Origin of the sequence: Polaribacter sp. L3A8 (assembly GCF_009796785.1) — a bacterium.
Taxonomy (GTDB): Bacteria; Bacteroidota; Bacteroidia; order Flavobacteriales; family Flavobacteriaceae; genus Polaribacter.
Window position 1 is genome coordinate 692057 of the sequence record NZ_CP047026.1, and the last position, 461373, is coordinate 1153429.

The following is a 461373-nucleotide window of genomic DNA, read 5'->3' on the forward strand; positions in this document are numbered from 1 at the left end:
ACTTCTTTAAAGCTATTGGAAATGTGTTAATTAAGCAAGGCGATACCATTACACAAACTAGTAATTACACCGATTACGATGCCAATTCTAAGCAAGCACTTTCTTGGGGAAATGTGGTTTTAAAAGACCCAACAATGACCTTAACAACAGATACATTACATTTTGATCGATTAAATCAAAAATTATATTACAGAAGTTACGCAACTATAAAAGACGAAACAAATACCTTAAAAAGTAAAAATGGAAACTTTTATTTAGAAGATAAAAAGTTTACAGCAACCACAAGAGTTACCGTGGTAAACCCAGAACACCACTTAGAATCTGATCATTTAGATTATTATACAAACTCTGGACTTACCTATTTATACGGGCCAACAACCATTACAAATACACAAAACGACAATAGAATTTATTGTGAAAAAGGATTTTACAATACCAAAACAGATATCTCTCACTTTGTAAAAAATGCAAAACTCTTTTTAAAAGAAAGAACTGTAGAAGGCGATAGTTTGTATTATGATAAAAATAAAGGTTTTGCTTCTGCAACCAATAATATTCAGGTAATTGATACGGTTCAGAATTTTATCACTAAAGGAAACTATGCAGAAATTTTTGAGTTAAAAGACTCACTTTATATTATAAAACGAGCAGTTGCCATTTCAATTATAGACAAAGACTCTATGTTTATTCATGGTGATACTATTTTAGTTACAGGTAAACCAGAAAAAAGAATTGTAAGAACGTATCATAATGTTAAAATCTTTAAATCAGATTTACAAGGAAAGTGCGATTCTATTCATACAAACCAATCTACAGGTTTAACCAAAATGTTTAAAAAACCTGTAATTTGGTCAGATAAAAATCAAATTACCGGAGATACCATACATTTATTATCTAATGTAGAAACAGAAAAATTAGACTCATTAAAGGTTTTAAATAATTCTTTTATTGTTTCTAAAGACTCTCTTTCTGATAAAAATTACGACCAGATTAAAGGTAGAAATATGTTTGGTAAATTTAAAGAAAACAAGCTACACTTACTGCTCGTTAAAGGAAATGCCGAATCTGTTTATTATAATAGAAATGCCGAAACCCAAGTTTTAGAAACCATTACTAAAGAAATATCTAGTAATATAGAATTCACTTTAGATAAAGGACAAATTGAAACGATAAAATATTTAAAAAAATCTGATGGTAATACCTATCCTCCATCAAAATTACCAGACGATGTTAGAGAGCTACAAGGCTTTATTTGGCGAGAAGATGAACAACCTAAAAAGATGGAAGATATTTTTATCCATGACGATACAAGTAAAATCCCTCTAAAAGAGGATGAAAAAGAGAAAAAAGCACCTGTAATTCTTAAGAATAAAAAGAAGCTTACTACAGAGCTAAAGCCCAAAGCTCTAAAACCTAATAGTTTTCCTAAAAAACAATAATCTTGAAAACAGATTTTTTTAAATACCAAGCACAAACAACTCCTCACCCACTTGCTATTGAAATCTCTAAGGCAAAAGGAAGTTATATTTACGATACTTCTGGTAAAGAATATTTAGACTTTGTTGCCGGAGTATCTGCAAATAGTTTAGGTCATAACCATCCAAAAGTTACAGAAGCTATAAAAAATCAATTAGATTCTTATGCACATGTAATGGTTTATGGCGAGTTTATTCAGCAACCACAAGTAACACTTTGTAAATTATTAGCACAAAATTCTCCAGAGAATTTAAATGCTGTTTATATTACAAATTCAGGAACAGAAGCTACAGAAGGTGCTTTAAAATTAGCAAAAAGAGTTACCAATAGAGCAGAAATAATTGCTGCAAAGAACTCTTATCATGGTAACACCATGGGATCTATGAGTGTTTCTGGAGTAGAACAACAGAACCAAGCTTTTAGACCTTTAATTCCGGGTACAAAATTTATTGGTTTCAATAATGAAAATGATATTGCCAAAATTACCACTAAAACTGCTGCTGTAATATTAGAAACCATACAAGGTGGTGCTGGTTTTATTGAACCTCAAAATGGTTTTTTATCCAAAGTAAAACAACGTTGTATTGAAGTTGGAGCTCTATTAATTTTAGACGAAATACAAACAGGAATAGGTAGAACAGGTACTTTTTGGGGATTTGAAAACTATAATGTAGTTCCAGATATTGTTATTACTGGTAAAGGTTTGGGAGGTGGAATGCCAATTGGAGCTTTTATTTCTTCGTTCGAAATGATGAGCTTATTAAAAGACAATCCTAAATTGGGGCATATTTCTACATTTGCTGGTCATCCTGTAATTTCTGCCGCTGCAGTAGCAACCGTAAAAGAAATTACTGAAAATAACTTTACTAAAGAAGCTTTACGAAAAGAATCACTTATTAGAAAACATTTAATTCATCCTTCAATTAAAGAAATTAGAGGAAAAGGTTTAATGTTAGCTGCTATTTTAGAAACTCCAGAACTAAACGCTAAAGTAGTTTTGAAATGTTTAGAAAACGGATTAATTCTATTCTTTCTACTCTTTGAAACGAGCGCAATGAGAATTACGCCTCCACTTACTGTTACTGATGAAGAGATTTTAAAAGGTTGTGCTATTATTATTGATACTATTAATGAAGTAAACCAATAATTACTTCCTTTTATTAATCTTTAATTAATCAACAACCTCGCCCCAAAGATACAAAGTATGCTTACGAAACATGTTTTTTCATTTCGAAGCAAGCCTATGTGAATTAAACCCTTGGCTATCGCCCTGCGATTAAAAACAGAAAAGAGCAATTATATACATATAATTGCCCTTCAAATAAATCAACCATTAACATAATAGTAGATTATTCTTTTCTGTTATCTAATTACACTTCCTGTTAAAACTGCTAATGGTCCTGCTCCCATAGAAATTACTGTATGGTTTTCTGCATCTGCTGGTACAACATGCGCTAAAGGTTTTAATGCAAATGGTGCAGCACTATTATCTGGACTTGGCTCTACAGAAATTACTACTGTTTTACCTTTTAAATCTGTTGGAAAATCTACACCTGCTGCAGATCCTATAACATAATCTTCTCCTGGATAACCTGGTCCGTTATTTACAGCCCCTTTAAAAGGTGAACTTGCTGCGTTATCATCTGCTGCGTCAACTGCAGTAAATGTACCTGTACTTACTGGTGTTCCATTTAAAACAACCCATCCTTCATATTTCCATCCTTCAGGTAAAGTTGGTAAACTTAAACCTGCAACTGCTGGCTCAATCGTATTATCTAAAAACCAAACTCCGCTTGCTTCATTCGTAGTATCTGCATCGGTTGGCGTTGCTAAAATATATTTACCCCAAGAATTACTAAAATCACCTACAATTCCTGTAGAAGTAACATTTGCAGAATTTCCAGAAAAATCTCCTGCTAAAACTTTAGTTGCTGCTGGCGCTAAAGCTGCTGCTCCGGTTTCTCCTGCTGGCTCAATAGATAAAACAAATGTTGTTGCTGCTTCTAAGTCATCAATTCCTACAATATATGTTTGCGGAAAAGACACACTTGTAAAAGTACCTGTACTTACTGGGCTACCATTTACAATTAACCATCCTTCGTAAACGAAATCAGCTCCTAATTCTTCTAAACCTGTAAAGTCTACTGTTAAACTTCCTGTTGTTGGTAAATTGTTGTTGTTGTTGTCATCATCACTACAAGCTACAAAAGTTGTTGCGATTGCAAATGCGATTGCTAAATTTAAAATTTTTTTCATCTTATTAATATTTATGTTAATGTTGATGACAAAGTTATGCGCTTATTACGTAGTGAAATGTTAGCTAGCTAACACTTATGCAATTTTTTGAAGTAATCTTATTTCTTTTCTATTAAATGTAATAATATTTGCATCTTTTAACTCATTCATTAACACATTTAAATTAGACCTAGAGGTACCAATTAAGGATGCAATATCTTTTTGGGTATAAGGGTGTTCTATTATTTTATCTCCTGTTTTTTCACAATCATGCCCATACTCCTCGCACAATTCTTTCATAAATTCTAAAAACCTAGTTTTAGAATCTTTAAATAAAATTAATTGTAATCTTCTTTCTAATTTTTTAAAACGAAAACCTAAAAATTTATATATTTTTAAACTAAAGGTTTTGTTATCACGCATTAAATCGTGCATAGTGTCTACTCCTATTGGACAAATTGACGTAGATGCATCTACAGATTGGGCAAATTCATTTCTTGTTTCTTCTCCTAAAATGGCTTTTTCTCCAAACAATTCTCCTTTTGTTAAAATTGCTTTTACCACTTCGGTACCATCTTCATTATAGTACCCAATTTTAACTTTTCCTTTTTCTATTAAATAAACCTTACTTGCTGCGTCTTCTTCAAAGTAGATGTAATCACTTTTTTTATAAGCATCAAAATTATGACACTTTTTATATTCTTTAAATTTGTGTGGACAAAGTAGATTAAATAAGTTTACATTATCAAAAAACCATAAGTTATTCATAAAAAATTAATTTAGTTTTGGTTCTTTAATAAGTCTAAAAATGTAGTAATAGCTTACAAAAACACAGAACTTAAATAACTAATTTTAGTAATAAATTGGGGTTAGGACAATTTTTTTGATAAAATGCTATATTTTCTTCGGATGAAACTCCTGGATAATCTCCAAAATTATCTTCTAAATCTCTAATAATTTGAAAATGTAAATGTGGTGCATAATCGCCATTTACAGAAGAACCACCTAAATATCCAATGGTATTTCCCTGTAAAACAGTATCTCCTATTTTTAAGTTTTCTATGGATGCTAACGATAAATGTCCATATAAAGTATAAAACACCTCTTTTTCTATTTGATGTTTTAAAATAATCGTTGGGCCATAGTCTCCATAATTCTCATTATTTTTAAAACTATGTAATTCTCCATCTAAAGCTGCTAATACTTTTGTTTTTTCAGCACACCATAAATCAATACCTAAATGAATGTTTCTCTGTTTTTCTTTAGATTGATTCTTAAAATAAGTACTTCTGTCGTAGATATTTCTTTTTTCTAAATAACCACCAAATGCAACTTCAGCGTTAATTTTTTTGAGAAAAGATTTCAAATATGTTTCCCATTCTGTGGATGAAGAAATATCAAAACTTAATAACTCTTTATTTTTTGATGAAATAGCTATCGGGTAATAATTGTCTAAAGAAATACTTGCATCAATTACAGATATTGGATCTTTTGATATTTGGCTTAAAAAATGATTAAATTTTTCGGTATTCATAAGTAAAAGGAACAAAAAAAACTATGAAGAGTTTTTTATTTATATAATTTTATAGAGGTCAGTAGTTAGTTACATATAATTTTGTGATGTTCTACTTTCTCCTTTTCAACCATTTTAGTTATTAAGTTATTGAATATTGTTGCTTTACTTTGTGATCGATTAATTCTAAAACAAAATTCATTAAAATATCTATTTAGATTAAAGTCACTAACCCAAGAATACGTTGTTCTTATCCAAGATTTCACTTGATGAATCATTGTATGAAGTGCTTTAAAATTCATACCACCATTACTTTCTATTTGAGTAATATTATAAACTTTAGCAATAGGCCTGTAACCTCTCCATTTGTCGGTTATCACTTTAGCTTCTCGACTGATATGATTCACAAAAATATATTGCAAATAACTAGCTGAAAAATCTTCGATTCTCATGGCATACATTCTTTTAACTTTTCCATCTTGAGTTAGTTCAACAGCAGTTATAGCTTTCTTTTTCTTAGCATTATAACTTCTTCCTACTTTGTCTTTTTCTCGTCCACCCAAAACAAATTCATCTACATGAACAATACCAGTCATAGGACTATTTCCACTACTTTCCATTGCTTCTATAATTTTGAGCATAAATAAACGGGCTGTATTTTCTGTTACGCTAAAACGAACTGCAACATAACTAGCAGAAAGGCTTTTAGTACTTGTACTCATTTCAAAAACAATAAAAAAAGCTTTTCTAACACCAAACTTTACCTTGTGAAAAAGTGTGTTTGAGGTAGATGATTCTTGATGAGAACAAATATTACATGTACGTGAAAAATCTTTTCTTATTTGAGCCTTTTTATGACCACATTTAACACATTGAAATCCATCTTTCCATTTAATATCTGCCAAGTATTTCTTGCAATCTTCATCCGTTTTAAACCGATCAGCAAACTCTAGAAGATTTTGTCCTTTAAATATATTCATAATAATACTCTATTTATTGACTTTAAAGATATGAATTTAAATACTGACCTCTATAATTTTAATTAGGACTTTTATTTAAGGTTATAATATCATTATAAAAACATTTGACGAAGTTTTTAAATAACTTTAAGAATTACTGCTTACTAGTTTGGTTTAAACAAAAAGTTAATCCATGTTATTCTAGCAATTTATCTATAGTTTCTCTAACCTTTATACTATTCCAATTTGCAGCACCAGTTTCATCTATAATAATTTGACCTTCTTTATCTAATAAAAAAGTTCTTGGAATACTTTTTACTTTAAAAGTTGTTGGTGGCACTGTTAAGGGGCTATAAGCTTTAAAATTATAATTTTTCTTTTTTAAAAAAGAAGCAATCACATCTTGTGATTCATTTGATACTAAAATAAATTCAATTTTATCTCCATAATCATTATACAATGCTTGAAGTGACGGCATTTCTGCAATACAAGGCGGACACCAAGTAGCCCACATATTTACCAATATAACTTTTCCTTTTGCTTCATTTAAATTATAGCTATTACCTTCTAAATCTTTTAAATTCCAATGATAACCACTTACTAACTTTGCATCCTCTACTTTTTTAATACTTGGGCTTAATTTTGCAATAACTGTTTGTAAACCTATTTGAATTTGTTGTCTTGTTTTCGGAATAATTAACAAGCCAATTATTATAACAAAAACTATATTCTTAACTACGCCTTTTTTTTTATTCATGACTCTAATAATAAAAGTAAAAAGCGCTAATTGAAAAATTAACGCTTTTTAAAATTATAGTTTGTACGCTTTATTTTGCGTTCTCTTTTTTAATTAAGTTTAATGCAGAACCTTCATTATACCATGCTATCTGGCCTTGGTTATAGGTATGATTTACAATGATTGTATCTTTAGAACCGTCTGCATGCACCACTTCAATAGTTAAAGGTTTGTCTGCTGCAAATTCATTTAAATCTAAAAAGTTGAATGTATCATCTTCTTGAATTAAATCGTAATCTGCTTCATTATTAAATGTTAACCCTAACATTCCTTGTTTCTTTAAGTTTGTTTCATGAATACGCGCAAAAGATTTTACTAAAACAGCGGCAACACCTAAATGTCTAGGCTCCATTGCAGCATGTTCTCTAGAAGAACCTTCACCATAATTATGATCTCCAACAACAATAGATTTTATACCTGCAGCCTTATAAGCTCGTGCCGTATCTGGTACACCTCCAAAATCTCCTGTTAATTGATTTTTAACAAAATTTGTTTTCTTACCAAAAGCATTTACTGCTCCAATTAAACAGTTGTTAGAAATATTATCTAAATGACCTCTGTAACGTAACCATGGTCCTGCCATAGAAATATGATCTGTTGTACATTTACCAAAAGCTTTTATTAATAATTTTACGCCTGTTAAGTTATTACCTAAAGGAGTAAAAGGTTCTAATAATTGTAATCTTTCAGAATCGTCTTTTACAGCGATTTTTACATGACTTCCATCTTTTTCTGGTGCTAAATAACCATCATCTTTTACTTCAAAACCTTTTGGAGGTAATTCCCATCCTGTTGGTTCGTCTAACATTACTTCTTCTCCGTTTTCGTTGATTAACTTATCTGTAATCGGATTAAAATCTAAACGACCAGCAATTGCAATAGCAGCTGTTAATTCTGGTGAAGCAACAAAAGCATGTGTATTTGGGTTACCATCTGCACGCTTGGCAAAGTTTCTGTTAAAGGAGTGAACAATACTGTTTTTAGGCGCATTTTTTGGATCCTCATAACGAGCCCATTGCCCAATACATGGTCCACAAGCATTTGTAAAGATCTTTGCATCTAACTTTTCGAAGATGCTAATAATACCATCTCTATCTGCTGTATATCTTACTTTTTCAGATCCAGGATTAATCCCTAATTCCGATTTCATTTTTAAACCTTTATCCAGCGCTTGTTGTGCTATTGAAGAAGCTCTCGATAAATCTTCGTAAGAAGAGTTTGTACAAGAACCAATTAAGCCCCATTCTACTTTTAAAGGCCAATCATTAGTATTAGCAGCTTTGGTCATATCTGCACCTACTGCGGTAGATAAATCTGGTGTAAAAGGTCCGTTTAATAAAGGGCCTAATTTAGATAAATCAATTTCTATAACTTGATCAAAATATTCTTCTGGGTTTGCGTAAACTTCTGCATCACCTGTTAAATATTCTTTTACTTCATTTGCAGCGTCTGCAACATCACTTCTATCTGTAGCACGTAAATAACGCTCCATAGATTTATCATACCCAAAAGTAGAAGTTGTAGCTCCTATTTCTGCTCCCATGTTACAAATTGTACCTTTACCTGTACAAGACATAGAAGTTGCTCCTTCTCCAAAATACTCTACAATAGCTCCTGTACCTCCTTTTGCAGAAACAATACCAGCTACTTTTAAAATAACATCTTTTGGTGCTGTCCAACCAGATAATTTACCTGTTAACTTAACACCTATTAATTTAGGAAACTTTAACTCCCAAGCCATACCCGCCATAACGTCTACAGCATCTGCACCACCAACACCAATTGCAACCATACCTAACCCACCAGCATTTACTGTGTGAGAATCTGTACCAATCATCATTCCTCCTGGAAATGCATAATTTTCTAAAACTACTTGGTGAATAATTCCTGCTCCGGGTTTCCAAAAACCTAATCCGTATTTATTAGATACCGATTCTAAAAAGTTAAAAACCTCATTACTAGTATTAAGTGCAGACTGTAAATCCATACTTGCACCGTTTTTAGCTTGAATTAAATGATCGCAGTGCGTTGTTGTAGGAACTGCTACTTTGTTTTTACCAGCTTGCATAAATTGCAGTAATGCCATTTGCGCAGTTGCATCTTGTAATGCAATTCTATCTGGTGCAAAATCTACATAGTCTTTACCTCTAACAAAAGCTTTATCAGCTGTTTTATCCCATAAATGCGAATACAGAATTTTTTCTGATAAAGTTAAAGGTTTTCCTGTAAGTTTACGAGCTGCATCAACACGTTCTACTACGTTTGAATACACTTTTTTAATCATATTAATATCAAATGCCATAAGATTCTATATAATTTAATTGTTAATAATTTAAGTATCACAAGATACAAAATATTTTATTGCTTTACGAGTGATTTTCTACTTAGATAAGTTTTAATACTGATAGTGAAATAGAAAATTTTGATTATAAATAGTTGTTTGTAAATAGTGATTGTTAAATTAAGGAAAGTAGTTTGGGTTAGGGATTGAAGTGGAAATCCTTTTTGTGAAGTATGAACAAAAAGATTGTAATAAAAAGCCCGACCACGTCTTTTTTTGACGTGGTAACCTCCTAAAAAAGGAATACATATAAATAGTTATCAAATTAAAATATAAAGCACAAAAAAAGCCTGAATCATTGATTCAGGCTTTTAAATTATAATGTACTAATTATTTATGCTCTCACTAATAATTTATGAGGAGGCGTAAACTGAGTAAGGTTAATTCCTTTTACTGCAGCTTTGTATTCTGCTAAATTAGGTGTTCTACCTAAAATTGTAGATAATACAACTACTGGTGTTGATGAAAGTAAAGATTCTCCTTTTTTCTCACCAGAATCTTTTACAACTCTTCCTTGAAATAAACGTGTTGAAGTAGCCATAACGGTATCTCCTGGCGCTGCTTTTTCTTGGTTACCCATACAAAGGTTACAACCTGGACGCTCTAAATATAACATGTTTTCGTATCCTGTACGCGCAACTGCTTTAGGTGCGTTGTCATCGAATTCGAAACCTGAATATTTTACTAAAACATCCCAATCTCCTTCTGCTTTTAATTCATCTACAATATTGTAAGTAGGTGGCGCAACTACTAAAGGTGCTTTAAATTCTACTTTACCATATTGAGCTTCTACATTTTTAAGCATTTGAGCTAATATTTTCATATCACCTTTGTGCACCATACATGATCCTACAAAACCTAAATCTACTTGTTTTGTTCCTCCATAATAAGACAATTGTCTAATAATATCATGTGTATATCTTTTAGAAACATCTGCATTGTTTACATCTGGATCTGCAATCATTGGCTCTTCGATTAAATCTAAATCGATTTCTACTTCTGCAAAGTATTTTGCATTTGCATCTGGCGTTAAAGCTGGTTTAACACCTGTTTTAATTTCATTGATTCTATTGTTAGCGATATCGATTAATCCTTGAAGAACGTTTAAGTGATTGTCCATTCCTTTATCAATCATAATCTGAATTCTACCTTTTGCAATCTCTAAAGATTCTATTAAAGTATCATCTTCAGAAATACAGATAGAAGCTTTTGCTTTCATCTCTGCAGTCCAATCTGTAAAAGTAAATGCTTGATCGGCAGTTAAAGTTCCAATATGAACCTCAATGATTCTTCCTTGAAAAACATTGTCTCCACCAAACTGCGTAAGCATTTGAGATTGTGTAGCATGTACAACATCACGGAAATCCATATATTCTGCCATGTTACCCTTAAAAGTAACTTTTACAGACTCTGGAATTGGCATTGAAGCTTCACCTGTTGCAAGTGCTAATGCTACAGTACCAGAATCGGCACCAAAAGCAACACCTTTAGACATTCTTGTATGAGAATCTCCTCCGATAATAATTGCCCAATCATCAATTGTAATATCATTTAAAACTTTATGAATTACATCTGTCATTGGTTTGTACTTGTTCTCTGGATCTCTTGCTGTAATTAATCCGAAGTCATTCATAAATTTCATCAATCTAGGAATGTTTGCTTTCGATTTATTATCCCAAACAGAAGCTGTATGACAACCAGATTGGTAAGCACCGTCTACAATTGGAGAAATTATTGTTGCCGCCATCATTTCTAATTCTTGCGAAGTCATTAAACCTGTAGTATCTTGAGAACCTACAATGTTAACTTCTACACGAACGTCTGAACCTGCGTGTAACGTTTTACCAGGAGTGGTACCAACAGCATTTTTATTAAATATTTTTTCTACAGCAGTTAACCCTTGCCCTTCAATAGAAATTTCTTTAGATGGTGCATAAACTGGCACTACATTAATACCTAAAACTTTTGAAGCAAATGTTTGTAATTTTTTACCAAATACAACAGCGTAAGATCCTCTAGCTTTAATAAACTCAGCTTTTTGAGGTGTTAATGAAGCAGAAATGTCCATTAATTCCACATCACCATTGTATAATTTTTTCTCTTTTGTATTTACGGTAAGAACTGTACCTGTTGCGACAGAATATGCTTCTTCTAAAACAGGATCTCCTGCTTCATCTCTAACTGTATTTCCGTCTGCATCTTTAACCTTTACCCAGTTTTTAAGATCGATACCAATACCACCTGTTACACCAACTGTTGTTAAGAAAATTGGTGAAATACCGTTTGTACCTGCAATAATTGGCGCAATATTAATAAATGGAACATATGGGCTAGATTTAATACCTGTCCATAATGCAACGTTGTTTACACCAGACATTCTAGAAGAACCAACTCCCATTGTGCCTTTATCTGCAATTAACATCACTCTTTTATCTGGATGCTTTGCTTGCAATGCTTTTAATTCGTTTTGTTGTTCTTTGTTATGCTCAAATAAACATTGACCATGTAATTCTCTATCAGAACGTGAATGTGCATCACCTCCTGGAGATAATAAATCTGTAGAAATATCTCCGATACCTGCTACAAAAGTTACAATCTTAATTTCTTCATCAATCTCAGGTAATTTTGTAAAAAATTCTGCCTTCGCATAACTTTCTAACAATTCTTTAGCGATATCACTACCTGCTTTATATGCTTTTTCTAAACGAGCCATATCTGCCTCGTAAAGGAAAACTTGAGTTTTTAGTACTTCTGTTGCTTCTTTAGCGATAGAAACATCATTACCTAATGCTAAATCTAATAACACATCTACAGAAGGTCCGCCCTTCATGTGTGATAATTGCTCAAAAGCAAAAGAAGTAGAAATTTCTTTTACTAATGATTCTCCTAAAATAATCTCCTTTAAAAATTGAGCTTTCACACCAGCAGCACCGGTTGTTCCAGGTAAAACATTATAGATAAAAAAGTTAAGAGAATCTTCTCTATATTCATTATCTAAATCTTTAATTTGCTCAATAACTTTACTTGTTAATTCTGCACCATCAATTGGCTGCGGATGAAGTCCTTGTTCTTTTCGTTCTTCTATCTGCTTAAGGTAATCTTTATAAATACTCATGAAAGAAATCTTTAGTTACGATACCTTTTTTGATCATATTAATATCAATAGAGATACTGTAAAAGTTGTTTGTAAATTTTAGTGTGACAAACTTACATTTTTTATCTTTAAATTAAAAGATAAATAATAGATTGCAGTAATTAATGAATAAAAAAAAGTTATTTGGTAAAACACTGATTTTTAATCAACAAAATGAAGTTTTTATTGATTAATTATAAAGATTATATAAATATATAGAAAATGCAGACTAATAAGCCGAATCCTGTACCTTAAAAAGGCTCTTATCATTTATCTAGTTCTAAAATTACTCTTAGAATCAATCTGCCTACCCTTTAGAATCGAGCGAGTAGCTCTCAAGCTCTAATTTACATGGCATTGCACCTCATAGAGTTTACCTGGTTTCACTACAGCCTAACTGTACATTCTTTCTGTTGCACTGGTCCTCAGCTCTCGCTGGACGGATGTTATCCGCTATGATACTCTTTGGTGTCCGGACTTTCCTACTTGCATACACAAGTCGATAAGATAAGTCTGCAATTTCTATATTATTTTATAAATCACTCTCTAATCATAAAAAAACCCACTCATAAATGAGTGGGAAAAATTGCTATGAAAAAGAAAAAGTGTTGCTGATTTCTCAACAACACTACAAATATATATTAAATATTAATACAAAAAACTATTTTATAAAAAAATGATTTCTTTTTTTATAAAATTAACATTATTTTATGAAAACATGTCTTTTACTTTTTCGAAAAACGATTTATCTGATTTATTAGGACTCGGTCTAAAGTTCTCACTGTCAGACATTTTATCAAAGAATTGTTTTTGTTCTTTGTTTAACTCTTGCGGTGTCCAAACATTAATATGAATTAAGAAATCTCCTGTACCATAACGTTCTATACTTGGTAAACCTTTTCCTTTTAATCTTAAAATTTTACCAGATTGCGTACCTGCGTCAATTTTAATTTTTACCTTACCTGTAACCGTATCAACTTCTTTGCTAGTTCCTAAAACTGCTTCAGAAAAGTTAACATATAAATCATAATGAATATTAGTTCCTTCTCTCTTTAAAGTTTCGTGTGGTATTTCTTCTATTAAAACCAATAAGTCTCCTGGAATAGAGTTCTTACCAGGTGCTTCATTACCTTTACCACCTACTTTTAATTGAACTCCTTCTGTAACTCCTTCTGGAATATTGATAGAAACGGTTTCTTCTTTAACAATTAAACCTTGTGCATCTGCACCTGCGGGTTTACTATTTATAATTTCTCCTGCACCAGAACAAGTACTACAAGTAGTTGCTGTTTGCATTCTACCTAAAATAGTATTGGTAACACGCATTTGCTGACCAGAACCATTACATGTAGTACATGTTTTATAGGTAACTCCGTCTGCCTGAACTTTACGTCTAACTTTTACTTTCTTTTCTACTCCTTTGGCTATTTCTTCTAAAGTAAGTTTTACACGAATTCGCATATTACTTCCCTTAACTCTAGCTTGTCGTTGGCCTCCACCACCGTTAAAACCACCAAAGCCTCCACCGAAACCGCCGCCTCCGCCGCCAAAGATATCTCCAAACTGACTGAATATGTCATCCATATTCATGCCGCCGCCGCCGAAACCACCGCCTCCACCTTGAGGACCTTCAAAACCAGCATGACCATATTGATCATAGCGTGCTCTTTTGTTTTCGTCACTTAAAACTTCGTAAGCTTCTGCAGCCTTTTTAAAATTTTCTTCAGCAGCTGTATCATCAGGGTTTTTATCTGGATGATATTTAATTGCCATTTTTCTATACCCTTTCTTAATTTCTGCTTGCGTTGCAGATTTTGAAAGACCTAATATTTCGTAAAAATCTTGTTTTGCCATTTTGTTTCAATTATCAATTAACAGTAATCAATGATCAGTGGTAATTGTACATTGTTAATTGTAATTACCTACTGTCCGATTACCACTTTTGGATAACGAATAATTTTATCTCCTAATTTGTATCCTTTTTCTACACAATCAATTACTTTACCTTTTAAATCTTCTGATGGAGCAGGAATTTGTGTAATTGCTTCATGAATTTCGGCATCGAAAGTATCACCAGCATTTGTTTCTACTTTAGAAAGTCCTTTTAACTCTAATGTATTGTAGAATTTCTGATAAATTAATAAAACGCCTTTTCTTAATTCTTCTGCTTCTTTATCTTCTTCAATATGTGTCAGCGCGCGCTCAAAATCATCAATAATTGGCAGTAAAGATGTCATTAATTCTTGTCCAGCAGTTTTAAATAATTCTATTCTTTCTCTAGATGTTCTTTTTTTATAGTTTTCGAACTCAGCAAACAAACGTAAAAACTTATCTTTTTCAGCCTGAAGTAATTCTTCTGTTGTAGGCTCTTCCTTTACAACTTCTGCTTCAACTTCTTGATTTTCTTCTACTTGAACAGTTTCTTGTTCGTTTATTACTTCCTCTTCTTTGATATTATCTTTCTTACCCATTATCTTTGTAGTCGTTAAAATGTCTACTACTAAAAAGCAAAAACGTTGCCAACAAAAAAAAAGTGTCAAACTGACACTTTTTTTTATTTCTTTAAATTTCAACATGCCCCCAATTTTCACCTGTTTTAATTCTATGAATTTGCATGTCTGACACTCCAAACCGTTTGGCAATCATGGTAATTCTGGTTCTTTTATTTTTTAATTGCTTTTTAATTATTTTCACTTTTCCTTCTGTAAGCTTATAATTGGTTTTTTTGTTTTTTTTAGACTCAATAAATACTGGGTTTTTAAATTGATGTAATTCTTTTTCCCTTTTTGTTGCCCATTTTAAGTTTCCTAGCGTATTGTCTGTTTTATCATAATTGATATGTAAGACAAAAACTTGCTCCTCATTTTCTTTTTCTAAAAAATGTTGAGCAACCAATTTATGTACATACCTACTTGTATGCTTATTATTTACTAGTTGTTTTACAGAAATGGTTTCGTAACCATTAATAAAACTCTTTTTTCTTAAAAATTCTTTATCGTCTTTCATATAAAGAACTCTTCCGTGGTTGGAAATCTTAAATTTTTTTACATCAGAAATTTTCTCGTCAAACTTAACATCCTTCCATTCTTCTTTCCACAAACTTCTTATCATAATATAAAAGTATTTTTAAATTAATAAAAAACTTTTTCTTATTCAGCAATTCTTTCAATTTTTGCGCCAATAGATTTTAAACGAGCTTCTATGTTTTCGTAACCTCTATCTATTTGCTCTATGTTATTTATAATACTTGTTCCTTTAGCAGACAATGCAGCTATTAATAAAGAGATGCCTGCTCTAATATCTGGCGATGTCATTTTGGTTGCTTTTAACGAGCTTTCAAAATTCATACCAATTACTGTTGCTCTATGAGGATCACACAAAATTACTTTTGCGCCCATATCAATCAATTTATCAACAAAAAACAAACGGCTTTCAAACATCTTTTGATGAATTAAAACGGTTCCTTTTGCTTGTGTTGCTATTACTAAAACAATACTTAGCAAATCTGGAGTAAAACCAGGCCAAGGTGCATCTGCAACGGTTAAAACAGAACCATCTATAAAATTCTGAATTTCATAAGATTCTTGTGCAGGAATATAAATATCGTCTCCTTTTCTTTCTAATTGTATTCCTAATTTTCTAAATACGTTAGGTATTTGTCCTAAGTTTTCCCAACTAACATCTTTTATGGTTAATTCAGACCTTGTCATTACTGCAACACCAATCCAAGAACCAATTTCAATCATATCTGGTAAAACTCTGTGCTCGCAACCACCAAGTGCATCAACTCCTTCTATAATTAATAAGTTAGAGCCTACTCCAGATATTTTTGCGCCCATAGAGTTCAACATTTTACATAATTGTTGAATATAAGGTTCGCAAGCAGCATTGTAAATTTTTGTAGTTCCTGTTGCTAAAACAGCTGCCATTAAAATATTAGCGGTTCCGGTTACAGAAGCTTCATCTAATAACATTTCTACACCATGTAATTCTTCTGCTTCTACTCCGTAAAAATGTTCTTCTTTATTATAACGGAATTTTGCGCCTAATCTTATAAATCCTTCAAAATGCGTATCTAAACGTCTACGTCCTATTTTGTCTCCTCCTGGTCTTGGAATATATCCTTTACCAAAACGAGCTAAAAGCGGACCTACAATCATAATTGAACCACGTAAAGAACTTCCGTCTCTTTTAAAATCTGCAGATTCTAAGTATTTTAAATTCACTTCATCCGCTTGAAAAGCGTAAGAATTGCTACCTAGTTTTTCTACTTTTACACCTAATTCTCCAAGAATAAAAATTAATTTGTTTACATCAATAATATCCGGAACATTGTTTATTACAACTCTTTCTGGCGTTAATAAAACGGCACAAAGTATTTGTAAAACTTCATTTTTTGCGCCTTGTGGAGTAATGGTTCCGTTTAATTTATGACCGCCTTCAATTTTAAATGATGCCATATACTAGTATCTTTTTCTATTTTTATTCTGATTATTATGCTGTGGTTTCTTGTATGTTGTTTTAGAGGTACTTGTACCTTGCCCTTGTGTACGTGGTTTTCTTAAAAGGTTTTTACTTTCAGAAAGTTCTTCTTCACTATTTCTTAAATCTAACTTACCATCAGATAAGTCGTATAAATGCTTAAAAATTACAGCATCATCAACAGTATCTTTGTTCCAATTTAAGTAACACTTTTTCATGTGGTTTGCAATGGTAAAAACCAAAGCTTCTTTTTTATCACCATCTTCCCAACTTAAAGCAATATCTATCATGGTTTGAATATTGTTACCGTAGTAACGATATCTAGATGCCGATTTTGGATAAGGCAACCCTTCTGGTTTTTCTTGTAATTCTTCTTTTGATGGTTGTGGGTATGGAGATTCTACATCTAATTTAAAATCTGCCATAATATATAACTGATCCCAAAGTTTGTGTTTAAAATCTGGAACATCACGTAAATGTGGTTGCAAATTACCCATAACATCTACAATAGCTCTCGCCATTTTATCGCGTTCATCTTTAGTTTCTAAAGCAAGGCAATGGTCTACTAATTTTTGTATATGTCTGCCGTATTCTGGTATTATCATTAACGGTCTTTCTGAATTATATTCTAAATCGAATGTCATTTGTTTATTTTTGAGAAGTGTTCTCCATAAATTACGCATAAAAACGTAACTCTAGAACTGACAAATTATAGTTTGTAGTTATTTAACGTTGCAAAATAACAATTTATTTTTAGTTTTAGGAATGTTTTTAACCAATCACTTTTAATTTAGCAAATTGTAGCAACAATTTCTTCTTACCAACAGTACCAAATTTAATTTCTGCTTTCTTATTTGGACCATTTCCTTCTAGCGCAATTACTTCTCCTCTACCAAATCTATTGTGTTCTACAAAGTTACCAACAACAATATTTCTATCAAATAAATTAGCTTGAGAGGTTGCTTGAGATACTTTTTTTAAGTTTTTAGGAATTATAATTTCTTTCTTTTTTACCAAATCACGTTCCATTTTTTTACGCTGAATTGGTTTTTGAAAACGAATTCCTTTTGGTGCGTCATCAAAAATACTTTTATCAACAAAATTATTTATTGCTGGATTGGTACTTTTTGGTGTAATATAGTTTAGATATTGATCATCTATTTCTTCTAAAAACCTACTTGGTTCTGCATCTACCAATTTACCCCATCTATAACGAGTTTGCGCATAACTTAAATACGCTACTTTTTCTGCTCTTGTTATTGCCACATAAAACAACCTACGCTCCTCTTCTAACTCACTTCGTGTATTCATACTCATTGCAGAAGGAAATAAATTTTCTTCTAAACCAACAATGTACACATACATATACTCTAATCCTTTAGATTGGTGAATGGTCATTAAAGAAACAGAGGGTTTGTCATCGTCTTTTTTAGCATCAAAATCTGTAGCCAACGCCACATCTTCTAAAAAAGTAGTTAAAGAAGTGTCTCCACCTTCTTCTATTTTATCAGTAATAAAATCTTTAATTCCGTTTAAAAGTTCTTGAACATTTTCTACTTTACTAACAGCTTCTGGCGTTCCGTCTTTTTCTAAATTTTTTATTAATTGTGCCTTTTTTACAACCGTTTCTGCAATTTCGAATGCATTTTTTGTTTGCGATTCTATTTGCAAACTTTGCATCATATCCATAAAATTACGAAGCTTATTTTTAGTTCCGGCATTTATTTTTAAATCGATTTTATCAATGTATTTTATAACATCAAAAATTGATTTTTTATAATGATTTGCAGCTATTGTTAACCTATCTATAGTTGTTGCGCCAATTCCACGGGCAGGATAATTGATAATTCTCTTTAACGCTTCTTCATCATTTGGGTTGATTAAAATACGTAAATAAGATAAAATATCTTTAATTTCTTTTCTTTGATAAAAGGAAATTCCACCATAAATTTTATAGTCAATTCCTTTTTTACGTAACGCATCTTCAATGGCTCTAGATTGCGAGTTTGTTCTATATAAAACACAAAAATCATCTGGTGTTAATTGATGATTCATTTGGTTTTCCCAAATAGATTGTGCTACAAAACGCCCTTCTTCTCCATCAGAAATTGTGCGCATTACATTTATGGCATCTCCAGGATCATTAGACGTCCAAACTTCTTTGTCTAATTTTGTTTTATTTTTTTCGATTACAGAGTTTGCTGCGTTTACAATATTACTTGTAGAACGATAATTTTGCTCTAGTTTAAAGGTTTTAACATCCGGATAATCTTTCTGGAAATTTAATATATTCTGAATATTTGCCCCCCTAAAACTATAAATACTTTGAGAATCGTCTCCAACAACACAAATGTTTCCAAATTTATCTGCCAAGGCTCTAACAATGATATATTGAGAGTGATTTGTATCTTGATACTCATCTACCATAATATATCTAAAACGATCTTGGTATTTTGCCAACGTTTCTGGAAAACGTGCTAATAACTCGTTGGTTCTTAATAATAAATCATCAAAATCCATTGCACCTGCCTTAAAACATCTATCTACATACGCTCTATAAATATGGCCAACTTCTGGCCTACTTGCATGTAAATCTGCTTCTTGCAAATCTGCATTATTAAAATACGCCTTAACCGTAATTAAACTGTTTTTAAAAGAAGAAATTCTCCCTAAAATCTGTTTTGGCTTGTATTGTTCTCTATTTAAATTCTTCTCTTTAATAATTGCAGATATTAAACGAACAGAATCTTGCGAATCGTAAATTGTAAAATTGGTTGGAAAACCTAATTTATCTGCTTCGGTACGTAAAATTCTTGCAAAAACAGAGTGAAAAGTCCCCATCCACAAGTTTCTTGATTCACTATTACCAACAACTCCAGCAATTCTCGCCTTCATTTCTTTGGCTGCTTTGTTGGTAAATGTTAGCGATAATATGTTAAATGAATCTACACCTTGCTGCATTAAATGCGCTATTCTGTAGGTTAATACACGTGTTTTACCAGAACCTGCACCCGCAATAATAATCATAGGACCATCTTTTTGTAAGACAGCTTGTTTTTGTGCTTCGTTTAAAGAATCTAAATATGTGCTCAATAGTTTATTTTGAAAGAATTTAAAACCGTGAAATTAACCAAACTATTCGTTTCTAAAAAAGAAGAAGCTTCATTTTTATCAACAAATTATAAATGAAAAACCTTATTTTATCTGCCTATAAGCAGATAAATACAATTATCTGCCCTAAGACAGATAATTAAAAATATCTGCTCTAAGGCAGATAATATTGCAATTTAGCATAATAAATGATATCTTAGCTAAAATTTATAGTAATAATGACAAGTATTTTAACAGGTGATATTATCGATTCTAGAAAACAAGACGATCATTTTTGGTTAAAAACCTTAAAAGAAACGTTAGCTACTTTTGGCGAATCGCCTAAATATTGGCAGGTTTACAGAGGAGATAGCTTTCAATTGGAAATAGAAAATTGCGAAAATGCATTTTATGCGGCTTTAAAATTAAAATCTCACCTAAAATCTACAGAAGATATTGATGTAAGAATCGGTATTGGTATTGGGGAAAAAGAATTTAATATGGCAGAAATTACAGCTTCTAATGGTGAAGCTTTTATAAATTCTGGCTATGCTTTTGATACGTATTTAAAAAAGCAAACAATTGCCATAAAAACCCCTTGGCACGAAATTGATGAAGAATTAAATATTGCTTTTGATTTGGCTTTATTAACGATGGATTCTTGGACAAAAAATTCTGCAGAAGTTTTTAAACTGTCTTTAGAGTCAGAAAATATTACTCAAAAAGAAATTGCTTCTATTTTAGGGATCACCCAAGGGCGAGTAAGCGAAAGACAGAAGCGTTCTGGTTTTGAATCTGTGATGAAACTAGAAAAACGTTTTAGAAAATTAATCCATCAGAAAACACAATTATAAAATGTTCTTATTTTTAAAATTTTTGTTAGCACATATTTTAGGTGATTTTGTTTTTCAACCAGAAAAATGGGTTAAAAACAAGGAGGAAAAGAAAGTAAAATCGGTAAAACTATATTATCATATTGGTATTCATGCCCTTTTGTTATTACTTGTTTTATTATTCAATTTACAAGAATATTGGTTGGGATTTCTACTAATTGTTGTTTCTCATTATTTAATTGATGTTCTAAAATTATATCTTCAGAAAAAGAAAACAAAACGAATTTGGTTTTTTATTGATCAAGTTTTGCACCTTATTGTATTGGTAATGGCAACTTCATTATATATTGATTTTCAATTGCCATCAGAAAACATCATAACAGAAAAAGGTTTGTTATTATTGACTTTTTTATTGCTTGTTATTTTTGTTTCTGCTATTATCATCAAAATAATTATTACACAATGGAATCCTGAAAGTAAAAAAGAAAATGATGATTCTCTTGCCAAAGCCGGACGCTATATTGGTATTTTAGAACGTTTATTTGTTTTTACGTTTGTAATTACCAACCACTGGGAAGCTATTGGCTTTTTATTGGCTGCTAAATCGGTTTTTAGATTTGGAGATTTAACTTCATCTAAAGACAGAAAACTAACAGAATATATTTTAATTGGTACTTTATTAAGTTTTGGCTTTGCTATCTTTTTAGGAGTTCTATATTTGTACGTATTAAATTTACTTTAGTTTATGGAAGACAAATTAATAGAAAGTATTGTATATATTTTACCTGCCGCAGTTACAGGTTTGGTTAGCTATTATATGTTTAACAGGCTTATAGCACAACAAAAGCCTAAAAGTAAAATGGAGATTCTAGCTCAAAAAAACAAAGATACTTTGCCTATAAAATTACAGGCTTATGAGCGTATGTTGTTGTTTTGTGAACGTATTAACCCTGTTAAGATGTTAGTTAGAATTAAACCTATTTCTGATGATACACACGATTATTTACAGTTATTAATTGCCAATGTAGAACAAGAGTTTGAACACAACTTAGTGCAACAAATTTATATTTCTAATGATACTTGGACTGCTATTCTAGCAACCAAAAGTAGTGTAATTAACAAATTAAGACAAGTTGCAGAAACCTCTAAATCTGCAAACGAATTACGAGAAAATGTTATAATACATTACTCTAAAACATTACCACCTACAGACACGCCTATTTCGTTTATTAAAAACGAAGTGAAAAAACTCTTATAAATAAAAAAGCTCCTCTTATAAAATTCTAAGAGGAGCTTTTAATTCAATTTCCTTTTTCAAAAGATCTTTATTAATTAAAATATATTTTAGAAGCACCTAATGCAACACTCTTAGTTTGTGTTCTTGTTTTAGTTGCAATATCAAATACATTAAGCGTACTTAAATCTTTAAAATTTGCATTTAAAGTAAATAATGAATTACCTTCTACCTCAATACCGTATAAGAAACCTTCTACAGTAACTATTTCTGCTGTAGATAAACTAGTAGCATCTGTATCTATAGAATAAATATTATTCCCTACAGCATAATAAATTGTATTATTTTCTAATACCATTAAACTTGGGTGTTCAGTAGCAGGAAAAATAATTTCAGATTGAACAGTATTATTACTAGTGTTTATTTTTGTAATTGAAGCTATAGTCTCATCACCTGTCCAAGCTGCTTTTCCTTCACATAAAACCACTAAAAAATTATTATTATCAATAAACATTTCGTCTGGTCTTTCGTTCACCGAAATTTCTTCTACATTATCTGTAGCAATATCAATTACAGAGATTATATTATTTGAACCCCAAGCACCTTGATGAGAAACATATAATTTTCCGTTACTTTCTATAATTCTCTCCGGACCAACACCAATATTTATTTTCTTGATAAAATCATAACTAGTAAGGTCGTAAACAGCTACAAAAGCTCCAGTAAGTCCCCAGTTTGTAACATATGCTTTGTCATCTGCAACTGTCATAAACCTAGGAGTTGCTAGTTCTTCAGTAATTGTAGCTTCTTTTACAAATGAATATCTATCTACAACTGTCACTGTATTCTGGTTATCTACAACAATAAAAGCTCTTTCGTTATCAAAAGCCATCGATTGTAAATTAGTTGATAGTTCACTTGAATTTACCTTTTTGTAAATTAAGTTTTCTACTGTTTCAAAATCATCAGATATAAAAGAAACAGAACCTGTACTTGCAGTACCACTACCTTCACCACTAATTAACACTCCATTTTCATAATCACCTCTTGGTGTACTTGATGAATCGCTTGTACATGAAGCAAATGCCATTGCTCCGAATACTAATATTGCTAGTAATTTATTAATTCTCATTGTTTAAAATTTATAGTTTATATTTAAATTAAAGTTTCTATTAGGCATTGGTCTTCTTGGTTGTGTTAGATAATTTTTATTGAACACATTATTAATTTTAAAACCAACGCTAATTTCTTTTTTTATACTTTTTATTATTTTATAATCTCCTCCAAAGTTCGCTACATAAAAACTAGGAAGTATAAAATCTTTAGAATTACTTTCTGTAGTAAAAATTTCTCCTGTAAATAATTGTTGATAGAAAAAACTAATTTTTTTATGAGAATACCCAAAACTTCCATTAAATAAATGTTTTGGTTTAAAAATCAATAATTTGTTAGTGTCTTTATCTCTAGCCTCTGTATAACTATAGTTCGCTGTAAAATCAAAAAAATGATTGTTATAGTCTTTAGCATAAGAAAGACTCAATTCTACTCCTTTGTTTACGGCACTAGAAATATTTATTGGCGTCCATACACCTGGTCTAGTAGCATCTCCACTTGGTGTCCAAACAATTTTATCTTTAGCTGAGATGTAGAACACGCCTAAATCTGCAGAAAATTTATTTTTCTTATAATTTACAGCAAACTCACCTTGAACTGCTGTTTCTGGAATTAACTTGGTGTTTCCTTGACCAGGCCAATACAAATCTTCATAACTTGGTACTCTATAATTTTTAGAAGCATTCGCTCTAAGTGACAAATTTTCATGCGTTTTAACTTTCATTCCTAAAGAATAACTGTTAGGAACATCATAATCAGAGTTAAAGTCTTTTCTCACTTTTAAATCAAAGAAAACTATATTTAAAATATTTTGATTATAAATTAATGATTGTGAAAATTGTCTCCTATTTTTCTCTATAATTTGATCCGTTTTACCAAAAACAGATTCATACTCAGAATAGGATGTAATTTTCGCATTTATTGATGAAAATTTATAAGCTACATCATAATTAATCAAATAACGTTTCGATTTTCCAAAATTAAATTCATCGACTAATTTATTATCAAAATACTGATATTCTTGCGTTAAAAAAGCCAGTTTTAGTTCGTGATTAAACTTATCTTGATTATAATTATATACAAGAAGATTTCTGTTATTAAAATTCTTGTATTTATCATTTGCTCCTGTTGGGTTTGGTAACTCACCAGAAAACAAACGACTACTAACATAACTTGTACTATAAAATTTAAGTTGCGCTTTTGAATTAAACTTATACGCCAAACCAACACTTACATTAAAGTTATTATATGCGCCATTAAAATTTTTAAAATCTGTACCTAATAATTTATAATCATTTTCAGATTCATTATAAGACATTCCTAATTTTAGTGCTAATTTTTCTGTAGAGATTTTAAACTTATACAAACTATTATAAGAACTAAAACTACCTATTGAACCTACAAATTGATTCTCAATTACTTTCTTAGAATTAAATAATAATTGATCATTTAAATGAATTGTACCTCCAACTGCACCAGAACCGTACTCAATACTTCCTCCTCCACTTCTAACATCGATAGCATCGAATAAACTAACAGTCATGGAGTTAAAGCCAGTCTGACCATTATTAACAGAATTAATATTTATTCCGTTCCAAACAACCGCTGTATTAGAAGAACTTGTACCTCTAAAACTTGCTGTACTCGTACCTCCTGCTCCATATTCTTTTAAATAAATTAAAGAGTTAAAACGTAAAAGCGAAGTAAATGATTCTGTATTTTTTGTAATTATAGAATCATTTAATACTTGAACTTTATATCCTTTAGAGTTTTCTATTTTTTTATCAGCAACAATAACAATTTCTTTCAAAACGTTCCTTATAGAATCATTTTGAGCCAAAATAGCATGTGTAATAAAAAAAGTTATAAAAAGTAAGAGTTTCTTCATAATCCATTTAACCTTTATCCCGAAAGTTTTAATTGTTTAAAAAATAGGCAGGTCTCCTGGCTTGCGTCTTGTAATTGGTCTTCCCATTTTAATCTGAAATTATTTCAGATTTTAAACAGTGACATAAAGATTAATTACAAGCTTAATAGCTTACAGTTGCGGGAACAGCTTTGGTTTTTAACCAAATTCCCTTTTAATTTGTTCTCAAAAAGAACAAAACCTTAATTTTGGCAAATGTATATTATTTTTGAGTATTGTAATACTTATAGTTTATAAACTTTTGACTTAAGCCTTTAGATATTTCAAAATGCGCTGAATGTATCATTTTAGCTAAACACTCTATTCCGTTTACCAAAGTAGCAGCAGAGGATTGTGTAAACATATCAAAATCGGCAATAAATACTTGTCCATTTTTTACAGCCTTAAGACTACTCCATTCGGGTTTTTCTTCTAAAAACTTCATATCTTCTAAAGTTCTAGAAACTTCATAACCACAAGGCGCAATAATTAATACTTCTGGATTGTACTTTACAATTTTATCCCATGGGATAACAATACTGTCTCCAGACGGATGCGATAAAAGATCTATACCACCTGCATAACCTATTTGATGAGGAATCCAGTGACCACAATTAAATAAAGGATTTATCCATTCTAATAACAGCACACTTTTAGGGTGAATTCTTTTTGCTCGTTGGGTGTCTACAATAGTATAAACACGTTCTTTCAACATTTTTACATACGCAATTCCTACTTCCTTTTTCCCTATAGCCTCTGCAATAGTTATTGCATTCTCAAAAACATCTTCTAAAGAATTTGGAGTTATAGAAATTAATTTAGGAACCTTAGGTAACTTATAAGCCGAAGTTGCAACGCAAGCAGTATCAATCTGGCAAACATCACAAACATCTTGTGTAAAAATAACATCTGGCGCAATACTTTCTAAAACTGGTTCGTCTACATAATATAAAGTACCGCCTTCTGCTTTTGTTTTAGAAAAAATAGTATTTATTTCTTCACTTGTTAAAACTTGCCCTTCTAATTTATAACGAACAGCAACTTGTTTTTCTGCCAAAGCAATTTTTGGGCATTCAAAAGTGATTCCGTTTAAATATTCTTGTAAACCCATATCATAAATCATTTGGGTTACTGCAGGCATAAAAGAAGATACAATCATGTTTATTTATTTTAAGAAAAACAAACTTACATACTATTTAAGATATTCTTTCCTTTTTCAAAAAATGTTTCTAACCTTTGTGTTTATATTTTAAAAATTATGATTCATTATATTTCTGGAGGAGAAAGATCTGGTAAAAGTAGTTATGCTCAAAAATTAGCAGAAGGTATTTCTAAAAACCCTTTTTATTTGGCAACTTCTAGAATTTGCGATAAAGATTTTAAAGCAAGGGTAGACAGGCATATTTCTGATAGAGATGAACGTTGGACAACCATTGAAGAAGAAAAAAATATTAGTGCTGTTATCCCTGATAAATCTACAGTTGTTATTGACTGTGTTACTTTATGGTTGACAAATTTTTATGTTGACACAAAATACGACGTAAAAGAATCTTTAAAATTAGCCAAACAAGAAATAGAAAAACTGGTAGAAATTGATGCTCACATCATCATTATTTCTAACGAGATTGGTATGGGATTACATGCTACCACAGAATCTGGAAGAAAATTTACAGAACTACAAGGATGGGTAAATCAATTTATTGCAAAAAAAGCTGACAAGGCTACTTTTATGGTTTCTGGATTGCCTTTAAAACTAAAATAAAAATGATATCAAAAATTACTGCACTTTCTAAAGAAATTGAAACAGCACTTCAAAAAAAAATAGACTTTAAAACAAAACCTATTGGGTCTTTAGGTATGTTAGAAGATATTGCTATTAAAATAGGAAGTATTCAAAATACGTTAACTCCAAAAATTACTACGCCAACTATTGTTGTTTTTGCGGGAGATCATGGCATTACAAAATCCAAAAAAGTAAGTCCATATCCACAAGAAGTAACACAACAAATGGTGTTGAATTTCTTAAACGGAGGCGCTGCAATTAATGTTTTTTGTAAGCAAAATAAAATTGACCTAAAAATTGTTGACGCTGGTGTAAATGCAGATTTGGATAAAAACAAAGCATTAATTTCTGCTAAAATAGCAAAGGGAACAAAAGATTTTTCTATAGAAAAAGCGATGACAATTACACAATGTAATGCAGCTATAAAAAAAGGACAAGAAATTGTAAATACCTCGTATCAAAACAAATGTAATACCATTGGTTTTGGAGAAATGGGCATTGGCAACACATCTTCTGCAGCACTTTTAATGAGTTATTTTACAAAAATTAATATAGAAAGCTGTGTTGGTAAAGGAACCGGTTTAGATAGTGAAGGATTGCAACAAAAAAAGACGGTTTTAAAAGAAGTGTATCAAAAACACATCAATAATATAGAATCACCAACAGATGCACTTGCTACTTTTGGTGGTTTCGAAATTGTAATGATGGCAGGTGCTATTTTAGAAGCTGCTGCTTTAAAAATGACAATTTTAATAGATGGTTTTATTGTAACAGCAGCATTACTTGCCGCAATTACTATTGATAAAAATGTAATAGACTATTGTATTTTTACACATTCGTCTGGAGAACAAGGGCATCAAAAAATATTAGATTTCTTAAATGTAAAACCAATTTTAAATTTAGGTTTGCGTTTAGGAGAAGGTACTGGAGCTGCGGTAGCATTGCCAATTATACAATCTGCAACACTATTTTTAAACGAAATGGCAACCTTTGAAAGTGCCAACATCAGCGAAGCTTAAGTATTTAACACATGAAAAAAGAAGTCCATTATTTTTTAACTGCCATATTATTCTTCACCAGAATACCATGCCCAAAATGGGTGGGTCATTCGTCTGAAATGCTGAATAAAAGTAACCGATACTTTTCTTTAGTAGGTATTTTAGTAGGATCTATTGCTGCACTTATTTACTACTTAGCTACTTTTATTTTCACCTCAGAAATTGCCATTATTTTAAGTATGATTGCTTCTATTTGGACAACAGGCGCTTTTCATGAAGATGGTTTTGCAGATACCTGCGATGGTTTTGGTGGCGGTTGGACCAAAGAAAAAATTCTAATAATCATGAAAGATTCTCGGTTAGGAACCTTTGGTGTAGTTGGTTTATTTTCTGTGTTAATTTTAAAGTTTTCGGCAATACAAACACTCAGTTTATCTAATGTAAATATTCCGTTACTTATTATTTCGGGGCATGCTATCAGTCGTTTTATAGCTACTATCCTACTCTACACACATCCGTATGTAAGAGATATTGATAGTTCTAAAATAAAACCTACAACGACACAAATGAGTACTAAATCTTTAGTAATTTCTTTCATTTTTGGAGTTTTACCACTTTTCTTTTTTAAAAATCATTGGGTATTTCTAAGCCTTATTCCGCTATTAATAGCGTATTGGTATTTAGCACGCTTTTTCAAAAAATGGATTGGCGGACAAACAGGTGATTGCGCCGGAGCTTTACAGCAAGTTGCTGAAGTTGTTTTTTATCTATTTATACTTACTTTATGGAAATTATATTAATTAGACATACCACGCCAAAAATAGCTAAAGGAATTTGCTACGGACAATCGGACATAGATGTTACCGATACTTTTTTAGAAGAAATAACCCCTATTTTACAAGAAGTTTCTCTTGATGATAGTGAAACTGTTGTGTATAGTAGTCCATTAAAAAGGTGTAAAAAGTTAGCCGAAAAGTTATCAAATATTGTTCTTTTTGATGATCGCCTAAAAGAGTTAGATTTTGGAGATTGGGAATTACAAAACTGGAACGACATTAACAAAGAAGCCTTAGATATTTGGATGAATGACTTTGTAAAGGTTGCCACTACAAATGGCGAATCTTATTTAGATTTGCACGCTAGAACTACCAGTTTTTTATTAGAAATAGCAAAAAAAGAATACAAAAAAGTTGTTATTGTAACGCATGCCGGTGTAATTAGAAGCTTGTTTTCTTTTATCAATAAAACTCCGTTAGAAAAATCTTTTGATTTAAAATTGCAATACGCACAAGTATTAAAAATAAAATATTAAAATGAAACATCTTTTATCTCTCTTACTTATTACTACCTTTTTTATTTCTTGTCAGAAAAAGGAAGCTCCTAAAACAATAGAAACTTCTGTAAAAAGCACCATAAAATATGCCAAAGGATTTGATATCATTACAATTGGCAATCAGAAGAAATTAATTATAAAAAAACCGTATCAAAACGCAAAAAATGGGTTTACTTATTTACTTGGTGATAAAACGGATATTAGCAAAAATGAGTTAAAAATTCCGGTTAACAACATTGTAGTTACAAGTACTACACATATATCTATGTTAGAACAAATTGGCGCAGAAAATTATTTAGTAGGCTTTCCTCAAACAAACTTTATTTCATCAGAAAAAACAAGAAAACGCATTGCAGATGGTCATGTAATAGAATTAGGGAGTGAGCAAACTATGAATACAGAAAGACTCTTAGAACTTGCTCCAGAACTTGTAATTGGTTTTGGTTTAAATGGTAATAATAAAACATATAAAACGATTGCAAGAAACGGAATTCCTGTTGTTTATAATGGAGATTGGTTAGAAGAAACTCCTTTAGGACGCGCAGAATGGGTTAAATTTTTTGGTATTTTATTTAATAAAGAAAAAGAAGCCGATAGTGTTTTTAAAGCTATTGAAACAGATTATTTGGCCGTTAAAAAAATAGCTTTAAAAGCAAAGAAAATTCCTACTATTATTTCTGGTAGTTTATTTAAAGATATATGGTATATGCCTGCAGGAAAAAGCTTTATAGCCACTTATTTTAGAGATGCTAACACCAATTATTTATGGAAAGATAGCGAAGGAAACGGTAGTTTGCCTTTAAGTGTAGAAAGTGTTTTAGATAAAGCACAAGATGCTAATTTTTGGGTGGGTTGTGGCTTGTACGAGAACAAGGAAGACATGTTAAAATCGAATCAATATTACAACTCTTTTACTGCTTTTAAAGAAAGTAATATTTATACCTACGCAACTAAAAAAGGCGCAACTGGCGGACTTATATATTTTGAAACATCGCCTACAAGACCCGATTTACTTTTAAAGGATATTATAAAAATTACACATCCAGATTTGTTACCAAAATATAATTTAACATTTTTTGAAAAAATGCAATAATTAACCAACTACAACTTTAATTACTCATTTAGGTTAAGAAGTTCATCTAAAGTTGTAGAAATTCTGTTTTTATTAAATTGATAAACTACGATTACTACATTAAAATCATTGTATTTTTAGATGTATTCTTACAAGGAATCTGATAAAATCGTTTTCAAATTTAATACCTTTATCATCTAATAATTTTGATAGAGATGAGAATAGAAAATGAATTAAAATTAGGTTTTAAAGATGTAATGATTCGTCCAAAACGATCTACATTAAAATCACGTTCGCAAGTAAGTTTAGAAAGAGAATTTACTTTTTTACATAGCGATATTTCTTGGAAAGGAATACCAATAATGGCTGCTAACATGGATACCGTTGGCACGTTCGAAATGGCAAAAGCACTTGCAAAACATGGTCTATTTACTGCAATTCATAAACACTATTCTTTAGAAGAATGGAGCAATTTTGCAGCAAATGCTGATGAAAAAACATTACAAAATATTGCCGTTAGTACAGGAACCGGAAAAGGAGATTCTGAAAAAGTAAAACAAATTTTAGCTAAATTTCCTCAAATAAATTTTATTTGTGTTGATGTTGCCAACGGATATTCTGAACATTTTGTAAACTTTGTACAGAAAATGCGTAAAAACCATCCTAATAAAGTAATTATTGCAGGTAATGTAGTTACAGGAGAAATGGTAGAAGAATTACTTTTAGCTGGCGCAGATATTATTAAAGTAGGTATTGGTCCAGGTTCTGTTTGTACAACACGTGTAAAAACAGGTGTTGGTTATCCTCAATTATCTGCAATTATAGAATGTGCAGATGCTGCTCACGGAATGGGGGGACATATTATTTCTGATGGTGGTTGTAAAATTCCTGGAGATCTATCTAAAGCATTTGGTGGAAGCGCAGATTTTGTAATGTTAGGTGGTATGCTTGCTGGTCATACAGAAAGTGGTGGTGAATTGATTGAAGATAATGGCGAGAAATTTAAGGCTTTTTACGGAATGAGTTCTACAACAGCAATGAACATACATGCAGGAGGTGTTGCCAATTACAGAGCTTCTGAAGGGAAAACAGTTAAAGTTCCTTTTAAAGGAAATGTAGACGATACAATTATTGATATTTTAGGAGGTATTAGATCTACTTGTACTTATGTTGGAGCAAGTAGATTAAAAGAATTGACAAAAAGAACAACTTTTATTAGAGTGCAAGAACAAGAAAACCAAGTGTATTCTTAATTGCAAAATAAGTTTAACTCTTATTTATTTTTGTTTCTTAAAAAAATGAAAAAAAAAAAGACCTTTAGTAAAACTACTAAAGGTCATATATATTTTAAAAAAAATTGGGGGGAATAATAATAATAATAATACAAAAGTAGTACAAATATCAAATATATAACAAAAAATAGTGGGTAGTTTATGGGTAGTATTACCTATAAAACCTAGTGTTTAGTCTGGTTTTCGATGATTAATGCTTCTTTTCTACTTTTAATTTTTAGTTTTCCGTAAATATTTTTCACATGAAATTTAACCGTGTTTACAGAGATATGTATTTCACCAGCTATTTCTTTATTCGACTTACCAGATACAATTAAATCAAAAATTTCTTTTTCTCGAATACTTAAGTTTTCTAAATTTTCCTTTTGAGGTTCCTCTTGTTCTTGTGTAGTAAGTTGTTTTATTTTTTTAGAATATTTAATAATCTCATTTTTCATGAAAAAATTATATTTTCTTAAGTCTTTTTCTCTATACAATACAGCATATGATAATACAATAATTTGCAGAAAGCCACCTACTTTTAAATTGGTTTGGTTACTTTCAAATAATGAAATTCCAAAGTTTTTTAACACAAAAAAGTCTAAACCACTAAACAATATAAAGACATATGAGAATACAAAGAGTTTAGTATGCTTATTTCTTTTAAAAAGTAAAACACCTAAACACCAATAAACAAATAAGAATACTAATGTTAAAGTACTTAATATTATATAAAATGCATTTATTTTAAAAATATAAAACAAGATTACAAATAATACAATATTTAAAAATAAAATAAAATTATACTTTTTTACAGCAGGGAAGTATTTCTCTAACATCAGAAAACTATTTCCAAATTTTAACGAACTAAAACTCAGTAAAATGTAATCTAATAGAATTAACAGTTCTATATTTTCATTATCAACATGAAGTAAATTTAATGACCCATCAAAAATTATAAAACTAAAAGAAATACAGGTCAGTAAAAACGCATGGTATATAAAGGCATTGTCTTTAAAAAAATAAAAATAACTAAGGCTAAAAAGAATCACTAAAAACGCGGCCCCATAATAAAACCCATTAAGTAACAGTACTAATTTTTCTTGAAATAAGGAAGCTTCCTCGTTTTTAAGGTCCACAGGATAATAGGAACTAAAGTTAGAGTTTGTTTTTATGTATACTGGATCTTTTCTTGAAAATTTAAAGGAGACATATCTTTGATTTTTTAATTTTTGAATTTCTTTTAAATTTTGATATGCATGAACGTTTTTTGCTCTTATACTATTAATTCGAAAAACATAACTTAAATCAGAATCATTTGCTGGTATCTTAAACCAAAAAGTAGTATTCGATTTTTTTTCTAAAATACTGTTTTTTAAAGGTTTAAATTCTTCTTTACTTATATTAGTATAAGTTAAAGTACTATTTGAATCTTTAAAATAGTAAATATCAGATTGTGAATAAGTGTACCCTATAAAAAAGAAAAAAATAAGAGTAATTTAAACCTCATTTAAAAATTTTTATTTAAAATATTCCTTTATAAAAATAAAGTTCAGAAATATAAAGCTAATAGATTTACATAACAAATTATAGTCTGTTAACAATCATTATAAAAGTAATATTAATCAAATTAGATAAAACCGTTAAAAATTAAAATAATTAAATTTTTAAAGCTTCTTTTCTACTTTTAATTTTTAATTTTCCGTAAATATTTTTCACATGAAATTTAACAGTGTTTACTGAGATATTTACTTCGTTTGCTATTTCTTTATTCGACTTACCAGATACAATTAAATCAAAAATTTCTCTTTCTCTAAGACTTAAATTTTCTAAATTTTCTTTAACAGGTTCTTTTTGCTCTTGTGTAATTATTTTTTTTATTTCTTTAGAGTATTTTATAATTTCATTTTTCATATAACGATTATACCTTCTTAAATCTTTCTCTCTAAACAATACTGCAAATGATAATGTTATCACTTGTATAAACCCGCCAATTTTTATATTAATGGCATTGGTTTCAAATAATGAAATTCCGAATTTTTTTAAAACAAAAAAATCTATTCCGCTAAATAATAAAATTACGTATGAGAGTGCAAATAATTTAGTATGTGTGTTTTTCTTGAAAAGCAAAACACTTATAAACCAATGAATAAATAAAAGAACTCCAGTTAATACAGTTAAAATGGTATATACTATATTCTTCTTAAAAATTAAAAATAAAACAGCAAGTAAAATTACACCTATTACCATGCTATATATATACCTTTTCACTTTAGGAAAATAAGTGTCCAATAAAAGAAAATTAATTGTAAACTTAGATGAAGAATAAGCTAGAAGGATATAATTAAATAAAATTAAAATTTCAATTTTTTTATCATTAACATTAAAAAATTGAAACATACCATCTGATAAAACAAAGCTAAGAGTTAAACTGAACAACAAAAAAGCATGGTATAAAAAAGAGTTATCTCTAAAAAAGTAAAAGTAATTAATACTAAAAAGTATCACCAAAAAAGTAATTCCATAATAAATACCATTAACAAGTAATTGTTTTTTTTCTATAAATTCTGCTTTTGCTACTGTGTTTAATTCTACAGGAAAATTGAAACTAAAATTAGATTTTACTTTTATATATGTTGAATATTTTCTTGAAAATTGAAAAGAAGGATATCTTTGATATTCTAATCTTTGAATTTCTTTTAAATTTTGATATGCTTTTACTGTATCAACTCTTATACTAACAATTCTTAGAATATAACTTAAATATGTTTCTTTTGCTGGTATTTTAAACCAAAAAGTAGCATCGGAATGTTTTTCTAAAACTTCCGTATTTATAGGTGTAAATTTTACTTTATCAATATTCTTATACGTTAAACTACTACTTGAATCTTTATAAAAATAAATATCAGATTGAGAATAAGTATGTCCTATAATAAATAAAAAAAATAAAAGTCCTTTCAATTTCATTAATAGATTGCAATTTATTTTTTTATAAATATATGAAGATTAAAAAATATTTTAAAATCTAAAATCATTAAATATAAAAAAAGATTGATTTTAGGATAATATCACAATAAGATAATTGATTTATATACTTTTCAATATTGTTGAATATGTTTTCAAACTCGGAAACTATAAAAATTTTGCTCCTTTAAAAAAATGAGATTATTGTTGTTGCTGTTGCTGTTGTTGCTCATTTTTAGTAGAAAGCTTAAAAGCAGCAGTTGCATGAATTCTAGTTGTATCAAAAACAGGTACAGAAACATCATCTTGATCAATTAATAACGGAATCTCTGTACATCCTAAAATAACACCTTCTGCCCCACTTTTAATTAACCTATTTATAATCTTTAAATATTTTTCTTTTGAAACCGGATTCATGTTACCTACAGAAAGTTCATCATAGATTATAGTATGAATTATTTCTCTTTCATCACTTGTAGGAATCATCGCTTCAATACCAAACGATTTTAAAACATCCGTAAAAAAATCTTTTTCCATGGTATATTTTGTACCTAATAAAGCAACTTTTTTCACTTTTTTTTCTATAATACTTTTAGAGGTTGCTTCTGCAATATGAATAACAGGGATGGTAACTACTTTCTTAACTGCGTCTATACACAAATGCATGGTATTTGCACAAATTAAAATACAAGTTACACCTGCTTTTTCTAAACTTTCACCAGCTTCTGCCATTAATTGATCTAACAAATCCCATCTTCCTTCTTTTTGAAGTTGAGATATTTGTCCAAAATCAAAAGAACTCATAATTACTTTTGCAGAATGAGGTTTCCCTAAACTATTTGCATTTAATTCGTTTAAGATTCGGTAATATAAAATGGTAGACTCCGGTGTAATACCTCCAATTAAACCTATTTTTTTCATAATTTAGTTTTAAAACAGTTTCGTTTGGTTTTCATCATCTATTTTCTTCTGTTCTGCTTTCTTTCTTGCGATTGATTTTTGCAAAGCTATTTTAGCTTTTTCTTCTGCAGAAAGTTCTTCTAATATAGGTTTTTTAGTTTCTGTTTCTGGAACCTCAATTGGTAATTTATCCTCTACAACTTCTTCATCTACCACCTCTATTTCTTCAGATGTTTCTTCTTCTCGCTCTTCAAAAGGTAAAGGTTCTAATAAATTAACTTGTTTTATTTTTTCTGTTGTTAATTGATTTCCTTGTGCTTTTATCCCTTTAACCGCTATAAATTCTTCAAAATTAACTTCTTCATTCAATAAACTTCGTTTAGAATAAATTACTTCTGCTATAGGTCTGTAATCTGTGGCAACAATTTCTAACTGACTTTTAGCATGATCAGAAATAAATTCTTCTTCTTTTTCTGGTGTTTCTATTAAAAAGCGTTTTACATAATAACGTTCTTTTTCTCCATCAAAATATATAGCAGAAATTGGTTTGTTAGGTTTCCATTTTTCTAACACAATCATATCATCTTCAAAATGCATCGCTAAATTTGGTTTTACCGCTTTTGCTTTTCCACTTTGCACAATAATTAGCAATTTATCTTCGGCTCTAAATTCTCCTAACAACTCACCTCTTTCATCAACATTTAAACGTTGTACAGTATCATCAAACCAAATTTTACGAGGTTTTAAAGTAGATACTCCTTCAGATTTAAAATCGACACTTTTAATTGAATATTTTGTAATTGTATTTCCTCTAACGGCTCTTCCTTTTACACCTAAATCTGCAAAATCAATATCCCATTTCAATTTTTTAACACTACCAACAGAGCGTAAATTTATGGTTACAACTTCTGCCTCTCCATTTAGATTTGCACTAAAATAATGTACAATAGAACCTTTATTTCCGTTGGTTAAATCGTATTCTTTATCTCTTGTAACAGAGGTAACATTAAAACGTTTCATATAAGATGGTCCTCTAGCGCCATCTCTGTACATAAAGTTGTACACCGTTCTTCTATCTTTCTTTTTAAAGATAGCAACATGTATAATGTCTTTACCCACAAAGGTTTTAGTGTCTACTTTAGATACCATCATTCCTCCATCTTTTCTAAAAACAATAACATCATCAATGTCAGAACAATCGGTTACAAACTCATCTCTTTTTAAAGAAGTTCCAATAAAACCTTCTTCTCTATTTACATAAAGTTTAGCATTATTCATGGCTACTTTAGAGGCAACAATATCATCAAAAATTCTAATTTCGGTTTTACGTTCTTTTCCTTTTCCGTAGGTATCTTTTAAACGTTTAAAGTAATTGATAGCAAATTCTATTAAATTTGCTAAATGGTCTTTAACAACAGCAATTTTATCTTCTAAACCTTCTATAAATTGTCTTGCCTTGTCAATATCAAACTTAGATATTTTCTTAATTCTTATTTCTGTTAAACGTGTAATATCTTCTACAGTTATGGCACGTTTTAAGTGTTTAATATGTGGTTTTAAACCTTTGTCAATTGCTTCAATTACACCATCCCAAGTTTCTTCTTCTTCAATATCTCGGTAGATTCTATTTTCTATAAAAATTCGCTCTAAAGAAGAAAAATGCCATTGTTCCTCTAATTCGTTTAACTGAATTTCTAACTCTTTTTTTAACAAAGCTACCGTTAAATCTGTAGAGTGTTTTAGCATTTCTGATACGCCAACAAAAACAGGTGTATTGTTTTCTATAGTACAAGATAATGGCGATATAGAAGTTTCACAGTTTGTAAAAGCATACAACGCATCTATAGATTTATCCGGAGAAACATTTGGCGGTAAATGCACCAAAATTTCTACTTCTGCAGCAGTATTATCTTCAATCTTTTTTATCTTAATCTTCCCTTTATCATTGGCTTTTAAAATACTATCTATTAAAGAAGTTGTTGTGGTAGAAAACGGAATTTCATTAATTACCAACGTCTTTTTATCTAATTGGTGAATTTTAGCACGAACACGTACTTTTCCTCCTCTTTTTCCATCATTATAATGGGTGAAATCTGCAATTCCGCCTGTTATAAAATCTGGTAAAATTCTAAAGCTTCTTCCTTTTAAATATTTAATAGAAGCGTCAATAAGTTCTATAAAATTATGCGGTAATATTTTTGTTGATAAACCAACCGCAATTCCCTCTGCTCCTTGTGCTAACAATAACGGAAACTTTACTGGCAAATCTATCGGCTCTCTTCTTCTACCATCATAAGACATTTTCCATTCTGTTGTTTTTGGATTAAAAACAACATCCAAGGCAAATTTAGATAAACGAGCCTCGATATATCGAGAAGCTGCAGCTCTATCTCCTGTTAAGATATTACCCCAGTTTCCCTGCATGTCAATCAGTAATTCTTTCTGACCAATTTGCACCATTGCATCTGCAATAGAAGCATCACCATGTGGGTGATATTGCATGGTATGACCAACAATATTTGCTACCTTATTGTAACGTCCATCATCTAAATCTTTCATAGAATGCATAATTCTACGTTGCACAGGTTTTAATCCGTCTTCTAACGACGGAACCGCTCTTTCTAAAATCACATAAGAAGCATAGTCTAAAAACCACTCCTTGTACATTCCTGTAACTTTGGTAATGGTTTCTACGGCATCTACCGGTTTATCTAGAGCATCAGATTGATTTTCTAAATTAGACAATTCCTCTTCGTGTTCGTTCTCGTTTATCTCTTCACTCATTCTTTTTAAACGTTTAATTGTTTAATCGTTTAACTCTGTATTTCTTTATTTGGGCGTTCCCTAAAAAGGTCGGGCTTTACGCTGCAATCTTTTTTTTGTATCTGTCATTGCTAAGATTTTTTTTTATTATCTGTGGCAATCTCATTTTAATAAAGAGATTGCTTCGTTCCTCGCAATGACGCTTTAAACAAAAAAAAGGATTTTCACTTCAATCCCTAACGCAGGCATACTTGCAAACTATTTGCTTTTACCTTTATCTATTTGATACCCAATTTTGTTCTTTCTTTTTTGTCAATGCTAGGAAAGTTTTTCTCTTTCTGAGGCAATCTCAATTTAAAGAAAGAGATTGCTTCGTTCCTCGCAATTACATTTAATAAGAAAATACCAATTCTATATTTTTAATGTTTACCGCAATTGCGCTATCGCTATTTAAAACACTCCATAACATGGCAACTCCTTTTTCTGTAAAGACTAAAGGTAAATATCTATTTCCTACCCAACTTGAGGTACCAAATTAAGACTTTAAGTTGCTTTTCATTTAATTCTCCCAATCAATATCTAAATTTTGTATTTCAATATTACCTTTATTGTTTTTATATGTCCCATCAAAATCTCTATATTCTACTTTTATGGTTACGAAACTTAATTTTTCTACAGTTGGTAGTATTTTAATAAAATTTACAGAAGCTTTTAAAGGAACATTAGTTGGTATTTTATTACAAGTTACATAAGAAGATTTTTTAGAACCAACAATAGATTCATTAGCTTTATATTCATTCCCATTAAAGTCAAAAGCACTAGTTTCATCAGACGTTATGTATTTTTTACCTTCAAAACACACTTTTTGATGCACCTTTTTATGTTTAATTAAAAATTCAATTCTTACTTGTTGAGTATTTTTATCTCCTTTACAACTTAGTAACTTTAAATCATAATCATTAGAAAATGATTTAATATCAATTTTATCTAAAATTTCATTTTCTTCAATTTCTTTTGCAATAAAATTCTTATCTTTTGAAATCATTTCTCCAGTTAAAATTGCGCTTTGTAGTGGTACAGCTAATCTAATTTGAGAGTTTGGAATTTTTAAAATAGCAAATGTGTAATAATTATTTTCAGATTTAACACGTTTAAAGTATTTTATCTTTCCTTTAAAACCATTATATTCTTTTGATACAGGTATTATATATTGTCCTTTTATCATCATATTATTATCCTTATCTTCAAATACTTCGTATGAAGGCACTACATCTAAGGCAAGAGCGTCATCTATATTATCAAATACACTTTTATGTTTATATGCAAATACATTTCTAAATGTTTCTCCACTTAAAGCATTACCTAATTGAATAACATCCTTAATTTTATAAATATTTTTATCTGGTCCTGTTTGAGGTTCTTTTGTTCTTTCTCCTGGAAATTGAGAAAAAGTTATTGATGAAATTAATAAGCAAAATAAGGTAATTTTAATCTTCATAATTGTTTCTTTTTTAAATTTTCTTTAACACGTTAACTTTAATGCCCAAAAACAGTATTATTTTAATTGAAGGTCATTAAATTGCATCTACTATATTTTTTAGCTTAACAAACCTAACAAGTTTAAAAAACACTACTGCTTGGATAACTTTTTTGATGTCAATTATTTTTTAACTTCTAAAGTTTGGCTAAAACCATTATTCCTTTTATTTATTTAACACAGGCTAAAGCCTGTGACAATTGAAAATCATAATTAACTATTTTTCAACATTTTAATTGCCTATGGATTTATCCATAGGTAATTAATAACATCAACACAAAGGCTTTAGCCAAATTTATTTACTATTCTTTTTAGATTTTACCAAAACAAAAGCTATTAAACCAATAATTCCTATGTAAGAACTAAAATTACTTCTACTACCTAAATTGCTAAAATTGATTGAAAAAAATAATAGAACCAAAATAAATAAGGCTATTAGAGAAATGTTTTTATTTAGTTTTCCCATTTATATTTCATCCTCTTCAATAGTATCTAGCTCAACCTTTAGGTTCTCAATAATAAATTTCTGTCTATCTGGTGTGTTTTTTCCCATATAGAACTCTAACATTTGTTCTATAGACATTTCTTTGTCTAACATAATAGGGTCTAAACGAATATCATCACCAATAAAATGAACAAACTCATTTGGCGAAATCTCACCCAAACCTTTAAATCGAGTTATTTCTGGTTTTCCTCTTAACTTTTCTATGGCTTCTCTTTTTTCTTCATCAGAATAACAATAAAACGTTTCTTTTTTATTTCGAACTCTAAACAAAGGCGTTTCTAAAATATACAAATGCCCTTCTTTTATCAACTCTGGAAAAAATTGCAAGAAAAATGTAATTAACAATAAGCGAATATGCATACCATCTACATCGGCATCGGTTGCAATTACAATATTGTTATAACGTAAATCTTCTAAACCATCTTCTATATTTAAAGCGGCTTGTAATAAATTAAATTCCTCATTCTCGTACACAATTTTTTTACTTAATCCGTAAGAATTTAAAGGCTTTCCTTTTAAACTAAAAACGGCTTGCGTGTTTACATTTCTAGATTTTGTAATAGAACCAGAAGCAGAATCTCCCTCGGTAATAAATAATGTAGATTCTAAATACGCTTCTTTTTTGGTATCGCCTAAATGAATTCTACAATCACGTAATTTTTTATTATGTAAACTAGATTTTTTAGCTCTGTCTTTCGCTAATTTTCTAATTCCAGAAAGTTCTTTTCGTTCTTTCTCTGCCTGAATTATTTTTCGATGTAACTTATCTGCCACATCTGTATTTCTATGTAAAAAATTATCTAACTTGGTTTTTAAGAAATCATTAATGTAAGTTCTTACAGTTGGTAGTTCTCCGCCCATATCTGTAGAACCTAATTTTGTTTTTGTCTGACTCTCAAAAACAGGTTCCATTACTTTAATAGCAACCGCAGAAATAATAGATTTACGAATGTCTGAAGCTTCAAAAGCTTTACCGTAAAATTCTCTAATTGTTTTTACAATTGCCTCTCTAAACGCAGATTGATGCGTACCACCTTGTGTGGTATGTTGCCCATTTACAAAAGAATGGTATTCTTCTGAATATTGTGTTTTACTATGTGTAATAGCAACTTCTATATCATCCCCTTTTAAGTGAATTATTGGATACAACATATCATCTACATTGTTATTATCTTCCAATAAATCTTTCAGTCCGTTTTCTGAAAAGAATTTTTCTCCGTTAAAAATTATGGTTAAACCTGGGTTTAAATACACATAATATTTCAGCATTTTTGCTACATATTCATTTCTAAATTTGTATTTCTTAAAGATTTCTTCATCCGGAATAAAAGAAACTTTTGTTCCTTTTCTACGAGAAGATTCTTCTAAAAACTCTTGATTTTCTAGGTTTCCTTGACTAAATTCTGCCGAAGCAGACTTACCATCACGAGAAGATTCTACTCTAAAAAACGAAGAAAGTGCATTTACTGCCTTTGTACCAACTCCATTTAAACCTACAGATTTTTTAAACGCTTTAGAGTCGTATTTACCACCTGTATTCATTTTAGAAACCACGTCAACTACTTTCCCTAAAGGGATTCCACGTCCGTAATCTCTAACAATAACTTTACTACCGTGTATAGAAATTTCAATGGTTTTACCCGCTCCCATTACGTATTCGTCAATAGAATTGTCTAAAACTTCTTTTACAAGAATGTAGATTCCATCGTCTGCAGAAGAACCATCTCCCAATTTACCAATGTACATTCCCGGACGCATTCTTATATGCTCTTTCCAATCTAAAGACCTGATATTATCTTCTGTATATTTTGTTTCTTGACTCATGAAATGTCTTACTGTTGTTAGGTTTGAAGCCTTGCTAAAATAGCATTAAACGAGCAAAAATAAAATAGCTCTGTAAATTAGTTATCAACATGATTTCAACTGTTTTTAAAGCTCATTTAGTTGTAAATTAACACCTAAAATTTAGTAATAAAACAGCTTTAATAAAAAGCTTTAATCTTAAGTTTTAGAATTTATTTCTGTGTAAAAATCACAAAAAAAAACAATATGTTATATTTTTAAACATGTGATTGTTTACACAACAATTTTATTACTTTTGACACCAGATATAAAATGAAATAAAGTGGAAAACACACAACTTACAGCGTTAGCAAATAAATACGGAAGTCCTTTATATGTTTACGATACAGATAAAATTGAATCGCAGTACAACAGATTAACAAACGCTTTTAGCAGCGTTAAAAGTTTAAAGTTAAACTATGCTGTAAAGGCACTTTCTAATATTAACATATTAAAGTTCTTTAAAGATTTAGGTTCTGGTTTAGACACCGTTTCTTATCAAGAAGTTCAATTATGTTTAACAACTGGTATTGCACCTCACGATATTATTTATACACCAAATGGTGTTTCTTTATCTGAGATTGAAGAAGTTGCTAAATTAGGAGTTCAAATTAATATTGATAACCTTTCTATATTAGAGCAATTCGGACAAAAACATCCAGATATTCCTGTTTGTGTACGTATCAACCCACATATTATGGCGGGTGGAAATTCTAAAATTTCTGTTGGGCATATAGATTCTAAATTCGGAATTTCGATTCACCAAGTACCCCACATTAAACGTGTGGTAGAAAATACAGGGATGAATATCAATGGTATTCACATGCATACGGGTTCTGATATTTTAGATATCGATACTTTTTTACGTGCATCAGATATTTTGTTTGATGTTGCTAAACAATTTGAAAACATCGATTTTATCGATTTTGGAAGTGGATTTAAAGTACCTTATAAAGAAGGAGATATTTCTACAGATATAGAGCAGTTAGGTTTACAATTATCAGAAAGATTCAACGAATTTTGTGTTGAATACGGAAAAGAAATTACCTTAATGTTTGAACCTGGTAAATTTTTGGTTTCTGAAGCAGGTTCTTTTCTTGCAAAAGTAAACGTCGTAAAACAAACAACTTCTACTGTTTTTGCACATGTAGATTCTGGTTTTAACCATTTGGTAAGACCAATGATGTATGATTCTTATCACCATATAACAAACATTTCTAACCCAACAGGTAGAGATCGTTATTACTCTGTGGTAGGTTATATTTGCGAAACAGACACCTTTGCATCTAACAGAAGAATTGCAGAAATTTCTGAAGAAGATGTTTTATGTTTCCACAATGCTGGTGCATATTGTTTCTCTATGGCTTCTAACTACAACTCTCGTTATATACCTGCAGAAGTTATGGTACATAAAGGAACCGATTACTTAATTAGAAAAAGACAAACTATACAAGATATTTTACACAACCAAGTTGTAGTAGATTTATCTAGTGATAAAAGCACTAAAAAAGCTTCTAAAAAACAAGAAATAGAAGCTTAAAAAAAGCTTTTTATAAATAATAAATCCATCAGAAAATATATTTTTTGGTGGATTTTTTTATTAAATTTACCTAACAAAATTAAAACAACTTAAAAATGAAAATTCTAGGAATAGGAAGTAATTACGTTACTGATCTAAAAGATATTGAAGAGAAAAAAAATGCTAAGAAATTTATTTTTTCAAAGCCAGAATCTAGTTTAGCTATTAATTGTGATGTGGAATATCCTAGCAGTATAACAAACGAATTAATTTACGAAGTTGAGCTAGTTGTAAAAATAGGAAAAGAAGGAAAAAACATTGCTAAAGAAGACGCTAATTCTTATATTTCTGAAATTGCTGTTGGTATCGATTATACAGCAACAGATATTTTAAAAGATGCTAGAGAAACAAAACATCCTTGGGATTTTGCAAAAGGTTTTGATGGTGCTGCACCTATTTCTAGTTTTAAACCCGTTGCTGATTATAATTTAGCGGATATTGATTTTGATTTAAAAATTAACGGAGAAGAAAAACAAAAAAGTAATACGGCATATATGATTAACGATTTTGCGGATATTATTGTTTTTATATCAAAATATATGACGTTACAACCTGGAGATTTAATTTTTACAGGAACACCTGCACTTGGCAAAGGAGAAATTTTTAAAGGAGATCAATTACAATGTTCTGTGAATGGTGAAATCTTATTAGATTTTAAAATGATATAATTTTATAGAGGTCAGTATTTAAATTCATATCTTTAAAAACAACAAATACAGTAATATTATGAATATATTTAAAGGACAAAACCTTCTAGAGTTTGCTGATCGGTTTAAAACGGATGAAGATTGCAAGAAATACTTGGCAGATATTAAGTGGAAAGATGGATTTCAATGTGTTAAATGTGGTCATAACAAGGCTCAAATAAGAAAAGATTTTTCACGGACATGTAATATTTGCTCTCATCAAGAATCATCTACATCAAACACACTTTTTCATAAAGTAAAGTTTGGTGTTAGAAAAGCTTTCTTTATTGTTTTTGAAATGAGTACGAGTACTAAAAGCCTTTCTGCTAGTTATGTTGCAGTTCGTTTTAGTGTAACAGAAAAGACTGCACGTTTATTTATGCTCAAAATTAGAGAAGCTATGGAAAGTAGTGGAAATAGTCCTATGACCGGTATTGTTCATGTGGATGAATTTGTTTTGGGTGGACGAGAAAAAGATAAAGTAGGAAGAAGTTATAATGCTAAGAAAAAGAAAGCTATAACTGCTGTTGAACTAACTGAAGATGGAAAAGTTAAAAGAATGTATGCCATGAGAATCGAAGATTTTTCAGCTAGTTCTTTGCAATATATTTTTGTGAATCATATCAGTCGAGAAGCTAAAGTGATAACCGACAAATGGAGAGGTTACAGACCTATTGCGAAAGCTTATAATATTACTCAAATAGAAAGTAATGGAGGTATGAATTTTAAAGCACTTCATACAATGATTCATCAGGTGAAATCTTGGATAAGAACAACGTATTCTTGGGTAAGTGACTTTAATCTAAATAGATATTTTAATGAATTTTGTTTTAGAATTAATCGATCACAAAGTAAAGCAACAATATTCAATAACTTAATAACTAAAATGGTTGAAAAGGAGAAAGTAGAACATCACAAAATTATATGTAACTAACTACTGACCTCTATAAGTTTATATTGATGAAAATTAGACTTTCTAAAATTGAAGATGTTTCAGAAATCATGACTATTATTAATGATGCCAAAGAACTTTTAGCATCCTTACATATTGATCAATGGCAAAACGGATATCCAAATATAGCACAAATAGAAAATGATATTCTAAAAGGCGAAAGTTACGTTGTTATTAATGACGAAAATCAAGTAATGGCAACTTCTATGTTTACTGTAAATCCAGAACCAACCTACAAGGTTATTGATGGAAATTGGAGTATTGATGAAACGGAAGTTTACGGAGTTATTCATAGAATGGCGATTAAAAAGGAATTTAGAAAATTAGGTTTAGCTACTTTTCTATTTGATGAATTTCATCAACAATTAAAAGATAAAAAAGTAAAAAGTTTAAAGATTGATACACATGAAGATAACATTGGAATGCAATCTTTAATCAAAAAATTAGGTTACACTTATTGTGGAATAATTTACACCAATTACAATGCAAAAAGACTGGCTTTTGAGAAAGTAATTTCATAATATCTGTTCGATCATTGCTGAAATCAAAATATTTTTTGATTGAAAGTAGCAAACGAAGTTTCGAGAACTTTTTAACCTTTTTACTCCGCACAAGGAGACAAAAATCTATTATATTAGCAGCCTCATAAATTCATTTTTATGAGGTTTCTTTTTTCTGATAAAATTCAAATAAAAAATGCAATTACTTCAATATATAATTCAGCAAACACAACTTTCTTCTAAATCTGTAGAAAACACTATTTCACTGTTAAATGAAGATGCTACAATTCCTTTTATATCTAGATATAGAAAGGAAATGACTGGTAATTTAGACGAAGTAGAAATAGGAGAAATTGTTAAGTTTAAAGAAGTTTTTGAGGTTTTAGAAAAGCGAAAAAAAGCCATTCTAAAAGCATTACAAGAACAAAATGTTTTAACATCAGAATTAGAACAAAAAGTAACTACTTCTAGAGACTTAATTGCTTTAGAAGATTTGTATTTACCTTTTAAGAAAAAGCGAAAAACCAAAGCAGAAACAGCTCGTTTACAAGGCTTAGAACCACTGGCGAAAATGATGATGAGTCAGCGTGTTAATGATTTAGAACATACCGCTTCTAAACACACATCCAACGAAGTTGATACTATTGATAATGCTTTAGAAGGCGCTCGTTTTATCATTGCAGAATGGATTAATGAACGTACAGATATAAGAAATAATATTAGACGAGAATTAGAACGCCATTCTACCATTTCATCTAAAATTATTAAAGCTAAAGCGGATGATGAAAAAGCGCAAAAATTTAAAGATTATTTTGATTGGAGCGAATCTTTAATGCGAATTCCATCACACAGATTATTAGCTATTTTAAGAGCCGAAAACGAAGGTTTTATTCGTGTTAAAATAGAAATTGACAAGGAAAGAATGCTTCAAAAAATGGAAGAGAAAATTATTCGTTCACAAAACGAATGTTCAGAACAAATTGAATTGGCAATTGCAGATGCTTATAAACGTTTGTTATTTCCATCTTTATCTAACGAAGCAATGTCTATTGCAAAAGAAAAAGCAGATGAAGCTGCAATTACCGTTTTTGCAAACAACTTAAAACAGTTATTATTAGGCGCTCCTTTGGGCGAAAAACGAATTTTAGCAATAGATCCAGGTTTTAGATCGGGTTGTAAAGTAGTTTGTTTAAACGAGCAAGGAGATTTGTTGCATAATGAAAATATTTATCCGCATGCGCCACAAAATAAATCTATAGAAGCTATTCATAAAATTAGCTCTTTGGCGGATACTTATAAAATTGAAGCCATTGCTATTGGAAACGGAACAGCATCAAGAGAAACGGAACAATTGGTTAAGAACATTCAGTTTAAAAACGATATTGAAATTTTTGTAGTGAGTGAAGCTGGCGCCTCTATTTATTCGGCTTCTAAAATTGCAAGAGATGAATTTCCTAATTACGATGTTACTGTGCGTGGTGCTGTTTCTATCGGAAGAAGATTGGCAGATCCTTTGGCAGAATTGGTAAAGATTGATGCAAAATCGATTGGAGTTGGCCAATATCAGCATGATGTAGATCAAACTAAATTGAAAAAATCTTTAGATACTGTTGTAGAAAGTTGCGTAAATACGGTTGGTGTAAACATTAATACGGCAAGCGAATCTTTATTGAGTTACGTATCTGGAATTGGACCAAAAATTGCAGAAAACATCGTGAATTATAGAAACGAAAACGGTTCTTTTACGTCTAGAACTGCCATTAAAAAAGTGCCTCGTTTAGGCGGAAAAGCATTTGAGCAAGCAGCTGGTTTTTTACGAATTAAGAATGCAAAAAATCCGTTAGATGATTCTGGCGTGCATCCAGAAAGTTATGCTTTGGTTGATAAAATGGCGAAAGACCACAAAAAGAAAGTAAGTGATTTTATTGGCAATAAAGAAATTCTTAAACAAATTTCTTTAAAAAATTATATTTCTGAAACCATTGGTTTACCTACGTTAGAAGATATTATTAAGGAAATAGAAAAACCCGGAGTTGATCCACGAGAAAAAGCAAAAATGTTTTCTTTTGACCAAAATATTAAAATAATTACAGATTTAATAAACGGACAAACTTTACCCGGAATTGTAAATAACATCACCAATTTTGGTTGTTTTGTAGATATCGGAATTAAAGAAAGTGGTTTAATTCACGTTTCTAATCTATCAGATACTTTTGTAAAAGACGTCAATGCCATTGTTTCTTTAAATCAGCAAATACTTGTAAAAGTTTTAGAGGTTGATGTGGTTAGAAAAAGAATTCAATTGGCTTTGGTGAAGTAAAATAATAATTCTTATATTTATAAAATGAGCAATAAAACAGAAAAAAATGATCTTTGGAATGACTTAACGGATTCTCAAAAGAATGAGATACAACAAGAGGTTAATGAATCTAACAAAAAGAAAAAAACAACTTGGGACGATGTTAAAAAAGAACTCTCAAAATTGAAGTGATAAATTTCCTTCGAATTTTAAAAAAAAGCTTTTTTGTTTCCTAATTTTAAGGTAAAAATCATTTTTCTTTTTCCTCCGAAATTATTGTGAATTTTCAGAAATTGATATAGCGAAAAAACGAATTCAATTAGCTTTGGTGAAGTAAAATCGTCCTTAAAAAATAAAATAATAGAGAATATAGAATTAAAAAAAAACTATATTCTCTATTAAAGTACTTACCTAAGTTCTATTCTATTAGAAGGTTTAGTTTCTATAAATAGTTTATCCTCCATTTCAACAAAGCAACTGTTTATTACTTTATGGTTCTCGTGAAATAGATAAATAACACCTTTTTCAATTCTTAAGACTTTTGTGAAGTCATTTAACTCAAAAACTTCATGCAATTTTAAATTTAACATAATAAATATATAAAGGCTTATAATATATCTAGATCTTCTAGAATACTCTTCCTTATTATTACATACACATAATATTATGAATAATTTATTTTAAGGTGATGTTGTTAAAAATACTAATTCAATTAATCGTTATTCAATAATATCATCATATATCGAAAAATCAACATTTAAAAATTTTCTAATAAAAACCTCAGGGAAAGTTAGAAACATATCGATAAATGTTCTCGATTTTGATAGACTCAATTGAGCTTCACTTTGAATTTTTTGACACTTGTTTTTAGAAATAAAATCAGAAGGTTGTTTAAACTTTTTATTAATCAAATGTGTATAAAAACCATATTGCTTAAAAAGATCAATTTGTTTAGGGTTTAAAATCTCATTTGAAATTTGTTCTTTTGTTTTGACTTGCTTTAAATTATACTTTTCAAAAAAGTCAAAAAAAGTATAATTTTCTATTGCTGAAGCCCTAATTTTCATTAAATGATCTGTAAAAAATTTATTATACTCCGTCTTTTCTTCTTTACTAAAGTCTTTATTAAGTGATTTTTCTATAATTAAGTTAATCAACTTATGTGATTTTTGGTTTTCTTCTATTGATAATCTATAAATTGAATAAGCTCTTGCAAATCGATTACCTTCAAATAGATAATCAGCATCACTTAATAATGATTTAGAATTATTAAAACATTTTAAAATTCCGTTTTTCAACTCTTCACTTTCTAAATTTACCATAATTTACTTTAAAAGTTGCTTTTAATACTTCTAGTTCGTCTAGAAAAACTTATACCTATATTATTATATACACATAATATTATAAATGATTGATTTTAAGGAGATGTTGTTAAAAGTAATAATTCAATTAATCTTCATTCAATAATAACATCATATATCAAAAAATATACATTTGTAATTTTTTAAATAAAAACATCTTGAAAAGTTAGAATCATTTCGATAAATGTTCTCGATTTTGAAAGACTCAATTGGTTAAACCATATCACATCAATATATTAGTTTTAAACACATTACACTTCTTTTTATTTTACAAACTATAAAAAAAGGGTGCTTTTCCCCTCTATTAATCAGGATATTTATGGTGCATTAAAACTTTATTTTAATTAACCTTTGCTACACATCCCCTAAAACACTAAATAACAACATCTTAACAACTAAAAAAAATTAACCAATTATGAAAAAAACAATAACATTTTTAACAATTATGATGATGTGCTTTACTGGGTATGCTAACAATATCCGTATTTCAAACATTTCTTTAGAAAATTTAAATGAAGCTGGTGGTTGGGTCCATGTAGAATTTGATTTAGCCTGGGACAATTCTTGGCGCTTAAGTGCAGGCCCCTCCAATTGGGATGCTGCATGGGTTTTTGTAAAATATCGTACTAACAATGGTAACTGGACACATGCAACAGTGTATCAAGCAAACTCGGTTGCTGCAACCGGAAGTACTCTTGAAGTGTCTAATGATAACAAAGGTGCTTTTATATACAGAGATGCAGATGGAGATGGAAATGTAAACTTTACCAACATACAGTTACAATGGGATTATGGTTCTACAAACACCAGTGATATTTTAGACGTACAAGTATACGCCATTGAAATGGTGCATGTACCCGAAGGCCCTTTTGCTTTAGGGGGTACTGTTGGTACTGAAAAAAACAAATTTCATAGAGGAGGTGTTTCCACAACTTTATCTTATAATGTTACCAGCGAAAACGCTATAACTATTGCTAATACTGCAGGTAATTTATATTACACTTCAGAGGCTGGAACTGCCGGAGACCAGACTGGAATTTTACCTCTTGATTACCCTAAAGGGTTTGGCGCTTTTTATTGCATGAAATATGAAACATCAGAAGCACAATGGGTGGCTTTTTTCAATACGTTAACAGAGCAACAAAAAGGGTATCATGATCTTACAGATGCAGATCACAAAAATAGCGATGCAACTGTAATAAGAAATACCATATCTTGGACAGGTGGTACTGCTGATGCTACTACTACTTCACCAGATAGAGCTCTTGCTTATTTACACGCAAATGATGTAAATGCCTATATGGATTGGGCTGCCATGCGTCCGATGACAGAACTAGAGTATGAAAAAGCTGCTAGAGGCCCAATAGCACCTAACGCAGGAGAATTTGCTTGGGGTAATGCTAATATCAACAATATCGATTATACCCTTTCAAACTCTGGCTTTTCTACTGAAATAGTTAACAACCCAGCAATAAGTAGCGGAAATGCTCTGTATCTAGATACCAGAGGCAGTATTATTGGACCAGTAAGATGTGGCATATTTGCATCTAGTGCCGTAAATAAAACTAGAGAAGAAACTGGTGGTAGTTATTATGGAATTATGGAACTATCTGGTAATGTATATGAATCGGTTGTTACTGTGGGTACTGCTCAAGGTAGGTCATTTATAGGGACTCATGGTAATGGCATTGTCAATTCAACTACTGGAAATGGAACTGTTTCTGATTGGCCAAATAGTACTACTGGTGATGGATACGGTTACCGTGGGGGTTCTTATGTAAACGGAGCTGATTTTTTAAGAATATCTGATAGGTTTGATGGTGCTACTTTATTAAATCGAGGAAGTTCTCGTATAGGCTTTAGAGCAGTAAGAACAGCACCTTAAAATGATGAGGATGAAAAAAATATTCATAGGACTGTTTTTGTTGTTTCTCATCCAAATAACACATGCCCAACAATTTGATGGCGGCAATGGAGATGGGCATGATGTAGAAAACGTCAACAATACTACTTTAGTGAACACTAATTTAATGGTGCTATTTAAAGGCGGTAATGGCGATGGACAAGATGTTTACAACTACTTTAACACAACACTTTCAAGTTTAAATCTAACCTTATTGTATAAAGGTGGCAATGGAGATGGACATGATATGGAAAACATTTTAAATACCACCCTCTTAAATACTAATTTAATGGTATTATATAATGGTGGTAATGGAGACGGACATGATACAGAAAACATCTTAAATACAACGCTTTTAAATACTAATATACTAGTATTGTTTAAAGGTGGTAATGGAGATGGACATGATATTGCAGGTCTTACGAACACAAACTTGGGGAATTTCGATTTCTCTGTGCTATTTAAAGGTAGCAATGGAGATGGTCATGACATAGAAAGTATTTTAAATACAACTCTTTTAAATACGAATATACTAGTATTGTTTAAAGGTGGTAACGGAGACGGACATGATATTGCAAGTCTTACGAACACAAACTTAGGGAATTTCGATTTCTCTATGCTATTTAAAGGTAGCAATGGAGATGGGCATGACATAGAAAGTATTTTAAATACAAGATTACAGGATATTATTGTGGTTTTTAATTGGACTGGAAAAACAAGCAAAAATTGGGCTACGTCCACTAATTGGAGTACTTCTGCAGTGCCAATTGCTACAAATAATGTTATTATTCCTAATGTTACTAATCAACCAACTATAGAATCAGGAACTACTGCTATTGTTAATAATTTAACGGTAGATGCAGCTTCTTCCCTTCAAATAGAAGGTGGCGGTGATTTAACAGTAAGAGGAGATTTAACACAAAATGGAGTATTTACTATAAATTCTGATGCAACCTCTAATGGATCTTTTATTTTAGAAGGTCATCATTTAGGAACCGAAAAAGTCCTTTATAATAGATATGTTTCTTCCTCACCAACTATTTCTGAAGGGTGGTATTTAATTTCTGCTCCTGTAAGTGGTAAAAACATAGATGATTTTTATAGTGATGTAGCTACAAATGGTATTAAAAGAGGTATTGGTAGCTATATAAATACAAATCCTATAAATACAAAATGGACCTATTATACAACTGCAAATTTAAACCCGGGTTCTTTTGAACCAGGTAAGGGGTATACTATTAAAAAAGCATCTGCTGGTGCTTTAAGTTTTGATGGTTTTGTAATTACAGATTCAGTACTATATCCTGTTTATGATACCGGAGACCAATATAATGCTATTGGTAATCCATTTACTTCCTATATTAATAGTAGTACTTTTTTAGACAATGTTAGTGAAGGTATTTTAACAGAGAACACAGTTTTCTTATGGGACTCATCAGGAAACGGAGGTACAGGAGAATATATTTCAAAAAACCAAATAACAAATTATTTAGTAGCGCCAGGACAAGGTTTTTTTGTAAAAGTTTCCGCAAGCGGAACTGTTAAGTTGGCAGAAAGTTTTCAAACTCATGGTGGGGGTAACACCTTTTTAAAAAATGAAAACAAACCTAAAATCACCTTATTCTTAAAAGATGGAACTAACCAAAAATATACAGAAATCTATTATATAGATGGTAAAACAACTGGTTTTGATAATGGTTTTGATAGTTCTATGTTTGATGGGGTTCAAACAGATTTTGCTATATTTACTCAATTAGTTACTAATAATCAAGGGAAAAACTTAGCCATACAATCGTTACCAAAAGACAATTATAATACAATGGTAATTCCGATTGGGGTTAAAGCTATTTCGGGTAAAGAATTAAACTTTTCTGCAAACCTAACAAGTTTACCATCCAACCTAAAAGTATTTTTGGAAGATAGAAAAACAAATACGTTTACGAGAATTGATGAAGAAAATAGTTTTTACAAAACTACCTTATCAAAAACCTTAAACGGAATAGGAAGGTTTTATCTTCATGTAACCGAAACTGCATTAAACACAGAAACCAATGAAGACAATCTAAATATAAGCGTCTATACTCCAGATAATGCTACGCTAAAAATAACGGGCTTGCCTCAGGGAGATACAGGTTTAAAACTATACAATCTTCTTGGTAAACAATTAATGAATATCTCTTTTGAAACTACAGGCGTAGAAACCATTACTCTACCCTATTTAGCCAAAGGAGTTTACCTTGTAATACTTAAAACGGATAAAGAAAAAATCACCAAAAAAATCTTTTTAGATTAAATAAAGCAGTACATTAAGTATTTTATAAACCACTATAGAACAAAATACTATAGTGGTTTATTTGATTCTAGACTGAATAGAACCATGAATTATATCTTAATATTTTCATCAATAAAAAAATGTTTAATTTGATTACCAAATTATAATCTACGTAAATAAATTAATTAGAAGGTTACAAAAACATAAACGTTTGGAGGAAATTTATCATTAAGAAAAGGATAGAAAATTTAGACAGAATTAAATTATGAATTAAATAAATAACGAAAGTAAAATAGCGTGTACAATTAATAACTGACTATAAGTTACTTACAAAATACTTATGGATTTCTATTCGGTTTTTATTTACTAAATTAGGTCTTTAAAAATGTTATTTACAATAAAAGTAAAAATGGAAGAAAAAATAATTACTGGTATTATAGCTCTTACAACATCCATTACTGTAAGTATTATAGCTTATTTATATGCATTAAAAAAAATTAAACACGAGAAGAGAGAAGCTTTCAAATTAAATCATTATGAAAGACAAGTTGAAGCTTATCTACAATTTTGGTGTTTGCTTCGTCCTTTTACTAATTTTGATTATTTTAATGATACAATTATAAAAGAAATAGAAAAAAAATCGTTTTTAAATGTAAAAAATTCCATGACTTTTTACAAAGATATTCGTGATTTTTTCTATTCAAAATATGGAATTTTTCTAAGCAGAAAATTGAAAAACCCTCTTTTTCAACTTAGAACCTTTATACTCCATAAGTCAAAGTTTACAGAAGAAAATTTAATAGAACTCTCTAATGAAGATTTAAAAACTATCAAGAACTATATGAGAGAAATTAGGATTATTGCTAGAAATGATATTGGTGTTAGAGATATATCGTTACCAATTGATGAATTAGATTTAATAAATGAATAGCGTAGCACAAAACAGAGTGACATCCAGTTGAAAAAATAAACTGAAAATTATAATGTATTCTCTTTTAATTAAAAAAAAGCCTATTCAAGTTACTTTTTAAAAACTTCTGACTTTATAAAAAGCATTGCGAAAAACAAACAATAATTATGTTGATAGAAAATTTATTTAAACTTAATTATTACTGAACAAATAATAATTATTTTCTTAATTTCGAACTCACAAAAAACATAAATGAAAGTCTGTATTGCCGAGAAACCAAGTGTAGCAAGAGAAATTGCTAATATTCTAGGAGCCAACACAAAACGTGATGGCTACTACGAAGGAAACGGCTATGCGGTAACTTATACTTTCGGACATTTATGCACACTTTTAGAACCTAAAGATTACAAACCGCATTGGAAAAGTTGGGATTTAAACAATTTACCAATGTTGCCAGATCGTTTTGACACCAAAGTTACAGGCGATGCAGGAATTAGAAAACAATTTAATATTGTAAAATCCTTATTTGATAAAGCAGATATTGTTATCAATTGTGGGGATGCTGGTACAGAAGGAGAACTCATACAGCGTTGGGTAATTAACCAATGTGGCTATAAAGGAAAAGTACAACGTTTATGGATTTCATCTTTAACTGAAGAAGCTATTAAAGAAGGTTTTAACAACTTAAAACCTGCAGAAAAATATGATAATTTATATTATGCAGGATATTCTAGAGCTATTGGTGATTGGTTGTTAGGTTTAAATGCCACACGTTTATATACCGTAAAATTTGGCGGATTTAAACAAGTTTTATCTGTTGGTAGAGTGCAAACCCCTACTCTTGCCATGTTAGTCAATCGTTTTTTTGAAATTAGAGATTTTAAACCACAACCTTATTGGGAATTACAAACGAAATACAGAAATACACTTTTTAATTATGAAGATGGTCGTTTTCTAAAACAAGAAGACGGAGAACTTTTAGCCAATAAGGTAAAAGAATCTGACTTTGAAATTGTTTCTGTTACCAAAAAGAAAGGAAAAGAATACGCGCCTAAATTATTCGATTTAACGGGTTTACAAGTATATTGCAATAATAAATTTGGATTTTCTGCGGATGAAACACTAAAAATGGTTCAGAAGTTATATGAGATGAAAGTAGTTACTTACCCAAGGGTTGATACTACTTTTTTACCCAATGATGTGTACCCAAAAATTGCCGGAATTTTATCGAAATTAACAAATTATAGTGCATTAACGCAACCGCTTTTAGGAAAGAAAATTAAGAAATCGAAACGTGTTTTTGATGATAAAAAGGTAACCGATCACCACGCTATTATACCTACCGGAATTCAAGGAAATTTACAATACAACCAACAACAAGTCTATGATATTATTACCCGTAGATTTATTGGTGTGTTTTATCCAGATTCTGATGTTTCTAATACTTCAGTAATTGGTAAAGCGGCAGATGTTCCTTTTAAAACAACCGGAAAAGAAATTTTAACCAAAGGTTGGCGCGTTGCTTTTGAAACGGAAGAAAGCAAAATTAAGAAAGAATTAAACGAGCAAATGACCTTGCCTTCTTTTGTAAAAGGAGAAAAAGGTACACACGAACCTTCATTCTTAGAAAAAGAAACAAAACCACCAAGAAATTTTACAGAGGCTAGTTTATTACGTGCCATGGAAACCGCAGGTAAGCAAGTAGATGATGAAAATTTACGTGAATTGATGAAAGAAAACGGAATTGGACGACCATCTACAAGGGCAAGTATTATTGAAACTTTGTTTCGAAGAAAATATATTGAGCGTAAAAAGAAATTAGTCTTACCAACCCAAACCGGAATCGATTTAATTAATATTATTGACAACGAATTATTAAAATCTGCCGAATTAACAGGACGTTGGGAAAAACGTTTAAAAGAAATTGAAAGAGGAGAATTTAATGCAGGAACCTTCATTAACAACATGAAGAAAATGGTAGATGAATTGGTGTATGAAGTACGTTCTAACACTTCTAAAAAAAGAATTTCTTCTAACTCAACTGTCGCTGCTAATGGAACCAAGCAATCTGCTACTCCTAAACCTAAAAAAGCAGCAACAAAAAAACAAGTTGCCGGAAAAACATGTCCTAAATGTAAAAAAGGAACTATTTTAAAAGGTTCTTCTGCTTTTGGGTGTTCTGAATATAAAAATAATTGCGATTTAAAAATTCCGTTTGAAATTTACGGAAAGAAAATTTCTGAAAATCAATTGATACGATTGATTGATAAAGGCTGTACTACCAACTTAAAAGGTTTTACAACAGATGCAGGTACAGTTGAAGGTTTGATACGTTTTGATGATAATTTTACTTTAAAATTAGAGCCAAAACAAACTGTTATTCCGAGTGAAACGAAGCAATCTGTTAATAATGAGATTACTTCGTCGAAAACTCCTCGTAATGACAGTGATAAAATAACCTGTCCTAAATGTAAACAAGGAACTGTTTTAAAAGGAAAAACCGCTTATGGTTGTTCTGCATATAAAACAGGTTGCGATTTTGTTTTTACGTTTGATAACATCAAAAAAATAGCCAATGGAAAACCATTGACTAAAGAGTTGGTTATAAAAATTATCAGTAGTTAGAGTTTTCTAACGACTGTCAGACACTATCCTAAAAACTGTGTAAGTTCAAAAAATCAGGGTTAACTTATTTATAGTTTAATCCTGTTTTCAAATATAGCTAAAAATTGGTTTAGAATAATTCCCCAATTTCTAATTGGCATTTTCCATTTTTTAGTGCTTTCTCTTACTGCTAAATATACAGATTTCATCACTGCATCATCAGTTGGAAAAGAGAGTTTATTTTTGGTGTATTTTCTAATTTTTCCGTTTAGATTTTCTATTAAATTTGTGGTATAAATAATAGTTCTAATTTCCACTGGAAAATCAAAGAATACGGTAAGTTCATCCCAGTTATTCTCCCAACTTCTAATGGCGTAAGAATATTTAGATTCCCATTTGGTTTTAAAGTCTTTTAAGGCAGCTCTTGCAGCTTCTTTTGTTGGAGCTGTATAGATTTGTTTCATATCTTTTGTAAAGGCTTTTTTATCTTTCCAAACAACATAGCGACAAGAGTTTCTAATTTGATGAACTACACAAATTTGAGTAGTTGAATTCGGGAAAATGGTTTTTATAGTGTCTGTAAAACCGTTTAAATTATCGGTTGCAGTAATCAGTATATCTTGAGTTCCTCTGGCTTTTATATCAGTTAAAACACTCATCCAGAAAGCAGAAGATTCATTTTTACCCAACCACAAACCTAAAACTTCTTTTTTGCCATCTGTTCTAAGCCCAACAGCAATGTAAATGGTTTTGTTAATTACTTTAGAGTTTTCTCGTACTTTAAAAACAATTCCATCCATCCAAACAATTAAATAAGTAGTCTCTAATGGTCTATTTTTCCAAGCGATAACATCAGTGGTGATAGCGTCAGTTATTCTTGAAATTGTGGAAGTAGATACATTAAAATTATAGAGTTCTCGGATTTGTTCTTCGATATCAATATTGCTCATCCCTTTGGCATACAATGAGATAATAACATTTTCGACACCATCCGCAGTACTTTGTCTTTTCTTTATAATCATTGGATTAAAAGAACTATTACGATCTCTTGGCACTTGTATTTCTGTCCCCTAAAGTAGTTTTTAGCTTCTTTTTAGTGTAGCCATTTCGTAAGTTATTTGCTTTACTTTTTTGATGTTTATCATAATCTAAATGAGCATCGAGTTCGCCTTCTAAAATCTTTTCAACTCCTCGTTTGTGAAGTTGTTCGATGAAGCTAGTTAGCTCTGATCCGTTGTTAAATTGTTTTAAAAAATCATCGTTTAATAAATCTTCTGGTCTCATAAGTATATAAAATTTAAAGTTAATAAAAATAAAAAACTCAGGATTTGAACAATCCTGAGTTTTTAAAACTTACACACTTTATGAGACAGTGCCTACTGTCATTTCGAAATGAGCTTTTTTGCGATTGAGAAATCTCACTACGGTTTTACACAATAAACTTCTTCAATTCTTCCGAATGACATGCTGAATACTTATTCAGCATACATTTTATCAATAAGTGCTTTGTATTTTTTCTGAATTACTTTACGTTTTAGTTTTAAAGTAGCCGTTATTTCTCCAGCTTCTATGCTAAACTCTTTTGGTAACAAGGTAAATTTCTTTATTTTCTCAAACTTAGAAAACTCCTTTTGTAACTCTTCAAAACGTTTTTCAAACATGGTTTTAATTTGATTATTATTAATCAAATCTTCTATATTTTTAAAACTAATTTTATGCTCATCAGCATATTTTTTAATATTATCGAAACTAGGTACTGCTAAAGCCGTTACATATTTTTGTTGATCACCAATAACCGCAATTTGCTCTATAAAAGAATCACTAATTAAAGCTGTTTCTAACTTTTGAGGAGCAATATATTTTCCTCCAGAAGTTTTCATTAAATCTTTAATTCTATCGGTTATCACTAAATTACCATATGAATCAATTTTACCAGCATCACCCGTTTTAAACCAACCATCTTCATCAAATACTTCTGCAGTAGCTTCAGGCTTTTTATAATACCTTTTCATAACACCTGGTCCTTTTACTAAAATTTCGTCATTAGCTCCTATTTTAATCTCAGACCCATTAATTGGTTTTCCTGCAGAGTTAAATTCAAAATAATGATCACCAAATAACGTAACCGTCGCCGTTGTTTCTGTTAAACCATAACCACATTTTATGTTTAATGCAAACGAATGAAAAAACGAAACCAAATCTGGGCCTAAAGGAGCTCCCCCACAAGGCATAAACTTTATATTTCCGCCAAATACTTCGCGTAACTTACTTAGCACTAATTTATCTGCAATTTTATATTTTAACTTTAATATAGCTGGTACTTTTTTATTAAGACGTTGGTACTTGTTGTGATATTTATTTCCAACTCCCAGCGCCCAACTTGCTAATTTCATTTTAATAGGAGAAGCTTCTTTTCTTTTTCTTGAATAGCTGTAAAAATTTTCTCGAAAATTCTTGGAACCGTACACATTAAAGTTGGTTTTACTTCTTTTAAAGTATCGGCTATTTTTTTAGGATCTTGGTTAAAATAAACTTGAATTCCTTGTTGCAAGCAAAAGAATACCCAACTACGTTCGTAAATATGACTTAAGGGTAAAAAACTTAAAGAAACATCATTTTCATTAACATCTAATTCAGCTTCGTGTACCTTTAAAGATGCTGCAAAGTTGGTATGATCTAACATAACACCTTTAGGTTCTCCTGTGGTACCTGAAGTATAAATGATACTTGCTAAATCATTTAAATCAGATTCTGAATGACGCTTTTCTAATGTAGTTTCAATACTTTTTGGATAATCAGCATTTATAAAATCATTAAAATAAACGGCATTTTTATGATTTTTTATATCAACCGTTTCGGTTAAAACAACAATTAATTTTAAGAATTTATTTTCTTCAGAAATCTGTTCTACTTTATCAAACTCTTCTTGATCTCCAACAAATAAAACACTAATTTCTGCGTCATTTACAACATATTCTACTTCTTTTTGAGAATTGGTAGCATAAATCGGAATCGTTACGGCTCTAACTCCCATAATTCCAAGATCGGCAATAATCCACTCCGTCATATTCTGAGCAAAAACACCAATGTTATCTTGTTCTTTTATTCCGAAATTAATTAAGCCTTTAGAAACTTGTTGAATTTGATGATAAAAAGAATTCCAAGAAACTCCTTTCCAACTTTTTAAAACTTCGTCTTTGTAAAAAATAGCTTCTTTACTGGTAAATTTCTTGGTGTTATCTTTTAATACTTCTAATAAATGTTTATAATTCATAAATGATGTATCGATTATTTTTAAAACTTTTATATAGCATTCAAATTTACGAATATTTAGGTGGCTTAAACATAAATACCTCTTTAGATTACTACTTGTAACTCGTATTAAAAAAGAAAACTGATAATGATTTGTAGATTCTAGTTATAAAAATTGATTCATTTTTGCTTATCACAATAAAAGCATAAAAAAAATATCAACAGAAAACACTTCGTTAATAATTAGTTTTTTAAATTATTATCTATAAATTGCATTTTTTTAAACTTTTTTATAATTTTTTAAAGAAAACAACGTTACAGACACTAAGGGATTTTCCTTATTTTCACTTAATTTTTTCGAAATATAAAATAGTAAATGGATTTTACAAACCCACTAGTATATGGTGTTCCTTGTTTTTTAGGACTAATTTTAGTAGAATTAGCTTATAGCAAACATCATAAAAAAGAAGAAAACAAAAAACTTTATAAATGGAAAGATTTAGCTGCAAGTCTTACAATGGGAATTGGTTCGGCTATTTTGGCTCCTTTAACAAAAACCATTGCTGCAATTGTATTGTTTAATTTTGTGTACGATGTTTTTAACCCACTTGTAGATGGAGTTCGTATAAATATAATGGGTTATGAGTCTTTTGGTTATGCTTGGTATATTTGGATAATTTGTCAGCTTTTAGACGATTTTAGTTATTATTGGTTTCACAGACAAAACCATAATGTTCGTTTTCTTTGGGCAGCACATATTGTACATCATTCTTCCGACAATTTTAATTTAGGTACTGCTGTAAGAAATGGTTGGTTTACAATTCTTTACAAACCTTTTTTTTATATGTGGATTACTGCTATTGGTTTTCCGCCAGAAATGTTGGTTGTATGCTTAGGTATTGAGGCTTTATGGCAATTTCAATTACATACTGTTTATGTACCTAAATTAGGTTTCTTAGAAAAAATATTTAATACACATACAATGCACCAAGTACATCATGCCCAGAATATGGAATATATGGATAAAAATCATGGTGGGTTTTTAAATGTATTTGATAGAATTTTTGGAACTTGGAAAGAGCTTGATGAAAGTATTGAAATAAAATATGGTGTAACTACTCCGCCAGATTCTTATAATCCTTTAGTGATTTTAACACATGAATATAAGGATATTTGGAATGATATGAAAAAATCTAAGAATCTGTATCATAAATTTATGTATGCTTTTGCTGCTCCTGGATGGAGCCACGACGGAAGTACACTGACCATTAAACAGACTCGTAAAGCTTTAGAGGAAGCGTAATATTAAAAAAATCTGTCAGTTTTTTAAAACTGACAGATTTTTTATTTGATATTATATATACTATTTACTTTTACTAAAACAGAAAGCTAACAAGGTTGTTTAGCCCTGATTGAACGGTTTGTTTGAGCTCTTTATTGCCATTTTTTTGGCAATAAAAGCGAGTAGTGAAAGCAGGAAATAGCTTCTAAAAAAATTAAGAAACCAACTGACTAAAGTACTCAAAGATTTCTCCTTTAGAAATAGAACTTCCTTTTTCTATTAAATCGAAAATTTCAGTATTTCTTTCGTCATTATTATACGGTTTTGTGCCTTTAAAAATTTCTACAGAATTATCCATTGGGTTTTGCATTAACCACTCAAAGCCTTTTTGCTCTAGTAAATTAATATCCCAAGTAATCTTAATGGCAATTCTATGTATTTCTTCTGCATCACACTTAAAAAGGTTTACAGATGTTTTAGAAAAATGCTCTACATAGTTTGTTTTTGTTAAAACATCGTCCCAAACAACATCAGAAAAAACATTCATTTCATCTTCTGCAATTTGTGGTGTTTCTTTTTTAATTTGATTCCATTCTTTAGCATCGATACTTTGTGTTGCTAAAAAACGTGCAAAATCTTCGTGTAAGCTTTCAAATTGCTCTTTGGTAAGTTGTCTGTATTTCATAATTTATGGTAAAAAAAACCGCCCAATTATGGGCGGTTCAAATATCTGAATTCTTTATTGATTTAGAAAGAATATCTTAAACCAACTTGCGCTTGCCATCTAGATAATAATGTAGAATTATACACAAATGTTTCTTTTAAATCTGAATTAAAACTATAAGTTGGTAAACCTGCATTGTCTACAGTAACACCTAACAATTGCACTGCATCTGGTTGTTGCACTAAGCCCCAATTAGAGTTTAATAAGTTACCAAAGTTTAAAATATCTATGGTAAATTCTAATGAATTATTGTTTGCTAATTTTAAATTCTGAATAAATTTTACATCCATTTTTCCTCTCCAAGGAGATAATGCTCCGTAACGCTCTGCGTACTGACCTTTTCTACCGTTTAAATAATCGTCTTGATTTATATAATTTTTTAATCCTGATTTTTGATCTGCAATAGATAAATCTCCAGAATTAACAGGTGCTTTAAATGTCATTGCATCAATTTGGCTATCTGTAGGAATATAAATTAAATCATTTAAATTAGAACCATCATTATTAATGTCTCCTGCATAGGTATAGTTAAAACGACCTCCTTTTGCTAATTCGTAAAAAGAAGAAATGGTGGTTGTCCATTTATCATTGGTACCATAGTTCCAAGATTTAGAAGCAACACCAATAAAACGTTGTGTATCTCCGTATTTAGAGTGCGCTAAAGTAGCGTCATTTGAGTTAGATAAAACCGGATTAAAATTGAAAGCATCTCCTGTTATTTCTGCTTCAATAGAATTTACATCTTTAGAGTTTAAGAAATTATAAGCAGCCATTAAATACAAGCCGTTATCAAAATTTTTCTGTGCTTTTAAAGAAGCATTTAAAGTTCGTCCTTTGTTAGAATTTGTAAATACATAGGCATTTGATTTATCATTTGGTCCGCCCCAATTAGGACTTCTGTCTGTATCTGTGTACACCAATCTATTATCTATACCACCTGCTAAAGTTCCGGTTGGTGTTTTTAATCCCCAGTTTTGTACATGGGCACCATTAATGTCTTTTGTATAAGAAAGATCTGTAGTTAAAATAGTACCATCTTTTAATTTTACATCTGCACCCAAACTTGTTCTCCAAACTTGTGGAAATTTAAAATCTGGATCTACCACTTGGTAGAAAAACACATTAGGATTTGCTATTTGGTTACCTAACCAAACAAAAGGAAAACGTCCTGTAAATAACCCAGAACCACCACGTAATTGTAAAGAACTATCTCCATTAACATCCCAATTAAAACCAATTCTTGGTGAAATTAAGAAGTTGTTGTTTGGCATTTTTGTAGAATCAAAAAATACTGTTTCTCCGGTAGAAGGGTCTGTATATGGATTGTTAGGTAAGTAAAAACTTTTGTCGATAACATCTTGTGCTTTATCTGCAGAATCGAAAAATAAAGGTTTATCAAAACGAACACCATAAGACAATTTAAAATTATCGTTGATATTCCAATCATCTTGTACATAAAAAGCAAACTGACCTACATTTGTTTCTGCCAATGCCCAAGAATCATTGTCGTTATTATTTTTAAAAGTGTTTTGAGCTGCAGTCATTGCGTCTGCTAAAAGACCATTGGTTACTCCTGTTCTAAAAGCATCCATACTTGCAAAATCTCCTCCAAATGCACCAACATAACCTCTAGCATCTCCAAAACCATACGCTCCTAAATTAAATGAGTTGTCAAATTCAAATTTTTCAAAAGAAAAACCAACAGTATAATTATGGTCTCCCTTACTTATATTTAAATTATTGGTTATTTGAAATACTTTTTGATCTAAGGTATTGTTAATTGAAAAAGGTTCGTGACCTGCAATTATATAGTTACCACCATTACCATCTTGAATTCTAAATGCTGGCATAGGTGCCGATTTAGCTTTTCTAAAATCATCAAAATGTGTGTATCCTGCTTGAAATTTGTTTGTAATGTTATCTGTTATCGTAGAATTTAATTCCAATAAAAAAGAATTCAAATTATTATTAATTTGATACCCTGTATTTTCAAACTGTAACATTTGAGAACTTGGACCTCTAAAACCTAATGCTGTTGGGTGCGCTGGTAAATCTCTAGAAGCATTTAAAAAATTGTACACAAATGAAATACGATTATCCTTATTCACATTCCAATCTAATTTAAACAACCCTTTTGTACTATTAGAATTATGTGTAAAACCTTCATAAGCACCTGTATTGTAACCAATACCTGCTAAGGCACTTTGTACTTCATCTAAATCTGCTTTTAAAACTCTAGACTCATTAATAGCTCCAGAACCTGTGTTTGGCAACCAAGACTGACCTAAATCTGATCTATTGTCTTTTTCGAAATTTACAAAAACAAACAATTTGTCTTTTATGATAGGAGCTCCAATACTTGCCCCTATTTGAGATTGAGATAATTTAGGAACAAAAATACTTTCTCCTTTAATTTTTCCTCCCGTAAAATCTTGATTTCTGTAATATCCGTAAGCGGTTCCGGTTACTGTATTTGTTCCACTTTTTGTTACTGCGTTTACAGAAGCACCTGTAAAGCCAGATAAAGTAACATCATAAGGAGCTGTAGAAACAGAAATTTGTTCTATAGCATCTAAAGACACAGGTTGAGAAGCTGTTTGACCTCCAGGAGTTGCTGCGTCTAAACCAAATGGATTGTTAAAAATAGAACCATCTAAGGTGAAATTATTAAACTGGTCATTTCTACCACCAAAAGAACCACCCGATGCAGAAGGATCTAAACGTGTAAAATCTGACGCTGACCTAGATATTGTTGGTAATGTTTTTAAATCTTTAGTTCTAATACTTGTCTGTGCTCCTGTTCTATCATTATTAAAAACACTGTTTTTACCAGAACTGATTACAATTTCTTCTAAAGTATTGCTATCTTCAGATAAAACAGCATTAATATTGGTTGTTTTACCCAATGTTAAAAATACATTTGTTACTTTTTTAGATTTAAAACCTAAATAGCTAATCGTAATCGTATATGGACCTCCAATTCTTAAATTAGATAAAGTATATCTACCGTTATCTTGAGCTGTTGTACCAGAGACTGTACCTGTAGGTGTATGGGTAGCAACAATGGTTGCACCATACAAAGGCTCTCCGCTAATTTCCGTAATTGTTCCTTTTATTTTTGATGTAGTTGTTTGTGCATGAGCACTTAAACTAAACATTAAAATGAACGAACATAAAAAAAGTAATTTTTGCTTCATATTATTTTTGAATTTGATTTAAACAAAAATAAAGCAAAAAAAAAGTCTACTCGTTAAAGTAGACTTTTATTTCTTAACAATTATTTAATAATTATTACTTATTCAGCAACAACTTCAAAAATAATATCAGCAACTACTGCTCTGTGTAATCTTACAGATGCTTCGTATTTACCTAATCTTTTTACAGAACCACCAACAACTTTAATAAATTTCTTATCTAAGTCTGTTCCTGCTTTTGCAAGAGCTGCGGCTAAATCTATGTTGTTTACAGAACCAAATAATTTGTCTCCAGAACCAACTTTAGATGTAATTTTAATTTCATATCCTTTAACTGTTTCAGCTATTACATTAGCGTCTTCAATTAATTTAGCTTCTTTGTAAGCACGTTGTTTTAAATTCTCTGCTAAAACTTTCTTTGCAGATGAAGTAGCTAAAACTGCTTGTCTTGTAGGGATTAAAAAGTTTCTACCATAACCGTTTTTAACCTCTACGATATCGTCTTTAAATCCTAAATTTTCTACGTCTTGTCTTAATATCAATTCCATGTTCTACCTCTTTATTATTTTAACATATCTCCAACGTAAGGCATTAACGCTAAATGACGCGCTCTTTTAATTGCTTGCGCAACTTTACGTTGATATTTTAATGATGTTCCTGTTAAACGTCTTGGTAAAATTTTACCTTGTTCATTTACTAAATACATTAAGAAGTCTGCATCTTTAAAGTCGATATACTTGATATCTTTCTTCTTGAATCTACAGTATTTTGCTTCTTTTTTAGTGTCTATATCTAATGGCGTTAAATATCTAACGTCAGCAGATTTACCGCCTTTTGCTTGTTGTTCTATTGATGCCATTTCTTATTTTTTAGTAGATTTAACACGTTCAGTTCTAATTTTTGCCCAAGCAGCAGCATGTTTGTCTAATCTAACAGAAAGGTAACGCATAATGCTATCATCTCTTCTAAATTCTAACTCATATGCAGAGATTTCTTCTCCAGCAATTTTAAACTCAAATAAGTGATAAAAACCACTTTTTTTCTTTTGGATTGGGTAGGCTAATTTCTTTAAGCCCCAATTCTCTTTTGAGATCATTTCAGCTCCTTTGGAAACTAAATAATCCTCGAATTTTTGTACTGTCTCCTTTATCTGAGTATCAGATAAAACGGGATTCAAAATGAAAACAGTTTCGTAATGATTCATAAATTAAATATTTATTGTTTATTTTTAAGGCTGCAAATATAATAACTTTTTTATAATTAACATTATATATAGCAGTTATTCTTCTTTTATAAAAGAAATTGTATTCAGTTTTTAATTAGTAAGATGCAGGTACTTCTGTATTTATCTTTAACTAAGAATCTTTATATACTACATCAACAAGAATAATTAAGTTTAATAACAGTGGTTGTAATTTTAGAATATATTATAAAATCTCCAGGTTGCAACACAAAAACAACACTGGAGACTTTTCAAAAAATATTCTAGTAAAAATTCAATTAAACCTCAAAAGCTTCTAATTGAAACGCTTCACTAATTTCTTTATAAACAATTTTTCCTTTTATAATATTTAATCCTTTATCTAAACATGCATCTGTAGCACAAGCTTCTTCCCAACCTTTGTTGGCTAAATTTATAATATAAGGTAATGTTACATTTGTTAAAGCAATAGTAGATGTATAAGGTACAGCTCCTGGCATATTTGCAACACAATAATGTACTACATCATCTATAATAAATGTTGGATCTTCATGTGTGGTTGCTTTTGTTGTTTCAAAACAACCTCCTTGGTCTACTGCAACATCAACAATAACAGTTCCTGGACGCATGTCTTTAAGCATGTCTTTTGTAATTAATTTTGGAGCCTTCCCTCCTTTTACCAAAACGCCACCAATAATTAAATCGTGTGTTTTAATTAACTGTCTAATACTATATTCGCTAGAAAAAGCAGTGGTAACATGGTTTGGTAATACATCATTTACATAACGTAAACGTTTCATATTAATATCCATAATTGTTACATGAGCACCTAAACCTGCTGCCATTTTAGCTGCTTGTACTCCAACAACTCCTGCTCCTAAAATTAATACTTTTCCTGGGGCAACACCTGGTACACCACCTAATAAAATACCACGTCCTTTAATTGGCTTTTCTAAATATTTAGCTCCTTGCTGAATTGCCATTCTTCCTGCAACTTCAGACATAGGTGTTAATAAAGGTAAAGTTCCGTCGCTATCTTCTACCGTTTCGTAAGCAATACAAATAGATTTACTTTCTATCATTGCCTTTGTTAAAGGCTCGCAAGATGCAAAATGAAAATACGTAAAAACAATTTGATCTTCCTTTATTAAAGGATACTCTAAAGCAATAGGTTCTTTTACTTTTACAATCATTTCACTCAGACTGTAAACCTCTTCTATGGTAGGTAAAATAGTTGCACCTACTTTAATATAATCTGCATCAAAAAAACCACTTCCTTCACCTGCTGTCGATTGTACAAAAACAGTATGATTTTTTTTAGTCAACTCAAAAACACCTGCAGGTGTCATACCAACTCTACTCTCGTTATTCTTAATTTCTTTAGGGATTCCAACTTTCATTATGGCTTAATTTAGATATTTTAAGCAAGTAAATTTAAAGCCTTTTTGTTTATAATTTAACAAAATATTTGATATTTGTTATTTTTACTAATGCCCTATTTTTTTTTGAATTAAAATGATTTTATACAAATTTCCTTTTACTTTAATTATCATATATTCAATAAACATAAGAAAACATTAATACAAATAATATAATCTTTAACGTTTTAGTTTAAATCTAAGCGAATTCCCATAGAAATGTTTCTTGTTTCTGTATTTTTAAACAATGGATTCAAATCATATATTAGATAAAAGCTGGTAGATTTATACCCTACATAAGCACTTAAACCATAATTAACGGTATTCATATTAAAATTATCTTTTTGAACCACTTTTTGATCAACACCATTAGTATCTTTATATTCTAAATACTGTCTTGTCCCTAATTTAAACCCTACAAAACCTCCAACACCTAATCGAACAGAATTATGGGTTCTATCTCTTTTAACTCCGTCTTTATTTATTTTGTTTTTAGAAAGGTCCCACTCTACATGCATGGGAAAATTCATTTGTACATGGCGCAATCTGCTTTCTGATAACTTGTCATCAAAAAGTGCTACTTCGGTTAAATCTTCATTTTTTACATGTACATTATTATCATCTAAACGTAAGTTATTCCAAAGAAAAGAAACACCATATTTAAAGTACAATTGAGACGGTTTTTTAGAAAAACGTGTTTTCCATGTCCAACCTAATTCATAAAAATGAGATTGCCAAAACTTGTATTCAGAATCCTTTAAAGAAGAAAATTCATGATCATTCAATACATTATTTACCCCCATTGCAAATACAAACTGAGAAGTTGTTCTACGTGGTAATCTTTTAGCTTTCTTTTCCTTGCTCACATCATTATTCCCTTTATTAATATTTAAGCGAAAAGTGCTATTGCCCACAGTAAACGTATTTTCATCCTCTTCATTGTCATCAAGCTCCTTAGAACTCGCTATTTTTCCATTCGTTTTATCTTGCACTAACAATTGCAACAAACGTTCCTGCTCTCCTACTAACTTCTCAATTTTTCTGGCGTGATACGTAGCAACTTCACTTTTTAAAGTAGTTGCAACTGTTTTTGTTATTTCTCCGCTTTCTAATCTTTTATCAATAGCAACCACTTTTACTTTTAAAGAATCTTTTTGATTTTCTGTAATTCGTTCTATTCTTTTAGAAATTTTATTCACTTCCTTTTCAAATGTTTTTACTTGAGATAAGGCAATAGTTGTGCTAAACAACACTAATATTAGTAGTATTCTTTTCATCTTATATGTTTTTAAAATTTATTATTTTTTTTGATAAAACCTTATCGTTAACTAGTTTCAATTAAAACGTCTTCTAATTTCACTATTCCTTAAGGTGTTTCTTTTTAATCATTTCTACTTGCAATAGCAGTTGCAATACCTGTTACTCTTTTCTTTAAAGATTTTAAGAAGTTATTCTGAAAATCTTCTTCTCTAATTGAGCGTTCTACTTCGGCCAAAATAGCATTCGGACTCACTTTAAAATTCCCTTTTTTAAGTTCTCCTTTAATGGTTCTTAAAACATCTTCCCTTGTAATATCATACTTTGCGTAATATTCTTTTACCTCTGCAGACGAATGTGTTACCGCGAATAACAAATCATCACTATTTATTTTTATGCTACTATTTTGGTTCTGTTTTAAAAATTCTTTTTTAATCGTTTTCTCCTTCGTCGGATGCTCTTCGGATACTTCTACAATTGTTTTGATAGATTCCTCCGTTGTCGGAATAGCCTTGTTGTTATTGTCTGCTACTACAACAGTATTGATTATTTTTTTATATTCTTTCTTTGTCGTAATGACCTTCTTATTTGCAATACCGTTTTTATTAGACTTTACTACTTGTTGCTCTTCTATTTCATCAACTTTAACAAGCGCTCTCTCTTCTTGAATTTCATTGATAAATTGGTCAATTTTTGCATCAATAGTAACCGTATCAATCGGGTTTTCAACAATAATAATTTCTGATGGTTTTAATTTTTCATTTTTATTCAGAAAAATAAAACCGACACTAATTAATAATAAAATACTAGCTGCTGCGCCTACATAAAAAAACCAGCCTTTTTTCTTTTGCTTTGGTTGCTCGTCTAATTGTGTAGACAAACGTTCCCAAGCAGAAGCCGATGGATTGATCGTTCTATGCTGTAACTTATCTTTTATACTATTATCTAACCTATTTGTTTTCATGAACTCTTTTATTCATTTTGTAATAATTTTCTTGCAATAATTTACGTGCTTTAAATAATTGCGATTTTGATGTACTTTCAGAAACACCTAATTTCACGGCAATTTCTGAATGTTTATAACCTTCTATGGCGAATAAATTAAACACCATTTTGTAACCTTCTGGTAATTGATCTATCAATTTCTGAATCTCTTCTACCGATGTGTTTTCTAAACTTTCTGTAGCTGCATCGTTAAAAACATACTCTTCGTCAGACAAATCGATTAAATTCTTTTTACGGAGATAAGAGATACAAGTGTTCACCATAATTCTGCGAACCCAACCTTCAAAACTACCTTCGTGCTTAAATTTATCTAAGTTGGTAAAAACTTTTAGAAACCCTTGTAACATTAAATCTTCTGCGTGATGCACATCTTTTACATATTGCCTACAAACCCCCAACATTTTAGGAGAAAATTGCTCGAACAATTGTTGTTGCGCTTCTCTATTGTTGTCAATCGCTTTTTTTATTAACGATTTTTCTTTGTTATGTAACGATATAATTTTCAAGCCTCTCTTTTCTGTTTTTACTGCCTTACAAATATATAGACTACAGATGTTTTAAAAAGGTTGCCTTAGATAAAAAAGTTTTTTTGTTTTTTTTCTGAATGCTTATAAGTGATTGGTTTTTAGTTTTATCTTTATTGAAAAAAAGCATGATAGTTAGTCTTTCTAAAGTAATTGAATCTATTGATATAACTAAAATTGAAAATGGTATTTCTCCTAACTTATATAAAGTTGATGAAGAAATAATAAGTGATTTTAGAAAATTGTTCCGTCAACAAGGTTGGATGATTGGGTTTGATTGGAGTTCTTGGGATGAAGGAAGAAGCATCCTAAGAAATAAAGAATTTGATTATTCTACAATAGATCTTGAAACGAAACGCAAGCTTTTAACAGCTATTTTTAGAAATGATAGATTTTCTACAGGTGCTATAGAAAGCTCTTTAAATTCCGGAGTAATTCTCAATATATTAAAAAGCATTTAATGTTGTTTAGAGCGTTATAAGTTCAAAGCAACCTTACTCTTTTCAAACAATGCTTTGGTAACTTCTGTTTTATAAAATGGAAAACCTAAATAATAAAAATTTAAAATTTCCTTTTTGATAGATCTCTTGCAGAGTGATGAATGGTTATAATATCAATTTGATGATTAGAAACGACTTTATAGATAATCCTATAATTACCTTCTATAAGTTCTCTAAAATTCTCATTTTGAAGTTCTTCAATAATTTTACCTGAAAATATTTGATTTTTTAAAATATGTGTTCTTTTCCTAATTCTAGTAACTTGAAGTTTTGCATATACTTTAGAATCTTTAGAGATATATTCAGCGATGTCACGTAAATCATTTAAAGCGAGATAAGTCCAACTTATTTGAACCATGTATCAATTTCTTTCTCTAGTTCTTGTTCAGAAATCACTTCTCCTTTTAAAGACTGCTCATTTCCTTTTCCTAATTTTTCTATTAAGATTAGTTTTGCTACCAAATCATCAATCGAAAATTCTTCTGGAAACTGCTCTATATGTTCTATTAATTTTGCTTTTGTAATCATAACAAAAAATTTATATTTTAAAGATACTCATTTTTAGATTAAACTACAAACCCAAAGCAACCTTACTCTTTTCCAATTCCTTTTCAAACAATTCTTTTGTAACCTCCGTTTTATAAAGAGGAACAATTTCTTTTAAAAGTTGTTTTCCTTTTTTAGAATGCATCAATTCTGGAAATGCTTTTTCTACCACTTCTAACATTATTGATGTTGCTGTAGAAGCTCCTGGAGACGCACCTAATAAACAGGTAATACTTCCGTCTTTACTTGATATTACTTCTGTACCAAACTGTAATTTCCCGCCTTCAAATTCGTCTTTTTTTATAATTTGTACACGCTGACCTGCTTTTAAAACTTCCCAATCATTAGAATTTGCATTCTTAACAAACTTGCGTAAAGAATCCATTCGGTCTTCTTTACTCATCATTACTTGCTCTATTAAATATTGCGTTAATGGTAAATTGTGCCAAAAAGCACCCAGCATAGACGGAATATTATCAAACTGAATCGACTTAAACAAATCTAAACTAGAACCTTCTTTTAAAAACTTAGGGCTAAAACCTGCAAAAGGACCAAATATTAATTGACGTTTTCCATCTATATAACGTGTATCTAAATGTGGTGTAGACATTGGTGGATCTCCTAAACCTGCTTTAGAATATACTTTTGCATTGTGCTGATTTATAACATCGTCATTAGTACAAACCAACCATTCTCCACTTACAGGAAAACCTCCGTACCCTTCTTTTTCGTCAATTTCTACTTTCTGCAACAACAATAAACTTCCGCCTCCTGCACCAATAAAAACATGTGCTGCTTCTAATTGATATTCCTTATCCGTCTTTAAATTCTTAATTTCTACAGTCCAATCTAAATCTGTATCAGGATCTATATCTAATACTTCCATATTACAATGAACCGGTGTATCAAATTCATTTTCTAAAATAGAAAACAACTTCTCTGTTAACGAACCATAATTCATTTCTGTACCTCTATTCATTTTAGAAGCCGCCATTATTTCATCTTCAGTTCTATCATTTGCAATTAAAGGAAACCATTCTTTCATGGTGTCTATTTCTTTAGTAAACTCAATAGCATCGAACATAAAATGTTCTTTTAACGTTCTAAAACGTTCTTCTAAATAAGCTGCATTTTCTGCACCCAAAACCCAACTATGATGCTTGACGGTTGTAATAAAGTCTTCAGGGTTATCTAGCAATCCTTCTTTGGTTAAATAAGACCAAAATTGTTTTGATGTTTCATATTGTGTACAAATATCGATGGCTTTTTTTATAGACACTTTTCCGTCTTCTTCCGGACAATAGTTCAGCTCACACAACGCAGAATGACCTGTACCCGCATTGTTCCAAGCAGCAGAACTTTCTTGCGCTACTTTGTCTAATCTTTCTAAAATTAAAATATTCATTTCTGGTTTTAGTAATTTTGTTATCAACGCTAAAGTTGCGCTCATAATTCCACCACCAACACATATTAAATCGTACTCTTTTTTTAGTTTCATACATCTATATTTTAGTTCTCGACTGCGCTCGAACTGACAATTCAATTCAGATACATTATCTGAATGCTTAAAAATAAAAAAAGGAACTCAAATTGAGTTCCTTTTTAAAATATACTATTAACAATTTTTAATTATTGTCTTTTTCTTCATCCTCTTTAGAGGTTTTATTCCAAATTTTAATTTCATCATCTTTGGTAACTCCTTCTAAAATCTCCACATTTACACCGTCTGAAGTACCTAATTTAACATCTTTCTTGTCAAATTTTCCTTCGGCATTTTTAATTTCTACATAAGGTAATTCCGTTTTTCTATCAAATTGTAATAAAGATTCTTTAATAGACAAAACACTGTCTTTTCTCTCTAAAACAATTTCTGCATTTGCACTATAACCCGCTCTAATAAAATGCTCATCATCTAAAGAAACATCTGCTTTTATTTTAAACTGAACTGCACCTGCTTCTTCTGTTCCTTTAGGTGCAATAAAGTTTAAAACTGCCGGAAATTTCTTGTTTTCAATAGCACCTAAAGAGATTTCAATTTCTGTACCTTTTACCAATTTACCAACTTCTGACTCATCAACTTTACCTTCAAAAATCATTTTAGTCATATCTGCAATGGTAGCAATTGTTGTACCTGCACTAAAACCATTTGTTTCTACAACTTGATATCCTTTTTTAACAGGAATCTCTACCACCATACCAGAAGTTGTTGCTCTAATATTTGTATTTGCTCCAGAAGAACCTGCAGATCCTTTTTTAATTATTTGATAATCATTTTGAGCATTACGTAAGTCGTTTTTAGCTTGATTATATGAAAGCTCTAATGATTCAAATTCCTGACGAGAAATAACTCCTTTATCAAATAATTTTCTATTTCTGTCATATTGAATTTTTGTATTATTCAATTGAATTTGAACCGAATTAATACGTCCTTTTGCACTTGTTAAAGATTGCTCGTTTGGCACAACTCTTACTGTTGCTAGTAAATCTCCTGCCTTAACAATAGCACCTTCTTCAACAACAATTCTATCTATAATACCTGCTATTTGTGGTTTTATTTCTACTTCTTCTAACGGAGTAACTTTACCGGTAGCAATACTCTTTTTAATGATAGTTGCTTTAAAAGCTTTTTCTGTTTTGTATTCTATTGGCGATGCACTGTTCTTTTTACCAAACCAAATTAATACTGCTATTAATGCAACAGCTATTCCTCCAAAAATGATTACTTTTTTCATTTATATTCTATTTATTCTTGTTAGTTGATTTTTTATTCTTCTCTTAATGCGTCTATTGGTTTCACTATTGTTGCCATATATGCAGGTATAAAACCTATTAATGTTCCTAAAGTTACTAAAACTGCATACGCAATTAAAACAATAGGTATGTTTACTGTTGGGTTTACTAATAACTCAAAATAATCGATGACCATTAAAATAACTCCCCCAGCAATGATTCCTAAAGAACCTGCTAATAATGTTAAGAATAATGATTCTAATATAATTTGTTGTCTCACTTTATTAGGTGTTGCTCCTAACGCTCTTCTTATTCCTATTTCTTTTGTACGCTCTTTTACAGTAATCAATAAAATATTACCAATTGCAAAAACACCTGCAATTAAGGTTGCAATCCCCACAAACCAAGTTAAAAACTGCATTCCGGTTAAAAACCCAGTTACCTTAGAAATTTCTTTTCCTAAATTAAACCCTCTAAAAGCCCTGTTATCATCTGGATGAATTTTATGTAAATTTTTTAGTAATAGTTTTACATCTGCTTCTACCTGAACAATGTCGAATTCTTTTTTACCAGTTACAACCATCCATTCAAACTTGTCTCCTTTGTTATAGACTACTTTAAAAGTACTAAAAGGAATATGAACGTTATTTTTTCCTTCAAACCTACCAGCAGTATACACACCAACTACTTTATAATTGATACCACTAACTTTTATATAAGTACCTATGGCTTCTTCATTTTTATCAAACAATTCTTTATAAACACCTTCACTTATTACGCAGATTTTTTTGTTCTCATCTATGTCACTTTGGTTGATAAACCTCCCTTCGATTAAGTTCTTTTTTTGAACCCTATCTATTAAAGGAAAATCGCCAAAAATGGTAAAATTACCCGTTTTTAATCCATGTATTACTTGTCCGCCTGTTGCGTTTCTTGGTACAACAAACTGAACTCCTTCAATTTCTGTCCTAATTTTATCGACATCGCTTAATGTTAAATTAATTTGCCTACCTTCTTGAAATCCTTTAAAAGGCATCGAGGTTTTACTACCAGACATAAAAACACTATTAGTAGCAAAATCACCAAACATGCTATTAAAACTATTTTCAATTCCTTTGGCTGCACCCAATAAACCTACCAATAAAAGGATTCCCCAAAATGCACCAAAAATAGTAATTGCAGTTCTGGTTTTATTCTTTCGAATACTACCATAAATTTCTTGCCAAGTATCTTTTTCGAATAAAAATATCATAGTTAATCTGCGTTTAATGCTTCTACGGGTTTAATTCTTGCTGCTTTTTTGGCAGGTAAATATCCTGCAATTAAACCGGCACAAACAAGTGTTAAGGTTGCTCCTATAACTACGGGCTGAGAAACACTAGGGTTTAAAATAAAATACTTTTCTAAACTAGGACCTGCAAGTTTTAAAATTCCAACTCCTATTAACAAGCCTACATAACCAGAAATTGCAGTTATAAATACAGCTTCTTGCATAATCATACCAACAATCATTTTTGGTGTAGCACCAACTGCTTTTCTTATTCCTAATTCTTTTGTTCTTTCTTTAACGATGTACACCATAATATTGCTAATCCCTACAACACCAGCAATCAAGGTTCCAAAACCAATTACAAGAATTAAAATACTTAAGCCGAACATCATGCCTGACACTTCTTTGTTATCGGTTGCGTAATTATCTAACCCAATTCCCCTTTGATCATTAGGAGAAACATTATGTCTTTTCTTTAATTCTCTATGCATTTCACTACTAAAAGCAATCGCTTCATCAATACTTAAATCTGGATTATAAGTAATACCAAAATCATCTACATAATCATTATTACCATATAATTTTTGCATAGTAGTAAAGGGAGTATAAATATATCTTTCATCACTATCTCCTCCTGGATCAGCAAAAACACCAATTACTTGATAAATAATTCCACCAATATTCAATTGTTTCCCAAAAGCGCTTATTTGCCCGAATAAATCTTTTTCAACCATTCTACCAATTACAACAACTTTTGCTTTTTCATGAATATCTCTATAATTTAAAAACCGTCCTTCTGTAACCTCGGCAGATTCTAGCACATAATATTCTGGATATACACCTCTTACTGTGTAAGTATCTTTTTCATCCTTATAAACCACATTTTCAGATCGCTGAATTCGAGGACTTATTGTCTGAATTTTATCTCCAAAGGTTTCTTTGATATAGGTAAAATCGTCATTTTTAAATTGAATTTTTCTTCCTATTTGATTTCCTTTATATGCTTTTGTAGTATTGTTTGTCCAGATATAAATTGAGTTCATGGCGTCTTTAGCAAACTCATTTTTAAAAGTGTTTTGCAGTCCATTACCAATACCAAAAAGTAGTGTAAAAAGCAAAATAGCAAACGCCACCGTAAAACCAGATAACGCAGAACGCAACTTGTTTTTACTAATGCTCTGAAAAATTTCTCTCCAACGGTCTAAATCAAACATAATTAAACTGCTTTTGCATTATTAGTGTATTCATCACTAATAATTAGACCATCTTTTAAACGCACAATTCTTTTTGTTTGTTCTGCAACTTCCTCTTCATGGGTAATTACAAAAACCGTCATTCCTTCATTATTAATATCTTTTAATAAATCCATTACAGAATCTGTAGTTGTAGAATCTAATGCTCCAGTAGGTTCATCTGCTAAAACAACTTTTGGTTTTGTAACCAAAGCTCTCGCAATAGCCACACGTTGTTTCTGTCCACCAGAAAGTTCATTTGGTAAATGGTTTGCCCAATCTTTTAAACCAACTTTATCTAGATAGTCTAATGCTATTTTTAAACGATCTTTTCTATTGATTCCTTTATAATACAAAGGAAGTGCAACATTTTCTAAAGCTGTTTTATAAGAAATTAGATTAAATGATTGAAAAACAAACCCTAAAAATTTATTTCTTAGAATGGCTGCTTTTTTTTCATTTAAGTTCTTTATTAATTGACCATTTAAATAATAATCACCCTCGTCATGTTCATCTAATAAACCAACAATATTTAATAATGTAGATTTTCCGGAACCAGAAGACCCCATAATAGAAACAAATTCGCCTTCTTTAATATGTAAATCTATACCTTTTAAAACGTGTAGAGAATCTTTACCAATTGGGTAAGATTTGTGTAGTTTTTCTATTCTAATCATTTGGTTGGTTAATTTTAAACTAAGTATTAAAAGCAATTGTTTTATGTATCTTACCTAAAGATAAAGCCCATATTTATTCGATTACAAACATAAGACGAGGAATTAAAAAAAATGTTACAAGAAAATAGCTGTTTTTTTTAAATTTATATCTAACTTAAATTAGGTTATTCAAATTTAAAATTAAATTAGAGTTTGTAGCTTCTAATTATCATTTAATTTTAATCTAATTGCTATAAAAACCCATCGTAAATATTTTCTATTAGAGAAAAAGATAAAGTATCTTTGTCTACTTAAATTTGGATGTACCAAAATGATTGATTTACCAAAAAACAAAAAGATTATTTTATTTGATGGCGTTTGTAATTTATGCAATGATGCTGTTTTAAAAGTGATTAAATACGATACAAAAAACGTCTTTTTATTTACAGCTCTACAGTCTAAAAGTGGGAAAGAAATTATTAAAAAATTAGGCATCGATATTTCTAAAATTGATTCGATTATTTTATACGAACCAGGTGTTTCTTATGATGTAAAATCTACAGCAGCCTTAAATATTATGAATACTTTTGGCGGAATTTGGCCACTTAGTCAAATCTTTTTATTCTTACCAGAGGGTTTTAGAAACTACGTGTATGATTATATTGCAAAAAACAGATACAAATGGTTTGGTAAAAAAGAAAGCTGCATGATACCAACCCCTGAATTAGAAGAGAAATTTTTAGATTAAAATAAACATAATTTACAAATTATATTAAAAACAAATAATGATAAAAAGAGACTTACCAAAAGAAATAAAATGTGTTATTTTTGACATGGATGGCGTAATTATAGATTCTGAAGAAATCCATAAAAAAGCCTATTACGAAACCTTTACTTCTATTGGCGTTTCTGTTTCTGATGATTTATACAAAACCTTAACAGGTTCTTCTACTATTAATGCTTTTCAGAAATTGGTGGCACATTTTAACTTAGACTTAGATCCAGAAGAATTGGTTTTAGATAAAAGAAAACGATATGTAAATTTCTTTGAAAACGATCCTACTTTACATTTGGTTAAAGGTGTAGAAGAATTGATAAAACATTGCTACAACAAAGGTTTAACTTTAATTTTAGCTTCTTCATCTGCAATGGTTAATATCGACAGAGTTTTTAATCGATTTAATTTAAATCAATACTTTACAGCTAAAATTAGTGGTGCAGATTTAACAGAATCTAAACCTCATCCAGAAATTTTTGAAAAAGCAGCTGTTTTAGGTGCTACCCCAAAAGAAAACTGTGTGGTAATTGAAGATTCTGATAACGGTGTAAAAGCTGCCAATGATGCTGGTATTTTTGTTTTTGGTTTTAAAAACCCAATGGCAGAAGATCAGACTTTAAAAAACGCCAATTTTATTGTCAATAATTTTAAACGACTGCATAAAATTATTTAATGTACATTTATTTTACTTTAAATTTTTAATTCAAAAAAAAAGTTCAGTTAAACTGAACTTTTTTTGGTTAAACAACAATACATTAAAATTTTACTACTCTAGTTTTTGGTAAAGCAATTATTTCATCGTTTTTTCCACCAAGGCTTTTTAACCTCAACTTCTCCGTAACCATAACCATAGCCATAGCCCCTTTCTACATCAACATCATTTAATAAAACAGCAAGATTAGGAAATCGTTTTTCCTTGTATAATTTTGCCGGAATTTCTAACAATCTTTTATCGGAATAATTTGCTCTAATGGTATAAATAAATAAATCTGCATTTTTACCCAATAACATGGTATCAGTTACTAATTTTACAGGAGCAGTATCTACAATTACAAAATCGTAATGTTCTTTTCCGTATGCTAAAACATCTTCAAAACGTCCGTTACTTAATAATTCTGATGGATTTGGAGGTATAACTCCAGAATGTAAAACATCAATATTAAGAGCTTCTACATGCTCAATAACATCAGAAACCTTTAAAGAGCTGTCTGTTAAATAATGCGTAAGACCTTTACCTAATTTTATATTTAAATATTCTTCAAAACGAGGTTTTCTAATATCTGCACCTATTAATAATACTTTTTTATTTGAAAGTACTAATACAGATGCTAAATTTAAAGCAATAAACGTTTTCCCTTCGTTAGTTACTGTAGAAGATACAAAAATGGTTTTTCCGCGTCCTCTTACGCCTGCTAACATAAAATCTAAATTTGTACGAATCATTCTAAAAGATTCGGCAATACCACTTCTGTCATCTTTATGTACAACAACTTTTTCTGTATCTTTAGTATTAGGTATTTCACCTAAAAGAGGAGCTTTAACAATAGCTTCTACCTCTTTACTATTATGTACTTTATTATCAAATAAAAACATCAAATAAATTACTGCAATTGGTATAGCTAGTCCTAATGCTAGTGCCATCATATAAATAACTTTACGTTTAGGACTTATAGGAACATCACTACCTCTTGCAGTATCAATTACCTTAGCATTAGGAACTGTAACAGCTAATGAAATGGCATTTTCTTCTCTTTTTTGTAATAAATACAAATACAAACTTTCTATAATTTGTTGTTGTCTCTGAATATCTCTAAACTCTCTTTCTTGTTTTGGCACAGACACCATTCTAGAGTTTACCTTACTTTCTGCCTCTTTAGCATCATTTAACGAAATTGTTAAAGATGATTTTAAATTTACAAGTCCTTGTGAAATACTTGCTCTTAATTGTGCTATTTGAGAATTTAAGTTTACAATTATTGGGTTAATATCACTAGAACCTTTTAATATTCTATTTCGCTCTAAAATTAACGCATTATATTGTACCGTATTAGCATCTACACTACCATCATTTAAACCTAAATTAGGAGGAATTAAATTGTCTTTATTTTCGGTTATATATGCCATTACATAGTCCGTTAATCTTATTTGTGTATTTAGCCCTATAATTTTTTTTCTTAACTCTTCATTGCTTTTTAAAACCAACATAGACTCTGTAGGAATACCTGTTAATCTATTGTTAGATTTAAAATCTTCTACCCCTTTATCTACGGCAGATAAATCTTTTTCAATAACTGCCAAACGTTCATTAATAAAAGTACTTGTATTATTACCAATTAAGTTTTTATCGGCAACAGCGTCTCTATTATATTGCTGTACTAATTCATTTAAAATAGCTGTTGCTTTTTCTTTATTTTGAGTAATTAAACTAAGTTCTAATAAACTAGATTTTTCAAATATTAAACCTACTTGAAGAGCACCTCTTAAACCATCTACAACATTTTTTAGTGGTGAAATTACAACCCTTACTACTTCATTTATATGAATATTTTTGGTGTTAGTAGGCGTTACTGTTATGTCTCCAAATTTTGTACTTACATTTTCTCCAAACACATGTTTTTGTGCACTTCCATCATCTAAAACAATTTCAAACTGTGAAGCAGAAAGTGAACGAATGGTAAAGGAAGTATTTAAAGAATACATTTTTTCTTTAGAAAAAAAAGCTATTTTAAAAGGTACTTCGGTATTGTAAATTTCTGTATTACGAACTCTATCTTCTTTATAAAAACTAATATGTACTCCTAGTTCTTTTACAACACGCTCCATTAGCGTATACGATTTTAAAATACCTATTTCATTTTCTATTGATTTTTTACCTCCACCTATTAAACCTAAATCTTTAAAAGCAGAAAGCTCACTAGATAAACCGCCAATACTTTCATCACCAATTAAAATAGAAGTAGCTACCCTATATTTATTAGGTATGTAATAAGAATATGCATACGCCATTGCGAGTGCAAGTACTATAGTTACTACAAACCATTTCCAATGAAATAAATATTTTTCTAATTGTTCTCGTATATTTATAGGCTCTTCTTCCTGAAATATATAATTTAAAGATGTCTCTTTTTGCATAATTTAAAACCTATTTATCTTGTTAAAATGGCAATAATGGATACTAATGTTGTAATTGAAGCAAAAATAATACTGGTATTTGCACCAATAACGGAGGAGTTTATTTTAGTTTTATTAGGCTCTACATAAATAAGATCATTTTGAGATAAGTAATAATAAGGTGAATTAAATAATTCTTTATTAGTAATATCTATGGGGATAAAAAAACGTTGTCCATTTTTCTCTCTTATCAATGTTATATTTAATCTATTTCCATTAATTGTTAAATCTCCCGCTAACCCTAAAGCTTCTACAATGGTAATTCGCTGATTTGATACATTGTATGTACCTGGCTTATTTACCTCTCCTAATACTGTTACTTTAAAATTAGTGGTACTAATATTTACAATAGGATTGGTTATGTATTGTGATAATTTATTAGACAACAAAGTGCTTAGAGCATCGGTAGTTATCCCTGTAACTTTTAAAAGACCCAAAACAGGAAACTTAATTTCTCCGTTAGAATTTACCAAATAAGCCAAAGGTTTGGAACCTACTGCTGAATTTCCTGAAACAGGAGTTTCGTACAAATTAAATGGTAAAACGGCTTCTGCATTTGTAGCAGATACAGTTATACTTAACAAATCGTCTTTTTGAATAGTAGGTTCATACTGTTGCAGTATATTATTTATTTCAATTCCATTAGTATTTCCAAAATACACTACCTTATTTTTAGAAACACAAGAGGTTGCAAGTATTAAAAGCAAGGTAAACGTTAAATATATGTACTTCATTTTTTATTGTTTTTATTTAATTGTTGATAAAAGTTATTTATTTTTTTCTTGTAAACACAGTTTTATTGTGTTTCCTTTTTTATTTTTTATTGATATATATACTTCTGCTTTATTAATCTACTTTACTACTTTTAAACGTGCTGCATTAATGCTTCTTTTTAATTTATAGAAAAGCAGTAAAAACAACCCGAAAGCAATAAAAAACACTGCTAACATTTTAAAACTATTTAAGAAGGTTCCTAATATTATAATTAAGATTACAAACATGTAGTTTATAAAACCTAACAACATAGTTGCTTTAAAGTGAGACATGCCAAAATCTATTAAAACATGATGTGAATGATTTCTGTCTGGGTAAAAAGGGCTTTTATTATGTAATAATCGTACTCCTATAACTCTTAACATATCAAACAAAGGAATGCATAGAATAGCCATTAAAATAAAGAATCCGTTTTCTGGCTTAAAAGTAAAATGGCTATATAAATTAACGTCTATTGCCATAAACCTTAAAGACAAAAAAGCAATACAAAAACCAATTAATAGAGAGCCTGTATCTCCCATAAAAATTTTATTCTTTGTTGAAAAATTAAAAAACAAGTATGCGAATAGCATGCCTATAAAACTTAAACAAACTAAATAATAGAAGAATAAGTTAATGCTATAAAAAATTAAGGCAAATACACTAAAAATTATAATAGCAATAATAGAAGCCAAACCATCTATACCATCAATTAAATTATAAGCATTTATAATAGTTAATACCAATATTGTGCTAGCTATGTACACAAACCATAATGGTATTTCAAAAATGCCTAAGAAACCATTTAAATTACTACTTTCTAAAGCATTATGAAAAAACAGAAACAATACTGCTAATGCCTCCATAAAAAGCTTTGCTTTTGGAGAAGATACCACCAAATCATCTTTAACTCCTACCATAAAAATCAGTGTAGCACTAGCTATTAAATTTAATCCAATATGTTCTGTGTCGTAATATTGAATAAAAAACAATGTCATGATTAAAGTAATAAAAAAGGCTACACCTGCCATAGTAGGTGTTGCTCCTTTATGAGAACTCCGTTCATTTGGTTTTTCATTTAAATTACGGGTTATAATTACCCAACTTATTTTAGGTATTACGTAGTACACTAATAAAAGCGAATTAATAACAGCTAGTATGCTTACTACCGTTAAATTAGACAAGACTTGTTGTAGCATTTTTAGTTGTTTTAGTTGATTTTCTTTTGGTTACTTTCTAATTTAAAAAATTTTGGCTTTTACCAAATCCAATAAAAAAAGTGGTGTAGATACAAAATTACGTCTCCACAAACGTTTGGGTTCTTTTAATAGTCTGGGCAACCATTCTAACCCTAATTTTATCCAAAATGGACTAGATCGTTTTACAGTGCCTGCATAAAAATCGAATACTGCACCAATACAAGTAATAACCTTTACATTAAGAAATGCTTTATTGGTATCTACCCATTTTTCTTGTTTTGGAGCCGTCATACCTACAAATAATATATCCGGATTAAATTTATTTACAGCTGCTATCATGTTCTCATTATCCTCTAGAGAAAAAGCAGGCTTATAAGGAGGAGAATAAGTATTTACAGTAATGGCAGGAAATTCTTTACGCACTCTCTCTCTAATTAAACCTAATGTATTTTCTGATGCTCCTAAATAAAAAACATTTAACTTTTTTGCCTGTGCCTTTTCTAATAAAAACTGATGTAAATCTGCACCTGCAATCTTTTTTATAGTTTTACCCTGAATTACTTTAGCCGCCAATACAATTCCAGTTCCGTCTGGTAAAATCACATCACTTTCATTAAGAGCTTTACTAAAAAGGTTATCCTTTTTTGCTTCACAATAAGAATGAGGGTTTATAGTATTGATTATTTTTTTTGTATTAAAAAGTGACAGCTCTTCTAAGTCTTTAGAATAGACCTTTACAATTACGTCTTTTAATTTTATCATATCTTCTTTTTCTTATCAATGGAATTTAAAATATTTAGCAAATTATTTTCAAATTGTTTTAAGGTATAAGACTGTTCATATTTTTGTTTAGCAGCCATCCCCATACTATTTCTAAGAGCAGAATTACTTATTAACACTTCTAACTTTTCTGCCAAATCCTCTACATTTTTTTGTGTTACCAAAAAGCCATTTATGCCATTTTCTATAATCTCTGGTATTGCTCCTTCTAAAGTAGCAACCATTGGCAAACCAAACTGAGAAGCCTCTAACAAGACTAAAGGGAAACAATCATTATATGAAGGCAAAACAAAAATATCCGAATTATTAAAAATTATTGTTTTATCACTATTGTACTTTTTACCTAGATAAAACACCTGTTTTTCTAGTTGAAGTTCTTTTACTCTTTCTGTAAATACATCTTTTGATATATCTCCTTCTCCTCCAACAAAATTGCATGTAAAATCTACACCTTTAGTAGCTAATATTTTTAGAGCCTTTAGCAACACAATTACTCCTTTAGACTCAATAAGGTTAGATAAAAACAAAAGTTTTGGTATTTCGTTTTTTATTGATTTACTAACAATATCTTTATCTATTCCAGGTATACCATTAGCACAATAATATACATCACTTTCATTAACATACTTTTTAATATCATAATACAAATACTTAGATAATAGAATTACTTTTGTGTTTTTAAATACCTTTCGATACAAAAAATCATCAAACTTTTTATCTTGTTTAGTATGTACACCTTTGTTATGAAAATGAAGTACTAATGGAATTCTGAAACATTTTACTAAAAAAACAATAACAACATCTTTATAAAAACCAAAACCTTTTGCAGTAATTGCTAAATATATTAAGTCTGGTTTATAAACTAAAAAATGTTTAAAAGACTGAAAAACAATAGACAAATACCTTAAAATTTTTCCGAATGGATTTTTACCTATTTCATCAATAGTTTTTGATGTACCTAAGTCTATATATTTGGTTTCAAAACGTGTATTAATTAAATTGCTTTCTTTTATAAACTGACCTACCATAGACGAACCATGCACAGGCGGTGGAAGATGTAAAAGGAATACTATTTTTTTAATCATTATTTATTTTCTTTTAAAAGACTTGTTGTTTTGGCATCATTTTATAACACAACAATAAAAGAAAGCATACCTTTAACCTCTGTAAATCTTAAAATTAAGTCTTAGCATGTTGTACAATATGCCAAAACTTTGCTTTTAAAGTTAGCGTTCTGTTTTGTAACTTTAATTGCCTAAATAATGTATATAAAGGTTAAATTATAGCTTTAAAATAAAATTGTGTACTTCTTAAAACGTGGTTTTAAGAAACCTTAACTCTTATTAATTTGTAGTAAAATGTGTTTGTAAATATTCTATAAAACTATTGGTAACTAATTTTTGTCCTTTTGGGTTTAAGTGTATTCTATCGTAAAACAAACTAGTAGTAGAACTATATAAAACGCTATAATCCAAAAACTTAACATTTTTAAACTTAGATTCAATACTTTTAAAATACGCAATCTCTAAGTTAAATTTTTCCATTTCGGCATTATTGTATCTAGATGTTGTAGGAACATATAACAATATTGTTTTAATGTTTTTTTCTGATATTTTTTTTATGGTGTTCTCAAATATTCTTCTGTTTTTAGAGGAAGAAACAATCCTTCTAAAATTACCTTTTTTAATATCAGAGTCTAAAGTAATTGTATCTACAACACCAACTTTTAAATTATCCCAACTTTTTAAATACCCTCTAAAGCTACCGCTAACTAACCCTTCATTATATCTTGATAATTTTATTAAACGATGTTGCCAATAATCTTCTAACGAGGCATTTTTATACACATAATTGTTAATGGTATTTTCTCCCATAAAAGGATAAAACTGTTTGTACGAGTTCTGGCTTAAACCTTCTCCGGTAAACATCCAAGCATCAACAGCATACACTATTAGTTTTAATTGTTGATTACTTTTTAATAATTGATTAATCATTAAATCTCTTTCAACAATATTTACACCTTCTCTAGTGTATTTAGAAATATTTACATGAAGTTCTTTTTCCATTTTTACCTTATCAATACCCAACATTAAATGAGAGTGACCAACAAGCGCAATTTTATTTTTATTATACAAACCATAATATTGATGCAGTCCGTTTAATAAAAAATAGTTAATTCCATTATCTAAAATTATAAGTAGTAATAGAAATAATAATCCTTTTTTTAAATACTCTTTTAGAGATTTATTACTACTATGCTTTTTAATCATAAATTTAAAATTGAAAATAAATAAAAGCATTTGATGACATGCCAAACAACGCAATTGTAATTAACAAGAAAGCATAAGACAGCCATTGAACAAACCATGGCAATTTTGTTTTAGAAAAATAAATTGGTACTATATTGTAAAATTGTAAAATTTGTACACTAACTAAAAGTAATATTAATAGTACAGAAAGAACTGTTGTTACAGATGATACACCCGTCCATAAATGTCCAGAAAAACTACCAATTTTTGTAATAATTAAAAAAGCGTCTGAAACAGAATTTGCTCTAAAAAAAATCCAAGCAAAACAAACTAGTGTAAAAACAATAACAATTTTAAAAAACTTATAGTACCCTTTTTCCATTAAATGCTTACCCCCAGCAATCGTTAACATTTTTTTACCTATAAATTCTATTAGATAATAAAATGCATGTAACGCTCCCCATATAACAAATGTAAAATTGGCTCCATGCCAAAGACCACTTAATAAAAAAACCACCAAAATATTAAATACCCAACGCTTTATTGAAACACGGTTTCCTCCTAAAGGGATATAAACATAATCACTAAACCAAGTTGATAAGGAAATGTGCCAGCGTTTCCAAAACTCACCTATTGAATTAGATAAATAGGGTAAATTAAAATTCTGCATTAAACGAAACCCCAACATACGTGCACTTCCAATTGCCATATCAGAATAACCACTAAAGTCACAATAAATTTGAAAAGTAAAAAATACAGTTGCTACTATTAATGTTGTGCCAGAATGTGCTTCAGGGTTATTAAAAACCGAGTCTGAATAAAGCGCTAATCTATCTGCAATTACTATTTTTTTAAATAATCCCCAAATAAATAATTTACCACCTTCTACAAATATTTTAACATCAAACTCGTGTTTTTCATAAAATTGTTGCAACAAGTTTGTAGAACGTTCTATAGGTCCTGCAACCAATTGCGGAAAAAAAGCAACATAGGTTGTAAACCTAATTAAACTCGTTTCTAATCCCACTCTTTTTCTATAAATGTCTATAGAATAACTTAATGCCTGAAAAGTAAAAAAAGAAATACCCACAGGTAGAATTACATTTAAAACATATTTATTACTATTTACCCCAAAATAATTAGCCAAATTAGAAAACGAATCGATAAAAAAATTGGCATATTTAAAATAAAACAATGGCAATAATGAAAATACCAATGCTATTGTAAACCATTTCTTTTTTGCTTTTTTAGTAGAAGCGTAAAATATTTTCTTGCCACAAAAAAAATTTAAAATACTTACCCCAAACATTAACAACGCAAATTTCCAACTCCAAACTGAATAAAAAAGATAAGAAGCAATAAACAGAAAATGTATTCGCCATTTATGTTTTATTGAAAAGTAAATAACTAATACCCCTAAAAAAAAGAAGATATACTGCCAGGAATTAAAGAGCATAATTTATTTATAATTTTATTTTCTTAGTATACTAAAAGAGAATATTAAATATTTTGTAACAATTCTTGCATTTTTTGATTAAAAGTAAATGGCATTTTACTTTCTCTTAATGCAGTAATATTGCTGTTTATAGGCTCTGTGTTTTCAAAAGCTTTGTTTAATTTGGTTGATAAATCATTTTCTTTTTTAGGATTAAACAACAATCCGTTTTTATCATTTATTAATGAAGATGCACCTGCTAAATTAGAACACAAAACGTTACAACCACCAACTAAGGCCTCATTAACAACTGCCCCAAAAGGTTCGTAAGTACTGGGTAAAACAAATAATTGAGAAAAAATATACCAGTTATATAACTCTACACCTTCTTTTCTACCAATAAATAATACTTTGTCTAAAATGTTTAATTCTTCTGCAAGTTGTTCTAATTTTTCTTGCAACGGTCCATCACCAACAATTACCAGTTTTTTATCTTTTCCTTTTATATTAGAAAAGCATTTTATTAAAAAAAACAAATTTTTAACCTCAACTAACCTCCCTACATAAAGCAATATTTTTTTCTCTTTTAATTGATATGTATCTATATTAAGATTTGCTTGATTTATGGCTTTTAAATATTTTACTCTTAATGATTTTTCTGAATGAATAACCGGAAAATTAAGTGTTGTAGTTTTACTACTAATATTATTTTTATACCATGTAGAAACTTCTTTACTTGTAAATACAACTCCATTAATGTTTTTAGAAATAAAATTTCTAAAAAACAATCTCAACCCTTTTCTGTCTTTAGAGTTACTTATACTGTCATCACTTAAAGTATAAATTTTAATTTTTGGATTATATATTTTACAATATAGAAATGCTAATAATGTAATTTGACTATATTCAGAACAAAAAATAATATCTGGACTTTCTTTTTTTATGATTGAAAAAATACCTGTTCTTATTGATCTTCCTAAAATTTCAAAACCATTAGAAACATAATTACATTTAAAATTACAAAGCGATTTTAAATTTTCTTGATCAAATTTTTGATCACTAACATTTTTTAAACTAAAATAAAATGATGTAGCATAAAAATCGTTTAAAGAGTTAAAAAAATCTACTCTATAAGGCGCTAAAGCAGGATGAAAAATTAATACTTTCATTAAATTATTTGTTAATCTTTAAAACTCTATGTAAAATTTTATTAGGAACCACTGTTAGGCATAAATAAACATATACCATTTTATTAAATGGATTATAATATATAGCCTCTAAAGCAGCTTTTACCGATTTAGATCTTAAACCTAATCTTAAGTAAATAGAAGCTCTCATTTTTTTCCAAGAAGAAATATAATTTTTCAAACAAATTATATTCTTGTTTTTTTTATACAAACTACTTAACTCCCTACCTACAACATCTATATTTTCTGGAATTCTATTAGGTTTATCATCATATGTATGGGCACTATCTTGTACAAAAACAGCTAATGGATTTAAATTATAAGCAATCTTATTTTTAACTGCCAATTTTGCCCATGTTAATAAATCTTCACCAGATTTTATACCTAAAGGAAAACCTTCAATATCTTGTAAAGCCCTTTTTTTAATCACAATTGCAGAAGACCAAAGTGGTGGATGTGAACAGCAGGCAACTTCAAAATAATTTATTAAAATTCCGGCATCTTCCTTAAACGGAATTTTATTTAATTTTAGAGACGTTTTATTCCCTTTATAATCTTGCATTTCATAAGCTGTTGCTAAAACATTGCAATAAGGAAATTGTGCTGCCAAAGCTTTAATTTCTTTTAAATAATTTATATTCCATATATCATCTGCATCTAAGAATGCAATCCATTCATGTTTAGCTTTTTCAATTCCTTTATTACGAGCAGCAGCAACACCTGCATTTTTTTGATCTATTAACCTCACCAAAGAATGGTTAAATTGAGTTACAATAGCATCAGAACCATCTGTAGAACCATCATTAACAACCACTATTTCTTCAGGAAGAATCGTTTGGCTTAAAACCGTTTGAATAGTAGCAATAATGCTATCTTTTTTATTATATAGAGGAATAACTACACTTATTTTCATATTAGAATTACTTTCTTTTAGATTTCATTACCAATGCAAAACCAAAAAAGGCATAAGGATAACTTAAGGTAATTAATGAATAATTGATAACATTATCTGTAAACGCAGTTGCCATAATACCACACAAAGAAGTACCTGCAATAAAAGCAGCTTGTCTTGCTAATACATTATTTTTTTTATCATTATAAATTATAAAAGCATGCCAAACAAAACTTATAATTATAAGCATATATAAAAACAATCCTATTTGGCCTGTATCACAAATAATTTGTAGATAATCGTTATGAGCTATTTTTATAATTCCGAAAGGATGGTTGCCAGAATAAAAACGAGCCTGCATTTGTCCTATACCAGCTCCCATAAACTTATTTCCTTCATAAAAAGTATTTAAACTCCATTCCCACATAGCAAAACGTCCATTACTATCAATACTATCTGGCGATAAATTACTACTCATATTAATAACCTCTTCTGCACTATTAAAAGTGTGCCTAAACATTTTATTTCTTACCGTAGGCACAAATAAAATAGATGCTATAAAACTGGCTACTATTAATACAAACACAGGTAAAGCCTTTAATTTATACTTAAAAAAAGATACTGCTAAAAAAAAGACACCTATACCTATTAACCCTGTTCTTACACTCTCTACTATTGGAATACTGATAAAAAGTAGTATTGCAAATAGGATCTGTTTTTTTTTTGAAAACTTATACAACAATAAACCAGAAGCTATAAAAAAAGGATTTACATCTATCACCGCAGGTTGCCACCACAAAATAGGATTGTATATAGCATAGATTGGTAAAATTTTCATTGATACTATGCAGCTATTTATTATAACACCAGCTATAAAACTAACTTTTAGCGCTTTTATAAAAAATATGTCTGTAATTTTTACCGAAGAAACCACTAATACTACTAAAAAAGGAAATAAATATTTTGCTAATACACGAAAACCATATCCTTTTTCTGAGGTTAAAACCAATGAAAACAATAGCCAACACAAATACAATGCATAAATTTTTAGCATTGGCGATGAAAACATTTGAATACCATACCTAAATAATATTCCTATCAACAACCCCATCCAAACTAATAACAGTAACGCAGAAAAAGCACCTGCCTGTACAATAGCTGTTGCCAGTAATAATAAAACAAAACGTTGTTGAGCGTTTACCTTAAATTTTATTCTTTTATTCCAAGTAGTACTTACAGCATACGTTTTACCCATAAAGGCATATTCAAAACCATAAATAATTATAAGCAAAAATGCCAATAAACTTAATCCTATAGCCATTTAAATTTGTAGGTATAAAAACTGTTTTAAAGAAAGCAATACCATCATATAATAAATTATAGAAATATTGTTAAGTAATAAAATATTCATATAATATCTTTAAATAATTCTGTCCATTTTATCATGATTTTATCAATATGGAATTGTTTTACATTTTTGGATGCATTTTGCCCCATCAACAATCTTTCTTTATTATTAACCATTAAATATTCTAAGTTTTTAGCAAAAAAATCTATGTTAAAATCGCTTACTAAATAACCATCTTTTTTATGAGAAATAATTTCTGAAGGACCACATTCGCAATCAAAAGCAACACATGGTAAACCACATTCCATTGCCTCTGTTAATACCAACCCAAAACCTTCGTATCTTGATGAAAAAGCCAGTATAGAACTATTTAATAATGCTTCTTTTATTTTTTTTGATGGTGATTTTAATAAAATTACTTTTTGTAAATGATAACGATTTATTAGGTCTAATAAATAGTCTTTATCTTGTCCTTCTCCATAAATTGTTAATTTCCAATCTGGATTGTTTTTTGTAATTAAACGAAATGCATTAATCAATAAATCAAAACCTTTTTGAGCTATAAATCTACCAATGGCTATAATTTCTTTTTGCTGCCCATCAGACTTTTTATCAGAAGAAAAAGACAAAGGATTAGAAATTACCAAACTATTGGATGGTTTTTGCCAAAGTGACTGATCTTTTTCTGTTAACAAAACAAACTTATCATATTTTAAAACGACTCTTTGTTGTTTGTACTGAAGATAACGAGCATATAATTTTCTAAATTTTCTAAAGGATAAATTTGGAATATTATCCATTAAATGGGTTAAATAATTTTTAGAAAAATGAAATTCGAGTATCTTCTTACTTCCATCCTTAATGGTATGTAAAAACTCATACTCATCACCAAACAGGCTTATGGTAATGTCTGGTTTTAATTGTAATAACTTTTTTGTCAATTCTTTTTTAAACCTATTCTTATCTGTTTTAAATAATAGATTTAAAATTTTATTGTTAGTTGGGGTTAAGTTTAAACTATCAACAATTACATTTTTATTTAACTCAAAAAAACACCCATCTTTATTAGCTCTTCTAGATATAATAGTTACATCAAACTCTTTTTTAGATGCAAGCCAATTTGCTTTAGAAGTAAGAACACGCTCCATACCTCCAGAATTTTCTAATGAATCAATTACATATACAATTTTCATCACACTAATTAATATCAAGGTGTTTATTGTAAATAGAAATATATTTTAAAGCAGTATCTGTCCAATTAAATTTTGATGCTTGTAAAAAACCCTGTTCTTTAATTTTATCTAAATCAAAATTCTTATTTTCAAATTGTTCTAGTTTTTCAAAAATATCCTCTGTTTCTGAATACTTTAAATACAAAGCGGCATTACCTCCTACTTCTTTTAAAGAGCTATTATTGCAAGTAACTACAGCACAACCACATGCCATAGCTTCTAAAACAGGTAAACCAAACCCTTCATAAGAAGAAGGAAACACCAAAGCTGTTGCACCGTTATAAACTAAACACAACTCGGTATCTGTAATATTAGAAATAAAATGAATTCTTTCTTTACATTTAGATTTATCTATCATTTCTAAGACAAAATCAGGTGGATTACCCCAAAGTAATACTAAATCATTTATAGGTAATTGCTTAGACAATTGTATATATGCTTCTACTAATTTATGAGTATTTTTACGTTCTGCATTACAAGAAACACTTAAAAAGTAAGGCGATTCTGTTTTAACTACAGCCTTAATTCTTCTTTTTAATAATTCATTATTTGGTAATTTGTAAAATACATTGTGCTTTACTCCCCAATAAACAACATCAATTTTAGATGGTTCTATCTGCATTGTTTCAATAATATCTTTTTTAGAAGCTTTAGAACAGGTTATAATACCTTTGCATTGCTGCATTAATGGAGGCACGTCTTGAACCATTTGGTTATGATTATATGCTTTTTCTTGTATTCTCATAAATAAGGCATCATGTAAAGTAATAATAGCCTTTTCTGGTTTATAAATATGAGCAAAATTATGCGGTATATGCATTAAATCATATTTAGAAAAACTTTCTTTTATAGGTAATTTTGCCATTATTTTATTTATAGATTCTCTATGTGGTAAGTACAAATGCTTCGTTTTATAGAAATCTACAAAATGTTTAGCTCCTACCCCCTTCATGTTTTGAGAATATAAAATAATTTGAAAAGGCAACTGTTCTATCATTTTAGAAAACGAATCTATTAACTCTAAGGTAGTTCTACCAACTCCTGTTGTTTTACCTGTTAATAAATAAGGTACTACAGAATTAATATCTATTAAAATCTTTTTCATAATCGTTTATAAGCCATAAACAAATGGTACAACTTTTTTTAAAATTGTGTTTAAAATAATTGCTAAGGTTAACGTAATAAAAGCGCCCATTAAATTGTTTAAAAAGATCTCTTTTGATATTATTAAATTTACTAATGGACGAGAAAACTCAAATAACGCTAAATGAATAGCAAAAATACCTAGAGAATTTTTTCCTATATAAGCCCAAAATTTAGATAAAAAGACTGTTTTATTTATTAAGTTAGATAAAATCCATAATGCGTAAATACCCATAATAGCAGAAGTTATATAAATAAAAAAGGGCGTCTTAAATGTATTAGAATTGATATCTATTCCTTTAAAAAAACTATTAATAAAATATAATAGACTACTAATTAAAAAAAATGAACAAACTTTTAAATAATTATTTTTTGGCAACCATTTCGTTTTTAAAACATTAAAAAAATCATGTCCGATTGCATAAAATATTAACATAGAAAATGATGAAAAAATATGAAAATAATTATAATAAAACGGCAAATTCATTTGACTAATAAAATAACTAAGCCAACTAAGTATAAATACAACAAACATTCTTAACCAAATTGTATTTATTTTTTTTAGTACCAAAAAGTAAATAATTAAAATCTCAAAGAGCGATATAAAAAACCATAACGGAATAGAAATAGCGTCTTTATACGGTATTATTTTATAAATTATATTAAACTCAAAATTATCTACTCCCGTAAAACAAAAAGCCCAAGCCAAATAAAAAAAGTAATGAAATAAAGAGAAAAATACAAATGGTAATAACAACCTTTTACCTTTTGATTTAAGTAAAGTTACAATTCCATTATCTTGTTTATGAAATATGCCTGCTAACATAAAAAACAAAGGCATGTGAAAACTATAAATTAATTTACCGACACCTAACTTTTCATTCGCTAAATTATGACCTAAAATAACTAAAAAAACACCTAATCCTTTAGCTATATCAATATTAATATCTCTCTTAGCCAATGCTTTACCTCTTTACTAAAGGTTTATAAATTTTAACCAAATCTTTTACGTGATTGTTTATTGAATTTACATTTACACCTGTATTTTTTTTTAATTTTATTAATAAATCCGGACATTCTAATATTTCTTTCATTTTCTCCTTTAGAGCATTAACATCATTTGGGGGTATTAATAAACCATTTTCTTTATGTTTAATTTGCATTTCTGCCCCTCCACATTTTGTTGCTATAACAGGTTTTCCCATTGATAAAGATTCTGCTATAGTAAGACCAAATACCTCTAAAAAAAATGCAGGATGAATCATAATATCAAACATTTTAATTTTTTCATTAACCTTTTCTGGTGGCACTTTACCGTACCAAAAAATATTATCGTGATTTTTATATTTTTTTTTCAAAAATCTATAATACTTTTCTTCTTTACTATTTCCTGTTCCTCCAATAATATGAATCTCTGCTGGTACTTTTAAATCACTAAAAGCCTCTAACATAATATGCACTCCCTTTTCTTTACAAATCCTCCCTACATAAAAGAATTTTACACGTTTATTTTTTTTAGAAGCTTCTATATTCTCTTCTAAAATAGCGCTGTTGTCTTTTATATTAATTGGTATTCCATGTGGAATAACTTTTATTTTATTTTTAGAAGCTCCATTGCGTAACATAGCATCTTTAATTGCAATTGATGGAGCTATTAATAAACTTGCATTGGTATATATTTTTTTCCATTCCCTTTTTTTATTCTCAATAGAAAGCGTAGTTGTACCAATAGGCGTAATAAAATAAATAAAAGGTATTTTTTTTAACCACTTACCAATAGATAACCTTAGTTTAAAAGGAATTATTTTTTGTATAGAAAAAGTAAAGGTTCCTCCTTTTACATTTCTTAAAACACAAGGTAAACAGTTGCTATCTGATGCCTTAACATTACATATTTTATCTTTAGAATTTAATAATGCTCCTGCAGGACAAATTAAACCACCATGATGTGCTGTAACAATACAAGGAATTTTTAATGATTTACATGCCAAAGAAAAAGGTTCTTTAAAACCATGGACATGTACAATAGATGGATTAATTTTTGTTATAAGTTTTTTTACCCCCATTAAACCATCTTCCAACATTTTGTCTGTAAAAGTATATACTGGTTTCTCTTGATAGTAACTTACTACTTTTGCATCAGTACCAGGTGTTGCAATAGATACATCTAAATTTTGTGCAATCATTTCATTAACAATATTCTTTACGTAGACTTGACCACCACCATAATTAGAGTGAAAATAGGATGCCGTAACTATTAATATTTTTAAGGATGCTTTATCTTTCATCTGCCTTTTGATTCTTTATTATTTTAGCAGGAACACCAACAATAGTTATATTCGATTGCGAAAAAGATTTTGTTACAACTGTATTTGCACCAATTGCAACATCATTACCTATTATTATATTACCAAATAATTTTGCCCCCGGACCAATATATACATTATCTCCAAGAGTAGGAACGCCTCCATTATTAACACCAATATTAACCCCAGTTTGTATTACACAATTAGCTCCTATTTTTACAAAAGGATGAATTACTATTGTTCCGTAATGTGGTATTCTTACACCTGGTCCAAAAACATTTGGTGGTATAGAAAAGCCTAATTTATAGCTAAGTTTTTTGTATTTAACTAAATAATACTTTCTTTTTATTCTAGATAATATATCCTTTTTATTTGCATTTAAATAATACTCATAATGTCTTAAATACTTAATAAATAACCATAATAAATTAGGAGTAAATATTGTTAAAAACCTTTCGTAACCATTTAAAATAACAATATCATTAGCTTTAGCATCTTGGTTAAGAAAGTATTTAAGATTAGCCTTATTTTTAAGCATTCTTCTTTTTAATATTTAATAATTCTTTTATTTCATTAATTATTAGAATAAAATCATTCTTCATAAATAAAAAATAAAAAGCTAAAAACACACCTAAAAAAGTAGTTGTAAATATTATAAGATCTAACAGCAAAATTTGCAAGTAAAAATAACTCTTTAGCGTAAGAACAATTGCTAACGAAATTAAATAAATGGCTATGTTTTTAATAGAAATAAAATAGAGTTGGTTTTTAAAATTTATTTTTTTTGAAATTATAATTAAACCTGTAATAAAAACAAGAATTTGAGCACAAACAAAACCTATTAAATAACTATTTAAGTTTGCATAAAATAAGAAACCAAAATTTGCAAAAAACAACACTTTATTAAATATGTTAATCTTTAGATACAAACCAGATAATCCTTTGCTTAATAAAATATTATAAAACAAATTAAAAATCTGTGGAGCAAAAGCTCCAAATATAATTATTTGAAATAGTATAACAGAAGGTTCCCATTTTTCTGAAAATAACAGTACAATAATTTCATGTGCTCCCACCAATAGTAAACCACAGGCTAAAAAAGATATAAATGATATAAGTTTAAAAAGTTTTAAAACAGTAGTTTTATAAAAAATTGGTTCATTTTTAATTGAACTTAAACTAGGTAATAATATATTAGACAAAGTAGTTGCTGTATATCTAAATGAAAAATTTTCTAAAGACTTTGACCTATAATAATAACCTAAAGTTACAGGATTTAAAATTTTTCCTATTATCAAAGAATCTAAATTGATAAAAATTGTATCTAGAATTCCTGTTAAAAAAATTTTGGAACTAAAACCCCATAATTCTTTTACTGCTGTAATACTAAAAACTAATTTAAATCTAAATTTACTTAAAAAATAAATTAAAGTATTATTAAGTATTTCAGAAATTAATATTTGTGTAACTAAACTCCATATACCAAAACCATTATAAGCCATAAATACCGCAATAAAACCACTAATAAAAGCAGATATAAGACTTGTAATAGACATTAATTTAAAATTCATTGCTCTTCTTAAATAAGCTCTTGTTACATTACCAAAAGAATTTATTACAAAACTTAAAGACATAACTTTAATTAAGTCTGTTAACACCTCTTTTTCATAAAAGTTTGCAACAAAAGGAGCTGCTAAAAAAACGAGTCCTGCTAAAAAAAAACCCATAATTACATTCATAAAAAAAACTGAAGCATAATGTTCTTCAGTTACTTTACTTCGTTGTACCAACGCTGTGCTAAATCCAAAATCTAAAAACACATTTGCTAGATTTATAAAAACTGTAATTATAGCTAACAATCCAAAATCTTCTGGCAATAAAATTCTTGCCAAAATAATTGAAACAAAAAAGCCAACACCTTGCAATCCTAACTTACCAACAAAATCCCAAATAAGACCTGTTAAACTTTTTTTCTTTAAACTTGTCATTCTTTTTTTTTAGTACTTTTTACTATAAAGTTTAAATACATTTATGTAGAAGTACTTTTATCTTTTCTTTTAAAAAGACTTAATAATATCAATTAAACCACTAAAAAAATCAACTTATTTTTATCTTTAATTTAAGAAAAAAATAGATAAATTCTGTCCTCTTTACTAATTTCTGCAATTAGTAAATTCAGTAAAAATCTAGACATAACTTTTTTTTACTTAAAAAAATTCTCTTTAAGTAAACATTACAAATTGTACTACAGCAATTAGAGTAACCCCAATAGTAAAAACTAATACAACTCTTAACGTTTTTTTAAATAAACTCATAACAATATGTTTTATTAAATAAAAACTATTTTATTTATCACCAACATAATAAACTTAAACTAAACTGTTTGCAAGCATTTTAAAGGCAACGTTACTTCTACACAACTACCTAAAGTTTCCATAACAATAATTACCTTATTTTTACCTGCTTTATCTTGGTAAACCCCATATAAACCTTTAAAAGGGCCTTCTGCAACCGTAACTTTTGCCCCTTTAACAACATGAACGGGTATAGAACGGATAGTTGTTTTAAAATGACTGTTTGTAGACAATATTCTTAAATTTTCAATTTCAGAATCTTTAACAACCGCATAATTTCCTAAATATTTTAAAATATTAATAACCCCAGGTATTGAATAGATCTGTCCCAAATTTTTACAGGTTGATTTTACAAATACATAAGAATTTATTAATGGTACTTTCATTCTTTTTTTCCGGTCACTCCATTTTTTTTCTACCGTTTGTAATGGTAAAAAAGTATCAAATCCAGCAGCAGAAAGTCTTTCCTCTACTTTTTTTTCAGTTTTAGGTCTTGTATAAACAGCAAACCACTTTACTTCTTCTTTTCTTTTTTTTAATGTATTCACGCTATTTTATTCTTATTATCTCCATTTATATAATTCTATTAAATACTATTGATACAAGTACTTAGAAATCTTTAGGGGAAAATTTGCATATACGAATACATCCTTCAATTAGGAGTATATACAATAGTATAAAATTGGGGTATTTATCTGGGGGTATTTTATGGCTTCGCCATCGAAAATCACACTTAAAGTAGTAAATTTTAAAATTTAACACTTAAAATACGATAACGTAATTGATACTTAAAAAAATCTTCTAAACGTATAAAAAATAATTACGGGAGGAATATCTTCTTTTACCAAGGTAAATTGAAGTTGAAATTATTTTTATTTTATACTCGGCTAATTTATAATTTTTTGATTGTCCTACAAGTTTAATTACAAAAAAAATTAGTATTTTTATTAATACAACAATAGGCTCATAAAATTTCATTTTTATGACAATTTTGACACTTTTACAAACTTGCTTTTTACGAGTTTTATATAAAATACTACTTCTGTTCTCTAAAATAAGCCATTATATCATATAATGGTCTACGTGGTATTAAGTGAGTATTATTTTAATACCCATTAAGATAAAAACAATTCCGCTTATCTTATTTAAGTATCTATTAAAATTAGGGTTGTTTTTAATTTTATCTGTAAAAGTAGTTGCAAAAAAGGTTAAACCTAAATACCAAACGGTACCAATAAGCGCAAAAGTGATACCTAATAATATAAAAGGAACTGGATTTTCTATTTGATCTGGTGCAATAAACTGGGGAAAGAACGCTAAAAAGAATAATGCAACTTTAGGGTTTAACGTGTTAGTTAAAAATCCTGACCAAAAATCGCTTTTTACTTTTTTATTTTTTGATGTATTATTCGTAATATTTAAAACTTCTTTATTGTTCTTAAGCTTTAAAAATCCTAAATAAATTAAGTAAACAAACCCAATATATTTAATTGCTGTAAAAGCAACATCAGATTTAGACAATAATACAGACAAACCTAAAGCAGCAAATACAGTATGCGCTAAAACACCTGTATTTATTCCGAATGCAGCTTGTACGCCAGATTTTCTTCCTTGTACAATCGATTTATTTAACACAAATACGGTATCAATTCCGGGTGTCATTACAAAAACCAATGCAGTCAACATAAAAGTTATAAAATTCTCAATTCCCATCTTTATCGTCTTTTAAATAATTGAAATAAAACTGACTACAAAGAAACTATTATGTTAGCATCTTAAAAATACTTATTTTTGATTGATTAATGCAAAAAACGCATTAAACTATGACGATTCAACAAATAAAATATTTTTTAACCTTATCTAATGAACTTCATTTTTGGAAAACTTCCGAGAAGATGTTTATTTCTCAATCATCATTAAGCAGACAAATTCAGGCTTTAGAAAACGAACTAGGAATTCAGCTTTTTGAAAGAGATAAAAGAAATGTAAAGCTAACAGATGCAGGTAAATTTCTACAAAAAAAATGGACTACAACCATAAAAGAACTTGACCAAGTTCATAGACAAGCAAAAAAAATTGATGAAGGAGTAGCTGGTTTTGTTTCTATCAGTTATCCTGGTTCTATTGCTTTTAAATTTCTACCAAATTTCCTTGAAATTATCAATTCTAATTTACCCGATTTAAAATTAGAATTGATAGAGCCCACAGACAAAACACACGAAAAACTATTATTAAATTACGATACGGATATTGCTTTTAGTAGAGATTCCATCAAAAACATAAACATTAGTACACATAAATTATCATCAGAACCCATCTGTTTGGTGGTTCCTAAAAACCATTGGCTAACTAAAGAATCTTTAGATAATTTAAAGGAATTAAAAGACGAGAAATTTATTATTGCTGGCTTGCATCAAACAACGTTTTTTGCGTCACTTTTAAGAAATTTTTTCGACACCTACGGTTTTGAACCTAAAACGATTATTGAGTCTGATTTTGGAGGAATGATTTTAAACCTAGTTTCTCGTGGATTGGGAATTTCTATTTTACCACTATCTTACAAACATGGCGAGTTTCAAAATGTTCGGTTTATTGAGCTACATGAAAAAATAGACTTATTTGTCAATTGGAGAAAAAATGATCCTAATAAAACAATAAATACAATTATTGATCTTACAAAATCAATAGAAGAATAAAACCTAAAATGTCCGTTCGAGTGATTTTGAGGCACGAAAAATTGTATCGAGAACAATTTAATAACTTAAAGTTCGTATTCTCTTTACAAATTTTACTCTAATTGACAGAATTCCATCAAAATACACTATAGGTAAGCTAAAACCTATTTTAAACAAACCAAATCATTATAAATGAAAATTTTAAACATTATTTTAATACTGACATTAATCTTTTCTTGTGATAAAAAAACGGCAAAGGAGCAAAAAAATAAAACAACTACAAATGAAATAGTAAATGCTAAATTTCAAAAAATCATAGACTCAAATAATATTAGTGGCGCTATTCTTATTTACGACTTAAACAAAGATCTTTTTTACGCTAATGATTTTAAATGGGCAAAAACGGGTCGCTTACCTGCTTCTACTTTTAAAATTCCGAATTCTATGATTGCCTTAGAAACAAAAGTAGTAGACAACGATAGTACTTTGTTTAAATGGAATGGTGAAAAAAGAGCTTATAAAGTATGGGAACAAGATTTAATCTTAAAAGATGCTTTTAAATATTCTTGTGTACCGTGTTATCAGGAAATAGCTAGAAAAATAAGACAAAAAAGAATGAATGCCTATTTAGAAAAACTGAACTATCTAAATATGGATGTAAATTCTGAAAACTTAGATGTATTTTGGTTAGAAGGTGCTTCTAAAATTAATCAATTTGAACAAATAGATTTCTTAAAACGCTTTTACAAATCGGAACTTAAAATATCAAAGAGAACTGAAGATATTATGAGAAAAATACTTTTCATCGAAAAAAACGAAAAGTACACTTTATATGGTAAAACAGGGTTATCTGTTAGAAATAAGCAACAAAATGGTTGGTTTGTTGGTTATGCACAATCAAAAGAAAATACACTCTTTTTTGCAACCAATATATCTCCAAAAGAAACTACAGATATTAAGGGCTTCCCTAAATTAAGAAAAGAAATTACGTTGAAAGCTTTAGAACTAATAGAATAAAAACGCAGTAGTCTAAAATAAAAATAGCTTGAAAAATTTTCAAGCTATTTTATTCCATTATTTATATTTCGTCTTCTAAATCATCAACATCTAAATCTTCATCCTCGTCAAAAGAATCTTCATCTTCTGCATAATCTTCCATCGTTTGCTCTAGTTTAGAACTGATTTTAACAAGATACACAGTGTCTTCTGTCTTCACTTCTACCGCTTTTACAGTTTCTCCTTTTGCATTTTTAAAGGAAATAATGTCTTCATAGTCATATCCGTCAGGATACTTTTCTACCAACATATCTAATATGTCTGTAGTTAATTTTGCGTATTCTACGATTACTCTTTTCATTTTTATATTTTTTAATTATAAGTTAAAAATTAGCAATTCAGCTTTTATAATAAAAGCATCTGCAATGCTACATTTCTAATAAATAAGCAAAAATTAATGGAGCTACAATAGTAGCATCACTTTCTATGATAAACTTTGGCGTATCAATATCTAACTTACCCCAAGTAATTTTCTCATTGGGTACTGCTCCAGAATACGAACCATAACTTGTTGTAGAATCTGAAATCTGACAGAAATAACTCCAAAATGGTGTTTCTGGTTTTTCCATATCTTGATACAACATTGGCACCACACAGATAGGGAAATCTCCTGCAATTCCTCCTCCTATTTGAAAGAATCCAATTCCGTTTTCAGAATTATTTGTATACCAATCTGCAAGGAACGTCATGTACTCAATTCCAGATTTTACCGTACTTGCTTTTAACTCTCCTTTTAAAACGTAAGAAGCAAAAATATTACCCATAGTAGAATCCTCCCAACCTGGACAAATAATTGGCAAGTTTTTTTCTGCCGCTGCGTACATCCAAGAATCTTTAATATCTATCTCATAATATTGTTCTAATACACCAGATAACAATAATTTGTACATGTATTCATGTGGTAAGTAACGCTCTCCTTTTGCTTCTGCATCTTTCCATATTTTTACAATATGTTCTTGAATTCTTCTAAAAGCTTCTTCTTCTGGTATGCAAGTATCTGTAACTCTGTTTAATCCTTTTTCTAGTAAATCCCACTCGTCCTGTGGGGTTAAATCTCTATAATTAGGTACACGCTTGTAATGAGAATGTGCTACAAGATTCATAACATCTTCCTCTAAGTTTGCACCTGTACAAGAAACAATTTGTACTTTATCTTTACGAATCATTTCCGCAAAAATTTTCCCTAATTCGGCAGTACTCATTGCTCCCGCTAAAGAAACTAACATTTTAGATCCTTTGTTTAATTGTGCTTCGTACCCTTTTGCAGCATCTACTAAAGCTGCAGCGTTAAAGTGTAAAAAGTATTTTTCTATAAAATTTGTAATAGGTTTGCTCATTTTGTTTTTTTATTTTTTTGGAAGTTTTCTTACTTCAAATATATCTGTTCTTCTATCTTTTAAATTTCGTACGCTACCAAACTGGTTTAAATCCTTTAGTAAATCTAAATCTACATCCGCAATTAAAATCATTTCGGTATTTGTGGTTGCCTCTGCTTTAATTCCGTTTGCAGGAAAAGAAAAATCGCAAGGCGTAAACACCATAGATTGTGCGTACTGAATATCCATATTATTTACTTTTGGTAAATTACCAACACTACCAGCAATAGCTACGTAACACTCGTTTTCTATAGCTCTAGCTTGTGCACAATGACGTACTCTAGAATATCCATTTTGCGTATCCGTTAAAAACGGAACAAACAAAATATCCATTCCCTCTTCGGCTAAAAGTCTACTTAATTCTGGAAACTCAGAATCATAACAAATTAATACGCCAATTTTACCACAATCCGTATCAAACGTCTTTAACTCATTTCCACCTTGCATTCCCCAAACTTTTGCTTCATCTGGGGTAACATGCAATTTCTCATAACGCTCTGTAGATCCATCTCTTTTACAGATATAACCTGCATTGTACAACAATTCATCTTTAATTTCTGGCATACTACCAGTAATAATATTAATGTTATACGTAATTGCCAACTCAGAAAATTTCTGAACAATCTCTGGGGTATATTTTGCCAATTCTCTAATTGCTTCCGACTCTGGTAAATGATTATTATCTGCCATTAACGGAGCGTTAAAAAACTCTGGAAACAACGCAAAATCAGACCTGTAAGCAGAAACTGCGTCTACAAAATACTCTGCTTGTTGCATTAATTCTTCCAAATCTTTATACAAACGCATTTGCCACTGAATCAATCCTAAACGAACTACCTTTTTCTTTGTAGCTGCTTTTTTAGATTTTTTCTCATAGTAAATATTATCCCATTCTAACAAAACCGCAAACTCACCAGAATTTTCATCACCTTCTAAATATCCTTTTAAAATTTTTGAAGGATGAAAATCATTCGAAATTTGAAAATTTAAAACTGGATCATGAATTTCTTTACGCTTAACACTTTCTATATATTCTTTTGGTGATAAAGTTGCTGCATATTTATGATAATTCGGAATTCTACCTCCAAATGCAATTCCTCTTAAATTTTGTTTTTCGGCAAGTTCTTTTCTATAGTCATACAGCCTTCTACCTAAACGTAAACCTCTGTATTCTTTTTTAATAAAAACATCAATTCCGTATAAAACATCTCCATTTTCATCATGCGTATCAAAGGTATAATTCCCTGTAATATCTTCATACGTATGCTGATCGTCGAAACTATCATAATCTAATTTAATAGACAATGCACAACCTGCTAACTCACCATTTACTTTAATAATAACTTGTCCTTCTGGAAATTTATCAATCAAAGATTTAATTTGATTTTCTCTCCAATAAGAACCTGGCATACTTGAATATGCCTGAATCATTGCTTCTTTTAACTGTTTGTAATCTGTTAACGTTAAATAATGAAGCTCAATGTTCTCGATGTTTTTGATCATTTTACAGGACTAAAAATCGTCGTTATCATCATCTTTAAACTTAGACAATTTACTAAATGGATTTGCATCTTTTGCATCATCACCATTATCATAACTATCATCATTAGAAGCAAATTTATAGCTTAACATTTTGTAAAACAATTTTGCTGCTAAAAAGTCTGATGATTTTTCGCTTTCATTAGGGCATAATTCTACCATATCAAAACCAACCACATTCTTTTGTTTAAAAACTAATTTTAAAAATTCTAAAGTTTCGTAATAAAACAATCCACCTGGTTCTGGAGTTCCTGTAGATGGCATAATTGAAGGGTCTAACGCATCTAAATCAAACGTAATAAAAACATTTTCAGTTAATTGATCTACAACATCATCCATCCAGTCTTCATTTACAGCCATATCATGTGCAAAGAAAACTTTATCTAAATTCATTTCTCTTTTTTCAGAAATATCCATGCTTCTAATACCAACTTGCACCAAATTTGTATTTTGGTTAGCTTCATAAACAGCACAAGCGTGGTTGCATTTAGAACCATCATATTCTTTTCTTAAATCTGCATGTGCATCAATATGTAAAACCGTTAAACTACTAAAACACTCGTTAAAAGCTCTTATAGTTCCTATTGATACAGAATGCTCACCACCAAAAACAGTTACAAATTTATTTCTGTTGATGTACTTTTTTGTGATTTGATGTACTTCTTCTACCATTGCCTCTGGAGAAGAATTTTCTGTAATTGCATCTGCTAAATAAACGCCTTCTTTATATACTTCAGAATCCGTTTCAATATCATACAACTCCATGTTTTCTGATGCATCTAAAAAAGCTTGAGGTCCTTTATCTGCTCCTTTTTGCCAAGTGCTTGTTCCATCATAAGGAACAGGAATAATTACTACTTTAGATGTTGACAGGTTTCCAAACTCTTGTGGAATTCCTGCATATGTTTTATTTGTGTTCATTTTATATTTCATTTGTCAATAGGTTTAAACCCATTGTATTTCTTTGTTAGTACCCTAAAATAGATAGCATTTCGCTACTTTTTTGCTGCTCTTTAAATATTTTTGTGGTGATGTTTCCGGCTTCATCTCTATCTATAATGAGATGTTTTGGATGCGGAATTAAGCAGTGCTGTAACCCACCAAAACCACCAACAGATTCTTGATACGCTCCTGTATTAAAAAAACCGATATACAACGGATTTTCTTTTTCGAACACAGGTAAATATATTCCGTTTATGTGTTGTTCAGAATTGTAATAATCATCACTATCACAAGTTAAACCACCTAATAAAACACGTTCATATTGTTTATTCCATTTATTAATTGGCAACATAATAAAACGTTTATTAATTGCCCAAGCATCTGGTAAAGTAGTTATAAATGAAGAGTTTATCATGTTCCAACGTTCTCTATCATTTTGTTTCTTTTGATATAAAATCTCGTAAATTGCTGCACCAGATTCTCCTACTGTAAAGCTCCCGAATTCTGTAAAAATATGAGGAACATCTACTTCTGCTTCATCACAGGCTTGTTTTATTTGGTTGATAATTTCATCAATCATATATTGATAATCATAATCGAAAGCCAATGAGTTTTTTATAGGAAAACCACCACCTATATTTAAGCTATCTAAAGTTGGGCATACTTTTTTAAGGTTGATGTAAACTCTTAAACACTTCATCAATTCATTCCAATAATATGCGTTGTCTTTGATACCTGTATTGATAAAAAAATGTAGCATTTTTAAATCAACTTGTTTGTTACCAGCTATTTCACGCTCATAAAAAGCAACAATATTTTTATACCCAATACCTAATCTAGAGGTATAAAACTCAAATTTAGGCTCTTCTTCGGATGCGATTCTAATACCTACATTTATTTTTTTATCTGTTTCATCTAATAAAAGATTAATTTCTTCGAAATTATCTATAATCGGAATTACGTTTTTATGTCCAGAATTAATTAAGCCTCCAATATTTTTAATGTATTGATCGCGTTTAAATCCATTACAAATAACATATGTATTATCTTTTATTTTGCCTTCTTTTTTAAGCTTATTTACAATATCAATATCAAAAGCAGAAGACGTTTCTATATGAATATCATTTTTTAGAGCCTCATATAAAATATGTTTAAAATGAGAGCTTTTTGTACAATAGCTATAAAAGTACTTTCCTTTATAGTTATGTTTATCGATACTTTCTTGAAACCAACCTTTTGCTTTGTTGATGTTTTCTGAAATTTTTGGTAAGTATGTAAATTTTAATGGAGAACCATATTGCTCTATTAATTCCATTAAATTAATTCCGTGCCAAAACAATTTGTTATTTTCTGTTTTGAATTCTTCCTGTGGAAAATCGAACGTTTGCTCGACTAAATCTATATATTTTGTATTCACTTTTGCTTTTAAATTAACTGTATGATAAATATGTCTAAGCTAAAACAAAAAAACTGTTTTAGAATAGAAATTATAACCTTAAAAAAAAAAAGATGTTATCACTGTAATATTTGCAAGTAAACAACATGCAACTTTGAGAAAAGCTGCAATTCTGGAAGAATTGAAAATGGAGATACCTTAATTTTTTCGTTGCATTTCCAAAATGCGATATAACTTTCATTCTCCGATAGAAAGATATTTCCGAAATAAGAAAAACTATACATTTTACTTAAATAAGTTAAGCAAATGTATATTATTTTTGAATATAAAAAACAAAAGTCAAAAAAAAATGAAATTATTTTTTTTCCTTATAAACAGTGATTTTATAGAGGTTTATATCTAAAAAATAAAGATAAATTTTAAAATAAACGTTGAAACACAAAATTTTTATTACCAAAAAACACTTTTTCACCCATAAAAAAAGTGCTGATTATTCAGCACTTTTTATTTTTATATTTTATTCTTCAATTGGTGGATGACCATGAATTTCTTCGTAATCTTCATCAAAATTAGATCTTAAATAAGCATTTAATTTCTTTCTATAATCGTCTTTTAACCAGGTTACAAAATTGTGTGTACTTTTAGAAATACATTTGGCGTATCTATTAATTCTATCATCAATTTCTTCTCCTAGTAATTTAGCTAAAATTAGTGCATCAAAAACGTCTTCACTATTTTCTATACACATTTTTGCATGATGTACAATCGATTTTTCTAGTACCCTTTTAGAAGATTCTCCTTGCCTAATGGTATCTATATATACTTTTTTCATATCGAAATAAGTATCGGTAGATTTTTCGAACTCTTTTTTAACATCCGCAGTTAACTCATATCTAAAGGTGCTTTCTATATCTTCATCAGAAAGAATTGCATTTAAATAATAGTCTGGTGCTCTAAACATTTTTTCCCAGTCTAAATCTGCTCCCCAAGGGCCAAATCTATGAAAATTGTTTCCTAAGTCAATTACATCAAAAGTGCTTTTATCGCTTAAAACCCTAGAACCACGACCAATCATTTGGTAGTATAAGGTTAACGATTTTGTTGCTCTATTTAAAATAATTGCTTCAATAGTTGGCTCATCAAAACCTGTTGTTAAAATACTAACTGAGGTAATAATTGCACCTGGTGTTTTATGAAACCATTTTAAAATAAGCTCACGCTCACTTCTTGTATTTGTATTGTCTAAATGCGCAATAGGATATCCTGCTTTTTTAAAGGCATGAAACACTTGTATAGAGGTGTTAATACCATTATTAAAAATTAAGGTTTTCTTTCCTTTTGCAGTTTCTTCATATGCCGAAACCAATTTAGAAAGCATGTCTGAATTGGTATATAAATCTTCTGAAGATTTTACCGTATAATCTCCATTTGCTCCTACTTCTAAAGATGTTAAACCAACGTTATAAGAATATAAGTTTGCGCTTGCTAAATACTCATTATCAATTAAATGCTGAATTGTTTCTCCAACAAATAATTCTTGATAATTCTCATACATTGGTAATTTAATGTTAGAACTTAAAGGAGTTGCAGTAACACCAAGTATAAAAGATTCATCAAAAAATTTAAAGATTTTTGTAAATGAATTATAATGCGCCTCATCCACAATTACCAAACCAATATCAGAAATATCTAGTTTATCATCATTCAACCTATTTTTTAAGGTTTCAACCATTGCCACAAAACAATTAAAATCATCTTGATCGTCTAATACTGCTGTAGAATTGATGATCTTATTAGAAACACCAAACTCTTTTAACATTCTAGAGGTTTGCTTACTCAACTCAATTCTATGCGTTAAAACTAAAACTTTCTTTTTAAAAGTTTCTAAGTAACGTCTTACAATTTCAGAAAAAATTACTGTTTTCCCACCCCCTGTTGGTAATTGATACAATAGATGATAATCTTTGGGCGCATCCTCAAACCTTCTAAAAATCTCTTGAAGAGCATCTTTTTGATATCCGTATAATTCCTTACCTACTTTTTTTACTGAAGTGTTTATTTCTGCCAAACGATTAAAAATTTTAAAAGACAAAAATAAGACTTAAATAAGGTTTAATGCAAGTTTAAACTATATAAATCTTGATAAATTTGTATTTGCGATATCATAATGTGACGTATTCTCTACAGAAACCCCATTTTTTACGATAATTAATTGAGGAGATTGATGCATCACCTGAAACGCATATCCTACTTCATCAGAAATATCTCTATAATTTAATAAATCTAAATAATAAACTTTTAAATCTTGATGGTCTTCTGTAAAAAGAGCCTCAAAACGCTTAATTACCATACTACTTATTCCACAACGTGTAGAATGTTTAAAAATTAATACGGCTTCGGTTTTAGAAATTTCTTTTATTTCTTCTAACTGCTCCATAGAAGTTAAAGGAATCCACTTTAAGTATGACACTTTTGCTTCTTTTTCCTTACCTTCATCATTACCTCCAAAAATCTTATTAAATATACCCATTTATTGTTTTTTGTTATTTGTCGGTGTAAATATAGTAAACTTTCAACAGACAAAAAGTCAGTATAAACAACACTTTACAGACATTTTGACTTACTTTAAACTTAAAAAATAGATGGTATTAAAATTGCTTTATAGTTATCAAAAAAAAACAAAAACTTAGAAAATGAATTTTAACAATTATACAACAAAATCGCAAGAGACCATACAAATGGCGCAACAGATTGCGCAAGGTTTTGGTCATAATCAAATAGAAAACGAGCACATTTTTAAAGCTTTAACACAAGTAGATGAAAATGTTTTGCCTTTTCTTTTGAAAAAATTGAACATCAATATTACTATTGTAGAACAAATTTTAGACAAACAATTAGAGAGTTTACCTAAAGTTTCTGGTGCAGAATTAATGCTATCTAGAGAAGCAAGTAAAACATTAACAGAAGCAGCTGTAATTGCTAAAAAAATGAAGGATGATTATGTTTCTATAGAACATTTAATTCTAGCTATTTTTAAATCTAAAAGCAATATTGCACAAGTTTTAAAAGACCAAGGAGTTACAGAAAAACACTTACAAGCTGCTATAGACGAATTAAGAAAAGGAGAAAGAGTAACTTCTCAAAGTCAAGAAGAAACCTATAATTCTTTAAATAAATATGCTAAAAACTTAAACAAATTAGCCGAAGATGGTAAGTTAGACCCTGTAATTGGTAGAGATGAAGAAATTAGAAGATTATTACAGATTTTATCTCGTAGAACAAAAAACAATCCAATTTTAGTTGGAGAACCAGGAACCGGAAAAACTGCTATTGCAGAAGGTTTAGCACACAGAATTGTAGATGGAGATGTACCAGAAAATCTAAAAGGAAAACTTATTTTTTCTTTAGATATGGGTGCTTTAATTGCAGGTGCAAAATATAAAGGAGAATTTGAAGAGCGTTTAAAAGCGGTTATTAAAGAGGTAACAAATTCCGATGGTGATATTGTACTTTTTATTGATGAAATTCACACGTTAGTTGGTGCTGGTGGCGGACAAGGAGCCATGGATGCCGCAAATATTTTAAAACCAGCTTTAGCGCGTGGAGAGTTGCGTGCAATTGGTGCAACTACGTTGGATGAATATCAAAAATACTTTGAAAAGGACAAAGCTTTAGAAAGACGTTTTCAGAAAGTAATTGTTAATGAACCTGATACAGAAAGTGCTATTTCTATTTTAAGAGGAATTAAAGAAAAGTATGAAACACATCACAAGGTTCGTATTAAAGATGAGGCTATTATTGGTGCTGTAGAATTATCTCAGCGTTATATTACCAACCGTTTTTTACCAGATAAAGCCATTGATTTAATGGATGAAGCGATGGCAAAACTGCGTATGGAAATAAATTCTAAACCAGAAGAGCTTGATGTTTTAGACAGAAAAGTGATGCAGTTAGAAATTGAAATTGAAGCCATTAAACGTGAAAAAGACGAAACTAAGTTAAAATCTTTACGCTCTGATTTAGCAAATCTAAAAGAAGAACGCAATGAAATGAATGCGAAGTGGAAATCTGAAAAAGAGGTGGTAGATAATATTCAGAATGCAAAAGCTGCTATAGAAGATTTAAAAGTTGAAGCAGAAAAAGCAGAACGTGATGGAGATTATGGTAAAGTAGCCGAAATTAGATATGGGAAAATGAAAAAAGCCCAAGAAGATTTAGAAGGTTTTCAAAAAGTATTGGCAGATAATCAATCTGAAAAATCTTTAATAAAGGAAGAAGTAACTTATGATGATATTGCGGAAGTAGTTGCAAAATGGACTGGAGTTCCGGTTACAAAAATGATTCAGTCTGAGCGTGAAAAACTGTTAAGATTAGAAGCACAATTACACAAAAGAGTAGTTGGACAAGAAGAAGCTATTGTTGCTGTTTCTGATGCCGTAAGACGCTCTAGAGCTGGTTTGCAAAACCCTAATAAACCTATTGGTAGTTTCTTGTTTTTAGGAACCACTGGTGTTGGTAAAACAGAGTTGGCTAAAGCCTTGGCAGAATACCTGTTTGATGATGAAAACGCTATGACTCGTATAGATATGAGTGAATATCAAGAAAGTCATTCTGTAAGTAGATTGGTTGGTGCGCCTCCGGGATACGTTGGTTATGATGAAGGTGGTCAATTAACAGAAGCTGTTAGAAGAAGACCTTATTCTGTGGTACTTTTAGATGAAATAGAAAAAGCGCATCCAGATACTTTTAACGTGTTATTGCAAGTGTTAGATGAAGGAAGGTTAACTGATAATAAAGGACGTGTTGCCGATTTTAAAAATGCCATCATTATTATGACTTCTAATATTGGTAGTCATATAATTCAGGATAAATTTAGCGATCCAAAAGCAGATTTAGATGCTGTAACCGAATTGGCTAAAATAGAAGTTTTAGCCTTATTAAAACAATCTGTAAGACCAGAGTTTTTAAACAGAATTGATGATGTAATTATGTTTACGCCATTAACCAAGGGTAATATATTTGAAATTGTAAAATTACAAATAGAACACTTAAAGAAAATGATTGGTAAGCAAGAAATTACTTTAGATGCAACGGACGAAGCTATTAAATATTTAGCTGAAAAAGGGTATCAGCCAGAATTTGGAGCAAGACCTGTAAAAAGAGTTATTCAGAAAGAAGTTTTAAACCAGCTTTCTAAAGAAATATTGTCTGGTAAAATTACCACAGATAGTATTATTTTAATTGATGCTTTTGATGATCAGTTGGTGTTTAGAAATCAGTCTGATTTAATTGAGAGTACTTAAAATTAATGTCATTTCGAGAAACAAAGCAATCTTTTATTTGTTACTAAAGCCTCTAACACAGACATTATTAATAGTGAAGTTCGCAAGGAAAAAGTGATGTTTTTAAACATCACTTTTTCTTTTTTAAGTATATTCGTTCTTTAAATTAACTTTTATGAAGAATTTTTTACTCCTTTTTATTTTTGCTTTTACTGTTCTAACTTCTTGTACTTCTAATGAAACTACAACGTATTATTTAATTCGCCATGCAGAAAAAGACAGAACAGACAAAACAAATAGAAATCCTGATTTAAATAAAAACGGGCAAGAAAGAGCTAAAAAATGGGCAAATCATTTTAAAAATGTACAATTTGATGCTATTTATTCTACAAATTACAACAGAACCCTACAAACTGCAACTCCAACTGCAGAAAGTAAAAATTTAGAAATCATAAAGTACAACCCTAGTAAAATGTACGATTCTATTTTTCAGCAAGAAACAAAAGGAAAAACAGTTTTAGTGGTTGGGCATAGCAACACGACTCCTGCTTTTGTCAATAAAATTTTGGGAGAAAAAAAGTACAAAGACATGGACGATGACAACAATGCTAGTTTATACATTGTAACAATTACTGGTGATAAAAAAACGAGTAAAATTATAAAAGTAGATTAGTTGTTTTATTTCTTAAATTAATTAGCATCATTGCTAGCAACAAAGAAATCTGTTGATTATATAGAGGTTGCCACAGTTTACAAAAAAGTAAACTTCGCAATGACAAAATAAAAAATGAGTGTTATAGAGAACGTTGAGTAATATTTATGTTTAAATGCTTTCTAAAAAAATAGATTACTTAAGGTTTAGGTTGATAAAAAATTAAATTATTTTCTAGTTCTAAAACAAATTAGCAAATTTCTAGCCCTGATTGCAGCAATTGTTTGAGCTCTTTTTTATGCTTTTTCAGAATAAAAAAAGCGAGTGTCTTTCGACTTCGCTCAAGATAAACTCCAAGCAGAAAATAGCTTCAAAAAAATAACTTTTAATTTTACTCTAAAACTTTTACCTCAATATCTTTTAAAACAATTTCAGAAACTTTTTTAAGGGTATTATTTTCATAAGCTTTGTCAATATCAACTAGAGAAACTTCTTTATTTAAAGGCTTGTAATTATGAAAATCTACAAAACGAATTCCGTTTTTTACACATTGTTCCTTTAGAACTCTAAACCTTTTTCCGCCTTCGTTTGTATGGTAGGAATACCCTAAATAATCAACTAAAAAATCTTCTTTACCAATCCAATAAATAAAAACATCTTCAAAATCTTCTCCTCCTCCATTTTCAGAAAATGTAACTTCTATTTTGTAATATTCTTTTCCTTTTATAGTGACTGATGGCAATAATTTTTTATTTACAGCTTTGTCATTTAACCCAAAAGGCAACACAGAAAAATAATGTACAGAATTTACGGCATTAGCATATTTAGAAGAATCTACTTTAGACAGTTTTTGCTCTTCTAGATTGATAAACCTTTTAAAACCGTCATTTGTTAGACCATCTATAACAGAATCGAACTCTCTAATTAATTTATAATTACCGTTTTCTCGATAAGCAACATACTCTTTGTCTCTAAATTTGAATTTAATTTCTGAATTAGCCACTTTATCAGCACCAGCATACAAAATAGTTTTATCTATGATTTGCTGTGCAGTTAACTTGTTTTCAGACGGTTTACAAGAAATTAAAAAAGCTAAAAAAAGAATTGGTAAATACTTCATTGGTTTTGTTTTATTGAGTGGGTAATAGATTTCAAAATTACATTTCTTTGACCAAAGTAAAAATGTATCTTTGTTAAAATTATTTAAATAAAAATCAGTCAATGGCTGTTCAGAAAAATATAAACATAAAGAACAAAAAAGCACGTTTCGAATTTGAAATTCTAGACAAATACGTGGCTGGAATTCAGTTAACAGGAACGGAAATTAAATCGATTCGTTTAAGTCAGGCTAGAATTACAGAGAGTTTTTGTGAATTTAATGAAGGCGGAGAATTGTTTATTGTTAATATGTACATTCAAGAATACATGTTTGGGCATCACTTTAACCACAAACCTAAAAGTGAGCGTAGATTGTTAATGAATAAACGCGAATTACGTTCTTTAAGAAAAGATGTTGAAGCAAAAGGAAATACCATTGTTCCTTTACGCTTGTTTATTAATGATAGAGGTTTTGCCAAGTTAGAAATTGCCTTAGCAAAAGGTAAACAAACACATGACAAACGTGAAGTATTAAAAGACAGAGACAACAAACGAGATTTAGCACGAATTAAAAAGAGCTTTAACGGATAATGGATTTTTTAAGACTTATTCGTTATAAAAACCTCTTTATGGTTTTATTAACAATGGTTTTAACCAAGTACGCTTTAATAGATTCTATTTTTTTTAGTAATATTAGTTTTAAAAACTACACGTTAATTCACACTACATATACAGGTATTACTTTAACCCATTATCAGTTTACACTACTTACTTTTAGCGTTCTATTAATTACGGCTGGTGGTTATATTATTAATGATATTTTTGATATTGATACCGATAAAATAAACAAACCAGCAAAACTTATTATAGGAAATTCTATTACTATAAAAAAGGCATGGTTTCTGTATTCTTTTACGAGTCTTTTAGGATTATTTATAGGAAGTTATGTATCTATAACGACAGAAAACACAGAATACATTTTTATCTTTTTAGGAACCATTTTAGCATTGTTTTTATACTCTAAATACCTAAAAAAAACATTTTTAATTGGTAATTTAGTAGTTTCTATTCTTTTAGGTTTGGTTATTTTTATCACTGTATTATTTAATGAGCCCAAACCTCATAGTAGTAATCTATTAGAAGTAATGAGTAATATTGGCACCGGAATCCGTTTGTTACTAATTACAGTTACCTACATTGTTTTTTCTGTTCTAACCAATTTTATTAGAGAAATTATAAAGGATATAGAAGACATAAATGGCGATTTAAAAATAAAAGCAAAAACTTTACCCATTATTTTCGGTAGAAAAAGAGCTTCTAAAGTCGCTTTTTTCTTTAGTGCCATATTATTGGTATTTCTATTGATAGTGCTACAATCCTTAAAAGAAGACATACTCCTTTTAGGTTATGGAATTGTCTTTATTCTATTTCCATTCCTTTATTTTATGTATCAATTATGGATTTCAGAAACGAAGAAAGACTTTTCTAAACTAAGCAGTTTGATGAAAATAGTGATGCTTTTTGGTATATTATCGATGGTATTGTTTAAAATAAAATAATAAAAACAGATTCCTGCCTTTGCAGAAATTACAAAAGAAACAAATGTTAAGAGAAAAATTAAAACAATACAACGTAATACTAGCCTCAAAATCTCCAAGAAGACAACAATTCTTTAAAGATTTAGACATCGATTTTAAGATTCAGCTTAAAGAGGTAGAAGAAATTTATCCTCCTGAATTAAAAGGAACAGAAATTACCGATTTTTTAGCGGATTTAAAAGCGCAAGCATTTAGTAATTTAACCGAAAAGGATTTATTAATTACATCCGATACCATTGTTTGGTTAGATGAAAAAGCATTAGGTAAACCAAAAGACGAAGCTGATGCTTTTAATATGTTAAGATCTTTATCTGGCAAAAAACATGAAGTAATTACATCGATAAGTATAAAAAGCAAATTTTTTAAGAAGATTATAAGTGATGTAACTACCGTTTCTTTTAAAGAGCTTTCTGATGATGAAATAAATTATTACATCAAGAATTATAAACCTTTTGATAAAGCTGGTGCATACGGAATTCAAGAATGGATTGGTTTTATAGCTATTGATAATTTAGAAGGCAGTTATTTTAATGTAGTAGGCTTGCCGGTTCATAAACTTTATAAAGAATTGATGATTTTATAAAACAAAATGACTACTTATACTCTATTAATGAGATAATTATATATTTACCTGGATAAAAGGTAATATACTATACAAACTCATTAAAACTATTGTTTTCTAAGGCTTGGATACCAACTAATTTTGCACCCGCAAAATAAAAATAATGATGAGAACAAGTAATCAAAAAGCAAACACAGAAAACAAAGTAGGAACACAAGCAAAGAATTTTAGTCAAACAAGTTCTATCGTTTGGAACTTAAAAAGACGTTACAGATAAATAAATAAAATCTTTTAGTTAAGTATTCGTAAGCTCTTTTTTATAAAAAAGAGCTTATTTTTTTATCGCTATTTTAGACGGTAGGCCTTTTTATTCATGGAATTTTTAAGGGTAATTTTTAAGCTGATTTAGCTTTCTTTTACAAGACTTAATTGTACTATTTTAAACAGTCTTACTTCTTAATAAACTTTTCTCTTCTCTAAAGCAAAATAAAAGTTTATTTTTACGCAAATTTTACAACACAATACAACACAATTATATAATGAAGAAATACACGTACACAGAAAAGAAAGACACGCGTTCAGGTTTTGGAGATGGTTTAACAGAATTAGGAAGAACAAACCCAAACGTAGTTGCCTTATGTGCAGATTTAATTGGTTCTTTAAAAATGGATCAATTTATTGAAGAAAACCCTGAGAGATTTTTCCAAATTGGTATTGCAGAAGCAAACATGATTGGTATTGCTGCTGGTTTAACAATTGGAGGTAAAATTCCTTTTACAGGAACATTTGCTAACTTTTCTACAGGTAGAGTGTACGACCAAATTCGTCAATCTGTAGCATATTCTGGTAAAAACGTAAAAATTTGTGCATCTCATGCAGGAGTTACTTTAGGAGAAGATGGCGCAACACACCAAATATTAGAAGATATTGGTTTAATGAAAATGTTACCAGGAATGACCGTTATTAATACGTGTGATTACAACCAAACAAAAGCAGCAACGATTGCAATTGCAGATTTTGATGGACCTGTTTACTTACGTTTTGGTCGCCCAAAAGTGCCTGTATTTATGCCAACTGATGAAAAATTTGAAATTGGTAAAGGAATACAATTAACAGAAGGAACTGATGTAACAATTGTTGCTACAGGTCATTTAGTTTGGGAATCTTTACAAGCAGCAGAACAATTAGAAGCAGAAGGAATTTCTGTAGAAGTAATTAACATACACACAATTAAACCTTTAGATGAAGAAATAATTTTAAAGTCTGTTGCTAAAACAGGTTGTATTGTAACTGCTGAAGAACATAATAAGTTAGGTGGTTTAGGTGAAAGTGTTGCAAGAACATTAGCTTTAAACACCCCTACTCCGCAAGAGTTTGTTGGTACAGATGATACTTTTGGAGAATCTGGAACACCAGAACAGTTAATGGCTAAATATGGTTTAGATGCTGCTGCAGTTGTTAAAGCTGTTAAAAAAGTAATTTCTAGAAAATAAATGCGTTTTAAGTTTAAAGCGTACTTGTATTAACTTTAAATAAAAAAAATGATGAAAAAAGTAATTTTAATGATGTTTTTGGCTTTTGGTTTTAACCAAGTGTCAAACGCTCAAGTAGATTTTGGTATTAAAGCTGGTGTAAACTACAATAATAGTGGAGACGACTCTGTTGAAAGTTTAGGAACTGATGTAGTTGATGGAGCAAAAGCTAAATCTGGTTATCATGCAGGAATTTGGTTTCGTGGAGATATCCCTGTTTTAGGTTTGTATGTAAGACCAGAAATTGTTTATACACAAGTTAAGACAGAGTTTGAGCAAGCAGTCGGTTCAGATGATTATTCATTTAAGAAGTTAGATGTACCTGTTTTAGTAGGTAAAAAATTCTTAGGATTTGCAAATGTTTTTATTGGTCCTTCTTTTCAATACATTTTAGATGATGAAATTACTTTTCAAGATTTGACTTCTGATGAACTTGATAAGTTCTCTGTAGGACTTCAAATGGGAGCTGGAGTAGAGTTTGGTAATATAGGTATAGATGTACGTTGGGAAAGAGGTTTATCTGGAAACGAAGCTAAGTTTGCTGATAAATTTACCGTAGATAACAGAACGAATCAAATAATATTTGGACTTTCTTTAAAGTTATAAGCACACAAATTATTTAATATTAAAAAAGCTCTTGAAAATTTCAAGAGCTTTTTTTTTGTATTAAAATACACCTTCTTAGAATATAATAGACTTATTTAAGAGTTTATTAGAAATAACAAAACAACTATTTAAAAACAATTCACCTTACCAGACCAATTAAAAAATATATTGTAAATACAACTAATAGCGTAACACAAAACCTCTCTTAGAAAAAGTTTTTTCTTAATCAATCTAAAATATCAAACAATAAAAAACCAGTGAAAATAAATTCACTGGCTTAATTTTATAATTATTAACCTATTTTTATTGAGTAATTTATAAAAAATTATGTTTACACATAACTAGTATACAGCATTTATAATTGCTTTGTCGTTTGTTGTCATGTAACTTCTGTTTGGAACGATTGTACCACCATCTATCTTTTTCATAGTTCTCCAACCATTTGCTTTTGCTGTAGCAGTTTGCCAAAAATAAGACCCATACATCATTATAGAATTTACATCTACTACGTCTGAATATTCCCAACCATTTGCATCTGATAATTTTACATAATTAAACTCTTTGTTATCATCAATATTATTATATAAAACAGTTAAATAAGCATCTCTGTTCCAATGATTTTGTTCATGAACAATACCAGCTGCATGTAAAAATTCATGGATAGTAGAACCTTCTGAACAATTTGAAGCGATGTTCATAGATTGACCTGGAGATTTTTTATTTCTATAGCCAATTTGAGCAGAACATCCACTATCGTTACTGTAGTTAACCCATACATATCCTGCAGTATCTGTACTTACCCACTTTCTTACAGTAAGATCTGTGTTATTTGTAATGTATTGCGCAGCATTATCTACTTTATTTTTAGTAGCTTGAGGCATACTAGAAGAGTACTTATAAAGTAAAGTGCTATTTGGCCATTTACCACCACGTCTATCCCATACACCTTGTCCTTTTGCATTAACATTAGATTCAGCAAAATCTTCATCAGTAAAAAGCATATCTCCTAAGGCATAATTTCCATCCCCTAAAGCAATCATTTCAACTTTAGTTCCATACAATAATTTAGATTCTTTTGGCAAATTTTCATCATACGTAACTTGTTCGGCTGCTAATGTTAATTTTAATTCATTAGTCATTGATTCACTTAGGTTTTCTGTTTCAATTCCTGCTTCTGACTGGCAAGAAGCCAAAATTAGTACAGTTAAAACAATTGATAAATTCTTAAGGATTTTCATAATTTAGTTGTTTTTAATTAATAGTTTGGTTAATTTTCGATTAATAATTACGTAAACTTAAACATTTTATTACAAATAACACATTTTTATTTTCAAAAAAACAACTATCAAAACTAAAATTATTAAAAAACCAAAATTAATAGCATTAAATTTAAGTATCCTAATTATTAACATTTAAATTATTTGTTTTAAGAAAACACATAAAAATTATCATCAATAACTCTTAAAAATTTTAAAGAACTTTTTAATAAATAAACATTGTACTTTTTTTAGCAATTATACATTCTAATTTTTAGCACTAATTAACAAGAATATAGAAGTGAATATCATTTTTAAGAAAGCTTATTTCCCCTTGCTCTATCTTAATGCTAATATGTTACAGTTTTAAAAAATAAATCTTTTAAAAGGCATCTTTATAACAAAAAAAAAGACTCTTAATTTCTTAAGAGTCTTTTTTTATAAACCAGAATTTATTTTAGGTTTGTATAGTATCTAATTTTAGTGTTTTTTAAATACTTTATTTTATATCCGGATTTAGATAATCTGGTAAAGTTGGATTGTTTGTATCGCTAAAATCATTTGCAGGATTACCATCTTTATTTGCATCTTCATTGATTGTTAAAACACCATCTCCATCATCATCTGTATCAAAATAATTTGGGATACCATCTAAATCGGTATCATCATCTCTAGGATCTCCATTACCATCAGTATCTTCATCAATAGAAGCAACACCATCGTTTTCATGATCTGTACCTTTTACAAAATCATACAAATCGATGTAAAAAAGTAAACATTCATTTGCAGAAATACTTCCGCTACCAATATTTCCATAAGCTAAACCAGAAGGAATAAATAAAATTCCTTTCCCTCCGTTTTCATAGGTAATAGGACCATTATCAGTAATATTATCACCACTTTTAAAATTGGTAAAACCATAAGACCAACCTCTAATTGTTCCAAAACTAGTAAAATTAGGTCTAACTAAATTTAACCAAATAGGAGTTGAACTACTATCAAAAGAATCACTAATACTCTCTGTATCTACAATTCTTTGTCCATTATATTTCACAAAAACAGAATCTACAACCGTTGGTTTTCCTTTATCTATTGTTGGGCTACCTAAATTATTTACATAATAATATAATGTATAATCAATTTCATTTTCGGTAATACTCATCGATTTTAACTTAGCATCATCATAAAGCGCAGTTGCTCCATCAACCAAAGCTGTAACAGTTTTTGTAGATGTATCAAAATAATGTTTTTTTAGAAATTGAACTAAAGTATCATTATCGATTAAAGCTTGTGCCTCGTGATCAAAGTTATCTACCTCGGTAGAACTGCTACTTCCACAAGAATATAGTAGAATTGAAATAATTGCAAAAGCAAAAATATTTTTTATTTTATTCATTTAATCTTAAAATTTGAGCACGCAATTTACCAATTTTATACCTTTGTAAAAAGACAAACGTTATATTTTAACTATTTTTATGAGAATTGATAAATATTTGTGGTGTATTAGAGTTTTTAAAACAAGAAGTTTGGCAACAACAGCTTGTAAAAAAGGACAAATTAAGATCGCCAACAGTAGCATAAAACCATCTAAAGAAGTTTTTGGTGATGAATTGATTTTAGTTCGAAAAAATCAAATCAATTATCAAATAAAAGTTTTAGATTTACCCGTAAGTAGAGTCGGCGCAAAATTAGTAGATCTTTATAGAAAAGATGTTACCCCAAAAGAAGAGTTTGAAAAAACAGATCTTTTAAAATTTGCAAAAGATTATTACAGAAAAAAAGGAGCTGGTAGACCCACAAAAAAAGACAGAAGAGATATTGATAATTACCAAGACGATACAACAGAAGAAATATGACAACAAAAGGTAGCATTATATTAAATCAATTGCAAATTTCTCAGAAAATTAGAAGAATTGCATATCAGATATACGAAACTAATAGTTCGGAAAAAGAGATTATACTAGCAGGTATTGTTGGTAATGGCTACCTTTTTGCTGAAAAATTATTAGAAGTTTTGGAAGAGATATCACCTTTAAAAGTAACTATTTGTAAAGTTAATATTGATAAAAAACATCCTTTAAAACCTGTTACTACTTCTTTAGAAATTGCAGACTACAAAAACAAGTCTTTAATTTTAGTTGATGATGTTTTAAGCTCTGGAACTACTTTAATATACGGAATTAAACATTTTTTAGATGTTCCGTTAAAACGATTTAAAACAGCAGTTTTAGTGAATAGAAACCATAAAAAATACCCTGTAAAGGCAGACTTTAAGGGCATTTCTTTATCTACTTCTATAAAAGAACACATACAAGTAGAGTTTTCTACAAAAGAAACTGAAGCGATTGCTTATTTAGTTTAAGATTGTTGCTAACTCTTCTGCGACTTCCATTTTTGTTTTATGGTCTATTTTTAGGCGTGTTTTTGCTTGCTCGTAATAAGGACGTCTTTCAAAAAGGTGTTTCGCAACAAACTCAGGTATTTTATCATCACCTAAAGAAGCTATTAAAGGACGTTTACTTTTCTTTCTAATTAAACGCTCTATCATCGTTGCTGTACCTCCTTCTAAATAAATAGATATCGTTTCTCCTTTATTAATTTCTTCCATATTATTTGCATAACAAGGCGTTCCGCCACCTAAAGCAAGGATAAAATTTTCATCTTTGGCCAAAATTTCTTTCAAATAGGTGTTTTCTATTAACCTAAAATACACTTCTCCTTTGGTTTCAAATATTTTAGAAATAGGCATTCCTTCTTTCTCAATAATATAGTCATCCAAGTCTAAAAACTTCATAGACAACTTTTTAGAAAGTCGTTTACCAATACTTGATTTTCCCGAAGCCATATACCCTAATAATACTATTTTCATTGATTTTTATTTTTATGCAAATATCTATAATTTTTTTTCAATTTAATACTAATAGTTCCAATGTTTGATTGTATATTTGCAACCGGTTTACAAAATAGACCTGGTAGCTCAGTTGGTAGAGCATCTCCCTTTTAAGGAGAGGGTCCTGGGTTCGAGCCCCAGCCCGGTCACAAAAAAAAAGGTTAAGCACATGCTTAACCTTTTTTTACTTTAATAAAAAGCGCACGTGGCGAAATTGGTAGACGCGCAGCCTTGAGGGGGCTGTGTTCGCAAGAACGTGGAAGTTCGAATCTTCTCGTGCGCACTTTTACACTTCTTTTAGATTTCAATTTTTTTTAAATTAGTGTAAACACTATCTTATTTTATTACAAGTAGATATTTTTAACACTACAATTTCATCATCAGTAAAAAAATCGCATGGTTTTACAATAAAATTAACCTTTTTAAGCGCTTTTATTACTATTATTGCAATATGCAAAGACTATTATATATATTGTGCTTATTCGCATCTTTAAGTACATCCTCTCAGAACGATACCTTACGTGTTACAACACTAAAAGGACAAATTATTCACGCAAAAACTAAAAAAGCTTTAAGTGCTGCACACATATTAAATCTAAATAGTGTACAAGGTACAATTACCAACGATAGAGGTTTTTTTGAAATGCCAACAAAAGCGAATGACACTATTTTAGTTTCGTATTTAGGGTTTGCGTCTATAAAACTAAAAATAACAAACGATTTATTAAAAGGAAACGAATTGTTAATTGCTTTATATGAAAAACCAGAAGAAATTAGAGAAGTTGTTATAAAATCTACCAAATTAATTGGAGTTTTAGAAATTGACATAAAACAAGTACCTAAGGATCGATTTACAAGGATTAAAATTAATGGAATACCACAGACCTATGAAGTAGGTAAACCTAAAGGAAAAGACTTCTCCTCGCCTATTGCCGCATTGTTTCAACCTGTTGATTTTTTATACAATCTGTTTGGTAAAAAACCTAAACAATTACAAAAATTACAAAAATTGAAGAATGAAGACAATTTACGTAAAATGTTATCAGGTAAGTTTGACAGAGAGGTTATGATGGAATATCTACAAATGGATAGACAAGAGCTTACTGAGTTATTAACCGATTGTAACTACTCTGAATATTTTATTAAAAAGGCTTCTGATTTACAAATGATTGAAGCTGTATTAGATTGCTACGAAAACTACAAAGCACTTAAAAAAGGAAAGATTGAGCGTGATAAAATTCCTGTAAAGAATTAATTACTTTAACTGCTATATGCTCTTAACAAGCATAATAAATATTTAAAAGTCTTGAGAATTTTCTCAAGGCTTTTTTTTGTATTGAAAAAGGCCAAAAACACGAATGCTTTTGACCTTAATCAACTATTAAAACTAACTTAACTATAACTAAAAATACCTTTACTCTTATTTAGAATGATCCTTTCCTTAGTTTAACACAAGTTATAAAATCACTCTTTTAAATGAATTGTACTTGTATTCTTAACTCTCCTTAACTTTCATCATCAACTACATTAATAAGACTAAGAAGAAACACTTTAGTTACATCTAAAAAATGAGTTTAACAAAATTTTAAGTATTAAAGAAAAAAGCATAAAAAAAATCCAGCGTTAGCTGGATTTTTCAATTGATATTTATTTGTAAAAAATATATTAACTACCTTTAAAATTGTTTGCCTTACAGCAACAGAAATTTATAATAAGTTAAACTTCTTATTGATTTCCTAAAATAATTGGCATTCCAGATTTTCCAGAACCAATTACAATTACTTTACTGTTTGTAGATTTAGCCAATTCTACAGTAGCCTGAATTCCTTTTTCTTGTAAAATCTTATCAGATAAAGAAGCATTCAATATTTTGTTTGCTACAGCTTTACCTTCTGCATCAATTCTTTGTCTTTCTGCTTCTTTCTTTGCTTTAGAGATTCTAAACTCGTATTCTAAAGATTCTTGTTCTTGTTTTAATTTTGTTTCAATAGCAATTCTAATTGTAGAAGGCAACTTTACATCTTCCACTAAAACTCTTGTAACTGATAAAAATTGATCTCTTAAAACAATTTTAATTTCGTCTAAAATTTCCTGCTCAATTACATCTCTTTTACTAGAATATAATTGCTCTGGAGTATAACGACCTACAACGCTTCTTGCCGCTGCATTAATAGCAGGATCTAACAACTCACGCTCATAATCTTCTCCTTTTGTTTTAATTAACTTACCTAAATTAGAAAATTCTGGCTCGTACCAAATAGTTCCGTTTACTTTAACTTCTAGTCCGTTTACAGAAAGTACATTCATTTCATCTGAAATTGATTGCTGACGCACTTTTCTTACGATCATTCTATTCCAAGGTGCAACAATCTGAAATCCTTCTCCGTACGTTTTTTCTGTATTAATACCATCTCCTAAAGCTTCAAAAATTACCCCTCCTTCTCCAGGACCAATAGTTACTGTAGATTTAGAGAATAAAATTATAACTATTACTGCTAATATGATAAAAAAAACGCCCCCTTTAGGAAACTTAATATCCATTTGATTATTCGCCATTTATTTTTGTTTTTAAATTCTTTCAAATTTACAATATAACTTCATTAAAAACAATCTATATCAGCACAATCTTCCTTAGGTTTTTTCAATTGTACACATGCAAATTATAACTAAAAACAGCAACAATTAAATACTAATCTAATCGATCTTTAACATATTCAATTTCTGTTTTTCCATGCTTTTTAGGCTGACCATTTTCATCTAAAGAAACCATCACTATTTTGTCTATCTCTATAATGGTTTTTCTAGTTAACTTATTTCTAACACTACAGGTTAGTGTCATTGAAGTATTTCCGAATTTTAAAACATCAATTCCTATTTCAATAATATCTCCTTGTTTTGCAGAACTTATAAAATCTATTTCAGACATATATTTTGTTACTGTTCTTGCGGTTTCTAATTGAATAATGGCATAAATAGCCACCTCTTCATCAATAAATTGCAATAATCTACCACCAAATAAAGTTCCATTCGGATTTAAATCTTCTGGTTTTATCCATTTTCTTGTGTGAAATCTCATATAAAATTTTGTTTTTTAAATTTTCCCATAATATTTTCTAACAAACCATTCTACTGTAAGTAAAGCTATTACAAAAAATAAAACCCACTGCCAATCAATTAAGTGTTGCTCTTTTACAATTGATTTTTGGGTGGTATAAAATGATTTATCAGCTAAAATTGCTTTCTTTAATTTTTCTACTTCATCTTTAAAATACAACTTCCCTCCTGATTTATCAGCTAATTTTAATAGTTTTTTTGAATCTGCATTCGTAAACTGTTCTTCAATTTGGTTAGCTGTTACTTTAAACTTACCATGTTTCTTTATTTGTTGTCCAATTACTGATACTATATAACTGTAATCTCCAGGACCTAAATTCTCTATTTCTGTTTGATAAGAGTTATTCATTAAAGAAAAAGGTATTTTTGTTTCCTTTTTAGTATCTGTATTTGTAATCGCAATCTCTAAGGAGGCTCTTGCATCGAATTGATAGTTTTTATCCAAATAAAAGGCAGATATATCTATTACAGCAGCATCAGAATACAAACTTTCTGCATGTACATCTAATCGATTTCTCTTTTTAGTAGATGCTAAATATTGTACTAAGTTTCCTATAAATGTATCGAAATCTTGAAAAGAATTGGAGTTTAAAAAACTAGCGGCTCTCCACCTCCATAAACCTTCTCCTAATAAAATAGCAGACTTTTGATTATTGATTTCTAAAGTTGCTAATAAAGGCTGTTTGGTTTGTAATCCGTTAATATTTTGAAATAATAATGTTTGGTATTCTCTAGAAATTGCTACCTCTCCAAATTGATCTTTAAGCGGAGGAAATTGATTAAAACCGATATCCTTTTGTAAAAAAGTTAAAAATGAATTACTAAAAAAGGCTCCATAATTTTCTGTTTGATGAAGTACCTTTTTAGAGACCCCTAATTGTTTTTTATTGATAAAATTCCAATCTGAATTTGCTCCCGAAATTAAAAAATAGTTGCTATTACTCGTTTTAATATCAATTAAAACCTTATTAAACTTATTATTTGGTTGATACAACATAATTAATTGATAGTCATTAATTTGACTTTTAAAATCATCAATTAAAAAAACAGAAACAGCACGTTGTTTATTGCTTTCTATCGATTTTTTTAATGTCCCTAAATCTGGATGTAAAACAGAAGCTAAAATCAGTACTTTTGTTTGCTCATCTATTACTTCTACAGAGAAACTTTTAACGTTATTCTTTGTGTTTTTTTCCCCTTCAATTTTACGAATAGAAGCTGTGTAATACTGCAGTCCTTCTTTAGTAGAAGTTAAATTTGTTGTGATTGTTTTAGAATTATCCGTTGCAGAAAACTGCACCTGTTTTGTAAAAACGGTTTTTCCTTTTTTAACTATCGAAAACTGAGAAATAACGTTTTCTTTACCTTCATAATTCAGTAATACTTCTACGGGAAATTTATTTTTGATGTAACTGTATTTATTAACGCTTAACTGACTTATTTTTAAATCTTTATAAAGAGTAGTATCCCCAAAAACAACTGGATATATTTTTTGCTTAGCATTGATAAACTCATAATCATTCCCTATTGTTTGGTTTCCGTCTGTTAATAATACTATTGGTGCAATTTTATGCTCATATAATTGATTTACTGTAGTTATTGCTTTGTAAATATTAGTTTCTCTATCTAAAAAAGAAAGGCTGTCTAAACGGTTTAATTTCCTTCCGAAAGAAAAGGCATTAATATCAAATTTATCAGCAATACTTCTATCATTTTGAATCTCTTGTAAAAAAAGGGATATGTTTTTATCTTCCTTAAAAAAGGGAATGGATTTAGAATCATCAACCAAAACAGTTAAGACAGGTTTTATGTTTTCATTCTCAATACTCTTAATTGTTGGGTTTATCAATAATAAAAGCAACAAAAAAAGACTCACTGTTTTTAAAACAAATAATAATACATTAATTTTTGCGCTATTTTTTTGTTTAAAAAAATACTGAAAATAAGCTATTGAAACACTCAATAACAAAGCTAGAATACAATAAATAACAGTGGTAGTTTGCAATGATTTTTATTTAAGTTGAAAGATATAAATAACTATTGAAAAATGAATGCTAATTTTTTGAGTCTTTCTATGAATTTTTCAATTTAGATTTATACCAAATATTTAAAATTAAGCCACCAATAATTAAGGCAATTCCTAAGAAACTATAAAAAGTATAAATTTCTCCAAATAAAAAGACTCCAAAAGTAGCCGTATAAATTACTTCGAAATACTTTATAGGAGCCACAATATTGGTGGATGCTGTTTGAAATGCTTTGGTCATATAAACTTGGCCAACATAACCAAAAACACCTAATAACAACAAAAAGAGCCATTCAATTCCTTTAGGAGTTGCCCAATTATTAATAGAAAGTACACCTCCTAAAACTGTAGCAAACAACATAAAATAATTTACAATTACAATAGGATGCTCGCTTTTTCCTATTTTATTGATAATAACATACACAAGACCACTTAATACAGATGCTAATAAAACGAGAATTAACCCCGTTGTATTTATCTGATGATCAAATCCTTTTAAAACAAAAACACCAACAAGTGAAATTATAAAAAAGAACCATTGTAAAGGTTTAATTTTTTCTTTTAATAAAAACACTGCAAAAATAGCCGAAAAAATTGGTGCAATATATCTTATAGATACGGCAGTACCAATAGATAAATATTTTACAGACATAAAAAAAAGAATCATAGAAGTGGTACCTGCTAATGCTCTTAATATTAATAATTTATTATTTTTACCAATCATGGGTATTTTATTTTTTAATAAAAAACCAAACGTAAAAAACAGCGAACCTAAAGACCTAAAAAACACAATTTCGAAGGTTGGCACATCTTTTAAATATTTTACAGTAGAATTCATACAAGCAAAAGCAAGTGTACTTATCAACATGTATTTAATCGCTTTTTTTACATTCAAAATTAAGGGCTATTTTTTTTAAAACAATACCTAAAAAGGTTTTCATATTTAACAACAAAACTATATTATATATCTGGTTTTAAAGAATTATCTGGTTTTCTTAAAGTTAAAGAGCCTATGAATAAAAAAACTAAAAAAGACAATAAAACATAACTGATATACCGATAACTTCCAAAAATAGTAAAACAATAACTAAATAAACTTGGTGCCAATGCACTTGCTATTACTAAAAAACTCATTACTTTACCTGTAATAGCACCTAAATAATTTCTACCAAAATAACGTGGCCAAGTAACTGCATTTACAACTGCAAAAAGTCCACTATACACCCCTAAGCCAATAATTAAAAGATAAATTCCTATTGTAGTGTCTAAAATTAAAAGTCCAACAGCAGCCAAAAAACCACTAAAAATCATGATAAAAAGATAAAATTTATGCTGAATATAATCACTTAAAATATTTGCAAGTGTAGACACCGAAATAGCTATTATAGAAATGGGTAAAAAAACAGCTATAGCATCTGTTTTTTCATAACCTTGTGTTTTAAAAATTGAAACTACATGAAAGGTAAACCCAGTACTAAAAAAACTGTTAAAGGCTAAAGCCAAACCAAACATCCAAAAAGCTCTAGTTTTTTTAGCTTCTTCTAAGGTAAAATTGATTTCAGAATTATTAATTTTCTTCTTACTTTTCTTTTTAGAAATAAATCCATCAGGAATTAAACCAAAATCTTCTGGTTTATTTCTATAAAACTGAAGGATTAAAAAACTAAAAATAAACAAACAAACCGCTAATATTTGCCAACTTACCTCCCATCCATTTTTATCAATTAAATAATTAAACAAAATTGGCGAACTAGAAAAACCTAATGAAACTGCAATACTGCTAATAGAATTTACTTTACCTCGGTTTTTATCAAACCACATCATTACCATATTTCTAGAAGACATGGTTAATACTCCTTGTCCGCAAAAACGTACTAAAAAAAACAAAAAACTTAGCAACACAAAAGGAATTAACCAAGATTTTAAGTTTAAAAATAATTTTAGGTGATTACTAATGCCTTCTGAATAAGAAAAAAGAATTAGTGCGACTCCTAAAAAAAAAGCAGCAAAAAAAGCTACAAATCTTGCCCCAAACTTATCAAACAACCTTCCTGCCTTTGTTACAAAAAAAGCACTGACTAAAGTACCTATTAAATAAGCGTTGCTAAATTGGTTTCTTGTTAAGCCCAAAGCATCTTTTACAGGATCTGTAAACACAGAAACCCCAACAGTCTGCCCCGGAATACTAAATAAAACGCCAATACTACCTATAATTAAAACGACATAACCGTAAAAAAAAGGCCATTTTTTAGGGTTGATAAAAGAAAATGAATTTATATTTTTCATCATCATTATTTTAAGGTTTTATTCTTTCTTCTTCGATTACTTTTACAATTCTTTTACGAGAAGTAATAAAATAAACACCTGTTAGCAACACCATAGATGCTATTATTGATTGAAGAGTTAAAACTTCGTCTAAAAAAAACCACCCCATAAACAAAGCAATTACAGGGTTTACATAAGCAGAAGTAGACACTTTTTCTGTTGCAACATTTTTTAGTAAAAAATTAAAGGCTGTAAAAGCAATAACTCCACCAAAGAGTATCAATACAAACATGGCAATTTGCACTTTAAAGCTCCAAGATAATGGCGAAACCCATTCTTCATTAAAACTTAAACTTGCTATAAATAAAATAACACCTGCCACCAGCATTTGATAACCTGTGCTTACTAAATGACTTTTGGGTAATTCTGCTTTTGAAACAAAAACACTACCATAACTCCAACTTAAAACACAAGTTAGTATCATAAAAACCCCCAACAAGCTTCCTTCTGAGGTTGTTAATTCTTTTTGACTAACCAATAAATACATTCCTAAAATACCTAAAACCACTCCAATCATCGATTTTTTTTGAAACGGTTTTTGGTCTATTAACCGTAATAAAAATAAAACAAATAAAGGTTGGGTAGATGCTAATAAGGCTCCAAAACCACTATCTACATACTTTAAAGCCCAAACAAAAACACCATTGCCGTATACCAAAAAGAAAAAAGAAGCAATAGCCGCATTTCTAAGCTGTATTTTAGAAATAGATAAATTATGTTTTAAAACAGCAGCTAAAATGATCATTAAAACTCCTGCAGTAGTAAAACGAATACCCGCTAAAAAAAATGGCGATAATTCTGTTACTGCAATTTTATTAAACACATAAGTAGATCCCCAAATAACATAAATGGAAATAAATGCCAATATTATAAGTAATTTTGATTTTTTCAAATGATGGTAATTTCTATTCAAAGGTAGAAATAGAAAAGTTATAAATAAAATTACAGATTAACCTATTTTGCATTTATTTTAACAGAACAACTTCTTCTGAAACATTTAAACCTCATAAGTCTAAACTTATGAGGTTCTGGTATAAAAACCATTATCAAACTAACTATTTTTCTTCTGTAGCTTTATTGTTGATAAAATCAATATCTCGGGTATTTTTTTGTACAGTAATTGCACCAAATAAACTGAGTAAAAATGAAATTCCGTAAAACCCTTTTTCACTTAAAAGTAAATCGGCATTTCTAAGTCCGATAATTAATAATAACAGCGATGCAATTACAATTACCCAACTTATGCTATAATAAATATCACTTACTTTTATATGCTCTGCTTTATCTCTAATTACTTTTTGTAGTGATATAACAGCATAAACTCCCATTAGAATAATGGCAAAATAATACCCTTTTTCATTCAACTCCATAGAAGCATTCCATAAACCAATACAATAAGACAAGAGTCCGATGATTAAAACTCCCCAAGAAGCACCAACATAAGCCGACGTTGGTTTTTGGTTGGATTCATTTTTAGATTTGTTCTTTTTACTTTCTTTTTTAGTTTCTTCATTAATAGAAGATGTTGTTTGATAATTCATAATATTTAGTTTAATAATTATGATACAAATTTGCAACAGTTTTACAATTCTATAAACTCTTTTTAAGACAATTACTAACGACTAAAATAAACTATACAACTATATATTATAATAAATAAGTATATTTACTACTATTTTACTGACGACATAATGATAAACTTAAAAGAAATAATAAGCACTTTTACAAAGGAACAACAACAAGATTTTATCTTATACCTAGATAAAAAAAACAAAAGAAAAGATGCTAAAGACAGTCTGTTAGTAAAACTGATTGTTTCGGATAATTTATCGTCTGCAGAACTAGCTCACAAACTCTACGGCAAACAAAATAAGCCTGCATTACATGCTTTAAGAAAGCGTTTGTTTCAATCATTAATAGATTTTACGGCAAACATAAGTATGAAAGAAGAAAACTCTATCGATATAAAATTAATAAAATATATTCTTTCTGCCAGAAACTTTCTACAAAAAGGACAAATTAAAGTTGGGTATCAAATTTTAGACAAAACGATCCTGATAGCCAATGAACATCAGCTATTTTCTATCTTAAATGAAATTTATCATACTAAAATTCAGTTTTCTCATTTAAATAAAAGTTTAAACCTAGACGGTTTGATTATTGATTTTAAAGAAAACCAACAACAATTGTTATTAGAAGATCATTTAAATATTGCTTACGCACAGATTAGAAAATCGCTTGTAGATTACCAACAGAACAAATCTAATTTAGACATAAAACAACTTATAGAAAACGTACTACAAGAACATCATATTACCATATCAGACTCATTATCGTTTAAATCTCTGTATCAAATAGTTCAAATTACCAGTATTTCTTCTGCTCAAAAATTCGATTATTATAATATTGAACAATTTATCATTAACACCTATCAAGTAATTAAAAATCATACCTCTAAAAACAAACAACTTTTTTACCATATAGAGGTTTTGTATCTTATTGCAAACGTACTTTTTAGAAACAAAAAGTTTACTGAATCTTTACAATATTTAAATTTGATGCTATTGAATATGAAAGAGAATAAGCAAAAATATTATTCTGATTTTGCCGCGAAACATCATTTATTACTTGCCTTAAACCTTAATTACACCAAGCATCAAGAAGAAGCAATTGTGTTATTAGAACCTTATTTAAATAAGAAAAGCCTTAATATGATTGGGCAATTAGACATAGCACTTACGCTAATTGTTTTTTACTATCAGCACAAATCATTAGAAAAAGCACAGAAATTATTTGCTTCCTTTTATCATTCAGATAAATGGTATATAGATAAAGCGGGTATTGTTTGGACCATTAAAAAGAACCTAATTGAAATCTTATTACAAATAGATTTAGGAAACATCGACCTGGTAGATTCTCGATTAAAAAGTTTTAAAAGAAACTATTTTTCTAACCTATCAGAAATCAATCAAGAAAGGGTAATTACCTATTTAAAGTTAGTAGAAGTTTATTATAAAAACCCAGAAATTGCCACATCAAAAGAATTTAAAGATAAAGTAGAAACTTCTTTTAGTTGGATTGACATCAAAAAAGAAGATATTTTTATGATGAGTTTCTTTGCTTGGTTAAAAGCAAAAATGACCAAACAAGATATTTATTTGGTCACTCTAGATTTGATAAATAGTTAATTATTAATCTCTTTTATAATTCAAAAAAAAACATTCCTTTGGCATAATAATTGTTTAATATTATTATTTTTTAATAAAAATAACTACTATGAAAAAACTTTATGTATTTCTTTTAATTGTTACCACTTTATCATTATCTAACTGCAGTAAAGAAGACATTGACGCTAGATATACAATAGATGATTTACAAAAAATCCATGGAAATAGCTCTAAAAAATGGAAAGTTGAAGCTTTTTACAAAACCTATGAAAATGATGTCCTCAGCGAATTTAATGAATGTTATACCGATGATGCATACACTTTTTTCTACGATACAAATGAAGCTCAAGTAACACTTGGTAATATTTCTTGTTACTACGATAACCCAACAGAACAAGACGGTCGTTTAACTTATAACTTCTACGAAGATACAGGTAAAATTTTCATCAATATTTCTAAAGGAGAAAGTCTTGATGAAAATTTTAGAAATATGCTTACTATTCTTAGTTTAGAAGAACTTAGTGAAAATAGAATGGTTTTTACAGGAGGTGAATCTCCATATTATGGAAAAACTTTAGTCTTTACAGCAACTCCGTAAAAGTTGTAAAAAAAGGTTATTTATGTCTACCTTTCAACTCTTCTTCAATATCTTTTAAAGTAAAGCCTTTTGCCTGTAACAACATTAAGTAGTGAAACATCAAATCTGCAGATTCATATAAAAATAACTCGTCGTTATTATCCATCGCTTCAATTACAGTTTCTACTGCTTCCTCACCTACTTTCTGAGCTACTTTATTAATTCCCTTTGCAAATAAACTTGCTACATAAGATTTTTGAGTATCCTTATTAGCAACTCTTTCTGTAATTACATCTTCTAAAGTAGAAAAGAAACCATAATTAGACTTATTTTCTTCATTCCAACACGTATCAGAACCTTTATGGCACGTTGGTCCGTTTGGGTTTACAGAAACTAATAAAGTATCATTATCACAATCTAGTTTTATATCAACTAAATTTAACACATTTCCACTTTCTTCTCCTTTTGTCCATAAACGTTTTTTAGTTCTAGAAAAGAAAGTAACTAATTTTGTTTCTTGTGTTTTAGCAAAAGCTTCTTCATTCATATACCCCAACATCAACACATTTTTTGTAGTTGCATCTTGAATGATTGCGGGTACTAAACCGTCGTTGTTTTTATTAAAATCGATATTCATAATTTTTATTTTATTTGTCTCCTCGAGCGCAGTCGAGAGGTTATTGTTCTCGACTGCGCTCTAACTGACATTACAATCTCACTGGAATGTTATTCTTTTTTAACTCTTTTTTTAATTCTAAAATAGGAATTTCTCCAAAGTGAAAAACACTTGCTGCCAAAGCTGCATCTGCTTTACCTTCTTTAAAAGTATCTACAAAATGTTGTACAGTTCCTGCGCCACCAGAAGCAATAATTGGTATATTTAATTCTTCGGATAATTTAGCCAAAGCCTCATTTGCAAAACCAGATTTTGTACCATCATTATTCATAGAAGTAAACAAAATTTCTCCTGCTCCTCGATTTTCAACTTCTTTTGCCCATTCAAATAAATTAAGCTCCGTTGGTATTGTTCCGCCTGCTAAATGTACCGTCCATTCTCCATCAATTTGTTTTGCATCTATAGCAACAACCACACATTGACTTCCAAATTTTTCTGCCAATTCATTTACCAAATCTGGTCTTTTTATGGCAGATGAATTAACAGATACCTTATCTGCGCCCCATTTTAACAACTCATTTACATTTTCTATAGATGATATTCCTCCACCAACTGTAAACGGAATATTTACTTGTTCCGCAACCTGATGTACCATTTCAATCATGGTTTTTCTACCTTCTAACGTTGCAGAAATATCTAAAAAAACCAATTCGTCTGCACCTAAATCTGCATATTGCTTTGCTAAAACTACAGGATCTCCTGCATCTATTAAATTTACGAAATTAACACCTTTTACAGTTCTTCCGTTTTTAATATCTAAACAAGGTATTATTCTTTTTGTTAACATTTTATTCTAATTCGTCATTGCGAGGCACGAAGCAATCTGTCAATTAATTAAGAGATTGCTTCGTTCCTCGCAATGACATTTATTTTGTTAATATAAATTGTTCTATTTGTTTTAAGCTAATTTTATTCTCATAAATCGCTTTTCCTATAATAACACCTTCGCAACCATTTTCTGCTAATCTAGGAAGCTCATCAAAAGCAGAAATTCCTCCAGAAGCAATTAATTTTACGTTATTTACTTCAGATAAAATCTGCTGATAGATATCAAAACTTGGCCCTTGTAACATGCCATCTTTAGAAATATCTGTACAGATAATATACTGAATTCCTTTTTGTTGATATCCTGTAATAAACGGAATTAATTCTAAACTACTTTCTTCTTGCCAACCATTGGTTGCAATTTTTCCACCTGAATTATCAGGATAAAAATCTGCTCCTAAAATAATTTTTTCTGAGCCATATTTTTCAATCCAACTTTCAAAAATCTCACTATTTTTAACAGCAATACTTCCTCCAGTAATTTGATTTGCACCAGAATTAAAAGCAATTTCTAAATCTTTATCAGACTTTAAACCACCACCAAAATCAATCTTTAAATTGGTTTTTGATGCAATTTGTTCTAATACTTTATGATTGATAATCTGGCTCGCTTTTGCACCATCTAAATCTACAACATGTAAATACTCGATACCTGCAGCTTCAAATTCTTTGGCAACTTCTAACGGATTTTCGTTATAAATCTTCTTGGTATTGTAATCGCCTTTTGTTAAACGAACACATTTTCCGTCAATAATATCTATGGCTGGTATTATTCTCATTTTTTTGTTTGGTTTTTGGTTTTTAGTTTTTGGTTGGTGGATATATATATCTACAAACAACCATAAACCAATAACTATCAACTAACTACTTGTTTAATGCAGTAACTTGAATTTCTATTTTCATTCTTGGATCAGACAATCCTGCTGCAAACATAGTAGCTGCGGGTCTAACTTCTCCTAAATACTTCTTTAAAACAGGCCAACATTGTTCAAACTCTGTAGCATCAGGTAAAATATAAGTGATGCGTACAATATTACTCATACTAGAACCTGCTTGCTCTAAAACACCTTCAATGTTTTTTAAACATTGCTCTGTTTGGTTTACAACATCATCTGCAATCGTCATATCCTCATAATTGAAACCTGTTGTTCCAGAAACAAAAACCCAATCACCTTGCACTACAGCTCTAGAATATCCCATTTCTTTTTCGAATGAAGAACCTGAACTTATTAATTTTCTTGCCATAATTAATTTTTTATTATTTATCCTGAATTTATTTCAGGGTCTTTTTATTATATATTTATCTCTGTCATTACGAGGAACGAAGTAATCTCATCATTAAAAACGAGATTCCTCAATCGCCCAAAAAGGCTCATTTCGGAATGACAATCAACTTCGTTTATAAATTAAGGAAGTTTTGTAAAATTTTTGCGCCTTCTACTCCACTCTTTTCTGGATGAAATTGTACTCCGTAAAAATTATCTTTTTGCAATGCAGATGCATATTCAATTTCATAATCTGTGGTTGCAATTGCTTCAGCACAAGATTCTGCATAGAAACTATGTACCAAATACATAAATTCTTTTTCTTTGATACCTGTAAATAAATCTGATTTTAAATCATAAATAACATTCCAACCCATTTGCGGAACTTTTACAGCTTTAGAAAATTTCTTTACATCAACATCAAAAATACCCAAACCTTTTGTGTTTCCTTCCGAAGAAGAATTACACATTAATTGCATTCCCAAACAAATACCCAAAACAGGTTGTTTTAATGTAGGAATAACTTTGTCTAAGCCGCTTTCTTGCAACATTTGCATGGCAGAACTTGCTTCGCCAACTCCTGGGAAAATAATTTTATCTGCAGCTCTTATTTCATCAATATTATTTGATAAAATAGCCTCTACACCTAAACGTTTAAAAGCAAACTGAATGCTTTTAATGTTTCCTGCTCCGTAATCGATAATTACTAATTTCATTCTTTTGGTTGTTGGTTATTCGTTTTTGGTTGTTGGTTGTTGGTTGTGTACTAATTACCATCAACTAAAAACTAACAACTATTCTATAAAACTCCTTTTGTAGATGGTAAAAACATTTTATTTGCATCTCTTTTAACTGCCATTTTCATTGCTTTTGCAAAAGCTTTAAAAATACCTTCTATTTTATGATGCTCGTTTGCGCCTTCTGCTTTAATATTTAAGTTACATTTTGCGCCATCGGTAAACGATTTAAACAAGTGTAAAAACATTTCTGTTGGCATATCTCCAACCATTTCTCTTTTAAAATCAGCCTCCCAAACTAACCAAGGTCTTCCGCCAAAATCTACAGCTGCTTGTGCCAAACAATCGTCCATTGGCAAGCAAAAACCATAACGTTCAATGCCTAATTTATTTCCTAATGCTTTGTGAAATAACTCGCCCAAAGCAATCATGGTATCTTCTATCGTATGATGTTCATCTACCTCTAAATCTCCATCAACTTTTACAGTTAAATCCATCGCTCCATGACGACCAATTTGATCTAACATGTGATCGAAAAACTTTACTCCCGTAGAAATATCATTTTTACCAGAACCATCTAAATTTAGTTTGATATAAATCTTAGTTTCGTTGGTATTTCTGGTGATTTCAGAAACTCTATCTTCTAACTTTAAAAACTCATAGATCTCTTTCCAATCTGTACTTGTTAAAGCAATACAATCTAAAATTTCTTGTTTAGAAGTTTCTATTTCATCAGCACCTAATTCTGGGTCTTCTGATAAGAAAATTCCTTTTGCTCCTAAATTTTTAGCCAATTCCATGTCGGTAATTCTATCACCTAAAACAAAAGAATTTACCAAGTCATATTCTTCAGAAAAATATTTGGTTAACAAACCAGTTCTTGGTTTACGAGTTTCTGCATTTTCATGCGGAAAAGTTTTATCAATACAAACTTCAGAAAAAACAACCCCTTCTTTTTCAAAAGCAGTTATAACTTTATTTTGTGCTGGCCAAAAAGTATCTTCTGGAAAAGAAGCTGTTCCCAAACCGTCTTGATTGGTAACCATTACCAATTCGTACTCTAATTCGCTAGCAATTTTTGCCATGTATTGAAATACTTTCGGATAAAATTCTAACTTTTCTAAACTATCTAATTGATAATCTACAGGTGGTTCTAACACCAAGGTTCCGTCTCTATCTATAAATAATACTTTCTTACTCATCTTATCTTGTTTTCCTGCAAGGTTTTAAAAACCTTGCGATAGTATTCTTATTGTTTTTTAATAGCTTTTAATGCTCTTAATAATCTTTGGTTTTCTTCGCAAATACCTACACTTATACGCAAGCAATTTTTACACAATGGTTGTGTAGTTCTATTTCTAATAACCACACCATATTCTATTAATTGGTTGTAACGCTTTGTAGCATCATCTACCTTTAACAGCAAAAAATTACCGTCTGATGGAAATACTTTTTCTATATAACTATCGCAGCTTTCTAACTCTTTTTTAAGTCGTTTTCTTTCGCTAATTAATTGAGAAATTTCGTTTTGAACTTCATCTATTTTTTGCAACCTTTCAATTGCTCTTTGCTGACTTAATTCGTTTACGTTATATGGTGGTTTTATGTTGTTTAAAATTTTAGTAATTTCTTTGGATGCATAACAAACTCCCAAACGAATACCTGCTAAACCAAAGGCTTTTGATAAAGTTTGCGTTATGATTAAATTAGGAAATTCGGCTAACCTTTCTAACCAGCTTTTTTGCTCAGAAAAATCGATATACGCTTCATCTATAACCACTAAACCTTTAAATTTTAAAAGTAATTCTCTAACAGATTCTACCGTAAAACTGTTACCTGTTGGGTTGTTAGGCGAACATAAAAACAAAATTTTACTATGTGCATCTGCACTTTTTAAAATCTGGGCTACTTTTGGCTGAAAATCATCACTTAATAATACCTCTCTGTTTTCTATAGCATTTATATTTGCCAAAACACTATACATTCCGTAGGTTGGTGGTAATGTAATTACATTGTCTACATTAGGCTCACAAAAAGCTCTGTAGATTAAGTCTAAAACTTCATCACTTCCGTTACCTAATAAAATATTTTCTTTAGAAACTCCTTTTATCTCAGACAACAAATCTTTTACATTATTCTGTTGTGGATCTGGATAGCGATTTACACCGTTTTCGAAAGGATTTTCATTAGCATCTAAGAAAATCATTTCTTTTGTATTGGCATCTTCATACTCATCTCTTGCAGATGAATATGGTTTTAGAGATTTTATATTTTCTCTAACTAGGCTACTTAAGTTAAATTTAGTTTTCATAACAAAACCTCTCGACTGCGCTCGAGAAGACATTTAATATATTATTTTAAATCTTTTAAACGAATTGAAACTGCATTTTTATGTGCATCTAATCCTTCTGCTGCTGCCATTAACTCAATAGACTTTCCTATTGTTTTAATACCTTCTTTTGTAATTTTCTGAAACGTAATACTTTTGGTAAAACTATCTAAATTTACCCCTGAATACGATTTAGAAAATCCGTTTGTTGGTAAGGTATGGTTTGTACCTGATGCATAATCTCCTGCACTTTCTGGTGTATAATTACCTATAAAAACAGAACCTGCGTTTTCTATATTGTCTATGTAAAAATCATTATTATTTGTACAAACAATAAAATGTTCCGGACCATATTCATTAATTAACTCTAACGCTATTTCATCATTTTCTACAAAAATAGACTTTGAATTTTGAATGGCTTTCTGAGCAATTTCTACTCTAGATAATTTAGCCAACTGAATTTCAATTTCCTTTTCTACTTTAGCAATCATTTCTTTTGATGTGGAAACCAAAACAACCTGACTGTCTGCGCCATGTTCTGCCTGACTTAATAAGTCTGACGCTACATAACTTGCATTTGCAGAATTATCTGCAACTACTAACAATTCACTTGGGCCAGCAGGCATATCTATAGCAACACCATGTTTTGTAGACAATTGTTTTGCCACTGTTACATACTGATTTCCTGGACCAAATATCTTATAAACTTGCGGAATGGTTTCTGTACCAAATGTATACCCTGCAATTGCCTGTATACCACCTACTTTTATAATTTTTGTAACACCACAAAGATTTGCTGCATATAAAATTGCTGGATGAATTTTACCTTCTTTATTTGGAGGAGAACACAATACAACTTCTTTACAACCTGCAATTTGAGCAGGAATAGCCAACATTAATACTGTAGAAAACAAAGGTGCTGTGCCTCCTGGAATATACAAACCAACTTTTTGAATTGGTCTTTTTTCTTGCCAACAAGAAACTCCGTTTACCGTTTCTACAAAAACTTTTGTTGTTTTTTGCGCTTCGTGAAACTTTGTAATATTGTCTTTAGCAACATTAATTGCTTCCTTTAATTCGTTAGAAACTAAAGTAATTGCTTCTTTTATTTCATTAACAGAAACAATATTGCTTTGTAAAGAAACACCATCAAACTTTTGAGTGTATTTCTGTACAGCTGCATCTCCATTTTCTTTGATATCAGCAAAAACATCATTTACAATACCTTCTATATCATCAACCGTTTTTGTGGGTCTTTCTAATATTTTATTCCAATCTTTTCTTGATGGGTTTATAATTGTATTCATAATCTATTTTTCTCCTTCAAGGTTGCTAAAACCTTGTAGGTGTTTTACTTTTTAATTTATACTTACAGAGTTCTTTAAACCTTGCAGTATGTTTGCAAACTTGCCATTTGCGTTAGGGATTGTAGCATTTGTTTGAGCTCTTTTTTCTTTTTCAGAAAAAAAGCGAGTGCGAAAAGCCCGTTAAAACGCCCAAAATAGTATTCTAATTTTAATTTTTATCTGTCATTACTAGGTACGAAGCAATCTCTTACTTAAAACACAGGTTGCTTTGTGCCTCGCAATGACGTACGTTTTACAATACCATTTTTTCGATAGGGCAAACTAAAATACCTTCTGCTCCGTTGGCTTTTAATTCATCTATAATTTCCCAAAATTCATTTTTACTAATTACAGTGTGCACAGAACTCCAACCTTTTTCTGCCAATGGCAAAACAGTAGGACTTCTCATACCTGGTAACAAGTTTAAAATAGCATCTAGTTTATCATTAGGTGCATTTAACAACACGTATTTAGAGTTTTGTCCTTTTAAAACGGATTGAATTCTAAACTGAATTTTCTCTAAAATGGCTCTTCTTTCTACTGATATTTTAGAAGAAACGGCTAATACAGCTTCTGACGTTAGTAAAACCTCTATTTCTTTTAAACCATTTTTAAATAAAGTGCTTCCACTAGAAACAATATCACAAATACCGTCTGCCAACCCAATATTTGGTGCAATTTCTACAGAACCGTTTATAATGTGAATATCTGCCTTAATATTTTTTTCTTTTAAAAACTTTTTTACCGTTTCTGGATACGAAGTTGCAATTCTTTGTCCGTCTAAATCTTGTAACGAATTTGCATTCGATTCTTTTGGCACCGCAATAGAAACCTTACATTTAGAAAAACCTAAACGTTCTACAAACTCTATATCTGCTCCTTTTTCTATTAAAACATTCTCTCCAATAATGGCAGCATCTACTACTCCATCTTTTAAATATTGAGGAATATCGCCATTTCTAAGATAGAAAACTTCTACAGGAAAATTTCTTGCGGATGCTTTTAATTGATCTTTTCCGTTGTCTATTGAGATTCCGATATCTTTTAAGATATTCATTGAATCTTCATTTAATCTTCCTGACTTCTGTACTGCAATTCTTAAATTACTCATTTTTGTTTTTGTTTGATGCCTGAGCAAATACGGTTTAAAATTAAAAAAACCCGTTTGATTTGCTCAAACGGGTTTATAAATATCTTGATTTTATTCAATACACTTTTAAATCGCTTGACTGCAATTGTAAAAATGATGATGATGGTTTTGAATAAATGTCATGTCTTGTTTATTTCTTTGGCAAATATCAAAATTTTATTTTTAATAATACAAACTATTCACTTAAAAATTAGTTTTAATGTTAATATTTATCAGTTTTTAATTTTTTGTTTGATTTTACAACTCTCATTTTTTGATTTTTTAATAAATGACAATAAAAACAAAACATTCTGTAATTAGCATACCTATAAAACCAACTCATATTTAAACATTACCTATAATCCTATCAATTTAAAACAAGACGCTATTGCACAATCGTTTCAGAAACATCTTTTGAACTCAAAAATCTACCGCCAATAGTCTTTATAAAACGGATACATGGATTAGAAGCACTATTTTTGATGAAAATTGCAATGCATCAATTTAAATAAAATGATTAAAAAGATATTAAAACACATAATGATAACAACTCTTATTATAATAGGCATATTAGTAATCGCTTACTTCTTATTTACAAATTATTACCCAAGTTTTGGTGGAGATGTTTCTAAAGAGGAACAAGAAACCTACAAAACATCTCAACAATTTAAAGACGGCAAATTTAACAACACCAATCCGGTGCCTAAAGAGTTAAGCTTTAACGAGAATTTAAAGGTAGCTTATACCTTTTTTACTAAAAAAGTACCAAATGCAAGACCTAAAGAAGATTTAAAACCCATTACTATAGATTCTTTAAGTATTGCTAATTATAAAGGGAAAGCTAGAATGATTTGGTTTGGGCATTCGTCTTTTCTATTACAAATAGACGGAAAAACAATTTTACTAGATCCTATGTTTGGTAAAGTACCTGCACCTCATCCGCTGTTAGGTGCAAACCGTTTTAATGAACAGTTTCCGATAGAAATTGCCAAATTACCAAAAATTGATGCCGTCATTTTTTCTCACGATCATTACGATCATTTAGATTATGAATCTATTTTAAAAATTAAAGACAAAACCAATCATTTTTATGTTCCCTTAGGTGTGGGTACACATTTAAAAGCTTGGAACATTCCTTCTCATAAAATAACAGAACTAGATTGGTGGCAAAATGTACAGTTAGATAATTTAAACTTGGTGTGTACGCCTGCGCAACATTTTTCTGGTAGAAAATTAAACAACGGACAAAGTACTTTATGGAGTTCTTGGGTTATTCAGTCTAAAAATGAAAACATTTACTTTAGTGGTGATAGTGGCTACGCAAAGCACTTTAAAGAAATTGGTAAAAAATATGGCCCTTTCGATTTAGCTTTGATGGAATGTGGGCAATACAACGAAATGTGGACTGATATACACATGATGCCAGAAGAAACTGCCCAGGCAGGAATTGATGTGCAAGCAGAGAAAATAATTCCGATTCATTGGGGTGGTTTTAAATTGGCTATGCACGAATGGACAGATCCCATTGAGCGTGTAACTATAAAAGCGAAAGAATTAAACCTAAAAGTAATTACGCCTAAAATTGGTGAAGAAATTATAGTGAAAGATTCGCTACAGACCTACACCAATAATTGGTGGAAAGATTTGTAGTATCCTTTTTACATTGAAAGAGTTATCAACATAAAAAGTTGACAATAGTTGTTAAGTTGATGACAATTATCACGTTTTTATCCTTTGAATTCTATAAATTTGAAACAGATTGCTGAAAAATAAAATTGCTAGACGTTTTCAAAATCTTTATATATTAATAATTCCTGATAGAACAACTAGTTTTGGTTGTTTTCTTTGGGATGTAATGAGGTGTTGTTAGCTTTCAGTTTGTTGAGTATAAATTAAAAGCACTATGTGGAAAACCGTAAGACTATTCTTTTCTAAAAACTTTACTTTGTAAATATTAAATTTAAAGAAGTAAATACAATTATGAAAAAAATCACATTATTACTAATTGGAGTAACTTTTATTATTTCTTGTGGAAACAATAAAGAGGAACAAATGTTGTACAATTATCAACAGAAAAATGTTAAGGCTTTAAATTTTGACTTAAAAGACCTGGATTTTAAGATTCAAAAAATAGAAAAAATTACTGATATAAGTGCTGCTGATAGTATAAAACTCGTAAAACAAAAGCTTGCAGAATATTGGACAAAAAAACCTGAACAAGCACTTATAGACACTTTGAGTTTTAAATATGTGAAAGATATTATAAATAAGACCATAAGGCAACAAGATACTCTTTATAAATCTTATCAAGAATTAGTATTGTCTGCAATTCGTAGAAATGGATTTTCCGATAAATTAAGGTATAAAAGACAAAGAGATAACGCAATGGAGCAAAAGTTATCAAATGAAAAAATACTAATTAAAATAAAATCTCTTGAAAAATATTACAATCAACTTTCAGAAAACCTAGACTCTATACTTTCGTCAAAATATAAAGCAACTTATTCACAAAACAACCCAATGCTAGGAAATACAAAACAAACTTTTGACAAAATATTTTATACTAATTCTACACAAACTGAATTTGTAATAAGAGAATCAACAAATAATGACTAAAAATTGTTAAATTATTGTTTCATTCAAATTAGTTACATTTATATAACAAAACAACTTTAGTAACAAACAAAAAAAAACCAAATCCAATAATAATAATAATAATAATAATAATTGAACATAGTATATAATATAGTAATACCAATAATTTCAGCTTTAGTCGGAGGTATGTTTTCTGTCTGGGTTTTTAACAAAGGGTTAGCTAGAAAAATAAAAGAAGAAAGGTGTAATAGAATTAAAAATAATTACCAAATCGAAGAGTATTTCTTTTATAATTTAAGGGCTATATTATGCTTCATTGATAGACAGGTCAATGGGATTTCTGAAACATCACAGAACACCAAAAATTGGTATAATAAAAATTTAACATTAGTAACGTTTTCTGAATTAAAAATGACCGAATTAAGAGAATTAGACTTTAAATTATTATTTCAAATTTTAGTAATTGATAGAATAGGTAAATCAGAAAAAAAAGCACATGATTTTATTGATATCAAAAATTGTCTTCACAACATTGAGGACTTTGTTGAAAAGCACAAAAAGGAAAACGAAAAATTTCAGATTGAACTAGAAAAACATTTGGATAATTGGAATAATTCCATACAAAGGCTTATGCAACTTTATAATCATTTTGTATTCCTCAAACCAAACGAGGATGATAAATTAATGCCGATTCTAAAAAAACATATTTTTACGAAACAAACAAAATTAACGAATAAAGGAATTCAACAAAATATGGAGATTTTTTATAAATCATTTATTCTCCCTTTAAAGAAAGATATTTTAGTTTATAAAAACTTGAATGACGAAAGAATACTACCAATTATAGATAATATTATAGAATGTCAAAATAGCTATCAACAAACAAAAAATTTGAGGTATCAAAGACGTAAAAATTTGCTTTTCTCTGGAAGAAGATTAATTAGTGTAAAACATATTTTAAAGAAAAGCTTGGAATCAATAGAAAAAAGAAAAAAAAAACGAATTGACTAAAAAAGCCTGCAATTATTCCTTTTTTTTCTCTTAATTTATGTAACCAACCATTGTAAGTAATAATGAACTGTAGAAAATTATAACGTTTATATAATTTAAATGGCAAAAAAGATAAACACTGAAGAAATAATTAAACGATTTAAGCAGTCTCATGGAGATGAATATGATTATAGCTTAGTTTCATATTCCAAAATGAAAGAGAAAGTTGAAATTGTATGTTCATTACACGGATCTTTTTGGCAAACTCCTGACCATCATATTCGTGGAACAAAATGTCCTGAGTGTAGGTTGAAAGAACAAGGAAAACTAAAAAAAGAAAAAGCAGCAAATAAATTTATCGAAAAATCAATTTCTATTCATGGAAATATTTATGATTATTCTAAAACGGAATATAAGGGCAATAAAATAAAAGTTGAAATTATTTGCCAAAAACACGGAAACTTTAAACAAACACCTAGTAACCATTTGTCAGGTTTTGGATGTTCAAAATGTGGGAGAGAGAGGACTGAATTATCAAGAAAATTACAACCAAAAGAATTTTATAAGAGATGTAAAGAACTTCATAGTAATTTTTATTCATACCCAAAAAATGACTATCAGAATCCTGAATCAAAAATAGATGTCACTTGCCCAAAACATGGTGATTATAAAATTAAGGCAAGAAATCATCTTTGGATTAGTCAAGGCTGCAATGCTTGCTATAAAGAATCTAAAGGAATTAACAGAAGAATACCTTGGTCAGAATTTATTAAAGCAGCAAAAAAATATCATGGTAATATATACAAGTATGACCATAATTCATTTGAAATGTTGTCTGAACCGTTAAGTATATTTTGCAAAAAACATGGATGGTTTGAACAACGAGGACACAAACATATTGCAGGTCAAGGTTGCCCTAAATGTGCAAGACAACTACATCGTGGAAAATGGAACTCGAATTTAATACCTGATGAACTAAAAAATTTGAATTGTAATTTATACTATTTTCGATTGACTGGAAATTCAGAAACTTTTTATAAAATCGGAATTACAAATAATGTGAACAGAAGAAAAAAAACTATTGAACGAGAATCAAATTATTATTATAAAATAGAAGTTGTTCAGATTTTAGAAGGGACATTGTATTCATCTATGCAATTTGAAGAACTACTACATAAAGAATATAAAGAAGATTCTTATATTCCTAAAATAAAATTCCCAGGTTACACCGAATGTTTTTCAATTGATGTTTTATCCTAATTTCAAAAAAAATAAATTATTACATACAACACCATATAAACTTTACTACTGGTTTTAGCCAATTTACAAAAGTCCTCTCGGACTTTCTATCTGTTATTTATTTGCTAACTTTAGTGCTTAATTCACGCAACAAAACATATTCAAACACTTTAGGCACAAGTAACCCACGAATGAAAATTCAGTAAAAAAATGTACCTTTACATTTAGTAAAAAACACTAGAAAGATTCTTGACAATTGAACACAACATATCACGAATAGATTATCTTCTAAAGTTATACAGAATAACTTTGAAAGAGTTATTGGAAAAAATCAGCGAAGGCCTGAAAAACCCAATAACTAAGGATGACTTATACTCTAGTGAAATTAAAATTAGTCATTTAAAGAAAATTGATAAAGTTTTCAATAAAGGTCTTGAGTACTATATTAATCCTCGACCAATTTCAGAAAACAAAGATGCTAGTATTTTTTTTAGAAAAGATAAATTCAATTCTGACTTAAATATTGGAGCTAAGAAAATCGTGAATCAGTTTGAGGATTTAAAAAATTCATTAACTGCAATATCTAAATTATCTGACATACAATTTGAGAGAAAAATTCCAATTTTCTCAATAAAAGATAGTCCTAGAAAAGTAGCTCAGGAAATTAGGAATTTATTATATCCGAACGAGTTTTCGCCAATTTTAAGAGGTTTTTTAAAAGAACTTATATCAAAATTTGCAGAAAACAATATAATGGTATTTGAGTTTATAGAAACTTGGAATAAAAAAGATACTGCAAATATTAATGGCTTTTATCTCAACCCAAATGTGATTGTTTTAAAACGACAACAAAAATCATTTAGAAGAGAAATCTTTACTTTAATTCACGAGTTAGGTCATTATTTACTTAATGAAGAAGAAATTGAAGAAGTTGATGTTAAATCAATATCTCAAAAAGATTTAAGTAAAATAGAAAATTGGTGTAATGAATTTTCTTATTTCTTTTTAGTTGGAAATTATGCAAACACTCTTGAAGGTCTAAATAAAGCAGATTCATCAAATGATTATCATTTTGATTTAATTCAAAGAATTTCAAAAGAAACGAACTTAAGCACATTAGCATTATATACAAGATTGTTGTTTTCTAAAAAGATTTCTTATAAAGGTTATAACAATGTCAAAAATGAACTTGAAGAACTTTATAGAAAGAAAAAAGAGGAAGAAAACAAAAAAAAGGAATTAGATAAAATTTCAGGAATAAAAAAAGGTGGTTCGGTTCCTAAACCTATTAACTCACCACTATTTGTAAACACACTACAAACCGCATTATATGGTGGAGTTATTAATGAATATGACTTTTGTAAAAAACTAAATATTAGACCTGAAAAAATTGATAAATACATCTAATGAGGTTTATAATTGATACAAGCACTTGGGTTTCATTAGTTAGATACTACAAACCTTTTGATAATAATTCTGTAATTTATGATTTTTTCAAACAAAAAATTAGAGACGGAGAATTTATCTTATTATCAGAAGTATCAATAGAATGTTCTTATGTTTCAAAAAAAATCGTTCCAAAAGAATTGGACTTTATAATTGACAAACAATTTATTACAAAAACGGCAAGTTTACTTCCAACTAGGAAATTTTATAACTTATTAGATAATCAGTTTTGTAATCAATTCCAAAAAAGATTATTATCAGAAACAGATATTGAATCTTTAACAAATGATTTTCTCAAATCAGCTGATGCAAAAATAATTCTTAAATCAATAGAAATCTCAAAAACTTTAGATAATCAAATCACAGTTGTAACTGAGGAAACAAGTTCTAATAATGACAATAAATTATTCAAAAAAATCCCTTCGATTTGTAAAGAATTAAATGTTGAATATATTGGATTACCTAAATTAATAGAGTTATTCAATAAAGAAATCAACGTTCAAATTAAAAATACCAGTGCCAACAAAGAACTGAGCTAAAGAAATTCTTTTCTTCTTTAAATTTACGCACTATTATTCTAGGCTCATAATACTATCAATTCGTATTATGAGCTTTTATTTTTTATGTAATTACTATTTATTAAAAAACAACAGTTATAAAACTGAATGAAACGCAAAAAACTCATTGAATAGCAATGATTTTAGTACTATTTTTGCGCCCATGGAAAATCTAAAACAAGTAACAAAGAAATTACAGCGTGGCGTTGCAGAAGCTATTCAGCAATTTACAATGATTGCCGAAGGAGATAAAATTATGGTTTGTCTTTCTGGTGGAAAAGACAGTTACGCTATGTTAAACATGTTATTGTATTTCCAGAAAGTAGCGCCTATTTCTTTTGAAATTGTTGCCGTTAATTTAGATCAAAAACAACCTGGTTTTCCGGTAGAGGTGCTCCCCACCTATTTACAGAATTTAGGTGTAGCTTATAAAATTATAGAAAAGAATACCTATAAAATTGTAATGGACAAAACGCCAGAAGGTAAAACAACCTGTAGTTTATGTTCTCGTTTGCGTAGAGGAACTTTATATGAAGCCGCCAAAGATTTAGGCTGTAATAAATTGGCTTTAGGACACCATAGAAATGATATTATAGAAACCTTTTTCTTAAACTTCTTCTTCTCTGGTAAAATGGAAACCATGCCACCAAAGTTTAAAAACGATGCAGGAGATTTAATTGTATTAAGACCTTTGGCTTTTTGTAAAGAAAGTGACATTGAAGCGTATGCAGACTTTATGGACTTCCCTATTATACCTTGTAACTTGTGTGGTTCTCAAGAAAACTTACAACGTAAAAAAGTAAAACAAATGATTACCGATTGGGAAACCGAATTCCCAAATAGAAATGCCATTATGATGAATGCTTTACAAAACGTATCGCCTTCTCACCTTTTAGATCAAAGTTTGTATGATTTTGATCAATTAGAAAATAAGATACCAGCAACTTCTTTAACCTAAGTAGTATAAAATAAAACTCTTTATTTAATTTATAAAAACATTAGCATTTCATTTTTATCATTCTATATCTAAAAGGTTAATTTAGCTATCTCTTTTTAAAGTTAATTCAACTTTAAAACACAAAGTTATTCATAGTTAAAAAACCAATAAACATGAGCTTAACATCAGACAATGTAATTCCTGGAAATCACGGAAAAGTATTTGAAACAAATGCAAAAGATAGTATCGATTTAGAGAGTATAAAAAACAAATTATTGTCTCTAGATGGTATTAAAGAAGTAAGCTTAAATTCAGAAATATTTCCAATAGAATTTACTGTTTACACCACAAAACTAATTAAAATTAAAGAGATTGAAGATACAGTAAAGACTATTGGTTTTCATGCAATTCCAAAAACTCTTTTTCCATTATAAAAATACTCAAACTGCTGATAATAAACAATAGCATTTAAAAGTAGTTTATTATCAGCAGTAATTTTTCACTCAACACTTTATAACTAAAAGAATCATTAAAGTTTATTTGTTATAAAAACGATTTTAAGAAACACTTAGTTTAAATAGATCTTTCTATAATCACCTTTTTTCACCTCAATCCTTTTCTAGTTTTTTTTTAATTATTTCACCTATAAAATTATAATTTTAAGTTAAAATCAGTAAAATATTTTTCTATTACTAACCGATTGTTTAGTTTTGTCCTGTACTTAGAAATAATGGCTAGAAAGAAAAATTATAACGAGAGCGAAGTAGTAGAAAAAGCAATGAACCTTTTTTGGGCAAATGGCTACGAAAACACTTCTATGCAAATGCTAGAGAAAGAAATGGGCATTAACAAGTTCTCTATCTACGCTAGTTTTGGCAACAAGCATGGTTTATTTATAGAAAGTATTAAATGTTACAAAGGAAAGTTGAATCTTATTTTTGAAAAATTTAAGAAAGCATCCAATGGTGTGGAAGACATTAAACAATTCTTTTATGATTCTGTAAACGCTAAGTTTAAAGAAAGCCATCAAAAAGGATGTTTATTAACCAATACATACAATGAGTTTTCTGAAAGCGAAGATTTATTAATTAAAGAGGATATGACTATTTTTATGAACAACTTAAAAACATTGCTCATTCAAAAATTAGAACAAGACGGCACTAGAGATGCTGAAACAGTACAAAAACAAGCCAATTTTTTACTCTTGGCAAAACATGGTTTGGCTGCTGCAGCTAGAGTAAATACAAAACAAGAAATAGAAGATTATATAGAAATGACTTTTAAAAACATATAGGCATTTTTTTACCCAATATCTAAACGATTGTTTAGTTAAAATTAACATAAATAATAAATTAAAATCAGAAATTATGACAACATTAAAAATTAACAACATAGAAACAGCTCCAGAAGAAAGTAAAGCTTTATTAGAAGGTTCTCAAAAAGCATACGGAATGATTCCTGGATTACATGGAGTTTTATCTACCTCTCCTCAAGCTTTTGAAGCTTACCAAACATTACATGATTTATTTACAAAAACTGCTTTTAATGCAGACGAATTAACGGTAGTTTGGCAAACAATCAACGTAGAGCACGCTTGTCATTATTGTGTACCTGCACATACAGGAATTGCAAAAATGATGAAAGTAGACGATGCTATTATAGAAGCTTTACGTAACGAAACTCCGTTATCAGATGAAAAATTAGAAGCTTTACGTACCTTTACATTAATAATTACACGTAACAGAGGTCATGTGCCTCAAGAAGATTTAAATACATTTTACGCAGCTGGTTATACAGAAAGAAGTGTTTTAGATATTATCTTAGGTTTATCTCAAAAAGTAATTAGTAATTACACAAATCATATTGCAAATACGCCAGTAGATGCTGCTTTTCAACCATTTGCTTGGGAGAAAAAATAATTCATAAAATAACATTATTATAACTACAAATCTTCTGAATAAAACGGAGATTTGTAGTTATTCATATTAAAAAAAATCTCATTATGATTAAAGTATCTGTAATGTACCCAAACAGTAATAATGTACAGTTTGATGTAGATTATTATAAAAATAAGCATTTACCTATGATTGTAAATGCATTGGGCTCTGCCTTAAAAGGTTTAGAGTTAGATTTAGGAATTGCCAGTAGAGTTCCTGGAGAACCGGCTCCTTACGTAGCAATTGCACATTTATTATTTGATGATGTTGCTTCTTTTCAGGCTTCATTTGGTCCGCATGCAAAAGTATTTGCAGACGATGTAAAAAATTATAGTAATGTACAAGGAAATCTTCAAATTAGTGAATTGATAAAATTTTAAAAAAATGAACGAAAAATTAAAAATAGACATCGTTTCTGATGTTGTTTGCCCTTGGTGTACCATTGGATACAAACGTTTAGAAAAAGCGATAACGGAATTAGGCATTCAGGATGAGGTTGAAATTGAATGGCAACCTTTTGAGTTGAACCCCAATATGCCAGTTGAAGGTCAGAATGTAAATGAACATATTACAGAAAAATATGGTTCTACAACCGAGCAACAAAACGAATCGAAGCAAATGATGACCGAAGCTGGTGCAGAATTAGGTTTTAAATTTGACTATTTTGATGAAATGCGCATGGTAAACACCTTTGATGCTCATGTTCTTTTAGAATATGCAAAAGATTTTGGGAAACAAACCGAATTAAAAATGCGCTTAACAGCATCCTTTTTTAGCGAACGTAAAGATGTTTCTAAAAGAGACATTCTAAAAAAAGCATTATTAGATGTCGGTTTAAATGCAGATGAAGGAATGGCTAAATTAGATAATGAAGATGCCAGAAACGAAGTAAGAACAAAACAAAATTATTGGAAAACTTTAGGAGTTAATTCTGTACCAACTATTGTTTTTAATAGAAAAAGTGCAGTAACAGGCGCACAACCCGTAGCTAACTTTAAACAAGTACTATCTGAATTACTAAAAGAACACCAAACTGCTTAGTCGTTTAGGTAATTTCTTTAAAAAATAAAATCCATGGAAGCAAATAAAGGAGAATTAGATGCATTACTAAACGTAAAACGTAAAGAAGGTACCAAAAAATTTACCGAAGAAAAAAATAAGATTTACGCAGATGGTATTACAAGTGTAGCCAATTCTGGTATCCTTAACAATGCCTTAAATGTAGGTGATAAAGCACCAAATTTTACATTAAAAAATGCGTTAAACAAGGAGGTTTCTTTATACAACGAGCTAGAAAATGGTCCAGTAATTTTAACTTGGTATCGAGGCGGATGGTGCCCTTATTGCAACATTACACTACATTATTTACAAGAAAAATTACCCGAATTTACAAAAGCAGGTGCTACACTGATTGCTTTAACTCCAGAGTTACCAGACAACTCATTAGACACTGCGGAAAAAAACAATTTAGAATTCACTGTTTTAAGTGATCTTGATAATGTTATTGGAAAAGAATATGGTGTTGTATTTCAATTAACAGATGAAGTGGCTGATATTTACGAAGTTGGATTCGGTTTAAGTGAAAAAAATGGAAATGATGACAATCAATTGCCTTTAGCAGCAACGTATGTTATCGACAAAAACGGAATTATTCAATATGCTTTTTTAGATGCTGATTATAGACAAAGAGCAGAACCATCAGACATAATCGCTGCATTGGAAAAATTGAAATAAAATTATAAAACCATGACAAACGTAAAACCAAAAGTACTATTCTTTGATGTTAACGAAACGCTTTTAGACCTTTCTCCTGTAAAAAAGCAAATTGGTATCGCTTTAGGCGGTAGAGAAGATTTACTTTCTTTATGGTTTACAACAATGTTGCAGTATTCTTTAGTGGTTTCCGCAAGCGGACAATACAAACCTTTTACCCATATTGGTGCGGCAACGTTACAAATGATTGCCGCAAATAATGATATTACAATTTCAGAAGAAAAAGCACGTAAAATTATTGTAGCAGCAATGCAAAATTTACCTGCGCATCCAGAAGTAAAAGAAGCTTTAACACAATTAAAAAAAGCAGGTTACAAATTAGTTGCGTTTACAAACTCTTCTAACGAAGGATTAAAAAATCAATTTAAAAATGCTGGCTTAACGGATTATTTTGATGACTTACTTAGTGTAGAAGATGCTGGTAAGTTTAAACCATTTACCAATACATACGTTTGGGGAGCTCACAAAATGGGCGTTCAATTAGAGGATTGTATGCTTATTGCAGCACATGGTTGGGATGTTGCGGGTGCTCTTTGGGCAGGTTGGCGCGCTGCTTTTGTAAGTAGACCTGGACAACAACTTTTTCCGTTAGCTCCAGAAACAGAGATTGTAGCAAATGATTTAAAAAAAGTAGCAGAAATTCTAGTGAAATATACTTAAGCCTATATAGTACCTGAGGCTTCTTTTAACCTCAACTATATATTTTATTTCAGCTTAAGAAATGATATAAAAAAACACCCTTTGCTACAAATTAATGTGCAAAGGGTGTTTTGTAATTTATATATTGTACTATACTTTAGTAACAGTAATTTATATAATAGCTACAACTTCAAGATCAAAAACAAGTTCTTTACCAGCTAAAGGATGATTCCCATCAATAACAACGCTCTTATCTTTTACTTCAACAATCATTAAATTCATTTCTTGTCCTTCTGGAGACTTAGAAACCAATCCAATACCAACTTTTGGCTCCATATCTTGTGGAAGGTCAGATTTATTTACTTCTTGAATCAATTGATCATTTACCTCACCATACGCTTCTTCTTTAGCGATAGTAATCGTTTTCTTTTCATTCACTTTCATGTCAATTAAACCTTGCTCAAAACCAGAAATTAACTGTCCTTGTCCTAAAACAAATTCTATTGGCTCTTTTCCTTCAGACGTATCAAAAATTTGTCCGTCAGCTAATTTACCTGTATAATGTACTTTTACTGTATTGTTTTCTTTTACTTGACTCATACTATATTCTTTAATTTTAAAAATAGTTTTTGCATAATTCTTACACTAAAACGATCTTAGTTTGAACTTACAAAAAGTTTGTCGGTCAAAACCAAGCCAAAAAAAATAAAAACACCTAAACAACTCCATTTAAAAGAAACAAAACACGCAATGATTAACTTATAACAACAAAAAACAATTTAAGCACCTTATTTTATATAATTTTAAGGAACCAAAACGGATCCCTAACTTTGTCAGTTTTAAGTAGTATTTAGGTGATATCTATGACAAGTTTTTAAAATTAGTATTCTACTTTTAAAAATAACATCCTATTTATAAGGTTTTATTTAAACTTCAACATAAATAATTGTTTTCAAGTAGAAAATTTACCTCAATTAATTTGTATATTTATCTTGATAAAAATTTCTCTTTTTACAATACAAATAATGTGAACTTAAAAAAAAATAATTTAGTCTATTCGTTAAGAATACCTTAAGAAAACTTCTAAATTAAACCTTACCTCAACTAAATAATTCTATACTTTTTAACTACAAGCTAAACCAAACCAACTGATGATTCTTCTTTTTAAAAGACAACTTATTTTAAATAAAAAAATGGCTTTAATCACTATTTGTTACACTAATATTAACCTCTTATACAACTAACAAATGAAACTTAATTTTCATTTTTTTATAACTATTATTTTTTGTTTATCCTTTTTTTTAGGGACAGCTCAAAATAATTCATTATTTAAATTAAATCCATCAAAATATATTGAACAAAGCAAAGAAGCAACAGTTTATAGCTTTGATTATAACAAACTGAGCATTGCTTTAAATAATACAAAAGGTTTAAACACGCTTTCAAAAAAAGAAAAAAACATTATTTATTTTCCGAATGCTAATGGTACACTAGAAAGATTTAAAATCACTGAGTTATCTGTTATGCAAAATGCAATGCAAAAAAAATATGCTAGTATAAAATCTTATGTAGGTTACGGCATAGATACCCCTTCTAATTATTTAAGATTTAGCCTCTCACCTAACAAAGGTTTTTCTGGTGTACTTTTAGCAAGTGATCATTCTGTATTTTATCAACCAAATACTCATTTAAAAAATAGTTTTTCTATTCTTCAAACACCCTCAGATGAAATGTTATTACCTTTTTCATGCAAAACGAGCGTTAAAAACAATAATTTAAAACAAAAAGGTATATTAAAAAAGAATACTTCTCAAAAAAGAGTTTTTACGATAGCATTGTCTGTAACTGGTGAATATTCTAGTTTTCATGGCAACTCATTAGCAGATGTAAATGCCGCTTTGGTTGCTAGTTTAACGAATATAAATGCCGTTTATGAAAGAGATTTTAATGTAACTTTTGTTTTGGCTGAAAATAATGATGCTATTATTTATCTTGATGAAGAAACCGATCCATATTCTGATTTCTCATCCGAGTATGGAGAAGAGTTACAACAAAACCTTGATGAAGTAATAGGCGATTCTAATTACGATTTAGGTCACCTTTTATCTGCTGTAGGCATAGAAGGAAATGCCAATTGCATAGGTTGTATATGTGAAAGTGGTAAAAAAGGAAGCGCATATTCGTCTAGCAACACACCTACTGGTTTTTATTTTGATTTTAGTTTGCTTGCACATGAAATAGGTCATCAATTAGGCGCTAACCACACATGGACTGCCGGAGGAAACGAAAGAACTAAAGTACAAGTAGAACCTGGTAGTGGATCTACAATAATGGGATATTCTGGGTTAGGAAAATCATCTAACATTCAATTGGCAAACGATGCTTATTTTCATGGCATATCAATTGAACAAATAAAAAATACGCTAAACAATACTACTTGTGGCACTACTAACGTATTAAACAACAATTCAAATACAACAAACACAAGAACAGATTTACTTTTACCCATTGGCACTCCTTTTAAATTAAGTGCTTTACCTAATAATGAAAATAAACAAACCTACTGCTGGGAGCAAATAAATGATAATGGCGCAAAAACAGTATATCCAAACCCAGACTTAAAAGACCCAGATGCTGTTTTATTTAGAAGTTATCCGCCAACTACAAATTCTGTTAGGTATTTTCCTAACCTTACAGACCTTAGATTTGGCTTAAATAGTACCCAATGGGAAAAAATACCCAATATTTCTAGATCTGCAAATTTTAGATTAACAACTAGAGAAAATATTCCTTTAGAAGCAGCCACTAATTTTGATGATATTAAAATTACATTTGATGATGCCTATGGCCCTTTTGAAATTATAAATTTTGCAGAAGATAATATAACAATAGCAAAAGGAAGCTCTCAAACCATTAAATGGCAGGTAAATAACACCAATAAACTATTGGGTGCAGAGCAGTTAAATTTATTACTTTCTACAAATGGTGGTATTTCTTATGATAGGGTTATTGCTAAAAACATACCCAACAATGGCGCTTACACTTTTAATATTCCAAATATAACTTCGTCTGAATGCCGATTTATGCTAGAGGCTTCTAATAACAATTTCTTTGCCATAAATAAAAAAAACATTGCCATTGATGTAGCACTTTTTAATAATTGTACGAATTATGAATCTGAACAAAATTTAGATTTACAGATATTTAATGAAGATCAGATTTTACCTTTTATTGTAACACATACTATAACAGTAGCAGAATCTAACATAATATCAGACATTAATATAGGTGTAAATATAGCACACGCTAATATTGGAGACTTAAAAATAACAATTAAAAGCCCAAAGGGCACCGAAATTACACTTAAAACACGCAATAGTTGTTCTATTGAAAAAAACTTAATTACTGTTTTTGATGATGAATCTATTGCTTTTAACTGTTTAAAAAGTGGCTCTAATATTCGTCAAAAATCACTTAACGACGCATTATCAACCTTTAATAATGAAGATGCTAAAGGAGATTGGACTATTGAACTTACCGATATTGGACTTGAAAACTATGCCGTTTTAAATTCTTGGTTTATAGAATTATGTAAAAAAGAAGAGAAAAATGTTATTTTTAAAGATGACGTTTTTAAAAATTTTGTGGTATTTCCAAATCCAAATTCTGGAAATTTTAGTATCAAAGCAAAAGCGCTTCATTCTTATAAAAAATTAAATATAGAACTTTTTAATATTAACGGTCAACTTATTTACTCTAAATACCTACCAGAGGTTACCTTTTTAAATGAAAACATTTCCATATTAAGACTAAAATATGGAGTGTACTTTTTAAGAATTACAGATTCTAATAACTCTTATTCTAAAAAAATAATAATCAATTAGATTGCTAAAAATAGATATTAAACACACAGTATTTATTCTGTATCACACTATTTATCTCGCTTTAAATTAGTTAAATAAACAACAATTTAAAGCACCCTAAACATTAGTAATAAAAGAGCTATTTTTAATTAAAACCAACTAAAGCTATAAGATATTTAGGTTTACCATACTAAAAACAGAATACCTGCTCTATTGTATATTATAGCATAATAACCATTTTTTATTAAAGTTATTACATAAAAAAACTGCCTGAAAATTAATTTTCAGGCAGTCATTTGTTCTGATTATAATAAATTATTGATTGTTTCTAAAACCAGAAGTTACACTACGCCATAATATTTCTGCTTCACCACCTTTACAACGGTAAGCTCCCATACGTAATTTAGCTTGTTTTGCTAAATCTGCTCTTGGAACTTGAAAGTTAGTAGTTACTCCATTTATATTCGCATTTACATAATGAGTTAAAGCTTGTCCTGGGTTTTGATGAAAACCTGTAGTTACATTAACATTAAAATCTCTATTTTGTCTTACTCTTGTTATAGGGCCAAACAATGTTCTTCCTCCAGCACCTGATCCACCACGTACTGTTATTTGCTCACGGTAAATATCATAATACTGTACACCATTTACTTTAATAGGCTTAGCTACGAACAAGCAAATTGCTGGATCTGGAGATCCGCCTCCACCATTATGAGTTCCTTTAGCTTGTATAAAATAAGTACCATTACTGTTACCTAAATCACCATTAGTAGATGTAGATGCGCCGTCTCCTGCTTTTTTAATTCTAACAACACCATTTACACTAACATAATTTCCGCTTTTTTTGTTTGTCACCACTTTACTAGCTCTTTCTATTCTTGGTTGTAGTCCATCAGTACTTGTACCTGCTCTTAGTCTATAAACTCCCCAAGTATACGTTGTACCATTGGTTGTTTGAACATAATTATACGGACAAGATCTATCGTCTATTTCTGTATTAACATTCTTGTTAACATCAAAACCACCTGAATAAGTATACTTTTGATTACCGAAACTACATGCGGAAGTTAAATTATTACTTTCAGGAGCAGAACTTTCATCCTGAATAGCATTCATGTCATCTTCCAATACTTCTTGGTCATTGTTTGAACAAGAAATTGCAACTGCTGACAATGCAACGATTGCCAGTGTTTTTAAAGTCATTAAATTTAATTGTTTTTTCATTTTAATTATAATTTAGGTTAGTTGATAAGAATGATTTGTTCACTATAAACCTTCATTCTTTTTGTAAACATAAAATTAAATCATTTTACCTCCATCCTGAGGTATACTGTCTTACCACGCTCTAACCTGTTCTGTTCTAAACTGTGATGCTATGTACTTTTAAGATAGTTACATCTCCCTAAAAAATGAATTATTATCTTTTTTTTATAGTTAAATAAATAATACCTCTATATAAAACCTTAATAAAAAAATAGCTATAACCATAAGTTAAATAAATTTTATTAAATATCGTTTTAAAATAAAAAAGCTATCCATAAATTGGATAGCTTTTATTGTAACTCAAAAATAGTGCTAAAATTAATTAACCCTACACAATTTTGTGTTTCTATATCTTATTCTAGCAGTAGTATCACCAAAATCACTTGCAACATAACCACCATATCTAAGAGTTGCTTTTTGCGCTGTATAAGTATGACTAAGGGTTAGAGATTTAGTTCCTGTTCCATTTGCTTCCGATATTTTTATAATCGAAAAATGTTTATTTTTACTACTATATCCTGTTGTTACATTTAAAATATATTCTCTCCCTTTAACAAGGTTTTTTAAAAAAGAAGATGTTCTTCTACCAGATCTTTGATCTGTAAACGGTTCTACAGAATGACTAACACTTACTTTAAAAAGATTAGGGTTAGATGTTTTTTACAGCTTGTACCCCTAAAATAGCACTATGAGCTACTTCTCCTTTTCTTAAACCATCTGCTATTGTACCTTGAGAATGCACTTGTGCGAAATTTGTTTCAGAATCACTTAAATCATCCAAAATAATTCTAGCTGTAAACCTAATATTTTTATTTGCACCTCTAGTTACAGGTAAAAAATCACGTTCTATTCTACACTTTGTTGTAGGATAGGTTAGTTGATAAGAATGAATTGTTCACTATAAACATTCACTCTTTTTGTAAACTTAAAATGAAATTAGTTTATACCTATCCTGACGTATACTGTACCTCCTGTTTTATAAATTGTTTTAATTTGTGTTATTATAACTATTACCCAAATAAAATTAATAATACCGCAATACAAGAACCTAATAAAAAATCAGCATACCACAAGTTAAATGAAATTTATTAAGTACGATTTAAAATGAAAAAGCTACCCATAAATTGGATAGCTTTTATTGTGACTAGAAAAATAGTGCTAAAATTAATTAACTCTACACAATTTTGTGTTTCTAAATCTTATTTTAGCAGTTGTATCGCCAGAATCACTTGCAACATAACCACCATATCTAAGAGTTGCCTTTTCTGCCGTATAAGTATGACTAAGGGTTACAGATTTAGTTCCTGTTCCATTTGCTTCCGATATTTTTATAATCGAAAAATGTTTATTTTTACTACTATATCCTGTTGTTACATTTAAAATATATTCTCTTCCTTTAACAAGGTTTTTTAAAAATGAAGTTGTTCTTCTACCAGATCTTTGATCTGTAAACGGTTCTACAGAATGGCTTACAGTTACTTTGTAAAGATTTGGGTTAGATGTTTTTACAGCTTGTACTCCAAAAATAGCACTAGCAGCTATTTCTCCTTTTCTTAAACCATCCATTATTTTTCCTTGTGAATGTACCTGTGCAAAATTTGTTTCAGAATTACTTAAGTCATCCAAAATAATTCTAGAGGTAAACCTAATATTTTTATTGACTCCTCTAGTTACAGGCTGAAAAGAACGTTCTACTCTACATTTTGTTGTAGGATATCTAGAAGACGACCCTGTTAAAGAATAAACTCCATAAGTTCTCCTTGATCCATTAGCTAAAGTAACAGTTTGATGACTATAACCACCAACATTAGTTCTACAATCTAAGGTTCCTATATTTACAGGGTTGGTTATATCAGAACAAGCATTACCAGCTAATGCATCATCTCCAAGGCTTGGAAACCTTGTTTCATTGCAATTTGTTGCGCTTGTTAAATTTTCTAGGTCATAAAGAAGTTCTTGGTTTTCATCGCTCGCAACATCTTGCAATGTTGATTCAGAATCATCTTCACTACTACAGCCCATAACTGTACTTACTAATAAAACTATTAATAGTTTTTTTACATACTTTAAATTTTGTTGTTTTTTCATTTTTAATTTAGGTTTAGGTTAGTTGATAAAAGCATAAAAATAATTCCTACACCTACTCCTCCCATCCTGCACCAACCTGTATAACTATCAATCTAAATAGGCTTTATAGTTTAAAAAAAACGCTATCATCTCTTCTAATTTATGATTTCTACTTTTATAAACATAACAACTGATAACTAAAAAACCTCTTTGAGTCGTAACAATCTAAAAAAAACACATCAAATAACTGATCGCAGTTTTTAGAAGAAAAGAAAAAAAATATCAAAGTAGTTAATGAATCCTTAAAGAAAAACACAAATTCTGAAGGCTGATAATAAAAAATTAAGAGGTCTAAAAAAATAATAGAAAGTCATTTATCTATTTTAAAACAATCTTAAATATAACAAAATTAAGAAAACACACTAAAAAATAAATTTACCCTTGCTAAAAACAACACTGTATTGAAATCTGTTTATTAACATCAAGTGGGGCATAAAATAATAAAAAAAAATTAATTATATTAAAAACAGGGTTAAACTATAAATAATTTAACCCTGAATTTTTATACTTACACTATTTTTAGGATAGTGTTATATTTGTATTATAATTGGTATTGGTAGTTTATTTAATCTCTACAACTTCTAGATCAAAAACAAGATCTTTACCTGCTAAAGGATGGTTACCATCTATTACAATACTTTCATCTTTTACTTCTACAACCATTAAATTCATTTCTCTACCGTCTGGCGATTTAGAAACTAGTCCCATACCTACTTGTGGCTCCATATCTTGAGGAAGATCAGATTTATTTACTTCTTGAATTAAATCTTTATTTACCTCTCCGTATGCTTCTTCTTTAACAATTGTAATGGTTTTCTTTTCACTTACTTTCATGTCAATTAAACCTTTTTCAAAACCAGGTATTAAACTTCCTTCTCCTAAAGTAAATTCTATAGGTTCTTTTCCTTCAGACGTATCAAAAATTTGCCCGTCTGCTAATTTACCTGTATAATGTACTTTTACTGTATTGTTTTCTTTTACTTGACTCATACTATCTTATTTAATTTGAAAAATAGATTTTGCATAATTCTTACACAAAACTCTTTTAGTTTAAACTTACAGAAAGATTATCCGCCAAAATCAAGCCAAAAAAATAAAAACCTTATAAATAACTACTTCTAAAAGGAACAGAACAGGCTGTAATCGGCTAATAAGGACAAACAGCAGCAATAAGGTTCTTTTTTAATTTAATTTATTACCACCATAACTCATCCGCAACTTTGTCAGTTTTAAGAAGTATTTATGACAACTTTGTAAAACCTGCATCCTTATTATAAAAATATTAAATTCCGATAACAATTTTACTACAATAACAGCACCAAATTAATACACCTTTATAAAGGTTCATCATTTTTTTATAAAACTCGTACGAATAACTAATGCTTAATTTTTATATAAACTTTCCTCCTACATTTTTAAATCTCAATTATAAAATGACATAAATAGCTCATTTTGATTGCTGTTTTTTTAACTCAAAAAAGGTACTTTAGCTCTCTATATTTTAAGAGCTATATCAACTATTAAATACCATCTAAAAATCGAATTTTATACTAATATTGTATCCTGCATAAGTTAAAAAAAATTGAAAGAAAATGAAAATACTGCACACTGCCGATTGGCATTTAGGACATCGACTGCACGAACAATCTCAATTTGAAGAACAATCTTTATTTTTAAATTGGATTGAAACTTACATTATTGAGCAAAAAATTGATGTACTTTTAATTTCTGGCGATGTTTTTGACACTGGTTCTCCATCGAACCAAAGTTTAGAAATGTATTACAGTTTTTTAGTAAAACTTAACGGCACCACATGTAAATCTATAATTATTACCGGTGGAAACCATGATTCTCCAGGTACTTTAAATGCACCAAAACATATTTTAAACGCACTTTCTATTAAAGTAGTTGGTAAAGCAACGGAACATATAGAAGATGAAGTTTTTGAAATTAAAATTAATGATGAAACAGTAATTATTGCAGCTGTACCTTATTTACGAGATGGAGATATTAGACGTGCAGTTGCAGGCGAAACTTTTGATGAATTAACAGATAAATACAAAACAGCATTAATTAATCATTACAATTCCGCAGCCAAACAATGTGAAGCCATAAATACAAGTAATGCACCTGTAATTGCCATGGGACATTTATTTGCAACTGGTGGTTCTATTAGTGATAGTGAGCAAAATATTTATGTTGGAACCTTAGGACATATTGGTGCCCAAGATTTTCCAACATATTTTGATTACGTGGCACTTGGGCATTTACACAGACCTCAAATAATTGGTAATAATGATAAAATACGGTATTCTGGATCGCCCAATATTTTAAGTTTTAGCGAATTAAAATATGATAAAAAAATAATTGTTTTAACAATAGAAAACAATAAAATTAGTTCGATTGAAGATGCTATAATTCCGCATTTTAGAAACTTTTATAAATTAGAAGGAACCATTGATGCATGTATTGCTCAGTTTCCAACTATAATTTCTAACGCTTACAAATTAACACCTTGGGTAGAAATTGCACTTAAAGAAGCACATACTGTAAATACAGACGATTTAAAAAATGCTGCAGAACAATATCCTTTTGAAATTTTAAAAATTGCTTTAAAAAAACAACGAAATACCAAAGGTATTGAAGAATTGTTAGCCGAAACAAAATCGATAAAAGAACTCTTGCCAATGGAAGTTTTTGAATTAAAATGCGAAGAAATGGGCTATGATTTAGAAAACAAACCCGAAGTTAAAGATGCTTTTAATGAAATTTTACAATCTGTTAAAAACCAATAAGACAGCTTCCTATGAAAATTTTAAAGATAGAATTACAAAATATAAATTCATTAAAATCAGACGCAGCTACTGTAATAGATTTTGAAAGCGAACAGTTTAAAGATGTTGGTTTGTATGCAATTACAGGTTCTACAGGTGCAGGAAAAACAACAATATTAGATGCCATAACCATTGCTTTATACCACAATGTACCAAGATTTAATGGTACAAAAGGGACTTTAATAGATGTTGTAAGTCATGGCGCTAATGATGCATTTAGTAGAATTACTTTCGAAAACGACCTAACCGTTTACGAAGCCTTTTGGGGAATTAGAATTGCTGATAAAAAAGGAAAAAAATACAAGAACGCTAAAGAAGAAGTCAGTTTAAAAAACTTAACAACAGATACTATTTTAGCAACTCAAAAAAGAGACTTAATTACAAACATAACTCAGGTTACACAATTAGATTACAATCAGTTTTTACGATCTGTAATGTTAGCACAAGGAGAATTTGCTTCTTTTTTAACTGCCAAAGGACCTGAAAAAGGACGTTTATTAGAACAAATTACAGGCGAGCAGATTTATAAAAAAATTGGGCAAGGTATTTTAGATCGAAAATCGAAAGAAGAAAAAAAATTAGTAGAAATTCAATCTAAAATTAATGCAGATGATGTTTTAACGGAAGATGCTAAAGCAGAATTAGTACAAAAAAACAAAACCTTAGATGCCGAAATTATAAAAACAGAAAAGGATTTAACAGCAACGCAACTTATTGTAAATTGGTATGTGCAATTACAAGAATTGATGGTACAGTCTGAAACTCTAGATAAAAACGCTATAACTTTAGCGGTCTTTATAGAGAAGCATCAACCTGAATTAAATTTATTAGCCTTACATGAAAAAGCAGCGCCTTTTAAAGAGTTAATTCAGAATTTAAACAATACTGAAAAAGAAGTTATCGCTAAAGAAAATCAATTAAAAACAATTGAAAAAGAAATCGTTGTTCTAAAACCACAAATTGAAAGTTTAGAGCTTATCTCGAAAAAAGAAGCGCTAGAAATAGACGTTTCTGAGAAAGAGTTTTCTGCTTGGTTGCCAAAATTTGATGCAATTACAAAGTTAGATAGTGAGTTAAAAAATGAAGCTGCAGCCAACCAAAAATCAAAAGAAAAATTAACCGAATTAACGCAACAAATTGATGTTTTAAAAGTTGATCAACAAAAATTAAAGCAAGAATTAACGGTTACAGAAGCAACTATTAAAATTGATGAAACTTATATTTCTACAAACATTTATTTAAAGGAAGTAGCTTTAGAAATATCTGATTGGACAAGCGGTTTAACCACTTTAAAAGCACGTAAAGAAACATTAAATACTAGTGCTTTATCAATTAATCAGAAAAAAGAAGGCATCATAAAAACTACCGAAAGTTTAAAAACCAATAATGAAATACTTCTGCAAAAAATAACTGCATTTAAAAAGATAGAGAAAGAAATTACCGTTGTTAATGCAGCACTAAATAAAAATAACATAAGTGATTTAATCACCAAAAAAGACAACCTTCTTTCCTTAGAAACAAATTGGAAACAATTTAAAACACTGGCAGAACAACATCAAAAATCAACAATAACAAAAACAACTTTAGAAACAAGTAAAAAATCTTTTTCTACGGATTTAGAAAACCTTCAAAAACAAATAGAAGCCTCAAAAAAAGAACTAGAAATTCAAGAAAAATCGGTGTTAGATGCCTCTAAAATTTTAGAGTTAGAAAAAAGTGTTGCTAAATATGAAAATGACCGTCAGCATTTAATTAACGGAGAACCTTGTGGTTTATGTGGTTCTAAAGAACATCCGTTTACGGAACATTTAGTTGAAATTAATATTTCTAAATCTGAATTAGAACTTACCAACAGAAAGGAAAAATTACATAAATTAATTGATTCTAAAACCACTTTAGATAAACATAAAGTTCAATTAAACACTAAAATAGATAGTTTATCGCAGCAAATTAACACCATTATAAATGAGTTAAAAACGATTGAAACGAATGCAAAACAATTAAATCTTACATGTAATTTAAGCAATAGTACTCAAATTGATCTTGAGATACATTTATTAATGGAACAACTTAAAGTTTTAAATGAAAACATTAAAATTGCACAACAATTACAACTTGACAAAAATAGGTTATCAAAAGAAATTGAAATACAAAACCAAGCAGTTTCTACTTTAAAAACCACGGTTGCAACACTTGAAGAAAAAAATAAAAATGCAAAAATTGATATTGAACAGGTTCAAAAATCTATCGATAGTTTATCTAAAATTTGTGCAGATTTAGAAACGGGTCTTAAAACCAAACTTTCTAAATTTAAGTATCAGCTACCATCACCAGAACATACAAACATATTTATTAAAGAAATTGAAATACAAATTTCTCAGTTTCTGAAAACTGAAAAGAATTTAGAGGCTTTAAAAGCAGCTACCAAAGTAATTGACAACAAGTTAGAAAACCATACAAAACAATTAGAAACTTATTTAAAAACACAAACTGAATATCTTAAATCGATAAGTGATACCACACAAAAATTAGCGCAATTAAAAACCGAACGAATTGCCATTTTACCTATTGATATTTCTGTAGAAAATAAAAGAAATAGTTTGCAACTTGTAAAAAATAAACTGGTTGAAAAGGCAAAATTGAGTGCTACTGCATTGCAAAAATTAATAGATGCTAAAAATAAACAAGATACTTTAAAAGTTGAAAATAATACAGAGCAAAAAAGATTAAAAGATAAATTAACAACCTTAAAAATAACACTAGAGTCAGAATTAAAAAACAGTGATTTTACCTCTAAAGAAAATATAGAAAGTGCTTTACTTTCGGTTGAAGACAAACAAAAATACACTAAAAACAAAGAGCGCATAAAAGAGAATGAACTACAAATTAAAACCTTAAAAGAGGTAAATATAAAAGCAATAGAAACCCTAAATAAATCTAGAAATTTTGAAATCACCGAAACAGAAAGTAAAGAAACTTTAAAAGAATTTAAAAGTAAAAAAGATAACTTCTTAACAGAAAAAGGTAAAATTACTGAAGCTTTAAGAAAGGATCAAGAAATTAGAAATCGAAACCAAGAGACCTATAAAAAAATTGATGCGCAAGCAGAAATTTGTAAAGTTTGGAAAGAACTCTTTGTCATCATCGGTAATTCTAAAGACGCATTTAATGTGTACGTACAACGCTTAACTTTAAAACATCTGTTAGACCTAGCCAATGTACATTTGTACAAATTAAATAAGCGGTATTCTTTAAAAATGGAAGATAACTACAAACCGAAAGAAGAGCTTAATTTTAATTTAATAGACCATTATCAAACAGATCAAGCAAGATTGGTAGATACTTCTAGTGGTGGCGAAAAGTTTATAATTAGTTTGGCTTTGGCTTTAGGTTTATCTGATTTAGCGAGTAAAAATGTAAAAATAGATTCTCTTTTTATTGATGAAGGTTTTGGTACTTTAGATAGCAATACGCTAGAAACCGTAATTTCTACCCTAGAAACGCTACAATCGCAAGGCAAAATAATAGGAATAATATCTCACGTAGAAAATTTAAAAGAGCGTATACCTACTCAGATTCAAATTACCAAAAAAAGTAACGGTGTTAGTGGAGTTATGGTAATTTAGAAAATTATTTTTTATAAACAACCTAAGTATAAAAGAGATTATAAATCAGTTTTTTATCCAAATTACAAAGTAAAACCTCGTTAAGAAACTAAAATAGTAAAACAAAAAATGACTACCATTAAAAGAACAAATTCAGATAATCTAGATTTTATAAAATTGGTAAAAGAATTAGATATTGATTTGGGTGTATATTACAAAGAAGAAGAATCTTTTTATGGAGAATTAAATAATATCGACAAAATAAAACACACTATTGTTGCTTATAATAAAGAAGATGAACCTATTGGTTGTGGAGGAATTAAAGAATTCTCTATAAAAGAAATAGAGATTAAACGAATGTACATAAAACCAAATTATCGAGGACAAGGAATTGCATCAATAATATTAAATGAATTAGAAAACTGGAGTAGTGAATTAAATTATGAAAAATGTATTTTAGAAACTCTTAAAGAAAAACCTTACGCAATTGCTTTTTATGAAAAGAATAAATATAATGAAATTTCTAATTTCGGAGAATATGCAAAAGCTAAAAACAGTGTTTGTTTTGAAAAGACATTAAAATAAATTGACTTAAAATAGTAAAATTATCAATCAATAAAAATGTCTACCACATTGCTGCAATAGACATTTTATCCAACTAAAACTAACTAATATTATTTACTTAAAACGTATATGTAATTGTTGCTTTTGCAAAAAACGGAGTTCCTGGTGTAAAGTGAATTTCTTCTACAGATTCCGTTTCGTTTTGTAATCTACTTTCTGTTGCAAACTGAGTTTCATTCCATGCTACATCAAAAATATTTTCTAAAGCTACACCAAAAGTAATGTCGTTCATTTTATAGTTGATGTTAAAATCACTTACAAAATAACCATCTGCAACAATAGAATTATCTTCATTTGCAGGTCTATCATCTATAAAACGGTAGCGTAAGCCTCCAGAAAAGTTACCCAGATTAGAGAATGATAATCCTCCAGACATTGTAAAATCTGGCGATAAAGGAATGTAATCTTCCCCAGAAATATTTTCTAAACTTCTTGATTTTGTAGCCGTTAAATCTGTATCTAAATACAACCAATCTGTAAATTGATATCTTAATCCAAAATCGAAACCAAATCTTTCTGATTTACCAGAAGGTTCTATTACACCAGCATCACCAACATAAACCAATTCTTCTTCAGATAACAAATACCAAACCGCCGTGTTTAATACTAAATTTTTAGTAGGTTTCCAGATATTACCAAAATCTGCACCATAAGCTCTTGGTAAAATTTTATCTGTTTCTTGTTGTAAAATTACTCTTGCATCGTTAGAATGAAACCCAATTCCAGATTTTAAATACCATTGTAAATTATCATTCTGTGTAAATAAAAAGTTCAATTTAGGGTTTACAATTGCTTCCGATTTTGACAGCGTTTTATAAGTTGGATTTAATCGATCATTATATAAAAACTTAAAATAATCTAAACGTACTGAAGGTGATATTTTAAATTTACCAACTTCAAAATCAGCATTAAAAAAGGCAAACATATTGGTTTGTTTTACATCACCTAATTGAATCTGATTTAATGTCTCTGACCTATTTTTTGTATGAGATAATTCAATATCATTTATTAAATCGTAACGTAACCCTGCTCCTTTTGTATACGTAGCTTCTACGTTTCCGTAATTTACAATATTAGATAACTGTACATTCATTCCAAAAATATCTCTATCTTCAAATTGTTTAATTTGATCGCCATTTACAGCATCCTCTAAAAAGAAAGTAAAGTTAGAGTACAACTCAAAATTATAATGAGAGTAAAATGCATTTGCTTTTAATAAAGAATCATCATCTAAGGTTTTATTTAACTCCACGTTAAAATTTGTTCTAGAAGTAAAACCTCCTTCAGTATCATCTATAGCGCCAAATCTGTTAATATTTCCGTTTGCTATTTCTCTTTCTGGTACTTGCCCAGAGGCATCCCAACTACTTGTAAAATGTGATGCTGTTAAAGAAATTCTGTCGGTATCATTTATAAAAGCGTTGTATTTACCAAAAATATTAACTCTATTAAAGTTTTGTGGAGACTCAAAAGCGCCATCTGTTTCTATATATTCTACAGCAACATACGCGTTTTGATCTTTTTTATTATCTAACAAATTAAACATCCCTAAAGTTCTTAGCGAGTTAAAATCTCCAAAACCTACTGAAACCGTATTGTTATTTATCGCCTTTTTGGTAGAAAAATCTACATAACCAGCAGTATTAAAATCGCCCGTATTTGCATAATAAGGTCCTTTACCAAAATTAATTTTCTGAATCGTTTCTGGAATTACAAAATGCAAATCGCTATATCCTTGTCCGTGTGCATGAGAAACCATATTAATTGGCATTCCGTCTACAGAAAGCGCAATATCTGTACCATGATCTATATCAAAACCTCTTAAAAATATTTGTTCTGCTTTCCCTCCACCTGCATGTTGACCAATAATTAAACCTGGAACTTTTCTTAAAATTTCTTGCGAAGAATTTACCGGATTTAACTCTAAATCTACTTTTGTAATAGTTTCTAAAGCATTCATTTCTTTACGTAAAACCAACTCATCTAACTGAAATATTTTAGAAACCAACGCTATTGTAATTCCGTTTTCTATATCGGTTTTAGTTATAATAATTTCTCTTTTTTCAAAACCTAAAAGACCAACTTCTAAAACATCGTTAGCTACTGTGTTTTCTAAAATAAAGCTACCATTTTCAGTTGTGTGTGTATGCGTATTTTTTACAGAATTGTAGATATACACATTCTCTACAGGTTGTTTAAAATCATCTACAACACGTCCTTTTAATTGTTGTGCAAAAGACTGTAAACAAAGTATCATCGCAAAAAGAAATATTAATTTTTGTTTCATATTCATAATTTTTTTGCGAATTTAAATATTTTTTATCTCTTTTTCTGTTAAAGGACCTAACTCATATATGGCACCTAATAATTCAGTTTTTAACAATCTAGCTTCCTCAACTTCTCCATTTCCTTTTAAAATATAAGCCGTATGTAATAAAGCTTCTGGTTCAAAAGTTTTACCAATTACATGGTTTCTAGAGATTTCTAGCGCTTTTTTTACATTTCCGTTTTTAAAGTGAGACCAAGCTAATAAATCGTAAGATTGTGCAGTAGCGCGTCCTTTAACCTCTTGTTCTGCAAGTGTTATTGCTTTTTCTGTTTTTGTAACATCATCTGCAAATAATAAAACGTCGTATTTATGATACATTACACCGTATTTTTTATTCGCTACTTTTGCTACATATTTTTTAATTTGATTTTCTTTTTCGACAACATCTCCCATGTACTCTGCAATTTCTGCTTTTAATAAATGATAATCTGGCGCTGCGTTTTCTTTTGTAACTGTTTCTAAAATGCGCAATGCTTCTGCAGGATTTCTTTCGTGAGAAAAAACAATCCAAGCAATTCCTTTTTTAGCATAACTATCATTTTTATCTAATGCTAAGGCACTTAAATACGTATTATAAGAATCTTTAATTCTACCTGCATGACCATAATAATCTGCTAAATTTGTATAATTCCATTGCGTTAAATACGTATTGTTAGAAGATTTTGCAATAACTAATGCTGCTTCTAAATATTTAATTGCATTGTCTAAATTACCTATGTGATCATTGTATTTAGAGACTCTAATTAAATAATCGAAATCTTTAAAATTTTTCACTTTAGATAAGTATTCTTCTACTTTAGGTAAGTTTCCTAATTCTAAATACACATCAATTAACATATAATGTGATTGTTGTAAATTCTCACCAATAGATTCCGCTTTTGTTACCAAAGCCAAAGCTTCTTTAAAACGATGTTGAGAAATATAGTTTCTTGCCAAACTTCTTAAATAACCAGCGCTATTATAATTTGTTTTTTCATTGGCAATTAATAAGTTTTGTTCTGCTTTTTTTAGTGCATCAATATTACCCGTAATTTTAAACATGGTGGTATTTGCTGCAGCTAATTTTGCATTATAAGGAAATTGGTTTGGTGTTTTATCTAGCTTTGTTTTCCAGAAATTATATTCTGATGTTGAGTTCTCTAAAGCTATATTTTTAGTAGTTGTTAAATAACTATTATAGTCATTTACGTTTGTTATTTGCTTGTTTGGTTCTGTAGTGCAACTAGTTGCTATTGAAAAAGTTACAAATAATAAAATTAGTTGGATAGATTTCATAATTTATATTTTTTAGTTAGTTTGATAAAAAAAAACTGGCGCTAGTCCCCCGATTTGCGCCAGTTAACAAAGCATTCTACCAAGGAGAAGCTAAGTATGGAAAAGATATTAAAAATTCTTTATCGTTTCCATCTACATGATCATTAGAAAAATCTGGGTTTTCAGTAAAATCTTCACCTCCAAAAATCAATAATAATTCAACTGTAATTACATCATCTGCTAATGCTCTACCAGAAAGTGTATTTGCTGCATTACCATCGTAAAATGTAGTGGTACCATCTAAAGAAACATTTAAAACATCTGCGGCTAAAAAACCTGTAAATGCTGCTGCATCTTGTCCTAATGCATTTTTATCTCCATCGTTTGCAAAAGCAGGGCTTAAACCTTTTAAATTAGCCTCAAACATAGATTGAAACATAGCTCCTTGATTAGAAGGAATAGTAACGTTAAAAGCATCTTTACTATCAGCAGAAACAAAAACAGTATTTATTGCTGGTCTACCCATTTGATCTTTTTGAGCGTACGTACCAGAAAAATCTGCACCTGCTTCTACCATAGTATTGTCATCATCGTTATTAGTACAGCTCATTACAAAAAGAGATAATACTGCTACTGCTAAATATTTTATTTTATAAATTTTCATGATATTATTTTTTAAAGTTGATTATAATTATTGTTTTGCGTTAGATGTTACCCAAGTATTAATTTTACCAGAACCACCAATAGAAGATTTAGGTACTTCTACTACAATAGAAAGCACATTAGATCCTGCAAAAGTATCTGCTCCTGGATTGTTAAAGCTTGTAGCCATACCACCAACAATAGCTCCGTATTGTGCAAAATCCATAAAGAAAGGATCATCTCTTGGTCCTGCAAAAAGTTTCATTCCGTTTGTATTTGCAACAATTGCAGAAGCACCATACTTAGAAATTTCAACTTCAGATTTTGTTGCCATTTCATTAACAGTACTATTTAATCCTGTTGTTGATGGAGAAAAAGGTCCGAAAAAATACATTTTACCATCTCTTGGAATTGCCTGAATTACTAAATCTTCTACCATATCATTATTGGTATCAATATTAAATTCTACCATAACATTTTCTGCAAAAGATGCCGTTGCAGATGCAGTAGGGCTTAATAACCCTTGCACGTTAGCAACAAATACTAAATTGTTTGTGTCTTCTCCTTGAAACGCATAGAAGTCTGTAATGTCTGCTGTTGTACCTTTAGATGCAGGAGCGTCTATATGATCTGCTGCAACTGTAACTAAACCGATAACCGCTGCGAAAACGGTTGCTACTAAAATTTTACTTTTTTTCATTGTGTGAGTTTTTAAGTTAATATTTAATTGAATCTCACAGATACTTACGAGGAGAAAGTTGTTTTGGTTTTAAAAAAGTTTGTTTTTTTTTAATTATTTTTAAAACCCCTTGTAAACAAAGAGAAAAACAGTAGAAATAAAATGTTATATCAGTAAATATTTGTAGTATTGTAAAAAGAAATTTATATAAAAATTGAATACAAACGATAAGAAACCTTCTTGGAAACACAGACTCCATGAAATTATTTATGAAGCAGACACTAAAGAAGGTAAATTTTTTGATGTAATATTATTAATTGCCATCATTGCTAGTATTTTATTGGTGATGCTAGAAAGTATCGAAAGTTTTGATGCTAAATATCATACCTATTTAAATATTTCTGAATGGATTATTACCATTCTGTTTTCTATAGAATATATATTAAGGGTTGTTGCCATAAACAAACCTTTTAAATATATTTTTAGTTTCTACGGTATTATCGATTTTCTATCTACCATACCAAAATACTTATCGCTTGTAATTGTTGGTTCTCATCATTTTGCTGCACTAAGAGCATTACGCTTACTTAGAGTTTTTAGAATTTTAAAATTAGCAAGATATGTTGGTGCATCTAATAAACTGTTAATAGCTTTAAAAGCAAGTAAAGCAAAAATAGCAGTTTTCTTATTTTTTGTAGTGATATTATGTATCATTTTAGGAACCATTATGTATATGGTAGAAGGAGCCGTAAATGGTTTTACTAGTATTCCTAGAAGTGTCTATTGGGCAATTGTTACCTTAACCACAGTTGGTTTTGGAGACATTGCGCCACAAACACCATTAGGGCAATTAATTGCTAGCATTATTATGATTTTAGGATATGGTATTATTGCCATTCCTACAGGAATTGTAAGCTCGGAAATGACTAAAAATACCGATAATAAAATACATACAAACACACAAGCTTGCCCAAACTGTGGGAAAGAAAACCATAAAGATGGCGCAGAATTCTGTTACAATTGTGGTAGTAAATTAAACTAAATGACTTCTAATAATTTTTTAATTACCATTGTAGGGCCAACCGCAATTGGTAAAACAGCGTTAAGTATTCAATTAGCAAATCATTTTAAGAGTGATATTATTTCTTGTGATTCTAGACAGTTTTACAAAGAAATGACAATTGGTACCGCAGTGCCAGATGCAGATGAATTGGCAGCAGCAAAACATCACTTTATACAAAATAGAAGTGTTTTTGAAGATTATAATGTAGGTTCTTTTGAAAGGGATACACTTGCTAAACTAGACGAACTTTTTAAAGAAAACCCAGTACAAATAATGGTTGGTGGTTCTGGTTTATATGTAGATGCAGTTTTAAAAGGATTGGATTATTTCCCCGAAGTAGATCCGAAAATTAGAGAAACGTTAAATCTACAATTAGAAAAAGAAGGTGTAGAAGTACTACAAGAACAATTAAAAGAATTAGACTTAGAGACTTATAACATAATAGAGTTACAAAACCCAAAAAGAGTAATGAGAGCTTTAGAGGTTTGTATAGGTTCTGGTATTCCCTATTCTACTTTTAAGAACAAACCCAAAGCACCTAGAAATTTTACTTCTATTAAAATAGGATTAGACGCAGATCGACAAATTATTTACGATAGAATAAATATGCGTGTAGACATCATGATAAAAAATGGCTTGCTAGAAGAAGCAAAAACATTATACCCTCATAAAAATTTAAATGCTCTACAAACGGTAGGTTATAGAGAATTGTTCTCTTATTTTGACGGTGATTTTACCAAAGAATTTGCCATTTCAGAAATTAAAAAAAACACCCGAAGGTTTGCAAAACGACAAGGCACTTGGTTTAAGAGGGATAAAAACACCTTGTGGTTCGATTATCAAACCGATATAAACACCATTATTACTGAAATTTCTGATAAAATTAACATATCAAAACTATAAAAACTTTTGTAATTCACTCACTTTTATATCTTTGTTGCACAAAAAATCAAAAACATGAAATCAAAAATTATATTTATTGCTATTGCTTTGTTAAGCACCATTTCTATTGCACAATCTAAAGTAGGTACAGTAGATAGCGAATATATTTTAAGCCTAATGCCAGAAACAAAAATTGTTTTAGAAAGATCTCAAAATTACGGTGCAAAATTAGATTCTTCCTTTAATATTAAAGTAAAAACCTATCAAACCAAAGTAGATGCTTTTAAAAAGAATGAAAAAACACTTGGTGAACTCGCTAAACAAGGAGCATATAAAGAATTAGCAGAATTAGAAGCTGATATTAAAAAATATCAACAAAACGGAAACAAGTTAATGCAATTAAAGCAAGACGAATTAATGCGTCCTTTGTATAAAAAATTAAGTGAAGCTATCACTACCGTTTCTAAAGCAGGTAAATACACACAAATTTTAACCGTTTCTGGTAACGATTTTGCATACATAGACAACAATTTTGACATTACAAAACTAGTATTAAACAACTTAGGTATCGTAATGCCAACTGAAACTGAAGAATAAGTTTTAATCAAAATATTTTTTTTTATAAGCCTCACATTTTTGTGAGGCTTTTTTTATGACCTTTAATTTTACAAATAAAAAACGAGTGTTTCTACGTGTTGATTAGCATATTAAAAAGAAACTAAGTTTACATAATTCTTATAAAGTATAAAAAGAGATCAAATTTAACCCAAACTTTAACCCCTCAACTTATGAAAAACTATTTTATGTATGCAAGTCTAGCATTTATGTTACTTGGATGTAATCCTCCTAAAACTAAGGAAGAAAAAAAGATTCTAACCTACACACCAATTACAGCGGTACCAATGCCAACCACATTGGTTTCTGGTCAAAAATTCCCTACAGATTCTACAACTATTAATAATTGGATAAAAAAAAGTACAGTAGTTAAAAACCTAGAAACTAACACCAACATTATTACACATGGTTGGGATATTTGGGATGCATTAACAGCTTTTACAAATCAAGATAATAATGGTCAGAAATTAAGAAGGTTTGAAACTTGGTACACTCCAGGAGATATTAAAACAGCTTTAAAAGCTCAACAAAAGAATAGTAGCTTTAAATTAGAAGATATAAACAGGTCTCACACAGGTCATTTAGTAATTCCGCATCAAAACATACATGGAGACCAAGTAAAAAGTGTCGATATTATTGGTTTTGTTAAATGCAATCCTATTTCTGCAGCACATATTTACAACAACCAATTGTATTATTTCGAAGTTTTAAAAAGTATGATAAAGCCTGGTAAAATAGCAAATATTCCTGCTTTTCCTGCATCAACAGTGTTGATAAAACCTGTTTTTCAGGTATTAACAGATACAGTAACTGTAAAAATTGCACCCGGAAAATATAGGCTTCCTACATGGCCTGGGTACCATAATCAAATACCAATGGATTCTGTAATCGCTCACGGATTTGGTCCTGAATCTTGGAAAAATGACATAACCATTACCACTACCGGAACAACAGATGCTGCAAATAAAGTATTTTCTATTAACGAATTTATTCACTTTAAATTAAATAAAGAACAAGCAGAAGAGTTAAAAGGAACCAATTTTGTTACTGGAGGAACACCTAAGGCAGGACAATATGCTGTATTGGTTGGCATGCACGTAAATACAAGAGAAAATAGAAGATGGACATGGCAAACGTTTTGGTGGTCAGAAAATCCTACCGCGCCACAAAGTCCGAGTTCTTCAATTATTGCAAATAAGCAACCTGCTCGTTTAGATATTGCAGCAAAACATTATGCAATGTCGGTAGCTTATAATATGATTAGTCCTGCACAACCTTACACTGGCGGTACAAATGCAATTACCATTAATGAACCTATAAAAGAATCTATTTATGCTTTTAACCCTTATTTAGAAGCAGGTTTTAATGCAGCTACATTTGATGTTGCTCCTAAACCTAATCATAAAAATCAAAGTAATTCTGGCGGTAACGATAGTATTAAAAAATATTATAGCGAAGGTTATCAGAAAATTGGTGCCTTTAGAAAATCAGAAAAAATATATGTGGGTGGTAAATTAAACAAAGTAGGTATAGAAACAAATTGCATGAGCTGTCATGGGCAAGCAAGGTTGTATAATGTAGCTCAAATAAAAGATGCTTTTCAATATTATATTACAGACCAATACACCGCTTTAGATGCTCCCTATTATAAAAACACCGTTGTGTTGGATTTTGCATGGAGTATTCAAGGAAATTTAATTTATAGAGATTCTATTAATAAATAAAAATAATTTCTTTACAAAAAAAGGTTTGTAACAACAGAGTTACAAACCTTTTTTTATTAAACTATAATTGTACATTATTTTTTAATTTAAAAGAATCAAATTAACCAATACTTAATGCACATCACTTTTTAAAAGTTGAGGAAATTTCTTTTTAAATTTATTTAATCTAGGTACAGAAACTGCTTTTACATATCCTTGGTTAGGGTTTCTACGTTCAAAATCTTGATGGTATTCTTCTGCTTTATAAAACTTTTTAAATTTGGTAACTTCCGTTGCTATTTTACCGTTATAGACATCTTTATTTAACTGGGTAATAGTATTTTCTATAATTTGCTTTTCAGCATCGGTTGTATAAAAAGCGATAGACCTGTACTGCGAACCGTAATCTGGATGTTGTCCGTTTTTTGTAGTTGGATCTTGAGAACCAAAAAACACGGTTACCAAAGTTTGAAAAGAAACTTTATTGGGGTTATAATACACCGCAACAGTTTCTGCGTGCCCCGTTTTTCCGGTTCCAATACTTTTATAAGTTGGGTTTAATGTGTTGCCGCCTGCATAACCAGAAACTGCTTCTTCTACTCCATTTACACTTTCAAAAATAGCTTCTACACACCAAAAACAACCACTAGCAAAATAAGCTACTTTGGTGTTTTCTTTAGCAATATAAGTGACTTTAAGTTGGGTTTCCTTTTTATTAGTAAAACCAAAACAAGAAATTAATAATAGAGAGAAACTAACAAAAGTAATTGACTTTAAAATATTCATTTTATAATAATTATAAGGGTTAAAAGAAAATTGTACAGAAAATAGTGGGCCTACTTTAAGTACAATTTTCCGAACTTTAATTTAATATAATAATAACTACTTTTATAGTCGTAACAAAATTCATCTATTTACAAGATGTTTACAACTTTAGCATTTAATTAAGAAACCTACTTGTAAAAAAAGAAGTAGATACCTATTTTTGTTCCTTTATTTATTGTTTCATAAACCTTGTCTTTTTGAGCATAGTCTACAGGTTTATTTTAGTATTAGACTGGGCTCACACAAATATTAATATTATACAATCTATTATACATGGAGCATTTTATAGTTTCTGCGCGTAAATACCGTCCTCAAAACTTTGCGGATGTTGTTGGGCAACAAGCCATTACAAACACGTTAGAAAAGGCTATAAAAAATAATCACTTAGCACAAGCCTTGTTATTTACAGGCCCGCGTGGAGTTGGTAAAACTTCTTGTGCTAGAATATTGGCTAAAAACATCAATCAACAAGATGCCGAAATTTCTGCTGATGAAGATTTTGCTTTTAATATTTTTGAATTAGATGCTGCTTCTAACAATTCTGTTGATGATATTAGAAGTTTAACAGAGCAAGTTCGTATTCCGCCACAAACAGGTAAGTACAAAGTATATATTATAGATGAGGTACACATGCTATCTCAGGCAGCTTTTAATGCTTTCTTAAAAACGTTAGAAGAACCACCTGCACATGCTATTTTTATTTTAGCAACTACAGAAAAACATAAAATTATTCCGACAATTTTATCTCGTTGTCAAATTTTCGATTTCAAACGAATTGGTGTTTTAGATGCTAAAAATTATCTAAAAGTAATTTGCGAAAAAGAAAATATTACAGCAGAAGATGATGCTTTGCATATTATCGCCCAAAAGGCGGATGGAGCTATGCGTGATGCTTTGTCTATTTTTGATAGAGTTATTAGTTTCTCTGGAAGTAATTTAACAAGAGAAGCCGTTACCGAAAACCTGAATGTATTAGACTACGAAACGTATTTTAATATGACAGATTTAATGCTAACAAACAAAATACCACAAGTACTAAATGCTTTTAATGTAGTATTAAGTAAAGGTTTTGAAGGGCATCACTTTATAAACGGATTGGCAAGTCATTTTAGAGATTTACTAGTAGCCAAAGACAAAGCTACTTTACTGTTGTTAGAAGTTGGTGATGCCGCTAAAAAGAAATATTTAGAGCAAGCCACAAAGGCAAGTATTCCGTTTTTAATGCAATCTATAGAAAAAGCAAATCAATGCGATTTAAACTATAGAGCTAGTAAAAATCAGCGACTGCTGGTAGAATTAACCATTATGCAAATTGCCTCTATCACTTTTGATGGAGAAAAAAAAAAATCAGCTAACTACATAATTCCCGCTACATTTTTTCAGGCGCTTTCACCAGCTGTAAAAGAAATTGCAAAACCGATTCAGAAAAAAGCTGAAGTTGTGCAACCACCTAAAGTTGAAACGCCTAAACCTAGATTAGCAAAACCTATTTTAAAATCGTCTGGAAGACGTGTTTCTTCTTTATCCTTAAAGAGTATTCATGAAAAAAAGGTAGAGAAAAAAGTTGTTGAAGAAGAAAATTTTGACAATCACCCGAAAGATCCATTTACCCAAGAAAAGTTACAAAATCTTTGGAAAGAATATATTGCCTTATTGATTAATAAAGGGGAACGAAGTATGGCTTCTATTGTTGGTACAGATGTGCCAAAATTAGGTGAGAACTTTAAAATTTCTTTTATGGTACCTAACAAATTAATGGAAGATCAATTTAAAAAAGGTAGGTCTAAATTAGTAAATTTCTTAAGAGCAGGACTTAATAATTATGGTATTAGTCTTACCGTTACTCTAAATGAAACCATAGAAAAAAAGTTTGCTTATACTCCACAAGAAAAGTATAATAAAATGAGAGAAATAAATCCTCTTTTAGATAAATTACGCCAAACTTTTGAATTAGATATGTAACTCTTCACTTACTATTTCTACTTATAATTACATTAGATAATTATGAATTATTTTTTAGCAATTTCTTTTATTGCCATTTTGCAATTTTGATTAGCAACTTCCGTAAAAAGAAACGCTTAGCAAAATTTAAAGCTTCACTTTATAAAAATTTGGGAACTCCAAAAAAGAAAGAATATTATAATTTCTTTGTAATATCTAAGTATTTTAATAACAATAAACACAAAGAAAAAGCATATCACATTTTATCAGAAAAAAGTAAAATTGACTTTGATATTGATGACATTTTTAAGTTTATTGACAGAACTTCTTCTAAAATAGGACAACAATATTTATACTTTAAATTAAGAACAATTGGTTCTATTAAAGAATTAAAAAAATTTGATGAATTAACCACTTTATTTCAGAAAAACAAAGATTTAAGTGTTTCTTGCCAATTAGAACTTTCTAAATTAAACAACACAAATTCTTATTATTTAGAAGAATTAATCAACGATAAACAATAAAAAAAAACAAAGTATTTATGGATTGTTAGAGGCTTAACAATTACTGCAATTTCTTCGATTATACTTTTATTTTTTTATCCAATATTTAGCCTTTTATTAATGCCTGTTTTTTCTGCAAATCTATTTTTTCATTATAAAAATAAACACAGTGTTGCCTATTATTTAAATGGTGTAAACCAACTATCTAGAACCTTAAAAATAAGTCAAAAATTAGCTAAAAACCCTGAAATAGTTACTCATTTTAAAAACCTCTCTTTTATAGATGATATGAAATCTATTAAATTTAAAACAGAATTTATCGCTTTTGAAAAAAATATAAGTGATGAAATTTTATTCTTTTTCTGTTTTTTTTTTGCAGAAAGTATTAAGATACTGTTTAATGTAGAGTATTTGGTTTTTTATAGTTTTTTGGACGCTATCACTAAAAAACGAAAAAGTATAGAAGACCTATTTCTTTTTATAGGGAAAATTGACGCAGCTATTTCTACCGCTTCTTTAAAGTCTGGAAACTTAAAAATTTGTATACCTACTTTTAATGATATTAATGAATTAAAAGTAAATGGAATTTACCATCCTTTAATTGATAATTGTATTACAAATGATACGCATCTTTTAAATAAAAGTATGCTTTTAACAGGTTCTAATATGTCTGGTAAAACCACTTTTATAAGAACAGTTGCTATTAATAGTATTTTAGCGCAAACATTAAATTTATGTTTTGCACAATCTTATACTGCTCCTTTTTACAAAATACATTCCTCTATTAGAATTACAGATGACTTATTAGAAAACACAAGTTATTATTTACAAGAAGTGCTTACTATAAAGGAATTAATAGAAGCTTCTAAAGCTACAACCCCTTGTTTGTTTGTATTGGATGAAATTTTTAAAGGAACTACTAATACTATCGAAAGAGTTTCTGGTGGAAAAGCTATTTTATCCTATTTAAATAAGAAAAATCATACCGTTTTAGTTTCTACACACGATATAGAATTGACAGAATTATTAGTAGAAGATAATTACGATTTATATCACTTTAGTGAAGAAATTGAAGAAAATAATCTATTTTTTGATCACAAGATAAAACAAGGGAAACTAAAGACTAGAAATGCTATTAAAATTCTAGATTTGTATAAATATCCTTCAGAAATAATTAAAGAAGCCAAAGAGATAGAAGCTAATTATTTTAACCGAGAATAATTTTAAAGGATTTTTATTATAACAATCATAGAAACACATATCAATTAAAACTTGTCTAATACATCTTTTAATTTAAAATGTATTAGACAAGTTTTAATTAAATAGTCTTCACGTTTTTTCCTAAATAGATTAACGTACAATTTTCTTTAGTTAATTTTGCTTTTTCAAATTCTGATATTAAGTATAATTTTTCGTCTTTTTTCACAAATAAAAGTACAGATCTTAATTCTTTAAATAATTTAGAAAGCATTTCATCATATTCTTCTTCTGTACTAATTTCTACTTCATAAATCTTAGGATTGTCTCTAAATGCCTCACTTAGATTAATATAATCATCTTTAGGCGTAAAGAAGCCTCTTTGTTCCTCTATACTTACATCCGTTTTTAAGATCTCTTCTGAGGTAGCCAATCTATATGCACCTTGTTCTCCAAAATCTTTTGCAAAACTATTTACTGCAAATTTATTTACATCTTCACTACCCGTCATTGCAATTAAATAACCAACATCATTTAATTCTATATTATCAGATAAAACCTCATTATAAATATCAATTCTAAAAGCCTCTAAATCTTCTTTTAAAGCTTTTTTAATATAATCTTTATTAGAGTCAATTAAAATAACTCGTTTCCCTTTACCTTTTAAATATTGCGCAATTAATCTTGCAGGACTAGATGCTCCTACAAATAAAATAGATTCAGAACTTTTAAGAAAAACACCTACCATTTTAGCAAACAAACGTGCTGTAGTTGCATTAAATAAAACGGTTCCTAAAACAATCATAAAAACTAAAGGTGTAATATACTCTGCTCCTTCTACTCCTTGTTTCATTAACTTGCTACCAAATAAAGATGCAATACCTGCAGCTACAATTCCACGAGGTCCAACCCAACTTATAAATAATTTTTCGTTTAGTTTTAATTTAGAGTTTCTAGTACTTGCAAAAACTGCTAAAGGTCTAATTACAAAAACTACAATAGCAAAAAGCGCTGCCGTTTTCCAAGTATACAATAAAAGTAAATCTTCTATATTGATGTTTGCCGACAATAAAATAAATAGAATTGAAATTAATAAAACACTTAAAGATTCTTTAAAATAAAGCAATTCTTTTAAGTTACTTAATTTACCATTTCCTAAAACCATTCCCATAACAACTACTGCTAATAAGCCAGACTCGTGTGCAAATAACTCCGATTCTACAAAAACTAATAAAACTGTTGAAAGTGAAACTACATTTAATAAATAATGCGGAATTAATTTTCTATTAATAGCATAAGCCAAAGCGTGTGCAAACGTAAACCCAAAAGTGGTTCCAAAAAGTAAAATTTTACCAAACTCCATTAAAGCCGTTTTTGTAAAACCACCATCTCCACCAACGCTAATAAACTCAAACACCAATACAGCAACCAAAGCACCAATTGGATCAATTAAAATTCCTTCCCATTTTAAAACAGTAGAAATGTCTTTCTTTAGCGGAATGTTTCTTAAAATTGGAGTGATTACTGTTGGTCCGGTAACTATTATTAATCCAGAAAAAAGGAAAGAAAGATCCCAACCTAATTCAAAAATATAATGTGCAACAATACCAGCACCAAAAAACGTAATTGCAGAGCCCAGTGTAATTAATTTTGTAATTACGGGACCTACATTTTTAATTTCATTTCTTTTTAGCGTTAATCCACCTTCAAAAAGTATAATACTGATGGCTAAAGAAACAAAGTAATACAAGCTCTCTCCTGGGAACAGCCCTTTTTCTCCATTCCAAATTGGCTCTATCCATTTGCTACCATCTTCACTTAAAAATTCTGCAGCAATAGGTCCCACCAATAAACCTATTAATATTAACGGTAAAATTGCAGGGATTTTAAATTTCCACGCTACCCATTGTGCTAATATTCCTAAAATAATTATTCCTGCTAATTCTAACATATTTTTTAATCTCGTTTAAATGTAAATTTAAGAATGTTTAGTAATCCTAAAAATAAAAATATAGTTTTTTTCTTTCTTATAAAGTTCCCTATATTGTACCAATAAGTAAACCTCTAAACAACTTTTTTGCAAAATATTCATAAAATTCTAATTGGCATTGCATTTTCCCCAAATTTAAAAGCCAACATATTTGAAGCTGTAAGACTCGCAAATATGTTTAATGCTGAATTGGTAGGAGTTCATGTAGGAACAAAATCACAACAAAAAAAAATAGACTTAACAACGCTATTATCTGCAGCAGACCCTTTAAAAAAATCCTTTAAAGCGATTTGGAAAGAAGGAAACCCAGTAGATGTTATTCTAGAAACTTGCACTGTAGAAAACATAGACTTCCTTATTTTAGGAGCATTACAGAAAGAAAACCTCTTAAAATATTATGTGGGTTCTATTGCTAGAAAAATTACTAGAAAAGCTCCTTGTTCTGTTTTACTGTTAATTAAACCGTCAATAGCGAGAGTACCATGTAACCATATTGTGGTAAATGGGTTAAAAGATGACAGAACAGAAGAAACGATTAAAACAGCTTTTGTTGTTGCTAAATATTTAGAATGTAGTAAAATTACTATTGTAGAAGAAGTGAGTCAGAATGAACTACAAGTAAAAGTAAGTGATGATAAAACACTAAGACAAGCTACAATTACAAGAGAAAGGTTAAAAACAAGAGAAGACCAGCGTGTAAAAACCATTTTAAAAGATATAAATTGTAATGATATTACCATAACAACACAAAGTATTTTTGGAAAAAGAGGCTATTCTATTGGACATTATGCCAAAGTAAAAAGAGCTGATTTGCTAATTATGAACGCACCAAATAAACTTGGTTTTTTCGATAGAATCTTCCCTCACGATCTTGAGTATATTTTATCTCAATTACCAACCGATGTTTTAATAGTTAAATAGATGCCAAAAAAAAACACTCTTAAAACATTTATAGGCGATATCCCTAAAAATTTATTTTCTGGTTTTGTAGTATCATTAATAGCACTTCCTTTAGGTTTAGGATTGGCATTAGCCTCTGGCGCACCACCTATTTCTGGAATTATTGCTGCCATAGTTGGTGGTATTGTAGTTTCTATAATTGGAGGCTCTAACGTTACTATTACAGGACCTGGAAACGGTTTGGTTGTAGTTATTTTGGGGGCTATTACTACTTTAGGTGAAGGAAATATGCAACAAGGTTTTTTATACACTTTGGCTGCAATTGTAATTTCCGGAGTTATTATGATTATTCTTGGTTTTCTTAGAATGGGTTCTTTGGGAGATTTCTTTCCGGGTTCTGCCATACAAGGAATGTTAGCCGCTATTGGAATTGGAATTTTCGCAAAACAAATTCATGTAATGTTTGGTAATCTAGACGCCAAAGGAAGCATTATAGAACTCTTAATTCAGGTTCCGGAAGGAATACTAAATTTAATACAGACAGACAATTCTAGCATGTTTTATGCAGGTTTGGTTGGTATTGTTAGTTTGCTGATTATGATTTTTTATAGCAAAATAAGAAATCGATATTTTCAATTAATTCCCGCTCCTATGTGGATTGTGGTTTTAAGTGTAGGTATGTATTATTATTTTGACTTGATTTCTGCATCTCCATACCCTATTGATAAAAGTTTATTAATAGCATTACCAAATGATGTGCTCTCTAATTTTGCTTTTCCAGATTTTGGTAAAATATATCAAGCTAACTTTATAAATGCCGTTATATCCATTACATTAATTGCAAGTATAGAAAGTTTATTAAGCATAAAGGCGGTAGATAAATTAGACCCTTTAAAAAGAAGATCTAACGTAAATAAAGACATTCGTGCGCTAGGTATAGCCACCGTAATTAGTGGTTTTTTAGGAGGTTTAAATGTAGTTGCCGTAATTGCTAGAAGCTCTGTAAACGTAAATAATAAGGGAACAAACAGGTCTGCAAACTTTTTTCACGCAGCTTTTTTAGTCGCTTTTATTTTATTATTTGCCACTGAATTACGTAAAATTCCGTTGCCTGCATTGGCTGCTATTTTAGTTTTTACAGGCTATAAATTAGCTTCTCCAGACAATATAAAAAAGGTTTTTAGTATAGGATCTGAACAATTAATTATTTTCTTAATCACCTTATTAACAACCATTTCAACAAGTTTAATTACAGGGATTATTGTAGGTATCTTAGCTACCTTTATTATTCACGTAATTATCAATAAAAACATTTTGTTATTTGTTAAAAACATTTTAAAACCCAATGTTTTAATGTTTAAAGAGGATGATACGTATTATGTGAGTGTAAAGAATTTTTCTAGCTTTTTAAACTATACAAAACTAAAAACGAAGCTAGATCAAATTCCGGAAACCGAAGAAGCAATCATCGATTTTTCTCTGTGTGATTTTGTAGATCATTCTGTGATGGAAAACATGAGTAATTACGCTGCATCCTTTACCAGAAAAGGAGGCCATTTTGAAGTTATTGGTTTAGATGATTCTAAATCTGGAAGTGAACACCCCTTTGCATTGCGTAAAATATTACCTAAACAAATAACGCCTAAATTAAATGTTTTAACAAAAAGGCAAAAATCTATACAGACTATTAGTGAGGAAATGCATTGGAAATACTATGCTAATTCTGCTTTAGAGATGGAGGAATTACCCACTTTTGGTTATTTTAAAACGCGTAATATAGACAAGGTTTCTAACGTGCTTTCTAATGAAGATTGTACAATTTTTGATGTTCATTTTACAGAAGGAGAAATGATTGCAAAACAGGTTATTAAAACAACGATGTTGCATATTCATCCTTTAAAAATGGTTCCTAATTTTACTTTAGATAGAGAAGGTCTTTTTGAGTATCTGTTAGAATTTGCTGGTTATAAAGATATTGACATCGATAATCACCCAGATTTTAGCCATCGATTTTATTTAGCGGGAAAAAACGAAGAAAAAATTAGAGAATTTTTTACAGATGATTTAGTTTTGTTCTTTGAAAGCAACAAACAATATCATATTTCTGCTACCGAAAATGGACTTTTAATATTTGGTAACGAACGTTTATCGAGTGTTAAAGAAATTAAAGCATTGGCCTATTTTGGTATGGGCTTACAAAAAACAATATAATTAGTATGTTAGGATTACAATTTGAAACAGAAACTTCTTGGGCAGAAATTGCTAAAGATAATTTACAGCAAATACTTACAGACCACGCATTTTTAGAGCAAAAAGCGGCTTCTAATGCCGTTTCTATTATCATTAATTATTCTGAAGAAACAGAATTGGTAAAAGAGATGAGTAATATTGCTATTGAAGAAATGCAACACTTTAAAATGGTGCATTTATTAATGGTAAAACGTGGAATGGTATTGGGGCGTGAGCAAAAGAACGATTACGCTATTCGCTTGCAAAAATTCTTTAAAAAGACTGGCGACAGAACAGATGCTTTAATTCAGCGTTTATTAGTTGCGGCTTTAATTGAAGCTAGAAGCTGCGAGCGTTTTAAAGTGTTTTCTGAAAATATGGAAGATGAAGAATTGTCTAAATTCTACAATAACTTAATGATTTCTGAAGCAGGACATTATACTACTTTTTTAAAGTTTGCTCGTGAATATCAAGACAAAGAAATTGTTGACAAAAAATGGAATGCTCTTTTAGCTTTTGAAGCCGAATTGATGAAAGAAAGAGGAAATACCGCAAAAATTCACGGATAAATAACAAGTTATGGATATTGAAAATATTTCTAAAATTGAACATTTTTCTGCTTTTGTTGATCTTAGTTTAAAAGAATTTTGTCAAAAATTTAGTTTTGTACTAGAATTGCCACAAATGACTTTTAGTACAGAGGATGAATCAGAATACGCGGAAGTTAATTTTAACGGAATCGACTATCATATAAGCAAACCTTATAAAATTGGCTCCTTACATGAATGGGATAATAACGTAATTAAAGATCATAATTTTGGAATTATTTTAAGTATTGATAAAACGAATACCGATTTTAACAACACCAAATTAGAAGCTGTAGCCAACCTAATTTCTACTAGTTTTAATACAGATCTTTTATATTATAGAACCTGGTTTTCTACTGGTTTTAGTACAGAAAAGGTTGTTATATTTACACCGAATAAAAAATAACGAATGTTCTCTAAAGACGAAGCAGCACAATTACGTAAAGAATTCTGGACTAGTTTTGGAAAATCTTTTCCGAGAAAATGGTTGTTGTATAATACTAAAATAAAAGGATTCTCTTTTAAATTTTTGGCGGATAGAAAAAAAGCAATGGTTTGTTTGGATATTGAAAATCCGGATGAGTTGGTAAACCTACTCTACTACGATAAAATGTTGTCTTTAAAAACATTGTTAGAAAACGAGTTACCAGAAGTTATTTATAATGATGAATACGAACTAGAAAGTGGCAAAAAAATTCATAGAATTTATGTTCCGTTTGAGGGTAAATTTAGTGTATATAATAAAAATTCATGGAGAGATTGTTTTGAATTCTATGTGAAAACCATGCCTAAATTTGAGCTTTTCTTTTACGAATACGAAGATGTTATAACAAACATTTAATCTTTATATTTTAAAAATTTAAGTAAGATATTTGCTTCTTATTTTGTGATTAAATGGTTATTTATATCGACAAAATTGTCTTTAAAAATATAATTATTAATCTATACCACCACTCTAAACAACAATAATAAAATTAAACCAACACTTAAACAAGACGTACCTAAACAACTGAAATAAAAATAACTATGTTAAAAAAATAAATTAAAATATTTAGTATCAATTTTTCTTATAGTCTATAATTTGTCTGCGTTAAGGATTGAAACGACATCCTTTTTGTTTTTCACAAAAAGATATAGTGGAAAGCCTGACCTGTAAGGTAACGCCCAAAACAGCTACAGTATATTTTACTTAATTATTGGAAACAAAAAAGAACCGCCCAAATGAGCGATTCTTTAATTCTAACTTACTTCTCTTTTTCTATTTTATAAATGTAATGCTAAAAGGATATTTTGGCGCTTCATTGTTACTTACTTTTATGGCATTAATAATCGGAAAAATGAGATAGAAGATTCCGATTGTAATCAATCCTAAAACTCCTAACCCAAATAAAAATATTAACGGAATACAAACCAAAAGGTAAATAAACATAGAAATTCTAAAATTTAGAATTGCTTTTCCATGTGCGTCCATTCCAAAAATTTCATCCTTTTTTGTTAACCATAAAACCAACGGAACTATAAAGCCGCCTATTCCGGTTACAAAATCTAATAATTGACTTAAATGGGTAATTACCAATAATTGTTTGTCTTCTTTCATTTTTATATTTAAAGTTTTAGTGTGTGTCTATTAGACGAAGTTTAACTAATTATGTTACAAATACTTAATTATTAATATTTTGTTAAAGAAGTATTTGAGTTAAGATGTACTGTGTTTGAGCAAAGACAAACTTAGCAATGATTGTAGTTTTGTAATGAACTTAAAAACATATAACATTATGAATTACTTAAATATAGACAAAGACAAAATACTACCTATTGTAACAGAATTAAATGTGCTTTTGGCAGATTACCAATTACATTACCAAAAATTAAGAAATTTTCATTGGAATATTTTAGGTAAAAATTTCTTTGATTTACATGTAAAATTTGAAGAAATGTACAACGATACAAAAATTAAAATTGACGAAGTTGCAGAAAGAATTATAACATTAAAACACCACCCAATTAGTAATTTGTCTGATTATTTAGAAGTTGCTAAAATTAAAGAATCTTCTTCTTTATTAACCGATGAAGAAATGGTTACAGAGTTAATGTACGACCATAAAATATTACTAGAGCAGTTAAGTAAGGTTATTGATAGAGCTACCAAAGGTAAAGACGAAGGTACTATAGATTTAATTGGTGCTTATATTAGAGAGTTAGAAAAAGCTTCTTGGATGTTGAATGCTTGGTCTAAAAAAACAAATGCTGAGTTAGATACTAGTTTTGTTAAATAGTAATTTGCTCTTTTTTAAATAAATTATACTAATTATTAAAACAAAACATGGATAAAATAACAAATAAACTAGACGCCTGGAAAGATATTTTTATAAAAAATATACCCAATATTGCAATTGCTTTGGTGGTAATATTTATTGCCTACTTTGCATCTAGAGCTATAAATACTTTTATAACTAAAACATTGGGCAAAAAAATTAAACAAGAATCTGTTAGAAATTTAGTTTCTAGAGTAGCTTCTGCCTTTATCTTTTTATTGGGTTTATACATTGCCATGACCGTATTAAAATTTGATGATACTTTAAAAGCCATTATTTCTGCGGCAGGTGTATCTGGTATTGTTATTGGTTTAGCGCTACAAGGCACGCTGTCTAACACCATATCTGGAGTTGTTTTATCTTTTAGAGAAAACTTAAATATTGGAAATTGGATTGAAACAAACGGGTATTCTGGAGAAGTAATAGATATTAATTTAAATTACTTTGTTATTAGAGAAGCAGACAATAATACAGTGGTTATACCTAATAAAACTATTTTAGAAAATCCTTTTAAAAACTACTCCTTAACTACAAAAATGAGAGTTTCTTTAGAGTGTGGTATAGAATATGGTGCAGATTTAGAAAAAGTAGAAATCTTAACTAAAAACGTGATTACTTCTAATTTTAATCAAGAACAGTTAGGGAAAAATGTAGAGTTTTATTTTACTGAATTTGGAGACAGTTCTATTAATTTTCTTTGTAGATTTTGGATAGAATCTGAAAATGCATTAGAACGATTAAAAGCAAAAAGTAATGCAATTATAAAAATAAAACAAGCTTTTGATAAAGAGAATATTAGTATCCCATTCCCAATGAGAACTTTAGAAATTCTACCAAACCAAAGCTTAGACATTCATAAAATTACAGAGAAAGAGGTTTCTTAAAAGAACCTTTATATTTCCCCTAATTACTTAAAAAGTTCAATACAAAATGTGTTGGGCTTTTTATTTTTCTGTAAAATCTTTATGTATTTTTGCAATATGATTAAAAACGATACTATTATTGCTTTGGCTACTCCTGCTGGTGTTGGCGCAATTTCTGTAATTAGACTTTCTGGTGAAAATGCAATTACTATTGTAGATGCCTTTTTTAAATCTGTTAGAAAAGGTAAATTACTGATAAATCAGAAATCGCACACCATTCATTTAGGGCATATTGTACAGAATGAGATGCTGTTAGATGAAGTTTTAGTGTCCGTTTTTAAGAATCCGAATTCTTATACAGGAGAAAATGTAGTAGAAATTTCTTGCCATGGTTCTAGCTTTATTCAGCAAGAAATTATTCAGTTGTTTTTACAAAACGGTTGTAGAATGGCAGATAATGGTGAGTTTACCATGCGTGCCTTTTTAAATGGTAAAATGGATTTATCGCAAGCGGAAGCGGTTGCAGATGTTATTGCTTCTAACTCTGCAGCGAGTCATCAAATGGCAATACAGCAAATGCGTGGTGGAATTACCAATGAATTAAAAGATTTACGTGTTCAGTTATTAGATTTTGCGGCTTTAATTGAATTAGAATTAGATTTTTCTGGTGAAGATGTTGAGTTTGCAGACCGTACAAAGTTTAAAGAATTGGTAGCTAAAATTACCTTTGTTTTAAAACGTTTAATTGATAGTTTTTCTTTTGGAAATGCCATGAAATATGGAATTCCGGTTGCTATTATAGGCGAACCAAATGTTGGGAAATCTACTTTATTAAACACGCTTTTAAATGAAGAAAAGGCAATTGTTTCTGATATTGCTGGTACTACAAGAGATGCTATTGAGGATGAAATAATTATTGATGGTGTTGCTTTTAGGTTTATTGATACTGCCGGAATTAGAGAAACTGAGGATGTTATAGAAAGTATCGGAATTAAAAAAGCTTACGAGAAGGCAGATAATGCTCAGTTAATTATTTTCTTGATCGATTCTAACAAATTTGCGTATGCTAGAGAAGAGTTTTTAACTGAAATTGAAACGATTAAGGAGCGTTTCCCTAACAAACGCTTGTTAGTGATTGCGAATAAAATTGATACTTTATCGTGCCATGATTCGGCTATTTTACAGTCTGAAATTGAAAATTTGATTCTTTTATCTGCAAAAGATAAAACCGGAATCGAAGAGCTAAAAAATGAATTGACTTCTTTGGTTAATATTGGAGCTCTAAGCAATAATGAAACGATTGTTACAAATTCTCGTCATTTTGAGGCGCTGAACAACGCTTTAAATGCTATTACTTCTGTACAGCAAGGTATCGACTTAGAAATTTCTACAGATTTGTTTTCTATTGATATTCGTGAATGTTTACGTCACCTTGGTAATATTACTGGTGAGTACGATGTTGATAAAGATATCTTAGGGCATATTTTTGGGAACTTTTGTATCGGGAAGTAAATAAGTCAAACAAAGGAAACAAAAGTCAAACAAAATACTTAAAATCAGTATTTTATAATAAAACCTTTTGATTTTATTTTCTTTTACTTTACTTTTATAGGAGATTTCTGGATGCCAGAATCCACCTCAAAACTTAATTTTTTACAGAGGTGTAATAAAATCCACCTTTAATGAAAATTACTTTAAAAAAGAAAAAACTCAACACAGGTAAATATAGTTTATTTATAGAATATTATAAAGGTACTATTGTTGACAATAATGGAAAATCTAAACACAATCGAGAATTTGAATATTTAAAAAAATATTTGATAATTGACCCTAAATCAAAAAAGGAAAAAGACAGTAACAAAGAAACTCTTGAACTAGCTGAAAAAATACTTTCAATAAGACAAGCTGATTACCACCAGGGTAAATATAAAATTCAGAATGGAAATAAAAGTAAACATAGTTTTCTTCAATTTTATAAATTGAAAAAAGAAGAACGCTATCAATCTGAAAAAAATTACGATAACTGGGAAGCTGCTGAAAAACACATTGAAAAATTCTGTTCTATCAACACAACTTTTGAAGACGTAAATATTGACTTTGTTAAGAATTTTCAAAAATTCCTACATACAAAAGCGGTTGCTAAATCAGGTTCTCCCCTAGCCCAAAATACAAAACATACATATTACAATAAATTTAAAGCTTGTTTAAATGCAGCTTTTGAAGAAGGATACCTCAATGAGAATATTGTAAGTAAAGTTAAAAGTATTCCTATGGGTGAAACTCATAGAGAATATTTATCTATTGATGAGCTACAAGCGCTATCAAAAACTGAATGTAAAATTCCTGTATTAAAATCCGCTTTTATATTCAGTTGTTTAAGTGGAATTCGTTGGTCTGATATAAATAAAATGATATGGAGTGAAATTAGAGACGAAGGAAAAGATGAAGACGGAAAAGACATTCATCGATTAGTTTTTTCTCAAAAGAAAACTAATGGAGTTGAATATTTATATCTATCTAAACAAGCCAGAGAATTATTAGGGGAAAGAAAAGATGAAAACGACAGAGTTTTTGTAAACCTACATTACAGCGCACAAATGAATTTGATTCTTTTACGTTGGTGCATGTTTGCTGGAATTACAAAGCATATAACTTTTCATTCTGCCCGTCACACAAATGCTGTATTACTTTTAGAGAATGGAGCAGACATCTACACAGTGTCTAAAAGACTGGGGCACAAAGAAATACGCACCACAGAAATTTACGCCAAGATCATTGATAAAAAAATGAAAGAAGCTGCGACCTTAATACCTGAATTAAATATTTTATAATTATGAGTATATTATCAATTATTTATATAATAGGTTATTCTGCAACAATTATTATATTTTGTTTGGGAATTACAAAATTTTTCACTCCTATTTTATTTACTATAGGTAAAAAAATATTTAACCTAAACCCAGAATATTTTATAAAAACGTTTTTCCTTTTAGCAATGGTTTTGGCTTTAAAAGGGGTTTTCTTTAGGACAGAATGGATTGTAATAACATATATATTTAATCTTTTTTCTTTTATTATGTTAATTATATATGTATATAAATTTTCTTCAATAAAGCATACGGTTGAAAAATTTAAGAAGTCAAAAGAAAAGAAAACTATAACAAAAAATAAGGTTAATTCAAATAATGAGGAATTAATCAAATACTTAAAAGGATTATTTTCAAGAGGGAAAAAAGAAGATAACATCAACATCCTACTATCTAACTTAATTAATGGTAATTTTGAAAACTACCAAAAAGGAACTCTAATATTTGATTCAACAATAAAAATTAATGCAAGTAGAGTTCTATTTCAACTTAAAGAAAACGGTAATTTCGATGATAATATGTTGCAAGGAATATATCTAAACAAATACATTAAAATGTTTGATGGAGAATCAGACATTTATTTAAATTCTGAAGATTTCACGAAACATGCGAGTAAATTTTCAACAACTGGAAAAACTGCAACAGCATTAAAAACAGATAAAATCACACTCCCTTTTCTCAAATAATCTCATTAAGTCTTATTCCATCTCAAATCAAAAAACACCTTTCCTTTAGTTCTACCTTTGTTTCGAATTCATAATAAAAGAAAACAAAGGCCTTTGTTCATTATTAATTTTTAAAAGAATAAAAATGAACATTATTGAACTAAATCAACGATTTGATAAATTAGAAAAACTTCTATTATCAAATAAAACAGTACTTACATTTGAAGAAGGTTGTGAATACACTTCCATAAAACCTAGTTACATGTATAAGTTAACTAGTACTAAATCTATACCCCATAGTAAACCTAATGGTAAAGTAATTTTCTTCAACAAAGAAAAACTAGAATCTTGGATGCTTCAGAACGAAATAAAATCTAAACAAGATATAGAGTCTGAAGCCCTCTCTTACACTCTTAAAAACAGAAAATCTTAGAGTAACCGCTCTAAGATTTTTAAATATTTTCTTTTTCTTTAAAACAGTATTAATCTATACAGAATCTACAATACAAAGGTAGGTTTAAAGCTCTATTCGCAAAAATAGATTTCCAAAAACAAAAAAAATGAATAATGTTAGGAATAACATACGAAAGAATTTTACGATAGCTCCTAATGAATTAATTAATGATAATAATATTACTGATAGAGCCCGATTTTTATTCATTTACATGAGTTCTAAACCTCATGATTGGGTTTACTACAATCGTCAGCTTTCCAATGCCTTAAACTACTCAATTGACACTTTAAGGAAATATTTAAAAGAATTGATTGTTTCTGGTTGGATAATTAAAGAAAAACAGAAAAGAACATCTGGAAAATTTACCTCAAACACATACATATTAAATTCTGAACCAGTAATGATTTTACCGTGTCGGAAAAATACCGACACGGTAAATTTCTGTGACGGAAAAAACAAGAGACTTAGTAATAAAGAATATACAAAGAAAGAAAATATAAAAAGAAAGAATTTAATTATTTAAAAAATTAAAAATTTTAAGAAAATCATGAGTATAAAATCTGTGCATAAAATTCTTCAAAATATGAATACGGAAAAAATAAAAAAAGTTGCGCAAAAAAAAGAAAAATTTATGACGACAAATCAATTAAAAGAACTTTTCAATAAAGAGGCAAAAAAGCATTATGCTATTAAAAGAAGATCTTTCGAAGTAGATGATAATAATAAACAATTTTTGAATGCTTTTTGTAAATACTTTGCCCAAGATTCTACTTTTGAAACAGAACATAATGGAGATTTAAATAAAGGCTTATTTGTTTTTGGAAATAATGGTACAGGCAAAACTTCAAGTTTTAAAATTATTCAGAACATATCAAAACTATATACTATTAAACAATTATGGGTACCTATGATTTCTACCCAAAATGTAATTCAACAATTCAATCTTTCAGAAAGCAATAAAAAGGATTATATCATTAAATATTATACTAAAGGCAAATATTTATTTGATGATTTAGGATCTGAAAAAGAAGCTTCAAACTATGGGAAAGAAGATATTTTTATAAGGATTTTAGAACATAGATATAATGAATTTATAAGCAAAGGAACAAGAACTTTTATAACTTCAAACTTAAACCTTGAAGAAATAAAAGAAAGGTATGGTGTAAGAGTTTACGATCGTTTTTATCAAATGTTTAATCAAATTAAACTTGATGGAGAAAGTAGAAGGTTATAAAATATTCAAGATAAAATGCATTCTTAAGAAGCAGTTTTGTTTGCGTACTGAAATGTGTTAAGAATTAAGCAAGTAGAACAGGGGCTGCAAAAAAATATTGCCCCTATTCGACTTGCCCTACGGGGTTTAAAACACTGACATTATTGACTTTAGGTCAATAACAAAGAATATAATATTTTATAATAGAATTATAAACGAACAACCAACACACTGATTACCAGCAACAAAAAATATAAATATGAAGAAAAAAAGCATTTTAATTAAAGAATTTCATCATAAAGAACTGGTGAAGATTTCTAAAACTTTTGGTTCACAATATGGAGATTTAATTGAATCTATGATTCTCTATTTCAAGAAAACAGGTATTAATCCAATAGAAGCAATTAATGAAAACCCTGCTGCTATGGTAAAGGTTTTAGATAAGAGAATTGTATCGTTTTTAAAAGTACAAGAACGAGATATTTTAAAACCATTAAGAAATGAAGTTTATGAAAATTCTAAAGAACAAAAAGAACAATTTTCAAATTTATCAAAATGGGTAAAAGATGCTGTAATAAAAATAAATGATTTTGATAAAAGTAGAACAAAAGATATTACAAAAGAGCTAGGTAAACTTAAAGAAGAATTAAATAAAGTTGAAAGAAAAATATACAAACAACAGGATGCTTTTATAGAAATCGCTAAACTAATTGATGCTAAAAATAAATCTGGAATTAAAGGAACTCTTAAATCTATTTTTGAATAATATGCCAATAAGCAAACCACATAGTACACTAGGCGCTACAAATATCTCTAGTTGTAGTGATCTAGCGATGTATCTAGAAAAAGAAAACAATGACCTAGATATGCTCTTACAAAAGATGAATTCAATTGATGAAAAAAGAGAAATTGAAAGCAGAAAACAATTCTTTTTTTCTCATTCTAAGAACAACATTAGTACCAACGAAGTAATCTCAAGTATTGATAAAAATATAAAAAAACTTGGAAAAACAGATGCAAAATATTTCGCACCAACAATCAGTTTTAGTCAACAAGAATTAAAGCACATTATACAATCGGTTACAGACAAAAAAGAAGTTAAAAATGTTTGGGAACTAAATATCAATGAATATGAATTGTTTAATGATAAAATTAAAGGATATACAAAGTTGATAATGACAAATTATGCCAAGAATTTTAATAGAGAAAACAAAGGATTAAAATCAGGCGATGACTTAGTTTATTTTGCAAAAATAGAGCATTTCAGAAAGTTTAAAGGAACAGATGAAGAAGTTAAAAAAAGGATACATAAAGCAGGAGATTATAAACCAGAAATCAATTCTCATGTCCATTTAGTCGTTAGCAGAAAAGACAAGACTCAAAAATTAAAATTAACTCCTACAACCAAAGAACGCTCTATAACTAGAAGTATTGGAGGAAACACATATCATGTTGGTTTTGATAGAATGAAATGGATTAACATGAATGAAAAAAGTTTTGATATTTTTTTCCAATACAAACGAAAAGAACGAGAGAAATTTATCAATCAATGTATACTAAAAAATGGTTCTCCTAAAGAAAAAGAAGCGCTTTTAAAAGAAATAGAAACTAGAGAACAAACAATTGAAAATACTACAAATTATGGCCAAAATGATACTCGTAACACATCAAAAGGTAGGAGTTGGTAAAAGTACTCTTACATTTAACCTTGCTCAAAATATTTATAACAATGCAAAAATAGCTCTTTTAGATTTTGATATTATCTCTTTTAAAGGTGAAACAAAAAGTATTTCTAATTTAGAACTAAAATAACTATTCTTAAACTCAATATATATTTAAGTTTATATATACTCTCATAAATATATAGTTGCTTGTTTATATTTAAATATACTAATATAAATACATAAGAATCTTTTTTTCCTTTTCTCAAAAATCATATAATGAATCCTAAAAAAATACTTAAATTTGTAAAAAACAAAATATGATATAAAAAAATATAACATAATAATATTAAGCTTTTTAGCTTACAATTAAGGTTTAAGAAAATCGCCAATTTTTTAAAAATCGACCAAATTGTAGTTAAAACGCTCACGCTTCGGCGTGAGCTGTTTTACATGGTCGATTGGGTGTTTGGCGATACCTCTAAAACTTGTAAATTCAGTCTCACGCTTTTTTTGTACCCAAAACTTATGAAACAATTAGCACTAATACCGAACAAGACTATATCCAAAAAAGAAATCAAAATGCTTGAAGACTATTGGGCTATTGAGGAAAACAACAGAATTGAAATTTTTGTACTTACAAATAACGAGTTCTTAAAAAAATATATTGATACAGGTTATTTTTCGAATTTAAGAAATATAGAAATTTTAGCAATCTATCAAGTTGAAGAATGTAATGTTTGCCTAAACTCTTTTAATATCGTAATAAATGATAGAGCCCATTTAGAATCTTACAGCCAATCTAAAAATAAATGTTGTCGTGTTTGCGGACATTTTCAATCTTCCATAGAAAATTCAAAACAATAATTTTAAATACTAAATCACTAAACAAATAATTATGAAAACAAAAATGAAAAAAATTTTAATAGTACTTTCACTTATAATAGTTGCTTCTTGCAATAATCAAAAATTAGATAAAGAGAAAATTAAAAAACTTTATAATAATTGTGTGTCAAAAGAACTTCACAAAGATGTTATTCTAGAGAAATTAATATTGGGTAATAAAAGGATTCTAAATCCTAAAATTAAATCAAATAATTCTATAAAATGTTACAAAAAATTAGAAGAGTTAGGCTTAATTAAAATAGAAAGTAGTAACACTAGTTTTATGGGTTATGAGCAATATAATATAAGTATTACAGAGAAAGGAAAACCTTTTTTAGTAAAAGTAAAAGGTAAAGATTTTGTGATATGTTACAATAAGGAAATAGAGGATGTAAAAAATATAGTTACAAATGATAACTTACCATTTGCTCAAGCAAATATTATTTTTAAAAAAACAAATGCTACTCCATTTTCATCGTTAAGTAGCAAAGAGAATGAAAAAATATTAGTTAATTTAAAGAAAACAGAAAAAGGTTGGACTCTTTGCGATAATAATTAGAGATCAAAATCACTTGTAGTATATAGCCTGCCGCTAGGGCTCATTTTAAAAAAGTTTGATTTTGAAGCTCTAGTTGAAAAAAAAATCAAACTCTTTTCAAAACGGAAAATATTGTCAAACAAAATAATTAATTTAACAACATGCAAAAGCATCTAAATTACAAAAATCACAAGGGCTCTATTGAGTTTTCTAAAGAAGATAAAATTTACTTTGGTAAACTTTTAAATATTACTGATTTAGTTTTGTATGAAGGAAGTTCTATTGAAAAGTTAAAAGCTAATTTCATTAAGGCAGTAGACTCATATAACGAACCAAATAATTAAAACACGTCCTTCAATTACTATATAAATATATAATTATGGAAATCCTTAACTATATATCAACTGGTTTCACTATTTTTATGTGAAGATATATTTAACTTAATGATTAATGAACCAACTATCCAGTATTAAAGAAAGACTTAAAAATTTAAATGATACTGAATTTCAAGAACTATGTGATTCATTTTTAAGCTTAAGAAATAGAGATTATAAGGCATATTCACGAAATGGTGCTCATGAGATAAAACAAAAAACGACTAAAGGAACACCAGATTCTTTTATTCAATTGCCCAATGGCCTTTATTTATTTGTAGAATCTACAACAACTGAAAACAAAGGAAAAAGATTATTAAATAAACTAAAAGATGATATTTCTGGTTGTCTAAATTTTAAAAAAACAAATATTCCAATTAATAAAATTCAGGAAATCATTCTATGTTATAACTCAAATTTAAAAGCTGTAGAAATTGAAGAAATTAATAATGAAGCATTTGAAGTCATGGGTAAACTTCCAATGCATTACAGCCTTGATGCACTTGCAAATGAAATTTTCTTTCATCATAAAAACATAGCATATGATTATTTAAATCTACCATTAGATACAGGACAAGTTGTTTCGTTAGATAAGTTTGTAGAAGAATACGACAATGGTAAACAAAAACTAGCTACACCTTTAACTGGTATCTTTTTGCATAGAGATCAAGAGCTTAAAAATTTAAAAAACAAATTATCTACTAATGACATTGTTATTATTTCTGGTCCAGCTGGTGTTGGTAAATCAAAATTGGCATTACAATCTATTTATGAATTCGTTCAATCAAATTTAGATTATAATGCTTTCGCTATTTCTCCAAAAGGAGCAGATTTAATTGGAGATTTAGGAGCTTATTTTGATGGAGATGATAATAGTATTTTATTGGTTGATGATGTTAATCGAGTTGATAAATTCGATCAAATTTTAGGTTTTTATAATAGTTTAAATCATAGTAAACTAAAACTTATCTTGACAGTACGTGATTATGCTTTAGATAATGTTCGTGAGTGGTTATACTTATATAAAAATTCTATTGTCGAAATTAAGGGATTTAATTTTGAAGAAATTAAAGCTATTATAGAAAAAGAGCCTTTTGGTATTTTAAATGGAACATACCAATATAAAATTCATGATTTAGCTAAAGGAAATGCTCGTCTTGCTGTCATGATGGCGATGATCGCAAGAAAAACAAATAATCTTGACTCTCTAAATAATATAGCAGATTTATTTGAGCAATATTTTGAAACTTTTGTAAGTGACCAAGGTGCTTTTAAAGATAAAATAGTTCTAAAAGCGTTAGGGATTTTATCCTTTTTTTATACTTTACCTTACAATAACAGCCAATTATTGGATTCAGTTGCTACTTCATTTTCAATTCCTGTTGACAGATTAAGAGAAACTTTTGATAGATCGCATAATTTAGATTTAATCGAACTGAACTATGACCATGTAAGAATTGGCGAACAAAATCTCTCCACCTATCTTTTCTATAAAGTGTTTATTAAAGACAAACTGTTATCGTTTGAATCTCTTTTTAACAATTACTTTGAACAACAAGAACATAGATTTAAAGACACTGTTTACCCAATGTATCAAAATTTTGGAAAAAAGTTCATCGCTAAAGAAATAAAACCTGCTCTTATTTCTTATTGGTCAACTATTAAATCCGACAAAGAAAAAGCTTTTCGCTTTCTGAAATTTGCTTGGGAATTTTTACCAGACGAAGCTTTAATTTATTTAGAAGAGCAAATTAGTTCAATTAAAACTTCAGAAAATAAAGAATTAATTACGACATATGAAACGAATGATTTTACGAGTGGCTATAAACGTGAAATACACTTAAATTTACTAGCAAACTTTCTAAAAAAACCACTTTTCTTTATAGATGCTCTTGAATTATCATTTCAGTTTGTCAAACAGAATAAACAACACCTTTCACAATTAATATATCAAATTGATAAAAATATAATATTTATAGAAGAAGATTATGTGGATCATTTTGAAAGACACACACAACTTGTAGGCTATTTAATTAACGAAGCTAAAAATGGGGAATTAGAAGCTCTTGCCTTTTTTGCTATATCAAGAAAACTATTAAAACTGTTACGCTGGGACTACAAGAGCAAAAAAGAAGCAGAAAATGATGATTTGAATATTACTTCTGTTAAAAAATCTCGAATAAAAATTTTAAAAACTCTTTTTAGTCTTTATAAAAACTACCCTAACGAAGTATTTTCAGTAATACTTAATTTTTCAATGGCGAGTGATAACAATAACAAATATACTTTTGCTTTCGATTTAGTTTATTTAATTCCATGGATAGATAAAAATATGAAAACTAAATCTTTTCGTCATTGTTATTTTGTTCGAGAAATGATACGCTCTTCAAGAAAAATAAAATATAGCAATCCTGTACTCAAAAGTCTCAAGTCAACTTTCAAACACCCTACTTACACTCTATTTGAGTTGGTAAATTGGGACAGACGTAGAGGAAAAGAAGAGTACGATTTTGAAGATTATAAAGAATTTGAAAAGTTAAAAATAATTGATATTACTAAAAAATTAACATTCAAATCAAAAAAAGAACTTGACTTATTCATAAAACAATATTGTGAAATATTGGAATGGAAAGAGATTAATATGTATTCGCAATACAACGTTTGTGATGAAGTAATAGAAGCTAATCTTAAAGTAAATAGTGAAATTGGATTGTCAACATTTATAGAACTTGCAAAATTGCAAGATATAAATAAGTCTAACTCTGATTTATATATATCACGTAAATCAATAGATAATTTGGCAACATATCCAGAATTAAGAGAAAAATTTTGGAAAGCAATTGAATTAAAAAAGTTGAATGAAATATGGAAGTTAGAATTGCTTTTTAGTCTTCCTATTGAAGCAATAAAACAAAAGCATATTGACAGACTTTTTATAGTATTAAATACAATTAAAGTAGGTTTTGGAATTAGAATTAAGCGAATAAAAAATTATGAATCTATCGAACCTCAAATTCTCTTTAAAACTCTCCAAATCATTGTAAAAAGAATTGAAACTGAAAATATAAAAGTTTGGTTATTTTATGAATTTTTAATTTCAGCAATAAATTCGTTTGATGAAATAAACCTCATAAAAAAAGCCTACATCCAACAAGATCAACTTACAGATAGTTTTGATTATGAAGGTAAATGCCTTTTAGCTATACTTGAAAAAGATAGTAGTTTTTTATTGCAGTACACGAAAGTTATTTTTGAAAAAAACACAAGAGAAAGAGCAAGAGATCATAAAGAGTTATCAGTAATTTGGAAATTGTCCCAGGTGGAAGATATGTTGGATGAAGTAATCGAATATATGGCTGTTAATTTAGATAATTACTTTATTTCAGAACACTTTGCTAACGCTTTCTTCCAGAGCCCTAATGCTAACACAGAAAGAGCGAATAATTATTTGTTAAAATTTATTGAAAAATATAATAAGCAACCAAAAATGATTCTTATTGCGTTTGATATAATTCACTGTAATAAAAAGGACTTATTTAACAAGGCATTTGAAATTTATATTCATAGCAATCAAGAATTAAATTGTTTCAAAAGTATAAAATGGACAGATAATCAAATAACATTTCCAGGAAATGCAATTGTTGGAGCAATTCGAGCTGCTAAATGGGAAAAAGTATTAAAATTAGTTGAAGAGATGAAATTAGGCTCAAAGACACGAGCCATTCGTAATTACATTAAAGGAAGAAGAGATAATGAGCTTTCATATGCAGAACATGAAAAAAGAAGAAAATTTTTACGTAATTAAAAAAAAATCAATTAATGAATGAAACTTTTCCACCAAAAATCAATTAATGTATTAGTAATAAGAATGTATTGGTTTAAGCAATGATAGCAAACACTCGATATAGCAATACTTCTAAAAATAAATTACTGACATAAAACTCAAATAATACATAATTATATATTAAAACGTTTACCAAACGTAGGTAAAAACTCAAATCAAATGCCAGCTAACGATCATGTAATATTGCATTAGAAGAAAAGAGGATAACAAAGGATAGTGAAAAAAAAAGCCTTTTATAAAAAGTAATTTCGTTTTATTCCCTTTCAAAACACTTTGTTGTACGTTTTTGAACTCCTCGATAAATAATTTTAATAATGAAATTATATCTATAGTAACTCTTTAGATATATTTATTGAAATATTCTTTATCTCGATAAATGTTTTACCCTGAAAAACAAATTTTTGAACCTTTGAGCGATAGATCTTATTTACTATTAAGTTTGCCTTATTGGATTGTATCATATTTAAATTAATACATATTTTATGAATTAATCTAAGATATTGTTCTCTCCTTATAGAATTTATTAAAAAATTTTCATTTAATTCTTTTAGAACATTGCCCTTAAAAAAAAATCTGAAGTATCTTCTTATTTCATCTTCTAGACCTATACTCCCTTTATCTTTAAGTTTAAAAACTTGATCTAAAGAATTGTCTCCAAATATTTCATGGAAATTATCTTCACCAATAGTTATCTCTTTAATATTATTGATAGAATCAGGTTTGACATTTTTTAATGTACATGAATCAACGAAAAATGTAGTTTCGTTAAAAGTACAAAACACAAAATTTAGAAAACCATCTATTTTACTGTCTTCTATATATAAATCAGTAAAATCTAAATGTAGCTTAGAAGTGGAAGGAATATTAATTAAGTAAAGATTTTTAATAACTTGATCTTTTTTTTCACTAAACAATCTGATAAGTAATTCTCTTGAGTTTGTGTTTTCTTTCTCAATATTGGTGATAAAGTCATAAATAATTAAAAATAGATTACTTATTGCTGCCTGTCTAATATACTCTATATGTTCGAAATTGTTAATTTCTATCATTAAATTTCGAAACATATTAATTGCTTCATAACTTTTATATTTGAACTCATGTTCTAATCTCGATAATAATCCTTTTGAAATTATCGAATTATAATTAGCTTTTAATCCAATTATATCTATAAAATAAGAAGTTAATTTAAAAGGTTTTATGGGTTTCAATAAATTGTAAATACCAATTGTATAAAATTCCATAGTTAGGAATTTATATCTAAAAATTAAATCTCCATTATTTTTATTTAATAAAGGATGATCTTTTAAGCCTTCCGCAGCATCTTTTAATTGAGCAAAGTGTCTAAGTTTAATTAATAGACTTCTCAATTTATCTATTTCTATTCGTGAATTATAATCAATAGCAAGAAAGCAAAAGATAGCTGTCTGGTCATCTATAGTCAAGCTTATTCCATGCTGTTCTTTTTTTATTCTTTCTCTATTAAATATTTGATTTAAAATAAAATCAGACTTATAACCATCTATTAAAAGTTTAGAGTTTGAATTATCATTTAAAACTATATCATAATCTTCTCCTTTTAAAATATCAATTACAACCTCTATCACGAAAGGAGGATACACATATTCTAAAAGGTTTTTATTGTCTTCTAAAATAAATTTATTAAGAAGCTCAATTCCTTTTTTTATTTTATTTTTATTAAGTTCATTCTTTTCAAAATATTGTTCAGCCAAATTTTGGTTAAATGGTAAAAGTTCATAAATAACTAGTTTGTTTTTACCAGATGTATTAATAAAATGTTCCATTTCATCTATATACAAATCTCTGCACGTAATTAATATCTTACCTCTACCAATTCTTTTATTTAAATTATTTAATTTAATTAAAAAACCTTCTAATGTAAATGATGAAACTGTTGATATAATTTCATCAATTCCATCAAAAATCATTAATATATTACCTTGAGAATAATTGTTGTAAAAACTAACCTCATCTAATGTATTACCTTGTGGATGCGCTTTTTTAAATAAATTATATAAATCATATTCATTATGATCGTCAAAATTAGTAGACTTAAATTCTTTTAATATTTGTTTAGGATTAATGAAAACTACAATAAACTTATATTTATTAGTATCTATAAGAGTATCATGAATTTTTTCTGCTATTGTAGTTTTCCCAATACCTCCAGCTGCTTTAATAATTCCTATTGAAGGTAAATCTTCTTCGTTAATCCAATTTAAAATATCAACAGCATACTTTGTTTTACCGTTTTTAAGTATAACAGGCTCAACAAAGTCTTCTATTATTTGCATTGCTTCTTGTTCAAATTTCTTAGAAGTTTTTTCAAAGAGAAATTCATCAATATAACTTACTTTTTCTACACTTAAAAGTCTATTTAAATTATCTAAGGCTTTTCTCGTTTTATGAATTGGGTTTTTGGGTACAAGAACATTAATTTTTTCTTTTTGTTTAGTTCTTAAGTTTCTAATAAATTCTAATAATCCTTTATTAGAATATCCTGGTTTAGCAACTAAATAAATCATTTTAAAACTTTCTACATCTTGCATAGTAAATAATACTGCAATGCATTCTTTTGAAGAACCTAAATCTTTACTTGTAAAATTACCAAAATGTACATATAATTGATCTAACAATAAATTTACATCAATGGGTATATGTTTATATTCTCTATTAAAAAAATTAGTAAATAAATCTTGAGAAAATTCTTTTAATTCCTCATTACTTTTTTGTAAAGAATTATACGCTCTGAATCGATTACCAAGCTCAGTATCAGGAATAACTAAATTAGGTTCAAAACCTACAATTTTTGCTGGATGGTCTGTTTCTTTATATAGTTTCAAATATTTACAAAGAATTTCTCCTCCAAAATTATTTTCTATATACTGTTTTGAAAGTATAAATAAGTAGTGATCTACTAAATCTAATTTTTTATCATTATCTATATAAAATAATCCATCAAAGTATTTATTCTTTTCTCTTTTAAGTTTATCGTATAACTTTTTAGAATATGTATATACATTGATGCGTTCTTTTAATAATTGTTCAACTATAATGAATACACTATCAAAATTATTATCATTATCATCAAAACATAATCCAATAGAAGTTAAACCTGAACTTTTGTTAATAGGTAAGTACCCTAAATAAGTATCCAATAACTCAATTGCCTGCTGCATTTTAATTGGATCTTTCGCTAATGCTAATTTTTGATAAATTTTGTCTGCGGTATAATAATCTTTATTTGCATCAAAAATGAAAGCTCCTTTATTAGCATTAATTCTAGAGACACTTCTTCCTGAAAATGGTTTTTTATCTTTTAAATAGACCATTTTGAAATGATTCGCTTTTTCAGACCAATTACTGTTATTTGCTTTTTTTAAAGAATTAATAACTTTTTCTGCACTAGTGGTAGCCGTTATTTGTAGAACAATATTATTATTTTTATCTAACGCATCAACTCCTATAGCATTTTGCTCCCATTTATTTGCATTTTCAAAATTCATTGAATATGCTAGATTTATTAAAGAGATAAATAAATCTTCAAAATCGATATTTTGAGAATAACGATTTATGGATGCATTCATTTGTATCTTGTGAGATAATAAACCAAGTCTACTGCTTAAACTATCTAATAACAATGTTATACTCATTTGTTGTTTTTATAAAAGTCAATTAATATAATATTTAAATAGCTTTTAAAAGCTATTTAATTTATGAAATAAAAGAAACTTATAATGCAAATTATGCAAAAAAAATCAAGGTAAAACCTAATCATTTCTTATTATAAGTGTACTTTTAATATCGCGTTTAGTTTATTTATATTTTTTAAAACTTGTTGATAAGAATTTTCTTGGGTTTTCATTAGCAATTTTAAAGAATAATTCTTCACCTAAATAAGCTCTTAAGTTTAGATGTAATGACTTTTCAGATTTTTTTTGAGTAACCACATAATAATCTGTGCCATATAATATCTTATTAGAAACTTTAGTGTCATTTAATATGAATTTTAACATTGGAAAAAGTTCTTCATTAAAAAGAATAAAACTAACATCTGCATATACATTATCATACTTTATCATCAAATCATAAATTATCGATAACCAACTTGCATTCCACCAAATTGTTCGCTTACTTTTATGATTTAAAGTATTTTTAATTTTAAGATAGTCTTTTACCGTTGCATGACTTATATTTTTATTATAGTTATTCCAACCATCAGCTTCATATTTATTCCATTCTTTGCTACCTCCAAAATGGGCTAAACAAATTTTTAATTTACTTAAATCGCATTCATAACCTAAATAGTTTGATAAAAGCTCATTGTCTAATAGACAATGATAATTCATTGAATGTGTAAAATTAGTGGTCCACTGGTAATTGCCACTTTGAGGTAAAGGAATTGGTCCTGGGTTATCTGTGCCTTTTTTATTATAAGTTAATATTGGGTGATAGTTCCATTCTGGTTTCTTTTTTCCTCTGTAAAAAACAGTTCCTTCAATGCAATGAGTCATAATAGGAATATTATTTTCTTGGGCAAATAAATAACTATCTATAAGCTCTTTGTCAAATGGATAATAACCTAATGCTGGGTATAGTTTAATTCCATTAAAATTACCTTTTTGAAGTTCAGATTTTAAAAAAGTAGCATAATTTTTTTTTCCTTCTAATAATTTTGTTTCGTTCACTCTTCTTGGGTCTAAAAAAATAAAAGGTAATAAATCTGAATTATTCTTTTTTACAATTTTTAACTCATCTAATTGGTCTAAATATTTAATCTCTGGTTTGCCAGCCTCCATATAATCCATATCCATAGAAAGTACCACTACTTTCGTATTCCTTTCATATGTTTTTTCTAATAAATCATAAATTCTGGCTTGAGATTTATAGTTAAGAGAATAGCGTCCTAATGTTAAAAATCTTTTAGTGATATCTCTCAATTCTTTACTAAAGAGAAAATCAACTTTTAAAAATGAAGTTAAAATTTTAAAAAACCATTTTAAGATAAAACTAACCAATAAAATTAACCAATAAAGAACATAAGTCCATTTGCAAATTCTTATTACTCCGTATTTTATTTTTTTTAAAGAGTGTCTAAATTTTTTATATTGATAGTTTCCTCTACTAGTAAACTTATTATAATACCATTTTACTAATTTTATAGTAAGAATTTTAGATAGAAATCGAGGAACAAAAGTACGACCAAACTCATTTGGCACATGATCTATTGTAAATATATGCGTATGGCAATTAAAAATAGTTTTATCTTTTCCTAGTTTCATATTGTCTATTTTGATAGCTTCTGCTTTGGAAATACTGATGCTAAAGAACGAATAAGTAAAGGAGAAGTTATACCAATATGAACAGCTAAAAGTCGATCATTTACACCAAAATCAATTTTATCATTAAAATAGATGTAACCAACAACACTTGCTAGAAAAACATAAATTAATAACGAAATATAAAAAGAGAGATCTTTTAAATCTATCTTTTGAGCATTTGGTTGTTGTATACGTTCAAGTAATGTTAATAAGGGATAAGCTAATCCACCTAATGCAGAAAGAATAACACCTTCTGAAAATATTGAAGTTAATAATACCATTATTCTATTTTGTTTTTAATTGTATTTAAAAGTTTATCTAAAAATGGTGTTTTTTGTTGGTACAATTTCCTTGTTGTTAATTTCCCTTCATTATTTATAACAATAGTTTCAGAATTTTTAACAATATCTTGAAGTTCATTTACAGAAATATCTAGTTGTTTTGCTATCTGTTGTTTATTAACCCAGTATTTATTATCTATAATAGCGTAAGCATTGATACAGTTAACAATATCTAAATCTTTAATTCGTTCAGTCGTCATATTTTTAATTAAAGTATTACTGTCTTTACCACCCCAATGATAGTTTTAATTACTTTGTTTTTAAAATGACCTAAACTTATTTTATTTACGCCTGAACTATGTAAAGTTTGCATAAACATAAGGTCTTTTTGACTTTTAATAAGCCACTCGTAATCTTCTATATCTATTTCTCCGCTAGCTAATAGTTTAGTCCAACGTTTTAATTTTTCTTTACTACTTTCTAAAAATTGGTCAATATCTTTTCTGGATTCATTCTTTAAATCTTTCCATTTCTCTCCAAAAATATTTACTAGTTCCGATTTTAATTCTTTTAATAATGCGTCAAAATCCATATCTTAATTTGTTATAAGTTGTAACAGTTTATCTTTAGTTTCTTTATCTTTTTTTGCTTCATACTTTAAAAGTAAATCCATTGCTTCTATAATCTGTGATTTTGCTTCTTTTATAAAAAAAGGTTTTAATTGTCCTTTTTCTTTCCATCGTTTAAAGAAACCTACTAATAAATTTTTATCTTTATTGGCTAAAACCTGCCACATGGCATATGTAATCTCATTATTTGGTTTGTTTTTTTCATATTCTATTATCTTTTGAATCTCTATACCAAGCTCTCCGATCTCTTTTAAATGCTTTCCATAAGGTAAAGTGGCTTTGTCTATTAAATTAGATGTTTCCACTTTTATCTCTACTGTTTTTTGATATGAATACTGGTCATAAACAGCTGTTTTTAAGCTATTACATGAGAGAAATAAACTACTAAAAAGTAGAATTATTGATAACTGTTTTATGTATTTCATTTTTTGTTTTAAGATTAAAAATTTAATGGTGCTGACTCTTTAAATATTTCAATTTTAGTTCTTATAATTGCTTTTATATGAAAATCAATAATCTTTTGTCTGCCTTCTCTGGTGTTTAAAATATCTCTAAACTCTTCAAAATTATCCATAAAGAAATTTTCAGTTAAAATTGCGGGCATTTTGGTTTTTGTAAGCACATAAAAGCGTCTTTCTTTATCAAGGTCACCATCACTAAAATCTGTACGTAAGTGCCTATCTGGAAATTCACTTTGAAATTCTTCACCAAAAACTGTAGCTATTTTATCACTTTTGGTATTGCCAGGAGAGGTGAAGATTTCACTCCCATGTCCACCTCCAGCATTGCTGTGGACACTTAAGTAAAAACTGCTACGAGCAGGATATTTATTGGCTCGTTTTATACGTGTTTCTAGACGTACATCCCAATATTCTGGAGCAATATTTACATAAGGAATCTTATAAAACGTAAGCTGCTCTATTATACCATTTACAATGGCTCTATTAAATTCGCCTTCGTAAATAATACCTTTTTCTTGCCAATCCTTTCTTTTACCAGCTGTCTGATATTCTCCGTTTATTAAGGATCCGTGTCCGTTGTCTAAAAGTACTATCATAAATCTTTTACTTATTAAATTTTAACAATGGTCATAAATTGATATAGTAGAACTGTTTTGAGTTGGTACAGTATCTATAGACGAAGATAAAACTTCCATTTTTATAGAAATATTTGTTCCAGTATCACAATTTGTCCAAGCAACAGAAAATGGTTGTTCTATAACATAAGTAGAAGGATCTAAATTTAAATCCATCGTTATTGAATAACCTATGTTTATTGTATTTCCATTATAGGAAACTGTTGGAGAGAAATCAGCCACAAAATTACCTATATAGGTAAATTTAACACTAACAACGCTTGTAGCAGATACATTTGAAATTGTATGGAACCGAGTAGAATTAATGGCACCAGTAGCGTCTGTACCTATTACAAGTATATTGTGAATTATATGATTATAATTCCTAAAATTCAATAAACTATCCTTATTACCTTGATAAGAAGAATCAAAACCATTAGCATTTGCATTAGCAAAAGCTTCAACTAAACTATTGGTAGTAGACCCTCCATTATTTTCAATTTCATTCTTTACATCTTCTAAAGAAAAATCATCTGTATTTGATACTGCCATAAGATTTAATTTTCAAGTTTATCTAACCTAGCTTCTAATTCTGCTATTTTGGCTATTAATAAATCAATATATAAAACAGATTTTTCCCCTTTAGCATTCGTTTTAACTAATTCTGGATTCGTCTCCTCTAGTTCCTGCGCTATAACACCATATCTTTTTGATTTGGTATCATCTTTTTTCATATTAAAAGACTTCCAATCTATATCAATAATATCTTTACTTGTTATAGGTTTTATATTTTCTTTTAAATTGATATCTGAAGACAATTGAAAATTATTAGCTACAACATCTTCTGTTACAATAAAGTCTCCTTCTACACACCATCTTCTGTCTGTTTCATAAAAACCGAATCTCTTTGTAGTGTCCCAACCACTATTTGAATCATCTTTTGCTGCAAACCAGAAAGACCCAGATTCTGCGCCTGAACCTTTATATATTCTAATACCAGATTGATCATCACCATTAAGTTCAAAACTACCAAAAGAGTCTAATGTAAATTTATCAGATGTACCTAATGAATCTCCTCCGCTTATTTTAAACTTATTTGAATCTGAATTATCAACACCTAATGTAAAACCTCCACTTCCTACATCCATTCGTAATCTAGCATCTCCAGAACCTGAATTTCTTATGGTTAAGCCAGCATTTATTAGAGCGTTATTAGAAATTATACCAGCTTCATCTGTTAATAGATAATTACCAACAGTTAAATTTGTTGATACTATTAGATTACCATTTAATGTTCCGTCTTGATCATTTCTTAAGAATTGACTACTATCTAAACCATCTAATGTATTTGCATTACTAACATCAGCTGAGGTTATATACCCAGCACCATTAGTAAGTTGATTATTATTAGTTGGTATTGATGGTTTATTTAATATTAAAGCATCGCCACTTGTAGCATTCCAATCTGATTGCACATTAGGTTCACCACCTGAATTAGTCGGTTTATTCGTTAAATCGTTATAATTACCACTAAACAGTTGACTTATTAATGCGTAAGTATTACCATCTACAGAACCATCAGCTTTTAAAAACTGAGTTGATAACCCGTCTGATTTTTTAAATTTTTCAGCAGTGATGTCTTTTACGTTATTTATATTATTATTTGATAAGTTTAAATCTCCTCCCAATTTTAAATCTGAATCAATTAGTAAACCTTGGTTTTCGACTCCGAAAACTTCACTTTCTAAATTTAAGTCAAATCCCGCTCCAGGTGCATTAGAAGTATCAGGAGCATAAAATTTTAGTTTAGATTGTTCTCCAACACCAAGGTTTCTATTAAATGTTTTCTCTCCTGAAATGGTTTGAGAACTATCTAAAGTTACGTAATTTGTTAAATCAATATCATTTTGAATATCAGTAAGATCCCAATTGTTAGTTGCTTGATTCCATACAAAAATATTTTTTGTAAAAGTATCATTCTCTGAAGATTCTTCTTCATAATACAACTCACCTGTGGAAGAAATTCTCTTTATTTCAATAGAATTCAAAGTTTTTGGAATGGAATATATCCAACCTTCAGGAGAATCTTTTTCAGGAATTATTAATCCAGAAATCACTACATTTATATTATTATTTAAACATCTTAAAGTAGCATTCTTAAAGACAGAATTACTTATAATACTATCTTGTAATAATCTTTGTTTATTAGAATAAAAATATAAACAAGAATTTAAACACTCTAAGTTTAATATTTTTATTCCAGTGCTGTAAGAACCGTAAGAAGTGTTATTAAAATTACAATTAAGCATATTTAATTCAATCCATGTAACACTTTCATGTGGCCCTGAACCAATAGTTATTTGATGCCCATTCGTTCCAAAAACAACATTCTCAAATAAAGATTTTAAAACATTACCAGAACTATGACTAAGAAAATTTACATTCTTAAAATAATTTGAATTAAAATTATCAACAAACAAAGAATCTAATGTAATTATTTTTTCAACGGTTGTATTGTTCGAATTTACTAAATTAGCATAGCAGGTGAAAGTAGAATTCTTTAATATTTGAAGATCATCTATGTACAGATTTAAGTTTAAAGTATTAATGTTATTTTGAAAAACAGAATTTTCTAAAAAGTTAATTACACATTTTGTAACATTTACAGGTTGTTTATTTTCATCCAATTCAAATACTGAAAAATCTTTTGCCTTAATATTATTTATTGCAAAGGCTTCAAAATCTTTTACTTTTCCGTTTACATCGAGGTTTTTTAATACGTATTCTGGTGCAGGAATAATATAAAAATAATTGGAATCTGTTTTTTTTCTAAACTCTGAAGTAAACAAATATTTACCCTCAAACGCAGTCATAACATTTAAATCACTACTATCTTCATTAACGTTTATAAACATATCAATGTTGTCATCCGCTAATAACCATCTTCTAAATTTTTGCTCTCTCCAATTACAATTTACATCAATATTTAAATCATTATTAATTCTCCTCTTTATAAACCCATTTCTTTCTCCAATAATAACTTTATTATCATTTTTTACTTCATTATCATTAAAATCAAAATGAACTGTATCTCCTAAGTATATTAAACTCTTTGCTTCTAAATCGAAACTATTTTCTGAAATAGGGGTTAATAGGATTCTTTCTGATATTGGTGATGCATTTTCTATTGCAGTCATATCCATATATGGTGTACCATCATGAACTTCGGTATTTATAATACCCGTTGGTTTTAATACAGGTTTTCCATTTGTATCATTAACTGTAACACCTTCTGTAATATTATTAAATCTATTAATAAAATATTGAACTTCAAAACCTGCTACAGAATGAATTTCTGGATTACTAAAACGAAAATAATAGTCTGAATACACACCGCTTACTGTACTTTTATCACCAATGACAAGAGTACCTGAATAATTTTCTGGAAGTTTAGTTATAGTAACTTCCGTGCCTATTGGTAAATCTTCAACATAATCACCAAAAGTTGCAAAACCAGAAATAATAGCTGAAATTTCTCTTTTTATAATTTTCCCATTCGAATTTGTGTTATCTATATAATACTTATGTACGTAATCATTTAAAATATAACGTTTGTTTATGTCTAAGCTATTAGAGTCAACTAAACCTTTTAGTTCTGTATAATTATGTCCTACAATTTCAGAGACCTCCTCTAGACTATCAATAAGGTTAATAAATTCTTGTTCTGTAGGAAAATCTCCTGTTTCAAAATAGGTTTTTAAGGTTGTTTTATCTACTATCATCTTTTTCTGATTTTTATAAATTTTATATTAATTAACATATTTCCATTGGCACTAATTGTATAGTCTTTTATTCCTTTTCAATCATCTCCGTCAAAAACTTTTTATTAGTTCACAAAATTGGATTTTAACAGGAAAATCTCCTGTTTTAAAAATACTTTTCTTAAATATACTTATTGTTTATTCTTTTAAATTATCGTTAAACTAGAAATAAATTCCTAAACAATCTATCCTTTTTATAAAGTAAAGACACTCTTTAACTTAAATCAATTACTGAATAAAATACAATTACTTTTACATCTAATGTTCCACCATTCTCATTAATTTTAGGTTTAAGATTTAGAGGTTTATTAAATATACTTTTAGAAAAATTACCACTGGATGGGTTTGTTATAGATATCTCTCTATTTGCAACTGTAATATCCATAAAATTACTATTCCCAACAAAATATTCAGAATTCACATCTAATTCTAGAAGATGATTTGTAGCGTTATTATTATAAGGAATTGTTATATTTATATCAAATATTGTCTTATGAACGGATATTATTTTATTTGCTCCTTGAGCAGGCAACATCTCATAAACATCAGTAGTGTTTAAATCGTTAATATTAAATAATTTTGTAATTTTTTTAATGGATTCTGTAGTAAAAGTTTCCACAGCTCTTTTAGCCCCCTTAGGGGTTACAAATCTTGTGCTATCCGTTCCTGCTTCAACCTCAGCAAGTGTAGCCTGTTCAACAATACCTTTTTGAGTTGTTGTTGCATCTGTTAGTGGATGAATTGCTTCTACAAAATCATCATCGCTTCTGTTAACAAAACTATCTATAATATCTGTATAATTTTGCTCTGTTGGTTTTTTTCCTGTTCTAAAATACTCTTTTAAAACACTTCTATTTTGTTCTGCCATAATCTATTTTTTAAAGTTTTAACTAACAATATTTGTATCCCCTATAATTAAATTTCCTATTCCTTCTTTCGGTAAATTATTTATATTAGGAATCGTTAGTATTCTCTCTTCTGTACTTAACATACCTGATGTATTTTCAGCCGTAACTTTAAAATGATGATATACTGGATCTTCTTCATTTTTAATGGTTAAATTCTCTGAACCTAAATCTGTATCTAAAAGAGAAAGTTCTATAGTACTTTCATTACTCTTTAGTTCATGTATTTTAATCCAATTACCTTGAGCATTCATTTTATAAATATGGTATTTTCCTTTATAACAAGTCTTTTGCCACTGTAAGATAATATTGAATAAAATTGTTCCATCCAAGGAGATATAATCAGGCGTATAATCTAATATTGGAGCAGAAGGGTTTGTTACTTCTACCATCATAGAAGCAACTATCTTTGAAGCTTGTGATGGTTGATACTCGATAATTGTAGCGCCATTTTTATCTACATATTCAACTTTCCTAGATACTGTAATACGATAGAAAATTCCATTTCCATAAGGAACATCTTCTAAATCTTCAAAGGTATCATGTACCTTCCAAATAGATTCATTTATAATGTTTTCTTCTTCTAAATCAATAACTTTTATCAATTGCATAGTACGAACAGATTGTGCATCTAATTTATTTAAAGCACGGTATACTGTTAGTTTTTTAATATTTTGTATTTCTGGATATGCATTAATTTCTAACTGAATAGATGGAGCTATTCCTAAAACTATATTTTCCAATACTGGCATAATACGTTTTACCTCTGGAGTTTCTGGAGGGTTGGTATTTACCAATTTTATTGGTCCTAAAAATGGACTATATTCTCCCATTTTCATTTGTGAACTTACTTCACGTACTCCATAAAAATAAATATTGTTAGAGGTTCCATCTAAATTGAAGTCAACAAATTGAGTTTCGTAATCAGGTTTTGTTCCTATAATTTTCATCATTGGTGCCATATCAAAACCATTACCTTTAACATCTGGAGATAACACATAACCATTTTTATCTCTAATAACCTGTTTTTTATTAATTGGCTGGTAATCTGGAAAATTGTCTTCAGTACCTTTTATATGTTTATAAATAATGGGCACTTCTGTAAGTGGAACAAAAGCATTATATATAGTGCCTTTCACGAAGTTACGAGTTTGATCATCTTTTCCTGAAGGAGTAGTTCCAACATTAGTTTCAGGATCATTTGTATCCGTATTATATAATTTGATTAATGGATTTGGTGTATTGACAATGTTTTTATTTAACGTTTTTATAACTTCATTTGCCGATAAAAAGAAATTTAATTTATCTGGGTATGGAAATTTAAATTTATCATCATTCTCATTATTGTATGAGTACTCTTTATAATCACCATCAATTTTTATTTCATCAAAATTTAAAAAATTCCTCCAGGCTTCAGCATGGTTTATTTCGTCACTAATCTCTAATTTTTTCAATTCTTCTTTAATCTCAAGAACAGTTGATTTTTCATAAAGTGCATTTAATAATGCTTCATCATTAGATCTATAAAACAACACACTATTTGGCTTATGCTTATATTTTGTACTTATAGTATATGTAGATCTTCCAAAGAAATCAGGTCGTGTAGCATAAGCTGCACCCTTTGGTTTTTCTGGTATTTTAGCTTCTATTGTTTCTTGAGCAAACATTAAACTAGGTACACTAATTTTAGAAATATACTTATCACGCATTAAACTTAATTCTCGCTCTCTTTCACAAGCTCTTAACCCAAAAATTGAATATGCTGTTGCTCCATCTCCTTGATTAGGAATTAGATCTTTTGTAAGTCCATAAGTATCATCAGCATAAAGGTAAACTTTATAACTAGGGTAAAAATTAACTGATATATTATTTCCTGTTTGAATATGATCATAACCTTCATCTTTCAAAAGTCCTGTATTATCATACTCAGGAAATGTTGGATCATTAACATAAACTACTAAATCATTAAAAGGAGCAATTAAATCTGGTCTAATTACATTTTCAATTTTAACTACTGGTAAAACTTTACGTGTTTTTTTATTCACTCCATTTTGAACACTACCCTCTGTAAATATTCTAGCAGTACCTCTAAACCACTCTACTGATACTCCATTCTCGTTATATTGAGGGTGTTCGTTTAATTGCACACTATGAAATGTAACTTTATAATTTCCTTGATGTCTTGTTTTATAACCAGTAATTTTACCTTCTAAATCGTAAATAGCTTCGTAAGGTTCAAGTACTTTATCTACAGTTGTATGTCCATCATCAAGATTAGACCAAATTCCACGCGACTTTTCTACTTGTCGCTCAGGATTACCATCGACGTCTATAGTTTCTAATATTTCTCTATGAAGTTGTATATTCTCATCATTATCTACTTTACTTAAAAAAGTAACATCAATTTTTAATGGTATTGGATTAGGTATTCCCCAACTATCCTTATTTTGCATGTTTTCTATTGCCATAAAGTAACCTTCTCCAGTTATTTGAATTGGCTTTAAATTGGTTGCATCTAAAGATGGAATATCATTTAAAAGAGCATCACTAACTTCCTTTTTGTATACAGAAAATATAATACCATCAACTCCTTGGGAAACGCTATGAATTATATGTTGTTGGTTACCTAAAATAAACGCACCTCCACTATAATTATCTTCTGTACCTGAAGTTATTGTAGGTGTTATCGTTTTATTTATACTCGCTAAAAAATAATCTTCCACTAATAAGTCAGATAGAAGTTCATTAGTATCATTGTCAACAACAGAAATTACTTTCCCTTTAACATTATTTGGTACTTGGTCTCTAAAAAAAACTTCAATTTCTTTTGCTAAAATTTCTTCTTTATCAGAGTAGAAAACACTCGAATCATCATAGTTAATAGCATCTAATATTTCTTCATTTGTTACACTAGAATCCAATGGTATCATTCTCGTAATAAGCTCATGACTGGTGTCATAGTCAAAAGTTAATCTTACAAAAGTATCATCATTAGTTATCTCGGAAAGCGTATCCTGTTCTTCCTTTGATGTTAAAAAAAGTGGTTGCTCAGGTCTAATTAATAATGAATTAACATTAGAAGGTGGTATTAGTGTGTTTTTAGGTTGTAATTTTGTTACTATAGACTTCTCTAAACTACTATTATCTAAACTATTAGTTGTTACTCTAGAAAACCAATTAATCCCATAAGAACGATAATAATGAACACCACTTCTATTTTGTTTGTGTATATAGAGGGGTTTTCCTGTATCCGATATTTCTAATACTCTTGTTTCATAATGTTCACTACCAGAAGAGTCTAAATTAGAATAATTTGGATCATTTGCCAGTTCTGGTTTTTGCCAATTTGGTTCGTCTCCAGGAAGTCTTTCAGTAGCTCTATATTCATACTCTAGTCCTGAATAAATAGGATCTGTGTAATTTGATAATGAAAATTCACTTTCATTTAAATAAAATAGTGATTCAATTAAATCTGACGGTTGATTTTCAGCATATAAAGATACATATCTAGATTCCCCGTTACGAGCATAACCATCTTCATCTGTAATATTTGATTTTTCTCCCTCATTTCCTAGAAAAGCCCCTGGTACAATTTCTTTTAAATCTACTGGTAATGGTAAGCGTTCATCCTCTATTTTTGTTGGTAAACTCATTGCCAAATGCTTTACCTCTCTTTTACCCAAACCATCTTCTAAGTCTCCAGTAGAAACATAAGCAGATATATAAACATACTCTCCTTCAAAAACAGTAGTATCCATATCTAAGAATCCTAAACCTAACATTCTAGCTATATGATAATCGTATGCTGCTGAATTTAGTTGGTCTAAGTTTGAAATTTTAATAAGTTCAAAATTTTCATCATTTTCGCCAATACTTTCATCAATAGGAACTGACTCTATTGCTGTTGGGTTTAATACGTCTTCATTACTTAATTCTATATACTTTTCGACAATTTGTTTTATATTCCTATTCGATTCATCACCTACCATAGGACGGTCCCATTTTTTTTTGTAATTATCTACTTTTACATATGCACCATCATTAAAACGTTGCCAACGACCATTTACTGATTCTGGAGATGGTTCTAATTGTGAAAATGCAATATCGTTGACTAGTGTTAAACCAAAATCTCCCATAAATGACAATTCATCACTACTATTTACTGAAGTTATAAAATCATTATAAAATTCAAATTGAATTTCAGATACTTGGCAGTTTGTTGGTTTAAATCGAATACTTCTTATATTTTCATTGACTACTCTTACAGTATTTAATTCTGATGAAGAAAATGTTTTTCTTGAAGAAACTACTTTAAATGAAGGTTTTGTAGAATCTGATACAGATAAACTTTCTAATTGCAAAGAAGAGTTAGAAATAGTATTTACAGTTTTTAACTCTACTGCAAAAAACAATTCTTTTTTGTTTTCAATTTCAATAAGTTCATCACCATAACTTTGAATAAATCCAGATGGATCTGATAAAGGATTGATTGATGCTCTTACTTGATCATATTTTATTGTACTTCTGAAATACACGTAAAACTTGCGATCATTTGTAAAACTATATATCCAAAATTTATTATTATCATTAATAATTGTTGGGCTTTCAGACAAGTCTAGTGTAAATTGAACTTTTTGATATGATGTTCTATAAACAGTTACTATATCATTTGGTTTATTAAAATTATTTGTATTTGTAGCATAATTTCTCTTGGGCAAGTGTTTTTCTCCTAAAACGCCTCCGAAAGCCCATCTTAGATGAATCCCTTTGGTACTATCAACACCTAATGAACCAACGGACTGTAAATAAAATGTTGGTGTTTGTAATAATGTGTTTTCTGTGATTGATAAATCAACTATACTTTTACAATTTAATCCATTATCTTGTATTATCCAGCCAAAGTTCTCTATAATAGCTCTTGCTTCTTCGCCATTACAATATGAGCTTTCTACAGCAAAATGAATGTCTGGCTTTAAATTAAGTTTACTCCAACCAATTAAAAGTGCATCATAATTTTTAGTGGATAATTTAACTCCTGTGAAAATACTTGTTCTAGGTGGTGTTAGTGGTGACGAGCTACCCAAAAAACCCATATTTTCTACATTGCTCACATCCCAAGCTCCTAAATTTTGGTCAAACGATGATGCGCTTAAGAACATAGAATCCATGTTTGTTATGTTACTTACATCCCAATCCCCAATATCTTGATTGAAAGTTGAGGCTCTGTAGAACATAGAATCCATATTCGTTATGTTACTTACATCCCAAGAACCAATATCTTGATTGAATACAGTAGCGTTTGAAAACATTTCCGATAAATCGGTAACATTTGATAGGTTTGGAAAATCTGAAGCATTACTTATTAAGTTTATACACCCTTTAAAAGCTCTATACATAGAGTTCCATTCGATGTCTCCCCATTGTTCAATAGTTAAAACCTGTAATGCTGAAGCTGAAGAATTGAAATATACTTGAGGAAAAATTCCTGAAATTTTCACTGTATATTCTCCAGAATTCTCATAATTATGTGTAGCATTTTCTGTAAAACCAGTTTCTACAATTCCATCTCCCCAATCTACTTTATAACTATACCCATTACCATTTGTAGGAATTGTTATTTGTTTTTCTACAGATTGTTCGCTAAGTAACCAGGTTGTAATAAAAGCTTTTGTAGTAAAATCTTCAATAATTTTTACTTTAACAGTATTTTGTGAAGTATTGTTATTTACAGTAAATATTAAATCAACATCTCCGATATCATTAGATGTGAGTTCTGCCGTATATGTACCATTATCATTATTGATAGTTTGGGTTAAGTTACCCAAAGAATTTGAGATTACAACTGTTTCTTCTCCTAGAGTGATCTTTTCTCCAGCACTATTTTTAAGTTGAACTGTAATAATAGAAATGTCTGTTCCATTAGCATATATTGCAGAACGATTGGCTGTTATAGTACTTAGGGTTAAATCTATATCTTGTTCTAAAACTACTTCTACTGTATTAGTAGCTTGTATATCGTTTACTGTAAATGATAGTCCTGCAGCTCCTGCGGTAGATGATGTAAGTTGTGCCGTATAAGTGCCATCATTGTTGTTTATAGTAGCAGTTATATTTCCAAGATTTGTTTCAATAACAACATCTTGAATATTTGTAACACTATTTCCTGAACTATCTTTTAAATGAACTGTAATAATAGAAATGTCTGTTCCATTAGCATATATTGCAGAACGATTGGCTGTTATAGTACTTAGGGTTAAATCAATATCTTGTTCTAAAACTACTTCTACTGTATTAGTAGCTTGTATATCGTTTACTGTAAATGATAGTCCTGCAGCTCCTGCGGTAGATGATGTAAGTTGTGCAGTATAAGTACCATCATTGTTGTCTATAGTAGTAGTTATATTTCCCAGGTTTGTTTCAATAACAACATCTTGAATATTTGTAACACTATTTCCTGAACTATCTTTTAAATGAACTGTAATAATAGAAATGTCTGTTCCATTAGCATATATTGCAGAACGATTGGCTGTTATAGTACTTAGGGTTAAATCTATATCTTGTTCTAAAACTACTTCTACTGTATTGGTAGCTTGTATATCGTTTACTGTAAATGATAGTCCTGCAGCTCCTGCGATAGATGATGTAAGTTGTGCAGTATAAGTACCATCATTGTTGTTTATAGTAGCAGTTATATTTCCAAGATTTGTTTCAATAACAACATCTTGAATATTTGTAATATTATTGCCTGAACTATCTTTTAAATGAACTGTAATAATAGAAATATCTGAACCATTAGCTATTATGCTGTTTGGGTTAGTTATTATAGTACTTAGGGTTAAATCAATATCTTGTTCTAAAACTACTTCTACTGTATTAGTAGCTTGTATATCGTTTACTGTAAATGATAGTCCAGCAGTTCCTGCGATAGATGATGTAAGTTGTGCCGTATAAGTGCCATCATTGTTGTCTATAGTAGTAGTTATATTTCCCAGATTTGTTTCAATAATTACCTTTCCTCCTCCTACTGAAATATCATTTTCTAAATTATCTTTTAACCGAACTGTAATGATTGAAAAATTTGTACCATTAGCAATAATAGTAGTTATGTTAGCAGTTATAATGCTTTTTTCTAAACTTATATTTTTGCATTCTGAATCTATTCCATAATCAGTAATTTGCCAATTAAAATTACTAATTATTCTAGTTTTTGCTTCTTGTCCAAGACAAATTGTAGAATGTGATGACAAAGCTACACCTTGTTTCAAATTCAAATTACTCCACCCGATTAAAAGTGCATCGTAATTTTTAGTTGACAAGATTGTAAATTGAAACATATTATTCATAAAAACCACATTCTCTACATTCCAATTACTTAAATTTTGATTAAAAGTAATAGCAGCTTCAAACATACTAGTCATATTAGTAACACTACTAACATTCCAGTTACCAATATCTTTATTAAAGGTATTTCCCCATGGAGTAGTACCGGAAAAAATACTATGCATATTTGTAACATTACTTACATCCCAGTTTTCAATATTAGAGTACTCATTATTTGAAAATATACTAAAAAACATTTGAGACATATCTGTTACTGAAGATAAATCTGGGGTATCTATAGCTAATATTTTTACGCTTGTATACATAAAAGCCTTTTCCATAGATTTCCAAGGAATATTACCCCATTGATCTATAGAAACTATTTGTGGTCTATAGTGCTCAATATCTAAACTATAATCTCCGTAATTAATATGATTTATAATTCCTGTAATTTTAACAACATAAAGGCCCCAATCTTGATACTCATGGTGTGGGCTAGATGTTAAGCCTGTTTCTATAGTGTCATCTCCCCAATCTATTGTGTAATTATTATCATTTCCTACAATAGGAATAGTAGCAGATTTATTATTTGAGTTTGATTGCTGCTGAAATACATTTAAAGTTAGAATAAAGGCATTTGGATTATTTTCATTTATCGGACTCATCTTTTTCTAGTTTTCTTTTTTTATTAAAATGTTCTCTACTAACACGTCACTACTTTCAACATATTTAGAACCGTTCCATACTTTATATATGAATCTAAAATTTAATATCTCAACAGTAATTTCATTACTACTATGCATAATTAATGCTTGTGAATAATCTTTAGAATACAATACTTTATAATCAACATCTATACTTCCTGAGGCATTAACCACCGCAATACTGCCTTCTATATCTTCTAAAGGAATTTTAGGAATATTAAAGGGTTCTGGATTTCTAATTAAAATACCAATAGTTTTATCTGTGGTAGAATTCTTTAAAATATTAAACTCTGTATTTGTAGGCGGGTCTAAAGGGACAAATTTTAGAACTCCTGCTGTTGCTCTATCAAATAAATGATAGTATTGAGATTCTAAATTATCACTATTAACATCATTATTTCCAGCTACTATATTATATGCTGTAGTAATTTCTAACTCACTTAAATTTAAAGGAATTTCAAAAACAGCTTGTCGTTGTTCAATTACATTGTTATTAGTATCTAATTCTTGTAACCAATAGCTTTCTACCTGTTCTTTAAAATTATCATATTTTGATGTTTGAAAAACGAACTGATGTACCTCTTCGCTTTTTGCATTTTCTAGTGAACTTGGGCTCTCTTTATCGAAAGCATTATAAACTTGAGCAGTATATAATTTACTAGGTTTTAAATTTGTTAATGTTGTATTGAAAGAATAACTATTAGGTACTATAGCTTTTCCTATTTTTAAATCGCATTTTATTGCATCATCATTCTCGTTAATATGTTCTACCATCTTATTTAATATCTGTAAGTTGGCAGGAATTCTAGGGTCATTATCGATATTCCAAGTAGCCTCTTCTTTTCCTATACTTAGAATCGTTTGTTCTATGTTAGTTCCATTAACTTCTCCTTGAATTTTACCACCTATTAAATCTTGATTATCAGATAAAATTGCTTCATCATCAACTCTAATATGTTGCCTATTCATTAATTTAGAGAATAATACAGTGTACCCTTCTAAAGATTGACCATTCTTATCTATAATATTTAATTCTATTGGAACTTCTACTTTTTCATTATTTGTCAACTGAACTTCTGTCCAGTCTACTTTTAACCAAGTAGCTTCCTCTTCTTTTCCTATTTCTAGAATAGTGTATTCTATGTTTGCTCCATTAACCTCAAATTGTATTTTCCCTCCAATTATATTTTGATTATCAAATAGAATAGCTTCGTCATCAATTCTAATATGTTGTCTATTAATTAAGTTAGAAAATATTACTTTATACTCTCCTAAAGATTGATCGACTTTATCTAAAATATTTAACTTTACAGGAACTTCTACTTCTTGATCATCTAGAGGCAATAAAACATCTACCCAATCTATTTCTAAAAATGTGGCAAAAGTTTCTCCATTTGGTATCAACTCTCTTTCAAAATCAGTAGGCAATGGGTAAGGAATAACAACATTTGTAACTGGATCTTTAATTGTAATGTGCATATTTCCAGTTAATTCTGGCAAACCATTATATGCCTCCCATTTACTAAGCATATGATACGTTAACGGCTTACTAAAATAAATTGCAATTTTACATTGATTATTTCCATAGAAAATTGGTTTTGCCTGTAATAAGCTACCATCTGCATTAGGGTATGATCTATCATAATCTATATACTGACGTAATGAAGTTAATGGGTATTGATCTGGATTTGCACCAGTTGGTAAATAATCTACATTCGAATCCTTATGATAATGACCAAGTGGCCCTGCAGTTTTAAACCCATAATAATAATCAAATATACCTTCAGCACTATTACCATTATCTACTTCATCTTTTAATCTAAAGCGGATATAATACTTGGTATTTGGTCTCCATATTGGTTGTATTGTTTTTTGTACAGCAGCAACCATGTCTTCCTGCTCTTTTTCTACCGCTTCTTCTCCTGGAATTGTTAAATTATACTCTTCATTCTCAACTGTCATCCAACAAACTTCTTGTAAAGAAGTTGTATAATACTTAGAGCCAACTATTCTATCAACCTGCTTTCCAACTTCGAATCCTTTTTCATTTTGACTCTCTGAACTCTGTATTTGCATGAATCCTATACCACCATTTATTCTGTTTTTTGTCTCTATAACAATTTTGGAAACTAAAATTTGTTCTTCAGGACTATCAGTAGGTTCTTCAGGATTATAAATAATCTCTTCAGATAATTCACTTGCTGTTTTATACTCATTATCAATTTCTACATATACAGCATTGTTATTTTCTATGCCTGTAGATTTATAATATCGAATGGTTACACCTTCTCCATAAGTTGTTAATTGTAAACTGATTTCTACAGATGGCTCAGGTAAAATTATTATTAGATGATTACCATTATCAAACTCTAAGGATTTATCAAAGTCAGAAAATCTATCAAACTCTAAATCGTTAGGGGTCTCTTTTATTCTAAAGTTATCATCACTAACAGTTACATCTTGTGTTCCGTCTTTATTTATATTAACAGAAGTTTCAAAACCTTCCTCTAATGTAAAGTATGCACCATTAATATAATGCCCAATATATTGTGTTGGTGGGAAATATGTTGTTCCTAATTCTTTATTTAAAAAGTTAGCACAGTCATGTACTATTTCTTCACTCTTACAAAATAATTCTGATGGTGTTACCCCATATTCTTCTGGAATTAACCAACCAGGTTCACCTGCTTCTGTGTATGAAAAAGGATTGGTGGCTAACAATCGAATAGCGTCATATTGATTTCCAGCTCTTTGCCAATATCCAATACGAAGATTATTTACTTTTCCTCTATCCTCTAATTTCACCAAAGCTTCAAAAGGGTGATATTCTACCCATTCATTAAAAGATGATAATGCTTTTATTTCTATATCTTCAATAGAATATTTATGTTTCACTTGGCGAATTTCCCTCCCCCCCCTTATTACTTTCTGAGGAGGTACTAAATCAATAAAATTATCTGCACCACCTGTATGACCTCCAATTATTGTAGAAACAGCGATTGGATTTAATCCTTTTGCTGTTTTAATATCAATATAGGTGTCTAATGGAATTGTCTTAGTAATTTCTATGTTTGGATTCACTATAAAATCACCTGCATTATCTACATTAATGAAATCAAGTTCAAAAGATTCATTAGTTAACATATGCATTCCCTGTACCAATTCTTTGGTTCTATCTGTGTCTCCTTCATAAGGTAATGCAGGTATAGGAGACACATCAATTATATTGCTTTCCTTTCCTAATTTTATTTTAATGGTAAAACTCTTACATATTTTTTTCCAAAAAATCTTAATACAAACTTTCAGTTTAATTTCTGCATAAATTAAAAAAGGCTTTGGAGCTTCTACAGAGAAAATTGCATCTAACCCTATAGTTACACCTACAATCCAAATATCTATGTCTACCATACCACCTAGAGCTAGGTAACCTCCAATTTGCGGACGTTCAAAACTTACAAAACCTCCAATTTCTAAGTATGCATAAATATGTACTTTGGCCGGACCAAATCGTTTTTTTAAATTAAATTCTACTCTTGCGCCTACTTCTATCCCTCTCGCAGAAAGTGATAAATATGATTGGGCTGTAACTATTGTTAATACTTTTGCTGTTACTGGGTTTTCTTTAGTTCCAAAATTGACATACCAATTTTTTTGACCATTAAAAAAGAAACCAGCTTCTGCTTTTGCTTGTAAATCTATAATCGCACCATTATCTTGCGGTAATTGGAAATCAGCTCCCATTCCCATTTCTATTGAATTATCCCCCCATGCAACAAATGCAAAAAATGGTGGTTCACGATTATCATCTAATCCTAAACGAGCACTTAAAATGGACGCTTTTCCTTCTACAAGAAATAAAGTAGGCAAGGATAATAGAAGCATTGCTCTCACAGAAATAACTGTTCCACTATCGAAACTTGTACCCAAAACTGCACCAGCTCCTAATGAAATAGGAACATCATAGCCTTCAGTTCTTTCTGGACCACTAAATTTAGAAACATGAACCCCTTTGGGTGGATGTGTATAATAGTCATACCAAGTATCTTCTCCAGATTTTAAACCTACGGCTTCTTTTTCTGCTACATAGCGGAAACCTAACAAACCTCTAAATCCATAAATCCCTAAAGGACCAATTGGTATTGGTGCTGGTAAATCTATATGTGCATCTACTACAAAGGCAGGATATTTTGGTTGCAATTTCATAGCTGCACCACCCGCAATTTTAGCTTTTGGTAATTTTAAAGAAACTTCACCAACATATTCTTGAGATTCTCCTGGTTCTGGAATGGATAACATACCATGTATAATAGCCAATGCTGCTCCTGGACTTGCAGATCCTGGAATTACTAAATCTACTTCTATGGTTTGTATACGTAAGAAATTATCTCCTCCTGAATATTTTAGATTTCCATCGGTATCAAGCTCATCATTATCCACTGTGTAATAATATTTTACACCTTCACCACGTGCATCAATACCTAAAGGATCTAAACTAATAGCCCCATCAAAACCCCAATAGTTGTATTTACGCATTCTATCTTGGTTATCTTCTTGTTGATAAGAACCAAAGTGAATACCTGTAACAGCCATATCTATTGGCCCAAGGTTTAATGAAATGTTAGTAGGAATAAATGCGTTACCCCCAACAATTTCCATTGAACCATTTTCATAGATTCTTAAATTAGGGAGCTGAATTTTTTGGTCTCCAAGAATCTTTTTCATTATTGAATTCTCGAAACCTATTTCGCAAGCAGTTCCTAAGAAAAAACGATCATCATCTTTTCCAATCTCTACAGATAGAAAATCTATGTTTATAAAATTGAATAAACTTAAACGACGTGGGTCTTGTAAAAAAGAGGCGGTTAAAGAAAAATCTTCTGCACTATACCAATGTCCCTCCAAATCGACAATTGCTGTATCATCATCAGGGTTGGTAAGGTCTTTAAATTTTGGTATTTCTATACGTGCTTTTAAGTTAGACTCTACAACTTGCCCATGATGAAATGTTAAATCAAAGCGATTAAACCCAAGCCTCCAAGCTTTGTCTGTATTGCTTCCTAATTGAAACCACATGAATTGGTTTGGGTCTATATTGCCTATAAAGTTGTTGTAATTTATTTCATTATCAAAAGTTAAAGTTTCAGTGCTTGTCGTTATTGTTAATGGATATTTAAATTTTAACAAATAAGGAGACTTTAACTCATTTATATGTGCCAATAAATTAGATTGATCTGTAATGTTTTCTTCAATTCCGTTAGAAGTTACAATAACAGAAGAACTATAATCAATATTAAAATAGTTTGAAAAATAATCTGTTACCTGACCTGCAGCATCTACTGCAGAAGTAGCTCTTAAAGCAATGGTTCCAGACATTCCACCTGTTCCAATTAATAATTTCTCTCCAGAAATGGCTAACGTTTGTTCTGTCTCTTTTTTAAACCATTTTTTAGGAAGGAATATATCTGTACGTTCCATATAAACGCCCATAAATTCTGGTGGTCGATTGTCTAAATCTGCTTCTGTAATGTTAGTGGTTTTACTTAAATCTATCTTTAGGTTTTGTATGTCTACAATTAACCCTGTATTGCCAATTTGAGCAGGGTAATTGGTATTTAAAACCAAATCTAAGTTATACCCAAAACCTTCTTCTGTATCTGCATAAAATAATGCTTCTTCAAAGGTTAACAATACTTTTGGACCTCCTTCTGAGTCTACAGGTAATTCTGTTAAAGCTTCTCCTGTAAGTACTAAAGGCAATCCATTTTCATCTACACCATTAGGGTAATTACCATACTCATCGTAAACAGGTTTTAGAATATTTCTAGGAAATTCTATTCCTGCAGATAAGGTAAGAGTAGCTCTAAATTTTGGAATGATGATATCTTTGATATATTCTTCAATATCTTGTGGCAATAAGGATCTAAAAAATTCTTTTAGTTTTACTTTGGTGTCTTCTAAATCATTTTTAGATATATAGGTAGCAAAACCTATTAAGGTAGCATATTTTTGAGATTGATTGTAAATTTCTGATACAACATCTACTAAAGTTGTTTCTTGTGTTGGTGTCAATAAGTTTACATAACTATTGGCATCATTAATATCTGTTACAAATTGCTCTAAACTGGTAATACTATCGTTTACAGGTTCTGTAAATGTATTAATAAAGTTAGCAATTGCTTGTTCTTCTGAAATGTTTAATACACGCAATGCTATTTCAAAAAACTCTTGCGGAGCAAAAGAAAAATTTGCTAAATTAAAATCACGAAGGTATGCTAGAATTTTCCATTCGTATTCTACTGTAATTGGAAATGCTGAAATATTTGTAGCATCTGCATCAGGATTCAATACTAAATAAATACCTGTACCAGGTAACTCTATATCTAATCTTTTAGAAACAATAGACAAACTATAAAAAGCTGCATCTCCTCTTGGACTTTTGTTGTATTGTAAGTCTTTATAATGTATATTCTCAAATAAAGAATCAATGCCATCTTTTATAAAACCAAGGATATCTGGAATATCTTCTGTACTCACTACAGAAGACAGTTTAGGATAATACCTATACGCTACAACTGCTGTATTATTATTTTGATCTGGCATATTTTATTTTTTACAATTTTTGTATTCTTCTATAATTTGATATAAATTCTCTTCAATTTTCACACTAAATGCATCTTGTTTTATTTCGTTAGAAAGTGATGTACAACCAGATAAATAGGTTGCTAACTTTTCTGCTAATTTTTCATTAGAGCGGTTATCTATCATAAAGCCTTTCTTTTGCGTACTTACTTTTATGACATACTTTTGTTTTTCTACAGGGTCTTGTAGTAGCATACTATTTTTCTCTTTTTTTAAGAGTTTATAGTAATAGGCGTTGTTAAATTTAAGTGCATTTAAGTTTTGTATTTTTTTAAATGCTTCGCCTTGTGTTTTTAAACCATAAAAGCATTCTGATTTTACGGTATTTAGACAGAAATAATTATTGTCTTTTGCATTAAAGGTTTTGTAACGTATTTTCCCTTTTTCATTAGCATAACGTACCTGTGCGATCTGTCCGTAATTATCAGGACCATATTCAGGTAGTTTTTGCCCTGTTTGCTCAATATCCCATTTTTCGAAAAGGATGGAAATATGCCCTTGGTATCTTTCTCCTTTTTCATCTATAAGGTACCCTGGTACTCCAATAAGGTTAACACTTCTTTCTTTTGCTAGGTTTAACTTGGCATTATAATGTTTGTTCTTTTTAATTTTTGCCTGATGCTCTAATAGATAACCTTTATATACTAGCTCTATAATTAGTTCTTGTAAAAATGCATTGTTGTTTTTACTGTAATAACGGTTTGCTGTATAGGTAAACTGATTATTATCCCATGTAGTTACGATGTATTTTTTAGAAGCTAACTCTCTGTTTGCTGTATTTAATGTAGCAACTTTTATACCGTCTAAATCGTATACATAAATAGTGGCTTCTTTACCATTATAACCAGCACTTCCTAAACCTATTCTGCCTACAATACGCATTTTACCTCTTTGTGTAAAAGTGATGCTTTTATTGGCTTGAACTTGTGGATAGTATTGGTTTCTTATTTGTATTTCTCGTTGTTTTTTCTCTTTTGCCTCTAACTTAGATTTTACTACGATAGATGTATATTTTTCTTCTAAATCTTTATTGTTGTTTTTAAAGAAAGTTTTTAAAGCTACCTCATTAAGTCCGTTTGCATTAAATAATTTGTATTTAATAGTTAATAGATGCGTAATAATACGTTCTACTTTAAGTGAGGTTATAAGTACTTCGTACTCTACCTGTGCTTTTTTAGTACCGTCTGGTGTTTGTACTTTTAAGAAATGATAAATTTCTTCTGTACCATTATCTTTCCCTGTTAAATCTGCATAGAGTAGCTCTTTACCTGCTAAAGAAGTAAATACATAATGGTCTCTGTAAGGAGAAGTTACTTTGGCAATTTCTTTTTTGTCTAAAGAAATAATCCCTTTTTTTACTTTTATTTTTTGAGCTTGCCCAGTTTGTACTATAAGGAGTAGTATAGTAATGGTCAATATGTATATTCTCTTTTTCAATGTATTTTTTTTAGTGTATGGTTTTACCACATAGATATAGGTTGTTTTTTAACTTTTTCTAAATACCCCAATAGCTTCTAATAGTTGTGGGTTGTTTTCTAATGCTATGCTTGCCATGGCATAGAAATCTTGCATCCAGTTTGCCATAGTTTGTAAGGCTTGGTCTTTTTGTTTGGTGGCGTCTTGACTTTCACCTACTTCTTTTAAGTAATTTGCCCTAGCTTGCTGGGTTTCTGTTAGTAATGTTTGTGCTTGGGTTAGCTCTTCTTCTGTTATGTTATAACTGAGTAAGTCTGTTTTTAGGTTTGTATTTTGGTTTATTTGTGTGTAAAAATGCTGTATGGTCTGTATTTTACTAATGTATATGGTAGGTGTTGTACCCACGAGTTGTAATTGCGCCAATACTTGTGGTTGACGTTTAAATTTTGCTTTTGCTTTTTTACGGTGCAGGCTGTAGAGGTTAAAAAGTGTTTCTCTTTTTGTTTTAAATGTGTTGAATGCTGCCGTAGTTTCTTGGTCTTCTTGTTTGTTGAATTGCCAAATGTTTTGAGTACTTGTTAACAAGTTTTTACCTTCTTCTATTTTGGTTGCATCATAACCAAAATTGGTTATTCGTGTAGCAATTTCTGTTTGTTGCTGACTGTTTTCTATGGCTATATGCCATTGTTCTAATAGTGCTATTTCTGATTTCTTATTCTTTGCCATTTTTTTGTTTTTAATAGTGGTGTTTTACCACATAGACACATAGGTTTTTATCTTTTCTGGTTTGTTTTGTATTTCTACTTGTTTATTTTGCATTTCTACATATTGGTTCTCTATTGTTATGGGTTCATTTTATACTCCTACTAGTTTGTTTTGTATTCTTAGTAGTTGGTTTTACATTCCTACATCTTTGTTTGCCACTCCTACTTATTGTTTTGCTATTCCTACGCTTTTTATTTGCCTCTATTTTGGAGGAGGTGGAGGAGGAATGATGCCTCTAGTTTGTTGTACTGTTGTTTTCATTGCTTTATTATTTGTTTTTGGTAAGCGCTTATTTTTCTTTATTTTGAATTCTTTTATGCATTTTTATTAATTATAAGGGTCTTCTTCATAGGCCACTAAGCCATTAATAAATTCTGTAAAAGAATTGGCTATTTTATAGGGAACCACCGTATCTGGAAAAAACTCAAAAATGGCACCATAATCTTCTTCATCTAAAGACATACTGAGAGAACCTGTATGTGTCTTCCCTATTCTAATATGCTGTATTGGAGTTGGAGCGTTGGGGAAATAATAACCAAGCCCTCTGCTATTTGCATATTGAAGTTCATCCCCTCCATATTTTAAAGGGAGAAATTTAAAAAATTCAATTTCATCTTCTAAAGGCTCAAAATAGACCGTTAAATTTACATCTGCCCCCCCTCCATTATATTTTAGTAAATGTTGCTTGTATGCCTCCGGTAAGGTTGCGCCTATAAAAGTTTCAAAGGCATCTATATCCGTTTGTTCTATGAGTTCTTCTTTTGCTATAAATTGTATCATACTTATTTGTTTTTAATTACTATTACCTTTTACCTGTTAAGCCTAATATCTTTCTAATTTGTGCATTACTACCTGTATGTGAAAGCTTCTCATGAATTTCACCTCTTGATAGTTGAAAGCTACTTTTTAGGCTTGCATCTAAATCATCTAGATGATGCCAAGTCAAATCAAGCTCACTTATTAGGGCTTTACCAATATTTGGATTCACTCCCATTGCCAACCAACAGTTTTTAAAATCTGTATCTCTAAAACTGGTTACATTTACCTTTACAGTAGCATTATTACCGTCTAAAATAGTAAGAATGCGGTTGTATTCTGTTTCGGTTAACCCTTTTATTGTTGGTGGTGGGGTAAACTTAATTGTTTTACCATTACCTAAGCGCCCATTAGGTAACTTGCTTGTGTTTGCCAAATCTACACAAATGCCTGCTGCCCCAGGGTATGGTGGATCTGCTGTTACTTTAAACTCTCTTGGTACGTCGTCTACCTCTATAGTTTTGTTAGTGGTAAACGCAAAACTTTCACCTAATAAAGAAGTGTTTGCAGTTTTTATTAAATCTATTCGCTCAACTTCTGTCTTAATCATAAAATCTACATACGCCTCTATATCTTCTATATGATTTGGGTTAAATGCCTTAAAAAGAATGTCTTCGTCTTTTAAAGCAGTTAATTGGTCAGGATTGTCTCTTACTACCGCAAAGTGTTTTCCTTTTTTTACTCTTTGTATTTTAATAGGAGGGCTAATATGCCCTTTATTTATAACGTCTAAAAAATCGTTAAACAATTTTTGGTTGGTGAGTACTAATAAGGAAGCGGTATCGTCATCAATGCCTTTTATGTGAAACTGTTTCCAACGGTCTATAAGCAGTCCATCATTGGCTTTTAGTAGGGTTAGTATCTCTTCTGACTTGTCTGCAAATTTTACTTTAAATGCGTATTTTTCTGATTCTGAAAGATTGTTAATTAGTGCTTTAATATCATCTGTAGCTTCTACTAGAAAATCATTTATAAAATCATCTAATTGTTTTATCTCTAAGTCATTTAAATCAGCTTTACGAATAATATATTCTGTATTACTTATAACATTCTCAGGAAAAGGGTTCGTTGGTGGCAGTACATCATTAAGTTCTTTGGTTGCTTTTCTAAAAAATCGACTGGCAATAACATCTCCAGACAGGGTAAGCATTTCTAAGGCAAATAAGAATTTTTCTATGGCTTGACAACGCTGATATGCAGCATACTCTGCACTACCAGGTAATGGAGGTATACCACTACAATCATTATAAACGCTACACCCCCCGTTTGATATTTTATACAATGCACTTGCGGCTCCTGAGAGAAAATCGACTAAAGCTATTCCGCCTAAAACCAATGATTTTCTGGTGAGATTAAATATTGCATTAAAATCTGGTACAGGTAAACGAAGACCTCTTATAGCTATTTTTGTAGAATTTGCCATTAAAGATCTGGCAACACCCCAGCCACCTAAGGCTATTGAGGCTACATCTAAAGCTAAAAACAGAGATTCTTCACCGTCTTTTTTATCTCCCAAGTCGTCTATATATTTAAGATAAAAAATAGGTAGGTTGTTAGAAGATTCTAAATCGCAGACATTGCTAATAGTACCGTTTGCTAGTTTTTCATAATCGCCACGACTAACAGGTATTTTTGCAGGAAGGTCGTTATCGTTCATATGAGAAACACCTACTGGTTGGAAAATGTCATACTGTCCAAATGGGACAAATGGACGAATGGAGCTGTAAGGAACATCTTTCCTAATTAGAAAAGGAATCATGTTTTCAGCGGTATCACTATATTTTACTTGAATCTTTTTTCTTACAATAATAAAGTTCATGTTATCTACATACCATAAAAGTTTTTTTTCAGACTCATAAGGTACTATATAAGGTGCAGCATCTGGATCTACTGTTTTAGATTCTTTAATATTTGTTAGAGCATTATAATTGGTATAATTGTAGGGTATTTTATCACTACCGTGGTCATAAACAGATTCTGGGTTGTATTTACTTAAGAGCCATAAATCATATACAGCTTTGATAAATTGACCTTTTGCGCCCCTACCATCTTCAAAGACTACATCAAAGTTAATACTACTCTCTAATAATTCATAAACTGTTTTTGATTTGTCTGTATCTTTAATTTTGCTTAAATTATTAAGCAAATCCATAAACTTATTAATATCATTATAGTCAACAACCCCCTGATCATCATATCTAATAATAGACTGTATTATTTTTACAACTAACTCTTCTTCTGTTAATTTGTATTCTAGCGGAGTAGGTAACCAACGCCTAGAAACATAAAAATTACTGAGAAGCAGGCTTAAAAGCGCTATTTTTTCATCATAAAGCAATTCTCTTAAACTAGCTGGTGTAAAGAGCCCAAATATTCTAGTTAGTATGTCTTCTTTATCTTCTAATATAGTATTAACCCAGGTTCTTCCTTTTACCCAAGTGTTAAACTCTACTAACCTAGAACGAAGTTTTATGAAATAGTTAAAATCGAAATAGGTATCATATAAACTAATATCATATACGTTACCTATGTTATTAATAATTTCAAAATGTTTGTCAAAAATAAACTTTAGGTTGTATCCATTAGGTCCTGTTTTTTGCACAAAATCAGCATCACTAAATATTTCATTAAAGAGAAAAACAACATTTTCTATAACGTCTATTTGCCTCTCGCCAATAAATCGACTTCCATCATCATTTATCTTAAACTTTCTAGTTATTACACTGTCTAAATACCATTTTATATCTGTATTCGCAAAATCTATTAAAATTGGCTTGATACCTAAATTATGATTTGAAAATCTCTCTAAAAAAGTATTATTACTTATTGTTTGCTCAGAAATATTATCTCCTTCGTCATTTACGGCATAGTCTAACTTATCTTTAACTTCTTCATATAGAGAAGCATTGACTTCTGGATCTGGAAATTCAAACCATTTTACGGATATCTTAATCTTATCATCTTCACCTACACCATTGTTTTGAATTTCTCTTTTTACAAAATGAATTCTATCGCCTGGTTTAGGTTTACTTCTAAGTACATGTCTAGAAACAATATTTGCCTCTTTAAAGTCATAAATTTTATAAAAGCGTATACTCGTATCGTTGGTAGTAGCAACTACTTTGGCGTTATTAGAAACTTTATATTTTTTTCCTAAATCACCAATATCTATATATCCTTTAAATTTTTTTGAATCAGCACCAAATGCAGCAAGGTAATTATTAAGAATGCCTAGTCTACCCGTTTTTTCATAAAAAACGTAATTGAAATTTCTTGGGTCAAATTCATCATTTAGTGAAAATAGAAGGTCTTTAAAATCAGAGTCAGTATAACTACTTAAATTTAACACACCAATATCTTTAAATATTTTGCTAAAACGAGTATCAATATAATTACCATCAACTGTTACAATAAAATGAGCCATTTTTTTAATTAATTAGGTTTATATAATATTCGCTTTCGTAATTTTGAGGCACATACTTTGCGTATTCATTAGAAGCATAAGCGCACCCATCTAAGGTATATATTAATAATTCCTCGTTAGGTTCATGTGTTTTTAGATTTCCATCAGTATCTTCACCTAGAACGTTAAGAGCATATTGCTTATACTTTATTCCGTCATCGGTTATATGATAATAATCTTCTCTAGTATTCTTGTTTTTAAAGAATATTTTGGCATTGTTCAATGTATTGTCATTAACAAGGTTTTCTAATTTTACCAACTGGTCTTTGGTTAACCCCAATATTTTTTTTGTTGGTGTATCATTTGCATTTGTCTTAAGTAATAAACCAATGATTTCTTTTCTAAATACATTAAAAGCCATAAAACTTAGGAAATAAGGAAGCTTAGGGTTATAGTTCTCACCTTGTTGTTGATTATGAAACATTTGGGTTACCACATCTATATTGGTAGTACTCTTTTTAGAAATTACTGGGTTGCTTATTTTTATTTCAGACAACAATGTTTCAAAAGTTACTCTATTTAAATAAGTATTCTCGTTTACAGTTTGTATTCTGTCTTCTATTTTTTTCGTTTTAATAACTCCAATATCATTACTCCCTGTATTATTAGGGAAATTGATAATTTGTAGTTTTTCGTCTACAATGGTGGGTAATTGGTTTTCATTTTCTTTGGTGTTTGCAATTTTAGTATCTAGCAAACCAAACATATCGTCTATGTCTTTTATGAATAGGTTTATGGGTGCTGCATCTGGGGTGTCTGCTGGCACGTAGTTTTCTATGTAGAGTTGTTTTGTTTCTACAATCATATTAATGTAAGATGCTATTGGGTTGCCTGTTATGGCATCTATACTAAACACAATGGATTGGGTAAAATTGGTATCTACAGGATTGGCAGGGTCTTCTGAAGGTGTTTGTAACAAATTGTTGTTTCGTACAAAATTTTCTTCGTGTGCAGAAGCTACTCTTCCGTTTTGCACATACAAAGCTGCATTGGTATTGTTGTCTGTGGTTAGTTGTAATGCTAATGCCGTATTTTCTGCTGGATCACTCACTTGAGGTGTAAACTCATGAATAGGCCAGTTGAACGTACCAAAAGTAGTATTGTTTAGGGTAGCATCTGTACTATTGCCTATATTAATATCGTTAGCATCCGTTTCTGAAACATTGTAATTCTTGTAGAAATTATAAGAACGTTGGCGGTTTGCTTGGATGTATAAGTAGGTTTTATTTTTGGAATGGAAGCCATTGATCATTCCAAAAATATCTTCTTTAGATGTTATTGGAGTTTCGGTATCTTCTGCTAGGTATAATTTTCCTGCTCCGTTGGCGTGCAAGCCATAAAAAGCTGCAAGATCCATAAAGTTTACTGCGTTTTCTTTAAAAACTCTTTTTTGATATTCATTGGTTATTGCAGAGGCATCTAAGCTATAACTTGCTGCTCTTGCATAGGCGAGATTTAGTTGAAAAGGGTTTGTGTCATTTTCTATATGGTAATCTCCTGTATTTAAAAAAATATCTATACCTATTGTGCTGTCTGCTTTCCCTAAATGCGTACCTCTTGGTATTGTTGGTAGCTCGAATGCTTTCGAGTCTTCTTCAGTAGGGGTAATTTTATAAAAATAGTTGTCTATTAAATCTGTTTCTACTTGCGGTGCTGTACCTGGGAAGCCGATAAGATCTGGTGTAAAGTCTGGTACGGGTAGTTCTATTTTGGTGAAAAAACTTTTAAATTCTTTGTTTATATGTTTTACAAAACCAGATCCTAGAATATCTGACCCTGCAATAATGCCATCATTGCTATTTATAAAATCTTCTTTACGTAAACCTCTGTATATTATGTATTTTATATTAAGACCTTTAATTGGTTGTTGAAACGGTTTTAATACAAGGTTTACTTTAGTTGTGCTTTCTGTTTGAGTAGCACTATCTGTGTGTGGTTGCAAAAGAACCGTTCCTTTGCAAAGTAAGTATACATCTTTAACTCCGCTAAATGAAACCTGATTTGTAGTACGAAACTCGGTTTCTGAAATAGCACCAAAACGTTGTGCATCTATTTGCGTAAAAGCATTATCTTGTAAGAAGAAATGCGACTTTGGTTGTAATATTGGCATTACATTTAACCCTTTGTTAGAGGTGGTTAAATTTTGGTATTGATTACTAGTTTCTGGCATTGTTTTCTTTTTAAATATTACAGATTAAAAGCTCTAAACTCTCCACTAGTGATAGCAACACCATCTACAGTTCCTGTAAACGTGCCTTCTATATATTCTGAGGAAACATTAGTAATAGTTACTGATCCACTTTCAGACCAACCATCTATATTTAATGAGGTTGATTCAAAATTTATTTTGTAATCGCCATCTGCAAAAAAATCTCCTGAAAAATTAAAAGTACCTGTTGTTATTTGTAATGGGAACCAAATTGAAATCGAACTAACTGAACCATCTTGCCCATTAATTGTAAGGTTTTGAGAACCTGCTGTTGCTACATTTGTGTAGTTAAAAGTTTCTGCTCCAGCTGTAAATTTAATATACGTTTCTTCTAGGGGTTCTGAATCATTATCGTTAGAACTACAAGATTGTAGCGTTATACTTAATATGATGATTGCTGATGCTAAAATTGTTTTAATCGTTTTCATTTTTTTTTATTTTTTAGTCCTTTTATATTTATGAAGTTTAAAAAACTCCTTTTTCTTAAATTATATTTTTAGTTTAAACTTCACTATAGATTGAAGGTGGAGGAGGTATAATTTCTTTGAAACTATTTAATTTTTTAAAACTCATCTGTTATTTTCTTGTTTACTTGTTTGTGATACTTTTTTTATCGTTTCTTGAAAAACACCCGTTGTAAATTTACCCTTAAACAACTAACAAACAATTACTTATAAATTACCATTCATTATAATTAACCTATAAGTAGATTGCTTAAATGATCTATTTTATTAGAATAGTTGATTAAAAAAAGACGTGTTTATACAACTTACATACATTTCCTTATTATCTATTAAAAGAAATATTTGCGCTTTTTTAAAATATACTATTGTCTGAAGTTTAAAAAGATGATTTAACTAGTCTCTTTTTTTCTGTGAAAATGTGAATCTTGTAGCAGTTCTGTAGCTTTGTTTATTCCGTTCAGAGAGCTTTTTAACTCTCTTACTGGCATACTTGTTTGAAGTGTTTTTAACATTCTTTTTCTTTTTATAGCTTTATTATTATATAACTATTCCAATTTATTTTTATTATAAACTAACTTGTTAAATTTATAATAAAAAGAATATTATCAGACAGCAATTTTATCAAATAATATTTTTATCAATCGGTAATTTTATCAGACAGCAATTTATCAGATAGTGTTTTTAATAGAATAGCAATTTCTAATTATGATGCTAAATTAGTATAAAAACTATAACAACTAAAATAAAATAATGTTAAAATTTTTTATTTAACATTATAGAAGTCAATATATAAATAATTACTTAAAAACCTCTAAAGCAGTGTTTTACAGGCATTTTTAGAAACCTAAATCTTCTAGAGTTCTCTGATCAATTCAAAACAGATGAAGATTATAAGAAATATTTAACTTTAAGAAAGGCAACTATTTGATATCTGTGCACAAGTTTTCATTATAGATCTTGTCAAGTTCAAAAGGATTTTGATAGCCAATATAATATTTACAGATACATTAAATCTGTGGCTACATAGACTCTATTTTATAAGGTTAAACTTGGAGTTAGAAAAGCCTTTTTTATATGCTTTGGAACAAATACAGATAATAAAAATGTTTTAAGTATTCAAATGGTAAACCCTTAAATATTCAATAAAGCACAACTTTGTTTCTATTTTGTATGTTTAGAAAAGCAATGAGAAGTTAGTCAACATAGCCCATATCAACAAGAGAATCTTTAAATTTTTGCACAAAACTCTATTAATTGTAAAAAGGTATACGAAATACGTATTTATTTGAAGTTACTTAAAAAAAGACTAAACTTGAGCCAAGAAAAAGATGAAAGCCTTCATGGATAACTAAATTGGAAATATAAAAAAAATAATCCCATTATTCAAAGTTTGAATTGAAGTCAAAATATTTAGTTTACTTTCTTTTACCTGACTAAATCAACTAAAACCAAACAAAATGTTACACCTATACTCCACCTCACACTCCATAAACCTTTTAAAGAAAAGGTTTGTTACATATTGTATCGGGAAGTAAAGTTCTTTTTTTATACTTGCCCTTAATAGGGTTTTGTTAGAGTTTTATAATCAGAAAATTAATATTAAAAAAGACAATTAAGAATAAGATATTCTTAATTGTCTTTTTCTATGAACTTAACATTTACTTTTTTGTAGTTTTAAGTAAAATCTTTTAAATTCTTAAGAACTCCAATACCTATTAAAAATAAGGTAATTAAGCTCATATAAAATATATTTTCTAAAAGATTAAATTGGTTATTAGGTTTAAAAAACTCTGGTTTGTAATTGTTCCATTCTATAGTTTTTGCTAACTGATTTTCAAAAATTTTAGGATAAAACTGTAAACGTAAATCTTCATGAAAATCTGTAGTTGCGTTTAAAAAATTAACTTGATGGGTTAAACTTGTATTAGCAATATCATTCATAGATAATTGCATTTGCAATGGCGGAAAAAATTGAGCAATTTTTTTACTTAACAGCTCTCTTTTTTCAATCTTTAAATACATTGCATCTCGTTCTTCTTTAGATTCGTCATCTCCCATTTGTTGCATGGCATAATACCAAAGCCAAGAAAAACCTTCTTCTTGTAAATCATAATGAGAAAACTGCGGATAATGTTCATAAAACTTATCCATCGTTTCTTTTTTATCGGTATCCCATTTTTTATGGTATTCATCTCTTTGCTTAATTGTCATTGTAAAAGCTTCTTCAACAGGATATTTATTTGTAATATAATTACTTACTAAAACAGGTAATATAACAACCAAAACCAGCCAACAACTTAACAAAGTAATGGCGTTTGTATTAGATGATTTTCTTAATAAAACTACAAAAAAACAGATTGCGAACCAGAATATTATATATAGATAACTCATAATTATTATCTGTAAAAAACCAGTATTAAAAGGAATATCTAAAATGATATTAGTTAATAAAAATAAAAATCCCAAAATAATAAATACAAAAAACATTCTTATAGATATTTTTCTTAACAAATATTTAAAGGAAGACTTTCCTTGAATCGTAACCATTTTCCAAGTTCCTTGCTCTATTTCTTCGGATAAAATATTAAAATTTAATGCGATTATAATTAGTGGAAAAAGAAAAATAATTAAAAAACTAATGTCTAAATTACCAACATGCAAACGCATAGGGTTTACTAAGTCTGTATCATATTTTTGACCTTCTAGATTTAAAATAGTTACATTTTGTATGTGAGAATTTAAATCGCTTTGCCCTATTGAAATTCCTGCCAAAGGATTTACAGGATTTATAAAAGAAAATTTTAAATAATATAATAACAAACCTAAATCTTCTTTGTGAAGATTGGTTTGCGTTTTTATATGTTTTTCTTGCTGAATTTTAGTTTTTGCAATTACTTCTTGTTTTTGATTTAGAAATTGTTTGCCCGTTCCAATACTTAAAAACCCTAAAATCATTAAAATTCCAAAAGCTAATAGTACCGTTTTAGATGTAAAAAATTGTTTGATTAATAAAGTATACATAATTAAATAATTTTAAAACGGTTAGAGAATTTATTGATGAACAATAGCGCTAATAGAAACCAAAAAATAAGCGTAATAAAAGCTAATAATTGTATTTTTATCGTTTGAAAAACTGATATAAACTCGTAGTTAAATTTTGGTGCAGATTTCCAATAAGATTTATCTATTACATTAATATTACCTTCGCTACTAGTTGCTTTATTGCTAATAAATTTCATCTGCAACTTATTCATATATTGAGATTGTTTATACCTGTATTGCTCTGCTTGTGATAAAAAATTTACATACGTATCAAAATCTGTCCCAGAAAAACTCATTGATAAGTTTTTAATTGCCAAATAAGGGTTTAGCAATACCAAACTATTAGTAATACTATTCTGTTTACGATACGTGTTAATCAATTTATTATGTTGTTTATTATAAATTTTGGTAGATTGTTCTTCTCCTTTACTCATTATAAAACCACTATAATTAAAAGGTAAATCTTTAACATCTGTAACATTGTTTGCTTTTAAAATTGAATCTCGTAAACTCTTAAAATAAAGATCATTTGCATTATGACTATCTCCCTGTTTAGAAATTTCATCTTCAATAACAGCTTTAAATGCAATTTTAGAAAGATTAGGATACATTGAGCCACCTACAACTTGAGCCATTTTTGGGGTAATTATAAAAAACAACAACCAAACACCTAATAGACTTAACAAGGCTTTGTTAGAGTTCTTACTTTTACCAGATATTATTACTGTAATAAAAGATAATATTACATAAAACAAAAGGTAACTTATAGTAATTAATAATGATCTTATTGCAATAGAACTATTAACACTATTGCTTTCTAAAAATGAAATACTCCACAAAGAAATAAATGCAGGTAAAAAGAAAAGTGCAGAAATTAAAAATAAACCTAGTGATTTACCCAAGAGTATTTCTTTGACTTTAGCTCCTTGAATATGCATTATTTTTAACGTGCCATTTTCTTTCTCTGAAGTGATAGAAGCATATCCTAAAAAAAAGATAATTAATGGTAAAATCAATTGTAACAACATGGTAATATTTAAATCACCAAATCTAATTAAACCAGTAGACAGACTTGCTTCAGAAAAATTTGCTGTATGTTGTTTATGTGCTTCTAAAAAAATAGCATTACCGGTATAGCTTTCTATACCAGAATCAAAAATACTTAATGGATGTTGCAACCTAAATGTAAAAGAACCAAAATGTGCCATTCTATGAGGGTGCTTATCTGGGTTATTATCCCAACTTTTCCTAGATTCATTTTGATGATGTTCTACTACATGATGATGTTTCTCAAATGCAAGCCAACTATTTGTTGTAACATAAGCTAAAACTGCAAAAAAAATAAAACATAAAATTAAAAGGCCTTTATTACTAAAAGTCTTTTTAAAAAATTGTTGTGCGATTAAAATAACAACTGCTTTTTTCATAAATTCTAAAAATTATAAGTAGCATTTAATAATACATTTCTTGGTGCACTTGGTCCTAATCTAGAAGGATTAAGACCACCTAACCAATAAGTCTCATTAAAAATATTATTTACTTTTAATGTTAACTGTATACCAGTATTATCTGGTTTGTAATATACAGCTGCATCAAAAATTGTGTATTCGGGTAATTGTACTCTCTCAATATTATAAGTAGGGTTATACCAAGTATATCTTTTATCAACATACTGAGCACCAAGTCCAATTCCGATACCTTTTAGAGTTTTATTCATAAAATTGTAACGCCCCCAAAAATTTGCATTATGCTTTGGAGAACCTCCAATTCTTTGCCCAATAAATTCTGCAATTGCATCTTCCTCAATTGTAGCATTTGTATATGCATAAGAAGCCGTTAATTGTAAATTAGACAACACATAACCAGAAATATCAGTTTCAAAACCTCTACTTCTTTGCTCTCCTCTTGTTGTTAAATTATCTAAATCATAAGTGTCACCCAGTAAAATATTCTTTTGAGTGATATTAAAAATTGCGAAGTTGGCAAATATTTTACCGTTTAGAAATTCTCCTTTCGCTCCTATTTCATGTAAAGTGCTTTCTAACGGATCAAACCTTGCTGGAGATGCAGACCAAAAGAAACCTTCTGCTGTTGGTGATAATGAAACGGTATTTGTATGTGGCTGAAAACCTTCTAAATAAGTAGCATAGGCACTAATGTCTTTTGTAACTTCATAAGTAAAACCTATTCTTGGTACAAAAGCACTCGTTGTAAATTCTTGCTCATCTCCTTTGTAATTAAAAATATCTGTAAACGTTTCGTACCTTAAATTTAATAAAGCAGAAAATTTACCTACTTTAAATTGATTTTGAATATAGATACCGCTTGAGGTATTTAAATTTGCAGGAATTGATAATTCTGCTAAATTATATGCATTTGTATTTCTGGCTCCATTAAAAGGATTTGCTAAATTAAAATGCGGTACAGCTGGTACTGGCATTGTTACGCCATCTACAACCATCTGTTGAAAATTTGCTGCATTGTCTGGGTCAAAATTAGCCTGACCTCCACTTACTGTTAAATATCTTCTAGCACGTAAAAATCCTGCTCCAATTTTTCTTTCCCATCTTGTCGCATCATATCCAACTAATAATTTGTTGGTAATATTCCCTTTTTTAAAGTCATAATTAAAATATGCACTAAAATTATCTGTTTCCCAAAATTGTTGTCTTTCATCATATCGCATTCTTGCAAGCGTAGTAATTACATTCCCATCAATATCAACTGCAGAACCATCAAATCTATGTTCTGCTAAATCTTCATCCCAAGTTTGTTTCATAAACTGTGCATTAAAGCTAAAGTTCTCTGTAAATTTTTGACTAAAATTTGCCATAAATATCAATTCGTTCGTTTTGTAATGATCGCTAGATGCACCAACATTTCTAGTAATTGGTGTACTATTCAAATCAAACTCACCGTTAATTGAGCCAAAAATTGGCTGACCTCTATCTAAGTTTCCCTCTGCATTGTTATAAATCATTTCAACATTTAAAGATGTTTTTTCATTTGGAATATAACTTAAAGATGGGTTGATTAAAATAGCATTGTTATTAACAACATCTCTAAAAGAATCTGCATCTTGAAAAGCAACATTAAAACGATACAATAAAGTCTTTTCTTCGTTTAATGGACCTGTAAAATCTGCTGTAGCTCTTAAAGTTCCAAAACTTCCTGTTGTAAAACTTACTGAGCTTCTTTTTTCTGCCAATGGCTTTTTAGTAACCATATTTACAGTTCCACCAGGATCTGCACTCGAAAAAGTAACTGAAGATGGTCCTTTTATTACCTCTACTCTTTCTAAATGCGAAGTAATTGGTTGTAGAAAGTAATATTGACGCGTACGCATTCCATTTAGCATTTGTCCGTCATCAGCTTGCGTTATACCTCTAATATTGTAATGATTGTATAAACCTGTAGCAGAAACACCACTTACAGTTTTTACTGCATCTACTAATTGAAATGCAAGCCGGTCATCCAATAATTCTTTGGTAACAGTTGCAACTGCTTGTGGTAATTCTTTGTTTTTAATGGCAATTTTAGACGCAGAAAAAGAATAATCACTATTATAATCTTTTCTAACTCTACCCACAATTTCTACAGATTGTAAAGATTCTGAAGATTCTTTTAATATAATTGTTCCTAAATTTATATTCTCATTATCTATTACTGTAAGTGATTTAGTATACAAATTGTATCCAAGATAAGAAATACGTATATTGTATGCTCCAGATTTATTTACTTCAATACTAAAATTACCTGCTGATCCTGATATTACTCCATTTTGTATTTTTTCTTTATTTGTTAAAATAATAGTTGCTCCTTCAATGGATACATTCTCTAAATCTATAATTTTACCTGTTATTTTTGATTGAGAGAAACCGAATTGTATTATAAATAAGAAAATTATGAATATTGTATTTTTAAAATTCATTCTACGTTTGTGTAAGTATTTTATTAAATTGTTTTAATGTATAAATCTTGTAATTCTTGTGCGGTAATATTTTTTGTATTGGTGGTATGAATTAGAGTTCCTTCATTCATAATTCCTATTCTAGATCCAATATTTACAGCGTTAAAAATATCGTGAGTAGCCATAAAAATACCAACACCATTTGCTGCTAATTCTTTACAGGTCTTTGCAAATTCTACAGATGCTTTTGGATCTAAACCAGATGTTGGTTCATCCATTAAAATATAAGTTGCATTTTTTGCCAAAGCCACGGCAATTCCAACTTTTTGTCGCATACCTTTAGAATAAGATGCTAATTTTTTATGGTAAGATTCTTCTTGTAAATTTGCCTGTTTTAAAAACGTACTTAACTCACTTTTTGTATAATTAAAACCAGCTAACCTGCTAAAAAAATCTAAGTTATCTATGCCTGATAAATTGCCATATAACTGAACAGTTTCTGGTATGTAAGCAATTGAACTTCGTTTAGATTTATTACTGGTAACAGAAACACCGTCTATTAAAGCTTCACCAGATGTTGGTTTTATTAATCCTAGAAAGATATTAATAGTGGTTGTTTTACCTGCTCCATTTTGCCCGAGTAGGCAAAAAATTTCTCCAGGTTTTACTGAAATACACAAGTCTTTAAGCGCAGATTTATCATCATAGCGCTTACAAAGCATTTTTGCTTGTAGCATAATTAAATTTTTAATAAGTTAAATTGAAAAATGTTGTTTTTTAAAACATGTAGATATAAACCTCTTAGCAAGGTAAATACAAAATATAAAAAAGGAAAACACCACATAATAAACAAATACTCATTTTATAGTGTGTAAAAGAATATTAAATAATGTTTAATATATTAAGCGATAAAAGTAGGTGGTGCTCTTGATTTTGTTAACTTAAAGATAACTGACCTAAAGTTGTTACCCTTCTCAAAAACATCTTCTATTATTAAATTAGTAGTTAATAATGTATAGGTAAAAGTTGATTCTTTAGATAATACTATATGTAAATAAATGTCACATATAGAACAACTTTGAGACAGATTGGATACTTTTGGAAATTCCGAAGAAAATGAAACATCTTCTTTATGGTTAGAATGATGTTCTAAAGAATGGTCTAGAGCTACAAGGTGTGTCATCAAGATGACAACAGAAAATAATAAGCTTAGTATTCTTTTTATACAATTCATATCACAGATATAAGTGTTAGAGCTAGAAAAAATAAATAACTAGCAACACAATGAATAAAAGATAAAGAATTTGCAGAAATTCCTAAAATATCTGGTTTTTGTTTTATTAAAATCATAGTGTAATATATTACAACTTAGTTGCAAATATAATATTATTACTCATTAACGCAACTATGTAGCATTTAATTTAAATAATAGATACTAAGTATTTTATAATAAAAATGTAATTTCAACTCTTTTTAAATTTAAAAATTCATTTATTGTTTATACTAATTAGTTATAGTAATTTTGTAGTATGGGAATTTTAAGAAAAACAAAATCAGTTAGAATATTACTTGATGAATTTGATAAAAATTCTAGTGCAATTTCTGCGATTACTTTAGTTAAGGACCTTAGTGCAGAAATGAATAAAACAACTATTTATCGTATTTTAGATAAACTTGAAGATGATGGCGTTTTACATTCGTTTCTTGGTAAAAACGGACATAAATGGTATGCAAAATGCATTGGTTGTTCTTCGGTTGCTCATCATGATATTCATCCTCATTTTCAATGTATTATTTGTGGAAAAGTAGATTGTTTAACAATAAATATCACTATTCCTAATCGTATAGTAGAAATATCACAAGTGCTGCTGCAAGGAAAGTGCGAAAGTTGTTATAAGTTAAAAAATTAATCTGACTGGCAGTAATATTGAATAAAAATCAACAAATAACAAAATCATACTGTAACACTTAAATTTATCAACTAATTGTATACGTTCTATTTTGGTATCCTACTTATTACAATATTTTTTTGATATATTTTACTTTAATTATTTTTTATAGAAAAGCAGTGTTATTTTTCATTTCTAACACTGTCCATAAACATCAAAAATTAATTCAATTTTCGAAAACCTTAAATAAATAAAGCTCAAGTAAACAACTTGAGCTTTTTTATTTATTGAATGAGATTTATCCTTTCATTGAAAGGCCTATCTAACTTTTACAGTCTGTTTAATAAATCAGATTTTTTATTTTCAAATTCTTCAACAGAAAGAATTCCTTTGTCTTTTAACCCTGCTAATTTTTCTATTTTCACAAAAATATCTTCTTCAAAAGCAGTATTATTTGTATTATTAACTGCTTGCATTGGTGCATCAATAATTGGAGCAACAATGTTTTCTACAACATTATTTTGAATATCATTATTCTGAATTGGTTGTGATTTCTGTACGCTATCTCCACCAGAAACAATTGGTAAAGAACCTAAATTTACGTTACCATATTGACTTGTAAAAGTAACAGAATAATTACCTCCTTGTTGTTGCCCAACTCCACCAATATTATGATCTAAAGTATCAAAAACCGTTACTTTTCCATTTTCTTGAATAGCCAAACGATGAATACCATTAAAAATAGCATAACTGGTTCCGTTTTGACTACCTGTAGAATTAGGGAAACCTAAATCTCCCCACCAATTACCAGAAAATCCACCTGGTTGGTTTTCTAACTTTGGTAAAGGTTTGTATTGTATTGCACCTTGGTGTATTAAATTAGATAAATCTACACAAAGACCATCTACCAAATATTTAAGATTATTATTAAACATATCACCAACCATTGTCATACCACCTTGCATCCACTGGCCTCCTCCTCCTAACTCAGGAATATTAAACTGTGCCATAGAGCCATTGCTACTCATAAGTCTTTGTGTTAAGTCTGTAACAGCGTTCGCACTTATTCCGTATTTATTTGCTACGCTCATCATGTTTTGAAAACTAGCATCTGTGAATATTGCATTCATAATTCTGTGTGGTATATTTCTTAATTCAGTTATACTTTTTCGTACAACAATTTTAATACAAAGGTAGACTATAGTACTATCAAAATAAATAATTTCTCTAGAATTTTTAATTGTTTTACTCCCCTATTTATGTAGCATTAAATACGTTAGCACTTTCATTTCTAAAGTAATTATTTAGAGACAATGTATTCAAAAAAGCGAGTCTATGATCAATTAAATAACTAATTCTGATAAAATTACACACAAAGTAAATGCTTAAAAAAAACAAATAATTATTGCTATAAAAAAAAAGACACGTATAAAACTAAATCTTTATAAAATTATTAGAAGTATAGTGCTTTATTTCTACTTTTCGTAAATAAAAACACCTAAAAAAAGAAGATGTATTTATTAAAAAAACTTTAACTGATAAATTTTATAGCATAAAACCTAAGTTATGATTGTAGTGGAATTTCAGGTAATTTATTTTTAAAACTAGGAGCGTTATCTCTATAAGAAACGAGTTTCTTTTTAGATACAAGTACAATTAAATCTTCACTTAAAGTAAACAAGCAACCTGTTCTAAATTTATTTAGTAGTAAACTTTCTATTTCTGATTTTAGCGCATCTAAAGAAAATTGTTTGAATTCATTTTCTTCATCATGACGGTATTTTAACTCAAAAATATCTTTTCCATCAACCTTAAATAAACGTACATAAACATTTAACAACCCTTCACTTTTACGCATCGGTTTGCTTAACGTTAGTTTTACAAACTCATCTTTTTTAAGGCTTTGTTGTAATCTTTCAAAAAAAATATTAAAATCGTTCATATTGCAAATATAAAAAACGCCACTAAAAAGTGGCGTTTTTCAATAGTATATATTTATGTTTTAGACTTTTTACTTTACAAAAAGAAAAAGACCGTAACTAAAATGTTATTATCCTTTAAAAACAATTTTACGCATACGTAAGCTTTCTGGAGTTACTTCTAAGTACTCATCTGCTTTAATGTATTCCATGTTTTCTTCTAAAGAGAAATCTACTTTAGGTGCAATTTTCATAGCTTCATCTGTACCAGATTTACGCATGTTTGTTAATTGCTTTCCTTTAATTAAGTTCACAGCCATTTCATCAGATTTGCTGTTTTCTCCAATTACTTGACCAATATAGATTTCTTGATTCACATCGATAAAGAAAACTCCTCTATCTTGTAAACGGTTTAATGCATATGCAGTTGCTTTACCAGCTGCAGAAGAAACAATTGCTCCTTTAACCTCTTCAGTAAAGTCTCCTTTATAAGGACCATATTCACTAAATCTGTGGTTAATAATTGCAGTACCACCAGTTGCAGTTAAAATTTTGTTTCTTAAACCAATTAACCCTCTAGAAGGAATTGAAAATTCTAAGTGTTGTAAATCTCCTTTTGGTTCCATAACTAACATATCTCCTTTTCTAAGAGATACTAAGTTAATTGCTTTAGAAGCCATATCTTCTGGTACATCAATAGACAATGTTTCCATTGGTTCATGTTTCTTACCATCAATCATTTTAATAATTACTTGTGGTCTTCCCACTTGTAATTCATATCCTTCTCTACGCATTGTTTCAATCAATACAGATAAGTGTAAAACTCCACGTCCAAAAACGTTAAATTTATCTTCACTATCAGTAGTTTCAACTTTTAATGCTAAGTTTTTTTCTAATTCTTTAAACAGTCTGTCACGAATATGACGAGAAGTAACAAATTTACCTTCTTTACCAAAGAAAGGAGAATTGTTAATTGTAAACAACATACTCATTGTAGGTTGGTCAATTTCTGTTCTAGGCAATGCTTCTGGGTTTTCTAAATCTGCAACTGTATCACCAATTTCAAATCCATCAAGACCTGTAATAGCACAGATATCTCCACAAGGTACTTTATCTACTTGTACTTTACCCATTCCTTCGAATACGTGTAATTCTTTAATTCTTACTTTTTTAGTAGAACCATCAGCTTTACATAAACTATATTCTTTACCAACTTCTAAGTCTCCTCTAAAAACACGTCCAATTGCAATTCTTCCTGTAAATTTAGAAAAATCTAAAGAAGTAATTTGCATTTGTGCTGTACCTTCGTTGTACTTAGTTGCAGGAATAGATTCTAAAACAGCATCTAATAACGGAACGATATCAGTTGTTTGGTTTTGCCAATCTGTAGACATCCAGTTGTTCTTTGCAGAACCATAAATTGTAGTAAAGTCTAATTGCTCTTCTGTAGCTTCTAAAGCAAACATTAAATCAAAAACTTTTTCATGAACGATGTCAGGAGTACAGTTTTCTTTATCAACTTTATTAACAACAACAATAGGTGTTAATCCTAATGCTAAGGCTTTTCCTAATACAAAACGAGTTTGTGGCATAGGTCCTTCAAATGCATCAACTAATAATAAAACACCATCAGCCATTTTTAATACACGCTCTACTTCTCCACCAAAATCGGCGTGACCAGGAGTATCAATTACGTTAATTTTTGTGTCTTTATATTGAACAGATACGTTTTTAGAAAGAATAGTAATTCCTCTTTCACGCTCTAAATCGTTATTATCTAACAATAAATCTGTACGTTCTTTACGATCGTCTAAAATTTTAGCTTGATCTATAATTTTATCTACTAACGTTGTCTTTCCGTGATCGACATGGGCTATAATAGCAATATTTCTAATTGGCTGCATTAATATGTTCTTAAATTTCGTGCAAAAGTAGTGATTTTAGATTAAAGAATCTATTCTATATAAAAAACTTTAACTGTCTAATAGTTAAAAAAGTATATCCTAATTAATTTTTATTATATTAATTAGACACAACCTCCTTTTAAATTTAACGTTTTCGCTTTAAAATTATGCTCAGATAAAATTTCAATTGCTCTTCCACTTCTCACACCAGATTGACAATAAACCACTAAATCTTTATTATGATGCACCTCATCTAAACGTTCTAATAACTCTCCTAAAGGAATATGTTGCCCTCCGATGTGATATTCTTCCCTTTCCCTAATTTCTCGTACATCTAATAAATTATACTTTTCTTTATTCTTCTGAAACATTTCTAAAGAAATTTCTTCTTTGGATAAAATTCCACAGAAAAAATCATAATCAGTTTCTAAAGCAGTAACGTTCGTTTTAGTATCTTTATCATACTTCAATAGCATTTGATTCATTTGTAAAGAATCGTAAATCAATAATTTATTGGCTAAAACGGCTCCTATTCCACAAATAATCTTAAGAGTTTCATTGGCTTGTAAACTCCCTATAATTCCGGGTAACACGCCTAAAACCCCTATTTCTGAACAATTTGGAGATTCGTTTGGTTTTGGTGGCGTTGGATATAAACAGCGATAGGTACCACTTCCTTTATAATTAAAAACACTAACCTGACCTTCAAACTTAAAAACAGCTCCGTAAACTAAAGGTTTATTAGTGATAACAGCCGCATCGTTTGCTAAATAACGTGTAGAAAAATTATCACTCCCGTCTACAATAATATCGTAATTACTGAATACTAAAATGGCATTTTCTCTGGTTAATTTCTCATTATAGACATCAAATTTCACAAACGGATTTAATCTCGACAATCGTTTTACCGCTGTTTTAGCTTTTGACAAACCAATATCATCAACCGTATATAAAATCTGACGTTGCAAATTACTTTGATCTACCACATCATCATCAATAATACCAATTGTACCAACACCTGCAGCAGTTAAATATTGTAAAACAGGGCAACCTAATCCGCCAGCTCCAATAACCAAAACTTTGGCTTGTTTTAGTTTTAATTGTCCTTCCGCTCCTATTTCATTTAAAATTAAATGACGATTGTATTGCTTTTTTTCTTCTGATGTAAGCATGATAATTATAAGTTAAACGTGAACTTCATAATTTGAAATTCGTAATTCCTAATTGATAATTGATTACTTAAAATGTTCCCAATCTTTCCAAACCACTTCTAAATCTTGGTTTTTCAACATTTGTACAACGTCCTCAGTACTTCTTTCATCAGAAATTTCGAATTGTTCTAAAGATTGTGGTTCTACCGTATAACCTCCGGGATTTGTCTTAGATTCTGCACTTATAGAGGTAATACCCAAATTAACAATGTGATTTCTAAAAACCTCACTTTCTCTGGTAGACATCGATAATTCTATGTCTTCATCAAACAAACGAAACGCACAAATTAGTTGCACTAAATCACTATCTGTCATTTCTACTTTTGGCTCTAATCCGCCAGAATGCGGACGTAATCTTGGAAAAGAAATCGAATACTTTGTTTTCCAATACGTTTTTTGTAAATATTTTAAATGTAAAGCTGTAAAAAAACTATCCGCTCTCCAATCTTCTAATCCGAATAAAGAACCCAAACCAATTTTATGAACTCCTGCTTTTCCTAAACGATCTGGAGTATCTAAACGATAATCGAAATTAGATTTTTTTCCCTTCGGGTGATGTTTTTTATACTCGTCTCTGTGATAGGTTTCTTGATACACCAAAACAGCATACAATCCGTTTTCTACCAAAATTTCATACTCGTCTTGGTCTAAAGGTTGAACTTCTATGGTAATATTCGAAAACTGAGAACGAATTAATTGAATAGCATTTTTAAAATACTCAACTCCTACCGTTTTATTTGCTTCTCCTGTTACCAACAAAATATGATCGTATCCTTTCGCTTTTAAAAAAGCGACTTCCTTTAAAATTTCTGCATCTGTTAACGTTCGTCTCGGTATTTTGTTCGTCATACTAAAACCACAATACGTGCAAATATTCTGGCATTCGTTACTCAAATACATTGGTACATACATTTGCATGGTATTACCAAAACGCTTCTTAGTTAAAAACTGACTTTTATGCGCCATTTCTTCTAAAAATGGTTTTGCAGCAGGAGAAATTAAGGCTTTAAAATCTTCTAAATCTAGTTTGTCTTTTAATAAAGCTTGTTTTACCTCAACAGTTGTTTTATCAAAAATACTTTTTAGACTGAAATCCCAATTATAGGTATCAAAAAGTTCTTTAAAATGACTCATATTTTTAATTTAAAAAACTCGTTAACGGACTACTTGCAATTGCCATTTCACTTCGCGGAGCTAATTTTGCTTCAAACGCCATTCTTCCCGCTTCCACTGCCATTTTAAAGGCTTTTGCCATCGCAACAGGGTTTTGAGAAACCGCAATTGCCGTGTTTACCAAAACAGCATCTGCACCTAATTCCATTGCATACGCTGCGTGAGATGGCGCACCAATACCCGCATCTACAATTACTGGTACGTTAGATTGTTCTATAATAATGTTTAAAAAATCTACCGTTTTCAATCCTTTATTACTACCGATTGGTGCACCTAAAGGCATTACACATTGTACACCAACTTCTTCTAAACGCTTACACAAAACAGGATCTGCATGAATATAAGGCATTACTACAAAACCTAATTTAACTAATTCTTCTGCTGCTTTTAGCGTTTCTATAGGATCTGGCAATAAGTATCTTGGATCTGGATGAATTTCTAATTTTACACAATTGGTTTCTAAAGCTTCTCTAGACAATTCTGCTGCAAAAACAGCTTCTTTTGCGGTTCTTACTCCAGAGGTATTTGGTAATAAGTTGATATGCTTATGATTTAAATGTGATAAAATATCATCTTCCTCATCCTGAACATCTACTCTTTTTAAAGCAACTGTTATCAACTCACTTTCGGAAGCCAATAATGCTTCTTTCATTAATTTTGATGAACTAAATTTTCCTGTCCCTGTAAATAAACGAGAAGTAAATTCTTTATCTGCAATTTTTAATTTTTGACTCATTTTTTTATTGTTTTGAATTGATGTCCGTTCAAGCGCAGTCGAGAACTCTTAATAACTACGTTTTCTACTTTCAATTAAAATATATTTTAATTTTAGTAATGCTCAAGGAGACATATCAATTTTTAGTTTAATATTTCTTGAAATTTAGCAATACTAGTTACATCTTTTGTGATTGCCCCAGAAATTGCAATTCCGTAAATACCTGTATTTGTAATTTTTGTAACGTCTTTTAAAGCAATTCCGCCAATAGCTATTATTGGAGTTTCTGTTTGTAACTCTTCTATTAGTTTTTTATATCCTTCGACACCTAAAACCGGACTTAAATTCTTTTTTGTTTTTGTAAACTGATAAGGGCCTAAACCAATATAATCTACTTTTTTATCTAGTAGGTTTCTGCAATCTTCTAATGTATTTGCTGTTCCTCCAATAATGTAAGATGTTCCTAAAAAAGCACGAACTTTTGAAGGACATTCATCTGTTTTTCCTAAATGAACCCCGTCTGCTTTTATTTCTTTGCCAACCTTGTAATAATCATTTATAATTAATTTGGCTTTAAAGCGGGTTGTTATTTCTCTTGCTTCTTTTGCCGTTTCTAAAATGGTTTTAGCATCACTGTTTTTTAAACGTAATTGCACCCAATCTGCACCAACAACACACGCTTTTTGTATGTTTTCTAAATGTTCTTTGGGCGTTTCACCTTGCGATATATAGTGTAATTTATGAATCATTTTTCTTGATAATTATGCGTTCCAAATAAAGATTCGTTAGAACTTAAAAACTGTTCTGTATACAATTTTGTGTTTCTACAAGCGTCTTCTAAAGAAATCTCTTTTGATAAATTTGCCGCTAATCCTGCCGATAAAACACAACCGCTTCCGTGTTTTTCAAAAATGGGTTTTATTGTTATTGGCGCAATATTGAGTTTTACTATTTTATTGTAATACACCTCGTCCCAACCTTTTTTATCGGTTCTATGTCCGCCTTTTAGGTAGATATTTGTTTTTTCTGATATAAATTCGATCGTTTCTTCAATGCTTTTATCTGGAAACAATGCTTTTATTTCATCGTAATTTGGTGTGATAAAAGAACAATTCTGTAATACTTTTTCGAAAGTGTCTAAATCTTGAATAGTATGAAATGTAAAACCTGCACTTGCTTTTAAAATAGGATCTAAGACTATTTTTATATCCGAATTTAACTTTTTTAAGGTTTGAATTACTTCTAATAGAATTTCCCAAGATTGGATGATTCCTATTTTTACGACAGGAATTGAAAAGCGTTTAAAAAGCATTTCTATTTGCTGTAAAATAATATCTTTCTCTATCCAAACACAGTTTGTAAATTCCATATCATTTTGAACCGTAACTGCCGTACAAACTGATAATCCATATAGATCATGCGCCTCAAATGTTTTTATATCTGATGTGATTCCCGCTCCGCTTGATGGATCTAAACCTGCAATGGTAAGTATGTAGTTTTTTTGATTCAAACTTCTTATTTTATTTTTTACTTCTTTAAATAATGGCGTTCCCTTTTAGGTCAGGCTTTCACTACTCGCTTTTTTGTGAAAGAAAAATTCACAAAAAGAGCTCAAACAAACCGTTCAATCCTTAACGCAAAACGATAAGTATTTTTTAAAATGACTTAGTGTTTCTAAATATGTTCTCGATACATTTTTATTTCGTTACCACTTCATACAAACACTCGAACTAACAGACAATTATTAGTATACACATCAAACAGATCCTTCTTTCGCTCTTCAACCGGAATGACATTTCATTAAACTAACGAGTAAAACTTCTCTTTTATACTTTTAAAACTTTCTACGGGGTTTTCTGCATTCCAAACTCCACCTAGTACACCAATTCCTTTAAAACCTAACTCTAAAGTTTCTGCTATGGTTTCAGAATTAATTCCGCCCATGCCAACAATGGTTTTATTGATATCGTTTACATCAAAACCTTTGCCTTCGTATCCTTCTTTAGAAATCGATGAAAAAACCGGACTTAATAAATGATAATCGAACTCGAAATAACAATCTTCTAAAACCTTTGGTTCATGAAAGGAAGAACTAATTGTTTTACCATACATATTTAAATTTTTAAAATACTCACTAGGATTATCGATATGATCTATGCGTTTTTGTTCTTGAAAATGAATCCCTTTTAAATTGAATTCATTTATTAACTCATGATGATAATGTACTACAATTCTGTTGTGGTATTCTTTATCTATTTGATTTAAATATGCAACGTGCTCTTCGTAGTTTTTCTCGGGTTTTCTAAAATGATAAAAACGCAAACCATGTTCGAACAACTGGCTTAGTATGTCAATTTCATTCGGAATATCTTTTTCTGGTGCAATAAGAACTATCATGGTGTTTTTAGTTTTGATTTTAAAAGATAAGATTACTTCGTCGTACCTCCTCGTAATGACGCTAATTTTAAACTTCTTCTAATGACGTATCTGTTGGTTGAGTTAGGGATTGCAGTGGCATCCTTTTGCTGTCAGTTCGAGTGAATTTATGCAGTGCAACGGAATAAATTTGTATCGAGAACAAGCAAAAGATATAACGGAAAGCCCGACCACGCTTTTTTTCTAAGCGTGGGAACTTCCTAATTATATTATAAATACACTTCCGATCCTTTTTCTTTAAATTCTTTCGATTTTTCTTCGAAGCCTTTTGCAATTACTTCATTATCTACAATGTCGTTCTCAGCAGCAAAATCACGCACTTCTTGCGATATTTTCATAGAACAGAATTTCGGTCCGCACATAGAACAAAAATGAGCAACCTTTGCGCCATCGGCAGGTAACGTCTCATCGTGGTATTCTAAAGCACGTTCTGGATCTAGTCCTAAATTGAACTGATCGTGCCAACGGAACTCAAAACGCGCCATACTTAAGGCGTTGTCTCTATGCTGAGAACCTGGATGCCCTTTTGCCAAATCTGCTGCATGTGCTGCCAATTTATAAGTAACAACACCCACACGAACGTCTTCTTTGTTTGGCAAACCTAAATGTTCTTTTGGCGTAACATAACACAACATTGCGCAACCAAACCAACCAATCATAGCCGCTCCAATTCCTGATGTAATATGATCGTAACCTGGTGCAATGTCTGTGGTTAAAGGACCTAACGTATAAAAAGGAGCTTCATCACAAACCTCAATTTGCTTTTCCATATTTTCTTTAATCATGTGCATTGGCACATGACCTGGACCTTCTATAAAACACTGTACTTCGTGCTTACGAGCAATCTGAGTTAACTCGCCCAAAGTTTCTAATTCGGCAAACTGCGCTTCGTCATTTGCATCTGCTACAGAACCCGGACGTAAACCATCACCTAAAGAAAAAGCAACATCGTATTGTTTTAAAATCTCACAAATATCTTCGAAATGTGTGTACAAAAAGCTTTCTTTATGATGCGCTAAACACCATTTTGCCATGATAGAACCGCCACGAGAAACAATACCTGTAACACGTTTTGCAGTCATTGGTACGTAACGTAACAAAACACCCGCGTGAATGGTAAAATAATCGACACCTTGTTCTGCTTGCTCAATTAAGGTATCTTTAAAAATCTCCCACGTTAAGTCTTCTGCAACTCCGTTTACTTTTTCTAAAGCTTGGTAAATTGGCACGGTACCAATTGGTACTGGAGAATTACGAACAATCCACTCACGCGTTTCATGAATGTTTTCTCCGGTAGATAAATCCATAATATTATCTGCTCCCCAACGACACGCCCAAACTGCTTTTTCTACTTCTTCTTCTATAGAAGATGTTACGGCAGAATTACCAATGTTTGCATTGATCTTAACCAAGAAGTTTCTACCTAAAATCATAGGTTCTGCTTCTGGGTGATTGATATTTGAAGGAATTACCGCACGACCTCTTGCGACTTCTGAACGTACAAATTCGGCCGTAATTTTATCTGGAATAGAAGCGCCAAAGTGCTCGCCTTTGTGCTGCTTTCTAATCTCTGTCATTTCATCTATTCGTTGGTTTTCTCGAATGGCAATGTATTCCATTTCTGGAGTAATCATACCTTGTTTTGCGTAATGTAATTGCGTAACGTTTTGGCCTTTTTTTGCTCTTAAAGGTTTCTTTAATAAGGCAAAACGCATGTGATCTAAACTTTTATCGTTTAAACGCTCGTTGCAATATTCAGAAGAAAAGCCATCTAATTGTTCTACGTTTCTTCTGTCTAGAATCCATTGTTCACGGATTCTTTCTATCCCAGCATGAATATTAATTTCTTTGTTTGGATCTGTGTAAGGCCCAGAAGTATCATAAACAGTAACAGGTTCGTTTGGCGTTTTCTTTTTCGTCATAGAATCTGTCGTATCACTCAATGCGATTTCTCGCATTGCGACTTTAATCTGTGGATGAATTTTACCTGATACATACACTTTTGTAGAATTAGGAAACGGATGTCTTGTAATTCCGTCTTGCTTTGGTGCGGTGTCTTTGCTCTTCATAATTATAGTTAGATCAATTAAATAGTTTGTTTTTTTAATGTTTAACTATTAACCTCCTTGTGTGGATTTAATAATTAAAACTTCATCACTATTTTGAAGTAACCGTAAAGACCAATCGCTTTTTTTAACTACACTGCCATTTATAGCAACAGCAATTCCGTTCGTTTTTATTTCTAAAAAACGAATTAATTCTGCTAACGCTAAAGTTTCTGAAAATTGATGATTTTCTTGGTTTACTTTTATAGTAATCATATTTTTAAAATATTTACTGTAAACCGTAGAGAGGTAGTTTTGTATAACTAAATCTAAGCAACTTTTTCCTACGTTGGTATTAACCAAATCAGGTTCTAAGGATTTTTCTCAAACTAATTTAATAGCTACTCCTAAAGTTTACTTTACAAATGTATTGTATTATTTAAATATAAAAGAAGTTTTAAGCTTTAATTCTAAAAGATTTTATAAACCCACTATAATTAAGCCTGTTTTTTATCATTTGGCAAATCATCTTTAAATGCAGATGGTAGAATATCTGGAATTAGTTTTATTAAAAGCGGTAATAACAAAGCACCTCCAGGTAATAAAAATACCGCCAATGCTGGTATTGCCTTGCAAATATCTAATAACTGAATTTTAATTTTATCTTTTTCTTCTTCAGTTAAATTAGCATGTGTAGATTTCTTTATTAAATAAACAGCTTCTTTACTTTGCCTTAATTCTTGCTCAAGTCTTAGTTTATTTCGATAAACTAATAATTTTATTTCTTCTAAACTTGTCATTATAATTTTCTTCTCTTCCTTTCTGTATCTAAAAGATTCAACTCTCTACTTGTTTGTCCTGATACTGAAGTATTTTCTTCTGCTCTTCTAATTAAATAAGGCATTACATCTCTTACAGGACCAAAAGGAAGGTACTTTGCTACGTTATAACCTTGGTTTGCTAAATTGTAACTAATATGATCGCTCATACCAAATAACTGTCCAAACCAAAGACGATTATCATTTTTTTTAATTCCGTGTTTTTTGGCTAAATCCATTAACAAATAAGAGCTTTCTTCATTATGAGTACCTGCAAATAAAGCCATCTTTGGATGCGCCATCATGTATTTTATACAAGTATCATAATTGATATCTGTAGCTTGTTTGTCTTTACAAATTGGTGATGGATAGCCTTTTTCTTCGGCTCTTTCTCGTTCTTTTTCCATATAAGCACCTCTAACAACTTTCATTCCTATATAAAACCCTTTCTCTTTTGCTTTCCCATGCAACTCTTTTAGATATTCCATTCTGTCGTGTTTGTACATTTGTAATGTATTAAAAACAATTGCTTTGTCTTTATTATAGATTTCCATTAATTCTTCAATTAACTCGTCAGCAGCTTTTTGCATCCAACTTTCTTCTGCATCAATTAATAAAGGAACATCTTTTTTAGCAGCCAATTTACATACTTTATGAAAACGTGCTACTACTCTATTCCACTCTTCTTTTTCTTCTGTTGTTAACTCTTTTTCTTCGGATATTTTTTGAAACAATGCAAAACGACCAAAACCAGAGGGCTTAAAAACCGCATAAGGAATGGATTTCTTTTCTTCACAAAAATTAAGAATTTTTAAAATTTTTTCTAAAGCGCCATCAAAACTAACTTCTTTGTCTTGCCCTTCTACAGAATAATCTAAAACACTGTGTACGTTTCCGTTTGCATACATATTATCTATAATAGGCATACAATCGTCTTCTGTTACACCTCCACAAAAATGATCGAAAACCGTAGATCGTATAAGCCCTTCTACCGGTAAATGAACTTTTAACGCAAAATTAGTTACCGCACTACCAATTCTTACCATTGGTTCGTTTTGTATCATCTTAAACAAAAAATAAGCGCGTTCTAATTGAGAATCTGATTTTAAAGCAAAAGCAACTTCTGTATTATCAAAAAGTTTCATACTATATCGTTTTAGTAAAAACAAATATAACTATAGAATGGTAATAATTGAATATTTTATTTTTAATTTGCACACTTAATAATTTAGCAATGAAAACTATTCAAGCAGTAACATATCCTGTTCATTTTCAGAACAAAGCATACCAAGAACTTTCTAATTTAATTGCGCTTAATAACTACTCTACACTCTTTATTTTGGTTGATGAGAATACGTTTGAGCATTGTTATCCTAAATTTATACCCAATTTAGAGACCGACAAGCGTATTGAAGTCATAGAAATTGAGTCTGGAGAAATTAATAAAAACTTAGAAACTTGTGTTGGGGTTTGGAATGCAATTACCGAATTAGGTGGAGATAGAAAAAGTTTAATTATTACTTTAGGTGGTGGCGTAATTACAGATTTAGGTGGTTTTGTTGCTTCTTGTTTTAAACGCGGAATTGACTTTGTAAACATACCAACCACATTATTATCTATGGTAGATGCTTCTGTTGGAGGAAAAACAGGAGTAGATTTAGGCGTGTTAAAAAATCAGATTGGATTGTTTGCAAACCCAGAAATGGTAATTGTAGATACAGATTATTTAACCACTGTTTCTGAAAGAGAAATTAAATCTGGTACCGCAGAAATACTTAAATACGGAATTACATACGATCTTAAACTATTTAAAGAGATTAAAGACAATAAAAAATTAGTTATAAGCGACTTAATCCATAGATCTATAGCTATAAAAAACGAAGTAGTTTTACAAGATCCTAAAGAACAAAGCTTACGAAAAATTTTAAATTTCGGACATACATTAGGGCACGCTATTGAGTCTTTTTACTTAGAGTCTGAAGACAAAGAAAACCTAACACACGGAGAAGCAATTGCTATTGGAATGGTTTGCGAGTGTTTTATGTCTTCTAAATTAATAGGTTTTCCAACCGAAAAAGTAAGCGAAGTAAAAGACGTTGTTTTATCAATTTATAATAAAACGAATCTTTTAAAAGAAGACTTTGCTGCTATTATGGAAATGCTAAAGCATGATAAGAAAAATGTAAACGGACAAGTAAACTTTGTTTTACTAAACGATTATCAAGATTATAAAATAGACTGTAAAGTACCAGAAGAATTGATTATTGAAAGTATGGAGTTTTATAATTCTTAAAAATGACTTAGGACTTTATGACAAATTGTAATATTCAATTATAAGACAAAAAAGGATAATTAATTTAAAAAATTAATTATCCTTTTTTATTTTTATCTTTTACGTCATTTTTTAGTCTTACATCAAAAAAAAAATGTCAAAAGTCTTTTCTAAAACTCTTTCTTACCAAATTCACTATCAATAAATTTCGATTTATTTTTAGCAGCATTAAACGTATATGATAAATTTAAAGAAACCATATCTACCTCATACTTGTAGTTTGTAGTGGTATAAAAATTAGCTCCCGAGGTTGTTATACGTTGCTCATTGGTGTTTAACAAGCCCATATCCATATTTTGCCATTGCAAAGTTGCTGTTAACCTATCGTCCATAAACTTTTTTCTAAACGTTAAGTTTGGCGAGTAAAAACGAGAATCTTCACCCATTGCTGTATTTCTATCAGACAAGTAGTTAAAGGTAAATTGTAAAGACGCATTCTCCCCAAAATTATACGTAGAGTTTAAGTTAAAAGAATAAATGGTAGACTTAGAGTCTATATCATAACTTCTATCAATTCCGTCTCTATGGTTAAAGTTTAACACACCATCAATGGCATAATTATATACATTTACTCCTAAAGAGTTCGTCCAGTTTTCGGTTGGTTTAATCGTTGCTCCAACCTCTAAACCTACAGCATTACTTTTACCAACATTAGAATATACTCTATTAATAACGCTATCTATAATTGCGCCACTTTTCTCATAAGCCAACGTATTTACACGATTAATAACGTTATCTACATGCCTAAAATAAGCCGTTGCATACACAGCGTTCCCTCCTTTTAATTTTTTAGTAATTCCTAATTCTACTAAATCGATAAACTCTGGTAACAACTCATTGTCTCCTTGTTCAAAAACTTCAGAATGCTCACGTTCTGCAAAACTATTCATCTTAAAAGTAGTAGTTCTTTCTACCCTTTTACTATAAGCCGTTTTTATATTCGTTTTATCGTTAATTTTATATTGTAAAGATGCAGAAGGAAATAACTTTACAAAATCGTAATTATAAACATTCTCGTTAGCCTCACTTCTTAAAGCCTCTTTATACACTCTATCCATAAACTCTAAACGAACTCCGGCTGCATAATCCCATTTACTTTTAGAACCAGTTACTTGCGCATACCCAGAATGAATGGTTCTTTTTAAACTAACATCACTAGAAAATTCAGGAACTAAATCATCTTCTGTAAATTTTGAAACTAAATTTTCGTTTCTAAAATACTCAAACGTACCTGTATGGTCTAAATCTCTATATTGATATCCTGTTTCTAAAGTTCCAAAAGAAAAAGGTTTCCATTGGTAATCTAGGTTAAAACGTGTTCCGTATAAAGGATTATCATTGGTATTATATTCTCTCTGATAAACGATATTATTATTAGGATGCCCTAAATTGTCATTCTCTGTTGGACCGCCTAAAAAAGTATATTCATATAAAATTGATGCAGAAAGCTTAGATGCATTATCAAATTGATGCGCATAATCAAAACTACCCAAAGCAAAATCTCCTTTTCTAGTTCTTAAGTTATGGTTGTAATATGAAAAAGTATACAAACGATTGTCACTTCCGATAGGAGAAATAGCATGATTATCTGTATAAATAATATCTGCCAAACGATCTTTGGTACGTTTTCCAGCAAAAAGACCAATCGAATAACTATCCGCTTTATTTGGAGTATAATCTACATTAAAACGTCCGTTATAAGTAACTTCATCAAAACTTCGCTCACCATCCGAAGGTAAAAAAGTAGTTTTATTTTCAGGAGTATTCACAATATACATATCTCCTTCTCTTCTACCCGTTTTATCATTTCTTTGGTAACTAGCACCCACAGAAATATTCCAATTATCTGTTCTTTTATTTACAGTAGCATCAATTCCGTATCTCTTTGCCGCTACTTTTGTATCATATTCTTCTATCGAAGGAAATCCACCACGAACATTTACTTGCGCAAACGTTCCGTTGATAGCCCTTTTTTTAGTGATGATGTTTAAGATACCTCCCTTTCCTTCCGGATCGTACTTTGCAGAAGGCGCTGTAATTAACTCTACACTTTCTAAAGCATTTGCTGGCAATTGCGCTAAAATAGTACTTGCATCACCTTGCGTTGGTTTTCCGTTGATTAAAACCGTAAAACCTTTACTACCTCTTACACTAATATCTCCTAAACCATCTACAGTAATAGAAGGTAAGTTTTTAACCACATCTACCGCATTTCCTCCTACTGTGCTTTGGTATTTTTTAGTATCAAAAACTTGTCGGTCTATTTTATGTACAACGGCACTTCTTTCGGACTTTACAACAACTTCATTCAATTGGTTACCAGTCCCTAAAATTAGCGATATAGTTCCTACATTTTTTCTCTCACCTTTTTTATTGATTACAACCGGCTTAACAGTTTTAATTTGATAACCAATAAAAGAAGCCTCTAAATAATAGTTTCCTGGCTTAACATTTTCTATAGAAAATAAACCCTCTAAATTAGTAACAACACCTGTTACTAAAATTTTATTGCCTGAATTATACAACGCTAACGTAGCATATTCTAACGGAGAATTGTCTTCTGAATCTGTTATTTTACCAGTTAATTGAGCAGTAGCAACCTGACTTGCAATAAGCGCAAGTACTAAAAATACACATTTTTTAAATTTCATTGAAATTGGTTTTATCTAAGTTATAATTTGGTTTAATTATATTATGAAGTGGTTAGACTAAATAAACAAATAAGGTTTCATGGGTTTCATTTTTATCCATAGTAAAAGCCTGCAAAATAACATCTTTCATACTTTCTAGCAAAAGTACTTTAGTGTATTGTTTTAAAATGGTCTATTTGAAAATTTTATGGTCTAAATAATTTTCTTTGGTTTCTTAAATTGTTTGGGAGTTTCACCTGTGTAGCGCTTAAAATATTTTGTAAAATGAGAAGAATCTTTAAAGCCTAAACTATACGCAACATCACTAATAGACTCATTTGTATATAACAAACGTCTTTTAACTTCTTTTATGATATGATCTGCAATTATATCTGATGCAGATTTACCATATTCTTTTCTACAAATTGCATTTAAGTTCTGAGGAGTTGTATTTAAAGCTTCTGCATAAAAATTGACATTATTTTTTAGCGTGCGAGACAAAAGATCTGTAAAAAGCAAAACCACATCTGTACTCTCTACTTTTTTTAAATGTGCATACGCTACTAACTTAGAAAACAATGCTTTTAATCCGCCTTCTACCGCTTCTCTATTTACATTTTCTTGCTGCTTTTCCCAGGCCAATGATTTAAAAAGTGCTTTTAATGAAGCATCTTTTTTAGTAGTTTTTATTTTTGATGTATGCTGTAATTTTAATAACTGATGATTGATAAACTTATCTAAGGTTTTTTCTAAAAAAGTTTCTTTTATAATGATTACATAGCCTTTGGGTTGGGTTGTAATTTCCCAATGATGTACTTCCTCTTTTTTAATAACAAAAACCGTTGATGGTTTTATTTTATAACTCTTTAAATCTACATGATGAAAACCTGCTCCTTTTATAAAGTAGACAATTTCTAAATATTTATTGTGCTTATGCGGTTTAGTATACCGCTTTGTAACATCAAATTCTTCAATTTTAATGTCGTTATATTCTGCTATTTTATTGTAAGTATCAATTTTGCTCTTCATCAACATCTTTTAGAGTAAGCTGTAAAACAATGATATAAAAAAAATCCTTCTATCTAGAAGGATTTTTTTTTATAGTGTAAAATAAATAAAGTATTAAACTTTTTTAACTTTAACTGCATTCATACCACGCATACCTCTTTCTAATTCGAAAGAAACTTTATCGTTTTCTGCAATTTCATCTATTAAACCACTTACGTGTGTAAAATATTTTTCGTTATTTTCTAAGTCTATAATAAACCCAAAACCTTTAGATGAATCAAAGAAAGAAACTTTTCCTTTTCTAACAGGATCTTCTTCTGGTAAATCTTCTTTTTTGGTTACTGAAATCTGAATATCTTCCAATTCATATTCTACTTTTAAATCTGGATCTGGTGGAGTATCTGTTAAGTTTCCATTATGATCTACATAAGCAAATTGGATACCTGTTGATCCATTTTCTTCTTTGTTCGCTTTTCTAGCGTCCATTTTCTTTTGCTTGTCTTGACGTTTTTTTAAACGTTTTTTTTCTTTTTCACTTTTACTAAAGGTCTGCTGCGATTTTGCCATTAAAAATATAAGAGTTTTTTTAAATTAATATTTTTGAAAAGATAAAATACCTAACTGGAAATTCGAAATCAAACTAACGCTAACTAGTGTATTTAGAGGAGTGTATTTTTTCTTAATGGCGCAAAGATACGACAAATTTAAAAGTTTTCAAAATAGTTAGACATTTAAGAAACAATTATTTATTAAATCTTAAAAAAATAAAAAAAAATGGTTTTAATAAAACCAACTGTAACTCTTCTACGTATATATATCTGAAAACTAAAATCTATTAAATTATGAAAACAATAAAAACCTTTGCAATTATATGTGCAGCAGCAATTAGCTTATCATCTTGCACTAACAACGACAATGAAATTACAGCTTTAGTAAGCACCAATCTTTTATTTACATCAAATAATTCTGATGGAAATGTAAATATTTATAATGTAAACAACCTGAACGCCGTAACTAAATCTACATTAACAACTTCTACCACAGCAGCAGACGGAATATATTACAATGGAGATGAAGATTTAATTGTACAATCTTCTAGAACTACATTTGGTGTAGAAGGTTATACAGGTATTACTACAAACACACCTATATTATCTACAACTGTAACTGCGAATATAGTTGGAAGTTTAGATATGACAAGCCCTAGAGAATTGGCTGTAAATGGTGATTTCTATGTAGTAGCAGATAATGCAGATGCAGATGGTAATGCAAATACAAAAGATGGTAAACTTTTTATCTATACTAAAAGTGGAAATCAGTTTACTTTAAGAAACACCATTACAACAAATTTTAAACTTTGGGGTATTACATTTATAGGCAATGATCTTTATGCAATTGTAGATACTACAAGTGAATTAGCTGTATTTACTAATTTTTTAAACAACACTTCTACAACAACCGTAGATGCTACAAAACAAATTGCCATAGAAGGAATTGTAAGAACACATGGAATAACATACGATCTTTCTACAGACACCATGATTTTAACAGATATTGGAGATGCTACTAACGGACAAGATGATGGTGGTTTTCAAATAATAGAAAACTTTACCCGTAAATTTACCGCTACTACAAACGGAAATACTTTAGCAATTACAGAACAAACAAGAGTTTCTGGTACAAATACATTAATGGGAAATCCTGTAGATGTTGCTTATGATGGAGAAACTAAGACCGTTTTTATTGCTGAAGCAGGTAATGGCGGAGGAAGAATTCTTGCTTTTAATACTATTAATAATGGTGGAAACTTAACTCCTGTTTATAATAGCGATTTAGCAGCTGCTTCTGCAGTATTTTTATATAAGAACTAAAATAAGCATAAGAAACTTTTTTTAGTAGCGTGTTTAATGTTGGCCTTCCGTTTTTACGGAAGGTTTTTTTATGAAGTATATTTAAGTTGTTAGATGTTAAAAAAATATAAATAAATAGTAAAACATACTTTAGTGATAGTATTACTATTATATTTGCGATATAATCAATAAATTATGAAGAACTTATTATCTGTTTTAAAAATTTCTGTCCCAGATAAAATATTTATCAAAGATCCTGAAACTTCCGTTTTAGGAAAAAAAATTATAGAGCATAGTATTCTATTGATTAATGAAATTGGATTTGAAGCTTTTACATTTAAAAAATTAGGAACAAAAATTGGATCTAATGAAAGTTCTATTTATAGATATTTTGAAAGCAAATATAAACTACTTTTATACCTATCATCCTGGTATTGGGCTTGGTTAGAGTATCAATTAGTTATTGAAACTTTTAGTATTTCTAATGCCAATGAAAAACTAGTAAAAGCGATAGAGGTAGTAACTAGCACAGTTAAAGAAGATGATAATTTTATACATATAAATAAATCACTTTTGCATAAAATCATAATAAATGAAAGCTCAAAATCCTTTTTAACAAAAGAAGTAGATGCGGATAACAAAGATGGATATTTTGAGGTTTACAAAAGAATAATTACCAGAATTAGTACTATGATATTGGATGTAAATAAAAAGTATCCTTTTGCATTAAGTTTGGCAAGTACACTTATAGAAGGTAGTTTACATCAACATTATCTTAAAGAACATTTTCCTTTGATAACAAATAGTGAAACAAAAGATACACCTACTAATTTTTTTATACATTTAGTTAAAAATACAATCAAATAAATATGGAAAACAAACAATTAACTCCTTGGCAAAGATTTGTTGGTGTATTAAAATTAGAAAGAAAAGATATCTTTCAAATATTTTACTATGCCATTTTTGGTGGTCTTGTAGCCCTCTCTCTTCCCTTAGGTATACAGGCAATTATTAATTTAATACAAGGAGCACAAATTTCTACTTCTTGGATTGTTTTAGTAATTTTGGTAACTATTGGTGTTGTTTTTTCTGGTGCATTGCAATTAATGCAGTTAAGAATTATAGAAACGATACAACAAAGAATTTTTACGAGAGCTTCTTTTGAATTGAGCTATCGTTTTCCTAAAATAAAGATGAATGAACTGCGAGATAATTATCCTCCAGAATTGGCCAATCGTTTTTTTGATACTTTAACCATACAAAAAGGATTATCAAAAATATTAATTGATATACCAACGGCATTGTTACAAATTATTTTTGCGTTGATTTTGTTATCTTTTTACCATGCCTTTTTTATTGTTTTTGGTATTCTATTATTACTTTTAATTTATATCGTATTTAAATTCACCGCTCAAAAAGGGCTAGAAACCAGCTTAATAGAATCTAAAAAAAAATACAAAGTAGCTCATTGGATACAGGAAGTAGCAAGAACGGTAGTCAGTTTTAAATTGTCTGGTAATACCAATTTAGCACTTCAAAAAAATGATGATTTGGTCGATAAATATTTAGAAGCAAGAGAAAACCATTTTAAAATACTGATGCTACAATTTATTCAAATGATTGGTTTTAAAGTAATTGTAACGGCCAGTTTATTACTAATTGGTGGCGCTTTAGTGTTAAATCAAGAAATGAATATTGGGCAATTTGTGGCTGCAGAAATTATTATTCTTTTGGTTATTCAGTCTGTAGAAAAACTAATTATAGGTTTAGAGTCTTTTTACGACGTGCTTACATCAATAGAAAAAATAGGACAAGTTGTAGACAAAGAATTAGAAGCACAAGAAGGAGAAAGACCTTTATTTAAAGAAGGCCTAACAGTAGAGTTAGATGGTGTTTCTTATGGTGTAGAAAATAGAGAAAAACACATTATTAAAAATATTTCTTTAACCTTAAAACCTAAAAGTAGAATTTTAGTAATGGGAGAAAGTGGTGCTGGTAAATCTACTTTATTACGCTTAATATCTGGAGTTATAGAACCAATTTCTGGTAATATTTATATCAATAATTTATCATTAAGTAGCCTCCATTTAAATCATTATAGATCGCAATTAGGTTTATCTTTATCAGACGAAACTCCTTTTGAAGGCAGTATTAAAAACAATTTAGTTTTTGGTAACAAAGAGGTTAAAGATGAAATTATATACGAAGCTTTAGAAACAGTAGGTTTAACGCAATTTTTAAAAGAACAGCCTAAAGGCTTAGAAACTGTTTTATATCCAGAAGGTAGGCAAATGTCATTTACCATTGCAAAAAAATTAATTTTAGCAAGAGCTATTATTAAGCAACCTAAAATAATGATTTTAGAAGATCCTTTAGATCAATTTAATTTAGAAGAAACTGTTCGCATCATTAATTATTTAACAGATCTTAAAAGACCTTGGGCATTAATTGTAGTTAGTAGTAAAAAAAGTTGGAGAACTAAATGTAACGAAATTATTACATTAGAAAAAGGTGAAATTAAATCAATAAAATAAGTAGCAATGTTAAACATATCTAACAACCAATTACACAAAACTGTTGATTTAAAAGAATTTAAATCGGGCAAAAATATTTTTACAAAAGAGTATTACAAAGCTTTTAATAAATTTCTTTTAGCATTTGCTATTATCGGTTTTATAGCACTCTTTTTACCTTGGACACAAAATATAACTGGCCAAGGTTTGGTAACTACTTTAACACCTAACCAAAGACCACAAACTATTCAATCTCAAATTCCTGGTAGAATTGAAGAATGGTTTGTAACAGAAGGTGATTTTGTTAAAAAAGGAGATACCATTTTAAGAATTTCTGAAGTAAAAAGTGATTATTTTGATAATCGATTAATTGAAAGAACTAGTGATCAAATTAACGCAAAATCTTCTTCGGTAACCGCATATCAAGGAAAAGTAGCTGCTTTAAATAGACAAGTAAATGCTTTAAAACAAGAACAACGTTTAAAAATAGAACAAACAAAAAATAAATTACTACAATCTAAATTAAAAGTAAAAAGTGATAGCATTGATTTTGAAGCTGCTAAAACAAATACTTTAATTGCCGAAAAACAGTACAATCGTACGCTAACCCTACAAACCGAAGGCTTAAAAGCTGTAAAAGATGTAGAAGAAAAAAGATTAAAACTACAAGCTACACAGGCAAAACTAATTTCTCAAGAAAATAAACTTTTAGCAAGTAGAAATAATATTTTAAATGCACAATTAGAACTTTCTAGAATAAACGCTTCATACACCGATAAAATTTCTAAATCACAAAGTGATATGTATACAGCACAATCTAGTGGTTTTGATGCAAAAGCACAAGTATCTAAATTAGAAAATAGCAGAAGTAATTATAGTGTTAGAAATAGCTTATTGTTTATTACTGCTCCACAAAATGGTTTTATAAATAAAGCCATAAAAGGCGGAATTGGTGGTACTTTTAAAGCTGGAGATGATTTGGTTGGTATTATGCCAGAAAAATATGATTTGGCTGTAGAAACTTTTGTAAGACCTATTGATTTACCATTATTGCATATTGGTGAAAAAATGCGTGTTCAATTTGATGGCTGGCCTGCAATTGTTTTTAGTGGTTGGCCTAACGCTTCTTACGGAACGTATGGTGCAAAAGTAATTGCTATCGAAAACTTTATTAGTACTAATGGTAAATACAGGGTTTTAATTGCACCAGATACTACAGATTATAATTGGCCAGAAGGTATTAGAGTGGGGTCTGGAGCTAGAACAATTGCACTTTTAGAAGATGTACCCATTTATTTTGAAATTTGGAGACAACTTAACAGCTTCCCTCCTAACTATTATCAACCAGAAGGATCAAAAAGTGACACAAAGAAAAAATAATTTCAATTTATTTATTGAGACATTAATATGAAAAAATATATTTTAATATTCCTTCTATTATCTACATCTGGATATTTTGCACAAGAAAAAGTGGCGTCTGTAATGACACTTTCAGAATTCTTAAGTTATGTAAAAAACTATCACCCTATTGTAAAACAAGCAAATCTTGTTATCAATGAAAGTGAAGCTAAATTACTAAAAGCTAGAGGTGCTTTTGACCCTAAAATTGAAGTAGATTTTAATAAAAAACAATTTAAAGAAAAAGAATATTACAATAAATTAAACGCTGCTTTTAAAATACCTACTTATTACGGAATTGAATTTAAAGCAAATTTAGAGAATAATGATGGTTATTATTTAAACCCAGAAAATACAGTTCCAGAAGATGGTTTGTATAGTGCCGGAGTTTCTGTATCCTTATTAAAAGGTCTTTTAATTAACACAAGAATGGCTTCTTTAAAACAAGCAAAATTCTTTTTAAATCAAGCAAAAGAAGATCAGCAAATTTTAGTGAATGAAATATTATACAACGCTGCCTTGTCTTATTTTAATTGGCTAAAAACATATCATCAAAATAGCGTTTATAAAGAGTTTTTAACAAATGCAGAAATCCGTTTTAAAGCTACAAAAAGAGCCTTTTTAGAAGGAGAAAAACCTGCTATAGATACCACAGAAGCCGGAATTACATTAAAAAGCAGAAAATTAAATCTAGAAAAAGCTAGAATTAAATTGGTAAAGTCTTCTTTAGAATTGTCTAATTATTTATGGTTGAATGATAACACTCCAATAGAATTACAAGACAATATTATTCCAGATATACATACTGTTAATAATGTAGACACTACTTTTAATATTGCATTGTTTAATAATGCAAATTTTAACATTGATAAACACCCTAAAATTAAATCATTAGCATATAAAATAAAGAGTTTAAGTATTGATAAAAATTTAAAATTAAATAACTTACTTCCTAAATTAGATGTTCAGTATAACTTTCTTACAGAAAACGGTAATCAAATAAATTCTCTAAATACACAAAATTATAAAGCAGGAATTAATTTTAAAGTTCCTTTATTTTTAAGAAAAGAACGTGGAGATTTTAAACTCTCTAAAATTAAATTGCAAGACAAAAAATTTGAAAACGAAGTAGCTAAAGTTGCCATAAAAAATAAAGTAAATGCTATTCTGCAAGAATTAAGTTCTTATGTTTTACAAAATAGCTTAACTACAGATATTGTTCGCGATTACGGAACGATGCTAAAAGCAGAAGATCGTAAATTTTTCTTAGGAGAAAGCTCTTTATTTTTAGTTAATTATCGTGAAGTTAAATTAATTGAAGCCAAACTAAAAGCAATCGATTTAGAAAACACTTTCTTTAAAACTAAAGCAAGTTTATTTAAAGCTACCGTTATTTCTATTAATGAATAAAATCTTATATAGAAACACTTTACCTATTTTTATTGTACTTTTAGTAAATTGAATTTCAATAAAAAACAACCACATGTCAAAAAACCCAAACAAACCAAGTATTGCTTTTTGGATAATTGCTATTATTGGATTCCTTTGGAATGCGATGGGTGTAGATGGTTATTTAAACCAAGCTTATCAAACGGAACGTTTTAAATCGATGTATTCTAAAGAACAATTAGACATTATTTTTAATGTTCCTTCTTGGGTAATGGCTGCTTTTGCTATTGCTGTTTTTTCGTCAGTAATTGCTTGTATTTTATTGTTCTTTAAAAAAAAATTAGCCAAAACATTTTTTCTAATAGGATTAATTGCGGTTATAATACAAACTACATATAACCTATTTATAAACCCAGTTGTGTGCATTTTGAGAAATGAATTTGTGTAATCCAAAAAATGGTGATTTAAGAAAAAATGTCTGAATTGAATCCAAATATTGAAGTAATACTAAACGGATTATCCAAAGTCCATTTGAGCGGAAATCAAGTAACTGAAATTCTAAATAATCCTAAAGAATTTCCAACTGAACTTGTCGAAAAATTATCGATTAAAACAGCCTTAAAATATTGGAATGGAGAAATGGAATTTAAAGATGGAAATTATATAATGAATAATATTTATTCTTTTTGGACATCGAATGAATACTATTTCAAAAATTTTAAATTATCTGATATTTCGTGGGAATGTTTCAACGCATTTGATTCTGGAGAATATTATCGGAAGGAAGATGCGAAAAATATTGATCCAGCGGAAAAATACACAAAACCACTGATTGAGAATTTATTACGAAAAAGGAAACTAATAATATAAAAACTGCACACAACATCGTGTATAAAAAATTGCTGAATTAGTGCTTAAACAAAGTCAGTTACAATTTTGTTACGTCTGATTTTCCTTCGGAAAATCCTCGCACACAAAACCGCAACTTTTCATACACAAACACGGTAAAGTATGGTACGGGTATTTAGAGTATGCTATGTTAATAATAATTCCATTGTTCTCTGTATTTTTATTTTGGTTTTCTAAAAAATGTGCAGATGATGGAATTTTAACGTAGTTTATAAACGCTCTACTCTGTTAACACAGAAAGAAAGCTACTTTTTATTTCGTTTCTTATTACTCAAAAAAAGCAGCAAGAAACTCTGCAACACAAGCAGGTTTTTCTTGACCTTTAATTTCTATGGTACAAGAAAAGGTTACTTTAATTCCGTTGTTAGCCATTTCTTCAATGTCTTTAACAACAGCAAGCATTCTTAATTGACTATTTACAACAACAGGGTTTGGAAAACGGACTTTATTTAACCCGTAATTTAGGCCCATTTTAATACTTTTTATAGAAAAAGAATCTTCTAATAATTTAGAAATCATGGCAACAGACATAAAACCATGTGCTATAGTAGTTTTAAAAGGACTCTCTTTAGCTGCTCGTTTTTTATTAACATGAATCCATTGTTTATCTAAAGTAGCATTTGCAAAATCGTTAATCATTTGTTGGGTAATTGTATACCAATCTCCAACAGGTAATTGTTGTCCTTTTATCTGCTTAAAATCTTCAAAATTAACAAATACTAATGGTTTCATCTTTTCCTTATCGTAAATAAATCATTTTTAATTCTTGGCAATTCTAATTGATACCTCACTGAAACTACTCTAATAATAACAACTACAGAAGCAGAAATTACAAACATGATGTTTTCTGGAACGCTAAATTTACTCAAAACTAAATATACAATTCCACCTGCTAAACATGCAGAAGCATAAATTTCTTTTTCGAAAATTAATGGAATTCTATTAGTTAAAACATCACGTAAAACGCCTCCAAAAACGGCAGAAATCATTCCCATTATTAAAGCAATAATAGGATGTAAATTAAAAGACAACCCTTTTTTTAAACCCAATAAAGTAAAAACACCAATACCAATGGTGTCAAACAAAAACATTGTTTTGCCTAAGTAGTTAATTTTACTTTTAAAAAGAAAGGTAAAAATAACGGCTGCAAAAATGGTGTATAAATAATTTAAATCTCCAATCCAATTTATAGGATGCGCGTCTATTAAAACATCGCGTAGCATACCACCACCAACAGCAGTAACAAATGCAATAATTAAGATTCCAAATAAATCTAACTTTTTATCAGAAGCTACTAAAGCGCCACTAATTGCAAAAGCAAAGGTTCCTAATATATCTAAAACATAAATAAGCTCCATCTATATCAATTTAATTATAAAATGTAGAATTAAATCCGAAGTCTTTCTTCATAAAAAACTTCGGATTATTTTTTTATACGGTTACTTCAGAAAACTTAATATTTAATTCTTTCTGAATCTCATGAATTCTCGTGATTTCTGAAGGCAAAATAAAAGCAATTGAAACACCTGTTTTTCCTGCTCTTGCAGTTCTTCCACTTCTGTGTGTGTAGTATTCTAATTGTTCTGGTAATTGATGATGAATTACAAATTCTAAACCACTAACATCAATTCCACGTGCAGAAACATCTGTAGAAACTAAGTATTGTAAATTTTCTTTCTTAAAAGCACGCATTACTTTATCGCGTTCTTTTTGTTGCATATCTCCTTCTAAAGCTGCGGTAGAAAAACCTTCTTCTATTAAATGAGCTGCTAAGTTTTGTGCACCTGCTTTTGTTCTACAGAAAATAATTCCTCTTTGATCTTGCCTTTTCTCTAGGAAAGAAACAATATCATTTGTTTTTTCTTTTAAGGTAGTTTTTGCATAATGATGACGAATATTAGCATTTACTAAAGAGCTTCTATTAATTTCTACTCTAGGAGCATTAGCATCCATATAGGTCTTTACAATCCTTTTGATTTCTTCTGGCATTGTAGCAGAAAACAACCAAGTTTTTCTATCACCTTCTGTTGTAAACTTTAAGATTCTATTTAAATCTTGTTTAAAACCCATGCTTAGCATTTCATCAGCTTCATCTAAAATAACTGTTTTTACATGACTAACATCTATACTACCTCTTTCTATTAAATCTATTAATCTACCAGGAGTTGCTACTACAATATGTGTAGTTCTCTTAAGATTGTTCATTTGTCTGTCAATCTTTTCTCCACCAAAAACAGCTTCTACAAAAATTTTATCTTCACTAAACTTTGTAAATTTAAACAGTTGTTTTTTAATTTGCTGCACCAACTCTCTTGTTGGCGATAAAATTAACGCTTGTATGTTCTCTGAGCTAGCATCTATATGGTGTAATACGGGCAAACCAAAAGCAGCAGTTTTACCGGTACCTGTTTGTGCTAAACCAATAAAATCTGTTGGCGCTTCCAATAAAATTGGAATTGCTTTCTCTTGAATTTCTGAAGGCTCAGAAATTCCTAATTCTTTAATTGCTTGAATATATTCTTTGGTGATTCCTAAGGAAGAAAAAGTTGACATTTTTTATCTAAATTTTATGCAAAGATACTTTTATTTAGTAGGTTGTAATACTTTTAAAACATTTTCTCTAATTCTTGCTGGCTTATTCAATTTTTCATTTTATTAATTATAATTTAAGCACATAAAATCTTAATAATTTTGTGTGCTTAAAAAATTAAAATTTCACTATTTTTTTCTGTTTTTTACTTCTTAAAAACTCTATTAGTAGAATTAGCAAAACACTTGCTCCAAATAATGGAAGTATAATACCTAAAATTACTATAATACATACAACACCATAACCAACTTTAAATGAAACAGGCACTTTTGGCGTTCCCCATTTACCAGTTTCTTTTCGTTTTAAATAAGAAACCAATCCTGCAATAGCAACAAAGGCTAATAATACCGCAACAACTAACATTAATGCCCAATTCCATAACCCAAATTGTCCTTGATGAAATGCCATAAACCACATTCGTCCACGCATTAAAACACCTACATCTTCCCATGTATGGTGTATTAACTCTTTCCCTGAGTATTGATCTAAATGAAATCTTTTCTGAGCGCCTAAATCAAATGTAGAATTATAAATACTATATACTCCGTTTTTATTCTTGGCCAACCCAATACTTACTTCACCTTTTAAATTCATAGATTTTGCAAGTTTTACTATAGAATCTAACGGTATTGGTTTACCATTAATTTCTGATTTTAAAGTTTTAGAATCCCACGTTAGTGGAAACCCTGTATTTGTAGCTTCTTGTAACGCTTTAAAATTACTACCAAAAACATCTGTCCAAGGTAATCCTCCCGCTAAAGTCATCAATAATAAAATTGACACCCAAAAACCTAAAACTGTATGTAAATCTCTAAACAAGATTCGTTTTCCTTCTTTAAAACGAATTCTAAAGAAACCTTTTATTCCTTCTTTTTTATTTGGCCAAAACACATAAATTCCTGTAATAATTAACACAAACATCCAACTAGCAATTAACTCAACTATTTTAGTTCCGAATTTACCCAAAAGAAGTTCACCATGAAGTTTTCTAACTACATGCATATTAGAATTTTTAGGACTAATGGTACCTGTTACTTCTCCTTTATAAGGATTTATATAAATATTATTTTTATGACTAAACATCCCTGAAGAAAATGTAGTTGCTTCATTTGCTTCTCTAGGTATTACCATGGTATTTAACATCTTATGTGATGCTTTTTTTGCTAATTCCCATTGTTTTGTGTACGAAATTATTTCTCCTTCAACTTTTACTTTTTTTATATAAACTTGTTTAGGAGCATCATATTTGTCTTTAAATAAATAAACACCTCCTGTAATTGCTAACAACACAACAAATGGTAACGATATTAATCCTGCAATAAAATGCCATTTCCAAAGCCATTTATTTAATTTTCTATTTTTCATCTTTAATATAAAGTTTAAATGCCTTATTTAAGCGTAATTTAAATTACGCTTAAATAGAATAATGATATTTATTTTTTTAATAATTTTATCATTATTAAAAATGATATTTTAGACCGAAATGAAATGCTCTTGGGTTACCAATAGTATAACTATTTTGGCTACTAAACCTATTGTAACTAGCACTAGCAGAATATAATCTATCAAAAATATTTAAAGCATGTCCCCAAACTTCAAAATGCTCAAACTCATAAGATACCATGAAATTAAAAATATTATGCCCGTTATAAGTTGCCGTACTAAATGTACCATCACCATTATTTATTTGATTTTCGAAACTGGTATTATACTTACCAACCAATTCATGTGTTAAGTTTAGTAATAAACCTTTTACAAAATATGGCTTGTAAGTAATTTTTGAAGTTCCAGATAACGAAGGTGCAGTTTCTCTATCTGTATTAGATAAATCAAAAAAAGTACTACCTGCAGTTGTAAAAAAATCTTTATATCTATGCTTTGCATAGGTTCCGTTATGGCTAATTGTTAAGGTTTCAATTGGGTTGTATTTAAAACCATATTCTATTCCGTAAGATCTTGTTTTTCCTGCATTAGCATTAAAAAAATTATCATTATCGTCTCTTAAAGTTACCAATGTATCATCTCCATCTAACAGATAAACAGCAATATCTCCTCTTAATTTAGTGTTTATTTTAAAATAGGTTCCTAATTCATAATTATTATAATTACTTGGTTTTAAATCAAACACTTCTCCTCCAACACCTACTAAACTATTTCTATATAATGATGATGTTTGCGGTGGTGTAAACCCATTAGAATAATTTGTGTAAATTCCTGTATTATTAGAAAAATTATAGTTAGCTCCTAATTTAGGAGATATGTTATTATACCTATTTTTTGAATCTTTAGGTCCGCCAACATTAGCAGATAAATTGGTATAATCATACTCAAAACCATCATAACGTAATGCTGCAGTAAGTTTTAAAGCTTTTGTAGGATTTATTTCATACTGAAAATAACCTGCGTAATTAAAAATATCTGCATCATAATTAAGAATATAATCTCCTTCGTTTAAAGTAAAACTTATATTTTTCTCAGTTTCTGTATCTACAACAACATCAAGCGTTTCTGCTTGATATTTTTGTGGTGAAAAATCTGAAGAAACACCAACGATTAAAGATGAATTTGCAAAATCAAAATCTATTTTATGTTGAATTAAATTAACATAACTCGTAAAACTATTACTATTAATTTCTCCGGTACCTGTTCCTGTTAATTCTCGTGTAGTACTATCTCTATTTTGTGATACACGATAGGATGGGTTTTGATCTAAATCGTTATTTCTATATGCAAAATTAAATGTTGTTTTATTTTTATCATTCCAATTGATATCTAAGGTACTTTTAAAACGAAAAGAAAATGCAACACGCTCTGTAAATGTTTGATCACTTTCGAAGTTACCGCCTCTATAATCAGACTCAGACAAAGATCCTGTCATATCTGATCTGTAATCTACTAAATTCACAGAATTTGTCCAGTTTAAAATAGATGACAAATGATTTACATTTTTAATTGTGAATGCAAACTTCTCATAATCACTATATTCTATAGGTCCGTTTTTACGTTGTATATATTGCGTACCTATATAAAAACCAACTTTTTTAGATACATATTTAGATAACTCTAACTCATATTTTGTTAAGCCTAAATCATTAATTTGAAAACCTAAACTACCCGAAAATTCTCTAGTTGGTTTTTTAGTGATAAAATTAAAACTTCCTCCAATAGATTCACTACCATAAATACTAGATGCAGGCCCTTTTAATACTTCTATTCTGTTAAATGATACATCATTCATTTCTAAAAGCGCATTATGATTAAAAACTGCCGTTGGACGAATTGGCAAACCATCTTCTACATATAAAAACAACGATTTTGTTGATATTGGAGAACGTACAGACATCATATGTTGTTCGTTACCAGCAGCCCTAGACATTGTCATATTTACCCCTGGCACATCATTAATTAATTGATCGATACCAAACGCTTTTGTTTCAGAAATATCTTTAGAAGAAATAACAGAAATAGAAGCTGGCACCTCTTTTCTAAGCTGTTTTTCTCTACTTGCAGATATTACAACTTCTTCTAAAATTTGATCATTTTCAAAAAGTTGAATGTTATTATTAGCTCTTGATAGTATTTGTTCTACAGTTTTAAAACCTATAAATTTAACTATTACTGCTTTATTACTTTCTAAAGTGATAGAAAAATTTCCATAGAAATCTGTAACTACCGCATTACTATTGTTTGTTTTCGATTGTACCGTAGCTCCTGCTAAAGGTTCATTATTAGTACTAATAATTTTACCTTTATAGGTATCTTGAGCATAGGTATATAAACTTACTAAACAAATAGTAAGCATTAATATTTTTTTCATCTGTTAAATTATTTTACGTCAGATCTAGTGCCTATAAATACAGGCACTTTATATTATATTTTTTTAATGTATTATCTTGTTTCGTTTAGAAAGAGTTCTAAACTAATTTCAGTTTAATAATGCACAAAAACCCTTAAAGAAAATTTCTTCAAGGTCAATTTTTGTAAATTATTTTAAAGATTGTATAAATAACAAATCCTTTTCTAAAAACTAAGACTGTGGTGGCTTATCAAGATTATCCTGATATAAAGAAATGAACAATTTAGAATGTTTCCAATAATTTTGAGTAGTTTTCTTTTTGGGAAAAAAATTGAAAGTAAAAGTTTGATTCTGAAAGTAAACAGGAATAAATGTCTCTGAAAGTAAATTTAAAGAATATGTGTTTTTTTCTGTACCGTCTTTTGTAGTTATTGCTAATTGAGTTGCTAAATGACATTTACCATTACATTCTAGTACTGGTTTTTCTTTATTAACACAATATGTTTCTATAATATAATCTACATTTAACTCATAATAAGCAAGGTAGCCTATATTATAAATAGGCTTAAAAGCTAGGATAAAGAATAATATGTATGAAAAAACTTTTTTTAACACGCCTTTTAACCTTAAAACATCTATAAAATGCTTCTTATTAATTTATGCAAAGATACTTTTATTTAGTAGGTTGTAATACTTTTAAAACATTTTCTCTAATTCTTACTGGCTTAAAAGTTTTAGAATCTAACATTGCCCAAATTGTTTTGGCTTTTACCAATAAAAGATCATCCTTATAAAACTCCATAAAACGCACAGAAGTAATCCCTTTGGTCTCTCCTACCCATGTTTTTACGGTTATTTCATCTCCTAAATTAGCTTGTTTTAAATAATCTATTTCATGCCTCATCACCACCCAAACATATTGTGGCAACGGGTTATCCTTTGTTAGATGCCCCCAATGTGTAGTTGCTATTTTATCCATCCATGTTACATATACCAAGTTATTTACATGCTGTAAATTGTCTATATCTTCGGGTGAAACTGTTATTGTTAATGTAAAAACGTTTTCCAACTTTTATCAATTTTAGCAAACATAAAAATTTTAAGATATTTATAACAATTATTGATGATAGATTTACAAATAACTTGGTGTTTATAGCGATATTTGCTTAATATTATGACAGAATTAGCAAACGACCTAGGGACACAAAAAATTAGTAAATTAATAATAAAACAAGCACTTCCGGCCACTATAGGAATTCTTGTAATGTCTTTAAATATGATTGTCGACACTATTTTTGTGGGACAATGGATTGGTGTACTAGCAATTGCTGCAATTACGGTAGTTTTACCAATTGCTTTTTTAATTTCTTCTATTGGAATGGGAATTGGTATTGGAGGAAGCTCTATAATATCGAGAGCTTTAGGTGCAGGTAATTCAGAAAAAGCTTTTCTAACTTTTGGTAATCAGGTTTCTTTAACCGTTATTTTGGCAATTCTTTTTGTAACTATTGGAAACTTTTTTAGTGTACCTATTCTAAATTTATTCGGCGCAAAAGGAGATATTTTACCAATTGCATCAGAATATTTTAGTGTTATTATATATGGAGTTCCTTTTTTGGCTTTTGCGATGATGGGAAACCCAACAATTAGAGCAGAAGGAAAACCCAAATTTGCCATGTATGCAATGATGGTTCCTGCGGTTTTAAATGTGGTTTTAGATATTATTTTTATTAAATTTTTTAATTGGGGAATGTGGGGTGCTGGTTTAGCAACTACAATTTCTTTTGTAAGCTCCGGATCGTATATTTTGTACTTTTTTTTATCTTCTAAAAGTGAGCTAAAAATTATTCCTAAAAACTTTAAATTAGATTTTAAAATTGTCCGTGAAATTATAGAACTGGGAGGCGTTTCTATTGCAAGACAAGGTACAATAAGCGTCTTAATGATTGTTTTAAACTATTCGTTATTTAAATATGGAGGAGAAATATCGATTGCTGTATTCGGAATTATTAACCGTGTAATGATGTTTTCACTTTCTCCTGTTATGGGTGTTTCTCAAGGGTTTTTACCTGTTGCAGGTTATAATATTGGTGCAAGTAAAAATGATAGAGTTAAAGAAACCATTAAGAAATCTATTTTATATGGTTCTGTTTTAGGTACAATTATTTTTGTAGCAATTTTGTTTTTTAAAGAAGAAGTTATTTGGATTTTTACCAATGACGCCACCTTGTTAGATAAAACACCCAACGCCATGCTTATTGTATTTTTAGCAACACCTGTTATTACCATGCAATTAATTGGTTCTGCTTATTTTCAGGCTGCCGGTAAAGCTTTACCTGCTTTATTTTTAACGCTTTTAAAACAAGGGTTCTTCTTAATTCCGTTAGCTTATTTTTTACCTAAATATTATGGTATCAATGGTATTTGGTGGTCTTTTCCTATCGCTGATGTTTTATCTACAATTATTACCATTGTAGTTTTAAAATACGAAGTGAAGAAAAATTTGAAATAGAAAAGAAGGGTTTACAAAGTAATAATTTCTTAGATTTCTCAATCGCCTAAAATGGCTCCTTTCGAAATGACAACCGTCCTTGACAACAAATTAAAAAACGCTGTAAATCTCCGTATTTTCTCCGTGAATCTCAGCAAACAACTCACAAAAATGAACTCTAAACAATACTCTCCCCATTTAGATTTGTTGTTAAAACATCACTAAATAGATTAAAAAACGGACGTAAAGCTTTAAAACTTTTATCTAATTCTTCTAAAAAATTAGGTAATAAAACCTCTGCATCTGTAAAATTTCTGATAGCAACAAATCCTTTTTTACGCAATAAATCGATGTCTTTATGTTCTTTATCAAACCCTCTTGGAGCCGATTTTAATTCGTCTCCTTCGAATTTACCTCCAAAGTATTTTTTAAAATCTTTGTCTTCTAAAATCTCTCTAAATTCTACTGCATCTTGTTCAATCTCTTTTCTTAATCTATATAAATCTTCTTTTTCTGGTTGCCAAAACCCACCTCCCAACATAGATTCTCCGGGTTTAATTTGCAAAAAATAACCACCACGTAATTGTTTTCCTAATCTAGAAAAAGAAACTGCAAATCTTGGGTTGTAAGGCGTTTTATCTTTAGAAAAACGAACATCTCTATAAATTCTATAGATTTTCATTTTATCAATTTCATCATGCTTTTCTATATCTGTTTGCATTTCTAAAAAGATTTCTTTTACCTGTTTCTGTATGGTTACAAAGGTTGGTTTGTGTTCTGTAAACCAATCTCTATTGTTATTTTTTTGTAAATCTTTTAAAAACTCTAAACTGTCTTTTTGAAACTGCATTTTGCTACTGTTTATTTTTAGATTTTCAATGTACAAATTATTCTATAAATGAAAATTATAAAATTGTAAATTTGAAGAAATAATGACACATCAAAAAACAAAAGATATTCAGAAAAGATACGACGGTTTTCTGCAAACACCTTGCTTGTGGAACGGTAATTCGGTGTATGGCTTAAATCAACTTAAAATTAATTCGAAATCTACAAAAATTGATATTGAAATCGATGAAAAAATCCGTTTAGGTAAATATATAGAACGTTTTGTTTCTTATCAATTAGCACAAGAAAAAGGCATTTCTATTCTTTGTGAAAACATTCAAATTCAGCAAGAAAAAATTACATTAGGCGAGTTAGATTGTATCCTTTTAAAAGAAGAGAAACCGATTCACTTAGAAATTATTTACAAGTTTTATTTGTATGATGCTTCTGTTGGAACCACTGAAATTGACCATTTTATTGGTCCGAATAGAAAAGACTCTTTAGTAGAAAAACTAAATAAATTAAAAGAGGCACTGTCTCATAAAGTGTGTAAGTTTTAAAAACTCAGGATTGTTCAAATCCTGAGTTTTTTATTTTTATTAACTTTAAATTTTATATACTTATGAGACCAGAAGATTTATTAAACGATGATTTTTTAAAACAATTTAACAACGGATCAGAGCTAACCAGCTTCATCGAACAACTTCACAAACGAGGAGTTGAAAAGATTTTAGAAGGCGAACTCGATGCTCATTTAGATTATGATAAACATCAAAAAAGTAAAGCAAATAACTTACGAAATGGCTACACTAAAAAGAAGCTAAAAACTACTTTAGGGTAGACAGAAATACAAGTGCCAAGAGATCGTAATAGTTCTTTTAATCCAATGATTATAAAGAAAAGACAAAGTACTGCGGATGGTGTCGAAAATGTTATTATCTCATTGTATGCCAAAGGGATGAGCAATATTGATATCGAAGAACAAATCCGAGAACTCTATAATTTTAATGTATCTACTTCCACAATTTCAAGAATAACTGACGCTATCACCACTGATGTTATCGCTTGGAAAAATAGACCATTAGAGACTACTTATTTAATTGTTTGGATGGATGGAATTGTTTTTAAAGTACGAGAAAACTCTAAAGTAATTAACAAAACCATTTACATTGCTGTTGGGCTTAGAACAGATGGCAAAAAAGAAGTTTTAGGTTTGTGGTTGGGTAAAAATGAATCTTCTGCTTTCTGGATGAGTGTTTTAACTGATATAAAAGCCAGAGGAACTCAAGATATACTGATTACTGCAACCGATAATTTAAACGGTTTTACAGACACTATAAAAACCATTTTCCCGAATTCAACTACTCAAATTTGTGTAGTTCATCAAATTAGAAACTCTTGTCGCTATGTTGTTTGGAAAGATAAAAAAGCCTTTACAAAAGATATGAAACAAATCTATACAGCTCCAACAAAAGAAGCTGCAAGAGCTGCCTTAAAAGACTTTAAAACCAAATGGGAATCTAAATATTCTTACGCCATTAGAAGTTGGGAGAATAACTGGGATGAACTTACCGTATTCTTTGATTTTCCAGTGGAAATTAGAACTATTATTTATACCACAAATTTAATAGAAAATCTAAACGGAAAAATTAGAAAATACACCAAAAATAAACTCTCTTTTCCAACTGATGATGCAGTGATGAAATCTGTATATTTAGCAGTAAGAGAAAGCACTAAAAAATGGAAAATGCCAATTAGAAATTGGGGAATTATTCTAAACCAATTTTTAGCTATATTTGAAAACAGGATTAAACTATAAATAAGTTAACCCTGATTTTTTGAACTTACACAGTTTTTAGGATAGTGTCTTAAAAGACAAACAATTGCCTCTGCTCTACTCTAACGAATGTGTTTCTTATTTAAAAACCATCAACTTAAAAGCTACAGATATTGTACAACAGGTTTATTTTAAAGGACAATTATTTGTTCCTTATTTAGATAAAAACATTCAATTATCTGTTTTAAATCAAGATTGTATTGTTGGGTTTTACATCAACAAAAACGAATTAGCACAGTTTAAAGATTGTAAATTTTTTATCCCAAATAAAAAAGATTGGATTGTTGTTCCTCATAAAAACGTAAACTGGTTAAAGATGGATGATTTTAACCAAGCTTCCGAGGTATATTTTCAAAGAAAAAGTTCGCCACTTTGCTGGATGAAAAAGCAAAATGGCGAACTTGTAAAAATATTTTTAGTTTGGTGGTAATGCTCTAATTTAGAATTTAATTTTTATCAATAATAGCACCCGAACCAACCGTTTTAGCATCTACCTTTTTAGGATTTCCTTTGTAATAAACATTACCAGAGCCTACTAAATTTGCTTTAATTTTAGATTTTACAGTTACTTTAATACTTCCAGAACCAGCAATGTTTGCATAAACCTCATCAGTTTCTAAACCATAAGCACTAACACTACCAGAACCTGCAATAGAACACGTTAACTCGTTAGCATTTCCTTCTAAATTAATGTTTCCAGAACCGCCAACAGAAGCTTTTATAGTGTCTGCAGTTACTTTTAAATCAATGTTTCCAGAACCACCTAAATTCACTTTAAAATCGTCTGCTTTAATTAACGATGTTGCAGAAACATTTCCAGAACCTCCTAAAGCAACACTTTCTATATGGTGATAAGGCACCGTTATAGTTACTTTTTTTGTTGTATTTATATTGGTATTTTTCTTATACTGAATTTTTAAAATATCTCCAGAAATTTCCATTTCTATATAAGGAATAATGTTTTCTTCTCCTTTAATGGTAATTTTACCTTCTTTTCCTTTTACTAGAATTACATCAAAAGAACCACCTACAGAAACGCCATTATAATCTACAGTTGTTCTTGTTTCTGTAACTACATTTCCGTTTCCTTTTATTTTTGTACTATTTCCAAACCAATTTTGTGCATTTACAGCAAAAGTGATGGTTAAAATTAAACAGGTTAGAATCGTTTTTTTATTCATGATTGTTATTGTTTTGGTTGATTGTTTTTAATCTTATTTAATACTTACGCCTCCATACTGAGAAGTAATCTTCAATTTAGAATGGGTGTTTCCTTTACCGAATTTACCTTCGTAATATTTTTTTGTCGATTTAGAAATACTTTTAAAAAGTTCTATTTTATCATCATCTCTACTAAAACCAGCATACTCTAAATCGATTATAAAATCGAAAACAGCATCTAGATCTACATTAATTCTGATACCTGCATATTCTCCATTGATATCAACATTTTCGAAACCTTTTGCCAAGTTTTTTACTGTTAAAGAACCATAATCTGTTTCAATTGTTAAGTTTTTATTTACCGTTCCAAAACGCATACTTACATAGTCAGAATTTCCGTTGATATTATCTGCCTCTTCAATAGAAATAGAACCATAATCACAATTAAAATTAACACTTCCTGCCTTTTCTAATTTTGTGCTTGAATAATCTGAATTGATTTTTATTTGTTTAGAAGCTTCTATATTTAATTTAGAATAATCAATATTTACGTTACCACTTTTTATGAAGTGAATAGTAGAACTCGGAGAATAATCTAAGTTGATATCATTATCATCTGCAAACAAATTACCAATAGCTACTTTACCATAATCGCAATTAATAACTGCCTTACCCTCTAAATTATCTAAGTAAATATTACCATAATCATTGTTTAAATCTACAGAATTAGATCTTGGCATTTTTACTACATAATTAATTTTATAGTTGATACTTTTACTCTTACCAAACCAAGACCAACTACTTTTTTTATTACTGATAATTGTTTTTGCTTCTACCAAAGATGCACTAGAGTTAAAAGCAATATTTATAGTAGAAAATGTATCTTCTACATCATCTAAATCATCTCCTTGTATGGTAATTGTAACTTCAATTTCTACACTATTTTTATCCCAAGTAGTAATATTTAAGTTACCGTATTTATTATTAAGTGCCACTTTAGCATCCGCATTTACTGCGAAAACCTTTTTTACAACCTTGTTTTTTTCGTACTTCTTTTTATCTATGCTTGCATTTGCCAACAAAGGGAGTAAAAGAAATATGAGTGTAATTTTATATATAGATTTCATCTTGGACTAAATTAGTGTTTTTAACTTGTTCTATTTGTTTTAAGGTATTCTCTAAAACATCTAAACGTTGTTGATAATTTTTAATCATTGCACTAATTATTTCTCTTTGCTCTCCATTTTTAGTCAAATCTTTTACAAAAACTTTGTATTCATCTTCTAACTCTTCTAACTCTTCTAAAGCACTTTCTATAATTTTTTCTGTATCTAAATTTCTATTTTTTTCTAAGGTTTTTAATTCTTGATGAATTGTAGAAACAAAGTAGCTTTGTACTTCTTCCATTTTAGGAGAAACATCTGCCAAGTCTAATTGTCTTTTTTGATGACTACTTCCCAACCAAAAGCCAAGTATTAAAACTACTGAAGCTGCAACCGACAACCATTTCCAAGAAGTTTTAACAGTTTTCTTTTGTTGATTTAATTTACGTTCAAAACGGTCTAAATGACCTATATGTGGTTCTTGAAAGTCGAATTCATTTTCAGAAAAAAATTGATTTAATTTATCTTCCATACGCTTGTGCTTTACTATTCTCTGCAAGTAATACTTGCTTTAATTTCTTTTTTGCTCTAGAAACTGTGGTTCTCACATTTTCATTTGTATACTCTAAAATTTGCGAAATTTCTTCATAATCATATCCTTCTACTAAGTACAATGTTAATACCAATCTGTAATTTTCTTTTAAACTTTGCAAACAACGCAATACATCTTTTGCTTTTAAACCTACATAATCAATGGGTTCTTCTTCTACTTCATCATCATAAATTACTTCCATTTTCACCTCTTGATATCGGTTGTTCTTTTTTAATTGCGTTAAACTTTTATTGATGACAATTCTTTTTAACCAAGCTCCAAAAGTTACTTCACCCTTATAGCTATCCATCTTTGTAAAAACCGTTAAAAACGCTTCTTGCATAATATCTTCCGCTTCAAAATTATCTTTTAAAATACGATATGCAGTATTGTACATTGCTTGGTAATAGGCTTTGTACAAATCTAACTGTGCGTTTTTATCCGACTTTTTGCAGCGTTTTATAAGGTTGGTTATATGTGGTTGATTAGTTTCCAATAAAACGTTTGTATTATATAGACTAATATGTTTTCAATTTGTGACGGTTTCTATAAATAAAATTACTCTTTTTTTATTAAGTGTATAAATTGAGGTCCATTTTTACGGATACTTCCTTTAATTACGGAATTAGAAATAGCTATTGCAAAAATGATAAAAAAAAAGGGTAGTACTTATATTCTTGCTATCAATAGAAAATCATTTGTTTTAATAGTACTTTTGATGACTTATAATTGTCTTTTTAATTTCTATGGATAAAAAAATAAAGAAGCCTTGGCCTACAAAAAAAGCGATGGAACAGGTGTATGAACTAAATCTTTGGGGAAGCAATAACACCGAATTTTATTCTGGTTCTGGCTCTCATCAACCAGAAATAATAACACCTTATATTGATGTTGTTTGTGCCTTTTTAAAAACATTTAAAACACCAATTACGGTTTGCGATTTAGGTTGTGGAGATTTTAATATTGGCAACCAATTGGTACCATTTACCAAAAACTATATTGCTGTAGATATTGTTTCAAATTTAATAAAGCACAATACAAAAACGTTTCAAACAACAAATTTAGAATTCCGTTGTTTAGATATTGCTGTAGATAACTTACCTGCTGCAGATTGTGTTATCTTAAGACAAGTACTGCAACATTTATCTAACAAAGAAGTAAAAAATGTAGTACAAAAATTAATCAATTATAAATACATCATCCTCACAGAGCACTTGCCTTTTGGTAATTTTATGCCCAATAAAGATATTATATCCGGACAAGGAATTCGAATTAAAAAACAAAGCGGAATAGACTTATTAGCAGCACCATTTCACTTAAAAGTGAAAGAAGAAAAACAACTATTCTCTTATACTTTAAAGGATGGTAAAGGGATTATTGTAACTACGCTCTACCGTTTGCTTTAAATTAATAATCTTGTACCAAAACCTCTGTAGGAATATGTAATTTTACATTTAAGTTTCTAATCATTTCTAAAGTCAGTTTTCTTTTTTTGTTTAAAATTTCACTTACACGACTTTTAAACCCAATAACTTCGGCCAAATCTTTTTGTTTTAACCCCATTTGCTCCATTCTAAATTTAATAGCCTCAATAGGATCTGGAAAACCAATAGGGAAAACCTCATTTTCATATTTATCAATTAAAATTGATAGAATCTCTAATTCATCACCATTTTTTGTATCTTTTTTAGCATCAAAAATCACCTCTAACCTATCTAAAGATTTTTGATAATCTACTTCATTTTTTATTGGTTTAATATTCATCTTAAATTTCGTTTGCGTTAACTTTATCATATGCTGCGTGCGTACCTAGAAATCGAATCCAACATATTTGGTATTCTAAATTAAACTTCACAATTAACCTATAATTATTTCCTTTTATATTAAACACTACTCGGTTATCCGTTAAAATACTAGCACTTGGATATTCCTTTTTTAATTCATTGAAAGATTCCCAGTTAGCTCTTTCCATTTCTCGGTACCAAGCTGTTAGTTGCTGTTCCGAATCGGAATGTTTTAACCAAAAATCCCTTAAAGTTCGTTTTGCAATAACTCTCACATTTTTTTTCTTTAAGCAAATATACAAAAAGTTCCCGAAACGGGAATATTTAAATATATACAATGAATAAAACTGAATCAAACTAAATTTAAACCTTGGCACAACAATTGTTTTTATATATTAGAGAATCAGAAAAATTACAATCAATTTACTGATTATCAATAAACTAAAAACAACAAATTGATCTTGATTTTACACTATTTAAAAATCAATGTCAGTATGACAGAGATATAACAGATGAGCAAACCAAAAATAATGCATTTAGACAATTTGTCGCTACATAGCATGTTAAATGAAGATTCAGAATTAATTCCGTTAATGACTCCAGAAGATGAGGAGATAATTAACAAGGAAAGCGTTCCGGAAGTTTTAGCAATTTTACCACTTAGAAACACCGTTTTGTTTCCTGGAGTTGTAATACCTATTACAGCGGGTAGAGATGCTTCTATACAGTTGATAAAAGATGCAAACAAAGGCGATAAAGTAATTGGAGTTGTTGCTCAAAAGAACGAAGAAGTAGAAGAACCAGGTTTAGCAGACATTCATACAACAGGTGTTGTTGCACAAATTTTACGTGTTTTAAAAATGCCTGATGGTAATACAACCGTTATCATACAAGGTAAAAAACGTTTCGAAATTGATACCATCGTTCAAGACAAACCGTACTTAAAAGCTACTGTAAAAGAAGCTATTGAAGACCGAGAAGTTGATGACGAAAAAGAATTTGAAGCTATTATAGAATCTATAAAAGAACAAGCTTTAGAAGTAATTAAGGAAAACCCAATGTTACCTAGTGAAGCTTCTTTTGCGATTAAAAACATAAAATCAGATTCGTTTTTGGTGAATTTCATTTCATCGAACATGGATTTATCTGTGGCGCAAAAACAAATAATTTTAGAAAAAGACAATCTAAAAGAACGTGCTTTGTTAGCCTTAAAAAACTTAAACAAAGAGCTTCAGAAATTAAAATTACGTAACGATATTCAGTCTAAAACTCGCGAAGATTTAGACCAACAACAACGTGAGTATTATTTACATCAGCAATTAAAAACCATTCAGGATGAACTTGGTGGCGTTTCTAATGACGAAGAGTTAGAAGAAATGCGCAAGCAAGCAAAAACCAAGAAATGGAATAAAGAAGTTGCAGATACTTTCGAGAAAGAAATCAATCGATTAAAAAGAATGAATCCGCAAGCGGCTGAATATGGTGTTCAGAGAAGCTATTTAGAATTGTTGCTAGAGTTACCTTGGGGAATTTATTCTGAAGATAAATTCGATTTAAAATTTGCTACAAAGGTTTTAGATAGAGATCATTTTGGTTTAGAAAAAGTAAAAGAAAGAATTATAGAGCACTTAGCGGTTTTAAAGTTAAGAGGAGATATGAAATCGCCAATTATCTGTTTATACGGACCTCCAGGAGTTGGTAAAACTTCTTTAGGTAAATCTGTTGCAGAAGCATTAGGACGTAAATACGTACGTATGTCTTTAGGTGGTTTACGTGATGAGGCAGAAATTAGAGGACACAGAAAAACTTATATTGGTGCCATGCCAGGGCGTTTAATTCAGAATTTAAAAAAGGCAGGAACGTCTAACCCTGTTTTTGTTTTAGATGAAATAGACAAACTAAGCAATAGCCATCAAGGAGATCCATCTTCTGCAATGTTAGAAGTTTTAGATCCTGAGCAAAACGAAGCTTTTTACGATAATTATTTAGAAGTTGGGTACGATTTATCTAAAGTACTTTTTATTGCAACCGCAAATAACTTAGGTCAAATTCCTTGGGCATTGCGCGATAGAATGGAAATTATAAATGTTACCGGTTATACGATAGAAGAAAAAGTAGAAATTGCCAAAAGACATTTATTACCCAAACAATTAAAAGAACACGGTTTAACAACCAAAGATTTAAAGTTAGGTAAAAAACAATTAGAGCAAATTGTAGAAGGCTATACAAGAGAATCTGGTGTACGTGGTTTAGAAAAGAAAATTGCCAAAGTGGTACGTTTTGCAGCAAAATCTATTGCTTTAGAAGAAGAATATGACGTTGCTCTTTCATCAGAAAAAATAGAAGATATTTTAGGAACACCAAGATTTAGAGATAAATTCGAGAATAATGATGTTGCTGGTGTTGTTACAGGTTTAGCTTGGACCAGCGTTGGTGGAGACATTTTATTTATAGAATCTATTTTATCTAAAGGAAAAGGAAACCTTTCTATTACAGGTAATTTAGGTACCGTAATGAAAGAATCTGCAACCATTGCCTTACAATACATAAAATCGAATGCAGAAGAATTTGGAATTAAACAAGAAATTTTAGAAAAATACAACGTACACATTCACGTACCAGAAGGCGCAACACCTAAAGACGGACCAAGTGCAGGTATTACCATGTTAACGTCTTTAGTTTCTTCTTTTACACAACGTAAAATTAAAAACAAATTAGCCATGACAGGCGAAATTACCTTACGTGGAAAAGTGTTACCCGTTGGCGGAATTAAAGAAAAAATATTAGCTGCTAAAAGAGCAAATATTAAAGAAATTATTCTGTGTAAAGAAAACGAAAAAGACATTTTAGAAATCAAAGAAAGCTACCTAAAAGGCATGACGTTCCATTATGTTACAGAAATGAAAGAAGTAATAGAAATAGCACTTACAAAGCAAAAAGTACAGAACGCTAAAAAATTAGTATAATTTAAAAAAGCCTCTAATATGCTGATATTGAATTGGTAATTAGAGGCCTTTTTATGCCCTTTTACGAACGAATATTTTTTCTGTAGTAAATTATTAAATATAAATAGCTAGTTCCGTCTTAGCGCAGTAAATTTGCAAAAAAACAAACTTAAAAAGCGCTCTTTTGTAATGCTATCATTACATTGTTAACCTTTATCTGTTTTTATTTCATTATCCATAAATAGCATATTAAAACATTAAATTTAATTCACATAAAAGCTTTTAAAATGCTTTTATGTTTTTTTTTGATACGATCCCTCAACGCAATATTACATGACTACTATTTCTAAAAACAATACAAATACCCCACGCATTACAACAGCATTATTACTAGCTGCCGGCACCGGAAGTCGTCTTTTTCCAATCACAAAAGACGCTCCTAAATGCTTAACCTTAGTTAGCGAAGAATCTATGCTGGCACGTCTTGTTACCAATTTAAAAGACCAAGGTTTTACACGTCTTGTTATTGTAACCGGCTATAAACAAGAATGTATTGTAGACTTTTTAGGCAACCAAACAGACGGTTTAAGTATCGAGTATGTACACAGTCCGCTATACAAAACCACCAACAATATTTACTCACTTTGGATGGCTCGTAACAGCATCAAAGAACCTTTTGTACTTCTAGAGAGCGACTTGGTTTTAGACACCGCTCTATTAACCCACATGAGGTATCCAAATAGAATTGCCGTAGCAAAAATGCAACCTTGGTTAAACGGAACTACCGTAACTTTAAATAACCAAAACAAGGTAATGCAGTTTCAACCAGGCACCACAGAACCGTATACAGAAACCCGCTATAAAACCGTAAATATTTATAGTTTCTCTTTAGAATCTTGGCAAGAAGTTACCAAAAAACTGAATCAATATATTGAAGCTGGAAACGTAAACGCCTATTACGAAACCGTTTTTACCACCTTAGTAGCCGAAAAAACACTAGCATTCGAAGCAGTTTCTTTCGATGAAAAACCTTGGTACGAAGTAGATACTATTTTAGATTTAGCCGAAGCGGAAAAATTATTTCCAGTAGCTGCTGAAGAAGAGGTTACCTACGCTCTTTATTAATTTTTTTAGAAGCTATTTCCTGCTTTCCGCACTCGCTTTTTTATTCTGAAAAAGAATAAAAAGAGCTCAAACAATCGCTTCAATCAGGGCTAGACTTGTTTTTGAGGTTATTGAAAAACTAAAATATTTAATTACTTATCTAAAAGTGTAATAATTGCTGTATTATCTTGCATAACGGCATGCTTTAAAGCAGTGTTTCCTCTATTATCTGTAAAATTTTTATCCGCATTATTAACCAATAAATACTGCACTATTTCTGTATGACCAAAAGTACTCGCATAAATTAAAGCTGTTGCCCCATTATAATTTTGCATATTAACACCTGCCCCATTCTCTATTAATATTTTAACAATAGTAATAGATCCTTTAAAACAAACCCCCATTAAAGCTGTGTTACCAGATATATCTTTAGCATCTACGGCAACTCCTTTTTCTAATAAAAAAGCAACAACTTTTGGTTGGTTATTATAAGCCGATAAAATTAAAGGCGTAAAACCCTTATTGTCTGCTGTGTTTATAGAATTATTATCTAAAGCATAAAGAGCTTTAATTTTATCTAAATCACCATTTCTAGAAGCTTCAAAAATAGACTGAGCAGAAATAGTAGATGATAAAATTATAATTAAAATAAATGTAATTTGTTTCATAATATGTTTAATTTAAAAAAGAGGAAGTTTTAAGCTTCCTCTTTTTAATTTATTATTAATATATTTAATGCTTCATAAAATCTTTTGCAGAAAATCCCAAAGCTTTTGCAATTCTCATTCCATAATCTCTATCTGCTTTATAGAAAAATGTAATCATTTTCATTTGAATTTTTTTATCAGTAACCTGACCTAAATCTCCACTTAAATTTTTAATTAAATTATCTTGTTGCTGCTTAGAAAGCGATCTATAAAAATCTCCTGCTTGTGCAAAATCATTTGTTTTAGAAATCTTCTTTTGTGTAATCGTTACATTTGTAAGCGTAGTTTCTACTTGCTTATACTGTGGGTCTTCTGCTAACGCAGCGCTACTACTTGGTTGGTAATTTACATCTGGGTTTTCAAATCTTTTGTTTCCTGCACTTAACCAACCATCAGAATTATAATTACTAGGGTCTTTTAAAGGCTTGTTAATTTTTAATTGCTGAAAATTAGGTCCTAATCTGTGTCTTTGCGTATCAAAATAAGAAAACAATCTTCCTTGTAATAACTTATCTTCAGATGGTTCTACACCAGGAATTAAAGCACCTGGAGAAAAAGCAATGCTTTCTACTTGTTCAAAATAATTTACAGGATTTTGGTTTAAAGTCATTGTACCAATCTTAATTTTTTCAATTTTATCTGCAGGCCAATCTTTGGTTGCATCTAAAGGCCAAAAATCAAAAGAATGCATATCCTCTGGTTTTATCATTTGTACATATAAATCCCATTGCGGATAGTTTTTATCATCAATATCTTTACGTAAACTTACCGTTGCATGTTGCCAATCTTTACTTTGTTGTATCGCTGCCTCTTCTGCAGTTAAGTTTTTTTCTCCTTGTTTAGAAACCCAAGAATACTTTACATACGTTACTTTACCAGCAGTATTAACCCACTTGTAACCATGTACACTACTACCGTTCATATATTGGTATCCTTTTGGTATCCCTAAATCTGTCCATAATCTTGTAATCATGTTTGTTGCTTCTGGTACGTTAGAAAAGAAATCGAAATACCTATTAGCATCTTGCTTATTTGTTTCTAGAGACGGTTTTAAAGAATGCACCATATCTGGAAACTTAATAGCATCTCTAATAAAAAACACAGGTAAATTATTACCTACAATATCATAATTTCCTTGCTCTGTATAAAATTTTACTGCAAATCCTCTTGGGTCTCTTGCTGTTTCCGGAGATCCTTTACCGTGTATTACAGTAGATAATCTTACCGCTAAATCTGTTTTTTTACCGGCTTCAGAAAAAAGGACTGCTTTTGTATATGCAGACATGTCTTTTGTTGCTTCAAAATAACCAGATGCTCCTGCTCCTCTTGGATGCACAACTCTTTCCGGAATTCTTTCTCTATCAAAAGCAGCTAGTTTTTCTATTAAATAAATGTCTTCTAATAAAACAGGTCCGTACTCGCCTACCGTTTTAGAATTTTGATTGTCACCAACAGGGACTCCTCCATTTGTTGTAATTGTGTTTTTGCCGCTATTATTTTGTGCAAATCCAAAAAGGACTACAGACAAAGCGATAAATGTTATTAATCGTGTTTTCATTTGTAATTAGTTTTATTTATAATTAAAGTACAAATATCAATCAGCTCTTCTCATAAATCAAATTAATAGTTTATATCCTTGTATTGCTAAAATCAATATAGTATGACACTTCAACAATTAGAATATGTAATTGCCTTAGACACCTATAGGCATTTTGTAACAGCTGCAGAAAAATGTTTTGTTACCCAACCTACAATTACAATTCAAGTTAAAAAATTAGAAGACGAAATTGGTTTTTCTATCTTCGATAAAAGTAAATCTCCATTTAAACCCACAAATTTAGGTGAAGTATTTATCAATAAAACAAAAGTAATACTAAGAGAAGTTAGCGAGTTAAAAAACATGGTAAACACCGAGTTAGATAGTATGGATGGTGTTTATAGAATAGGAATTATACCAACTGTTTCTCCCTATTTAATTCCGTTAATTTCTGGTTCTTTTTCAGAAAAATATCAAAACACAACATTAATTATCGAAGAAATGCAGACAGAAAATATTATTGCTGCATTACAAAAAAGAGAAATTGACATCGGTATTTTAGTAACTCCACTTAACGAATCTTTTATTAGAGAAATAAAATTATACAACGAACCATTTGTTTTTTACGGACAAAAAGGACTGTTTCCAAAAGATAAAAAAGTAGTTTCTGCAAAAGAAATAGAAAATTTAGATAATATTTGGCTGTTAAAAAGCGGACATTGTTTTAGAAACCAGGTTTTAAACATCTGCTCTAAAAACACAAGCCCAAAAAGCATTCAATTTCAAAGTGGTTCTATAGAAGCTTTAAAAAAGATGGTAGATAATTATGGCGGATTTACTTTAGTACCCGAAATGGCAATTAACAAAAACGATATTGGTTGTCACATTAATTTCGAAGACCCAAAACCCATAAGAGAGATTAGTATTGCTGTACATCATTCTTTAGCCAAAGACAGTTTAATCGATGCTATTCGAGTAGAAGTTTTAGAAAAAATACCTACAGAATTTGTAAAAAACAACCGGTTTATTAAAATTAATTGGAAATAATTTAAAATTATTTTTAGAAGCTATTTCCTGCTTGGAATTTATCTTGACCGAAGTCGAAAGACTGTATCTTTTTTCTTTCATTTCTTGCGAATGCAAAAATGAAAGAAAAAAGGATGTCGTTTCAATCAGGGCTAGACTTGTTTGTTGGTTTATTATAATCGCTTACGTTTAACTATTTTTTATTTATAATTTCTGTATAGTTAAGTTTTATACTATTTATATCATAAACTTTGGTTTCAATACAATCAAATTTATTAGGATTGAAAATAGCTAAATTATAACCTTCATTATCTAATGAACTTTGATATTCTACACCATCAAAGCCAAGAGACTTTATATATTCTGAAATGTATTGAGTTGGTATGTAGTCTAAATCTTTATCTTGCTTTCTAATCGGTAAAGAAATTTCTTCTTGTAAGGTTTTTATAAAGTTTGCATGAGTTAGAAATATATCAATAATATCGTCCTCAGACCAACTAATAATATCATATTCTGGATTTCTTAAATCCAAGATTTTAATGTCATCTTTTAATCTGAACTCAGCAACACTGGCATAATCGAACAAACTTGCTCTAGATTCGTAAAATGTTGTTTCTATACGACTTCCCAAATATAGATAAGAAATTCCTTTTGGATTAGCTCTTCCACTAGTTGCAAATTTATTTTGAGGATTCCACATATCCTTATTTTCATATCCAGTTTTATTTGAAATTCTACATCTATAAAAACTTCTGCCTTTTTTTATTATTTTAATAAAAGACTCACTATTAAAAAATGTTTCTAAGACTTCTAGGTTTATTAAATTCGATTTACTGATATGAAATCTATTTTTATATTTTATTTCTGACTTAAATCTATCCCAAATACTTTGAACTTCATTTGATTTGATGTCTAAAAGTTCTTTAGATTCTTGCGATACATTGTTTTCAAAAAGATTAGAAAATTCTTCATATTCAGATTGAGCTATTGCTTTAAAAAGAGATTCACTATTTGTTAAACAATCAGGTTCTATAATATCAAAATCATTATTAATTGCATCCCAAAGAGAAACCTTAGAACTTTCATCTACTTTGTAAAGGTTAAAAATATTTCTAAAAAAAGGCAAAAGTTCCTTTGCTAAATATACATTAGTATTTTTTGCATCACAAAAACTACAATCTCCTTTTTCTTTGTTTGATTGAATAATATTTGTCAAATACGAACTAGTAAAACAACTAATACAACAATTCATACCTATATATTAGTTATTACCAATTCAATATGATTAATCGTAGATATTTTCTTTATACTACCTAGACCAGGAAAGTGTCCTCTGTCATATAATTCTTTAAACGCTTTAATACCTTCTGTTTCCGTAATATTTGTTTCATTACACCAATTAACAAGTTTTTGTAATGCTTCTGCAAATTTACCTCCAATATCTGATGAATCCTGATTAGAATCAGATGTAAAATGCCTAATCTTTATTTTATTTTGGTCAATATACGATAGGTGTATTGCAACTGCTCTAGGTAAAAAACCTGACTCTGAATAATTATCTCCTATTGTTAGAAAATCACCAAACCCTACAAAATTATCATCTGTGTAATACTTATACTCTTCCGAAAAGTCACTTACAGGAACTTGTAAATAATCTGCATTTCTATCTAGTTTTCTAAAATAATCATCTAAACTAACTCGAGTTTCTTGATTAAACTCTCTATAATATCTTCTACTAGTTTTAGAAAAATAAATAAGGTTATACTTAATTTCTAAATTATCATTTAGCTGTTGGATAGCATTTTCTTCTATTTCAGAATTATGAATTAAAGTAAAACCATTATGATTTATATTGATTTTATCCGAAAATGCTAATAATTCAGGAATTCCTTGTTGTGTTTTTTTGTCTATGATAACACCTATTTGAAAATTTGTATAACCTTTTAAATTTTCTTTTAAAATTTCGATAAGTCCATCTGAGGAATTAATAAAATTTCCAACTCTAGGATTTACAATAAAATTAAAATTTATTTTTTTTTCAACAAGCTCTTTCAGTGTACTGGCTAATGTACTAGAATCTTTCACAGGTTCAATTATCGGCGAAATTTTATCACTTTTAGCAGACATAACCTCACTAAGTTCTCTTAGTGCTATTAATTCAAATTGTTTACCTCTTAAATATGGGAAATACATAAATTACTTGGTTTATTTAGAAACGAGTTTAATTCCTCATATTCAGGTTTAGATAAATTAAGTGAATAGCAAATATGTTTTAAATAACTAGGTACTCTTTTGTCTTTTAATAAATCTGGATTTTTAAGATTTCTTTTCTTTAGTACTTTTATTGCACTTTTTTGAAAATCTACAATATCAATATCATTCGCAAGATTAAAGCATTCTTTAAAAATTAAAGTGTTTGGTACTTTAGGTATTTGAATAGAATTTTCTTTTAAAGCATTAATATACTCATTTTTTCTCAAAGACTTAAATATTACAGAATGATCTAGTAAATCAATATTAGATAAAGCAGGTTTAATTTCTTTTAAACTATTCTTTTGGGTAAGTTCAATTATTCCAACTTTAGTTTCATTATATAAAGATATTAACTTTTCTATATGCTTTGAACTCGCAACAATATAAACATCAGTGGCAAATGAATAATAATCAGAAATCTGTTTTTCTAATTTCTCAAGTCCGTCAAGTTCTGTTTTAATTTCAAAAACTCTTGCTTTTCCATTGAGTAAAATAAAGTCAGCAATTGAGTTTCCTATTTTAAACTCATTTAATACTATTGTATTTTTAAGACTATATTTTTTTAATAGTTTTTTATTTATTAGTGTATTTTTATAAACATACTCACTACGATAAGATTCCAATAATTCGTTATAAACATTATCCAATAATTCTAAATTGGTTATTGAATTAGAGAAAGTTGTATGTTTTTTAATTCTTTCAAAAGTATTAACATAGTCTTTTTTTCTAACAATTTTATTGAAATTGGCAGTTGAAAATATTTGAGATAAACTCCTTAAACCTTCTATGTTATTGTTTATATTCATTGTTTTCAAAGGTACAAAAAACCATTTTGATCTTGTTCTATTTTGATTTATTTCCAATCAAACTTAATTCAAAAACTATAATTTTAATTAAAGTTAACAATAATACTAGAATTAAGTTAGTTTTTTTACTCTAAAAAATCAATTATTAAACAACTCTGTTTATCAACATTTAAATAACACTCTTTTAAAGTAAACCTATCTTTTTACAAAAACAACACCCCCACAAAACAATAACAAAAAAAACTCCAATTTAACTGTAACCATTACAGAAATTAGAGGTTTTTATATCGTTTTTACGAAGAAGTGTTTTTTATTTCACCTTTATTCTAAGCCAAATTAAAAGAAATTTTTATTCCTTCAATAATCATACTTGTACCAATAATAGCAATGATTAATCCCATTATTTTACCAATTACAGAAATAACATTGTTCCCTATTTTTCGAACAATATAATCGCTTAAACCAAAAGTAATATAGGTTAACAAGCACATAACCCCGAAAATAAGTATCACCAAACCAATGTGAATATAACTAGCATCAGACACAAAGTTCATGGCAGTTACAATGGTTCCTGGTCCTGCTAAAATAGGAATCGCTAAAGGCGAAACCGCAATGTTTTCATCAATGTCTATACTTTTTAGATGCTTTATATTCGATTTCTTTGATTGTAACATTTCGAAACCAACAAAAAAGATTAAAATACCACCTGTAATCTTAAAGGCAGGAATCGTTATTCCAAATAACTCGAAAATAAATTTTCCTAAAACCACAAAAACAGTAACAATAATAAAAGCGATTATAACAGCCCGTTTATTTATTCTTTGCTTAGTTTCTTTACTTGCTCCGTCTAATAAAGTTAAGAAAATTGGTAAATTAGAAACCGGATTCATAATGGCTAAAAAACCGGTAAATACAGTAATTGAAAACGTTAAAAGATTATCCATTTATTTTTTTTCTGTTTTTTTATAAATCCATTCCGCTATAAAACAAAACCCTATAATTGAAATAGAAATGAGTACTCCCAATAGATTCGTTTCGTACTGTTGGTTTATTAAAATAATGGTGGCAAGCATACATAAAACAAAACCCATTAACGGAATTACTTTATTGCTTCCTGTGTTTTTAGACAATCTAAAACCAACAAAATTTACAATACCAAAAATAAGTAAAAACCCAACACTACCTGCTGTAGAGATACTTTCTAAATCGAGAATATTTACAAGAATTAAAGTAGCAATGGCGGTTACCAATAACCCAATAGGTTGGTTCCATAATTTTGCTAAAAAATGATGATCTAGCTCGTCTTCTTCTGCAATTTCATAATTTACACGGCTAGCACCTAATAAAGAAGCATTTATTGCCGAAAACGTAGAAATTAAAGCGGCCACCGTAATTATAGAAAAACCAATTTGTCCTAACATTGGTTTTGCGGCTTCTGCCAAAACATAATCTTCTGCAGTAGCAATTTTTGAAAAAGGAAGAGAACCTACCGTAACAATTGCAATAATAATGTACAAAATAATAACAAAAATAACCGAGATGTAATAAGCTCTAGAAATATTTTTTTCTGGATTGATAATATCAGGCGCTGCATTTGCTATTAACTCAAAGCCTTCGTAGGCCACAAAAATAACCATTCCGCCAGCAAATAATTTAATAGGAGCTTCCCAATTAGTCACTGCCAATTGCGTCAGTTCTGGATTTCCTATTAACCCGTAACCTCCAATAAAAATAAAGGCCACTAAAATTATCAGTTTAATAACAACAGCATAAGCTTCTATTTTACCAACCACAGCAACACTATAATAATTTATTACAGTTGCCAAAACAATGATACCACTGGCATAAATATGAAAATCGATGGTTTTATGGGGTGTAATTTCTAATAAATTAGGCGCATAAGAACCAAACGCAGAAGCATAAAGAGAAAGCATTATAATATAACTTACCCATAAAAGATTATTAATTGCACCACTAAACACCGTTTTACCAAACCCTTGGTTGATAAACTTTACCGTTCCTCCCCTATTTGGGTACGCTATTGATAGTTTTACGTAACTGTAAGAGGTTATTAAAGCCAAAATTCCTGCCAATAAAAAAGCAATAGGTGTTCCTCCTTTTGCGAGTGATACCGCAAGACCAAGAACTGCAAAAATTCCACCACCTACCATTCCGCCTACGCCAATAGATATTGCTTCTTTTAATCCTATTTTTTTGTTCATTTGTGGTGATTTAAAGTATAAAGGTAAATTTTATTAAAGGATTCAGTATCAAATTTCCTTATAAAATAAAAGCTCAAAACAACGTAATTGTGTTTTGAGCCTTTATGCTTCTTTGCACTATAAATAGAACTTACTTATTCTTCTTTTTAATTTCTTATTAAATTTCTTCAATTTCGAAACCTACACTTTTTACAGCTTCTATTACACTGTTTTTATCTTCATCATCTAAAGTTACTTCTAAAATTTTATCATCGTGTTCTAAATCTACTTTCCATAAATCTACGTTATCTAAATTATTTAACGCAGGGGTTACAGATTTAATGCAACTTCCACAATGGATATTTGTTTTGTATTTTACGGTTGTCATCTTTTTTTATTTTTAATTAATATTTTTATTTTTTAGTCTTAAACTGTTAGAGAGTACAGATATAGAACTCATAGACATTGCAGCCCCAGCAATCATTGGGTTTAATAAAAATCCGTTGATGGGATACAATGCTCCTGCTGCAATAGGAATGGCAATAAGGTTGTAAATAAATGCCCAGAATAAATTCTGTTTGATGGTTTTCATCGTTGCTTTAGATAATTGAATCGCTTTAGAAATCTGTTTTAAATCGGAATGCATTAACGTGATTCCTGCACTTTCCATAGCAATATCTGTTCCGCTTCCCATAGCAATCCCAACATCTGCTTGTGCCAAAGCGTGCGAGTCATTAATTCCATCTCCGGCCATCGCAACCACTTTTCCTTCTGCTTGTAGTTTTTTAACAAAAGCACCTTTGTCTGCAGGCATTACATTGGCTTGGTAGTTTTTTATCCCAACTTTGTTGGCAATTGCTTTTGCAGTTTGCTCATTATCGCCAGTTAACATATGTATTTCTATGCCCATTTGTTGTAATTTCTGTATCGCAGCAAGCGTTGTTTCTTTTACTTTATCGGCTACTGCAATAATACCAACTACGGTATTTTTATGCGCTACATACACCACTGTTTTTGCTTCTGATTTTAAACTATTTGCTTTCGTACTCAATTGGGTAGGAATTGTAATTTCCTTTTGAACCATTAAACTCTCATTCCCTATTCTATATAGTTCGTTTTTATAGGTTGCTTCTGCTCCTAAACCAGTAATACTTGTAAAAGAATCGATAGGAACATTTTCTTTATCTATCGTTTTTAAATGTGCCACAATTGCTTCTGCAATAGGATGCTCTGATTCTGATTCTATGGCAAATACTACTTTTTCTAGTTCGGTAGAAACTGTATTTTTATCCCAAATTAAATCGGTTACTTTTGGTTTTCCTTCGGTGATGGTTCCTGTTTTGTCTAATATTAAAGTATCAATTTTATAAGCCGTTTCTAATGCTTGCGCGTCTTTTATTAAAATTCCTTGTTGTGCTCCTTTACCAATACCCACCATTAAAGCGGTTGGAGTTGCCAAACCTAAAGCACACGGACAAGCAATAATTAAAACAGTAATTGGTGTTAATAATGCGTAGGTTATAGAAGGATCTGGCCCTAAGAAATACCATAAAACGGAAGTCACTATTGCTAAACCAATTACAATAGGCACAAATATACCTGCAATTTTATCTGCCAATTTCTGAATAGCAGGCTTGCTAGATTGTGCTTCTTCTACCAATTTAATAATTTGAGATAGTAAAGTTTCATCACCAATTTTAGTAGCAATAATTCTTAAAGATCCTTTCTGATTGATAGTACCTGCAAAAACTTTGCTTCCCTTCATTTTTTCTACCGGAATCGGTTCTCCAGAAATCATGCTTTCATCTATAAAAGAAGTTCCCTTTTTTACTTTTCCGTCTACAGGAATTTTATCTCCAGGTTTTAAGATAATGAGTTCTCCTTTTAGAATTTCATCATAAGAGATTACTTTTTCTTCGCCATTTCTAATTGCGGTTACTTTTTTAGGTTTTAAACCCATTAATTTTTTAATGGCAGAAGAAGTTTTACTTTTTGCTTTTTCTTCAAAAAAACGTCCTAATAAAATTAACGTAATAATAATTACTGCCGATTCGAAATACACATGAGGTACCAAACCTTTGCTTAAAAAATACTGCGGATTTACGGTATTAAACACACTAAACAAAAAGGCAATTCCGGTACTTAGTGCCACCAATGTATCCATATTTGTAGAAAAACTCTTTAACCTTTTCCATGCAATGGTGTAAAACTCTGCACCACTATAAAATAAAACAGGCAGTGCAAGCGCCATCATAATCCAATTTTCATACGGTATTTTACCTATTAAAAACATAGACATGATAAAAATAGGCACCGAAAAGATTGCAGCGAAAATCAACTTCTTTTTAAGGGTTGCTAATCTTTTTGCTTCTAAGGCTTCAAACTCTTTTTTAGTATCTTCTTTTGTGCCTAAAATCAATTTAAAACCTATTTCTTTAACTTTATTCCCAATAGTTTCCAACGGAATAATATTCTCGTCATATGAAATGGTCACCGATTGATTTGGGTAATTTACAGCAACGTCAAGAATTCCTTTTTGTGGTTTTAAGTAAGATTCAATACTGATAGCACATGATGCACACGTCATACCAGCTACTTTATATTCTTCTTTCATGCTATCACTTTTATTGTACTACAAAAGTACAGCTACTGTACACCAAATTTGTTACAGAATTATGAGTATCATTTGTATAATTCTGATTTAATGATTTTACTTAAAGCGAATCTAAAGATTGATGCTTGGGATCTTTCATCTTTTTAAACTGAGAAGGAGACATACCTGTTTCTTTTTTAAACTGCGCAGAAAGATGTGCTACACTGCTATAATTCATTTGAATAGCAATTTCTGAAAGCGAATATTCTTTGTAAAAAAGGAGTTCTTTTACATGTTCTATTTTCTGTTTTAAAATAAAACGTTCTATAGTAATCCCTTCTACAGAAGAAAAAAGCCTACTAAGAGAAGCATAATCATGCTGTAATTCATCAGAAATATAATCTGAAAAATTGATATTTAAAGGTTCTTTAGAGTGATGTACTTGTGCAATTATTAAGGCTTTAATTTGCGTTATAATTTTTTGATTCTTATCCTCTAACAACTCAAAACCTCTTTCTTTTAAACGCGTACCCAATGCTAATTTTAAAGCATCATTTATTACTGTAGTACTTTCTAACTTCCCTAACTGAAGGTGTTGAATAGAGATCTGTAAATCTGCACAAATTTCTTTTACCACATCAACACAACGTGGACAAACCATGTTTTTTATATAGATTGTATCTGTGTCCATTTTTAGATTTTAAAGAGTAATTAGGGTTTATTTTTGATTATTTATTGGTAAATTTTCTTAAATCTTTATTAGCACCATAGATTACTAAAATATCATTTTCACTTAAAACGGTATCTGGTGCAATTACACCTTGCACCTGTTCTTCGTTTCTAGATTTACCAACAAGAGATTTTACTTTTCTTTTTTTAATGGTGGTTAACGCTAAGATATTGTATTTTCTACGAAGCTGAATTTCCTTAATAGTGCTACCAATATATCTTTCAGGTATATTTACCTCAATAATGCTAAAATCTGCACTCAACTCAAAAGAATCAACCACATTTGTTAAACATAATTTTTTAGCCCAACGCTCTGCAGATTCTTCTTCTGGATGCACTATTTCTTCAATACCAATGGCGTTTAAAACTTTTTCGTGCAAAGGATTTATCGCCCTACTAATTAATCGTTTTACTTGAAAATTTTTAAACAATGCCGTTGTCATAACATTAGCTCCTTGATCTTGCCCAAAGGCGATAATAACCACATCGGTATCACTTAATGGCAATCCAGAAACGGTAGATTCATCCGTAGCATCCATACAAATAGTATGAGAAATTCTTTCTTTATACAATTCAACTTTTGCCATATTGCTATCTATCCCAATAACTTCATTTCCTTGCGTAGTTAGTTTTTCTGCCAATGGAGCACCAAAATTTCCGAGTCCTACAATAATATATTTCATAATATTAGTTTATGGTTATTTCTTCGCTTGGGTAGCGATAATTTTTATGTTTAATTTTTCTAAAAACGGCTACCATTATAGAAAGCATACTTACTCTTCCTATAAACATAATAGCAATTACAACTAATTTGCTTGCCGTACCAAGACTAGACGTAATACCTAAACTTAAACCAACAGTACTATAGGCAGAAAAACTTTCGAAAGCGATTTTTAACAACCCTAATTCTGGGTTAAAAATAGTAATTAGCATAATACTAGAACCTATTACAATTAATGACAGTGCTATGGTTGCAAATGCTCTTTTTACAGAAATATCTGCAATTTCTCTTCGGTATACTTCTATTCTGTTTTTACCTTTTGCTAAACTGAGTATATTTAAAATAGCAATGGCAAAAGTACTGGTTTTTATACCACCTCCGGTGGATGCAGGCGAAGCTCCAATCCACATTAATAAAAAGGTAATCATTATTGTTGGAGATGCCAAAGCAGTCATGTCTACCGAATTAAAACCGGCTGTTCTAGGTGTGGTTGCAATAAATAAAGCATTGACCATTTTACCAAAAAGCGAATGTTCTTCTAAAGTATTATGGTATTCTATAATAAAGAAAAGTATAAAAGCAATACCTGTAAGAGATAAAGTAGTAACTAAATTAATTCGGCTGTTAATTTTTAGTACCCAAGGTTTATAGGTTTTTCTATAAGATTGAAACTTAAAAAAATTAAGAATAACATGTTTTAAATATTTTAAGAGGTTTACTACAATAGGAAACCCTAAACTCCCAAGAAAAAAAGTAGCAATAATAACCAGTTGTAAAGGATAATTAAAACGAAAACCAACTTCATAAATACTATTACTTAACGTAGAAAAACCTGCGTTACAAAAAGCAGATATAGCATGAAAAACAGAGAAAAAAGCTTTGTCTACAAAATTGGTTACTAAGGCATCATCTAAAGAAACGTAAATAAGTATGGCGGCGATTAACTCTACCGTTACAGTGATTACAATAATATTTTTTAAGGTATTAAAAACACCTCCAATTCTTTGTGAATTTGTCATTTCACTTAACGTTAATTGATTCTCATACGTGCTACCACCTTTAAAGAAATAACTAAAATAGCTCGCAAAAGTTAAAATTCCTAAACCACCAATTTGAATTAGAATTAAAATGATAGATTGCCCAAAAACGGTAAAGTAAGAACCCGTATCTACTACAGCCAATCCTGTAACACAAACAGCACTTGCAGACGTAAACAAAGCATCTATAAAAGGCAAACCATTATAGGTTGCTTTTGGCATCATCAATAATAAAGAGCCTAAAAAGATGATGGTTAAAAAACTTAAAATAAATAACTGAGCAGGGTTCAAATAAATTCTATTGAAATTTAATTTCAATTCAGAAAACTCTCTTATAAATGATAAAATAACAGCAAAAACCAACCACAACGGATTGTCTAAAACCAAATCTGTTTGAAAGGATTCACCAACAAACAAATACATATAAATAATACCTAATAGATATCCGATAGAAAGGAGGTCAAAGACCAATACATTCCTTTTTAAAAGATGCGGATTTTCATAATACCGCACAAAAGTAGACGTTAAGCCTAATGCAATTACAATAAAGTAAAAGCCATCTATAAGCTGCTGTACAAAAATAGATTGCTCAAAACCAAAATGAAATATAAAAGCAAACAACCCTAAAACACTTGCCCAAAATGCAGACTTATATATTTTTTTAAAAGCAATATTCATTTTGCAAAAATAATCTTCATAATTCGTATTCCGTTTTTAATATTTGTCTTCAATGGCAGAAGTCAATGCAGTAGTGTTTTATAACAAGTAATTGTTCTATTTCATTTTAATAAGCGACCTTCTTAACCTTTAATTTTTTGTACCGCTAATAGAGATTAAATTTAGGTATTAATTTGAAACAAGCATCAAAATTTAACCTTAAATAAAATCGTTTTTATGATAAACCTCAGTTATAAAGCAATAAGCCTAATTCTAGGTACAAAGTTATCTTTTTCAAGCTCAGAAAAAAACTATATCATCATTAGAGAGAAAGATTTATCAGTCTAACAAATCTAAAATAGAACTTTAACTATTTATCAAAAAAATGTACCGAATTTTATGTAATTTTGATTATTAATGTCATCCCGAATCAAGAATAAGGAGAAATCTAGAAGTCTTTAATTAGAATTTAGAAACTTCATCGAACAAAAAAAGGACAAACACCTAAAAATAAGTCATTTGTTACATTTTATAGACGTCATACTGCCCATTCCTATTCAGAAAACATTTACGTATTCTGTGACTGAAGAAGAAGCTATTTTTTTGCAAAAAGGAATGCGTGTTGCTGTTTCTTTTGGAAAATCGAAGATGTATTCTGCATTGGTTTTAAACATTCATCAAACAAAACCAACGTTATATGAAGCTAAAGAAATTCATCAGATTTTAGATGAAGTACCTTTGGTTAATGAGTTGCAATTACAGCATTGGCAATGGATTTCTAATTATTACATCTGTTCTTTAGGTGATGTGTATAGAGCTGCTTTACCTTCTGCTTTTTTATTAGAAAGCGAAACCATTATCAATAAAAATGAAGCTTTTACAGAAGAGGATCTTTTAGCTGATGATGAATATTTAATTTATGAAGCTTTACAACATCAATCTCAATTAACCATTCATCAGGTTGCAGCCATTTTAGGAAAGAAAAAAGTAATGCCCATTGTTAATTCGTTGATAAAAAAAACGGCGATCACTATAAAAGAAGAAATTTACGAACAATACAAACCTAAATTAGTAAAATATGTTCGTTTACATTCTGATTATTCTTCGGATGATTCTTTAGGTAAACTACTAGAAGATTTATCTAGAGCCAAAAAACAACGAGAAGCTGTTTTAGGTTTCTTTCAATTATCAACGTCTAAAAAACCAATAAAAGCAAAAGAATTAGAAGAAAAAGCAAACGTATCTTCTACTATTTTAAAATCTCTAGTTGATAAAAACATCTTTGAATTTTACCATATTCAAACTGATAGAATTCAGTTTAAAGGAGATACAAACGATTTAAAAGTGCTCAATGAATTTCAAGAAAAAGCACTTTCTGAAATTAAGGAAACCTTTGTAGAAAAAGACGTAACACTCTTACACGGAGTTACAAGTTCTGGTAAAACAGAAGTTTATACAAAACTAATTCAAGAAGTTTTAGATGAAGGAAAACAAGTGTTATTCTTGTTGCCAGAAATAGCATTAACCACACAAATTATAACGCGTTTACAATTTTATTTTGGAGAACAAATTTCTGTTTTTCACTCTAAATATTCCATGAACGAACGTGTAGAAGTTTGGAATAATGTTTTAGAAAACAAACCAAAAGCCAGAATTATTTTAGGAGCTCGTTCTTCTATCTTTTTACCGTTTTCTAACTTAGGTTTAATTGTTGTTGATGAAGAGCATGAAACTTCTTACAAACAGTTTGAACCATCTCCAAGATATAATGCTAGAGACGCTGCTATTGTTTTAGCCAAGATTCACAAAGCAAAAATATTATTGGGTTCTGCTACTCCATCTCTAGAGAGTTACTTTAATGCACAACAAAAAAAATATGGTTTTGTAGCATTAAATAGGCGACACGGAAATGTTTTATTACCAAAAATTGAATTGATTAACGTTAAAGAGAAGCAACGAAAAAAAGAAATGAAAGGTCATTTTTCTGATTGTTTGCTAAAATTGATTCAAGAAGCTTTAGACTTAAAAGAGCAAGTAATTTTGTTTCAAAACAGACGTGGTTTTTCGCCTGTTGTAGAGTGTAAAACTTGTGGTATTTCGCCTCAATGCCCAAATTGTGATGTGAGTTTAACCTATCATAAATTTAGAAACGAATTACGTTGTCATTACTGTAATTATCAGCGTGCAATGCCAAATAGTTGTGGCGCTTGCGGTAGTAATACTTTAGATAATAAAGGTTTTGGTACAGAACAAATTGAATTAGAATTAACTGAACTTTTTCCTGATCATAAAATAGGAAGAATGGATTTAGACACTACTCGTGGTAAATATGGTTATCAGAAAATAATTGGTGCTTTTGAAGCCCGTGAAATAGATGTTTTAGTGGGTACACAAATGCTTTCTAAAGGTTTAGATTTTGACAATGTTACTTTAGTGGGGATTTTAAATGCAGATTCTATGCTAAACTTCCCCGATTTTAGAGCGCATGAACGTGCCTACGATATGATGGTACAGGTTTCTGGTAGAGCAGGTAGAAATAAAAAACAAGGAAATGTAGCCATACAAACCTACAATCCGTTTCATCAAATACTGCAACAAGTTTCTACAACCAATTATGCAGAAATGTATAAAGAACAATTGCAAGAACGTTGGCAATTTAAATATCCTCCTTATTACAGGTTGATAAAAATAACACTAAAACACAAAGATTATAACAAAGTTGATAGTGGCGTAAATTGGTTGTTTAAAGCGTTAACTAGTTCTTTTGGAGAGCATGTTTTAGGCCCTTCTGCCCCTGCAGTTTCTAGAATTAGAAATCAATATATTAAAAATATTGTTATTAAAATTCCTCCAAAACAGAGTTTAGCAAGCACAAAAAAACAACTTCAAAAGATAAAAGATACTTTTGAAGCTGTTAAAGATTTTAGGCCCATCCGTTTTATAACTGATGTGGATGCGTATTAAATAGTGAGCAATATTTAGTGGGCAGTGTTCAGTATCAGTTTACAGTAACGGTTCTCAGTTCCCCCGTGCAATTATAAACTATTAATAGATACTATAATGTTTAGTCTCTTCACTAGCTATAGCGAGTGTCCCGCTCGTAAAGACCACCATAGCATACTGTTTTCATTTTAAAACCCACTTGCTACGGTACGATCGTGACACTAACACTCTCGCTTATGAGTTACTATCACAGCTCAATTGGTAGCAATTTTTTAATAAAAAACTAACTGCCTACTGCAACTGTAAACTGAAAACTGTAACTTTTTAATAATTTCTATATTGTTTTGTTTCTTCGAAAACGTATTCTAATATTTTTTGCTCCATTTCATCAAAAACAATATCTCTACGTTTCATAACAACTTCGGCAACTTCAAAAACTTTGTTGGTTTTGTATTCTGTAAATCCAGATGCTCCTCCCCAACTAAAAGAAGGTACAAAGTTTCTTGGAAATCCGCTTCCAAAAAGATTTACGCTAACGCCAACTACAGTTCCTGTATTAAACATGGTGTTAATTCCGCATTTAGAATGATCTCCCATCATTAAACCACAAAACTGTAAACCCGTTTTAGCAAAACGACCTGTTTCATAATCCCATAATTTTACTTCAGCATAATTATTCTTTAAATTAGAATTGTTGGTATCTGCACCTAAATTACACCATTCTCCTAAAACAGAGTTCCCTAAATAACCATCATGTCCTTTACTAGAATAGCCAAATAAAACAGAATTACTAACCTCTCCTCCTACTTTACAGTACGGTCCTAAAGTGGTTCCTCCATATATTTTTGCGCCCATTTTTAATACGGCATGTTCTCCCATTGCAAAGGGTCCTTTTACAGCACTGTTTTCTAAAACTACCGCATCTTTACCAATATAAATAGGTCCTTCAGAAGCATTTAAAGTCGCAAAAGTAATTTCTGCTCCTTCTTCAATAAAAATATTTTCGGCATTAATACACCTTGTTCCTGCTGGTATTGGCTCAGACGTTCTACCTTCTGTAATTAAATCGAAATCTTGTTGAATTGCTGATGCATTTAAAGAAAAAATATCCCAAGTGTTTTTTACTTGTAAAAGATCTTCTTCAAATTCTATTTGTGTGTATTCATCAAAATTAACTTCTTCTTGAGAATCTGATGTGTAAAAAGCAATAACATCTTCTCCTTTAAAAATAGCTTCATTTTTTGATAATTCTTTAATCTTATCAACCAAACTCTCTGTCGGACAAAAAGAAGCGTTTATCAAAATATTTTCTTCCATTTCTACCATCGGATATTTTTCTTCTAAATATTCCTCAGTAACAGTTGTTGTAGTTAAGCCTAAGTGTTTCTCCCATTTTTCTCTAATGGTTAAAATTCCTATTCTAATCTCTGCAACTGGTCTTGTGTATGTAAATGGTAATAACGAGTTTCTAACATCGCCATCAAATAGAATATAATTCATTTTTTTATTTTTAAAGTGATACAAATTTACTTTAAAATGAGCATTAAAAAAACCGATTCTAATAATTTGAGTCGGGTTTTATCAATTTAAAAAAAAAATCAGTTAATTAAGATTCTTTTATATGCTACAGGAATCTAAAAATCATTAATTGTCGCAATTTCATTCACTAAATTATAAGTTATCTTTAATATTCTACTATATTTATCATTAAATCCTTAATAATTTTTAATAAGGACTGTTTTTTATGCAATAGCGTAAATAAAACTATAATTTTGCGTCTACATAAAAGTATTATTTTAAGGATAAAATTAAGTATATGACTAAGAAGTTTAAATTTATAGAAGAATCACAAGTAAAAATAATGGAGTTAATGAAACCATCTAACTCTAATTTTAGTGGTAAAATTCATGGAGGTTATATTTTAAATTTGATGGACCAAATTGCATTTGCCTGTGCTTCTAAACATTCTGGAAATTACTGTGTAACGGCTTCTGTAAATAAAGTAGATTTTTTAAACCCTATAGAAGTTGGAGAGTTGGTAACCATGAAAGCTTCTATTAATTTTACAGGTAGAACTTCTATGGTTGTTGGGTTGCGTGTAGATTCTGAAAACATAAGAACCGGAAAAACAAAACATTGTAACTCTTCTTATTTTACAATGGTGGCAAAAGATGACGATGGTAAAAGTACTCCAGTTCCTGGAATTGTATTAACAACCAAAGATGAAGTAAGACGTTTTGCTAGAAGTATTACTAGACAAAGTGAAGGAAGACACAGAACCTCTCGTTTTAGTAGTAATGTTTTTGAAATAAATGATTATATCCATTTATTAGAAGAAAGCAATTCTAAAATTGACTTAAAATAGCTTTTATCTAAATTTATAAAATCAAAAAAAACCGAGTAAAATTAATTTACTCGGTTTTTTATTAAAATATATTTTAAGTTTTATAATGCAATTACAGAAGTATAAAAATTGATAATCTTACTCTACACCAATCTCATTAATCATAGTTCTTGATGGGTTTCTTTGTTCTTTAATATCATAATAAATAAACACAGTAGCAACTGTTGTTACGGTATATAAAATGAATTTAATGAAGTATGAAAAAACCAATAAGATGATATAAATAGGATCTTTAAAAATATTCAAAATTTCAACAGCATCTTCATTTTTTACACCAAAACCTATATGTATAAATTGATAAAAAGTTGCAGGTAAATCTACCACAACACTAATAACCATTATAATTAACTGAATAACAATTAAAACACCAAAGGTTTCCCACCAATGTCCTTTTATAAAGTTAAAAGAATCTGTAATAGCATCCATTGCACTTTTTTCTTGAAAAATAAGCAAACAAATAGATAACGATAATACAACTCCTAAATAGATTCCTGGTAAAAAACAAAACAAAGCACCAACAAATACAATGATTCCGTTTAGTAAAAACAAACCAATATAAGCGCCAAATTTGTCTTTTGCTAAAGTTTCTACTCCCTTTATATTTACAACTCCTTTATTGGCAATGTATGATTTTATGTAAGACAAAGCCGAAACTGTTACCAAAGCATAAGCAACCAAATAAGCACTTATAAAAATAAATACAGGAATTATTAGTTCCGTAAAATTTAAATTAAAAGGATTATCAAAATCGCTTGTGTTTGCCATATCTCCAAAAACAGTTGTAGAAGATATTGCATAATATATCATTGCACCAATAGCTACAAAAATTGGAATAATTGCTGCTTTAAGAATGCTTCCAAAAAAGGATTTCCATTCCGTACTTAGAAATTTAAAAGTATCAGAGATTATTGCACCTAAATCCCTTTTTTTCTTAAACTCTATAAAAATTTTATCTTGCATTCCTATCGGATGTTTTAACAGCTTGTATTTCTAAATTACCTTCTGCTATAATTAGGCGATTCTTTAGTAATAACAACATCATGAGGATGACTTTCATTAATTCCGCTTGCGGTAATTCTTACAAATCGTCCTGTTTCTTTTAATGTTTCTACATCTTTAGCACCACAGTATCCCATACCTGCACGTAAACCTCCAATAAATTGGTGAATACTTTCTGCTAACTCACCTTTATAAGGAACACGACCTACAATACCTTCTGGAACTAATTTTTTAATATCATCTTCTACATCTTGAAAGTATCTATCTTTAGAACCATGTTTCATTGCTTCTACAGATCCCATACCTCTATAAGACTTAAATTTTCTTCCTTCGTAAATAATAGTTTCTCCTGGAGATTCTTTTGTTCCGGCCAATAAAGAACCCAACATTACAGAATCTGCTCCGGCTGCAATTGCTTTAGGAATATCTCCTGTATAACGAATTCCACCATCTGCAATAACTGGTACTCCACTTCCTTTAATAGCTGCGGCAACTTCTAAAACTGCAGAAAATTGAGGAAAACCAACTCCTGCAACAATTCTTGTTGTACAAATAGAACCTGGACCAATACCAACTTTTACAGCATCTGCTCCTGCTTCTACTAAATATTTAGCTGCTGCACCAGTTGCTATATTACCAACAACTACATCTAAGTTTGGAAACTTTGCTTTTACTGCTTTTAAAACCATTACTACACCTTTTGTATGACCATGGGCAGTATCTATAATTACAGCATCTACACCTGCATTTACTAAAGCTTCTGCTCTATCTACAGCATCACCAGTAACACCTAAGGCAGCTGCAACTCTTAATCTACCAAAAGAATCTTTGTTAGCAATTGGCTTTTGAGTTACTTTGGTAATATCTCTAAATGTTATTAATCCTTTTAATTTGTAATCTTCATCAACAATTAAAAGTTTTTCTATTTTATAATTCTGAAGAATTTTTTCGGCATCACCCAAAGAAGTTCCTACAGAAGCAGTTACTAGATTTTCGCTAGTCATTACTTCTACAATTGGTCTTTGTCCATCATGCTCAAAACGTAAATCTCTATTCGTAACAATACCTTTTAAAATACCATTGTCATCTATAATAGGAATTCCTCCAATACCATGTTCTTTCATGTTTGCTTTCGCTTCAGAAACAACAGCTGTTAAAGGCAAAGTTACCGGATCTAAAATCATTCCGCTTTCTGCACGTTTTACTTTTCTAACTTCTTTCGCTTGTTGCTCAATAGTCATATTTTTATGTAAAACACCAATACCACCTTCTCTTGCAATTGCAATTGCTAAAGCAGATTCTGTAACAGTATCCATTGCTGCAGATGCAATTGGTACGTTGATTGTAATGTTTCTAGTAAATTTTGTTTGAATACTTACTTCTCTTGGAAGTACTTCTGAAAAGGCTGGGACCAAAAGAACGTCGTCGTATGTTAATCCTTCTCCTAAAATTTTGTTGTTGTGTGCTGTCATGTTGCAATTAAGATATAATTGCGTGCAAATTTACATATAATATATCAATTTTATACTATCATTAACCTAGTATCTATAATGATAACAATTAGTTTACATTAAAAGTTATTTTTATTTATTCTAAATAAGATTTGTGTAATTGTATTTGAATTGTATATTTGCGCTAAAAAAAACACTATTTTAAATAAATCTAAATAAAATTAAATAATGAAATTCAACTTTACAAAACTATCTATAGTATTTTTTACAAGCATTATGGCTATTTCTTGCTCTAATAATAATGAAGATGAAATACCAACAGAACAAGTAACTAAAGCAGATTTTATAGAAAACTATGCAACAATAGCATCTACAAATTACGCTGACACTTATAATACTGCGGTAGCAATGCAAACAAAAATTAGTGCTTTTATTGCAGCGCCTACAGAAACTACTTTAGCAGAAGCAAGAACATCTTGGTTGCATGCTAGAGATTTTTACGGACAAACAGAAGCGTATAGAGAAGCTAACGGACCAATAGATAACGAAGATTTATTAGCAACCGAAGGACAAATTAACGCATGGCCATTAGATGAAGGGTATATAGATTATGTTTTTAATACTACTGGAGGAACTGTACAAAATGGTTTAATTGGTGATACTACTGTTGAATTAACAGCAGCAAACCTTATAGCTAAAAATGAAGATGGTGGTGCAGATAATATTGCTACAGGATGGCACGCTATTGAGTTTTTACTTTGGGGACAAGATTTAAACTACGATCCTATTAACCATACTACAGATAATTATGCTGTTTCTGGAGATAGACCTTACACAGATTATACAACAGAAAAATTTGCCAACAGAAGAGCTACTTATTTACAAGTTGTTACAGATTTATTAATTAATGACTTAAATGATTTAAATAATACTTGGGCAGTTGGTGGTGCTTATAGAACAACTTTTGAAGCTTTAGATGAAGATGTTGCTTTAAAAAACATCTTAAACGGTATTGGTTTTATTTCTAATGGAGAAGTTGCTCAAGAAAGAATTTATGCTGCTATTGATGAAGGGCAAGAAAATGAACATTCTTGTTTTTCTGACAATACAAACCAAGATATGTGGGCAAATGTACATGGATTAAATAATATTATTGTTGGTAGCTATACTACAGAAAGTGGTGCTATTATTTCTGGAGTTTCATTAATAGAATTAGTGAATCAAAATAATGCAACTTTTGGAGCGTCTTTAGACACAAAAGCTTCCGAAACTATTTCTAAATTAAATACTTTATTAGGTTTGGGTAAAAATTTCGATGAAATTATTAGCGAAGAAAATTTAACCTCTGGTGGTCCTGCTAATGATTTAGCAGTAGCATTAATAAATCAAAGTCACGCAATTTCTGATGCAGCGGGTGCTTTAGGTGTTAGTATTACTGTGGAGTAAGTAATTTAAATAATACAATTATTATTAATAAAACTGAAGGCTTTTATGGTCTTCAGTTTTCTCTATTTTATAAATAAAAAGTAAATGAAGTATTTTTTTTACGTTCTAATTTTTTTCCTTTTCTCTTGTACAACTGATGAGTTTTCTGAAGAAGAATATATAGACATTAATTACGAAGCAGACGAAGAAAATCTAGTATCGGATTTATCTATAGAAGCTTTTACAGGAGAAAAAGCATTTGGTAGATCAATTCCAGGATTATCAAATTTAGAACTCGCTTTTTTTGGTGTTGGTAATGCCATGTTTGAGCAAAGTTGGGTTTCTGCACCTGCAACCACTACTTCTAGAGATGGTTTAGGTCCCATATTTAATGCAAGAGCTTGTGCTACTTGTCACTCTAATGATGGTAGAGGAACTCCTTTATTAGAAAACGGAGCAGTTTCCGAAGGCTTTTTAATCCGTTTAAGTTCTGGAAACGATTTAATTACAGGCCCAATTGGTATTGCTAATTACGGAGGTCAATTACAAGACAATTCTAATTTAGGCATAGATAAAGAAGCAACCATTAATGTGCATTTCGAAACAATTACAGGTAGCTATTCTGATGGAGAAGCTTACGAACTAAGAAAACCAACCTATACAATTGTAAATGAAAATTATGGTTCTTTAAACAACCCAAAACAATCTCCACGTGTTGGTCCACAAGTAATTGGTTTAGGTTTTATAGATGCTTTAAGCGAAGCTAGCATTTTAGCAAACGAAGATATTAATGATATTGATGGAGACGGAATTTCTGGAAAAGCAAATTATGTTTGGAATGTTAAAGAGTCTAAATCTACCATTGGTAAATTTGGATGGAAAGCCAATCAACCAACATTAGAACAACAAGTTGCTGGCGCTTTTAATGGAGATATGGGTTTAACGTCTTCTTTATTTCCGGATGAAAATTGTCCGCATGGTGTAGATTGTAGCAAATTAAATAATGGCAATAATGTTAATGAAACAGTAGAAGTACCAGATACTCAAATGAGCAGAATAATGGTATACCAAGCAGCTATTTCTGTACCAAAAAGAAGAGATTTTAAAACGATTGATGTCTTAGAAGGGAAACAGTTATTTAATGATTTAGCTTGTGTTACTTGCCATGTAAACAATTTTACAACAGGCAATGACTACTCATTATTAACACAACTAGAAAATATAACTATTAGACCTTATTCAGATTTTTTATTGCATGATATGGGTGATGAATTAGCAGATAATAGAGCCGATTTTTTAGCTGATGGAAACGAATGGAGAACACAACCTCTTTGGGGTTTAGGCTTAATCGAAGAAGTTAATAAGCATACTTTTTTATTACACGATGGTAGAGCCAGAAATATTGAAGAAGCTATTTTATGGCATGGTGGCGAAGCAGAAAACGCTAAGAATAACTTCAAAAAATTATCAAAAGAAAAACGAGAACAACTACTTAAATTTTTAAACTCATTATAATCATGAAAAAACATTTTTTCTTTTTTCTATCTGCAATAACATTCCTTTCTTCTTGTAGTAAAGAAAATTCAAATTCATCATCTGCAATACATCTTTTTCACGAAGAATATTACAGCGTAAATATATTGCCGTCTTTAAACAATTTTAAGGCAGCTATAGAAAAACAAATAACACTTACAGAAGATTTTAAAACCAATACAACGCAAGAAAACTTTACGTTATTACAAACGCAATGGGTAAATTGTGCAAGTACTTTTTCTAAAACACGTGTATATAATGTAGTAGATGTAAAGTCTTTATATTATGATATTATAATTTATAATTTCCCAGCAAAACCAAGTTTTATTGAAAGCAATATTCTAGAAAAAACAACTTTTAATACCGATTATGTTAGCAATAGCAGTACGGTTTCTAAAGGATTGGCAGCAATGGAATATTTACTTTATAATGAAAATGGTACAAAAAACAGTCTTACTCTTTTGCAAGAGGATACCTTTAGGGTAAATTATTTATTAGCCATTACAAAAGAAAATTTAAGGCAAATAAACCTATTAATCGATTTTTGGGAACAAGGTTACAAAGACACTTTTAAGAACTACAAAAGCTTGTCTTGTATAGAAAACGCACGTTGTTTGGCATTTAATCAACTTATAAATATTATAGATATTATTAGAGTTACCAAAATAGGAAAACCTGCAGGATTAGAAAAAACACCTAATACAGATGTAGAACTTTTAGAAGCATATAGAAGTAAAAGTTCTTTAAAATTGATACAAAGTTCTTTAGAGGAAATACAAAATGCCTATGCTTTAAGTAGCGTTAATTTTGCCAATATTGTTGATGAAATATCAGATTCATCAGAAATATCTACGGAAATAAATAATAGTTTTAATACTGTTTTTAATAATATTGATGCTATTGATATCGATTTGTATACTGCCATTTCTAATGGAGATAAAAGTGTAGAAACCTTGTATAATTCTTTATTCGATTTAATAAAATATTTCTCTGTAGATGCTGCAAGCACGCTGTCTGTAAACGTATTACCAACCGATAATGATGGAGATTAAGAACAATCATTCTTTAAAATAAGTAATACAAACTCCATTGTATTTCAACAAAAAAAAAATCAACCTATACGTTAAGCATAGGTTGATTTTTTTTATCAATAAGTTGCATCAATTTAAGTGTTTTAAAACTTAAACTCTAAAGTAACATAATAGTTTCTTGGTGCAGAAGGTATAATTCCTGGTCCAGGATATCCCGTTGCTCTACGCGTAAAATAACTGTTATCTAAAAGGTTGTTTACACCCGTTTCTATCTTCATAAACTTGTATTTGTAAGAAGCAGAAAAGTCTAAAATATCATAGGCCGGTATTTCTCCTGTAACGCCACTAATACTTCCGCCTGTTGCATTGGTAGCATCAGAAAACTGACGAGATAAATAAGAGTATTGAATACTTGCTAAAAAATCTTTGTATCCAAAACGAGCACCTGTTTTAATATTAACGTTTGGTATAAATTCTACCTCATTCCCTTCTACTCCATTAATATCAGATTCGGTATATTCTGATGTTATAAAAGAAGAGTTGATAAAGTAATTTAAGACATAATCAGAATTGTTTGTAAACAACTTTTTAATATTAAAATCGATCAAACTTTCAACTCCTAAAATTCTTGCATCACCAATATTAGCTCTTTCTGCTTTACCATCGTCTCTTGTATAAATATTAATTCTATCATTATAAAACAATCCAAAAACATTGGCATCATAAGAAAAGAAGTTTTTATAATTGCCACGGAAACCTGCATCAATTGTAAATCCTTTTTCATCAGAAATATCAGGAGAAATTTCAAAAGCAGGGTTTGCAGTACTAATATCAGAAAAGGTTACAGAACGGTAATTCTGAGAAATATTACCATAAAACTCTGTTGTTCTATTCAGTTTATAACTAGAACCTAAACCTAATAAAACAAAACTTCTTTCATTTGTTTCTTCTTCATCTCTTAAGTTTTCATTAATTACATTTCCCGCAGCATCTGTTACAATGTCTTTTATAATCTCGTCTCTTTTTGTGTTGATGTATTCTAATCTAAAACCAGGTGTTATTGATAATTTATCATTTACATAAATAATATTTTCACCAAATAAAGACACATTTAGATTTGGAAATTTACTATCCGATTGTCTTGGATACTCTGGATACTGATCTAAATACATATTAAAATCTGCATCCGATCCATCAGAACCAGGTCCTTGCATATTGGTATTGTTTGCTTTGTAAAATTTTGTACCAATTAAAAAGGTAGATTTTTTATCGAACAACGTGTAATTACTTACCAAACGCGACTCAAAACCATAGTTTTTAAATGTCCCTTTTATCAAATCTCTTTCCTCACCAGAATCTACCTGACTTACTCTATTGGTTCTAAAACCCAAGGCATCTCTAGAAGCATCTAAACCAAAGAAACTAAAAGAAAAGTTGGTATTATCAGAAAAAGCGTGTTCCCACTTTAGATTGTACAAAAACCATTTTACCTGAAACCAATTACGCGCTCTATTGCTCTGTAAAGGGTCTTCATTAAACATTTGATCTGTTAAACCACCTGCTTGTTGTGCTAGATATTTTAAACCCGTAACCTCTGCAGATAATTTACTTTTATCATTAATTTGATATCCTAAGTGTGCAAATACGTTTGTAGATTCAAACTCAGAATTGGGTCTAAATCCATCTCCTTTTTTATAGTTGACATACGTGTAATAACTAAATTTACCGTGTGTATCGCTTAAACTGGTAAAGTTAGTGTACAAACCATTACTACCTACCGTATTTCTAAAAACGATTTCTTGATCTTCTGTTGGTTTCTTGGTTACAAAATTTACCAAACCACCAAATTGCGTTCCGTATTGCAAAGAAGCTGCGCCACGAATTACCTGTATTTCATCCAATCCTTCGGATGCTGGCGTATAATAACTTTCTGGATATCCTAAAACATCTGCACTAATATCATATCCATTCTGACGCGTATTAAAATTAGCAGTTCTGTTAGGGTCTAAACCTCTACCACCAATATTTAATTGCAAACCTGCATCATCATTCTGATAAATATTTAAACCTGCAACTTGGTTAAAAATCTGACGTGCATTGTTTGTTGATAATGCTGCCGCAGATTGATTTACCAAAACTACTTCTGTTTTTTTACCTGCAAAAATCGAAGTTCCTTCTACATCTTTTAATCTTTTTAGCTCAAAAACCTTACGTTTTCTTGCCTTTATCTCTATTTCTGATAATTCTTCTGAAAACGAGTTTAAGACAATTTTTACCTCAACGTAGTTTGCTGCGCTTAAAACGGTTCTTTCTACTTTAAAATTATCCGTATAAAAAACCAACGAAATTGTTTCTGTATCAATAGAAAATAAAAATTTTCCTAAAGCATCTGTTTCTGTTAATAATCCGCCAGATTCATTATAAATCTGTACTTTTTTTAAGGGCTTATTATCGTCAGAAACTACGGTTCCAGAAACTTTATACTGACTATAAATGGCTGTTTGTAGTAAGGCAAGAATGATAAAAATGATTCTAAACTTCATATATTTAAATTCCTTTAATTTTTATTTTTGACGAAAACGGAACAATCCAATCTTTGTGTTTAAAGTTTTCTTTTTGTTGATATAAATCTACTTTTGGGTTTATATATCTTGTACTTAGCCTTCCGTTTAAAGCCACGTAACTATCTGCAAAAATAGCAATATTTTTATGGCCCTGACTTTTAAAGTGATTTCCTAAATAATGTGCATATTCTAAGATAAAATCTGGCTGATAACTCATTTGCTTTTCTTGAAACGGAGTTAAAAAATCTTTATTATCAACCATAAAAAAACTGCCTGTTTTAGTGTTTACAATTCTAAAATTTGTTATTCCTGCTTTTTCCATTAACATAACGCGCCAAGAAAAACGGTAGCCTTCTTCTGTCCAAAATAATTCTCCCGGATATAATAACGATCTAAAAGGTAAAAGTAGTTGAATAACTAAAAACGTAATTAAAATTGGTAAAACAAACTTTATTTTCGTTTTTGAGAATTGATAGTTTTGCTTTAAAACAAGACCTCTCGACTGCGCTCGAGGAGACAAATTGAATACTAATTTTTTAATAAAACCGATTATTTTCTCATGAAAACCTGCTTCAAAAAATATCAAGGTAGAAACAATCATAATAAAAGGAAACATACCAATTGGGAACAAAATTCTTGTAAAAACATGAAAAAAGACCACAATTACAAAAGCAAAAACTCGTGTTCTTTTGTATAACAGTAAAAACGGAATACTTAAATCGTACAACATGCCAGACCAAGCCATTGCAAAATGAAACCAATCTTGTTGCATTAAAGTGTTGCCTATTAAAGGAAGATCATACTTAGAAGGTAACCATATTTTTAAAGGCATTGCTCTAAACAACCAATCTGAATTTAATTTTGCCAAACCTGCATAAAAATACACAACGCCTAAAAGGACTTTAATAATATCTATAGTCCATTTTGGAATGTTTAGGTACTTCTTTTTAGTCCGTAAATTATCAACAGAAAAAACAGCACTTGCAGGTAAAAAAATAAGCACAAAACTAATAACACTTATAAAGTAATAATGGTTTAAGTACGTTGTTTTATCCATAAATTCTATATAACCAAAAGATAGAAAAAAGGTAATAATTGCCATTCTATACTTATAACCAAACGCTACAAATAAGGCAGATAAACCACAAATAACAAACAATAAATAGGTGTAATTGCCAATAGGTTTTATAAAACTAAGGCCGTAATAAGAAAAATGAAATTTGGGTACTAAGTACAGTTTTTCTATCCACCCGTTTGCCCAAAAACGTACGATACTTGCAAACATCATAAAACCAAAAAACAAACGAAAAACAGCTAAAGGAGCTGCATTTGTTTGTTCTTTAAAATTGTATTTTAAAAGTTTCATCAAAATAAAAAAAACCTGAGCACTTATTTTATCAATAAATGCTCAGGGTTTATGTTATACCAAATGAACATCAAAATGACCGATTAAATTCGTTTCTTTTTCCTTAATATTTTAATATAAAATAGAATCGTAACTAAGGCTATGATTAGATTTTCTATTGCATATTTAGAAAAAATAATTCAAATTTATTATCAATCATTTTAAAATTCACTTGATATTAGTTTATACTATAGGCCTTAATCTCCGTCTGCATCAACATAATCTACACTTATATTAAATGCTTGTAACATATCAACTTTTAAGAAAACAACTACTTTTTGTAATTCATCGTAAGCCTTTCTCATGGCAACATCATTTGTATTTATCTGCTCGTAAAAATTAGCATTTAATGTATTAATCTGCGTTTTAGCAACAGTATTTTGATTGATAATTGCTGTAGAAACATTTGCTTTATCAATTGCGATTAAATAATCACTAAAACTGACTCCTTTTGTAGTAGCATTGTAATGTTTACCTTCAAATAAATTTACAACTGCGTTTAAAGCTTCTAATGCCAATTCTTTAGAATAAACCCTACTATAAAAACCTTCTACTTTTTCTGGTAAAGGATTTGTAGAAAAATTACCTACAGGAGTTCCTATTTTATTTGCTCTTAAACCTTTTTCGTAATAAAAAATATAATCATTTACCAACATGTTTCCTGCACTTGTAACCGTGTTAGCAGTACTTGTAACAAACTCATTTCTATAAGAAGTCCAATCTGTAACAACTTGCGCTGTTAAATTACTCATTTGGTTTAAAACGTCTGTTATGTATTTTTTGTAACCAACCGCATTTGCATCTGTAGTATATTTTGCAAGAATAGCAGTATCTGTATCTGCAACACCATATAATAAATAATCTAATGCAGGGAAACCTTGTGCATCGTGGTTGTTGGAGCTATCTAAATCGTACGTTCCGTTAGAAATATTCTTTTCTACATCGGCAACCGTTAAAGGGTAAATATTCATGTAAAAAGAATATTGTAATTCTTCTGCTTTACCAATATTAAACATTTCTACTTGTTGCCAAGTGGTATATGCTGCTAACCAAGATGTTCTTAAAGCATCTAAATTTGTTTGGTCTGGAGTGGCAGTAAACGTTTCTCCTGCAGTTTTTAATGTTGTTAATTTAGCACTAAAATCATTATAAGCTGGTACAATAATATTATCTGCAATATTAGTTAGCATTGCTGCTCTATCAAAATTATCTGTTGCTACCACTTCTCCTTCACCAGAAGAACTACAAGAAGCAAAAAGAACGATTGATAGAAAAAGGATACAAAAATTTTTAATCATCTTATTTTTATTAAATCTAAATATAAAGCAAAAATAGTAAAAAGCATTTAAACAAAATACTTTTTACTATTCTTAAAACTAAACAAGTAAGGTATTAACTACCTGCTTGTGCAACTGTAAAATTGAATTTTGCTGCAATAGTTTCTGATACCTCATCTAAAGTAGCTGCGGTAACATCCCAAAAACCATTACCAGATTGTAGCCTACTTAAAATAGTATCTACTTCTGTTTTTGATAAATATGGTTCTGTAGAATTTGGTTGTCTAGTAAACTGTAGGCTATAAATAAAACCAACTGCTTCTGATAATGCATGAAAAGCAGATGCTTTATCTACAGCTAAAGATTTTTTACCTTGTTGTAAATAGTAAATACCTCTTACAGCAATTACTTCAGAAATTTTTTCTTTAATAATTTCTGCCTGACTATCTCTTGTAGTATAATCGTTATTTACAATTGCAGCTCTACCTAAAGTAAATGCATTGTAAATATCGTCTGCAATACCTGCAAAGTCAGTATCGTCATTTACTCTACTTAAATACTCGTTTAAAAAACTGTCGTTATTTAAAACAGGTGCTGTAGCGTCTGGTTCTACTGCATATAAGTAACCAAAAGCTTCATCCCATTTATGCTCCATAGAAGTGTACTTTTTACCGTCTAATAAAACATCTGCATCATTATCAGCAACATTTGTACCTGCATCTAAAACAGCAGTGCTTAAATAATTGTTTAAAATTTGGTCTACAACTAAAGCTCCAATAAGTCCTTTATTAATTGCTTGGTTATATTCTAATCCTTTTGCATTAATATACCTTACAGATCCACCACCAGATTGTTGTATTTGACCTGCAACACCAGCAGATGCATCTACATTCCAATTTGTAAAAACCTCATTTACTTGTGCAGAAATCCAAGTATCAAACTGTGTTTTTATAGCAGCAGCATCCGTTGAGTTTGCAGCGAAAAAATCTGTAGACGCAGCTGTTTTACTTCTAATACTTTTATCTGACGTATTTAAATTAGCGTCGGTAAAATCAGAATCTCCTTCCGAATGTGCAAATTTACCTGCTAAAGAAGCTACTGTTTCTGTAGGTACTTTTAAAGCATCTAACAACTCTTCTCCCATTAGAATTCTTGTAGTTTGCCCACTATAACTAACTGTTGAAGCTCCATTTCTCTCAAAACTATAGTTTGATGGTGCAACCGTTGGGTTGTCATTATCGTTGTCGTTATTATTACAAGAGATTAATGTTGCTACAATTGCTAACGATAGAATTACTTTTTTCATTTTATTTAGATTAATTACAAATAATTGTATAATTTTTCGCAAATATAAAATTGATTTTTACATTAACAAAGTTTATTTAGATTTAATTTAAATAAAAACAATAATTAACACATCCATAAGAAATTAGATGGTTTTTAAATAAGAAATAACGGCTTTTCTAATATCAAAATTTAGTTCTTCTGCTTTAGGCGTATAAATAGAAAGCACTTCTTTGTTTTCTTCGGATAAAAAAGGAATATCAAACCCTTTTAATAAATAGTCAGAAAATGCAACCGTATACGTTTTATTGATGTCTAACTCTTGGTTTTTAACCATCCAGGTATCCCCTACTTTTTCTGCATTATAGCGTTGTAGATAAGCGCCATTTCCTGCAGCCAAAACACCATAATCTAACACTCTTTTTAATAATCTTCCTTTAATTTCTACTTTTAAGACTTCGCCTCCGTAAGGCAATACTCTAAAAATATCTACTGCGGTAATATGACCACTTAGCTGATCATCAATTCTTATAGAACCTCCATTAACCAACGCACAATCTACCTCATCATTAAAACCAAAAGACATTGCCTTGGTAATAAGTTGCCCTAAATTGGTTTGTGTACTTCTAATTGGTGTATCTCTACCGTCTAAAGGTGTTGAAGCTTTAAAAATAACTTCATCTGGATTCTGAATAATTTCTTTAATTTTTGATGTTAAAATAGTTTGCCATTTGTTAACTATTTCAGCAACTTTTTCATCCGATTTTATCGTTGCATTAATTTCTTTTAATTCAGATTTTACACTCGTTTTCTTTGTTTTCTTATCATAAGAAATTCTATGTACATATACTGTTTTTGCATTGGCATCTGCTTTAGCAATAAGCACGTTACCTATAGTATCATAAGAATTGGTGTGTTCATGACCGCCCATAATTAGCGGTAAATTTGGTATTAACTTTGCAATTCTTTTATCATTATTTATTTTAACGTGTGTTAAACCAAAAACAACATCTACAGAATCTTTTACAGCAGCATAAGCAGCTCTTGCTTTTACAAACATATTACTATATTCTACAAACTCTTTTGGATTAGACGGAATGCAAACACTTATAAAACCTACTTTAATTTTTGTTCCATCAGCATCAGAAAATTCTTTGATAAATGTTTCTCCTACATGTTCTTTATGACCATTTACTTCTTTGTAAAAAGGAATTGCTGCTTCTTTTGTTTTTTGCTTTACGTTGGCAGTTATCCAAGAAAAAGTACTTTCATTTAATCTTTTCTGAAGGTCTTGTTTAGAAACATCAAACTCATGATTACCAAACGCTACCAAATCAAAATTCATAGCATTCATAACCTCAACCATTTGTTTACCTCGTACTCTTTCTCCGTCTACTTTTATGGTTCCTAGTAAAGACGGATTTAAAAAATCTCCCGCCATAAAAAGCATCGTATTTGGGTTTTCTTGCAGCAATTCTTTATGAACAGTTTCTACTCTTGCCATTCCGCCATATTCTCCTCCTTGTATCGGTGCAATCTCATACACGTCATTTAGTTGCAGAAATGTAAAATCAATTTTCTGATCATCTTTATTACAAGACGCTAAAAATAAGATTGATAAAAAGTATAGAAGTGATTTTGTGAATTTCATTTTGATTCAATTATAATTTATAATAAAAGATTGCAATAACCTTTCGACTGCGCTCAAGGTGACATGTTACAATTTGACAAAACATTGAGACTTTATTCAAACTTGCTGTTTTAAAACATTAAGAGAAACGTTAGTAACTCTAAATAAAAACCTCTAAAGCCTTATTGTAAGCACTCTCAAAACTCATTGGTTTTAAATTTGTATCTGCTTTTTGAGCAGTAAAATAACTTAGTAGTTTTTCTGTTGGCATATTACCCGTTAATTCGTCTTTTGCCATTGGGCAACCTCCGTAACCTTTAATTGCGCCATCAAATCGGTTGCAACCAGCTTTAAAAGCTGCATCTACTTTTTCGTGCCATTTGTCTGGCGTAGTATGTAAATGTGCACCAAATTCTATAGATGGGTATTGCGGAATTAAATTAGAAAATAAATACGATATTACCACTGGTGTAGAACTCCCCACCGTATCTGAAAGCGACAATATTTTTACGCCCATTTTAGAGAGTTTCTCTGTCCACTCACCTACTATTTCTACATTCCAAGGATCTCCATACGGGTTTCCAAACCCCATAGATAAATAAGCAACAACTTCTTTGTTTGTTTTATCAGCAATATTTAAAATTGCGTCCAAAGTTTCTATAGATTCTTGTATTGTTTTATGCGTATTACGCATTTGAAAGTTTTCTGATATTGAAAAAGGATATCCTAAATAATCAATTTCTTCAAACTGAGAAGCGTCATTTGCACCTCTAATATTGGCAATAATGGCTAACAATTTACTTTGCGTTCTAGACAAATCTAATTTTGATAAAACCGCAGCAGTATCTCGCATTTGCGGAATTGCTTTTGGAGAAACAAAGCTGCCAAAATCTATAGTATCAAACCCCACTTTTAATAAGGAGTTTATATACAATGCTTTTTTCTCTGTAGAAATAAAATGAGATTTTATTCCTTGCATTGCGTCACGAGGACATTCTATGATTTTTACTTTTTTCATCAGAATCAAAGATAGAGATTCTAATGAACTGGCAAAATATTTTTTATTGATTATTGTCTCCTTTTTGGTACTTTCGTTTTCTTCTATGAGCAAATCAAAATACATACTTCCAATAATCATTATTTCTCAATTTTGCTGTACCTCAATCTGGTTTGCAAGCAACGGAGTAATGACAGATATAGTAACTAGTTTTAATTTAAGTGATATTGCATTAGGCTATTTAACATCTGCAGTACAATTTGGCTTTATAATGGGTACTTTAGTATTTGCTTTGTTTACCATAGCAGACCGTTTTTCGCCATCTAAAGTGTTTTTTTTCTGTGCAATTTTAGGTGCATTTTTCAATTTGAGACTTATTTTTGAAAATCAAACTTTTCTTACTTTAATTGGTATGCGTTTTTTAACCGGATTTTTCTTAGCAGGAATTTACCCCGTAGGCATGAAAATTGCCACAGATTATTTTAACAAAGGCTTAGGCAAATCTTTAGGTTATTTAGTTGGAGCCTTGGTTTTAGGTACTGCCTTACCACATTTATTGAAAGATTTAATGCAAGGGTATTCATGGAAAACAATTATAATATCCATCTCGGTTTTAGCGGCTTTCGGCGGATTATTAATGTTGCTTTTTGTACCTAATGGACCTTACAGAACTGCTGGAAAAAAGCTAGATATTACCATTTGTTTTTCAATATTTAAAAATGTAAATTTTAGAAAAGCGGCTTTTGGTTATTTCGGACACATGTGGGAGCTCTATACCTTTTGGACTTTTGTACCTATTCTTTTAAAAGTCTATGCGAATTCACATACGAACACGCATTTTAATATTCCGTTACTATCCTTTTTTATTATAGCAATAGGAAGTTTGTCTTGTGTAGTAGCAGGTTATTTATCCGAGAAATTTGGCCCCAAGAACATTGCATATTTGGCTTTATTTTTCTCTTGTGTTTGTTGCCTTGTTGCTCCGTTGATGTTTCAGCTAGCAAATGAAAATATATTTATTGCTTTTTTACTCTTCTGGGGAATGGTGGTTGTTGCAGATTCTCCGTTATTTTCTACTTTAGTGGCACAAAATGTAGCATCAGAAAACAAAGGAACCGCATTAACCATTGTAAATTGTATTGGCTTTACCATTACTATTGTTAGCATTCAATTGATAAGTAGCTATACAGAAACTACGGATTCTAACCTTATTTATCTGCTATTGGCAATTGGTCCTATTTTGGGTTTACTTACTTATTCGAGAAAAAAAGTTATTTCGTAATCTTAAAAACATCTCGATACAATTTTTCGAAAGCAATATCACTCGATGTACCAATTCTATATTAAATTTAGTAACGCAAGATGTCTGGTTGAGTGCAGTCGAAACCTAATTCAAAATTCAAATAATTCTCGACTGCGCTCGAATAGACAAAAGAGAATTTTAAAACTTTTAATCAATAAAAAAGGACAGTAAAACTAATTACTATCCTTATATTCTTATTCTACTTTACTAAAATTCAAACTGATCAATTTAGTGCGATCACAGTAATGTGGTTTCTCCTAAAGTCGAAATGACAAATAATACGTTAGATTTTAGTCAAAACCCAAAGTTGCACTTCTTCTAAAGCAGTTACTTTTTTGTCTCTTTTAGATTTATCAACTGGTGGTTTTATCGTTTTCTTTAAACACTTTTCTAGTTTAAAACGAATTCCTTTTGCCAATTCTTTTTCTATCGGATTCTCTTTTGTAAGATTCTTTATTTGCGCTGCATTAGAAAATAAAACCACTAATTTTCCGTCTTCAGACAATTTATTATTTGCTTCTGCAAAAAACTTAGGAAACAAGTTTTTGTTATAATAAACAGCTTCGTCTATATTTTCTTCATTAGAAATTGCTGGCAACCAAGGCGGATTAAAAACAATTAATTCGGTTTCTTTTTCTATCGTAGCAAAAAGGTTTCCGTAATTCAATTCTATTTTACGAGATAACTTTGTGTCTCCCATAAATTCTTTCAAACCTAAAATAGCATTCGGTTTTGTATCTGTACCAAAAACTTTCTGAAAACCATGTTGTACAATCTGAAAAGACAATACTCCACTACCAATACCAACATCTATTGCAGATTTCTTAGGGCCTTCGTAACGTTTTAACCAATTATCAAACAAGGTTAAATGATCGAAACGAGTAGGAAAATACACTCCGTAATAAGGATGTACTTTGTTTCTTAAAACAGGTACTTTAACGCCTTTATGAAACTTTTGCCATGCACTATTTAATCTTTGTACTTCTGGAAACGTTAATAAAAAATCATTTTTACCGGTATACAATGTATGTAACCAACCAATTTTAGGAGCCTTATCTACCGCTACTTCTTGATTCGTAATTTTTAATAAAATTAAATTAGAAAGTCTATGGTATTCTGCTCTAAAAGCATGTTGTTCTTTTATGGTTTTATTAGGCAAACGGATTTTTAAATGCTTTTGTAACTCTTTTAAAAGCAACATTCCGTTGCTATAAAATTCTGTAATTAAAACCGATTTACCAGCTTTCATCGCATACAATGTTTCTCTTATATCTGTATTGCTATCAAATCTTACTAGATCTTCACCTGGCGCAATTGGTGTTGGTTTGTTTATTTTTAGTTTGGCACTCATCAATTTATGTTTAATTAAATAGAATTACAGACAAATGGTGTTTGCAACGCATGATTTTAAGATAATATTAAAAAAGAACTTAGCAACAATAAGTATCTAATTGTTTGCTAAATAATATTTGGCAAAGATACTTTTTAAAACCTAGTATACATGCCAATTACAGAAATAGCACCGATTAATACTTATACTTTTTAAATCTCTCAAATTATCAGTTTTTCAAATCATTTTTTATGGAATCGATAAAAATAATAAAAGAAGTTTTTTCTGATAGAAATAATGAGTTTTTTATTCAGATATTTGTGTACAGAATACTTATTTACACAACAAAATGATTCAAAACGCTGTTTTAGAACAACTTCATAATTCACTTTCTGGTGATGTCCTTTTCGATGATTTACATAAAACTTTATACGCTACAGATGCTTCTGTATATCGTAAAATTCCTTTAGCGGTTGCTTTTCCAAAGGATGAAAAAGATATTAAAACCTTAATTGATTTTGCTACAAAAAATAAAATTACACTAATACCTAGAACTGCCGGAACTTCCTTGGCAGGACAATGTGTTGGAGATGGACTTGTAGTGGATGTTTCTAAACATTTTACTAAAATTATTTCTTTTGATGAAAAAGCAAAAACAATTACGCTACAACCAGGTGTTGTAAGAGATTCTTTAAATGCGTATTTAAAACCTTTTGGTTTGTTTTTTGGACCAAACACCTCTACCTCTAACCGATGTATGATGGGCGGAATGGTTGGTAACAACTCCTCTGGAAGTACGTCTATAAAATACGGTGCAACTCGTGATAAAGTAGTAGAAGTTGATGCTATTTTAAGTGATGGAAGCACTGCCGTTTTTAAAGACATTAACTCTGCAGAGTTTATCAAAAAAACAAAAGAAAACACCCAAGAAGGAAAAATTTATAAACATCTTTTTGATGAACTTTCTAACACAGAAAATCAACAAGAAATAAAAAATGAGTTTCCTAAAAAAACCATTCATAGAAGATGTACCGGTTATGCGGTTGATGAGTTATTAGTTTCAGATTTATTTGGCGGAACATCACCAACAGTAAATGTTGCAAAATTATTAACGGGTAGTGAAGGTACTTTGGCTTTTTCAACATCAATTACGTTGCAATTAGACAACCTTCCTCCTACAGAAAGTATTATGGTTTGTACGCATTTTAAATCTATAAACGAGAGTTTAAATGCTACTATAATTGCTATGAATCACAATTTATATAATTGTGAGTTGATGGATAAAACCATTTTAGATTGTTCTAAAAACAATAGAGAATTAGCTAAAAATCGTTTCTTTTTACAAGGTGATCCAGAAGCTGTTTTAATGTTAGAGGTTTCTGCAAACACCATTGAAGAAACAGAAATTTTAGCAGATAAATTAATTGCAGACTTAGAAAAAAATAATTTCGGGTATCATCACCCAAAAGTATACGGAGCAGATATTGCTAAAGTGCATTATTTACGTAAAGCAGGTTTAGGTGCTTTGGCAAATATTATTGGCGATAAAAAAGCGGTTGCATGTATAGAAGACACTGCGGTTGCTTTAGAAGATTTACCAAATTATATTAAAGAGTTTACCCAAATTATGACGAAGTACCAACAAAATGCTGTGTATTATGCGCATGCTGGTGCAGGGGAATTGCATTTACGTCCGATTTTAAATTTAAAGAAAAAAGAAGATGTAGTTTTATTTAGAAAAATTACCACAGAAACGGCAGAGCTAGTAAAAAAATACAAAGGTTCTTTTTCTGGTGAACATGGAGACGGAATTGTGCGTGCAGAGTTTATACCTTTAATGATTGGTGATAAAAATTATCAATTATTAAGACGATTAAAAAAAGCATTTGATCCTAACAACGTTTTTAACCAAGGTAAAATTACAGATGCTTTTGCGATGGATGAAAGCCTGCGATATGAAATTGGTAGAGATGAACCTACAATAAAAACCATTCAAGATTATTCTGATAGTGAAGGAATTTTAAAATTAGCAGAAAAATGTAATGGTTCTGGAGATTGTAGAAAACCTGTAGAAGCTGGCGGAACCATGTGCCCAAGTTACAGAGCTACAAAAGACGAAAAAGATACTACAAGAGCAAGAGCAAATACGTTGCGTGAGTTTTTAACCAACTCAGACCAAGCAAATAAATTTAATCATAAAGAGTTAAAACAAGTTTTTGACCTTTGTTTAAGCTGTAAAGCATGTGCGTCAGAATGCCCAAGTAATGTTGATATTGCTACTATGAAAGCAGAGTTTTTATATCAATATCAAGAAACAAACGGCTATTCTTTTAGAAATAAAATGTTTGCAAACAATGCCAAATACAATAAATTAGGAAGTGCTTTTCCTACTATTACTAACTTTTTTACCAACTCTACGCTTGCTAAAAAAGTTTTAGGAGTTGCTGTAGAACGTACAGTGCCTAAATTAGCAAATCAGACTTTAGATAGTTGGTTAAAGAAGCATCACCCTAAAACATCTAAAAAAGCCGTTTATTTATTTAACGATGAATTTACCAATTTTTACGATGCAGAAATTGGACAAGATGCCGTTATTTTATTAGAAAAATTAGGGTATGAAGTAAAAACCGTTGCCCACGATGAAAGTGGAAGAAGTCATATTTCTAAAGGATTTTTAAAAGAAGCAAAACAAATTTGTAATAATAATGTGTCTATTTTTAAAGACATTATAACAGACGAAACTCCGTTATTAGGTTTAGAACCTTCTGCAATTTTAGGCTTTAGAGACGAATATATTCGTTTAGCTGATGATAAAGCATCCGCAGAAAAAATTGCGAAAAATAGTTTTACGTTCGAAGAGTTTTTAGCGAAAGAATTAGAAAAAGGAAATATTGATACAACTCTATTTACAAGTGCCACTAAGACTTTAAAAATACACGGACATTGTCATCAAAAAGCATTGTCTGGAACACATGCTAGTTTTCAAATTTTAAATATTCCAACAAACTATTCGGTAACAATTATCAATTCTGGTTGTTGCGGAATGGCAGGTTCTTTTGGGTATGAAAAAGAACATTATAAAGTATCAATGCAAGTTGGTGAAGATACTTTGTTTCCTAAAATTAGAAATACACCCGAAGAAACGCAAATTGTTGCGGCGGGTACAAGTTGTAGACATCAAATTTTTGATGGAACAAAACGTGTTGCAAAACACCCAATAACTATTTTAAAAGAAGCATTAGCATAAAATTAGTAAACAGTTTTCAGTTTCAGTTACCAGTCTCACTATTAATTAATAAAAAGTTCTTATTTTTTAACAACTTTTTGGTTTAAAAAAATATTTCTAAATATAATGAGTATAAAACAAAAATACAAAGCAGATTCAGAAAGATATAATAAAATGAACTACAGAAGAACAGGAAATAGCGGTTTGCTTTTACCTGAACTTTCTTTAGGTTTATGGCATAATTTTGGTAAAAATGACGATTTTGACAACGCTCGAAATTTGTTAAAATGTGCCTTTGATAACGGAATTACACATTTTGATTTGGCAAACAACTATGGACCGCCTTATGGTTCTGCAGAAAAAACGTTTGGTAAAATCTTAAAAAAGGATTTTAAAAAATACAGAGATGAATTGATTATTTCATCAAAAGCAGGTTTTGATATGTGGGAAGGTCCTTATGGAAATTTTGGCTCTAAGAAATATTTAATTTCTAGTTTAGACCAAAGTTTACAAAGAATGGACTTAGATTATGTTGATATTTTTTATCATCACAGACCAGATAACGATACTCCTTTAGAAGAAACTATGGGTGCCTTAGATTTAATAGTAAGACAAGGAAAGGCTTTGTATGTTGGTATTTCTAACTATCAACCTAAAGAAGCAGAAAAAGCTTTTAAAATATTAAAAGATTTAGGAACGCCTTGTTTAATACATCAACCTAGATATAGTTTATTTGATCGTTGGATAGAAGATGGATTGGTAGATTTATTAGGAAATTCGGGTGTTGGAGCTATTTGCTTTTCTCCTTTGGCACAAGGAATGTTAACAGGTAAATATATTAATGGTTTGCCAAAAGATTCTAGAGCCGTAAAAGATGGTCGTTATTTAAAAACGGATAAAGTATTAGAAATGCTACCTAAAATTAAAGCTTTAAACGAAGTTGCTAAAAGTAGAAACCAAAATTTAGCACAAATGGCAATTTCTTGGATTTTAAAAGATGATAGAATTACATCTGTATTAATTGGAGCAAGTAAAACAACTCAAATTTTAGACAGTATAAAAGCCACTGAAAACACTGTTTTTTCTGAGGATGAATTAGCTAATATTAATGCTATTTTAGAATAAACACTATTCCATAAAATTGTAACAAATCCTTCAGGATTTTAAAACCTGAAGGATTTGTTTTTAATCATAATATTTTTATTTTTTACCTCATCCCCCATATTAAACAGTCTAAAAATTAACTATCTTTTATTACAATCTATTCTCGGTATTTCTGTTAATATTATTTTAAAAATCGGTATTAAATTTACTTTAATTTTTAAATTTATTTAATTCTTCACGAACATCTGGATGATAATTTACCATCATTATTTGGTACTTTACAGAAGCTTCACTTAATAGTCTGCCAGTTGCAGGTTGCACAACTCCCCATTTATCTAGGTCATATTCCGTTTTAGATTTAGAACTTAATATAGATGTAATAGTATCATTATTTTCTTTAATTAAATTTAATATTTTATCTAATTTTCCTTCTTTATAATCTGGAAAACCACCCAGTATTTTTTTAAGGTCTTTGAAATTAAAACAATGTGGCAAGAAAATAGAAATTAACTCATATTCTCTCTTAATTGTCTCTTTAATATAAGCTGGATTATGTCCTGTAGCAGATAATACATTTAAAATACCAGCATACTCTGCGGTAGGATCTATAGCGTCTAAAAATATAGTTTTTTTATTTTTTCGAATAAATTCTAAAATATAGTTTTCTTTAGAATTGATAAAATTTACAAACTTAATATTCTTGGTAGCATCATTCTTTTTAATAACCTTTTCCGACTCTAAAAAACGGGCAAAACTGTGTGCACTTAACAAGCCTGAATTTTCAAAAATACCACCATCCAAAAAATGACCTTTTTTTTGTATTTGAGCAGTAGGACTTAAAACCGGGAATCTATTACTAGTAGATGCAACCCGATACAAGGAAAGCTCCTCCCCTTTTTTTGAACCCAAAATATTAATTGCTCCCGGAAAAATTGTATCATAATTATCATTCATTTCTTTGTCTAAAACCAAAGATAAAGAGTTGGCATATCTACCATTTAAGGAAGTAGAATTAATGATTAAAGGAGGAAACGGATCAATAATTTTATTATAACTTCTATAAAAAGTTTCTGATTGTTCTTGTAGAGAATCATTAAATACTAATAAATGTTGTTTCATTCCATAAAAAGAACGGTCTTTACCCTTAAACTTTGTAATTACACTTGGTATTAATTCTCGTAACCAATCGGCTCCTAAAAGAAAAACAATATCTAGAGAAAGAGAATTTAACCTCCCCAATTCTTCAATTTTTTCAGTTCTATTTTCAATTTTATTGGCTTTCATAAATGCAAAATTTGCAGCGCCTACAGTTCCTCCAGAAACCGTTGAAATACATCTTGCGTTTTCAAAAAAATCATTTTTACGGCATTCTAATTTATCAAGTAACAACATGGTCCATAAATTTGACTTTAGTCCTCCGCCAAAAGATGCTACAAAATAATGCTTATCCTTACCTTTTATAGTATCCTTAAAATTGGATATTGATGTTTCTTTTCCAGTTCTTTTTATAGTTTGCAATTCATGTAAATCATTTCCTGTAAAGATACTAAAGACACCAATTACAGTTAAAATGGTTAAAGCTCCCGGAATGTAATATTTCCATAATTCTTGATACTTTTTTATTTTATCAAAATTTGATGGTATCACCTGTTCTTCCTCTTGTAAATAATATTTTTTATGCTTAATATATATTACTAACATGCCATAATACGCCATGTAATACATTAAAAAAATTGGTATTGGATTTACTAAATGAATTTTATTCCAAAAAATAGTTAAAAACACTAAAGATAAAACACATAAAGCCCCAATAATTGAAATAATTCGCAAATAAACTATATTATTACTAAAAAGTGATAAAAGACTAAATACCTTTGGTTTAAATGGTTTTATCTGGCGTTGTAAAATAGGGTCTATGTAGGAGGTAGTATTTGCTTCTAAAAACATTTTTGTCCACTTTTCTGAATAAAAAACATATTTTAAATAAGATCTTCCAACAACAGAAACTATATATAAAATAGCTAATAAAAAATTGGTTATTAACGCTAAGAATACATATGTCTTGGACCATTCTGCCTCATTTATTAAAAAATATAGTATAAATAGCGCTATTAAAACTAAAATAAAGGGTAACATCTTTATAATAAAAACAAACCTCTTTTCCTCTTTTATAAATTCTTTTAATGCACTTTCACTTTCTTTAAAAGAAGCGTCTACTATATCCTTTAGACTTGAAAAATACCAAGTAAACCAAAAAAGTAAAATTGCTATAAAAAAGGTAATTGGTACTGTAAGGTTTAAGTTATAAACTTTATCAATAGCCTTTAACGACATAAAAAAGAAGGAAAGAAAGAATAATACTCCTAAACATCTTCTTAAAAACTGCATTAAAAAAATATCATCCTTACTTTTATTTTCCGTTCTCTTATCTAATTGACCTGGGTTATCAACTTTAGTAAAATAGATAATTCCGAATGATAAAAACCTTATGGTTTTACTTAATACAAATTCATAATGATTAGAATTCATATATTTAGAATTTTTAAAATAAATGGGGTAATGTGCAGTTGGTATGGCTACTACAGATAATAAAAGAAGCGTTAACACTAAATTATATTTACTTTCATATAAGGTAATTAAAATGTCTCCGCCCTGATCTACAAAACCGATAAGAAAGGATACAATTATAATAAACACCAAACTAATTCTAGCGTCTATTATGAGTTTTATTAATACAGATTTATACTTTTTAATCATAACAATAAAAAAGAGTAAAAAAGACAAAGCATACAAACCTTCTTTAACTGGTTTTATAAACTTTAAAGCATCAAACTTCATTAATAAATACAACCAATTCTCAATAAAATCTGAACAATAAGTGATTATAAAAAAGTAGTAAATTATTTTTAATCGTTTATTATTCTTAATTTTTAAATCTAATATTCTATATAAAAAATATAACAGAATAGGTGCCCAAATAAAATCAATTAAAAAGAAAATATAATACCATACATCTTGTTTTATGTCAGTAATAAAATTAATATAATATGGAGTAGTAATATTAAATTGAGGATGGTTTATTAATTCGTTTACATAAAACAAACTTCCTACTATGCCCATACATAGTGTTAAGATTAGTAAAATAAAAAAATGGGTAGATAAATTAGGTTTCATAGCGTTTGGTAGTATTAATTGGTTAGCATTTTTTTTTCATTAAAGATAAAAAAAAATTGATAAACAAAACCTCTATTAATTCAACCTAAAAAAACTAAACACTTAATTTATAATGTATTAAAAAAAACAACAATGCATTTTAAGAAAGTTTAAAGCATAAAAAAACTCCTATAAAAAGGAGCTTTTTTTAAATATATTGATATTGTTTAGCAGAAAACAACTACTCTTCAATAACCTCACCTTCTTCTGCTAATAAAGCAAAAAACTTATTCAGGTTAGGCATAATAATAATTTTAGTTCTTCTGTTTTTAGCTCTATTTTCTTCACTTGTATTTAAAAACAAAGGCATTGTATCTCCTCTACCAGAAGCAATTAACCTACTTCCTTCTATTTTAAACTTCTCTTGTAAAAGTCTCACAATAGAAGTCGCTCTTTTTACACTTAAATCCCAATTATCCTGCACACTTGCATTATTAATAGTTTTCGAGTCTGTGTGCCCTTCTATCATAACGTCAATACTAGGTTCAGATTCAATAATATCTGCTAATTTTGTAATTAGCATTAATGCACCTTGTTTAACCTTATAACTTCCTGTATTAAATAACAATTTATCTGAAACAGAAATCATTACTACAGTTTGATCGATGTCTATATTTATATCATCAGAATTTTGAAGTTCATTAGAAACAAATGTCTTTTTAAAAATATTATAAGCTACTACAAGGTTTAAAGTATCTTTAAAAGTCTTCGCATTTGCTAATTTTTTAGGATCAATTTTAGTTAACGTTTCATTCATTAACTTTCTACCTTTTTTAGAAATAACGGGTACACCATCTACCATTTTAAACTTTACGGCGTTTTCTTTTTCTAGAGTAACATTATCGCTTTTTAGAGAATTAATTTTATCATTATAGGCTTGAACTCTTTGATCAATCTTTTCAAATTTAAGTTCTAACTTTTGCAAATTACCTTTGGCATCTACATACTTTTTTTCTAAATCTACATACTTTTTTTTAGAGACACAAGAAACTGATATTAAGACAATTAATAATATAAGTGAATTTTTCATATTTTTTTTATTTACTTCAATAGTACGATTTTATTATTTTTATCACAAATAAAAGAGAAAACTAGATACGTGTCTCTCATTTTTTAAAGGATTTATTACGCTATTATTAAAAGAGAATCCCCCCTTATTTATAGCATAAAAAAAACTCCTTTAAAAGGAGCTTTTTTTATTATGTATTTATTTAAACCTACTTATTAATCTGAAAGTTGATCATCTGATATTAAAGCAAAGAATTTATCTAAATTTGGTAAAATAACAATTCTTGTTCTTCTGTTTTTTGCTCTATTAGCGTTTGTAGTATTTTCTACTAAAGGCACTGTAGATCCTCTACCTGCAGCAATTAATCTACTTCCTTCAATATTATATTTACTTTCTAAAAGACGTACAATAGAGGTTGCTCTTTTTACACTTAAATCCCAATTGTCTTGCACCGTAGCATTGTTAATTGTTCTAGAATCTGTATGACCTTCAATCATAACATCCATACTAGGTTCTGACTTAATAACGTTTGCTAATTTTTCAATTAAACTATAAGCACCTCTTTTAACTTTATAACTAGCTGTGTTAAATAACAATTTATCAGAAACAGAAATCATAACCACTGTTTGATCAATATCAATATTGATATCCTCTGAATTATTTAAATCTGTAGTATTCATCTTATTTTTTAAATTATAAGATATTGCCAAGTTTAAAGAATCTTTTAAAGTTTTTGCATTAGAAAGTAACGCAGGATCTACTTTTGATAACGTTGCTCTCATCCTTTCTCTAGTGTTATTAGAAATAACAGCTGTTTTACCAACCATATCTAACTTAACATCATTGGCATCTTGTAAGCTTGAATTATCACTTTTTAAGGAGTTAATTTTCTCATTATAACTAGCAACTCTACTCTCTATTTTCGCAAATTTACCTTCTAAAGCTTCTTTTTCTAAAGTTGTTTTTTGAAGCACTCCTTTAGTATCTGTATACTGATTTTCTAAAGCAACATACTTTTTCTTAGAAACACATGATGTTGCCAACAAAGAGATGGCTACAACTGGAATAATTAATTTTTTCATTATGTTAAGTTTTATTTAATAGTTACACTCTAAACCCTAAAAAGGATTAAATATTATAAATCTGTATTCGTTTTAGCTATTTTTAACTAAATATGTTAAAAAACCCATAATAGCATTCTAATATGGGGTTTTTCTTCAAATTTTATGTAAGATCCAATTATTTAAGCGAGCTTAAACTACTTTTTATCGTTTCTATTTTCGCAATTGTATCAGACTCTTTTTTACGTTCTAATTCTAATACTTTTTCTGGTGCATTAGACACAAAACGCTCATTAGATAACTTTTTTGTAATTCCGAATAAGAAACCTTCTGCTCTTTTAAGTTCTCCTTCTAGTTTTTTAATTTCAGCTTCTACATCAATATTTTCTATAGAAATAGGTACAAAGTATTCATTAGATTTTACTCTAAATGATGCGCCTTCTACTTTTTCTGAAACATAGTTTATAATAGATGTATTTGTTAATTTCTGAATAACAGCATCAAATTCTTTAGTGCTTTTGTCATTATCAATTACAAACAATTCTACCGCATCTTTAAAAGAAATATTTTTATCTTTTCTGATGGTTCTAATTCCTGATACAACTCCGGTTGCAAATTCGAAATCTGCTATAATCTTCGCATCAAAATCTTTAATTACTGGATATTTAGCAATAATTAAGGCTTCTTCTGGCGTTCTATCTGCAATATATTGCCAAATATCTTCCGATAAAAATGGCATAAATGGATGCAATACTTTTAAGTTGTTTTCTAAAACTTCTATAATAGCATCAAATGTTTGCTTGTCTATTGGTTGTTGGTAAGCAGGCTTAACAATCTCTAATAACCAAGATGAAAAATCATCATTAATTAGTTTGTAAATAGCCATTAAAGCATCACTTAAACGGTATTTAGAAAAATGATCTTCTATTTCTGCTAACGTTTTTTGAAACTTTGCCTCATACCATTCTAAACCAATTTTAGACGTTTCTGGTTGTGGTAAACTTGCAGCTACTTCCCAACCTTTTATCAAACGGAAAGCATTCCAAATTTTATTTGCAAACCCTTTTCCTTGCTGACATAAGTCTTCATCGAACATTAAATCGTTTCCGGCAGCAGAACTTAATAAAAGACCTACTCTTACACCATCTGCACCATAAGCTTTAATCAATCCTAATGCATCTGGCGAGTTTCCTAAAGATTTAGACATTTTACGTCTTTGTTTATCTCTAACCAAACCAGTTAAATACACATTATTAAAAGGCTTTTCGTCTTTATATTCATACCCAGCAACAATCATTCTTGCCACCCAGAAAAATAAAATATCTGGTCCGGTAACTAAATCGTTTGTTGGGTAATAATATTTAATTTCTTCGTTCTCTGGATTTCTAATTCCGTCGAAAACAGACATTGGCCATAACCAAGAAGAAAACCAAGTATCTAAAGCATCTTCATCCTGTGTTAAGTCGTTGGTTGTTAGTTGTTGGTTGTTAGTTTTTCCTTTCGCAAGCTCAAGAGCAGTATCAATATTCTCTGCAACTACAAAATCTTCTTTTCCGTCTCCGTAGAAAAAAGCAGGAATTTGTTGTCCCCACCAAAGCTGACGAGAAATATTCCAATCACGCACATTTTCCATCCAATGACGGTAAGTGTTTTCAAATTTCTTTGGATATAAATTGATTTCTGCATCTTCACCTAAAACTGCATCAATTGCAGGTTGTGCAAGATCTTTCATCTTTAAAAACCATTGGTCAGACAATCTAGGTTCTATAACGGCTTTTGTTCTTTCTGAAGTACCCACTTTATGAACGTGAACTTCTGTTTTTACTAAAATTCCTTTTTCTTCTAACTCTTTAGCAACCTCTTTACGAACAACAAAACGATCTTTTCCTTGATAATGTAATCCGAAGGAATTTAAAGAAGCATCATCATTAAAAATATCGATAACCTCTAAATTGTGTTTATCACCTAAATTTTTATCATTTTCATCGTGTGCAGGTGTTACTTTTAAACAACCTGTACCAAATTCTAAATCTACATATTCATCCTCAATAATAGGAATTACTTTATTAGATAAAGGTACAATTGCTTTTTTCCCTTTTAAATGCGTAAAACGTTCATCATTTGGGTTGATACAAATTGCAGTATCACCAAAAATAGTTTCTGGTCTTGTAGTCGCAATGGTTAAAGTATCCTCAGATCCTTCAATTTTATATTCTAAATAATACAAGTTTCCTTGTCTTTCTTCGTGGATTACTTCTTCATCAGAAAGTGTAGTTTTTGCTTCTGGATCCCAGTTTACCATTCTATACCCTCTATAAATTAAACCTTTGTTGTATAAATCAACAAAAACTTTAATTACAGATTCAGACATTTCCGGATCCATTGTAAAAGCAGTTCTTTCCCAATCGCAAGAAGCTCCTAGTTTTTTTAATTGCTCTAAAATGATTCCTCCGTATTCATCTTTCCAATCAAAAGCGTGTTGTAAAAACTCTTCACGCGTTAAATCGCTTTTGCTTATACCTTGTTCTTTTAATTTGGCAACCACTTTTGCTTCTGTAGCAATAGATGCATGATCTGTACCGGGAACCCAACATGCATTTTTACCTAACAAACGTGCACGTCTTATCAATACATCTTGTATGGTATTGTTTAGCATATGCCCCATGTGTAATACTCCTGTTACGTTTGGCGGCGGAATTACAATTGTGTAAGGCTCTCTTTCATCTGGCGTAGAATGAAAATAGTTGTTTTTCATCCAGTAGTCGTACCATTTATCTTCTACTTGGCTTGCATCATATTTAGATGGAATTGTCATACTTTGGTATTGTTTTTGTAATATAGTTAGCAAAAGTACAATTATCTATTTTCTAGAGAAAATTAGTAGTTGATTTTTTAAAACAAATTATTAGTCTTAATTTTACAGTATAAAATATTTATTATGAAAACCTTTGGTACATTATTAGTAATTTTCTTTATTTCTTTTTCTATAAACGCGCAAGAATTTAAATTTGAAGAAGAAACAATTAACTATGGTAAAATTGATAAAAATTCTAATGGAGAAAGAGTTTTTATTTTTACAAATATTGGAGATCAACCATTAATTATAAAAAACATTCAGTCTTCTTGTGGTTGTACGGTTCCTAAAAAACCAGAACACCCAATTATGCCAGGAGAAAAAGGCGAAATTAAAGTTTCTTATGATACCAATAGAGTTGGTGGTTTTTCTAAAACAATTACTGTTTTTTCTAATGCAAAAAACCCTAGAAAGCCAATTAAAATTAAAGGTTTTGTAAATAAACAAATTTCTTTAGAAAAAGATAAAAGTGTGGTTACCCAGCATTAAACTTTTTTTTCTAAACGAAATTCGAATTTCATTTTTGTACCATTTCGCATAACTGTAATTCTAATTTTCTTTTTATCTTTTTCTCGAAATTTATGAATAATATAAGCTATATCTAATTGATGGGCTTGTTTGCCATTAATTTCTAGAATAACATCATCTTTTAATAAGCCCGCTTTTTCTGCTGCTGAGTTTTTTACAACATGACGAATTACAAAAGAAGGTTTAAAATTAAAAGAGTATCTGGTAACAAAAGAAACTGAATTTCTATCTGATCTTTCCCTATTATAAGGATTTGTAGCCTTTTCTACGACTTCTTCTTTTACCAACTGTTTGCCGTTATAACCAATATCTAACCCACTCATATTATAATTAAAATCGTCAGTGAAAGAACCATTCTTTTTTAAAGTAATTTTTTTATTAGGATAATCTATCCAAACTTTAAACCGACTTAAAATACCACCTCCAATACTTCCATTTCTTGCTTTAAATTTTCTAGCATTATGTGTTGATACTGAATCTAAAAAAGAAACCGTTGGGTTCTTAATTACAAACCGACCTAATTTAAACTTAGAAACTCTACTTCTATTGCCAAAAATAGATCCGCTTAATCCTTCACCTAAAATATCTTTAAAAAATAATTTAGGCGTTCTAATCATTTTTTTAGAATTTTCGAAAAGCCAAATAGCATCACTTCCTCCAGAATCTACTAATAATTTTACATCTGTAAATGTATCTCCAATGGTGTCTAAACCAACCTTAGCCTTAATATAAGGTTTCCTTCTATAAAACTGAAACGGAATCGTTTCGCATTTTTTACACTTTTTATAGGTATAGGTTAAAGGATTGTAAAAGTGAATCTTTTTTGTTTTGTAATTGATATTTATAATTACGTCTTTTAATAAACTATACCCAATAATACCATGAATGGTTGTCCCCATTTTACTGGATAAATCAAAAAAGTCATTTAAAACAACATATACCGCTTCATTGTTACTTACTAACCCTTTTATTTTAAAGGTGTTTTTTTGTGATATTATAGCCTCTACGGCATCCCCACTTCCTAAACCTCGTAACTGAATATTAGAAGTATTTAACAAACCAATACTATCTTTATCCGATAAACGAAATATAATAGTTTTATTTACACCGGTATCTAAAATAAAAGACAATTCCTTTCCATTAACTTCTATAGGAATTACAATTAAATTATTAATGAGTCTAAAACGTATTTGTTGATGATTTTTTAGACCTTTAAAAACAAACCCCGTTTGAGAACTCAACTCAAATGAGAAGAATATTGATAAGATAATAAGAAAGCAGGTTTTTATCAAGTTGATCTTTTTACATATACAAGATACAACTTAAGATTTTAACCTATAATATCGATAAATATTAACCTCGTTAAAGTTTCTTTAATATACTCTTTTAAGTAAAATATATTTCGGAAATTCGCATATACAAATATTTAAAACATAACTATGCCTGCAATATCTAAGAAAGGATTAAAAATGCCAGAATCACCAATTAGAAAATTGGTACCGTATGCCGAAGATGCTAAAAAAAGAGGTGTTAAAGTATTCCATTTAAATATAGGTCAACCAGATATAAAAACACCACAAGTTGCTTTAGACGCAGTAAAAAACAATACGATTACCACATTAGCGTATGCGCGTTCTGAAGGTTCTGAAGAATACAGAAACAAACTCGTTTCTTATTACAAAAAACACAATGTAAATGTAACTGCAGACAATATTGTAATTACAACAGGAGGTTCTGAAGCCTTGCTTTTTACAATTGGAAGTATTACAGATCCGGGTGATGAAATAATAATTCCTGAGCCTTTTTATGCAAATTACAACGGATTTTCTACAGCTTCTGGAGTTAGCGTTGTACCTGTAATTTCTAAAATTGAAGATAATTTTGCATTGCCAAAAATAGAAGAGTTCGAGAAATTAATTACAAAAAAAACCAAAGCTATATTAATATGTAACCCTGGTAATCCTACAGGATATTTATACTCTAAAGAAGAAATTCAGAAATTAAAAGCAATTGTTTTAAAACACGATTTATATTTAATTGCAGATGAAGTTTATAGAGAATTTACTTATGATGGTTTAGATCATACCTCAGTATTAGCTTTAGATGGTTTAGATGAAAACGCAATTATTATAGATTCTGTATCTAAACGTTACAGCATGTGTGGTGCCAGAATTGGTTGCATTGTTTCTAAAAATAAAGAATTTATAAAAACAGCTATTAAATTTGCGCAAGCACGTTTAAGTCCGCCAACGTACGCTTTAATTGCTAGTGAAGCTGCTTTAGACACGCCTCAACAATATTTTGATGATGTAAAAGAAGAGTATGTAGAAAGAAGAAATACTTTAATTGCAGAATTAGGTAAAATTGATGGTGTAAAAGTTGCCAACCCAAAAGGTGCTTTTTACTGCGTTGCACAATTACCTGTAAAAGATGCAGATCATTTTGCAAAGTGGTTATTAGAAGATTTTAATTTAAATAACGAAACGGTTATGGTAGCGCCTGCAAGCGGATTTTATTCTACGGAAGGTGAAGGTAAAAACCAAATTAGAATGGCTTATGTTTTAAACAAAAGTGATTTAATTAGATCTGTAGAAATTTTAGGAGAAGCTTTAAAAGTATATAAAGATTAGTTTAACTGGTACTATAAAAATAGTAGCGAATTAAAAAACTAATTTATAATGTTTTAAGTAAAAATGATAAAAGCTGACATCAATATTAAAATAGTAAAAGCTAGTATTGAACATGCTGAGTTAATTGCCGAAATTGGTAAAAAAGCATTTTTAGAATCTCACGGACATAGTGCTTCCGCAGAAGACATGAATAGTTTTATTTCTAAGACTTACAATAAAACAAGTATATCTAAGGAGTTTAAAAATATAAAAACCCAGTATCATATTATCTATGTTGATGATAAAGTTGCTGGGTTTTCTAAAATTGAATTGAACTCTGCAAACAAAGATATTGATGATTTATATGTAACTAAACTAGATAGAATATATCTTTTAAAGGAGTTTTACGGACAAAAATTAGGTACTAAACTATTAGATTTTAATATTCAATTATCAAAAAAACATCATCAGAAAGGTATTTGGTTGGCAGTTTGGGTAGAGAACCAAAGAGCTCTAAATTTTTATACAAAAAGAGGCTTTAAGATTGTAGGTAAATATAATTTCAAAATATCTAAAACCAAATCAAATCCTAATCATATAATGTATCTTAAATACGAGTAGTAATAATTAAATTTATAAAAAAACATGAAAAACATAGTATTCGCAATTATGATGTTAACAACAATCATATCGTGTAAAAAACATAATGGAAATGAAAATAACCAAACTGTAGTTGATAAAAATATGTCTCAAGAAAAAGTGATTTCTGTAACCGGAAAAACATTTGAATATAATTACGGAGACTCTGTGTATGAAGTGCATTTCAAATCAGAAAACATTCTACATTGGAAATGTATAAAAGGAGAAGAAAAAGATAGAGAAGAAGATGAAAACTACTCTAAACAAAGACTTAATAATTATACCTTATTTCTTTCTTGGATTGAAAAAGATGGCTTAGGTGTTAGTCAAGTGGTTAATTTAAAGAAAAACTCTGTCAATACTTTTTTAACAATTCAAAAAGAAATTATACCAATATCAGGAACAATTCGTGAGTTAAAAAAATAAAACTGGTTAAATTTAGAGCAGTATAATTTTAAACTTGGTAATGACGTACAACCCGACTTTTTGATAAAGTTTAAACTAAATAAAAGTCAATTAAAAAAACTAATGATATGTCTGGAGAAACAAATTTAGCCGAATTAATAAAAGGAATGACTCCAAAGTTAAATGACGGCGAATATGTGTTTTCTACCGTAAAAGAGATCGATATTATATACCGAAAAGACACCATTTGTGAATTTAAAGAAAAAGAAGGGACAACAATTGTTTTAGAAAGGAAAAAAGCAGATAAACTAAACCTTAAGTACCATTATGTTGCTTCTTGGATTACACTTACCATTCACTCGTCTCTTGATGCAGTTGGTTTAACAGCAATATTTTCAACAGAATTAGCTGAAAATAATATTAGCTGTAATGTAATTTCAGGTTATTATCATGATCATATTTTTGTAGATAAAAAAGACGCAGAAAAAGCAATTAAAGTTTTGATTGCATTATCTGAAAAGCAGCTATAAAAATAAGTAACAACACGTTAAAAATTGGAAATGAAAAAAATATTTTTAGTAGTTATAGTAAGTATAACTTGTTTAAATTATAGTTTTAGCCAAGAATTACAAGACGGAGAAAAAAGATGGAGTACTGATAAAAAACTAGCTTTAAACGATTTTAAAATAAAAACTAGTGACAACAATAATCAAAATGTTTACAGTCAATTTGTAATTTCATATTCTGCAAAAGGATTTGATTTTTTGAAAAAAAATCTAAATAAAAACGTTGAAAATTTATTTTCAGGAAACGCTTCTTGGATAGATACCTCTAATGTAAAGAATATTGATCAACAAATAGAATTTCAGCAAATGCAATTTGATCTTGCCGAAATTCACGCTCGGAAATTTAGACAGCAATTGTTTTTAAAGAAATGGAAAATAACCAGAGGTTTTGACATTCTAAAAAAGCTTAGTAATAAAATAATGGCCGAATTTTCTGAACAAAGAATGATCCTAATTAAAGAAACAGAAGGTGGTATAAATCAAGAAAAATTATTGGAGTGGAAAGAAAAAATTTCTAAAGACCTAAAAGAGTTATATGAATTTAGGTTTGAAAATAAGAAGAAAATAAAACGAAAAAAGTAAAACTTATAAGCAATATATTAGATAAAAAATTGCGGATCCAATATACATCAAAAACACTTACTTTAAATTGATGTAAAAGAATAAACATCGTTATAAATTTACAGAAAAAATGAATATACTAAAAAACATATCACTAAAAAACTACAACACATTTGGTATTTCTGTAAATGCCAAACGTTTTATTTCTGTAGATTCTGTCTATCAATTACAGCAACTTTTAAAGGTTGAAAAAGACCTCTTTTTAATTTCTGGAGGAAGTAATATGTTGCTTACAAAAGATATTGAAAAGTTAGTAGTGCATATAGACATTAAAGGTGTTTCTATTGATAATGAAGATGACAATGCAGCGTACATTACGATAAATGCTGGTGAAAACTGGCACGATTTTGTGCTTTGGTGTGTTTCTGAAAACTATGGCGGAATTGAAAATTTATCATTAATACCAGGAAATGTAGGTACCTGCCCTATTCAGAATATTGGTGCGTATGGTGTAGAAGTAAAAGATACCATTACAAAAGTAGAAGCTTTAGAAATTGAAACAGGTAAATTAGTTCAGTTTTCTAACGAAGTCTGTAATTTTGGTTATAGAAACTCCATTTTTAAAAATGAAGAAAAAGGGAAATACATCATTACTTCTGTCAGTTTTAAATTGACAAAAAACAACCATAATTTAAACTTTTCTTACGGAGCCATTGAAACAGAATTAATATCTAAAAACATAAAAAAACCAACTTTAAAAAATATTTCTGATGCTGTTATTGCTATTAGAAAATCGAAACTTCCAGACCCTAAAGAAATAGGAAACAGCGGTAGTTTTTTTAAAAACCCAGTCATTGCTACTTCTCAATTTTTAGAGCTTCAAAAAGAATATACCAACATACCAAGTTATGAGGTTTCTGATACTGAAGTGAAAGTTCCGGCAGGTTGGTTAATAGAACAAGCAGGTTTTAAAGGAAAACGTTTTGGTAATTGCGGAGTGCATGAAAAACAAGCGTTGGTTTTAGTTAACTATGGTAATGCCAGTGGGAACGAAATTTATCAGCTTGCTGAAAAAATAAAAGAAACCATCTTTAAAAAATTTGGAATTCCTTTAGAAATTGAAGTAAATATTATTGCATAAAAAAACCTCATCAAATTAATGATAAGGTTAAGTATATACAATTTCTAAAATACTATATTTCTAATTTTAATGTTTTAATATCTGCAATTAATTGTTTTACAGAATTTTTACTTAAACCATTGTAAATACCTCTAATGTGTTTGTTTTTATCAATAAGAACAAAATTTTCTGTGTGTAAAAAATCGTCAATGCTTTTTGGTTTCCCTAGATCTTCTTCTACAAAATATGATTTTCTGCCTAAGTCGTAAATTTCTTTTTTATCACCAGTAACCAAATGCCAGTTCTTACCAATTTCTTTATCTAAAGCATATTTTTTTAACTGCGCAACAGAATCTATGCTAGGTGTTACAGAATGAGAAAGTAATAATACTTCATCATCATTTTTAAAAGCATCTTGCACTAAAGACATATTACTTGTCATTTTAGGACAAATACCTGGACACGTAGTAAAGAAAAAATCGGCCACATAAATTTTATTTTCAAATGTTTTCTGAGTAATATTTTTCCCATCCTGATCTGTTAAACTAAAATCTGGAATGGTATGAAAAGATGTTAACTGATCACTTTTAGCAGCTATCCATTTAGGTGTAAATGAAGCTTCATTATAATAAGGTAAAACGTCGGTTTTACTAGAAATTTCTTTATGATCTGTTTTTTTACAACTTAAAAAAAGAAGTAAACTCACAACAACAAAACTATATATCTTTCTTTTCTTCAACTTTTTCATTTTTTAATTGATAACATAAATTTGCGCGTTTCATACCAAAGGTTCTACCATTTTTAGCTTCATAGTTTACATAAATCTTACCATTTTGTAACCAAGCTCTTTGTAAACCGTTTTCATTTCCTTTTAGTAAATGTCTTTCTTTAGATAAGGTTCCGTTAGAAAACCATTGACGTTCTACTCCTTCTAACTTGCCCTTTTTGTAGTTTGCTTCAAAAGCTAAAGTTCCGTTTTGCCACCAAGCCTTGTAACTCCCTACAAGTACGTTTTGTTGGTAATGAGAAGCCATTTTTAAAACACCACTTTTAAACCAAACTTTGTAAACACCTTCTTTTTTACCATTATAAAAACCAGTTTTTTCTTTTAAAGTATCATTGGCGTGATATTTTACAGCAAACCCATTAAAAAGTGCATTCTTATAATACCAATTCCCTTCATTACCATTTAAAACCAAGCTATCTTTATGAACAATAATCTTGGTGTTAATTTCTACTTTTTTAAGAACGGTATCCTTTTTTGCACTATTGCTTGAAGAATTACAACCAATAATACAAATTGAAAAAAGGGGAAATAATAATCTTAAAAATCTCATTTTAGTAACCTTGGTAAGGACCTTCAAAAGCAATATAAGAACCTGTTGTAGCATATAATTCATTAATAATATGATAATGATATTCCTCTATCCCATCAGAATGTTGTGTTGTAGAAGTATGACCTCCAGAAGTATCTAAATCTGTTGGATACGTACCTGTTGCGTTACATTTTCTACCATACAAGAAAACTCCATCTAATAAAACACCTACTAATTTGTCATCATCATCAGAAAATGCTTTTGGTTCTAAATGATAATGATAAACTCCAGGACCAATGTGTGCCCCAGTCCAATCTAAACTTGCTGCTGCTTGATCTAAAGCTCCGTTTCCTTCTTGGTCATTAAAAATAGAAGCACCACTTACAGCAATACCTATGGTGTTTAATTGTGTACTAACAGTGCTACCCGTTAAATTTGGAGTAGCATCTACCGTAATGGTGGTTGCATTATTATTACTAGACATAATAGACGGCGTTGTAGCTACACCAGATTCCTCTCTATATAACTCACTTCCCTCTCCCCAATACACAGTTTCATGGTTTGGTAAACCTGTGGTTTCTATGGTAACGGTTGTACCACTATTAGATAAATAAATATCTGTAGCATCTGTATTAAATTCGGAATATGCAGCATGTAATTCTGTAATTACAGTATCTGTATCGCTAACATCTACATCTGCCGCATCTACATCTGTATCTGAAGTACAAGAAACAAATGCCGAAAAAAGTAATACTATAAGTGATGTGGTCTTAATAAATCGGTTTTTCATTTTTAGTGGTTTTGGGTTATTTAATATTTAGATGCGAGCTCTATAATAAACTTGCAATTTTTATTATTTATTTTCTATTCGGTTTAGGTCCTTTCTCTAATTCATCTTTTGAAACATATCCATCTTTATTGCTATCAACCTTAGAAAAATCTTGCTTTAAAGGCCCTTTTACTTCTGTTCTAGATAATTTTCCGTCCTTATCGGTATCCATCATTTCTAATAGTTCCTCAAAGTTTTTACGCTTCCCTCCTTTTCTTCCATCATTTCCATCTCTAGGCGGTCCTCTACGTTCATCTTCTTTTACCTCTCCCATTAAACATCTGCTTACATACGGAAACTCATTTGTAACCAAGTACATATATTTTCCATCTATTGTAATTCCGTTGCATTCATCTAGATCTCCAGAATTTGCAACATATTCAAAATCGGAACCATAGGTTCCATCATGATTATCGTTTAAAGCTATTTTTATGGTTTCTTTCGGATTTTCATAAACACAATCTTCTCCCTCTCTCGTTCCGTCTAATAATTTATAACTCGGTTTATAGGCATTACTTTTAGAGTAATAAATAGGAAAACCATCGTGTGCAAAACCAACGTGTACCAAATCTTTTCCAGTATCAAATTCTTTAATTACAGAAGTTGGAGTTCCGTGATAATGATACTCCCCTGTTGGCTGTACGTGCGCATGATTAAAATCGAGACCAAGATCTATTACATCTTGGAAAGCTTCTACCCTATAATTCTCTCCCGTTTCACAAACAACAACTTCCGCGGTTCCTGGTTCAAACTTTACTCCGTTTAACGCAACTCCTGGTTCTCTAACCCAAGTTGCTTTCCCTGTATACTTTGGTTTTGCAGGAAAGGTGTATGTTTTATTCTGAGCAGAAATTATATTCGGATTTCCTTTTCTTGGAAAAGCACCTGTTTTATGATCTGGCAATGCATTTGTAACCATTTTTCGTTCATCACCAGTTACAGTAACAATTGTTTTTGTTCCAAAAATTTTACTTATTAAACTATAGGAATCAAAATAATTTACAGCAATACGTGTGTGGCTTTCTGTTTCTCCATTATGTGTATGCTTAGTCGCTTGACTTTTACACCCTATTAATAAAATACTTGCTAATATTGGTATGAAATACTTTTTCATCATTTTAAATTGTTTTATAAAAGTTTAGATGTCCTTTTATGAATAAACTTGTGTTCTTTAACTTTTTTTAACAAAAAAAGCTTTCTAATTTCTTAGAAAGCTTTTAATAATTAATCGAACTTTAATACTATTTTTTTCGTTTAGATGATTTTTTATTTTTAAAAGAGTAGGTATATTTTAGTCCTAAAATATTTGTGATGTCCGGAAAATCTACATTCAACTCTTTTTCAAATCGATAAAACACCCCTACTTTACCAAAATTTTTTATTTTATAGTCTGTACCTAAAGTTAATCTATATTTATTAAATCCATTTTCATCTCCATCTTGAAACTTATTAAATATTTCTGCAGAAAATTTAGGATCAAATTTCCAATTTTTAAAATTGTATTCTAGAGAAGTCTTAAAACGAATGTTTTGATTTGCCTCATCTCCTTCATCAGTAGAAACACCTAATTCATTTTTATTTTGATAACGCAATCTATATCCAATTTCTAGATTATTAATTTGATGTTTGTACATGGCATCAACCTGAAATCTAAAATGATTTTCATAGCCTTGTATATTTCCTTTATTATCATTCTCTCTTATATACCTTGCACCTACACCCATTTTAAAATCTTTAAACAAGGTGTATTCTGCATTTAATTCGGTAAAAAAGGCATCAACTTCAGAGAAGTTTTCTTTTAATCTAAACTGTTCTTCTAAGCCAAAACTCCACTTTTTATTCAACTTATATTCTACTCCCAAGGTACTCCAAGAAGCCCAATCACTATCTGCTGTTTGCCCATAATTTAAACTTGTAAATAAAATTGCATTTAAGACTAACAACTTTAAAAATAGTGCTTTTTTTGTGCTGATTATACTCATTATATCCATTTATTTTTAAGTTAAAAGCCTATTTATTTTTGTAATAAAAAATAACAATTGTTGCAGTATCTTTTAAAAAATCTACCTGACCAATATCTATAGAGTTAATAGACAAACCCGTTCTGTTTTCTAAATCTTCTTTTAAGAGATGATAATTTTCAGGTTTAATATTTTCTATATTTTCATAAACAATAGACTTAGAAACCACTTGTTTTAAAGCCCAATATTTTTCGATAAGCAACAGTACAGTAACAATAATTATATTTGCAGATAAAATTTCTGCATAACTCATTTTTTTATTTGCCAAAGAATTAATTATTGAAACCCCAATAACCACAAACAAATACGTCATTTCTTTAATATCTACAGGATTTGTTCTGTATCTAATAATACCAAAAATGGCAAATAACCCCAAGGCCATTCCAATATCCATTTGATATTTTTTAAGCGTAAAACATAAGAAAAACACAATGAGACTAATTAAGTAATACGTAAAAACGTAGTCTTTTCTTTTTGAAATAGGATAGTAAATAAATCGAATAATTATGGTTAGAAAAATATAGTTTAAACAAAGTCTAAACATCATTTTAAAAAAATCATCATCGAATAAAGGGATATCTAAAAACTCCATAGTTATGCAATTATATTATTTATTTTTATTAATTTTCTTTTAAAAACATTGTACTTTAAATCATTATAAAGACTAACCATACCAATACAATACTTGCTAATACTATAAGGATTTTGATGAATTGATTTTAATGATTTTACAATTTCTGATTTTCGGTTAAACCGTTCTTGTTTTACCTCTATCACTACTAGATTCTTGAAGTCTTTTTTAACTTCATTCATTTTATACGATAAATTAAGATCTACCGTAACACGTTCTTTACTTTTTAAATTTACAAGTGTTATTCTATTAAAACCATTCCATAAACTAGGCTCTAAATGATATTCTTGAAGTGTAGTCGATGAAATAAAATCTTTAGAAGATTGGGTTAAGTTCAACTCAAAATCAGAAACAGGTATTCTTGATTTATTGGTTTCTCCTTTACCATTTTTTTGTTTTATCTCTAAAAAACAAAGATCAGATTCTATATATTTTCTTTGTCTAATTTTTGTTCTGTTATTTTTTCCGTTATGATGATCGTTATAAAATTTATTTTCAATTGTATCAAAATATAAAGACGAATAACTCATTATTCTATCTTTTTTAATTTCTAAAACCTTATAATGATTTCTTATTTCTTTTAGAATAGAAAATAACTGAATTTTATTAATTACAAATTTAGTATCCGTTCTTTTCATTAATGCTACACTATTCATTTCCTCTAAAGAAATCGAAGAAAAATTTTCCATAATACTTTTAATATTATCTACCATATATTCATTTTATATTATAATTATGTTATATAAAGTTTAGATACTGTTTTTTTAAACTTGTATTACCTTCAGTGAAAAAGACATTAAAAAAAAGCCTCACAATTTTATATGAAGCTTTTAATAACTAACCAAACTCAAATACTATTTTCTTTAATTTAAATAAGCTGCTACTGCAGCTTTTCTAGAAGTTGCATGTGATTTTAATTGGCTAACTGCCGATTGAAAATCTGAACTGTTATTTAAAAATGTATAACCTGTAACTTCTGATGTTGCATATTCTTCTACTAAAGCGGCATAGCTTGTATATAAAGCCTGAATTGTAGATTCATTAAACGCACCGTTTATAACCTCTTCTACATACGCATCATACTTTTCTTTATACACTTCATCTTGATACATATACCCTATTAATGGCCATTGAGAAGCTGTTAATCCAGAGAAATTTAAAGATAAAGCACCACCTTGTTTACCTGTCTGTAAAGCTTCATTATTATCCCAAGGAATCCAAGTTAGTTTACTCGTAGCAGGATCATTGTATAAGAAATAATTATGTGTCATTCTACCATAGGTATCCCAATTTTGAACCACTGTATTTACAGCCAAGTATTTTAAAAATATGTCGGTATCAAAAACAGCATCTAAACTTGTTCTCCAAGCGGCAGCATCTGTAGTTTTTGTACCATCATTTATAATTGTTAAAAGACTTTGTACATCAGAAAAATCTGCCTCATCTTCATTATTTTTCTTTACATATTCGTCTTCATCAAAAGTTCCATTTGCAAAACTTGCAGCATCACCATCTGGTTTGTATAGATTTCCTCCATCATCAGAAAATTGTGTATCTAAAACACTACCATCTACCTCTTCTACTAAAGTATACAATCCAAAATATTGTGGTCCATTACCATGATCCACATATAATGTGTAAAAAGCGGTATGAGACGCCACTAAGCCAGCGTTTCTAAACACATCTGTAGCTACTTTTTCTCTTAACATAGAACTATCATCATAATTATTTTTAAGACTTAATTTCTTAATTCCGTAAAAACGTTGATTCTTTATTTGAGGATAATCATCTTCAAACTCATCAAAATCTAATTTGAATGATAATTTTAAAATCCCTGCTTGCCAACTACTTTTTAAACTTGAATTTCCTTTAAAACGCAAACCAACTCTATACCATTCTTTCCCTTCATAAAACACTTCTCCAGGCACAAAAATTGGATCTTCATCGATATCTACAGAAACACCAGGTCCTCCTGCAGAACTTCCTCCAAATGTTCCATAAAGGTTCTCCATATCATCTAACATGGTTTGCCAACGAGCTTCCGTAATAACAAAGTCTAACCTTTTTACTGTGTTATCTTCAAAAACTTCGCTAATATTAGCATCTACATCTTTACTATGTGTAGCCTCTGTCCAGTCTATAGCTTCAAAATCTGTATCATCTATTACTACAGCAACTTCATTACTATCATCTGTATCATCTACTGTAACATCAGAAACATCATCACTTGTACACGAAAAAATAAAAAGTGTAATCACTAATGAGAATAATTTAATTTTATAATTTTTCATAATTAATTGTTTGATTGATTTTTTTGATTCTATTTTGTTATCCTTATTTTCTTGGTCTTTCTCTTCTCTCTGGTTTAGGAGCATCTTTCAGTTCTTTTTCTGAAATGAAACCATCTTCATCAGTATCAACTTTTTTAAAATCTTTTGCCAAAGGCCCTTTTACTTCTTTTTGAGAAATTTTACCATCTTCGTTTGCATCAAATTCTTTTAAAAGTTGTTTAAATGTTGGTGGTCCTTTTGGTTTGTCATCAGAATTATCTGCTTGTGCAAAACTTGATGCTGACACCCCTAAAGAAACTATTATGACTGCTAAAATTTTATTTGTTGAGTTTTTCATTTTAAATCTATTTATTAAGTTTATATACCTTTAGATGCTAGTCCTTTTAAAAACTTGTGCACGTTAACTTTACTTTAACATATCTAATTAAAAAATAGTAACACCTAAAACTAAAGCATTAACTTTATTATAAAATACTTTAAAAACCAACTTTATAATTCTCAAAAAAAAAAGATCCAAAGCAGTTAAGCTTTGGATCTTTTTTATAACTAAATTATTTATAAATATATTATCTTGGTGGAGGCATCCTTCTATTATTTGGTGGCATTCTATCTCCGCCCCTTATTGCTTCTTTAATTATTTTATCAAACTTTTGCACTTGATCTGCAGTACAAATTTTTCTTACTTGTTTAAAAAAAGTAAAAACCTCTGCATCTTTTTTTGCTTGTAAAAGTCCAATTTTTGTAGTTAAAGAATCAATTGTAAAATTTTCTTTATTAAAGCCATCAAATAAAAGATCTTTTTGATTTTTAACTTGATCCTCTAAATTTCTCATAACATCTCTATGCGCAACATCTAAAGTTCTAAATGCTTCTTTTTGAGTTTCAGAAAAACTTAATTGAGCTGTTAAAAAATTCCTTTTTGGATTGTTATGTTGATTTTCATGCGGTTTTTTTACCAACATAAAAATTAGTACTCCATTTAATAATACTAACAAGATGATAAGAATAGGAAGTAATTTTGATTTCATAACTTTTAATTTAAAATAGAACTGCTATCTGATTGTAAAGAGTATTCTTGTGCAAATGTTTTAATATCTGAGGTAGAACTAGCACTTTGTGACGAATTGTTAAAAGCATAAAAAATAGTTCCGAAATTTAATAACAATATAACACTCAGAGTTGCCAATTGCAATTGCGGTGTAAACCAAGAAAAAACAGGTGTCTTCTCTTCCTTTTCTGCATTTAACTTTTGCAAAACCTTATGTTTAAAAAAGTGATTTACTTCAACTTTTTTAATATTATCTAATGCTTTAAAAGCATCATCTACCTGCTGATTTATGTCTTTTTTAGTTTTCATTTTTTTGTGTTCTTAAAACAATACTATTTATTTAGATGCTAGAAATTATAAAAACTTGCACTAATTTTCTGATTTATAAAAATTCTCTAATTTATCTTGCAATCCTTTCTTAGCCCTAAACATTAAAGATTCTACTGATGATAAGCTTTTACCTGTAATTTCTACAATTTCTTGGTAACTTTTATCATCAATCTTTGCCAACGTAAAAACAACTCTTTGTGCTTCTGGCAAGGTATTTATAGCCTTAAAGATGATGGCAGATTTTTCTTGGTTCTCTAATAAAATTCCTGGATGATTAACTTCTGTAAAGTAACTTGTCTTATCTATAGGTATTTCATTACCTAAAATTGTTTGCATAAACGCAAACCTTTTTTTAGTGTTCTTTTTTCTGATGAATTCTAAACACTTATTGGTAGCTATCTTGTATATCCAAGTAGATAATTTAGAATCACCTTTAAATTTATTTATCGACTTAAACACTTCTAAAAAAACTTCTTGCGCAACATCTTCTGCATCTTCTTTATTTGGAATAAAGGAAATACAGGTACCAAAAACTTTCTGCTGGTAATCATCTAAAAGTTGACTAAATGCAGCTTGTTTTCCTGCTTGTAATTCTACTATAAAAGATTCTTCGTTCAAAGGGGGGCGCTTATTAAAAAAGTAAACATACAAAAAAAGACTGCTTCTTAAAACAGTCTTTTCCAAATATATGTAATTATAATTTATTTTGTCATGGTAACAACACGTTGTGGTAAAGGTGCTTCGTAATTTGCATTACCAAGAGCTTCTACAATTTCTTGTCTTGTGTCCCAATAAACATCCCAATAGTTTTCACAATTTGCATATGGTAAAGCTAATAATTCTACACTATTAACACCTAAGTTATTTACAGCAACTCTTGGAGCACTTGCTCCTTCTTGTAATACATTTTTATCCTTTTTAAGAACATCTAAAACAATTTGTTTTGCTTTTGCAATATCCGAACCATATCTAATAGCAAACGGCATATCGATACGTAAGTTTCCTATTTTAGTTAAATTGGTTATTTTATTAGAAGTAATTGCCGAATTTGGAATAATTTCTGTTTCATTTTGAAACGTTTCTATAACCGTAACAAAAACAGAAATTTCTTTTACAAACCCAAAAGCTCCGTTTGTTTTAATTAAGTCTCCTACTTTAAAAGGTTTAAAAATAAGTAACATAATACCAGAAGCAATATGCCCCAAAGAACCATTAAAAGCTGCACCAATTGCTAAACCAACACCCGCTAATAAAGCTGCAAAAGAAGCCATCGGTAAACCTACAATACCTGCAATAGAAATAATTAATAATAGTTTTAAAATAAAACCAATAGTTGTTAGTAGAAATGGTTGTAAAGTTTCATCTAATTTTGTTTTTTCAAACGCTTTAGAGATTCCTTTCATAAGCATCCTAATAATCCAAAGTCCAATAATTAAAGCAGCAAGAGCTCCTATTAATTGAAGTCCCCAGTCTCCTAAACCTGAAGAAATTGAATTGTAAAAATTTTTTAAAGCTTCTGTTGTTGTTTCCATAATATTTTTTTTTAATTTTTTTGTTCTCAAAATTAAGACACTTTAATTTTTAAAAAGTCACTCTATAAAAATATTTGTGATAGATTTTTAAATAAGAAAATTAGAATATGTATCTTTGTAATACAATTATTTTTTATGAAATTATTATTTATAACTATAGGTTTATTAGCACTTGGCGTTGCTGGAATCGCTATTAAAATTTGGGCAAAAAAAGATGGTAAATTTGCAGGTACTTGTGCAAGTCAAAACCCAATGTTAAATAAAACAGGGGAGTCTTGTGGCTTTTGCGGAAAATCTCCTGAACAGTTTGAATCTTGTGCTGAACCACAACATAATTAATTCCTTTTTTTCTGAATGATTTTATCTGTACTCTTCTACTTATTTGTAGTCTTTACAGGAATTCAACTTACCTATTATTTTGTTTTTTCTTCATTTTTATTTGAAACTAAAAAAGATAAAAAAAAAGGTCTTGATATTCCTATTTCTGTAATTATTTGCGCAAAAAATGAAGCTGAAAATCTACAAAAATTTTTACCTTCTATTTTAAATCAAGAATATCCTAATTTCGAAGTTATTTTAATTGATGATGCCTCTTCTGATGAAACTTCAGAAATAATGTTATCATTTAAAGAGAAACACAGTAATATTAAAATTATTAGTGTAGAAAACATTGAAGCTTTTTGGGGAAATAAAAAATATGCACTTACTTTAGGTATTAAAGCTGCAAAAAACGAGCATCTATTATTTACAGATGCAGATTGCAAACCAGTATCTAAATATTGGATTTCTGAAATGTCTCAAAATTTCACTAAAGAAAAAACCATTATTTTAGGATATGGCAAATATAAAAAGGAAAAATCATTAGTAAACCTTTTTGTACGTTTCGAAACGTTGTTAACAGCCGTTCAGTATTTTAGTTACGCAAAATTAGGTGCCCCTTATATGGGGGTTGGTAGAAACTTGGCTTATCATAGATCAGAATTTTTTAATGTAAAAGGTTTTATAAACCACATGCATATTAAATCTGGAGATGATGATTTATTTATTCAAGATGCTGCTACCAAAGAAAACACCACCTTTTCAATTTCTAAAAAAAGTTTTACAGAATCATTAGCTCCAGAAAGTTTCACGGAGTGGTTTCAACAAAAAAGGAGACATATTTCTACAGCTAAACATTATAAAACGCAACACAAATTATTTTTAGGGTTGTTCTTTATTAGTAAAGTGTTCTTTTACCTTTTAGCAATTCCTTTATTTTTCTTGTATTCTTGGCAAATTATATTGCCCATATTTTTAACCTATTATTTAGTGCAATTTATTGTGATAGGCTTTTCTTCAAAAAAATTAAAAGAACCTACCATTACTTATTTCTTACCTTTTTTAGAAATAGGCTTGCTAATTTTCCAATTTTCGATATTTATCACTAATTTGTCTTCAAAACCAAATCATTGGAAATAAAGGATCCTAAACTTGAAATAAACATATCTAAAGCTAAAGGCGGCAATCAATCTGCATTTAGGTATCTATTAGATACTTTTTGGTCTGCTGTTTATAATTATCAATTAAAACGTACACAAAGCGAAAACGAGGCAGAAGATATTACAATTCAAACCTTTTCTAAAGCCTTTGATAAAATTAATACTTTTGATGAAAAATATGTTTTTAAGACTTGGTTAATTGCTATTTCTAAGAATGTTCATATCGATTTATTACGAAAAAAAAATATTTCTATCGCTGCAGATACATCTAAAGAGCAAGAAGAAAAAGCTTATTTAGTGGTTGATGAAAGCCCTACACCTGAAGACAAAATTATTACCGAACAAAATTTAGCAAAATTGTTAAGAGACATCAAACAATTAAAACCTAAATACCAAGAAGTTATTCAGTTGCGTTATTTTCAAGAATTATCTTACAAAGAAATTTCAGAACAAATTAACGAACCTATGAATAATGTAAAAGTAAAATTATTACGAGCAAAAAAATTATTAGCAGAGATCATTAAAAAATCTTAAGCTATGAAAAAATCCTTCTTACACTCTTTAGGACCAGGGTTATTATTTGCAGGCGCTGCTATAGGTGTTTCTCATTTAGTACAGTCTACTAGAGCTGGGGCAGAATTTGGCTTTGGTTTACTATGGGCATTGTTACTGGTACATATATTTAAATATCCTTTTTTTCAATTTGGACCACGTTATGCCGCTGCAACAGGAGAAACCCTACTAGAAGGTTATAAAAAATTAGGCAAAGGGGTTTTAATTGCATATTACATTCTAAATTTTGCTACAATGTTTACCATACAAGCTGCTGTAACGATTGTTACTGCAGGTTTGGCATCACAACTTTTTGGAATTACAGACGACTTAGTTTTATGGGCTACACTAATTATGTTTATCAGTTTAATATTTTTAGTGGTTGGTAAATATAAATTGTTAGATAATTTAATGAAAATCGTTATCATTATTTTAACCATTAGTACCATTCTAGCGGTAAATATTGCCCTTTTTAATACAAACGATACTTTTGATGTTACTCAGATTATACCATCTGGAGCCGTAGAGCTTACTTTTTTAATTGCTTTTTTAGGATGGATGCCAGCACCATTAGATGTTTCTATTTGGCATTCTATTTGGTCAGTAGAAAAAGACAAAACCAACGTTATAAAAACAAAAAGAACCGCTGCAGTTTTCGATTTTAATTTAGGGTATATTGCTACCTTATTTTTAGGAATTTGTTTTGTTCTTTTAGGGGCTCTTGTGATGTATAAATCTGGAGAAACTTTTTCTAATAAAGGAGGTGTTTTTGCATCTCAATTGATTTATTTATATACAAAAAACTTAGGTGAGTTCTCTTACCTATTTATTGCTATTGCTGCTTTTACAACCATGTTTAGCACCACGATTACAACAATGGACGCATCACCTAGAGCAATGAACAGAACTACAAAAATATTATTTAATAAGCAGTTAAAATATGGGTATTGGTTTTGGATTCTCTTCTTATTTGCTGGTACTTTTTTAATCTTAAAATATTTTATGGAGGATATGGGTTTACTTATAAAAATAGCCACTATTTTATCCTTTTTAACAGCTCCTTTTTACGCCATTTTAAACTACAAATTAATTACAGGTAAACATACTCCTAAAGAACATCAACCAGGTATTTATTTAAGAATCTTAAGTATTGTTGGTATTGTCTTCTTAATCGGATTTAGTATTTGGTTTTTAAGCAGTATTTCAAACTTTTCTTCGTAAATTTGTATTTCAATTTAGAAATAAAATGGCAATAGAATCTGTAATACTTCCAGAAAAACAAAAAAAACCCAAATGGCTACGTGTAAAATTACCTGTGGGTAAAAAATACACAGAATTAAGGTCTTTGGTAGATAAATATAAACTGAATACCATTTGTACAAGTGGAAGCTGTCCTAACATGGGAGAATGTTGGGGAGAAGGAACTGCTACATTTATGATCTTAGGAAATATCTGTACACGTTCTTGTGGTTTTTGTGGTGTAAAAACCGGAAGACCAGAAACCGTAGAATGGGATGAGCCAGAAAAAGTAGCCCGTTCTATAAAATTAATGAGCATAAAACATGCCGTTATAACTTCTGTAGATAGAGACGATCTAAAAGATGGTGGGTCTATTATTTGGGCAGAAACTGTGGATGCAATTCGTAGAGCAAACCCTAAAACAACTTTAGAAACTCTAATTCCAGATTTTCAAGGTAACACTAAACAAATAGATAGAGTTATAGAAGTGCATCCAGAAGTTGTTTCTCATAACATGGAAACTGTTAGAAGATTAAGTAGAGAAGTTAGAATTCAGGCAAAGTACGATAGAAGTTTAGGTGTATTAAAATACTTAAAAGAAAAAGGAATGCGTACTAAAACTGGTTTAATGCTTGGTTTAGGTGAAAAGGAAGAAGAAGTGATACAAACTATGAAAGATTTACGTGCAGTAAATTGTGATATTATTACAATTGGTCAGTATTTACAACCTTCTAAAAAACATTTACCTGTAAAAGAATTTATTACTCCAGATCAATTTAAAAAATACGAAACTTTAGGCTTAGAAATGGGCTTTATGTATGTAGAAAGTGGTGCGTTAGTTCGTTCTTCTTATAAAGCACATAAACATGCAGTATAACCCTTTTTAGTTGATAAAATTTTAGCTAAAAAATTAACATATCGGCATTAAAAAACAATAAAATACAACGATTCTCAATAGAGGGTCGTTTTTTTATTAAACAACTATAAAATGGTTAATAAATTATCATATTTATATTACCTATTTTATCTTTGCAGCCTACTTGAAAAGGCAAATTAAGAGCAACTTTTAATACTGCATTTATGCATGAATTATTTATAAAAAAACCATCTCAAATGAGATGGTTTTTTTATAACTTTTAATGATAAGAATTGCTTTAAATTTATCTTAAAACAGCGTCTAAATTCTTTTCGAAAGATTGCTGTAGTTTTTGCATAATCTTATCTATTTGTTTGTCTGCCAAAGTTTTTGTTTCGTCTTGTAATAAGAAACTAACTGCATACGATTTTTTGCCTTCAGGTAATTTATCACCTTCATAAACATCAAATAAATCTACCTCTTTTAATAGTTTTCTTTCAGATTGAAAAGCCAAATTATAAACCTCATTAAATGCAACTTTAGTATCTAATAATAATGCTAAATCACGTTTTACAGCCGGGAATTTAGAGTTTTCACTTACTTTAATGTTCTTGTTACCTACTAACGTTAAAATAGTATCCCAATTAAAATCAGCAAATAAAACCTCTTGTTTAATTCCGAATTCTTTTAAAACCGCACCTTTAACAACACCAAATTCTACTAATTTTATTTTTCCTAATCCTAAAGAAATTCCTTCAGAAAAAATATCTTCTTTTGTTGGTGAAGACTTTACTTTATCAATTCCTAATCTACCTAATAAAGAAGTTATAATACCTTTTAAATAAAAGAAATCAGAAGTTTTACTAGCAACACTCCAACTTTCTTTTGTTCTATTTCCGGTAACAAAAAGAGTTAAATGTTTATTCTCTTCATACTTTTCTCCATATTTATGATATGTTTTACCAAACTCATAAAACTGTAAAGAATTGTTTTTTCTATTGATGTTGTATGCTACAGATTCTAAACCACTAAATAATAAAGACTGACGTAATACTTTTAAATCGTTACTTAACGGATTTAACATCGCTACGTTGGCTTCTTCATTAATATTCTCTGACAACGCAGTGTATTCTGGTTTTGTTAAAGAATTTGCCATAGTTTCATTAAAACCTAAAGCACTTAATTGGTTTGCAATAACGTTTTCTATCTTTGTTTCTTTGTTAGAATCAAAAGAAATTGACGTATTTAATTTATGAGAAAATTCAATATTATTGTAACCATAAACTCTTAAGATCTCTTCTATAATATCTGCTTCACGCTGAACATCTGTTCTATAAGAAGGAATTGTTAATCCTAAACCTCCGTTAGTTTCACTGTTTATTTTAATTTCTAAAGAAGCTAAAATATTTTTAATTGTTTCTTTTGGAATCTCCTGCCCTATTAATCTATAAACATGCTCGTAAGACAAAAACACTTGAAAATCTTCTATTTTAACTGGATAAAAATCTGAAACATCAGATGCCAATTTACCACCTGCATATTCTTCTATTAATAAAGCAGCTCTTTTTAAAGCATACTCTGTAGTATTAATATCGATACCACGCTCAAAACGGAAAGATGCATCTGTATTTAAACCATGTCTTTTAGCCGTTTTACGAACGCTGACAGGATTAAAATAAGCACTTTCTAAAAAGATAGAAGTTGTATTGTTTGTAACACCAGATTTTAAACCTCCAAAAACACCACCTATACAAAGCGGATTAGAATCTGCATCACAAATCATAATATCTTCTGATGATAATTCTCTTTCAACTTCATCTAAAGTGGTAAACTTTGTACCTTGCGCTAAGGTTTTTACCAAAATTTTATTCCCTTTTATTTTCTGAGCATCAAAAGCGTGTAAAGGTTGCCCTAGTTCGTGCAACACATAATTTGTAATATCTACAATGTTATTTTTAGGTGTTAAACCAATCGCTTTTAATCTATTTTGTATCCATTCTGGAGAATCTTTTACCTCTACATCTGTAATGGTAATTCCACAATAACGAGGAACTAATTCTTTATTTTCTACTTCTACATCTACACGAAGTGTTCTTTCATCTACATGAAAATTACTAACAGAAGGAGATATCAATTCTAATTTAAGATCTTTTTGAATTAATCCGGCACGTAAATCTCTTGCTACACCAAAATGGCTCATTGCATCAGATCTATTAGGTGTTAACCCAATTTCGAAAATATAATCTGTTTCAATTTTAAAAACTTCTGCAGCTGGTGTTCCTACTTTTAATTTTTTATCTAAAACAAGAATTCCATCATGACCTTTACCTAAACCTAATTCGTCTTCGGCACAAATCATTCCATGACTTTCTTCTCCTCTAATTTTTCCTTTCTTAATTTTAAAACCATCACCTTTATCGTCATATAAAGTAGTTCCAATAGTAGCTACAGGTACTTTTTGTCCTGCTGCAACATTAGGTGCACCACAAACAATTTGTACAGGCTCTCCAGAACCTAAATCTACAGTAGTAACTTTTAGTCTATCTGCGTTTGGGTGTTGTATACAAGTTAATACTTTACCTACAACAATTCCTTTTAAACTTCCTTTAATCGATTCTTTGGTTTCAATTCCTTCCACCTCTAATCCTAAATCGGTTAACAATTCTCCTGTTTTAATAGGTTCCCAATCTACCTGTAAAAATTGTTGTAACCAATTGTATGATATTTTCATGTTCTTCTCTAGGTTTGTTAGCTGCAAATTTACTTAAAATCTCGTTTTTATTATCCTTTTTCATTTTAAAAACGAAAAAATATTTTTAACAATTTTAAAATAAATACCTTTGTACTCTTAATCATTAATAATGTTACAGAAAATACCGAATTACATCAAATACATTTTTACAAATGTTTTATTTTTATTTCTATATATCCTTTTTTTTAGAATTCTTTTTTATCAGTTTTTTGCCCAATTAGACCAAGTTTCTTCTTCTGAAATTCAAAAAGCATTTTGGTTAGGTATTCGTTTTGATTTAAAGTTGGCTGTACTTACTTTTTTCCCTTTAGCAGGTTTAATTTTAATTGTTAATTATCAATTTTTTAAAAAGAAAATTTACAAAAAAATTGCAAACCTTTATTTAATTTTAAGTTATTTAATACTAACATTATTTTTTCTTTTTGATTTTGGCTATTATGATTATTTAAGTATCCGATTAGATGCTTCTTCACTTCGTTTTCTAAGCGATTTAAAAATATCTAGTCAGGTTTTAGTTGAAAGTTATCCTATTTATAAAGGAATTTTAGGGTTGTTATTGCTTTGTTTTATTATTTACAAATTATCAAAATTTATATATAGCGCTTATACAAATCAGACAAACATCCTTTCTAAAAAAATTAAAACGATCTATTTTATTAGTACTGTTTTGCTTTTATCTTACGGAATTTACAGCAGCATAACTCATTATCCTTTACGTTGGAGTCAAGCTTTTTTTTCTAAAAAAAACCAAGTAAATCAATTTGCTTTAAATCCGGTTTTATACTTTTTTGATAGTTTTGCTTATCGTAATGAAGGTATAGACATGAAAACATTTAAGGACTATTACCCTGTAATGGCCAACTATTTAAACCTACCTAAAGACCACGTATCCTTTGAAAGAAAGGTTGTTTTTGATGCTACTTATACTAAAAAACCAAATGTAGTAATTGTAATGATGGAATCTGTTGGTGTGAAACCAATGAGTTATTTTGGAAGCCCTATTAGTAGTACTCCAAAAATGGATTCTATTATTAAAAAAAGTTTGGTTTTTTCTAACTTCTATGTTCATAAATCTGGAACAGCACCTAGTGTTTTTGCAAGTGTTACTGGTCTACCAGATATAGATGGTGTAAGAACCGCTTCTAGAAACCCATTAATTCAGGACCAACGTATTATTTTTGATCAATTTAAAGGATATGAAAAACTGTACTTTTTAGGCGGAAGTGCCAATTGGGCAAATATTAGAAGTGTTTTTCAATCGAACATAAAAGGCTTAAAAATATTTGAAGAAGGAAGTTACAACACAGAAAAAAGAGCAGACGTTTGGGGAATAGATGATTATGAATTATTTAAAGAATCTAATAAAAAATTAGAGAAATTAACTAAAGAAAATAAACCGTTTATAGCCTACATACAAACTGCATCTAACCACATGCCTTTTACAGTGCCTGATGTACAAGAAAGTTATAAACCTTTAAATAAAAAAGAGGTTAGTGATGCCTTGTTAGAAAAATCTGGTTTTAAATCTATAGCACAATTAAATGCTTTAAGGTATTTAGATTTTAATATTGGAAAATTCTTAGAGAGAGCTAAAGAATCTGGTTATTATGACAATACAATTTTTGCTTTTTTTGGCGATCATAATACAGCCATGAAAAGAACAGAGAATTTTACCAAAGAGTACGATTTAAACATTCAATTACAACATGTACCTTTCTTTATAAATGCACCTAAATTTGTTAAAACAGGTACAATGACTAAGAATGGAAAATTAATAGATTTGTTTCCAACCATTGCTAGTTTAGCTAAAGTAAATCATACAAATTATACTCTTGGTAATAATTTACTAGATTCTCTTCCTAAAAAAACAGCTTCTTTTGTTTATCTTAAAAGTAAAGGAGAACCTACTGTTGGTTTAATTCAAGATAGCTTATATTACTCTAAAACCAATATTAGTAAAACAACTGGTTTGTATAATTTAAATACTAAAGAGGTAAAAGATATAAAAAATGAATATCCTAGTAAGGCAAAGAAAATGGATAGCTTATTAACTGCCTATTACCACGCTACAAAATATTTATACTTAAATAATAAAAAAAAGAAACAGTAAATTTTATTTTCTGTTGATTAACAATAAACAATTTTAACAAAGCTAAATTATTAATACTAAAAGTAATTTGGCTTTATTTAAAATAGTTTCAGAATTAAGAACTAACCTTAATTTTAATTTAAGAAAGTTATCTTTTAACTTACTGGACAAACAGCTTTTTATCTACCTTCTTAAAAAAGAAGTAATAGATATTTGCAAAAGTAACTCCTACAATAATTCCTACAGAAATATCAATAGGAAAATGTACGCCTAAATACAACCTACTATAAGCAAATACTAGTGGCCAAAATAAGATAAAGTAGATGTACTTGTATTTATCTCTTAAAAGCAGTACCACAAAGACAGAGAAAAAAGTAGATGTTGTTGCGTGACCAGACATAAAACTATAACTCTGAGGTTTAATTAGAGTTCTTAATAAGTGTTTTATTTCTGGGTCATTATTCGGACGTAAACGTTCTACCGAATTTTTTATAAGGTTTGTAAATTGGTCTGAAAAAGCTACCAATAAAATCATGGAAAGTATCATAACTCCACCACGTTTCCAACCAAAAGCCTTAATGGTTACATAAAAAATAAAAATAAACAATGGGCTCCAATAAAGTTGATTGGTAATTACCAACCAAAGCGGATCCCATTGTTCACTTCCTAAACTGTTTAGAAAAACTAATAAATTCTTATCTAAATGTATAATTTTTTCTAACAAATTATTTTCCAATTTTTAAAACTTCTATTTCAAAAACTAAGTCTGATTTTGCAGGAAAAGGACCATATTTTTCTTCTCCATACCCTAAATAGTAAGGTATAAATAAACGAACCTTTTCTCCTTCACGCATCGTTAAGACACCTTCTTTAAAACCAGCAATCATAGGTCTTTGAGCATCATCTAACTGACACACAAAAGGAGCTGCATTAGTATCTGAAGTAGATTGAATTTTTTTACCATCTGCCGTATACAATGTATAATTTATAGACAATGGTTTATTATCAACTATTTTTTTACCAGAAGTTTTCTTTAATTTTAAAATTCGAAGTCCAGAAGATGTTTTTACAGCTTTGGCCTCATCCATTTTGGATAAAAAAGCAGCTTTTTCAACTAAATAATTCGCATATCTAGCTTTTTCTAATTCTTCTTCTGCTTTTTTATGATCTTTTTCTGAATTTTCAAATTTCACCAATTCAGCATCAAAAACATTTGCAGCATTAAAGTTATTGGCTTTAGCTCCTAGTTTAATAATCTTTACAGTTAAAATAGTATCTTTTTGTACAATACTATTTACAACAGCCATTCTTGTAGAGTCTATTGCTTTTTTTAACTGTAAAGAATCTTTAATTTTACTTTTTAATTCTTTTAACTGAACAGAATTTATAACAGTTTTACCAAATACGGTATGTTTACCATCTAAATGAGGTATTACTTTGTGTGTTATAAAAAACTGAGTGTTATTAGTGGTTGGTCCCGCATTTGCCATAGAAAGAATACCTTTATCATTATGTCTGTACATTAAATTTCCATCTTCACTCTTTGGAAATTCATCACCAAAAACATAACCTGCATCTTTTCTACCATTTGCCGTAAAGCCACCACCTTGAATTACAAAATTATCTACAACTCTATGAAAAATAATACCTTCATAAAAGTCTTTCCCTTTTAAAGAATCTACCAACTTACTATTTGTTCCTTCTACAAGAGAAACAAAATTTGCAACTGTCATCGGTACGTCTTCTGCATATAATTCTACTAAAATTTCTCCTTTATTGGTTAAAATTTCAGCATAAACACCATCATTAAGTTCTTTGTACTTGACTGGCGTTGTTTTACATGCTGTTAATAAAACAACAAATGCAACTAAGTATATTAAATTCTTCATCAATGGTATTATTATTTAATTTCTAACAATTCTACTTCAAAAATTAATGTAGAAAATGGCTTAATATCTGCACCTTTTTCTTGTGCTCCATAAGCTAATTCTTGAGGAATGAAGAATTTGTATTTAGAACCTACATTCATTAATTGTACACCTTCTGTCCAACCTTTAATAACTTGGTTTAAACCAAATTCTGCTGGCGTTCCTCTATCAACAGAGCTATCAAAAACTTTACCCTCTAAATTAGTACCATGATAATGAACTTTTACTTTAGCAGTTGGTCCTGCTGGTTTATCTCCTGTACCTTCTTTTAAAATAATGTATTGTAAACCACTATCTGTAGTTACCACACCGTCTTTAGTTTTATTTTCTGCTAAAAAAGCTTCTCCTGCTATTTTGTTTTCTCCAAAATTAGCTTCTGCTGCTTTAGCTGCTTTTTCTTGCTGCTCTTTCATTTGCTCAGCTTGTTTCTTTTGAAAATAAGGGCTTATTACTTTCTGAATATCTTTAATATCTATTAATAAATTAGTAGAATCTAAACCATTTTTAATTGCTTGTGTTAAAATATCTTGATTAACTTCTTTAAAACCTTGTTTTAATTGACTAGACATTGTTAAACCAATAGCATAACTAACAGAATCTATTTCTGTTTCTAAAGATTTTACTTCTTTTACTTGATTTCCACAAGAAACCATAGATGCTACAACTGCAATTGCTAAAATACTTTTTATTACTTTCATTTTTAATTATTTATATTGATTAATGTTACTGTACTTTTTATTGATTGATTAATTTCTATCCTATTACCATCACCAGAAAGACCAAAAGCATTATATGATGGAATGACAAATGTAATGGTTTCTCCAATTTTCATCAACTTTATTCCTGATTGAAGGGCAGAAATAAAATCTTCTTTATCTACTTTATAGTCTTTTATGCCTAATTCTTTTTTACTATAAATTACAGTTCCTTGTAAATCAGTAATATTATATGCTATAGTTACTGTATTTCCTGCTTTAGGAGTTGGTGTATTTTCTTCTATTTTATTAACATAAGTGTACCAAAATCCGTTAGGAGAAACTTTATAAGTGTTTGTAGAATCTTTTCTAATTGCCGATAAAATTTTTTCTTCTTCAATTTTATTCAACCTAATAGATTGATTGATCGTTTCTTTTAAAATAGTGGTAGAAGGTTTCACCATAATAGGCCTTCTTGGTGCTGCCTTTTTAGAGCAACCAAAACACAAAAGAACAATACATATTAAAAAATTAATTTTCATAAGAAGCTTCTAATTCTTTTTGATATTCTGGTAATAAAGTAACAAACTTAGTTACTGTTTCTTCTATTGATACATCAGATTTTCCTCCTGCAGCATTGTCATGCCCTCCTCCAGAAAAATGTTTTCTAGAAAACTGATTTACAGAAAAATTTCCTTTAGATCTAAAAGAAATTTTTACAACTCCTTGATCGTTATCTTCTATAAAAATAGCCGCAAAAATGATTCCTTTTAAAGAAAGCGCATAATTAACAACCCCCTCTGTATCTCCTTTTTGAAAATCGAAACGCTTTTTGTCTTCAGAAGTTAAAGTAATGTATGCTGTTTTATAGGTCGGTAAAATTTGTAAATTACTTAATCCTTGTCCTAATAATAATAACCTGTTATAAGAATTAGTATCATACACTTTATTGTGTATTTTATCATTTTCTGCTCCTTTATCAATTAAAGAAGCTATAATTCTATGCGTAGTACTTGTGGTAGATCTAAAACGAAAAGAACCTGTATCTGTCATAATACCTGTATATAAACAAGTAGCAATATCTGCATCAATTAAATCTAAATCATTATTTAATTCTATAAATTGATACACCATTTGACATGTAGAACAAATAGTAACATCAGAATACATGTATTTTACATCATCTGGTTGTTGATGATGGTCTATCATTGCAAAGTCGTTTGGGTATTTTTCTAACGTTTTTTGCATGTCAGAACCTACTCTATGCAATGCATTAAAATCTAATAAAAAGATGATGTCTGATGCATTTATTGCTTTTTGAGACTGGCTATTTTGCCAATCGAAGCGATACGTTGTATCTGAGCCTGGTAACCAATGTAAAAATTCTGGATATTCATTAGGCACAACAACAGTTGCATTGTGTCCTTTTTTATCTAAATAATGTTTTAATGCCAAGGTAGACCCCATAGCATCACCATCTGGGTTTCTATGCCCTACGATTACAATATTTCTTGATTGATCAAGAAAACTTATTAAGCTTTCAAATCCTTTTAAAATCATAAGTGGCGAATATACAATTTAATAGCATTTTTCAAAATAAATTTTATCTTACATTTATGTTAAACTTAAACAAATTAATCTTCAAAATCCTCATACAAACAAACTATCTTAAAGCTGTTATTATTCTAATTTATTGTTCGCTTATAAAAGACATCAACCTAAAAAAGGCTTTTAGGATAAGAAATTAAAAAGAACATGTACGATTTATTTATTTTTGGTTGTGATAAATTTTATTTCCCATAAAATAGGGTGAAATAAAAAAAGAATAAGAAACAACAAGAATTGTTACAATTCTAACCTTAACTTGTGGTTTACATTAAAAAATGTACTTTTGCCAAAATTTTAAAAAATAAAATGGCAACAAACAGAACATTTACCATGCTTAAACCAGATGCTGTAGAAAACGGACATACTGGCGCTATATTAGAAAAAATTAATGCTGCAGGATTTAGAATTGTAGCAGTTAAGAAAACTCAAATGACCAAAGCTGATGCTGAAACTTTTTATGCAGTGCATAATGAGCGTCCGTTTTTTGGAGAATTAGTTGAGTTTATGACACGTGGACCAATTGTGGCTGCAATCTTAGAAAAAGAAAATGCTGTAGAAGATTTTAGAACTTTAATAGGTGCTACAAATCCTGCGGATGCTGCTGAAGGAACTATTAGAAAAATGTATGCTACTTCTATGGGAGAAAATGCAGTACATGGTTCTGATTCTGATGAAAATGCAGAAATTGAAGGAAACTTTCACTTTTCTGGAAGAGAGCAGTTTTAATACGGAACAAGAATTTTAGTAATTCTTAGTCTAAGAATATATTTTGCAAAAACTCGTAACTTAATCGTTACGAGTTTTTTTTTAATTATTTTTATAATGCAAACATTGTTGTATTACAAGAAATTGCGTTTAAAGTGAACGGCTATTTTCCTTAAGAAAATAGGAGTTTACAAAAAAGCGACTACTTTTAAATTTAATTAAATGTAGCTTTTTTTATATGGTATTGTGCGACGTACTTTTTACTTTAAAAATCCTTCACCTTTCAATTCATTCAATTCCTTTTCGTTAAAATGGTCTAAAATTAAATTCATTTTATCCTTATTCGCTTTTTTGTTATAAACCCAACCATATAATTTTCTCATATTTTTTTTTATAATCAAACCATTTTCCAGTTGGATTTAATTTTTCATTATATCTAAAATTTTTCCACTTTTTAATTTTATCAATTGTTGTTTCAGGTTTTTCCCATTTCCTGATGTCGCCAAATTTTATTTCCCAAACACTATTTAGTTTCTTTCTATTTTGTTCTTTTACTAATTCCTTTTTGGGTAAAATATAAGCATTGAATCTAGTAATATATTTCTGTTTATTCGGTTTTTTATCTGTTGAAAGTTGCAATGTAAACTTCTCTAAATAATCCTCAGGGTTTTTACTGTGCATTTTAAAATTGACTCCTAAGCTTTCAATTTTTCTAATTAATTCAAGATTTTGTTTTCTTTTAGCTGATACTAAAAAAGTTCCTAAATTTTTATTATTGTATTTAAAACGATGGTTTACTTGAATTTCAACATTTTCATTAATTGCATTTTCCAATAATACAAGCCATTCATTTTCCTTTTGTTTTCTTTTGGATTCCATTCTGGAAAGGTAAAGATTATTATATAATTAAATTTCGATTTTTTTGAGGCATTTACCACGTTTAACACCCCCCCCCCTTAACAAACAACACTTTAAATACTTTTTGTTTACAAATAGAATATGATAAAGCTACATTAAGGCTGTAAAAAAGAGTGAAAAAAGCCTGAAGGACAGGTTTTTAGTTTTCGTATTAATATCTTCAAAAAAAGAATCACACACTAAAATCGTTCTTTTCTTCTTCAAAACTTTCAAACTCTATAAAATCTGAGAGTTGTATTTCTTTTTCAGTTTTAAATTTTATTACTCGTAGTTTTGGGTAGTATTTTAAAATTGTTAAATCTCGTTCTATTAAAGACTTTTTTATTTTACCGTATGTAATTTCTGATTTTAAGATTGCAAAGTAAATCATAACTATTATAGTATCTGTATTAAACCATTTCCAATATCTCTATATTTTGAACTTGCAACTGGTTTTGCATAATTTTCCAAAATCTCCCAGATTTCTTTTGCAGACATAGTAGGAAATTTCTCCATATACAAAGCTGCCAAACCAGTAACATGAGGAGTAGCCATACTTGTTCCGTTCATCATTTTATAAGGTGTAGAATGACTTATCTTTTTAGGGTAGCTACTATAAACACCAACACCTGGGGCACAGACATTAATATTACCTCCATTTGCAGCATTGATTCCTCCATTAGAAAATGAAGCAATATTCATTTGACTATCAATTGCTGCAACAGCCATAAAAGAGTTAGAATTTGCAGGTGCAGAAACAGGTTTCGGTAATAAGGGTCTTTTGCTATCGTTTCCTGCAGCTGCAATAAGCAAACAATTTTGCTCTAAAGCTTTATTCCCTATAGATTCAAATAAAGGAGAAGGCATTTCATTAATACCTACAGGAGAAGCCAAAGAGAGAGAAACTACTTGAAATTTTTTAGCAATTGCCCAATCTATTGCATCAATAATTCCGGATGTAGTACCTTTTCCGTTTTTAGATAAAACTTTTCCAATTTTTAAATTACAATCTTTTGCAATTCCATAACGTTTGCCATTTTCTAGGCGCAAATTTCCGGCGGCAACACCAGTACAATGCGTACCGTGCCCAAAAGTATCTACATTCCAATCTTCACCTTCTACAAAAGATTTTCCTTCTATTTCTCTACCTAAAAAATCTGGATGAGTAACATCAAAACCAGTGTCTAAAATACAAACATTTATACCTTTTCCAGAAAATTGTGTATGGTCTACTCCAATCGCTTTCAACCCCCATTCATAACCTGTAAGTACTTTTTGTGGTAAAGATTTATTTAAAATAAAATCTTCTAATTCTGCTATTTTTACAGAGAAATCTTCTGCTTTTAATTTTAATTCTTTAAGCAATTCTAATTCTGTTGCTGGAAAAAAACTTCTTTCTTTCTCATAGTAAACAATGGGGCTTTTTTCGTTTTTAATGGAAGCATTTAGCTGATCTACATCTAAATTATCTACAACCATCACCCCTAAATTTTGATAAAGAACAGCATTTTTTTCATCAATAATATTAAAAGATCTATTGTCTTTAGATAATTCTTCGGAAGGGAAAAAACTGACAGAAAACTCTTTTTCTACTTTTTTTAATGTAGATTTATCTTGCTTATTAAGCATTACAATATATTTTTCTGTTGCCATTATTTTTATTTTTTAAGTATTTATTTTTGCCAAATTCTTTTCAAACAAAAGATAAATATCCTCTGCAAGTAATGTCATTCTTAATTTTTTATTTATCCCTGCAATGCTTTCGTTTTGCTTAATAATCAGATTCCAATACACTTCAATTTTAGTAATGGTATTTAGTTCTGCTATTTTTGCATCATCCATAATATTGTTTTGAATAAGCATCAAAATAAGATTAGAAACAAGTTCTTCTCCTTCTTCTAATTTCACTTTTTCTTTATTCATTAACTCCATCAATATTTCAAATATAGATTCTGTTGCACTAAAAGAAAAACCCCAATACATCTCTCTTCTTCCCGTTTGTATTTTCTCCATTTTAACAGGATTAAATCCTTTTTTTACAGTAAAAACAGAATTTACTATTTTCAGGATTTCAGATTCTACAGTTGTGTTTCCACTGGTTTGAAAATAAGACAAAAGCGTTTGGGTAAACTCGTCGAAACGACGTTCAAACTCAAAACTCCTATTTCCTAAAAGAGTCTGAATTTTATTGAAATCTTTTAAGAACCCCTGATAGATTTCTACTTTATGATGAATAAATTCTTGCATTAGTCAAAAGTTATTTCTTCTATTTCTTTACCATCTTTGTCTGTAAAGGTTACAATTCTGATGGCTTCTTCTTCCATTTCTACATGTAGATTAATAATAAGCTTGTCTTTATCATCAGAACTACCCGTATTTGGATCGATATAGATATTATTAAGTTTAGAATTTACAAGGTTATATCTACTACTTATAGACTCTGAAAGTATTTTTGCTAAAGCATCATTAGCTTCTTCATTCTCTTCAGCCTGCGGTTTAAAAACTTTTAAATTGAGCGATTTTATTTGCGGAGAGAGATCTACTTTTTTAATTTCGGTCGTAAAATTCTTTACATACTTTTGGTCTTTGTTTTCCAAACTTTTGAAGAGCGTCTGAAAATCTTTATTTTTTAAATCTTTTTCTTCTAGTAAAGAAATTTTTAAATCTTTGGTTTTATTAGACTCAATGATTTTATTATTTACATCCTTTAAAAAAACTTCTGGCTCGTATTTAAAATTGTATTTAGAATCTGCATCTATATCTGTAATTTTTACAGGAATATCCATTTTTACAGTTCGCATTGCATATCTAGGCACTTTAAAATATTTTAAATAGCTGTGCTTTGCATATTCTTTTGCAACAAGTACAGCATTTTCATCTGCTGCTTTTCGTGCCTGAATTATCTCACTATTAAGATAATCCAGGTAATCTGATAATTTGATCATGATTTACATTTTTATTCTGACATTAGTCCTAAAACTTTTGCAAGTCCTGCTGGCATTTCATCATTGGTTGCTTTTACCTTTACTCCCAAAGAATATTCTTTTTCTACTTTTATACCGGTACTAGAGGTTCTTTTATAAGATACATCTACCTTAAATTTTACCGGACCAAAACCGCCAGAAGCTCCTGCACTTACACCAAACTCACTACCAACTTCTTTTGTGTAAGTAGAATTCAATTTTACGTTAAAATCTATTTCACAAGTTTCTATTCTAAAACTAGGCACATTTAAAAGCGCTATAAATGGAACAATAATTTCTGTATCTGTAGGGATATTTTTTAGATTAGAGGGGCCTTCTGGTGCTTCACTATCAAAATCTGGGTTTGGCACATTTTTTTTGTATTTAAATTCTGCCATTCTTAATTTTCTATCATTTCCCTCTCCTTCAAAACCAACTGAATTGATAAAAGAAACAGTACTTACCGAAGCATTAGATTGTGCTTTTACACAAGCATCTAATGGACCACCAATAATGGTTGCAAAATCTATGCTTCCTAATTCTGCTGCAAAATCTGCGTCTGCTGCTCCTGCTGCATCAAAGGTCATTTCATCTTTTTGCATTTGCCCAAAAACACCTGCCATAACTGTTGTAGAGGCATTAGCTAAAGAGTTTTCCCATTTAGCATCGTACTTTTTATTAAATGTAGAAATAATATCTAAAATTTCTTTTTTAGTTAACTCTTCTAATTCCGAAGGAGCAATTCCACTTATTTTTTCATAAACAGAAGGTGTTAATAATTGTTCTACACCAGATAGAATCTCTATTAATTGAGACTTCGTTTTTTTCGATTGATCTTTTTCTAAAATTTCTTTTAAAGTTTTCATAGTTACAGTTTTATTAGTTATACTTTTTGTGGTAGCAAATGTACAACTAGATATACCCTGACCTTTAAGGGTTATAACTACAATAAGAAGAGGAAAACACCCTTTTTAAAAATTAAAATAAATGAGCTGAATCTAAGGATATAAACTATCAATAGAAATTACTTAATTATATTAATGCAAAATATTCGGCAATTAAAACGAAAAATCATTAAAGTATTGAGTAGGTTTATAGTCATGAAGATAAATTCAATAACTTATTTTTTATGATTTTTAATAGTATTTAACAAGAGCCTTTAATGGATATATAATAAAAAGTGTTAGAGATTTCATTTTTAAACAACAAAAAAGGCAATAAAAAACACAGAGTATAATTAATTCTTTTTTACCCACTGAGTTGAAAATCATTTTAATCTGTGGTTTCTTTTAACCTATTTAACGTCACCAAAAATAATTACTTATGACACCACACTAATAAAGTTATAAAACTACATCAACACCACTTTAGAAATCAGATCATCACCTATTTCTTCATTCATCATTTTTACAATTTTATCTTTACCATAACTTAACTCTTCTCTTAAAACAGAAGAATTTAAGTTAACCACCAAGGTTTTATTTTGCAATTTCACAGAAGTTGTATGAGTAGCAACTCCAGGTCCCATCATTTTATTCCAAGTTTCTTCTATCTTTATTTTTTGCATTCCCTTAGTCAAGTTGTTTTCCTTGATAAAAAATTGCATTAAATTTTTTACTGAAAATGAATCGTTTTCTCTTTTTGCCATTACTGTTTTAGATTGTTGGATTGTTGGGTTGTTGGATTGTTGGATTGTTGGATATTTTATACTTATTACTGTGAAACTATAGAAAATCTACAACTTAAAAATCTGATATTCTTTACTACCCTGTTTTAAGATATTTTCTGTTCTTTCAAAATGAGTGTCTGTTATAAATATTTGTCCAAATTCATCATTATTTACCAAATCTATAATTTGAGACACCCTATTTTCATCTAATTTATCAAAAATATCATCTAATAATAAGATAGGAATCACTTTAGATTGTTGTTTGATAAACTCAAACTGCGCCAATTTTAATGCAATTAAATACGATTTTTGCTGTCCTTGAGACCCGAATTTTTTAATCGGGTATTCTCCAATATCAAAACTTAAATCATCTTTATGTATCCCCGATGTTGTATACTGTATAATCTTATCTTTTACCAAAGATTTTTGCAACAAGTCTTTCATTTCAAAATCATGCAACTGGCTCTTATAAGCTAAATTAACAAGTTCTTTATCACCAGAAATTATCTGATATTTTTCATTAAAGATCGGAATAAACTCTTCTAAAAACTGTTTTCTAACTTCGTATATTCGAGTACCAAATTCAGAGAGTTGTTCATCATAAACACTTAAGTTTAAAGCATCAAAAGTTCTATTGGCCGCAAAATACTTTAACAATGCGTTTCTTTGAGAAAGCACTTTGTTATAAGACAATAAATCTTTTAGATAGGTTTTGTTTTGTTGAGAAATAACGCCGTCTATAAATTTTCTTCTTGTATCACTTCCTTCGGTAACCAAATCTCTATCTGCAGGCGAGATAATAACCAAAGGTAACTGACCGATGTGTTCAGAAAACTTCTCGTAACTTTTTCCGTTTCTTTTTAAAACCTTCTTTTGACCTTTTTTAAGACTACAAACTATTTTTTCGCTTCTATCATTTAAAAGGTAATCTCCTTCTATCATAAAAAACCCTTCTCCATGCCTAATATTCTGAACAGCGACAGCATTAAAGTAACTTTTTGTAAAAGATAAGTAATAAATAGCGTCTAACACATTGGTTTTACCAATGCCATTATTGCCCACAAAACAATTTATTTTCTGCTGAAAATCAAAAGATTGCGACTCAATGTTTTTAAAATTAAGCAAAGAAATTTTCTGTAAATACATGAATAGAATTTGATATTATAAAGGTTTTGCAAATTATTGAAAATTTAGGGAATTATCCGCTTTTAAAATCCAATTAAAAAAACTATTTTTGTCGCCACTAATTTTTAAGAAAAACATGGCTACATACAAGAAGAAATATAAAGCAGAAGGTAAAAAAGAAGAAAATCAAGTTGATGAATCTGAATTTGAAACAGCAGGAGTATTAAATACTTTAGAAGAGACTGCCTCTAAATCTGAACAATGGATTGAGAAAAACAACAAACCTTTGTTCTTTGCTTTGATAGCAGTTGTTGTTATCTTTTTAGGATACTTAGGTTATAACAAATATGTAGTAGAACCAAATGAATTAGAAGCTTCTAATGAATTGGCTTTTCCTAGAAAATATTTTAATGAAGCTTCAACTGCTGGTTCTGGAATTGACTCTTTATTAACGTTAGGTTTAGAAGGTGCAGATGGAAAATATGGTTTCTTAGACATTGCAGACTCATTTAGTGGTACAGATGCGGGTAATTTAGCAAACTATTACGCAGGTGTTTCTTACTTACAAATGAAGAAATATGACAAAGCAATTGAATTTTTGAGTAAATTTAATTCTGATGATGAAATGCTAGGACCTGTTTCTATAGGATCAATAGGAGATGCTTTTGCAGACATTAATCAATTAGATGATGCTTTAGACTATTATGAAAAAGCTGCTAATAAAAAGAATAATGATTTTACATCACCTTTATATTTATTTAAAGCAGGACAAACTGCTATGGAGTTAAAGAACTTTAGTAAAGCAGAATCATTATTTACAAAAATTAAAGAAAACTATTCTAAATCTGATCAAGGTAGAGATATAGAAAAATATATAGCAGCAGCTAAATACGCTAACTAAAATAGTTCGCAGTAAAAACAGTAGCAGTTAGCAGTAAATAACTGACTGAAGGCTGCTACTAAAAATTAAAAAAAATGGCTACAACCAATTTATCTATTTACGATAAAGCAACAATCCCAAATGCGAAACCTTTTCGATTTGGGATTGTTGTTTCTGAATGGAATCCAGAAATTACAAAGAATTTACAAAAAGGTGCAATTGAAACTTTATTAGATTGCGGTGCTACAAAAGAAAACATAATTTCTTGGGATGTTCCTGGGAGTTTTGAACTCGTTTATGGTTGCAAAAAAATGATTGCCTCTCAACAAGTTGATGCTATTATTGCTATTGGAAATGTAATACAAGGAGAAACAAAACATTTCGATTTTGTTTGTGAAGGTGTTACCCAAGGTATTGTAGATCTAAATGTAAAATACGATGTTCCTGTAATTTTTTGTGTATTAACAGATAATACAAAACAACAATCTTTAGATAGGTCTGGCGGTAAGTTAGGTAACAAAGGAACCGAATGTGCTGTGGCTGCCATAAAGATGGCTGCTCTTAAAAATATTGATACCACTTCTGAAAGTATTGGTTATTAAAAGACAGCTAATTCTGTACACGTAATTTTAAGATTGTATAATTATTAGTACCTAAGATTAATTTAAAAAACATCCTACAAGGTTATATAACCTTGTAGGATGTTTTTTAAACCGCTAAAATTTTAAGAATACTTTTAACAGGTTTCTTTGAGAGATTAAGTATAATTCTGTAAATTTGAAACACTTATACCTTTGGTACAATTGTTGATTTTTTCTAAATCTTTATGAACCAAAAACTATAAAACTATGGGATTCTTAAAACGTACACATAATAAATTTGATTACCAACCTCGCTATTACAAAGGAGAAGGAAATCCTTATAAAATTGAACACAAACTAGATCAATTTAGAAAAACTGCTGGTAAAAATAAAGGTATTAAAGGTAAATTCGGTGACGCTATTGATGACTTAAAAAACTCAGATAAAGGCGTAAATAAAACACTTTTTATCATCATCGCAATTTTAGTCCTTGTATTTTTATACATCATAGATTTCGATTTATCTATTTTCAAGAGAAATTAATGTCTGATATTATTCAACTATTACCAGATCATGTTGCAAACCAAATTGCTGCAGGAGAAGTCGTTCAACGTCCTGCTTCTGTTGTAAAAGAGTTATTAGAAAATGCAATTGATGCTGGAGCAACCAACATAAAATTATTATTAAAAGACGCCGGTAAAACGTTAATTCAAGTAATTGATGACGGAAAAGGAATGAGCGCTACAGATGCAAGAATGTCTTTTGAGCGTCATGCAACTTCTAAAATACAGAAAGCAGAAGACTTGTTTAACCTTTGCACAAAAGGTTTTAGAGGAGAAGCTTTAGCGTCTATTGCTGCCATTGCACATGTAGAATTAAAAACAAAGCAAGACAATGAAGAATTGGGTACTTCTATCAAAATTGAAGGAAGTAAAATTGTATCACAAGATTTTATTTCTACCAATAAAGGAACAAGTATTGCTGTAAAAAACTTGTTTTATAATATCCCTGCAAGAAGAAACTTCTTAAAATCGGATACTGTAGAAACCCGTCATATTATTGATGAATTTCAAAGAGTTGCCTTAGCGCACCCAACAATTTCTTTTTTAATGCATCATAATAACAATGAAGTCTATCATTTAAAAGGAAGCAATTTAAGAAAGCGTATTGTAAGTGTTTTTGGTACTAAAATGAATGAAAAATTAGTTCCTATAAACGAGCAAACAGACATTGTTGGTATAGAAGGTTTTGTTGCAAAACCAGAATTTTCTAAAAGAAAAAGAGGCGAACAATTCTTTTTTGTAAACGATCGTTTTATAAAAAGTTCGTATTTAAACCATGCCGTTGTAAATGCTTTTGATGGTTTGCTAGAACAGGGTTCGCATCCTTCTTATTTCCTATACTTAACAGTGCCTGCAAACACTATAGACATTAACATTCATCCTACAAAAACAGAAATAAAGTTTGATAATGAAAAGGCTTTGTATGCAATGTTAAGAGCCACTGTAAAACATAGTTTAGGGCAATATAATGTAGCGCCTCTTTTAGATTTTAATAGAGATGCTAACTTAGACACACCGTATCATTTAAACACAAAAACAACATCAACAAAAACGCCTAGAATTTCTGTTGATCCGGATTTTAATCCGTTTAAAGAAGAAGCTACAAAACAAATTCACACACCGTTTAAAAGAGAACCACAAACAGAAAGTTGGGAATCTCTATACACTTCTGTGGCCATTACGGATGAAGAAAAACAGTCTGAATTATTTGACAATCAGCAAGAAATAAAAACGCAAAAAACATTTCAAATTCAGCGTAAATATTTACTAAGTTCTATAAAATCTGGTGTGGTTTTAATTAATCAATCATTAGCGCATCAGCGTATTTTGTATGAAGAGTTTTTAGAAAGTATTACTGTAAAAGAAGCTAACAGTCAGCAATTATTGTTTCCTGTTAAAATTTCTTACTCATCCGCAGAAATAGAAATGATTTACACGATAAAAACCGAATTAGAAAATGCTGGTTTTTCTTTTGATGAATTTACAAAAGACAGTGTTACTATAAAAGGAATTCCGGTTTCGGTTACAGAAAGTAAAATAACTATTATATTAGAAGAGTTATTAAGTGATATCGATTTAGAAGTACCCGGTGCAAGTTTTAGTCATTTTGATGTAATGGCAAAATCATTTGCTAAAACATTATCTATAAAAACAGGTACACAACTCTCTGAAAAAGAACAAGAAGGTTTGGTAAATGATTTATTTTCTTGCAAAGAACCTACCGTTTCTCCTTTTGGAAAACCCGTTTTTAAAACACTAACATTAAACGAAATAGATAATCTATTTAACAGTTAAAAATGAACAACAAAATTACAGGTGCTATAAAACATTTAATCATTATTAATGTGATTGTATTTGTTGCGCCGCAACTTTTAAAGTTAGATTTTACAAATGTTTTAGCTTTACATTTTCCAGAAAATGAACATTTTGGAATATGGCAATATGTTACCCATATGTTTATGCACGGTAGCTTTAGTCATATTTTGTTTAACATGTATGGTTTATGGGCTTTTGGTACACCTTTAGAACAAATGTGGGGAAAAAAGAAATTTATATTCTTTTATTTTTCTGCAGGATTAGGAGCTGGATTAATTTATACTTTAGTTAACTATTATCAATTTAATGGTATTTATGAGCAATTAGCAAATTTCGGACTTACAGCAGGTGACATTCAGAATATTTTAAATTTGGGGAGTTATAATGATGCTAGAATTACATTGTCTAATGAAAGAATGGTTAAATTCTACAGTCTGTATCATACACCTGCAGTTGGAGCTTCTGGTGCAATATATGGAGTTTTAGTTGCGTTTGGAATCTACTTTAAAGATGCCAAATTAGCATTGATCTTTTTCCCTGTTCCAATCGCTGCAAAATACTTTATTCCTGTAATGATTTTAGGTGATTTGTTCTTTGGAATGACAAAATACTCTATTGGTAATATTGCACATTTTGCTCATATTGGGGGTGCTTTAATCGGTTTTATTATTGCTTGGTATTGGAAAAAAAATCAATTTAAAACATATTAATGAGTTTTATAGACAACATAAAATCACGGTATAATAGCGGAAATATTGTAGAAAAGTTAATCTACATAAACCTTGCTGTGTTTATATTTACGTTACTTATTTCTGTTTTTCAAGATCTGTATAAAGGACAAATTAATTGGGTTGTAGAGTGGTTTTCTTTAGATGATAACTTCTCTTCTCTGTTATATAAACCTTGGACACTTATTACTTATGGTTTTTTACATGCAGATTTTTTACACATCCTTTTAAACTTAATCACCTTATATTTTATAGGTAACTTGTTTGTAGAATACTTTACAGAGAAACAATTAGTAACTTTTTACCTTTTAGGAACCTTTTTTGGAGGTCTCTTATTTATGGTTAGTTTAAATTATTTTCCGTTATTTCAAGGACAATCCTCAATGTTAGTTGGTGCTTCTGCCGGAATTTCAGCAATTTTTATAGGTATAACAACGTACATGCCTAATTATCAACTTAAAGTACGTTTTATTGGTTTTGTAAAACTATGGCACTTTGCCGCCGTTTGGGTTGGTTTAGATATTTTAGCGTTATCTGGCGGAAATGCTGGAGGGCATTTTGCCCATTTAGGAGGCGCTTTATTTGGTTTTTTATATGTAAATCAGGTATCTAATAAAGAAATAAAACTTTGGGAACAAGTATCTACTATTTTTTCAACAAAAAAGAAACCGCTAAAAACTGTTTACAAATCAGCAAAGAAAACAACTAGTTCAACTAAAAACACTTCGTTAAACCAACAACAAATAGACAGTATTTTAGATAAAATAAGTAAATCTGGATATGATACTTTAACCAAAGAAGAAAAGGAGTTTTTATTTAAACAAGGAAGAAAATAATATGAAGAACTTATCCCCCATAAATAAGCTTTTATATATCATAAACTCAGTTTTGGCAACAATACTGTTGTTATCTTATGTACTTCATTTTATATCTCCAGCTAGAATTCCGTTTTTTGCAGTTTTAAGTCTTTTTGTACCTTTTTTAATGATTTTGAATCTATTTTTTGGAATCTACTGGTTACTTAAACTAAAAAAACAGTTTCTTTTATCTATTACAGTTTTAATAATTGGTTGTTTTTTTTCAGCACCTTTTTATAAAATATCGGGTAATTCTTCTGCTTTTAACAATGATTTAAAAGTAATGAGCTATAACGTAAAAAGTTTTGATCTTTTTCACAAAAAGAAAGAATCTAAAACGCCAGATGGTTATAAATTTATTGCATCTAAAGCCCCAGATGTTCTTGTTATACAAGAATATTATCATAGTAAAAAAAACAAATTAAATTATCCTCATAAATTTATAAAATATCGTCCTAATAGTAATAAATACGGAATGGCTATTTATTCTAAATATAAGATTATAAATACTGGTTCTTTAGACTTAAAAAGCGTGGGTAATAATATTATTTATGCTGATATTTTAAAAGAAAAAGACACCATTAGAATTTATAATATTCACTTAGAATCTTTAAGAATAAAACCTGAAGAAGAAAATTTTGGTGAAGAAAATTCAGAAAAATTAGTAGAAAGAATTAGTAATTCTTTTAAAACACAAGCAACACAAACCGTAAAATTTTTGGCACACGAAAAACAATGGAAAGGAAAAAAGATAATTTGTGGCGATTTTAATAACACTAGTTATTCATGGGTATATAATCAAATTTTAAAAGGCAAAAAAGATGCATATACAGCGTCTGGTAAAGGTTTTGGAAAAACATATAACTATTGGTTTCCTATGCGAATAGACTTTATTTTAACTGATGAAAATGCAATTATTAATCAATTTACAACCTTTACAGAAAAATATTCTGACCACTTCCCTATTCTTTCTAGAATTAACTGGTAAGTTTATTAATAACTTCTTTTTTCTATAATTTTATAAGTTTTGCTTTCTACTTTTTTCTTTAACAAATAGGCCATTGTTAAAAAGAAGCCTTTAAACTTTGCCACTCTTAAAGCATAATGACTAAATTTTAAAAGTCTACCAAATTCTTTTTTAAGATCCTCATCATATTTTTTTAAAGACAATTCAGAAAAATCATCATTTGTAAAACATCTTTTTATACTTTTTGCAGCAATAATACCAGACATCATTCCGGTACCTATACCTTCTTTATAAAAAGCATTTGCTAAACCAGCGGCATCTCCCACTAATAAAAATCGATTTCCAGAAGTTTTGTTGTTTCCAAAGTGAAATGGAATAGACCAACCTCTCCAATTACTCACTTTAGTAGCATGGTTAAATTTAGTTTTAACCTTTTTGTGGGTTTTTAAAATATACTGAATTTCATCCACTAAATTAATTCCATATTTTTTAATATGATCTGCACGCCCTCCCAAACTAATATTTACTTGTCCGTCGGATAAAGGAAAAACATAAAAAAATAACAACATTTTTTTATAAATCATCCGAACTTCTGCAGTGTTTCCAATAGGTAAATCTTTTACATCTTTAAAATACACACTCACAAAAGTTGATGCATATTTTTTATCTGTTTTATTATGCGCCAATTTATTAGCAACAATAGATTTAGCTCCATCTGCCCCCACTACAAATTTAGACAGTATTTCTTTACCATTTTTTAATTTGATAAAAACACCATCTGATACCTCTTTAATCTCTTTAACTCCGCTTCCAAAATGTTGACTGGCATAAGTATCTGATAAATGACTTACCAAAAATTGATCAAAATCTATACGCTTTGCATACGATATAATCATGTCTCTATCATCACTTTCTTTAAATTCTAGTTTAGAGCGATTGTTTAAGTGCAGACTAATTTTTTTGCTATGTATAAACTTTGGATGTTTTAAAAAACTAGCAAATAAATCATCTCCCAAAAGTTTCATCGCCTTATAGGCGTATAAAATTAAACCATCTCCACAAGTTTTATCTCTAGGAAAAGTTGCTTTATCAATAATATAATGCGGAATTTTTAGTTTTGACAATTCTATAGAAGTGGCTGTACCAGAAGGTCCTGCACCAATAATACAAACCGCTGTTTTTTCAATTTTATTCATAGTTATACAAAATCAATATAAAAAATATTTTAAAGCTGCTTTACTTCTAAAGGCTATAATTTTAATCTGTATTTTGTTTCTAGTTGATTCTCATCATTCATAAATTTCTTAACAACCTTAAACCCATTGTTTTCTAATATTTTTACAGATCCTATATTTTGATCAACAACATAAGCAATAATTTTTATCATTTTTAAATGCTTACAAAAAGAGATTAATCCTTTACAAACTTCTGCTCCGTACCCTAAATTCCAAAATTTCTCTATAAACCGATACCCTATTTCATCATCTAAATTGTCTTTTACCAAGGCAACTGTTCCTATAAATTTATCGTCAGATTTTCTTTGGATAGCGTAAATCCAAAAATCATTTTTAGGTTTACTATAATTAGAAATTAATGCTCTTAGTTCTTCTTTATTTTCATTTAAGTTTTTTACAACTCCTGTTGCATATTTTAAAACAAGAGGATTACTTTCTAATCTATGAAATGCATTTAAATCTTCAAAAAGAAGTCTTCTAACAATTAGTCTTTCGGTTTCAAAAATCATCAATAATATTGTAAATTTGCAATCCTTAAATGTACAAGAATGAATGCAGATAAAAAAGTAGCTTTTTACACTTTAGGATGTAAACTGAATTTTTCGGAAACATCTACCATTGCTCGTAATTTTGTGAGTGAAGGTTTTGAACGTGTAGATTTTGAAGAAGCAGCAGATGTTTATGTTATAAATACCTGTTCTGTTACAGATAATGCAGATAAACGCTTTAAAACGATTGTAAAAAATGCTTTAAAGAAAAATGATGATGCTTTTTTAATTGCTGTTGGTTGTTATGCTCAATTAAAACCAGAAGAATTAGCTGCTGTAGATGGAGTAGATTTAGTTTTAGGTGCTACAGAGAAGTTTAATGTTACCAGTTATATAAACGATTTAACAAAGAATAATGTTGGTGAGGTGCACTCTTGTGAAATTTCTGATGCCGATTTTTATGTAGGTTCTTACTCTATTGGAGATAGAACTCGTGCATTTTTAAAAGTACAAGATGGTTGCGATTATAAATGTACTTACTGTACAATACCTTTAGCACGTGGAATTTCTAGAAGTGATACTTTAGAAAACGTAATTGAAAATGCCAAAGAAATTTCATCAAAAGGAATTAAAGAAATTGTTTTAACCGGTGTTAATATTGGCGATTACGGTAAAGGTGAATTTGGTAATAAAAAACACGAACATACTTTTTTAGAGTTGGTAAAAGAATTAGATAACGTAGACGGTATTCATCGTTTGCGAATTTCATCTATAGAACCTAATTTATTAAAAGACGAAACCATTGATTTTGTATCAAAATCTACTTCTTTTGTTCCGCATTTTCATATTCCTTTACAATCTGGTAGTGATGAATTATTAAAGAAAATGAAACGTAGGTATTTAACCAATACGTATACAAATAGAGTTACTAGAATTAAAGAAGTAATGCCAAATGCTTGTATTGGTGTAGATGTTATTGTTGGTTTTCCTGGTGAAACAGATGCGTTATTCTTAGAAACTTATAATTATTTAAACGAAATGGATATTTCGTATTTACATGTTTTTACGTATTCTGAAAGACCAAATACAGAAGCGGTACATTTAGATGGTGTAATACCTAAAAAAGTACGTGCAAAGCGCAGTAAAATGTTACGTGGTTTGTCTGCAAAGAAAAGACGTTCTTTTTATGAAAGCCAAATAGGTAATACAGTTACTGCTTTATTTGAAAACGAAAATAAAGAAGGTTTTATACACGGTTTTACAGAAAACTACGTTAAGGTTAAAACACCTTGGAATCCGGAATTAGTAAATACCCTACATGCTATAACACTTACTAAAATTGATGAAGATGGTTTGGTAAGATTTAATTTTGAAAAGAATAAAGTTACAGCATAAAAATTGCTAAAAAAAACGACATGAAAAAGATTGCTATATACTTGGTACCAGGTTTAGCAGCTGGTCCAGAAATTTTTGAAAACCTAGAATTATCCGAAGATAAATATGATATTCATTATTTAAAATGGATAACGCCCATTGCAATAGAAGAAACTATTGCAAATTATGCCATGAGAATGAGCGAAGAAGTTAAAGCGGAAAACCCTGTTTTAATTGGTGTTTCTTTTGGGGGAATTATGGTACAAGAAATGAGTAAATATCTAAAAACAAAAAAAGTTATTATCATTTCTAGTGTTAAACATCACGAAGAGCTTCCAAAAAGATATCAATTTGTAAAGTTTACAAAAGCGTACAAATTATTTCCAACAAAAGTGGTTTCTAACTTTGAAGATTATGCCCAATATTTTTTAGGAAAATCCTTAAAAAAAAGAGCTGACATTTATAAAAAATATCTTTCTGTTAGAAGTAAATTATACTTAAATTGGTCTATTAGTAATGTTGTTCAATGGCAACAAACGGCACAAAATTTAAATATTACGCATATTCATGGAACCGATGACCATGTATTTCCTATAAAAAACATCGATAATTGCATAAAAATTGAAGGTGGTAGCCATGTTATGATTATCACTAAAGCAAAAAGAATATCTAAAATTATTGACACTCTTTTAAGTTGTTAAACCTAGTGTCTTTTCTTATTTTTAAAACAAAAAAATTATAATCTTATGAGTAAATCATTTCGTTTCATTTCATTACTTAGCGTATTAATAGTAACTTTTTTATTTTTTAATGCCATCAATAAAAATGAAACAGACCCAGAAACAAGTACGTCAAAAACATATAAAATAAAAGCTTTAAAGCTACCAACTAATTTAAATCTTGCAGGAGAAAGAGTGCCTTTAGAAATACCTGATGTTAAAGAAAGAATGGAAAGAGAATTGTTAGTAAATACGTATTGGCAATCTAATGGGTTATTACTTATAAAAAGAGCTAATAAGTACTTTCCTGTTTTAGAACCTTTACTTAAAAAATATGGTTTACCAGACGATTTTAAATTTTTAGCGTTGGCAGAAAGTGCTTTTATAGATGAAACTTCTTCTGCAGGTGCAGCAGGTATGTGGCATTTTATGAAAGCTACAGGTAAAGAATATGGTTTAGAAATTAATAGCAATGTAGACGAACGTTATAATATAGAAAAATCTACTAAAGTTGCTGCCGAGTATTTAATAAAATCTAAAGAGCGTTTTAACTCTTGGACCTTAGCTGCAGCTTCTTATAATGCAGGTAACTATGGCGTTAGTAAAAGGCTAGAAACCCAAGAAGTAGATAATTATTATGATGCTAAATTACCTAATGAAACAGAAAGATATGTTTTAAGAATTATTGCCTTAAAGGAAGTAATTTCTAACCCTAAAAAGTATGGTTTTGTGTTTGAGAATGAAGACTTATATACTTTAGAAAAAACGAGAACGATTAAAGTGGATACTGCTATTTCTAATATTACTCATTTTGCTAAAAAATTCGGGATGAATTATAAAGAATTCAAAATTCATAACCCTTGGTTAAGAGAAAATAACCTGAATAATAAAAGTAGAAAAGTATACGAAATTAAAATACCGGTGAACTAAGAATACTATTATTCAATAATATTTTTAATTCTGCCTACCAACCCAGATTCTAACTGAACTTTAATTCCATACGGATGGTTTTGAGATTTAGTTAGAATTTTTGCTATAACACCTTCTGTTAATTCTCCACTTCTTTGATGCGGTTTTTGCACAATTTCTACAAATAAACCAATCTCAACATTCTTTCTTTGCCTTCCGTCTATCATAACTAATATTTTAAAGTACTAAAATAAAAAAAGCCTATCAAAATTGATAGGCTTTTAAATAAAAATTTAACTAGTAATAAATATATATTATAATACTCTTACGTTTACTGCGTTTAATCCTTTTTTACCATCTTGTAAGTCAAACTCAACCTCATCGTTTTCACGAATTTCGTCGATTAATCCTGACACATGTACAAAATGTTCTTTGTTTGATCCTTCTTCAGTGATAAATCCAAATCCTTTAGATTCGTTGAAAAATTTTACGGTACCTTTATTCATAATAAAATTTATTGTGTTGTTAATTTAATTACTAACAACATTTATTGAGTTGCAAATGTAATACCAATAGTTGAATAATAAAATAAAATATTGTATAAATATATTTTTATAAAAATAAATTAAAATTAGAAATGTAAACAGCTTTAAAACAGACGAAAAATTTTTCGATAAACAACTATAAAAAAAACACTTAAAAAATAAAAAAGCCTATCAAAAAAAATTGATAGGCTTTTAGATAAAAAATTAACTAGTAATAAATATATTATAATACTCTTACGTTTACTGCGTTTAATCCTTTTCTTCCATCTTGTAAGTCAAATTCAACTTCATCGTTTTCACGAATTTCATCGATTAATCCTGAGACATGTACAAAATGTTCTGTGTTGTTTCCTTCTTCAGTGATAAATCCAAATCCTTTAGATTCATTGAAAAATTTTACGGTACCTTTAGTCATAATAAAAAAATATTGTGTTGTTAAATTCATTCCTAACAACGTTAATTGAATTGCAAAGATAATGCCAATAATTTAAAAATGAAATAAAATTGTTGTTTTCCTTAAAAAAAACACAATTTAAACACTCATAATTCCTTTTTTAATTGAATCAAATTCTTCAATAATCTCTTTTATGATTTCTTTAGCCGATTTTATTTTATTAATTACCCCTGCAATTTGTCCAATTTCTAACTCTCCTTCTTCTAAATCTCCTTCAAACATTCCTTTTTTAGCACGAGCTCTGCCTAACAATTCCTTTATTTGTTCTGTTGATGGATTGTGTTTATATAACTCTTGTACTGCATTGTAAAACTTATTTTTTACCAATCTTACAGGCGCTAACTCTTTTAAAGTTACTTGCGTATCACCGTCTTTAACATCAATAATGGTGTTTTTAAAATTAATATGCGCAGAAGATTCTTCTGATGCAGCAAACCTACTTCCTATTTGTACTCCATCTGCACCCAGCACCATGGCAGCTAACATTCCACGTCCTGTTCCAATTCCGCCAGCAGCAATTACGGGGATTTTAACCTGCTCTTTAACCATTGGTATTAATGTAAACGTGGTTGTTTCTTCCCTCCCATTATGTCCACCAGCTTCAAAACCTTCACAAACAACAGCATCCACACCAGCAGATTCCGCCTTTAAAGCAAACTTAACAGAACTTACTACATGTACTACCGTAATTCCTTTTTCTTTTAAAAAAATCGTCCAAGTTTTAGGATTTCCTGCAGAAGTAAAAACAATTTTAACGCCTTCTTCAATAATAATATCCATTAATTTTTCAATATCAGGATATAACATAGGTACATTAACCCCAAAAGGTTTATCGGTTGCTTTTTTACATTTCTGAATGTGTTCTCTTAAAACATCGGGATACATAGATCCTGCACCAATTAAGCCCAAACCACCAGCATTAGAAACGGCAGATGCTAATTTCCATCCAGAAACCCAAATCATACCTCCTTGAACAATTGGAAACTCAATATTAAATAATTCTGTAATTTTATTTCCCATTATTGTTTCATCAGCTTTATCGTTTTTTGTTGATTTCCTTTAGATATTTTAAGTAAATAAACACCGCTTTCTAAAAAAGAAACATCAACAACTTTAGAGCTTGAAACTGTTTTTTCTAGCACCTTTTTACCCAGCATCGTATATATTTTAATTGTAAAATTTAAAGCATCTGTAGAAATTAATAGTTGGTTTTTAGCAGGGTTTGGATACACATTTACGTTGATATTAGTATCGTCTAAAACAGATAAACTAGTTATATAGGTTTTTAATGCTAGTTCAAAATTCGGAATTCCATAACCATGTTGATCTGTAGGAGCATTAAATTTATCTGCAGACTCATAAACAGCTTGTTTTAAATACGTATTAAAATTATTTGTGGTTGCTTTTGATGATGATGCTTTTAAAAGAAAACCTTCATGCTGATTTAAACACGCAATTAATCCTGCCATAATTGGTGACGAAAAAGACGTACCGTTAGAACTTGCAATGCCACCTGTGGTATAATTAATTACCGCTGCACTTGCTCCTTTGGCTAAAATTTCGGGTTTTATTCTTCCGTCTGATGTTGGTCCGAAAGAACTAAAACTAACAATATTTTCTGATGCATCTACAGCACCAACACTTATTACAGAAGCTGCATCTGCCGGCGCTCCCATATATTTCCATGATCCATTTCCGTCATTACCCACTGAGTTTACTAAAAGCATACCACGAGAAGCACCAATTTCTGCTCCTCTAGAAATAAATGTAGTTTTACCATCTAAATCTGCATACGTATAATTATAGTCCGGATTATCAAAAGTTGTATATCCTAAAGAAGTATTAATAACATCAACTCCCAAACTATCTGCTCTTTCTGCAGCTTCTACCCATAAACTTTCCTCTAAAGGGACTTCTACAGGCGCATTTTCTGTTCTAAATAAATAAAAAGAAGCATCTGGTGCAGTACCTACAAACTGGTTTTCTAAATAACCGCCAATTGTTGATAATACATGAGTTCCATGACTATCTCCTGTATAAAAATCATCACTTCTTTCTACAAAATCGTAGCCTCCTAAAATCTGATTGTTATCTCTAATTCTTTTAAAAGCTTCTAAAGTATTTACGTTAGGAAAACCTGCGTCTATAATTGCTATTATTTGACCTGCACCTGTTAAACCTTGCTCATGTAAATAATTTCCATGTAGCATTTTAATTTGATTATCGGTAGCACCATAATTAAAATCGGTTAGCGTTTCTTTAAACTTATTATAATGATTAGGTTTTATTGCTTTTCCTTTTGATTTAGCATTTAAATTTAAAGATTTATTAGCAAATTCTATATGATCGATAAAACTATAGGTAGCTAATAAATTATTAATATTACCAACTTCACCTTTAATATGAATTGCATTTAACCATTTAGATTTAGCTAAAACAGTGATGTTTACATCATTCTTAATCTTATTATAATAATTTTCATCAACAGGTACATCTTTAATATCTAGAGGGATATTTAATTTAGACCTTCTGTCTAATGCTCTTTGCGTAAGCATTGTTAAAGGACTCTCTAAAAAAGTAGCTTGGTTTGGTTTGTCTCTTAAGAAAACCCATGCGTCTTCTTGGGCCGTAGCGTTAAAAAAAGTAGCTATAAATAAAAAAAGTAGTAATTTCTTCATATTTCGAAATTACTACTTTTTTATGATTTTTATAAATTATTTAAGAAATTACTCCAGAACCTAATAATTCTTCATTGATATACCAAGCCACAAACTGACCTTCTTGTATGGCAGATTGCTTGTTTTCAAACTCTACATACAAACCTGTTTCTACTTTATGTAAGGTAGCATTTTCTAAAGGTTGCCTGTATCTAATTCTAGCATCTACTTGCATAGTTTCTCCAGATTTTAATGTTAAATCTTTACGGATCCAATGCATTTCTTCATTAGAAACAAACAACACATTTCTATATAAACCTGGGTGATTTTTTCCTTCACCAGCATAAATTACATTTTCTACCACATCGGTTTCTATCACATACAAAGCTTCTTTTGTACCACCAACATTTAAACCTTTACGTTGTCCTTTTGTAAAATAGTGTGCGCCTTGATGTTTACCAACTACTTTACCATCTTCTTTCTTGTAAGAAAATTTTGTTGCGTAATAAGCAAGTTCTGCTTCTTTGTTTTCAAATACCGGAGGTTGTTTTGTGTACTGCTCAAAATCCGAAGGAATTGTTACAATTACTCCATTTTTGGGTTCTAATTTTTGCTGTAAAAACTCTGGTAAACGAACTTTACCGATAAAACATAAACCTTGAGAATCTTTCTTTTCTGCCGTAATTAAATCTGCTTCTTTGGCTATTTTTCTTACTTCAGGCTTTGTTAATTCGCCAATTGGGAATAATGCTTTTGTTAATTGTTCTTGAGACAATTGACATAAAAAATAAGATTGATCTTTATTAACATCCTTACCCGCTAATAATTTATAAACGGGTTTACCATCTATAATTTCTTCTCCTTTTCTACAATAATGACCTGTAGCAACATAATCTGCCCCCAACTTTAAAGCAATGTCCATAAAAACATCAAACTTTATTTCTCTATTACAAAGCACATCTGGGTTTGGCGTTCTACCTTTACTATACTCATCAAACATATAATCTACAATACGTTCTTTGTATTGATTGCTTAAATCGACAACCTGAAAAGGAATACCTAACTTTTCTGCAACAATCATTGCATCATTAGAATCTTCTAACCAAGGGCATTCATTTGAAATGGTTACAGAGTCATCGTGCCAATTTTTCATAAAAAGCCCAATAACTTCGTATCCTTGTTCTTTTAATAAATGTGCGGTTACACTAGAATCTACACCACCAGAAAGACCAACAACTACTCGTTTCATTTTAAATTTTTAAGGATGCAAAGGTACAAATAAGAAATGGTTTTATAGATTGAAAGAATTGATGTAATCATTGTTTTGATTTATCCTGTGGTTAGCAGTTAGCAGTTAGCAGTTAGCAGTTAGCAGTTAGCAGTTAGCAGTTAGCAGTTAGCAAGAATAAAAAGACTTCTACAGGCCCTGTCTAACAATCATTAAAATTTATCAACATTTAAACTATAAACATTGCACCATGCACCATGAACCTTAAAATCAATCTTCTTTTTTACGAGTAAAATAATTTTTTGCTTTTAGCTCTTTTTCAGTAGCTACTTCTCCATCCATATAATATTCCCAATTTCCCATGCGTAACCCGCCTTTATAATTACCTGTTTCTTTTAACTGACCATTTAATTCAAAATATTTTGCCAATCCGTTTAAGACACCATTTTTGTAAGTAATTTCTTCTATTAGAATATCTTTACTAGAATATTTACTACTAACTCCATCTAACAAACCGTTTTTGTATGTAGAAAATTCTGTAACCCTACCATCTTGATAGTAATTTATTAATGCACCATCTAATTTACCATCTTTATAATTTTCTTCTGACATGATTGTGCCATCAGAGTAAAAATATTTCCAATTACCAACTCGTTTTTTCCCCACTAAAACACCTTCTGTTTCTATGGTACCTTTTAACGTAAAAAATTGAACATATAAAGAATCCGAATTTTCAAAAAAAGTCTTTATAATAACAGGGTGTTTAGAACTTGTAATATCATAAAATTTAAAAACACCTACTTCTTTTCCGTCTTTAAATTGACCAGTGTAGCGTAATCTTTTATTAGGGTAGTATTTTTTCCAAACTCCCACTCGTTCTTTATTTGCATTTAACCTATTAATACCTTGCGCATTAAATTTTTCACTTGTAAAAAAACAAGAAAAAAACAGTAAAATAAAAAACAGTCTTTTTATATTTAACATTCCATAATAATTTTTAAGCAAATATACATTAATAGTGCCAAAAACAAATCTACTTTTCGTTACCGAACAACTCAATAATATGGCAAACCCTAAAAGGGAAAACCGTCAAAGAGTCGCAAATATTGTATTAGAAAATCAGAAATTATTTAAGGAATTGATTGTTATTACTTTTGATGTTGAAAATAAAGTTTCTATAAAAGCTGCTTGGATTTTAGAGTGGATTTGCACACATCATCATTTAGAATGGATTTTACAACATCTCGATTTTTTTACTTCAGAAATTAAAAATGTAAAATTTGATAGCGCCATTAGACCTTGTGCTAAAATTTGTGAACATCTAGCAACTGCGTATTATTCTAAAGATGAAAACGAAATCAAAAAAAAAATTACAAATAAACATATAGACACCATTGTAGAAACGGGTTTTGATTGGTTAATTACACCTCAAAAAATTGCAGTTAGAGCCTATACAATGACTTTTTTATATTTCTTTGGATTAGAAATCGATTGGATTCATCCAGAATTAAAACACCTAATAACCTCTAAAATCATACATGAAAGCAAAGGTTGTAAAGCTCGTGGAAAATACATTTTAGAATTGATAGAAAAACATCAAAAATCGACTTTATAAATCTGTTTATTTGCCTATTTTTGCAATTAACAACATAACTAAAAGATGAACTTAACAAAATTAAATGCCATCTCACCTATTGATGGTCGTTATAGAGGTAAAATATCAAAATTAGCAGACTATTTCTCTGAAGAAGCTTTAATAAAATACAGAGTTCGTGTAGAAATTGAATATTTTATAGCTTTGTGTGAAATTCCTTTACCACAGTTAGCAGACTTTAACAACGATTTATTTGATGATTTACGTAAAATTTATATTGATTTTACAACAGAAGATGCTCAGAAAATAAAAGATATAGAAAGCATTACAAACCACGATGTAAAAGCTGTTGAATATTTTATCAAAGAAAAGTTTGATGCACTAGGTTTACAGGCACATAAAGAATTTATCCATTTTGGATTAACTTCTCAAGACATAAATAACACAGCTATTCCGCTTTCTATTAAAGAAGCAATGAATGATGTTTATGTTCCTCATTATTTTGAACTTTTAGAAAAATTACAAGAATTAGTTATTGAGTGGAAAGACATTTCTATGTTGGCAAGAACCCATGGTCAGCCAGCATCTCCAACAAGATTAGGTAAAGAAATAGAGGTTTTTGTTGTGCGTTTAAAAGCACAATTCAACTTATTAAATGACATACCAAGTGCGGCAAAATTTGGTGGTGCAACGGGTAATTATAATGCACATAAAGTTGCATACCCAAGTATAGATTGGAAAGAATTTGGAAGTACTTTTGTTCAAGAAAAATTAGGTTTACACCACTCTTTTCCTACAACACAAATAGAGCATTACGATCATTTAGCAGCTCTTTTTGATACTTTAAAACGTATAAACACTATTATTTTAGATTTAGATAGAGATTTCTGGACCTATGTTTCTACAGATTATTTTAAACAAAAAATTAAAGCAGGTGAAGTGGGTTCTTCTGCAATGCCTCATAAAGTGAACCCTATAGATTTTGAAAATTCTGAAGGAAACTTAGGTTTGGCAAATGCAATTTTCGAACACCTTTCTGCAAAATTACCTGTTTCTCGTTTACAACGTGATTTAACAGATAGTACTGTTTTACGTAATGTTGGTGTACCTTTTGGACATACAATTATTGCTTTTACATCTACCTTAAAAGGATTAAACAAATTATTGTTAAACAAACAAAAGTTTGAAGATGATTTAGAAAATAATTGGGCTGTTGTTGCAGAAGCAATTCAGACTATTTTAAGACGTGAAGCATACCCTAACCCTTATGAAGCTTTAAAAGGATTGACAAGAACAAATGCTAAAATCAACCAGAAATCTATTGCAGATTTTATTGATACTTTAGAGGTTTCATTAGAAATTAAAGAAGAATTAAAAGCAATTACACCTGCTAATTATACAGGTATATAATTTTAAAAAAAAGTAATATTATGAGCGTAAAGAATATAGAAGTTTCTGTTTTTAATTTAAATAAAGGAAAGCTTATATTCTTTGCGCTTTTCTCTTTACTCTTTTTTCTGACATCTTGTAAATCAGAAATGAAAGACAATTCTGATCGATTTAAAAAAGGAGTTTTCGAAATTCCTGCAGGAGAAGGTTATAGTAAAACTATTGTTACTAGAAAAGACAGTCTGCAAATAGAAGAATATGAAAAAATAGTAAGCATTTCTAATGATACTATTACTACAGAAAAAAGAATTAAACATATTGATACACTATATATCAAATGGAAAAATAATTTCTTCTATTCATTAAAAATGAAATCACCAAAAAAGGAATTAGATAAAGATCCTATTTACGTGCAAATAACTCAAGTTACAGACAGTTCTTATAGTTTTACTGCTAAAATTGGTTTCAGCAAATTTAAGCAGGACGGAACCGTATATAAAGTAAAATAAAGTGGAAATATTTCTACATATTGATACTTGGGTGGCTTTACTTACACTTACTTTTCTAGAAATTATTTTAGGAATAGACAATATTATATTCATATCCATATCTGCAAATAAACTTCCTAAGCATCAAGTAAGAAAAGCAACCCTTTTAGGGCTAGCATTAGCAATGATTACTAGAATAGCACTATTAATTAGTGTTTCTTATTTAATTGCATTTAAAGAACCTTTTTTAGAAATTAATATAGGTTGGTTTAAAACAGGGTTAACAGGCCAAAGTATCATTTTATTTTTAGGAGGACTTTTTTTACTCTATAAAAGTACTAAAGAAATCCGTGATAAAGTAGAACATACTAATGAAAACGAAGTATTAAAATCTCCGAAGGTTATATCATTAACAAATGTTATTATTCAAATAATACTTATTGATATTGTTTTTTCTTTTGATAGTATTTTAACAGCAGTTGGTATGACTAACGGAATAGATGGCGCTTTAATTATAATGATTATTGCCGTAATAGTTTCTATTATAATTATGATGCTTTTTTCGAAGCCAATTAGTAATTTTGTAAACAATAACCCTACTATTCAAATGTTGGCATTGTCTTTTTTAATTTTAATAGGATTTATGCTAATTACAGAAAGCGCACATTTATCAAATACAGAAATTTTTAACAAAACTGTTGGGGCTATTCCTAAAGGATATTTGTACTTTGCGATCGCATTTTCTTTAGGTGTAGAAATGCTGAATTTAAAAATTAGAAAAAAATAAAACTTTTGTTCAAAAAACTACTTAGCGTTTTTTTTCTTTTACTATTGATGTTACCAACATCTATAGAGATTATTCATAATTTAGAAAATCATGAACATACTGTGTGTACTTCTGTTACAGAACACCACATACATGAACAACACTTTAGTTGTGCAGAATTTCACAAGCATTTAACCGTTTTTTCAATGGATTTTACATCTAATTTAGATGTAATTCCAACACATTTTTATACTTCAATTTTTATTGATAAACCTCAAAGAATTAAAGAGGTTTGCCAATCTATAAAAACTTCTAGAGGACCTCCTTATTATACTATTTAAAACCGAATTGTCATTTTAAATGACATTACATATTTTTTAAATCAGTTAAATAAAACTTCATGAAAACATTTATAAAACTGCTACTTTTAGTAGCAGGATTTTCTGTGAACGCTCAAAATAGCCTTTCAGGAAAAATTACAGATATGCACAATAATCCTTTAGCAGACGTGCAAATTAACACACCAGAATTACATAGAGGAACCACGTCTAAAGAAGATGGAACCTATATCCTTAAAAATATTCCAAAAAGGAAAATAAAAATCAACTTTAGTTATTTAGGATTTAAAACAGTTTCTAAAATTATTGATTTTAACTCAGAAAACGTAGTGTTAAATATCCAATTAAAAGAAACTGCTTTTAAGATGGATGAAGTAATTATTTCTGCACCTTTTAATAAGTTACAATCAGAAAATGTAATGAAAATAGAAAGGCTATCCGCAAAAGCTATTCACAAAACCGGAGCTACAACACTTGCAGAAGGAATTACAAACATTGCTGGAGTTTCTCAAATTTCTACAGGTGCTTCTATAGGGAAACCGGTAATTAGAGGGTTAAGCGGTAATAGAGTCTTAGTCTATACACAGGGCATTAGACTAGAAAACCAGCAATTTGGAGGTGAACATGGATTAGGTGTTAACGATGCAGGTATTAGTAGTGTAGAAGTGATAAAAGGACCAGCTTCCTTACTCTATGGATCTGATGCCTTGGGAGGAGTTTTATACTTGAATCCCGAAAAATTTGCATCAGAAAACGATGAAGAAATCAATTTTAGTCATCGTTACTTTGCCAATACATTAGGAACAAACACTTCTATTGGAGCAAAACTATCTAAAGAAAATTGGAAATTTTTAGCAAGAGGAACGTACGCTAATCATTCTGATTATAAAATTCCAACCAAAGAAAGAGTTACAAACACTCGCTTTAATGAAAAAGATTTAAAAACGGGAGTAGCCTATTCTAAAAACAGTTTTACATCAGAAATTCGTTATAATTTTAACAGATCTAATCTTGGTTTACCAGAAGAAGGAATTGGAGAACAATCTACAAGTAAATCACTTTTAGAGCCTTACCAAGTTATCGATAATCATATTTTAAGCTCACATAATCATTTTTTTATTGGAGATTCTAAATTAGATTTAGATTTAGGCTATACTTTTAATGACCGACAAGAATTTGAAGAACATCACGACGAAGGAGAAGAAGAACATGAGGAAGGTGAAGATGACCACAACCATGATCATGAAGAAGAAGGCGAAGAAGCTGCTTTAAGAATGAAATTAAAAACATTTAGTTATAATGTAAAATATCATTTTCCTAAAATAGGAAACATAGAGATTCTTTCTGGTGCGCAAGGTTTACATCAAACAAATACTAATTTTGGTGAAGAAATCTTAATTCCTAATGCAATAATAAACGATTTTGGTGTTTTTACAACAGCAAATTATTCTTGGAATAGAAATAGTTTACAAGCAGGTCTGCGTTACGATAACAGAAATATAGATACCGAAAGACACGAAATTTCTCACGAAGGAGACCTTCATATTTTTGAAGCTATCGATAAATCTTACAACAGCTTTACCACTTCTTTAGGTTTTAAAACAGCCATAACAGATAATTTTACAGCAAGAATTAATGTTGCTTCTGGTTTTAGAGCACCTAATTTAGCCGAATTATCTTCTAACGGAGTGCATCACGGAACGGGTAGATTCGAAAAAGGGAACGCTAATTTAACCAACGAAAAAAACACGCAATTCGATCTTTCTTTAGAATACAAAACAGAACATATAGAGTTGTTTGCAAATGGTTTTTACAATCAATTAAACGATTATATTTATATTTCTCCTACTGGCGAAATTGAAGATGAAGCTCCTGTTTTTGAGTATTTGCAAGAAGATGCTAAATTGTATGGTGGTGAATTTGGTTTTCATTTACACCCACATCCATTAGATTGGTTGCATTTAGAAAGCTCATTTGAAACAGTAATAGGTGAACAAGATAATGGTAACTATTTACCATTAATCCCTGCTAATTCTTGGAAAAACACATTAAGAACCGAGTTTGATGTAAAAAAATGGCTGCAACAAGGATATGCTTCCTTAACCTTAAAAAGCACATTCTCTCAAAATAATGTTAGTCAGTTTGAAACCGAATCTCCTAGCTACAATCTCTTAAACGTTGGTTTTGGTGGCGATATTACTATAAATAACATTAAATTTTCGGCTAATTTATCAGCTAATAATATTTTAGATAAAAAATATATAGATCATTTATCTAGATTAAAAGCAGACGAAATTTTAAATCAAGGTAGAAATATCGTTTTAGGAATTAATTTTAAAATATAAAACACCAATTTCTTGCATTCAAAATTAATCACCTTAAGGTTCTAAAATAATTTTAGACTCTTATGGTGATTTTTTTTAACGTACATGTTCCGTTTTCTTTATGAGACTTATAACAATAAAAGCTGCCAAAAAGAAAACAGCCAATGCCAATACACTACTTTGTATAGAAATTATAGAGTTTAAAATACCAAAAGTAACCATCCCTATAACCAAAGCTATTTTTTCTGTAACATCAAAAAAGCTAAAATAAGAAGCATGATCTTCTGTTTTAGGCAATAATTTAGAGTACGTAGACCTTGCTAAAGACTGAATTGCGCCCATTACCAAACCAATTAAAGAACCTAAAATGTAAAAGTATATTTCTATATTTGGCGTATCTTTTGTTAAATTAAAACCAATAAAACAAACCAATCCCCAAATAGCAATCGTTATTTTTAAGGTTTTAATATTTCCTATTTTATTTGATAATCTAGAAAATAGAAATGCCCCAAAAATACCCACAAACTGTACTAATAAAATTGTTAAAATAAGGTTTAAGGTTTCTAAGCCTAATATAGTACCAAAAATACCTGCCATTAAGATGATGGTTTGCACACCGATACTTAATAAAAAAAAGGAAATTAAAAATAATTTCAACTCTCTATAAGCAAACAATTCTTTTGCAACTTTTTTTATTTCTTGTATTCCTTTTATAAAGTAATTCCCTTTTGGTAACGTAGTTTTTTCTGAATCTGGTAATTTAGCATAGGTAATTTGAGCAAAACCCAACCACCACAAACCTACTAATACAAATGATAACTGAGAACCAAATTGCTTGTCATAAAATCCAAAAACCTTAGTTTCAATTAAAACCAAACACAAAAGCAATAGTAAAATTGATCCGGAATAGCCTAACATAAAACCTTTGGCACTTACGTTATCTTGTTGTTCTGGAAGCGCAACTTCTGGTAAATAGGCATTATAAAAAACAATACTTCCCCAAAAACCAATACTTGCTAAAATGGTAAAAACAATACCAACCCACAATGTATCTTTTCCTGTAAAAAAGAACAAACACATTACAGATAATGATCCTAAAAGGCAAAAACCTTTTAAAAATTTCTTTTTATTCCCTGCAAAATCCGCAATACCAGAAAGCATGGGCGAAATAAAAGCCACTACTAAAAAAGAAAAAGCCAACGCATAATTATATAAGGTTGTTGGCGTCCATAAAGTACCTAAAAAGGCAATTTTACCCTCTGCATTAGCAAAACCTTCCGAGGTAGTTAAGCCAGCATAATAAATAGGAAAAACAGCAGTACTTATCACCAAAGAATATACTGAGTTGGCCCAATCATAAAAGGCCCAAGCATTAATTAATTTTTTATCTCCAATTTTTAACATCGTATATTTTTTATATAAAAAAACCGTTCAAATAGCTATTTGAACGGTTACAATATAGGAAAATCTATTCCTTTTCTTATTTCTTATTTAATTATTTAGCATTGTATTGTGCTGCATATTTTTTTGCAGTTGGTAAATAGTTTTTTAAATCTTGTATTCTAGACTCATTAGAAGGGTGTGTACTTAACATTTCTGGCTGAGAACTTCCTCCTGAATTCTGACTCATTCTTACCCAAACCTCAGCAGCTTCTCTACCATCATAACCGGCCATAATCATAAAAACCAAACCTAACCTATCTGCTTCCTGCTCATGCACTCTACTAAACTTTAGCATTCCTAAACCAGAACCAATACCAAAGGCTGTATTCCATAATTGTTGCGATTCGCTACTTTTTCCAGAAGTACCTAATGCCACAGCAACACCACCTAATTGTTGTAATTGTCCTTGAGACATTCTTTCTTGTCCGTGTTTTGCAAAAGCATGTGCAACCTCATGCCCCATTACTGCAGCAACACCATTTTCATTTGCACAAATTGGCATTATCCCTGTATAAAAAACAACTTTTCCTCCTGGCATACACCAAGCATTTACAGTTTCATCATCTACCAAGTTAAATTCCCATCTGTAAGAATCTGCTTCAGCAACCATATTATTTGCTCTCATAAAACGATCTACAGCAGCAGAAATATTTTTACCAACATTTTTAATTTGGTTAGACATTGCACTATTTGTAGACAACTTATTTTCTTCTAAAAAACTACTATATTGTGCAAAACTTGATGGTAATACTTGTGCATCACTTACAAAATTAACACGACTTCTACCTGTAATTGGTACAGTGCTGCATTCAACAAAAAGGAAAACGGTTAAAACTAAAACAACTATTTTTTTCATCTATTTTTATTTTTTATAATCACTAATTAATAAGACACATAAATCTGTAAATTGTCACTATTATAGTATCTTTTTACAATGTATAAAACTACATATTCTATCTTTATCAAAAAAATATTTTTTTTAAGAAAATGAAATTTGTAATCATTGCATAAATTTTTCGTCAAATTAAAAAAACAATATTAAATTATGAAAAATATACTTTCCCTAATAGCTGTTCTTTTTTTGATAAATTGTTCTAGCAAAGCACAAACCTCATCCAAAGAAAAAAAAACATATAGTATTGAAAAAACAAATGCTGAATGGAAAAAACTATTAACACCTAATCAATATTATGTTTTACGTGAAGCAGGTACAGAACGTGCTTTTTCGAGTGCTTTAAACAAGAACAAAGCAAAAGGAACTTATGTTTGTGCTGCTTGTAAAACTCCGCTTTATAAATCTCAATACAAATATGATTCTCGATCTGGTTGGCCTTCTTTTGATAGAGCTATCAAAAAAAATGTAGAACTAGATGTAGATTATAAAATTGGTTATGCAAGAACAGAATTAAAATGTAATACTTGTGGTAGTCATTTAGGACATTCTTTTGGAGATGGACCGAAAAACACCACAGGAAAGCGTCATTGTATTAATGGTGTTGCGTTAGAGTTTATTGCTGATTAATAATCCTTGTTATTTTTAAAAAAATGTTTACATTCGTTTTAAATATTTTAACATTCTCTAGAAAACCTAATATGGTTAAAACGAAAGTGTTAAAATAAAAAAACGTTTTTATTTGATTAAAAAACTACTTTTTTTATTAATATTATTGTTGGTAACAGAATTATATTCTCAAAAAACAAATCCAACTATTTTAAAATCTACAATAACTTCTGTAGGTAGTACTTCTGTATATCCTGTTTTTAACAGTAAAAAAAATTACGAAATCCAACAAAGTATAGGGCAATCTAGTATAATTGGTAAAAAAAACACAGGTACAACAACTGTACAACAAGGGTTTTTAAATCATGTTAAAATATTTACAATCAACAACTCTGATATAGAAATTATTGATGAATCACTAAATTTAGTAATTTCACCAAACCCTTTTATAGATCATATAAAAATAAATTTTACTAGAGAAACCAAACATAATATTCATATATTTATTTATGATACAAATGGCAAAGTTTTATTTTCTAAAAAATATAACCCAACAGACAGTATACATATTCCAATGAAATACTATACTATTGGTACTTATTTGATACGTATACAAAGTGGTAAAGACAAGTTTACACGAAAAATTATAAAAACAGAATAATAAATATGTTCAATAACAAGACTACATATAGTGTTATATTCTTTTTTATCTTTTGGGTAAACATAAATAATGCACAACAAATTTATATAGAATCTGGTTTTGAAAATGCCTATTTTAAAGATTATGAAAACAACTTAGGTAAAAACACGTTAGACTTAAATTATTCAAAATCACAAGAAGTTTTTTTAGAAACTGGTTTTAGATTTAAATTATATGAAGATAGATTTAAATGGAATTTAGGGGTTGGCTACAACAGATATCAAATTAACACGGGTTTTTATGCGGGAAATATAAGTATACCAACAACGTATAATTTAAGCTATGTTACAATAAAAACAGGTGTAAACTTTGCCATTGTTAACGAACCTAGGTTTAAACTACAGATACACACACATATTTCTTATGATTTTCTTACAACAGGAACCAGAAGATATAATAACAATACTGCAAACTTATACACAGAACGAACTTTTGATAGGACTTTGCTTAGATACCATAGAGGTTTAAGTGCCGAGTACGTTATTTCTGATGAAATATCTACCTATATAAGTTATAATGTAGCAGATAGTTTTAGAGATAGCAATAGAGATAGTAATATTGAAGAAAAGTATTCATTACATACCAATGCATACTCAATAGGGTTACTTTTTAATATTGCCAGGTTAAATAAAAGAAGATTCTAAAAAGAATATGAAGTTTTTACATAACATACTGCTCTTTTTATTTTTGGCTTCTAGCTCAATTATGCTAGGTCAAACACCTGGTTTTAATTACCAGGCCTTAATTTTAAATACGGAAGAAATTCAAATTCCTGGAACAAATGTTTCAGAAAATAGCATTCCTTTAGGTTTAGAAGATGTTACCTTGCGGTTTACAATAACAAATGAAGCAGGTATAGAATACATAGAAGAACATACAATTACTACTGATAAAAATGGAATGGTTTCTGTAATTGTAGGTGAAGGAACTCCTGTTAATTATACTTTTAGTAATATTAATTGGGATGGAAAACTAAAGTATTTAAATGTAGAGTTAAATATTCTTAACAACAACCAAGGCTTTGTCTTTTTAGACTCACAAAAAATATTATACATACCTCAACCTACAAATGGTAATGGAAACGGCACAGGTACCGGTAATATAAAAATAGTAAATTCTTTAGGTAGCTTAACACAACCTTATACATTAGGAGAATTAATTTGGCTTACTGACTTTGGTACTCATAGAAACCCAACATTAATGATTTGGGATGGCACAAATTGGCTTCCAGTTAATGATGATTTTGACCCAGCTAATGAATTTGGACTTATAGTTGTAAATAATGATAACACCAGAGATACACAATTTAAAAATCCTGTAATTGGAGATCAAGTTTGGAATCAGACTTGTGGCTGCATAGAAGTTTTTGATGGCTTAAACTGGGTATCTTCAAAAAACACGGATGCTTTAAATGGTCTTTACACAGACGGTAATAGCATAAAATTAGGTGGTAATTTAACTGAACCAACCATAATTACAACAAGCGACACTAATACCTTAACGATAGATGGTTTAGAAGAAAGTACAAATATAGATGACAAATTAGTAGTCATAGATAAAAATACAGGGGTTTTAAAACAAAAATCTATTTCCTCTTTTACACAAAAAAAACAAGTAATTGTTTTTGCTGTAGATGGGCAATTAGAGTTTACAACGCCTTTAGCAATAACTAGTGTAGATAAAATAGACGTATATAGAAACGGAGTTCGAATCGATTTTACAGCCGTAAATAATACAACTATAAAATTAGAACCCGAAGCACAATGCTACCAAGACGATAAAATAAGAATTGTACAATTATATTAACATAAAAAAACCCCCATAAAAATCTATGAAAAAAAATAAGTAAAAAAAATTAGTAATAAATAATCAATTAGTATAAACTTTAAAATTTAAAAAAAATGAAAACAAATTATTTAAAATTAGGCGTATTAGGTCTTATGATGATGGTAGGAACTGCCGTTAATGCACAACAAATTTCAGGTGATGTAACAAAAACTCAAGACGCAAGTGTTTCTCAAACACTTAATGGTACTATTAGAGTAATAGACAACAAGGGTACTAAAAAATTCTTACAAGTAAAAAATGGTTTAACATTACTTACGGATGCTACTCCAGATGGAGGTATTGTTTCTACTTGGCAATTAGGAGGTTCTTTATCTGATAACACCTATATAGATGCTACCGGAAAAGTTTTCTCTTTAGATGGTTTAAAATTAGTGAACGGAACAACAACACCTGGTGCAACAGCTGCTACTACTGAATCTATTGGTTCTAACGCAGTGGCTATTGCTGGTGCTGGTACAGCTGCTACAGAAACTGGATGGACTGTTTTAATTAGAGATGAAGCTACTGGTGAAGTTAACAAAATGTTAGTTTCAGATTTAATATCAACTGGACAAGCAGAATTTCCAATTGGTACAGACGGTGATGTTGCAGTTACTGCAACTGGTTTAGCAATGGGAACAGCAATAAGTAAAATCTCTGTATACAGAAATGGCGCAAAATTAAGAGCTGCTATAGATTATTCTCTTACAGCTACTAATACGATTACATTAATTCCTAATGCTACTTCACCAAATGATTGGACTACCTATGCGGGTGACATGATTGAAGTACAGTGGATTTACTAATTAAAAAATAATAATTTTTTAAAATTATTATTTCTTTTTTACATATAAAAAGTGTTGGTTCTTACAGAATCAACACTTTTTAATAAAATAAAAATTATCACCCACTTAATTAAACAGTAGATATATTCTTAATGCTTAATAGAAGACACTTACTTTTTTTTCTCTTTATTCTCTGTACTTTTTTTACACACATAAGTTATGCGCAAGAATTTAGGGTTATAGACAATAAAGGAACTGTAAAAACGGCGATTAACAATAGCGTAACTTACGGAGCAGCGCCTGCAACACCTTTAGAAGGAGATGTTTGGTTTGACACTGCTGTTACACCCATTGAGATTAAAATTTGGGATGATAATGTATGGAGACCAATTAATGATGCCGATTACGACCCAGAAAACGAAACAAATACAGCTTTTAGTGTTGTTACTGTTTCTGGTATCGATTATTTAAGAATTACAGACGCTAAAGGAAGTTTAGACGTTCCATTATCTAGCATTTCTCAACCTCATACAGGTACACCTGGTTCTGTTTTCTTTGCAGGTACAGATGGCAAACCAACAGAAGAGAATAATCAATTATTTTGGGATGCCAGTAATAACAGATTTGGTATAGGAACCAAAACTCCTGATAATAAATTACAAGTTACTGGAGCTATCCGTTCTGCTGGTTTTCTTAATTCAGATGGTAATGCAGGAGAACCTTCATATCGATTTCAAGATGATACAAATACAGGAATGTATAGTCCTGCAGCTGATGAAATTAGCCTAAGTGTAGGCGGCCATGACGCCATACACATAGATGAACTTACTGCTAGTAATACAGTAGTAACTATAAAACAAACCTTAAAACTAGATGGCCAACTATTAGATGAAACGAATACTGCCGGAATAGCAGGTCAAATTTTATCATCTACAGCAACAGGTACAAATTGGTTAGATGCATCAACCATAAATACAGACAACCAAAAAATAGATGTGTACGCTTTAAATGCTGATGGTAAAAATTTAGATTTATCTTTAGAAAGTGATGCCGAAACAACAAAACAAACAAACTTATCTGCTTTAAAAATAGCAGGCGATGTAACAGGAACATTAGCCGCAAGCAAAGTAGAAAAAATACAAAACATACCGGTATCTGTTACGGCACCAACAGACGGACAAGTATTAACTTATAATACTACAGCCTCAGAATGGCAACCAAAGATAGCAACAAACTGGAGTATTACGGGTAATGCAAGTACTACAACGTCTAACTTTTTAGGAACAACGGATGATGTAAAAATGCAAATACGCTCTAACAATTTATCCATGTTAGAATTTGGGAGAAGAGAAACTTTAGGATTAAATCAATCATTTACAGACTACAACGACCTAGACCAACCTTTAGTATATTTAAAAGGAAACGGAAATGTAGCTGCACTTCAATTTGCAGCAGCAGGAGCATCATTGTATAAACCAATGTTTTTTACCACAACAAATGGTAGTTTTAGATTAAAAGGAAGCGCAGGTGTTACCGATCTTTTTGAAATTGGTTCTGCAGGTCCAGCAAATGATGGAAGATTAGAATTTATTATTGGAGATGACGGTACTGAACCTATTGTTTTTAAAAGATATTACCATCCTGTTGGGTCTAATTCAGAAATGTTTAGAGTACAAGGAAGTAACACCACGGCAACTGCAAAAACTAGATTTGGCATCAATATTAATCCTGCCCTTGTTGCAGTAGACGACACGTATAATTCTTCTCCTTCAGCCAATATGGCAAATTCAACATTACAGGTAAATGGCTCCGTTTCTAAATCTATTTTAACAACTTCTGGAAATTTATCATTATCAGAAGATCATCATACAATAGTATTAGGAGGAAATCATACAATTACGCTTCCAGCAGCAAATACATGTTTAGGTAGAGTTTATATAATTAAAAACCCCAATACGTATGCCACTTCTATTTCTGGTTATGTAAATGAACAAGGAGTTACGGGTATAGCAACAGTAAACAGCACTTCTACATTATGGTTGCAAAGTGATGGAACAAATTGGCAACAAATAACAAACTCAGCATCTTCTGAATTAGTAACTCCAGGCGACATAAAACAAGGTATACAAACCACCAATCATAACGGTTGGTACTTATTAGATGGTAGCGCTATTTCTAGCTTACCTACTGGTGCCCAAACTAATGCGGCTAATTTAGGGCTTAGTGGTAATTTACCAGATGCTACAGACCGTGTACTAAAACAACGTAGTGGTAGCGAAGCTATTGCAGACATAGGTGGAGCTGCCACCACTATCCTAACTCAAAATAACTTACCAAATGTAAATTTTACAGGTAGTACAAGTTCAAATGGAGCACATAATCATACTATAACTGGTGTATCGGCATTTAACGCCTATGAAGTATCATCTACATTTGGTACTCCTGCTATAGGATCTACCGGCTCTCAAGCACTAGTAACTAACACTACTGGTAACCATAGCCATACAGTAACGGTAGCTAGTGGAGGTGCAAATACCCCAATTGCACGTTACCAACCTTATTTAGTTGTAAATACCTTTATTTACTTAGGCATGTAATGTTATAAAATTAAGTTTTAGTAACCTACACAATAAACCTACTAGAAATTTAATTGTTTTCTAGTAGGTTTTATATACATACAGCTTATATAAAGCTATAAAAACAGCGTCCAAATTATTCTTTTAGAAAATAAATGTTACGAAATATAATTATTAGTGATTACTTTATTTGTAAGACTTCTCTAGAGCTTTTCTTTTTATAAAAAAATATAACTAGTAACATGTTTTTCTTATTCACATTATAACTAACGTGAGTTCGAGCTAATCAATCGCAATATTCGGTAACATATTCGGGATTTTTATAGAAGGTTTTTTAGGTAAAAAAGAATATGCAATTAATCCAGAGATCATATTTGTTATGAAATTATCAAAAGATCTATGTCTAGAATGTTCAATTTGGCAAGTGTTTTTTAGTACATCATTTACTGTTTCGATGATTGCTCTTTTTCTTAGGATAACTTTATCCATATAGTCCATTGCTTTCTTTTTCATGTTTTTTCGAACTTTAGTTATTAAATGAATTCCGTCTACAAAAAGTCTTTCAAATAAATCTTTCCCAATATATCCTTTGTCTCCAAAAATTTTTCCAAATAATTTGTCGTGAAACTTCTTTTGTTTGAGAGGGAATCTGTCGTCTACATTGGCTGGAGTGAACATAAAATCAATAATTTCTCCTTTGTCATTGCAGACAATATGTAGTTTAAATCCAAAATACCACCCCATAGTTCCATAGCTTTTTTTGGCAATATCTTTAAATACTTGATGTTGTTTTTCTCTTTTATAGTGACATACTTTTAAAGGAGTAGAATCAATAAAAGAGATACCTGTGCAATCGCCTAAACAATACATTTTCATAAAAACGGCTAAAGGTTGTGTAACCTTTTTTTGAAGTTCTACAAATCTATTATAAGAAACACAATCTGGAAACAGATCTTGTCTGTATTTACAAATATGGTTTAAGTAAAAGTGTTTAAGGTTTCGGTAAGACTTTAGGTGAAATATAACAAGTATGGTCATCACTTCACTATCAGACATTTTGAACTTTCTATTACGTTTTTTAGTTGTTGAACCATCAGAAATGCTGTTTTTATTAAGAATTAAGTTAAATTCTTTCATAAAATCATCTAAAGAACAGAAAATTTCTATAATTTTACTATCAGAAATCATAAGCAGGATATTTATTAATATATTAGAATTCAGTACTTTAATATACTAAATATTCTGCTTTTTTTATAGGTTTAATTAAAATTTCTTACATCGAACTCACGTTAACTAAATAAATATATTTATATTATATTTATCCTTAATATTTAAAAGTGATGGAGATTAAAAAAAATGTGACTTAACAGGTTTTTATGAGTCTAATATAGGTGAAGAGCATTAAAGTTCCTGAAAAGGCTAATTACTAGCAAACTTTTAAAAACTACTTTTCCTGTTATGAAAAAGAAAATTGTATTATTTTTATTACTGGTAAGCTGTATACAAGTAAGTTTTAGTCAAAAAGTTAGGGTAATAGATAATAAAGGAACCGTAAAAAATGTAAACAACAACCAAGTTTACACCGCTGCTACAGACCCAAATTTACCAACAGTTATAGCCTTAGAAAACGATGTTTGGATAAACACAAGTACTACACCAAACACCACAAGCATATACAATGGCACTGCATGGGTTGCTTTATCAAATGAACATATAGGCACAACAGGTTCTGTTTTCTTTGCAGGTACAGACGGTAAACCAACAGAAGAGAATGCTGAATTATTTTATGATATAGGTAACAAACGTTTTGGCGTAGGAAAAAACGACCCCGATTATAAACTAGATGTTGATGGAGCAATAGGAGCTCAAGGAATACTTAATTCAATAGGAACAGTTACCGAACCTTCCTATCGGTTTAAAGGTGATACAAATACAGGAATGTACAAACCTGCTGCAGATGAAATTGGTTTTGTTGTTGGCGGTTTAGAAGCCATTAATATTGATGAAACTTCTAATATAACAACTGTAACTATAAAAGACACTTTAACCGTAAAAAAGATAATAGAATTAGATGGAGTTCTATTAGACGAAAATGATTCTGCTGGTACAGTTGGTCAAATTTTAACAGCAACTGCTACAGGTACTAATTGGGATAATATTTCATCATTAGAAACAACATCAACCATAACAAATACAATTGTAGGTCATAAAATTGCAGATTACACAAATGAAAACGGAGGAACACCAGTTACAATAAACGAAACGGTAACATCTTTATCTCAAGATAATACACCTACTACCACAAATGCTTCTGCAACAGGAGAAATTACATTTACAGATGAAAACGGGTCCACAACCGGAAAAGCCCAAGTTGTTAGTGCCAATGCAGCAAATACAATTTCTGTAGGTACAGATGGTGGTGCTTATTTAGGTCCAACAGTATATACTGGTTTTTTTATCATTGCAGCTCCAGGAGGCACAGCCACAAGCTCTACTCCACTAATTATTAATGGCCTACCTTTTAAACCTTCTCAAATAACATTTATAGCTCATGCTAATGTAGAGAGCACCAATATAGATGCTATAGGATCTAGCTCTAATGATATAAATAATTCTTTTGGAACTATGAATGGATTTGCTAGGGTTATTAATGGTACAAAAACACAACAAGTAATTTATTTAGGTGGTAGTGGAGAATCTATCAATAATATTTCTCGTTATGCCTCTAGTTCTAATTGCATTGGTCTTCGCTACGGAAACCAAGACGCAGTAGATTTAGGAAAAATAACCGCTTCTTTAACTACTTTTACTACAGATGGTTTTGAACTACAGACAACACATACTCAAGGCACAAGTGGCTCTACAGCTCTAAGAAATGCTGTTTTTAGTGAAAGTCTTGTAGTTTTATATACCGCTTATAAATAGCAACTACCTCATCCACTTAAATCACTAAATAATAAATAAATTTCATCAATTTCTACACCAACATATTAATTAAAAACAGCGTACATAAAAAACTGTTCCTATTAAGTAAACAAATCGTCTCTAATTCTTATATTTGTGCTTCCTAAAAAAGAAGACCAATTATGTTTAATAATTTAAGCGATAAATTAGATAAAGCCTTACACACCTTAAAAGGTCATGGTAAAATTACAGAGGTTAATGTAGCAGAAACGCTAAAAGAAGTTAGAAGAGCATTATTAGATGCCGATGTTAACTTTAAAATTGCCAAAGATTTCACTAAAAGAGTACAAACAAAAGCTTTAGGTCAAGACGTATTAACTACATTAAACCCAGGCCAATTAATGGTAAAGTTAGTTAAAGATGAGCTAACAGAATTAATGGGTGGAGAAACTGTAGGTGTTAATCTAGGTGGTTCGCCAACCGTAATTTTAATGTCTGGTTTACAAGGTTCTGGTAAAACAACTTTTTCAGGTAAATTAGCAAACTTTCTTAAAGACAAAAAATCTAAGCAAGTTTTATTAGTGGGTTGTGATGTTTACAGACCTGCAGCAATTAACCAATTACAAGTTGTTGGAGAACAAATTGGTGTAGAAGTTTATGCAGAAGTTGGAAACAATAATCCTGTTGAAATTTCGCAAAACGCTATAAAGCATGCAAAAGCAAATGGTAAAAATGTAGTTATTATTGATACCGCTGGTCGTTTAGCTGTGGATACAGAAATGATGAATGAAATTTCTAACATTCATAAAGCTGTAAACCCACAAGAAACCTTGTTTGTTGTAGATTCTATGACTGGGCAAGATGCTGTAAATACTGCAAAAGCCTTTAATGATATCTTAAATTTTGACGGAGTTGTACTAACAAAGTTAGATGGAGATACACGTGGTGGAGCTGCCCTATCTATAAAATCTGTGGTTGATAAACCAATTAAATTTATTGGTACTGGAGAAAAAATGGATGCAATTGATGTTTTCCATCCAGATAGAATGGCAGACAGAATTTTGGGTATGGGAGATGTTGTTTCTTTAGTAGAAAGAGCACAAGACCAATACGACGAAGAAGAAGCTAGAAAATTACAAAAGAAGATTGCTAAAAATCAATTTGGTTTTGATGACTTTTTAAGTCAGATTCAACAAATTAAAAAGATGGGTAGCATGAAAGATTTAGTAGGTATGATTCCTGGAGCAGGAAAAGCAATGAAAGATGTAGATATAGATGATGATGCTTTTAAAGGTATTGAAGCTATTATACATTCTATGACTCCAGAAGAAAGAAGCACTCCATCAACCATAAATGCTAGTAGAAAAAAGAGAATTGCAAAAGGTTCTGGTACTTCGGTTAACGAGGTAAACCAACTAATGAAACAATTTAATCAAATGAGTAAAATGATGAAAATGATGCAAGGTGGTGGTGGCCGAAAAATGATGCAAATGATGCAAGGAATGAAATAACAAGTGTTTAGGCTGCTTTTTAGCAGCCTTTTTTAATTTATAAATTTTAATTATAAATAATGCTTCAAAAAGTAAGTGACTTATTATTAAATTCAAAAAAAAATAGAATATTATTTTTTTCATTTTTAGCTATTCTAATTTTTTTAATATCTCGTAAAAATGGAATCTTTTGGGATAATGTATTATTTAGTTCTAAAATTGGTAGCCATCTTTATAACAACTCTCTTTTTAACTGGATATTACCAGATAGTTTAGACGCTGCCCATCCACCAACATTTGGGTTTCTATTGGCAATTTTTTGGAAAATATTTGGAGTTAATTTATTTAGCTCTCACCTATTAATGGTGCCGTTTACAATAGGTTTTTTTTATCAAATTTTTAAATTTGCAAACTATTTTTTAAAATCAAATTTACAATCATTATTTGCATTTCTTTTAATTATTGTAGACCCAACATTATCAGCACAATTTGTTTTAATTAGTCCAGAAATTATACAATTATTTTTCTTTTTCTTTGCTATTAACTCAATTTTATATCGTAATAATACCCTTAAAATAATTGCGCTTTTTTTCTTAAGTATTATTTCGATAAGAAGTATGATGCTCTGTTTTGGAGTCTTTTTATTTGATATTATAAACCGCTACAATAATAAGGAGTCAGTAATTACAAAAAAACTACTTTTAAGTTATTTTATTGGTAGTATACCTGCTTTTAGCTTTTTAATAACGCATTATCTAACCAAAGGATGGTTGTATTCTCACGATAACTCTCCTTGGAAAAGTAATCATGAAATTATTACTTTAGGTAGTTTTTTAAAAAACTGTATTGTATTAATTCATAGATATTTAGACTTTGGACGCGTTTTTATAATTATTTTTATAATCGTTGGATTAGTATCTTATGGAAAGAAATTTTTTAAGTCTAAAAAAAATAAACAATTAATATTAATTTTAATAACATCAACCTTAGCAATAGTTATAGCCAGTTTATTATTTACAAATCCCATTGGTCATCGTTATTTTATTGTTTCTTATATTTGTTTTACATTATTAGCTTTTATAATTTTAAATTCTTTTTACGCAAAAAAAAGAATTATCTATAGCTTACTTTTTATAGGTTTATTAACTGGTAATTTATGGATTTATCCCAAAAAAATATCACAAGGTTGGGATGCTACATTGGCACACATACCTTATTATAATTTACGTTTAACAGCAATAAATTATTTAGATAAAAACAACATACCTATTAAAGAAGTAGCTACTTTTTTTCCTAATATAACCTCTTTACATAATGTAGATTTAAATAATGATAAACGTACTTTTGCTACTTTCAATAACAAAAATAATTATGTCTTTTATTCTAATATCTACAATTTATCTGACGAAGAACTCGATATTTTAGATAAAAATTATAGTATATTAAAAGAATTCGATAACTTTAACATAACTATTACCATTTATATTTTAAACAAAAAATGATTTTACTAGACGGAAAAAAAACATCTGCAGACATTAAAGAAGAAATTGCCTTAGATGTAAGAGAATTAAAAGACAACGGGTTAAGAACACCTCACTTGGCTGCAATTATTGTAGGCCATGATGGAGCAAGTGTTACCTACGTAAATGCAAAAGTAAAAGCCTGTGAACGTGTTGGTTTCGAATCTACTTTAATTAGATTACCAGAAGAAACTACAGAGGAGGAATTGTTAAATGAAATTGAAATTTTAAATATCGATAATGATATTGATGGTTTTATTGTACAACTTCCTTTGCCAAAACATATTGATGAACAAAAAATCTTAATGGCTGTAAATCCGGATAAAGATGTAGACGGGTTTCATCCAACGAATGTTGGAAAGATGGCTTTAAATTTACCAACCTTTATCTCTGCAACTCCTTTTGGAATTCTAGAATTATTAGAAAGATACAAAGTTGAAACTTCAGGAAAACATGTTGTTGTTTTAGGTAGAAGTCATATTGTGGGTAGCCCAATGAGCATTTTGTTATCTCAAAAAAGAAAGGTTGGTAATGCTACTGTTACCATGTGCCACAGTAGAACAAAAAACTTAAAAGAAATTACTTTACAAGCAGATATTATTGTTGCTGCTATTGGAATTCCAGAGTTTTTAAAAGCAGATATGGTAAAAGATCATATTACTGTAATAGATGTTGGTATTACGCGTTTAGCTGATTCTAGCAAAAAAAGTGGATTTAGATTGGTTGGTGATGTTGCTTTTGATGAAGTTGCTAAAAAAGCTGATTTTATAACGCCAGTTCCTGGAGGTGTGGGACCAATGACAATTGCAATGTTATTAAAAAACACATTATTAGCTTGCCAAAGAAAAAGCTAGTTTTTTCATAAATCATAAAAAAAAGCGATGAATTAAATTCATCGCTTTTTTTTATGATTAAACAATTTATTACATATTATTCTCAACAAATTCTTTTCTATAAATTTTTACAATTACTAAAAACAAACTGATTAATAGCGGTCCAAAAATCAATCCAATAAATCCAAATAAAGGCACACCAACAATAACACCAATTAAAGTAATTAATGGATGAACATCATCTAACTTTTTTAAAACCAACAGCCTTATAATATTATCTGTAGACCCAACTACAACAATCCCGTAAATTAAAATTCCCCAAGCGGCAAAACTATCTCCTGAGGCTAGCGTTAAAATAAAAACAGGTAAGATACCAACAAAGGTTCCTATAAATGGAATCATAGAACCTACAGTAACAATGGTAAACCAAAAGAAAGGATTATTGATATCAAAAATTAGAAATCCTATTAACGCAATTATACCTTGTGCAATAGCTACTAACGGAATTCCGATGGTATTAGAACGCACCATAGACTGCGCTTCTGAACCAATAATTTTTAAATTAACTTCGTTTATTGGTACATATTTATATATAGATTTTCTTAATATGGTTTCATTAATTAACATAAAGTAAAGCAAAAAATACATTAAACCTACAGATATAAATATATTAAAGGTACTACCAACAAAACCTTGTAAACTATCTGTTATCCAGCTAGAAACTTTTGCTGCATCTATACTTTCTGCAAAACTATACCCAACTTTACTTTCTAAAGAAGTCAATTGTGTTTTAAATTCTGTTACAACTTCTTCAGAGTTCCCTACTACATCACTAACTTTATTTGCTAACATTAGTAAAATCCCAGAAATTGGTAAAAGTATCCCTATAAAAGAAACTAAGATTAAAAAAGCTGCGGCTAAATTTGGTTTCCATTTTTTCTTTACCAGAAAAATCATGCCTTTTCTTAATAAGACGAAAATTGTTACAGCTCCTAAAACACCTGACAAATAAGGAATTAACTCCCTAAAAATTAGAATTAAAATAAACAAAATAAGAACTAAGACAAATAATTGTCTTATTATTCTTGGCGCAATAGTATCTTTCATATATAGTATTTTGTTGCAATTTAAAAAGAATATAAAGTTAAAATTATCACTATCAATTTATAAATTACCACAAATGGAATTTACTCATCTTCTCTATTTACTAAATCTAAAGAAAAAGCAGGTAAACAAATAGCTATATAATCACATTGTTCATCAAAAGGATTTGAATATTGCACTCTTGCCCCTTTTTCAATTTTAATGGATTGTCCCGCTTCTAAAAAAATTGTTTCTTCATCAATAATAAATTGTTTCTTTCCTTTAATAATATAGGTATATTCATCAAATTTAGGGGTTTGAAAAGGCTCTCTCCAACCAGAAGGTGCAATCATGTGTGCAATACTTAATTGAGCATTACCGTCTGTAGCGTTACCAAAATGCTCTTCTATAACTTTACCGTCTGTTGTAGGTACCACAAAGGGTGCTTTTTGAATTGTAAATTTTTTCTTCATAAAATTGTTTTTACGCTTATATAGTTCTTTATACCTTATAATTATTGGTCAATATCTTATCAACAAAAAAGGCTGAAAACTAATTTTCAACCTTTTTTAATCTTTTTATTTTATAAAATATAGACTTTAATTAGCCACTTCATTTATAAATTTAATTCGCATTAAACGTAATTCATCTTCATCATAATCACCATCAAACTCATCTAAAGCTTCTTGTATATTATCTGTTTCAGCCTCCATAAAATAGTCATGTATTTCTTCTTGCTGATCTTCATCTAATAAATCGTCTATAGCGTAATCTATATTCAATTTGGTACCAGAGAAAATAATAACTTCCATCTCTTTTATCAACTCACTCATTTGAAGTCCTTTAGATTTAGATATATCCTCTAAAGGTAGTTTTTTATCAGTATTTTGAATTACAAAAAGTTTTAACCCAGAATTAGTTCCCGTACTTTTTACAATTAAATCATCTGGTCTTAAAATATCATTTTCTTCAACGTAATCTGAAATTAATTTAATAAAATCTTTACCAAATTTTCTAGACTTACCCTCACCTACACCATGTACTGTAGAAAGTTCTGTTAAAGTTATTGGATATTTTAAGGCCATATCATCTAGTGATGGATCTTGAAAAACGGCAAAAGGAGGAACACCTTGTTTAGTAGCTACTCTTTTTCGTAAATCTTTTAATAGTTTCACCAATTTATCATCAGCAACTCCACCAGAAGATTTTGCATTTGTTATGATAGCATTATCATTCTCTTCGCTATAAGAGTGATCTTCCGTCATCATAAAAGAAATAGGATTATTTAGATACTCTTGACCTTTTTTAGTTAATTTAACAACCCCATATTGTTCAATCTCTTTCTTTATTAAATTAATCACCAAAACCTGTCTGATTAATGCCATCCAATACAGTGCCGATTTATCTTTACCACTTCCAAAAAAGGGTTGTAAATGTGTTTTATGAGAAGTTAAAAGTGCGTTTTCTTTTCCTACAATAGTATTTACAATCTCTTTTGCTTTATATTTTTGTAAGGTCTTTTTTACAACATTTAATAAGAGTTTAACGTCTTCTTTAGCTTCGTGTTTTTTCTTCGGATTTCTAGAATTATCGTCCATATCTGCTCCATCACCATTTTCGGCATCAAACTCTTCACCAAAATAATGCAACAAATACTTTCGTCTATTCATAGAAGTTTCTGCATAACCAACAACTTCTTGTAATAAAGCATGACCAATTTCTTGCTCTGCCACAGGCTTACTTGCCATAAATTTCTCTAACTTTTCTATATCTTTATATGCATAGAAAGCTAAACAATATCCTTCTCCATCATCACGTCCTGCTCTACCTGTTTCTTGATAATAACTTTCTAAACTTTTAGGAATGTCATGATGAATTACAAAACGAACATCTGGTTTGTCAATTCCCATTCCGAAAGCAATAGTAGCCACAACAACATCGCAATCTTCCATCAAAAACATATCTTGATGTTTTACACGTGTTTTTGCATCTAAACCTGCATGATACGGAACCGCTTTAATTCCGTTTACTTGTAAAATTTGAGCAACTTCTTCTACTTTTTTCCTGCTTAAGCAGTAAATAATTCCAGATTTACCCATTCTTTGTTTTACAAAACGAATAATATCCTTGTCTACTTCTTTCGTTTTAGGCCTTACTTCATAAAATAAATTAGGTCTATTAAAAGACGCTTTAAATCTATTTGCTTCTGGTATTCCTAAAGTTTTTAAAATATCTTCTTGTACTTTTTCTGTTGCTGTTGCCGTTAAGCAAATAACAGGTACATTATCGATTGCTTTAATAATATGTTTTAAATTTCTGTATTCAGGTCTAAAATCATGTCCCCATTCAGAAATACAATGCGCCTCATCAATGGCCACAAAAGAAATTTTTTGCGTTCTTAAGAAAGCAACATACTCTTCTTTTATTAAAGATTCTGGTGCAACGTACAAGAGTTTTGTAATTCCGTTAGCAATATCTTCTTTAACTTGCGCAACTTCTGTTTTATTTAAAGACGAATTTAAAACATGAGCCACACCATTATGTTCAGATATACCTCTAATAGCGTCTACTTGATTTTTCATCAATGCAATTAAAGGAGAAACTACAATTGCTGTTCCCTCTGTCATTAATGCTGGCAGTTGGTAACAAAGTGATTTCCCTCCACCTGTAGGCATTATTACAAAAGTATTATTATTCTCTACAATACTTTTAATTACTTGCTCTTGTAAGCCTTTAAATTTACTAAATCCAAAGAATTTTTTGAGAGGGCTGTATAAATCCATTTATATAAATATTCGTTTAACTTTAAAAACAATTCGCAAACATACTATAATATAATATTTGCTCTAACTATTATTTATAGTAAATTTGCTTGTTTCTTAATCTAAAGATATAACTTTTTTTTATTCTGATAAAATACCAAACATTTGAAAAAGACAAACACAATTATAAATACTGCTAGAGAAACTATTTTAACAGAGAGTAATGCTATTGCTAATTTAGCAAAATTAATTGATGCTGACTTTGAAGAAGCCGTTAAATTTATTTTAAATTCTAATGGTAGAGTAATTGTTACCGGAATTGGCAAAAGTGCAAACATTGCAACCAAGATTGTTGCTACTTTTAACTCTACAGGTACACCTGCTATTTTTATGCATGCAGCAGATGCTATTCATGGTGATTTAGGGAATGTACAAAAAGAAGATGTAGTAATTTGTCTTTCTAAAAGTGGTAATACCCCAGAAATTAAAGTTTTAGTTCCGTTTATTAAAAATTATGGAAATAAAATAGTAGCAATTACAGGTAATATAGACTCTTATTTAGGTGAACATGCAGATTTTACATTAAATGCTTATGTAGAAAAAGAAGCATGCCCTAATAATTTAGCTCCTACTACAAGTACCACTGCTCAATTAGTTTTGGGTGATGCATTAGCCGTTTGCTTATTAGAGTTAAGAGGTTTTTCTAGTAAAGATTTTGCAAAATACCATCCTGGAGGTGCTTTAGGAAAACGTTTATACTTAAGAGTATCTGATTTGGTAGAAAACAACCAAGTACCTAAAGTAAATGAAACAGATAGTATAGCTAAAGTAATTGTAGAGATTTCCGAGAAAAGATTAGGTGTAACTGCTGTTCTTAACAAGGATAAATTAGTTGGAATTATTACGGATGGTGATATTAGAAGGATGCTATCTAAAACAACGCAAATATCTCAGTTTACAGCGAAAGATATTATGGGGAAAAACCCTAAAACGATCCTTGAAGATGCGATGGCAATAGACGCACTAAATACAATGGAAAAAAACAGTATTACCCAAATGTTAGTTATTGATAATAAAAGCAATTATGTGGGTGTTGTACATTTACATGATTTAATTAAAGAAGGAATTTTCTAATGGCAGAAAAACAGAAAGAAATGTCCTTTTTAGGTCATTTAGAAGAATTAAGGTGGCATTTGGTAAGAAGTGCATCAGCAATATTTATTATTGCTATTGTATTATTTGTGTTTCAAAAAGAGGTGTATGAAAACTTTTTATTAGCACATAGAAAACCAGACTTTATAACCTACCAACTATTTTGTGATTTTTTTACTTATTTTGGTTTAGATAGTGGTTTTTGTCATGTTGAATTTAAAGATCACTTAATTAGTTTAAAGCCTACACAACAGTTAATGAATTCTATTTGGTCTTCATTTATATTGGGTATTATTTTATCTTTTCCATATCTTTTATGGGAGATTTGGCGATTTGTAGCACCAGGTTTAACAAAAAATGAAGTTAACAAATCAAGAGGATTTATTTTTATAGCTTCTTTTTTATTTTTCTGCGGAATCGCATTTAGCTTTTATGTAATTGCACCTATTTCCATACACTTTTTATATAATTATCAAATTACAGATTTAATTCAGAATAACTTTACATTAGATTCACATATAGGACTCGTAACCAACATGCTACTAGGAGTTTCTATATTATTTGAATTACCTGTTTTAATTTACTTTTTAACAAAAATAGGGTTAGTAACGCCAGATTTTTTAAAGAAATATAGAAAACATGCCTTAGTAGTTGTTTTAATTTTAGCAGCTATTATTACACCACCAGATGTTGCTAGCCAAGTAATTGTAGCAATTCCTATTCTTATTTTATATGAAGTAAGTATTAAAGTTTCAAAAGTAGTAATTAAAAAACAACAAAGAGATGCACGAAAAAGTTAAAGAGTTTAATGACTATCGTCAGAAAATGAACGATAAAATTCTAGAAGCAGATAATAAAGTAATTAAAAGAATCTATAATTTAGATACCAACACCTTTAAAGAAGGGCACTTACCTGTTAAAACAAAAGAACTTTTAGGTTTGGTAGCTTCTGCTGTTTTGCGTTGCGATGATTGTGTACAATATCATTTAGAAGCTGCTATGAAAAACGGTGTTACCAAAGAAGAAATGATGGAAACCATGTCTATTGCTACTTTAGTTGGTGGTACAATTGTAATTCCTCATTTAAGAAGAGCTGTAGAATATTGGGAAATGTTAGAAAATAAATAATTTGTTTTTAATTGCAGTGTTCTGTAAAAAAAGAATCTTATGAATCTATTAAGATTTTAAAAAACATAATTTATTACTTTTACACAAACCTACAATAACACGTTTCAACAATTAAACAATTACACATATTTATAAAATATGATCTTAAGAGCAGAAAACATAGAAAAAATTTACGGAAGTAGAAAAGTAGTTACTGGCATTTCTTTAGAAGTTCAGCAAGGTGAAATTATTGGGCTTTTAGGTCCTAATGGAGCCGGAAAAACAACTTCTTTCTATATGATTGTTGGTATGATTAAACCTAATTCTGGTAAAATTTTTTTAAATGATGAAGAAATCACTGAAGATGCCATGTACAAACGTGCGCAAAAAGGGATTGGGTATTTAGCACAAGAAGCTTCTGTTTTTAGAAAACTATCTGTTGAAGACAATATTATGTCTGTTTTACAATTTACAGATTTATCAAAAAAAGAACAAAAAATTAAATTAGAGTCTTTAATTGAAGAGTTTAATATTGGTCATGTTCGTAAAAATAGAGGAGATTTATTATCAGGAGGAGAAAGACGAAGAACAGAAATTGCGCGTTGTTTAGCTTCCGACCCTAATTTTATTTTATTAGACGAACCTTTTGCAGGTGTAGACCCTATTGCAGTTGAAGATATACAAAGTATTGTTGCACATTTAAAAGACAGAAACATCGGTATTTTAATTACAGACCACGATGTACAAGCAACTTTAGCCATTACAGATAAAACTTACTTAATGTATCAAGGAAGCATCCTTAAAAGCGGAACTCCAGAAGAACTGGCTGCAGATGAAATGGTACGTAAAGTATATTTAGGTAAAGATTTCGAATTAAAAAAGAAGAAAGTTTTTTAATCTTTACAGATTGATAATTTATCTTCTTTTTTAGAAATATTAAAATAGAAACAAACACCTTTTTTACCGTTATCTCTTTTCTTTAACGCTATTTCTCCGCCTAATCTTTTTACAATAGATTTAACGGTTGCTAAACCAATACCTGTATTGTTACTGTTGGTACTGCCTAATGTTTCAAACATTTCAAACACCTTTGTAAAATATTTTTCATCAATCCCAGGCCCATTATCTTCATAAGTAAAGTAATAATATTCTTTATCTTCTTTACACGTTACTGTTATTATCGATTTTTCTTCATCTAAAAATTTCCTTGAATTAGAAATCAAATTCTGAAAAATTTGTAATAAACCTATTTTAGAACTAAAAATAGCTAATTCTAAACTAGAACTATCTAAAACCAACTTGTTTTCAAAATCTATATTAGCTATAATACTATCTAAAAATTCGTTTAATTTAAAATGCTCAAAAACAATATTTTCACTTGTTACTTTAGAGTAGTTTAAAATTTCATTAATAAGAGTTTCTATATAAACAATTCTATCTCCAATTAAACCAATGTATTCTTCTGCACCCGTATTTTTAAAAAGTGCAATATGATCTTCTTTTAAAACATCTAACAAAAAACTAATTCCATTTATTGGCGATTTTAAATCGTGCGTTAATCGATAAGCAAAATTATTTAACTGATCATTTAACTTTATAACATTACTATTAGACGCTGATAATTCTTTATTTTTTTTTCTAAGCTCCAAAAGAATAACAACTTGTTTCGATAATAATTTTAAAGCATCTTTTTGATTTTGGGTAAGAATTTTAGGTTTACTATCTATAACACACAAAGTTCCTAACGGATAACCTTCGGAACTATTTAAAGGAGCGCCTGCGTAAAAAATTACATTTGGTGCGTTTACCGTTAAAGGATTATCAAAAAAACGTTTATCTTTTGTAGCGTCATTTATTATAAATAATTCTTCAGGATCTAAAATTGCGTGCGAACAAAAAGCCAATTCTCGTGGTGTTTCTGTTACCTCTTCTATACCATGTGTAGATTTAAACCACTGTCTATCTTTATCAATAATAGAAACAAGGGCAATTGAAGTGTTACAAATACTAGATGCTATTTTTGTAATAGCATCATACTCGTCTTCAGGTAAAGAGTCTAAAATATTATAACTTTTTAAAACGTCTAACCTTTCTTTTTCATTTTGGGGGATTCTGGCTATTTCCATTAAATACAATTATTTTGTTAATAAGTGATATTATAATGTACAATATAATAATAAATGGGATAGAAATGAAATGTAAAGTGTAAATTAAAATGAAAGATGCAAAAAGAAAAGAATACACAATTATGTTCTTTTTAAATGAATAATCTTTAAATTTTAAAGAAAATAAAGGTAATTCTACATTCATTAAATAGGTTAAAATCAAAGTAACTGCAATTAAAAAGTAATTACTTGTTATTAACTCCTGAGCAAATGTTATTGTAGAGTATTCTTGAATTAGAGGTAAAGAAATGATAAATAAACTCATTGCAGGTGTTGGCAAACCAATAAAAGAATCCGATTGTCTTGTATCAATATTAAATTTGGCCAATCTATAACAAGCACCTAAAGTTAGTAATAACCCTATAAAAGGCAAGTAGTTTGGTTCATTAAAATCGAGTATCTCATCAGTATTCTCAATCAATAATTTATAAACGATAATTCCTGGTACAACCCCACTTGTAACCATATCTGCCAAAGAGTCTAATTGTTTCCCTAACTCACCAGAAACATTTAGTAAACGCGCTGCAAAGCCATCAAAAAAATCAAATAAAATTCCTAAAACAACAAATAAACCTGCATATACAAAATCACCTTCCACAGCAAAAATAGTTGCCACTGTTCCACAAAAAAGGTTACCAAGTGTTATTAAATTAGGAATGTGTTTCTTTAAATTCATTTTTTAGTTTAATTGAAAAGCTAAAATAAGAAATCAAATTTGGGTGGTTTTAATTATTCTTTATTTTTTTATCATATTTGTAAGTATATTAAGAAAAATCATACTAAAAAATGTTACCAACTCAGTAATTATAATTTATCTTATAAAACAAGTTTACTTTTTAGTTTCAATTTTTAAATAGTCTAATTTACATATATGCCTGTATTTACATCCAACTTCACCCCTAGTTTACCTTTTAAAAATGGTCATTTTAATACCATGTACAGGCCTCTTTTTATGAAAGATGTTTGTAGCTTTTTACGTAAAAGAATTACTACTTGGGATGCTGATTTTATAGATTTAGATTTTTCTTTAGTCGGTTCTAAAACAATTGCCATCTTAATTCATGGTTTAGAAGGAAGCTCTGATTCTAAATACATAGCATCAACCTCTAAACACCTAAATAAAAAAGGTTTAGATACTGTTTGTTTTAATCTAAGAGGTTGCTCTGGTGATGACAATTTACTTTTAGGTACCTACCACAGCGGAAAAACAGAAGATGTAGATTTTGTAGTAAAACATGTTTCTGAAAATTACGAATATGAAAACATCATCATTATCGGCTTTAGCCTTGGAGGGAATTTAACTTTAAAATATATTGGAGAACAATCGGAAAATATATCTTCTAAAATAAAAGGTGCCATTGCCGTTTCTGTTCCTGTTGATATTGCTTCTGGAGAAGTAGAAATGGAACGATTAAAAAATAAATTATATCTAGAAATATTTTTTAAAACCATGAAAAATAAGATTTTAGAAAAAGCTCATAAATTTCCAGAATATAATTTAGATAAAGACAAATTGTTTAAAGCAACCAAATTTAAGCATTTAGAGCATTTATATACAGTACCCGTTTTTGGTTTTGAGAGTCCGGAAGATTATTGGAAAAAATCGAGTTCTAAGCCACATCTAACAAAAATTAAAGTACCAACTTTACTTATAAACTCTAAAGACGATACTTTTTTATCTCCTGCATGTTTTCCTTTTGATGAAGCTTATAATTCTGAGTTTTTCTTTTTAGAAACCCCAAATTATGGCGGTCATTGTGGTTTTATAACATCATTTAAACCAACAGAAAATACATGGTTAGAGCAAAGAATAGAACGATTTATTAGAGAAAACATTCAGATTAACATCTTGTAAACAATATCTTTAAAAAACTACTGTTATTTTAGTATGTTTTTAGATATTTGTTACTGATAATTTTAGGCCTTTGAAACACAAAATATTATTTTTTATACTGCTTACTCCACTCCTTTTATCTGCACAAGCATTTAGAAGTTATTCTAATGAGTTTTTAACCATTGGTGTAGATGCCGCAGGTTTAGGTATGAGTAAAAGTGTTGTTGCCACAACAAATGATGTAAATTCTATATACTGGAATCCTGCGGGATTGGTTGGTATAGAAGACTATCAAGGCTCATTAATGCACGCTTCTTACTTTGCAGGAATTGCCAATTACAATCACGCCAGTTTTGCAATGCCCATAGACAGAGAAAGTGCCGTGGGTGTTTCTGTAATTCGTTTTGGTGTAGATGATATCTTAAATACTACGGAGTTAATTGATAGTGAAGGAAATATTGATTTTAACCGAATTCAACTTTTTTCTTCGGTAGATTATGCTTTTAATTTTGCCTATGCTAGAAATTTAATATTTAAGGACGTTAAATTTGGTGTAAATGCAAAAATTGTAAGAAGGGTTATTGGAGATTTTGCTTCTTCTTGGGGATTTGGTTTTGATGCCGGAATTCAGTTTGAACGTAATTCTTGGAAATTTGGATTGATGGCAAGAGATATTACCACAACCTTTAATAGTTGGGCAATAAATGAAAATGAATTTGATAAAATTAAAGATGCTATTCCTGGACAAAATCAAGATTTACCAGAAACCACAGAAATTACAAAACCAAAATTACAATTAGGTGTTGCAAAAAACTGGAGAGTAGGCACTTTATTTAACCTATTAGCAGAGGCAAATGCAAATATGCGTTTTGCAAAAACCAACGATGTTTTTTCTTCGGATGTGGTAAGTATAGACCCAGCTTTGGGGTTTCAGTTAGATTATGATGAGTTGGTGTATTTAAGAGCCGGAGTTGGTAATTTTCAATACATAACAGAATTCGATAACTCTAAATCTCTTTCTATGCAACCCAATTTTGGAGTTGGTTTTAAATATAATGGTATTAAAATAGATTATGCTTTAACCAATATTGGTAGTGTTGGTAATGCTTTGTATTCAAATATTTTTTCAATTACAATAGATTATAGTTTTTTTAGACCTTAGTTTTTATGAACAAAAAATACTTTTTTTTATTCTTTATTCTTTCTATTTATTCTCCTTTAAAGGCACAAATTCAACTCTCTAAATCTGCAGACGTAAGTATTGTTACCGCAGGACCAGGAGAAGAATTATACGAAGCTTTTGGACATTCTGCCATAAGAATTAAAGACCCCGTTTTAAATTTAGATTTAATTTACAACTACGGAATGTTTGATTTTAATCAGCCTAATTTTTATACAAATTTTGCTAAAGGAAACATGATTTACAGCTTAGCTCGCTATGATTTTAAATACTTTATAGCTAGTTACAGAAGAGATAGCCGTTGGTTAAAAGAGCAAATTTTAAATTTAAATCAACAAGAAAAACAAGCCTATTTTACTTTTTTAGAAAATAATGCATTACCACAAAACAGCAATTATAGATATGACCCCTATTTTGATAATTGTGCAACAAAATTAAGAGATATTACAAAAACTGTTTTAGGGGATAAAGTATTTTTTAATGAAAATACTATAGAAAAAGGTTTAACCTTTAGAGAATTAACCAATCATGAAATTCCTTGGAATTCTTGGGGTACTTTTGGTTTAAATTTAATTGCAGGTACAAAATTAGATGGACAAGCAACTTTTGAACAATATATGTACTTACCAGATTATGTATATAGTTCTTTTAAGAATGCAACCGTTTTTATTAAAAATCAACCTAGAGAATTAGTAAAGCAAGAAGTTGTACTTTTAAGTTTTAAAGAAAAAGAAGCAAAAACGTCTATTTTTAATCCCTTTTTAATATTTAGTCTTATGGCTCTTTTAGGTATTTATATTACTTATAATGACCTTAAAAATGATAAAAGAACCAAATCATTCGATTTTATTTTATTCTTTGTAACCGGATTAATTGGTTGTATTCTTGTTTTTCTTTGGTTTTTCTCAACACATTCTACGGCACCAAATAACTTTAATTTATTATGGACTTTTGCTCCTAATTTAATTGTGGCTTTTCTATTGTTAAAATCAGATCAAAAAAAATGGATGCAGAAATATTTATTTATGTTACTCTCCTTTTTATTAATAGTTCCTATTCTATGGATTATTAAAATTCAGATTTTTCCAACAACAATAATCCCTTTATTAATCTTATTATTTGTTAGGTATTTCTATTTATCAAAAAAATTATTGACCTTTAAAGTATAAAACTGTAGTAAACGTTTTTATAAAAATTTTAAAGTCTAAAAAAGCACTTCTTTCTTTTATATAATAAAGATCGTAGCGTAGTTTTGTTTCTTGTTCTTCTATAGTATTTGCATACGGATAGTTTACTTGAGCCCAACCCGTTAACCCTGGTCTAATAACGTGCCTAATTGCATAAAAAGGTATTTTATCTTCTAGGTCCTTTACAAATTCTGGTCTTTCTGGTCTTGGTCCAATTAAACTCATATCTCCTTTTATAATATTAATAAACTGAGGCATTTCATCTAATCTAGTACGTCTTAAAAATTTACCAAAAGAAGTAATTCTTGTATCATTTTTCTTAGCCCAAACTGCTCCACCTACCTCTGCATTCTTTATCATAGACCTCAACTTAAAAATCCTAAAATGCTTACCGTTCTCACCTACTCTTAACTGCGTATAAAATAAAGGGCCGCTATTAGCAAAAAGGTTCCCTAAAACAATAATTGGTAGAAAACACAAAAATATGATTATACCTATAATAGAAATAAATATATCTACTAACCTTAAACCAAAAAGGTAAAAGTTATTGGTATTATTTTCACTAAAATTAAGATGTCTATAAAAATCATGATTTAAATACTCTCTTGGTATTCTAACATTTACATTTTCATAAAAAGTTTCGTAACTAATTATATTTACACCTTGTTCAAATAACAAAATGAGTTCTTTGTTAATTGCCTCTACAACCTCTTTAGATAGGTCCCTTTTAGAAACAATAACTTCCGTAATATGGTTTTCTGCTACAATAGAAGATATTGTAGTTTTTGTAATATCATTATAGCCTTTTACACCTTCTACTTCTTTATCTGATAAATACGCAGAAACATCATGAATAGCATCATTGTGTACTTGCGTAAGTAGTTTTTTAATTCTTTCTGAACAGCCTATAAAAATTACAGATTTAAAATACTTTGGTGAGAATATTACAGACATATATATAAACCTCCAAAGTAAAATAGGTATAAACGTAAGTAGAAAAAAGTAGACTATTTGAAGCCTATTGGCGGGTAATTCTGGCGAAAAATAAGGCGTAAAAACATATAAAATTGTTGTTGTAAAAGCGGTAAGTACAGTTGCTTTAACAATTAAATAACTATTATTCGATACATTTAAATTGTAAATTTGAAAAATTTGACCAAAAATTAAATAATAAAAAACTAATAATAGTAACCAATTTAAAATGGCTCCACTTTTAAAGTTAATATAATTAAAATTGATATAAGACGATGCTAAACACAGACTAAAAATAAGAATACAAATATCTATAATTCTTAAAAATATTATTCTTTCTGATAAATTAAAGTAGGATATCTTTTTTGCCAAACGCTTATATTTTATTTAATTTATGCGTACATTTTAGTACATAAATACAATTGAAAAAATTATTTAAAAGATATTGAGGAACAGGGCAAATCTATAAAAAAGAATACTAATTTATAACTGATTTAAAATTATTTATAAAAAATAATGTACGCTGTTTTCTTCCCTTAGTATCTACATGTATTCCATCATAAAATGATTCATTTTTATCTTCTAAAACTGATGAATGGTTTATAATAGTATATTCTAATTTAGTATTAAAAGTAAACTTTTCTTACGAACAAGCAGCTTTATTTAGTATTAACTTATTATTATTTTTATATAAATTATTTTCTACTTGTTTAATTATTTTTTTTTTAATTTCTACACTAAAAATTTAACATTCTTCTTATTTATATAAAACTTTGAAACTTTTCCATTTGTAGTTCTAAGTTAAATTCGTTTAAATGAGCATTAATGTTATTCTTAGAATACATAATATAATCTCTATTATTCATTTTTTTAAAAAATGAAATGTTTGCTTTTAACCTTTTAACATCATTAGGATCTGAAAATACACCTAATTTTTGATTTTTTATCAACTCTACAGCTTCACCAGAACCAACATACAAAATAGGAATTCCTAACTGCATTAATTCGAATATTTTAGAAGGTACAGCGCCGTATATTTTATTTTTAAGAGGCACAAAACCAATATCATATTTTCTTATTTCATCTTTAATTTCTGATGCTGTTCTTACACCATAGAAAAAAACATTATTATCTGCATTTGATGCAAATTCTTTAATTTCATTTTCTTCCATACCTGCACCATAAATATGCAACTCTACCCCTAGTTCTTTAAAATTTATTTCATCACAAATTTTTAGAATTCCTTGTGCGTATCCTAATAAACCGGCATATACAATTTTTAAATTACCTCTACTTTTTTCTTTTACGTCATATTCTCTATAAACGGGCACATTTCTATAAACCAAAAATTCTTTTGTAATAACGGCTTTTATATGGGTTATAATCTCTTCTGATTGCCCTATTATTTTACCTGCCAATTTATAATTGGTTTTTTCAATCTTTTCTAAGAAACTATAAAAGAATCCTTTTTTTATCACTTCTAACTCTAAAGCAGATAAAGGCCAAATATCAGAAACATTTAAAATATTTTTACAACCTAACACCTTACTTAAAAGCAAACCAGATAACGCAACCAGTAAAGGTGGAGATTGAATAATAAAAACGTCTGTTTTTTTTCTTACTAAGCTAAAAACAGAAAACCAAAAAGACCAAGCAAACGATAACATACTAAATAAACGTACAATGGCATTTTTAGATTTAGAAGGAAAAATCCAATATCTTTTTACAGTAATTTCTTCAATATTTTCTTTTACAAAGAATTTTCTACTATATTTTTCAAAAATTTTTCCTTTAGGATAATTAGGTAACGGACAAATAACAGTAACCTTATTTCCTTTGTTTTTTAAGCCTTCTGCTAAATTTTTTATGCGATTAGCTGCTGCCCCCATTTCTGGCGGGTAATAATTAGATATAATTACAATATTTTTACTCACAGTTCTATTTTATTTTTTTTAGAAGCTTAGACTCTACTATTTGTGGTTTTCCTGATTTTGCAGCAGCAATAAAATCTACTTCTTTATAAAAAATTTTAAACTCATTATCTAAAATATATTTTTGTAATTCTTTTGTAACACGTAATAAAACATCTTTATTAAATCCTTTATCTTTAATATATTCAATAAGTATTTCGCCTTGTTTTTCTTGAATTACTTTAAATTGTTTTATTTCTGTAACATACTCAAAAATTCCGGTAAAGGAATGTACGGTAAGCTTTTTATTATCAGACAAAAGAACAACATCTGTATCTCTACCAATAATTTTTTCTAAAAGAGGATAATTAAATTCTCTATTCTTCGGATATTTTTCTTTAGGTAGTTTAATAGCTAAATCTCCAATTTTATAACGAATTAATGGCATCGAATACCCATCTAATCTTGTAACAACTACATGCCCTAATTCTCCGTCTGGTAATGGCTTATTATTATCATCTAAAATTTCTAAATACACATGTGGCGACATAATGTACTTATATTCCAAATCTTTTTGAGCCGCTATTAGAAAACCTTCATTACAGCCATAAGTATCGTATACTTTGGTTGTAAAAGCTTTTTCTATATTTTTTTTATAATGATTAAACATTTTATCTCCAAAACTAATGGCTGCCTTAAAATGTACCTTGTAATTGTGTTCTAAAGCATATTCAGCAATAATATTTAAAGAAGATGCGTAACCTGCTAAGTAATAATTATTAGTATTATTCAACTCTTTAAAAAGGGTTTCTAACTGTTTATCGGTTAATGAAAAAGCGGTTATATACTTTGTTTTAAACAAACTATCTTTTATAGATTTTAAGAAACCTCTATTGGGAGACATCCCCGTTTGTACAATAGAATCTCCTACTTTATAACCACTCCACTCCCACCAATGAGATAAAATAGCTCTAATAATAGACTGCTCTTTTTTATCCATAAAAACAGTACTTTGTATACCAGAAGAACCACTACTAGAATAAGATATTAAATTAGCTTTATTTACTTTATTAGAAAGTAAACTATCTGAATTCCCCCTAATATCATCTTTTGTTAAAATAGGAAAACTATTTAACCAACCATAAGGATCTTTGCCTTCTAGTTGAATGGAATTGTATTTAGAAACTGTATTTACCGTATGTTCTAAAATATTTTTTAAATTCTTTTTTTGAAGATTTTCTAATTCAATTTCAGAGAAAGTATCTAACTTTCTCCAATATTTTAATTGTTTTAGATAGGATGATTTATTTATAAAATCTCCAACAGGTAAAAAAAGATTTTCAATTAATTTATTATAAATCATTTTAAAATTTTAAACCATTTATACTTTATAATTTCCCAATCGAATGTTTCTGCTTTTTCTCTTGCTTTTTTTGATAATGTAGGGTATTTACCTTCTATAACATCAACAATAGCCTTTGTCATCTGACCTACATTCTCTTTATCTACTAATAAACCATCTACTTTATTATCAATTAAATATGGCATTCCGCCTACATTGGTACTCACAATAGTTAAACCTAACGCCATTGCCTCAATCACACTTATCGGAGTATTATCAAAATTAGTAGTATTTATAAAAATATCATATTCTGTAGCTTTTTTATGCCAATCTTCTTTTGTTAAAACGCCTGTAAACTCAACAGAATCCTCTAAATTATATTTTTGAGCTAAACTTACTGTCTGCTGATATGAATCATCTAAAAACGGACCAACCATACATAAAGTAGGTTCTGGATACTCTTTTTTTAACTCTAAAAGCACCTTAATTGCTAAGGTTGGGTTGTATAGATGCTTAAAAGATCTTACCCATAATAATTTAGGCTGAATATTATATCTATTAATGTATTTATAATTTTTTAAAGAAATTATATTAGGAATAAACTCTGTTTTAAAACTCTTTTTTTCAAAAGCTATTTTTAGATAATTAGAAGGTGCAATATTTTTATAAGAATTATTAAATATTAATTTCGAAAACGAAGAACTGCTTAAAAGCCTTTTAGGTAAATTTCCACCATGCAAAATTGGAATATATTTAACTTTAAAAAAGCGAGACAATTGCGACGTTAATAAAGCGTAATAAAAGTTTGTTGTACTATAAGTATCTATAAGAATATATTCAACTTTATTCCTATTTCTAACCACAGCAAAACACATTTCAATTAACCTTATCAATTTATTTGTTTTACTTGATGATTTTACTAACGAATATCCTTCCAACTCTAATAGTGAAGAAAGCAAAGTCATAGTAGTTTGATACTTTGTTTTTTTAAATAAATTGTTACCAATATAAAGAATTTTCTTATTCTTCATGAAATAAATCATTTTCAATATCCGTAATCCTAATTAAACTTAAAGCATAAATAAAACCAGGTAACGCAACTCTCATAGCAGAGTGATTAATGGTTAAAAACCACATTATATAAAAGGCTATGATAAATGCTTTTTGAAAATTATTCGCTTTAAAAAAGTTTATGAGCGGTATAATTAACAGTAATAATAACAAAACGAACCCAATTAAACCATGCTCCTCAACCAATCTTCCTACTTCATTGTGAGAAGCCGCGGTAATTCTTTGGTTAGATTTCATTCTTTCATACTTACCATTTCCAACACCAATACCTAAAGGATGCTCAAAAAAATTATTAAACTGATATGCAATTAAATCCCCTCTACCCGTAGTTATATCTTTTTTTTGTATTCCTGATGCATTTTTACCTGTATATCTATTATCTAACATCCCCCCTGTTATATTAGAGGTATACATCCAAATAGCAATAACAAAAAATCCAGAAATTAACACATACTTAAAAAGAATTTGCAAACTCATTTTTTTATACAAAATGAAAAAAAAAGCAAAAAACAATAACGTTATAACTGCGGTAAGAATACCTCCTCTAGAAAATGTTAATAAACCTCTATATGAAAAATAAATTAAAAAAAAGGCATCTAAATACAGAGAACCTGTTAACTTTTCTTTTAAGAAAATAAAAACTACTAAAATAAACATACCAAGCCCAATAGCAGTCGCAACTTGATTTGGGCCAAATCCCCCTGTAGTTTCAAACATTGCCGCAGTACCAAAAACAATTTCCTTTAAATCTGGGGTTCTAAAATATAAATAGGTAATCATAGAAAACAAAGGCAATAGCATAAAAAATAACCCATCCATTAAGTTTTGTTTGCTAATAGGTCTTAGATAAAAATATAGTGCTGAAAAACCTAAAACAATAGGCCCACTTAAATTAAATGTAATATTTGTTCTTAAAGACTCTCCCTCTGGAACTTGTGTAAATACGATACCTAATAGTAGTAACAAAATATAAAAAATATAATGAATAGAGAATTTTTGTTTAAAGGGGCCAAAAAACATCCCCAATATTAAAAATATGATAACAGCATACTTACCCATTTCATATAAGAAAAAACCACCAAGCATCCTTATAAATATCTCACCCCCAACAATATAGGATGAAAACAAAAAAGCTTCTTCATTTTTATTATTCGTGCTTAAAATTAGAATTATAGGAAGAATAACACATACCAATCCAAAAAGTTTCGGAAAAAAGGAAAAGGTACCTAAATACCCAAATAATATATGAATAAATATGAATAATAACTTATTATTTAATATTTTTTGAATCAAATTATAGTGTATAAATTTTTACTAATTGATTTAAAAAACTTTTGGGGGAGTAATAATTAATTACATTTTTATAATGTAGCTCTCCAAAAGTCTTTCTCTTTTCATCCGAATTGATCAACTCTTCTAAAGCATTTTTCAATTCTAAACTATTTTCTTTTTCTACAACAATACCCGATTTACCATTCGTTACCACATTACCACATTCTCCAACATTTGAAACCACTACAGGTAATCTAGCCAAACCGTATTCTAAAAGTGCCAAAGGTAAGCCTTCCGACTTTGAAGACAAAACTCCAATTGAAGATTGTTGTAAAATGTATTTAATATCAGATTGTACACCGTAAAAAAAGACACTATCCTTCAATTGATATTGTTCAACAAAGTTTAATATTTCTTTAGAATAATTATCTTGATATAATTTACCCACTAAATGCAAAGTCCAATCTGGAAATTCTTTTACAATTTTCTCAAATGCATTTAAAAGATTCAAGTGATCTTTTTGTGGTCTAAAACCCGCTAACATCACAATCCTCTTTTCGTCAACTCCATTTAATTTAGTTTTTTGACTTAAATTTCTAAATTCTACAAAATTATTAATAAAAAACACCTTTGAACAAGCTAGATTCTTTTCTGCCCAAAATTTTAAAGTTTTATTTACAGAAATAATTGCAGAAAAAAAATAAGAAAAAAGTTTTAAAGCAAAAATTTTTCTTTCATTTAAAAACTCACTATTTCCATAATGATCGTGCCAAATTAATTTTATTTTAGGGTTTAATAACTTTACACAAAGCCCAATAAACGAAGAAGATGCATGCGCATGAACTCTATTTATTTTATGTTTTTTTACGTAAAGGCTAAGTTTTTTAAGTGCTTTTAAATCAATTATTCTTTTTCTTTCTAAGAATAAATAACCAACATTTTTATTTACTTGATATTTTAAATCCCCTTCTTTTCTAGTCACACAAATGTGAGATTCATAACCAACATCAGTTAAAGAATTAGCTATATTTACTGCTAAAACCTCTGCACCTCCTACATTTAAAGAGTCTATAATTTGTAAAACTTTAATTTTAATCATTTAATAATTTGCCTATTTCAAATTCAAATTTTTCTAATGTAAATTCTTGAGACCATTTCATTGCTTCTTTAGATTGTGTCTCATACTTTTTTTCCTTTTTCAAGTAGGCATTAATTACCAACAAAATAGAATCTACATTGCTGACTACAAGCGCCCCTCTAGTTCCGTCCCCTATCATATAAGGTACACAGGAAACCTTAGAAGTTATGGGTAACACTCCCCAAAACATAGCTTCAGCAACCACTTTAGGCCAACCCTCAGATTTAGAAATAAATAATAAAAAATGAGCTTTTTTAAAAGCTCCTTTTACAACATCTTTCTTAACATTACCATGAAGTGTAACGTAAGTAGCTAAATTCTTTTCTTTAATATAACCTTCTAAATATTTGCGTTCTGCACCGTCACCAAAAATATCTAAATGAATGTTTTTTTTAGTTTTACTTAATTCCTCTATAACCTTTACAGATAACATTGGCTGTTTTCCTTCTGTTAAACCCCCTACAAAGATAAAATTAATTTTACCATCTAAATTTCTTGGAGATATTTCTGTTATCTCTTTTTTAGAATAACTTGCTGTAAAAAAAGGGATAATATTTTTTGATTGATTCTTCCATTCTCCATATACCAAAACTTTACAATTTTTAGTTAAAAAAGTATTGGAAACAATCCATTTTTGTACCCTATAACTAAAAGGTTGATTCTTACTTTCTGGATCCCAATTACCTGCATATTTAACCGTTTTAGGTTTAGAAGGAAATAAAATTAGCACAAAACAACCTAATAAACCTACATTACCAGGGCATCTTAAATGAATATGATCTGCCCATAAACATGTTTTTATAATTTGAATTAAAATAAATGGAATTTTAAATATTGAACTAATTTTTGTTTTTAACGACAATACATTAAAAGCAGGTATTCTTTCTACAGTAATATTTTGGGTATTATAAGTTACTTCTATTGCTGAGATTTCTTCTTGTGAAATTGGAGCTACAATTCTTGTTTCAGAAACACTTTGTAACCAAAGATTCATTTCACGAACATAGGGTTCATAAGCATAAAACCTTTGATTTTTACTTTTATGTAAAGCATGTGTTATTATTGTAAACTTCATTTTGTGATTTTATTCTAATCTTAAACAGATTTTTTATATACAGCGCTAACGTAAAGAGTAGGACCTTCATACAATCCAAAAATTGATTTCATAAACTCAGTATAAAACTTAGACCTTTTAAAATTAATATATGGGAATTTTTTTATTTTACAAAACTCTAATTTAAATCCATGATTTTCTAGAACATTTGACACTGATTTTTCAGTAAAAAAATTTAAATGAATAGGAGGTCCACTTTGATATAAATTATCAATATTATTATTTTGAGTATTAAAATTTTTACGTTTATTATAATTGGGTACAGAAAAAACTAAACGACCATTGTTTACTAAAGTATCTTTAACTAATTCCAAGAATAAATTAACATCTTGTAAATGTTCAAAGACTTCCCATAACATTATTGTATCATATTTTGAAGTAAGTTCTTTCATCAAAGAAAAATCACCATTATAGAGTTTATTCCTAACCCTTTTGCTTTTAAGTGGGTTTCTTCATCGATTTCTATTCCTTGATAAATTATATTTTTAGTTTTAGTTAAATACATTCCTATTAATCCTACTCCAGAACCAATTTCTAAAACTTTAGATTTATTCTTAACAGTTTTGTTTATGATTCTTTTTCGATGGTAACCAATGTTTATTTTTCCATTTTGTAAATCTTTAAATTCTTTTATAGAATGTACAGCATACTGTGGTTTTAAACTGTTATATAACTTATTATAAACTGCTATAAACTCTTCTTCATTATAAATTTTTTCACAAAATATTAAGTTACAATTATTACATTTTACAAGATGATGTTGTTTATTTATTTTCGTTATTGAAGATTTACAAACCTTACATTTTTTAAATAATTCATTTTTCATTTTTTTTTGTTTTAAAATATGATTTATTACTTACTTTATTATTTATAGAATAGATTTTATCTAAAAAATCACCTACTTTATTTTTGGTGAAATTTCCCTTGATACTTTTACCAACAGTTATTTTTTTATTAAAATAACCTTCTCCATTTTCACCTAAATCTAATCCATAAATTTCTAATTTTTTATCACACATATCCGAGAGTACATAAGCTAATGCTAAAGCAATAAAGCCAGAATTAACTCCAAAAAAATCAATTTCTAATTTATTTTTAATATACATAATAAACTCTTCATAAACAGAATTGAGTGCTGGTTTAGTTTCATTATTAGTTATTAGAAACTCTCTTTTTGTTCTTGATTTAGACTTTAAATATTTATATAATAATTTAACACCATATTCTTTTTCTCTTCCTTCATTTGTCGCATAAAGAAAAACAGATCCTTTCCAATTTTCACTCTCTTTAAACGATTTTAAATATTTTATTAAGTAATATGAATCGTTAACCACATAAACATAATCTTTTTTATTTACTAAGCTTATTGCTGCATTTGTTGTAAAATATAATGTATCATTATTAAGAACAATATTTTTAGACGAAGGACCGCTTGCTACAACTGCAATTTTATCATACTTATCTACGTCAAAATATTTGATAATATTAGACAATTCTGTATAGTTGTCATAGTTTTTAGGCACCCGCCTAACACTCATGGAATAAAGTTTAATAATATTATAATAAAACTCATAATTCCTTTTATTTAATAATGATTTAATTTTCATTTCCTTGTTTATGACTAGTATGTGTAATTATTGTAAATCTCATTCTTATTTTAATTTAAAATAATCATCCAACAAAGTGTTATTACTTCTTTTTATGTTATCCTTTCTAAAAATCATGACGATTCCTTTTGGAAGTATTGTCGAATTTAAAGATTTTGAACTGTACAATAAGTCTATATATTTAATCCATCCAAATAAAATTCTACCTAAAAATAAGAAAACCATTCTTATTAGTCTATTCCTAGATAATTCTACTAGAAAAGAAGAGTTCATTGTAGCAATTGTTGCTGCTTTTCCTTCTGGTACTTCATATAAAATTAATTCAGATTTAGTAAACAAACTTCTTAAACCTGTGTAAGTAAATCTAAAAAAATCATAAGGATGGCTGTGGTATGGAAAATTAAATGGTACTTCAACTAGAATTTCTCCATTCTTTTTAACAACCCTTTCCATTTCTTTAGCAACTATCCATGGTTTCATAGTATGTTCTAATACTTGTGATGCAATAACCAAATCAAAAGCTTCGTCCTTAAAAGGTATTTCATGTGCGTCAAATACAATATCAGGACTAAACTGTAAATGCACATCTGAGTTTATTACTAAAGATTGATTAAAAGCATTATTATAATAGCCAACCTTATCACCAGAACCAATTATTAATATATTTTTCCCTTTAAACTTTTCACTAAGATTCTTAAATCTTTTTTCTTGGGTAAAGTCTTTAGATAATGAAGGAAGAACTTTCTTACGAATATAATTCTTAATACTATTATTTCTATATTTAGAGCTTTGTGTTGTGAATTTAACTTCTAACACATCACTAATTTTAAAAATACTTTTACCTTCATTAATGATAATAGGGATTTTATTTTTTATATGAAACTTAGTGTTACAAGTAAATATAATTTCATTATTGTTTATTTCATTAACAGAACCTTTTGTTATTGGGTTTTGTAAATTTGATTTTATAAAAGCTACTTTCATGTTTTTTTTGAATTAAGTTGTATATATAATATTTCGAATTTAAAAATATTATTTAACTATCTAATATTATTTTGGTTTATTAAAAACTAATGATTGTAAACCATAAAACATGCCTACAAATTCAGTAAACATTTCTTTACTTTTCTTTGTTGTAAACACATTCAAAAAACGAATTGTCATTAATAATAAAATAATAGCATTCCATTTTAGTCTTGCTTTTAAAGATGGGCTCGGAAATTTTGTTCTCCAAACATACCACCCATTTCTAATTACCATTTTTCCGTAAGCAAACTTATTCGGTCTGCCTCCATCTTCATGATAATGATATAAAGTGGCAGATGTATTTACAAACAATTTATGTTTTCTAGATACTCTTAAACAATATTCTAAATCTTCATACAAACCATACCCTTCAAAATATTCCGAGAATTTTATGGTATCTACCACATCCTTTTTAAAAGAGGATACTCCTCCCATAAAATATTCTACATTATATATTTTATTATTTGGAGGTAAGTTACCGACAGAAAATCCATTTGAAAATTCTGGCATTATACAAGGAGGTTTATCAGATAGTAATCCTAGTCGCTTTCGTAAAACATTTCTGCTTCCTAAATTTCTAACATACCCATCAATTTCATACTCCTTAAAACTTGGCTTTTCACCTTTCTTTAAAGCCTTCCATTTTACTTCATTTAAAATATAACCTCCTACTCCACCTGCCTCTGGATTTGTTTTATAAGTAGCTATTAAATTTTTAAAATAGGCTTCTTCTAAAATAATATCATCATCTAAAAAACAAACAACGTCCATATTTTCTGATACTTTATTGATACCAAAATTGCGTTGTTTTGTTAAACCTCTATCTAAATCATCAACTTTAAAATAATTAAGATTTTTAAACTTATTTTCATTTAAAACAATGGTTGTTTTATCATCCGTAGAACCATCAATAATAATAATTTCATTAGGATACAATTCTTGTTTTTCTACAGATTTTAGCAATTTTATAATTGCAACAGGACGCATATATGTACAAACAATTAAGCTAAACTTCATTCTTATTCATTATAAAATTCCACATTCTTTTGTTTGTATCTTCAATGGGTAACGTTGTAATTGTTTTTATCCACTGTTCTCTACCTGCTAAGGTTTTAACTGGGTTTTCTAAAGCATCCTTAACTACATTATACACATCTTCTCTTTTATTTATCCAAAAAACAGGGTTTATTTTTTTTATCATATCAAAATGGATAAATCTATAAATTCTTTTAACCGTCCAATTATAATTACTTTCTACATCATAATTAATGTAACAAGATGGTTTGCCTAACAAAGCTGCGTCTAGTGCCATTGTAGACCCCATATTTACAACTAATTCCGAATGAAAAATAGTATTTACTAATAAAACAAGATCACTTTTACTTGGCCCTCCTTTGTTCCATAAAAAAGTTTCGCTTCCAAACCATTCTGGTTTTAGCTCTGTTATAAGATTGGGATACTCTGCTAAAACTTCATCAAACCCATCATTTCTATCAATAGGGTTTGGACGAAATATAATTCTATAGTTGTCCTCAATACTGTTAAGTTGTAATACTGCTTTACAAAGATCTTGTAAAAACACTGGATCATTAGGTGAGGTGGTCTTATCGTTTCCAGAGAAAAGAATAAACTTTTTAGCTGTTTCTAAATTAAATTGTGATAAAAAATCTGCTCTTTGTAACAAATAATTTTTATCAAAATAAGGTACAAACTGTGGTGTTCCTGTTATTTTAATATGAGTTGATTCTAAAAAAGGATAATGCGTTAACATTTCTTTTTTCATATAAGAACTCCATACAAAATATTCATCTGCTTTAATTAATTGAACTCCCTTAGGAATATTATCCCAAGAATGGATAAAACAAATGGTTCTTATTCCTAAATCTTTAGCTGCCAACATAGGTGCAACTCCACTACTAGCTCTCTGATGCGTACAAAAAACAATACCAGGTTTGTGTTTTAACAGTTGCGTTTTACAGGCTTTATAATAACTTGTTTTTCTTGTAGCTTTATAAAATGGTTGGTCTAAATATTCAATTCCTTTTTGGGTAGAAAAAACTTTAGCAATAATTGTAATTATTATTTTTTTTAAGCGTAATTTAATCTTGTTATTCTTATTAATTCCTATTAAATAAAATAAATAATCCTTATTTTTAAATGTTTTAACGTTAAAAAAAAGCTCTGCTTTGTTTTTTATTTTCTGAATAAAATTTAATTTCCCATCATATTCATACTTAGGTAATTTTACAATTTTATTATCAATATTGTACTGAGCTATATAATCTTGATCTGACCAAAAAGTAATTTTGGCTTTCTCTTGGTTTAAAAACCCCGATAACACAAAGTTTTTAGCGCTATACCCAGATTGTACTAATAAAAAAATATTTTTACCTTCTTGCATTCACTATTGTTTATATATATATAAATTTTCTACCTTAAAAGAATTCAGTTTAACAGAAACTTGATAAACGACATCTTTAAATGGGATTAATTTTTGATGAAAAAAAATATTTATTTTTACCAAAGGAATGCTAAATCCCTTTAATTTTTTAATTGAAGAATAAAGAAAGGAAGCTACGTCTTTGCAACAAAAAATGTTTGTTTTTTTAAAAACAATACCATTAAATTGATTACCAACCTTATTTACCCTTGCTAAAACGACTACTTTTTTATGAAACTGATCTTTCATTACGCTCCCTAAAACACTTATAAACAATTATATAATTGCACTTTTTATCCATTTTTAATCTTTGTGGAGGCTTCATTAAAAATCGCTTGCAAGGTAGTTATTCTATCATTTACGAACAAAAGAACCATCAATAAAAATTAACTATTCATTAACAAACTAAAGTTTAACCATTGCCAAATATGAAAACTAGATTGATTATCTCCGTCTACATAATTTTTCCATTCTTGTTTTAAAACTGTGGTATCAAACCAACTAGAAAATTCTGATTTCTCTATTTTTTCTATTTCCTTATCAACAAATATTTTTAGCTCGTTACCCAACCATTCTCTTTGAGGGGTTTGCAATGGTCTTTTAGGTGCGTAAGATATAGAATCACTTAAATGTTCTGACACGATATTTCTAAGTAAATATTTTTGAATACCGTCTTTAATTTTATATTCTAAAGGTTGTGCAAATGCATATTCTACCAACCTGTAATCTAAAAAAGGTTCTCTTAATTCTGTACTAGATGCCATTGATACTCTATCATTAAACCTTAAAGCTCTTGGTATTTTTGTATAAAACAAATCTCTATATTGTTTATTTAAAACCTCATCTTTAAAAGGTTTTGGATACTTGGGTTTTTGAGCTAAATCTAGAATTTCTTTAGACAGAACATTTGTTTTAAAAGGAGATTTATTTACTCCTTGAATTATAGAATTATTATTTTGTGTATAATAATCGTAACCAGCCCACTGCTCATCCATTCCCTGACCATCTAACAAAACCAACGTTTTATCTTTTCTTGCTTGCTCAAAAATCTTAGCATAGGCAATTGTTGGTACACCTCCATAAGGCTCGTCTTGAAAATAAGATACTTTTTTTGATCTCTCACAAACTTCACCAGACAATAATTTTACTTTTTCTAATGGATTTTTTGTTAAAGAAATCATTTCTTCTACCCAAGGTAACTCATCATACCTTTCATCTTCTGTATAAAAACTATATGCTTTTATAACTTCTTTTTTACGCGGATTCAGTTGGTTTACAAAAGCAAGTAAGGCAGAACTATCTAAACCTCCGCTTACATTAAAACCTACAGGTACATCTGATCTAAATCGTAAAGAAATACTATTGCTTAATAGTGCTGTATATTTCTTCTTTACAATTTTATAAGGTTCTATTTGTTGGTGTTTTTTAATTTCCTCTTCAAAGAAATACCATTTTTTTATTTGTAAATTCCCTTGTTTTAACTCTAAAAAATGTCCGCCTGGTAATTGATTTATATTATCAAAAAAAGTTTCTTCTGGCATACCATAACTACCGTAGGCAAAATAACTTGCCCAAACTTTTTTATTTGGCAGCTTATCAATTCCGGTAGCATGCAGTGCTTTAATTTCTGATGAAAAGTAGAGGGTGTTTTCTTTTAAATGATAAAAAAAAGGTTTTACTCCAAAACGATCTCTAGCCGCAAAAAGGGTTTTATTTAAAGTATCCCAAATAGCAAAAGAAAACATACCGTTTAAGCGTTCTAAACATTTTACGCCCCATTTTATATATGCTGCTAATAATACTTCTGTATCTGAATTGGTGATAAAGTTATAATCTAACTCCTTTTTTAATTCGATATAATTATAAATTTCACCATTAAAAATTATCTGATATCTCTGTGAAAAATCTGTAAATGGTTGATTTGCTTCTTCTGATAAATCTATAATAGACAACCTATTATGACCTAGAAAAACATTATCATTACACCAACTTCCTGTATTATCTGGACCTCTATGTTTTTGAGCATCTAACATTTTAAACAGCAATTCTTTACTCGAATGATCACCAACTATTCCTGCAATTCCACACATTTATTCTATTTCTTTTTTTAGATTCTCTATTAATTTCTTAGTCCTAATAACTCTTCCTTTACCATTTAAATGATAGCTACTATCATAAAAAAAATCAGCCGTATAAACATTATCACTAGGTAAACCCATAAACTTAATATTTGTTTCTTTTTTTACAATATTTATATCTTTTAAGAAACCTGTATCAAATTGAGATTTTTCAATTGGGGGAAAAGCAATAATAAACCTTGCTCCTTTTTGAATGCATAGTTCATTCATTTTTTTTATTGCAGTTATAAAATCATCGCTAACCTTCATTCCGTTTAATCCCTGGTAACGTGTTTTATCTTGGGGTTTAATTTTAGAATCATTATTATAAACTAAACTAATATTATCACCCATATAATTATAAGAAGCTCTATTGTATTGTAAAGAAGTAGCTGTTTTTTTAGCTTTAAAAAGCTTTCTAATAGCACCAATATAAAAATCTATTGAAAGTTTAGTTATTTTATTTCTTAAATTTATTTTTTGTGATGCATTAAAATCTTTCACTATTTTTGGATAATAAAAAAAGGTGGTGTACAAAAAATCGTCTCCGTTTTCATTTCTATAATAAAATTCATATTCAGGAATATATAAAACAATATCATTTTTTGTTATATAATCTTTTGTAAGGTTTAACTGAAAATTACTCCCTAAACTCATTGCTAGACTGGTATTTACAACGGGAATATGAAAGTTTTTCTGAATTAATGCACTGTTAATACCATAAGCAGAACTAGAACCTCCACAAATTATAAGTTTTTGGGCGTGTTTTAAAGAATCTAATCTTTCGTATTTATTTTTTATTGCCGCAGGATAATCTTCTTTATGATTAAAATTAAACAATATAACACCTCCAATAAGTAATATTATCAGAGAAATAAAAATTACGATTTTAACAATTACCTTAAAAATAAATTTTTTCATCTACTTAAGTTGCCTTTTAAAATTGAAAATAAATAAATGAAGATTTATCATCCGCAGAAATAAAATATAATAGTACAAAAACAAAGAAAACATAAAAAAAGTTTCGATACTTTTTATCAAATACTAAAGGATACTCTTTTTTTCTAGACCACCATTCTATAATAATAAAAATTACGAGTAAAGGTATGGCCTTTTTATGGCGAATTACAGTTGGAAAAAAACTACCAAAATCTACTATTTTTTGAATATAGTGTAAAGCATCTGTTATGGTTTCTGACCTAAAAAATATCCATGCAAAAGTTGTTAATAAAAAAGTAAATAGTATTTGTAAAAGCTCTTTTAAACTTGGTAACAAACTATTTTCTGCAACTTCATTTAAATTATTTCTATTCTTATTACTTAAAAGTAAAGGTAAAAAAAACAAAGCATTCAATCCGCCCCAAGCAATAAACGTCCAATTTGCTCCATGCCAAAAACCACTAACTAAAAATATTACAAATACGTTTCTTATTTTTAATTTTAAAGTACCTCTAGAGCCTCCTAAAGGAATGTATAAATAATCTCTAAACCAAGTACTTAAAGAAATATGCCATCGCCTCCAAAACTCTGCTATATCTCTAGAAAAATACGGGTAATTAAAGTTTCTCATTAATTTAAACCCAAATAACCTTGCTGTACCAATAGCAATATCTGAATACCCAGAAAAATCACAATAAATTTGAAAAGCGAAATAAATAGCGCCCATAATTAAAGCTACCCCAGATTCATTTTGGTAATCTGCAAAAATTAAATTTACTAAAGTTGCACAAGAATCTGCAATAACCACTTTTTTTACCAATCCCCATAAAATTAATTTCATTCCAGAAACTGCTAAAGAATAATCGAATTCTCTTTTTCTAAAAAATTGTGGTAATAAATTTGTAGCTCTTTCTATTGGCCCTGCAACAAGTTGCGGAAAAAAGGACACAAAACTTGCAAAAGAAATAAAATCTTTTGTAGGTTCTAATTTTCCTTTATAAATATCTATGGTATAACTTAATGTTTGAAAAGTATAAAAAGAAACCCCTACTGGTAATATAATATTTAAAGAGCTTACGTGCATTGTTACTCCTAAACTAGACCAAGCTTCTACCCAACTATGGATAAAGAAATTATAATATTTAAAAAAGCCCAACATTCCTAAATTAAAAAGCAAACTACTATATAATAATAATTTTCTTTTTTTAACATTAGCTGTCTTTTTTAACATTAACCCTAATGTATAATCTACTAAAGTGCTTAAAAAAATAAGAGATAAAAATCGCCAATCCCACCATCCATAAAAAACATAACTGGCTACTAAGATTAGTATATTTTGAGTTTTTAATTTTTTAAAAACAAACCAATATAAAATAAATACAATAGTTAAAAAGACAAGAAATTCAAACGAATTGAACAACATAAATTAAATATTATTTTTTAATAATAATTCTGCTTTTTCCCAGTCTTTTAAGGTATCAATATTAACATAAAATTCTTTAGGAGATTCTATATAAGCAATACTATTACCAAAAAGCGAATTTTGTTTTTCTATAACAGCCGTTTTTGTGATATAAATACTACCGTCTCTATGATAAGCTTTTGGTAACTCTTGTCTTCTAGTAATAATTTCGGTTTCTCCTGTAGCTATTTTTAGATTGCCTTGTTTATTTAATTCAAATGTCCAATGCGGATTATATTCATGAGGTACTTCTTGCACAGAGACTAACGAATCTGTATCTGAATTTATAAACTTATTTAAAGCTTCATCTAAAAACGATACTGTTCTAAAAGGACTTGTTACTTGTAATAAACAAACGGCATCAAAAAACTCTCCTTTAGCCTTGTAATAATCTAATACATGTTTTATTACGGGCAATGTTGGCGAACTATCTTCTGCCAAATTAGAAGGCCTTTTAAAGGGGATTTCTACTCCTAAACTTTTAGCTACTTCTATAATTTTATCATCATCAGAACTTAATACTGTTTTTACCAAATAGTTAGATTGCAGTGCTATTTCAGAAGTATACGCTAACAATGGTTTATTACCTAGTAACTTTATGTTTTTACCAGGTACTCCTTTAGAACCTCCTCTAGCCGGAATTAAACCTAAAATTCTCATTAATATGTAATTGTTTTATGAAATTTTAAAGGTATTTTAGATAAAACATCTGCCATTTTTTGTCCAGATGCTCCTTCTCCATAAATTGTAGACGAACTGATCTTGGTGTTCTCTATTTGATTAAGTATTGCTTCTTTAATACCTTCTTTATCATAACTAACATCTACAACATTGTTGCCTCTTTGTCTTCTATTTTGACGAGTACCAATATTAACAACAGGTACTCCTAAATAAGAACATTCTCTAATACCAACACTAGAGTTTCCTATTAAACATTTACTATTTACTAAAAGTTTTAAAAAATCTTGTGGTTCCATATTTTTAAAAAAATGGATATTCTGCGGTTTATTAATTTCTCTAAAAGTTCTAATACCATTAGAAGTTCCGTCTGCACCTGCATCTACATTTGGCCAAAACCAAAAAGTGGGTATATCTAACTCTGTAACCGCTTCTAATGTTTTTAAAACATCTTCTTTTGCCGCTTCATATTCTGTAGTTACCGGATGTTGCATTACAACAATATAGCCTTTATTTTGCCAATCTACATTAGCACCTACTCCTCCATATTTTTCTAGAGGATTAAATGTTAATTTAGGATTTTCTTTTATTTCCTTTGCTAAATCTATTGATGGACAGCCTGTATTAATTACAAAATCTGGTTCTTCGCCTAATTTTATAACTCTTTCTTTTGCTTCTTCAGAGGCTACTAAATGAATATCTGCTAACTTGGTATTTGCATGCCTAACCTTTTCATCTATATTACCCGTTACCTCACCTCCTTGAATATGAATTAATGGAATATTCTGATAAGCTGCCGCTATAGATGTTGCAATTGTTTCAAACCTATCTGCAATTGTAATTACCGCATCTGGTTTTAATTTATAAAATACATTTGCTAATTCCATAACACCCAAACCAGTAGTTTTTGCCATTGCTGTTTTATTTTCACCTTCTAAAACCATGAAAACTTTTTCATCAACAACAAAGCCGTCTTTTTCTATAAAATCTACAGCATTACCATAACGCCCTAACAAAGCAGATCCTGCAACTACTAATTGCAATTCTAATGCTGGGTGGTTTTTAATTGCTAAAAGTGCTGTTTTTATTCTACTGTACGAAGGTCTAGCTGTTACTACAGCACATATTTTTCTTTTGCTCATATAATATCCGGCTCATTTAAGAAATCCCATTTTAACATAGAATTTTTTAGTTTTTTTCCAATAACTTTTTCATATTCCGAAGCTAAAATACCAAAATCTTTCGGTTTTTTCGCCTCTAAATCATCAAAAGTAAGTATGTGGTTTTTAGGTAAATCTTTATTAACAGCTAAAGATTTTTCGAAAATACTCTTTAATTCTAAAAAAGCAGAATTATCGTTTTTATCAATCGGAGCAAGTAAAGATTCATGAATATTTTTTACAGCTTTTATTAATTGTGTAGTTTCATTAATTGTTAATGATGATTTTGCATCGGGACCAAACATTTCTTTATCAAAAACTACATGAAACTCTAAAATTTCAGCCCCTAAAGCTACTGCAGCAATACACGCTTCTATAGAAGATGAATGATCTGAAAAACCAACTTTAACTTTGTATTTATTTTTTAACTGCTCTATAATATTTAACCCAAATTGAGCTGGTTTTGTTGGGTAAGAAGTAGTACATTGTAATATTGAATATGCTACTTTTCTTGTTTTTAAAAAAGCTACAGTAGCATCTAATTCTTTAAAAGAACTCATACCCGAAGAAATAATTACAGGTTTACCTGTTTTTGCAATTTTTTCTAACAGTAAAAAATTATTAACTTCTCCAGAGCCTACTTTATATCTTTTTACCCCTACTTTTTCTAATAAATCTACAGCTGCATTGCTAAAAGGAGAACTCATAAATTCTAAGCCTACTTCATTGCAATGTGCTTTTATTTCTTTCCATTGCTCTAAAGAAAACTCCATACGTTTCCAATAATCAAAACGTGTTTTATCTTGTTTAGAAAACTTTACTCTAAAAGGTTCGTAAATACTACTTTCTGCTGCTGCAATATGCGTTTGAAATTTAATTGCATCTACTCCTGTTTTAGCAACTGCATCAATATAAGAATGTAAAACCCCTAAACTGCCATCATGTGCTTGTCCTATTTCTGCAATTGTAAATATCATATGCTATTTATTTTATATCGATTTAATTCCTTCTTCAATATTTATTTTTACTTTATCTTTTAATATTTCATTTGCCCAGAAAAGAGATTTATTCCACCTTTTGTTAAACAATGAAAGTTTCCATATTTTAAATTTATAATATTTAAAAAAAACAAACAATTTGTATCCCTTTAATTGATTTTTAGAGGCATATTTTATGTATCTATATAAGGTAACCGGACCAGGTAGCGGTACTATTAAATCATCCTTATACCAAGGTAAGTATTCTCTTGCATCAAAACGCCAACCTCCCATCGGAGCCTTTAAATGGTTCATATACTCTTCATTTGTAAAAACAACACGTTGCGCATTATGATGTACATTAAAATTATACTCCTGATCATCAGAACCAAAACCTTCTATTTGAATATTAAAAGGCAAAATATCTTTATTTTTAATTAGAGAAGCTCCACCTGCTGTCATGTAAGATAATTGTACCGGAATTTCTCCTTGAATATTATTTGTGGCAAAAGAAATCATTTTTGACTTTGTGAATTCTAACTTTTTAATTAAATTTTCAATTAAATTAGGTTGGTTATTTATTAAAATATCGTCATCCAACATAATAATATAATCTGCATTACTACTAGATAAACCAACATTTCTAGCATTACACAAGCCCACTTTTTCTAATAAAACATGTTCTATTTTAAACCCCCAATCTTTAGATAAAACGGCATCTAATAATGTTTTTTCTTGACCTGGTAATTTTTGCTCTACAATAAAAAAATTATCTATTGGGTAATTATTATCCTCTATAGATTGTAATGTTTCTAAAACAAAATTGGGTCTTCCTAAGGTAGGAATAAAGGCGTCTACCTTAATCTTATTCATATCAATTTCTTGTTGATGAATCTCTTTCCAAATTGCTTTCTTCTGTTGAAAACCTTGATAGTTATTTTTAAAAATATTTGTTCCAGGTAAAACTAATTTTTTATCGAAAATAAGTTTATTTAATAGATAATAAAATACCCATTTTTTCTTTTTTGAGTAACTAATAAAATCTATATATTCTTTATTGGTTAATCCCTCTATAAAAAAATTGGAAAACCGTTTATCATTTGAAACACTTACAATAGCACCTATAAGAAAAGTAGCATATCCTAAAACCGCAAGGGCAGATTTGTAGTTTTTAGGAAAACTATAAACTGCTAATTCATTAACTACAGAGGCACTAATAATACCTATATTAGATCGAACCCGCCAAGTATCAAATGTATTGGTATCGTTTTTACTAAATTTATTAAAATAAACATTACTAAACTCTAAATACTCTGTATTTTCTAAAAACAAATGAGATCCAAAAGTGATTAATTCTGGGATATCACCAAAATTATTTTCATCTAAATAAGCATCTAATTCTTTTTGATCTTTAGTATTATAACACCAAGCTACCACCTTATTGGTTAAAGCCAAATCTTTTAACCCTTCAAAAAAAGAATTGTATGTTTTGTTTAAATACTGCCATTTAAAAGTTTCAATATTATATGATAAAATTATATTATTCATTATTTTTTCATCTTTAAAATAAAATTTTTCACCCTTACAAATTGCGATTCGTGTGAAAAATTTTCTTGATAACTATTAAATCCATTATTTGAGAGTTCCTTTCTAAAATCAGTATCATTATAGCATTTAATAATACTTTTAGCATAATCTGCCCAATTATCACTTAATATTGCATTAAAATTATTTGTTATTTCTGCGGTTCCGCCTACTCCATTTTTCATAGCAACTAAACATTGTTTATTATAAAAAATTAGCGGAATTCTTGTTCTAACACCAGTGTCTTGATTCCAAGGAATTAAATGTATATCATAAGGATGCATAACCGCAGTTAAATCTTCTACAAAACCATGTACTTTAATATTTTTATCTTTATGTAATAGCTCTATTAACTTACTATCATTATCTGGCATTTGACCAATTATTTCTAATAAAACATTAGGCAATTGTTTTTTTATACTGGGCCAACAGGTTAATAAAAAATTTTTTAACCCTACTCTATTGGCGGTTGTATTTAAACTTCCTAAATGTACTAATGATGCGGTACTTTTAGCTGTGCTTTTTTTAATATAATTAAAATTATAAGTTACAGGCAGATAAATAGAGTTGTATTTTAACTCATTAAACTGCTTATTATCAGAGCCTGAAACAGAAATAATTGCATCAACATTTTTAATCAATTTATTTTCTATTCTTTTTTTAGAAAATGTTATAATAGATGTTTTAAAGCTTTTTTTATTTTTAAATTTCATTAATTTATATTGCCAATCATGATGTACATAAAAGGAAGTAATATTTAAGTTTACAGCTAATAAACCTGCATAATACCACTGTGCCCAAACAAAATGAAAATTATTTTCTTCAATATACTTATTTAAAAAAGAATTGTTTTGATCATTTATAAATTTATAATAATATGCTGTAGGACTGCATATTATTTTTGCTATTTTTCTTAGAAAATTTATTTTTTCATCAAATAAACTTAAAGTAAGCTCATCTACTAAAATAGGGTGATTTTCAAAAAAAATAGTTTTATTTTTTGAAATAAATTGAGGCTTATTATTCGAAAAACTCGCTGTATTTACATAAAGTATTTTTATAGTATACCCTAATCCCAATAATATTGATAGGTGACTTTTTTGAACTACTGCCCCACCTGAAAAACTGTTTTTCAAAAATAATAAGTCTGTAGTTATATAAAGAATTGTTTTTTTTTTCATTATTTTTTATCAATAATTTGTTGATTGATTTTTAAATACGTTTTTAATGTATTTTTCTTAATAATTTCTTTATCTAACTTTAACTTTATTTCTTGATTAACTGTATATGCTTTACGAAGTAAATTTGGCGAATTTAATGCTTTAATTATAAGTTTCGAAATTTCAAAAGCATCTTCTGGGTTTTTAATTAAAAATCCATTTTCACCATCCTCTATATAATCTTCAGAAGCTCCACCTGGGTTAGATTGAATAGGAAAAGCACCTAAAATAATAGCTTCTAAAAGGGTATTTGGTATGCCGTCTGAAATATTGTTTCCAATAGCAATTTTTGCACTTCCAAACTTTTTTAATAATTCATGATGACTAATTTGATTGTCTCTGGTTGAATATTGAATATTTAAATTGTATTTTAAATTGATTCGTATAATTTCTTCTTCAACACTTCTATGGGCAGAATATACATAAATATCAACATCTTTTAATTTATCAATAATTAAAACTAATGCTTTTAAAACAAATAATGCTCTGCCAAAATTATGTTGATACCCTTTTAAAATGATTAAATTTCTTTGTTTAACAGGTATATTAAATTTTTGATAGTGCTGTAAATCGTATCCTCCTCCTCCAGGAAAATTAATTCCTAAAATATTAGATTGCATAGAAATTGATTTTATCAATTCCTTATCTCTTTTACATTCTAAAAAAAAATAATCTATTGTATGCACACAATTAATAATCTTTAACTTATGCTCTTGTTTATCCCTAAAAAAATAAATATCATTTCCCCAACACGAATATGCCCATTTAAAATCAATTTTTTGTCTAACTTTTAACAAAGGATAAGTTTGCGATTGCATTTCTAGAGAATGCACCAAATCTGGCTTTATTTCTTTGATTAATTTTTCTAGTTTTTCTGAAGCAGTAACTTTTAAATACCTTTCTATTTTATTAAAAACTCTTGGCATTTTTTTTTCTAAAAAATACTCTCCTTTCAAATAAGGAATTTTTCTCTTATTCCAATTTGTAGTATAATTTGTCCATAATAAATCTTTGTGAATTTTGTTGTCTAAACAATCAAAAACATATATTTCATGACCAGAATCTTTTAATTGATTGATCCATCTAGCGGCATGAATATATTGGAGACAAACGAAGAGAATTTTCATAATTTAATTATCCTTATTACAAATTGTTTCCATCATAATTTCTCTCATTTCTTTTCCCCAAACATCCCAATTTAATTCTTTTTTAAATTTTTCTAGAGAGTTTTTTACCATTTCATTTATTAAATTTTGGTTATTTAATAAATTTTCAATTTGATTGGCATAGGCTAACGGAGTTGCATTATAAGGCAAAGTATAACCATTAACCCCATTTTTAACAATGGTACTTACCCCACCGGTATCTGTTGTTATAACCGGGATTCCAAAAGCGGCTGCTTCACAAAAAACGATACCATAACACTCAGACCTTGTAGGTACAAATAACAAATGACTTTGATAAAGTAACTCGTGAAACTCTTCCATTTCTTTATCTGAATTTTTATTTAAAAAAGGAATCACTTTCATTTTAGTGTGCTGAACAGGAGGTACACAACCACAAACTGTTAATTTTACATTAAGTCCTTTTTTTAGAAGAATTTTAAAGGTCTCAAATGCAATATCTCCCCCTTTTCTTTCCCAATTTCTACCTAAAAAAAGCAAATTAATCTCAGAATTATACGCTTTATTTAAAATCTTAGATACATCTGGCACATAATCCATATTAGCACCAAATTTTACTACATGAACTTTTTCTTTTTTTAGATTGTATTTTTTTATTTCGAAATTTGCTGCCCAATCTGAAGGAAACACGTAACTATGAGATTTATCAATTGCTTTTTTCATAATAAATCTAGATTCTGATATAGAAAATGAAGCGAAGTTTGAGTAGTTAGGATAATACCCCAATAATTGATCGAATGAAGCGTCGGCTAAATAACAAATTGGTATTTTAGTTTGAATAAAAGAAATTTCAGGTCCTGCAGAAGAAGAAAAAATAAGATCTATTTTAAAGTTTTTAATTTTCTTTTTTACAAAAAAATAATAGTAAATACTTTTTAAGATATTCTGTTCTCTATTGTACCTTTTTTTTAAAAAAAACTGAGTAAGCTTATCTATACGTACTATTATACCTCCAATAATCCTTGGCCTAGGTATTGGGCCTAATACAACAACCTCTTCAAATTCTTTTTCTAGAGCTCTTAACATTCTATACTGCGTACCGGACCAAGCTCGTTTGTCTTTTGGATCTAAACTAGTTAAAAAACCTATTATTGCTTTTTCTTTCATTTTTTAGCTTTAAAAAAAATAGTTATCATAAACCTTCTTATTAATTTAAAAAAGGAAAGTATTTCAAAATTATTAGCATAGTTTTTAAATAAAATAAACCATTTATTAATAGGTATTTTACCAGTATCTTTTAAGACCAACTCATAACGCATCAAAATATATCTTCTTTTTCTTTTTGAAAAAGAGCTAAGGTTTTCTAACAAAAATTTTTCATAAAAAAGGATATTAGCTTCATCCTTTAATTTTAAATTATCTTTCTTTCCTGTAATGCTTAAGTTTGATATTCTTATAATAACTGAAGCTTCATTAATTGAAAAAATAGGTTTCCCATCAGAAAAATCTAACCACGCTTGATCATCACTATGCCAAGCTAAAGGATAGTTAAAAAAACCAAATTTATCATACGATTTTTTAGAAAAAATATATTCAGATAGCGTACTACCTGTCTCTCCATTTATTCTTCTAAAAAAAGCATCGGATGCAAGCTCCCACTTAGGCTGAACATTTTTACTTGGTGTTGTATTTGATTTATCAGAAATATTTTTAGTAGAAAAACGAATTACATTTGCTTTACCTTTAAATTCTTTATAAGAATTATAAAAACAATCTACAACAGTATTTTCTAAATAATCATCATCTCCAAGAATCATTATCCAATCTTCATTTTCTATTAAATCTATACAACGATCCCATTGTTTAACTAAAGAGTTACCACCCAAATTAGTTGAAAATTTCTTATACTTAAAATTTAAAGTGTCTTTGTATTTTTCTAATAATTCTTTTGGGCATTCAGAACTAGCATCATTACCTATGTAAACAGTAAAGTTTTTATTATTTTGATTTACAAGAGACTTTATTGTTTCTTCAAAATAAGTTAATTTAAAATATGGTATAACTATTGCTAACATTGTTGTTGTTTAAAATCTTAAAAATACTATTTATACCAAATAAACATCAAAATGACCGATTAAATTCGTTTCTTTTTCCTTAATATTTTAATATAAAATAGAATCGTAACTAAGGCTATGATTAGATTTTCTATTGCATATTTAGAAAAAATAATTCAAATTTATTATCAATCATTTTAAAATTCATTTAGTATTACTTTTACTATACAGAGTATCCGTTAACTTACCATGCTCATCTATTTTCCATGAACTAGAATTGTTTGCAGTTTTCATATAATAAGCTTGCTCTTCTGTTAAATTTTTAGGATCTAAATACCACCCTCCGTGGCTAGAAATATAGGGTTTTTTTAACCTTACCGCTTTATAAAAATTTCTGAATTTAAATTCATTAAAAGGTCTATATAATGCAAAGGTAGTATCTATATCTGCATCAAACCCAATATCTTTATATTGTTTTTTCCAAAATTTAGACTCCCAAAGAATTACTTTTTCTTTATTCGGGTTCTCGTCTGATAAATCATCTATTTTTAAACTAAAACCTACTTTGGCAA

Annotated in this window: 397 protein-coding genes, 2 tRNA genes, 1 other RNA gene, 5 pseudogenes and 2 riboswitches (2 of these 407 only partly in view); of the genes and pseudogenes, 158 read left to right on the forward strand and 247 right to left on the reverse strand. The window is 29.5% G+C overall.

From position 1 onward, the window contains the following. On the forward strand, positions 1-1439 hold the 3' portion of the coding sequence (locus GQR92_RS02490) for an OstA-like protein (protein WP_233269964.1). 205 nt of this gene lie to the left of the window's left edge; only the last 1439 of its 1644 coding nucleotides appear in the window; its start codon lies off the left edge, out of view; the stop codon is at positions 1437-1439. Positions 1440-1441: 2 nt separating this feature from the next. Continuing rightward, complete coding sequence (locus tag GQR92_RS02495; protein WP_158837640.1) at positions 1442-2623, forward strand: aspartate aminotransferase family protein; 1182 nt, start codon at positions 1442-1444, stop codon at positions 2621-2623. Positions 2624-2838: 215 nt separating this feature from the next. On the opposite strand, the gene GQR92_RS02500 is transcribed toward GQR92_RS02495, so the two are convergent. From GQR92_RS02500 to GQR92_RS02565, 14 genes are all read right to left on the reverse strand, one after another. Further along, positions 2839-3732 (reverse strand): anti-sigma factor, encoded by an 894-nt coding sequence (locus tag GQR92_RS02500; protein ID WP_158837641.1) that lies wholly within the window; start codon positions 3730-3732, stop codon positions 2839-2841. Positions 3733-3807: 75 nt separating this feature from the next. Beyond that, positions 3808-4479, reverse strand: a complete 672-nt coding sequence (locus GQR92_RS02505) for a Crp/Fnr family transcriptional regulator (protein ID WP_158837642.1) — start codon at positions 4477-4479, stop codon at positions 3808-3810. Between the two features lie 70 nt (positions 4480-4549). Beyond that, on the reverse strand, positions 4550-5245 hold the full coding sequence (locus tag GQR92_RS02510; RefSeq protein ID WP_158837643.1) for a peptidoglycan DD-metalloendopeptidase family protein: 696 nt from the start codon (positions 5243-5245) through the stop codon (positions 4550-4552). A gap of 65 nt (positions 5246-5310) precedes the next feature. Further along, complete coding sequence (locus GQR92_RS02515) at positions 5311-6204, reverse strand: IS1595 family transposase (RefSeq protein ID WP_158837644.1); 894 nt, start codon at positions 6202-6204, stop codon at positions 5311-5313. A gap of 175 nt (positions 6205-6379) precedes the next feature. Further along, on the reverse strand, positions 6380-6940 hold the full coding sequence (locus GQR92_RS02520) for a TlpA family protein disulfide reductase (RefSeq protein ID WP_158837645.1): 561 nt from the start codon (positions 6938-6940) through the stop codon (positions 6380-6382). Between the two features lie 70 nt (positions 6941-7010). Further along, complete coding sequence (locus GQR92_RS02525) at positions 7011-9281, reverse strand: aconitate hydratase (protein WP_158837646.1); 2271 nt, start codon at positions 9279-9281, stop codon at positions 7011-7013. Positions 9282-9654: 373 nt separating this feature from the next. After that, positions 9655-12435 carry a bifunctional aconitate hydratase 2/2-methylisocitrate dehydratase gene (locus tag GQR92_RS02530; protein WP_158837647.1) on the reverse strand — a complete coding sequence of 927 codons (2781 nt, stop codon included), beginning with the start codon at positions 12433-12435 and terminating at the stop codon, positions 9655-9657. A gap of 235 nt (positions 12436-12670) precedes the next feature. Further along, positions 12671-12973, reverse strand: an RNA gene (gene rnpB, locus GQR92_RS02535) — RNase P RNA component class A. A 188-nt stretch (positions 12974-13161) separates the two neighbouring features. Beyond that, positions 13162-14307 carry a molecular chaperone DnaJ gene (gene dnaJ, locus GQR92_RS02540; protein WP_158837648.1) on the reverse strand — a complete coding sequence of 382 codons (1146 nt, stop codon included), beginning with the start codon at positions 14305-14307 and terminating at the stop codon, positions 13162-13164. 68 nt (positions 14308-14375) lie between these two features. After that, positions 14376-14924, reverse strand: a complete 549-nt coding sequence (locus GQR92_RS02545; RefSeq protein WP_158837649.1) for a nucleotide exchange factor GrpE — start codon at positions 14922-14924, stop codon at positions 14376-14378. A gap of 91 nt (positions 14925-15015) precedes the next feature. Continuing rightward, entirely contained in the window at positions 15016-15564 is a 549-nt protein-coding gene (locus GQR92_RS02550) for an HNH endonuclease (RefSeq protein ID WP_158837650.1), read from the reverse strand. Between the two features lie 38 nt (positions 15565-15602). Then, a complete protein-coding gene (gene murA, locus GQR92_RS02555) occupies positions 15603-16913 on the reverse strand; it encodes a UDP-N-acetylglucosamine 1-carboxyvinyltransferase (protein ID WP_158837651.1) in 1311 nt (436 codons plus the stop codon). Positions 16914-16916: 3 nt separating this feature from the next. Beyond that, entirely contained in the window at positions 16917-17579 is a 663-nt protein-coding gene (locus GQR92_RS02560; protein WP_158837652.1) for a DUF4290 domain-containing protein, read from the reverse strand. Between the two features lie 127 nt (positions 17580-17706). Beyond that, entirely contained in the window at positions 17707-20028 is a 2322-nt protein-coding gene (locus GQR92_RS02565) for an ATP-dependent helicase (protein ID WP_158837653.1), read from the reverse strand. Between the two features lie 236 nt (positions 20029-20264). Between GQR92_RS02565 and GQR92_RS02570 the strand changes: the two genes are divergently transcribed. Genes GQR92_RS02570 through GQR92_RS02580 form a run of 3 tightly spaced genes read left to right on the forward strand, consistent with a single transcriptional unit; the run spans position 20265 to position 22116 of the window. Then, positions 20265-20879: a SatD family protein gene (locus GQR92_RS02570; RefSeq protein WP_158837654.1), complete on the forward strand. Its 615-nt coding sequence runs from the start codon at positions 20265-20267 to the stop codon at positions 20877-20879. Position 20880: 1 nt separating this feature from the next. Further along, positions 20881-21600 carry a DUF3307 domain-containing protein gene (locus GQR92_RS02575; RefSeq protein WP_158837655.1) on the forward strand — a complete coding sequence of 240 codons (720 nt, stop codon included), beginning with the start codon at positions 20881-20883 and terminating at the stop codon, positions 21598-21600. A 3-nt stretch (positions 21601-21603) separates the two neighbouring features. Further along, a complete protein-coding gene (locus tag GQR92_RS02580) occupies positions 21604-22116 on the forward strand; it encodes a DUF7935 family protein (protein WP_158837656.1) in 513 nt (170 codons plus the stop codon). Between the two features lie 70 nt (positions 22117-22186). Here the strand turns inward: GQR92_RS02580 and GQR92_RS02585 are convergent, their stop codons facing one another. The 3 genes from GQR92_RS02585 to GQR92_RS02595 form a co-directional block, all read right to left on the reverse strand. Beyond that, positions 22187-23224, reverse strand: a complete 1038-nt coding sequence (locus tag GQR92_RS02585; protein ID WP_158837657.1) for a YncE family protein — start codon at positions 23222-23224, stop codon at positions 22187-22189. A gap of 3 nt (positions 23225-23227) precedes the next feature. Continuing rightward, positions 23228-25093 carry a TonB-dependent receptor plug domain-containing protein gene (locus GQR92_RS02590; protein WP_158837658.1) on the reverse strand — a complete coding sequence of 622 codons (1866 nt, stop codon included), beginning with the start codon at positions 25091-25093 and terminating at the stop codon, positions 23228-23230. Positions 25094-25122: 29 nt separating this feature from the next. Beyond that, positions 25123-25332, reverse strand: a riboswitch (cobalamin riboswitch). Between the two features lie 2 nt (positions 25333-25334). Further along, on the reverse strand, positions 25335-26270 hold the full coding sequence (locus GQR92_RS02595) for an ABC transporter substrate-binding protein (RefSeq protein ID WP_233269966.1): 936 nt from the start codon (positions 26268-26270) through the stop codon (positions 25335-25337). Positions 26271-26369: 99 nt separating this feature from the next. Here GQR92_RS02595 and GQR92_RS02600 point away from each other — a divergent pair, with 99 nt between their 5' ends. The 6 genes from GQR92_RS02600 to GQR92_RS02625 all read left to right on the forward strand — a co-directional run bounded on the left by GQR92_RS02600 (position 26370) and on the right by GQR92_RS02625 (position 31550). Next, positions 26370-26873: a bifunctional adenosylcobinamide kinase/adenosylcobinamide-phosphate guanylyltransferase gene (locus GQR92_RS02600; RefSeq protein WP_158837659.1), complete on the forward strand. Its 504-nt coding sequence runs from the start codon at positions 26370-26372 to the stop codon at positions 26871-26873. Positions 26874-26875: 2 nt separating this feature from the next. After that, positions 26876-27913 (forward strand): nicotinate-nucleotide--dimethylbenzimidazole phosphoribosyltransferase, encoded by a 1038-nt coding sequence (cobT, locus tag GQR92_RS02605; protein WP_158837660.1) that lies wholly within the window; start codon positions 26876-26878, stop codon positions 27911-27913. Between the two features lie 11 nt (positions 27914-27924). Beyond that, entirely contained in the window at positions 27925-28692 is a 768-nt protein-coding gene (locus GQR92_RS02610) for an adenosylcobinamide-GDP ribazoletransferase (RefSeq protein ID WP_158837661.1), read from the forward strand. Further along, positions 28677-29204: an alpha-ribazole phosphatase gene (gene cobC, locus GQR92_RS02615; protein ID WP_158837662.1), complete on the forward strand. Its 528-nt coding sequence runs from the start codon at positions 28677-28679 to the stop codon at positions 29202-29204. The genes GQR92_RS02610 and cobC overlap by 16 nt, the downstream gene beginning before the upstream one ends. Position 29205: 1 nt before the next feature. Next, positions 29206-30318, forward strand: coding sequence for an ABC transporter substrate-binding protein (locus GQR92_RS02620; RefSeq protein WP_158837663.1), 1113 nt, complete (start codon positions 29206-29208; stop codon positions 30316-30318). Between the two features lie 194 nt (positions 30319-30512). Beyond that, positions 30513-31550 (forward strand): GMP reductase, encoded by a 1038-nt coding sequence (locus tag GQR92_RS02625; RefSeq protein ID WP_158837664.1) that lies wholly within the window; start codon positions 30513-30515, stop codon positions 31548-31550. A 203-nt stretch (positions 31551-31753) separates the two neighbouring features. On the opposite strand, the gene GQR92_RS02630 is transcribed toward GQR92_RS02625, so the two are convergent. From GQR92_RS02630 to GQR92_RS02655, 6 genes are all read right to left on the reverse strand, one after another. Continuing rightward, positions 31754-32707 carry a LuxR C-terminal-related transcriptional regulator gene (locus tag GQR92_RS02630; RefSeq protein WP_158837665.1) on the reverse strand — a complete coding sequence of 318 codons (954 nt, stop codon included), beginning with the start codon at positions 32705-32707 and terminating at the stop codon, positions 31754-31756. Positions 32708-33227: 520 nt separating this feature from the next. Further along, entirely contained in the window at positions 33228-34535 is a 1308-nt protein-coding gene (locus tag GQR92_RS02635; protein ID WP_158837666.1) for a LuxR C-terminal-related transcriptional regulator, read from the reverse strand. A gap of 198 nt (positions 34536-34733) precedes the next feature. Next, positions 34734-35453, reverse strand: a complete 720-nt coding sequence (locus tag GQR92_RS02640) for an aspartate/glutamate racemase family protein (protein ID WP_158837667.1) — start codon at positions 35451-35453, stop codon at positions 34734-34736. 9 nt (positions 35454-35462) lie between these two features. Continuing rightward, positions 35463-38216: a DNA gyrase/topoisomerase IV subunit A gene (locus GQR92_RS02645; RefSeq protein ID WP_158837668.1), complete on the reverse strand. Its 2754-nt coding sequence runs from the start codon at positions 38214-38216 to the stop codon at positions 35463-35465. 538 nt (positions 38217-38754) lie between these two features. Then, complete coding sequence (locus tag GQR92_RS02650; RefSeq protein ID WP_158837669.1) at positions 38755-39693, reverse strand: hypothetical protein; 939 nt, start codon at positions 39691-39693, stop codon at positions 38755-38757. A 505-nt stretch (positions 39694-40198) separates the two neighbouring features. Beyond that, positions 40199-42061 carry a DNA topoisomerase IV subunit B gene (locus tag GQR92_RS02655; protein WP_158837670.1) on the reverse strand — a complete coding sequence of 621 codons (1863 nt, stop codon included), beginning with the start codon at positions 42059-42061 and terminating at the stop codon, positions 40199-40201. Between the two features lie 301 nt (positions 42062-42362). Between GQR92_RS02655 and lysA the strand changes: the two genes are divergently transcribed. The 6 genes from lysA to GQR92_RS02685 all read left to right on the forward strand — a co-directional run bounded on the left by lysA (position 42363) and on the right by GQR92_RS02685 (position 48287). Next, positions 42363-43619, forward strand: coding sequence for a diaminopimelate decarboxylase (lysA, locus tag GQR92_RS02660; protein WP_158837671.1), 1257 nt, complete (start codon positions 42363-42365; stop codon positions 43617-43619). A gap of 95 nt (positions 43620-43714) precedes the next feature. Next, positions 43715-44326, forward strand: a complete 612-nt coding sequence (locus GQR92_RS02665; protein WP_158837672.1) for a fumarylacetoacetate hydrolase family protein — start codon at positions 43715-43717, stop codon at positions 44324-44326. Positions 44327-44384: 58 nt separating this feature from the next. Next, positions 44385-45278 (forward strand): IS1595 family transposase, encoded by an 894-nt coding sequence (locus tag GQR92_RS02670; protein WP_158837673.1) that lies wholly within the window; start codon positions 44385-44387, stop codon positions 45276-45278. Positions 45279-45304: 26 nt separating this feature from the next. Then, positions 45305-45817 (forward strand): GNAT family N-acetyltransferase, encoded by a 513-nt coding sequence (locus GQR92_RS02675; protein ID WP_158837674.1) that lies wholly within the window; start codon positions 45305-45307, stop codon positions 45815-45817. Positions 45818-45992: 175 nt separating this feature from the next. Then, on the forward strand, positions 45993-48116 hold the full coding sequence (locus GQR92_RS02680; protein WP_158837675.1) for a Tex family protein: 2124 nt from the start codon (positions 45993-45995) through the stop codon (positions 48114-48116). Between the two features lie 24 nt (positions 48117-48140). After that, positions 48141-48287, forward strand: a complete 147-nt coding sequence (locus tag GQR92_RS02685; RefSeq protein WP_158837676.1) for a hypothetical protein — start codon at positions 48141-48143, stop codon at positions 48285-48287. A 527-nt stretch (positions 48288-48814) separates the two neighbouring features. Here the strand turns inward: GQR92_RS02685 and GQR92_RS02690 are convergent. Next, positions 48815-49417: an AbiV family abortive infection protein gene (locus tag GQR92_RS02690; protein ID WP_158837677.1), complete on the reverse strand. Its 603-nt coding sequence runs from the start codon at positions 49415-49417 to the stop codon at positions 48815-48817. A gap of 454 nt (positions 49418-49871) precedes the next feature. Here GQR92_RS02690 and GQR92_RS02695 point away from each other — a divergent pair, with 454 nt between their 5' ends. The 4 genes from GQR92_RS02695 (at position 49872) to GQR92_RS02710 (ending at position 57166) form a co-directional block, all read left to right on the forward strand. Continuing rightward, positions 49872-51341, forward strand: coding sequence for a formylglycine-generating enzyme family protein (locus GQR92_RS02695; protein WP_158837678.1), 1470 nt, complete (start codon positions 49872-49874; stop codon positions 51339-51341). 10 nt (positions 51342-51351) lie between these two features. Beyond that, a complete protein-coding gene (locus GQR92_RS02700) occupies positions 51352-53652 on the forward strand; it encodes a T9SS type A sorting domain-containing protein (RefSeq protein WP_158837679.1) in 2301 nt (766 codons plus the stop codon). Positions 53653-54040: 388 nt separating this feature from the next. Then, positions 54041-54562, forward strand: a complete 522-nt coding sequence (locus tag GQR92_RS02705) for a hypothetical protein (RefSeq protein ID WP_158837680.1) — start codon at positions 54041-54043, stop codon at positions 54560-54562. Positions 54563-54793: 231 nt separating this feature from the next. Further along, positions 54794-57166: a type IA DNA topoisomerase gene (locus GQR92_RS02710; protein WP_158837681.1), complete on the forward strand. Its 2373-nt coding sequence runs from the start codon at positions 54794-54796 to the stop codon at positions 57164-57166. A gap of 68 nt (positions 57167-57234) precedes the next feature. Here the strand turns inward: GQR92_RS02710 and GQR92_RS02715 are convergent. The 3 genes and pseudogenes from GQR92_RS02715 to GQR92_RS17895 form a co-directional block, all read right to left on the reverse strand. Continuing rightward, positions 57235-58429: pseudogene (locus tag GQR92_RS02715) on the reverse strand (IS256 family transposase). Between the two features lie 191 nt (positions 58430-58620). Further along, positions 58621-59538: an AMP-dependent synthetase/ligase gene (locus GQR92_RS17890; protein ID WP_233269969.1), complete on the reverse strand. Its 918-nt coding sequence runs from the start codon at positions 59536-59538 to the stop codon at positions 58621-58623. Continuing rightward, positions 59535-60419 carry an AMP-binding protein gene (locus tag GQR92_RS17895; protein WP_233269972.1) on the reverse strand — a complete coding sequence of 295 codons (885 nt, stop codon included), beginning with the start codon at positions 60417-60419 and terminating at the stop codon, positions 59535-59537. The genes GQR92_RS17890 and GQR92_RS17895 overlap by 4 nt, the downstream gene beginning before the upstream one ends. Positions 60420-60773: 354 nt before the next feature. Between GQR92_RS17895 and GQR92_RS02725 the strand changes: the two genes are divergently transcribed. After that, positions 60774-61700: a sterol desaturase family protein gene (locus tag GQR92_RS02725; protein ID WP_158837682.1), complete on the forward strand. Its 927-nt coding sequence runs from the start codon at positions 60774-60776 to the stop codon at positions 61698-61700. A 193-nt stretch (positions 61701-61893) separates the two neighbouring features. On the opposite strand, the gene GQR92_RS02730 is transcribed toward GQR92_RS02725, so the two are convergent. The 9 genes from GQR92_RS02730 to GQR92_RS02770 all read right to left on the reverse strand — a co-directional run bounded on the left by GQR92_RS02730 (position 61894) and on the right by GQR92_RS02770 (position 70984). After that, positions 61894-62364, reverse strand: coding sequence for a DUF6495 family protein (locus GQR92_RS02730; protein WP_158837683.1), 471 nt, complete (start codon positions 62362-62364; stop codon positions 61894-61896). A 62-nt stretch (positions 62365-62426) separates the two neighbouring features. Continuing rightward, on the reverse strand, positions 62427-65600 hold the full coding sequence (locus GQR92_RS02735) for a TonB-dependent receptor (RefSeq protein WP_158837684.1): 3174 nt from the start codon (positions 65598-65600) through the stop codon (positions 62427-62429). A gap of 98 nt (positions 65601-65698) precedes the next feature. Then, positions 65699-66145, reverse strand: a complete 447-nt coding sequence (gene rplI, locus GQR92_RS02740; RefSeq protein WP_158837685.1) for a 50S ribosomal protein L9 — start codon at positions 66143-66145, stop codon at positions 65699-65701. A gap of 14 nt (positions 66146-66159) precedes the next feature. Continuing rightward, the gene (rpsR, locus tag GQR92_RS02745; RefSeq protein ID WP_068452452.1) at positions 66160-66456 is read right to left on the reverse strand and encodes a 30S ribosomal protein S18; all 297 of its coding nucleotides are present in this window, start codon (positions 66454-66456) and stop codon (positions 66160-66162) included. Between the two features lie 3 nt (positions 66457-66459). Further along, entirely contained in the window at positions 66460-66801 is a 342-nt protein-coding gene (gene rpsF / locus GQR92_RS02750; protein ID WP_158837686.1) for a 30S ribosomal protein S6, read from the reverse strand. 296 nt (positions 66802-67097) lie between these two features. Then, positions 67098-68198: an alanine dehydrogenase gene (gene ald, locus GQR92_RS02755; RefSeq protein WP_158837687.1), complete on the reverse strand. Its 1101-nt coding sequence runs from the start codon at positions 68196-68198 to the stop codon at positions 67098-67100. Positions 68199-68404: 206 nt separating this feature from the next. Further along, positions 68405-69493, reverse strand: coding sequence for a hypothetical protein (locus GQR92_RS02760; protein WP_158837688.1), 1089 nt, complete (start codon positions 69491-69493; stop codon positions 68405-68407). Between the two features lie 104 nt (positions 69494-69597). Further along, positions 69598-70437, reverse strand: a complete 840-nt coding sequence (locus GQR92_RS02765) for a hypothetical protein (protein WP_158837689.1) — start codon at positions 70435-70437, stop codon at positions 69598-69600. Beyond that, positions 70424-70984, reverse strand: a complete 561-nt coding sequence (locus GQR92_RS02770) for an RNA polymerase sigma factor (protein WP_158837690.1) — start codon at positions 70982-70984, stop codon at positions 70424-70426. The genes GQR92_RS02765 and GQR92_RS02770 overlap by 14 nt, the downstream gene beginning before the upstream one ends. 146 nt (positions 70985-71130) lie before the next feature. Between GQR92_RS02770 and GQR92_RS02775 the strand changes: the two genes are divergently transcribed. Further along, the gene (locus tag GQR92_RS02775) at positions 71131-71463 is read left to right on the forward strand and encodes a DUF6508 domain-containing protein (protein ID WP_158837691.1); all 333 of its coding nucleotides are present in this window, start codon (positions 71131-71133) and stop codon (positions 71461-71463) included. 100 nt (positions 71464-71563) lie between these two features. On the opposite strand, the gene GQR92_RS02780 is transcribed toward GQR92_RS02775, so the two are convergent. From GQR92_RS02780 to GQR92_RS02810, 7 genes are all read right to left on the reverse strand, one after another. Then, positions 71564-71860 (reverse strand): type II toxin-antitoxin system RelE/ParE family toxin, encoded by a 297-nt coding sequence (locus tag GQR92_RS02780; protein WP_158837692.1) that lies wholly within the window; start codon positions 71858-71860, stop codon positions 71564-71566. After that, the gene (locus GQR92_RS02785; RefSeq protein ID WP_158837693.1) at positions 71848-72030 is read right to left on the reverse strand and encodes a hypothetical protein; all 183 of its coding nucleotides are present in this window, start codon (positions 72028-72030) and stop codon (positions 71848-71850) included. The genes GQR92_RS02780 and GQR92_RS02785 overlap by 13 nt, the downstream gene beginning before the upstream one ends. A 43-nt stretch (positions 72031-72073) precedes the next feature. Continuing rightward, on the reverse strand, positions 72074-73546 hold the full coding sequence (gene mqo / locus GQR92_RS02790; RefSeq protein ID WP_158837694.1) for a malate dehydrogenase (quinone): 1473 nt from the start codon (positions 73544-73546) through the stop codon (positions 72074-72076). Positions 73547-73673: 127 nt separating this feature from the next. Then, complete coding sequence (locus GQR92_RS02795; protein ID WP_158837695.1) at positions 73674-74780, reverse strand: efflux RND transporter periplasmic adaptor subunit; 1107 nt, start codon at positions 74778-74780, stop codon at positions 73674-73676. Positions 74781-74812: 32 nt separating this feature from the next. Then, positions 74813-76030: an ABC transporter permease gene (locus GQR92_RS02800; protein WP_158837696.1), complete on the reverse strand. Its 1218-nt coding sequence runs from the start codon at positions 76028-76030 to the stop codon at positions 74813-74815. A gap of 2 nt (positions 76031-76032) precedes the next feature. Then, a complete protein-coding gene (locus GQR92_RS02805) occupies positions 76033-77262 on the reverse strand; it encodes an ABC transporter permease (RefSeq protein ID WP_158837697.1) in 1230 nt (409 codons plus the stop codon). 2 nt (positions 77263-77264) lie between these two features. Beyond that, positions 77265-77957, reverse strand: coding sequence for an ABC transporter ATP-binding protein (locus GQR92_RS02810; RefSeq protein ID WP_158837698.1), 693 nt, complete (start codon positions 77955-77957; stop codon positions 77265-77267). Positions 77958-78267: 310 nt separating this feature from the next. On the opposite strand from GQR92_RS02810, the gene GQR92_RS02815 reads away from it, so the two are divergent. Then, a complete protein-coding gene (locus tag GQR92_RS02815; RefSeq protein WP_158837699.1) occupies positions 78268-78684 on the forward strand; it encodes a thiol-disulfide oxidoreductase DCC family protein in 417 nt (138 codons plus the stop codon). Between the two features lie 37 nt (positions 78685-78721). Then, complete coding sequence (locus tag GQR92_RS02820) at positions 78722-79387, forward strand: HAD family hydrolase (protein ID WP_158837700.1); 666 nt, start codon at positions 78722-78724, stop codon at positions 79385-79387. Positions 79388-79509: 122 nt separating this feature from the next. Here the strand turns inward: GQR92_RS02820 and GQR92_RS02825 are convergent, their stop codons facing one another. The 18 genes from GQR92_RS02825 to GQR92_RS02910 form a co-directional block, all read right to left on the reverse strand. Continuing rightward, positions 79510-81846 (reverse strand): GumC family protein, encoded by a 2337-nt coding sequence (locus tag GQR92_RS02825; protein WP_158837701.1) that lies wholly within the window; start codon positions 81844-81846, stop codon positions 79510-79512. A 14-nt stretch (positions 81847-81860) separates the two neighbouring features. Continuing rightward, positions 81861-82619 (reverse strand): polysaccharide biosynthesis/export family protein, encoded by a 759-nt coding sequence (locus tag GQR92_RS02830; protein ID WP_105048742.1) that lies wholly within the window; start codon positions 82617-82619, stop codon positions 81861-81863. Between the two features lie 117 nt (positions 82620-82736). Beyond that, entirely contained in the window at positions 82737-83837 is a 1101-nt protein-coding gene (locus GQR92_RS02835) for an MraY family glycosyltransferase (protein WP_158837702.1), read from the reverse strand. Positions 83838-83879: 42 nt separating this feature from the next. Further along, positions 83880-84599 (reverse strand): WecB/TagA/CpsF family glycosyltransferase, encoded by a 720-nt coding sequence (locus GQR92_RS02840; RefSeq protein WP_158837703.1) that lies wholly within the window; start codon positions 84597-84599, stop codon positions 83880-83882. Further along, on the reverse strand, positions 84596-85702 hold the full coding sequence (locus GQR92_RS02845) for a glycosyltransferase family 4 protein (RefSeq protein ID WP_233269974.1): 1107 nt from the start codon (positions 85700-85702) through the stop codon (positions 84596-84598). The genes GQR92_RS02840 and GQR92_RS02845 overlap by 4 nt, the downstream gene beginning before the upstream one ends. Positions 85703-85960: 258 nt before the next feature. Beyond that, on the reverse strand, positions 85961-86887 hold the full coding sequence (locus tag GQR92_RS02850; protein ID WP_158837704.1) for a hypothetical protein: 927 nt from the start codon (positions 86885-86887) through the stop codon (positions 85961-85963). A 4-nt stretch (positions 86888-86891) separates the two neighbouring features. Then, positions 86892-88175: an MBOAT family O-acyltransferase gene (locus tag GQR92_RS02855; RefSeq protein WP_233269976.1), complete on the reverse strand. Its 1284-nt coding sequence runs from the start codon at positions 88173-88175 to the stop codon at positions 86892-86894. Positions 88176-88366: 191 nt separating this feature from the next. After that, positions 88367-89470 carry a glycosyltransferase gene (locus GQR92_RS02860; protein WP_158837706.1) on the reverse strand — a complete coding sequence of 368 codons (1104 nt, stop codon included), beginning with the start codon at positions 89468-89470 and terminating at the stop codon, positions 88367-88369. A 4-nt stretch (positions 89471-89474) separates the two neighbouring features. Next, positions 89475-90401: a glycosyltransferase family 2 protein gene (locus GQR92_RS02865; RefSeq protein ID WP_158837707.1), complete on the reverse strand. Its 927-nt coding sequence runs from the start codon at positions 90399-90401 to the stop codon at positions 89475-89477. 7 nt (positions 90402-90408) lie between these two features. Next, on the reverse strand, positions 90409-91701 hold the full coding sequence (locus GQR92_RS02870; protein WP_158837708.1) for an O-antigen ligase family protein: 1293 nt from the start codon (positions 91699-91701) through the stop codon (positions 90409-90411). Positions 91702-91787: 86 nt separating this feature from the next. Next, positions 91788-92921, reverse strand: coding sequence for a glycosyltransferase family 4 protein (locus GQR92_RS02875; RefSeq protein WP_233269977.1), 1134 nt, complete (start codon positions 92919-92921; stop codon positions 91788-91790). Between the two features lie 4 nt (positions 92922-92925). Next, entirely contained in the window at positions 92926-94065 is a 1140-nt protein-coding gene (locus GQR92_RS02880) for a glycosyltransferase family 4 protein (RefSeq protein ID WP_158837710.1), read from the reverse strand. 6 nt (positions 94066-94071) lie between these two features. Next, the gene (locus tag GQR92_RS02885; protein WP_158837711.1) at positions 94072-95064 is read right to left on the reverse strand and encodes an acyltransferase family protein; all 993 of its coding nucleotides are present in this window, start codon (positions 95062-95064) and stop codon (positions 94072-94074) included. Between the two features lie 4 nt (positions 95065-95068). Next, complete coding sequence (locus GQR92_RS02890) at positions 95069-96391, reverse strand: glycosyltransferase family 4 protein (protein ID WP_158837712.1); 1323 nt, start codon at positions 96389-96391, stop codon at positions 95069-95071. Continuing rightward, on the reverse strand, positions 96381-96947 hold the full coding sequence (locus GQR92_RS02895) for a serine O-acetyltransferase (RefSeq protein ID WP_158837713.1): 567 nt from the start codon (positions 96945-96947) through the stop codon (positions 96381-96383). Before GQR92_RS02895 ends, GQR92_RS02890 begins: the two co-directional genes overlap by 11 nt. Then, the gene (locus GQR92_RS02900) at positions 96940-98397 is read right to left on the reverse strand and encodes a lipopolysaccharide biosynthesis protein (RefSeq protein WP_158837714.1); all 1458 of its coding nucleotides are present in this window, start codon (positions 98395-98397) and stop codon (positions 96940-96942) included. The genes GQR92_RS02895 and GQR92_RS02900 overlap by 8 nt, the downstream gene beginning before the upstream one ends. Before the next feature lie 386 nt (positions 98398-98783). After that, the gene (locus GQR92_RS02905) at positions 98784-99311 is read right to left on the reverse strand and encodes a UpxY family transcription antiterminator (protein WP_158837715.1); all 528 of its coding nucleotides are present in this window, start codon (positions 99309-99311) and stop codon (positions 98784-98786) included. A gap of 541 nt (positions 99312-99852) precedes the next feature. Continuing rightward, positions 99853-100476: a LysE family translocator gene (locus tag GQR92_RS02910; RefSeq protein ID WP_158837716.1), complete on the reverse strand. Its 624-nt coding sequence runs from the start codon at positions 100474-100476 to the stop codon at positions 99853-99855. A 110-nt stretch (positions 100477-100586) separates the two neighbouring features. On the opposite strand from GQR92_RS02910, the gene GQR92_RS02915 reads away from it, so the two are divergent. After that, positions 100587-101459 carry a LysR substrate-binding domain-containing protein gene (locus tag GQR92_RS02915; RefSeq protein ID WP_158837717.1) on the forward strand — a complete coding sequence of 291 codons (873 nt, stop codon included), beginning with the start codon at positions 100587-100589 and terminating at the stop codon, positions 101457-101459. Between the two features lie 171 nt (positions 101460-101630). Then, positions 101631-102455, forward strand: coding sequence for a class D beta-lactamase (gene blaOXA / locus GQR92_RS02920; protein ID WP_158837718.1), 825 nt, complete (start codon positions 101631-101633; stop codon positions 102453-102455). A gap of 61 nt (positions 102456-102516) precedes the next feature. Here blaOXA and GQR92_RS02925 read toward each other — a convergent pair whose 3' ends face one another. From GQR92_RS02925 to ytxJ, 7 genes are all read right to left on the reverse strand, one after another. Then, complete coding sequence (locus tag GQR92_RS02925; protein ID WP_158837719.1) at positions 102517-102795, reverse strand: hypothetical protein; 279 nt, start codon at positions 102793-102795, stop codon at positions 102517-102519. 67 nt (positions 102796-102862) lie between these two features. Continuing rightward, positions 102863-103831 (reverse strand): deoxyhypusine synthase family protein, encoded by a 969-nt coding sequence (locus GQR92_RS02930; RefSeq protein ID WP_068452414.1) that lies wholly within the window; start codon positions 103829-103831, stop codon positions 102863-102865. 9 nt (positions 103832-103840) lie between these two features. Beyond that, positions 103841-105373: a carbon-nitrogen hydrolase family protein gene (locus GQR92_RS02935; protein WP_158837720.1), complete on the reverse strand. Its 1533-nt coding sequence runs from the start codon at positions 105371-105373 to the stop codon at positions 103841-103843. Positions 105374-105382: 9 nt separating this feature from the next. Then, positions 105383-106330 carry an agmatinase gene (gene speB / locus GQR92_RS02940; protein ID WP_158841935.1) on the reverse strand — a complete coding sequence of 316 codons (948 nt, stop codon included), beginning with the start codon at positions 106328-106330 and terminating at the stop codon, positions 105383-105385. Positions 106331-106376: 46 nt separating this feature from the next. Next, the gene (locus GQR92_RS02945; protein ID WP_158837721.1) at positions 106377-107768 is read right to left on the reverse strand and encodes an arginine decarboxylase; all 1392 of its coding nucleotides are present in this window, start codon (positions 107766-107768) and stop codon (positions 106377-106379) included. 496 nt (positions 107769-108264) lie between these two features. Further along, positions 108265-109815, reverse strand: a complete 1551-nt coding sequence (locus GQR92_RS02955; RefSeq protein ID WP_158837723.1) for a DEAD/DEAH box helicase — start codon at positions 109813-109815, stop codon at positions 108265-108267. 60 nt (positions 109816-109875) lie between these two features. Then, the gene (gene ytxJ, locus GQR92_RS02960) at positions 109876-110277 is read right to left on the reverse strand and encodes a bacillithiol system redox-active protein YtxJ (protein ID WP_158837724.1); all 402 of its coding nucleotides are present in this window, start codon (positions 110275-110277) and stop codon (positions 109876-109878) included. Positions 110278-110440: 163 nt separating this feature from the next. Between ytxJ and clpB the strand changes: the two genes are divergently transcribed. Both clpB and GQR92_RS02970 read left to right on the forward strand, forming a co-directional pair. Next, on the forward strand, positions 110441-113050 hold the full coding sequence (gene clpB / locus GQR92_RS02965; RefSeq protein WP_158837725.1) for an ATP-dependent chaperone ClpB: 2610 nt from the start codon (positions 110441-110443) through the stop codon (positions 113048-113050). A 154-nt stretch (positions 113051-113204) separates the two neighbouring features. After that, positions 113205-113702, forward strand: a complete 498-nt coding sequence (locus tag GQR92_RS02970; RefSeq protein WP_158837726.1) for a SixA phosphatase family protein — start codon at positions 113205-113207, stop codon at positions 113700-113702. Positions 113703-114072: 370 nt separating this feature from the next. On the opposite strand, the gene GQR92_RS02975 is transcribed toward GQR92_RS02970, so the two are convergent. Next, positions 114073-114801 (reverse strand): DUF6503 family protein, encoded by a 729-nt coding sequence (locus GQR92_RS02975; protein WP_158837727.1) that lies wholly within the window; start codon positions 114799-114801, stop codon positions 114073-114075. Between the two features lie 101 nt (positions 114802-114902). Between GQR92_RS02975 and smpB the strand changes: the two genes are divergently transcribed. From smpB to GQR92_RS03000, 5 genes are all read left to right on the forward strand, one after another. Continuing rightward, entirely contained in the window at positions 114903-115370 is a 468-nt protein-coding gene (gene smpB / locus GQR92_RS02980; protein WP_105048769.1) for an SsrA-binding protein SmpB, read from the forward strand. Between the two features lie 38 nt (positions 115371-115408). Then, positions 115409-116338 (forward strand): geranylgeranylglycerol-phosphate geranylgeranyltransferase, encoded by a 930-nt coding sequence (locus tag GQR92_RS02985; protein WP_158837728.1) that lies wholly within the window; start codon positions 115409-115411, stop codon positions 116336-116338. Positions 116339-116381: 43 nt separating this feature from the next. Then, positions 116382-116960: a Maf family nucleotide pyrophosphatase gene (locus GQR92_RS02990; RefSeq protein ID WP_158837729.1), complete on the forward strand. Its 579-nt coding sequence runs from the start codon at positions 116382-116384 to the stop codon at positions 116958-116960. Between the two features lie 518 nt (positions 116961-117478). Continuing rightward, complete coding sequence (locus GQR92_RS02995; RefSeq protein WP_158837730.1) at positions 117479-118432, forward strand: transketolase family protein; 954 nt, start codon at positions 117479-117481, stop codon at positions 118430-118432. A 51-nt stretch (positions 118433-118483) separates the two neighbouring features. After that, entirely contained in the window at positions 118484-119077 is a 594-nt protein-coding gene (locus tag GQR92_RS03000; protein WP_158841937.1) for an outer membrane beta-barrel protein, read from the forward strand. Positions 119078-119418: 341 nt separating this feature from the next. On the opposite strand, the gene GQR92_RS03005 is transcribed toward GQR92_RS03000, so the two are convergent. Both GQR92_RS03005 and GQR92_RS03010 read right to left on the reverse strand, forming a co-directional pair. Beyond that, a complete protein-coding gene (locus tag GQR92_RS03005) occupies positions 119419-120315 on the reverse strand; it encodes a M12 family metallopeptidase (protein WP_158837731.1) in 897 nt (298 codons plus the stop codon). A 517-nt stretch (positions 120316-120832) separates the two neighbouring features. Beyond that, positions 120833-121729 carry an FKBP-type peptidyl-prolyl cis-trans isomerase gene (locus GQR92_RS03010; RefSeq protein WP_158837732.1) on the reverse strand — a complete coding sequence of 299 codons (897 nt, stop codon included), beginning with the start codon at positions 121727-121729 and terminating at the stop codon, positions 120833-120835. Positions 121730-121808: 79 nt separating this feature from the next. Between GQR92_RS03010 and GQR92_RS03015 the strand changes: the two genes are divergently transcribed. Together GQR92_RS03015 and GQR92_RS03020 are read left to right on the forward strand one after the other, a co-directional pair. Then, positions 121809-122189, forward strand: a complete 381-nt coding sequence (locus GQR92_RS03015) for an RNA-binding S4 domain-containing protein (protein WP_158837733.1) — start codon at positions 121809-121811, stop codon at positions 122187-122189. Continuing rightward, on the forward strand, positions 122186-122695 hold the full coding sequence (locus GQR92_RS03020; protein WP_158837734.1) for a phosphoribosyltransferase family protein: 510 nt from the start codon (positions 122186-122188) through the stop codon (positions 122693-122695). Before GQR92_RS03015 ends, GQR92_RS03020 begins: the two co-directional genes overlap by 4 nt. Here the strand turns inward: GQR92_RS03020 and GQR92_RS03025 are convergent. Further along, positions 122687-123202, reverse strand: a complete 516-nt coding sequence (locus GQR92_RS03025; protein WP_158837735.1) for a shikimate kinase — start codon at positions 123200-123202, stop codon at positions 122687-122689. The two genes, GQR92_RS03020 and GQR92_RS03025, sit on opposite strands and share 9 nt — an antisense overlap. Before the next feature lie 97 nt (positions 123203-123299). Here GQR92_RS03025 and GQR92_RS03030 point away from each other — a divergent pair. From GQR92_RS03030 to GQR92_RS03040, 3 genes are all read left to right on the forward strand, one after another. Next, a tRNA-Lys gene (locus GQR92_RS03030) sits at positions 123300-123372 on the forward strand. Between the two features lie 50 nt (positions 123373-123422). Further along, positions 123423-123506 (forward strand) — tRNA-Leu (locus tag GQR92_RS03035). A 168-nt stretch (positions 123507-123674) separates the two neighbouring features. After that, positions 123675-124478, forward strand: a complete 804-nt coding sequence (locus GQR92_RS03040; protein WP_158837736.1) for a carboxypeptidase-like regulatory domain-containing protein — start codon at positions 123675-123677, stop codon at positions 124476-124478. A gap of 470 nt (positions 124479-124948) precedes the next feature. On the opposite strand, the gene GQR92_RS03045 is transcribed toward GQR92_RS03040, so the two are convergent. The 7 genes from GQR92_RS03045 to yiaA form a co-directional block, all read right to left on the reverse strand. Next, entirely contained in the window at positions 124949-125779 is an 831-nt protein-coding gene (locus GQR92_RS03045; protein ID WP_158837737.1) for a prohibitin family protein, read from the reverse strand. Between the two features lie 133 nt (positions 125780-125912). Next, complete coding sequence (locus tag GQR92_RS03050) at positions 125913-126299, reverse strand: acyl-CoA thioesterase (protein WP_158837738.1); 387 nt, start codon at positions 126297-126299, stop codon at positions 125913-125915. Positions 126300-126314: 15 nt separating this feature from the next. Then, positions 126315-128213 (reverse strand): VWA domain-containing protein, encoded by a 1899-nt coding sequence (locus GQR92_RS03055; RefSeq protein WP_158837739.1) that lies wholly within the window; start codon positions 128211-128213, stop codon positions 126315-126317. A 196-nt stretch (positions 128214-128409) separates the two neighbouring features. Continuing rightward, the gene (locus GQR92_RS03060; RefSeq protein WP_233269983.1) at positions 128410-129258 is read right to left on the reverse strand and encodes a DMT family transporter; all 849 of its coding nucleotides are present in this window, start codon (positions 129256-129258) and stop codon (positions 128410-128412) included. Between the two features lie 65 nt (positions 129259-129323). Continuing rightward, positions 129324-130649 (reverse strand): MFS transporter, encoded by a 1326-nt coding sequence (locus GQR92_RS03065; RefSeq protein WP_158837740.1) that lies wholly within the window; start codon positions 130647-130649, stop codon positions 129324-129326. A gap of 10 nt (positions 130650-130659) precedes the next feature. Next, positions 130660-131580, reverse strand: coding sequence for an EamA family transporter (locus GQR92_RS03070; protein WP_158837741.1), 921 nt, complete (start codon positions 131578-131580; stop codon positions 130660-130662). A 163-nt stretch (positions 131581-131743) separates the two neighbouring features. After that, positions 131744-132229, reverse strand: a complete 486-nt coding sequence (gene yiaA / locus GQR92_RS03075; RefSeq protein ID WP_158837742.1) for an inner membrane protein YiaA — start codon at positions 132227-132229, stop codon at positions 131744-131746. Between the two features lie 150 nt (positions 132230-132379). Between yiaA and GQR92_RS03080 the strand changes: the two genes are divergently transcribed. Together GQR92_RS03080 and GQR92_RS03085 are read left to right on the forward strand one after the other, a co-directional pair. Further along, a complete protein-coding gene (locus GQR92_RS03080; protein ID WP_158837743.1) occupies positions 132380-133876 on the forward strand; it encodes a hypothetical protein in 1497 nt (498 codons plus the stop codon). Positions 133877-133964: 88 nt separating this feature from the next. Further along, the gene (locus tag GQR92_RS03085; protein ID WP_158837744.1) at positions 133965-134453 is read left to right on the forward strand and encodes a hypothetical protein; all 489 of its coding nucleotides are present in this window, start codon (positions 133965-133967) and stop codon (positions 134451-134453) included. Between the two features lie 16 nt (positions 134454-134469). Here the strand turns inward: GQR92_RS03085 and hisIE are convergent, their stop codons facing one another. The 9 genes from hisIE to hisG form a co-directional block, all read right to left on the reverse strand. Then, the gene (hisIE, locus tag GQR92_RS03090; protein WP_302849605.1) at positions 134470-135072 is read right to left on the reverse strand and encodes a bifunctional phosphoribosyl-AMP cyclohydrolase/phosphoribosyl-ATP diphosphatase HisIE; all 603 of its coding nucleotides are present in this window, start codon (positions 135070-135072) and stop codon (positions 134470-134472) included. Positions 135073-135139: 67 nt separating this feature from the next. After that, positions 135140-135895: an imidazole glycerol phosphate synthase subunit HisF gene (gene hisF / locus GQR92_RS03095; RefSeq protein WP_158837746.1), complete on the reverse strand. Its 756-nt coding sequence runs from the start codon at positions 135893-135895 to the stop codon at positions 135140-135142. Positions 135896-135974: 79 nt separating this feature from the next. Next, positions 135975-136712: a 1-(5-phosphoribosyl)-5-[(5-phosphoribosylamino)methylideneamino]imidazole-4-carboxamide isomerase gene (gene hisA / locus GQR92_RS03100; protein ID WP_158837747.1), complete on the reverse strand. Its 738-nt coding sequence runs from the start codon at positions 136710-136712 to the stop codon at positions 135975-135977. 85 nt (positions 136713-136797) lie between these two features. Next, positions 136798-137178, reverse strand: coding sequence for a RidA family protein (locus tag GQR92_RS03105; RefSeq protein ID WP_105048791.1), 381 nt, complete (start codon positions 137176-137178; stop codon positions 136798-136800). Between the two features lie 154 nt (positions 137179-137332). Continuing rightward, positions 137333-137914, reverse strand: a complete 582-nt coding sequence (hisH, locus tag GQR92_RS03110) for an imidazole glycerol phosphate synthase subunit HisH (protein WP_158837748.1) — start codon at positions 137912-137914, stop codon at positions 137333-137335. Positions 137915-137997: 83 nt separating this feature from the next. Beyond that, positions 137998-139137, reverse strand: coding sequence for a bifunctional histidinol-phosphatase/imidazoleglycerol-phosphate dehydratase HisB (gene hisB, locus GQR92_RS03115; RefSeq protein ID WP_158837749.1), 1140 nt, complete (start codon positions 139135-139137; stop codon positions 137998-138000). A 47-nt stretch (positions 139138-139184) separates the two neighbouring features. Then, positions 139185-140246, reverse strand: coding sequence for a histidinol-phosphate transaminase (gene hisC / locus GQR92_RS03120; protein ID WP_158837750.1), 1062 nt, complete (start codon positions 140244-140246; stop codon positions 139185-139187). 41 nt (positions 140247-140287) lie between these two features. Further along, entirely contained in the window at positions 140288-141571 is a 1284-nt protein-coding gene (gene hisD / locus GQR92_RS03125; RefSeq protein ID WP_158837751.1) for a histidinol dehydrogenase, read from the reverse strand. Positions 141572-141863: 292 nt separating this feature from the next. Next, positions 141864-142721 (reverse strand): ATP phosphoribosyltransferase, encoded by an 858-nt coding sequence (gene hisG, locus GQR92_RS03130; RefSeq protein ID WP_158837752.1) that lies wholly within the window; start codon positions 142719-142721, stop codon positions 141864-141866. A gap of 531 nt (positions 142722-143252) precedes the next feature. On the opposite strand from hisG, the gene GQR92_RS03135 reads away from it, so the two are divergent. The 14 genes from GQR92_RS03135 to GQR92_RS03200 all read left to right on the forward strand — a co-directional run bounded on the left by GQR92_RS03135 (position 143253) and on the right by GQR92_RS03200 (position 154873). Then, positions 143253-144389: an MBL fold metallo-hydrolase gene (locus GQR92_RS03135; RefSeq protein WP_233269984.1), complete on the forward strand. Its 1137-nt coding sequence runs from the start codon at positions 143253-143255 to the stop codon at positions 144387-144389. Between the two features lie 330 nt (positions 144390-144719). Beyond that, positions 144720-145355 carry a hypothetical protein gene (locus tag GQR92_RS03140; protein ID WP_158837754.1) on the forward strand — a complete coding sequence of 212 codons (636 nt, stop codon included), beginning with the start codon at positions 144720-144722 and terminating at the stop codon, positions 145353-145355. Between the two features lie 111 nt (positions 145356-145466). Next, entirely contained in the window at positions 145467-146345 is an 879-nt protein-coding gene (locus GQR92_RS03145) for a hypothetical protein (RefSeq protein ID WP_158837755.1), read from the forward strand. A gap of 99 nt (positions 146346-146444) precedes the next feature. Next, positions 146445-147584: a GIY-YIG nuclease family protein gene (locus GQR92_RS03150; protein ID WP_158837756.1), complete on the forward strand. Its 1140-nt coding sequence runs from the start codon at positions 146445-146447 to the stop codon at positions 147582-147584. Between the two features lie 288 nt (positions 147585-147872). Continuing rightward, complete coding sequence (locus GQR92_RS03155) at positions 147873-148970, forward strand: ImmA/IrrE family metallo-endopeptidase (protein ID WP_233269986.1); 1098 nt, start codon at positions 147873-147875, stop codon at positions 148968-148970. Further along, positions 148970-149548 carry a DUF4411 family protein gene (locus tag GQR92_RS03160; protein ID WP_158837758.1) on the forward strand — a complete coding sequence of 193 codons (579 nt, stop codon included), beginning with the start codon at positions 148970-148972 and terminating at the stop codon, positions 149546-149548. Before GQR92_RS03155 ends, GQR92_RS03160 begins: the two co-directional genes overlap by 1 nt. Before the next feature lie 181 nt (positions 149549-149729). Then, positions 149730-150524, forward strand: coding sequence for a tRNA 2-thiocytidine(32) synthetase TtcA (ttcA, locus tag GQR92_RS03165; RefSeq protein WP_158837759.1), 795 nt, complete (start codon positions 149730-149732; stop codon positions 150522-150524). Positions 150525-150676: 152 nt separating this feature from the next. Next, positions 150677-150937: a heavy-metal-associated domain-containing protein gene (locus GQR92_RS03170; protein ID WP_158837760.1), complete on the forward strand. Its 261-nt coding sequence runs from the start codon at positions 150677-150679 to the stop codon at positions 150935-150937. A gap of 296 nt (positions 150938-151233) precedes the next feature. Next, positions 151234-151797, forward strand: coding sequence for a TetR/AcrR family transcriptional regulator (locus GQR92_RS03175; protein ID WP_158837761.1), 564 nt, complete (start codon positions 151234-151236; stop codon positions 151795-151797). Positions 151798-151870: 73 nt separating this feature from the next. Continuing rightward, a complete protein-coding gene (locus tag GQR92_RS03180; protein WP_158837762.1) occupies positions 151871-152422 on the forward strand; it encodes a carboxymuconolactone decarboxylase family protein in 552 nt (183 codons plus the stop codon). 83 nt (positions 152423-152505) lie between these two features. Continuing rightward, positions 152506-152820 (forward strand): EthD family reductase, encoded by a 315-nt coding sequence (locus tag GQR92_RS03185; protein ID WP_158837763.1) that lies wholly within the window; start codon positions 152506-152508, stop codon positions 152818-152820. 4 nt (positions 152821-152824) lie between these two features. After that, complete coding sequence (locus GQR92_RS03190) at positions 152825-153481, forward strand: DsbA family oxidoreductase (protein ID WP_158837764.1); 657 nt, start codon at positions 152825-152827, stop codon at positions 153479-153481. A gap of 33 nt (positions 153482-153514) precedes the next feature. Next, positions 153515-154174 (forward strand): peroxiredoxin-like family protein, encoded by a 660-nt coding sequence (locus GQR92_RS03195; protein ID WP_158837765.1) that lies wholly within the window; start codon positions 153515-153517, stop codon positions 154172-154174. A gap of 12 nt (positions 154175-154186) precedes the next feature. Continuing rightward, positions 154187-154873 (forward strand): haloacid dehalogenase type II, encoded by a 687-nt coding sequence (locus GQR92_RS03200; RefSeq protein ID WP_158837766.1) that lies wholly within the window; start codon positions 154187-154189, stop codon positions 154871-154873. Between the two features lie 150 nt (positions 154874-155023). Here the strand turns inward: GQR92_RS03200 and GQR92_RS03205 are convergent, their stop codons facing one another. Beyond that, positions 155024-155452: an FKBP-type peptidyl-prolyl cis-trans isomerase gene (locus GQR92_RS03205; RefSeq protein ID WP_158837767.1), complete on the reverse strand. Its 429-nt coding sequence runs from the start codon at positions 155450-155452 to the stop codon at positions 155024-155026. 647 nt (positions 155453-156099) lie between these two features. Between GQR92_RS03205 and GQR92_RS03210 the strand changes: the two genes are divergently transcribed. Further along, entirely contained in the window at positions 156100-158736 is a 2637-nt protein-coding gene (locus GQR92_RS03210; RefSeq protein WP_158837768.1) for a zinc-dependent metalloprotease, read from the forward strand. 294 nt (positions 158737-159030) lie between these two features. Here GQR92_RS03210 and GQR92_RS03215 read toward each other — a convergent pair whose 3' ends face one another. The 4 genes from GQR92_RS03215 to GQR92_RS03225 form a co-directional block, all read right to left on the reverse strand. Then, complete coding sequence (locus tag GQR92_RS03215) at positions 159031-159939, reverse strand: hypothetical protein (RefSeq protein WP_158837769.1); 909 nt, start codon at positions 159937-159939, stop codon at positions 159031-159033. 688 nt (positions 159940-160627) lie between these two features. Further along, positions 160628-160759 (reverse strand): hypothetical protein, encoded by a 132-nt coding sequence (locus tag GQR92_RS18105; protein WP_302849598.1) that lies wholly within the window; start codon positions 160757-160759, stop codon positions 160628-160630. Between the two features lie 383 nt (positions 160760-161142). Further along, a complete protein-coding gene (locus GQR92_RS03220) occupies positions 161143-162066 on the reverse strand; it encodes a hypothetical protein (RefSeq protein ID WP_158837770.1) in 924 nt (307 codons plus the stop codon). Positions 162067-162666: 600 nt separating this feature from the next. After that, positions 162667-163095: an FKBP-type peptidyl-prolyl cis-trans isomerase gene (locus GQR92_RS03225; RefSeq protein WP_158837771.1), complete on the reverse strand. Its 429-nt coding sequence runs from the start codon at positions 163093-163095 to the stop codon at positions 162667-162669. A gap of 602 nt (positions 163096-163697) precedes the next feature. Here GQR92_RS03225 and sbcD point away from each other — a divergent pair. The 3 genes from sbcD (at position 163698) to GQR92_RS03240 (ending at position 169129) form a co-directional block, all read left to right on the forward strand. Further along, a complete protein-coding gene (gene sbcD / locus GQR92_RS03230) occupies positions 163698-164900 on the forward strand; it encodes an exonuclease subunit SbcD (RefSeq protein ID WP_158837772.1) in 1203 nt (400 codons plus the stop codon). A gap of 11 nt (positions 164901-164911) precedes the next feature. After that, entirely contained in the window at positions 164912-168565 is a 3654-nt protein-coding gene (locus GQR92_RS03235; RefSeq protein ID WP_158837773.1) for an AAA family ATPase, read from the forward strand. Between the two features lie 108 nt (positions 168566-168673). Then, a complete protein-coding gene (locus GQR92_RS03240; RefSeq protein ID WP_158837774.1) occupies positions 168674-169129 on the forward strand; it encodes a GNAT family N-acetyltransferase in 456 nt (151 codons plus the stop codon). A gap of 97 nt (positions 169130-169226) precedes the next feature. On the opposite strand, the gene GQR92_RS03245 is transcribed toward GQR92_RS03240, so the two are convergent. From GQR92_RS03245 to GQR92_RS17900, 3 genes and pseudogenes are all read right to left on the reverse strand, one after another. After that, a complete protein-coding gene (locus GQR92_RS03245; protein WP_158837775.1) occupies positions 169227-171455 on the reverse strand; it encodes a TonB-dependent receptor in 2229 nt (742 codons plus the stop codon). 21 nt (positions 171456-171476) lie between these two features. Continuing rightward, positions 171477-172772, reverse strand: coding sequence for a tetratricopeptide repeat protein (locus GQR92_RS03250; protein WP_158837776.1), 1296 nt, complete (start codon positions 172770-172772; stop codon positions 171477-171479). A gap of 76 nt (positions 172773-172848) precedes the next feature. Next, positions 172849-174093 (reverse strand): annotated as a pseudogene (locus GQR92_RS17900) (DUF4331 family protein). Positions 174094-174286: 193 nt separating this feature from the next. Between GQR92_RS17900 and GQR92_RS03265 the strand changes: the two are divergent. From GQR92_RS03265 to GQR92_RS03280, 4 genes are all read left to right on the forward strand, one after another. Further along, on the forward strand, positions 174287-175114 hold the full coding sequence (locus GQR92_RS03265) for an ion transporter (protein ID WP_158837779.1): 828 nt from the start codon (positions 174287-174289) through the stop codon (positions 175112-175114). Further along, entirely contained in the window at positions 175115-176038 is a 924-nt protein-coding gene (gene miaA, locus GQR92_RS03270) for a tRNA (adenosine(37)-N6)-dimethylallyltransferase MiaA (protein ID WP_158837780.1), read from the forward strand. It begins immediately after the preceding gene. Between the two features lie 54 nt (positions 176039-176092). Beyond that, on the forward strand, positions 176093-176614 hold the full coding sequence (locus tag GQR92_RS03275; RefSeq protein WP_199269175.1) for an OmpH family outer membrane protein: 522 nt from the start codon (positions 176093-176095) through the stop codon (positions 176612-176614). Positions 176615-176805: 191 nt separating this feature from the next. Continuing rightward, complete coding sequence (locus GQR92_RS03280) at positions 176806-178356, forward strand: hypothetical protein (RefSeq protein ID WP_158837781.1); 1551 nt, start codon at positions 176806-176808, stop codon at positions 178354-178356. 111 nt (positions 178357-178467) lie between these two features. On the opposite strand, the gene msrA is transcribed toward GQR92_RS03280, so the two are convergent. After that, positions 178468-179121, reverse strand: coding sequence for a peptide-methionine (S)-S-oxide reductase MsrA (gene msrA, locus GQR92_RS03285; protein WP_158837782.1), 654 nt, complete (start codon positions 179119-179121; stop codon positions 178468-178470). 312 nt (positions 179122-179433) lie between these two features. Here msrA and dnaX point away from each other — a divergent pair, with 312 nt between their 5' ends. The 3 genes from dnaX (at position 179434) to GQR92_RS03295 (ending at position 182825) form a co-directional block, all read left to right on the forward strand. Continuing rightward, entirely contained in the window at positions 179434-181122 is a 1689-nt protein-coding gene (gene dnaX / locus GQR92_RS03290) for a DNA polymerase III subunit gamma/tau (RefSeq protein WP_158837783.1), read from the forward strand. A 149-nt stretch (positions 181123-181271) separates the two neighbouring features. Then, complete coding sequence (locus GQR92_RS17910; RefSeq protein WP_233269989.1) at positions 181272-181625, forward strand: hypothetical protein; 354 nt, start codon at positions 181272-181274, stop codon at positions 181623-181625. A 99-nt stretch (positions 181626-181724) separates the two neighbouring features. Then, positions 181725-182825 (forward strand): MutS-related protein, encoded by a 1101-nt coding sequence (locus GQR92_RS03295; protein ID WP_233269991.1) that lies wholly within the window; start codon positions 181725-181727, stop codon positions 182823-182825. Between the two features lie 97 nt (positions 182826-182922). Here GQR92_RS03295 and GQR92_RS03300 read toward each other — a convergent pair whose 3' ends face one another. Further along, positions 182923-184752: a cation:proton antiporter gene (locus GQR92_RS03300; protein ID WP_158837784.1), complete on the reverse strand. Its 1830-nt coding sequence runs from the start codon at positions 184750-184752 to the stop codon at positions 182923-182925. A 126-nt stretch (positions 184753-184878) separates the two neighbouring features. Here GQR92_RS03300 and GQR92_RS03305 point away from each other — a divergent pair, with 126 nt between their 5' ends. From GQR92_RS03305 to GQR92_RS03325, 5 genes are read left to right on the forward strand one after another with little or no spacing between them, the layout of a single operon-like run. Then, the gene (locus GQR92_RS03305) at positions 184879-185712 is read left to right on the forward strand and encodes a universal stress protein (protein ID WP_233269992.1); all 834 of its coding nucleotides are present in this window, start codon (positions 184879-184881) and stop codon (positions 185710-185712) included. Next, entirely contained in the window at positions 185713-187902 is a 2190-nt protein-coding gene (locus GQR92_RS03310) for a SulP family inorganic anion transporter (protein WP_158837785.1), read from the forward strand. It begins immediately after the preceding gene. Between the two features lie 5 nt (positions 187903-187907). Next, entirely contained in the window at positions 187908-188489 is a 582-nt protein-coding gene (locus GQR92_RS03315) for a tRNA-(ms[2]io[6]A)-hydroxylase (protein WP_158837786.1), read from the forward strand. A 10-nt stretch (positions 188490-188499) separates the two neighbouring features. Then, positions 188500-188913: a hypothetical protein gene (locus GQR92_RS03320; protein ID WP_158837787.1), complete on the forward strand. Its 414-nt coding sequence runs from the start codon at positions 188500-188502 to the stop codon at positions 188911-188913. A gap of 3 nt (positions 188914-188916) precedes the next feature. Next, positions 188917-189348: a DUF4268 domain-containing protein gene (locus tag GQR92_RS03325; RefSeq protein ID WP_158837788.1), complete on the forward strand. Its 432-nt coding sequence runs from the start codon at positions 188917-188919 to the stop codon at positions 189346-189348. Positions 189349-189765: 417 nt separating this feature from the next. Here the strand turns inward: GQR92_RS03325 and GQR92_RS03330 are convergent, their stop codons facing one another. Next, a complete protein-coding gene (locus tag GQR92_RS03330) occupies positions 189766-190104 on the reverse strand; it encodes a DUF4870 domain-containing protein (protein ID WP_158837789.1) in 339 nt (112 codons plus the stop codon). Positions 190105-190282: 178 nt separating this feature from the next. On the opposite strand from GQR92_RS03330, the gene GQR92_RS03335 reads away from it, so the two are divergent. The 15 genes from GQR92_RS03335 (at position 190283) to GQR92_RS03405 (ending at position 204147) form a co-directional block, all read left to right on the forward strand. After that, the gene (locus GQR92_RS03335; RefSeq protein WP_158837790.1) at positions 190283-190783 is read left to right on the forward strand and encodes a Dps family protein; all 501 of its coding nucleotides are present in this window, start codon (positions 190283-190285) and stop codon (positions 190781-190783) included. 47 nt (positions 190784-190830) lie between these two features. Further along, entirely contained in the window at positions 190831-191706 is an 876-nt protein-coding gene (locus GQR92_RS03340; protein ID WP_158837791.1) for a mechanosensitive ion channel family protein, read from the forward strand. A 96-nt stretch (positions 191707-191802) separates the two neighbouring features. After that, the gene (gene mnmE / locus GQR92_RS03345; protein WP_158837792.1) at positions 191803-193197 is read left to right on the forward strand and encodes a tRNA uridine-5-carboxymethylaminomethyl(34) synthesis GTPase MnmE; all 1395 of its coding nucleotides are present in this window, start codon (positions 191803-191805) and stop codon (positions 193195-193197) included. 170 nt (positions 193198-193367) lie between these two features. After that, positions 193368-194516, forward strand: a complete 1149-nt coding sequence (locus tag GQR92_RS03350; protein WP_158837793.1) for a site-specific integrase — start codon at positions 193368-193370, stop codon at positions 194514-194516. Positions 194517-194518: 2 nt separating this feature from the next. Beyond that, positions 194519-195238 (forward strand): hypothetical protein, encoded by a 720-nt coding sequence (locus tag GQR92_RS03355; protein WP_158837794.1) that lies wholly within the window; start codon positions 194519-194521, stop codon positions 195236-195238. A gap of 124 nt (positions 195239-195362) precedes the next feature. After that, complete coding sequence (locus GQR92_RS03360) at positions 195363-195650, forward strand: helix-turn-helix domain-containing protein (protein WP_158837795.1); 288 nt, start codon at positions 195363-195365, stop codon at positions 195648-195650. A 127-nt stretch (positions 195651-195777) separates the two neighbouring features. Further along, positions 195778-196194 carry a helix-turn-helix domain-containing protein gene (locus GQR92_RS03365; protein ID WP_158837796.1) on the forward strand — a complete coding sequence of 139 codons (417 nt, stop codon included), beginning with the start codon at positions 195778-195780 and terminating at the stop codon, positions 196192-196194. 60 nt (positions 196195-196254) lie between these two features. Further along, a complete protein-coding gene (locus GQR92_RS03370) occupies positions 196255-196905 on the forward strand; it encodes a hypothetical protein (protein WP_158837797.1) in 651 nt (216 codons plus the stop codon). A 238-nt stretch (positions 196906-197143) separates the two neighbouring features. Beyond that, complete coding sequence (locus GQR92_RS03375; RefSeq protein ID WP_158837798.1) at positions 197144-197650, forward strand: BfmA/BtgA family mobilization protein; 507 nt, start codon at positions 197144-197146, stop codon at positions 197648-197650. 1 nt (position 197651) lies between these two features. After that, on the forward strand, positions 197652-198572 hold the full coding sequence (locus tag GQR92_RS03380; RefSeq protein ID WP_158837799.1) for a DUF5712 family protein: 921 nt from the start codon (positions 197652-197654) through the stop codon (positions 198570-198572). Then, the gene (locus GQR92_RS03385; protein WP_233269994.1) at positions 198535-198696 is read left to right on the forward strand and encodes a nucleotide-binding protein; all 162 of its coding nucleotides are present in this window, start codon (positions 198535-198537) and stop codon (positions 198694-198696) included. Before GQR92_RS03380 ends, GQR92_RS03385 begins: the two co-directional genes overlap by 38 nt. Before the next feature lie 377 nt (positions 198697-199073). Continuing rightward, a complete protein-coding gene (locus GQR92_RS03390) occupies positions 199074-199412 on the forward strand; it encodes a hypothetical protein (RefSeq protein ID WP_158837801.1) in 339 nt (112 codons plus the stop codon). Between the two features lie 31 nt (positions 199413-199443). Further along, on the forward strand, positions 199444-199989 hold the full coding sequence (locus GQR92_RS03395; protein ID WP_158837802.1) for a hypothetical protein: 546 nt from the start codon (positions 199444-199446) through the stop codon (positions 199987-199989). Positions 199990-200129: 140 nt separating this feature from the next. Beyond that, positions 200130-200312, forward strand: coding sequence for an antitoxin HicB (locus GQR92_RS03400; RefSeq protein ID WP_158837803.1), 183 nt, complete (start codon positions 200130-200132; stop codon positions 200310-200312). Positions 200313-200418: 106 nt separating this feature from the next. Next, on the forward strand, positions 200419-204147 hold the full coding sequence (locus GQR92_RS03405) for a hypothetical protein (RefSeq protein ID WP_158837804.1): 3729 nt from the start codon (positions 200419-200421) through the stop codon (positions 204145-204147). A 365-nt stretch (positions 204148-204512) separates the two neighbouring features. Here GQR92_RS03405 and GQR92_RS03410 read toward each other — a convergent pair whose 3' ends face one another. The 23 genes from GQR92_RS03410 to GQR92_RS03520 all read right to left on the reverse strand — a co-directional run bounded on the left by GQR92_RS03410 (position 204513) and on the right by GQR92_RS03520 (position 248167). Then, the gene (locus GQR92_RS03410) at positions 204513-207857 is read right to left on the reverse strand and encodes an SMEK domain-containing protein (RefSeq protein ID WP_158837805.1); all 3345 of its coding nucleotides are present in this window, start codon (positions 207855-207857) and stop codon (positions 204513-204515) included. Between the two features lie 162 nt (positions 207858-208019). Further along, on the reverse strand, positions 208020-209486 hold the full coding sequence (locus tag GQR92_RS03415) for an amidohydrolase family protein (RefSeq protein WP_158837806.1): 1467 nt from the start codon (positions 209484-209486) through the stop codon (positions 208020-208022). A gap of 5 nt (positions 209487-209491) precedes the next feature. After that, a complete protein-coding gene (locus tag GQR92_RS03420; protein ID WP_158837807.1) occupies positions 209492-209806 on the reverse strand; it encodes a hypothetical protein in 315 nt (104 codons plus the stop codon). After that, positions 209806-210066, reverse strand: coding sequence for a hypothetical protein (locus tag GQR92_RS03425; protein ID WP_158837808.1), 261 nt, complete (start codon positions 210064-210066; stop codon positions 209806-209808). The genes GQR92_RS03420 and GQR92_RS03425 overlap by 1 nt, the downstream gene beginning before the upstream one ends. A gap of 8 nt (positions 210067-210074) precedes the next feature. After that, positions 210075-210398, reverse strand: a complete 324-nt coding sequence (locus GQR92_RS03430) for a hypothetical protein (RefSeq protein WP_158837809.1) — start codon at positions 210396-210398, stop codon at positions 210075-210077. Between the two features lie 3 nt (positions 210399-210401). Beyond that, positions 210402-210860 carry a hypothetical protein gene (locus tag GQR92_RS03435; RefSeq protein ID WP_158837810.1) on the reverse strand — a complete coding sequence of 153 codons (459 nt, stop codon included), beginning with the start codon at positions 210858-210860 and terminating at the stop codon, positions 210402-210404. Between the two features lie 14 nt (positions 210861-210874). Then, positions 210875-211492 carry an N-acetylmuramoyl-L-alanine amidase gene (locus GQR92_RS03440; RefSeq protein ID WP_158837811.1) on the reverse strand — a complete coding sequence of 206 codons (618 nt, stop codon included), beginning with the start codon at positions 211490-211492 and terminating at the stop codon, positions 210875-210877. Positions 211493-211513: 21 nt separating this feature from the next. After that, entirely contained in the window at positions 211514-212062 is a 549-nt protein-coding gene (locus tag GQR92_RS03445) for a hypothetical protein (protein ID WP_158837812.1), read from the reverse strand. Between the two features lie 5 nt (positions 212063-212067). Continuing rightward, positions 212068-215292, reverse strand: coding sequence for a tail fiber domain-containing protein (locus tag GQR92_RS03450; protein WP_158837813.1), 3225 nt, complete (start codon positions 215290-215292; stop codon positions 212068-212070). Between the two features lie 253 nt (positions 215293-215545). Then, positions 215546-216199 (reverse strand): hypothetical protein, encoded by a 654-nt coding sequence (locus GQR92_RS03455; RefSeq protein WP_158837814.1) that lies wholly within the window; start codon positions 216197-216199, stop codon positions 215546-215548. 18 nt (positions 216200-216217) lie between these two features. After that, positions 216218-224221 (reverse strand): invasin domain 3-containing protein, encoded by an 8004-nt coding sequence (locus GQR92_RS03460; protein ID WP_158837815.1) that lies wholly within the window; start codon positions 224219-224221, stop codon positions 216218-216220. A 6-nt stretch (positions 224222-224227) separates the two neighbouring features. Next, on the reverse strand, positions 224228-230860 hold the full coding sequence (locus GQR92_RS03465; RefSeq protein WP_158837816.1) for a hypothetical protein: 6633 nt from the start codon (positions 230858-230860) through the stop codon (positions 224228-224230). Positions 230861-230863: 3 nt separating this feature from the next. Next, positions 230864-232336 carry a hypothetical protein gene (locus GQR92_RS03470; protein WP_158837817.1) on the reverse strand — a complete coding sequence of 491 codons (1473 nt, stop codon included), beginning with the start codon at positions 232334-232336 and terminating at the stop codon, positions 230864-230866. A 48-nt stretch (positions 232337-232384) separates the two neighbouring features. Beyond that, positions 232385-233041, reverse strand: coding sequence for a hypothetical protein (locus tag GQR92_RS03475; RefSeq protein WP_158837818.1), 657 nt, complete (start codon positions 233039-233041; stop codon positions 232385-232387). 366 nt (positions 233042-233407) lie between these two features. Then, on the reverse strand, positions 233408-233860 hold the full coding sequence (locus GQR92_RS03480) for an SMI1/KNR4 family protein (RefSeq protein ID WP_158837819.1): 453 nt from the start codon (positions 233858-233860) through the stop codon (positions 233408-233410). 22 nt (positions 233861-233882) lie between these two features. Then, positions 233883-237320, reverse strand: coding sequence for a hypothetical protein (locus GQR92_RS03485; RefSeq protein WP_158837820.1), 3438 nt, complete (start codon positions 237318-237320; stop codon positions 233883-233885). A 4-nt stretch (positions 237321-237324) separates the two neighbouring features. Next, positions 237325-239529 carry a hypothetical protein gene (locus GQR92_RS03490; protein ID WP_158837821.1) on the reverse strand — a complete coding sequence of 735 codons (2205 nt, stop codon included), beginning with the start codon at positions 239527-239529 and terminating at the stop codon, positions 237325-237327. A 17-nt stretch (positions 239530-239546) separates the two neighbouring features. Continuing rightward, a complete protein-coding gene (locus tag GQR92_RS03495) occupies positions 239547-239996 on the reverse strand; it encodes a hypothetical protein (RefSeq protein ID WP_158837822.1) in 450 nt (149 codons plus the stop codon). A 1710-nt stretch (positions 239997-241706) separates the two neighbouring features. Further along, on the reverse strand, positions 241707-243053 hold the full coding sequence (locus GQR92_RS03500) for a DUF3526 domain-containing protein (protein WP_158837823.1): 1347 nt from the start codon (positions 243051-243053) through the stop codon (positions 241707-241709). 2 nt (positions 243054-243055) lie between these two features. Next, entirely contained in the window at positions 243056-244501 is a 1446-nt protein-coding gene (locus GQR92_RS03505; RefSeq protein ID WP_158837824.1) for an ABC transporter permease, read from the reverse strand. A 5-nt stretch (positions 244502-244506) separates the two neighbouring features. Beyond that, positions 244507-247005: a TonB-dependent receptor gene (locus GQR92_RS03510; protein WP_158837825.1), complete on the reverse strand. Its 2499-nt coding sequence runs from the start codon at positions 247003-247005 to the stop codon at positions 244507-244509. Positions 247006-247028: 23 nt separating this feature from the next. Next, positions 247029-247721, reverse strand: coding sequence for an ABC transporter ATP-binding protein (locus tag GQR92_RS03515; RefSeq protein WP_158837826.1), 693 nt, complete (start codon positions 247719-247721; stop codon positions 247029-247031). 164 nt (positions 247722-247885) lie between these two features. Continuing rightward, positions 247886-248167: a hypothetical protein gene (locus GQR92_RS03520; protein ID WP_158837827.1), complete on the reverse strand. Its 282-nt coding sequence runs from the start codon at positions 248165-248167 to the stop codon at positions 247886-247888. Between the two features lie 346 nt (positions 248168-248513). On the opposite strand from GQR92_RS03520, the gene GQR92_RS03525 reads away from it, so the two are divergent. Further along, complete coding sequence (locus tag GQR92_RS03525) at positions 248514-248894, forward strand: Fur family transcriptional regulator (RefSeq protein ID WP_158837828.1); 381 nt, start codon at positions 248514-248516, stop codon at positions 248892-248894. Between the two features lie 308 nt (positions 248895-249202). Here GQR92_RS03525 and GQR92_RS03530 read toward each other — a convergent pair whose 3' ends face one another. The 13 genes from GQR92_RS03530 to GQR92_RS03590 form a co-directional block, all read right to left on the reverse strand. Continuing rightward, the gene (locus tag GQR92_RS03530; RefSeq protein WP_158837829.1) at positions 249203-250003 is read right to left on the reverse strand and encodes an SHOCT domain-containing protein; all 801 of its coding nucleotides are present in this window, start codon (positions 250001-250003) and stop codon (positions 249203-249205) included. 434 nt (positions 250004-250437) lie between these two features. Then, the gene (locus GQR92_RS03535) at positions 250438-250815 is read right to left on the reverse strand and encodes a hypothetical protein (RefSeq protein WP_158837830.1); all 378 of its coding nucleotides are present in this window, start codon (positions 250813-250815) and stop codon (positions 250438-250440) included. Positions 250816-250923: 108 nt separating this feature from the next. Next, complete coding sequence (gene typA / locus GQR92_RS03540) at positions 250924-252696, reverse strand: translational GTPase TypA (RefSeq protein WP_158837831.1); 1773 nt, start codon at positions 252694-252696, stop codon at positions 250924-250926. Between the two features lie 122 nt (positions 252697-252818). Then, the gene (moeB, locus tag GQR92_RS03545; protein WP_158841945.1) at positions 252819-253871 is read right to left on the reverse strand and encodes a molybdopterin-synthase adenylyltransferase MoeB; all 1053 of its coding nucleotides are present in this window, start codon (positions 253869-253871) and stop codon (positions 252819-252821) included. A gap of 60 nt (positions 253872-253931) precedes the next feature. Next, on the reverse strand, positions 253932-255041 hold the full coding sequence (thiH, locus tag GQR92_RS03550) for a 2-iminoacetate synthase ThiH (protein WP_158837832.1): 1110 nt from the start codon (positions 255039-255041) through the stop codon (positions 253932-253934). Between the two features lie 4 nt (positions 255042-255045). Continuing rightward, a complete protein-coding gene (locus GQR92_RS03555) occupies positions 255046-255816 on the reverse strand; it encodes a thiazole synthase (protein WP_158837833.1) in 771 nt (256 codons plus the stop codon). 122 nt (positions 255817-255938) lie between these two features. Then, the gene (thiE, locus tag GQR92_RS03560; RefSeq protein WP_158837834.1) at positions 255939-256544 is read right to left on the reverse strand and encodes a thiamine phosphate synthase; all 606 of its coding nucleotides are present in this window, start codon (positions 256542-256544) and stop codon (positions 255939-255941) included. Next, complete coding sequence (locus GQR92_RS03565; protein WP_158837835.1) at positions 256541-257305, reverse strand: hydroxymethylpyrimidine/phosphomethylpyrimidine kinase; 765 nt, start codon at positions 257303-257305, stop codon at positions 256541-256543. The genes thiE and GQR92_RS03565 overlap by 4 nt, the downstream gene beginning before the upstream one ends. A gap of 290 nt (positions 257306-257595) precedes the next feature. Beyond that, positions 257596-258192, reverse strand: coding sequence for a thiamine phosphate synthase (locus GQR92_RS03570; RefSeq protein WP_158837836.1), 597 nt, complete (start codon positions 258190-258192; stop codon positions 257596-257598). A 248-nt stretch (positions 258193-258440) separates the two neighbouring features. Further along, positions 258441-260300, reverse strand: a complete 1860-nt coding sequence (gene thiC / locus GQR92_RS03575; protein WP_158837837.1) for a phosphomethylpyrimidine synthase ThiC — start codon at positions 260298-260300, stop codon at positions 258441-258443. Between the two features lie 48 nt (positions 260301-260348). Then, on the reverse strand, positions 260349-260639 hold the full coding sequence (gene thiS / locus GQR92_RS03580; protein WP_302849599.1) for a sulfur carrier protein ThiS: 291 nt from the start codon (positions 260637-260639) through the stop codon (positions 260349-260351). Next, a riboswitch (TPP riboswitch) is annotated at positions 260601-260695 on the reverse strand. (Overlaps the previous gene by 39 nt.) A gap of 78 nt (positions 260696-260773) precedes the next feature. Continuing rightward, positions 260774-261076: an LETM1 domain-containing protein gene (locus tag GQR92_RS03585; RefSeq protein ID WP_158837838.1), complete on the reverse strand. Its 303-nt coding sequence runs from the start codon at positions 261074-261076 to the stop codon at positions 260774-260776. After that, a complete protein-coding gene (locus GQR92_RS03590; RefSeq protein ID WP_158837839.1) occupies positions 261076-262239 on the reverse strand; it encodes a proline dehydrogenase family protein in 1164 nt (387 codons plus the stop codon). The genes GQR92_RS03585 and GQR92_RS03590 overlap by 1 nt, the downstream gene beginning before the upstream one ends. A gap of 89 nt (positions 262240-262328) precedes the next feature. Here GQR92_RS03590 and aroB point away from each other — a divergent pair, with 89 nt between their 5' ends. Then, positions 262329-263387: a 3-dehydroquinate synthase gene (gene aroB / locus GQR92_RS03595; protein WP_158837840.1), complete on the forward strand. Its 1059-nt coding sequence runs from the start codon at positions 262329-262331 to the stop codon at positions 263385-263387. A 149-nt stretch (positions 263388-263536) separates the two neighbouring features. Here the strand turns inward: aroB and GQR92_RS03600 are convergent, their stop codons facing one another. From GQR92_RS03600 to GQR92_RS03610, 3 genes are all read right to left on the reverse strand, one after another. Further along, the gene (locus tag GQR92_RS03600) at positions 263537-266077 is read right to left on the reverse strand and encodes an outer membrane beta-barrel protein (RefSeq protein WP_158837841.1); all 2541 of its coding nucleotides are present in this window, start codon (positions 266075-266077) and stop codon (positions 263537-263539) included. 192 nt (positions 266078-266269) lie between these two features. Beyond that, entirely contained in the window at positions 266270-267085 is an 816-nt protein-coding gene (locus GQR92_RS18110) for an AraC family transcriptional regulator (RefSeq protein WP_158837842.1), read from the reverse strand. Between the two features lie 93 nt (positions 267086-267178). After that, on the reverse strand, positions 267179-267631 hold the full coding sequence (locus GQR92_RS03610) for a cold-shock protein (protein ID WP_105048843.1): 453 nt from the start codon (positions 267629-267631) through the stop codon (positions 267179-267181). 275 nt (positions 267632-267906) lie between these two features. Between GQR92_RS03610 and GQR92_RS03615 the strand changes: the two genes are divergently transcribed. The 7 genes from GQR92_RS03615 to GQR92_RS03645 all read left to right on the forward strand — a co-directional run bounded on the left by GQR92_RS03615 (position 267907) and on the right by GQR92_RS03645 (position 275084). Continuing rightward, positions 267907-268935, forward strand: a complete 1029-nt coding sequence (locus GQR92_RS03615; protein ID WP_158837843.1) for a hypothetical protein — start codon at positions 267907-267909, stop codon at positions 268933-268935. Between the two features lie 174 nt (positions 268936-269109). Then, complete coding sequence (locus GQR92_RS03620) at positions 269110-269781, forward strand: TetR/AcrR family transcriptional regulator (protein ID WP_158837844.1); 672 nt, start codon at positions 269110-269112, stop codon at positions 269779-269781. Positions 269782-269783: 2 nt separating this feature from the next. Next, positions 269784-271448, forward strand: a complete 1665-nt coding sequence (locus GQR92_RS03625; protein WP_158837845.1) for a peptidase domain-containing ABC transporter — start codon at positions 269784-269786, stop codon at positions 271446-271448. Positions 271449-271454: 6 nt separating this feature from the next. Continuing rightward, complete coding sequence (locus tag GQR92_RS03630) at positions 271455-272807, forward strand: HlyD family secretion protein (RefSeq protein ID WP_158837846.1); 1353 nt, start codon at positions 271455-271457, stop codon at positions 272805-272807. A 27-nt stretch (positions 272808-272834) separates the two neighbouring features. Beyond that, positions 272835-274235: a TolC family protein gene (locus GQR92_RS03635; protein ID WP_199269176.1), complete on the forward strand. Its 1401-nt coding sequence runs from the start codon at positions 272835-272837 to the stop codon at positions 274233-274235. 73 nt (positions 274236-274308) lie between these two features. Next, entirely contained in the window at positions 274309-274662 is a 354-nt protein-coding gene (locus tag GQR92_RS03640; RefSeq protein WP_158837847.1) for a hypothetical protein, read from the forward strand. Positions 274663-274697: 35 nt separating this feature from the next. Then, the gene (locus GQR92_RS03645) at positions 274698-275084 is read left to right on the forward strand and encodes a hypothetical protein (RefSeq protein WP_158837848.1); all 387 of its coding nucleotides are present in this window, start codon (positions 274698-274700) and stop codon (positions 275082-275084) included. Positions 275085-275390: 306 nt separating this feature from the next. Here GQR92_RS03645 and GQR92_RS03650 read toward each other — a convergent pair whose 3' ends face one another. The 6 genes from GQR92_RS03650 to GQR92_RS03675 all read right to left on the reverse strand — a co-directional run bounded on the left by GQR92_RS03650 (position 275391) and on the right by GQR92_RS03675 (position 282578). Then, on the reverse strand, positions 275391-275855 hold the full coding sequence (locus GQR92_RS03650; RefSeq protein ID WP_158837849.1) for a MaoC family dehydratase: 465 nt from the start codon (positions 275853-275855) through the stop codon (positions 275391-275393). Further along, positions 275852-276481, reverse strand: a complete 630-nt coding sequence (locus tag GQR92_RS03655) for a trimeric intracellular cation channel family protein (RefSeq protein ID WP_158837850.1) — start codon at positions 276479-276481, stop codon at positions 275852-275854. The genes GQR92_RS03650 and GQR92_RS03655 overlap by 4 nt, the downstream gene beginning before the upstream one ends. A gap of 73 nt (positions 276482-276554) precedes the next feature. Then, on the reverse strand, positions 276555-277676 hold the full coding sequence (locus GQR92_RS03660) for a DEAD/DEAH box helicase (protein ID WP_158837851.1): 1122 nt from the start codon (positions 277674-277676) through the stop codon (positions 276555-276557). A 154-nt stretch (positions 277677-277830) separates the two neighbouring features. Next, a complete protein-coding gene (locus GQR92_RS03665; RefSeq protein WP_158837852.1) occupies positions 277831-279078 on the reverse strand; it encodes a PepSY-associated TM helix domain-containing protein in 1248 nt (415 codons plus the stop codon). Positions 279079-279172: 94 nt separating this feature from the next. Beyond that, entirely contained in the window at positions 279173-281530 is a 2358-nt protein-coding gene (locus GQR92_RS03670) for a TonB-dependent receptor (RefSeq protein WP_158837853.1), read from the reverse strand. 652 nt (positions 281531-282182) lie between these two features. Continuing rightward, the gene (locus tag GQR92_RS03675) at positions 282183-282578 is read right to left on the reverse strand and encodes an acyl-CoA thioesterase (RefSeq protein ID WP_158837854.1); all 396 of its coding nucleotides are present in this window, start codon (positions 282576-282578) and stop codon (positions 282183-282185) included. Between the two features lie 105 nt (positions 282579-282683). Between GQR92_RS03675 and GQR92_RS03680 the strand changes: the two genes are divergently transcribed. Further along, on the forward strand, positions 282684-284021 hold the full coding sequence (locus GQR92_RS03680; RefSeq protein ID WP_158837855.1) for an MATE family efflux transporter: 1338 nt from the start codon (positions 282684-282686) through the stop codon (positions 284019-284021). A 157-nt stretch (positions 284022-284178) separates the two neighbouring features. Here the strand turns inward: GQR92_RS03680 and GQR92_RS03685 are convergent, their stop codons facing one another. Continuing rightward, complete coding sequence (locus GQR92_RS03685) at positions 284179-284850, reverse strand: DUF2461 domain-containing protein (protein WP_158837856.1); 672 nt, start codon at positions 284848-284850, stop codon at positions 284179-284181. Positions 284851-284932: 82 nt separating this feature from the next. Between GQR92_RS03685 and GQR92_RS03690 the strand changes: the two genes are divergently transcribed. From GQR92_RS03690 to GQR92_RS03700, 3 genes and pseudogenes are all read left to right on the forward strand, one after another. After that, on the forward strand, positions 284933-285388 hold the full coding sequence (locus GQR92_RS03690) for a DUF1853 family protein (RefSeq protein ID WP_158837857.1): 456 nt from the start codon (positions 284933-284935) through the stop codon (positions 285386-285388). A gap of 62 nt (positions 285389-285450) precedes the next feature. Beyond that, positions 285451-286647, forward strand: a pseudogene (locus GQR92_RS03695) (IS256 family transposase). A gap of 61 nt (positions 286648-286708) precedes the next feature. Beyond that, positions 286709-287095: pseudogene (locus tag GQR92_RS03700) on the forward strand (DUF1853 family protein); the annotation flags it as partial. Between the two features lie 16 nt (positions 287096-287111). Here GQR92_RS03700 and GQR92_RS03705 read toward each other — a convergent pair. From GQR92_RS03705 to GQR92_RS03720, 4 genes are read right to left on the reverse strand one after another with little or no spacing between them, the layout of a single operon-like run. Beyond that, a complete protein-coding gene (locus tag GQR92_RS03705) occupies positions 287112-287846 on the reverse strand; it encodes a head GIN domain-containing protein (protein WP_158837859.1) in 735 nt (244 codons plus the stop codon). A gap of 33 nt (positions 287847-287879) precedes the next feature. Then, positions 287880-288953, reverse strand: coding sequence for a hypothetical protein (locus GQR92_RS03710; protein WP_158837860.1), 1074 nt, complete (start codon positions 288951-288953; stop codon positions 287880-287882). Further along, a complete protein-coding gene (locus GQR92_RS03715) occupies positions 288937-289461 on the reverse strand; it encodes a hypothetical protein (RefSeq protein ID WP_158837861.1) in 525 nt (174 codons plus the stop codon). Before GQR92_RS03715 ends, GQR92_RS03710 begins: the two co-directional genes overlap by 17 nt. After that, positions 289451-290017 (reverse strand): RNA polymerase sigma factor, encoded by a 567-nt coding sequence (locus tag GQR92_RS03720; RefSeq protein ID WP_199269177.1) that lies wholly within the window; start codon positions 290015-290017, stop codon positions 289451-289453. Before GQR92_RS03720 ends, GQR92_RS03715 begins: the two co-directional genes overlap by 11 nt. Positions 290018-290267: 250 nt before the next feature. On the opposite strand from GQR92_RS03720, the gene GQR92_RS03725 reads away from it, so the two are divergent. After that, positions 290268-290927 carry a class I SAM-dependent methyltransferase gene (locus tag GQR92_RS03725; protein WP_158837862.1) on the forward strand — a complete coding sequence of 220 codons (660 nt, stop codon included), beginning with the start codon at positions 290268-290270 and terminating at the stop codon, positions 290925-290927. 1 nt (position 290928) lies between these two features. On the opposite strand, the gene GQR92_RS03730 is transcribed toward GQR92_RS03725, so the two are convergent. Both GQR92_RS03730 and GQR92_RS03735 read right to left on the reverse strand, forming a co-directional pair. Continuing rightward, complete coding sequence (locus tag GQR92_RS03730) at positions 290929-291285, reverse strand: helix-turn-helix domain-containing protein (RefSeq protein WP_158837863.1); 357 nt, start codon at positions 291283-291285, stop codon at positions 290929-290931. A 1-nt stretch (position 291286) separates the two neighbouring features. Then, positions 291287-291580 (reverse strand): type II toxin-antitoxin system HigB family toxin, encoded by a 294-nt coding sequence (locus GQR92_RS03735; protein ID WP_105048863.1) that lies wholly within the window; start codon positions 291578-291580, stop codon positions 291287-291289. Positions 291581-291817: 237 nt separating this feature from the next. Here GQR92_RS03735 and lon point away from each other — a divergent pair, with 237 nt between their 5' ends. Both lon and GQR92_RS03745 read left to right on the forward strand, forming a co-directional pair. Next, positions 291818-294271, forward strand: a complete 2454-nt coding sequence (gene lon, locus GQR92_RS03740) for an endopeptidase La (RefSeq protein WP_158837864.1) — start codon at positions 291818-291820, stop codon at positions 294269-294271. A 312-nt stretch (positions 294272-294583) separates the two neighbouring features. Then, positions 294584-295375, forward strand: a complete 792-nt coding sequence (locus GQR92_RS03745; protein WP_158837865.1) for a phosphocholine cytidylyltransferase family protein — start codon at positions 294584-294586, stop codon at positions 295373-295375. A 131-nt stretch (positions 295376-295506) separates the two neighbouring features. Here GQR92_RS03745 and GQR92_RS03750 read toward each other — a convergent pair whose 3' ends face one another. Then, entirely contained in the window at positions 295507-296022 is a 516-nt protein-coding gene (locus tag GQR92_RS03750; protein WP_158837866.1) for an ankyrin repeat domain-containing protein, read from the reverse strand. Positions 296023-296086: 64 nt separating this feature from the next. Then, positions 296087-297619, reverse strand: a complete 1533-nt coding sequence (locus GQR92_RS03755; protein WP_233269995.1) for a catalase — start codon at positions 297617-297619, stop codon at positions 296087-296089. 102 nt (positions 297620-297721) lie between these two features. Between GQR92_RS03755 and GQR92_RS03760 the strand changes: the two genes are divergently transcribed. Beyond that, positions 297722-298645: a LysR substrate-binding domain-containing protein gene (locus GQR92_RS03760; RefSeq protein ID WP_158837867.1), complete on the forward strand. Its 924-nt coding sequence runs from the start codon at positions 297722-297724 to the stop codon at positions 298643-298645. 172 nt (positions 298646-298817) lie between these two features. On the opposite strand, the gene GQR92_RS03765 is transcribed toward GQR92_RS03760, so the two are convergent. The 10 genes from GQR92_RS03765 to GQR92_RS03810 form a co-directional block, all read right to left on the reverse strand. Next, on the reverse strand, positions 298818-299840 hold the full coding sequence (locus GQR92_RS03765) for an RES domain-containing protein (RefSeq protein ID WP_158837868.1): 1023 nt from the start codon (positions 299838-299840) through the stop codon (positions 298818-298820). A gap of 38 nt (positions 299841-299878) precedes the next feature. Further along, a complete protein-coding gene (locus GQR92_RS03770; protein ID WP_158837869.1) occupies positions 299879-300817 on the reverse strand; it encodes a sce7725 family protein in 939 nt (312 codons plus the stop codon). Next, positions 300799-301740 (reverse strand): sce7726 family protein, encoded by a 942-nt coding sequence (locus GQR92_RS03775; protein ID WP_158837870.1) that lies wholly within the window; start codon positions 301738-301740, stop codon positions 300799-300801. The genes GQR92_RS03770 and GQR92_RS03775 overlap by 19 nt, the downstream gene beginning before the upstream one ends. A gap of 269 nt (positions 301741-302009) precedes the next feature. Beyond that, positions 302010-302627 (reverse strand): MarC family protein, encoded by a 618-nt coding sequence (locus tag GQR92_RS03780; protein WP_158837871.1) that lies wholly within the window; start codon positions 302625-302627, stop codon positions 302010-302012. Next, positions 302628-303905 carry an APC family permease gene (locus tag GQR92_RS03785; RefSeq protein ID WP_158837872.1) on the reverse strand — a complete coding sequence of 426 codons (1278 nt, stop codon included), beginning with the start codon at positions 303903-303905 and terminating at the stop codon, positions 302628-302630. Between the two features lie 157 nt (positions 303906-304062). Continuing rightward, positions 304063-304272: a heavy-metal-associated domain-containing protein gene (locus GQR92_RS03790; protein ID WP_158837873.1), complete on the reverse strand. Its 210-nt coding sequence runs from the start codon at positions 304270-304272 to the stop codon at positions 304063-304065. Positions 304273-304284: 12 nt separating this feature from the next. Further along, entirely contained in the window at positions 304285-306498 is a 2214-nt protein-coding gene (locus GQR92_RS03795; RefSeq protein WP_199269178.1) for a heavy metal translocating P-type ATPase, read from the reverse strand. 100 nt (positions 306499-306598) lie between these two features. Further along, the gene (locus tag GQR92_RS03800; protein ID WP_158837874.1) at positions 306599-307168 is read right to left on the reverse strand and encodes a helix-turn-helix domain-containing protein; all 570 of its coding nucleotides are present in this window, start codon (positions 307166-307168) and stop codon (positions 306599-306601) included. Between the two features lie 37 nt (positions 307169-307205). Then, complete coding sequence (locus GQR92_RS03805) at positions 307206-307889, reverse strand: potassium channel family protein (protein ID WP_158837875.1); 684 nt, start codon at positions 307887-307889, stop codon at positions 307206-307208. Between the two features lie 4 nt (positions 307890-307893). Continuing rightward, positions 307894-309642: a TrkH family potassium uptake protein gene (locus GQR92_RS03810; RefSeq protein WP_158837876.1), complete on the reverse strand. Its 1749-nt coding sequence runs from the start codon at positions 309640-309642 to the stop codon at positions 307894-307896. 498 nt (positions 309643-310140) lie between these two features. On the opposite strand from GQR92_RS03810, the gene priA reads away from it, so the two are divergent. Further along, the gene (priA, locus tag GQR92_RS03815) at positions 310141-312585 is read left to right on the forward strand and encodes a replication restart helicase PriA (protein ID WP_233269996.1); all 2445 of its coding nucleotides are present in this window, start codon (positions 310141-310143) and stop codon (positions 312583-312585) included. A 303-nt stretch (positions 312586-312888) separates the two neighbouring features. Here the strand turns inward: priA and GQR92_RS03820 are convergent, their stop codons facing one another. Beyond that, complete coding sequence (locus GQR92_RS03820) at positions 312889-314064, reverse strand: GlmU family protein (protein ID WP_158837877.1); 1176 nt, start codon at positions 314062-314064, stop codon at positions 312889-312891. Positions 314065-314380: 316 nt separating this feature from the next. On the opposite strand from GQR92_RS03820, the gene GQR92_RS03825 reads away from it, so the two are divergent. Then, positions 314381-314929, forward strand: a complete 549-nt coding sequence (locus tag GQR92_RS03825) for an acyl-CoA thioesterase (RefSeq protein WP_158837878.1) — start codon at positions 314381-314383, stop codon at positions 314927-314929. Between the two features lie 117 nt (positions 314930-315046). Here the strand turns inward: GQR92_RS03825 and GQR92_RS03830 are convergent, their stop codons facing one another. Continuing rightward, positions 315047-315928, reverse strand: a complete 882-nt coding sequence (locus GQR92_RS03830; RefSeq protein ID WP_158837879.1) for a hypothetical protein — start codon at positions 315926-315928, stop codon at positions 315047-315049. A gap of 35 nt (positions 315929-315963) precedes the next feature. Further along, positions 315964-317439, reverse strand: a complete 1476-nt coding sequence (gene guaB / locus GQR92_RS03835) for an IMP dehydrogenase (protein ID WP_158837880.1) — start codon at positions 317437-317439, stop codon at positions 315964-315966. Between the two features lie 207 nt (positions 317440-317646). On the opposite strand from guaB, the gene GQR92_RS03840 reads away from it, so the two are divergent. From GQR92_RS03840 to GQR92_RS03850, 3 genes are all read left to right on the forward strand, one after another. Continuing rightward, a complete protein-coding gene (locus GQR92_RS03840; RefSeq protein ID WP_158837881.1) occupies positions 317647-318864 on the forward strand; it encodes an imelysin family protein in 1218 nt (405 codons plus the stop codon). Between the two features lie 84 nt (positions 318865-318948). Further along, the gene (locus GQR92_RS03845; protein ID WP_158837882.1) at positions 318949-320358 is read left to right on the forward strand and encodes a di-heme oxidoreductase family protein; all 1410 of its coding nucleotides are present in this window, start codon (positions 318949-318951) and stop codon (positions 320356-320358) included. 2 nt (positions 320359-320360) lie between these two features. Further along, positions 320361-321428: an imelysin family protein gene (locus GQR92_RS03850; protein WP_158837883.1), complete on the forward strand. Its 1068-nt coding sequence runs from the start codon at positions 320361-320363 to the stop codon at positions 321426-321428. A gap of 122 nt (positions 321429-321550) precedes the next feature. Here GQR92_RS03850 and GQR92_RS03855 read toward each other — a convergent pair whose 3' ends face one another. The 6 genes from GQR92_RS03855 to GQR92_RS03880 form a co-directional block, all read right to left on the reverse strand. Next, the gene (locus tag GQR92_RS03855) at positions 321551-323950 is read right to left on the reverse strand and encodes a TonB-dependent receptor family protein (protein WP_158837884.1); all 2400 of its coding nucleotides are present in this window, start codon (positions 323948-323950) and stop codon (positions 321551-321553) included. A gap of 4 nt (positions 323951-323954) precedes the next feature. After that, on the reverse strand, positions 323955-325337 hold the full coding sequence (locus tag GQR92_RS03860; RefSeq protein WP_158837885.1) for an HTTM domain-containing protein: 1383 nt from the start codon (positions 325335-325337) through the stop codon (positions 323955-323957). 236 nt (positions 325338-325573) lie between these two features. Beyond that, the gene (locus tag GQR92_RS03865) at positions 325574-326674 is read right to left on the reverse strand and encodes an imelysin family protein (protein ID WP_158837886.1); all 1101 of its coding nucleotides are present in this window, start codon (positions 326672-326674) and stop codon (positions 325574-325576) included. Positions 326675-326768: 94 nt separating this feature from the next. Then, on the reverse strand, positions 326769-327959 hold the full coding sequence (locus tag GQR92_RS03870) for a DUF4856 domain-containing protein (RefSeq protein WP_158837887.1): 1191 nt from the start codon (positions 327957-327959) through the stop codon (positions 326769-326771). A 123-nt stretch (positions 327960-328082) separates the two neighbouring features. Further along, a complete protein-coding gene (locus tag GQR92_RS03875; RefSeq protein ID WP_158837888.1) occupies positions 328083-329588 on the reverse strand; it encodes a bifunctional metallophosphatase/5'-nucleotidase in 1506 nt (501 codons plus the stop codon). Positions 329589-329727: 139 nt separating this feature from the next. Next, a complete protein-coding gene (locus tag GQR92_RS03880; protein ID WP_158837889.1) occupies positions 329728-330585 on the reverse strand; it encodes a hydroxymethylglutaryl-CoA lyase in 858 nt (285 codons plus the stop codon). Positions 330586-330670: 85 nt separating this feature from the next. Here GQR92_RS03880 and GQR92_RS03885 point away from each other — a divergent pair, with 85 nt between their 5' ends. Further along, entirely contained in the window at positions 330671-331846 is a 1176-nt protein-coding gene (locus GQR92_RS03885; protein WP_158837890.1) for an MFS transporter, read from the forward strand. A gap of 304 nt (positions 331847-332150) precedes the next feature. Here the strand turns inward: GQR92_RS03885 and GQR92_RS03890 are convergent, their stop codons facing one another. After that, positions 332151-333218 (reverse strand): methyltransferase, encoded by a 1068-nt coding sequence (locus tag GQR92_RS03890; RefSeq protein WP_158837891.1) that lies wholly within the window; start codon positions 333216-333218, stop codon positions 332151-332153. A 328-nt stretch (positions 333219-333546) separates the two neighbouring features. On the opposite strand from GQR92_RS03890, the gene GQR92_RS03895 reads away from it, so the two are divergent. Both GQR92_RS03895 and GQR92_RS03900 read left to right on the forward strand, forming a co-directional pair. Further along, the gene (locus GQR92_RS03895) at positions 333547-336444 is read left to right on the forward strand and encodes an FAD-binding and (Fe-S)-binding domain-containing protein (RefSeq protein ID WP_158837892.1); all 2898 of its coding nucleotides are present in this window, start codon (positions 333547-333549) and stop codon (positions 336442-336444) included. 105 nt (positions 336445-336549) lie between these two features. Beyond that, entirely contained in the window at positions 336550-337548 is a 999-nt protein-coding gene (locus GQR92_RS03900) for an aldo/keto reductase (RefSeq protein WP_158837893.1), read from the forward strand. A gap of 189 nt (positions 337549-337737) precedes the next feature. On the opposite strand, the gene GQR92_RS03905 is transcribed toward GQR92_RS03900, so the two are convergent. From GQR92_RS03905 to GQR92_RS03920, 4 genes are all read right to left on the reverse strand, one after another. Then, on the reverse strand, positions 337738-340647 hold the full coding sequence (locus GQR92_RS03905; protein ID WP_158837894.1) for a hypothetical protein: 2910 nt from the start codon (positions 340645-340647) through the stop codon (positions 337738-337740). A gap of 274 nt (positions 340648-340921) precedes the next feature. Further along, positions 340922-341770, reverse strand: a complete 849-nt coding sequence (locus tag GQR92_RS03910; RefSeq protein WP_158837895.1) for an OmpA/MotB family protein — start codon at positions 341768-341770, stop codon at positions 340922-340924. A 194-nt stretch (positions 341771-341964) separates the two neighbouring features. Next, a complete protein-coding gene (locus tag GQR92_RS03915) occupies positions 341965-342831 on the reverse strand; it encodes an OmpA/MotB family protein (protein ID WP_158837896.1) in 867 nt (288 codons plus the stop codon). Between the two features lie 157 nt (positions 342832-342988). Then, positions 342989-345625, reverse strand: a complete 2637-nt coding sequence (locus tag GQR92_RS03920; RefSeq protein ID WP_158837897.1) for a valine--tRNA ligase — start codon at positions 345623-345625, stop codon at positions 342989-342991. A gap of 123 nt (positions 345626-345748) precedes the next feature. Here GQR92_RS03920 and GQR92_RS03925 point away from each other — a divergent pair, with 123 nt between their 5' ends. Next, positions 345749-346153: a DUF1573 domain-containing protein gene (locus GQR92_RS03925; RefSeq protein WP_158837898.1), complete on the forward strand. Its 405-nt coding sequence runs from the start codon at positions 345749-345751 to the stop codon at positions 346151-346153. Here the strand turns inward: GQR92_RS03925 and GQR92_RS03930 are convergent. Then, positions 346150-347484, reverse strand: coding sequence for an aspartyl protease family protein (locus GQR92_RS03930; RefSeq protein ID WP_233269997.1), 1335 nt, complete (start codon positions 347482-347484; stop codon positions 346150-346152). The genes GQR92_RS03925 and GQR92_RS03930 overlap by 4 nt on opposite strands. Before the next feature lie 147 nt (positions 347485-347631). On the opposite strand from GQR92_RS03930, the gene GQR92_RS03935 reads away from it, so the two are divergent. From GQR92_RS03935 to murB, 6 genes and pseudogenes are all read left to right on the forward strand, one after another. Continuing rightward, complete coding sequence (locus GQR92_RS03935) at positions 347632-348822, forward strand: pyridoxal phosphate-dependent aminotransferase (RefSeq protein ID WP_158837899.1); 1191 nt, start codon at positions 347632-347634, stop codon at positions 348820-348822. A gap of 63 nt (positions 348823-348885) precedes the next feature. Continuing rightward, entirely contained in the window at positions 348886-349422 is a 537-nt protein-coding gene (locus GQR92_RS03940; RefSeq protein ID WP_233269998.1) for a GNAT family N-acetyltransferase, read from the forward strand. A gap of 24 nt (positions 349423-349446) precedes the next feature. Then, a complete protein-coding gene (locus GQR92_RS03945) occupies positions 349447-349866 on the forward strand; it encodes a MoaF-related domain-containing protein (RefSeq protein ID WP_158837900.1) in 420 nt (139 codons plus the stop codon). A 107-nt stretch (positions 349867-349973) separates the two neighbouring features. Further along, positions 349974-350375: an ACT domain-containing protein gene (locus GQR92_RS03950; RefSeq protein WP_158837901.1), complete on the forward strand. Its 402-nt coding sequence runs from the start codon at positions 349974-349976 to the stop codon at positions 350373-350375. A gap of 30 nt (positions 350376-350405) precedes the next feature. After that, positions 350406-350993 carry a hypothetical protein gene (locus GQR92_RS03955; RefSeq protein ID WP_158837902.1) on the forward strand — a complete coding sequence of 196 codons (588 nt, stop codon included), beginning with the start codon at positions 350406-350408 and terminating at the stop codon, positions 350991-350993. A gap of 100 nt (positions 350994-351093) precedes the next feature. After that, a pseudogene (murB, locus tag GQR92_RS03960) lies at positions 351094-352113 on the forward strand (UDP-N-acetylmuramate dehydrogenase); the annotation flags it as partial. A gap of 52 nt (positions 352114-352165) precedes the next feature. Here murB and GQR92_RS03965 read toward each other — a convergent pair. From GQR92_RS03965 to GQR92_RS04025, 13 genes are all read right to left on the reverse strand, one after another. Then, the gene (locus GQR92_RS03965; protein ID WP_158837904.1) at positions 352166-352840 is read right to left on the reverse strand and encodes an SCO family protein; all 675 of its coding nucleotides are present in this window, start codon (positions 352838-352840) and stop codon (positions 352166-352168) included. Further along, positions 352809-353429 carry a toxin-antitoxin system YwqK family antitoxin gene (locus tag GQR92_RS03970; RefSeq protein ID WP_158837905.1) on the reverse strand — a complete coding sequence of 207 codons (621 nt, stop codon included), beginning with the start codon at positions 353427-353429 and terminating at the stop codon, positions 352809-352811. Before GQR92_RS03970 ends, GQR92_RS03965 begins: the two co-directional genes overlap by 32 nt. Position 353430: 1 nt before the next feature. Beyond that, a complete protein-coding gene (locus tag GQR92_RS03975) occupies positions 353431-354198 on the reverse strand; it encodes a YHYH protein (RefSeq protein WP_158837906.1) in 768 nt (255 codons plus the stop codon). Between the two features lie 67 nt (positions 354199-354265). Then, positions 354266-355354, reverse strand: coding sequence for a YHYH protein (locus tag GQR92_RS03980; protein ID WP_233269999.1), 1089 nt, complete (start codon positions 355352-355354; stop codon positions 354266-354268). Positions 355355-355478: 124 nt separating this feature from the next. Beyond that, positions 355479-356219 carry a DUF2490 domain-containing protein gene (locus GQR92_RS03985; RefSeq protein ID WP_158837907.1) on the reverse strand — a complete coding sequence of 247 codons (741 nt, stop codon included), beginning with the start codon at positions 356217-356219 and terminating at the stop codon, positions 355479-355481. 28 nt (positions 356220-356247) lie between these two features. Then, the gene (locus GQR92_RS03990) at positions 356248-356850 is read right to left on the reverse strand and encodes a DUF4956 domain-containing protein (protein ID WP_158837908.1); all 603 of its coding nucleotides are present in this window, start codon (positions 356848-356850) and stop codon (positions 356248-356250) included. A 2-nt stretch (positions 356851-356852) separates the two neighbouring features. Continuing rightward, on the reverse strand, positions 356853-357602 hold the full coding sequence (locus tag GQR92_RS03995) for a polyphosphate polymerase domain-containing protein (protein ID WP_158837909.1): 750 nt from the start codon (positions 357600-357602) through the stop codon (positions 356853-356855). Between the two features lie 150 nt (positions 357603-357752). Further along, complete coding sequence (locus GQR92_RS04000; protein WP_158837910.1) at positions 357753-359180, reverse strand: CotH kinase family protein; 1428 nt, start codon at positions 359178-359180, stop codon at positions 357753-357755. A gap of 43 nt (positions 359181-359223) precedes the next feature. Continuing rightward, positions 359224-359517, reverse strand: a complete 294-nt coding sequence (locus GQR92_RS04005; protein ID WP_158837911.1) for an EF-hand domain-containing protein — start codon at positions 359515-359517, stop codon at positions 359224-359226. A 229-nt stretch (positions 359518-359746) separates the two neighbouring features. Continuing rightward, the gene (locus GQR92_RS04010; protein ID WP_158837912.1) at positions 359747-360208 is read right to left on the reverse strand and encodes a Spy/CpxP family protein refolding chaperone; all 462 of its coding nucleotides are present in this window, start codon (positions 360206-360208) and stop codon (positions 359747-359749) included. A 5-nt stretch (positions 360209-360213) separates the two neighbouring features. After that, complete coding sequence (locus GQR92_RS04015) at positions 360214-360537, reverse strand: hypothetical protein (protein WP_158837913.1); 324 nt, start codon at positions 360535-360537, stop codon at positions 360214-360216. Positions 360538-360597: 60 nt separating this feature from the next. After that, complete coding sequence (locus GQR92_RS04020) at positions 360598-361176, reverse strand: RNA polymerase sigma factor (RefSeq protein WP_158837914.1); 579 nt, start codon at positions 361174-361176, stop codon at positions 360598-360600. Positions 361177-361259: 83 nt separating this feature from the next. Further along, entirely contained in the window at positions 361260-362090 is an 831-nt protein-coding gene (locus GQR92_RS04025; RefSeq protein WP_158837915.1) for a mechanosensitive ion channel family protein, read from the reverse strand. Positions 362091-362225: 135 nt separating this feature from the next. On the opposite strand from GQR92_RS04025, the gene GQR92_RS04030 reads away from it, so the two are divergent. Genes GQR92_RS04030 through lipA form a run of 5 tightly spaced genes read left to right on the forward strand, consistent with a single transcriptional unit; the run spans position 362226 to position 366236 of the window. Next, positions 362226-362429, forward strand: coding sequence for a membrane or secreted protein (locus GQR92_RS04030; protein WP_158837916.1), 204 nt, complete (start codon positions 362226-362228; stop codon positions 362427-362429). Between the two features lie 15 nt (positions 362430-362444). Continuing rightward, positions 362445-363548 carry a glycosyltransferase gene (locus GQR92_RS04035; protein WP_199269179.1) on the forward strand — a complete coding sequence of 368 codons (1104 nt, stop codon included), beginning with the start codon at positions 362445-362447 and terminating at the stop codon, positions 363546-363548. Next, positions 363539-364102, forward strand: a complete 564-nt coding sequence (locus GQR92_RS04040; RefSeq protein ID WP_158837917.1) for an RNA polymerase sigma factor — start codon at positions 363539-363541, stop codon at positions 364100-364102. Before GQR92_RS04035 ends, GQR92_RS04040 begins: the two co-directional genes overlap by 10 nt. 3 nt (positions 364103-364105) lie before the next feature. After that, entirely contained in the window at positions 364106-365341 is a 1236-nt protein-coding gene (locus tag GQR92_RS04045) for an Nramp family divalent metal transporter (RefSeq protein WP_158837918.1), read from the forward strand. 25 nt (positions 365342-365366) lie between these two features. Continuing rightward, positions 365367-366236: a lipoyl synthase gene (gene lipA, locus GQR92_RS04050; protein ID WP_158837919.1), complete on the forward strand. Its 870-nt coding sequence runs from the start codon at positions 365367-365369 to the stop codon at positions 366234-366236. A gap of 283 nt (positions 366237-366519) precedes the next feature. Here lipA and pheT read toward each other — a convergent pair whose 3' ends face one another. Beyond that, positions 366520-368946: a phenylalanine--tRNA ligase subunit beta gene (pheT, locus tag GQR92_RS04055; RefSeq protein ID WP_158837920.1), complete on the reverse strand. Its 2427-nt coding sequence runs from the start codon at positions 368944-368946 to the stop codon at positions 366520-366522. A gap of 130 nt (positions 368947-369076) precedes the next feature. On the opposite strand from pheT, the gene GQR92_RS04060 reads away from it, so the two are divergent. Next, positions 369077-371077, forward strand: coding sequence for an LTA synthase family protein (locus GQR92_RS04060; protein ID WP_158837921.1), 2001 nt, complete (start codon positions 369077-369079; stop codon positions 371075-371077). A 139-nt stretch (positions 371078-371216) separates the two neighbouring features. Here the strand turns inward: GQR92_RS04060 and GQR92_RS04065 are convergent, their stop codons facing one another. From GQR92_RS04065 to GQR92_RS04085, 5 genes are read right to left on the reverse strand one after another with little or no spacing between them, the layout of a single operon-like run. Next, positions 371217-371792: a phosphatase PAP2 family protein gene (locus GQR92_RS04065; RefSeq protein ID WP_158837922.1), complete on the reverse strand. Its 576-nt coding sequence runs from the start codon at positions 371790-371792 to the stop codon at positions 371217-371219. Next, the gene (locus tag GQR92_RS04070) at positions 371782-372945 is read right to left on the reverse strand and encodes a peptidylprolyl isomerase (RefSeq protein WP_158837923.1); all 1164 of its coding nucleotides are present in this window, start codon (positions 372943-372945) and stop codon (positions 371782-371784) included. Before GQR92_RS04070 ends, GQR92_RS04065 begins: the two co-directional genes overlap by 11 nt. 11 nt (positions 372946-372956) lie before the next feature. Then, positions 372957-373682: an FKBP-type peptidyl-prolyl cis-trans isomerase gene (locus GQR92_RS04075; protein WP_158837924.1), complete on the reverse strand. Its 726-nt coding sequence runs from the start codon at positions 373680-373682 to the stop codon at positions 372957-372959. Between the two features lie 2 nt (positions 373683-373684). Then, positions 373685-374221, reverse strand: coding sequence for a gliding motility-associated peptidyl-prolyl isomerase GldI (gene gldI / locus GQR92_RS04080; protein ID WP_158837925.1), 537 nt, complete (start codon positions 374219-374221; stop codon positions 373685-373687). Continuing rightward, complete coding sequence (locus tag GQR92_RS04085; RefSeq protein ID WP_158837926.1) at positions 374211-375239, reverse strand: DHH family phosphoesterase; 1029 nt, start codon at positions 375237-375239, stop codon at positions 374211-374213. Before GQR92_RS04085 ends, gldI begins: the two co-directional genes overlap by 11 nt. A gap of 354 nt (positions 375240-375593) precedes the next feature. Here GQR92_RS04085 and GQR92_RS04090 point away from each other — a divergent pair, with 354 nt between their 5' ends. Next, positions 375594-376013, forward strand: coding sequence for a nucleoside-diphosphate kinase (locus tag GQR92_RS04090; RefSeq protein ID WP_158837927.1), 420 nt, complete (start codon positions 375594-375596; stop codon positions 376011-376013). A 333-nt stretch (positions 376014-376346) separates the two neighbouring features. Here GQR92_RS04090 and GQR92_RS04095 read toward each other — a convergent pair whose 3' ends face one another. The 8 genes from GQR92_RS04095 to recF all read right to left on the reverse strand — a co-directional run bounded on the left by GQR92_RS04095 (position 376347) and on the right by recF (position 382667). Next, positions 376347-376871, reverse strand: coding sequence for a hypothetical protein (locus GQR92_RS04095; protein ID WP_158837928.1), 525 nt, complete (start codon positions 376869-376871; stop codon positions 376347-376349). A gap of 211 nt (positions 376872-377082) precedes the next feature. Next, positions 377083-377280: a hypothetical protein gene (locus GQR92_RS04100; protein WP_158837929.1), complete on the reverse strand. Its 198-nt coding sequence runs from the start codon at positions 377278-377280 to the stop codon at positions 377083-377085. A 5-nt stretch (positions 377281-377285) separates the two neighbouring features. Continuing rightward, positions 377286-378542, reverse strand: coding sequence for a S8 family peptidase (locus GQR92_RS04105; protein ID WP_158837930.1), 1257 nt, complete (start codon positions 378540-378542; stop codon positions 377286-377288). A 12-nt stretch (positions 378543-378554) separates the two neighbouring features. After that, positions 378555-379136, reverse strand: coding sequence for a hypothetical protein (locus GQR92_RS04110; protein ID WP_158837931.1), 582 nt, complete (start codon positions 379134-379136; stop codon positions 378555-378557). Further along, positions 379136-379834, reverse strand: a complete 699-nt coding sequence (locus tag GQR92_RS04115) for a hypothetical protein (protein WP_158837932.1) — start codon at positions 379832-379834, stop codon at positions 379136-379138. Before GQR92_RS04115 ends, GQR92_RS04110 begins: the two co-directional genes overlap by 1 nt. An 11-nt stretch (positions 379835-379845) precedes the next feature. Further along, positions 379846-380718, reverse strand: a complete 873-nt coding sequence (locus GQR92_RS04120; RefSeq protein ID WP_158837933.1) for a DUF2589 domain-containing protein — start codon at positions 380716-380718, stop codon at positions 379846-379848. 485 nt (positions 380719-381203) lie between these two features. Then, positions 381204-381500, reverse strand: a complete 297-nt coding sequence (locus tag GQR92_RS04125; RefSeq protein ID WP_158837934.1) for a DUF721 domain-containing protein — start codon at positions 381498-381500, stop codon at positions 381204-381206. Positions 381501-381587: 87 nt separating this feature from the next. Then, positions 381588-382667: a DNA replication/repair protein RecF gene (gene recF, locus GQR92_RS04130; RefSeq protein WP_158837935.1), complete on the reverse strand. Its 1080-nt coding sequence runs from the start codon at positions 382665-382667 to the stop codon at positions 381588-381590. An 88-nt stretch (positions 382668-382755) separates the two neighbouring features. Here recF and GQR92_RS04135 point away from each other — a divergent pair, with 88 nt between their 5' ends. The 7 genes from GQR92_RS04135 (at position 382756) to GQR92_RS04165 (ending at position 389058) form a co-directional block, all read left to right on the forward strand. Continuing rightward, a complete protein-coding gene (locus GQR92_RS04135) occupies positions 382756-383547 on the forward strand; it encodes a tetratricopeptide repeat protein (RefSeq protein WP_233270000.1) in 792 nt (263 codons plus the stop codon). A gap of 74 nt (positions 383548-383621) precedes the next feature. Continuing rightward, positions 383622-384128, forward strand: a complete 507-nt coding sequence (ribH, locus tag GQR92_RS04140) for a 6,7-dimethyl-8-ribityllumazine synthase (protein ID WP_158837936.1) — start codon at positions 383622-383624, stop codon at positions 384126-384128. Between the two features lie 246 nt (positions 384129-384374). Then, positions 384375-384650 (forward strand): riboflavin synthase subunit beta, encoded by a 276-nt coding sequence (locus tag GQR92_RS04145; RefSeq protein WP_158837937.1) that lies wholly within the window; start codon positions 384375-384377, stop codon positions 384648-384650. Continuing rightward, the gene (mutL, locus tag GQR92_RS04150; protein WP_158837938.1) at positions 384650-386464 is read left to right on the forward strand and encodes a DNA mismatch repair endonuclease MutL; all 1815 of its coding nucleotides are present in this window, start codon (positions 384650-384652) and stop codon (positions 386462-386464) included. The genes GQR92_RS04145 and mutL overlap by 1 nt, the downstream gene beginning before the upstream one ends. A gap of 2 nt (positions 386465-386466) precedes the next feature. Continuing rightward, complete coding sequence (locus tag GQR92_RS04155; RefSeq protein WP_158837939.1) at positions 386467-387195, forward strand: rhomboid family intramembrane serine protease; 729 nt, start codon at positions 386467-386469, stop codon at positions 387193-387195. Beyond that, positions 387195-388049 carry a rhomboid family intramembrane serine protease gene (locus GQR92_RS04160; RefSeq protein WP_158837940.1) on the forward strand — a complete coding sequence of 285 codons (855 nt, stop codon included), beginning with the start codon at positions 387195-387197 and terminating at the stop codon, positions 388047-388049. The genes GQR92_RS04155 and GQR92_RS04160 overlap by 1 nt, the downstream gene beginning before the upstream one ends. 52 nt (positions 388050-388101) lie before the next feature. Further along, positions 388102-389058, forward strand: coding sequence for an endonuclease/exonuclease/phosphatase family protein (locus GQR92_RS04165; protein WP_233270001.1), 957 nt, complete (start codon positions 388102-388104; stop codon positions 389056-389058). A gap of 5 nt (positions 389059-389063) precedes the next feature. Here the strand turns inward: GQR92_RS04165 and GQR92_RS04170 are convergent, their stop codons facing one another. Both GQR92_RS04170 and GQR92_RS04175 read right to left on the reverse strand, forming a co-directional pair. Beyond that, the gene (locus tag GQR92_RS04170) at positions 389064-390233 is read right to left on the reverse strand and encodes an NAD(P)/FAD-dependent oxidoreductase (protein ID WP_158837942.1); all 1170 of its coding nucleotides are present in this window, start codon (positions 390231-390233) and stop codon (positions 389064-389066) included. Positions 390234-390286: 53 nt separating this feature from the next. Beyond that, complete coding sequence (locus GQR92_RS04175; RefSeq protein ID WP_158837943.1) at positions 390287-390781, reverse strand: GNAT family N-acetyltransferase; 495 nt, start codon at positions 390779-390781, stop codon at positions 390287-390289. Between the two features lie 39 nt (positions 390782-390820). On the opposite strand from GQR92_RS04175, the gene mtaB reads away from it, so the two are divergent. Genes mtaB through GQR92_RS04190 form a run of 3 tightly spaced genes read left to right on the forward strand, consistent with a single transcriptional unit; the run spans position 390821 to position 393783 of the window. Next, positions 390821-392155: a tRNA (N(6)-L-threonylcarbamoyladenosine(37)-C(2))-methylthiotransferase MtaB gene (gene mtaB / locus GQR92_RS04180; protein ID WP_158837944.1), complete on the forward strand. Its 1335-nt coding sequence runs from the start codon at positions 390821-390823 to the stop codon at positions 392153-392155. Positions 392156-392175: 20 nt separating this feature from the next. Continuing rightward, complete coding sequence (locus GQR92_RS04185) at positions 392176-392835, forward strand: alpha/beta hydrolase (protein WP_158837945.1); 660 nt, start codon at positions 392176-392178, stop codon at positions 392833-392835. A 45-nt stretch (positions 392836-392880) separates the two neighbouring features. Then, on the forward strand, positions 392881-393783 hold the full coding sequence (locus GQR92_RS04190; protein ID WP_158837946.1) for a lytic transglycosylase domain-containing protein: 903 nt from the start codon (positions 392881-392883) through the stop codon (positions 393781-393783). 8 nt (positions 393784-393791) lie between these two features. Here the strand turns inward: GQR92_RS04190 and GQR92_RS04195 are convergent, their stop codons facing one another. From GQR92_RS04195 to GQR92_RS04225, 7 genes are all read right to left on the reverse strand, one after another. Continuing rightward, on the reverse strand, positions 393792-393989 hold the full coding sequence (locus GQR92_RS04195; protein WP_158837947.1) for a YwbE family protein: 198 nt from the start codon (positions 393987-393989) through the stop codon (positions 393792-393794). 87 nt (positions 393990-394076) lie between these two features. Next, on the reverse strand, positions 394077-394268 hold the full coding sequence (locus GQR92_RS04200; RefSeq protein WP_018943662.1) for a cold-shock protein: 192 nt from the start codon (positions 394266-394268) through the stop codon (positions 394077-394079). Between the two features lie 262 nt (positions 394269-394530). After that, the gene (locus GQR92_RS04205; RefSeq protein ID WP_158841968.1) at positions 394531-394722 is read right to left on the reverse strand and encodes a cold-shock protein; all 192 of its coding nucleotides are present in this window, start codon (positions 394720-394722) and stop codon (positions 394531-394533) included. Positions 394723-394839: 117 nt separating this feature from the next. Beyond that, entirely contained in the window at positions 394840-395781 is a 942-nt protein-coding gene (locus tag GQR92_RS04210; protein WP_158837948.1) for an NAD(P)H-dependent flavin oxidoreductase, read from the reverse strand. Next, complete coding sequence (locus tag GQR92_RS04215; RefSeq protein WP_158837949.1) at positions 395781-397439, reverse strand: S8 family serine peptidase; 1659 nt, start codon at positions 397437-397439, stop codon at positions 395781-395783. Before GQR92_RS04215 ends, GQR92_RS04210 begins: the two co-directional genes overlap by 1 nt. A 40-nt stretch (positions 397440-397479) precedes the next feature. Further along, positions 397480-398667 (reverse strand): tRNA 2-thiouridine(34) synthase MnmA, encoded by a 1188-nt coding sequence (gene mnmA / locus GQR92_RS04220; RefSeq protein WP_158837950.1) that lies wholly within the window; start codon positions 398665-398667, stop codon positions 397480-397482. Positions 398668-398916: 249 nt separating this feature from the next. Next, positions 398917-399630 (reverse strand): toxin-antitoxin system YwqK family antitoxin, encoded by a 714-nt coding sequence (locus tag GQR92_RS04225; protein WP_158837951.1) that lies wholly within the window; start codon positions 399628-399630, stop codon positions 398917-398919. A gap of 79 nt (positions 399631-399709) precedes the next feature. Between GQR92_RS04225 and GQR92_RS04230 the strand changes: the two genes are divergently transcribed. From GQR92_RS04230 to GQR92_RS04255, 6 genes are read left to right on the forward strand one after another with little or no spacing between them, the layout of a single operon-like run. Beyond that, a complete protein-coding gene (locus GQR92_RS04230; RefSeq protein ID WP_158837952.1) occupies positions 399710-400261 on the forward strand; it encodes an adenylosuccinate lyase in 552 nt (183 codons plus the stop codon). Between the two features lie 45 nt (positions 400262-400306). Further along, a complete protein-coding gene (gene purB / locus GQR92_RS04235) occupies positions 400307-401650 on the forward strand; it encodes an adenylosuccinate lyase (RefSeq protein ID WP_158837953.1) in 1344 nt (447 codons plus the stop codon). 20 nt (positions 401651-401670) lie between these two features. Next, complete coding sequence (locus tag GQR92_RS04240; protein WP_233270003.1) at positions 401671-402138, forward strand: hypothetical protein; 468 nt, start codon at positions 401671-401673, stop codon at positions 402136-402138. A 1-nt stretch (position 402139) separates the two neighbouring features. Next, positions 402140-402904 carry a TerC family protein gene (locus GQR92_RS04245; protein ID WP_158837954.1) on the forward strand — a complete coding sequence of 255 codons (765 nt, stop codon included), beginning with the start codon at positions 402140-402142 and terminating at the stop codon, positions 402902-402904. 5 nt (positions 402905-402909) lie between these two features. Next, the gene (locus tag GQR92_RS04250) at positions 402910-403224 is read left to right on the forward strand and encodes a hypothetical protein (RefSeq protein ID WP_158837955.1); all 315 of its coding nucleotides are present in this window, start codon (positions 402910-402912) and stop codon (positions 403222-403224) included. Between the two features lie 59 nt (positions 403225-403283). Continuing rightward, complete coding sequence (locus GQR92_RS04255) at positions 403284-405566, forward strand: TonB-dependent receptor (protein ID WP_158837956.1); 2283 nt, start codon at positions 403284-403286, stop codon at positions 405564-405566. A gap of 75 nt (positions 405567-405641) precedes the next feature. Here GQR92_RS04255 and GQR92_RS04260 read toward each other — a convergent pair whose 3' ends face one another. Beyond that, on the reverse strand, positions 405642-406949 hold the full coding sequence (locus tag GQR92_RS04260; protein WP_158837957.1) for an MFS transporter: 1308 nt from the start codon (positions 406947-406949) through the stop codon (positions 405642-405644). 91 nt (positions 406950-407040) lie between these two features. Beyond that, complete coding sequence (locus GQR92_RS04265; RefSeq protein WP_158837958.1) at positions 407041-407844, reverse strand: M48 family metallopeptidase; 804 nt, start codon at positions 407842-407844, stop codon at positions 407041-407043. 189 nt (positions 407845-408033) lie between these two features. Between GQR92_RS04265 and msrB the strand changes: the two genes are divergently transcribed. From msrB to GQR92_RS04295, 6 genes are all read left to right on the forward strand, one after another. Beyond that, the gene (gene msrB / locus GQR92_RS04270; protein ID WP_158837959.1) at positions 408034-408510 is read left to right on the forward strand and encodes a peptide-methionine (R)-S-oxide reductase MsrB; all 477 of its coding nucleotides are present in this window, start codon (positions 408034-408036) and stop codon (positions 408508-408510) included. A 112-nt stretch (positions 408511-408622) separates the two neighbouring features. Next, positions 408623-409150, forward strand: a complete 528-nt coding sequence (locus GQR92_RS04275; RefSeq protein WP_158837960.1) for a T9SS type A sorting domain-containing protein — start codon at positions 408623-408625, stop codon at positions 409148-409150. A 5-nt stretch (positions 409151-409155) separates the two neighbouring features. Beyond that, a complete protein-coding gene (locus GQR92_RS04280) occupies positions 409156-409833 on the forward strand; it encodes a hypothetical protein (RefSeq protein ID WP_158837961.1) in 678 nt (225 codons plus the stop codon). A gap of 7 nt (positions 409834-409840) precedes the next feature. After that, entirely contained in the window at positions 409841-410995 is a 1155-nt protein-coding gene (locus GQR92_RS04285; protein WP_158837962.1) for a hypothetical protein, read from the forward strand. Positions 410996-411090: 95 nt separating this feature from the next. Beyond that, positions 411091-411822 carry a hypothetical protein gene (locus tag GQR92_RS04290; protein ID WP_158837963.1) on the forward strand — a complete coding sequence of 244 codons (732 nt, stop codon included), beginning with the start codon at positions 411091-411093 and terminating at the stop codon, positions 411820-411822. A 131-nt stretch (positions 411823-411953) separates the two neighbouring features. Then, entirely contained in the window at positions 411954-414398 is a 2445-nt protein-coding gene (locus GQR92_RS04295; protein ID WP_158837964.1) for a hypothetical protein, read from the forward strand. Between the two features lie 261 nt (positions 414399-414659). Here the strand turns inward: GQR92_RS04295 and GQR92_RS04300 are convergent, their stop codons facing one another. Then, on the reverse strand, positions 414660-415565 hold the full coding sequence (locus GQR92_RS04300; RefSeq protein WP_158837965.1) for an IS982 family transposase: 906 nt from the start codon (positions 415563-415565) through the stop codon (positions 414660-414662). A gap of 270 nt (positions 415566-415835) precedes the next feature. On the opposite strand from GQR92_RS04300, the gene GQR92_RS04305 reads away from it, so the two are divergent. The 4 genes from GQR92_RS04305 (at position 415836) to folD (ending at position 421145) form a co-directional block, all read left to right on the forward strand. After that, complete coding sequence (locus GQR92_RS04305; protein ID WP_158837966.1) at positions 415836-417302, forward strand: hypothetical protein; 1467 nt, start codon at positions 415836-415838, stop codon at positions 417300-417302. A 161-nt stretch (positions 417303-417463) separates the two neighbouring features. Continuing rightward, complete coding sequence (gene ffh / locus GQR92_RS04310; RefSeq protein ID WP_105048951.1) at positions 417464-418792, forward strand: signal recognition particle protein; 1329 nt, start codon at positions 417464-417466, stop codon at positions 418790-418792. 59 nt (positions 418793-418851) lie between these two features. Then, positions 418852-420273 (forward strand): hypothetical protein, encoded by a 1422-nt coding sequence (locus GQR92_RS04315; protein ID WP_158837967.1) that lies wholly within the window; start codon positions 418852-418854, stop codon positions 420271-420273. Continuing rightward, on the forward strand, positions 420270-421145 hold the full coding sequence (gene folD, locus GQR92_RS04320) for a bifunctional methylenetetrahydrofolate dehydrogenase/methenyltetrahydrofolate cyclohydrolase FolD (protein WP_158837968.1): 876 nt from the start codon (positions 420270-420272) through the stop codon (positions 421143-421145). The genes GQR92_RS04315 and folD overlap by 4 nt, the downstream gene beginning before the upstream one ends. 69 nt (positions 421146-421214) lie before the next feature. On the opposite strand, the gene GQR92_RS04325 is transcribed toward folD, so the two are convergent. The 3 genes from GQR92_RS04325 to GQR92_RS04335 form a co-directional block, all read right to left on the reverse strand. Further along, a complete protein-coding gene (locus GQR92_RS04325) occupies positions 421215-422231 on the reverse strand; it encodes an AI-2E family transporter (RefSeq protein WP_158837969.1) in 1017 nt (338 codons plus the stop codon). Between the two features lie 80 nt (positions 422232-422311). Next, positions 422312-422680: a cupin domain-containing protein gene (locus GQR92_RS04330; protein ID WP_158837970.1), complete on the reverse strand. Its 369-nt coding sequence runs from the start codon at positions 422678-422680 to the stop codon at positions 422312-422314. 126 nt (positions 422681-422806) lie between these two features. Beyond that, complete coding sequence (locus GQR92_RS04335) at positions 422807-424990, reverse strand: ATP-dependent DNA helicase RecQ (RefSeq protein ID WP_158837971.1); 2184 nt, start codon at positions 424988-424990, stop codon at positions 422807-422809. 144 nt (positions 424991-425134) lie between these two features. Here GQR92_RS04335 and GQR92_RS04340 point away from each other — a divergent pair, with 144 nt between their 5' ends. From GQR92_RS04340 to lptB, 4 genes are all read left to right on the forward strand, one after another. Continuing rightward, positions 425135-426103, forward strand: a complete 969-nt coding sequence (locus GQR92_RS04340; RefSeq protein ID WP_158837972.1) for a KpsF/GutQ family sugar-phosphate isomerase — start codon at positions 425135-425137, stop codon at positions 426101-426103. Beyond that, positions 426103-426921: a twin-arginine translocase subunit TatC gene (gene tatC, locus GQR92_RS04345; RefSeq protein ID WP_158837973.1), complete on the forward strand. Its 819-nt coding sequence runs from the start codon at positions 426103-426105 to the stop codon at positions 426919-426921. Before GQR92_RS04340 ends, tatC begins: the two co-directional genes overlap by 1 nt. Continuing rightward, positions 426905-427249 carry a carboxymuconolactone decarboxylase family protein gene (locus GQR92_RS04350; protein WP_158837974.1) on the forward strand — a complete coding sequence of 115 codons (345 nt, stop codon included), beginning with the start codon at positions 426905-426907 and terminating at the stop codon, positions 427247-427249. The genes tatC and GQR92_RS04350 overlap by 17 nt, the downstream gene beginning before the upstream one ends. A gap of 138 nt (positions 427250-427387) precedes the next feature. Continuing rightward, a complete protein-coding gene (gene lptB / locus GQR92_RS04355; protein WP_105048959.1) occupies positions 427388-428125 on the forward strand; it encodes an LPS export ABC transporter ATP-binding protein in 738 nt (245 codons plus the stop codon). Here the strand turns inward: lptB and GQR92_RS04360 are convergent. Both GQR92_RS04360 and GQR92_RS04365 read right to left on the reverse strand, forming a co-directional pair. Beyond that, complete coding sequence (locus tag GQR92_RS04360; protein WP_158837975.1) at positions 428122-429354, reverse strand: sensor histidine kinase; 1233 nt, start codon at positions 429352-429354, stop codon at positions 428122-428124. The two genes, lptB and GQR92_RS04360, sit on opposite strands and share 4 nt — an antisense overlap. Continuing rightward, a complete protein-coding gene (locus GQR92_RS04365) occupies positions 429326-430069 on the reverse strand; it encodes a CDP-alcohol phosphatidyltransferase family protein (RefSeq protein ID WP_158837976.1) in 744 nt (247 codons plus the stop codon). Before GQR92_RS04365 ends, GQR92_RS04360 begins: the two co-directional genes overlap by 29 nt. Positions 430070-430264: 195 nt before the next feature. Here GQR92_RS04365 and GQR92_RS04370 point away from each other — a divergent pair, with 195 nt between their 5' ends. The 3 genes from GQR92_RS04370 to GQR92_RS04380 all read left to right on the forward strand — a co-directional run bounded on the left by GQR92_RS04370 (position 430265) and on the right by GQR92_RS04380 (position 433576). After that, positions 430265-431248: a YheT family hydrolase gene (locus GQR92_RS04370; protein WP_158837977.1), complete on the forward strand. Its 984-nt coding sequence runs from the start codon at positions 430265-430267 to the stop codon at positions 431246-431248. 70 nt (positions 431249-431318) lie between these two features. Then, positions 431319-432389 (forward strand): PorV/PorQ family protein, encoded by a 1071-nt coding sequence (locus tag GQR92_RS04375; RefSeq protein WP_158837978.1) that lies wholly within the window; start codon positions 431319-431321, stop codon positions 432387-432389. Positions 432390-432394: 5 nt separating this feature from the next. Next, positions 432395-433576: a lipoprotein N-acyltransferase Lnb domain-containing protein gene (locus GQR92_RS04380; RefSeq protein WP_158837979.1), complete on the forward strand. Its 1182-nt coding sequence runs from the start codon at positions 432395-432397 to the stop codon at positions 433574-433576. Here GQR92_RS04380 and GQR92_RS04385 read toward each other — a convergent pair. The 25 genes from GQR92_RS04385 to GQR92_RS04505 all read right to left on the reverse strand — a co-directional run. Next, positions 433556-434938 (reverse strand): exopolysaccharide biosynthesis polyprenyl glycosylphosphotransferase, encoded by a 1383-nt coding sequence (locus GQR92_RS04385; protein ID WP_158837980.1) that lies wholly within the window; start codon positions 434936-434938, stop codon positions 433556-433558. The two genes, GQR92_RS04380 and GQR92_RS04385, sit on opposite strands and share 21 nt — an antisense overlap. Before the next feature lie 389 nt (positions 434939-435327). Then, entirely contained in the window at positions 435328-436500 is a 1173-nt protein-coding gene (locus GQR92_RS04390) for a glycosyltransferase family 4 protein (protein WP_158837981.1), read from the reverse strand. Between the two features lie 4 nt (positions 436501-436504). Beyond that, positions 436505-437839, reverse strand: a complete 1335-nt coding sequence (locus GQR92_RS04395) for a hypothetical protein (RefSeq protein ID WP_158837982.1) — start codon at positions 437837-437839, stop codon at positions 436505-436507. Beyond that, the gene (locus tag GQR92_RS04400; protein WP_158837983.1) at positions 437836-438849 is read right to left on the reverse strand and encodes a glycosyltransferase family 4 protein; all 1014 of its coding nucleotides are present in this window, start codon (positions 438847-438849) and stop codon (positions 437836-437838) included. Before GQR92_RS04400 ends, GQR92_RS04395 begins: the two co-directional genes overlap by 4 nt. Then, positions 438839-439855, reverse strand: coding sequence for an O-antigen ligase family protein (locus GQR92_RS04405; RefSeq protein WP_158837984.1), 1017 nt, complete (start codon positions 439853-439855; stop codon positions 438839-438841). Before GQR92_RS04405 ends, GQR92_RS04400 begins: the two co-directional genes overlap by 11 nt. 328 nt (positions 439856-440183) lie before the next feature. Beyond that, positions 440184-441260, reverse strand: coding sequence for a glycosyltransferase (locus GQR92_RS04410; protein WP_158837985.1), 1077 nt, complete (start codon positions 441258-441260; stop codon positions 440184-440186). Next, positions 441253-442374 (reverse strand): glycosyltransferase, encoded by a 1122-nt coding sequence (locus tag GQR92_RS04415; RefSeq protein WP_158837986.1) that lies wholly within the window; start codon positions 442372-442374, stop codon positions 441253-441255. The genes GQR92_RS04410 and GQR92_RS04415 overlap by 8 nt, the downstream gene beginning before the upstream one ends. 20 nt (positions 442375-442394) lie before the next feature. Beyond that, complete coding sequence (locus GQR92_RS04420) at positions 442395-442805, reverse strand: class I SAM-dependent methyltransferase (RefSeq protein WP_158837987.1); 411 nt, start codon at positions 442803-442805, stop codon at positions 442395-442397. Further along, positions 442805-443239, reverse strand: coding sequence for a methionine biosynthesis protein MetW (locus GQR92_RS04425; RefSeq protein WP_158837988.1), 435 nt, complete (start codon positions 443237-443239; stop codon positions 442805-442807). The genes GQR92_RS04420 and GQR92_RS04425 overlap by 1 nt, the downstream gene beginning before the upstream one ends. Continuing rightward, positions 443229-444020: a hypothetical protein gene (locus GQR92_RS04430; protein WP_158837989.1), complete on the reverse strand. Its 792-nt coding sequence runs from the start codon at positions 444018-444020 to the stop codon at positions 443229-443231. Before GQR92_RS04430 ends, GQR92_RS04425 begins: the two co-directional genes overlap by 11 nt. 45 nt (positions 444021-444065) lie before the next feature. After that, the gene (locus GQR92_RS04435; RefSeq protein WP_158837990.1) at positions 444066-445004 is read right to left on the reverse strand and encodes a class I SAM-dependent methyltransferase; all 939 of its coding nucleotides are present in this window, start codon (positions 445002-445004) and stop codon (positions 444066-444068) included. A gap of 66 nt (positions 445005-445070) precedes the next feature. Continuing rightward, positions 445071-446063: a glycosyltransferase family 2 protein gene (locus GQR92_RS04440; protein WP_158837991.1), complete on the reverse strand. Its 993-nt coding sequence runs from the start codon at positions 446061-446063 to the stop codon at positions 445071-445073. Next, positions 446053-447447 (reverse strand): hypothetical protein, encoded by a 1395-nt coding sequence (locus GQR92_RS04445; RefSeq protein ID WP_158837992.1) that lies wholly within the window; start codon positions 447445-447447, stop codon positions 446053-446055. The genes GQR92_RS04440 and GQR92_RS04445 overlap by 11 nt, the downstream gene beginning before the upstream one ends. A gap of 425 nt (positions 447448-447872) precedes the next feature. Further along, on the reverse strand, positions 447873-449576 hold the full coding sequence (gene asnB / locus GQR92_RS04450; protein WP_158837993.1) for an asparagine synthase (glutamine-hydrolyzing): 1704 nt from the start codon (positions 449574-449576) through the stop codon (positions 447873-447875). Then, positions 449577-450524: a hypothetical protein gene (locus tag GQR92_RS04455; RefSeq protein ID WP_158837994.1), complete on the reverse strand. Its 948-nt coding sequence runs from the start codon at positions 450522-450524 to the stop codon at positions 449577-449579. It abuts the gene before it with no gap. A 16-nt stretch (positions 450525-450540) separates the two neighbouring features. Further along, positions 450541-451965, reverse strand: a complete 1425-nt coding sequence (locus tag GQR92_RS04460; protein WP_158837995.1) for an MBOAT family O-acyltransferase — start codon at positions 451963-451965, stop codon at positions 450541-450543. A gap of 3 nt (positions 451966-451968) precedes the next feature. Next, positions 451969-452664: an acylneuraminate cytidylyltransferase family protein gene (locus tag GQR92_RS04465; protein WP_158837996.1), complete on the reverse strand. Its 696-nt coding sequence runs from the start codon at positions 452662-452664 to the stop codon at positions 451969-451971. Next, positions 452664-453824, reverse strand: coding sequence for a UDP-N-acetylglucosamine 2-epimerase (gene neuC, locus GQR92_RS04470; RefSeq protein WP_158837997.1), 1161 nt, complete (start codon positions 453822-453824; stop codon positions 452664-452666). The genes GQR92_RS04465 and neuC overlap by 1 nt, the downstream gene beginning before the upstream one ends. After that, entirely contained in the window at positions 453821-454819 is a 999-nt protein-coding gene (locus tag GQR92_RS04475; protein ID WP_158837998.1) for an N-acetylneuraminate synthase family protein, read from the reverse strand. Before GQR92_RS04475 ends, neuC begins: the two co-directional genes overlap by 4 nt. A 12-nt stretch (positions 454820-454831) precedes the next feature. Beyond that, entirely contained in the window at positions 454832-456367 is a 1536-nt protein-coding gene (locus tag GQR92_RS04480; RefSeq protein WP_158837999.1) for a glycosyltransferase family 2 protein, read from the reverse strand. Beyond that, the gene (locus tag GQR92_RS04485; protein WP_158838000.1) at positions 456367-457584 is read right to left on the reverse strand and encodes a glycosyltransferase; all 1218 of its coding nucleotides are present in this window, start codon (positions 457582-457584) and stop codon (positions 456367-456369) included. Before GQR92_RS04485 ends, GQR92_RS04480 begins: the two co-directional genes overlap by 1 nt. After that, on the reverse strand, positions 457584-458750 hold the full coding sequence (locus tag GQR92_RS04490; protein WP_158838001.1) for a glycosyltransferase: 1167 nt from the start codon (positions 458748-458750) through the stop codon (positions 457584-457586). The genes GQR92_RS04485 and GQR92_RS04490 overlap by 1 nt, the downstream gene beginning before the upstream one ends. Before the next feature lie 3 nt (positions 458751-458753). Further along, complete coding sequence (locus tag GQR92_RS04495; RefSeq protein WP_158838002.1) at positions 458754-459914, reverse strand: glycosyltransferase family 4 protein; 1161 nt, start codon at positions 459912-459914, stop codon at positions 458754-458756. Next, positions 459911-460822, reverse strand: coding sequence for a glycosyltransferase (locus GQR92_RS04500; RefSeq protein ID WP_158838003.1), 912 nt, complete (start codon positions 460820-460822; stop codon positions 459911-459913). Before GQR92_RS04500 ends, GQR92_RS04495 begins: the two co-directional genes overlap by 4 nt. 183 nt (positions 460823-461005) lie before the next feature. Then, on the reverse strand, positions 461006-461373 hold the 3' portion of the coding sequence (locus tag GQR92_RS04505; protein WP_158838004.1) for a glycosyltransferase. 352 nt of this gene lie beyond the right edge of the window; 368 of the gene's 720 nt are visible here — the last part of the coding sequence; its start codon lies off the right edge, out of view; its stop codon occupies positions 461006-461008.

Excerpts from the sequence above, each read along its gene's own strand:
- GQR92_RS02500 (WP_158837641.1), bottom strand. The coding sequence starts at position 3,732 with ATGAAAAAAATTTTAAATTTAGCAATCGCATTTGCAATCGCAACAACT.
- GQR92_RS02505 (WP_158837642.1), bottom strand. The coding sequence starts at position 4,479 with ATGAATAACTTATGGTTTTTTGATAATGTAAACTTATTTAATCTACTT.
- GQR92_RS02510 (WP_158837643.1), bottom strand. The coding sequence starts at position 5,245 with ATGAATACCGAAAAATTTAATCATTTTTTAAGCCAAATATCAAAAGAT.
- GQR92_RS02515 (WP_158837644.1), bottom strand. The coding sequence starts at position 6,204 with ATGAATATATTTAAAGGACAAAATCTTCTAGAGTTTGCTGATCGGTTT.
- GQR92_RS02520 (WP_158837645.1), bottom strand. The coding sequence starts at position 6,940 with ATGAATAAAAAAAAAGGCGTAGTTAAGAATATAGTTTTTGTTATAATA.
- GQR92_RS02525 (WP_158837646.1), bottom strand. The coding sequence starts at position 9,281 with ATGGCATTTGATATTAATATGATTAAAAAAGTGTATTCAAACGTAGTA.
- GQR92_RS02530 (WP_158837647.1), bottom strand. The coding sequence starts at position 12,435 with ATGAGTATTTATAAAGATTACCTTAAGCAGATAGAAGAACGAAAAGAA.
- dnaJ (WP_158837648.1), bottom strand. The coding sequence starts at position 14,307 with ATGGCAAAACAAGATTTTTACGAAATATTAGGTCTTTCAAAATCTGCA.
- GQR92_RS02545 (WP_158837649.1), bottom strand. The coding sequence starts at position 14,924 with ATGGGTAAGAAAGATAATATCAAAGAAGAGGAAGTAATAAACGAACAA.
- GQR92_RS02550 (WP_158837650.1), bottom strand. The coding sequence starts at position 15,564 with ATGATAAGAAGTTTGTGGAAAGAAGAATGGAAGGATGTTAAGTTTGAC.
- murA (WP_158837651.1), bottom strand. The coding sequence starts at position 16,913 with ATGGCATCATTTAAAATTGAAGGCGGTCATAAATTAAACGGAACCATT.
- GQR92_RS02560 (WP_158837652.1), bottom strand. The coding sequence starts at position 17,579 with ATGACATTCGATTTAGAATATAATTCAGAAAGACCGTTAATGATAATA.
- GQR92_RS02570 (WP_158837654.1), top strand. The coding sequence starts at position 20,265 with ATGACAAGTATTTTAACAGGTGATATTATCGATTCTAGAAAACAAGAC.
- GQR92_RS02575 (WP_158837655.1), top strand. The coding sequence starts at position 20,881 with ATGTTCTTATTTTTAAAATTTTTGTTAGCACATATTTTAGGTGATTTT.
- GQR92_RS02580 (WP_158837656.1), top strand. The coding sequence starts at position 21,604 with ATGGAAGACAAATTAATAGAAAGTATTGTATATATTTTACCTGCCGCA.
- GQR92_RS02585 (WP_158837657.1), bottom strand. The coding sequence starts at position 23,224 with ATGAGAATTAATAAATTACTAGCAATATTAGTATTCGGAGCAATGGCA.
- GQR92_RS02590 (WP_158837658.1), bottom strand. The coding sequence starts at position 25,093 with ATGAAGAAACTCTTACTTTTTATAACTTTTTTTATTACACATGCTATT.
- GQR92_RS02595 (WP_233269966.1), bottom strand. The coding sequence starts at position 26,270 with ATGATTGTATCTTCTTTTATGCCTGCAGTAACCCAAATGATTTATGAT.
- GQR92_RS02600 (WP_158837659.1), top strand. The coding sequence starts at position 26,370 with ATGATTCATTATATTTCTGGAGGAGAAAGATCTGGTAAAAGTAGTTAT.
- cobT (WP_158837660.1), top strand. The coding sequence starts at position 26,876 with ATGATATCAAAAATTACTGCACTTTCTAAAGAAATTGAAACAGCACTT.
- GQR92_RS02610 (WP_158837661.1), top strand. The coding sequence starts at position 27,925 with ATGAAAAAAGAAGTCCATTATTTTTTAACTGCCATATTATTCTTCACC.
- cobC (WP_158837662.1), top strand. The coding sequence starts at position 28,677 with ATGGAAATTATATTAATTAGACATACCACGCCAAAAATAGCTAAAGGA.
- GQR92_RS02620 (WP_158837663.1), top strand. The coding sequence starts at position 29,206 with ATGAAACATCTTTTATCTCTCTTACTTATTACTACCTTTTTTATTTCT.
- GQR92_RS02625 (WP_158837664.1), top strand. The coding sequence starts at position 30,513 with ATGAGAATAGAAAATGAATTAAAATTAGGTTTTAAAGATGTAATGATT.
- GQR92_RS02635 (WP_158837666.1), bottom strand. The coding sequence starts at position 34,535 with ATGAAATTGAAAGGACTTTTATTTTTTTTATTTATTATAGGACATACT.
- GQR92_RS02640 (WP_158837667.1), bottom strand. The coding sequence starts at position 35,453 with ATGAAAAAAATAGGTTTAATTGGAGGTATTACACCGGAGTCTACCATT.
- GQR92_RS02645 (WP_158837668.1), bottom strand. The coding sequence starts at position 38,216 with ATGAGTGAAGAGATAAACGAGAACGAACACGAAGAGGAATTGTCTAAT.
- GQR92_RS02650 (WP_158837669.1), bottom strand. The coding sequence starts at position 39,693 with ATGAAGATTAAAATTACCTTATTTTGCTTATTAATTTCATCAATAACT.
- GQR92_RS02655 (WP_158837670.1), bottom strand. The coding sequence starts at position 42,061 with ATGAGTCAAGAAACAAAATATACAGAAGATAATATCAGGTCTTTAGAT.
- GQR92_RS02665 (WP_158837672.1), top strand. The coding sequence starts at position 43,715 with ATGAAAATTCTAGGAATAGGAAGTAATTACGTTACTGATCTAAAAGAT.
- GQR92_RS02670 (WP_158837673.1), top strand. The coding sequence starts at position 44,385 with ATGAATATATTTAAAGGACAAAACCTTCTAGAGTTTGCTGATCGGTTT.
- GQR92_RS02675 (WP_158837674.1), top strand. The coding sequence starts at position 45,305 with ATGAAAATTAGACTTTCTAAAATTGAAGATGTTTCAGAAATCATGACT.
- GQR92_RS02680 (WP_158837675.1), top strand. The coding sequence starts at position 45,993 with ATGCAATTACTTCAATATATAATTCAGCAAACACAACTTTCTTCTAAA.
- GQR92_RS02685 (WP_158837676.1), top strand. The coding sequence starts at position 48,141 with ATGAGCAATAAAACAGAAAAAAATGATCTTTGGAATGACTTAACGGAT.
- GQR92_RS02690 (WP_158837677.1), bottom strand. The coding sequence starts at position 49,417 with ATGGTAAATTTAGAAAGTGAAGAGTTGAAAAACGGAATTTTAAAATGT.
- GQR92_RS02695 (WP_158837678.1), top strand. The coding sequence starts at position 49,872 with ATGAAAAAAACAATAACATTTTTAACAATTATGATGATGTGCTTTACT.
- GQR92_RS02700 (WP_158837679.1), top strand. The coding sequence starts at position 51,352 with ATGAAAAAAATATTCATAGGACTGTTTTTGTTGTTTCTCATCCAAATA.
- GQR92_RS02705 (WP_158837680.1), top strand. The coding sequence starts at position 54,041 with ATGGAAGAAAAAATAATTACTGGTATTATAGCTCTTACAACATCCATT.
- GQR92_RS02710 (WP_158837681.1), top strand. The coding sequence starts at position 54,794 with ATGAAAGTCTGTATTGCCGAGAAACCAAGTGTAGCAAGAGAAATTGCT.
- GQR92_RS17890 (WP_233269969.1), bottom strand. The coding sequence starts at position 59,538 with ATGAAATTAGCAAGTTGGGCGCTGGGAGTTGGAAATAAATATCACAAC.
- GQR92_RS17895 (WP_233269972.1), bottom strand. The coding sequence starts at position 60,419 with ATGAATTATAAACATTTATTAGAAGTATTAAAAGATAACACCAAGAAA.
- GQR92_RS02725 (WP_158837682.1), top strand. The coding sequence starts at position 60,774 with ATGGATTTTACAAACCCACTAGTATATGGTGTTCCTTGTTTTTTAGGA.
- GQR92_RS02730 (WP_158837683.1), bottom strand. The coding sequence starts at position 62,364 with ATGAAATACAGACAACTTACCAAAGAGCAATTTGAAAGCTTACACGAA.
- GQR92_RS02735 (WP_158837684.1), bottom strand. The coding sequence starts at position 65,600 with ATGAAGCAAAAATTACTTTTTTTATGTTCGTTCATTTTAATGTTTAGT.
- rplI (WP_158837685.1), bottom strand. The coding sequence starts at position 66,145 with ATGGAATTGATATTAAGACAAGACGTAGAAAATTTAGGATTTAAAGAC.
- rpsR (WP_068452452.1), bottom strand. The coding sequence starts at position 66,456 with ATGGCATCAATAGAACAACAAGCAAAAGGCGGTAAATCTGCTGACGTT.
- rpsF (WP_158837686.1), bottom strand. The coding sequence starts at position 66,801 with ATGAATCATTACGAAACTGTTTTCATTTTGAATCCCGTTTTATCTGAT.
- ald (WP_158837687.1), bottom strand. The coding sequence starts at position 68,198 with ATGAAAGTTGGAATCCCTAAAGAAATTAAGAATAACGAGAGTAGAGTT.
- GQR92_RS02760 (WP_158837688.1), bottom strand. The coding sequence starts at position 69,493 with ATGAAAAGAATACTACTAATATTAGTGTTGTTTAGCACAACTATTGCC.
- GQR92_RS02765 (WP_158837689.1), bottom strand. The coding sequence starts at position 70,437 with ATGAAAACAAATAGGTTAGATAATAGTATAAAAGATAAGTTACAGCAT.
- GQR92_RS02775 (WP_158837691.1), top strand. The coding sequence starts at position 71,131 with ATGATAGTTAGTCTTTCTAAAGTAATTGAATCTATTGATATAACTAAA.
- GQR92_RS02780 (WP_158837692.1), bottom strand. The coding sequence starts at position 71,860 with ATGGTTCAAATAAGTTGGACTTATCTCGCTTTAAATGATTTACGTGAC.
- GQR92_RS02785 (WP_158837693.1), bottom strand. The coding sequence starts at position 72,030 with ATGATTACAAAAGCAAAATTAATAGAACATATAGAGCAGTTTCCAGAA.
- mqo (WP_158837694.1), bottom strand. The coding sequence starts at position 73,546 with ATGAAACTAAAAAAAGAGTACGATTTAATATGTGTTGGTGGTGGAATT.
- GQR92_RS02795 (WP_158837695.1), bottom strand. The coding sequence starts at position 74,780 with ATGAAAAAAGTAATCATTTTTGGAGGAATAGCTGTTGCATTAATAGCA.
- GQR92_RS02800 (WP_158837696.1), bottom strand. The coding sequence starts at position 76,030 with ATGATATTTTTATTCGAAAAAGATACTTGGCAAGAAATTTATGGTAGT.
- GQR92_RS02805 (WP_158837697.1), bottom strand. The coding sequence starts at position 77,262 with ATGTTTGATTTAGACCGTTGGAGAGAAATTTTTCAGAGCATTAGTAAA.
- GQR92_RS02810 (WP_158837698.1), bottom strand. The coding sequence starts at position 77,957 with ATGATTAGAATAGAAAAACTACACAAATCTTACCCAATTGGTAAAGAT.
- GQR92_RS02815 (WP_158837699.1), top strand. The coding sequence starts at position 78,268 with ATGATTGATTTACCAAAAAACAAAAAGATTATTTTATTTGATGGCGTT.
- GQR92_RS02820 (WP_158837700.1), top strand. The coding sequence starts at position 78,722 with ATGATAAAAAGAGACTTACCAAAAGAAATAAAATGTGTTATTTTTGAC.
- GQR92_RS02825 (WP_158837701.1), bottom strand. The coding sequence starts at position 81,846 with ATGCAAAAAGAGACATCTTTAAATTATATATTTCAGGAAGAAGAGCCT.
- GQR92_RS02830 (WP_105048742.1), bottom strand. The coding sequence starts at position 82,619 with ATGAAGTACATATATTTAACGTTTACCTTGCTTTTAATACTTGCAACC.
- GQR92_RS02835 (WP_158837702.1), bottom strand. The coding sequence starts at position 83,837 with ATGCTACAACAAGTCTTGTCTAATTTAACGGTAGTAAGCATACTAGCT.
- GQR92_RS02840 (WP_158837703.1), bottom strand. The coding sequence starts at position 84,599 with ATGATAAAATTAAAAGACGTAATTGTAAAGGTCTATTCTAAAGACTTA.
- GQR92_RS02845 (WP_233269974.1), bottom strand. The coding sequence starts at position 85,702 with ATGATTAAAAAAATAGTATTCCTTTTACATCTTCCACCGCCTGTGCAT.
- GQR92_RS02850 (WP_158837704.1), bottom strand. The coding sequence starts at position 86,887 with ATGATTAAAAAGCATAGTAGTAATAAATCTCTAAAAGAGTATTTAAAA.
- GQR92_RS02855 (WP_233269976.1), bottom strand. The coding sequence starts at position 88,175 with ATGTTTGGGGTAAGTATTTTAAATTTTTTTTGTGGCAAGAAAATATTT.
- GQR92_RS02860 (WP_158837706.1), bottom strand. The coding sequence starts at position 89,470 with ATGAAAGTATTAATTTTTCATCCTGCTTTAGCGCCTTATAGAGTAGAT.
- GQR92_RS02865 (WP_158837707.1), bottom strand. The coding sequence starts at position 90,401 with ATGAAAATAAGTGTAGTTATTCCTCTATATAATAAAAAAGATAGCATT.
- GQR92_RS02870 (WP_158837708.1), bottom strand. The coding sequence starts at position 91,701 with ATGGCTATAGGATTAAGTTTATTGGCATTTTTGCTTATAATTATTTAT.
- GQR92_RS02875 (WP_233269977.1), bottom strand. The coding sequence starts at position 92,921 with ATGAAAATTGTATATGTAATTGATTCATTAGAAAATTCTGGAGGTATG.
- GQR92_RS02880 (WP_158837710.1), bottom strand. The coding sequence starts at position 94,065 with ATGAAAAAGATTTTAATAGATATTAATTCTGTAGTACCTTATTTATTA.
- GQR92_RS02890 (WP_158837712.1), bottom strand. The coding sequence starts at position 96,391 with ATGAAAGATAAAGCATCCTTAAAAATATTAATAGTTACGGCATCCTAT.
- GQR92_RS02895 (WP_158837713.1), bottom strand. The coding sequence starts at position 96,947 with ATGCTTAAAAATAAGGCTAATCTTAAATACTTTCTTAACCAAGATGCT.
- GQR92_RS02900 (WP_158837714.1), bottom strand. The coding sequence starts at position 98,397 with ATGACAAGTTTAAAGAAAAAAAGTTTAACAGGTCTTATTTGGGATTTT.
- GQR92_RS02910 (WP_158837716.1), bottom strand. The coding sequence starts at position 100,476 with ATGGGAATTGAGAATTTTATAACTTTTATGTTGACTGCATTGGTTTTT.
- GQR92_RS02915 (WP_158837717.1), top strand. The coding sequence starts at position 100,587 with ATGACGATTCAACAAATAAAATATTTTTTAACCTTATCTAATGAACTT.
- blaOXA (WP_158837718.1), top strand. The coding sequence starts at position 101,631 with ATGAAAATTTTAAACATTATTTTAATACTGACATTAATCTTTTCTTGT.
- GQR92_RS02925 (WP_158837719.1), bottom strand. The coding sequence starts at position 102,795 with ATGAAAAGAGTAATCGTAGAATACGCAAAATTAACTACAGACATATTA.
- GQR92_RS02930 (WP_068452414.1), bottom strand. The coding sequence starts at position 103,831 with ATGAGCAAACCTATTACAAATTTTATAGAAAAATACTTTTTACACTTT.
- GQR92_RS02935 (WP_158837720.1), bottom strand. The coding sequence starts at position 105,373 with ATGATCAAAAACATCGAGAACATTGAGCTTCATTATTTAACGTTAACA.
- speB (WP_158841935.1), bottom strand. The coding sequence starts at position 106,330 with ATGAACACAAATAAAACATATGCAGGAATTCCACAAGAGTTTGGAAAC.
- ytxJ (WP_158837724.1), bottom strand. The coding sequence starts at position 110,277 with ATGGGTATATTTAATAAGATTTTTGGAGGTAATGATGAAGGTAAGGAA.
- clpB (WP_158837725.1), top strand. The coding sequence starts at position 110,441 with ATGAATTTTAACAATTATACAACAAAATCGCAAGAGACCATACAAATG.
- GQR92_RS02970 (WP_158837726.1), top strand. The coding sequence starts at position 113,205 with ATGAAGAATTTTTTACTCCTTTTTATTTTTGCTTTTACTGTTCTAACT.
- GQR92_RS02975 (WP_158837727.1), bottom strand. The coding sequence starts at position 114,801 with ATGAAGTATTTACCAATTCTTTTTTTAGCTTTTTTAATTTCTTGTAAA.
- smpB (WP_105048769.1), top strand. The coding sequence starts at position 114,903 with ATGGCTGTTCAGAAAAATATAAACATAAAGAACAAAAAAGCACGTTTC.
- GQR92_RS02985 (WP_158837728.1), top strand. The coding sequence starts at position 115,409 with ATGGTTTTATTAACAATGGTTTTAACCAAGTACGCTTTAATAGATTCT.
- GQR92_RS02990 (WP_158837729.1), top strand. The coding sequence starts at position 116,382 with ATGTTAAGAGAAAAATTAAAACAATACAACGTAATACTAGCCTCAAAA.
- GQR92_RS02995 (WP_158837730.1), top strand. The coding sequence starts at position 117,479 with ATGAAGAAATACACGTACACAGAAAAGAAAGACACGCGTTCAGGTTTT.
- GQR92_RS03000 (WP_158841937.1), top strand. The coding sequence starts at position 118,484 with ATGAAAAAAGTAATTTTAATGATGTTTTTGGCTTTTGGTTTTAACCAA.
- GQR92_RS03005 (WP_158837731.1), bottom strand. The coding sequence starts at position 120,315 with ATGAAAATCCTTAAGAATTTATCAATTGTTTTAACTGTACTAATTTTG.
- GQR92_RS03010 (WP_158837732.1), bottom strand. The coding sequence starts at position 121,729 with ATGAATAAAATAAAAAATATTTTTGCTTTTGCAATTATTTCAATTCTA.
- GQR92_RS03015 (WP_158837733.1), top strand. The coding sequence starts at position 121,809 with ATGAGAATTGATAAATATTTGTGGTGTATTAGAGTTTTTAAAACAAGA.
- GQR92_RS03020 (WP_158837734.1), top strand. The coding sequence starts at position 122,186 with ATGACAACAAAAGGTAGCATTATATTAAATCAATTGCAAATTTCTCAG.
- GQR92_RS03025 (WP_158837735.1), bottom strand. The coding sequence starts at position 123,202 with ATGAAAATAGTATTATTAGGGTATATGGCTTCGGGAAAATCAAGTATT.
- GQR92_RS03040 (WP_158837736.1), top strand. The coding sequence starts at position 123,675 with ATGCAAAGACTATTATATATATTGTGCTTATTCGCATCTTTAAGTACA.
- GQR92_RS03045 (WP_158837737.1), bottom strand. The coding sequence starts at position 125,779 with ATGGCGAATAATCAAATGGATATTAAGTTTCCTAAAGGGGGCGTTTTT.
- GQR92_RS03050 (WP_158837738.1), bottom strand. The coding sequence starts at position 126,299 with ATGAGATTTCACACAAGAAAATGGATAAAACCAGAAGATTTAAATCCG.
- GQR92_RS03065 (WP_158837740.1), bottom strand. The coding sequence starts at position 130,649 with ATGAAAAATATAAATTCATTTTCTTTTATCAACCCTAAAAAATGGCCT.
- yiaA (WP_158837742.1), bottom strand. The coding sequence starts at position 132,229 with ATGAATTATCAAACAACATCTTCTATTAATGAAGAAACTAAAAAAGAA.
- GQR92_RS03080 (WP_158837743.1), top strand. The coding sequence starts at position 132,380 with ATGATAAACTTAAAAGAAATAATAAGCACTTTTACAAAGGAACAACAA.
- GQR92_RS03085 (WP_158837744.1), top strand. The coding sequence starts at position 133,965 with ATGAAAAAACTTTATGTATTTCTTTTAATTGTTACCACTTTATCATTA.
- hisF (WP_158837746.1), bottom strand. The coding sequence starts at position 135,895 with ATGTTAACAAAAAGAATAATACCTTGTTTAGATATTAAAAACGGAAGA.
- hisA (WP_158837747.1), bottom strand. The coding sequence starts at position 136,712 with ATGAGAATAATACCAGCCATAGATATTATTGACGGAAAATGTGTTCGT.
- GQR92_RS03105 (WP_105048791.1), bottom strand. The coding sequence starts at position 137,178 with ATGGCAAGAAAATTAATAAGTTCAGGTTCTTCATTCGAAAAAGAAATG.
- hisH (WP_158837748.1), bottom strand. The coding sequence starts at position 137,914 with ATGAAATTAGTAATTATCGATTACGGAGCAGGAAACATTAAAAGCATT.
- hisB (WP_158837749.1), bottom strand. The coding sequence starts at position 139,137 with ATGAGTAAGAAAGTATTATTTATAGATAGAGACGGAACCTTGGTGTTA.
- hisC (WP_158837750.1), bottom strand. The coding sequence starts at position 140,246 with ATGAAAACTAAATTTAACTTAAGTAGCCTAGTTAGAGAAAATATAAAA.
- hisD (WP_158837751.1), bottom strand. The coding sequence starts at position 141,571 with ATGAATACAATTATAAACCCATCAAGAAAAGATTGGAATAAAATATTA.
- hisG (WP_158837752.1), bottom strand. The coding sequence starts at position 142,721 with ATGAGTAATTTAAGAATTGCAGTACAGAAGTCAGGAAGATTAAATGAA.
- GQR92_RS03135 (WP_233269984.1), top strand. The coding sequence starts at position 143,253 with ATGATTAAAAAGATATTAAAACACATAATGATAACAACTCTTATTATA.
- GQR92_RS03140 (WP_158837754.1), top strand. The coding sequence starts at position 144,720 with ATGAAAAAAATCACATTATTACTAATTGGAGTAACTTTTATTATTTCT.
- GQR92_RS03150 (WP_158837756.1), top strand. The coding sequence starts at position 146,445 with ATGGCAAAAAAGATAAACACTGAAGAAATAATTAAACGATTTAAGCAG.
- GQR92_RS03160 (WP_158837758.1), top strand. The coding sequence starts at position 148,970 with ATGAGGTTTATAATTGATACAAGCACTTGGGTTTCATTAGTTAGATAC.
- ttcA (WP_158837759.1), top strand. The coding sequence starts at position 149,730 with ATGGAAAATCTAAAACAAGTAACAAAGAAATTACAGCGTGGCGTTGCA.
- GQR92_RS03170 (WP_158837760.1), top strand. The coding sequence starts at position 150,677 with ATGAGCTTAACATCAGACAATGTAATTCCTGGAAATCACGGAAAAGTA.
- GQR92_RS03175 (WP_158837761.1), top strand. The coding sequence starts at position 151,234 with ATGGCTAGAAAGAAAAATTATAACGAGAGCGAAGTAGTAGAAAAAGCA.
- GQR92_RS03180 (WP_158837762.1), top strand. The coding sequence starts at position 151,871 with ATGACAACATTAAAAATTAACAACATAGAAACAGCTCCAGAAGAAAGT.
- GQR92_RS03185 (WP_158837763.1), top strand. The coding sequence starts at position 152,506 with ATGATTAAAGTATCTGTAATGTACCCAAACAGTAATAATGTACAGTTT.
- GQR92_RS03190 (WP_158837764.1), top strand. The coding sequence starts at position 152,825 with ATGAACGAAAAATTAAAAATAGACATCGTTTCTGATGTTGTTTGCCCT.
- GQR92_RS03195 (WP_158837765.1), top strand. The coding sequence starts at position 153,515 with ATGGAAGCAAATAAAGGAGAATTAGATGCATTACTAAACGTAAAACGT.
- GQR92_RS03200 (WP_158837766.1), top strand. The coding sequence starts at position 154,187 with ATGACAAACGTAAAACCAAAAGTACTATTCTTTGATGTTAACGAAACG.
- GQR92_RS03205 (WP_158837767.1), bottom strand. The coding sequence starts at position 155,452 with ATGAGTCAAGTAAAAGAAAACAATACAGTAAAAGTACATTATACAGGT.
- GQR92_RS03210 (WP_158837768.1), top strand. The coding sequence starts at position 156,100 with ATGAAACTTAATTTTCATTTTTTTATAACTATTATTTTTTGTTTATCC.
- GQR92_RS03215 (WP_158837769.1), bottom strand. The coding sequence starts at position 159,939 with ATGAAAAAACAATTAAATTTAATGACTTTAAAAACACTGGCAATCGTT.
- GQR92_RS03220 (WP_158837770.1), bottom strand. The coding sequence starts at position 162,066 with ATGAAAAAACAACAAAATTTAAAGTATGTAAAAAAACTATTAATAGTT.
- GQR92_RS03225 (WP_158837771.1), bottom strand. The coding sequence starts at position 163,095 with ATGAGTCAAGTAAAAGAAAACAATACAGTAAAAGTACATTATACAGGT.
- sbcD (WP_158837772.1), top strand. The coding sequence starts at position 163,698 with ATGAAAATACTGCACACTGCCGATTGGCATTTAGGACATCGACTGCAC.
- GQR92_RS03235 (WP_158837773.1), top strand. The coding sequence starts at position 164,912 with ATGAAAATTTTAAAGATAGAATTACAAAATATAAATTCATTAAAATCA.
- GQR92_RS03240 (WP_158837774.1), top strand. The coding sequence starts at position 168,674 with ATGACTACCATTAAAAGAACAAATTCAGATAATCTAGATTTTATAAAA.
- GQR92_RS03245 (WP_158837775.1), bottom strand. The coding sequence starts at position 171,455 with ATGAAACAAAAATTAATATTTCTTTTTGCGATGATACTTTGTTTACAG.
- GQR92_RS03250 (WP_158837776.1), bottom strand. The coding sequence starts at position 172,772 with ATGAAATCTATCCAACTAATTTTATTATTTGTAACTTTTTCAATAGCA.
- miaA (WP_158837780.1), top strand. The coding sequence starts at position 175,115 with ATGACTTCTAATAATTTTTTAATTACCATTGTAGGGCCAACCGCAATT.
- GQR92_RS03275 (WP_199269175.1), top strand. The coding sequence starts at position 176,093 with ATGAAATCAAAAATTATATTTATTGCTATTGCTTTGTTAAGCACCATT.
- GQR92_RS03280 (WP_158837781.1), top strand. The coding sequence starts at position 176,806 with ATGAAAAACTATTTTATGTATGCAAGTCTAGCATTTATGTTACTTGGA.
- msrA (WP_158837782.1), bottom strand. The coding sequence starts at position 179,121 with ATGAATATTTTAAAGTCAATTACTTTTGTTAGTTTCTCTCTATTATTA.
- dnaX (WP_158837783.1), top strand. The coding sequence starts at position 179,434 with ATGGAGCATTTTATAGTTTCTGCGCGTAAATACCGTCCTCAAAACTTT.
- GQR92_RS03295 (WP_233269991.1), top strand. The coding sequence starts at position 181,725 with ATGCCTGTTTTTTCTGCAAATCTATTTTTTCATTATAAAAATAAACAC.
- GQR92_RS03300 (WP_158837784.1), bottom strand. The coding sequence starts at position 184,752 with ATGTTAGAATTAGCAGGAATAATTATTTTAGGAATATTAGCACAATGG.
- GQR92_RS03310 (WP_158837785.1), top strand. The coding sequence starts at position 185,713 with ATGCCAAAAAAAAACACTCTTAAAACATTTATAGGCGATATCCCTAAA.
- GQR92_RS03315 (WP_158837786.1), top strand. The coding sequence starts at position 187,908 with ATGTTAGGATTACAATTTGAAACAGAAACTTCTTGGGCAGAAATTGCT.
- GQR92_RS03320 (WP_158837787.1), top strand. The coding sequence starts at position 188,500 with ATGGATATTGAAAATATTTCTAAAATTGAACATTTTTCTGCTTTTGTT.
- GQR92_RS03325 (WP_158837788.1), top strand. The coding sequence starts at position 188,917 with ATGTTCTCTAAAGACGAAGCAGCACAATTACGTAAAGAATTCTGGACT.
- GQR92_RS03330 (WP_158837789.1), bottom strand. The coding sequence starts at position 190,104 with ATGAAAGAAGACAAACAATTATTGGTAATTACCCATTTAAGTCAATTA.
- GQR92_RS03335 (WP_158837790.1), top strand. The coding sequence starts at position 190,283 with ATGAATTACTTAAATATAGACAAAGACAAAATACTACCTATTGTAACA.
- GQR92_RS03340 (WP_158837791.1), top strand. The coding sequence starts at position 190,831 with ATGGATAAAATAACAAATAAACTAGACGCCTGGAAAGATATTTTTATA.
- mnmE (WP_158837792.1), top strand. The coding sequence starts at position 191,803 with ATGATTAAAAACGATACTATTATTGCTTTGGCTACTCCTGCTGGTGTT.
- GQR92_RS03350 (WP_158837793.1), top strand. The coding sequence starts at position 193,368 with ATGAAAATTACTTTAAAAAAGAAAAAACTCAACACAGGTAAATATAGT.
- GQR92_RS03355 (WP_158837794.1), top strand. The coding sequence starts at position 194,519 with ATGAGTATATTATCAATTATTTATATAATAGGTTATTCTGCAACAATT.
- GQR92_RS03360 (WP_158837795.1), top strand. The coding sequence starts at position 195,363 with ATGAACATTATTGAACTAAATCAACGATTTGATAAATTAGAAAAACTT.
- GQR92_RS03365 (WP_158837796.1), top strand. The coding sequence starts at position 195,778 with ATGAATAATGTTAGGAATAACATACGAAAGAATTTTACGATAGCTCCT.
- GQR92_RS03370 (WP_158837797.1), top strand. The coding sequence starts at position 196,255 with ATGAATACGGAAAAAATAAAAAAAGTTGCGCAAAAAAAAGAAAAATTT.
- GQR92_RS03375 (WP_158837798.1), top strand. The coding sequence starts at position 197,144 with ATGAAGAAAAAAAGCATTTTAATTAAAGAATTTCATCATAAAGAACTG.
- GQR92_RS03380 (WP_158837799.1), top strand. The coding sequence starts at position 197,652 with ATGCCAATAAGCAAACCACATAGTACACTAGGCGCTACAAATATCTCT.
- GQR92_RS03385 (WP_233269994.1), top strand. The coding sequence starts at position 198,535 with ATGATACTCGTAACACATCAAAAGGTAGGAGTTGGTAAAAGTACTCTT.
- GQR92_RS03390 (WP_158837801.1), top strand. The coding sequence starts at position 199,074 with ATGAAACAATTAGCACTAATACCGAACAAGACTATATCCAAAAAAGAA.
- GQR92_RS03395 (WP_158837802.1), top strand. The coding sequence starts at position 199,444 with ATGAAAACAAAAATGAAAAAAATTTTAATAGTACTTTCACTTATAATA.
- GQR92_RS03400 (WP_158837803.1), top strand. The coding sequence starts at position 200,130 with ATGCAAAAGCATCTAAATTACAAAAATCACAAGGGCTCTATTGAGTTT.
- GQR92_RS03405 (WP_158837804.1), top strand. The coding sequence starts at position 200,419 with ATGAACCAACTATCCAGTATTAAAGAAAGACTTAAAAATTTAAATGAT.
- GQR92_RS03410 (WP_158837805.1), bottom strand. The coding sequence starts at position 207,857 with ATGAGTATAACATTGTTATTAGATAGTTTAAGCAGTAGACTTGGTTTA.
- GQR92_RS03415 (WP_158837806.1), bottom strand. The coding sequence starts at position 209,486 with ATGAAACTAGGAAAAGATAAAACTATTTTTAATTGCCATACGCATATA.
- GQR92_RS03420 (WP_158837807.1), bottom strand. The coding sequence starts at position 209,806 with ATGGTATTATTAACTTCAATATTTTCAGAAGGTGTTATTCTTTCTGCA.
- GQR92_RS03425 (WP_158837808.1), bottom strand. The coding sequence starts at position 210,066 with ATGACGACTGAACGAATTAAAGATTTAGATATTGTTAACTGTATCAAT.
- GQR92_RS03430 (WP_158837809.1), bottom strand. The coding sequence starts at position 210,398 with ATGGATTTTGACGCATTATTAAAAGAATTAAAATCGGAACTAGTAAAT.
- GQR92_RS03435 (WP_158837810.1), bottom strand. The coding sequence starts at position 210,860 with ATGAAATACATAAAACAGTTATCAATAATTCTACTTTTTAGTAGTTTA.
- GQR92_RS03440 (WP_158837811.1), bottom strand. The coding sequence starts at position 211,492 with ATGATAGTACTTTTAGACAACGGACACGGATCCTTAATAAACGGAGAA.
- GQR92_RS03445 (WP_158837812.1), bottom strand. The coding sequence starts at position 212,062 with ATGGCAGTATCAAATACAGATGATTTTTCTTTAGAAGATGTAAAGAAT.
- GQR92_RS03450 (WP_158837813.1), bottom strand. The coding sequence starts at position 215,292 with ATGATAGTAGATAAAACAACCTTAAAAACCTATTTTGAAACAGGAGAT.
- GQR92_RS03455 (WP_158837814.1), bottom strand. The coding sequence starts at position 216,199 with ATGGCAGAACAAAATAGAAGTGTTTTAAAAGAGTATTTTAGAACAGGA.
- GQR92_RS03460 (WP_158837815.1), bottom strand. The coding sequence starts at position 224,221 with ATGAGTCCGATAAATGAAAATAATCCAAATGCCTTTATTCTAACTTTA.
- GQR92_RS03465 (WP_158837816.1), bottom strand. The coding sequence starts at position 230,860 with ATGCCAGATCAAAATAATAATACAGCAGTTGTAGCGTATAGGTATTAT.
- GQR92_RS03475 (WP_158837818.1), bottom strand. The coding sequence starts at position 233,041 with ATGGCAAAGAATAAGAAATCAGAAATAGCACTATTAGAACAATGGCAT.
- GQR92_RS03480 (WP_158837819.1), bottom strand. The coding sequence starts at position 233,860 with ATGATACAATTTATAGCAAAAGAAGAACTCATAGAACAAACGGATATA.
- GQR92_RS03485 (WP_158837820.1), bottom strand. The coding sequence starts at position 237,320 with ATGGCTCATTTTATTGTAACAGTTGATGGTAATTATATTGATACTCGT.
- GQR92_RS03490 (WP_158837821.1), bottom strand. The coding sequence starts at position 239,529 with ATGCCAGAAACTAGTAATCAATACCAAAATTTAACCACCTCTAACAAA.
- GQR92_RS03495 (WP_158837822.1), bottom strand. The coding sequence starts at position 239,996 with ATGAAAACGATTAAAACAATTTTAGCATCAGCAATCATCATATTAAGT.
- GQR92_RS03500 (WP_158837823.1), bottom strand. The coding sequence starts at position 243,053 with ATGTATACTTTATTAATCAAACAATTTTTTACATCTAAAACGGTACTA.
- GQR92_RS03505 (WP_158837824.1), bottom strand. The coding sequence starts at position 244,501 with ATGAAAAAAGCAGTTGTTATTTTAATCGCACAACAATTTTTTAAAAAG.
- GQR92_RS03510 (WP_158837825.1), bottom strand. The coding sequence starts at position 247,005 with ATGAATTTTAAAAATACAATATTCATAATTTTCTTATTTATAATACAA.
- GQR92_RS03515 (WP_158837826.1), bottom strand. The coding sequence starts at position 247,721 with ATGCTACAAGCAAAAATGCTTTGTAAGCGCTATGATGATAAATCTGCG.
- GQR92_RS03520 (WP_158837827.1), bottom strand. The coding sequence starts at position 248,167 with ATGACACACCTTGTAGCTCTAGACCATTCTTTAGAACATCATTCTAAC.
- GQR92_RS03525 (WP_158837828.1), top strand. The coding sequence starts at position 248,514 with ATGGGAATTTTAAGAAAAACAAAATCAGTTAGAATATTACTTGATGAA.
- GQR92_RS03530 (WP_158837829.1), bottom strand. The coding sequence starts at position 250,003 with ATGAATGCAATATTCACAGATGCTAGTTTTCAAAACATGATGAGCGTA.
- GQR92_RS03535 (WP_158837830.1), bottom strand. The coding sequence starts at position 250,815 with ATGAACGATTTTAATATTTTTTTTGAAAGATTACAACAAAGCCTTAAA.
- typA (WP_158837831.1), bottom strand. The coding sequence starts at position 252,696 with ATGCAGCCAATTAGAAATATTGCTATTATAGCCCATGTCGATCACGGA.
- thiH (WP_158837832.1), bottom strand. The coding sequence starts at position 255,041 with ATGAGTCATTTTAAAGAACTTTTTGATACCTATAATTGGGATTTCAGT.
- GQR92_RS03555 (WP_158837833.1), bottom strand. The coding sequence starts at position 255,816 with ATGAGTCAAAAATTAAAAATTGCAGATAAAGAATTTACTTCTCGTTTA.
- thiE (WP_158837834.1), bottom strand. The coding sequence starts at position 256,544 with ATGATTCATAAATTACACTATATATCGCAAGGTGAAACGCCCAAAGAA.
- GQR92_RS03570 (WP_158837836.1), bottom strand. The coding sequence starts at position 258,192 with ATGATAGTTCTTATTGCACCAGAAAAAGATATTCCGAATGAAATTGAC.
- thiC (WP_158837837.1), bottom strand. The coding sequence starts at position 260,300 with ATGAAGAGCAAAGACACCGCACCAAAGCAAGACGGAATTACAAGACAT.
- GQR92_RS03585 (WP_158837838.1), bottom strand. The coding sequence starts at position 261,076 with ATGACAAGTTTAGAAGAAATAAAATTATTAGTTTATCGAAATAAACTA.
- GQR92_RS03590 (WP_158837839.1), bottom strand. The coding sequence starts at position 262,239 with ATGAAACTTTTTGATAATACAGAAGTTGCTTTTGCTTTAAAATCAGAT.
- aroB (WP_158837840.1), top strand. The coding sequence starts at position 262,329 with ATGAAAACTATTCAAGCAGTAACATATCCTGTTCATTTTCAGAACAAA.
- GQR92_RS03600 (WP_158837841.1), bottom strand. The coding sequence starts at position 266,077 with ATGAAATTTAAAAAATGTGTATTTTTAGTACTTGCGCTTATTGCAAGT.
- GQR92_RS18110 (WP_158837842.1), bottom strand. The coding sequence starts at position 267,085 with ATGAAGAGCAAAATTGATACTTACAATAAAATAGCAGAATATAACGAC.
- GQR92_RS03610 (WP_105048843.1), bottom strand. The coding sequence starts at position 267,631 with ATGGCAAAATCGCAGCAGACCTTTAGTAAAAGTGAAAAAGAAAAAAAA.
- GQR92_RS03615 (WP_158837843.1), top strand. The coding sequence starts at position 267,907 with ATGAAAACAATAAAAACCTTTGCAATTATATGTGCAGCAGCAATTAGC.
- GQR92_RS03620 (WP_158837844.1), top strand. The coding sequence starts at position 269,110 with ATGAAGAACTTATTATCTGTTTTAAAAATTTCTGTCCCAGATAAAATA.
- GQR92_RS03625 (WP_158837845.1), top strand. The coding sequence starts at position 269,784 with ATGGAAAACAAACAATTAACTCCTTGGCAAAGATTTGTTGGTGTATTA.
- GQR92_RS03630 (WP_158837846.1), top strand. The coding sequence starts at position 271,455 with ATGTTAAACATATCTAACAACCAATTACACAAAACTGTTGATTTAAAA.
- GQR92_RS03635 (WP_199269176.1), top strand. The coding sequence starts at position 272,835 with ATGAAAAAATATATTTTAATATTCCTTCTATTATCTACATCTGGATAT.
- GQR92_RS03640 (WP_158837847.1), top strand. The coding sequence starts at position 274,309 with ATGTCAAAAAACCCAAACAAACCAAGTATTGCTTTTTGGATAATTGCT.
- GQR92_RS03650 (WP_158837849.1), bottom strand. The coding sequence starts at position 275,855 with ATGAAACCATTAGTATTTGTTAATTTTGAAGATTTTAAGCAGATAAAA.
- GQR92_RS03655 (WP_158837850.1), bottom strand. The coding sequence starts at position 276,481 with ATGGAGCTTATTTATGTTTTAGATATATTAGGAACCTTTGCTTTTGCA.
- GQR92_RS03660 (WP_158837851.1), bottom strand. The coding sequence starts at position 277,676 with ATGTCAACTTTTTCTTCCTTAGGAATCACCAAAGAATATATTCAAGCA.
- GQR92_RS03665 (WP_158837852.1), bottom strand. The coding sequence starts at position 279,078 with ATGAAAAATAGAAAATTAAATAAATGGCTTTGGAAATGGCATTTTATT.
- GQR92_RS03670 (WP_158837853.1), bottom strand. The coding sequence starts at position 281,530 with ATGAAAAAAATATTAATGCTTACTATTTGTTTAGTAAGTTTATATACC.
- GQR92_RS03680 (WP_158837855.1), top strand. The coding sequence starts at position 282,684 with ATGACAGAATTAGCAAACGACCTAGGGACACAAAAAATTAGTAAATTA.
- GQR92_RS03685 (WP_158837856.1), bottom strand. The coding sequence starts at position 284,850 with ATGCAGTTTCAAAAAGACAGTTTAGAGTTTTTAAAAGATTTACAAAAA.
- GQR92_RS03690 (WP_158837857.1), top strand. The coding sequence starts at position 284,933 with ATGACACATCAAAAAACAAAAGATATTCAGAAAAGATACGACGGTTTT.
- GQR92_RS03705 (WP_158837859.1), bottom strand. The coding sequence starts at position 287,846 with ATGAATAAAAAAACGATTCTAACCTGTTTAATTTTAACCATCACTTTT.
- GQR92_RS03710 (WP_158837860.1), bottom strand. The coding sequence starts at position 288,953 with ATGAAATCTATATATAAAATTACACTCATATTTCTTTTACTCCCTTTG.
- GQR92_RS03715 (WP_158837861.1), bottom strand. The coding sequence starts at position 289,461 with ATGGAAGATAAATTAAATCAATTTTTTTCTGAAAATGAATTCGACTTT.
- GQR92_RS03725 (WP_158837862.1), top strand. The coding sequence starts at position 290,268 with ATGGATAAAAAAATAAAGAAGCCTTGGCCTACAAAAAAAGCGATGGAA.
- GQR92_RS03730 (WP_158837863.1), bottom strand. The coding sequence starts at position 291,285 with ATGAATATTAAACCAATAAAAAATGAAGTAGATTATCAAAAATCTTTA.
- lon (WP_158837864.1), top strand. The coding sequence starts at position 291,818 with ATGAGCAAACCAAAAATAATGCATTTAGACAATTTGTCGCTACATAGC.
- GQR92_RS03745 (WP_158837865.1), top strand. The coding sequence starts at position 294,584 with ATGACTACTATTTCTAAAAACAATACAAATACCCCACGCATTACAACA.
- GQR92_RS03750 (WP_158837866.1), bottom strand. The coding sequence starts at position 296,022 with ATGAAACAAATTACATTTATTTTAATTATAATTTTATCATCTACTATT.
- GQR92_RS03755 (WP_233269995.1), bottom strand. The coding sequence starts at position 297,619 with ATGAAAACACGATTAATAACATTTATCGCTTTGTCTGTAGTCCTTTTT.
- GQR92_RS03760 (WP_158837867.1), top strand. The coding sequence starts at position 297,722 with ATGACACTTCAACAATTAGAATATGTAATTGCCTTAGACACCTATAGG.
- GQR92_RS03770 (WP_158837869.1), bottom strand. The coding sequence starts at position 300,817 with ATGTATTTCCCATATTTAAGAGGTAAACAATTTGAATTAATAGCACTA.
- GQR92_RS03780 (WP_158837871.1), bottom strand. The coding sequence starts at position 302,627 with ATGGATAATCTTTTAACGTTTTCAATTACTGTATTTACCGGTTTTTTA.
- GQR92_RS03785 (WP_158837872.1), bottom strand. The coding sequence starts at position 303,905 with ATGAACAAAAAAATAGGATTAAAAGAAGCAATATCTATTGGCGTAGGC.
- GQR92_RS03790 (WP_158837873.1), bottom strand. The coding sequence starts at position 304,272 with ATGACAACCGTAAAATACAAAACAAATATCCATTGTGGAAGTTGCATT.
- GQR92_RS03795 (WP_199269178.1), bottom strand. The coding sequence starts at position 306,498 with ATGAAAGAAGAATATAAAGTAGCTGGTATGACGTGTGCATCATGTGCT.
- GQR92_RS03800 (WP_158837874.1), bottom strand. The coding sequence starts at position 307,168 with ATGGACACAGATACAATCTATATAAAAAACATGGTTTGTCCACGTTGT.
- GQR92_RS03805 (WP_158837875.1), bottom strand. The coding sequence starts at position 307,889 with ATGAAATATATTATTGTAGGACTCGGAAATTTTGGTGCTCCATTGGCA.
- GQR92_RS03810 (WP_158837876.1), bottom strand. The coding sequence starts at position 309,642 with ATGAATATTGCTTTTAAAAAAATATATAAGTCTGCATTTTGGGCAAGT.
- GQR92_RS03820 (WP_158837877.1), bottom strand. The coding sequence starts at position 314,064 with ATGAATTATATTCTATTTGATGGCGATGTTAGAAACTCGTTATTACCA.
- GQR92_RS03825 (WP_158837878.1), top strand. The coding sequence starts at position 314,381 with ATGACTAAGAAGTTTAAATTTATAGAAGAATCACAAGTAAAAATAATG.
- GQR92_RS03830 (WP_158837879.1), bottom strand. The coding sequence starts at position 315,928 with ATGCAAGATAAAATTTTTATAGAGTTTAAGAAAAAAAGGGATTTAGGT.
- guaB (WP_158837880.1), bottom strand. The coding sequence starts at position 317,439 with ATGACAGCACACAACAACAAAATTTTAGGAGAAGGATTAACATACGAC.
- GQR92_RS03840 (WP_158837881.1), top strand. The coding sequence starts at position 317,647 with ATGAAATTCAACTTTACAAAACTATCTATAGTATTTTTTACAAGCATT.
- GQR92_RS03845 (WP_158837882.1), top strand. The coding sequence starts at position 318,949 with ATGAAGTATTTTTTTTACGTTCTAATTTTTTTCCTTTTCTCTTGTACA.
- GQR92_RS03850 (WP_158837883.1), top strand. The coding sequence starts at position 320,361 with ATGAAAAAACATTTTTTCTTTTTTCTATCTGCAATAACATTCCTTTCT.
- GQR92_RS03855 (WP_158837884.1), bottom strand. The coding sequence starts at position 323,950 with ATGAAGTTTAGAATCATTTTTATCATTCTTGCCTTACTACAAACAGCC.
- GQR92_RS03860 (WP_158837885.1), bottom strand. The coding sequence starts at position 325,337 with ATGAAACTTTTAAAATACAATTTTAAAGAACAAACAAATGCAGCTCCT.
- GQR92_RS03865 (WP_158837886.1), bottom strand. The coding sequence starts at position 326,674 with ATGATTAAAAATTTTTGTATCCTTTTTCTATCAATCGTTCTTTTTGCT.
- GQR92_RS03870 (WP_158837887.1), bottom strand. The coding sequence starts at position 327,959 with ATGAAAAAAGTAATTCTATCGTTAGCAATTGTAGCAACATTAATCTCT.
- GQR92_RS03875 (WP_158837888.1), bottom strand. The coding sequence starts at position 329,588 with ATGAAATTCACAAAATCACTTCTATACTTTTTATCAATCTTATTTTTA.
- GQR92_RS03880 (WP_158837889.1), bottom strand. The coding sequence starts at position 330,585 with ATGAAAAAAGTAAAAATCATAGAATGTCCTCGTGACGCAATGCAAGGA.
- GQR92_RS03885 (WP_158837890.1), top strand. The coding sequence starts at position 330,671 with ATGAGCAAATCAAAATACATACTTCCAATAATCATTATTTCTCAATTT.
- GQR92_RS03890 (WP_158837891.1), bottom strand. The coding sequence starts at position 333,218 with ATGAGTGCCAAACTAAAAATAAACAAACCAACACCAATTGCGCCAGGT.
- GQR92_RS03895 (WP_158837892.1), top strand. The coding sequence starts at position 333,547 with ATGATTCAAAACGCTGTTTTAGAACAACTTCATAATTCACTTTCTGGT.
- GQR92_RS03900 (WP_158837893.1), top strand. The coding sequence starts at position 336,550 with ATGAGTATAAAACAAAAATACAAAGCAGATTCAGAAAGATATAATAAA.
- GQR92_RS03905 (WP_158837894.1), bottom strand. The coding sequence starts at position 340,647 with ATGGGCATAGTAGGAAGTTTGTTTTATGTAAACGAATTAATAAACCAT.
- GQR92_RS03910 (WP_158837895.1), bottom strand. The coding sequence starts at position 341,770 with ATGAAAAATTCACTTATATTATTAATTGTCTTAATATCAGTTTCTTGT.
- GQR92_RS03915 (WP_158837896.1), bottom strand. The coding sequence starts at position 342,831 with ATGAAAAAATTAATTATTCCAGTTGTAGCCATCTCTTTGTTGGCAACA.
- GQR92_RS03920 (WP_158837897.1), bottom strand. The coding sequence starts at position 345,625 with ATGACAATTCCATCTAAATATGATGCAAGCCAAGTAGAAGATAAATGG.
- GQR92_RS03925 (WP_158837898.1), top strand. The coding sequence starts at position 345,749 with ATGAAAACCTTTGGTACATTATTAGTAATTTTCTTTATTTCTTTTTCT.
- GQR92_RS03935 (WP_158837899.1), top strand. The coding sequence starts at position 347,632 with ATGCCTGCAATATCTAAGAAAGGATTAAAAATGCCAGAATCACCAATT.
- GQR92_RS03940 (WP_233269998.1), top strand. The coding sequence starts at position 348,886 with ATGATAAAAGCTGACATCAATATTAAAATAGTAAAAGCTAGTATTGAA.
- GQR92_RS03945 (WP_158837900.1), top strand. The coding sequence starts at position 349,447 with ATGAAAAACATAGTATTCGCAATTATGATGTTAACAACAATCATATCG.
- GQR92_RS03950 (WP_158837901.1), top strand. The coding sequence starts at position 349,974 with ATGTCTGGAGAAACAAATTTAGCCGAATTAATAAAAGGAATGACTCCA.
- GQR92_RS03955 (WP_158837902.1), top strand. The coding sequence starts at position 350,406 with ATGAAAAAAATATTTTTAGTAGTTATAGTAAGTATAACTTGTTTAAAT.
- GQR92_RS03965 (WP_158837904.1), bottom strand. The coding sequence starts at position 352,840 with ATGAAAAAGTTGAAGAAAAGAAAGATATATAGTTTTGTTGTTGTGAGT.
- GQR92_RS03970 (WP_158837905.1), bottom strand. The coding sequence starts at position 353,429 with ATGAGATTTTTAAGATTATTATTTCCCCTTTTTTCAATTTGTATTATT.
- GQR92_RS03975 (WP_158837906.1), bottom strand. The coding sequence starts at position 354,198 with ATGAAAAACCGATTTATTAAGACCACATCACTTATAGTATTACTTTTT.
- GQR92_RS03980 (WP_233269999.1), bottom strand. The coding sequence starts at position 355,354 with ATGATGAAAAAGTATTTCATACCAATATTAGCAAGTATTTTATTAATA.
- GQR92_RS03985 (WP_158837907.1), bottom strand. The coding sequence starts at position 356,219 with ATGAGTATAATCAGCACAAAAAAAGCACTATTTTTAAAGTTGTTAGTC.
- GQR92_RS03990 (WP_158837908.1), bottom strand. The coding sequence starts at position 356,850 with ATGGAGTTTTTAGATATCCCTTTATTCGATGATGATTTTTTTAAAATG.
- GQR92_RS03995 (WP_158837909.1), bottom strand. The coding sequence starts at position 357,602 with ATGGTAGATAATATTAAAAGTATTATGGAAAATTTTTCTTCGATTTCT.
- GQR92_RS04000 (WP_158837910.1), bottom strand. The coding sequence starts at position 359,180 with ATGAAAAATTATAAAATTAAATTATTCTCATTAGTGATTACACTTTTT.
- GQR92_RS04005 (WP_158837911.1), bottom strand. The coding sequence starts at position 359,517 with ATGAAAAACTCAACAAATAAAATTTTAGCAGTCATAATAGTTTCTTTA.
- GQR92_RS04010 (WP_158837912.1), bottom strand. The coding sequence starts at position 360,208 with ATGAAATCAAAATTACTTCCTATTCTTATCATCTTGTTAGTATTATTA.
- GQR92_RS04015 (WP_158837913.1), bottom strand. The coding sequence starts at position 360,537 with ATGAAAACTAAAAAAGACATAAATCAGCAGGTAGATGATGCTTTTAAA.
- GQR92_RS04025 (WP_158837915.1), bottom strand. The coding sequence starts at position 362,090 with ATGGAAACAACAACAGAAGCTTTAAAAAATTTTTACAATTCAATTTCT.
- GQR92_RS04030 (WP_158837916.1), top strand. The coding sequence starts at position 362,226 with ATGAAATTATTATTTATAACTATAGGTTTATTAGCACTTGGCGTTGCT.
- GQR92_RS04035 (WP_199269179.1), top strand. The coding sequence starts at position 362,445 with ATGATTTTATCTGTACTCTTCTACTTATTTGTAGTCTTTACAGGAATT.
- GQR92_RS04045 (WP_158837918.1), top strand. The coding sequence starts at position 364,106 with ATGAAAAAATCCTTCTTACACTCTTTAGGACCAGGGTTATTATTTGCA.
- lipA (WP_158837919.1), top strand. The coding sequence starts at position 365,367 with ATGGCAATAGAATCTGTAATACTTCCAGAAAAACAAAAAAAACCCAAA.
- pheT (WP_158837920.1), bottom strand. The coding sequence starts at position 368,946 with ATGAAAATATCATACAATTGGTTACAACAATTTTTACAGGTAGATTGG.
- GQR92_RS04060 (WP_158837921.1), top strand. The coding sequence starts at position 369,077 with ATGTTACAGAAAATACCGAATTACATCAAATACATTTTTACAAATGTT.
- GQR92_RS04070 (WP_158837923.1), bottom strand. The coding sequence starts at position 372,945 with ATGAAGAATTTAATATACTTAGTTGCATTTGTTGTTTTATTAACAGCA.
- GQR92_RS04075 (WP_158837924.1), bottom strand. The coding sequence starts at position 373,682 with ATGAAAGTAATAAAAAGTATTTTAGCAATTGCAGTTGTAGCATCTATG.
- gldI (WP_158837925.1), bottom strand. The coding sequence starts at position 374,221 with ATGAAAATTAATTTTTTAATATGTATTGTTCTTTTGTGTTTTGGTTGC.
- GQR92_RS04085 (WP_158837926.1), bottom strand. The coding sequence starts at position 375,239 with ATGATTTTAAAAGGATTTGAAAGCTTAATAAGTTTTCTTGATCAATCA.
- GQR92_RS04090 (WP_158837927.1), top strand. The coding sequence starts at position 375,594 with ATGGCAACAAACAGAACATTTACCATGCTTAAACCAGATGCTGTAGAA.
- GQR92_RS04095 (WP_158837928.1), bottom strand. The coding sequence starts at position 376,871 with ATGGAATCCAAAAGAAAACAAAAGGAAAATGAATGGCTTGTATTATTG.
- GQR92_RS04100 (WP_158837929.1), bottom strand. The coding sequence starts at position 377,280 with ATGATTTACTTTGCAATCTTAAAATCAGAAATTACATACGGTAAAATA.
- GQR92_RS04105 (WP_158837930.1), bottom strand. The coding sequence starts at position 378,542 with ATGGCAACAGAAAAATATATTGTAATGCTTAATAAGCAAGATAAATCT.
- GQR92_RS04110 (WP_158837931.1), bottom strand. The coding sequence starts at position 379,136 with ATGCAAGAATTTATTCATCATAAAGTAGAAATCTATCAGGGGTTCTTA.
- GQR92_RS04115 (WP_158837932.1), bottom strand. The coding sequence starts at position 379,834 with ATGATCAAATTATCAGATTACCTGGATTATCTTAATAGTGAGATAATT.
- GQR92_RS04120 (WP_158837933.1), bottom strand. The coding sequence starts at position 380,718 with ATGAAAACTTTAAAAGAAATTTTAGAAAAAGATCAATCGAAAAAAACG.
- GQR92_RS04125 (WP_158837934.1), bottom strand. The coding sequence starts at position 381,500 with ATGGCAAAAAGAGAAAACGATTCATTTTCAGTAAAAAATTTAATGCAA.
- recF (WP_158837935.1), bottom strand. The coding sequence starts at position 382,667 with ATGTATTTACAGAAAATTTCTTTGCTTAATTTTAAAAACATTGAGTCG.
- ribH (WP_158837936.1), top strand. The coding sequence starts at position 383,622 with ATGGCTACAACCAATTTATCTATTTACGATAAAGCAACAATCCCAAAT.
- GQR92_RS04145 (WP_158837937.1), top strand. The coding sequence starts at position 384,375 with ATGGGATTCTTAAAACGTACACATAATAAATTTGATTACCAACCTCGC.
- mutL (WP_158837938.1), top strand. The coding sequence starts at position 384,650 with ATGTCTGATATTATTCAACTATTACCAGATCATGTTGCAAACCAAATT.
- GQR92_RS04155 (WP_158837939.1), top strand. The coding sequence starts at position 386,467 with ATGAACAACAAAATTACAGGTGCTATAAAACATTTAATCATTATTAAT.
- GQR92_RS04160 (WP_158837940.1), top strand. The coding sequence starts at position 387,195 with ATGAGTTTTATAGACAACATAAAATCACGGTATAATAGCGGAAATATT.
- GQR92_RS04170 (WP_158837942.1), bottom strand. The coding sequence starts at position 390,233 with ATGAATAAAATTGAAAAAACAGCGGTTTGTATTATTGGTGCAGGACCT.
- GQR92_RS04175 (WP_158837943.1), bottom strand. The coding sequence starts at position 390,781 with ATGATTTTTGAAACCGAAAGACTAATTGTTAGAAGACTTCTTTTTGAA.
- mtaB (WP_158837944.1), top strand. The coding sequence starts at position 390,821 with ATGAATGCAGATAAAAAAGTAGCTTTTTACACTTTAGGATGTAAACTG.
- GQR92_RS04185 (WP_158837945.1), top strand. The coding sequence starts at position 392,176 with ATGAAAAAGATTGCTATATACTTGGTACCAGGTTTAGCAGCTGGTCCA.
- GQR92_RS04190 (WP_158837946.1), top strand. The coding sequence starts at position 392,881 with ATGAGTAAATCATTTCGTTTCATTTCATTACTTAGCGTATTAATAGTA.
- GQR92_RS04195 (WP_158837947.1), bottom strand. The coding sequence starts at position 393,989 with ATGATAGACGGAAGGCAAAGAAAGAATGTTGAGATTGGTTTATTTGTA.
- GQR92_RS04200 (WP_018943662.1), bottom strand. The coding sequence starts at position 394,268 with ATGAATAAAGGTACCGTAAAATTTTTCAACGAATCTAAAGGATTTGGA.
- GQR92_RS04205 (WP_158841968.1), bottom strand. The coding sequence starts at position 394,722 with ATGACTAAAGGTACCGTAAAATTTTTCAATGAATCTAAAGGATTTGGA.
- GQR92_RS04210 (WP_158837948.1), bottom strand. The coding sequence starts at position 395,781 with ATGGGAAATAAAATTACAGAATTATTTAATATTGAGTTTCCAATTGTT.
- GQR92_RS04215 (WP_158837949.1), bottom strand. The coding sequence starts at position 397,439 with ATGAAGAAATTACTACTTTTTTTATTTATAGCTACTTTTTTTAACGCT.
- mnmA (WP_158837950.1), bottom strand. The coding sequence starts at position 398,667 with ATGAAACGAGTAGTTGTTGGTCTTTCTGGTGGTGTAGATTCTAGTGTA.
- GQR92_RS04225 (WP_158837951.1), bottom strand. The coding sequence starts at position 399,630 with ATGTTAAATATAAAAAGACTGTTTTTTATTTTACTGTTTTTTTCTTGT.
- GQR92_RS04230 (WP_158837952.1), top strand. The coding sequence starts at position 399,710 with ATGGCAAACCCTAAAAGGGAAAACCGTCAAAGAGTCGCAAATATTGTA.
- purB (WP_158837953.1), top strand. The coding sequence starts at position 400,307 with ATGAACTTAACAAAATTAAATGCCATCTCACCTATTGATGGTCGTTAT.
- GQR92_RS04240 (WP_233270003.1), top strand. The coding sequence starts at position 401,671 with ATGAGCGTAAAGAATATAGAAGTTTCTGTTTTTAATTTAAATAAAGGA.
- GQR92_RS04255 (WP_158837956.1), top strand. The coding sequence starts at position 403,284 with ATGAAAACATTTATAAAACTGCTACTTTTAGTAGCAGGATTTTCTGTG.
- GQR92_RS04260 (WP_158837957.1), bottom strand. The coding sequence starts at position 406,949 with ATGTTAAAAATTGGAGATAAAAAATTAATTAATGCTTGGGCCTTTTAT.
- GQR92_RS04265 (WP_158837958.1), bottom strand. The coding sequence starts at position 407,844 with ATGAAAAAAATAGTTGTTTTAGTTTTAACCGTTTTCCTTTTTGTTGAA.
- msrB (WP_158837959.1), top strand. The coding sequence starts at position 408,034 with ATGAAAAATATACTTTCCCTAATAGCTGTTCTTTTTTTGATAAATTGT.
- GQR92_RS04280 (WP_158837961.1), top strand. The coding sequence starts at position 409,156 with ATGTTCAATAACAAGACTACATATAGTGTTATATTCTTTTTTATCTTT.
- GQR92_RS04285 (WP_158837962.1), top strand. The coding sequence starts at position 409,841 with ATGAAGTTTTTACATAACATACTGCTCTTTTTATTTTTGGCTTCTAGC.
- GQR92_RS04290 (WP_158837963.1), top strand. The coding sequence starts at position 411,091 with ATGAAAACAAATTATTTAAAATTAGGCGTATTAGGTCTTATGATGATG.
- GQR92_RS04295 (WP_158837964.1), top strand. The coding sequence starts at position 411,954 with ATGCTTAATAGAAGACACTTACTTTTTTTTCTCTTTATTCTCTGTACT.
- GQR92_RS04300 (WP_158837965.1), bottom strand. The coding sequence starts at position 415,565 with ATGATTTCTGATAGTAAAATTATAGAAATTTTCTGTTCTTTAGATGAT.
- GQR92_RS04305 (WP_158837966.1), top strand. The coding sequence starts at position 415,836 with ATGAAAAAGAAAATTGTATTATTTTTATTACTGGTAAGCTGTATACAA.
- ffh (WP_105048951.1), top strand. The coding sequence starts at position 417,464 with ATGTTTAATAATTTAAGCGATAAATTAGATAAAGCCTTACACACCTTA.
- GQR92_RS04315 (WP_158837967.1), top strand. The coding sequence starts at position 418,852 with ATGCTTCAAAAAGTAAGTGACTTATTATTAAATTCAAAAAAAAATAGA.
- folD (WP_158837968.1), top strand. The coding sequence starts at position 420,270 with ATGATTTTACTAGACGGAAAAAAAACATCTGCAGACATTAAAGAAGAA.
- GQR92_RS04325 (WP_158837969.1), bottom strand. The coding sequence starts at position 422,231 with ATGAAAGATACTATTGCGCCAAGAATAATAAGACAATTATTTGTCTTA.
- GQR92_RS04330 (WP_158837970.1), bottom strand. The coding sequence starts at position 422,680 with ATGAAGAAAAAATTTACAATTCAAAAAGCACCCTTTGTGGTACCTACA.
- GQR92_RS04335 (WP_158837971.1), bottom strand. The coding sequence starts at position 424,990 with ATGGATTTATACAGCCCTCTCAAAAAATTCTTTGGATTTAGTAAATTT.
- tatC (WP_158837973.1), top strand. The coding sequence starts at position 426,103 with ATGGCAGAAAAACAGAAAGAAATGTCCTTTTTAGGTCATTTAGAAGAA.
- GQR92_RS04350 (WP_158837974.1), top strand. The coding sequence starts at position 426,905 with ATGCACGAAAAAGTTAAAGAGTTTAATGACTATCGTCAGAAAATGAAC.
- lptB (WP_105048959.1), top strand. The coding sequence starts at position 427,388 with ATGATCTTAAGAGCAGAAAACATAGAAAAAATTTACGGAAGTAGAAAA.
- GQR92_RS04360 (WP_158837975.1), bottom strand. The coding sequence starts at position 429,354 with ATGGAAATAGCCAGAATCCCCCAAAATGAAAAAGAAAGGTTAGACGTT.
- GQR92_RS04365 (WP_158837976.1), bottom strand. The coding sequence starts at position 430,069 with ATGAATTTAAAGAAACACATTCCTAATTTAATAACACTTGGTAACCTT.
- GQR92_RS04370 (WP_158837977.1), top strand. The coding sequence starts at position 430,265 with ATGCCTGTATTTACATCCAACTTCACCCCTAGTTTACCTTTTAAAAAT.
- GQR92_RS04380 (WP_158837979.1), top strand. The coding sequence starts at position 432,395 with ATGAACAAAAAATACTTTTTTTTATTCTTTATTCTTTCTATTTATTCT.
- GQR92_RS04395 (WP_158837982.1), bottom strand. The coding sequence starts at position 437,839 with ATGATTTATAATAAATTAATTGAAAATCTTTTTTTACCTGTTGGAGAT.
- GQR92_RS04400 (WP_158837983.1), bottom strand. The coding sequence starts at position 438,849 with ATGAAGAATAAGAAAATTCTTTATATTGGTAACAATTTATTTAAAAAA.
- GQR92_RS04410 (WP_158837985.1), bottom strand. The coding sequence starts at position 441,260 with ATGATTAAAATTAAAGTTTTACAAATTATAGACTCTTTAAATGTAGGA.
- GQR92_RS04415 (WP_158837986.1), bottom strand. The coding sequence starts at position 442,374 with ATGAAGTTTACAATAATAACACATGCTTTACATAAAAGTAAAAATCAA.
- GQR92_RS04420 (WP_158837987.1), bottom strand. The coding sequence starts at position 442,805 with ATGAAAGAACTTACTTCAAAATATGATACAATAATGTTATGGGAAGTC.
- GQR92_RS04425 (WP_158837988.1), bottom strand. The coding sequence starts at position 443,239 with ATGAAAAATGAATTATTTAAAAAATGTAAGGTTTGTAAATCTTCAATA.
- GQR92_RS04430 (WP_158837989.1), bottom strand. The coding sequence starts at position 444,020 with ATGAAAATTAAATCATTATTAAATAAAAGGAATTATGAGTTTTATTAT.
- GQR92_RS04435 (WP_158837990.1), bottom strand. The coding sequence starts at position 445,004 with ATGAAAGTAGCTTTTATAAAATCAAATTTACAAAACCCAATAACAAAA.
- GQR92_RS04440 (WP_158837991.1), bottom strand. The coding sequence starts at position 446,063 with ATGAAGTTTAGCTTAATTGTTTGTACATATATGCGTCCTGTTGCAATT.
- GQR92_RS04445 (WP_158837992.1), bottom strand. The coding sequence starts at position 447,447 with ATGCAAGAAGGTAAAAATATTTTTTTATTAGTACAATCTGGGTATAGC.
- asnB (WP_158837993.1), bottom strand. The coding sequence starts at position 449,576 with ATGTGTGGAATTGCAGGAATAGTTGGTGATCATTCGAGTAAAGAATTG.
- GQR92_RS04455 (WP_158837994.1), bottom strand. The coding sequence starts at position 450,524 with ATGAAAAAATTTATTTTTAAGGTAATTGTTAAAATCGTAATTTTTATT.
- GQR92_RS04460 (WP_158837995.1), bottom strand. The coding sequence starts at position 451,965 with ATGTTGTTCAATTCGTTTGAATTTCTTGTCTTTTTAACTATTGTATTT.
- GQR92_RS04465 (WP_158837996.1), bottom strand. The coding sequence starts at position 452,664 with ATGAGAATTTTAGGTTTAATTCCGGCTAGAGGAGGTTCTAAAGGAGTA.
- neuC (WP_158837997.1), bottom strand. The coding sequence starts at position 453,824 with ATGAGCAAAAGAAAAATATGTGCTGTAGTAACAGCTAGACCTTCGTAC.
- GQR92_RS04475 (WP_158837998.1), bottom strand. The coding sequence starts at position 454,819 with ATGATATTTACAATTGCAGAAATAGGACAAGCACATGATGGCAGTTTA.
- GQR92_RS04480 (WP_158837999.1), bottom strand. The coding sequence starts at position 456,367 with ATGAATAATATAATTTTATCATATAATATTGAAACTTTTAAATGGCAG.
- GQR92_RS04485 (WP_158838000.1), bottom strand. The coding sequence starts at position 457,584 with ATGAAAAAAAAAACAATTCTTTATATAACTACAGACTTATTATTTTTG.
- GQR92_RS04490 (WP_158838001.1), bottom strand. The coding sequence starts at position 458,750 with ATGAAAATTCTCTTCGTTTGTCTCCAATATATTCATGCCGCTAGATGG.
- GQR92_RS04495 (WP_158838002.1), bottom strand. The coding sequence starts at position 459,914 with ATGAAAGAAAAAGCAATAATAGGTTTTTTAACTAGTTTAGATCCAAAA.
- GQR92_RS04500 (WP_158838003.1), bottom strand. The coding sequence starts at position 460,822 with ATGTTAGCAATAGTTATACCATATTTTAAATTAACTTATTTTGAAGAA.